The 453761-nt window shown below is 68.5% G+C and carries 434 protein-coding genes, 10 tRNA genes, 1 other RNA gene, 2 pseudogenes and 3 riboswitches (1 of these 450 running past the window's edge); of the genes and pseudogenes, 262 read left to right on the top strand and 185 right to left on the bottom strand.

From position 1 onward, the window contains the following. The 10 genes from dnaA (at window position 1) to HUN08_RS00050 (ending at window position 12876) form a co-directional block, all read left to right on the top strand. Window positions 1–1515: a chromosomal replication initiator protein DnaA gene (dnaA, locus tag HUN08_RS00005; RefSeq protein WP_124246126.1), complete on the top strand. Its 1515-nt coding sequence runs from the start codon at window positions 1–3 to the stop codon at window positions 1513–1515. Between the two features lie 467 nt (window positions 1516–1982). Continuing rightward, window positions 1983–3152 carry a DNA polymerase III subunit beta gene (dnaN, locus tag HUN08_RS00010; protein WP_124246125.1) on the top strand — a complete coding sequence of 390 codons (1170 nt, stop codon included), beginning with the start codon at window positions 1983–1985 and terminating at the stop codon, window positions 3150–3152. Between the two features lie 4 nt (window positions 3153–3156). Then, window positions 3157–4371 carry a DNA replication/repair protein RecF gene (recF, locus tag HUN08_RS00015; protein WP_124246124.1) on the top strand — a complete coding sequence of 405 codons (1215 nt, stop codon included), beginning with the start codon at window positions 3157–3159 and terminating at the stop codon, window positions 4369–4371. Further along, on the top strand, window positions 4364–4933 hold the full coding sequence (locus HUN08_RS00020; protein ID WP_124246123.1) for a DciA family protein: 570 nt from the start codon (window positions 4364–4366) through the stop codon (window positions 4931–4933). The genes recF and HUN08_RS00020 overlap by 8 nt, the downstream gene beginning before the upstream one ends. A 216-nt stretch (window positions 4934–5149) precedes the next feature. After that, on the top strand, window positions 5150–7192 hold the full coding sequence (gene gyrB, locus HUN08_RS00025) for a DNA topoisomerase (ATP-hydrolyzing) subunit B (RefSeq protein WP_124246122.1): 2043 nt from the start codon (window positions 5150–5152) through the stop codon (window positions 7190–7192). Window positions 7193–7273: 81 nt separating this feature from the next. Further along, window positions 7274–9766, top strand: coding sequence for a DNA gyrase subunit A (gyrA, locus tag HUN08_RS00030; protein ID WP_124246121.1), 2493 nt, complete (start codon window positions 7274–7276; stop codon window positions 9764–9766). Between the two features lie 24 nt (window positions 9767–9790). Then, complete coding sequence (locus tag HUN08_RS00035) at window positions 9791–10774, top strand: DUF3566 domain-containing protein (RefSeq protein ID WP_301546802.1); 984 nt, start codon at window positions 9791–9793, stop codon at window positions 10772–10774. A 74-nt stretch (window positions 10775–10848) separates the two neighbouring features. Next, window positions 10849–10922, top strand: a tRNA-Ile gene (locus tag HUN08_RS00040). A gap of 44 nt (window positions 10923–10966) precedes the next feature. Continuing rightward, window positions 10967–11042: transfer RNA gene (locus HUN08_RS00045), tRNA-Ala, on the top strand. 40 nt (window positions 11043–11082) lie between these two features. Further along, entirely contained in the window at window positions 11083–12876 is a 1794-nt protein-coding gene (locus tag HUN08_RS00050) for a CocE/NonD family hydrolase (protein ID WP_301546803.1), read from the top strand. Between the two features lie 46 nt (window positions 12877–12922). On the opposite strand, the gene HUN08_RS00055 is transcribed toward HUN08_RS00050, so the two are convergent. Both HUN08_RS00055 and HUN08_RS00060 read right to left on the bottom strand, forming a co-directional pair. Next, on the bottom strand, window positions 12923–13885 hold the full coding sequence (locus HUN08_RS00055; RefSeq protein WP_124246120.1) for a DUF4190 domain-containing protein: 963 nt from the start codon (window positions 13883–13885) through the stop codon (window positions 12923–12925). A 28-nt stretch (window positions 13886–13913) separates the two neighbouring features. Then, complete coding sequence (locus HUN08_RS00060) at window positions 13914–14057, bottom strand: hypothetical protein (protein WP_165353377.1); 144 nt, start codon at window positions 14055–14057, stop codon at window positions 13914–13916. A 98-nt stretch (window positions 14058–14155) separates the two neighbouring features. Between HUN08_RS00060 and HUN08_RS00065 the strand changes: the two genes are divergently transcribed. The 3 genes from HUN08_RS00065 to HUN08_RS00075 all read left to right on the top strand — a co-directional run bounded on the left by HUN08_RS00065 (window position 14156) and on the right by HUN08_RS00075 (window position 15687). Beyond that, on the top strand, window positions 14156–14671 hold the full coding sequence (locus HUN08_RS00065; RefSeq protein ID WP_301546804.1) for a peptidylprolyl isomerase: 516 nt from the start codon (window positions 14156–14158) through the stop codon (window positions 14669–14671). A gap of 38 nt (window positions 14672–14709) precedes the next feature. Beyond that, a complete protein-coding gene (locus tag HUN08_RS00070) occupies window positions 14710–15414 on the top strand; it encodes a rhomboid family intramembrane serine protease (RefSeq protein ID WP_301546805.1) in 705 nt (234 codons plus the stop codon). Window positions 15415–15537: 123 nt separating this feature from the next. Then, window positions 15538–15687, top strand: coding sequence for a hypothetical protein (locus HUN08_RS00075; protein WP_165353376.1), 150 nt, complete (start codon window positions 15538–15540; stop codon window positions 15685–15687). A gap of 53 nt (window positions 15688–15740) precedes the next feature. Here HUN08_RS00075 and HUN08_RS00080 read toward each other — a convergent pair whose 3' ends face one another. Further along, on the bottom strand, window positions 15741–16244 hold the full coding sequence (locus HUN08_RS00080; protein ID WP_301546806.1) for a PH domain-containing protein: 504 nt from the start codon (window positions 16242–16244) through the stop codon (window positions 15741–15743). 103 nt (window positions 16245–16347) lie between these two features. Continuing rightward, complete coding sequence (crgA, locus tag HUN08_RS00085; protein WP_124246117.1) at window positions 16348–16638, bottom strand: cell division protein CrgA; 291 nt, start codon at window positions 16636–16638, stop codon at window positions 16348–16350. Window positions 16639–16676: 38 nt separating this feature from the next. Here crgA and HUN08_RS00090 point away from each other — a divergent pair, with 38 nt between their 5' ends. Further along, window positions 16677–17339, top strand: a complete 663-nt coding sequence (locus HUN08_RS00090; protein ID WP_124246116.1) for an aminodeoxychorismate/anthranilate synthase component II — start codon at window positions 16677–16679, stop codon at window positions 17337–17339. A 48-nt stretch (window positions 17340–17387) separates the two neighbouring features. Here the strand turns inward: HUN08_RS00090 and pknB are convergent, their stop codons facing one another. The 7 genes from pknB to HUN08_RS00125 form a co-directional block, all read right to left on the bottom strand. Beyond that, a complete protein-coding gene (gene pknB, locus HUN08_RS00095; protein WP_124246115.1) occupies window positions 17388–19292 on the bottom strand; it encodes a Stk1 family PASTA domain-containing Ser/Thr kinase in 1905 nt (634 codons plus the stop codon). Window positions 19293–19296: 4 nt separating this feature from the next. Next, entirely contained in the window at window positions 19297–20637 is a 1341-nt protein-coding gene (locus HUN08_RS00100; RefSeq protein ID WP_124246114.1) for a protein kinase, read from the bottom strand. Beyond that, window positions 20634–22130 carry a penicillin-binding protein 2 gene (locus tag HUN08_RS00105; RefSeq protein WP_124246113.1) on the bottom strand — a complete coding sequence of 499 codons (1497 nt, stop codon included), beginning with the start codon at window positions 22128–22130 and terminating at the stop codon, window positions 20634–20636. Before HUN08_RS00105 ends, HUN08_RS00100 begins: the two co-directional genes overlap by 4 nt. Further along, window positions 22127–23539, bottom strand: a complete 1413-nt coding sequence (locus tag HUN08_RS00110; RefSeq protein ID WP_301547016.1) for an FtsW/RodA/SpoVE family cell cycle protein — start codon at window positions 23537–23539, stop codon at window positions 22127–22129. Before HUN08_RS00110 ends, HUN08_RS00105 begins: the two co-directional genes overlap by 4 nt. A gap of 35 nt (window positions 23540–23574) precedes the next feature. Next, on the bottom strand, window positions 23575–24954 hold the full coding sequence (locus tag HUN08_RS00115; RefSeq protein ID WP_124246111.1) for a PP2C family serine/threonine-protein phosphatase: 1380 nt from the start codon (window positions 24952–24954) through the stop codon (window positions 23575–23577). Then, the gene (locus HUN08_RS00120; RefSeq protein WP_124246110.1) at window positions 24951–25415 is read right to left on the bottom strand and encodes an FHA domain-containing protein; all 465 of its coding nucleotides are present in this window, start codon (window positions 25413–25415) and stop codon (window positions 24951–24953) included. Before HUN08_RS00120 ends, HUN08_RS00115 begins: the two co-directional genes overlap by 4 nt. Before the next feature lie 186 nt (window positions 25416–25601). Beyond that, entirely contained in the window at window positions 25602–26825 is a 1224-nt protein-coding gene (locus HUN08_RS00125) for a DUF3662 and FHA domain-containing protein (RefSeq protein WP_124246109.1), read from the bottom strand. Between the two features lie 197 nt (window positions 26826–27022). Here HUN08_RS00125 and HUN08_RS00130 point away from each other — a divergent pair. The 4 genes from HUN08_RS00130 to HUN08_RS00145 all read left to right on the top strand — a co-directional run bounded on the left by HUN08_RS00130 (window position 27023) and on the right by HUN08_RS00145 (window position 31743). Further along, a tRNA-Leu gene (locus HUN08_RS00130) sits at window positions 27023–27108 on the top strand. Window positions 27109–27243: 135 nt separating this feature from the next. Beyond that, complete coding sequence (locus HUN08_RS00135; protein ID WP_301546807.1) at window positions 27244–29586, top strand: ATP-binding cassette domain-containing protein; 2343 nt, start codon at window positions 27244–27246, stop codon at window positions 29584–29586. 223 nt (window positions 29587–29809) lie between these two features. Continuing rightward, on the top strand, window positions 29810–30511 hold the full coding sequence (locus HUN08_RS00140; RefSeq protein WP_124246108.1) for an Abi-alpha family protein: 702 nt from the start codon (window positions 29810–29812) through the stop codon (window positions 30509–30511). Then, window positions 30508–31743 (top strand): DUF445 domain-containing protein, encoded by a 1236-nt coding sequence (locus HUN08_RS00145; protein WP_124246107.1) that lies wholly within the window; start codon window positions 30508–30510, stop codon window positions 31741–31743. The genes HUN08_RS00140 and HUN08_RS00145 overlap by 4 nt, the downstream gene beginning before the upstream one ends. 54 nt (window positions 31744–31797) lie before the next feature. Here HUN08_RS00145 and HUN08_RS00150 read toward each other — a convergent pair whose 3' ends face one another. Next, window positions 31798–32217, bottom strand: a complete 420-nt coding sequence (locus HUN08_RS00150) for a hypothetical protein (protein WP_124246106.1) — start codon at window positions 32215–32217, stop codon at window positions 31798–31800. Window positions 32218–32287: 70 nt separating this feature from the next. Between HUN08_RS00150 and HUN08_RS00155 the strand changes: the two genes are divergently transcribed. From HUN08_RS00155 to HUN08_RS00175, 5 genes are read left to right on the top strand one after another with little or no spacing between them, the layout of a single operon-like run. Beyond that, window positions 32288–32611 carry a hypothetical protein gene (locus tag HUN08_RS00155; protein ID WP_124246105.1) on the top strand — a complete coding sequence of 108 codons (324 nt, stop codon included), beginning with the start codon at window positions 32288–32290 and terminating at the stop codon, window positions 32609–32611. A 5-nt stretch (window positions 32612–32616) separates the two neighbouring features. Next, window positions 32617–33705 (top strand): alpha/beta fold hydrolase, encoded by a 1089-nt coding sequence (locus tag HUN08_RS00160; RefSeq protein WP_301546808.1) that lies wholly within the window; start codon window positions 32617–32619, stop codon window positions 33703–33705. Further along, a complete protein-coding gene (locus HUN08_RS00165; protein ID WP_124246104.1) occupies window positions 33702–34235 on the top strand; it encodes a GNAT family N-acetyltransferase in 534 nt (177 codons plus the stop codon). The genes HUN08_RS00160 and HUN08_RS00165 overlap by 4 nt, the downstream gene beginning before the upstream one ends. After that, the gene (locus HUN08_RS00170; RefSeq protein WP_124246103.1) at window positions 34235–35023 is read left to right on the top strand and encodes an alpha/beta hydrolase; all 789 of its coding nucleotides are present in this window, start codon (window positions 34235–34237) and stop codon (window positions 35021–35023) included. Before HUN08_RS00165 ends, HUN08_RS00170 begins: the two co-directional genes overlap by 1 nt. Before the next feature lie 60 nt (window positions 35024–35083). Beyond that, window positions 35084–35368, top strand: a complete 285-nt coding sequence (locus HUN08_RS00175; protein WP_124246102.1) for a YciI family protein — start codon at window positions 35084–35086, stop codon at window positions 35366–35368. Between the two features lie 3 nt (window positions 35369–35371). On the opposite strand, the gene HUN08_RS00180 is transcribed toward HUN08_RS00175, so the two are convergent. Further along, on the bottom strand, window positions 35372–36274 hold the full coding sequence (locus tag HUN08_RS00180) for an SDR family NAD(P)-dependent oxidoreductase (protein ID WP_124246101.1): 903 nt from the start codon (window positions 36272–36274) through the stop codon (window positions 35372–35374). Between the two features lie 77 nt (window positions 36275–36351). On the opposite strand from HUN08_RS00180, the gene HUN08_RS00185 reads away from it, so the two are divergent. From HUN08_RS00185 to HUN08_RS00225, 9 genes are all read left to right on the top strand, one after another. Continuing rightward, on the top strand, window positions 36352–36636 hold the full coding sequence (locus tag HUN08_RS00185; RefSeq protein WP_124246100.1) for a hypothetical protein: 285 nt from the start codon (window positions 36352–36354) through the stop codon (window positions 36634–36636). Window positions 36637–36694: 58 nt separating this feature from the next. Continuing rightward, on the top strand, window positions 36695–37444 hold the full coding sequence (locus tag HUN08_RS00190) for a hypothetical protein (RefSeq protein WP_165353375.1): 750 nt from the start codon (window positions 36695–36697) through the stop codon (window positions 37442–37444). Window positions 37445–37446: 2 nt separating this feature from the next. Further along, window positions 37447–38556, top strand: coding sequence for a DUF2157 domain-containing protein (locus HUN08_RS00195; RefSeq protein ID WP_165353374.1), 1110 nt, complete (start codon window positions 37447–37449; stop codon window positions 38554–38556). Further along, window positions 38553–39149, top strand: a complete 597-nt coding sequence (locus HUN08_RS00200; protein ID WP_165353373.1) for a GDYXXLXY domain-containing protein — start codon at window positions 38553–38555, stop codon at window positions 39147–39149. Before HUN08_RS00195 ends, HUN08_RS00200 begins: the two co-directional genes overlap by 4 nt. Window positions 39150–39221: 72 nt before the next feature. Next, window positions 39222–40580: a sugar porter family MFS transporter gene (locus HUN08_RS00205; RefSeq protein WP_124246097.1), complete on the top strand. Its 1359-nt coding sequence runs from the start codon at window positions 39222–39224 to the stop codon at window positions 40578–40580. Then, a complete protein-coding gene (locus HUN08_RS00210) occupies window positions 40577–41698 on the top strand; it encodes an N-acetylglucosamine-6-phosphate deacetylase (RefSeq protein WP_124246096.1) in 1122 nt (373 codons plus the stop codon). The genes HUN08_RS00205 and HUN08_RS00210 overlap by 4 nt, the downstream gene beginning before the upstream one ends. A 74-nt stretch (window positions 41699–41772) precedes the next feature. Further along, window positions 41773–43062: an MFS transporter gene (locus HUN08_RS00215; RefSeq protein ID WP_124246266.1), complete on the top strand. Its 1290-nt coding sequence runs from the start codon at window positions 41773–41775 to the stop codon at window positions 43060–43062. 1 nt (window position 43063) lies between these two features. Further along, complete coding sequence (locus HUN08_RS00220) at window positions 43064–44797, top strand: SulP family inorganic anion transporter (RefSeq protein WP_301546809.1); 1734 nt, start codon at window positions 43064–43066, stop codon at window positions 44795–44797. Further along, complete coding sequence (locus HUN08_RS00225) at window positions 44794–46302, top strand: ATP-dependent DNA ligase (protein WP_301546810.1); 1509 nt, start codon at window positions 44794–44796, stop codon at window positions 46300–46302. The genes HUN08_RS00220 and HUN08_RS00225 overlap by 4 nt, the downstream gene beginning before the upstream one ends. 140 nt (window positions 46303–46442) lie before the next feature. Here the strand turns inward: HUN08_RS00225 and HUN08_RS00230 are convergent, their stop codons facing one another. Continuing rightward, complete coding sequence (locus HUN08_RS00230) at window positions 46443–46682, bottom strand: hypothetical protein (protein WP_124246095.1); 240 nt, start codon at window positions 46680–46682, stop codon at window positions 46443–46445. A gap of 135 nt (window positions 46683–46817) precedes the next feature. Between HUN08_RS00230 and HUN08_RS00235 the strand changes: the two genes are divergently transcribed. Further along, the gene (locus tag HUN08_RS00235) at window positions 46818–47579 is read left to right on the top strand and encodes a TNT domain-containing protein (RefSeq protein WP_124246094.1); all 762 of its coding nucleotides are present in this window, start codon (window positions 46818–46820) and stop codon (window positions 47577–47579) included. Window positions 47580–47599: 20 nt separating this feature from the next. Continuing rightward, window positions 47600–48235 (top strand): hypothetical protein, encoded by a 636-nt coding sequence (locus HUN08_RS00240; RefSeq protein ID WP_124246093.1) that lies wholly within the window; start codon window positions 47600–47602, stop codon window positions 48233–48235. A gap of 281 nt (window positions 48236–48516) precedes the next feature. On the opposite strand, the gene HUN08_RS00245 is transcribed toward HUN08_RS00240, so the two are convergent. From HUN08_RS00245 to HUN08_RS00260, 4 genes are all read right to left on the bottom strand, one after another. Then, complete coding sequence (locus tag HUN08_RS00245) at window positions 48517–49089, bottom strand: LemA family protein (RefSeq protein ID WP_124246092.1); 573 nt, start codon at window positions 49087–49089, stop codon at window positions 48517–48519. A 93-nt stretch (window positions 49090–49182) separates the two neighbouring features. Continuing rightward, complete coding sequence (locus HUN08_RS00250; protein ID WP_124246091.1) at window positions 49183–51000, bottom strand: DUF2207 domain-containing protein; 1818 nt, start codon at window positions 50998–51000, stop codon at window positions 49183–49185. A gap of 111 nt (window positions 51001–51111) precedes the next feature. After that, window positions 51112–51666, bottom strand: a complete 555-nt coding sequence (locus tag HUN08_RS00255) for a DUF937 domain-containing protein (RefSeq protein WP_124246090.1) — start codon at window positions 51664–51666, stop codon at window positions 51112–51114. A gap of 61 nt (window positions 51667–51727) precedes the next feature. Continuing rightward, complete coding sequence (locus HUN08_RS00260) at window positions 51728–52630, bottom strand: alpha/beta hydrolase (protein WP_124246264.1); 903 nt, start codon at window positions 52628–52630, stop codon at window positions 51728–51730. A 407-nt stretch (window positions 52631–53037) separates the two neighbouring features. On the opposite strand from HUN08_RS00260, the gene gltB reads away from it, so the two are divergent. From gltB to HUN08_RS00275, 3 genes are read left to right on the top strand one after another with little or no spacing between them, the layout of a single operon-like run. After that, entirely contained in the window at window positions 53038–57633 is a 4596-nt protein-coding gene (gene gltB, locus HUN08_RS00265; RefSeq protein ID WP_124246089.1) for a glutamate synthase large subunit, read from the top strand. After that, complete coding sequence (locus tag HUN08_RS00270; RefSeq protein ID WP_124246088.1) at window positions 57626–59080, top strand: glutamate synthase subunit beta; 1455 nt, start codon at window positions 57626–57628, stop codon at window positions 59078–59080. Before gltB ends, HUN08_RS00270 begins: the two co-directional genes overlap by 8 nt. Window positions 59081–59086: 6 nt before the next feature. After that, a complete protein-coding gene (locus HUN08_RS00275) occupies window positions 59087–60097 on the top strand; it encodes a bestrophin family protein (protein ID WP_124246087.1) in 1011 nt (336 codons plus the stop codon). 25 nt (window positions 60098–60122) lie between these two features. On the opposite strand, the gene HUN08_RS00280 is transcribed toward HUN08_RS00275, so the two are convergent. Then, complete coding sequence (locus HUN08_RS00280) at window positions 60123–60794, bottom strand: TetR/AcrR family transcriptional regulator (protein WP_124246086.1); 672 nt, start codon at window positions 60792–60794, stop codon at window positions 60123–60125. A gap of 65 nt (window positions 60795–60859) precedes the next feature. Between HUN08_RS00280 and HUN08_RS00285 the strand changes: the two genes are divergently transcribed. Further along, window positions 60860–62374, top strand: a complete 1515-nt coding sequence (locus tag HUN08_RS00285) for a M28 family peptidase (RefSeq protein ID WP_124246085.1) — start codon at window positions 60860–60862, stop codon at window positions 62372–62374. Continuing rightward, the gene (locus tag HUN08_RS00290; RefSeq protein WP_124246084.1) at window positions 62371–63573 is read left to right on the top strand and encodes a lipase family protein; all 1203 of its coding nucleotides are present in this window, start codon (window positions 62371–62373) and stop codon (window positions 63571–63573) included. The genes HUN08_RS00285 and HUN08_RS00290 overlap by 4 nt, the downstream gene beginning before the upstream one ends. 49 nt (window positions 63574–63622) lie before the next feature. Here the strand turns inward: HUN08_RS00290 and HUN08_RS00295 are convergent, their stop codons facing one another. Then, the gene (locus HUN08_RS00295; protein ID WP_124246083.1) at window positions 63623–63841 is read right to left on the bottom strand and encodes an RNA-binding S4 domain-containing protein; all 219 of its coding nucleotides are present in this window, start codon (window positions 63839–63841) and stop codon (window positions 63623–63625) included. Between the two features lie 95 nt (window positions 63842–63936). Here HUN08_RS00295 and lysX point away from each other — a divergent pair, with 95 nt between their 5' ends. The 5 genes from lysX to HUN08_RS00320 all read left to right on the top strand — a co-directional run bounded on the left by lysX (window position 63937) and on the right by HUN08_RS00320 (window position 70632). Continuing rightward, a complete protein-coding gene (lysX, locus tag HUN08_RS00300; protein WP_124246263.1) occupies window positions 63937–67299 on the top strand; it encodes a bifunctional lysylphosphatidylglycerol synthetase/lysine--tRNA ligase LysX in 3363 nt (1120 codons plus the stop codon). A gap of 73 nt (window positions 67300–67372) precedes the next feature. After that, a complete protein-coding gene (rraA, locus tag HUN08_RS00305) occupies window positions 67373–67861 on the top strand; it encodes a ribonuclease E activity regulator RraA (protein WP_124246082.1) in 489 nt (162 codons plus the stop codon). 12 nt (window positions 67862–67873) lie between these two features. Beyond that, window positions 67874–69469, top strand: coding sequence for a succinic semialdehyde dehydrogenase (locus HUN08_RS00310; protein ID WP_301547017.1), 1596 nt, complete (start codon window positions 67874–67876; stop codon window positions 69467–69469). Between the two features lie 11 nt (window positions 69470–69480). After that, window positions 69481–69951: a hypothetical protein gene (locus HUN08_RS00315; protein WP_124246080.1), complete on the top strand. Its 471-nt coding sequence runs from the start codon at window positions 69481–69483 to the stop codon at window positions 69949–69951. A 33-nt stretch (window positions 69952–69984) separates the two neighbouring features. Continuing rightward, on the top strand, window positions 69985–70632 hold the full coding sequence (locus HUN08_RS00320; RefSeq protein ID WP_124246079.1) for a dihydrofolate reductase family protein: 648 nt from the start codon (window positions 69985–69987) through the stop codon (window positions 70630–70632). On the opposite strand, the gene HUN08_RS00325 is transcribed toward HUN08_RS00320, so the two are convergent. From HUN08_RS00325 to HUN08_RS00335, 3 genes are all read right to left on the bottom strand, one after another. After that, window positions 70614–70850, bottom strand: coding sequence for a hypothetical protein (locus HUN08_RS00325; protein ID WP_124246078.1), 237 nt, complete (start codon window positions 70848–70850; stop codon window positions 70614–70616). The two genes, HUN08_RS00320 and HUN08_RS00325, sit on opposite strands and share 19 nt — an antisense overlap. A gap of 92 nt (window positions 70851–70942) precedes the next feature. Continuing rightward, window positions 70943–71761 (bottom strand): sigma-70 family RNA polymerase sigma factor, encoded by an 819-nt coding sequence (locus HUN08_RS00330; protein ID WP_124246077.1) that lies wholly within the window; start codon window positions 71759–71761, stop codon window positions 70943–70945. Between the two features lie 14 nt (window positions 71762–71775). After that, a complete protein-coding gene (locus tag HUN08_RS00335; protein ID WP_124246076.1) occupies window positions 71776–72510 on the bottom strand; it encodes a DUF6474 family protein in 735 nt (244 codons plus the stop codon). Between the two features lie 160 nt (window positions 72511–72670). Between HUN08_RS00335 and HUN08_RS00340 the strand changes: the two genes are divergently transcribed. Next, window positions 72671–74356, top strand: a complete 1686-nt coding sequence (locus HUN08_RS00340) for a TM0106 family RecB-like putative nuclease (RefSeq protein ID WP_301546811.1) — start codon at window positions 72671–72673, stop codon at window positions 74354–74356. 279 nt (window positions 74357–74635) lie between these two features. Next, the gene (locus HUN08_RS18485; RefSeq protein ID WP_367649926.1) at window positions 74636–75730 is read left to right on the top strand and encodes a DUF1990 family protein; all 1095 of its coding nucleotides are present in this window, start codon (window positions 74636–74638) and stop codon (window positions 75728–75730) included. A 28-nt stretch (window positions 75731–75758) separates the two neighbouring features. Here HUN08_RS18485 and HUN08_RS00350 read toward each other — a convergent pair whose 3' ends face one another. After that, window positions 75759–75920, bottom strand: coding sequence for a hypothetical protein (locus tag HUN08_RS00350; protein ID WP_165353372.1), 162 nt, complete (start codon window positions 75918–75920; stop codon window positions 75759–75761). A 1182-nt stretch (window positions 75921–77102) separates the two neighbouring features. Here HUN08_RS00350 and HUN08_RS00355 point away from each other — a divergent pair. The 5 genes from HUN08_RS00355 to HUN08_RS00375 all read left to right on the top strand — a co-directional run bounded on the left by HUN08_RS00355 (window position 77103) and on the right by HUN08_RS00375 (window position 82307). Further along, complete coding sequence (locus HUN08_RS00355) at window positions 77103–77579, top strand: XRE family transcriptional regulator (RefSeq protein ID WP_124246075.1); 477 nt, start codon at window positions 77103–77105, stop codon at window positions 77577–77579. Between the two features lie 118 nt (window positions 77580–77697). Then, window positions 77698–78207 (top strand): hypothetical protein, encoded by a 510-nt coding sequence (locus tag HUN08_RS00360; RefSeq protein WP_124246074.1) that lies wholly within the window; start codon window positions 77698–77700, stop codon window positions 78205–78207. Window positions 78208–78209: 2 nt separating this feature from the next. Continuing rightward, window positions 78210–79340 (top strand): MAB_1171c family putative transporter, encoded by a 1131-nt coding sequence (locus tag HUN08_RS00365; protein WP_124246073.1) that lies wholly within the window; start codon window positions 78210–78212, stop codon window positions 79338–79340. A gap of 67 nt (window positions 79341–79407) precedes the next feature. Next, complete coding sequence (locus HUN08_RS00370) at window positions 79408–81552, top strand: ABC transporter ATP-binding protein (RefSeq protein WP_165353371.1); 2145 nt, start codon at window positions 79408–79410, stop codon at window positions 81550–81552. Continuing rightward, window positions 81549–82307, top strand: a complete 759-nt coding sequence (locus tag HUN08_RS00375; RefSeq protein WP_124246071.1) for an energy-coupling factor transporter transmembrane protein EcfT — start codon at window positions 81549–81551, stop codon at window positions 82305–82307. Before HUN08_RS00370 ends, HUN08_RS00375 begins: the two co-directional genes overlap by 4 nt. A gap of 49 nt (window positions 82308–82356) precedes the next feature. On the opposite strand, the gene HUN08_RS00380 is transcribed toward HUN08_RS00375, so the two are convergent. Next, window positions 82357–82986, bottom strand: a complete 630-nt coding sequence (locus tag HUN08_RS00380) for a superoxide dismutase (protein ID WP_124246070.1) — start codon at window positions 82984–82986, stop codon at window positions 82357–82359. 108 nt (window positions 82987–83094) lie between these two features. Further along, window positions 83095–83223 (bottom strand): hypothetical protein, encoded by a 129-nt coding sequence (locus tag HUN08_RS18270; protein ID WP_301546812.1) that lies wholly within the window; start codon window positions 83221–83223, stop codon window positions 83095–83097. A gap of 137 nt (window positions 83224–83360) precedes the next feature. On the opposite strand from HUN08_RS18270, the gene msrA reads away from it, so the two are divergent. From msrA to HUN08_RS00405, 5 genes are all read left to right on the top strand, one after another. Next, on the top strand, window positions 83361–84032 hold the full coding sequence (gene msrA, locus HUN08_RS00385) for a peptide-methionine (S)-S-oxide reductase MsrA (RefSeq protein WP_124246069.1): 672 nt from the start codon (window positions 83361–83363) through the stop codon (window positions 84030–84032). Beyond that, on the top strand, window positions 84020–85090 hold the full coding sequence (locus tag HUN08_RS00390; RefSeq protein ID WP_165353383.1) for a winged helix DNA-binding domain-containing protein: 1071 nt from the start codon (window positions 84020–84022) through the stop codon (window positions 85088–85090). The genes msrA and HUN08_RS00390 overlap by 13 nt, the downstream gene beginning before the upstream one ends. A gap of 92 nt (window positions 85091–85182) precedes the next feature. Continuing rightward, a complete protein-coding gene (locus HUN08_RS00395) occupies window positions 85183–86952 on the top strand; it encodes an ABC transporter ATP-binding protein (RefSeq protein WP_124246067.1) in 1770 nt (589 codons plus the stop codon). Beyond that, complete coding sequence (locus tag HUN08_RS00400; RefSeq protein WP_124246066.1) at window positions 86949–88709, top strand: ABC transporter ATP-binding protein; 1761 nt, start codon at window positions 86949–86951, stop codon at window positions 88707–88709. The genes HUN08_RS00395 and HUN08_RS00400 overlap by 4 nt, the downstream gene beginning before the upstream one ends. Before the next feature lie 9 nt (window positions 88710–88718). Beyond that, the gene (locus HUN08_RS00405) at window positions 88719–89369 is read left to right on the top strand and encodes a TetR/AcrR family transcriptional regulator (protein WP_124246065.1); all 651 of its coding nucleotides are present in this window, start codon (window positions 88719–88721) and stop codon (window positions 89367–89369) included. A gap of 9 nt (window positions 89370–89378) precedes the next feature. Here HUN08_RS00405 and HUN08_RS00410 read toward each other — a convergent pair whose 3' ends face one another. Next, window positions 89379–89804 (bottom strand): SRPBCC family protein, encoded by a 426-nt coding sequence (locus HUN08_RS00410; RefSeq protein ID WP_124246064.1) that lies wholly within the window; start codon window positions 89802–89804, stop codon window positions 89379–89381. A gap of 375 nt (window positions 89805–90179) precedes the next feature. Between HUN08_RS00410 and HUN08_RS00415 the strand changes: the two genes are divergently transcribed. From HUN08_RS00415 to HUN08_RS00435, 5 genes are read left to right on the top strand one after another with little or no spacing between them, the layout of a single operon-like run. Further along, the gene (locus HUN08_RS00415; RefSeq protein ID WP_124246063.1) at window positions 90180–90503 is read left to right on the top strand and encodes a rhodanese-like domain-containing protein; all 324 of its coding nucleotides are present in this window, start codon (window positions 90180–90182) and stop codon (window positions 90501–90503) included. A gap of 7 nt (window positions 90504–90510) precedes the next feature. Beyond that, complete coding sequence (locus HUN08_RS00420) at window positions 90511–91557, top strand: DUF4328 domain-containing protein (RefSeq protein ID WP_124246062.1); 1047 nt, start codon at window positions 90511–90513, stop codon at window positions 91555–91557. Further along, window positions 91542–92336, top strand: coding sequence for a glycerophosphodiester phosphodiesterase (locus HUN08_RS00425; protein WP_124246061.1), 795 nt, complete (start codon window positions 91542–91544; stop codon window positions 92334–92336). Before HUN08_RS00420 ends, HUN08_RS00425 begins: the two co-directional genes overlap by 16 nt. A gap of 49 nt (window positions 92337–92385) precedes the next feature. After that, a complete protein-coding gene (locus HUN08_RS00430) occupies window positions 92386–93372 on the top strand; it encodes a DUF5926 family protein (RefSeq protein WP_124246060.1) in 987 nt (328 codons plus the stop codon). Window positions 93373–93382: 10 nt separating this feature from the next. Then, complete coding sequence (locus tag HUN08_RS00435; protein WP_124246059.1) at window positions 93383–93919, top strand: ferritin; 537 nt, start codon at window positions 93383–93385, stop codon at window positions 93917–93919. Here the strand turns inward: HUN08_RS00435 and HUN08_RS00440 are convergent. Continuing rightward, window positions 93916–95472 (bottom strand): LCP family protein, encoded by a 1557-nt coding sequence (locus HUN08_RS00440; RefSeq protein ID WP_301546813.1) that lies wholly within the window; start codon window positions 95470–95472, stop codon window positions 93916–93918. The genes HUN08_RS00435 and HUN08_RS00440 overlap by 4 nt on opposite strands. Before the next feature lie 136 nt (window positions 95473–95608). On the opposite strand from HUN08_RS00440, the gene HUN08_RS00445 reads away from it, so the two are divergent. From HUN08_RS00445 to HUN08_RS00460, 4 genes are all read left to right on the top strand, one after another. Next, complete coding sequence (locus HUN08_RS00445; protein ID WP_124246058.1) at window positions 95609–96544, top strand: diiron oxygenase; 936 nt, start codon at window positions 95609–95611, stop codon at window positions 96542–96544. After that, window positions 96541–97209 carry a DUF4873 domain-containing protein gene (locus HUN08_RS00450; protein ID WP_124246057.1) on the top strand — a complete coding sequence of 223 codons (669 nt, stop codon included), beginning with the start codon at window positions 96541–96543 and terminating at the stop codon, window positions 97207–97209. Before HUN08_RS00445 ends, HUN08_RS00450 begins: the two co-directional genes overlap by 4 nt. 93 nt (window positions 97210–97302) lie before the next feature. After that, window positions 97303–97692, top strand: a complete 390-nt coding sequence (locus HUN08_RS00455) for a hypothetical protein (protein WP_124246056.1) — start codon at window positions 97303–97305, stop codon at window positions 97690–97692. Window positions 97693–97776: 84 nt separating this feature from the next. Further along, window positions 97777–98523 carry a CPBP family intramembrane glutamic endopeptidase gene (locus tag HUN08_RS00460; protein ID WP_301546814.1) on the top strand — a complete coding sequence of 249 codons (747 nt, stop codon included), beginning with the start codon at window positions 97777–97779 and terminating at the stop codon, window positions 98521–98523. Between the two features lie 10 nt (window positions 98524–98533). Here HUN08_RS00460 and HUN08_RS00465 read toward each other — a convergent pair whose 3' ends face one another. Genes HUN08_RS00465 through HUN08_RS00475 form a run of 3 tightly spaced genes read right to left on the bottom strand, consistent with a single transcriptional unit; the run spans window position 98534 to window position 99889 of the window. Further along, entirely contained in the window at window positions 98534–99016 is a 483-nt protein-coding gene (locus HUN08_RS00465) for a universal stress protein (protein WP_124246055.1), read from the bottom strand. Window positions 99017–99026: 10 nt separating this feature from the next. Beyond that, entirely contained in the window at window positions 99027–99410 is a 384-nt protein-coding gene (locus HUN08_RS00470) for a CrcB family protein (RefSeq protein ID WP_124246054.1), read from the bottom strand. Further along, window positions 99407–99889, bottom strand: a complete 483-nt coding sequence (locus HUN08_RS00475) for a CrcB family protein (RefSeq protein ID WP_124246053.1) — start codon at window positions 99887–99889, stop codon at window positions 99407–99409. Before HUN08_RS00475 ends, HUN08_RS00470 begins: the two co-directional genes overlap by 4 nt. 52 nt (window positions 99890–99941) lie before the next feature. Continuing rightward, window positions 99942–100016: riboswitch (Fluoride riboswitch) on the bottom strand. A 31-nt stretch (window positions 100017–100047) separates the two neighbouring features. Between HUN08_RS00475 and pheA the strand changes: the two genes are divergently transcribed. Both pheA and HUN08_RS00485 read left to right on the top strand, forming a co-directional pair. After that, a complete protein-coding gene (pheA, locus tag HUN08_RS00480) occupies window positions 100048–101076 on the top strand; it encodes a prephenate dehydratase (protein WP_124246052.1) in 1029 nt (342 codons plus the stop codon). After that, window positions 101076–101750, top strand: coding sequence for a histidine phosphatase family protein (locus HUN08_RS00485; RefSeq protein WP_124246051.1), 675 nt, complete (start codon window positions 101076–101078; stop codon window positions 101748–101750). The genes pheA and HUN08_RS00485 overlap by 1 nt, the downstream gene beginning before the upstream one ends. 4 nt (window positions 101751–101754) lie before the next feature. Here the strand turns inward: HUN08_RS00485 and HUN08_RS00490 are convergent, their stop codons facing one another. Together HUN08_RS00490 and HUN08_RS00495 are read right to left on the bottom strand one after the other, a co-directional pair. Next, complete coding sequence (locus tag HUN08_RS00490; protein WP_124246050.1) at window positions 101755–102099, bottom strand: metallopeptidase family protein; 345 nt, start codon at window positions 102097–102099, stop codon at window positions 101755–101757. 1 nt (window position 102100) lies between these two features. Continuing rightward, window positions 102101–103222: a septum formation family protein gene (locus HUN08_RS00495; protein ID WP_124246049.1), complete on the bottom strand. Its 1122-nt coding sequence runs from the start codon at window positions 103220–103222 to the stop codon at window positions 102101–102103. Between the two features lie 46 nt (window positions 103223–103268). Here HUN08_RS00495 and serS point away from each other — a divergent pair, with 46 nt between their 5' ends. The 5 genes from serS to HUN08_RS00520 are packed head-to-tail and all read left to right on the top strand — an operon-like array spanning window position 103269 to window position 106571. Continuing rightward, window positions 103269–104525, top strand: a complete 1257-nt coding sequence (serS, locus tag HUN08_RS00500; protein ID WP_124246048.1) for a serine--tRNA ligase — start codon at window positions 103269–103271, stop codon at window positions 104523–104525. Beyond that, window positions 104522–105058 carry a hypothetical protein gene (locus tag HUN08_RS00505; RefSeq protein ID WP_124246047.1) on the top strand — a complete coding sequence of 179 codons (537 nt, stop codon included), beginning with the start codon at window positions 104522–104524 and terminating at the stop codon, window positions 105056–105058. The genes serS and HUN08_RS00505 overlap by 4 nt, the downstream gene beginning before the upstream one ends. Next, window positions 105043–105906 carry a hypothetical protein gene (locus tag HUN08_RS00510; protein WP_124246046.1) on the top strand — a complete coding sequence of 288 codons (864 nt, stop codon included), beginning with the start codon at window positions 105043–105045 and terminating at the stop codon, window positions 105904–105906. The genes HUN08_RS00505 and HUN08_RS00510 overlap by 16 nt, the downstream gene beginning before the upstream one ends. Window positions 105907–105963: 57 nt before the next feature. Further along, a complete protein-coding gene (locus tag HUN08_RS00515; protein WP_124246045.1) occupies window positions 105964–106266 on the top strand; it encodes a hypothetical protein in 303 nt (100 codons plus the stop codon). Between the two features lie 26 nt (window positions 106267–106292). Beyond that, the gene (locus HUN08_RS00520; protein ID WP_124246044.1) at window positions 106293–106571 is read left to right on the top strand and encodes a ribbon-helix-helix protein, CopG family; all 279 of its coding nucleotides are present in this window, start codon (window positions 106293–106295) and stop codon (window positions 106569–106571) included. 14 nt (window positions 106572–106585) lie between these two features. On the opposite strand, the gene HUN08_RS00525 is transcribed toward HUN08_RS00520, so the two are convergent. From HUN08_RS00525 to HUN08_RS00550, 6 genes are all read right to left on the bottom strand, one after another. Further along, the gene (locus HUN08_RS00525) at window positions 106586–107614 is read right to left on the bottom strand and encodes an isopenicillin N synthase family oxygenase (protein ID WP_124246043.1); all 1029 of its coding nucleotides are present in this window, start codon (window positions 107612–107614) and stop codon (window positions 106586–106588) included. A 70-nt stretch (window positions 107615–107684) separates the two neighbouring features. Beyond that, window positions 107685–109124, bottom strand: a complete 1440-nt coding sequence (locus HUN08_RS00530; RefSeq protein WP_124246042.1) for a lipase family protein — start codon at window positions 109122–109124, stop codon at window positions 107685–107687. A gap of 188 nt (window positions 109125–109312) precedes the next feature. Next, entirely contained in the window at window positions 109313–110011 is a 699-nt protein-coding gene (locus HUN08_RS00535) for a TetR/AcrR family transcriptional regulator (RefSeq protein ID WP_124246041.1), read from the bottom strand. Continuing rightward, complete coding sequence (locus HUN08_RS00540) at window positions 109989–111566, bottom strand: Rieske 2Fe-2S domain-containing protein (protein ID WP_124246040.1); 1578 nt, start codon at window positions 111564–111566, stop codon at window positions 109989–109991. The genes HUN08_RS00535 and HUN08_RS00540 overlap by 23 nt, the downstream gene beginning before the upstream one ends. 138 nt (window positions 111567–111704) lie before the next feature. Beyond that, the gene (locus HUN08_RS00545) at window positions 111705–112556 is read right to left on the bottom strand and encodes a hypothetical protein (RefSeq protein ID WP_124246039.1); all 852 of its coding nucleotides are present in this window, start codon (window positions 112554–112556) and stop codon (window positions 111705–111707) included. A 34-nt stretch (window positions 112557–112590) separates the two neighbouring features. Next, complete coding sequence (locus HUN08_RS00550) at window positions 112591–113430, bottom strand: hypothetical protein (protein WP_124246038.1); 840 nt, start codon at window positions 113428–113430, stop codon at window positions 112591–112593. A 116-nt stretch (window positions 113431–113546) separates the two neighbouring features. Between HUN08_RS00550 and HUN08_RS00555 the strand changes: the two genes are divergently transcribed. After that, window positions 113547–114338 carry a 1-acyl-sn-glycerol-3-phosphate acyltransferase gene (locus HUN08_RS00555; RefSeq protein ID WP_124246037.1) on the top strand — a complete coding sequence of 264 codons (792 nt, stop codon included), beginning with the start codon at window positions 113547–113549 and terminating at the stop codon, window positions 114336–114338. A 24-nt stretch (window positions 114339–114362) separates the two neighbouring features. Here the strand turns inward: HUN08_RS00555 and HUN08_RS00560 are convergent, their stop codons facing one another. After that, the gene (locus tag HUN08_RS00560; RefSeq protein WP_124246036.1) at window positions 114363–115565 is read right to left on the bottom strand and encodes an alpha/beta fold hydrolase; all 1203 of its coding nucleotides are present in this window, start codon (window positions 115563–115565) and stop codon (window positions 114363–114365) included. Window positions 115566–115669: 104 nt separating this feature from the next. On the opposite strand from HUN08_RS00560, the gene HUN08_RS00565 reads away from it, so the two are divergent. From HUN08_RS00565 to HUN08_RS00575, 3 genes are all read left to right on the top strand, one after another. Continuing rightward, a complete protein-coding gene (locus tag HUN08_RS00565) occupies window positions 115670–116449 on the top strand; it encodes a 1-acyl-sn-glycerol-3-phosphate acyltransferase (protein WP_124246035.1) in 780 nt (259 codons plus the stop codon). Between the two features lie 23 nt (window positions 116450–116472). Continuing rightward, the gene (locus tag HUN08_RS00570; protein ID WP_124246034.1) at window positions 116473–117330 is read left to right on the top strand and encodes an HAD family hydrolase; all 858 of its coding nucleotides are present in this window, start codon (window positions 116473–116475) and stop codon (window positions 117328–117330) included. A gap of 237 nt (window positions 117331–117567) precedes the next feature. Further along, window positions 117568–119106: a SpoIID/LytB domain-containing protein gene (locus HUN08_RS00575; RefSeq protein ID WP_124246033.1), complete on the top strand. Its 1539-nt coding sequence runs from the start codon at window positions 117568–117570 to the stop codon at window positions 119104–119106. An 88-nt stretch (window positions 119107–119194) separates the two neighbouring features. On the opposite strand, the gene HUN08_RS00580 is transcribed toward HUN08_RS00575, so the two are convergent. Further along, a complete protein-coding gene (locus HUN08_RS00580; RefSeq protein ID WP_124246032.1) occupies window positions 119195–119932 on the bottom strand; it encodes a DUF2185 domain-containing protein in 738 nt (245 codons plus the stop codon). A 23-nt stretch (window positions 119933–119955) separates the two neighbouring features. Between HUN08_RS00580 and HUN08_RS00585 the strand changes: the two genes are divergently transcribed. The 16 genes from HUN08_RS00585 to HUN08_RS00660 all read left to right on the top strand — a co-directional run bounded on the left by HUN08_RS00585 (window position 119956) and on the right by HUN08_RS00660 (window position 144580). Then, a complete protein-coding gene (locus tag HUN08_RS00585) occupies window positions 119956–120636 on the top strand; it encodes a hypothetical protein (protein WP_174900850.1) in 681 nt (226 codons plus the stop codon). Window positions 120637–120763: 127 nt separating this feature from the next. Then, complete coding sequence (gene glf / locus HUN08_RS00590) at window positions 120764–121963, top strand: UDP-galactopyranose mutase (protein WP_165353382.1); 1200 nt, start codon at window positions 120764–120766, stop codon at window positions 121961–121963. A gap of 8 nt (window positions 121964–121971) precedes the next feature. Then, the gene (locus tag HUN08_RS00595) at window positions 121972–123912 is read left to right on the top strand and encodes a glycosyltransferase (RefSeq protein WP_124246030.1); all 1941 of its coding nucleotides are present in this window, start codon (window positions 121972–121974) and stop codon (window positions 123910–123912) included. Continuing rightward, a complete protein-coding gene (locus HUN08_RS00600) occupies window positions 123893–124540 on the top strand; it encodes a phosphatase PAP2 family protein (protein WP_124246029.1) in 648 nt (215 codons plus the stop codon). Before HUN08_RS00595 ends, HUN08_RS00600 begins: the two co-directional genes overlap by 20 nt. After that, window positions 124540–125487 (top strand): decaprenyl-phosphate phosphoribosyltransferase, encoded by a 948-nt coding sequence (locus HUN08_RS00605; RefSeq protein ID WP_124246028.1) that lies wholly within the window; start codon window positions 124540–124542, stop codon window positions 125485–125487. Before HUN08_RS00600 ends, HUN08_RS00605 begins: the two co-directional genes overlap by 1 nt. A gap of 4 nt (window positions 125488–125491) precedes the next feature. Further along, on the top strand, window positions 125492–127543 hold the full coding sequence (locus HUN08_RS00610) for a hypothetical protein (protein WP_301546815.1): 2052 nt from the start codon (window positions 125492–125494) through the stop codon (window positions 127541–127543). Between the two features lie 350 nt (window positions 127544–127893). Beyond that, window positions 127894–128865 carry an alpha/beta hydrolase family protein gene (locus tag HUN08_RS00615; RefSeq protein ID WP_124246027.1) on the top strand — a complete coding sequence of 324 codons (972 nt, stop codon included), beginning with the start codon at window positions 127894–127896 and terminating at the stop codon, window positions 128863–128865. 255 nt (window positions 128866–129120) lie between these two features. Next, complete coding sequence (locus HUN08_RS00620; RefSeq protein WP_301547019.1) at window positions 129121–130578, top strand: alpha/beta hydrolase-fold protein; 1458 nt, start codon at window positions 129121–129123, stop codon at window positions 130576–130578. Window positions 130579–130776: 198 nt separating this feature from the next. Continuing rightward, window positions 130777–131313 carry a DUF732 domain-containing protein gene (locus HUN08_RS00625; protein ID WP_301546816.1) on the top strand — a complete coding sequence of 179 codons (537 nt, stop codon included), beginning with the start codon at window positions 130777–130779 and terminating at the stop codon, window positions 131311–131313. Between the two features lie 6 nt (window positions 131314–131319). Next, window positions 131320–132279: a cutinase family protein gene (locus tag HUN08_RS00630; RefSeq protein WP_124246025.1), complete on the top strand. Its 960-nt coding sequence runs from the start codon at window positions 131320–131322 to the stop codon at window positions 132277–132279. 106 nt (window positions 132280–132385) lie between these two features. Continuing rightward, window positions 132386–133357, top strand: a complete 972-nt coding sequence (locus HUN08_RS00635) for an LLM class F420-dependent oxidoreductase (protein ID WP_124246024.1) — start codon at window positions 132386–132388, stop codon at window positions 133355–133357. A gap of 212 nt (window positions 133358–133569) precedes the next feature. Continuing rightward, window positions 133570–135477: a long-chain-fatty-acid--AMP ligase FadD32 gene (fadD32, locus tag HUN08_RS00640; RefSeq protein ID WP_124246023.1), complete on the top strand. Its 1908-nt coding sequence runs from the start codon at window positions 133570–133572 to the stop codon at window positions 135475–135477. A gap of 11 nt (window positions 135478–135488) precedes the next feature. Next, window positions 135489–140888, top strand: coding sequence for a polyketide synthase Pks13 (pks13, locus tag HUN08_RS00645; protein ID WP_124246022.1), 5400 nt, complete (start codon window positions 135489–135491; stop codon window positions 140886–140888). Beyond that, on the top strand, window positions 140885–142435 hold the full coding sequence (locus tag HUN08_RS00650) for an acyl-CoA carboxylase subunit beta (RefSeq protein WP_124246021.1): 1551 nt from the start codon (window positions 140885–140887) through the stop codon (window positions 142433–142435). Before pks13 ends, HUN08_RS00650 begins: the two co-directional genes overlap by 4 nt. A gap of 124 nt (window positions 142436–142559) precedes the next feature. After that, window positions 142560–143198 (top strand): hypothetical protein, encoded by a 639-nt coding sequence (locus HUN08_RS18275; protein ID WP_301546817.1) that lies wholly within the window; start codon window positions 142560–142562, stop codon window positions 143196–143198. An 83-nt stretch (window positions 143199–143281) separates the two neighbouring features. Continuing rightward, window positions 143282–144580 (top strand): MFS transporter, encoded by a 1299-nt coding sequence (locus HUN08_RS00660; RefSeq protein WP_124246020.1) that lies wholly within the window; start codon window positions 143282–143284, stop codon window positions 144578–144580. A 1-nt stretch (window position 144581) separates the two neighbouring features. On the opposite strand, the gene HUN08_RS00665 is transcribed toward HUN08_RS00660, so the two are convergent. The 3 genes from HUN08_RS00665 to HUN08_RS00675 form a co-directional block, all read right to left on the bottom strand. Further along, window positions 144582–147887, bottom strand: a complete 3306-nt coding sequence (locus HUN08_RS00665) for an arabinosyltransferase domain-containing protein (RefSeq protein ID WP_301546818.1) — start codon at window positions 147885–147887, stop codon at window positions 144582–144584. A gap of 7 nt (window positions 147888–147894) precedes the next feature. Beyond that, on the bottom strand, window positions 147895–151281 hold the full coding sequence (locus HUN08_RS00670; RefSeq protein ID WP_124246018.1) for an arabinosyltransferase domain-containing protein: 3387 nt from the start codon (window positions 151279–151281) through the stop codon (window positions 147895–147897). A gap of 86 nt (window positions 151282–151367) precedes the next feature. Further along, the gene (locus tag HUN08_RS00675; protein ID WP_124246017.1) at window positions 151368–154742 is read right to left on the bottom strand and encodes an arabinosyltransferase domain-containing protein; all 3375 of its coding nucleotides are present in this window, start codon (window positions 154740–154742) and stop codon (window positions 151368–151370) included. Between the two features lie 41 nt (window positions 154743–154783). On the opposite strand from HUN08_RS00675, the gene aroQ reads away from it, so the two are divergent. Next, window positions 154784–155251: a type II 3-dehydroquinate dehydratase gene (gene aroQ, locus HUN08_RS00680; protein WP_124246016.1), complete on the top strand. Its 468-nt coding sequence runs from the start codon at window positions 154784–154786 to the stop codon at window positions 155249–155251. Window positions 155252–155863: 612 nt separating this feature from the next. On the opposite strand, the gene HUN08_RS00685 is transcribed toward aroQ, so the two are convergent. From HUN08_RS00685 to HUN08_RS00710, 6 genes are all read right to left on the bottom strand, one after another. Continuing rightward, on the bottom strand, window positions 155864–157831 hold the full coding sequence (locus HUN08_RS00685) for an arabinofuranosyltransferase (RefSeq protein WP_301546819.1): 1968 nt from the start codon (window positions 157829–157831) through the stop codon (window positions 155864–155866). Between the two features lie 102 nt (window positions 157832–157933). Next, a complete protein-coding gene (locus HUN08_RS00690; protein ID WP_124246015.1) occupies window positions 157934–158695 on the bottom strand; it encodes a decaprenylphospho-beta-D-erythro-pentofuranosid-2-ulose 2-reductase in 762 nt (253 codons plus the stop codon). Window positions 158696–158738: 43 nt separating this feature from the next. Continuing rightward, entirely contained in the window at window positions 158739–160160 is a 1422-nt protein-coding gene (locus HUN08_RS00695; protein WP_124246014.1) for an FAD-binding oxidoreductase, read from the bottom strand. A 72-nt stretch (window positions 160161–160232) separates the two neighbouring features. Beyond that, window positions 160233–161417, bottom strand: a complete 1185-nt coding sequence (locus HUN08_RS00700; protein ID WP_301547020.1) for a S9 family peptidase — start codon at window positions 161415–161417, stop codon at window positions 160233–160235. A gap of 25 nt (window positions 161418–161442) precedes the next feature. Next, window positions 161443–162597, bottom strand: coding sequence for a beta-propeller fold lactonase family protein (locus tag HUN08_RS00705; protein ID WP_124246012.1), 1155 nt, complete (start codon window positions 162595–162597; stop codon window positions 161443–161445). A gap of 65 nt (window positions 162598–162662) precedes the next feature. Further along, on the bottom strand, window positions 162663–163355 hold the full coding sequence (locus HUN08_RS00710) for a 1-acyl-sn-glycerol-3-phosphate acyltransferase (RefSeq protein WP_124246011.1): 693 nt from the start codon (window positions 163353–163355) through the stop codon (window positions 162663–162665). Window positions 163356–163387: 32 nt separating this feature from the next. Here HUN08_RS00710 and HUN08_RS00715 point away from each other — a divergent pair, with 32 nt between their 5' ends. Further along, window positions 163388–163888 (top strand): GtrA family protein, encoded by a 501-nt coding sequence (locus HUN08_RS00715; protein ID WP_301546820.1) that lies wholly within the window; start codon window positions 163388–163390, stop codon window positions 163886–163888. 7 nt (window positions 163889–163895) lie between these two features. Here the strand turns inward: HUN08_RS00715 and HUN08_RS00720 are convergent, their stop codons facing one another. The 7 genes from HUN08_RS00720 to HUN08_RS00750 all read right to left on the bottom strand — a co-directional run bounded on the left by HUN08_RS00720 (window position 163896) and on the right by HUN08_RS00750 (window position 169297). Continuing rightward, entirely contained in the window at window positions 163896–164645 is a 750-nt protein-coding gene (locus tag HUN08_RS00720) for an SDR family oxidoreductase (protein ID WP_124246010.1), read from the bottom strand. Continuing rightward, entirely contained in the window at window positions 164645–165523 is an 879-nt protein-coding gene (locus HUN08_RS00725; protein ID WP_124246009.1) for a TIGR03619 family F420-dependent LLM class oxidoreductase, read from the bottom strand. Before HUN08_RS00725 ends, HUN08_RS00720 begins: the two co-directional genes overlap by 1 nt. Window positions 165524–165656: 133 nt before the next feature. After that, complete coding sequence (locus HUN08_RS00730) at window positions 165657–166046, bottom strand: DUF4189 domain-containing protein (protein WP_124246008.1); 390 nt, start codon at window positions 166044–166046, stop codon at window positions 165657–165659. A gap of 26 nt (window positions 166047–166072) precedes the next feature. After that, complete coding sequence (locus tag HUN08_RS00735) at window positions 166073–166996, bottom strand: glycosyltransferase (protein WP_124246007.1); 924 nt, start codon at window positions 166994–166996, stop codon at window positions 166073–166075. Continuing rightward, a complete protein-coding gene (locus tag HUN08_RS00740; RefSeq protein ID WP_165353381.1) occupies window positions 166993–167841 on the bottom strand; it encodes an ABC transporter ATP-binding protein in 849 nt (282 codons plus the stop codon). The genes HUN08_RS00735 and HUN08_RS00740 overlap by 4 nt, the downstream gene beginning before the upstream one ends. A 53-nt stretch (window positions 167842–167894) precedes the next feature. Next, entirely contained in the window at window positions 167895–168752 is an 858-nt protein-coding gene (locus HUN08_RS00745; protein WP_124246006.1) for an ABC transporter permease, read from the bottom strand. 20 nt (window positions 168753–168772) lie between these two features. Further along, on the bottom strand, window positions 168773–169297 hold the full coding sequence (locus HUN08_RS00750) for a bacterial proteasome activator family protein (RefSeq protein ID WP_301546821.1): 525 nt from the start codon (window positions 169295–169297) through the stop codon (window positions 168773–168775). A gap of 50 nt (window positions 169298–169347) precedes the next feature. On the opposite strand from HUN08_RS00750, the gene HUN08_RS00755 reads away from it, so the two are divergent. The 4 genes from HUN08_RS00755 to HUN08_RS00770 all read left to right on the top strand — a co-directional run bounded on the left by HUN08_RS00755 (window position 169348) and on the right by HUN08_RS00770 (window position 172782). Continuing rightward, on the top strand, window positions 169348–170544 hold the full coding sequence (locus HUN08_RS00755) for an aminotransferase class V-fold PLP-dependent enzyme (RefSeq protein ID WP_124246004.1): 1197 nt from the start codon (window positions 169348–169350) through the stop codon (window positions 170542–170544). Window positions 170545–170629: 85 nt separating this feature from the next. Next, window positions 170630–171109 (top strand): MarR family winged helix-turn-helix transcriptional regulator, encoded by a 480-nt coding sequence (locus HUN08_RS00760; RefSeq protein ID WP_124246003.1) that lies wholly within the window; start codon window positions 170630–170632, stop codon window positions 171107–171109. 18 nt (window positions 171110–171127) lie between these two features. Further along, window positions 171128–171709 carry a nicotinamide riboside transporter PnuC gene (gene pnuC / locus HUN08_RS00765; protein WP_301546822.1) on the top strand — a complete coding sequence of 194 codons (582 nt, stop codon included), beginning with the start codon at window positions 171128–171130 and terminating at the stop codon, window positions 171707–171709. Then, complete coding sequence (locus HUN08_RS00770; RefSeq protein ID WP_124246001.1) at window positions 171706–172782, top strand: AAA family ATPase; 1077 nt, start codon at window positions 171706–171708, stop codon at window positions 172780–172782. Before pnuC ends, HUN08_RS00770 begins: the two co-directional genes overlap by 4 nt. Here the strand turns inward: HUN08_RS00770 and HUN08_RS00775 are convergent. After that, window positions 172766–173737, bottom strand: a complete 972-nt coding sequence (locus HUN08_RS00775; RefSeq protein ID WP_124246000.1) for an NAD(P)H-quinone oxidoreductase — start codon at window positions 173735–173737, stop codon at window positions 172766–172768. The two genes, HUN08_RS00770 and HUN08_RS00775, sit on opposite strands and share 17 nt — an antisense overlap. Before the next feature lie 142 nt (window positions 173738–173879). On the opposite strand from HUN08_RS00775, the gene HUN08_RS00780 reads away from it, so the two are divergent. After that, window positions 173880–173964, top strand: a tRNA-Ser gene (locus tag HUN08_RS00780). Between the two features lie 25 nt (window positions 173965–173989). Here HUN08_RS00780 and HUN08_RS00785 read toward each other — a convergent pair. Further along, the gene (locus HUN08_RS00785) at window positions 173990–174304 is read right to left on the bottom strand and encodes a multidrug efflux SMR transporter (protein WP_124245999.1); all 315 of its coding nucleotides are present in this window, start codon (window positions 174302–174304) and stop codon (window positions 173990–173992) included. A gap of 10 nt (window positions 174305–174314) precedes the next feature. Continuing rightward, window positions 174315–174380, bottom strand: a riboswitch (guanidine-III (ykkC-III) riboswitch). A gap of 184 nt (window positions 174381–174564) precedes the next feature. On the opposite strand from HUN08_RS00785, the gene HUN08_RS00790 reads away from it, so the two are divergent. The 5 genes from HUN08_RS00790 to HUN08_RS00810 all read left to right on the top strand — a co-directional run bounded on the left by HUN08_RS00790 (window position 174565) and on the right by HUN08_RS00810 (window position 178669). After that, window positions 174565–174951, top strand: a complete 387-nt coding sequence (locus tag HUN08_RS00790) for a hypothetical protein (protein ID WP_124245998.1) — start codon at window positions 174565–174567, stop codon at window positions 174949–174951. A gap of 44 nt (window positions 174952–174995) precedes the next feature. After that, entirely contained in the window at window positions 174996–176660 is a 1665-nt protein-coding gene (locus HUN08_RS00795) for an alpha/beta hydrolase (RefSeq protein ID WP_301546823.1), read from the top strand. Window positions 176661–176758: 98 nt separating this feature from the next. Then, window positions 176759–177208, top strand: a complete 450-nt coding sequence (locus HUN08_RS00800; protein WP_124245996.1) for a hypothetical protein — start codon at window positions 176759–176761, stop codon at window positions 177206–177208. A gap of 55 nt (window positions 177209–177263) precedes the next feature. Beyond that, a complete protein-coding gene (locus HUN08_RS00805; RefSeq protein ID WP_124245995.1) occupies window positions 177264–177764 on the top strand; it encodes a hypothetical protein in 501 nt (166 codons plus the stop codon). Continuing rightward, complete coding sequence (locus HUN08_RS00810) at window positions 177761–178669, top strand: aminoglycoside phosphotransferase family protein (protein WP_367649928.1); 909 nt, start codon at window positions 177761–177763, stop codon at window positions 178667–178669. Before HUN08_RS00805 ends, HUN08_RS00810 begins: the two co-directional genes overlap by 4 nt. A gap of 22 nt (window positions 178670–178691) precedes the next feature. Here the strand turns inward: HUN08_RS00810 and HUN08_RS00815 are convergent, their stop codons facing one another. Together HUN08_RS00815 and HUN08_RS00820 are read right to left on the bottom strand one after the other, a co-directional pair. Further along, window positions 178692–179999 carry a wax ester/triacylglycerol synthase domain-containing protein gene (locus tag HUN08_RS00815; RefSeq protein WP_124245994.1) on the bottom strand — a complete coding sequence of 436 codons (1308 nt, stop codon included), beginning with the start codon at window positions 179997–179999 and terminating at the stop codon, window positions 178692–178694. 4 nt (window positions 180000–180003) lie between these two features. Further along, window positions 180004–180249 (bottom strand): acyl carrier protein, encoded by a 246-nt coding sequence (locus HUN08_RS00820; protein WP_124245993.1) that lies wholly within the window; start codon window positions 180247–180249, stop codon window positions 180004–180006. A gap of 205 nt (window positions 180250–180454) precedes the next feature. Here HUN08_RS00820 and HUN08_RS00825 point away from each other — a divergent pair, with 205 nt between their 5' ends. The 10 genes from HUN08_RS00825 to HUN08_RS00870 are packed head-to-tail and all read left to right on the top strand — an operon-like array spanning window position 180455 to window position 199056. Then, window positions 180455–182107, top strand: a complete 1653-nt coding sequence (locus HUN08_RS00825; RefSeq protein ID WP_124245992.1) for a long-chain-fatty-acid--CoA ligase — start codon at window positions 180455–180457, stop codon at window positions 182105–182107. Next, the gene (locus HUN08_RS00830; protein WP_124245991.1) at window positions 182104–183780 is read left to right on the top strand and encodes a (2,3-dihydroxybenzoyl)adenylate synthase; all 1677 of its coding nucleotides are present in this window, start codon (window positions 182104–182106) and stop codon (window positions 183778–183780) included. The genes HUN08_RS00825 and HUN08_RS00830 overlap by 4 nt, the downstream gene beginning before the upstream one ends. 29 nt (window positions 183781–183809) lie before the next feature. Next, entirely contained in the window at window positions 183810–187910 is a 4101-nt protein-coding gene (locus tag HUN08_RS00835) for a non-ribosomal peptide synthetase (RefSeq protein ID WP_124245990.1), read from the top strand. A 5-nt stretch (window positions 187911–187915) separates the two neighbouring features. Beyond that, window positions 187916–189706 carry an IucA/IucC family siderophore biosynthesis protein gene (locus HUN08_RS00840; protein WP_124246252.1) on the top strand — a complete coding sequence of 597 codons (1791 nt, stop codon included), beginning with the start codon at window positions 187916–187918 and terminating at the stop codon, window positions 189704–189706. Next, the gene (locus HUN08_RS00845) at window positions 189703–192054 is read left to right on the top strand and encodes a penicillin acylase family protein (protein ID WP_124245989.1); all 2352 of its coding nucleotides are present in this window, start codon (window positions 189703–189705) and stop codon (window positions 192052–192054) included. Before HUN08_RS00840 ends, HUN08_RS00845 begins: the two co-directional genes overlap by 4 nt. Further along, the gene (locus tag HUN08_RS00850; protein ID WP_124245988.1) at window positions 192051–193583 is read left to right on the top strand and encodes a peptide synthetase; all 1533 of its coding nucleotides are present in this window, start codon (window positions 192051–192053) and stop codon (window positions 193581–193583) included. The genes HUN08_RS00845 and HUN08_RS00850 overlap by 4 nt, the downstream gene beginning before the upstream one ends. Window positions 193584–193591: 8 nt before the next feature. Then, on the top strand, window positions 193592–195130 hold the full coding sequence (locus tag HUN08_RS00855; protein ID WP_124245987.1) for a pyridoxal-dependent decarboxylase: 1539 nt from the start codon (window positions 193592–193594) through the stop codon (window positions 195128–195130). After that, entirely contained in the window at window positions 195123–196460 is a 1338-nt protein-coding gene (locus HUN08_RS00860; protein ID WP_124245986.1) for a lysine N(6)-hydroxylase/L-ornithine N(5)-oxygenase family protein, read from the top strand. Before HUN08_RS00855 ends, HUN08_RS00860 begins: the two co-directional genes overlap by 8 nt. Window positions 196461–196501: 41 nt before the next feature. Next, on the top strand, window positions 196502–197854 hold the full coding sequence (locus HUN08_RS00865; protein WP_124245985.1) for a salicylate synthase: 1353 nt from the start codon (window positions 196502–196504) through the stop codon (window positions 197852–197854). Then, window positions 197851–199056 (top strand): acyl-CoA dehydrogenase family protein, encoded by a 1206-nt coding sequence (locus HUN08_RS00870; protein WP_124245984.1) that lies wholly within the window; start codon window positions 197851–197853, stop codon window positions 199054–199056. The genes HUN08_RS00865 and HUN08_RS00870 overlap by 4 nt, the downstream gene beginning before the upstream one ends. Before the next feature lie 168 nt (window positions 199057–199224). Here HUN08_RS00870 and HUN08_RS00875 read toward each other — a convergent pair whose 3' ends face one another. From HUN08_RS00875 to HUN08_RS00905, 7 genes are all read right to left on the bottom strand, one after another. Beyond that, the gene (locus tag HUN08_RS00875; RefSeq protein WP_124245983.1) at window positions 199225–200358 is read right to left on the bottom strand and encodes a thiolase family protein; all 1134 of its coding nucleotides are present in this window, start codon (window positions 200356–200358) and stop codon (window positions 199225–199227) included. Between the two features lie 20 nt (window positions 200359–200378). Continuing rightward, window positions 200379–201176: an acyl-CoA thioesterase II gene (locus tag HUN08_RS00880; RefSeq protein WP_124245982.1), complete on the bottom strand. Its 798-nt coding sequence runs from the start codon at window positions 201174–201176 to the stop codon at window positions 200379–200381. Between the two features lie 19 nt (window positions 201177–201195). Next, a complete protein-coding gene (locus HUN08_RS00885; protein ID WP_124245981.1) occupies window positions 201196–202152 on the bottom strand; it encodes a R2-like ligand-binding oxidase in 957 nt (318 codons plus the stop codon). A gap of 84 nt (window positions 202153–202236) precedes the next feature. Then, window positions 202237–202542: a YchJ family protein gene (locus HUN08_RS00890; protein ID WP_301546824.1), complete on the bottom strand. Its 306-nt coding sequence runs from the start codon at window positions 202540–202542 to the stop codon at window positions 202237–202239. Between the two features lie 90 nt (window positions 202543–202632). Next, window positions 202633–203238, bottom strand: coding sequence for a hypothetical protein (locus HUN08_RS00895; RefSeq protein ID WP_124245980.1), 606 nt, complete (start codon window positions 203236–203238; stop codon window positions 202633–202635). Between the two features lie 103 nt (window positions 203239–203341). Continuing rightward, a complete protein-coding gene (locus HUN08_RS00900; protein ID WP_124245979.1) occupies window positions 203342–204028 on the bottom strand; it encodes a VIT1/CCC1 transporter family protein in 687 nt (228 codons plus the stop codon). A gap of 17 nt (window positions 204029–204045) precedes the next feature. Then, window positions 204046–204222, bottom strand: a complete 177-nt coding sequence (locus tag HUN08_RS00905) for a hypothetical protein (RefSeq protein WP_165353369.1) — start codon at window positions 204220–204222, stop codon at window positions 204046–204048. Window positions 204223–204778: 556 nt separating this feature from the next. Here HUN08_RS00905 and HUN08_RS00910 point away from each other — a divergent pair. The 4 genes from HUN08_RS00910 to HUN08_RS00925 all read left to right on the top strand — a co-directional run bounded on the left by HUN08_RS00910 (window position 204779) and on the right by HUN08_RS00925 (window position 208727). Further along, window positions 204779–205150 carry a hypothetical protein gene (locus HUN08_RS00910; RefSeq protein ID WP_124245978.1) on the top strand — a complete coding sequence of 124 codons (372 nt, stop codon included), beginning with the start codon at window positions 204779–204781 and terminating at the stop codon, window positions 205148–205150. A 242-nt stretch (window positions 205151–205392) separates the two neighbouring features. Next, window positions 205393–206595, top strand: a complete 1203-nt coding sequence (locus HUN08_RS00915) for a NaeI family type II restriction endonuclease (RefSeq protein WP_301546825.1) — start codon at window positions 205393–205395, stop codon at window positions 206593–206595. Window positions 206596–206601: 6 nt separating this feature from the next. After that, the gene (locus tag HUN08_RS00920; RefSeq protein WP_301546826.1) at window positions 206602–207477 is read left to right on the top strand and encodes an NgoMIV family type II restriction endonuclease; all 876 of its coding nucleotides are present in this window, start codon (window positions 206602–206604) and stop codon (window positions 207475–207477) included. Between the two features lie 56 nt (window positions 207478–207533). Beyond that, complete coding sequence (locus HUN08_RS00925) at window positions 207534–208727, top strand: DNA cytosine methyltransferase (protein WP_301546827.1); 1194 nt, start codon at window positions 207534–207536, stop codon at window positions 208725–208727. Here the strand turns inward: HUN08_RS00925 and HUN08_RS00930 are convergent. Next, window positions 208689–209192, bottom strand: a complete 504-nt coding sequence (locus tag HUN08_RS00930; protein WP_367649929.1) for a very short patch repair endonuclease — start codon at window positions 209190–209192, stop codon at window positions 208689–208691. The two genes, HUN08_RS00925 and HUN08_RS00930, sit on opposite strands and share 39 nt — an antisense overlap. A gap of 59 nt (window positions 209193–209251) precedes the next feature. On the opposite strand from HUN08_RS00930, the gene HUN08_RS00935 reads away from it, so the two are divergent. The 3 genes from HUN08_RS00935 to HUN08_RS00945 all read left to right on the top strand — a co-directional run bounded on the left by HUN08_RS00935 (window position 209252) and on the right by HUN08_RS00945 (window position 210950). After that, window positions 209252–210103 (top strand): triacylglycerol lipase, encoded by an 852-nt coding sequence (locus HUN08_RS00935; RefSeq protein ID WP_124245977.1) that lies wholly within the window; start codon window positions 209252–209254, stop codon window positions 210101–210103. A gap of 122 nt (window positions 210104–210225) precedes the next feature. Then, the gene (locus HUN08_RS00940) at window positions 210226–210417 is read left to right on the top strand and encodes a hypothetical protein (RefSeq protein WP_124245976.1); all 192 of its coding nucleotides are present in this window, start codon (window positions 210226–210228) and stop codon (window positions 210415–210417) included. A gap of 350 nt (window positions 210418–210767) precedes the next feature. After that, window positions 210768–210950, top strand: a complete 183-nt coding sequence (locus HUN08_RS00945; protein WP_124245975.1) for a hypothetical protein — start codon at window positions 210768–210770, stop codon at window positions 210948–210950. Between the two features lie 172 nt (window positions 210951–211122). Here the strand turns inward: HUN08_RS00945 and HUN08_RS00950 are convergent, their stop codons facing one another. The 6 genes from HUN08_RS00950 to HUN08_RS00975 all read right to left on the bottom strand — a co-directional run bounded on the left by HUN08_RS00950 (window position 211123) and on the right by HUN08_RS00975 (window position 217621). Beyond that, on the bottom strand, window positions 211123–211569 hold the full coding sequence (locus HUN08_RS00950; protein WP_124245974.1) for a hypothetical protein: 447 nt from the start codon (window positions 211567–211569) through the stop codon (window positions 211123–211125). 75 nt (window positions 211570–211644) lie between these two features. Then, window positions 211645–213246, bottom strand: a complete 1602-nt coding sequence (locus HUN08_RS00955; protein ID WP_124245973.1) for an FAD-dependent oxidoreductase — start codon at window positions 213244–213246, stop codon at window positions 211645–211647. Window positions 213247–213252: 6 nt separating this feature from the next. After that, on the bottom strand, window positions 213253–214200 hold the full coding sequence (locus tag HUN08_RS00960; RefSeq protein WP_124245972.1) for a diiron oxygenase: 948 nt from the start codon (window positions 214198–214200) through the stop codon (window positions 213253–213255). 153 nt (window positions 214201–214353) lie between these two features. After that, complete coding sequence (locus HUN08_RS00965) at window positions 214354–214773, bottom strand: DUF779 domain-containing protein (RefSeq protein ID WP_124245971.1); 420 nt, start codon at window positions 214771–214773, stop codon at window positions 214354–214356. Window positions 214774–214777: 4 nt separating this feature from the next. Further along, window positions 214778–216301, bottom strand: a complete 1524-nt coding sequence (locus tag HUN08_RS00970) for an aldehyde dehydrogenase family protein (RefSeq protein WP_124245970.1) — start codon at window positions 216299–216301, stop codon at window positions 214778–214780. Between the two features lie 78 nt (window positions 216302–216379). Then, on the bottom strand, window positions 216380–217621 hold the full coding sequence (locus HUN08_RS00975; RefSeq protein WP_124245969.1) for a helix-turn-helix domain-containing protein: 1242 nt from the start codon (window positions 217619–217621) through the stop codon (window positions 216380–216382). Between the two features lie 173 nt (window positions 217622–217794). On the opposite strand from HUN08_RS00975, the gene HUN08_RS00980 reads away from it, so the two are divergent. Further along, window positions 217795–218325 carry a hypothetical protein gene (locus HUN08_RS00980; protein WP_301546828.1) on the top strand — a complete coding sequence of 177 codons (531 nt, stop codon included), beginning with the start codon at window positions 217795–217797 and terminating at the stop codon, window positions 218323–218325. Window positions 218326–218340: 15 nt separating this feature from the next. On the opposite strand, the gene HUN08_RS00985 is transcribed toward HUN08_RS00980, so the two are convergent. The 5 genes from HUN08_RS00985 to HUN08_RS01005 all read right to left on the bottom strand — a co-directional run bounded on the left by HUN08_RS00985 (window position 218341) and on the right by HUN08_RS01005 (window position 224653). Further along, window positions 218341–219513: an MFS transporter gene (locus HUN08_RS00985; protein ID WP_165353368.1), complete on the bottom strand. Its 1173-nt coding sequence runs from the start codon at window positions 219511–219513 to the stop codon at window positions 218341–218343. Further along, a complete protein-coding gene (locus tag HUN08_RS00990; RefSeq protein WP_124245966.1) occupies window positions 219510–221768 on the bottom strand; it encodes a CocE/NonD family hydrolase in 2259 nt (752 codons plus the stop codon). The genes HUN08_RS00985 and HUN08_RS00990 overlap by 4 nt, the downstream gene beginning before the upstream one ends. A gap of 128 nt (window positions 221769–221896) precedes the next feature. After that, complete coding sequence (locus tag HUN08_RS00995; protein ID WP_165353367.1) at window positions 221897–222037, bottom strand: hypothetical protein; 141 nt, start codon at window positions 222035–222037, stop codon at window positions 221897–221899. Window positions 222038–222049: 12 nt separating this feature from the next. Next, window positions 222050–222433, bottom strand: a complete 384-nt coding sequence (locus HUN08_RS01000; RefSeq protein WP_124245965.1) for a carboxymuconolactone decarboxylase family protein — start codon at window positions 222431–222433, stop codon at window positions 222050–222052. A 39-nt stretch (window positions 222434–222472) separates the two neighbouring features. Beyond that, the gene (locus HUN08_RS01005; protein ID WP_124245964.1) at window positions 222473–224653 is read right to left on the bottom strand and encodes an MMPL family transporter; all 2181 of its coding nucleotides are present in this window, start codon (window positions 224651–224653) and stop codon (window positions 222473–222475) included. 134 nt (window positions 224654–224787) lie between these two features. On the opposite strand from HUN08_RS01005, the gene HUN08_RS01010 reads away from it, so the two are divergent. Both HUN08_RS01010 and HUN08_RS01015 read left to right on the top strand, forming a co-directional pair. Next, window positions 224788–225171 carry a VOC family protein gene (locus HUN08_RS01010; RefSeq protein WP_124245963.1) on the top strand — a complete coding sequence of 128 codons (384 nt, stop codon included), beginning with the start codon at window positions 224788–224790 and terminating at the stop codon, window positions 225169–225171. Continuing rightward, window positions 225144–225929 carry an AraC family transcriptional regulator gene (locus tag HUN08_RS01015; protein WP_124245962.1) on the top strand — a complete coding sequence of 262 codons (786 nt, stop codon included), beginning with the start codon at window positions 225144–225146 and terminating at the stop codon, window positions 225927–225929. Before HUN08_RS01010 ends, HUN08_RS01015 begins: the two co-directional genes overlap by 28 nt. On the opposite strand, the gene HUN08_RS01020 is transcribed toward HUN08_RS01015, so the two are convergent. Then, entirely contained in the window at window positions 225913–226173 is a 261-nt protein-coding gene (locus tag HUN08_RS01020; protein WP_124245961.1) for a type B 50S ribosomal protein L31, read from the bottom strand. The two genes, HUN08_RS01015 and HUN08_RS01020, sit on opposite strands and share 17 nt — an antisense overlap. Then, window positions 226170–227540, bottom strand: a complete 1371-nt coding sequence (locus HUN08_RS01025; RefSeq protein WP_124246246.1) for a GTP-binding protein — start codon at window positions 227538–227540, stop codon at window positions 226170–226172. Before HUN08_RS01025 ends, HUN08_RS01020 begins: the two co-directional genes overlap by 4 nt. Before the next feature lie 72 nt (window positions 227541–227612). Here HUN08_RS01025 and rpmB point away from each other — a divergent pair, with 72 nt between their 5' ends. The 5 genes from rpmB to HUN08_RS01050 are packed head-to-tail and all read left to right on the top strand — an operon-like array spanning window position 227613 to window position 229145. After that, a complete protein-coding gene (gene rpmB / locus HUN08_RS01030; RefSeq protein ID WP_124245960.1) occupies window positions 227613–227849 on the top strand; it encodes a 50S ribosomal protein L28 in 237 nt (78 codons plus the stop codon). Next, complete coding sequence (gene rpmG, locus HUN08_RS01035) at window positions 227849–228016, top strand: 50S ribosomal protein L33 (RefSeq protein ID WP_124245959.1); 168 nt, start codon at window positions 227849–227851, stop codon at window positions 228014–228016. The genes rpmB and rpmG overlap by 1 nt, the downstream gene beginning before the upstream one ends. Continuing rightward, on the top strand, window positions 228016–228321 hold the full coding sequence (rpsN, locus tag HUN08_RS01040; RefSeq protein ID WP_124245958.1) for a 30S ribosomal protein S14: 306 nt from the start codon (window positions 228016–228018) through the stop codon (window positions 228319–228321). The genes rpmG and rpsN overlap by 1 nt, the downstream gene beginning before the upstream one ends. 18 nt (window positions 228322–228339) lie before the next feature. After that, window positions 228340–228597 carry a 30S ribosomal protein S18 gene (rpsR, locus tag HUN08_RS01045; RefSeq protein WP_124245957.1) on the top strand — a complete coding sequence of 86 codons (258 nt, stop codon included), beginning with the start codon at window positions 228340–228342 and terminating at the stop codon, window positions 228595–228597. A 17-nt stretch (window positions 228598–228614) separates the two neighbouring features. Further along, window positions 228615–229145 (top strand): hypothetical protein, encoded by a 531-nt coding sequence (locus HUN08_RS01050; protein WP_174900851.1) that lies wholly within the window; start codon window positions 228615–228617, stop codon window positions 229143–229145. Here HUN08_RS01050 and HUN08_RS01055 read toward each other — a convergent pair. Both HUN08_RS01055 and HUN08_RS01060 read right to left on the bottom strand, forming a co-directional pair. Beyond that, a complete protein-coding gene (locus HUN08_RS01055) occupies window positions 229142–230080 on the bottom strand; it encodes an alpha/beta hydrolase family protein (RefSeq protein WP_301546829.1) in 939 nt (312 codons plus the stop codon). The two genes, HUN08_RS01050 and HUN08_RS01055, sit on opposite strands and share 4 nt — an antisense overlap. A gap of 308 nt (window positions 230081–230388) precedes the next feature. After that, window positions 230389–231168 (bottom strand): alpha/beta fold hydrolase, encoded by a 780-nt coding sequence (locus tag HUN08_RS01060; protein WP_124245955.1) that lies wholly within the window; start codon window positions 231166–231168, stop codon window positions 230389–230391. Between the two features lie 85 nt (window positions 231169–231253). Here HUN08_RS01060 and HUN08_RS01065 point away from each other — a divergent pair, with 85 nt between their 5' ends. From HUN08_RS01065 to HUN08_RS01075, 3 genes are all read left to right on the top strand, one after another. Continuing rightward, a complete protein-coding gene (locus HUN08_RS01065; protein WP_124245954.1) occupies window positions 231254–232069 on the top strand; it encodes a helix-turn-helix domain-containing protein in 816 nt (271 codons plus the stop codon). 77 nt (window positions 232070–232146) lie between these two features. Next, the gene (locus tag HUN08_RS01070; protein ID WP_124246245.1) at window positions 232147–233253 is read left to right on the top strand and encodes an acyltransferase; all 1107 of its coding nucleotides are present in this window, start codon (window positions 232147–232149) and stop codon (window positions 233251–233253) included. A 78-nt stretch (window positions 233254–233331) separates the two neighbouring features. Then, window positions 233332–234528, top strand: a complete 1197-nt coding sequence (locus HUN08_RS01075) for a hypothetical protein (RefSeq protein ID WP_301547022.1) — start codon at window positions 233332–233334, stop codon at window positions 234526–234528. Here the strand turns inward: HUN08_RS01075 and HUN08_RS01080 are convergent. Beyond that, window positions 234489–234950, bottom strand: a complete 462-nt coding sequence (locus tag HUN08_RS01080; RefSeq protein WP_301546830.1) for a thioesterase family protein — start codon at window positions 234948–234950, stop codon at window positions 234489–234491. The two genes, HUN08_RS01075 and HUN08_RS01080, sit on opposite strands and share 40 nt — an antisense overlap. 285 nt (window positions 234951–235235) lie before the next feature. Here HUN08_RS01080 and HUN08_RS01085 point away from each other — a divergent pair, with 285 nt between their 5' ends. Continuing rightward, window positions 235236–236159 carry an alpha/beta hydrolase family protein gene (locus HUN08_RS01085; RefSeq protein WP_301547023.1) on the top strand — a complete coding sequence of 308 codons (924 nt, stop codon included), beginning with the start codon at window positions 235236–235238 and terminating at the stop codon, window positions 236157–236159. Between the two features lie 101 nt (window positions 236160–236260). Here the strand turns inward: HUN08_RS01085 and hisC are convergent, their stop codons facing one another. Next, window positions 236261–237328, bottom strand: coding sequence for a histidinol-phosphate transaminase (hisC, locus tag HUN08_RS01090; RefSeq protein ID WP_124245950.1), 1068 nt, complete (start codon window positions 237326–237328; stop codon window positions 236261–236263). Between the two features lie 121 nt (window positions 237329–237449). On the opposite strand from hisC, the gene HUN08_RS01095 reads away from it, so the two are divergent. Both HUN08_RS01095 and HUN08_RS01100 read left to right on the top strand, forming a co-directional pair. Further along, window positions 237450–237541 (top strand) — tRNA-Ser (locus HUN08_RS01095). A gap of 36 nt (window positions 237542–237577) precedes the next feature. Then, window positions 237578–237650 (top strand) — tRNA-Arg (locus HUN08_RS01100). A gap of 194 nt (window positions 237651–237844) precedes the next feature. Here HUN08_RS01100 and HUN08_RS01105 read toward each other — a convergent pair. Then, the gene (locus tag HUN08_RS01105; protein WP_124245949.1) at window positions 237845–238111 is read right to left on the bottom strand and encodes a CopG family transcriptional regulator; all 267 of its coding nucleotides are present in this window, start codon (window positions 238109–238111) and stop codon (window positions 237845–237847) included. Between the two features lie 38 nt (window positions 238112–238149). Continuing rightward, window positions 238150–238455 (bottom strand): hypothetical protein, encoded by a 306-nt coding sequence (locus HUN08_RS01110; protein ID WP_124245948.1) that lies wholly within the window; start codon window positions 238453–238455, stop codon window positions 238150–238152. 114 nt (window positions 238456–238569) lie between these two features. Here HUN08_RS01110 and HUN08_RS01115 point away from each other — a divergent pair, with 114 nt between their 5' ends. Further along, entirely contained in the window at window positions 238570–238965 is a 396-nt protein-coding gene (locus HUN08_RS01115; RefSeq protein WP_124245947.1) for a tautomerase family protein, read from the top strand. Between the two features lie 25 nt (window positions 238966–238990). After that, a complete protein-coding gene (locus HUN08_RS01120) occupies window positions 238991–240157 on the top strand; it encodes a zinc-binding dehydrogenase (protein WP_124245946.1) in 1167 nt (388 codons plus the stop codon). A 348-nt stretch (window positions 240158–240505) separates the two neighbouring features. On the opposite strand, the gene HUN08_RS01125 is transcribed toward HUN08_RS01120, so the two are convergent. Further along, window positions 240506–241744 carry an adenylate/guanylate cyclase domain-containing protein gene (locus HUN08_RS01125; RefSeq protein WP_301546831.1) on the bottom strand — a complete coding sequence of 413 codons (1239 nt, stop codon included), beginning with the start codon at window positions 241742–241744 and terminating at the stop codon, window positions 240506–240508. Window positions 241745–241842: 98 nt separating this feature from the next. Between HUN08_RS01125 and HUN08_RS01130 the strand changes: the two genes are divergently transcribed. Next, the gene (locus HUN08_RS01130) at window positions 241843–242322 is read left to right on the top strand and encodes a hypothetical protein (RefSeq protein WP_124245945.1); all 480 of its coding nucleotides are present in this window, start codon (window positions 241843–241845) and stop codon (window positions 242320–242322) included. Between the two features lie 37 nt (window positions 242323–242359). Here the strand turns inward: HUN08_RS01130 and HUN08_RS01135 are convergent, their stop codons facing one another. After that, window positions 242360–243562 (bottom strand): lipid-transfer protein, encoded by a 1203-nt coding sequence (locus HUN08_RS01135; RefSeq protein ID WP_124245944.1) that lies wholly within the window; start codon window positions 243560–243562, stop codon window positions 242360–242362. A 141-nt stretch (window positions 243563–243703) separates the two neighbouring features. Here HUN08_RS01135 and aqpZ point away from each other — a divergent pair, with 141 nt between their 5' ends. Beyond that, entirely contained in the window at window positions 243704–244453 is a 750-nt protein-coding gene (aqpZ, locus tag HUN08_RS01140) for an aquaporin Z (protein WP_124245943.1), read from the top strand. Between the two features lie 94 nt (window positions 244454–244547). On the opposite strand, the gene HUN08_RS01145 is transcribed toward aqpZ, so the two are convergent. Further along, window positions 244548–245501: a prephenate dehydrogenase gene (locus tag HUN08_RS01145; RefSeq protein WP_124245942.1), complete on the bottom strand. Its 954-nt coding sequence runs from the start codon at window positions 245499–245501 to the stop codon at window positions 244548–244550. 68 nt (window positions 245502–245569) lie between these two features. On the opposite strand from HUN08_RS01145, the gene HUN08_RS01150 reads away from it, so the two are divergent. From HUN08_RS01150 to HUN08_RS01165, 4 genes are all read left to right on the top strand, one after another. After that, window positions 245570–246088 (top strand): tRNA adenosine deaminase-associated protein, encoded by a 519-nt coding sequence (locus HUN08_RS01150; protein WP_124245941.1) that lies wholly within the window; start codon window positions 245570–245572, stop codon window positions 246086–246088. Between the two features lie 7 nt (window positions 246089–246095). Beyond that, entirely contained in the window at window positions 246096–246605 is a 510-nt protein-coding gene (locus HUN08_RS01155) for a nucleoside deaminase (RefSeq protein ID WP_174900853.1), read from the top strand. Between the two features lie 80 nt (window positions 246606–246685). Further along, complete coding sequence (locus HUN08_RS01160) at window positions 246686–246901, top strand: hypothetical protein (protein ID WP_124245940.1); 216 nt, start codon at window positions 246686–246688, stop codon at window positions 246899–246901. A gap of 94 nt (window positions 246902–246995) precedes the next feature. Beyond that, a tRNA-Ser gene (locus HUN08_RS01165) sits at window positions 246996–247086 on the top strand. Between the two features lie 46 nt (window positions 247087–247132). On the opposite strand, the gene HUN08_RS01170 is transcribed toward HUN08_RS01165, so the two are convergent. The 15 genes from HUN08_RS01170 to HUN08_RS01240 all read right to left on the bottom strand — a co-directional run bounded on the left by HUN08_RS01170 (window position 247133) and on the right by HUN08_RS01240 (window position 264438). Beyond that, window positions 247133–248149: a zinc-dependent alcohol dehydrogenase family protein gene (locus HUN08_RS01170; RefSeq protein ID WP_124245939.1), complete on the bottom strand. Its 1017-nt coding sequence runs from the start codon at window positions 248147–248149 to the stop codon at window positions 247133–247135. Between the two features lie 113 nt (window positions 248150–248262). Further along, on the bottom strand, window positions 248263–249903 hold the full coding sequence (gene nuoN / locus HUN08_RS01175) for an NADH-quinone oxidoreductase subunit NuoN (protein ID WP_124246242.1): 1641 nt from the start codon (window positions 249901–249903) through the stop codon (window positions 248263–248265). Between the two features lie 20 nt (window positions 249904–249923). Further along, a complete protein-coding gene (locus HUN08_RS01180) occupies window positions 249924–251525 on the bottom strand; it encodes an NADH-quinone oxidoreductase subunit M (protein WP_124245938.1) in 1602 nt (533 codons plus the stop codon). Further along, window positions 251522–253408 carry an NADH-quinone oxidoreductase subunit L gene (gene nuoL, locus HUN08_RS01185; protein WP_124245937.1) on the bottom strand — a complete coding sequence of 629 codons (1887 nt, stop codon included), beginning with the start codon at window positions 253406–253408 and terminating at the stop codon, window positions 251522–251524. The genes HUN08_RS01180 and nuoL overlap by 4 nt, the downstream gene beginning before the upstream one ends. A 4-nt stretch (window positions 253409–253412) precedes the next feature. Then, a complete protein-coding gene (nuoK, locus tag HUN08_RS01190; RefSeq protein WP_124245936.1) occupies window positions 253413–253712 on the bottom strand; it encodes an NADH-quinone oxidoreductase subunit NuoK in 300 nt (99 codons plus the stop codon). After that, complete coding sequence (locus tag HUN08_RS01195) at window positions 253709–254524, bottom strand: NADH-quinone oxidoreductase subunit J (protein WP_124245935.1); 816 nt, start codon at window positions 254522–254524, stop codon at window positions 253709–253711. The genes nuoK and HUN08_RS01195 overlap by 4 nt, the downstream gene beginning before the upstream one ends. After that, window positions 254521–255072 (bottom strand): NADH-quinone oxidoreductase subunit NuoI, encoded by a 552-nt coding sequence (gene nuoI, locus HUN08_RS01200; RefSeq protein ID WP_124245934.1) that lies wholly within the window; start codon window positions 255070–255072, stop codon window positions 254521–254523. The genes HUN08_RS01195 and nuoI overlap by 4 nt, the downstream gene beginning before the upstream one ends. Continuing rightward, a complete protein-coding gene (gene nuoH / locus HUN08_RS01205) occupies window positions 255065–256306 on the bottom strand; it encodes an NADH-quinone oxidoreductase subunit NuoH (RefSeq protein WP_124245933.1) in 1242 nt (413 codons plus the stop codon). The genes nuoI and nuoH overlap by 8 nt, the downstream gene beginning before the upstream one ends. Then, entirely contained in the window at window positions 256303–258672 is a 2370-nt protein-coding gene (locus HUN08_RS01210) for an NADH-quinone oxidoreductase subunit G (protein WP_124245932.1), read from the bottom strand. Before HUN08_RS01210 ends, nuoH begins: the two co-directional genes overlap by 4 nt. A 163-nt stretch (window positions 258673–258835) precedes the next feature. Then, a complete protein-coding gene (gene nuoF / locus HUN08_RS01215) occupies window positions 258836–260851 on the bottom strand; it encodes an NADH-quinone oxidoreductase subunit NuoF (protein ID WP_124246241.1) in 2016 nt (671 codons plus the stop codon). Between the two features lie 32 nt (window positions 260852–260883). Beyond that, entirely contained in the window at window positions 260884–262188 is a 1305-nt protein-coding gene (gene nuoD, locus HUN08_RS01220) for an NADH dehydrogenase (quinone) subunit D (RefSeq protein WP_124245931.1), read from the bottom strand. Further along, window positions 262185–262886, bottom strand: a complete 702-nt coding sequence (locus HUN08_RS01225; protein ID WP_124245930.1) for an NADH-quinone oxidoreductase subunit C — start codon at window positions 262884–262886, stop codon at window positions 262185–262187. Before HUN08_RS01225 ends, nuoD begins: the two co-directional genes overlap by 4 nt. Then, the gene (locus HUN08_RS01230; protein WP_124246240.1) at window positions 262883–263437 is read right to left on the bottom strand and encodes an NADH-quinone oxidoreductase subunit B family protein; all 555 of its coding nucleotides are present in this window, start codon (window positions 263435–263437) and stop codon (window positions 262883–262885) included. Before HUN08_RS01230 ends, HUN08_RS01225 begins: the two co-directional genes overlap by 4 nt. A gap of 5 nt (window positions 263438–263442) precedes the next feature. Beyond that, window positions 263443–263802: an NADH-quinone oxidoreductase subunit A gene (locus HUN08_RS01235; protein ID WP_124245929.1), complete on the bottom strand. Its 360-nt coding sequence runs from the start codon at window positions 263800–263802 to the stop codon at window positions 263443–263445. 225 nt (window positions 263803–264027) lie between these two features. Then, complete coding sequence (locus HUN08_RS01240; protein WP_124245928.1) at window positions 264028–264438, bottom strand: response regulator transcription factor; 411 nt, start codon at window positions 264436–264438, stop codon at window positions 264028–264030. Between the two features lie 50 nt (window positions 264439–264488). Here HUN08_RS01240 and HUN08_RS01245 point away from each other — a divergent pair, with 50 nt between their 5' ends. Continuing rightward, on the top strand, window positions 264489–265562 hold the full coding sequence (locus tag HUN08_RS01245) for an FAD-dependent monooxygenase (protein WP_124245927.1): 1074 nt from the start codon (window positions 264489–264491) through the stop codon (window positions 265560–265562). A gap of 116 nt (window positions 265563–265678) precedes the next feature. On the opposite strand, the gene HUN08_RS01250 is transcribed toward HUN08_RS01245, so the two are convergent. Next, complete coding sequence (locus HUN08_RS01250; protein WP_124245926.1) at window positions 265679–266776, bottom strand: D-alanine--D-alanine ligase family protein; 1098 nt, start codon at window positions 266774–266776, stop codon at window positions 265679–265681. 74 nt (window positions 266777–266850) lie between these two features. Here HUN08_RS01250 and murF point away from each other — a divergent pair, with 74 nt between their 5' ends. Then, window positions 266851–268173, top strand: coding sequence for a UDP-N-acetylmuramoyl-tripeptide--D-alanyl-D-alanine ligase (gene murF / locus HUN08_RS01255; RefSeq protein WP_124245925.1), 1323 nt, complete (start codon window positions 266851–266853; stop codon window positions 268171–268173). A 99-nt stretch (window positions 268174–268272) separates the two neighbouring features. Next, a complete protein-coding gene (locus HUN08_RS01260) occupies window positions 268273–268683 on the top strand; it encodes a hypothetical protein (protein ID WP_124245924.1) in 411 nt (136 codons plus the stop codon). 11 nt (window positions 268684–268694) lie between these two features. Here HUN08_RS01260 and HUN08_RS01265 read toward each other — a convergent pair whose 3' ends face one another. From HUN08_RS01265 to HUN08_RS01275, 3 genes are all read right to left on the bottom strand, one after another. Beyond that, the gene (locus tag HUN08_RS01265; RefSeq protein WP_301546832.1) at window positions 268695–270326 is read right to left on the bottom strand and encodes an alpha/beta-hydrolase family protein; all 1632 of its coding nucleotides are present in this window, start codon (window positions 270324–270326) and stop codon (window positions 268695–268697) included. Between the two features lie 142 nt (window positions 270327–270468). Beyond that, on the bottom strand, window positions 270469–271251 hold the full coding sequence (locus HUN08_RS01270; protein WP_124245922.1) for a MerR family transcriptional regulator: 783 nt from the start codon (window positions 271249–271251) through the stop codon (window positions 270469–270471). 41 nt (window positions 271252–271292) lie between these two features. Then, complete coding sequence (locus HUN08_RS01275; RefSeq protein ID WP_124245921.1) at window positions 271293–271793, bottom strand: hypothetical protein; 501 nt, start codon at window positions 271791–271793, stop codon at window positions 271293–271295. 108 nt (window positions 271794–271901) lie between these two features. On the opposite strand from HUN08_RS01275, the gene tgt reads away from it, so the two are divergent. Continuing rightward, window positions 271902–273104, top strand: coding sequence for a tRNA guanosine(34) transglycosylase Tgt (gene tgt / locus HUN08_RS01280; protein ID WP_124246239.1), 1203 nt, complete (start codon window positions 271902–271904; stop codon window positions 273102–273104). 78 nt (window positions 273105–273182) lie between these two features. Here tgt and gluQRS read toward each other — a convergent pair whose 3' ends face one another. Together gluQRS and HUN08_RS01290 are read right to left on the bottom strand one after the other, a co-directional pair. Beyond that, window positions 273183–274079 carry a tRNA glutamyl-Q(34) synthetase GluQRS gene (gluQRS, locus tag HUN08_RS01285; RefSeq protein ID WP_124245920.1) on the bottom strand — a complete coding sequence of 299 codons (897 nt, stop codon included), beginning with the start codon at window positions 274077–274079 and terminating at the stop codon, window positions 273183–273185. A gap of 13 nt (window positions 274080–274092) precedes the next feature. After that, window positions 274093–274893 carry a hypothetical protein gene (locus HUN08_RS01290; protein ID WP_124245919.1) on the bottom strand — a complete coding sequence of 267 codons (801 nt, stop codon included), beginning with the start codon at window positions 274891–274893 and terminating at the stop codon, window positions 274093–274095. Between the two features lie 128 nt (window positions 274894–275021). Between HUN08_RS01290 and HUN08_RS01295 the strand changes: the two genes are divergently transcribed. The 6 genes from HUN08_RS01295 to HUN08_RS01320 all read left to right on the top strand — a co-directional run bounded on the left by HUN08_RS01295 (window position 275022) and on the right by HUN08_RS01320 (window position 281084). Beyond that, complete coding sequence (locus HUN08_RS01295; RefSeq protein ID WP_174900854.1) at window positions 275022–276077, top strand: ATP-dependent DNA ligase; 1056 nt, start codon at window positions 275022–275024, stop codon at window positions 276075–276077. A 2-nt stretch (window positions 276078–276079) separates the two neighbouring features. Next, the gene (locus tag HUN08_RS01300) at window positions 276080–277165 is read left to right on the top strand and encodes a DNA polymerase domain-containing protein (RefSeq protein ID WP_124245918.1); all 1086 of its coding nucleotides are present in this window, start codon (window positions 276080–276082) and stop codon (window positions 277163–277165) included. 33 nt (window positions 277166–277198) lie between these two features. Continuing rightward, complete coding sequence (locus HUN08_RS01305) at window positions 277199–278272, top strand: HtaA domain-containing protein (RefSeq protein WP_124245917.1); 1074 nt, start codon at window positions 277199–277201, stop codon at window positions 278270–278272. A gap of 51 nt (window positions 278273–278323) precedes the next feature. Then, entirely contained in the window at window positions 278324–278617 is a 294-nt protein-coding gene (locus HUN08_RS01310) for a 4a-hydroxytetrahydrobiopterin dehydratase (RefSeq protein ID WP_124245916.1), read from the top strand. A 92-nt stretch (window positions 278618–278709) separates the two neighbouring features. After that, the gene (locus tag HUN08_RS01315; protein ID WP_124245915.1) at window positions 278710–279090 is read left to right on the top strand and encodes a hypothetical protein; all 381 of its coding nucleotides are present in this window, start codon (window positions 278710–278712) and stop codon (window positions 279088–279090) included. 98 nt (window positions 279091–279188) lie between these two features. Next, complete coding sequence (locus HUN08_RS01320) at window positions 279189–281084, top strand: potassium transporter Kup (protein WP_124246237.1); 1896 nt, start codon at window positions 279189–279191, stop codon at window positions 281082–281084. A gap of 48 nt (window positions 281085–281132) precedes the next feature. Here the strand turns inward: HUN08_RS01320 and HUN08_RS01325 are convergent, their stop codons facing one another. The 4 genes from HUN08_RS01325 to HUN08_RS01340 form a co-directional block, all read right to left on the bottom strand. Further along, the gene (locus tag HUN08_RS01325; RefSeq protein WP_124245914.1) at window positions 281133–281561 is read right to left on the bottom strand and encodes a hypothetical protein; all 429 of its coding nucleotides are present in this window, start codon (window positions 281559–281561) and stop codon (window positions 281133–281135) included. Between the two features lie 9 nt (window positions 281562–281570). After that, complete coding sequence (locus HUN08_RS01330; RefSeq protein ID WP_124245913.1) at window positions 281571–282035, bottom strand: hypothetical protein; 465 nt, start codon at window positions 282033–282035, stop codon at window positions 281571–281573. Between the two features lie 129 nt (window positions 282036–282164). After that, a complete protein-coding gene (locus HUN08_RS01335; RefSeq protein ID WP_124245912.1) occupies window positions 282165–282578 on the bottom strand; it encodes a hypothetical protein in 414 nt (137 codons plus the stop codon). Window positions 282579–282685: 107 nt separating this feature from the next. Further along, window positions 282686–282771 (bottom strand) — tRNA-Ser (locus HUN08_RS01340). Between the two features lie 119 nt (window positions 282772–282890). Here HUN08_RS01340 and ffs point away from each other — a divergent pair. The 5 genes from ffs to HUN08_RS01365 all read left to right on the top strand — a co-directional run bounded on the left by ffs (window position 282891) and on the right by HUN08_RS01365 (window position 289660). Then, window positions 282891–282985, top strand: an RNA gene (gene ffs / locus HUN08_RS01345) — signal recognition particle sRNA small type. Between the two features lie 31 nt (window positions 282986–283016). Beyond that, on the top strand, window positions 283017–284291 hold the full coding sequence (locus HUN08_RS01350) for an aminotransferase class I/II-fold pyridoxal phosphate-dependent enzyme (RefSeq protein WP_124245911.1): 1275 nt from the start codon (window positions 283017–283019) through the stop codon (window positions 284289–284291). 13 nt (window positions 284292–284304) lie between these two features. Beyond that, entirely contained in the window at window positions 284305–285627 is a 1323-nt protein-coding gene (locus HUN08_RS01355) for a glycosyltransferase 87 family protein (protein ID WP_367649931.1), read from the top strand. A gap of 42 nt (window positions 285628–285669) precedes the next feature. Further along, window positions 285670–287208 carry a long-chain fatty acid--CoA ligase gene (locus HUN08_RS01360; RefSeq protein WP_301546833.1) on the top strand — a complete coding sequence of 513 codons (1539 nt, stop codon included), beginning with the start codon at window positions 285670–285672 and terminating at the stop codon, window positions 287206–287208. A 34-nt stretch (window positions 287209–287242) separates the two neighbouring features. Next, window positions 287243–289660 carry a DNA polymerase III subunit gamma and tau gene (locus tag HUN08_RS01365; RefSeq protein ID WP_124245910.1) on the top strand — a complete coding sequence of 806 codons (2418 nt, stop codon included), beginning with the start codon at window positions 287243–287245 and terminating at the stop codon, window positions 289658–289660. 26 nt (window positions 289661–289686) lie between these two features. Here the strand turns inward: HUN08_RS01365 and HUN08_RS01370 are convergent, their stop codons facing one another. Further along, complete coding sequence (locus HUN08_RS01370; RefSeq protein ID WP_124245909.1) at window positions 289687–290994, bottom strand: class I SAM-dependent methyltransferase; 1308 nt, start codon at window positions 290992–290994, stop codon at window positions 289687–289689. After that, a complete protein-coding gene (locus tag HUN08_RS01375) occupies window positions 290991–292412 on the bottom strand; it encodes an FAD-binding oxidoreductase (RefSeq protein WP_124245908.1) in 1422 nt (473 codons plus the stop codon). Before HUN08_RS01375 ends, HUN08_RS01370 begins: the two co-directional genes overlap by 4 nt. 71 nt (window positions 292413–292483) lie before the next feature. Here HUN08_RS01375 and HUN08_RS01380 point away from each other — a divergent pair, with 71 nt between their 5' ends. Together HUN08_RS01380 and HUN08_RS01385 are read left to right on the top strand one after the other, a co-directional pair. Next, window positions 292484–292921, top strand: a complete 438-nt coding sequence (locus HUN08_RS01380; RefSeq protein WP_124245907.1) for an SRPBCC family protein — start codon at window positions 292484–292486, stop codon at window positions 292919–292921. A 41-nt stretch (window positions 292922–292962) separates the two neighbouring features. Then, complete coding sequence (locus tag HUN08_RS01385) at window positions 292963–293826, top strand: pseudouridine synthase (protein ID WP_301546834.1); 864 nt, start codon at window positions 292963–292965, stop codon at window positions 293824–293826. Here the strand turns inward: HUN08_RS01385 and HUN08_RS01390 are convergent. After that, a complete protein-coding gene (locus HUN08_RS01390; protein ID WP_124245906.1) occupies window positions 293783–294130 on the bottom strand; it encodes a hypothetical protein in 348 nt (115 codons plus the stop codon). The two genes, HUN08_RS01385 and HUN08_RS01390, sit on opposite strands and share 44 nt — an antisense overlap. 79 nt (window positions 294131–294209) lie before the next feature. Between HUN08_RS01390 and HUN08_RS01395 the strand changes: the two genes are divergently transcribed. From HUN08_RS01395 to HUN08_RS01415, 5 genes are read left to right on the top strand one after another with little or no spacing between them, the layout of a single operon-like run. Continuing rightward, window positions 294210–294845, top strand: coding sequence for a vitamin K epoxide reductase family protein (locus HUN08_RS01395; protein WP_301546835.1), 636 nt, complete (start codon window positions 294210–294212; stop codon window positions 294843–294845). A gap of 10 nt (window positions 294846–294855) precedes the next feature. After that, the gene (locus HUN08_RS01400) at window positions 294856–295182 is read left to right on the top strand and encodes a hypothetical protein (protein ID WP_124245904.1); all 327 of its coding nucleotides are present in this window, start codon (window positions 294856–294858) and stop codon (window positions 295180–295182) included. Then, window positions 295145–295576, top strand: a complete 432-nt coding sequence (locus HUN08_RS01405) for a YbaB/EbfC family nucleoid-associated protein (RefSeq protein WP_124245903.1) — start codon at window positions 295145–295147, stop codon at window positions 295574–295576. The genes HUN08_RS01400 and HUN08_RS01405 overlap by 38 nt, the downstream gene beginning before the upstream one ends. A gap of 6 nt (window positions 295577–295582) precedes the next feature. After that, window positions 295583–296194, top strand: coding sequence for a recombination mediator RecR (recR, locus tag HUN08_RS01410; protein ID WP_124245902.1), 612 nt, complete (start codon window positions 295583–295585; stop codon window positions 296192–296194). Further along, window positions 296181–296735 (top strand): uridine kinase, encoded by a 555-nt coding sequence (locus tag HUN08_RS01415; RefSeq protein WP_124245901.1) that lies wholly within the window; start codon window positions 296181–296183, stop codon window positions 296733–296735. The genes recR and HUN08_RS01415 overlap by 14 nt, the downstream gene beginning before the upstream one ends. A gap of 12 nt (window positions 296736–296747) precedes the next feature. On the opposite strand, the gene HUN08_RS01420 is transcribed toward HUN08_RS01415, so the two are convergent. Together HUN08_RS01420 and HUN08_RS01425 are read right to left on the bottom strand one after the other, a co-directional pair. After that, window positions 296748–297464, bottom strand: a complete 717-nt coding sequence (locus HUN08_RS01420) for a type 1 glutamine amidotransferase (protein ID WP_124245900.1) — start codon at window positions 297462–297464, stop codon at window positions 296748–296750. After that, complete coding sequence (locus HUN08_RS01425; RefSeq protein ID WP_174900855.1) at window positions 297457–298716, bottom strand: MurT ligase domain-containing protein; 1260 nt, start codon at window positions 298714–298716, stop codon at window positions 297457–297459. Before HUN08_RS01425 ends, HUN08_RS01420 begins: the two co-directional genes overlap by 8 nt. Before the next feature lie 65 nt (window positions 298717–298781). On the opposite strand from HUN08_RS01425, the gene HUN08_RS01430 reads away from it, so the two are divergent. From HUN08_RS01430 to HUN08_RS01435, 3 genes and pseudogenes are all read left to right on the top strand, one after another. Beyond that, complete coding sequence (locus HUN08_RS01430) at window positions 298782–299855, top strand: alpha/beta hydrolase (protein ID WP_124245899.1); 1074 nt, start codon at window positions 298782–298784, stop codon at window positions 299853–299855. A 95-nt stretch (window positions 299856–299950) separates the two neighbouring features. Continuing rightward, a pseudogene (locus HUN08_RS18490) lies at window positions 299951–300472 on the top strand (MFS transporter); the annotation flags it as partial. Between the two features lie 12 nt (window positions 300473–300484). Next, on the top strand, window positions 300485–301582 hold the full coding sequence (locus HUN08_RS01435; protein WP_367649946.1) for an MFS transporter: 1098 nt from the start codon (window positions 300485–300487) through the stop codon (window positions 301580–301582). Between the two features lie 16 nt (window positions 301583–301598). Here the strand turns inward: HUN08_RS01435 and leuA are convergent, their stop codons facing one another. Together leuA and HUN08_RS01445 are read right to left on the bottom strand one after the other, a co-directional pair. After that, a complete protein-coding gene (gene leuA, locus HUN08_RS01440) occupies window positions 301599–303446 on the bottom strand; it encodes a 2-isopropylmalate synthase (RefSeq protein WP_124245897.1) in 1848 nt (615 codons plus the stop codon). A gap of 227 nt (window positions 303447–303673) precedes the next feature. Then, complete coding sequence (locus tag HUN08_RS01445; RefSeq protein WP_124245896.1) at window positions 303674–305092, bottom strand: MFS transporter; 1419 nt, start codon at window positions 305090–305092, stop codon at window positions 303674–303676. 121 nt (window positions 305093–305213) lie between these two features. Between HUN08_RS01445 and HUN08_RS01450 the strand changes: the two genes are divergently transcribed. After that, a complete protein-coding gene (locus HUN08_RS01450; RefSeq protein WP_124245895.1) occupies window positions 305214–306179 on the top strand; it encodes a YafY family protein in 966 nt (321 codons plus the stop codon). Here the strand turns inward: HUN08_RS01450 and HUN08_RS01455 are convergent. Together HUN08_RS01455 and HUN08_RS01460 are read right to left on the bottom strand one after the other, a co-directional pair. Next, complete coding sequence (locus tag HUN08_RS01455; protein ID WP_165353364.1) at window positions 306164–306328, bottom strand: hypothetical protein; 165 nt, start codon at window positions 306326–306328, stop codon at window positions 306164–306166. The two genes, HUN08_RS01450 and HUN08_RS01455, sit on opposite strands and share 16 nt — an antisense overlap. 45 nt (window positions 306329–306373) lie before the next feature. After that, window positions 306374–306928, bottom strand: coding sequence for a bifunctional 2-polyprenyl-6-hydroxyphenol methylase/3-demethylubiquinol 3-O-methyltransferase UbiG (locus HUN08_RS01460; protein ID WP_124245894.1), 555 nt, complete (start codon window positions 306926–306928; stop codon window positions 306374–306376). Window positions 306929–307148: 220 nt separating this feature from the next. Between HUN08_RS01460 and HUN08_RS01465 the strand changes: the two genes are divergently transcribed. From HUN08_RS01465 to HUN08_RS01480, 4 genes are all read left to right on the top strand, one after another. Further along, window positions 307149–307598 (top strand): hemophore-related protein, encoded by a 450-nt coding sequence (locus tag HUN08_RS01465; RefSeq protein WP_124245893.1) that lies wholly within the window; start codon window positions 307149–307151, stop codon window positions 307596–307598. Window positions 307599–307737: 139 nt separating this feature from the next. Continuing rightward, on the top strand, window positions 307738–307983 hold the full coding sequence (locus HUN08_RS01470; protein ID WP_124245892.1) for a hypothetical protein: 246 nt from the start codon (window positions 307738–307740) through the stop codon (window positions 307981–307983). Continuing rightward, window positions 307970–308365 (top strand): type II toxin-antitoxin system VapC family toxin, encoded by a 396-nt coding sequence (locus HUN08_RS01475; RefSeq protein WP_124245891.1) that lies wholly within the window; start codon window positions 307970–307972, stop codon window positions 308363–308365. The genes HUN08_RS01470 and HUN08_RS01475 overlap by 14 nt, the downstream gene beginning before the upstream one ends. Before the next feature lie 23 nt (window positions 308366–308388). After that, complete coding sequence (locus HUN08_RS01480) at window positions 308389–308991, top strand: HEAT repeat domain-containing protein (RefSeq protein WP_124245890.1); 603 nt, start codon at window positions 308389–308391, stop codon at window positions 308989–308991. 14 nt (window positions 308992–309005) lie between these two features. On the opposite strand, the gene HUN08_RS01485 is transcribed toward HUN08_RS01480, so the two are convergent. Continuing rightward, complete coding sequence (locus HUN08_RS01485) at window positions 309006–309431, bottom strand: hypothetical protein (protein ID WP_124245889.1); 426 nt, start codon at window positions 309429–309431, stop codon at window positions 309006–309008. Between the two features lie 111 nt (window positions 309432–309542). Here HUN08_RS01485 and HUN08_RS01490 point away from each other — a divergent pair, with 111 nt between their 5' ends. The 4 genes from HUN08_RS01490 to HUN08_RS01505 are packed head-to-tail and all read left to right on the top strand — an operon-like array spanning window position 309543 to window position 312098. Next, window positions 309543–309860 carry a WXG100 family type VII secretion target gene (locus HUN08_RS01490; protein ID WP_124245888.1) on the top strand — a complete coding sequence of 106 codons (318 nt, stop codon included), beginning with the start codon at window positions 309543–309545 and terminating at the stop codon, window positions 309858–309860. A gap of 5 nt (window positions 309861–309865) precedes the next feature. After that, window positions 309866–310153 (top strand): WXG100 family type VII secretion target, encoded by a 288-nt coding sequence (locus HUN08_RS01495; RefSeq protein ID WP_165353363.1) that lies wholly within the window; start codon window positions 309866–309868, stop codon window positions 310151–310153. 2 nt (window positions 310154–310155) lie between these two features. After that, window positions 310156–311484 (top strand): putative toxin, encoded by a 1329-nt coding sequence (locus HUN08_RS01500; protein WP_124245886.1) that lies wholly within the window; start codon window positions 310156–310158, stop codon window positions 311482–311484. An 11-nt stretch (window positions 311485–311495) separates the two neighbouring features. Beyond that, a complete protein-coding gene (locus tag HUN08_RS01505) occupies window positions 311496–312098 on the top strand; it encodes a HEAT repeat domain-containing protein (protein ID WP_124245885.1) in 603 nt (200 codons plus the stop codon). Window positions 312099–312110: 12 nt separating this feature from the next. Here the strand turns inward: HUN08_RS01505 and HUN08_RS01510 are convergent, their stop codons facing one another. Then, window positions 312111–313583 carry an MFS transporter gene (locus tag HUN08_RS01510; RefSeq protein WP_301546836.1) on the bottom strand — a complete coding sequence of 491 codons (1473 nt, stop codon included), beginning with the start codon at window positions 313581–313583 and terminating at the stop codon, window positions 312111–312113. Next, window positions 313580–314755, bottom strand: a complete 1176-nt coding sequence (locus HUN08_RS01515; protein ID WP_124246231.1) for a hypothetical protein — start codon at window positions 314753–314755, stop codon at window positions 313580–313582. The genes HUN08_RS01510 and HUN08_RS01515 overlap by 4 nt, the downstream gene beginning before the upstream one ends. 197 nt (window positions 314756–314952) lie before the next feature. Here HUN08_RS01515 and HUN08_RS01520 point away from each other — a divergent pair, with 197 nt between their 5' ends. Together HUN08_RS01520 and HUN08_RS01525 are read left to right on the top strand one after the other, a co-directional pair. Continuing rightward, window positions 314953–316218 (top strand): aspartate kinase, encoded by a 1266-nt coding sequence (locus HUN08_RS01520; RefSeq protein ID WP_124245884.1) that lies wholly within the window; start codon window positions 314953–314955, stop codon window positions 316216–316218. A gap of 2 nt (window positions 316219–316220) precedes the next feature. Beyond that, window positions 316221–317246, top strand: a complete 1026-nt coding sequence (locus HUN08_RS01525) for an aspartate-semialdehyde dehydrogenase (RefSeq protein ID WP_124245883.1) — start codon at window positions 316221–316223, stop codon at window positions 317244–317246. Between the two features lie 9 nt (window positions 317247–317255). Here the strand turns inward: HUN08_RS01525 and HUN08_RS01530 are convergent, their stop codons facing one another. Together HUN08_RS01530 and HUN08_RS01535 are read right to left on the bottom strand one after the other, a co-directional pair. Further along, the gene (locus tag HUN08_RS01530; protein ID WP_124245882.1) at window positions 317256–318188 is read right to left on the bottom strand and encodes a hypothetical protein; all 933 of its coding nucleotides are present in this window, start codon (window positions 318186–318188) and stop codon (window positions 317256–317258) included. 53 nt (window positions 318189–318241) lie between these two features. Then, window positions 318242–318679, bottom strand: coding sequence for an SRPBCC family protein (locus HUN08_RS01535; RefSeq protein WP_165353362.1), 438 nt, complete (start codon window positions 318677–318679; stop codon window positions 318242–318244). Window positions 318680–318761: 82 nt separating this feature from the next. Between HUN08_RS01535 and HUN08_RS01540 the strand changes: the two genes are divergently transcribed. From HUN08_RS01540 to HUN08_RS01580, 9 genes are all read left to right on the top strand, one after another. Then, window positions 318762–318935, top strand: a complete 174-nt coding sequence (locus tag HUN08_RS01540) for a hypothetical protein (RefSeq protein ID WP_165353361.1) — start codon at window positions 318762–318764, stop codon at window positions 318933–318935. A 111-nt stretch (window positions 318936–319046) separates the two neighbouring features. After that, window positions 319047–320312: a lipase family protein gene (locus tag HUN08_RS01545; protein ID WP_124245880.1), complete on the top strand. Its 1266-nt coding sequence runs from the start codon at window positions 319047–319049 to the stop codon at window positions 320310–320312. A 32-nt stretch (window positions 320313–320344) separates the two neighbouring features. Beyond that, on the top strand, window positions 320345–320920 hold the full coding sequence (locus tag HUN08_RS01550; RefSeq protein ID WP_124245879.1) for a hypothetical protein: 576 nt from the start codon (window positions 320345–320347) through the stop codon (window positions 320918–320920). Between the two features lie 4 nt (window positions 320921–320924). Beyond that, window positions 320925–322364 (top strand): hypothetical protein, encoded by a 1440-nt coding sequence (locus tag HUN08_RS01555; RefSeq protein ID WP_124245878.1) that lies wholly within the window; start codon window positions 320925–320927, stop codon window positions 322362–322364. A gap of 71 nt (window positions 322365–322435) precedes the next feature. Then, complete coding sequence (locus HUN08_RS01560) at window positions 322436–323122, top strand: hypothetical protein (RefSeq protein WP_124245877.1); 687 nt, start codon at window positions 322436–322438, stop codon at window positions 323120–323122. A 46-nt stretch (window positions 323123–323168) separates the two neighbouring features. Then, window positions 323169–323600, top strand: coding sequence for an organic hydroperoxide resistance protein (locus HUN08_RS01565; RefSeq protein ID WP_124245876.1), 432 nt, complete (start codon window positions 323169–323171; stop codon window positions 323598–323600). 61 nt (window positions 323601–323661) lie between these two features. Further along, on the top strand, window positions 323662–324132 hold the full coding sequence (locus HUN08_RS01570; RefSeq protein WP_301546837.1) for a hypothetical protein: 471 nt from the start codon (window positions 323662–323664) through the stop codon (window positions 324130–324132). Between the two features lie 16 nt (window positions 324133–324148). After that, a complete protein-coding gene (locus HUN08_RS01575) occupies window positions 324149–325666 on the top strand; it encodes a hypothetical protein (protein WP_124245874.1) in 1518 nt (505 codons plus the stop codon). A gap of 77 nt (window positions 325667–325743) precedes the next feature. Next, window positions 325744–325817, top strand: a tRNA-Pro gene (locus tag HUN08_RS01580). 125 nt (window positions 325818–325942) lie between these two features. Here the strand turns inward: HUN08_RS01580 and HUN08_RS01585 are convergent. Both HUN08_RS01585 and HUN08_RS01590 read right to left on the bottom strand, forming a co-directional pair. Beyond that, window positions 325943–326929, bottom strand: coding sequence for a metallophosphoesterase (locus tag HUN08_RS01585; RefSeq protein ID WP_124245873.1), 987 nt, complete (start codon window positions 326927–326929; stop codon window positions 325943–325945). An 80-nt stretch (window positions 326930–327009) separates the two neighbouring features. Further along, window positions 327010–329463 (bottom strand): transglycosylase domain-containing protein, encoded by a 2454-nt coding sequence (locus tag HUN08_RS01590; RefSeq protein ID WP_165353360.1) that lies wholly within the window; start codon window positions 329461–329463, stop codon window positions 327010–327012. Between the two features lie 295 nt (window positions 329464–329758). Here HUN08_RS01590 and HUN08_RS01595 point away from each other — a divergent pair, with 295 nt between their 5' ends. Continuing rightward, window positions 329759–330076, top strand: a complete 318-nt coding sequence (locus tag HUN08_RS01595) for a WhiB family transcriptional regulator (protein WP_124245871.1) — start codon at window positions 329759–329761, stop codon at window positions 330074–330076. Window positions 330077–330381: 305 nt separating this feature from the next. Here HUN08_RS01595 and HUN08_RS01600 read toward each other — a convergent pair whose 3' ends face one another. Both HUN08_RS01600 and HUN08_RS01605 read right to left on the bottom strand, forming a co-directional pair. Beyond that, window positions 330382–331500: an ArsA family ATPase gene (locus HUN08_RS01600; protein WP_124245870.1), complete on the bottom strand. Its 1119-nt coding sequence runs from the start codon at window positions 331498–331500 to the stop codon at window positions 330382–330384. Continuing rightward, entirely contained in the window at window positions 331500–332483 is a 984-nt protein-coding gene (locus HUN08_RS01605; protein ID WP_124246230.1) for an ArsA-related P-loop ATPase, read from the bottom strand. Before HUN08_RS01605 ends, HUN08_RS01600 begins: the two co-directional genes overlap by 1 nt. Before the next feature lie 139 nt (window positions 332484–332622). Here HUN08_RS01605 and HUN08_RS01610 point away from each other — a divergent pair, with 139 nt between their 5' ends. The 3 genes from HUN08_RS01610 to HUN08_RS01620 are packed head-to-tail and all read left to right on the top strand — an operon-like array spanning window position 332623 to window position 334143. Next, complete coding sequence (locus tag HUN08_RS01610; protein WP_124245869.1) at window positions 332623–332802, top strand: DUF4177 domain-containing protein; 180 nt, start codon at window positions 332623–332625, stop codon at window positions 332800–332802. A gap of 4 nt (window positions 332803–332806) precedes the next feature. Next, window positions 332807–333280, top strand: coding sequence for a RidA family protein (locus tag HUN08_RS01615; protein WP_124245868.1), 474 nt, complete (start codon window positions 332807–332809; stop codon window positions 333278–333280). Then, window positions 333277–334143, top strand: coding sequence for an MBL fold metallo-hydrolase (locus HUN08_RS01620; RefSeq protein ID WP_124245867.1), 867 nt, complete (start codon window positions 333277–333279; stop codon window positions 334141–334143). The genes HUN08_RS01615 and HUN08_RS01620 overlap by 4 nt, the downstream gene beginning before the upstream one ends. A gap of 29 nt (window positions 334144–334172) precedes the next feature. Here HUN08_RS01620 and HUN08_RS01625 read toward each other — a convergent pair whose 3' ends face one another. Continuing rightward, the gene (locus HUN08_RS01625; RefSeq protein WP_124245866.1) at window positions 334173–334847 is read right to left on the bottom strand and encodes a Crp/Fnr family transcriptional regulator; all 675 of its coding nucleotides are present in this window, start codon (window positions 334845–334847) and stop codon (window positions 334173–334175) included. Between the two features lie 123 nt (window positions 334848–334970). Then, window positions 334971–335201, bottom strand: coding sequence for a hypothetical protein (locus tag HUN08_RS01630; RefSeq protein ID WP_124245865.1), 231 nt, complete (start codon window positions 335199–335201; stop codon window positions 334971–334973). A gap of 127 nt (window positions 335202–335328) precedes the next feature. On the opposite strand from HUN08_RS01630, the gene nth reads away from it, so the two are divergent. From nth to HUN08_RS01650, 4 genes are read left to right on the top strand one after another with little or no spacing between them, the layout of a single operon-like run. Further along, entirely contained in the window at window positions 335329–336075 is a 747-nt protein-coding gene (nth, locus tag HUN08_RS01635) for an endonuclease III (protein ID WP_367649932.1), read from the top strand. Then, window positions 336072–336788 (top strand): TlpA disulfide reductase family protein, encoded by a 717-nt coding sequence (locus HUN08_RS01640; RefSeq protein ID WP_124245863.1) that lies wholly within the window; start codon window positions 336072–336074, stop codon window positions 336786–336788. Before nth ends, HUN08_RS01640 begins: the two co-directional genes overlap by 4 nt. Further along, window positions 336785–337660 carry a CoA pyrophosphatase gene (locus HUN08_RS01645; protein ID WP_124245862.1) on the top strand — a complete coding sequence of 292 codons (876 nt, stop codon included), beginning with the start codon at window positions 336785–336787 and terminating at the stop codon, window positions 337658–337660. The genes HUN08_RS01640 and HUN08_RS01645 overlap by 4 nt, the downstream gene beginning before the upstream one ends. A 3-nt stretch (window positions 337661–337663) precedes the next feature. Further along, on the top strand, window positions 337664–338860 hold the full coding sequence (locus HUN08_RS01650) for a MarP family serine protease (RefSeq protein WP_124245861.1): 1197 nt from the start codon (window positions 337664–337666) through the stop codon (window positions 338858–338860). 38 nt (window positions 338861–338898) lie between these two features. On the opposite strand, the gene HUN08_RS01655 is transcribed toward HUN08_RS01650, so the two are convergent. The 4 genes from HUN08_RS01655 to HUN08_RS01670 form a co-directional block, all read right to left on the bottom strand. Beyond that, on the bottom strand, window positions 338899–339828 hold the full coding sequence (locus HUN08_RS01655; RefSeq protein WP_124245860.1) for an alpha/beta fold hydrolase: 930 nt from the start codon (window positions 339826–339828) through the stop codon (window positions 338899–338901). A gap of 20 nt (window positions 339829–339848) precedes the next feature. Continuing rightward, window positions 339849–340361: a phage holin family protein gene (locus HUN08_RS01660; protein WP_124245859.1), complete on the bottom strand. Its 513-nt coding sequence runs from the start codon at window positions 340359–340361 to the stop codon at window positions 339849–339851. A 72-nt stretch (window positions 340362–340433) separates the two neighbouring features. After that, window positions 340434–342371 (bottom strand): acetate--CoA ligase, encoded by a 1938-nt coding sequence (gene acs, locus HUN08_RS01665; protein WP_124245858.1) that lies wholly within the window; start codon window positions 342369–342371, stop codon window positions 340434–340436. Between the two features lie 66 nt (window positions 342372–342437). Further along, entirely contained in the window at window positions 342438–343259 is an 822-nt protein-coding gene (locus tag HUN08_RS01670) for a class I SAM-dependent methyltransferase (RefSeq protein ID WP_124245857.1), read from the bottom strand. An 80-nt stretch (window positions 343260–343339) separates the two neighbouring features. On the opposite strand from HUN08_RS01670, the gene HUN08_RS01675 reads away from it, so the two are divergent. After that, window positions 343340–344104: an oxidoreductase gene (locus HUN08_RS01675; RefSeq protein ID WP_124245856.1), complete on the top strand. Its 765-nt coding sequence runs from the start codon at window positions 343340–343342 to the stop codon at window positions 344102–344104. Between the two features lie 461 nt (window positions 344105–344565). Here HUN08_RS01675 and HUN08_RS01680 read toward each other — a convergent pair whose 3' ends face one another. Then, window positions 344566–345390, bottom strand: a complete 825-nt coding sequence (locus HUN08_RS01680) for an HAD family phosphatase (RefSeq protein ID WP_124245855.1) — start codon at window positions 345388–345390, stop codon at window positions 344566–344568. A 477-nt stretch (window positions 345391–345867) separates the two neighbouring features. On the opposite strand from HUN08_RS01680, the gene HUN08_RS01685 reads away from it, so the two are divergent. Further along, window positions 345868–346863, top strand: a complete 996-nt coding sequence (locus HUN08_RS01685) for a triacylglycerol lipase (RefSeq protein ID WP_301546838.1) — start codon at window positions 345868–345870, stop codon at window positions 346861–346863. Window positions 346864–346884: 21 nt separating this feature from the next. Here HUN08_RS01685 and HUN08_RS01690 read toward each other — a convergent pair whose 3' ends face one another. Then, entirely contained in the window at window positions 346885–349512 is a 2628-nt protein-coding gene (locus tag HUN08_RS01690) for a LuxR C-terminal-related transcriptional regulator (protein WP_124245854.1), read from the bottom strand. A gap of 161 nt (window positions 349513–349673) precedes the next feature. Between HUN08_RS01690 and ssd the strand changes: the two genes are divergently transcribed. The 7 genes from ssd to HUN08_RS01725 all read left to right on the top strand — a co-directional run bounded on the left by ssd (window position 349674) and on the right by HUN08_RS01725 (window position 354278). Continuing rightward, on the top strand, window positions 349674–350726 hold the full coding sequence (gene ssd / locus HUN08_RS01695) for a septum site-determining protein Ssd (RefSeq protein WP_124245853.1): 1053 nt from the start codon (window positions 349674–349676) through the stop codon (window positions 350724–350726). Then, the gene (locus HUN08_RS01700) at window positions 350723–351910 is read left to right on the top strand and encodes a TadA family conjugal transfer-associated ATPase (protein ID WP_124245852.1); all 1188 of its coding nucleotides are present in this window, start codon (window positions 350723–350725) and stop codon (window positions 351908–351910) included. Before ssd ends, HUN08_RS01700 begins: the two co-directional genes overlap by 4 nt. A gap of 143 nt (window positions 351911–352053) precedes the next feature. Beyond that, on the top strand, window positions 352054–352701 hold the full coding sequence (locus HUN08_RS01705) for a type II secretion system F family protein (protein ID WP_301546839.1): 648 nt from the start codon (window positions 352054–352056) through the stop codon (window positions 352699–352701). Continuing rightward, on the top strand, window positions 352698–353258 hold the full coding sequence (locus HUN08_RS01710) for a type II secretion system F family protein (RefSeq protein ID WP_124245850.1): 561 nt from the start codon (window positions 352698–352700) through the stop codon (window positions 353256–353258). Before HUN08_RS01705 ends, HUN08_RS01710 begins: the two co-directional genes overlap by 4 nt. A 57-nt stretch (window positions 353259–353315) precedes the next feature. Beyond that, entirely contained in the window at window positions 353316–353510 is a 195-nt protein-coding gene (locus HUN08_RS01715) for a DUF4244 domain-containing protein (protein ID WP_124245849.1), read from the top strand. 59 nt (window positions 353511–353569) lie between these two features. Beyond that, window positions 353570–353923 (top strand): TadE family type IV pilus minor pilin, encoded by a 354-nt coding sequence (locus HUN08_RS01720; protein WP_124245848.1) that lies wholly within the window; start codon window positions 353570–353572, stop codon window positions 353921–353923. Further along, window positions 353886–354278, top strand: a complete 393-nt coding sequence (locus HUN08_RS01725) for an Rv3654c family TadE-like protein (RefSeq protein WP_124245847.1) — start codon at window positions 353886–353888, stop codon at window positions 354276–354278. Before HUN08_RS01720 ends, HUN08_RS01725 begins: the two co-directional genes overlap by 38 nt. Window positions 354279–354356: 78 nt before the next feature. On the opposite strand, the gene HUN08_RS01730 is transcribed toward HUN08_RS01725, so the two are convergent. Together HUN08_RS01730 and HUN08_RS01735 are read right to left on the bottom strand one after the other, a co-directional pair. After that, a complete protein-coding gene (locus tag HUN08_RS01730) occupies window positions 354357–354863 on the bottom strand; it encodes a hypothetical protein (RefSeq protein WP_124245846.1) in 507 nt (168 codons plus the stop codon). A gap of 76 nt (window positions 354864–354939) precedes the next feature. Continuing rightward, a complete protein-coding gene (locus tag HUN08_RS01735; RefSeq protein WP_124245845.1) occupies window positions 354940–356136 on the bottom strand; it encodes an arylsulfotransferase family protein in 1197 nt (398 codons plus the stop codon). 191 nt (window positions 356137–356327) lie between these two features. Here HUN08_RS01735 and HUN08_RS01740 point away from each other — a divergent pair, with 191 nt between their 5' ends. Continuing rightward, window positions 356328–357329, top strand: coding sequence for a pirin family protein (locus tag HUN08_RS01740; RefSeq protein WP_124245844.1), 1002 nt, complete (start codon window positions 356328–356330; stop codon window positions 357327–357329). Here the strand turns inward: HUN08_RS01740 and HUN08_RS01745 are convergent. Further along, entirely contained in the window at window positions 357326–359635 is a 2310-nt protein-coding gene (locus HUN08_RS01745) for a DEAD/DEAH box helicase (RefSeq protein ID WP_124245843.1), read from the bottom strand. The two genes, HUN08_RS01740 and HUN08_RS01745, sit on opposite strands and share 4 nt — an antisense overlap. 292 nt (window positions 359636–359927) lie before the next feature. On the opposite strand from HUN08_RS01745, the gene HUN08_RS01750 reads away from it, so the two are divergent. From HUN08_RS01750 to HUN08_RS01770, 5 genes are all read left to right on the top strand, one after another. Beyond that, a complete protein-coding gene (locus HUN08_RS01750; RefSeq protein WP_007321539.1) occupies window positions 359928–360131 on the top strand; it encodes a cold-shock protein in 204 nt (67 codons plus the stop codon). Between the two features lie 211 nt (window positions 360132–360342). Then, on the top strand, window positions 360343–361542 hold the full coding sequence (locus HUN08_RS01755; RefSeq protein ID WP_301546840.1) for a saccharopine dehydrogenase family protein: 1200 nt from the start codon (window positions 360343–360345) through the stop codon (window positions 361540–361542). A 129-nt stretch (window positions 361543–361671) separates the two neighbouring features. Next, window positions 361672–364362: an aminotransferase class III-fold pyridoxal phosphate-dependent enzyme gene (locus tag HUN08_RS01760; protein ID WP_124245842.1), complete on the top strand. Its 2691-nt coding sequence runs from the start codon at window positions 361672–361674 to the stop codon at window positions 364360–364362. Then, a complete protein-coding gene (locus HUN08_RS01765; RefSeq protein WP_124245841.1) occupies window positions 364362–366710 on the top strand; it encodes an MMPL family transporter in 2349 nt (782 codons plus the stop codon). The genes HUN08_RS01760 and HUN08_RS01765 overlap by 1 nt, the downstream gene beginning before the upstream one ends. Next, window positions 366707–367819 carry a porin PorA family protein gene (locus HUN08_RS01770; protein WP_165353359.1) on the top strand — a complete coding sequence of 371 codons (1113 nt, stop codon included), beginning with the start codon at window positions 366707–366709 and terminating at the stop codon, window positions 367817–367819. Before HUN08_RS01765 ends, HUN08_RS01770 begins: the two co-directional genes overlap by 4 nt. On the opposite strand, the gene HUN08_RS01775 is transcribed toward HUN08_RS01770, so the two are convergent. After that, window positions 367755–368495 carry a TetR/AcrR family transcriptional regulator gene (locus tag HUN08_RS01775; RefSeq protein WP_124245839.1) on the bottom strand — a complete coding sequence of 247 codons (741 nt, stop codon included), beginning with the start codon at window positions 368493–368495 and terminating at the stop codon, window positions 367755–367757. The genes HUN08_RS01770 and HUN08_RS01775 overlap by 65 nt on opposite strands. An 11-nt stretch (window positions 368496–368506) precedes the next feature. On the opposite strand from HUN08_RS01775, the gene HUN08_RS01780 reads away from it, so the two are divergent. Continuing rightward, window positions 368507–369088 (top strand): hypothetical protein, encoded by a 582-nt coding sequence (locus HUN08_RS01780; RefSeq protein ID WP_124245838.1) that lies wholly within the window; start codon window positions 368507–368509, stop codon window positions 369086–369088. A 154-nt stretch (window positions 369089–369242) separates the two neighbouring features. Then, window positions 369243–372233, top strand: coding sequence for a type I DNA topoisomerase (topA, locus tag HUN08_RS01785; RefSeq protein WP_124245837.1), 2991 nt, complete (start codon window positions 369243–369245; stop codon window positions 372231–372233). Here topA and HUN08_RS01790 read toward each other — a convergent pair. Further along, window positions 372202–373782, bottom strand: a complete 1581-nt coding sequence (locus HUN08_RS01790) for an adenylate/guanylate cyclase domain-containing protein (protein WP_124245836.1) — start codon at window positions 373780–373782, stop codon at window positions 372202–372204. The two genes, topA and HUN08_RS01790, sit on opposite strands and share 32 nt — an antisense overlap. A gap of 84 nt (window positions 373783–373866) precedes the next feature. Between HUN08_RS01790 and HUN08_RS01795 the strand changes: the two genes are divergently transcribed. Then, on the top strand, window positions 373867–375141 hold the full coding sequence (locus HUN08_RS01795) for a DNA polymerase III subunit delta' (RefSeq protein ID WP_124245835.1): 1275 nt from the start codon (window positions 373867–373869) through the stop codon (window positions 375139–375141). A 30-nt stretch (window positions 375142–375171) separates the two neighbouring features. Here the strand turns inward: HUN08_RS01795 and HUN08_RS01800 are convergent, their stop codons facing one another. Continuing rightward, complete coding sequence (locus HUN08_RS01800) at window positions 375172–375936, bottom strand: potassium channel family protein (protein WP_301546841.1); 765 nt, start codon at window positions 375934–375936, stop codon at window positions 375172–375174. 446 nt (window positions 375937–376382) lie between these two features. Between HUN08_RS01800 and HUN08_RS01805 the strand changes: the two genes are divergently transcribed. Beyond that, window positions 376383–376688 (top strand): hypothetical protein, encoded by a 306-nt coding sequence (locus HUN08_RS01805; RefSeq protein WP_124245834.1) that lies wholly within the window; start codon window positions 376383–376385, stop codon window positions 376686–376688. A gap of 90 nt (window positions 376689–376778) precedes the next feature. Here the strand turns inward: HUN08_RS01805 and HUN08_RS18495 are convergent, their stop codons facing one another. The 6 genes from HUN08_RS18495 to HUN08_RS01835 form a co-directional block, all read right to left on the bottom strand. Beyond that, window positions 376779–377102, bottom strand: coding sequence for an HNH endonuclease (locus HUN08_RS18495; RefSeq protein WP_367649934.1), 324 nt, complete (start codon window positions 377100–377102; stop codon window positions 376779–376781). Between the two features lie 745 nt (window positions 377103–377847). After that, the gene (locus tag HUN08_RS01815; RefSeq protein ID WP_165353358.1) at window positions 377848–377994 is read right to left on the bottom strand and encodes a hypothetical protein; all 147 of its coding nucleotides are present in this window, start codon (window positions 377992–377994) and stop codon (window positions 377848–377850) included. 1 nt (window position 377995) lies between these two features. Beyond that, entirely contained in the window at window positions 377996–378838 is an 843-nt protein-coding gene (locus HUN08_RS01820) for a phage major capsid protein (RefSeq protein ID WP_124245832.1), read from the bottom strand. A 495-nt stretch (window positions 378839–379333) separates the two neighbouring features. Further along, window positions 379334–379858, bottom strand: a complete 525-nt coding sequence (locus tag HUN08_RS01825) for a hypothetical protein (protein ID WP_124245831.1) — start codon at window positions 379856–379858, stop codon at window positions 379334–379336. Then, window positions 379845–380066 (bottom strand): hypothetical protein, encoded by a 222-nt coding sequence (locus HUN08_RS01830; RefSeq protein WP_124245830.1) that lies wholly within the window; start codon window positions 380064–380066, stop codon window positions 379845–379847. The genes HUN08_RS01825 and HUN08_RS01830 overlap by 14 nt, the downstream gene beginning before the upstream one ends. Then, a complete protein-coding gene (locus tag HUN08_RS01835) occupies window positions 380063–380341 on the bottom strand; it encodes a hypothetical protein (protein WP_124245829.1) in 279 nt (92 codons plus the stop codon). The genes HUN08_RS01830 and HUN08_RS01835 overlap by 4 nt, the downstream gene beginning before the upstream one ends. Window positions 380342–380394: 53 nt before the next feature. Between HUN08_RS01835 and HUN08_RS01840 the strand changes: the two genes are divergently transcribed. Next, on the top strand, window positions 380395–380619 hold the full coding sequence (locus HUN08_RS01840; RefSeq protein WP_124245828.1) for a hypothetical protein: 225 nt from the start codon (window positions 380395–380397) through the stop codon (window positions 380617–380619). A 33-nt stretch (window positions 380620–380652) separates the two neighbouring features. On the opposite strand, the gene HUN08_RS01845 is transcribed toward HUN08_RS01840, so the two are convergent. The 4 genes from HUN08_RS01845 to HUN08_RS01860 form a co-directional block, all read right to left on the bottom strand. Then, window positions 380653–382059, bottom strand: coding sequence for a phage/plasmid primase, P4 family (locus tag HUN08_RS01845; RefSeq protein WP_165353357.1), 1407 nt, complete (start codon window positions 382057–382059; stop codon window positions 380653–380655). Window positions 382060–382063: 4 nt separating this feature from the next. Further along, window positions 382064–382837, bottom strand: a complete 774-nt coding sequence (locus HUN08_RS01850; RefSeq protein WP_124245826.1) for a hypothetical protein — start codon at window positions 382835–382837, stop codon at window positions 382064–382066. A 110-nt stretch (window positions 382838–382947) separates the two neighbouring features. Next, window positions 382948–383487: a hypothetical protein gene (locus HUN08_RS01855; protein WP_124245825.1), complete on the bottom strand. Its 540-nt coding sequence runs from the start codon at window positions 383485–383487 to the stop codon at window positions 382948–382950. Between the two features lie 44 nt (window positions 383488–383531). After that, a complete protein-coding gene (locus HUN08_RS01860) occupies window positions 383532–383849 on the bottom strand; it encodes a hypothetical protein (RefSeq protein WP_124245824.1) in 318 nt (105 codons plus the stop codon). A gap of 96 nt (window positions 383850–383945) precedes the next feature. Between HUN08_RS01860 and HUN08_RS01865 the strand changes: the two genes are divergently transcribed. Beyond that, the gene (locus tag HUN08_RS01865; RefSeq protein ID WP_124245823.1) at window positions 383946–384497 is read left to right on the top strand and encodes a helix-turn-helix domain-containing protein; all 552 of its coding nucleotides are present in this window, start codon (window positions 383946–383948) and stop codon (window positions 384495–384497) included. Beyond that, a complete protein-coding gene (locus HUN08_RS18280; RefSeq protein WP_124245822.1) occupies window positions 384494–385834 on the top strand; it encodes a site-specific integrase in 1341 nt (446 codons plus the stop codon). The genes HUN08_RS01865 and HUN08_RS18280 overlap by 4 nt, the downstream gene beginning before the upstream one ends. Window positions 385835–385858: 24 nt before the next feature. Here HUN08_RS18280 and HUN08_RS01875 read toward each other — a convergent pair. The 3 genes from HUN08_RS01875 to HUN08_RS01885 all read right to left on the bottom strand — a co-directional run bounded on the left by HUN08_RS01875 (window position 385859) and on the right by HUN08_RS01885 (window position 387252). Next, window positions 385859–385934 (bottom strand) — tRNA-Thr (locus HUN08_RS01875). Window positions 385935–386004: 70 nt separating this feature from the next. Further along, window positions 386005–386757, bottom strand: a complete 753-nt coding sequence (locus HUN08_RS01880; RefSeq protein ID WP_301546842.1) for an AAA family ATPase — start codon at window positions 386755–386757, stop codon at window positions 386005–386007. A gap of 15 nt (window positions 386758–386772) precedes the next feature. Beyond that, window positions 386773–387252 carry a M15 family metallopeptidase gene (locus HUN08_RS01885; RefSeq protein WP_124245821.1) on the bottom strand — a complete coding sequence of 160 codons (480 nt, stop codon included), beginning with the start codon at window positions 387250–387252 and terminating at the stop codon, window positions 386773–386775. Between the two features lie 98 nt (window positions 387253–387350). Here HUN08_RS01885 and HUN08_RS01890 point away from each other — a divergent pair, with 98 nt between their 5' ends. Both HUN08_RS01890 and galE read left to right on the top strand, forming a co-directional pair. Further along, on the top strand, window positions 387351–388598 hold the full coding sequence (locus HUN08_RS01890) for an MFS transporter (protein WP_124245820.1): 1248 nt from the start codon (window positions 387351–387353) through the stop codon (window positions 388596–388598). Between the two features lie 9 nt (window positions 388599–388607). Then, complete coding sequence (gene galE, locus HUN08_RS01895) at window positions 388608–389624, top strand: UDP-glucose 4-epimerase GalE (RefSeq protein WP_124245819.1); 1017 nt, start codon at window positions 388608–388610, stop codon at window positions 389622–389624. Here the strand turns inward: galE and rfbB are convergent. Continuing rightward, window positions 389621–390628 carry a dTDP-glucose 4,6-dehydratase gene (rfbB, locus tag HUN08_RS01900; RefSeq protein ID WP_124245818.1) on the bottom strand — a complete coding sequence of 336 codons (1008 nt, stop codon included), beginning with the start codon at window positions 390626–390628 and terminating at the stop codon, window positions 389621–389623. The two genes, galE and rfbB, sit on opposite strands and share 4 nt — an antisense overlap. A gap of 63 nt (window positions 390629–390691) precedes the next feature. Between rfbB and rfbA the strand changes: the two genes are divergently transcribed. Both rfbA and HUN08_RS01910 read left to right on the top strand, forming a co-directional pair. Continuing rightward, entirely contained in the window at window positions 390692–391567 is an 876-nt protein-coding gene (rfbA, locus tag HUN08_RS01905; protein ID WP_124245817.1) for a glucose-1-phosphate thymidylyltransferase RfbA, read from the top strand. Window positions 391568–391570: 3 nt separating this feature from the next. Further along, complete coding sequence (locus HUN08_RS01910) at window positions 391571–392191, top strand: dTDP-4-dehydrorhamnose 3,5-epimerase family protein (RefSeq protein WP_124245816.1); 621 nt, start codon at window positions 391571–391573, stop codon at window positions 392189–392191. Window positions 392192–392204: 13 nt separating this feature from the next. Here HUN08_RS01910 and HUN08_RS01915 read toward each other — a convergent pair whose 3' ends face one another. After that, window positions 392205–393563 (bottom strand): M1 family metallopeptidase, encoded by a 1359-nt coding sequence (locus HUN08_RS01915; protein ID WP_124245815.1) that lies wholly within the window; start codon window positions 393561–393563, stop codon window positions 392205–392207. 125 nt (window positions 393564–393688) lie between these two features. Between HUN08_RS01915 and HUN08_RS01920 the strand changes: the two genes are divergently transcribed. Further along, on the top strand, window positions 393689–394129 hold the full coding sequence (locus tag HUN08_RS01920) for a DoxX family protein (RefSeq protein ID WP_124245814.1): 441 nt from the start codon (window positions 393689–393691) through the stop codon (window positions 394127–394129). A gap of 59 nt (window positions 394130–394188) precedes the next feature. Next, window positions 394189–394647 carry a DoxX family protein gene (locus HUN08_RS01925; RefSeq protein WP_124245813.1) on the top strand — a complete coding sequence of 153 codons (459 nt, stop codon included), beginning with the start codon at window positions 394189–394191 and terminating at the stop codon, window positions 394645–394647. Between the two features lie 10 nt (window positions 394648–394657). On the opposite strand, the gene HUN08_RS01930 is transcribed toward HUN08_RS01925, so the two are convergent. Continuing rightward, window positions 394658–395518 carry a class I SAM-dependent methyltransferase gene (locus HUN08_RS01930; protein WP_124245812.1) on the bottom strand — a complete coding sequence of 287 codons (861 nt, stop codon included), beginning with the start codon at window positions 395516–395518 and terminating at the stop codon, window positions 394658–394660. A 35-nt stretch (window positions 395519–395553) separates the two neighbouring features. Between HUN08_RS01930 and HUN08_RS01935 the strand changes: the two genes are divergently transcribed. Next, the gene (locus tag HUN08_RS01935) at window positions 395554–395784 is read left to right on the top strand and encodes a DUF433 domain-containing protein (RefSeq protein WP_124245811.1); all 231 of its coding nucleotides are present in this window, start codon (window positions 395554–395556) and stop codon (window positions 395782–395784) included. Window positions 395785–396008: 224 nt separating this feature from the next. Here HUN08_RS01935 and HUN08_RS01940 read toward each other — a convergent pair whose 3' ends face one another. Continuing rightward, a complete protein-coding gene (locus HUN08_RS01940; RefSeq protein ID WP_174900857.1) occupies window positions 396009–399905 on the bottom strand; it encodes a Pls/PosA family non-ribosomal peptide synthetase in 3897 nt (1298 codons plus the stop codon). Between the two features lie 90 nt (window positions 399906–399995). Here HUN08_RS01940 and HUN08_RS01945 point away from each other — a divergent pair, with 90 nt between their 5' ends. The 8 genes from HUN08_RS01945 (at window position 399996) to HUN08_RS01980 (ending at window position 408742) form a co-directional block, all read left to right on the top strand. After that, the gene (locus tag HUN08_RS01945) at window positions 399996–400928 is read left to right on the top strand and encodes an alpha/beta hydrolase (RefSeq protein WP_301546843.1); all 933 of its coding nucleotides are present in this window, start codon (window positions 399996–399998) and stop codon (window positions 400926–400928) included. Window position 400929: 1 nt separating this feature from the next. Further along, a complete protein-coding gene (locus HUN08_RS01950; RefSeq protein ID WP_124245809.1) occupies window positions 400930–402111 on the top strand; it encodes an acyl-CoA dehydrogenase family protein in 1182 nt (393 codons plus the stop codon). A 62-nt stretch (window positions 402112–402173) separates the two neighbouring features. Further along, window positions 402174–403196, top strand: coding sequence for a glucose-6-phosphate dehydrogenase (coenzyme-F420) (fgd, locus tag HUN08_RS01955; protein ID WP_124245808.1), 1023 nt, complete (start codon window positions 402174–402176; stop codon window positions 403194–403196). Between the two features lie 17 nt (window positions 403197–403213). Then, entirely contained in the window at window positions 403214–403765 is a 552-nt protein-coding gene (locus HUN08_RS01960) for a TetR/AcrR family transcriptional regulator (protein WP_124245807.1), read from the top strand. 33 nt (window positions 403766–403798) lie between these two features. Next, window positions 403799–405916, top strand: coding sequence for a phosphate acetyltransferase (gene pta, locus HUN08_RS01965; RefSeq protein ID WP_124245806.1), 2118 nt, complete (start codon window positions 403799–403801; stop codon window positions 405914–405916). Then, window positions 405913–407109 (top strand): acetate kinase, encoded by a 1197-nt coding sequence (locus tag HUN08_RS01970; protein WP_124245805.1) that lies wholly within the window; start codon window positions 405913–405915, stop codon window positions 407107–407109. Before pta ends, HUN08_RS01970 begins: the two co-directional genes overlap by 4 nt. 74 nt (window positions 407110–407183) lie before the next feature. Continuing rightward, window positions 407184–407594 carry a YciI family protein gene (locus HUN08_RS01975; RefSeq protein ID WP_124245804.1) on the top strand — a complete coding sequence of 137 codons (411 nt, stop codon included), beginning with the start codon at window positions 407184–407186 and terminating at the stop codon, window positions 407592–407594. A 5-nt stretch (window positions 407595–407599) separates the two neighbouring features. Continuing rightward, complete coding sequence (locus tag HUN08_RS01980; protein ID WP_174900858.1) at window positions 407600–408742, top strand: RNA polymerase sigma factor; 1143 nt, start codon at window positions 407600–407602, stop codon at window positions 408740–408742. A 78-nt stretch (window positions 408743–408820) separates the two neighbouring features. Here HUN08_RS01980 and HUN08_RS01985 read toward each other — a convergent pair whose 3' ends face one another. The 3 genes from HUN08_RS01985 to HUN08_RS01995 are packed head-to-tail and all read right to left on the bottom strand — an operon-like array spanning window position 408821 to window position 413684. After that, entirely contained in the window at window positions 408821–411223 is a 2403-nt protein-coding gene (locus HUN08_RS01985) for a serine/threonine-protein kinase (RefSeq protein ID WP_124245803.1), read from the bottom strand. A gap of 2 nt (window positions 411224–411225) precedes the next feature. Continuing rightward, window positions 411226–412206: a glutamate ABC transporter substrate-binding protein gene (locus tag HUN08_RS01990; protein ID WP_124245802.1), complete on the bottom strand. Its 981-nt coding sequence runs from the start codon at window positions 412204–412206 to the stop codon at window positions 411226–411228. Then, window positions 412203–413684: a hypothetical protein gene (locus HUN08_RS01995; protein WP_124245801.1), complete on the bottom strand. Its 1482-nt coding sequence runs from the start codon at window positions 413682–413684 to the stop codon at window positions 412203–412205. Before HUN08_RS01995 ends, HUN08_RS01990 begins: the two co-directional genes overlap by 4 nt. Window positions 413685–413855: 171 nt before the next feature. Here HUN08_RS01995 and HUN08_RS02000 point away from each other — a divergent pair, with 171 nt between their 5' ends. Further along, window positions 413856–414329, top strand: coding sequence for an NUDIX hydrolase (locus tag HUN08_RS02000; RefSeq protein ID WP_124246223.1), 474 nt, complete (start codon window positions 413856–413858; stop codon window positions 414327–414329). Window positions 414330–414336: 7 nt separating this feature from the next. Here HUN08_RS02000 and HUN08_RS02005 read toward each other — a convergent pair whose 3' ends face one another. Continuing rightward, window positions 414337–414783: a hypothetical protein gene (locus HUN08_RS02005; protein WP_301546844.1), complete on the bottom strand. Its 447-nt coding sequence runs from the start codon at window positions 414781–414783 to the stop codon at window positions 414337–414339. Between the two features lie 214 nt (window positions 414784–414997). Between HUN08_RS02005 and HUN08_RS02010 the strand changes: the two genes are divergently transcribed. After that, complete coding sequence (locus HUN08_RS02010) at window positions 414998–415717, top strand: hypothetical protein (RefSeq protein WP_124245800.1); 720 nt, start codon at window positions 414998–415000, stop codon at window positions 415715–415717. A 22-nt stretch (window positions 415718–415739) separates the two neighbouring features. Here the strand turns inward: HUN08_RS02010 and HUN08_RS02015 are convergent, their stop codons facing one another. Next, on the bottom strand, window positions 415740–416441 hold the full coding sequence (locus tag HUN08_RS02015; protein ID WP_124245799.1) for a haloacid dehalogenase type II: 702 nt from the start codon (window positions 416439–416441) through the stop codon (window positions 415740–415742). A gap of 108 nt (window positions 416442–416549) precedes the next feature. Here HUN08_RS02015 and HUN08_RS02020 point away from each other — a divergent pair, with 108 nt between their 5' ends. Next, the gene (locus HUN08_RS02020; RefSeq protein WP_124245798.1) at window positions 416550–418142 is read left to right on the top strand and encodes a DUF222 domain-containing protein; all 1593 of its coding nucleotides are present in this window, start codon (window positions 416550–416552) and stop codon (window positions 418140–418142) included. A 9-nt stretch (window positions 418143–418151) separates the two neighbouring features. Here HUN08_RS02020 and thiE read toward each other — a convergent pair whose 3' ends face one another. Then, complete coding sequence (gene thiE, locus HUN08_RS02025) at window positions 418152–418817, bottom strand: thiamine phosphate synthase (protein ID WP_124245797.1); 666 nt, start codon at window positions 418815–418817, stop codon at window positions 418152–418154. Window positions 418818–418849: 32 nt separating this feature from the next. Between thiE and thiO the strand changes: the two genes are divergently transcribed. Genes thiO through HUN08_RS02040 form a run of 3 tightly spaced genes read left to right on the top strand, consistent with a single transcriptional unit; the run spans window position 418850 to window position 420866 of the window. Continuing rightward, the gene (gene thiO / locus HUN08_RS02030; protein WP_124246221.1) at window positions 418850–419878 is read left to right on the top strand and encodes a glycine oxidase ThiO; all 1029 of its coding nucleotides are present in this window, start codon (window positions 418850–418852) and stop codon (window positions 419876–419878) included. Between the two features lie 33 nt (window positions 419879–419911). Then, window positions 419912–420112 carry a sulfur carrier protein ThiS gene (gene thiS, locus HUN08_RS02035; RefSeq protein WP_124246220.1) on the top strand — a complete coding sequence of 67 codons (201 nt, stop codon included), beginning with the start codon at window positions 419912–419914 and terminating at the stop codon, window positions 420110–420112. After that, entirely contained in the window at window positions 420105–420866 is a 762-nt protein-coding gene (locus HUN08_RS02040; protein ID WP_124245796.1) for a thiazole synthase, read from the top strand. The genes thiS and HUN08_RS02040 overlap by 8 nt, the downstream gene beginning before the upstream one ends. A gap of 9 nt (window positions 420867–420875) precedes the next feature. Here the strand turns inward: HUN08_RS02040 and HUN08_RS02045 are convergent, their stop codons facing one another. From HUN08_RS02045 to thiC, 3 genes are all read right to left on the bottom strand, one after another. Next, window positions 420876–422189 (bottom strand): MFS transporter, encoded by a 1314-nt coding sequence (locus HUN08_RS02045; RefSeq protein ID WP_301546845.1) that lies wholly within the window; start codon window positions 422187–422189, stop codon window positions 420876–420878. Window positions 422190–422282: 93 nt separating this feature from the next. Beyond that, window positions 422283–423155 (bottom strand): bifunctional hydroxymethylpyrimidine kinase/phosphomethylpyrimidine kinase, encoded by an 873-nt coding sequence (thiD, locus tag HUN08_RS02050; protein WP_124245794.1) that lies wholly within the window; start codon window positions 423153–423155, stop codon window positions 422283–422285. A 2-nt stretch (window positions 423156–423157) separates the two neighbouring features. Further along, on the bottom strand, window positions 423158–424816 hold the full coding sequence (gene thiC / locus HUN08_RS02055) for a phosphomethylpyrimidine synthase ThiC (protein ID WP_124245793.1): 1659 nt from the start codon (window positions 424814–424816) through the stop codon (window positions 423158–423160). Then, window positions 424806–424918: riboswitch (TPP riboswitch) on the bottom strand. (Overlaps the previous gene by 11 nt.) Before the next feature lie 193 nt (window positions 424919–425111). On the opposite strand from thiC, the gene HUN08_RS02060 reads away from it, so the two are divergent. From HUN08_RS02060 to HUN08_RS02150, 19 genes and pseudogenes are all read left to right on the top strand, one after another. Continuing rightward, window positions 425112–425468 carry a GNAT family N-acetyltransferase gene (locus HUN08_RS02060; protein WP_124245792.1) on the top strand — a complete coding sequence of 119 codons (357 nt, stop codon included), beginning with the start codon at window positions 425112–425114 and terminating at the stop codon, window positions 425466–425468. Window positions 425469–425524: 56 nt separating this feature from the next. Next, window positions 425525–426286 (top strand): siderophore-interacting protein, encoded by a 762-nt coding sequence (locus HUN08_RS02065; protein WP_124245791.1) that lies wholly within the window; start codon window positions 425525–425527, stop codon window positions 426284–426286. Between the two features lie 32 nt (window positions 426287–426318). After that, window positions 426319–427476, top strand: a complete 1158-nt coding sequence (locus tag HUN08_RS02070) for an alpha/beta hydrolase (protein WP_124245790.1) — start codon at window positions 426319–426321, stop codon at window positions 427474–427476. 41 nt (window positions 427477–427517) lie between these two features. Further along, entirely contained in the window at window positions 427518–428912 is a 1395-nt protein-coding gene (locus HUN08_RS02075) for an AarF/ABC1/UbiB kinase family protein (RefSeq protein WP_124245789.1), read from the top strand. 79 nt (window positions 428913–428991) lie between these two features. Then, a complete protein-coding gene (locus HUN08_RS02080) occupies window positions 428992–429978 on the top strand; it encodes an alpha/beta hydrolase fold domain-containing protein (protein ID WP_124245788.1) in 987 nt (328 codons plus the stop codon). A gap of 1 nt (window position 429979) precedes the next feature. Continuing rightward, window positions 429980–431560: an NAD(P)/FAD-dependent oxidoreductase gene (locus HUN08_RS02085; RefSeq protein WP_124245787.1), complete on the top strand. Its 1581-nt coding sequence runs from the start codon at window positions 429980–429982 to the stop codon at window positions 431558–431560. A gap of 4 nt (window positions 431561–431564) precedes the next feature. Beyond that, window positions 431565–432443, top strand: a complete 879-nt coding sequence (locus tag HUN08_RS02090; protein ID WP_124245786.1) for an SDR family NAD(P)-dependent oxidoreductase — start codon at window positions 431565–431567, stop codon at window positions 432441–432443. Next, entirely contained in the window at window positions 432443–434053 is a 1611-nt protein-coding gene (locus tag HUN08_RS02095; RefSeq protein WP_124246219.1) for an NAD(P)/FAD-dependent oxidoreductase, read from the top strand. The genes HUN08_RS02090 and HUN08_RS02095 overlap by 1 nt, the downstream gene beginning before the upstream one ends. A gap of 275 nt (window positions 434054–434328) precedes the next feature. Continuing rightward, window positions 434329–435270 (top strand): annotated as a pseudogene (locus HUN08_RS02100) (MinD/ParA family protein); the annotation flags it as partial. 160 nt (window positions 435271–435430) lie between these two features. Continuing rightward, window positions 435431–436213, top strand: a complete 783-nt coding sequence (locus HUN08_RS02105; protein ID WP_124245785.1) for a hypothetical protein — start codon at window positions 435431–435433, stop codon at window positions 436211–436213. 207 nt (window positions 436214–436420) lie between these two features. Continuing rightward, window positions 436421–436816, top strand: a complete 396-nt coding sequence (locus HUN08_RS02110) for a hypothetical protein (protein WP_165353355.1) — start codon at window positions 436421–436423, stop codon at window positions 436814–436816. After that, a complete protein-coding gene (locus HUN08_RS02115; RefSeq protein ID WP_124245783.1) occupies window positions 436813–438600 on the top strand; it encodes a DUF3710 domain-containing protein in 1788 nt (595 codons plus the stop codon). The genes HUN08_RS02110 and HUN08_RS02115 overlap by 4 nt, the downstream gene beginning before the upstream one ends. Before the next feature lie 30 nt (window positions 438601–438630). After that, window positions 438631–439155 carry a hypothetical protein gene (locus HUN08_RS02120; RefSeq protein ID WP_124245782.1) on the top strand — a complete coding sequence of 175 codons (525 nt, stop codon included), beginning with the start codon at window positions 438631–438633 and terminating at the stop codon, window positions 439153–439155. Continuing rightward, window positions 439152–439883: a hypothetical protein gene (locus tag HUN08_RS02125; RefSeq protein ID WP_124245781.1), complete on the top strand. Its 732-nt coding sequence runs from the start codon at window positions 439152–439154 to the stop codon at window positions 439881–439883. The genes HUN08_RS02120 and HUN08_RS02125 overlap by 4 nt, the downstream gene beginning before the upstream one ends. 96 nt (window positions 439884–439979) lie before the next feature. Beyond that, entirely contained in the window at window positions 439980–440702 is a 723-nt protein-coding gene (locus HUN08_RS02130) for a TetR/AcrR family transcriptional regulator (protein ID WP_124245780.1), read from the top strand. Further along, the gene (locus HUN08_RS02135; RefSeq protein ID WP_165353354.1) at window positions 440695–441294 is read left to right on the top strand and encodes a TetR/AcrR family transcriptional regulator; all 600 of its coding nucleotides are present in this window, start codon (window positions 440695–440697) and stop codon (window positions 441292–441294) included. Before HUN08_RS02130 ends, HUN08_RS02135 begins: the two co-directional genes overlap by 8 nt. Window positions 441295–441400: 106 nt before the next feature. Further along, window positions 441401–441688, top strand: a complete 288-nt coding sequence (locus HUN08_RS02140) for a hypothetical protein (protein WP_124245778.1) — start codon at window positions 441401–441403, stop codon at window positions 441686–441688. Then, entirely contained in the window at window positions 441675–442391 is a 717-nt protein-coding gene (locus HUN08_RS02145) for a TetR/AcrR family transcriptional regulator (RefSeq protein ID WP_124245777.1), read from the top strand. Before HUN08_RS02140 ends, HUN08_RS02145 begins: the two co-directional genes overlap by 14 nt. A 78-nt stretch (window positions 442392–442469) precedes the next feature. Further along, window positions 442470–443399, top strand: a complete 930-nt coding sequence (locus tag HUN08_RS02150) for an SDR family NAD(P)-dependent oxidoreductase (protein ID WP_124245776.1) — start codon at window positions 442470–442472, stop codon at window positions 443397–443399. Here the strand turns inward: HUN08_RS02150 and HUN08_RS02155 are convergent. Genes HUN08_RS02155 through HUN08_RS02175 form a run of 5 tightly spaced genes read right to left on the bottom strand, consistent with a single transcriptional unit; the run spans window position 443369 to window position 446373 of the window. After that, complete coding sequence (locus HUN08_RS02155) at window positions 443369–444151, bottom strand: exodeoxyribonuclease III (protein WP_124245775.1); 783 nt, start codon at window positions 444149–444151, stop codon at window positions 443369–443371. The two genes, HUN08_RS02150 and HUN08_RS02155, sit on opposite strands and share 31 nt — an antisense overlap. An 8-nt stretch (window positions 444152–444159) precedes the next feature. Beyond that, complete coding sequence (locus HUN08_RS18285; protein WP_124245774.1) at window positions 444160–444633, bottom strand: barstar family protein; 474 nt, start codon at window positions 444631–444633, stop codon at window positions 444160–444162. Further along, window positions 444630–445106: a ribonuclease domain-containing protein gene (locus HUN08_RS02165; RefSeq protein WP_124245773.1), complete on the bottom strand. Its 477-nt coding sequence runs from the start codon at window positions 445104–445106 to the stop codon at window positions 444630–444632. The genes HUN08_RS18285 and HUN08_RS02165 overlap by 4 nt, the downstream gene beginning before the upstream one ends. A gap of 18 nt (window positions 445107–445124) precedes the next feature. After that, window positions 445125–445781 (bottom strand): hypothetical protein, encoded by a 657-nt coding sequence (locus HUN08_RS02170; RefSeq protein ID WP_124245772.1) that lies wholly within the window; start codon window positions 445779–445781, stop codon window positions 445125–445127. Then, window positions 445765–446373 carry a peptide deformylase gene (locus HUN08_RS02175; protein WP_124245771.1) on the bottom strand — a complete coding sequence of 203 codons (609 nt, stop codon included), beginning with the start codon at window positions 446371–446373 and terminating at the stop codon, window positions 445765–445767. Before HUN08_RS02175 ends, HUN08_RS02170 begins: the two co-directional genes overlap by 17 nt. 136 nt (window positions 446374–446509) lie before the next feature. Here HUN08_RS02175 and HUN08_RS02180 point away from each other — a divergent pair, with 136 nt between their 5' ends. From HUN08_RS02180 to HUN08_RS02195, 4 genes are read left to right on the top strand one after another with little or no spacing between them, the layout of a single operon-like run. Then, window positions 446510–446848 (top strand): DUF3263 domain-containing protein, encoded by a 339-nt coding sequence (locus HUN08_RS02180; RefSeq protein ID WP_124245770.1) that lies wholly within the window; start codon window positions 446510–446512, stop codon window positions 446846–446848. 54 nt (window positions 446849–446902) lie between these two features. Further along, window positions 446903–447388 carry a LytR C-terminal domain-containing protein gene (locus HUN08_RS02185; protein WP_124245769.1) on the top strand — a complete coding sequence of 162 codons (486 nt, stop codon included), beginning with the start codon at window positions 446903–446905 and terminating at the stop codon, window positions 447386–447388. A 29-nt stretch (window positions 447389–447417) separates the two neighbouring features. Beyond that, window positions 447418–448074, top strand: coding sequence for a superoxide dismutase family protein (locus HUN08_RS02190; RefSeq protein WP_124245768.1), 657 nt, complete (start codon window positions 447418–447420; stop codon window positions 448072–448074). Continuing rightward, complete coding sequence (locus HUN08_RS02195) at window positions 448050–449933, top strand: hypothetical protein (protein WP_165353353.1); 1884 nt, start codon at window positions 448050–448052, stop codon at window positions 449931–449933. The genes HUN08_RS02190 and HUN08_RS02195 overlap by 25 nt, the downstream gene beginning before the upstream one ends. A 5-nt stretch (window positions 449934–449938) precedes the next feature. Here HUN08_RS02195 and HUN08_RS02200 read toward each other — a convergent pair whose 3' ends face one another. The 6 genes in view from HUN08_RS02200 to HUN08_RS02225 are tightly spaced (at most 5 nt apart) and all read right to left on the bottom strand, a layout consistent with a single transcriptional unit that may run on beyond the window. Further along, window positions 449939–450274 carry a monovalent cation/H(+) antiporter subunit G gene (locus HUN08_RS02200; RefSeq protein ID WP_124245766.1) on the bottom strand — a complete coding sequence of 112 codons (336 nt, stop codon included), beginning with the start codon at window positions 450272–450274 and terminating at the stop codon, window positions 449939–449941. Beyond that, entirely contained in the window at window positions 450271–450531 is a 261-nt protein-coding gene (locus HUN08_RS02205) for a monovalent cation/H+ antiporter complex subunit F (RefSeq protein ID WP_124246217.1), read from the bottom strand. The genes HUN08_RS02200 and HUN08_RS02205 overlap by 4 nt, the downstream gene beginning before the upstream one ends. Window positions 450532–450536: 5 nt before the next feature. After that, on the bottom strand, window positions 450537–451247 hold the full coding sequence (locus tag HUN08_RS02210) for a Na+/H+ antiporter subunit E (RefSeq protein WP_124245765.1): 711 nt from the start codon (window positions 451245–451247) through the stop codon (window positions 450537–450539). Continuing rightward, on the bottom strand, window positions 451244–452884 hold the full coding sequence (locus tag HUN08_RS02215) for a Na+/H+ antiporter subunit D (RefSeq protein ID WP_124245764.1): 1641 nt from the start codon (window positions 452882–452884) through the stop codon (window positions 451244–451246). The genes HUN08_RS02210 and HUN08_RS02215 overlap by 4 nt, the downstream gene beginning before the upstream one ends. Further along, window positions 452881–453462, bottom strand: a complete 582-nt coding sequence (locus tag HUN08_RS02220; RefSeq protein WP_124245763.1) for a Na(+)/H(+) antiporter subunit C — start codon at window positions 453460–453462, stop codon at window positions 452881–452883. The genes HUN08_RS02215 and HUN08_RS02220 overlap by 4 nt, the downstream gene beginning before the upstream one ends. Beyond that, window positions 453459–453761, bottom strand: the 3' portion of a protein-coding gene (locus tag HUN08_RS02225; RefSeq protein ID WP_124246216.1) for a Na+/H+ antiporter subunit A. 2541 nt of this gene lie beyond the right edge of the window; the window shows 303 of its 2844 coding nt (coding positions 2542–2844); its start codon lies off the right edge, out of view; the stop codon is at window positions 453459–453461. Before HUN08_RS02225 ends, HUN08_RS02220 begins: the two co-directional genes overlap by 4 nt.

The raw sequence follows: 453761 nt of genomic DNA on the forward strand, positions 1-453761 counted from the left end.
ATGACAGTCGCCGGGGACTCGTTTTCCGACGTGTGGATGGGCGTCCTGGACGAACTGACCGACGACACCCGCGTCAACCCGCCGCTGAGCCGACAGCAAAAAGCCTGGCTCTCACTCGTGCAACCGCTGACCCTCACCGAAGGGTTCGCGCTGCTCTCGGTCCCCAACCGCCTCGTCCAAGAACACATCGAACGCGATCTGCGCGACGTCATCTGCGGGTCCCTGTCCCGACTGCTCGGCCAGTCCGTCGACCTAGGTGTCCGCATCCAACCGATTCCCGTCGCCGCCGACGGGGCCGAACCCGATGGCACCCAACCGGACGTGAGCGAATCCGACGGGACCGAACCCGAGACCGCGGTGTCCGAGGACGGAAACGACGACACCTGGAAGTCGCGGCTGCGCCACTTCGACGGCCGCGACGGCGAGGACGACTGGTCCAACTCCTTCAGCCCGGGTGGCCAGTCGTCCGCCCCCACGTCGGGGAAGCTCAATCCCCGCTACACCTTCGACACCTTCGTCATCGGTGCGTCCAACCGGTTTGCCCACGCCTCGGCCGTCGCCGTCGCCGAGGCACCCGCCCGCGCCTACAACCCCCTGTTCATCTGGGGGGAGTCCGGCCTCGGCAAGACCCACCTGTTGCACTCGGCCGGCCACTACGCACAACGCCTCTTCCCGGAGATGCGCGTGAAGTACGTCTCGACCGAAGAGTTCACCAACGACTTCATCAACTCGCTGCGCGACGACCGCCGCGTCCAGTTCCAGCAGCGCTACCGTGACGAGATCGACATCCTCCTCGTCGACGACATCCAGTTCTTGATCGGACGAGAAGGAACGCAGGAAGAGTTCTTCCACACCTTCAACACGCTCCACAACGCGAATAAGCAGATCATCATCTCGTCGGACCGGCCGCCGCATCAGCTGGCCACCCTGGAGGACCGCCTGCGCACCCGCTTCGAAGGCGGCCTCATCACCGACGTCCAGCCGCCCGACCTCGAGACCCGCGTCGCGATCCTTCGCAAGAAGGCGCAGATGGACAAGCTCGACGTCCCCGACGACGTGTTGGTCTTGATCGCCTCGCATATCGAGCGCAACATCCGCGAGCTGGAGGGCGCACTGATCCGCGTCACCGCCTTCGCCTCGCTCACCAAAGAAGAACTCAACCGGTCCCTCGCCGAGGCGGTGCTCCGCAACCTCCTGCCGGAGACCGGCGCCGTGGAGGTCAGCGCGGCCCGGATCATGGCGGTGTCCGCCGACTACTTCGACGTCACGGTCGAACAGCTCAAGGGCCCGTCCCGCAAGGCCGAGATCATCACCCCGCGACATATCGCCATGTATCTGTGCCGCGAACTGACCGATCTGTCGCTGCCCAAGATCGGCGACGAGTTCAACCGCGATCACACGACGGTGATGAACGCCGACCGCAAGGTCCGCAAGGATATGGCCGCGAACCGGGAGATCTGGAACCACGTCCAGGAGCTCACGGCGCGCATCCGCCGCCGACCGAACCCCTCCTGAACGACTCGCCACACCACTCGATCCGAGATGCGTCACGGCGTCGAAGAAGGCGAATCCGCCAAACCCTCAACGACTCCCGCAGGGTTTCCCCCTCTGCCGCCGAGCGACCGAACCGCGGCTCGCGTCCCTGCCCAACCCTGTGGACGCGCGTCCGATAACCCCGTAGCGGGTGTGGACATCCGGTGGACAACCGATGAACAACTTTCCCGCCGTCCACATGCCGATCGATATCCCCCAGAGTTACCCACAACTGATCCACAACCAAAAATACCTATTGACCTCGTGGTTTCTGAGTTTCCCACAGAATCCACCATGCCTACTATCACTTCTAATCTCTTTAAAGAGATTTCTTTGAATAGCAGCGATGTGGACAACAGCGACCCATCCGGTCAGCAGCCCCGCTCCCGTCGAGGATCTTTTGCTACCCCACCCGCCAAGGCCGCCGTCAACGCTTTACAGTGACCACCATGAAGTTTCGTGCGTCACGCGACGAGTTCGCGGAGTCAGTGGCCTGGGTTGCCCGCAGCCTGCCGGCCCGCCCTCCGGTCCCGGTCCTCGGTTGTGTCGTTCTGACCGCCGATGACAACGGACTGACCGTCTCCGGGTTCGATTACGAGGTCTCCGCCCAGGAATCCATCGCGGCCGAGGTCGCCGAATCGGGCCGCGTGCTGGTGTCCGGTCGCCTTCTCGCCGATATCACCAAGGCGTTGCCGGCCAAACCCGTCGACGTCGGGCTCGACGGATCACGGGTCTCGATCACCTGCGGCAGCGCGAAATTCTCCCTCCCGACCATGCCGGTCGAGGACTATCCGGAGATGCCGACCATCCCGGCGACCACCGGAACGGTCCCGTCGACGATCTTCGCCGAGGCCATCTCGCAGGTCGCCGTCGCGGCCGGTCGCGACGACACCCTGCCCATGCTCACCGGCGTGCGCATCGAGATCGACGGCAAGACCGTGGTTCTCGCGGCCACCGACCGATTCCGGCTGGCCGTCCGCGAACTCGAATGGCAGCCGGAGGACGCCTCGGCCTCCGGCGCGGTCCTGGTGCCGGCGAAGACTCTTGCCGATGCCGCGAAGACCGCCGGCGGTGAGGCGGAAACCGAGATCGCACTGGCCTTCGGCAGCGGTACGGCGATCGGCGAGGACGGCATCTTCGGGATTCTGGGCGGTGGAAAGCAAACCACCACCCGGTTGCTCGACGCCGAGTTCCCCAAGTTCCGCCAACTCCTACCGGCCAGCCACACCGCGGTGGCCACCATCGAGAGCGCGCCGCTGCTCGACGCGATCAAGCGCGTGGCGCTCGTGGCCGATCGGGGCGCCCAGGTCCGCATGGAGTTCACCGAGGGCTCGGTGCTGCTCACCGCCGGCGGCGACGAGGCCGGCAAGGCCGAGGAGGAGCTGCCCGTGGTGTTCCACGGCGAGCCGCTCACCATTGCCTTCAATCCGGGATACCTGGCTGACGGCCTCAACGCGATCGGTGTGCCCACGGTCGACTTCGGGTTCACCACGCCCAGCCGTCCCGCGGTGTTGCGCCCGGCCACCGGTGACGAGCCGGTCGCCGACGAGAGCGGGGCCTACCTCGCTCCGGATTCGGTGTTCAGCTACCTGCTGATGCCGGTCCGCCTGCCCGGCTGATCGGTTGTTCGTCCGCGAGCTCGCGCTGCGAGACTTCCGGTCCTGGCGCGAACTCGATCTCGAGTTCGCCGCCGAACCGGCGATCTTGGTGGGCCGCAACGGATTCGGCAAGACCAATGTCTTGGAGGCGCTGTACTTCGCGACGAACCTCCGCTCGCACCGCGTCAGCTCGGATGCGGCATTGGTCGCCGACGGGGCGGATTCTGCTCGGATCGCCACCACCGTCCACAACGACGGCCGAGAACTCTCGATGGAACTCACCGTCAATCGGGTCGGGGCCAATCGGGTTTCGCTGAACACCCGTCCGGTGAAACGTCATCGCGAAGTCATCGGCGTGCTGCGCTCGGTGATGTTCGCGCCGGAGGATCTGCTCCTGGTCCGGGGCGAGCCGAACGACCGGCGCCGATTTCTCGACGAGGTGATCACCGGTCTCGGCCCGGGGGCAGTCGCCGCGAAGGCCGACTACGACCGGGTGCTGCGCCAACGCGCCGCGCTGTTGAAAACGGCCGGCGCCGCGCTGCGCCGCGGCGGCGACCACGCCGAATCCGTCATCAGCACCCTCGACGTCTGGGATGCACAGCTCGCGGGATTCGGCGCACAGGTCACCGCGAACCGGCTGGCTGTGACGAGAGCCGTCGGACCACATTTCGCGCAGGCCTATGCTGCGATCGCCCCGCATTCGCGACCGGCGTCGTTGGCCTACCGCGCGGCCGTCGGACCCGAGGTCGCCGAGGCCGACGGCGCGCCGCGACCGGTTGCCGACATCGAGCAGGTGCTGCTCGAAGCACTTGCGGCGGCCCGCGACAAAGAGATCGATCGCGGAGTCTGCCTAGTCGGACCGCATCGCGACGACCTGGACATCCGCCTCGGCGACCAGCCGGCCAAGGGTTACGCCAGCCACGGCGAATCCTGGTCGCTCGCGTTGGCGTTGCGCTTGGCCACCGTCGAATTGGCCCGGGCCGACGGCGTCGAACCGGTCATCATGCTCGACGACGTCTTCGCCGAGCTCGACTCGCGTCGCCGGGAACATCTCGTCGGGTACACCGCCGGGGCCGAACAACTGCTCGTCACCGCGGCAGTTCCCGAGGACCTCCCGCCCGGAGTGAGAGGTCGTCGGCTCACCGTCGAGATGAAACAGGACGAGGATGACGCGGCGGACACCGCTGTTTCTCGACGGTCACTCGTCGTCGGCGACGATAAACTGGACGACGATGAGTGAACCGGGCGAAACCTACGACCGCGCAGCAGCCGCGGCCGGTTCCGGCGAAGCCGAGCCCCCGCTGTCCGGGTACGAGTTGGCACGCAAGGCCCTCGAGGAGGCGCGCGCGAAGTCGAAGCAACGGCGCACGCCCCTGGGAAAACGGAATCTCGGCGCCGGTGGGACCAACCGGTCGCGACGGCGCTGGTCGTCGGCCGGTCCCGACCAGCGCGATCCGCAAGCGTTGGGTTCCCTCGTCGGCCGGCTGGCTCAAGCGCCCGGATGGCAGGCGCGGGTCGGTGCGGCGACGGTGATGAACACCTGGGATGCGATCGTGGGGGACGACATCTCGGCGCACGCCCGGCCCGACCGTCTCGACGGCACCATTCTCTACGTGGCGGCCGAGTCGACGGCGTGGGCGACCCAGCTGCGGTACGTGCAAAGCCAGATCCTCGCGAAGATCGCCGCGGCGGTCGGCGACGGCGTCGTCACCCAGCTCAAAATCTTCGGTCCGCAGGCACCGTCGTGGCGCAAAGGGCCGCGGCACGTACCCGGCCGCGGGCCCCGCGACACATACGGCTAGGGGCCGGTCCAGCGCCGCGGTTCCGTAGTTTTGGACGATCCGGCCACCAGAACGTCGAAAAAATCGATCTGAGAGCCGTCTAGCGGCCAGCCATCCCCGCTCTAGTGTGAGTGACCCAGTAGGATGGTCACAGTGCCCGAAGTAGGGCTGACGGGGGCTGAGACGCCCACGAGACGAAATTTACCTCGGCAGTGACAAAGGGAGCGGTGCAGGCGCGTGGCTGAAAAGAAGAAGTCGGCGAACAAGAGTGGCGAATACGGCGCCGACTCGATCAGCATCCTCGAGGGACTCGAAGCCGTCCGCAAGCGGCCCGGCATGTACATCGGGTCCACCGGTGAGCGCGGTCTGCACCACCTGATCTGGGAGGTCGTCGACAACTCCGTCGACGAGGCGATGGCCGGGCACGCGACCCGCGTCGACGTCACCCTGCTCGCCGACGGCGGCGTCGAGGTCGTCGACGACGGTCGCGGCATGCCGGTGTCGATGCACGCGACCGGGGTGCCCGCCGTCGAGGTCATCATGACCCAGCTGCACGCCGGCGGAAAGTTCGACTCCGATTCCTACGCGGTCTCGGGTGGTCTGCACGGCGTCGGCATCTCCGTCGTCAACGCCCTTTCGACGAAGGTCGAGCTGGAGATCGAGCGCGACGGCAACGTGTGGACGCAGACCTACCTGCACGCCGAGCCCGAACCCCTGGTCAAGGGTGCCGACTCCAAGCGGACCGGCACCACGGTTCGGTTCTGGCCGGACAGCGACATCTTCGAGACCACGACGTTCAGCGCGGAGACCATCGCGCGCCGCCTGCAGGAGATGGCCTTCCTCAACAAGGGCCTCACCATCACCTTGACCGACAACCGGATCTCCGACGACGAGGCGATCGCCGAAGCGGAGTTGGACGGCGACGGCACGGATCAGGCCGAGACGGTCAAGTCCGACGAGGAGAAGAAGGCGCAGGCCGCGGTCGTGCGGACCCGGACCTATCACTACCCGGACGGTCTCGTCGACTACATCAAGCACCTCAACCGCACGAAGACGCCGATCCACTCCTCGGTCATCGGGTTCGCCGCGAAGGGCGAGGGCCACGAGGTCGAGATCGCGATGCAGTGGAACAGCGGCTACGCCGAGTCGGTCCACACCTTTGCCAACACGATCAACACCCACGAGGGCGGTACCCACGAAGAGGGCTTCCGCGCCGCGCTGACCTCCACGGTCAACAAGTATGCGACCGAGAAGAAGCTCATCAAGGAGAAGGACGGCAAGCTCACCGGCGACGACATCCGCGAGGGCCTCGCCGCCGTCATCTCGGTGAAGGTCGCCGATCCGCAATTCGAGGGGCAGACGAAGACCAAGCTCGGCAACACCGAGGTCAAGAGCTTCGTGCAGAAGGCCTGCAACGAACACCTCGGGCACTGGTTCGAGGCGAACCCGGCCGAGGCGAAGACCATCATCCGCAAGGCGGTCGACTCGGCGCAGGCCCGTATCGCCGCGCGCAAGGCGCGCGAGCTGGTGCGTCGCAAGACCGCCACCGACATCGGCGGCCTGCCCGGCAAGCTCGCCGACTGCCGCAGCAACGACCCCACCAAGTGCGAGGTTTACATCGTCGAGGGCGACTCGGCCGGCGGTTCGGCCAAGTCCGGGCGCGACTCGATGTACCAGGCGATCCTGCCGATCCGCGGCAAGATCATCAACGTCGAGAAGGCCCGCATCGACCGCGTCCTCAAGAACGCCGAGGTGCAGTCGATCATCACCGCGTTCGGCACCGGCATCCACGACGAATTCGACCTGGCCAAGCTGCGCTACCACAAGATCGTGCTGATGGCCGACGCCGACGTCGACGGCCAGCACATCGCGACGCTGCTGCTCACCCTGCTGTTCCGGTTCATGCGACCGCTCATCGAGAACGGCCACGTCTACCTGGCGCAGCCGCCGCTCTACAAGTTGAAGTGGCAGAAGGGCGCCGAGCCGGAGTACGCCTACACCGACCGCGACCGCGACCGGCTCCTCGAGGACGGCCGCGCCGCCGGCAAGAAGATCAACACCGACGACGGCATCCAGCGGTACAAGGGCCTCGGCGAGATGAACGCCAGCGAGCTGTGGGAGACCACGATGGATCCGTCGATCCGCGTGCTCAAGCAGGTCACCCTCGACGACGCCGCCGCTGCCGACGAGCTCTTCTCCATCCTCATGGGTGAGGACGTCGCGGCCCGCCGCGGGTTCATCGCCCGCAACGCCAAGGACGTGCGGTTCCTCGATGTCTGATCACAGACCGATCGAATTGCCTTGCTCCACAACGCTTTTCGGTGACGACCAGCGGTCGTTGCCCGAACCGAAGAGGACCCGATGACCGACACCACGCTGCCCCCCGTCGACGACGACGGGCACGACCGCATCCTTCCTGTCGACATCCAGCAGGAGATGCAGAACAGCTACATCGACTACGCGATGAGCGTCATCGTCGGTCGTGCGCTGCCGGAGGTCCGCGACGGCCTCAAGCCGGTGCACCGCCGACTGCTCTACGCGACCAACGACGCCGGCTACCGCCCCGACCGCCCGTACGTGAAGTCGGCCAAACCGGTCGCCGAGACGATGGGCAACTACCACCCGCACGGTGACACCGCGATCTACGACGCGTTGGTGCGCCTGGCCCAGCCGTGGTCGATGCGCTATCCGCTGATCGACGGCCAGGGCAACTTCGGCTCGCGCGGCAACGACGGCCCCGCCGCCATGCGTTACACCGAGGCCCGCCTCACGCCGTTGGCGATGGAGATGCTGCGCGACATCGACGAGGAGACCGTCGACTTCGTCCCCAACTACGACGGCAAGACCGAGGAGCCGACGGTTCTGCCGGCGCGCATCCCGAACCTGCTGATCAACGGGTCCGGCGGTATCGCCGTCGGCATGGCGACCAATATCCCGCCGCACAACCTGAACGAAGTGGCCAACGCGGTGTTCTGGGCGCTCGAGCATCCGGAGGCCGGCGACGAGGAGATGCTCACCGCCTGCATGGAGGCGGTCAAGGGCCCCGACTTCCCGACCGCCGGACTCATCGTCGGCGGCCAGGGAATCCGCGACGCGTACACCACCGGGCGCGGGTCGATCCGCATGCGCGGTGTGGTGGACATCGAGGAGAACAGCAAGGGCGTCACCACCCTGGTCATCACCGAGCTCCCGTACCAGGTGAACCCGGACAACCTGATCCAGTCGATCGCCGAGCAGGTCAACGAGGGCAAGCTCAAGGGCATCAGCCGCATCGAGGACCAGTCGTCGGACCGCGTCGGCATGCGGATCGTCGTGACGCTGCGCCGCGACGGCGTGGCGAAGGTCGTGCTGAACAACCTGTACAAGCACAGCCAGCTGCAGACCAGCTTCGGCGCGAACATGCTCTCGATCGTCGACGGGGTGCCGCGCACGCTGCGCCTGGACCAGATGATCCGCTTCTACGTCGCCCACCAGATCGACGTCATCGTGCGCCGCACCCGGTACCGGTTGCGCAAGGCCGAGGAGCGCGCCCACATCCTGCGCGGCCTGGTCAAGGCGCTCGACGCGCTCGACGAGGTCATCGCGTTGATCCGTGCGTCGGCCAACACCGAGGCGGCCCGCACCGGGTTGATGGAACTGCTCGACATCGACGAGATTCAGGCCGACGCGATTCTCGCGATGCAGCTGCGCCGGCTCTCCGCGCTGGAGCGCCAGAAGATCGTCGACGAGCTCGCCGAGATCGAGCGGGTCATCGCCGACCTCCAGGACATCCTCGCCAAGCCGGAGCGCCAGCGCGCGATCGTGCGTGACGAACTTACCGAGATCGTCGACAAGTACGGCGACGAGCGTCGCACGAAAATCATTGCGGCAGAAGGGGATGTGGCCGACGAGGACCTCATCGCCCGCGAGGACGTCGTCGTCACGATCACCGAGACCGGCTACGCCAAGCGCACCAAGACCGACCTGTACCGCAGCCAGCGCCGCGGCGGGAAGGGCGTGCAGGGCGCCGGCCTCAAGCAGGACGACATCGTCGCGCACTTCTTCGTCTGCTCGACCCACGACTGGATCCTGTTCTTCACCACGAAGGGCCGCGTCTACCGGGCGAAGGCCTACGAGCTGCCCGAGGCCGCCCGCACCGCGCGCGGCCAACACGTCGCGAACCTGCTGGCCTTCCAGCCGGAGGAGCGGATCGCGCAGGTCATCCAGATCAAGGGCTACCAGGATGCGCCGTACCTGGTGCTGGCCACCCGCAACGGCCTGGTGAAGAAGTCCAAGCTCGAAGACTTCGACTCCAACCGCTCCGGCGGCATCGCCGCGATCAATCTGCGCGGCGAGGACGAGTTGGTCGCCGCGCGCCTGTGTAGTGCCGAGGACGACCTGCTGCTGGTCTCGGCGCACGGCCAGTCGATCCGGTTCTCCGCCACCGACGAGGCGCTGCGCCCGATGGGCCGACAGACCTCGGGTGTGCAGGGCATGCGGTTCAACGAGGGCGACGAGTTGCTCTCGATGGTCGTCGTCGACGAGAACGACTACCTGCTCTGCGCGACGTCGGGTGGTTATGCCAAGCGGACGGTGATGTCGGAGTACCCGGTGCAGGGTCGCGGCGGCAAGGGTGTGCTGACGATTCAGCACGACAAGCGGCGCGGCGACCTGATCGGGGCGCTGCGCGTCACCGACGAAAGCGAGCTCTACGCGATCACCTCGGCCGGCGGCGTCATCCGCACCCTGGCCAAGCAGGTGCGACGCGCCGGGCGTCAGACGAAGGGAGTTCGTCTGATGAACCTCGACGAAGGCACTACGCTGTTGGCGATCGCCCGAAACGCTGATGAGCCCGACGAGGATTCGACGGACTAACGCTAGAAGCATAGGAATCCACACGTGACTGACGAGCCGAAAACCACGTCTGACCAGCCTTCTGAGGATCAATCCGCGGATAAACAGTCCGGCACGGCCGCTGCCGCGAAGCCGACTGCGGGCGACGCCGTGTCGAACACGGTGGATTCGGCTGCCGGCGCGAATGCCGGGACCGACAAACCCGGGGTCAAACCGCCGTGGCAGCTCGCCGACGAGTTAGCGGCCGACACCGGTAAGGCGGCTGCCGGCGGTGCATCCGCCGGTGCCGAGCCCGCGTCGGCCAAACAGTCCGCGGCGAAGACGGCGGCCAAGGCGGCCGGGGCCAAGCCTCCCGCCGCGAAATCGGCGGGGGCCAAGGCAGCCCCGTCGCGGATCCCCGCGGCGAAGTCGACTGCTTCGAAGGCGCCCGCGAAGACGACGGGCAAGGCCAAGAAACCGCTGATCACCGGGACGGCCGCACCGAAGCTGGACGATGCGGCCGCGGAGTCGGCGGCCGATAGCAAACGCTTCGTCGAGTCGCCGACCCGCGACATCGGCCGCGCCGCGATCAAGGCGAAGGATCTGCCCGATCTCGACGAGATCCACGTGCAGTCGGCGAATGCTCTGCGTTCGGCGCCCACCCAGGTTGGGGCGGCGACCGGGGGGAGTCGTGCGCTGCGCGCGACGGTTCAGGTCCGTCGCATCGACCCGTGGTCGACGCTCAAGATCTCCGCGGTCCTGGCGGTGGTCGGCTTCTTCATCTGGATGATCGCCGTCGCCGTGCTCTACCTCGTCCTGGAAGGGATGGGTGTCTGGTCGCAGGTCAACTCGTCGGTGGGCACGTTCACCACCGACGGCGGCGGATCGACCGATGCGCTCGGAGCGGGAACAGTGTTCGGCTGGGCGTTCCTGATCGGGGTCGTCGACGCGATCATCCTGACCGCCCTGGCCAGCGTCGGAGCATTCATCTACAACCTCTGTGCCGACTTCATCGGCGGCATCGAGGTCACCCTCGCCGACCTCGACTGAGTCGCGCCGCTTGGGCGCGACCAGCAGTTTTGTGCCGGTAGCTGCACATACGGTAATGTCTGCTCTCGGTTCACGGGCCTATAGCTCAGGCGGTTAGAGCGCTTCGCTGATAACGAAGAGGTCGGAGGTTCAAGTCCTCCTAGGCCCACTACCCGTACCTGCCCGGCGAGAGAAGTCCCGTCGTTGGCTACCGGGGCCTTAGCTCAGTTGGTAGAGCGCCGCCTTTGCAAGGCGGATGTCAGGAGTTCGAATCTCCTAGGCTCCACCAGAAGGACTGACTCACAACTCCGTCCGATACCCTGAAGGTCATGTTTGCCCGCTGGCCACGGCGCCGTCGAACGTCGCCGTGGGGCGTCGTCGCGATGATCGTCGCGGCAATCCTCTGCCTGGGATTCGCGGGCGCGCCCCAGGCCCGCGCGGACAGCCAATTCATCCGGATGGGCAAGGTACCGGGGGGCACCTGGTATGGCGCCTACATCCCCGGCGTCGGCGGGGCCAACCTGTATGCCGACATCCTGCTGCCGCGCAAGCGCCAGGGCCGGATTCCGACGGTCATGATGATCGGCCCCTACTTCCAGCATGTGGAGACCAACGCGGCCGGCGTCCCGGTCCGCATCCCGGCGGATCGCTACAACGACTTCGTCTACGGCTCGCGGATGTTGGAGCGCGGATACGCGATCATCTCGGTCGACCTGCGCGGATACGGTGCCAGCGACGGATGCCCGGATACTAGCGGGGCGGTAGACCGGGGCGACCTGCGGGCGGTCGTGCGGTGGGCGGCGACGCGGAGCTGGTCGTCGGGAAAGATCGGTCTGTACGGGAAGTCCTATGACGGCGTCACCGGACTGATGGCCGCCGGCGAGCGAATCCCCGGCCTGGCGGCGGTGGTAGCCCAGGAACCGGTCTACGACTGGTACCGCTACCTGTACTCCAACGGCGTCCCCCGCACCACCCGCCTCGGCACGCCGCTCTCGCTGGTCTATACCTCGATCAGCCCCCGTCCGCCGAATGCCGGGGACCGACAGTGGCGCGACTATATGCAGCGCTCGGCGGTCAACCTCATCAACCCGATGTGCATCCCGGCGGCCTTCGCCGCGCAGCAGAACCCGATGTCGAACGACCGCTACTGGCGCGGCCGATCCATCCTGGCGCCGTTGAAGAACACCCCGGTGCCGATCTTCCTCTCGCAGGGATTCATCGACCAGAACACGGCTGCCGACGGCCTCACACAGCTGCTGCAGAATGCGGGCGGTCGGGTCACCGGGTGGCTCGGCATGTGGGACCACGTGCGCGGCACGGATACCGATGCGTCGACCTTGATGGGGGCGGTCGGCAACCGGTCCTCGATGGGTCGGCGCGACTACCTGGATCAGGTCGCCGCCTTCTACGACCACTACCTGCTGGGCAAGGGCACCGCGCCGAGCGGATTCCTGATCCAGGACAACACCGCGGCCTGGCGCGCCCAACCGCACTGGCCGCTGCACGCGTCGACGCGGTCGATCCCGCTCAAGCCGGGCGTCTACCGGCACAACGCCCAACAGGTGGCGGTGAAGATCAAGCAGGGCGGTCGCTGGATCGCCACCCAGATCGACGGCATCGCGGCCGCGTCGGACAATTGGCAGCCGACGCTGGATGAAGCCGGCAACGGGGTCTGGACCCTGCTGCCCGCCGAATCCGCGCCGACCCGCATCAGCGGCGCCCCGGAGGTCACCCTGTCCACGCGGGTGTCCAACCCGAACTCGAGCCCGATCACCAGGCGGACCCCGGTGGCCGTCGACCTCTACGACGTCGGTCCCGCGGGGGAGGCGACCCTGATCACCCAGAACGTCGCGATGCTGAGCGCCGATCGGACGACTTTCCAGCTGTACGCGACCGACTGGTTGTTGCGCGCCGGTCACCGACTCGCGATCCGCGTCACCGATTCCAACCGGGGTCGCTGGGACTATCCGAGCCCGCCGAACGGAGCACGCGTCACCGTCACGTCGGGGCGGTTGGACCTGCCGCTGTCACCGGCCGCCGCGGGAGAGCCGACGACCGGGACCTCGAACTCGAGCCTCGACGGCTACCTGGCCCGTTACCGGTATCCAGTGCCGAGACGCTGAGCGGCCGAGACCCTGTGCCTCGCGGCGAGGATCGGCGTGGCTGGGCTCAGCTCCCGCCGAGCAGGAAGATCAGATAGGTGGTCAGCCCCAGCGCGAAGGCCGTGATGTAGGCCCAGCCGATGAAGAGGGCGGCGACGGCATAGGGATCGCCGCTCTGCCCGGTGGCCGCGATCTCGCGACGCGCCTTACGGCCCAGGTAGATGCCCACCGGGGCGCTGATCCCGAAGAACGAACAGAGCAGCGCGGGCATCGCGTTCTTGTTGACCGGTGCTTCGTCGTGCTCGACGACCCGCGGGCCGGTCGCGGCCTTGGCCCCGGATTGGGTCGACGCGCGGCCGGCGGAGTCGGAGGTCGGCTCGGCCGGCTTGTTCTTGGGCCGGGTGTACGGGTTGCTCGGAGAGGGTGCGGGCGGTGCGGCGCTCGTCGTCGAACCCCCCTCGGCGGCCGACCAGGCTTGGTTCGCCTTGGCCAGACTCGGCGTGGGTGGCCGTCCGGCCGGCGGGGCCGGAGGCGTGAAACCGGGGCCCGAGCCGGAGGGGGTTCCGCTCCGCGCCGGGCCGGTCGGCTTCGCCGTCGGATGGGTGGTGGGGATGACGGTCGTCGCCTGGCCGGGGGCCGGTCCCGGACGATTCCCCGGCGCGGGGCTCGAGCTGGCGGCCAGAGGCGGGGGGACGGCTCCGGGAGCGGCCGGAGCCGACGGGTTGCGCTTCCCCGGGGCGTTGGCCACCTGGGTCGCGGCGGCGGACGGGTCGGAGGTGCCGGCGGGGGGTCGACGGCGGCGCGGCTGCTTGCCCGCGTCTGCCCCGGCGTTGCCGGGTTTGGGCGTCGGATTGGCCGGTGGAGCCGGGATCGGCGGACCGGCGGCGGGAGGCGACCAGGACCGGCCACGGGTGGACGGTGGCGTCGAGGCCCCGCCCGAGGCGGAGGTCGCGGGTCGAGCGGGCGGCGCGGGTCGTCGATCCAACGGACTGCTGCCCGATGAATCGTCCCTGCGCTCGTGTGAACTCATGTGGCCAAAACTACCCGGTGACGTCGTGTCAGTGCGAGAAGTCGGAGACGCGGGGCGGCGCGTCGGCAATGGGAGGGACCGATCCGGAGCCGAGCCGTCGGCGTACCGCGGCCGCGGCGACGGCCAGCGCCAGTGCCGCTAGCGCCGCGGTGACGAGAGATTTGAGACCCATGGGTTACAGCCTGCCAAAACCGCGCCGTCCTGGCCAAACGCCCGGACGCATCGCGTGCCGTACTCCCGAGACGAAACCGAAGGTGGTTGGATAGAGCAGTGACGAATACAGCGATCATCCACACCAATCGCGGCGACATCGCCGTGACCCTGTTCCCCAACCACGCGCCGAAGACCGTGGCGAACTTCACGGGCCTAGCCGACGGCTCGAAGGAGTACAGCACCGCGAACGCCGCCGGTGGTGATTCGGGACCGTTCTACGACGGCTCGGTCTTCCACCGCGTCATCGACGGCTTCATGATCCAGGGCGGCGACCCGACCGGCACCGGTCGTGGCGGCCCCGGCTACAAGTTCGAGGACGAATTCCACCCCGAACTCGTCTTCGACAAGCCCTACCTGCTGGCGATGGCCAACGCCGGACCGGGCACCAATGGCTCGCAGTTCTTCATCACCGTCGGACCGACCCCGCATCTCAACCGTCGCCACACCATTTTCGGTGAGGTCGCCGACGACCAGTCGCGCAAGGTCGTCGACGCGATCGCGACGACGGCGACCGGGCCGGGTGACCGCCCCGTCGACGAGGTCGTCATCGAGTCCATCGAGCTGAAGGACTAGCGATCACCGTCCCGACGACCGGGCCGGGCACCGCCACCGTGCGGGCCCGGCCGCTGGTCACTTACGCCCTGATCGCGGTCAACGTCGCGGTCTACGCGGTCTGCTACGCGCAGGCGGGCACCGGCAACTTCTACGATTCGATCGACTCGCCGGTATTCGAGAACTCGATCCTGCGCCCCGGCCTCGTCGCCGACGGTGAGTATTGGCGGCTGCTGACCTCGGGTTTCCTGCATCTTTCGGTGACGCACATCGCGGTGAACATGATCTCGTTGTTCATCCTCGGGCGGTTGATCGAACCGATCCTCGGGCCGGGCCGGTTCCTGTTGATCTACCTCGCCTCGTTGTTCGGCGGAAGCGCCGCGGTCGTCGCGGTGACCTCGGCCTCCCAGGGAACCGCCGGGGCCTCCGGCGCGATCTACGGGCTCATGGGGGCGATGCTGGTGATCGTCCTCAAGCTCAAGGCGCCCCCCGGTCAGGTCGTGGCGATCATCGCCATCAACCTGGTCTTCTCGTTCTCCGTGCCGGGCATCTCCCTCGTCGGCCATCTCGGCGGACTGGTCTTCGGGATCATCGCGACAGTGGTGGCGCTGTACGCGCCCCAGGCGGTGATGAGGTTGGCCGGCGGCATGCCCACACCCGAGCTGCGCCGCCGTGCGACGACTTGGGGGTGGATCGGGCTGTGCGCGGTCCTCGCGGTGGCGATCGCGCTCGGCGTCGTGTTGCCGTCGGCCCGCGGACTCTAGCCGGGCGCGACTCCCAGCGTTCTCGCAGGTAGCGACCAGCGGTCGTCAAACATGATCGCCTAGATTCGAGTCTTGAAGAGCCGTGGCCTTTGCGGGGGCCACCGACCAACTAGGAGAAGCGGCATGTTCTACCTCCCCGTGCGGCGTGGTCGCCGCTTCGTCGCCGATCGCTGCGATTCCTGCGGGCCGGAACAGCCGGGACGCCAAGCACGCGGCAAGGCCCGTTGCTACAACAGCAGCACGGGTCGCTGGGAATGGCGCTACTGCTACTGAGACGAGTCGACTGACGGCCCGGGGGGAAACCCCGGGTCGTTTGCTATCCGGAGCTATCCGGATAGTTCGACGGGAAACCCGGCGTCGGCGAGGGTCTGTGCCACCGCCCGCGGATCGGCGCCCAAGTCCCAACGGCCGAACACGATGAGCCGCGACCCCTCCGGCGGCAGGCCGGCGGCGGTGTCGCCACGACGGTCGCCGGGTGCCTCGGTCGCCGGGTCGTCGACGGTCGAGGTGCTCACCAGGTCCAGTTCGAGCTGGCTGGAGCGCCGCCCGATGTGGCGCATCTCCAGCACCCGGATCCGATAGACCTCGTCGCGGGTGTAGGAACGCTGCCCGGACATCGTGCGCACCGTCAGCAGGTTGTCGCCGATGGCGAGGCGCGGGCGCAGGCGCAGGGCCGCGACCCCGAAGAACACCAGGCCGGAGACAGCGATCACGACCAGGATCAGACCGATCGGGTCGAGGCCGGCGGCGAATGCCCCGACCAGCAGGACCAGCGCGCCGAAGAGCAGTGCATAGGCGAATGCCAGCGGTGTCGACCAGGACGCATTCATCGGCTTCTCCTAGTTATCCACAGGGGTTACGCACAGTGGGGATAAATTACACACATGTAATTTCCACAGTGGGGATAACTCCTGGAGGTCTGATCAGCGCAGGTCAGCGCCATTTCATGGTCATCAGCAACCCGACGACCATGAATGCGAAGCCGATGAGGAAATTCCACGAGCCGAGGTCGGCCATCCACTTCAGGATCTGGCCGTCCTTGCTGTACAGACCGGTCTGCGCGGCGAGGTAGAAGACGATCAGCCAGATCAGGCCGAGCAGCATGAGGCCGAACATGACGGTGAGGTACAACCAACCGGACGGACCGGCCTTGACCTTGACCGGAGTACGGTTCGCCGTGGAGATCGTGTAGTCAGTCTTCTTGCGGACTTTTGACTTGGGCATGTGGCGATTATCCCATGACGGCGCAGTAGCCTGTCCATGTGAGTCAGGAAAGCCCCAGGATCCTCGTCATCGACAACTACGACAGCTTCGTCTACAACTTGGTCCAGTACCTGGGCCAGCTGGGCGTGGCGGTCGACGTCTGGCGCAACGACGATCCCGCCCTGAGCGCCGCACCGCTGACCGAGATCATCTCCGGCTACGACGGTGTGCTGCTGAGTCCCGGCCCCGGGACGCCGGAGCGGGCCGGGGCGACGATGGACGTCGTGCGGGCCGCGCGGGAAACCCGCACCCCGCTGCTGGGCGTGTGCCTGGGACATCAGGCGATCGGCGCCGTCTTCGGCGGAACCGTGGACCGTGCCCCGGAGCTGCTGCACGGCAAGACGTCGTTGGTCCACCACGACGGGCGGGGCGTGCTCCGCGGGCTGCCCGACCCGTTCACCGCGACGCGCTACCACTCGCTGACGGTGCTCCCCGAGACGATCCCGGAGGAGCTGGAGGTGACCGGGCGCACCGAGAACGGCATCGTCATGGCGATGGTTCATCGGGACCTGCCGATCCACGGGGTGCAGTTCCACCCGGAGAGCGTGCTGACGCAGGGCGGGCACCGGATGTTGGCCAATTGGCTCGCGGTGTGCGGCTTCGACGTCGATGACGCGCTCGTCGACCGCCTCGAGCAGCAACTCGCCGCGGCGCTCGGCTGACGTGCTCGCTGGCGTGCGCTGATCCGCGCGGGCCGGGCTAAGCCTTGCTCAGCCGATCAGGCGGCTCTCGCCGACGACGATGCTGACGCCGTCGTCTTTGCGGATGGCCGATCCGGCCGGCGGATCCTGCGCGACGATGCGCCCGTTGTCCGGATGCCCGAGCGGCAGCGAGCGCGTCGACTGGGTCAACGTCGAGACCCGCCAGCCAGCGGAGGCCAGCGCGGCGCGTGCCTGGGCCGGTGTCTTCCCGACCAGGTCGGGCACGACGAACATGTTCCCGCGCGACACCGTGACCGTGACGGTCTGATCGTCGGTGATCGTGCTGCCGGCGTCGGGCGAGGTCATGACGACCTCGCCGCGCGGCATCTCGGAGTCGCCGGGAACGACGGTCATCTGGACGCCCAGTTGCTTGAGGATCGCCCGCGCCTGGTCCTCGGTCTCGCCGACCAGCTCGGGGATCGTCACCTTCTTGGGCCCCTGGCCGATGTGGACGACGATCACCGAGTTGACCTCGGTGTCGGCGTTGACCGGCGGCGTCGTGCTCACCGCCTTGTCGATCAGGTCGCGCGGGGAATCGGTCTTGTCGGTCTTGATGACCGTGAAGCCGAGCGACTTGAGCATCTTGATCGCGTCGGCCTTGGATTTGCCTTTGACGTCGGGCATCTTCTGCCGCTGCGGCCCGGTGGAGATGTACAGCGTCACCTCGGAGCCCTCGGCGGTGAGCACCCCGCTGCCCGGCGTCGACCGCGTCGCGTTGCCCGCCGGGACCTCGAGACTGGATTCCTGCATGGTCTTCACCTTGAAACCCGCATCCGAGAGGGATTTCTTGGCGTCCTGTTCCGACTGCCCCGCGACCTTCGGCACGGCGTGCTGCGGTTCCGAACCGGAGGAGAATCCCCAGTACAGCAGTCCGCCGACGAGAGCGATGACGGCGACGAGCGCGGCCAGCGCCCGCATCCGGCGCTGCCGGAACACCGACTGCTCGTCGGCCTCGGGAGCGGCGGCGGGGTCGTGCCGCCCGCCCGGCGTCGGCCGGACCCGGGCGCGTGAACCGGTGTCGATCAGATCGGTGCGCTCCGCCGCGGACATGATCATCGGTGCCGACGGGCGCTGACCCGAGAGCACGCGGATCATGTCGGCGCGCAGCTCGGCCGCCGTCTGGTACCGGTTCTCCGGATTCTTGCTGATCGCCTTCAGGATGACCGAGTCGAGCGCCGGCGAGATGTCGCTGCGCAGATCCGACGGCAGCGGCGGGTCTTCGTGCACGTGCTGGTGGGCGACGGCGACCGGTGAGTCACCGGTGAACGGCGGTTCGCCCGTGAGGAGCTCGAACAACACGCAGCCCATCGAGTAGATGTCGCTGCGCGGATCCACCTTGAGGCCGCGGGCCTGCTCCGGGGAGAGGTACTGGGCGGTGCCCATGACGGCCGAGGTCTGCGTCATCGTCGCGCCGGTGTCGTTCATCGCGCGCGCGATGCCGAAGTCCATCACCTTCACCGCGCCGGTGCGGTCGATCATGACGTTCGCCGGTTTCATGTCGCGGTGCACGATGTGGGCGCGGTGCGAGAAGTCCATCGCCGCGGCGACGTCGGCCATCCAGGTCAGCGCCTGGCGCTCGCTCAGCGGGCCGTCGGCGCGCAGGATGTCGCGCAGCGTCTCGCCCTCGACGTATTCCATGACGATGAAGGGCAGCGGGCCGTCGTCGGTCTGCGCCTCGCCGGTGTCGAAGACCTGGACGATCGTCGGGTGGTTGAGCTTCGCGGCGTTCTGCGCCTCGCGGCGGAACCGCAAGTAGAAGCTGGGGTCCCGGGCGAGGTCTGCGCGCAACACCTTGATGGCCACGTCCCGGTTCAGCAGCAGGTCGCGGGCGAAGTGAACCTCGGACATGCCGCCGAAGCCGAGCGTCTCGCCCAGCTGGTAGCGATCGGAGAGGTGATGCGGGGTCGTCGTCATCGGATCAACCCGGTAGACCTGGGATTTTGAACGGCGGCCACGGGGCGACCGGCGCGCCGGGGTCAGGCGGCAGGTCCTCGGGGCGCGGCTTGTTGTTGTTCGGCGGGGCGGGCGCCGGCGCCGGGGTCGTCGTCTGCGGCGTCGAGGTGCCCGGTACGGCGGGCGCCGGCCGCGTCGTGCTCCGACTGTGGCGCGGACGTGAGGTGGTGGTCGTGGTGGTCGTCGTCTCCGGAGAGTCGACAACGGTCGTCGAGGTCTGGACCGACGGGGTCGATCCGCCCTTGGTGACCAGGAAACCGACCAGGATCAGTGCGGTGAGCAGCAGCATGACCGCGATGGCGGCCAGTGCCTTCTGTCCGGCGGTCCAGCCGTTGTCCGGCTTCGGTGCGGCAGGACGGCCGGCGGGCTTGGCCGGACGTGCGGCGGCCGCCGCAGCGCGGGTCGAGCTGGGCCGAGCAGCGCCGGCAGCGGCAACCGCGGTTGCCGCCGTGCGCGGTGCGGGAGTCGCCCGCCCGGCCCGGATCGCGGCGACCGCGTCGGCGAACTCGCCGCCGCTCGCGTAGCGCTGGCGTGGATCCTTGACCAGCGTCGACTCAATCAGTGCGCGTACGTCGGAGGGCAGGTTGTCCGGCAGCGGCGGAGGCGTCTCCCGGATGTGCTTCATCGCGATCGTGATGGCGCCGTCGCCGTTGAACGGCCGGCGCCCGGTCAGCGCTTCGTAGCCGACCACGCCGAGGGAGTACACGTCGGAGGCGGCGGTCGCGTCGTCGCCGTTGGCCTGCTCCGGCGAGATGTACTGGGCCGTGCCCATCACCATGCCGGTCTGCGTCACCGGAGCCGCGTCGGCGGCCTTGGCGATGCCGAAGTCGGTGATCTTCACCTGCCCGGTGGGGGTGATCAGGATGTTGCCCGGCTTGACGTCGCGGTGGATCAGCCCCTGCTCGTGCGCGGCCTGCAGCGCGCGGCCGGTCTGCTCCAGCATGTCCAGGGTGTTGGAGACGGGCAGTCGGCCGAGCCGTGAGATGACCGCGTTCAGCGGCTCCCCGTCGACCAGCTCCATCACCAGGTAGGCCAGCGCCTGCCCGTCGTTACGGTCAGGGGTCTCGCCGTAGTCGAAGACATTCGCGATGCCGGGGTTGTTGAGCCGCGCGGTGGTCTGCGCCTCGGTGCGGAACCGGCCGATGAACTCCGGGTCGTTGGAGTACTCGGATTTGAGGACCTTCACCGCCACCCGTCGGTTCAGACGCGTGTCGACGGCCTCCCACACCTGGCCCATGCCGCCGGTGGCGATCAGGCGCATGAGGCGGTAGCGGTCGGCGATCACCGTTCCTTGCTGCAACGTCATCGTCCCGCACCTCCTCCCAGTGCCGTGTTGATCACTTCTCGTCCGATGGGCGCCGCTACCGAGGCGCCCGTGGTGTCAGTCCCCAATTGTCCGTTCTCCACGACCACCGCGACGGCAATCCGCGCGTTCGTCGACGGGCCGAAGGCGATGTACCACGCATATGGCACTTCGTTGCCCGCCGCCCCCTCCGAATGTTCCGCGGTCCCGGTCTTCGACGCGATGGTCACCGCGCCGCCGGATTGACGTTCGGAATCGATCATCAGCGAGGTCAGCGTGGCCGCCTGCGCCGAGGTGATCGGCTCGCTGACCGTCGACGGCGAAGTCGTGGACAACGTGCGGAGATCCGGTGCTTGTAGCTTATCCACCATATAGGGCTGCATGCGGACCCCGCCGTTCGCGACGGTCGCCGCGACGATCGCGTTCTGCAGCGCCGAGGTGCGCACGTTGTACTGCCCGATGGCGGACTGGCCGAGGGTGGCCGGGTTGTCGAGGTCGCCGATGGTCGAGTTGGCGCGGACCGGCAGCGGCAGGGCGGGCGTCGCCTCGTCGAAGCCGAATCGCTTGGCGGTCTCGCGCAGGGTCTGTGCGGACTGCTTCATCTTGTTGACCGCCAAGTCGACGAAGGCGGTGTTGCAGGAGTGCGCGAAGGCCTGGGTCAACGAGACGGTCCCGTCGACGGCACCGGGACACGGCCGGTCGCCGTAGTTGGTCAGCGTCGTCTCGGTGCCGGGCAACTTGATCGACGCGGCGGCGGTCAGCCGGATGTCGGGGGTGATGCCGTCGCGCAGGGCAGCGGCCGTCGTGATGACCTTGAACGTCGACCCGGGCGGGTAGAGCTGGTCGACGGGCCGGTTGAGCATGGGCTCGGCGGCGGCCTTGTTCCACTTCGTCCAGGCCGACGAGCTGGTCTGCGAATCGGGGCTGGCGAGCTTATTCGGATCGAAGGACGGGGAGCTGGCCAGCGCCAGGATCTTGCCGGTGCTCGGCTCGATCGCGACGACCGCACCGCGGCACTCGCCGGTACACCGGCCGTTCTGCAGCGCGTTGTAAGCGACGCGCTGCAGGTTCGCGTCGATCGTCGTCACGACGTTGCCGCCGCGGGGATCGCGTCCGGCGAACATCGCCATGAACCGCTGGCCCCACAGCCGGTCGTCGTTGCCGTTGAGGATCTGGTCCTCGGCGAGCTCGATGCCGCTGGCCTGGTAGTTGATGGAGTAGTAGCCGGTGACCGGCGCGAAGGCCTCGGCGGAGCCCTCCGGATAGGTGCGCAGGAAGCGGAAGCGCCCGGAGGTCGGCCGGGACAGGGCGATGATGTCGCTGCCGGCGGTGATCGCCCCGCGCTGGCGCGAGTACTCGTCGTCGAGCACGCGGCTGTTGCGCGGGTCGGCGCGCAGCTTGCCCGCCTGGAACACCTGGATGTAGGTGGCGTTGCCGAGCAGCGCGACGATGAGGACGCAGACGAAGATCCCGATGCGCTGAATCTGTTTGTTCATCGTCGGCCCTCCGTCGCAATGGCGGTGGTCGGCATCGAGGTGAGCGTCGGCGACGGCGCGTTCTGCTGTTGTTGCTGCGGTTCGCGGGCGGCATTCGAGATGCGGACCAGCAACGCCAGCAGGATGAAGTTCGCCAGCAGCGACGAGCCGCCGTAGGAGACGAACGGCGTGGTCAGACCCGTCAGCGGGATGAGGTTGGTGACGCCGCCGACGATGACGAACACCTGGATCGCGATGGTCGCGGCCAGGCCGGTGGCGAGGAGTTTGCCGAAGCTGTCGCGCACGGTGACGCCGGCGCGCAGCCCCCGCATGACGAGGACCAGGTAGAGGCACAGCACGGCGGCGAGGCCGACGAGCCCCAGCTCCTCGCCGATCGAGGCGACGATGAAGTCGGTGTTCGCCAGCGGCACGATATTGGGGCGGCCCGAACCCAGCCCGGTGCCGAAGAGCCCGCCGGTGGCCAGGCCGAAGAGGCTCTGCGTGGTCTGCAGGGTCGTGTTGGTGGGGTCCGAGAGCGGGTGCTGCCAGATGTGGACGCGGTTCTGCAGATGCGTGAACTGGTGGTAGGCGACGATCGCCCCGACGACGAACAGGCTCAGCCCGATGACCACCCAGCCGATCCGGCCGGTGGCCACGTAGAGCATGACCAGGATCGTCGAGTACACCAGCAAGGACGGACCCAGGTCGCCCTGCAGCGCGAAGATCGCCATCGCGACCACCCAGGCCAGCAGCAGGGGACCGAGATCGCGGGCGCGCGGGACGTCGAACCGCCCGATCCGTCGACCGGCGGTGGTGAACAGGTCGCGCTTGCTGACCAGCAGGGCTGCGGTGAAGATGATCAACGCGATCTTGGCGAATTCACCGGGCTGGATCGAGAAGAACGGGGTGGAGAGCCAGATCTTCGAGACGTTGGCCGCCTGGTCGCCCTCGCCCGGGCGGGTGGCCCAGGAACGCGGCAACAGGATGGGCAGGGCGAGGAAGAACAGGCCGCCGAAGCCCAGGGTGTAGGCATAGCGGGCCAATGTCCGGTGGTCGCGCACGAAGTACAGGACCGCGGCGAAGACGCCGATGCCGACCAGCGCCCACAGCAATTGCAACTCGGCGTCGTGGCTGGCGTCGCCGGTTGTTTGGCGCGAGCCGAGGTCGAGCCGGTGGATCATGACCATCCCCAACCCGTTCAGCAGGGCGACGATCGGGAGGAACAGCGGATCGGCGTGCGGGGCGAGCCACCGGATGACCAGGTGCGCCACCAGGTACAGCGCGACGTAGGCGCCGATGAACTTGAGTACGTCGACCGTCAGGTTCTGCCGCTGCGCGCCGTCGACGATGAGCAGCGCGATGACGACGATGCCCAGGGCGAGGCCGAGCAGCACGAGTTCACGCCGGCGCGCCCGGGACTGGCCGGTCATGACGGTTGCCGCGGCGGGCTTGGGCGTCGGGGCACTCATCGGGCGCCTCGGCACGGTCCGTCGGTGACAGTCGGGGGCGGCGGGCCCGGCAGCGGCTGCGGGGGTGGCGGCGGCGAACCGGGCGGCAGCGGCGGGGCCGGCGGATTGCACATCGGAAGCAGGGTCAACGCCCGCACGCGGTCGTGGATGTCGGTCAGCGAGAGGTTGCGGACCTTCTTCTCGCGCACGGCGTTGCGGTCCAACTCGGCCAGTGCGGCCGCCGGCAGCGGGTTGCACACGGCGTTGGGGTCGGTGACGAAGGTGATCGTCGGGTGTACCGCGGCCAGGTCATCGATGCAGACGCGTTCGATCTGCGAATTCAGGTTGAACTGGAACACCGGGTCGGGCGAACCGCGGTAGATGACGACGTTGCCGTCGTCGACGCGCAGGAAGTGGTTGGCGCGCAGCTTGTTCTGGGTGATCCAGCCCGCGATGCCGATTCCGACGACGAGCACCGCGAGGATGGCCAGGGCCACCCACCAGCGGCGGTGCTTCACCGGCGCGGGCGCTTCGTCGACGACGCTGATGGCCTTGGTCGGCTCGGGCGGCGGGCGCAGTGCGGCGGCGCGACCCGCGGCCGACGACGGGTCCGGCGTGTAGTCGGCCTCGCCGTCGCCGCCGGCGGCACCCCCGACGATGGGTCGGGATTCGCCGAACTCCGTGTCGACGACGTCGGCGATGATGACGGTCACGTTATCCGGGCCGCCGCCGCGCAGTGCCAACTCGACGAGGCGGTCGGCGCAGGCCGCCGCGTCGGAGACCGAGGCCATTGTGTCGGCGATGGTCTCCTCGGAGACCACGTCGGATAGCCCGTCGGAGCACAGCATGTACCGGTCGCCGGCGCGGACCTCGCGCATCGTCAGCGTCGGGTCCACCTCGGTGCCGGTCAGCGCGCGCATGATCAGCGAGCGCTGCGGATGGGTATGCGCGGCCTCCGGGGTGATCCGGCCCTCGTCGACCAGGGCCTGGACGAAGGTGTCGTCGCGGGTGATCTGGGAGAGTTCGTCGTCGCGGAGGAGGTAGGCGCGGGAATCGCCGACGTGGCACAGCCCGACGCGCGTGCCGGAGAACAGCAGCGCCGTCAGCGTGGTGCCCATGCCCTCGAGTTCCGGGTTCGCCTCCACCTGGGCGGCGATCGCGTCGTTGCCGAGATCCATCGCCCGGTGCAGCAGGTCGAGGATGTTCCCGCCGGGCTCGTCGTCGTCGAGGGGTTGCATCGCCTGGATGACGAGCTGGCTGGCGACCTCGCCGGCCGCGTGACCGCCCATGCCGTCGGCCAGGGCGAGCAAACGCGCCCCCGCGTAGACGGAGTCCTCGTTGTTCGCCCGGACCAGGCCGCGGTCGCTGCGTGCGACGTATTCCAATACCAGGGTCACGGGCGCAACTCGATCACTGTCTTGCCGATGCGGATCGGGGTGCTGAGCGGGACGCGGGCGGCGGTGGTCACCTTGGCGCGGTCGAGATAGGTGCCGTTGGTGGAGCCGAGGTCCTCGAGGTACCAGTCGTCGCCGCGACGGGACAGCCGCGCGTGGCGTTCGGAGGCGTAGTCGTCGGTGAGCACCAGCGTCGAGTCGTCGGCGCGACCCAACAGCAGCGGCTGATCGCCGAGGGTGATCCGGGTGTTGGCCAGCGCTCCCGACGTGACAACGAGGTAGCGGGCCGATCCGCGGGCCGCCTTGGTCCGCGATCGTGCACGGCTCGGCCGGGCGCTGAGGCTGATCGGGCGGCCGCCGGCGATGGAGAGGTCGTTGCGCAGCGCGCGGATCGTCGCGTAGACGAACAGCCAGAGCAGGATGAGGAAGCCGATGCGGGACAACTGCAGGATCAAGCCTTGCATGGCGCACCGCCTTCCTTTTGTTCTTTCATGCGGGCAAGCGCCGCAGCCGGGCAGGCTGCGGCGCGTGCGGGTGACCGTTCCGATCTTATGGGGAGAACCTGCGGGGACGCCGATTCAAAGGTGACAGTTCGGTATCGACTGAGACCGATCCGATATCTGAAATCCGTCCTCGCGCAGGTCGCGGAACTACTGGAAGCGGACGGTGATGTCGGAGTGACCGATGCGGATGCGGTCGCCGTCGGCCAGCTCCCAGTTGGAAACCTGCACGTCGTTGACGGTCGTGCCGTTGGTCGAGTTCAGGTCCGAGAGCATGGCCGTGTTGCCGTCCCAGCGGATCTCGACGTGGCGGCGGGATACGCCGGTGTCCGGCAGGCGGAACTGGGCGTCCTGGCCGCGGCCGATGACGTTGGAGCCTTCGCGCAGCGAGAACGTGCGGTTGCTGCCGTCCTCGAGGAGCAGCGTGATCGCCGTCGGGGCGTAGGCCGGGGGCTGGCCGTACGCGGGAGCCTGGCCGTATCCGGGCTGCTGGCCGTAGCCGCCCTGCTCGTAGCCGCCGGGCTGCTGCTGTCCGTAACCCTGGTCGTAACCTCCGGGCTGGCCGTACGCGGGCTGCTGGCCGTAGCCGCCTTGCTCGTAGCCGCCGGGTTGCTGCTGTCCGTAACCCTGGTCATAGCCGGGCTGCTGCTGCTCGTATCCGGGCTGCGGGGGGTAGCCGCCCTGCTCGTAGCCACCCTGGTCGTAGCCGCCGGGCTGCTGTCCGTAGCCGCCTTGGTCGTAGCCACCGGGTTGCTGCTGCTGTGCGTAGGCGCCCTGCTGTCCGTAGCCCTGGTCGTAGCCGGGTTGCGGGGGGTAGCCGCCCTGGTCGTAGCCGCCCTGCTGGTAGCCGGCGCGGTCGTTTCCGGGATTCTGAGTCATGTGGGTGGCTCCTTGTAGTGCGTTGTCTGGCCGTGCGTTGTCGCTGTCGGTGGGCTGGGCGCTCAGGTTGGCTTGGGCGCTGGAAGCTGGCGGGGGCTGTCCCCGAGCGGGCCGGGGGAGGGCGTCAGGATTGACGGCGCCCAAGATGCGCAACTGCCCGGTGTGAAGTTCTGGTTCCGGGTCGAACTCTACGACGACCGGCCCATAAGTCTGCCACCCGCTGTCTGAGATGAATTCGTCCAGGTGGCGCGAGAAGGTCTTGCGGTTCAGTTCGTACTCGTTCGCGAACTCCGCGAAATCGGACTCGGAGAGCGCGACGGTGTAGCTGTTCGCCGCGAGGTCGGCGGCACCGGGAACCGCGCGTCGTGTGTCGAGGGCCTCGCGTTCCAGGGCCTGCTGCACCTCTTGGGGGGCGACGCGACCGCCGAAGACGCGCGCGAACCCGCCGTCGACGGCGCCCTCGAGCTTGCGCTCGAAGCGTGCGATGATGCCCAAGGCGCAGCCCTCTCCTCGTCGGTGGCGTGTCATACGTGCGGAACAGTTCGTTTCATGATAGCGGTCCGGTTGTCGACGGCGGGACACAAAGAAGTCACAGTGGCACCGACAGTCACAGTGGCACCAACGCCGGCGGCGACGGATTTTCTGGACCCGTGGCCCCCGTGCTATCGTTCTCGGGTCCAAGCGGACGTCACGGGCGAGTGGCGGAATGGCAGACGCGCTGGCTTCAGGTGCCAGTGTCCTTCGGGACGTGGGGGTTCAAGTCCCCCTTCGCCCACCAACCAGGAGCAGTTAAGCTCAAAACGAGAAGCAGTTCAGGAACCAGAAATGGCGTCTGAACTGCTTTTTTGATGAGCCGTCGTTGGTACCACCGCTATCACCATGTCGACGATGTTTTTGCTTATACCCTTGCTAGGTGGGACCTTCTGACACCCCTAGCGCGTTCATCGGAGTGACGGACGCTCGCACACACAATTTGCGTGGGGTATCGCTCGCCGTTCCGAAGGGCGCGCTGACGGTGTTCACTGGTGTGTCCGGGTCGGGAAAATCGTCGCTGGCATTGGCGACCATCGCGGCAGAGGCCCAGCGTTTGGTCAACGAGTCCTACCCGTCGTTCGTCCGCGCCCGCCTGGCGCAAGCTCCAGCTCCGGAGGTGCAGGCGATGAGTGGACTGACCTATACCGTGCTGATCGATCAGCGACGGTTCACCGGGAACGCGCGCTCGACCGTGGCTACCGCGACTGATCTGGCGCCATTGATCCGTCTGGTCTTCTCCCGTGCCGGCGTGCCCTCGGCAGGCTATTCACCGGCGTACTCGTTCAACGACCCCAAGGGAATGTGCCCCCGCTGCGAGGGAATCGGCACGGTCACCGACATCGATCCGGATGCGCTCATCGATCTGGACAAGAGCATCGACGAAGGGCCGGTCCGGTTCAGCATGTTCCGGCCCGGGGTGTATCGCTGGAAGCGATTCGCCTACTGCGGACTCTTCGATCGCACCAAGCCGCTGCGGGACTACACACCCGAGGAGCTCGATCAATTCCTCTATGCCGACGCCGTCGTTCCGCCGGACCCGGATCCGCGCTTCCCGAAGTCGGCGCGATTCGACGGCGTCATCACCCGGATGCGCGACGTCTACGTGAAGAACCGGCCCGCCAACATGTCGAAGCAGGTCGCGGAGGAACTCGAGCGCGTCACGAGCGAGCGACTGTGCCCTGAGTGCGGAGGCGCCCGCGTGAACGCGGCCGCTCGAGCCAGCCTTATCGACGGGCGTTCGATCGTAGACTGGATGGCTCTATCGGTGTCCCGGCTGCGCGAGCTGGTGGACGATTACCGCGAACCGACCGTCGAGCCGGCACTCGCTGGTATTCGCAAGGGGCTCGATGCGCTGCTGTCGGTGGGTTTGGGGTATCTGACACTCGACCGAGTGTCATCCAGCCTGTCCGGTGGCGAGGCGCAGCGCGTCAAGGTCGTCCGACACCTGGGCAGCGCGCTGACGGATGTCACCTACGTCTTCGACGAGCCGACGACAGGTCTGCATCCGGCCGATGTCCTCCGGCTGACCGGACTCCTGCGTCAGCTTCGCGATGGCGGGAACACCGTGCTCGTCGTCGAACACAACCGCCAGGTCATCGCGGCTGCCGATCACGTCGTTGATCTCGGCCCAGGTGCGGGCGTGAATGGTGGCGTGATCCAGTTCGAGGGAACGCCAGAAGATCTCGGGACCAGTGGGACACTGACCGGCCGTCTGCTGACGACGCCTCTGACTCTGCGTCGTCGGCGCCGCAAACCGCGGGGTCAGCTGCGGGTGCGCGATGCGCGCGCCCACAACCTGGCGGGCTTCGACGTCGATATTCCACTGGGCGTACTGACCGCGATTACCGGCGTCGCCGGTTCGGGGAAGAGTTCATTCGCCACCGTTTCACTGCCGCAACAACATCCGGAGTTCACCGTCGTGGGCCAGGATCCGCTGCGTGGCGGGGTCCGTTCCACGACACTGAGCATCCTGGGAATCGCCGACGATGTCAGGCGGGTGTTCAGCGACGCATCCGGGCTCAGCCCGGCGTGGTTCAGCTTCAACTCGAAGGGTGCGTGCCCGAACTGCAAGGGAAAGGGATACATCACGACCGAGCTCGCGTTCCTCGATGACGTCTCCACACCGTGCGATGCCTGCAATGGCCTGCGGTTCAACGACAAGGCGCTCTCGGTGCAGATCGGCGGGTGCACCATTGCCGACGTCCTCGCGATGACGGCCGACCAGCTGGCTGAAGTCCTGCCCGACACCCGGTCGGTGGTCGACACGCTGAGCTGGATGGATCGTGTCGGCCTGAACTACATCCCGGTCGGCCGGTCTCTCGACACCTTCTCCGGCGGGGAACGGCAGCGCCTGCTCGTCGCGCGGCACCTCGCGTCGTCACCGGATATCGGCCACGAGCACATCGTGCTCGACGAGCCGACCACCGGACTGCACCCGGCCGACGTCGAAGTGATCAACGAACTGTTCGATGACCTGCTCGACGAAGGAGCGACGCTTGTCGTGATCGAGCACAATCTGCGCATCGTCGCCCGCGCGGACCACGTGATCGACATCGGCCCGGGCGCCGGGACCGACGGCGGTCAGCTGACGTTCGCCGGGTCGCCCGCCGCGCTCATCGACGACAAGAATTCCCTCACCGGCCGCGCGTTGAAGATCGCCACGACCATGGCACCGGGCGAACTCCCGCCGGTGACCCTCGCCGCACTGAGCATCGGATCGTAGAAGTGGGTTGGACTATTCCTCCGGGGTGACGGTCCTCCGGAGTGACGGGTTCCGCACCCGGTAGCGACTCGAGCCGCACGTGCCACCATGCATCTCCACGATCGATGTTCCGCAAACCCGTCACTGGTCGTCGGCGGCAGGTCAGGATAGGGTCGCTGCACATCACACCCGGCGATCCCGCCGGGTTCGGGGGTAGGCGTGGGTCCGTCAGGAGGCGTGTGCGTTGGACATCATCGGAGCCGCGGCCAATCTGGCGCGTCGATTGCCCATGGGTGAGCTGCCCGCGGAGGCGCTCGACCTGACCAACGTCGTCGCGCATCGGGTGGAAGAGGCGGCCGGCGTCGTCGCGCAGCGCGTCGAGAAGGAGTTCTTCGGCTTCCTCCGCACGCGCATGGAGGCGACCGAGATGCTCGCCCTGCCGCCCGGAACCAGTGCCGCCAACGCCCAGGAGGGGCCGCGCCGGATCATGGCCGATCTGCTCGACCGGTCGATCCAACAGGATTCGCGGGAGAGCAAAGACGATTGGTCCGCGGCCGTGTTGGCGCAGCTCGTGCCCGACGAGGCCAGGATCATCGCGGCGCTCGCCGAAACCGGGGAGCGTCCGCCACTGGTGCACGTGTATGCGCGCACCGGTCAGGCCTGCCTGCTGGAGAACGCCTCGTTGATCGGGCACACCGCGGCCCTGACCCTGCCGCAGATGACGCCGTACTACGTGACGCATCTGCGCACCCTCGGCCTCGTCGAAACCGGCCCCGAGGACCAGAACAACGCCAAAGGGTATGAACTGCTTCTCGCCGACAAGGCCGTCCGCACCGCGATGAAGGAGGGAGAGTTCGGCAAGTTCCCGGCCAAGGTGATGAGGCGGACGCTCGTCCTCTCCCCGCGCGGACAGGAACTGTGGGTGGCGGCGAGGCCGGTCGGATGAACTCCCTCCCACAGGCGTGGGATGTCTTCACGGCGCACCCGGTGGTGCTGCTCCTGATGCCGGTCGCCGGCGCTTTCATCGGCTGGATCACCAAGGTGCTGGCCATCTGGATGGTGTTCAAACCGCTGAACTTCGTGGGAATCGGCCCCATCGGATGGCAGGGCCAGTTGCCTCGACGGGCCGCCAAATTCGCCAGTCACGCCGCCGAGGTCATCCTGCACGACCTGCTCGACGCGCGGGAACTCGTCGACCGCCTCGACTCCAAAGAGATCGCCAGTCAGTGCGACCACCTGCTCGTATCCTCCGTCGACCCCATCGCGCGGGAGTTGATCGGCGACCGCTGGGATCAACTGCCCGGGTCGGTCCGGTATGCGATCATCGCGCGCGCCCGGGCCCGCACGCCGCAGGTGATCGACTCGCTGTTCGACTTCGCCAAGGCGAATATGGACGGCCTGTTCGACCTCACGTTCATCGTCACCGAGTTGCTGATCGACGACAAGAAGATCCTCAACAAGATGGTGAAGAACAACATCCCGATGATCCTCAACTTCATGAAGGTCTTCGGGCTCATCTTCGGCGGCGTCGTCGGCCTGATCCAGCTGGTGGTCTACTGCTTCACCGAGAACACGCTGATCATCCCGATCTTCGGCCTGGTCGTGGGCTTCACGTCGGACTGGATAGCCCTGCAGATGGTGTTCAACCCGCGCAAGCCCACCACCTACCTGGGTGTCTTCACCTGGCAGGGCCTGTTCTTCAAGTACCGCGACGAGTTCATCGCCGGCTATGCGCGCGACATCGCCACCGACATCCTCACCCCCAAGGTGATCATGAACGCGCTGATGAGCGGCGCCCTGGCCGACCGCCTGTTCGCGATGTTGCGCGGCGAGATCGACGACGCCATCAAGGCCGAACTCGGTGTCGCCGCACCCGTGGTCACCGCCGCCATCGGCACCAAGCGGTACAACGAGGTCCGCGACTCGGTCGTCACCCGCGCCCGCGAGATGATGCCGCAGGCGGCCGAGCAACTCGACGGCTACGTCACCTCCGCGCTCGACGTCGACAACACCGTCGTCGAGGCCTTCAAGAACCTCGACGACGACGAGTTCGAGGCGATGATCAGGCCGGTCTTCAAGGACGACGAATGGCTGGTGGTGTGGCTCGGCGGTGCCCTCGGGTTCGTCGTCGGCGAGTTGCAGGTCCACATGCTGACCTGGCTCGGCGGCCTGCACTGACGAAACACCGCTGACGAAACACCGTCGGCGAAGCGCAGTCGTGTCGACAGTGCTTCAGACGCGCAGCGTCGTGAACCCCGGGGTGACCGTCGAGCTGCCCCACGCGTCGAGGCGGATGAACAGCTCCCCGCGCCCGGTGCGCAGCACGGCCTGCGCCGGGACCCCGTTCAACCCGCTCGACAGCTTCGCGACGCCCGAGCGGCCGGTCGAGCGGTTCATCCACCAGACCCGCGCGTAGGGCAAGCAGCCCCACCGCCCGCGATCGGTGCCCGTGACCATCACCGTTCCGCGTCGGTGATCGGGCTCGACGGCGCACCGGATCGGTGGGACGTCGAAACTGCCGTTCGGGTTGCCGTAGGACGCCGGCTGGATTTGAAACGGAATCCTCGCCGCGGAAGCCGTCGCCGGAGTGGTGATCGCCAGGGCGCCCGCCGTCGCGGCGGTCGCGATTGCCATCTTGCTGATTCGCCTCATAGCGCCTAATGGTAAGACTGATGTGAGGTGAGTCACAGCGCAGGGCAGCCGGAGAGGATCGGGTGGCGCGATGAGTGCCGAGCAACCGAAGTGGCGTCAGGCCTACGACAAGGTCGACAAAGAGCTGAGTCCCAAGGTGACCGAACTCGTGCAGAGCGACGCCTTCAACGTCGCGATGGGTTTGGCCGCGAGGATCCGCAAGGAGGTCCGCAACAGGGTCGGCGGCGCGGCCGCGGCCGTCTGGCATTTCGCCAATCTGCCGGCCGGCTCCGACGTGAAGCACCTGCGCAAACAGGTCGGCGCGCTCGACCGCGAGGTACGACGGCTGACGCTGCAACTCGAGCGGGAGCACCACCACCGGGGGATGACCGATGAACCGGGGCCCAGGGAGTAACCGCGATGACTATGACCCAACCCCGACCGCTCAGCACGGTCGACCGCATTCGCAAGGAGATCGAGCGCAACGCCCTGCGCGCCCGCAACGGGATCAAGTTGGTCGCAGGCGTCAACCGGCCCGACGTCGGGATTACCCCCAAAGACACGGTGTGGACCGCGGGTCGCAGCCAGCTCTGGCACTACCGCAGCGACAACGTGAGCCTGGCCCCGCCGGTACTCATCATCTACAGCCTGATGAACCGCAGCTACATCGTCGATCTCGCCCCGGGCAACAGCTTCGTCGAACACCTGGTCAAGGCCGGATTCGACGTCTACATGATCGACTGGGGTATCCCCGACGAGCGCGACGCGGGCAACACCTTCGAGGACTACGTCGACGACTACATCCCCGCGGCGGTGGAACGCATCCGCGAGATCAGCGGATACGACGAGGTCAACATGATGGGCTACTGCTTCGGCGGGCTGCTCGCGGTCCTCTACGCCGCGCGCCACCCCGACGCACCGCTGCGCAGCCTCACCGTCCTGACCACCCCGACCGACCTGCAGGAATTGGGCCCGATGGGCGACGCGCTCGGCGCCTCGGGGATCGGCGTCGAGGACACCTTCAACGACGACGGGAACATCGCCCCCGACGTCCTGTTGCAGGCCTTCCGCTCGCTCACCCCGACCGCGGATCTCACCGGATACGTGAACCTGTGGCAGCAGATGTGGAACGACGACTATGTGGCCGCCCACCAGGCGATGAGCGGGTGGGGCAACGAACACATCCCTTTCCCCGGCGGGGTGGCCAAACAGATGGCCACCATGATGAGGGATAACGCGCTCGTCAACGACCGGCTGGTGATCGGCGGCGACCGAGTCCACCTGTCCGACATCACCCTGCCGTTCCTCCACGTGACCGCCGACCGCGACCACATCATCCCGGAGAAGTGTTCGGCACCGCTGGTCGGACTCGTCGGCTCCGCGGAGGCCGAGCAGTTCCGGCTGCCCGCCGGGCACATCGGGCTGATCGTCGGGAAGACGGCCGCGCGCACCACGGTCCCCAAGATCATCGACTTCATGCGACAGCGCAGTGAGGAGATCGGCAAGTGAGCGTCGAAGCCGTCACCGAGGAGCACACCGACGCCCTCGTCGAGTTCTTCACCGGCCTGCCGGAGGAGGACCGCACCTTCATCCAGGAGGACATCGGGAACGCCGACGAGGTGCGGCGACTACTCGCTACGCGGATGCGGCAGTGGGTCAAGCTCGGCGACGACGGCCGGATCGAGGGCTATGTCGCCGTCCGGTCCAGGCCCGGCTGGTCCGACCACGTCGGCGACATCCGGCTCGTCATCGCGCCCGAGCACCGTCGTGGCGGGGTCGGCAAGGAGCTCGCCCGGCACGCGTTGCAGCAGGCCATCTCCGACGGTCGGCGCAAAGTCGTCGTCGAACTCCTCGCCGACCAGCAGCATGCCGCCGCGATGTTCAACGAACTCGGATTCACCGGGGAGGCCCTGCTGCGCGACCACATCCGCGATCGGCACGGCGACCTGCGCGACCTGCTGGTGCTCGCGCACTTCGTCGACGACAACTGGGGCGGCATGACGGCGATCGGACTCGGCGACGAGATGGCGGGACACTGATGAGCGCACCCAGCTCGCGCTCGAGCGCGACCCGGCCCTCCTTCCTGCTGTACTCCACCGACTTCATGCGGTCGGGGGTGGACGCTTGGGCGACCGCGTTGTCCACGCCGATCCTCGCCACCGCGCCGCGCGGCGACCGGCACCCGGTGCTGGTGCTGCCCGGCTTTATGACCAACGACACCTGGACCATCGGGCTGCGGACCGCGGTGCGCTCCTTCGGCTACCGGGCGCATCGGTGGAACCTGGGGCGCAACGTCGGGCCGACGAGCAAAGCCCTGGACGGAATGGCGGCGCGGCTCGACGAACTGGTCGACCGGTACGACGAGCCGGTGTCGATCATCGGCTGGAGCCTGGGCGGCATCTTCGCCCGCCGACTGGCCAGGCAGGCACCGGAGAAGGTGCGCCAGGTCATCACGCTGGGCAGCCCGATTCGCCTGCACACCCACGGACAGAGCTGGGCGGGTCCGCTCTACAACCGGTTCGCGAGCCGCCACGTCGAAGAACTCGACCTGCCGCTGGAGGCCGCCGCGGAGCCGTTGACGATGCCGGCCACGTCGATCTATTCGCGGATCGACGGGATCGTCGCGTGGCAGGCCTGCCTCGACGAGCCGGGGGCGAATGCCGAGAACATCGCCGTCTGGAGTTCCCATTTCGGCTTCGGTCAGCACCCGGCCGCGCTGTGGGCCATTGCCGACCGGCTGGCCCAACCGGTCGGGCATTGGCGGCCGTTCACCCCGCCAGCGATGCTGCGCGCGGCGTTCCCGGCCGTCGACGTTCCGCGGCCGTAAACCGTAGTGATCTGAGGCGGCTCGGCCGGGGCGGGTGCGTGCGGGGTCTACGCTGCCGACATGCCGAACTTCGCCGTCGAATACACCTATGCCCCCGAACAAGCCGCACTTCGCGACGAGCATCGGCCGGCCCACCGGCAGTGGCTCGGCCAGGGATACGAGAACGGCACGCTGCGGTTCGCCGGTCCCTTCGCCGACGGCAGCGGCGCGTGGGTGATGGTCGCGGCGCCCGACCGGCAGACCGTGGTCGAGCTGCTGGCCGACGACCCCTTCGCGAAGGTCGGGGCGATCGCCGCCACCCGGATCACCGAATGGGTCAACGTGTTCGGCCCGTTCGGCGACTGACCGTCACTCCTTGCCGAAATCGTCCGAATTTCGTGGGTCGGCGGGCATATTTCCCTCGGATCCCTTCGATCCGGACGATTGTGGGAGGGAAGCGGCCTCGTAGCGGTCACGGGCGGCCGAGCCCTTCGTCGCCGCGACCTGGTCGGGCACCATGCGCCGCAGCACGCGGTCGCGGATGCCCTGCGGCAACAGTCCGGCGGCGGCGACGAGCGGACCGACATATCCGGGCAGCGTGGTCAGGAAGCGGGGCCGCGCGATGACGTCGAGCACGGCGGTCGCCACGTCGTCGGGACTCAGGAGCGCCGCGGCGCCGGTGGCGGTTCCGGCCGCGAGCTCGGTGTCGACGACGCCCGGCAGGATCGCCGAGATGGCCACCCCCGAACCGCGCAGCTCCTCGCGGACCCCGGTCAGGTAACCGAGGACGGCGTGCTTGGTGGCGGCATAGGTCGATTCACCGGGCGGTGCGATCTTTGACGCGGCCGATGCGACGGTGACGATGTGGCCCGAGCCGCGAGTGCGCATCGCCGGTGCCGTGAGGCGGACCCCGCGGATCACGCCGACCAGGTTGACCGCGATCATCGCCTCGGTGGCGCTGGGCGGCTCCTCGTCGAACGGTCCGACCCACATGACCCCGGCGTTGTTGACCAGGACGTCGACCGGGCCGAGGTCGGCGTCCGCGGCGGCGAGGAAGGCGGCGAAGGAATCCTCGTCGGTCACGTCGAGTCGATAGCCGCGGCCGCCGATGCGGTCGGCGGTCCGCACGGCCTCCTGCTCGTCGCGGTCCCCGATCGCGACGCGGTGCCCGGCGCGCGCGGCGCGCTGTGCGATGGCGGCGCCGATCCCGCGCGCCCCGCCGGTGATGGCGACGACCAGAGGTGGTTGGTTGGTGGGGAAACGCTTGCTCATGGTCCAACCCTCGCAGGCGCGACGCCCGACGACGCGGAAATCCCGTTTGAGAGCGGGCCGCGTCGTAGCCTGTGGACATGAAGAACCTCTACAAGGCGGCGGCCGTCGGCCTCCTCGCCGTGATGTGCACGGCCGGTTGCGACGCGGTGGACACGGTGATGAACAAGGGCGGCGACACGACCTGCGGCAAATTCATCACCATGAACGAGAAGGACCAGCGGGAAGCGGTCAGCAAGATGCTCAAGGAGCGCTCCGGCGCCGACCCGTCGAACCTCGAAGTCACCGGAACGAGAGTCGCGGTGGGCGCATACTGCCGAACGGTGGGCACCGACTCGTCGAAGATCAGCGACATCCAGCGATAGTCCACCGAAGTCGGCTGACCGCACCACAGCCGCGCCAACACTTGCCATACTCGGGGGCATGAATCGGACACGTGCCCGTCGGCTGACGGGCCCGCTCCCGATCGGGGGGCTTGTCGCGGCGGTCGGTGCCGCCCTCGTCACCGTCGGCGTCACCGCCTGTGACCCGACCGGTCCACCGCTGGCCACCATCAATCCGGAGCCCACCGCGGCGGCCGCGGCCTTCACCGCCGTCACCGATCGGCGGACCGGCACGCTCCCCGACGGGACCAGCTGGACGGTGATGTTGCCGCAGGTGCGCGGGGGCAGCCCGGAGGTGCGCGCGGCCTTCAACGGCAAGCTCGACACCCTGCTGGAGACCATCACCGGTCAGCCGAGCGGGAACGGGCAGACCATCGGTGACGGTGGTCTCGGCACCGCCGAGCGCAGCCGCACGGTGATCGGCGAGCGGACGCTGTCCGGCGTCGTCATCGTCCTGGCCAACACCAAGGGCGCGGCCCACCCCAACAACCTTGTCGAGACGACGGTTCTCAACAGCGAGACCGGCGAGACCATCGACGACCCGTTCGCCGACAAGACGGCGGCGTTCAAGGCCCTCGCCCCGCTGGCGGCGGCAGGCGATTCGACGGGCCGGCTGCGCGATGCCGCCACCTACGCGTCGGGCTTCACGTCATGGATTCCGCTGCCCGAAGGGTTGCACGTCTACGTGTCGGTGCCGCACGTGATGGGCGACTACGTCCCGGTGACCATCCCCTGGGACAAGGTGGCGCCCCTGTTGAAGCCCGATGTGCGAGAGGTCTTGGTCCACTAGCCGTGGCCGACTATCGGGAACGGGTCGTCGGTGATGTCGACCGCTGGATCGGGGCCGGTCTGATCGACCCGGACAACCGGGCCGCCATCCTCGCCACGCTGCCGGCCCGTCGTCGCGTCGACGCCGTGACCGCCCTCATCTGGGTGGCCGCCGTGCTGCTCGGACTCGCGGTCATCGCGTTCGTGGCCGCGAACTGGGACGGGATCGCGCGCATCGTGCGCTTCGGCCTGCTGCTCGCCGCCTTCCTTCTCGCGGCGGCCGTCGGCGCGGAAGCCGTGCGCCGGGGGCGGACCGTCGTCGCCGACATCGCGCTCACCGTCGCGACGCTCGTCTTCGCGGCGACCATCGGATTGACCGGTCAGATCTACGACCTGACCGGCCACCCGCCCGCTGTTCCCTACGGCTCGGGTGCGGCGGCGTTGGCCTTCGCTCTGGTCGGACGGTCCCGGGGAGCGCTGGCCGTGGGCGTCGCGGCCGTCTTCATCGGCGACGTGATGGCCCACGAGAGTCTGCCGCTCCCGATCAGCCTGGTCGTCGCCCCCCTCGCCCTGGTGCTGGGCCTGCGCTGGGGCTCGGCCCTCGTCGCGCACGTCGCCTCGGTCGCGGTGCTCGGCGTCGCGGGCTGGTTCGCCGGCCGCTACGACCTGAACGGGTGGGCCTTGCTCGGCATTGCCGCGGTGCTCGCCCTGTTGGCCGCGGGGTCGGCCGTTGTCCGACGCGGGGAGTCCCAGCCGGTCAACGACCTCGCCATCCCGACGACATGGTTCGCCATCGGGGCGCTCGGCTTCTTCATCGCAGCCGGGTATACCGGGCACTTCGGCGACCACGCGGCACTCGGGCTGGCCCATCGCGTCGTGTGGATCGCGATCTCCGCCGGGCTGATCGCGCTGGGCCGCTATGTCCGCCACGGCGTGTTCACGGGGTTGGGTGTGCTCAGCCTGATCGGTGCGGTGTGCGCGCTGCTCAACGATCTCGGGCTCGACCTGCTCGTCATCTCGCTCGTGTTCCTCGGCTGCTCGTTTGTGGCGCTGGTCGTCGGGCTGACATTGCGCCGGGGTCGTCGCGGTCTGGCCGGGGCCGAGATCGCGGCCGACGGGCAGGTGCGACGATGACGACGACCCCCGGCGCGGTACCGAACGCCGATGACACCAACGCCGACGTGGCCGCTCTCTCGTCGGTCCGGCGGCACGGCCTGATCCGGCCGGCGTTGATCCTGCTCATCGCGGCGCTGTGCGTCGCCACCCTCGTCGGGATCGTCGTGCGGGAGGGACATGCCCGTTCGCACGGGACCGAGGTGACGTTGGCGATGCGCGGCGTCGACCCCCGCGACCTGGTGCGCGGGCACTACGTGGCGATCCGGCTGGCCGACGAGGCGCCTCCCGGGTGCACCGGGCAATCGGGAGAGTGGATCGCCCTCGCCCGGTCGGGGGAGAGATCCGTTCCCGCCGGTGCGTACCCGACGCGCGACGAGGCGCTGCGCCACGGGCCGGTCGCGGTGCGCGGCACCCTGCGGTGTCAGGGGAGCACCGCGTCGCTCGACATCGGCATCGAGCGCTTCTACATCAACCAGCGCGACGCGACCGCCATCGACGAAGCACTGCGCGGCGGGAAGTCCGCGTCGGCGATCGTGTCCGTCGGCACAGACGGGAAGGCGCGACTCGTCGCGCTCGAGGTGGATCACCGGCGCTACGACCTGGCGTGGTGACGATATTCTGTCGCGATCGAATCAAGCGGCGGCCGAATCGGTCGACCGAGTCAAGCGTTGGAGGATGAACGGATGAAGCGAGCGGGCTTGCTCGTGGCGGTGGCCGCCGCGAGCATGGGCATCGTCTACGGCTATGACCAGTCGAATATCGGTGCCGCGATGGAATACGTCGGCTCCGAGTTCACCCTCGACGACAACGGCAAGCAGTGGCTGTACACGGTCGCCGTGGTCGGGTCGATCATCGGCGCGCTCGTCGCGGGACCGCTGGCCAATCTGATCGGGCGCAAGAAGTCGATGATCGCCGTGGCCGTCGGCTACGGCCTGTTCGCGGTGCTCTCCGGGATCGCGCCGAGCTTCACGGTGCTGGCCGGGGTGCGTTTTCTGCTGGGCGTCACGGTCGGCGTCTCGCTGGTCGTCGTGCCGGTGTTCGTGGCCGAGTCGGCGCCCGCGCGCAGTCGCGGAGCCATGCTGGTGGCCTACCAGATGACGACGATCATCGGCATCATCGCGGGCTTCCTGATCGGCTATTTCCTGGCCGGGCATGCCGCCTGGCGGTGGATGCTCGGCCTGGCCGTCATCCCGGCCGTCCTGGTGCTGATCCTGCTGACGCGCCTGCCCGACACGCCGCGCTGGTACCTGTCGCGGGGGCGGGAGGCCGATGCCCGAGCGGCGCTGACGGCGATCGACCCCGATGCCGACGTCGACGGCGAGATCGCCGAGATGCGCGCGGCGCTGGCCGCCGAATCCGGCGGGCACCTCGTCGAGATGCTGCGCCGACCGTGGGTCCGCGCTACCGCCTTCGTCCTCGGCCTGGGATTCCTCATCCAGATCACCGGCATCAACGCGGTGGCCGTCTACGGGCCCCGACTGTTCGAAGAGATGGGCTACAGCGACGACTTCGGCAAACTCCTCCTTCCCGCCCTCGTCCAGGTGTACGGCCTGATCGCCGTGATCCTGGCGCTGCGCTGGGTGGACCGCATCGGCCGGCGACCACTGCTGCTCGGCGGGATCTTCGCGATGATCGTGGCCACTGGGATCCTCATCTGCGTGTACGGGCCGCTTGCCGACGACGTCGCGGCGCGACAGATGTGGGGCTTCGCCGGACTCGCCGTGTTCACGATGGGCTTCTCCTTCGGATTCGGCGCACTGGTGTGGGTCTACGCCGGGGAGAGCTTCCCGGCGCGGCTGCGGTCATACGGCTCGTCGGCCATGCTGACCTCCGACCTGGTCGCCAACGTGATCGTCGCGCAGTTCACGCTGACGCTGATCAACAGCCGTCTCGGCGGGGCCGGTACCTTCGCCATCTTCGGCGGCTTCGCCGTCATCGCCTTCCTCTTCGTCGCACGGTTGGCGCCGGAGACCAAGGGCCGCACCCTCGAGGACATCCAGCAGTACTGGACCGACGGCGCGAAGTGGGCGCGCAAGTCGTGACCGAACCCGCCGGAGAGGTCGTCGCGGCGGCGCGCATCGTCCTCGACGGCGACGTGCTGGAGCCGGGATGGCTGCGGATCGTCGACGGGATCGTCGTCGACGCTGGTGCGGGTACACCCGATCCGCGGCTGCCCGTCGCGCGGCGGGTGGCGGGCACGATCGTCCCCGGTTTCGTCGACATGCACTGCCACGGCGGCGGCGGATACGGGTTCACCGACCCGGAGGTGGCGCAGGTGCGCGCGGCGCTGGCCTTCCACGCGTCCCACGGCAACGCCGCGACGATGCTGAGCCTGGTCACCGCGCCCGCCGACGAGTTGCTCGCCCAGGTGCGGCGGTTGGCGCCGCTCGTCGCCGCCGGCGAGGCCCCGGGGATCCACCTGGAGGGCCCGTGGCTCTCCCGCGCGCGCTGCGGGGCGCAGGACCCGCGGGCGATGCGCGACCCCGATCCGGCGGAGATCGATCGACTGCTGGAGGCGGGCGACGGTGCGATCGGTCTGGTCACCCTCGCCCCGGAGCGTCCGGGCGCGCTGGACGCGATCGACCGGTTCGTCGCCGCCGGGGTCGTGGTGGCGCTCGGGCATACCGACGCGAGCTACGACCAGACGGCTGCGGCCGTCGACCGCGGGGCCACCGTCGCGACCCACCTGTTCAACGGGATGCGACCCTTCACCCACCGAGACCCCGGGCCGATCCTCGCGCTGCTCGACGACGAGCGGGTGGTGGTCGAGTTGATCGGCGACGGCGTCCACGTCGACCCGCGCGTCGTCTCATCGGTGGCGGCGCGGGTGGGGGCGGGGCGCGTAGCGCTGATCTCCGACGCGATGGCGGCCGCCGGCAGCGCCGACGGGAGGTACCGGTTGGGGGCGTTGGACGTGACGGTCGCCGACGGGGTCGCGCGACTGAGCGACGGCGGTGCGATCGCCGGCGGGACGTCGACGATGGCGCAGCAGTTCGGGCGGATCCTGGCCGCCCCGCCGCGCGGTTGCACGACGGAGTTGGAGGCGTTGACCGCGGCGGTGACGATGACCTCGACGACCCCGGCCCGGGTGCTGGATTTGGCGGAAACGGGCCTGGGACAGTTGTCGGTGGGCGCGCCCGCCCGCTTCGCCGTCGTCTGAATCCTCTTCGCCGGTATTCTCCACTGGTGACCGATAGCCAACAGGTGCCGAGGCACCGGATCGTCGTGGCGTCGATGGTGGGCACCACCATCGAATTCTTCGACTTCTACATCTATGCGACGGCGGCCGTCTTCGTCTTTCCCAAGCTCTTCTTCCCGTCGGGGAATCAGACGGCCAGTCTCCTGGCGTCCTTCGCCGTCTTCGGCGTCGCGTTCGTCGCCCGCCCGGTCGGATCCATGATCTTCGGGCACTACGGCGACCGGATCGGACGCAAGGCCACCCTCGTCGGATCGCTTCTCACGATGGGGATAGCGACCTTCCTCATCGGTCTGCTGCCGACCTTCTCGACCATCGGCTACGCCGCACCGGTCCTCCTGGCGCTGTTGCGCTTCTTCCAGGGCGTCGGGCTGGGCGGCGAGTGGTCGGGTGCGGCGCTGCTGGCCACCGAGACCGCGGAGAAGGGCAAGCGCGGTTGGGCGGCGATGTGGCCGCAACTGGGCGCCCCCCTCGGATTCCTGCTGGCCAACGGCGTGTACCTGGTCCTGATGCTGAGCATGGGCTTCGACAAGAACTCCTCGCCGATCGATCACCCCTTCTACACCTGGGGCTGGCGGGTGCCCTTCCTGGCCAGCGCGGTGATCGTCATCGTCGGCCTGTATGTGCGGTTGCGCCTGAGCGAGACCCCGGTTTTCACCGCCGCCGTCGAGGCGGGGGAGAAGTTGCGCGCCCCGATCGCCACCGTGTTCCGCACGTCGTGGCGACCGCTGGTCATCGGCACCTTCGTCATGTTGGCCACCTACACCCTCTTCTATCTCATGACCGCCTGGGCAAGTTCCTACGGCACGAAGTCCGCCGTCGGCGACAGGGCGACGGGCTTCGGGATCTCCGCGACCCGGTTCATCGAGCTCCAACTGATCGGTGTGGTCTTCTTCGCCCTGTTCATCCCGGTCTCCGGGTGGCTCGCCGACCGCATCGGCCGCAAACCCGTGCTGCTCGCCATCACCGCCGGCATCATCGTCTTCGGCTTGATCTTCGAGAAGACGATCGGACCCGACGTGGCGTCGGAGGCCGGAATGCTCGGCTTCCTCGTCGTCGGCATGATCCTGATGGGGCTGACCTTCGGCCCGATGAGTGCGGTGCTCCCGGAACTCTTCCCGACGAATGTCCGCTACACCGGATCGGGCATCTCCTACAACGTGGCCTCCATCCTCGGCGCCGCCGTCGCACCGTTCATCGCGACGGCCCTCGCGTCGCGCTTCGGTGTCGGGGCCGTCGGGATCTACCTCGCCATCACGGGCGTGCTCACGCTCTTCGCGCTGTTCGCGGCGCCGGAGACGCGCGACGTGGAGTTGACGAGGATCTGACGTGAGCATCGGACTGCGCGGTTACCGGCTCGGGTGGCTGCGTGCCGATCTGCTCGCGGGGATCAGCCTCGCGGCCGTCGCGATCCCGGAGGCGATGGGTTACAGCAGCATCGCCGGGGTGCCGGTGAGCGCCGGTCTGTACACGCTCATCGTCCCGACGGCGCTGTTCGCGATCCTCGGAGCGTCGCGGCTCATGGTCGTCGGGGCGGATTCGGCGACCGCCGCGCTGCTCTCGTCGGGGATCGCCGGTCTCGGCATCGTCGGGCTGGTGTCCGGCTCGTCGCAGTGGCTGGCGATGACCGCGATCGTCGCGCTGCTCTGCGGGGTGCTGCTGCTGATCGCTTACGTGCTGCGCCTGGGGTTTCTCGGCGACTTCCTCTCGACGGCCGCGCTCACCGGGTTCCTCGCCGGCGTCGGCGTATCGGTTCTGATCGGTCAGCTGCCCGCGATCCTCGGTGTCAGCGACGACGACGGGCGGGCGTGGCACCGGATCGGTGGGGTCATCTCCGAGATCCCGCACACCAACCCGTGGGCACTCGGATTCGCGCTGACGACGGTCGGCGTGCTTCTCCTCAGCCGCAGGTTCTGGCCACGATTCCCGACGGCGGTGGTCGTCGTGGTGGGGTCGATCGCACTCGTGTGGTTGGCCCGTCTCGGCGGCCGACTGCCCGTCGTCGGAAAGCTCGACGCAGGGCTGCCGCGGGTGAGCCTGCCGTCGGGGCTCGACGGGAAGACCGTCATCGAGCTGCTTCCGCTGGCCGCCGGGTGCGCGCTGGTGGTCCTCGCGCAGAGCGCGGCCACCGCCCGCAGCTTCGCCCAGCGCTCCGGTGAGACCGCCGACGTCAACCGCGACCTGCTGGGGTTGGCCGCGGCCAACGCCGGTGCGGCGTTCACCGGCACCTTCGTGGTCAACGGGAGTCCGACGAAGACGGAGTTCCTGGGCGACCAGAATGCGCGCAGCCAGGTGGCCAACCTGGTCCTGGCCGTGTCGACGCTGGTGGTGACGCTGGTGGCGGGACCGGCCCTGGCCCGACTGCCGCATGCGGTGCTGGGCGGGATCGTGGCGCTGATCGCGGTCCGGCTCATCGACGTCGCCCAGTTGCGGGCCATCTGGCGGGTGCGCCGACCGGAGTTCCTGATCGCGGTGATCACGGCGCTGGCCGTGCTGGTCCTCGGGGTGCGCGACGGCATCATCCTCGCGGTGATCGCCTCGCTCATCGAGATCATCCGACGCCAATACCGCCCGGAGAAGTTCGTCGTCGGGGTGCGCCACGACGGCGATCGCGAATTCCTCCCGGCCCGGCCCGGGGCGCAATCGCTGCCCGGACTGATCGTCTTCCGCTACGACGCCGACCTGTTCTACGCGAATGCCGGGCGGTTCACCGACGACGTGATCGCGCTGATCAAGGCAGCGCCCGACCCGGTGCGGTGGCTGGTGCTCGACTGCTCGTCGATCGCCGACGTCGACTACTCCGCGGCACGCGAACTCAACGACCTCATCGACTTCGTGCACGCCCGCGGCGCCCACTTCGCACTGGCTGGCGTCGACGTGGAGTTGAGCGAAACCCTTGCCCGCGAAGGCATTCTGCATCTGATCGCCGCCGATCACGTCTTCCCCGGGATCGGATCGGCGGTGCGCGCCTACCGCGCGGAATTCCCGGACGCGGCCGGGCCGGTTGGTCCGTCCGATGAACCGGACTCGTCCGGTGGCGCCGATTCGAAGGATCGGGCATGACCTCGCTGCCGTTGGCCGCGGTCGTCGAGACATCGGCGACGGTCGCCGCCACGCGCTCGCGCACGGAGAAGACGCAGGCGATCGCGGAGCTACTCGCGAAAGCCGATCCCGACGAGGTGCCCATCGTCACCTCGTGGCTGTCCGGCGCGCTACCGCAGGGGCGGATCGGCGTCGGGTGGGCCAGCCTGCGCAAGCTGAGCCAACAGCGGCCGTCGTCCAGGTCGTGGCTGAGCGTCGACGACGTGGACTCGACGTTCACCGTGCTGGCCGCCCTCAGTGGACCGAACACGACGCGCGCCCGCGGCTCCACGGTCATCGGGCTGTTCGAGCGCTCGACGGAGGCCGAGCAGGTATTCCTGCGCGGGTTGCTCTCCGGTGAGGTGCGCCAGGGTGCGCTCGCCGGGGTGGTGACCGATGCGGTGGCCGTCGCGAGCGGGATGCCGAAGGAACTCGTCCGGCGTGCCGCGATGTTGCTGGGATCGCTGCCGGAGACGGCGCGCCTGGCCTTCGTCGGCGGCGCGGAGGCACTCGAGCGGGGCATCGTCGTCGGGCGGCCCGTCGAGCCGATGCTGGCCACTCCGGCCGCTTCCGTCGACGAGGCGTGGACCGAACTCGGGCCGCAGGTCGTCGTCGACGCGAAATACGACGGCGCCCGCATCCAGGTACACCGCAGCGGATCGGAGGTGCGGGTCTTCACCCGCTCATTGCGGGAGATCACCGGTGCGGTGCCCGAGGTCGTGCGGTTGGTCGCCGACCTCGAGTGCGAATCGGTGATCCTCGACGGCGAGACGCTGGCCGTCACCGAGGACGGGCGGCCGCGACCGTTCCAGGAGACGATGAGCGGGATGCAGACTTCGCGGCCCTACTTCTTCGACTGCCTGCACCTCGACGGCGTCGACCTGATCGACGAGCCGCTCGTCGCGCGGCTGGCCGCGCTGGAGTCCGTCGCCTCGTCGTTGCGCATCCCGAGTGCTGTGGTGACTGGCGCCGACGAGGTGCGGAACCGGTTCGAGGAGTCCGTCGCCGCCGGGCACGAGGGTGTCATGGTGAAGTCGACGGACGGGTTGTACGCGGCGGGCCGGCGCGGGCGCACCTGGCAGAAGATCAAGCCCGTCCACACCTTCGACCTGGTGGTGCTGGCCGCCGAATGGGGATCGGGCCGACGCAGGGGATGGCTGTCCAACATCCACCTGGGTGCCCGCGATCCCGCAGGTGGGTCGCCGATCATGGTCGGCAAGACGTTCAAGGGCATGACCGACGAGTTGCTGACCTGGCAGACCTCGGAGTTCCCGAAGCACGAGACGTCGCGTGACGCGCACACCGTGTACCTGCGTCCCGAGCTGGTCGTCGAGGTCGCGATCGACGGGGTGCAACGCAGCTCTCGCTATCCGGGCGGTGTGGCCCTCCGGTTTGCGAGGGTGATCCGGTATCGGCCGGACAAGACACCGGAACAGGCCGACACGATCGCCGACCTCACGCGCCTTCGTCCACCGCTGGTCGACTGACCCCGATCCCGCCGAGTGGGCACCCCAACCCCGCCGAGTGGGCACCCCGGGGGTGGTCGAGTGGATCCGGGGTGGTCGAGTGGATCCGAGCCGCAAGGCGAGGAACCGTATCGAGACCGCCGCAAGGCGAGGAATCCTGTCTATCCCTCATCCCGTGTGTAGCGCACACGGATCCAGCCGTAGACCCACGTACTTGCGATCAACGCGGCGGCCGAGCCGACGGCTGGCCACAGCCAAACGTTGTTGAGCGAGTGACGCACCGCGGTGACGATCCAGGCGAGGACGGTCAGGACCGTGGCGATCGTCGCCAAGACCCGAACCACCAGCACGATGGTCGCCGTCAACGACCAGCCGGCCTCCACAACCTTCTCCTTTGCCATGAGTATCAGCCTACCTGTCGTCCGAAATCGAGTAACCGACAATGCCCCGAATAGGGATATAGCGGACATAGCGGGCTATTCCGAAAAGGCCGTCTATGACTCGGCCTGAGCGACGTGCTCGCAACGGCTGCCGGAGTGGCGAAAGCCACCCAAGTAGGCAGGCGGATCACCGAGATCATCGAGATATTGTTCGAACTGGCCTCGACCGTGTTGAGGCCGGCCTTCTACATCCTTGATCCAGTCGGAGCAGCGGCTACAGACCTTGGCGCCCTGATGGGAAGTCGTGCGGCGATCTTTGGGATGGAGTTGAGCCATGACACGGTGAAAGCCGCTGAACTCCTGACTGCGATGAACCGGTTGCCAGAGAGTTACCAGGACGCGCTGCGCCTGGCCTCCGATCCGTCCGCCCTAGCAGCTGCAATGAAGGCTGGAGGTTGTCCGCAGTCGATCATTGATGATGCCCTTAAGAACAACCCGTTCCGGAACCTAACCCCGAATCAGATCGTCGACAAATATTGGAATGCCGACAAGGGGACGTGGAATTGGCCCGAACACAGCGGCTTCGCCGACGGCAAATACACAACGTCCACTTCGTTGCCACCCGGAACCCACCTGGATAGGATCGGATACCCCGGCGGAAAGTTCCTCGGCACTCAAGGAGACTCGTACGGGCAGCGCGCACTCGCTCCGGGCTCAGCGGCCGGGGGCTATCACACCTACGAACCCGGCCCTAACCCGCTCCCGTCGGGGTGGCAGATCAGACACGGAAAGATTGGTGAGGTGTTTGACCACGGCGGTGGCGGGACTCAGTGGGTATTCATCGATAAGTCGGGTGAAGAGGTACCGGTGGATACCCTGATCAAGATGGGTGTTCTGACGGACACGACCAAGCGATAGCGAAGATAATGGAGACGCGAATGGAAACCTGGCAGGGTATCGATGACTTCTTTGCGTCGATGAACTACTGGATCGACCTGCAGGAAGCGCTGGTTGTTGACAGGGCTGTTGACAATGATCCGCGGGAATTTGGAAAACCATATCTCGATGGGAACCGAGTAAATATTCCAAGCCGGCTGGGTCCTGACAAGATTGAGATATATGCGAACTACTCGATAGTCTACGAAGGTTCGCGGTTTGCCATAAAGGCGAGTGGCCGTGGGGACAGAGGAAAGAGCTATGTCGATCAGGTTAGCGGATGGTACGGCTGCTTCGAGGATGCTGCGAAGAGTTTCATAACCTTTCCAGTCGCGGGCGGCACTCGGCAACTTCTTCTGAACCGTACGCCGCCAATTACCAGTCGATGGTGGTCCACTCCTGGCCTCGCACCCAGCTGGGAGGCGAGGGACGGAATATTCCCAGGAACCGAGGTCGCTGCGACCGAGTTCTACCGTACTGATCAACCTTCGTTGCACTACTACTTCGACCAGGGTGATGACAGAACGACCACCTGGCTGCTCAACCTCAGCTGGGATGAATTGCTCACCCTATACACCGAGGACATACCGACTGCTAAGCGAATACCGCGACCGCATTTTAGCGATGGCGATTCGTAGCCTTGCTTCCGAACGCGGACGACCAGGCGGCGGAACTCAACTAGGTGAAGTGCCCACTCGGCGTGGTTTGGGTGCCCACTCGGCGGGGTTGGGGTGCCCAGGGTCTCGATACACCGACTCGGCTAGCGCCTCGCCGCCACTCGACCAGCGCGCCGGGGTTTGGGGTGCCCACGTACGCCGACTCGACCAGCGCGGTGGACATCCCCGCAGCGAAGAAACTCCCCCGCCCGACCTTTACCGGTACGTAGCGGGGGAGTCGCTTCGGAGCGAAGCCGTCGGCCTTAGAACTGCACCTGCGGCGGAGTCTGCTGGCCCTCGGGGGCCTGGTAGAAGTCGCGGGCGTGGACGCCGGCGATGCCGGAGAAGAACATCCACGGAACGGTCTTGACCAGCTGGTTGAGGCGAGAGACCGCGTCGTTGTAGAACTGCCGGGCAAAGCTCAGCTTGTTCTCGGTGTCGCTCAACTCGTTCTGCAGCTGGATGAAGTTGGTCGAGGCTTTCAGGTCGGGGTAATTCTCCGCGACGGCGAACAGCCGACCCAGCGCGCCGGTCATCGCCTGGTCGGCGGCCGCCTTCTGCTCGACGGTGCCGTTCTGCGCGGCCTGGGCGACAGCGCCGCGGGCCCGGGCCACCTCTTCGAAGACGCCGCTCTCATGGGCGGCGTAGCCCTTGACGGTGTTGACGAGGTTCGGGATCAGGTCGGCGCGGCGGGTGAGCTGCACGTCGATCCCGCCGAGCGCCTCCTGTGCGGCGATGTCGGCCTTGCGCAGCTTGTTGAAACCGGCCACGCCGAAGAGCAACAGCGCGCCGATGGCCACGATGATGATGATCAAGATGATCAGAACAGCGGACACTTTGGTCCCCTTTCATTGGTTCTAGCGAAGAGACTACCTAGGATCGGCCGGTTGTCCGGCTTGGTCGAACGAACAGTTCACGACGGTCAATGGTCACCACGACCCGCCGCCGCCTCCGCCTCCGCCGCCACCGCTGAAGCCGCCGCCGGAGAAGCCGCCACCGCTGCTGCTGGAGGCCGCTTGACTCGCGGAGTAGGCCGAGATCGACGAGGCGAGGCTCGATTCGAAGCTGTCGATTCCGCCGAGGCCATAGGCCGTGGTGGCCATGAGCGGCATTCCGGTGGGCGTCATGATCCAGGGTGGCGTGGGCGGTTCGGTTCCCATTGCCATCCGGTACTTGTTGGCCCACGCGGCCGCCGCGCCGAACGCCACCGCGTAGGGGATGAACGACGTGTAGAGGTCCTTGCGGGCGCTGAAGTCGAGGCGCTCCTTGTTGGAGGTCGTCGAGAGGAGTCGCTCGAATCCGCCGGATCGGGACCACAGGTCCCGGCCGAGCAGCGTGCGCCGGGTTCCGACACCCGAGACGAACAGACCGGCACCGCCGATCGCAAACGCGGCGATCGGCAGGACGGCCAGCGAGAACGGGTAGACCTTGAAGATGAACAGGACGGCCGCCGCGATGAACGCCAACCCGACGAGCGCGCGACCCGTCGTCTCGAATCCGCTGCGCTCGATCGCGCCCGACTGGACGCCCCAGATGCGGACCGAACTGGCGACCGCCGACTGGGCGGACTTCAACTTCTCGCCGGCGTCGACCGATCCGTCGGCGACAAACGTCTGTCCCACGCCGGTGAGGCCGAGTTCGCGCGCCACCGTCTGGGTGACCGGGTCGGCCTGGGCCCAGCGGGCGGGATCGGCGTCGGAGACGATGGTGAAGTCGCCGTTGTCCTGTCGGACGATGTGCGCGAGTTTCTGCTCGGCCATGAACAGCAGTGTCGCGGTCAGCCCCTTGCCCGGCTCTTGCTCCCGGGTGACGTAGTAGGTCTGCACCGGCGACAGCGGGGTGTTGGTCTTCGGATCGGTCGGCGGCTCGAACATCACCGGCAGCAGCGGAGTCTCTTCGCGGCTGCGCCAGGTCCACAGCGCCCCCAGCGCAAGGGTCACCAAGGACGCGAGGCCGACGAGCAGCACCCACACCATCGAACGCCCCAGAATCGGATCCAGTGCGATCGACCACGGGACGGTGGCTCGGCTGGGCGGGGCCATCTCCAGGTCGGTGAGCAGCGAGACGCCGTTGTGCCTGCCGAGCTGGGCGGTCGTGACGACGACGGTGTTCGGCTCCGTGTTGGTCGCCTGGCACGGTGTGTTGTTGCTCGTCGCGCAGGCCAGGCTCGTGGTCTTCGCGGGCAGGTGGACGGTGACCGTCGACTTGTCGATCGGCATCGACCAGCCGTCGGCAACGACGCGCCAGCGGAATCGGGCGCGGTTCTTGTCGCCCCAGCTGGAGGTCACCTCGCCGTCGCCCGGTCGGGAGTTACCCGCTTCGAGCACTCCGTCGATGGTGTAGCTGATCGTGTAGACGTGGGTGCCGCTGTCGACGAATTGGTTCGCCGAGCCGATCTTGGCGACGAAGAAGCGGCGCCCGTGCTCCCACAGGGTGGTGAAGGGCTCGCGATGGCCGTCGAGGGTGACCTTGATGTTCTTGGGCGTGTACCGGACATTCGGGTCCGACGAGTCGGCGAGGTCGAAATAGCGGAATATGCCGTGCCGACCGTAAGGGAATTCGGTGGTCAGCGTCTCCGTTGCCGTCAGCTTTCCACCGGCGTCGACGGAGTAGTCGGCCTTGTATTCGCTGACCGTCACGGGGTCGACCGAGCCACCGCCGGTCTGGCCGGCGCCCAGCGAGAGGGGCAGGACCAGACCGATCACGGTGAGCAGGACTGCGATCAGCGAGAGGAACAGGCGTTTCACGGTCGAAGCCTAACGTGAAACGGCCGCCGCGTCCGTTGAGAACGCGACGGCCGCCCGTCTTAGTGATTCCGATGCCCGGGAAAACTCTCCCGGGATTTCGGGGTGCGGAGCCTACTTCTTGCCGCCCAGCAGTCCGCCGAGGACGCTGCCGAGGGCACCGCCGGCGCCACCACCGGAACCGCCGCCGCCCAAGACGCCGCCGAGGATGTTGCCCAGGCCGCCGGCGTTACCGCCGCCGCCGAGCGCACCGCCGAGGATCTGGCCGAGCGCGCCACCGGCGCCGCCCGCCTGCTGCTGGCCGCCGCCCTTGCCGCTCATCAGCTTCTGGGTGACGAAGGCGATGACCATCGGGGCGAGCAGCGGCATGACCTTCTTGATGAGGTCGGAGCTGACGCCGGCCGGGGCCTCGCCCGCCGCGGCGTGGGCGACGTCGTCGGTCTTGTCGCCGAAGAGGCCCTTCACGACACCTTCGCCGTCACCGGCGTCGGCAGCCTTGGTCAAGTCCTCCGGGGCCGGGCCGTCGGCGTCGGCGTGGGCCTGGAGCCCGTGCAGCAGCGTCGGAACGGCCTGCGCGACAGCGGCGCCGGCGGTCGATTCGTCGACGCCGAGCTTCGAGGCGATGTCGCCAATCGGAATGGACTTCAACAGGTCATCAAGTTCGGACACGGGGTCTCCTTTGTCGTGGCGCGAGGCAGGTTTGCAGTCCTCGAACACCGGTGGGTCAATGCTACCGACAGACGAACCTAGCCGCCTGTTGAACGGCCTGCCGGGATTCCGGGGTCAGCAGCGGGAACATCTGGAACACATGCCCCTGATCTGGCCACAGCTGCAGTTCCGACGACGCGCCGGCGGCGATGAGCGCGGCGTGGAGGAAGCGGGCGTCGTCGGACATCACTTCGCGACCGCCCGCCTGGATGAGGGTGCGCGGCAGGTCGCCGGAGGGCTTCAGCGAGACCGTCATGCGCGGGTGGTTCGCGGGGGCGCCGCCGGTGTACATGTCCAGGAAATGCCGCCCGGCCTTGGCGGTGATGATCGGGTCGCGCAGGCCGCGCGCCTCGCGCGCCATCGCCAGCCCGAACGTCGGGTCCATGAGCGGGGAGAACAGGACCATCGCGCGCGGTTGCGGCCGCGACTTCGACTGGTTGTCGGCGAGCAGGTCCATCGCCAGGTGCCCGCCGGCGGAATCCCCCGCGACGACGATGTTCTCCGGCCGGTAGCCCTGGTCGAGCAGCCACTCGTAGCCGCGGGCGGTGTCGTCCCCGGCGGCCGGGAAGCGGTGCTTGGGGGCCAGGCGGTAGTCCAGGGAGAAGGCGACGTGACCGGTGCGACGGGACAGGCGGGAGACGAGGCCGCGGTGGGTGCGCGGGTTGCAGATGACGTAGCCGGAACCGTGCAGGTAGTAGATGACCCGGGTGTCGGCGATGCGCTGTTGGCCGACGCCGGGACCCCAGACCCACTCGCCGCGCACCTCGCCGTCGGCCCGGCGTCGCCGGACCGTCTCGGTCCGGGTCCCCGTCGGGACCGGGCTGGCGAGGTTGAGGGTCTGGTTCACGACCGGCCGCATGGCGGTGAGGATCGCGGGTGTCCCGAGGGCGGTGAGGGAGAAGGCGGGATTGACGACGCGGGTCATGGAGCCGTTGATCGCGCGGGCGCGCAACGAGCCGCGCACGGGAGCAACGTCGGTATTCGCGGTCACAAATCCGACTCTAGGTCACCAAGCAAGCGTTTGGGTGCATTCACGCAGGTGATTTCGCCTTTGGCAAGCACCCGGCAAGCACCCGACGGGCGTACCGCGCCGGATCGAGCCGCCCCCGGGGCCGAGGTGCTTTGGAAACCTGCAGGTCACACTGCTGAAACCGCGAGCGCGAAGAATCCGATTAGTCGTCTGCCCGATCCGCGTGGGATGATGGTGCGAACAACATGAATCGTCAGCAACGACGCTGACCCCGCCGCGCAGCCCGCGGCGATTCACCCACCAGTTTCTGATGTTTGGGGTGCTCAGCGTCGCGCACCGTACTTTGAGTGCAAGGGGCGATCATGCAGCATGCTCCGGGACCCATCGGTCTCTACGATCCGGCCAACGAACACGACGCGTGTGGTGTCGCGTTCGTCGTCGACATGCACGGCCGCAAGAGCCGCGACATCGTCGAAAAGGCGATTACCGCGCTGGTGAACCTCGAGCACCGCGGTGCCGCCGGCGCCGAGCCGAACACCGGTGACGGCGCGGGCATCATGATCCAGATCCCGGACGCCTTCTTCCGCGAGGTCGTCGACTTCGACCTCCCCGCCGAGGGCTCCTACGCCACCGGCATCGCCTTCCTGCCGCAGGGCGCGCAGGACGCGAAGGCCGCCGTCGAGGGCGTCGACAAGATCGTCGAGTCGCAGGGCCTGACCGTCCTCGGCTGGCGCGACGTGCCGATCGACGACTCCTCCATCGGCGCGCTCGCCCGCGACGCCATGCCGACGTTCCGCCAGGTCTTCATCAGCGGCGAGTCCGGCGACGAGCTGGAGCGCAAGGCCTACGTGGTGCGCAAGCGCATCGAGCACGAACTCGGCCACAAGGGCGCGGGTCAGGGCGCCGAGGCGTCGGGCACGGTCTACTTCCCGAGCCTCTCCGGCCGCACCTTCGTCTACAAGGGCATGCTGACCACCCCGCAGCTGCGCGGGTTCTACCTGGACCTGCAGGACGACCGTGTCGTCAGCGCCCTGGGCCTGGTGCACTCGCGCTTCTCCACCAACACCTTCCCCAGCTGGCCGCTGGCGCACCCGTACCGTCGCGTCGCCCACAACGGTGAGATCAACACCGTCAACGGCAACGAGAACTGGATGCGGGCCCGCGAGGCGCTCATCGACATGGGCGCCTTCGGCAAGGACGGCGGCGAGCTCGTCTTCCCGATCTGCACCCCGGGTGCCTCGGACACCGCGCGTTTCGACGAGGCTCTTGAACTGCTGCACCTGGGCGGGCGGAGTCTGCCGCACTCGGTGCTGATGATGATTCCGGAGGCGTGGGAGCGCCACGAGTCGATGAAGCCGGCGCACCGCGCGTTCTACGAGTACCACTCGGCGCTGATGGAGGCCTGGGACGGACCGGCCTCGGTCTGCTTCACCGACGGCACCGTCATCGGCGCGGTCCTCGACCGCAACGGCCTGCGCCCGTCGCGCATCTGGGTCACCAAGGACGGTCTCGTCGTCCTCGGTTCCGAGGTCGGCGTCCTCGACATCGACCACGCCGACGTCGTGCAGAAGCTGCGCCTGCAGCCGGGCAAGATGTTCCTCGTCGACACCGCGCAGGGCCGCATCGTCGACGACGAGGAGATCAAGGACGAGCTGGCCGCGCAGCACCCGTACCAGCAGTGGCTCGACGAGAACCAGATCGTCATGGCCGACCTGCCGTCGCCCGAGCACATCCACATGTCGCACAAGCGCGTCGCGCACCGCCAGCAGCTGTTCGGCTACACCAACGAGGACCTGAACATCCTGGTGAAGCCGATGGCGGCCTCGGGTGCCGAGGCGATCGGCTCGATGGGCACCGATACCCCGGTGGCGGTCCTGTCCAATCGGTCGCGCCTGCTGTTCGACTACTTCCAGCAGTTGTTCGCGCAGGTCACCAACCCGCCGCTGGACGCCATCCGCGAAGAGGTCGTCACCAGCCTCGGACAGCGCATCGGCGGCCAGGGCGACCTGCTGCACCCCACACCCGAATCGGCGAAGCAGATCGTGCTGCCCAGCCCGATCATCGACAACGACGACCTGGCGCGCCTGACGAAGATCGACGGCGAGGCCACCGGCTTCCCGTCGGTCCACATCCACGGTCTCTACCCGGTGGCCGAGGGCGGCGAGGGCCTGCGTCGGGCGCTCGACGCGGTGCGCGCCGAGGTGTCGTCGGCCATCGCCGCCGGCGCCCGGCTGATCATCCTGTCCGACCGCGAGTCCGACGAGACCCTTGCGCCGATCCCGTCGCTGCTGCTCACGTCGGCGGTCCACCATCACATGGTCCGCGAGAAGACGCGCGCCCGTGCCAGCCTCGTCGTCGAATCCGGTGATGCCCGCGAGGTCCACCACATGGCGGTCCTCATCGGCTTCGGCGCGTCGGCCATCAACCCGTACATGGCCTTCGAGTCGATCGAGGACATGCTCGAATCCGGTGCGCTCACCGGCGCCACCGGCGATCACGCCTCCGACTTCGCGACGGCGCGCGCCAACTACATCAAGGCCGCCGGCAAGGGCGTGCTGAAGGTGATGAGCAAGATGGGCATCTCGACGGTGCCCTCCTACAGCGGCGCCCAGCTGTTCCAGGCCATCGGCCTGAGCCAGGCGACCTGCGACGAGTTCTTCACCGGCGTCAACAGCCAGCTCGACGGCATCGGCCTCGACGAGATCGCCGCCGAGGTGGCCGCGCGCCACCACCTGGCCTTCCTCGACCGGCCGGCCGAATGGGCGCACCGCGAACTCGAGGTCGGCGGCGAGTACCAGTGGCGCCGCGAGGGCGAATACCACCTGTTCAACCCGGACACGGTGTTCAAGCTGCAGCACTCGACGCGCACCGGCCAGTACGGAGTGTTCAAGGAATACACCGCGCTCGTCGACGACCAGAGCAAGCGGCTCGGCACCCTGCGCGGGCTGTTCGAGTTCAAGTTCGGCGACCGCGACCCGATCCCGATCGACAAGGTCGAGCCGGCGAGCGAGATCGTCAAGCGCTTCTCCACCGGCGCGATGAGTTATGGCTCCATCTCGGCCGAGGCGCACGAGACGCTCGCCATCGCGATGAACCGTCTCGGCGGCAAGTCGAACTCGGGTGAGGGTGGCGAGGACCCGCGTCGCTTCAGCCACGACGAGAACGGCGACTGGCGCCGCTCGGCGATCAAGCAGGTCGCGTCGGGCCGCTTCGGCGTCACCAGCCACTACCTGACCAACTGCACCGACATCCAGATCAAGATGGCCCAGGGCGCCAAGCCCGGCGAGGGCGGGCAGCTGCCGCCGCACAAGGTGTACCCCTGGGTCGCCGAGGTGCGCGGTTCGACGCCGGGCGTCGGCCTCATCTCGCCGCCGCCGCACCACGACATCTACTCGATCGAGGATCTGGCGCAGCTGATCCACGACCTCAAGAACGCCAACCCGCAGGCGCGCATCCACGTGAAGCTCGTCTCCGAGATCGGCGTCGGCACGGTCGCCGCGGGCGTGTCGAAGGCACACGCCGACGTCGTGCTGATCTCCGGTTTCGACGGCGGTACCGGCGCCAGCCCGCTGACCTCGCTCAAGCACGCCGGCGCCCCCTGGGAGCTCGGCCTGGCCGAGACCCAGCAGACGCTGCTGCTCAACGGCCTGCGCGACCGGATCGTCGTCCAGGTCGACGGCCAGCTCAAGACCGGCCGCGACGTGGTCATCGCCGCGCTGCTCGGCGGCGAGGAGTTCGGTTTCGCGACGGCGCCGCTCGTCGTCTCGGGCTGCGTGATGATGCGCGTCTGCCACCTCGACACCTGCCCGGTGGGCGTCGCGACGCAGAACCCGCTGCTGCGGGAGCGCTTCACCGGCAAGCCGGAGTTCGTCGAGAACTTCATGCTCTACATCGCCGAGGAGGTGCGCGAACTGCTCGCGCGCCTGGGCTTCCGCACCCTGCAGGAGGCGGTCGGCCAGGTCGAGGCCCTCGACACCACCAAGGCGCTGGCGCATTGGCGCGAAGCGAAGGCCGGCAAGCTGGACCTGAGCCCGATCCTGGCCCAGCCGGAATCGCCGTTCATGAACCAGGACCGGTACTGCTCGGGCCGCCAGGACCACGCGCTGGACAAGGCGTTGGACCAGGAGCTCATCGCGCAGTGCCGCGAGGCGATCGACACCGCGTCGCCGATCTCGCTGAAGATCGGGATCAGCAACGTCAACCGCACCGTCGGCACGATGCTCGGCCACGAGGTCACCAAGGTGCACGGTGCCGCCGGCCTGCCGGACGACACGATCCAGATCGGGTTCACCGGTTCGGCCGGTAACAGCTTCGGTGCCTTCGTGCCGTCGGGTATCACCATGCGGCTGCACGGCGACGCCAACGACTTCGTCGGCAAGGGATTGTCCGGTGGTCGGATCGTCGTCCGCCCGGTCGACCCGATGCCGCAGGGCTTCGTCGCCGAGGAGAACATCATCGCCGGCAACGTGATCGGCTTCGGCGGGACCGCCGGCCAGATCTACCTGCGCGGTATCGCCGGCGAGCGCTTCTGCGTCCGTAACTCGGGTGTCACCGCCGTCGTCGAGGGCGTCGGCGACCACGCCTGCGAGTACATGACCGGCGGTCGGGTGATCGTGCTCGGCGCCACCGGGCGCAACGTCGCGGCCGGCATGTCGGGCGGTATCGCCTACTTCTACGACCCCGACGAGAAGTTGGTCGAGAACCTCAACCCCGAGCTGGTGGACATCGAGCAGCTGGGCGCCGACGACGTCGCCTTCCTCGCGACGACGATCGCGGACTACCGCGACGAGACCGGCTCGCCGGTCGCCGCCGGCATCCTCGCGGACTTCGACGCGCAGCGCGCGCATTTCCGCAAGGTGATGCCCCGGGACTACAAGCGGGTTCTGCTCGCCATCGAGGCCGCCGAGCGCGACGGCCGCGATGTCAACGACGCGATCATGGAGGCGGCAAATGGCTGACACGCGCGGATTTCTGAAGCACACCGATCGGGAGCTCCCCACCCGGCGTCCCGTCGAACTGCGCCTGATGGACTGGAAAGAGGTCTACAACGACTTCGACAAGTCCACCCTGCGCACCCAGGCGAGCCGCTGCATGGACTGCGGTGTGCCGTTCTGCCACAACGGCTGCCCGCTGGGCAACCTGATCCCGGAGTGGAACGACCTGGTGTACCGGGACCGGTGGGCCGACGGCCTCGACCGGCTGCACGCGACCAACAACTTCCCGGAGTTCACCGGGCGGCTGTGCCCGGCGCCCTGCGAGGCGTCCTGCGTGCTGGGTATCAACCAGCCCGCGGTGACCATCAAGCAGGTCGAGGTCGAGCTCATCGAGAACGCCTTCGAGACCACCGGCGTGGAACCGGTGCCGCCGACGGTGCGGACCGGCAAGTCGGTGGCCGTCGTCGGGTCGGGTCCGGCCGGCCTGGCCGCAGCCCAGCAGCTCACCCGGGCCGGACATGCGGTGACGCTCTTCGAGCGCGCCGACCGGATCGGCGGCCTGCTGCGCTACGGCATCCCCGAGTTCAAGATGGAGAAGCACTACATCGACCGCCGGCTGAAGCAGATGGAGGCCGAGGGCACCGTCTTCAAGACCGGTGTCAACGTCGGTGTCGACATCACCGTCGAGCAGCTGCGCGCCGACTTCGACGCGGTGGTGCTCTCGGTCGGCTCGACCATCGGGCGCGACCTGCCGATCCCCGGTCGCGAACTCGACGGCATCCACCAGGCGATGGAGTTCCTGCCGCAGGCCAACCGCGTGCAGCACGGCGACACCGTGGAGGACCAGATCACGGCCAAGGGCAAGAAGGTCGTCATCATCGGCGGCGGTGACACCGGTGCCGACTGCCTGGGCACCTCGCTGCGCCAGGGCGCCGAGATCGTCCACCAATTCGAGATCATGCCGCGCCCGCCGGGGGAGCGCGCCGCGTCGACCCCGTGGCCGACCTACCCGCTGATGTACCGCGTCTCCTCGGCGCACGAAGAGGGCGGCGAGCGCGTGTTCAGCGTGAACACCGAAGAGTTCACCGGTGCCGACGGCAAGGTCACGTCGCTGCGGGCACACGAGGTCAAGATGGTCGACGGCCGCTTCGAAAAGGTCGAGGGCAGCGACTTCGAGCTGGAGGCCGACCTGGTCCTCCTGGCGATGGGCTTCGTCGGACCGGAGCGCAACGAACTCCTCGAGGGCTTGGGCGTCGAATACGACCCGCGCGGCAACATCCGCCGTGACGACCAGTTCGCCGCCGTCGGCGTGCCCGGCGTCTTCGTCGCCGGCGACGCCGGACGCGGTCAGTCGCTGATCGTGTGGGCCATCGCCGAGGGCCGGTCGGCCGCCGCGGCCGCCGACCGGTTCCTCACCGGTTCGACGGACCTGCCCGCCCCGATCGTCCCGACACAGGTCGCCCAGCGCTGAGCTTCGATGCACGTCGGCAGGAAGTATCCGCCGCTCGAATTCCTCGCGTGGCGGCGTAACGGAACCCTCGCGATCGTCACCTTGGTGACGATCGCGACGGTGCTCTACGCGGTGTTCGGCTGGACCTTCCTGGCGATCCCGTGGGAACCGGTCGGGATTCTCGGTACCGCGGTCGCATTCATCGTCGGTTTCAAGAACAACGCCAGCTACGACCGGCTCTGGGAGGCACGGCGGATTTATGGCTCCGTCGTCAACGACAGCCGCAGCTTTGCGTTCACCTTTCGTGACGCGGTCATCGACGCCGACCGCGAGTTGGTGGACACCGTCTTCAACCGGCATTTCGCGTGGTTGACGGCGCTGCGGTTCCAACTCCGGGTGCCCAAGGAGTGGGAGAACCAGCACCGCAAGGTCATCCGCAAGTACCGGGCCGCGGCCTACGACGTTCCGGAGTGGAATGCCGCCCTCGACGAGGAGCTTGCCGCTTACCTATCCGAGGACGAGTTCCGCTACGTGCGGGGAAAGTCCAATCGCGCGAGTCAGCTGATCGCGATGCAGTCGGAGACGATCGCCCAGTTGCGCCGCGACGGCGTGATTGACGACTGGCAGTGGAAGGACCTGCAAGAGGGCATCACCAAGCTGGTCGACGATCAGGGGATGGCCGAGCGGATCAAGAACTTCCCATACCCGCGCAACTTCGCTTCGATCGCTTCCTATCTGATGTTCGTCTTCGTTGCGCTCACCCCGTTTGCGCTCCTCGGGCCGTTGGCCAGCCTGGGGGACGGCACCGTGATGGACGGCCGGACGGTGTGGTTCAACATTCTCGTGTCGAGCCTGGTCTGCGGGGTGTTTCACACGCTGGACTCGGTTGGCGAGGCTGCGGTGAACCCGTTTGAGGGGAGCGCGAACGACGTGCCGATCACCCAGATCAGCCGGATGATCGAGATCGACATGCGCGAGATGCTCGACGAGAAGGACCTCCCCGAGCCGATCGTCGCGCAGAACAACATCCTGATGTAGCAATGCAGCCGGGCAGTCTCGTGTCCTACCGGCGAAGGCTGCGGGTCAGCCACCCGGAGAGCTTCGGTTCGAGGCCGAGCAGGTCGGGATCGTCGGTGTCGAGGCGGTCCGAGGCGAGTTGTCGTACCGCGTAGACGGCGCCGAGGAAGACTTCGAGGCCCAGGTCGGGGTCGAGTGAATCGTCGTCGGCGGCGAGTTTGAGGTGTTCGGCGCGCAGCACCGTCGCGATGGCGGTCAGCGCGGTGCGCCTGCGCTCCCGGGCAACCGGTCCCGCGGCGTCGAATTCGAGTTGGAACGCCCGCGCGACGACCAGGTCGCGCTGCAGCGCGCCGAGGTAGGCGCCGAGGACGACAGGCAGGTCGGTGCTGACGTCGGCGGCGGCGAGCCGTGCGGTCATCTCGGTGACGAGGACTTCGATGAAGCGTTGGTAGGCCGCGTCCGCGCAGGCCGCCAGGTCGCCGTAGCAGTCGTAGAAGGCCGAGCGCGACATTCCGCTGCGGCCGACCACGTCGCCGACGCCGACGGCGTGGACGCCACGGGCCGCGACCAGCTCGGTGTAGGCGATCATCAGCCGCTCGGCCTGGATCGCCCGGACCTCCTCGCGGCTGAGTCCGTGCGGGCCGCGCGGTAATCGTCGCGGGACGGTGAAGAAGGCGCCGTCGGTGATCGTCGCGATCGCGTCTGAGGGTTCGGACATGCGTCCTCCTCGCGGATTCGATAGTAAAGTACGCTCCCGTACGTTACCTTGTCGGAGTGCTGAGGATGAGCAAAGAGGTGTGCGACGTGAATCGGACCAGGGGACGGTCGGCAGCGGCGGTCGTCGTCGGTGTGGTGGGGGCGCTGCTGGCAGGCGGGTTGGCCGGGGTCGCGCCCAGCGCCCATGCGGCACCGTTGTCGTCGCCGGCGATCATGTCGACGGTCACCGACCTCGTCGGGATGGCGCCGCGCGCGACCGGATCGCCGGGCGGGCGCCGAGCCGCCGACTACGTGCAGAACCGGTTCCGTGCGGCCGGCCTGGACCGCGTCTACACCGAGCAGACCACCTCCTACGACTGGACCGCGAACGATCACCGGCTCTCCGTCGGCGGGCAGCGGGTCGACGCCTTCCCGGTCTCCCACTCCTTCGTGCCGCGCGGTGCCGGCGTCAACAGCACCGGGCCGGGTGGGCTCGACGCGCCCGTCGTCGACATCGGCTCCGGCAAGGTCGACGGACGGGACGTGCGCGGCAAGATCGTCCTGTTCGACCTCGCCTTCTACCTGCCGACGGCCGGATTGCTGCCGCTGGCCGAGTACATCAACGACCCCGACGGGACGCGCTTCGACGCCGAACTCATGCTGACCGCGAACCCGTACCTGACGTCGTTGGAGTCCACCGTCCGCGCGATCCAGCGGGCCGGCGCGGTCGGCTTCGTCGGCGTGCTGCGCGACTACTTCAACTCGAACCGCTACCACAACGAGCTGTACCGCAAGGTCGCCATGACCATCCCGGGCATGTGGGTCACCCGTGCCGACGGGGCGCGGCTGCGGCATCTGCTGGCCGGGAACGGGCACCGCGCGCGGATCGATCTCACCGTCGCTCGCCGTGCGGTCACCGCGCGCACGGTGATCGGCATCCTGGAGGGGCGCAGCCGCGACACCGTCATGGTCCAGTCGCATCACGACTCGATCGGACCGGGGGCGGTGGAGGATGCGACGGGGACCTCGGAGGTGATCGCCCTGGCCGATCACTACGGCCGGGAGGCGCGGGTCCGCAAGCGTGAGAAGACGCTGATGTTCATCACCTTCGACACCCACTTCACCGGGTATCAGGCACATCAGGCCTTCGTCGACAAATACCTCACCAGACGGGCGACACCCTGGCGGATCGTCGCCAACACGACGATCGAACACGTCGGCAAATATGCGCGCAAGACCAGCTCCGGGCGACTGGTCACGACCTCGCTGCCGGAGCCCAAGGGATTGTTCGAGAACGTCAGCCTGCCGCTCAAGGCCCAGGTCGCGACGGCGCTGTCCCGACGCAATGTGCGGGCGACGACGATGCTCAACGCCACCCCGTTCCGCCTCGCCAAGGTGGGGATCCCGACCGATGCCTCCTTCGTGTTGTTGGCCGGGGTGCCGATCGTCAGCTTCATCGCAGGTCCGCTCTACATGTACGACGACGCCGACACCGTCGACAAGGTCGACCGCACGCAGCTGGTGCCGGTGGCCCGGTTCTTCATCGACGTGCTGGATCGCCTCGACTCGACGCCCAGTGCCGCGATCGGGTTGCAGCCATGAGGCCGCTGCGCGCGGTATGCGCCGCCGCGGCGCTGGCCGTGGCCGCCCCGCTCCTCTCCCTCGCCGGCACCGGACCGGTTGTCGCGCAACCGGATTCGACGGCGGGCGCGACGGCGGGTGCGGCGGAGTTGACGCCGACGCACAATCCGCTCGTCGCACTGCCGGCGTCCGGGGCGGCGTATCTGATCCGCTACCGCTCGACGACGGTGCGCGGCGAACCCGTCACCCTCACCGGATCGTTGCTGCTGCCGCGTCGCCGACCGCCCGCCGGTGGGTGGCCGCTCGCCGTGTGGAACCACATGACCACCGGCGGCGCGGACAAGTGCGCGCCGTCGACGGCCAAGCGCGGCAGCACCGCGCTGGCCGACATGACGTCGGGCGACGGGATCGTGGCGGCGTTGCTGCGCGACGGGTACGCCGTGGTCCGACCGGACTACGAGGGGATCGGCAGTCCAGGACCCCATCCCTATCTGATCGGGTCGTCGTTGGCGCGCTCGGTGATCGGCGCGGCCCGGGCCGTGGTGGCGGCGGAGCCCCGCATCGGGCGTGAGGTCGTGCTCGCGGGGCACTCCGAAGGAGCCGTCGCCGCACTGTTCGCCGCCGCGGCCCCGCGTGCCAACTGGGGGGACCTGCGGGTTCGCGCGGTCGTGGGGGTGACACCGCCGACGCGGATGGCCGACATCGTCACCGGCGTCGCGAAGGTCCCGGTGGCCGCCGGGCGCACCACCGGTGAACTCGTCGGCCTGGCCGCGCTGCTGGTCTCCGGGGCGACGACGGTGGACCCGGACTTCGGTCGATTGATCGCCGACGGCGGGTTGAGTGCGCGGGCCAATAAGTTGATGCCCGCCGTCGAGCGTGTCTGCTACCGCGACCTGGCGTCGCCGTCGCTGTTCGGCGCGCTCGCCCCGGCCGAACTGCTCGGTCTGCGCGGCGGGGCCGCCCTGGCGCGACTGTCCGCCATCGCCGGGCGCAACGACGTCGCGCACCTGCGTCTGCCACCGGGGGTCGCGGTGCGCTTCGACGCGGGGCTGACCGATGCCGTGGCACCGGCGCCGTTGGTCGCCGAGCTCGCCCAGCACTATCGGGAGCGGGGTGTGCCGGTCACCCTCGCCCTGCACGCGGGCGGACATGCACAGGTACCTCGTCGCCCGGAGACTGCGCCGCAGATCGTCGAGTGGTTGCGCGGTCGGGTCCGCTGAGTAGGGGCTGCCCACTCGGTGTGCTTGGGGTGCCCAGTCGGCGGGAGGGTCAGGGGCGCGGGGCGCGGACGATCGCGCTGTGCTGGGTGAACTCCACGACGTCGCCGTCGACCAGCTGGCGGCCCCGGCGCGTCTCGACATCCCCGTTCACGCGGACCAGCCCGTCGCCGATCACGGCTTTCGCATCGGACCCGGAATCGATCAGATTCGCGAGTTTCAGGAACTGCCCGAGGCGGATCGAGTCGGTATCAATGGGGACTTCGTCCATTTCGCCAGTCTAAGTCCCCCTCGTGGACCGCTGATTCGGTGCCATCGGATTGATCCGTCGGTGCGCGGTACTACCGTGGACGGGTGACCGCGACCATGCCGACCTCCCGGTCTCTCACCGCAGAGCAGGGTTCGACGACGAGCCGGGTGCGCCGCCGCCTCGCACCGTCCGGCTTCGGGGCCGACGCGCCGCGTGTGGCGTCGATCATCGTCGGAACGCTCGCCGCACTCTCGTTGGTCTCCTCGCTCTCGCCCGGCTTCCGCCACCTCCTGCATGTGCCGCGCGACTTCATCGACCGTTACGTCATCACCATGCCGGACACCAGCTTCGCGTGGGCCTTCGTGCTGGCGCTGGTGGCGATCGCACTCGGCAACCGCAAGCGGGTGGCGTGGTGGATCTCGGTCCTCTACCTGCTGACCTACATCGGGACGAACATCGCGCTCCTGGTCGCCGCGCCGCGCTGGGTCGACGAGGAGGTCACCCGCGCCGACCGGGTCTGCGCCGGTATCGGCCTCGCCATCGACATCGTCGCGCTGATCTTCCTGGTCGCGACGCGCGCCCAGTTCTACACGCGGGTGCGCCGCGGCGCGGTGTTCACCGCCCTGGCGACGATGGTCGGCGGGTTGGCGGTCGGGACGCTGCTCGGCTGGGGCCTACTGGAGCTGTTTCCCGGATCGTTGGCGCGCGGGGAGCGGCTGCCCTATGCGGCGAACCGCGTCGTCGCCTTCGCCGCCGTGGACTCGAACAACTTCAACGGCCATCACGCCGCCAGCCCGATCAACGGACTGCTCGGCCTCTTCGGCGCCCTCGCCCTGGTCGCGGCGGCGCTGGTGCTGTTCCGTTCGCAGCGCCTCAGCGGCTTGATGACCGAGCCCGACGAGAAGCTGATCCGGGCGTTGATCACGACCTTCAACGCCGACGACTCGCTGGCTTACTTCTCCACCCGCCGCGACAAGGCGGTGGTCTTCTCGCCCGACGGCCGGGCCGCGATCACCTACCGCGTGGAGGTGTCGGTCGGCATGGCCGGCGGCGATCCGATCGGCGACCCGGCGTCGTGGCCCGCGGTGATCGCGGAGTTCGGCGACCAGTGCGAGCGCTATGGCTGGCACCCGGCCGCGATCGGCGTCAGCGAGCGCGGGGCCGCTGCCTACGTCGACGCCGGTTTCCGACTGCTCGACATCGGCGACGAGGCGATTCTGCACCCGCGGTCGTTCACCCTCAACGGCCCGGAGATGCGCAACGTGCGCCACGCCGTCGCGCGCACCAAACGACTCGGGCTGACCGTCCGTATCCGACGGCACCGCGACATCCCCGCCGCGGAGATGGCCGGGATCATCGCGCTGGCCGACGAGTGGCGCGACACGGACGAGGAACGCGGCTTCGCCATGGCGCTGGGCCGGCTCGGCGATCCGCAGGACGGCGACTGCCTGCTCGTCGAGGCGTTGATGGGGGAGGGCACTCCCGACGCGCGCGCGGTCGGCATGCTCTCCTTCGTGCCGTGGGGTACGACGGGGGCGTCGCTCGACCTCATGCGGCGCGACCGCACGTCGGTCAACGGCATCGTCGAGCTGATGGTCACCGAGTTGATGCGCAGCGCGGAGGAATTCGGCCTGACCGAGGTATCGCTCAACTTCGCGGCGTTCCGGGAGTTCTTCGAGCAGGGCAACCAACTCGGTGCCGGTCCGGTCGTGCGCGCGATGCACGCGGTGCTCACCTTCGCGTCGAAATACGTCCAGATGGAATCGCTCTACAAGTCCAACGCCAAGTACCGGCCGGAGTGGGTCCCGCGCTACCTGGCCTTCGAGGACGCCCGCGTGGTGCCGCGCGTCGGCACGGCGGCCATCGTCACCGAGGGATTCATCTCCCTGCCCAAGTTCACCGGGCGCGCCAAGCCGCGTCGCGACGGCACGCCGGCGGTGCCCGCGGGCGTCGACGTCGTCGCGCTGACCGACCAGCTCGCCGTCGAGGCGGCCGCACCGCCGCCCGCCGCGCGTCGGCCGGAGCAGGTGCGGGTCCGGATGAGCAAGCTCGACGCGTTGCGGGCAGCGGGGATCGATCCCTACCCGGCCGCGGGGCCGTTGGGCCGACCCAGCCACACCATCGCCGAGGCGAACGGGGTGCCGGAGGGGACCCCGGTCTCGGTCGCCGGCCGGGTCACCGGGCTGCGGGACTTCGGCGGCGTCGTCTTCGCCGATCTGCGCGACTGGTCGGGGCACTGCCAGATCCTGCTCGACGAGAAGTCGCTCGACCCCTCGACCCCGGATTTCGCGCGCGCCGTCGATCTGGGCGACCTCGTGTGGGTCGTCGGCACGACCGGGCATTCGAAGAAGGGGGAGCGGTCGGTGCTGGCCTCGTCGTGGCAGATGCTCGGCAAGTGCCTGCACCCGTTGCCCGACAAGTGGAGCGGCCTGACCGATCCGGAGGCCAAGGTCCGCCAGCGCTACCTCGATCTCGCGGTCAACGCCTCGGCCCGAGACCTCCTCGTCGCGCGGTCGACGATCATCGCGACGATGCGGTCCTTCCTGGCCGAGCGCGGCTTCCTCGAGGTGGAGACGCCGATCCTGCAGCGCGTACACGGCGGCGCGAACGCCACCCCGTTCCGCACGCACATCAACGCCTACAACCTCGACCTCTACCTGCGGATCGCCCCCGAGCTGTATCTGAAGCGGCTCTGCGTCGGCGGCGTCGACCGGGTCTTCGAGATCGGCCGGAACTTCCGCAACGAGGGCGTCGACTTCAGTCACAACCCGGAGTTCACCAGCCTCGAGGCCTACGCGGCGCACTGGGACTACCGCGACATGGCCGATCTGACCCGCGACATGATCCAGGCGGCCGCGACTGCCGTCCACGGCGAACCGGTGGTACTGCGACCCGACGGCCAGGGCGGCACCGAGCGCGTCGACATCTCCGGCGACTGGGCGCGCGAATCCGTGTACGACGTGGTGTCGCGCGCCGTGGGCGAGCCGATCACCCCGGAGACGGGCGCCGACGCGTTGCGCGACATCGCCGCGCGGCACCGCGTCGCCCTCCGGCCGATGTGGGATGCCGGGCAGATCGTCGCCGAACTGTACGAGCACTTCGGCGAGGCGCGCACCACCACGCCGGTCTTCTACTTCGACTTCCCCAGCGCCACCTCGCCGCTGACCCGACCGCACCGGGAGATCGCCGGGTTGTCCGAGCGGTGGGACCTGGTCGCGTGGGGAGTGGAACTGGGGACGGCTTACACCGAGCTGACCGACCCCGTCGAGCAGCGCCGCCGGCTCACCGAACAGTCGATGCTGGCGGCGGGCGGCGACCCCGAGGCGATGGAACTCGACGAGGATTTCCTGCAGGCGCTCGAGTACGCGATGGCCCCCACCGGCGGGCTGGGGATCGGCGTCGACCGCATCGTCATGCTCATCACGGGCAAGTCCATCCGCGAGTCACTGCCGTTCCCGCTGACGAAGCCGCAGCAATAGGCCGCAGTGCTCGGGCGAACCGGGTTACCCGGCGGTAGCACAGTGGTGGGGGCCACTGGTTAGGATTCACTACATGAGCATCCCCGACTTTGTGGCCACCGCCGACCTCGTCGACGAAATCGGCGACGACGTGCGCAGTTGCGACACGCAGTTCCGCCGCTTCGGCAAGCACGAGACCTTCGTCGGGCGCGTCACGACGGTCCGCTGCTTCCAGGACAACGCCCTGCTCAAGGAGGTCCTCGGCGAGGACAATCCGGGTGGCGTCCTCGTCGTCGACGGCGACGCGTCGCTGCACACCGCCCTGGTCGGCGACCTCATCGCCGAGCGCGCCCGTAGCCACGGCTGGGTCGGGCTCGTCCTCAACGGCGCCGTGCGCGACGCCGCCACCATCGACGGGATGGAGATCGGCGTCAAGGCGCTGGGCACTAATCCCCGCAAATCCGCCAAGACCGGTGCCGGGGAGCGCGACGTGCCGGTCAGCTTCGGCGGCGTCACCTTCCACCCCGGCGACCTCGTCTATTCCGACGCCGACGGCATCGTCGTCGTCACCCCCGGTTCCTGAACCAGATCCGCCATCGCCCCCGGGCCGTCCGCCCGCACCGCTAGGAGATCCGCAATGCCAGTACCGTCCTCCGCCGTCTTCGAGCGGCTCAACACCCTCGTCGCCATCGACCCGAAGGCCAAGCGCAAGACCCGCGCGATCCTCGAGGCGTTCAGCGGCGACGAGATCGCGCAGATCCCCGTCGGCACCGCGAAAGATCTGCAGGACGCCGTCGCCGCGGCCCGCGTCGCGCAGGAGGGGTGGGCCAAGCGCACGCCGAAGGAGCGCGCCGCGGTCCTGTTCGAGTTCGCCCGTCTCGTGCACCGTGACGCCGACGCCCTCATGGACATGGTCCAGGCCGAATCCGGCAAGGCCCGCCAATACGCGCAGGAGGAAGTCCTCGACGTCGCGCTGACCGCCCGCCACTACGCGGCCAGCGGGCCCTCGGCGCTGGCCGAGCACAAGGTCAAGGGCATGATCCCCGGTGCCACCAGCGTGCGCGTGCGCTACCAGCCGAAGGGTGTCGTCGGCGTCATCTCGCCGTGGAACTACCCGCTGACGCTGGCCGTCTCCGACGCTGTCGCCGCGCTGCTCGCCGGCAACGCCGTCGTCATCAAGCCGGACAGCCAGACGCCGTACTGCGCCCTCTCGGCGGCCGAGCTGCTGTACGAGGCCGGGCTGCCGCGCGAGCTGTTCGCCGTGGTCCCCGGCCCCGGCAGCGTCGTCGGCCAGGAGATCGTCGCGCAGACCGACTACGTCATGTTCACCGGCTCGTCGCAGACCGGCTCGGAGCTGGCCGCGCAGGCGGGTAAGCGACTCATCGGATTCTCCGCCGAACTGGGCGGCAAGAACCCGCTCATCATCACCGCCGGTGCCGACCTCGACCAGGCCGTCCCCGGTGCTGCGCGCGCGTGCTACTCGAACTCCGGGCAGCTGTGCATCTCGATCGAGCGCATCTACGTCGAGAAGTCGATCGCCGACGAGTTCAGCAAGAAGTTCGCCGCCTTCGTCGGCGAGATGAAGCTCGGCGCGGCCTACGACTTCTCCGTCGACATGGGGTCGCTGGCCTCCGCGGCGCAGGTGCAGACCGTGCAGGCGCATCTCGACGACGCCGTGAAGAACGGGGCGAAGGTGCTGGCCGGCGGCAAGCGACGCGAAGACCTCGGCCCCTTCTTCTTCGAGCCGACGGTGCTCGCCGACGTCACCGACGCCGCGATCTGCCACAAGAGCGAGACCTTCGGACCCCTCGTCGCGATCTACCCGGTCGATTCCGTCGACGAGGCGATCAAGCTCGCCAACGACACCGAATACGGACTGAACGCCAGCGTGTTCGCCGGCAGCAGCGGCGAGGCCAACGCGATCGCCGACCAGCTGCGCGCCGGCACCGTGAACATCAACGAGGGCTACGCCGCGGCGTGGGGCTCGACGGCCGCGCCGATGGGCGGCATGGGCATCTCCGGCGTCGGCCGCCGCCACGGCGAAGAGGGCCTGCTGAAGTACACCGAACCGCAGACCGTCGCCGAGCAGCGGTTCATCGGAATCGACGGAATGCGCGGCGTGCCGCAGAATGTGTTCCTTAAGCTGACCCCGAAGGCCATGGAGGCCCTCAAGTACCTTCCCGGCCGGTAGGAGAACCGATCATGGAATCAGTGCACCGCCTCGGCGGACCGCGCGCCGTCGCCCTGGCCTTCGCCGCGTCGACGGTGGCGGCGGGCGCGCTCGCCGCACCCGTGTCGGCGGCCCCGACGATCCCCGGGTTGCCCGCGCCGCATCCGGCGGCCCAGATGCACCTCGCCGACTGGTACGGCACCGCGTGGGTGGCCACCGTGTTCTCGTCGGACAACGGCGGCTATGTGCTCACCCACGACAACGGGAAGAGCGCCGTCGTCCTGGAGCAGCGCAGCGTCAAATACCGCAAGAAGGCCGACACGCGCGCCGTGACGAGGGTCGGCACGCCGTGGAAGCGGCTGGCGATCGTGCATCGGGGGCAGGGGCCGGTCTGGGGTCAGTGGACCCGACTGCCCGGCTACGTCGGCAAACAGTTCCGGCTGTGCCGCCTCGCCCCCGACGGCAAGCAGTGCACCTCGTACAGCGGCATCCTCGTTCCCTAACCGACCAGTCGATCGAACGGCGATAGGCAGCCCATGTCCAAAGTGCGGGTACACAACCTCTTCATCTCGCTCGACGGCTTCGCCGCCGGAGATCACGTCACCTTCGACGAGCCGATCGGCGGCGCCCGCGCGTTGTTCGGCCGGTTCGACGGCCGGGTGATCGGCGGCGTGCACAACGTCGACGAGCCGGTGACCGTGGACCGCGCGCTGTTCAGCATGTGGGGCCAGGGGATCGGCGCGGAGATCATGGGCCGCAAGAAGTTCGGCCCGCAGACCGGGGAGTGGCCCGACGACGGCTGGCAGGGCTGGTGGGAGGACGAACCGCCCTTCCGCACCCCGGTCTTCATCATGACGCACTACGAGCGCGAGCCCATCGAGTTCGCGAACGGCACCGTCTTCCACTTCGTGAACGGCTCCGCGCGCGAGGTGCTGGAACAGGCGAAGGCCGCCGCCGGCGGACTCGACATCCGGCTCGGCGGCGGCCCGTCGTCGGTGCGGCAATTCCTCGCCGACGACCTCGTCGACTTCCTGCACCTGGCGACCGTCCCGGTCACCCTGGGCACCGGTGTCCGCCTCTGGGACGATCTGGCCGGACTCGAGGACCGGTTCAGCATCGAATCGATCAGCACCGAGAGCGGCCTGGTCCACCAGCTCTGGAACCGTCAGTCCTCCGGCAGCTGAGCGAACGCGGCCTTGGTGTCGCGGTACCAGTCCATCGACTTCTTCGGCCGGCGCCAGCGGGCCTTCATCGCGTCGCGGGCCTCCTGATGGCTGGCGTCACCGGCCTTCTCGGCGTCTTTGAGGTGCTGGTCCTGCGCCTTGATCACGTCGTCGGCGGTCTCGCCGTGGTGGGCGAGGTCGCAGGGGCCGCCGAGCTGCTGGCAGGTCATGGTCTTCATCGTCAGTCTCCTTGATCGGGGTCGGCGGGCCTCTTCCCGCCTCTACCCCTATTGACGATTCGGTGCGCGCAAGTGTGACAGCGCTCGTGTCGCTACCGCCGGACGACGGTCGGGAGAAGCTCCGCGTCGGCCCGGAAGGTGATGGTCTGCACCACCCCGTCGGCGACCTCGAAATCGAAGACGACCATCGGCTTGCCCCGGTTGAACCACGCGAAGACCGGGCGGCCGTCGAGGATCGCCGGGAGCGCCGCATGGGCGGAGCCGTTGAAGAATTCGGCGATGGCCCGGCTGCCGTCGATCCGTGCCGGCGTGCCGGTGGTGATGGCCGCGTCGTCGGCCCGGACCTTCGCGGTGGGCGCGAGCAATGCGATCAGCCGGTCGAATTCGCCGCCGCGCGCCGCCGTCATAAAGGCGTCGATGACCTCCGCGTCGGCCAGCGATGTTTCGGCCGACGGCGAGCCGACCTTGGCGCGCGCCCGGGAGGCCAGTTTGCGCGCGGCCGCCGGGGTCACTTCGAGGGCTTCGGCGATGATCGGGAACTCGAAGCCGAAGGAGTCGTGCATGACGAACGCGACCCGTTCGGTGGGGGTCAGGCGGTCCAGCACGATGCCGAGGGCTTCACCGACGGCGACGCCGAGCAGGGCCTCGTCGGCCGGGCCGGGCTCCGGTGTCGCCTCGTGGTCATCGGGTTCGTGTGCGACCGGCACGCGGGCCTTGAGGCGGTCGAGGCACAGGCGGGTGGTGACCGTCGTGAGCCAGGCGGGCAAGTCGTCGATCTGCTGGTCGGTCCCGGCGAGCCGCAGCCAGGCCTGCTGCACGACGTCCTGCGCTTCGACGGGATCGTCGAGCATCCGACCGGCCAACCGGGTCAGTCGGGGACGCTGCGATTCGAATAGCTCGGTCGGCGTCATACGAATCGGGCGGGCTATCCGCCGGCGACGCCCAGGCGCGCGAGGATGTCGGCATCGATGGCGCCCAGCTCGTTGTCGATCGACCGGTGGGCGTTCTTGCGCGCCGACGGCGACATGGACTCGGCGGCGTCGACGGCGACCGACAGATTGGCCAACCGCGTGTCCATCGTCGACGCGAAGGCCGCGGCGTCGGCGCTCGTGTCGGTCAGCGTCAGGCTGCGCAACGACTGTTGCGTGGTGGCGATGCGGGCGGCCAGCGGTGCGCCCCGGCCGGTGAATTGGCGCAGGGTCTCCGGTGCCACGCCGGCGCGCGACGCCTGAAGGTCGTTGACCTTCTCGCGGGCGACGACGGCGCCGCGGTACAGCACCGGCCCGAGGATCGGGGCGGCGACGCGGGCGACCGAGACGAAGCGGCGCGCATTCTTCGGGGTCAGGCGCTTCTTCTTGGCGGCGGCCTCGATCTTCGCCGTCTCGGCCTTGGCGCCGGCGATCGCCGCCCGCGACGCGTGCTTGGCCTTGCGCTCGTCGGTGCGCAACTCGCGCTTGTGCGCGCGGTCGGCGCGTCGGACGTCCTTGCGCTGTGCCCGTTTGCCGTCCTTCTCGGTGCGCTTGAGTTCGGCGCGGCGCTCCTTCGCGTCGTATTTGGCTTCGAACTTGGCCCGCTGCTTGGCGGCCTTCTTCTCGGCCTTCTTCGCGGCGCGGCGCTCGCGGCGGCTCGGCTTCTGCTCGTCGGAGGAGAACAATCCCATGCGCCCAACCCTAGGTCATCGGCCGTGGGCCTGTCTGCGGTCGCGGCGGTGAGCGCGGACCGCTCGCTTTGCTCCGGCGTTGCCGAATGCGTCAGACCCATCGGTTACGTTGAGAAGCACAATCCCGCACGACGGGGGGAGTGAACCGAAGGGGGTGGGGGTGAGCACGGTGGTCCGGTCTCCCGGTGATTCTCTCCGCCCGCCGACGGGAGTGCTGCTGAGTGCTCGTGACCTCTCCGGCTGTGCCCACCGCCTTTCCCTCGACAACTCGCCCGCGGCCCGCGAACTCGGCGTCGACGTGGACGATTCCCCCGAGGTGGCGCGCCGCAAAGAAGCCGCGGTGTTGCACCGGGCGCGGGTGCGCGAGCTGCTGCGGTCCATCCACAGCGATCAGACCTCGTCGGTCTTCGTGGCCGTCGACGAGGGACCGCGCGATCGGCGAATCGAGCAGACGCTGGCCGCCGCCGCACGAGGCGTCGGATGGATATGGAACGCGACCCTGCCCGACGACCTCGTCGGCCGGCGGCGGGGTCATGCCGAACTGCTCGTCCACGACGGCAGCGGATACATCCCGGTGATCGTCGTGAACCACCGGGTGACCAAGCCGCTCGGCGCGTCGGCCGGCGAGGGCGAGGCGCCGCGCACCATCGTGACGAGTCCGCTGTGGGCGTGGCTGCCGATGCCCGATCCGACGCGTTCGCTGCGGCCCAACAGGCGCGATCAACAGCGACTGCAACACCTCACCGAGCTACTGGTGGCGGCCGGGCTGTCGGGTGAGCGGGGGCCGGGCCAGTGGCGCGCCGGCGTGATCGGGATGGATGCCGACTGCATCGCGGTGATCGACCTGGGGTCGATGCGGGCGGACTTCGCGGAGCTGACCGCGCAACGGCTGGCGGTCGTCGACCAGCGGGTGTCGACCGAGCCGAGCCGGATCGCGGAATGCCGCGACTGTCCGTGGTGGCCGCGCTGCGAGGCGGACCTCGTCCGGCGCGACGACGTGAGCCTCGTCGTCAACGGGATGGTCGCCGATGCGTTGCGGGACAACGGGATTGCCACGATAGCCCGGCTCGCCGCCGCCGATCCGGATGATCCGCCGCCGCTGTGGCGGGTCGGCTCCTTCCCGGATTCGGTGGCCGCGGCGCGCTGTCACCGGACCGGGGTCGAGATGGTCCGGCGGTCGGAGAAGACCCCGGTCGCGCGGGCCGACGTCGAGGTCGACGTGGACATGGAGAGCTACGGCGAGGACGGCGCCTACCTGTGGGGCACGCTGCTCACCGACCGCACAGATCCGTCGCGACCGGTGGTCTACCGGCCGTTCGTGACGTGGCGTCCGCTGCCGACGACAGCCGAGGCGGAATCCTTCGCGGCGTTCTGGGCGTGGCTCTCCGCAGAGCGGGCGGAGGCCGAGGCGGCGGGGAAGACCTTCGCGGCGTACTGCTATTCGGAGCACGCCGAGAACCGATGGTTGCGCGGCTCCGCCGATCGCTTCGCCGGACTCCCCGGAGTGCCGTCGCGGGCCGAGGTCGAGGCGTTCATCGCGTCACCGCAGTGGGTCGACGTGTACGCGGCGGTGTCGGCGAACTTCTACTGCCCGTCGGGCAAGGGGCTCAAGCGGGTGGCGCCGGTCGCCGGATTCCATTGGCGCGACGAGGAGGCCGGGGGTGCGGCCTCGATGGACTGGTACGCGCTGGCCGTCGGGCTGGATGGATCGACCCCGGACGAGACTCAGCGCACCCGGTTGCTCCAGTACAACGAGGACGACGTCTGGGCCACCAAGATCCTGCGCGAATGGATGGACGGCGAAGACGTCAAACGCCTCCCGACAATGCGGGAGCTGCTGGCCTAACGACCCCGCCGAGCGCCGAGTGGGCACCCCAACCCCGTCGAGTGGGCACGTCAACCCCGCCGACTGGGCACCTCAACCCGGCCGAGCGCTGGGTCGAGTGACCGCGACGAAGGAGCGGTTGTATCGAGACCTGGGCACTCCAAATCCCGTCGAGAGCCTGGGTCGTATCGAGACCTGGGCACCCGGTCCAGTGGGTGTGCGGTTTCAGACACCGACGTTCTCGGGTGAGGTTCCAGACACTTCGCGCGGCAACCGGCGTGAACTGCCTAGCATCCATCCATGGACGTCGAGATCCCAGAGGCCATCGCAGCCGATCTGACCCAGCGGTGGAATGAGCCGCACCGTCGACATCACGATCAGCGGCACCTCGACGAGGTTCTCGAGGCTCTGGAGATCCTTCGGGACGAAGGGTTGGCCTTTGCCCAGCGCCCGGTCGTGTTGGCCGCCTGGTTCCACGACGCGGTCTACAAACCGCTCAGCTCCTCCAACGAGCAGGACTCCGCGGACCTGGCGCGCCGGCTCCTCGTCGACGACCCTGATCGTGACGAGATCGCACGACTCGTCGAACTGACCACCGCGCACGATCCCGCTGCCGACGACGCCAACGGCATCGCCCTGTCCGACGCCGACTTCGCGGTTCTCGGATCGGCCCCGGAACGCTATGACGAATACGCGGCAAACGTCCGAGAGGAGTTCCGCCGTGTGCCCGGTCGCGTGTTCCGGCGGAAGCGGGCCGAACTGCTGACCGAGTTCTTGGGGCGTGAGCACATCTTCATGTCGCCGCAGGCGCGTGAACGCTGGGAGGCGCCGGCCCGGGAGAACATCGCGCGGGAGATCGCGGCGCTGCGCGGGTCCGAAGACGACGGGAACCCGTCGCGCGCGTCGTTCACCTATGCGGGCGTCGGCGCCACGCTGACCACCCCGCCGAGCGGATACCACGCCTTCACCCACCGCCGCCGGATCGGCTCCGGCCGGCCGCTCTTCGAGCGCGCCGCCGAGCACGTTCTCACCTTCGGCATGCAGAAGGACATCGGGATCTTCCGTGCCGCGTCGACGTCGACCGCGCATGAGGGCACCGAGTTGTCCATCCGGCTCGGCGTCGGGCCGCTCGGGATCACCGCACCCTGTCGGGTCGTCTACGTCCTCGACGAGCCCGACCGCCGGGGGTTCGCCTACGGCACTCTTCCCGGTCACCCCGAATCCGGCGAGGAACTGTTCGCCGTCGAGTACGACCCGGCCGACGACGGTGTCTACGGCCTCGTGTCCGCGTTCTCGCGGCCCGCCGCCTGGTACGCCCGCATGGGAGGACCGGTGACCCGGCTTCTGCAGGCCTGGTTCGCGCGGCGCTACCTCGCCGCACTGCCCCGTTCCTGATCCCCGTTCGGGTGCGTCGGAGGTCCTGTCAGCGGCGGATGGCGTGCAGTGCGTCGAGGAAGCGTCCGCTGCCGAGCAGCGCGAGCGTCGCCAGGCCCAGCATCGCGGCCGGTCCGTAACCCTCGGCGACCGTGCCGAAGTCACCGAGAGGTGCGGCGACGGCGGTCGGCTTGCCTGGATCCGGTGCCACCGCGGGGGCGGTGGGTGCCGGTGCGGGCCGGTTGGGTGCCGGTGCCGTGCCGGGCGCTCCAGATCCCGGGCCACCAGGGGCAGCCGGGGCACCGGGGCCGCCAGGGGCGGCGGGGCGCCGCCTGAGGGTGTGCCGGGTGCGGGTGCCGCCGGTGCGGGAGCCGCCGGTGCCGGAGCGGCAGGTGCCGGGGCAGCGGGAGGTGCGGGCGCGGCTGGCGCCGGTGGCGAGTATTGATCGGGCGTGTAGTGGTCGCCGTACCGGGTCGGGGGAAGGTCCACCGGCGGGGTACCGGCCATCGGAGGGGCGCCGCCGATGCTCGCGCCGGAGTTGGCGCCGCTGCCGGCCCCGGGAACGGTGGGAGTACCCGGCCCACCCGGTAGCGTCGGGTCGGTCCCACCCGGGTCCGAGCCAGTGCCGCTTCCGCCAGTGCCAGTCCCAGTGCCCGTGCCGCCAGTGCCCGTGCCCGTGCCGCCAGTGCCGGTGCCGGTCCCACCCGAGTCGGTGCTCGCCCCCGAGCCGGTGCCGCCAGAAGTGGTCCCACCGGTGTTGTTGCCGCCGGTGCCACCCGAGTTGTTCCCGCCGGCCCCACCGGGGTTCCAGTTGCTTCCGGGTCCACCCCCGGGCGTGCCCGTGCCCGTTCCGCCCGCTCCGAAATCGGACCCGCCGGGCGTCGAACCGAAATCAACCGGCATCGGCGTCGCCGAGGAATCGGCGGGCGTCACGAGGAAGGCAAACGTGAAGCTCATCACACCCGCCGCCGCGAACGCGGCGGCCGTGCGCACCGTCACCGGGGGACGGCGGAGGTTTCGCATGGACTTCATCGATCGAGCTTTCTGGGTGTTGAACTGTTGGCGGCCGAAGAACGAAATGGCCGTCACCAGCGGGTATGCAGGCAATCTCGCTGAGATTGTCGAGTCTGGGCCGGCCGTCCGGCGCGGCGTGAAACCACCCCGCGCGCGTGCCGATCGCGGACCCGGTGCGAGTATATCCACCGAAACCGGCCACACTCCGAATCGAGCAGGTTCCCTCCGGCTGGGCCGCGCTTCGCCTACCCTACTGATCTGTTGCATTGTCGACCTTGAACCATGGTGGGTCGTAAATTCACCCAAATGGGGTATTCTGAAGAAGATTCAGGATGGACTCATTCCACGGCAAGCGAAATGCGAACGAGGAGAACCACGTATGACGTCCAGCGAGGCTGGCAAGGCGGACAGCCGCGCAGCAGATCTCGAACCCGGTCTGTTTGCTCGGCGCCTAGAGGAATTGTTCCGCACCGTTCCCGGCCCGAACGGTCGTGCCTACAGCGCGAAGGCCATCGCAGCCCGGTCGACCGAGCGTGGCTTCCGGCTCGGCGAGTCGTACCTCAGCCAGCTCCGCTCGGGTAAGGCCAAGTCGCCGTCGTTCCGCACCGTCGAGGGTATCGCCGCCGCGTTCGGCGTCGACGTCCACTACTTCCTCGAGGACGGCGCCGCACAGCGCACCCGCGAGGAAATCGACATGATGCGGATGCAGGCCGACGCCGACATCCAGCTCGCCGCCTTCCGGCTGGCCGGCCTGTCCAGCGACAAGGTGACCGTCGTCAACGAGCTCATCAAGGTGCTTCGGGAGCAGCAGGGACTGCCCCAGGACCCGCCGGAGATCAACGGCGCCAAGGCCTAGTCGATCTGGTCACATCGCGTGCGCGGATCGTGCTGCGGCCATTTCTGCGAAGTAGAATGACCTTCGCGGGCCCGGTCTTCGTTGCCCGCCATTGCTGAACCGCCGGGGGAATCCACGTATGCGAAGCGAGCGCGCGCTGCGCGCACTGTGTCGCCGAGAGCTGCGCGGACTCGACCTCGATCTGCCGTTTGACGCCGAGCAACTGTGCCGCCGCTACGGCGAACGCCGCGGCCGACCCGTCAACGTCATCTCCTATCCGCTGCCCACCGGGATGCCCAACGGCGTCTGGCTTTCGGCGGGCGACGGCGACTACTTCTTCTGCCAGTCCAACACCTCGCCGATGCATCGCAACCAGATCATCGTCCACGAGTTCGGCCACATGATCGCCGGACACCAGATGCTCGGCCAGCTGGACGCGGCCGCGCTGGTGGCGCCGGGCGAGGGCGAGACAGGCGAAGCGCTCTCGCGCACCTGCTATGACGACGAGCGCGAGTGGGAGGCCGAGATGGTGGCCTCGATCATCGTCGGATGGGCCGCCGACGCCGCCGGCGCGGTCGGGTCGACCTCCGACGACATCGGGCTGCGACGTATCCAGCGCCTCCTCGGCGGCCACGGCGGGTGGATGTAGCCGTGGAATCCGTCCTTCGCGCCGACGTGGTGAACCTCATCGCCCTGGCGGTCTTCGCCTTCGCGGTGTGCTGGCGGATGGACCAGATCCGACGAGACGGCGGCGGTTTGCAGGCCACGGCGATGACCGTCAGCGTCGTCGCCTTCACCCTCGCCTTCGTCTCGGCGAACACGAATCTGGCCCAACGCCTCAACGGCTGGACCTTCGACGGGTTCTCCCGCGTGCTCCTGTGGTCGATGCTGGCCCTCGGCGCCGGGGCGCTCGTCGTCGTCTTCTACTACTCCCCGGCGGAATCCGGGCGGGCCCGTCGAGCCGGGATCGAAGCGGTTCCGTTGACCATCGCCGCGGCCGGGCTCCAGATCGCGATGACGCAGATCCCGCACAACCTGCGCCACACCGACCTCACCGGCAACTCCGCCCGCTACTGGGCGTTCGCGACCTTCTTCCTCATCGCCAGCACCTATCTGGCATACGGCTTCTCCGCGTCGATCGGCAGCATCCGGCAGTTCATGCCGGCCGCCGCCGGATACCTCCGCGTCTCGCTGATACTCCTGATCGGCGGCCTCGCGGCGCTGGCCACGGCCTCCCTGGTGCAGATCGTCTTCATTCTCGGCGCGATCATCGGTTGGCACGAACTGAATCCGTTGCTCGCCGCCGCGCGCGCCCTGGCCCTGTCCGGCCTGCTCGGCTTCCTGACCGGCATCGCCTATCCGTTGCTCCACGCCCGGGTCCGCTGGATCCGGGCGCGGCTGACCCTGCGCCGCCAATACCGCGACCTCGAGCCGCTGTGGGAGACGGTTACCGGCGCGGTACCCGCCGTCGTGCTTCCCGGCCACGACGGCGAGGACCTCAAAGCGTCGGCGATGGTGCGGTTCAATCGCCGTGTCGTGGAGATCCGCGACGCCCTGACCCAGATCAGCCCGCTGTTGCCCCACGACTTCGAGCAGAGCAGCCCGGAACGGCAGGCGAAGCTGATCAGCGCGGCCTGCCGCCGCTACCGGGACGACGGCGACGCACCCGGCGAGGTGCGCGACGTCCTGCCGGCCAGGGCGTCGACGATCATCGGCGACGCGGAGCCGCTGCGCGAGGTGTCGATCACGATGACCCGCGGCGCGCGCTGGGTTTCGAACTAGCCTGGGCTCGACGGGCCGGGCGAGAACCTTAGCTGGCGTTAACAAACCTCCGGGCACAATGGAGGGGATGTCGGAAAAAACCGCTGCCGCCACCATCCGCGGCCCGCTGCGCCCGCATGAGGTCGCGCTGGCCGCTGTGCTGGGCGGCCTGACCGTCGCGACGGTCGTCATCGCCCAGGTATTGCCGATCCTCACGTCGGTGGCACTGCTGGCGCCGGTGCCGCTCGCGCTCATCAGCCAGCGCACCCGACCGCGCGCGCTGATCGCCACCGTCGTCGCGGCGGCGGGCGTCGCCTTCGCCCTCGCCGGTCTGTCCTCGGCGGTCGGGGTCGTCGGCGCCGGTCTGATCGGCGGGGTCGTCGGCGAGATGAAACGTCGCCGCAGCGGCCTGGCCGCGTTCACCGGGGCGGCGCTGATCGTCGCCCCGATCCTGGGCGGCCTCTCGGTGCTGGTCCTGCTGGTCCTCGCCCCGCTGCGCCGACTGGTCCTGGAGTCGCTGAAGAACACCTCGAACGGCATGGCCAAGGCCATCGACGGGATGGCCGATCAGGTCGGCAAGATCGGTGGACCCGACAACGTGACCGCCGTGCACCAACTCGCCGACGCGGTGCGCTGGCTCACCAAGCTGGGCATCGACTACTGGTGGGTGTGGATGTGGATCTCCGGTGCCCTGGGCACCCTCGTCTCCCTCTACCTCGCGTGGTGGCTGGTCGGCGGGGTCATCGAGCGCGTCCGCGCGATCCCGAGCACCGACACCCTCGACGACGGCACCAGCGACATCGCCGATCCGGCGCCGGTCGGACCGCTTCCCGTCGAGTTGGACGCCGTCGGCTTCGTCTATCCCGGGGCATCCGGGTCGGGGTGGGATTCGGCTCGCCGGCCATCCGTCCCGGCGCTGGACGGCGTCTCGCTGCGCGTCGATCCCGGTGAATTCGTCGCCGTCGTCGGCGCCAACGGCTCCGGCAAGTCGACCGTCGCGAAAATCCTCGCGGGGCGCGCGCCGACGAGCGGCGAGGTCCGCCGACCCGGCGACCCGGGGCTGGGACGTCCCGGTGGCACCGCGATGGTGCTGCAGCGGCCCGAGACGCAGATGCTCGGCGCCCGGGTCGCCGACGACGTGGTGTGGGGGCTGCCCGCCGACGTCGAGGTCGACGTGGACGCGCTGCTCGCCGAGGTCGGGCTCACCGGCCTCGCCGATCGAGACACCGCGGACCTCTCCGGCGGTCAGCAGCAGCGCCTCGCCCTGGCTGCGGCACTGGCCCGCGACCCCGCACTGCTCATCGCCGACGAGGTCACCTCGATGGTCGACCCGCAGGGGCGCGCCGAACTACTCGAGGTCCTCGCGACGCTGCCCGCTCGGCGCGGGCTCGCCGTCGTCCTCATCACCCATCGTGCCGACGAGGCGGCAGCCGCCGACCGCGTCATCCACCTGCGCGACGGCCGGGTCGATCCCGAGCCGCCGCAGTGGCTCGGGGCGCCGGAGCCCGACGTCGCTCCGTCGGAGAAGGTCGCCGGGGTGCGCGCGCCGACAGGCGGGGAGACGCTGATCGACCTGTCCGGGGTGGGGCACAAATATCTGGCCGGCTCCCCGTGGGAGGTGACCGCCTTGCGCGACGTCACGCTCCGGGTCGGCCGCGGCGAGGGGCTGCTCATCGTCGGCGGCAACGGGTCGGGCAAGTCGACGCTCGCCTGGATCCTGGCCGGGCTGACCTCGCCCACGTCGGGAACCGCCCGGTACGAGGGGGAACCGATCGACAAGCAGGTCGGCCAGGTGAAACTGACTTTCCAGCACGCGCGGCTGCAACTGCAGCGCCCGACCCTGGGCGAGGACATCCAGGCCGCCGGCGGCGTCGACGTCGGCAGCACCGAGGTGGCGCGCCTGCTCGAGGAGGTCGGCCTGCCGCGCGAATTCGCCACGCGCAGCACCGACGCACTCTCCGGCGGTCAGATGCGGCGCGGAGTGCTCGCCGGCGCACTCGCCGGGCATCCGGAGATCATCGTCGCCGACGAGCCGTTGGCCGGTCTCGACCCGCAGGCCCGCGCCGACGTCGTCGCCCTGTTCGGGCGGCTGCGCGCCGCCGGCCTGACGTTGATCGTGATCTCACACGACCTCGACGAGATCGCGACCGTCTGCGACCGTCAGGTCGAATTGGTCGACGGCGTGCTCACCGATGCCCCCGTCGCCGCCCACCAGCAGGATGTGGCCTCATGAACGCCCTGCCGCTGCGCGAGATCCCCGGCGATTCGGTGGTCCACCGCCTCTGGGCGGGGACCAAGCTGATCGGGGTCGGGTTGATCGGCGTGCTGCTCTGGGTGCTCCCGTCGTGGCCGGCGCTGGCCGTCGTCGCCCTGGTCGTCGTCGGGGTGGCGCTGCTGGCCGGGATCCCGCTGGGTGCCGTGCCCAAGCCGCCGTGGTGGCTGTGGGCGCTGGCCGGAGCGAGCGTCGCACTCTCCGCCTCGGTTGCCGGGGTGAACGGCGGGCTGACGACGGCGCGCAGCGTCGTGCTCGGCCTGCTGGTGATCGCCGCGTCGGTACTCGTCGTGTGGACGACGCCGGCGGCCCAGCTGGCGCCGGCGATCGCGACGCTGATGCGTCCGCTGCGCTGGCTCAGACTGCCCGTCGACGAGTGGGCGGTGGTCATCGCGCTCTGCCTGCGGTCGCTCCCCCTGATGGTCGACGAACTGCTCACCCTGCGCGCGGTCCACCGGCTGCGACCCCATTCGCCGATGAAGGTCCGCCACCCGTCGTCGCAGTTGACCATCCTCGACATGGTCGTCGCGGCCCTCTCGTCGGCACTGCGCCGGTCGGCGGAGCTGGGCGAGGCGATCACCGCCCGGGGCGGCACCGGGCGGCTCACGGTCGACGACGCGAAGCCCGGCCGCATCGACGTGATCGCGCTGGTGGTGATGGGGGTCTTCGTCGCCGCCGCGATCGCCGGGTCGTTCCTCATCCGGGGCGCGATGTGAAACGCTCCCCGCGCCACAGGGCACGGGGAGCGTCGAGGAGTACCGCGGATCAGGCGGGGACGACCAGTCCCGAGCCCTGCTTGACGGCGCGATCGAAGCGCTCGGCAGCGTCGGCCCAGTTCACGACGTTCCACCACGCCTTGACGTAGTCGGGCTTGACGTTCTGGTAGTCGAGGTAGAAGGCGTGCTCCCACATGTCGAGCATGACGACCGGGATCAGGGCGGCGGAGGTGTTGCCGCTCTGATCGGTGAGCTGCTGGATCACCAGGCGCTTGCCGATGGTGTCGTAGCCCAGGATCGCCCACCCCGAACCCTGCAGGGTCGTGGCGGCGGCGGTGAAGTGCGCCTGGAACTTGTCGAAGCTGCCGAAGTCGTTGGCGATCGCGTCGGCGAGGTCACCGGTCGGCTTGTCGCCCCCGTTGGGGGAGAGGTTCTTCCAGAAGATCGAGTGGTTGGTGTGGCCGCCGAGGTGGAAGGACAGGTTGGCCGAGAGGCCGTACACCTTGTCGGCGATGGTGCCGTCCTCGCGCGCGGCGGCGAGCTTCTCCAGCGCGGTGTTGGCGCCCTTCACATAGGTGGCATGGTGCTTGTCGTGGTGCAGCTCCATGATTCGACCCGAGATGTGGGGCTCCAGGGCGCCGTAGTCGTAATCGAGATCGGGCAGGGTGTATTCAGCCACGATTCTTCCCTTCGCATTGCAGATGTTTGTTTCTCACCGGACCTATCCACCGTATCCCCCGGCTGTCTGACACGTCACAGCGATGGGGGGTCGGACTCGGTCTCGGGCTCAGAACGCGAGGATCACCAGGAGGATGGCGAGGGGGATGAGTGTCGCGAAGGTCCACAGACAGGACGAGGAGACGTTGTAGTTGGGCGTCTCGGCTCCGGTCAGGTCCGCGCGCTGCATGGTGGTCACCATCTCCCCCTTTCGTTCCGGGGTGAAATGAGTCACACCCGTGTGTGACCGTCATCATAGGCAGATGATCCCGCCGGAGCCAAACCACACCTCGTCGGCCAGGGCGCGCAGCGCGCGAAGGCCGTAGAATCGAGGCCATGTCCTGGGGTTTCTCTCGTGCAAAGCAGGAAATGGTCGCCGCGGACGATGCGCTGCCCGGTCGGGGGACGCCGATGCCGGTGGCGGAGAAGAACATCGTGCTCGGGTCGCCGATGGTCTCGCCGGCGGGGATCTGCGATTGGGGTCCCGGCCGTCGCGCGGTCGTCCTGGGCGGCGGGTGCTTCTGGGGTGTCGAGGAGATCGTCTGGCAGCTGCCCGGCGTGTACACGACCGCCGTCGGGTACGCGGGCGGCTTCACCCCGAACCCCACCTACGAAGAGGTCTGTACCGCGCGCACCGGTCACACCGAGGCCGTCCTGGTTGTGTTCGACGAGAGCCAAACCGACCTCGAGACCATCCTGCGCACCTTTTTCGAGACGCATGACCCGACGCAGGAGATGAAGCAGGGCAACGACGTGGGCACGCAGTACCGGTCGGCGATCTACACCTGCACCGAGGCCGACGCCCAGACCGCGCGCGAGGTGGCGCAGAAGTTCCAGCCGGCTTTGACCGCCGCCGGGTACGGGCCGATCACCACGGAGATCGCCCAGCTGTCCGACGCCGGCGACGGCCGCTTCTACTATGCCGAGGACTATCACCAGCAGTACCTGGCGAAGAACCCGAACGGCTATCGCTGCCATGCGGCGACCGGGGTGCGATTCGCGTCGTGATCACCCTCGAGCAGTGGAATCGCACGCTGCTGTCGCGCCAGCACCTGCTCGAACGGATCGACGAGGATGTCATCGAGGTCCTCGACCGCTGCGTCGGGCTGCAATCGCAGGATCCGCGCCCGCCGTTCGTCGGATTGTGGTCGCGGGTCGCCGACTTCGACCCGGCCGACCACGACGAGTTGCTGACCGACCGCGAAATCATCCGCTCGGTACTCCTGCGCGGCACCCTGATGACCGCGGACGCCCTCGACTCGCGGTGGCTGCGCGCACTCGTCCAACCGCGGATCGCCGCCATCACCGCGTCCAACCACAAGCTGCCCGACGGGGTGGACGCGGCGGCCGTCGTCGACGAGGCCCGGTCGGCGCTGACCGGCGGCGAACTATCCGCCGATAGTCTGCGCGATCTGCTCGCCCAGCGCTGGCCGGAGGCTTCGCCACGCGACCTGATGGCCACCGCGCGGGCGGGCCTGCACCTGGTGCAAGTGCCGCCGCGCGGTACCTGGGCCGGGTCGGGGACGATCACCTACGCGCTGCTCGACGATTGGATCGGGCCGGCCGAACCCGCCGTGGTCGACGACGAGGCCCGTCGCGATTTGATCCGCATGTACCTGCGCGGCTTCGGCCCGGCCAGCATCGCCGGGATCCAGACCTGGTCCGGGCTGACCGGCCTGCGCCCGCTGGTGCGGCAGATGGATGCCGAGTGGGAGCTGATCCGGGTCGACGGCCCCGGTGGCGAGGAGCTCTACGACCTCGACGGCCTGCCGATCGTCGACGGGGACGCCCCGGCCCCGGTCCGCCTCATCGCCCCGTTCGACCACATCCTCGTCGCACAGGCGCCCGCCGACCGGATCCGCGTCGCCGACCCCGACCTGTTCGGGCGGACGGTCACCCCGAACGGGCGCAGCCCCGGATTCCTCCTCGTCGACGGCCGTCTCGCCGGGACCTGGCGCGTCGTCGACGGGCGGGTGGCGCTGGACTTCCTCACCGAGGTCGCCCCCGCCGCGCGTCGGGGGGCGCAGGCGGAGGCGCAACGTCTCGAGGAATTCCTCGGGCGCTAGTCCGGCTCTTGCGGTGGCCGCGCCGCGGCTCTATTGTGAACCTCGTTCAGAAATAAGTATGGTTAGCCTAAGTTATGCAGAACGAGGCATAGATGACCGATCTCAAAGCACAGCAGAAGGCCGACGCCGCAGCGCTCAAGGAGCTGATGCGCCCGGTCGCCGGGCAACTCAACATCGGACGGATCCTCGCCGTGATCTCGGCGGTGCTCGCCGTCGTGCCGTATATCGCGCTGGTCCACATCGGCGCGGTCCTCCTCGATGCCGCCCGCGCTGGCACCCCCGTCGACGGCGGGCAGGTGGGCCGGTGGATCAAGATCCTCGTCGTCACCTTCGGCCTGCGGCTGGCGTTGTACTTCTTGGCCCTGCTGATCACGCACCTCGCCGACATCCGGTTCGGCCACCACGTGCGCGAGCAGATGGCCTCCCGCTTCTCGCGGGTACCGCTGGCGTGGTTCACCTCGACCAACTCCGGTCGGGTCCGCAAGGCGCTGCAGGACGACATCGGCACGATCCACCATCTGATCGCCCACCAACCGGTGGACGGCACCAACGCCGTCGTGATGCCGCTGGCGCTGATGGCCTACGCCTTCGTCATCGACTGGCGCCTGGGCCTGCTCGCGATAGCGACCCTGCCGCTGTACGCCGCGGCGATGTCGCTGAGCATGCGCGGCATGGGCGAGAAGACCGTCGAGATGGACCAGCGCATGGCCACCGTCTCGGCGCGCATGGTCGAGTTCGTCACCGGTATCTCGGTGGTCAAGGCCTTCGGTCGGGTCGGCCGCGCGCATCGCGCCTACCAGCAGGCCGCCGACGAGTTCCAGGCCTTCTACTACGACTGGGTCAAGCCGCTGATCCGGGTGAGCTCGGTGGGGACGTCGCTGCTCGCCGTGCCCCTGCTGCTGCTCATCAACATCGGGGGCGGCACCTGGCTCGTCCACCGCGGCACGGTGACCGCAGCCGACGTGCTGGCCACCTCGCTGATCGCGTTGCTCATCCCGTACGGACTCGAAGTGCTGATGAGCGCCATGTGGTCGCGGCAGATCGCGGGCGCCGCGGCGAGCCGCATCGTCGCGCTGGTGGACACCCGGGAATTGCCCGACGTGGAGCCCAAGGAGCAGCCGGCCAGCAGCGACGTCGTCTTCGACTCGGTCAGCTACTCCTACGGCGCCGAACCCGACGCTCCGCTGGCCCTGCACGACGTCGGATTCACCTTGCGCGAGGGGACGGTCACCGCACTCGTCGGACCGTCGGGGTCGGGCAAGTCGACGATCGCGACCCTGCTGGCCCGCTTCGACGATCCGCGCTCGGGGAGCATCACCATCGGCGGCGTGCCCGTCGCCCAGGTCGCCGACCTGTACTCCCATGTCGGGTTCGTGTTGCAGGACCCGCAGCTGCTGGGCATCAGCATTCGCGACAACATCGCGCTCGGCCGACCCGACGCCACCGACGAGGAGATCCGGGCAGCGGCCCGGGCGGCACAGGTACTCGAGGAGATCGACGCCCTGCCGAACGGGATGGACACCGTCTACGGCAGCGATTCCGGGCTCTCCGGCGGGCAGGCGCAGCGGGTGGCGATCGCGCGGGCGCTGCTCGTCGACGCCCCGATCCTCATCCTCGACGAGGCGACCGCTCTCACCGACCCGGAGTCGCAGCACCAGATCCAACAGGCCCTCTCGGAATTGGCGCGCGGCCGGACCGTGCTGCTGATCGGGCACCGGCCCGAGGTGATCAAGGGCGTCCACCAGATCGTGCTGGTCGACGGCGGGCGGGTCGTCGCCGCCGGAACCCACGAGGAACTGCTCGCCGAACCCGCCTATGCGCGGCTGTGGGATTCGGCCCTGGCGAACGGAGAATTGCGATGACGATCCCCCTGATCGACGTGGTGCCGCGGATGCGGCGGATGGTGTCGCGCCCGCAGGGGTTGCGCCCGGCGATCGCGCTGGCGGTGATCTGCGGACTGGCCGAGGGAGTCGCGTTGGCCGCCCTGCTCCCGGCGATCAGCTCGCTGGCGTCGGGCGAGCCGGTGTGGGGTATGGGCGTCGGCGGCTGGCTGTGGGTCTTCGCGATCCTCGCCGTGGCCGGATTCGGTCTCAACTATCTGCAGAGCCAGCGGACCTATGCGGTCGCGCTGGACTTCCTCGAGAGCATCCACCGCCTCGTCGGCGACCAGGTCTCCAAGCAGCCGCTCGGGTGGTTCGCCCGCCCGGTCGCCGGGCGGCTCTCGCGGATGGTCTCCACCGAACTGATGCAGACCGGCGAGATCTTCGCCCACATGATCGGCCCGCTGGTCGCGCGGCTCACCGCCGCGGTGGTCATCGTCGTCGCCGCCTGGGTCTGGAATCCCGTGCTCGGACTGGCGTTGACCGTCGCGGCCCCGGTGTTCGTCGTGATCACCCTGGTGTCGACGGCCTTCATGCGCAAGGGGCGCAACCTGCACGAACCGGAGGAGGTCGCACTGGCCGACCGCATCGTCGAGTTCTCGCAATGCCAGGGCGCCCTGCGGTCCTGTGGCCGGTCGCACGACTTCCCGCCACTGCTCGACGCGTTGGAGCGCACCCGGGCCACCAAGCGTCGAGCGCTGTGGCTCGAGACGGTCGGCTTGCTCCTGAGCGGTGTGGCCACCCAGGTCGTCGTCGTCATCCTCATCTCGCTGGCCGGGTCGCTGGCGGTGTCGGGCTCGCTCGCCCCGATCCCCGCCCTGGCCTTCATCGGCCTGGCGATGCGCTTCACGTCGACACTCTCCACCATCACCGAGAGCGCGATGGCGCTGGAATCGCGCCGCCCGCTGCTCGACGCCCTCGACGAGGTGCTGACCGCGCAGCCACTGCCCGAGCCGCGCGACGACGTGACGCTCCCCTCCCCGGGCGCCGTCGAGTTCGACGGCGCCGGCTTCGCCTATGACGGCTCGGGCGACCCGGTCCTGCGCGACATCTCCTTCGCCGTCCCGAGCGGCTCGATGGTCGCGCTCGTCGGGCCGTCGGGAAGCGGTAAGACGACGATCGCCAAACTGGTCGCCCGGTTCTACGACGTGGATGCCGGCGAGATCCGCGTCGGCGGCGCGGCGGTGACCGAGCAACCCGTCAGCCAGCTCATGGGTCAGCTTTCGATGGTCTTCCAGGACGTCTACCTCTTCGACGACACCCTGGTCGCCAACATCGCGGTGGGCCGCGACGGGGCGACCGACGAGGAGGTGCGGGCCGCCGCCGAGCTGGCCGGTGTCGGCGAGATCGCCCGACGGCTCCCGCAGGGCTGGGAGACCCCGGTCGGGGAGGGCGGCCGGGCGTTGTCGGGTGGCGAGCGGCAACGCGTCTCGATCGCCCGGGCGCTGCTGAAACAGGCGCCCATCGTCCTGCTGGACGAGGCGACGTCGGCGCTCGACGTCGAGAACGAGGCGCATATCGTCGCTGCGGTGCAGCGGTTGCGCGAACACGCGACGGTCATCGTGATCGCCCACCGGCTCGACACGATTGCCGAGGCCGACGTCATCGTCTGCCTCGACGCCGACGGCCGGGTCGAGGCGCAGGGCACGCATGACGAGTTGCTGGCGGTGGACGACGGGACCTACGCGCGGTTCACCGAGCGGTTGCGCAGCGCGCAAGGGTGGCAACTGGCGAACTAGTGTGGATTCGTGCATGTGTCCACGCCCTCGGCGTTACCCGGCGCGAAGAAGGCGGGTCGTAAGCCCGCCTTCACCGCCGACGATGTGATCGCCGCGGCGGTCGCCGAGGGGATCGACGGGTTCACCATGTCGGCGATCGCGCGGCGCCTCGGGGTCGTGACGGGCGCCATCTACCGCTTGTTCCCGTCCCGCGACGAGCTGGTGGTCGCCTGCCTGGACACCGCGGCCGCGACGCTGCGGACCCCGGAACCGGGCGCGGATTGGCGCGGCGTGCTGCGGCTGTGGGCCGACGAGTGCTGGCGGGTGTGCGAGGAGTTTCCCGGGCTGAGCCGTCTGGTCTACACCTTTCCCACGGCGCCGACCCGGATCGACCACGTCTTCGCCGCCTACACCGACGCGTTGGCCGCCGTCGGCCGCACCCGGGGTCAGGCGATGTTCGCCCTCGACTTCCTCGGCGACACGGTCTTCGTGACACACCTGGGCGTCACCTCCATGCGCGCCGTCGACGATTCCGGGGCCTCCGGACTCGACCGTGTGCGCGGGGAACTGCCCGAGGGCTCGACGCTGCAGCCGCGCGACTCGTGGACCGATCGCGGGTTACTCGACGCCAAACTCGACTTCATCATCAACGGGCTCGAGCGGGACTGGCCGCAGGACTGAGCCCCGCGATCAGTTCTGCGCGACGGCCTTCTTGACGGCGGCGATCATGGAACCGATCAGGCCGTTGAGGACCGGCGTGAGCACGGCGGCCGGCACCGGGATCTTCGGGTCGGAATCCATCGTGTAGCGGACCATGGTGCCGCCGGGGGCGTCGGCGAACTCGATCGTCCCGACATGGGAGCGGACCGGCAGGCCGCCGACCACGCGGTAGACGATCTTCTCGTCGGGGACCAGCTCGGTGATCTGCTCGCGGATGCCGAGCTTGCCGACGCCGAGGGAGTGCACCGCGCCGACTCCCTGGCGCTCCTGCGCCCCGGGGCTCACCAGGCGAACGGTGAGCGGGAGGAACTTGCCGGTGCCCTCGCGATCGGCGAACGCCGCGTACACGCGGGGGCGTTCGGCGGCGATGACGGCTTCAACCGTGCTGCTGGGCATCAGTACTCCTCGGTCGGGGATCGGACAACCCGTACCGTACCGGACGGGCCGCCAGAGTTGTCCACAAGTTATCCACAGGCGCTATGCGCTTTGTCGAGCCGGACAAAAACTCCAGCGTGAAATTCACGATACTTCGAGAAAACGCGACGAAATTTCGTGAATATGTGGCGCCGTTCACAATTGGGGCCATTTTGTGCCCATCCCTGGTTAAGGCCGGTTCACTGTCCTGTATCGGCCCGGCGAGGTGATCAGGGGCGGTCCGAGGAGTTATGCCCGGCCACTGTGGATATCTTTCCGACCCGTCCCGGTGGCCTGGGCGAACCGATCGGCAGACGTTGGCCACCTGCGCTCGTCGTCATATGCCACCATGGACTCATGGCCGCATACGAACAGGTGCCGGTGGGGCAACTGCCCGACGATTTCACCGGTGAGACCGATCGTGTGCTGCTCGACATCCGCGAGCCGGACGAGTGGGCCGGCGGGCATGTCCGGGGTGCTCTGCACATCCCGCTGGGCGAGGTGCCGGAGCGGATCGACGAGATCGATCCCGACGTGGAACTGTTCGTCGTGTGCCGTACCAGCGGCCGTTCCTTCCGGATGGCCGAGTACTTCGAGCACGTGGGTCGCGAGGCACTCGTCGTCGAGGGCGGCATGGTCGCGTGGGAGGCCAGCGGCAAGCCGGTCGTCGTGGGGGAGTGAGCCGGCAATGACCCAACCGCCCTACGGCGCCATGCCCCCCGGGCAGCGCCTCGTCGACCTCTGCCGCGTGTGCCGCATTCAGGCGCCCCACCGAGCCGGGCGCATCCGGTGTCCGCGCTGCAACGGGATCCTCGTCGTGGTCCCCGTCGACCAGGTGGCGCAGGCACTGGCCCAGCCCCGTCCGCCGGCGGCTCCGATCACTCCGCACGGAGCCCCGCAGCAGCGGCCCGTCGGCGGCCCGGCCCCCGGTCGTATCCGCTGGATCGCCCAGCGCCCACCCGAGGCCCGGCCCGGTCCGCGCGCGGCGAACCTGCACCGCTCCCGCCCGACTCCGCGGTACAGCAGCATCCCGCGCTGGGGTCTGCAGGATCTGCCCGCGAGCTGGCAGGATATCCCGGTGGAGACCCAGGCCCGCTCGGAGGCCTTGAAATTCGTCGCCGCGGCGCGCCAGGTCGCGGTCGTCCTCGGGATCGCCGCGGTGTTCCACGTGCTGCGCTACCTCGTCGCCGTCGTGGGCCGCGACCACCTGATCCCCGCCTGGCTCGACATCGTCACGGCGATCTTCGTCCAGGCCAGCGGCGTCGCCGCCCTGCTCGCGATGGGCTACGGATTGGCCCGCTTCGGGCAGTGGGTGATCGCGATGCGCGCGCTGGCCTATCGGCACGTCGACCGGCTCGAGCCGCGGCGCAGCTGGGTGCTGTGGCTGTTCTCGGTCTTCCCGTTGGTCAACCTCGTCACCGCCCCGTTCCTGCTCCGCGAGGCCGCACTCGTCGACGAGCGGGTGCTGACGCCGCGCACGCATCTGGAATTGCGCAAGGTGTGGATCGCCTGGGCGCTGGTGAACGCCGTCGCGCTCACCGCGATAGTGATGCGCTGGGCCGGCCACCGCAGCGGCAGTCTGCAGACCCAGGCCGACGCGCTGGTGTGGGTCATCGTTTCCGGGGTGGTCTCGGCGGCTTTCGCGTGGTGGATGATCCCGCGGCTGGTGGCCGTCTTCAACCCGGCCGCGGGCCCCGCCCGTGCGCCGAGCCGCCGCCGATGGGTCAACGCGTGACCGAGCACCGGGTCTCCCGCTCGGGCCACCCCGCCGTCGTCGCCCACCGGGGCGCGTCCGGGGAATTGGCCGAGCACACGCTCGCCGCTTATGAACTCGCACTCGCCCAGGGGGCCGACGGCCTCGAATGCGACGTACGACTGACCGCCGACCACGAGTTGGTCTGCGTCCACGACCGCACGATCGACCGCACCAGCGACGGCGCCGGCGTGGTCAGCGAGATGACGTTGGCGCAGTTGCGCGAATACGACTTCGGCAGCTGGAAGGGCGGCAAACCGGCGTCGGTGCTGACCCTCGACGAACTACTCACGCTCACACTGGACTGGCGCCGCCCGGTCCGGTTGTTCATCGAGACCAAGCATCCGGTGCGGTTCGGCAGCCTGGTGGAGGTGAAGCTGCTGGAGACGCTGCACCGGTTCTCGGTGGCGACTCCGCCGTCGGCCGACCACAGCCGTGCCGTGGTGATCTCGTTCTCCTCGTCGGGGGTGTGGCGGATCCGCAGGCACGCCCCGATACTTCCGACCATCCTCCTCGGCGACACCGCCCGCGTGCTGGGCGGCAGCGCCGCGACGGCGGTCGGCGCGACCGGTATCGGACCGTCGGTCGAGACGCTGCGCCTTCATCCCGAATTGGTCGACCGGGCGGCGGCGGCGGGGCGGGTCACCTACTGCTGGACCGTCGACGACCAGCCCGACGTGCAACTGTGCGCCGACCTCGGCGTGCGGTGGATCGCCACCAACCATCCGGCCCGGGTGCGTGACTGGTTGGTCACCGTCTGAGGGTCGCACTCCCATCGTGTGACGCGCGTGCGTGTGACAAGGTTGTGCCATGGCGAAGAAGAGCAAGCGCGGCAGCGGACCGCGCCCCGGTAGCAATCGAGCCGAGCGCGTTGCCGCGCGCAAGGAGCGGCAGGCGGCCGCCCTGGTCGGCCCGACGCGGCCGTTCGAGGGTCTCGCCGCCGAGTGCGACCTGGTGGCGATGCGCGCATTCGTCGCGGCGGCCTCGGCCCGTCTGGCGCTGACCGAGCCGGGCCCGCCGGAGCCCGAACTCAAGTCGGTCGTCCCGGACGACGACCTCGGCCCCAACCTGCAGAAGGACGGGGTCCGCAACCACGTCAGCGTCGCCACCGTCCTGCCCGGCGCCGTCGGCGCGATCGTGCGCGACGGCAAGGGAGCGCGCGAGGGTTTCGCCGCGCTGCAGGTCGATCCCGAGCCGGTCGACATCGCCGGTGAGTTCGCGGCGGCGATCGATTGGGCCGCCCACGCCAAGGTCGACGAGCAGTACACGGGCCAGACGACGGAGAAGTCGCTCGCCGATCTGCTCGACGTGGACGCCCCCCTCGACATCACCGTCTACGAGGACTTCTCGTGGTGGTACGCCCCCGGTGCGAAGGTCGATCCCAACGTGCAGCAGATGCTCGACCACGCCGCGGACACGATCCTGCCGACGACGCGGATGAAGCCCAAGAGCGGGCTCGGCGCGCCGTGGTGGGTGCGCGCCGGCGACAAGGCGCACCTGCGCTGGGTGCGGCCGGAGGACGAGGACACGGTGATGACGGCCCTCGCGCGCCTGCACGCGGCGGGCCATCTCACCCTCGGCGAGGGGTCGCGCTTCGCGGGCTCCTTCCGCACGCACGGCCTGCTCGTCCCGGTCTTCGACCTGACCGTCGAGCAGGAGGCCGACCACTGGTACGACGGGCTCGACCAGTTCGACGAATGGCTCGTCGAGGCGATGGCCGACAAGTCCGAGCTGACCACCGAACAGCGCCGGTCCCGCGCCGGGATCCGGACGCGCCAAGTCACCCTGCGCGTGTAGTTTTGGCGCCATGACCGAACGGACCAAGTTTCAGCAGCTGCTGGCCGATCAGATCACCAACGAGTTCGCGGCCAGCCAGCAGTACAACGCGATCGCGGTGTACTACGACAACGAAGATATGCCGCAGCTCGCCCAGCACTTCTACGAGCAGGCGGTCGAAGAGCGCAACCACGCGATGATGATCGTCCAGTACTTCCTCGACCGCGGGCAGGCCGTCGAGATCCCGGGGGTCGCGGCGCCGCAGAACCGTTTCGACGATTTCACCGGGCCCATCAAGCTCGCGCTCGCGCAGGAGCAGGAAGTCACCGAGCAGATCGTCAACCTGGCGCGGGTTGCCCGGGACGACGGGGATTACCTCGGCGAACAGTTCATGCAGTGGTTCCTCAAGGAGCAGGTGGAAGAGGTGGCGACGATGACGACGCTGCTCACCATCGCCGAGCGCGCCAAGGGCAACATCTTCGACCTGGAGACCTTCGTCGAGCGCGAGATCAACAGCACCACCGAGGCCGACGCCAATCCGCCGGCGGCCGCGGGCGGGAACCTCTAGCCGACCGCCGCCTGGCTCTCGTCGTCGAAAGCCTTCGGATCGACTGCCTGGCCCTTGGCGAGGCGGTCGAAGAACTCCGTCGTGTTGTCGCCGACGGAGAGCGATTCCCCGTCGTCGCTCCAGACGTCGCCGCCGGTGGGGACCGTGGCCATCACCGGATGGCCGCGCAACGACCAGGCCAGCGCCAGCAGGTTCCACGAGTGGTCGTTGGTGTCGACGGTGAGCGAGTCGACGATCCCGTTGACGAACGGGAGCAGCCGGAACGGGTTGAGCAGCACCCCAGGGCTCGTCGCCTTGTCCATCAGCGCCGCGAAGACCTTGCGCTGATTGATCACGCGCTGCAGGTCCGCGTTGGGGAAGTCGCGCGTGCGCACCAGGCCGAGGGCCTGGCGCCCGTTGAGGTCTTGGCACCCGGCCTTCAACCGCAGCCCGGCCTTGGGATCGCGCAGCGGCTCCTTCAGGCAGACGTGGATTCCGCCGATCGCGTCGACGACGTTGGCGAAGCCGCCGAAGCCGATCTCCGCGTAGTGGTCGATGTGGATCCCCGAAATCGACTCGATGGTCCGGACCAGCAGCTGCGGGCCGCCCATGTTGAAGGCGGCGTTGATCTTGTGCTGGCCGTACCCGTCGGGGATCTGTACGAACAGGTCGCGGGGGATCGAGATGATGGCGGTCCGACCGTGCAGCGGCTTGGAGATCAGCATGATCGTGTCGGTGCGGGCGCCGCCCTCGTCGGGACCGGTGGAGTATTTGCGACGCTGCGCCGCGGTCAGACCGTCGCGTGAATCGGTGCCGACGACCAGCCAATTCATCCCGGGCGTCTGCGCGATCCGGCCGGAGAAGTTGAGCGCGTTGACGCGGTGCAGCTTGCCGTCGTAGTAGATCAGCCCGCCGACCGCCGCGACCACGGCCGTGAGCACGATGACGAGCAGCAGGCTGAGCAGATGCCGGAAGGTGAGGATCCGCCGTTTGCGCTTGGGTTTGGTCGCGCTCGACGCGGGGCGGGATTTGGCCTTGGTGGAGTTGGCCTTGACGGGCTTACGCGAAGCCGGTTTGACGGATTTCGGCGGCGCACCGGCTGTCGGACGTGACCCTCCGCGCCCGGCAGCGGGCACCGGTTCGGGGGTCTGGGTGGGCGCGTACCTCTCGTTGCGCTGCACCGGTGCGACGTGGGGCTGCACCGCAGGGGGCTGGGACCGTCGGACCGCCGGCTGGCCGGACGGCTGCTGCGACGGTCGGACGTGCGGCGATGCCTCGCGGGAGGTGCGCTCCGGGCCCCGGGCCGGTGCCCGGCGCTGCGGCGCGTCGGGCTGCGCCGACCACGCCAGCGGCGGTTGATAGGTCGGCGGCGTGGGGGGCCGGGGGCCGACGGTGGTCGGTGGCGGCGGTCCGGGGCGCGGTGGCGGCGGGATCGTCGGACGAGGCGACGGGGGGACGGGGCCGGGGTTTGCGGCGCGCGGAACCGCGGCGCGCGGGTCCCGCGCATCCGGTCCCTGCGGTTGCTGGTCTTGGCGTCGGCGCCGCAGGTTCGGCTCGTCGCGCTGGTCAGTCACTCGGACAAATTTACGCACCGAGGCTGAGTCGACCCTGAACAGGGCGATTCCGTGACAATGCCATTGAACGATGGCACACTCGGCATTGACGAACATTCCAGCCCTCCCTGCGCCGGAGGTTGAGGAGGAGGCTCCGATGACCGTGGTGAATGATCGGCGTGACGCGTCGACGAAGACTGCCTATGACGGCGATGCTCGGACGGCTATCGCCAGCCGCCTGTTGAAGGGCTCCTCGTCGCGGTCCTTCGACCCCATCGTCGAATTGGACTGGGAAGCCCCGCTCGAAGAGGGCAAATACTTCCTGCCGCCGCATGTGATCTCGCTCTACGGCACGGACCTGTGGAACGCGATGACCGAGGAGGAGCGGATCGAGCTGTCGCGCCAGGAGATGGCGCATGTGCTCTCCGTCGGCATCTGGTTCGAGAACCTGCTCAACCGCGCCCTGCTGCTGCGGCTGATGCGCGAAGACCCGGCCGCCGCCACCTCGCACTACGAACTCACCGAGATGGGCGACGAGTGCCGGCATATGACCATGTTCGGCAAGGTCATCGAGCGCAGCGGCGCGCGGCCGTACATGATGCGCCCCGTCGACCGCGCGGCGATGTACGCGCTTCCCCTGGTCATGCGCGGCACCATGCTGTGGGTCATCACCCTCGTCGGCGAGGAGTTGTTCGACGCGCTGCAGCGCGAGATGCGCACCGACCCGCAGCTGCAGCCGATCGTCGCGCGACTCATGCAGATCCACGTGACCGAGGAGGCCCGCCACATCGGATTCGCGCGCGACGGCGTGATGCGCCGCAAGCCGATTCGCGGGCGGTTCGAGACCCTGGTCGCGGCCAACCTGCACGGCCTCGGCGGGCCGGTCTTCCGGCGCCTCTTCACCAACCCGCAGATGTACAAACGCGCCGGGATCGCCGATCCGCGGCAGGCGGCGCGCATCGCCCGGGCCAATCCTTACTTCCACGAGACGACGGTCAAGGCGTTCGCGCCGCTGGCCTCCTTCCTGCGGCAGGCGGATCTGATGGGGCCGCTCGGGGAGCGGCTGTGGCGGCGCTCGGGGTTCCTGCCGTGACCTCCGTCGCGCTCGTCGGGGCGTCGGAGGCGATCAGCTCCACGCGACGGCGCTTGGAGCGCTCGCCGCTCGCGTTCGACCTCGTCGACGATCCCGCGAGTGCCGACCTCGTCGTCACCGACGAGGCCCCGCCGGCGTCGAACTATCTCACCGTCGCCGCGGCCCAGGAGCCCAACCGGTTCTTCTGTCGCGACGAGTCGGTCGACTACATCGTCGCCGCGCTGACCGAGGCCCAGGTGCTCGGCGCGCGCGGGGTGCGGGTGCGCCCCCCGGTACAGGACCATCCGACGCCGATCGGGCGCCGCCGACGGTGGCGCCGGCCCGTCGACCCGCTGTCCCGGTTCGATCCGATCGACTACGACTGGCTGACCGACGAGACCGTCGAGGCGGAGGTCTTCGACGACGACGTGCGGATCGCGGCCGACGGCGAGGAGTTCACCGCCCGCCTGCGCGCCCGTGGGCACATCGACGGCAACGACGGACTGTTCCACTGGGCGGGGATCCTGCACGGACAGCGCGCCCACGACCTCTTCGAGGCGGGCAGCAAACGCGTCGAGGTATCCCACGGCGACCACGAGCCGGTGGCCGCCCGGCTCGCCGAACTCAACCAGTGGGGCTCGGTGCGCATGACCGGCGTCGGAAAACCGCCCTGGATGACCGACTGAGCCGTTTCCCACTCGGCACCCGAAGGTCCAACACCCGACGGTGTTGGAACGTGTAGCGCGCTGTTGGAGACGGGCCCGCCTACAGTGGTCCGCATGAAGCTCGGTGCTCTCGTCCTTTCCTCCGTTGCGGTGGCCTCGGTCGTCGCCGCCCCGTTCGCGGACGCCGCTCCTCTGCCCGAGGCGCGGGTCTGCGCCGTGTGGGCGGGTAACGGCGCGCCCTTCGTCGGCCCGGTGACCGTGTCCACCCCGCAGCTCTTCGGCCCGTCGTTCACCCTCAACACCTCGCCGCGCGGCTGCATGATCTTCAAGCACCTCAAACCGCACGAGACCTACCACGCGACCGTGACGTTCTCGACCGGGGGAACGGGCACGGGGGCCGACGGGATGATGGGCTCGCCGCCGTCGAGCGTCGTGTACTCCACCCCGTGGCGTCGTGCCCCGAAGACCGGACAGTTCTCCCTGGGCAAGATCCGCATCGGCTGACGCGTGTCGTCCGGCAAACCCGACAGTTCGCGACATCCCCGACCCCGTTTCAATGTCGGGGATGTCCTGAACAGTCGGGTTTGCGTGGTCAGCGATCCCCGGCAGCGCCGCGCGCTGTGGATCGAGCTGGCGATCGTCGGGGTGCTGACCTTCGGGATGTCGGCGTTGCTGGCCGCGCTGTCGTTGATCGAGGCGCAGCTGACCGGCGGGATCGGGCAGAAGAGCATCGCGCTGAACCCGTCGCTCTCGACGATCGGCTGGATCGACTTCACCCGCCAAACGCTTTCGGTCGTGCGGCTGTTCGGTATCGCCGCGCTGGGCATCTACCTGTTGTGGCGCAGCGGTATCCGCTTGTCGACGGTGGGAATCCTCCGGCGCCCCGCGCCCCGCGACCTCCCGGTCGGCGTGGGATTGGCCGCTCTCATCGGACTCCCCGGCCTCGGCCTGGTCTATGTCGCGCACCTGCTCGGGCTGAACGGTTCACTGGTCGCCAGTGACGAGCACGGCCCGTGGTGGCAGATCCCGATCCTCGTCGCGATCGCCGTCGGCAACGCGGTCGCCGAGGAGATCGTCGTGGTCGGCTATCTGCTGGTCCGACTGCGCCAACTCGGCGTGCGCGACGGCGCGGCGCTCGCCTCCAGCGCGGTCCTGCGCGGCGCATACCACCTGTACCAGGGCCTCGGCGGCGGCCTCGGCAACATCGTCATGGGGATGGTCTTCGGCCGGTTCTATCAGCGCACCACGCGGCTGTGGCCGCTCGTCGTCGCGCACGCGATCATCGACACCGTCGCGTTCGTCGGCTACCTCTTCGTCGGCAACTGGTTCGGCTAGAACCAACGGACTACTTCGCCGCCGGCACCACCACGACCACGAGCCCGCGGTCGGTGAGATCCTCGACGAGCGGCCGTCGGGTGAGCCGCGACAACAGCGCGGCGACCCCGTGCCGGTGCGCCCCGATCACGACCGTGTCGGCCCCCGACTTCGCGGCCACCGCCCCCAGCACGGCGGCGGCGCTTCCGCGGGCGCTGTAGTAGGTCCACCCGTAGGGGGTGTCGGCGAGTGCGCTGCGCACCCACTTCGCGTTGGCGTCGCTGATCGCCCTGGTCTGCTCCTCCCAGGTGGGGGAGTCCGGGTCGATGCCGAGGTCGGAGTCGTCGGCGATGTGGGCGACGTGGAGATGGGCGTGGGTGAGCGCGGCCAAGGCGAGGCCTTCGCGCAACGCGGCCCGCGCGGCCGGGGTGCGGTCCCAGCCGACGACGATGTCGGCGTCGGACGGCTTCGCGTCGGGGGTACCGGTGCTGTCGGAGAACGAGTTCAGGTTCACGGTGACACTCCTAGATCCGGTGGATCGCCCACGCGACCCACATTCCGGCGGCGCATGCGAGCACGGTCAACACCCATGTTCCAACAGCGTTGACGAGGGCGAGGGTGTTGTCGTCGCGCCTGGCGAGGGCGACGGTCTCAAAGCTCGCGGTGCTGAACGTCGTGAAGCCGCCGCAGAAGCCGGTGCCGGCGACCAACGACAAGGTCGACGGGGCGCCGGCGAAGACGACGAACCCGGTCACGAGTCCGAGCAGGGCCGAGCCGACGATGTTGATGAGGATCGTCGCGACGGGTAGCCGCGTCGTCACCCACGCCTTGAATTGTGCGTCGAAGACGTAGCGCGCCACCGCGCCGGCGCCGCCCGCGGCATAGGCGGCGATCGTCCAGCTGCTCATCGGGTCACCTCCGGATCGGAAGTATCGGGGTCGACGACGGTGGGTTCGCCCAGTGACCGGCGACTCGCCAGGCGCGCCCCGATGGCCAATCCGGCGATCGTCCCGATCGCGCCGACGATCAGCGTCGCGGCGCCGTAGCCGAGGGCGATCGGGAAGTGGCCGTCGCGGATCAGATTCACCTGCTCGCCGGCGAAGGTGCTGTAGGTGGTGAAGCCGCCGCAGATGCCGGTGCCGCCGAACAGGCGCAGTCGGCGGCTCGCTTCTTCGGGCAACCGCGACGACGAGGCGAGGAACTCCAGCAGCGCGGCCAAGACGAGCGCGCCGGAGAAGTTCACCAGGAAGGTCGTCATCGGCCACTGGCCGGAGGCTGCCGGGAACGCCTGCTCGAGGTGTAGCCGTATCGCGGTGCCGATCATGCCGCCGACGAACACCAGCACCAAACCGGGCGCGTCACGCAGGACTGCGGGGGACAGGGGCATCGGGCCGGTTCCTTTCGCGGTCGCGGGCGATGCCGCGCGCAGGCGGCATCGAACTGAACCAGGAACTATCAGCCGTGTGGCGGTTCGGGCGACCGGCGCCCCGGCGAGATCCATCGCCGTGTCCTTCAACGCAGCCAGTATAGGGCTAACCTGTGATCGTGCCCGCCATCGCCTATTTCGGACCCGCCGGAACCTTCACCGAAATGGCGATGAATCGCCTCCTCGACGCCGGTGCGGGACCGTTGGCCGGATACGCCGAGGGGGGTCTGCAGGCCCAGCCGCTGTCCAGCCCCACGGCGGTCATCGCGGCGGTGCGGACCGGGGCCGTGGACTTCGGTTGCGTCCCGGTGGAGAGTTCGGTGGAGGGCTCGGTCCCGGCGACGATGGACGCGCTGGTCCCCGACGGGGACGGGCGGGTGCAGATTTTCGCCGAGACGACCCTGGACATCGCCTTCACCATTGCGGGGGCCGCGGGGACCGAAGCGCAGGATGTGCGCACGGTGGCGGCCTACCCGGTCGCGCAGGCGCAGGTCCGCGACAGCGTCGCGAAGCTTTTCCCGAACGCGGGGTTCGTCCTCGCCTCGTCGAATGCGGCGGCGGCCGCCGACGTCGCCGCCGGCCGGGCCGATGCGGCGGTGACCACGCCGATCGCGGCGCAGGCACACGGATTGGTCCCGCTCGCCGAGGCGGTGGCCGACAGTGCAGAGGCGGTGACCAGGTTCGTCCTGCTGGGCCGCCCGGGGCCGCCGCCGGCGCCGACCGGCAACGACCGCACGTCGGTGATCCTCGACCTGGCGAACCGGCCGGGCAGCCTGCTCGCCGCCCTCGACGAGTTCGCCGCCCGCGGTATCGACCTGACGCGCATCGAGTCCCGCCCGCGCCGGTCGGGTGCGAGTACCGGTCCCGGCCTCGAGTACCGCTTCTACATCGACGTCACCGGCCACATCGACGACGCCGCCATCGGTGAGGCACTGCGGGCGCTGCACCGCAGTGTGGAGCAGGTGGTGTTTCTCGGGTCGTGGCCCGTCGACGGTGTCGGTGGGACGCCGCCGCCGGATCATCGTGAGAGCGAGGCTTGGTATGCCGCGCTGAGGTCCGGCGCCGGGAGCGAAGCGAGCGGGCCGAATCTGGCCGGCGCCGGGAGCGAAGCGAGCGGGCCGGGTCTAGACAGCCGAAAGGGCCGCTGATGCCGCGCCTGTACCTGGTCCGCCACGGCGAGACCACGTCGAACGTGATGCGCCGGATCGACACCGCGCTGCCCGGCGCCCAGCTCACCGACTTCGGTGTGCGCCAGGCGGCACGGTTCGCCTTGGATCGGCCCGACGTCGCGGAGCGGTCGCCGGTGTTGCTCAGCTCGGTGGCCCGGCGCGCGCAGCAGACCGCCGAGGTGATCGGGGGCCTCTGGGGGATCGACCCGGTCGTCACCGAGGGCATCCACGAGGTCCAGGTCGGCGATCTGGAGGATCGCAACGACGACGAGGCCTACAAGCTGTTCGGCGGTGTGGTGGAGAAGTGGCACCACGGGGAGAGCTCGGTGGAGCTGCCCGGCGGCGAATCCCTCGACGCGGTGCTGGCCCGCTACCTCCCGGTGATCGACGAGGTGGCCCGCTCGTACCTGGCCGGGCCCGACGGGCGCGACGTCTACGTCGTCAGCCACGGTGCGGCCATCCGCCTGATCGCCGCGCGCCTGGCCGCCGTCGACCCCGCTTTCGCCCTGCGCAACCATCTGCCCAACACCGGGCTGGTCGAACTCAGCTATGAGCCCGACACCGCCGATCAGCGGTGGGCCGCACACCGATGGGGTGGAAGCACCGCCCCGTTCGACACCGACGAGGACGGCGACGACACCCCGATGGGATAGTCCGCTACGCCCAGCCGTGGGCGTGGAGCCACTCGTCGTCGATGCCGAAGTGATGCGCTATTTCGTGGATGACGGTGATCCGGACCTGTTCGCGCACCTCGTCGTCGGTGGAGCAGATCGCGAGGATCGAGTCGCGGTAGATCGTGATGGTGTCCGGCAGGAATCCGCCGTATTCGCTGGTGCGCTGGGTGAGGGCCACGCCCTCGTAGAGGCCGAGGATATGTGGCGACTGCGGGTGCGCCGGCTCGACGAGGATGACGACGTTGGACATCTCCCTGGTCAGCTCTTCGGGGATCTCGTCGAGTGCGTCCGACACCAGCTCGTCGAAAGCCTTGTCGCTGATCCGCACGTCAGCCGACCGGAGCGGGCACTTCGGCCGGGTTCGGCGCGATGCCGCCGGGCATCGGCACCGGCGTCGGGAGTGCGCGCCCGGGCGGTGCGGGTGGCGGCGGAGTGGGGATCTTCCCGTTGATCAGGAGCTGCTTGCGGGCGTCGCCGACCAGCGTCGCGAATCCGCCCTTGAACGGCAGTCCGATGTAGCAGACCGCCTTGCGGCTGCCGGCCAGCCAGCCGATCTCCGAGACCGTCGACCACTGCACGTTGAGCGTGGTCTTCTCGAACTCGCGCTTACCCCCCATGAACCGATGCGCCTGCACCGGGCAGATCGGGGTGAGGAATTTGTTCTGCTCGTCGATTCCCGGCCACGGCCGTCCCGAGGTGCGGGCGCCGAAACGCGCCGACATGTCGATGATGCCGGTGGTCTGGAAGGCGTGCGGCTCGGCACAGTTGACCGGGAAGGTCGGCTGGCGGGTGGCGGGGTCGATGCCGATGCAGGTGCCCGGCGCCCACGACTGCGACTGGTCGAGGTCGGCGACCCGGCCGGTGACCTCCATCGCGGTGCCGCCGGTGCCCTTCTCGACGAGGCCGCAGCGCAGGTCGCGCTGACCGCGGTCCCACTGCGCCTCGGACGGGTACATCAGGTTCGGCACGAAGCGGCCCTGCGGGTCGAAACGGCCCTTGAGGTAGCCGCTGATCAGGACTGGGCATTGCTCGACGCGGATCGTGGCGAAGCGGTCGGGACCGGGCCACTTCGCGGTGGGGGAGAACTCGCCGCCGGGCAGGACGGCGCCGTCGACGGCGGCGGCCACCTCGAAGCGGTGCGGTTCGCCGCAATCGACCTTGCTGGGCGAGCCGGGTTGGCCCTCGGGCCATTGCAGGCAGTCGCCGGTGACGGACCGGGTGAACGCGTCCTGGGCCACCCGGTCGCCGACGCCGATCTTGGTGACCCCGACGCGCCCGGAGCTGTCGCCGACCCCGGTGAGGACGGCGGTGGCGGCGATGGCGACGGCGCCGACGACTCCGGCGGACAGCATGACGCGCAGCGGGTGCGTGGCAAGGGCCGAACGCCACCGGGCCAAGCGGCCGGGCGCGGCGCTCTCGTCGGGCGGCGTGATCTCGTCGTCGGAAGTCATCCCCTCCATCATGCCCGTTAAAGATCACATGGGTAGGCTCTGGGAGGTGATCGACCTCAAGACTCTTCGCGACGAGCCGGAATCGGTCCGCGAATCGCAACGCATCCGAGGCGAAGATCCCGCCCTCGTCGACCGTGCGCTCGACGCGGACACCCGTCGTCGTGAGGCTATTGTCCTCGCCGACAACCTGCGTGCCGAGCAGAAGACCCTCGGCAAGGAGGTCGGCAAGGCGAGTGGCGACGAGAAGGCGGCGCTGCTGGCCCGGGGCAAGGAGCTGTCCGAGAAGGTGAAGGCCGCCGTCGCCGCCCAGAAGGAGGCCGACGAGCAGAGCGCCGCCGCCTACCGGGCGATCTCCAACATCGTCGAAGGCGCCCCCGCCGGCGGCGAGGACGATTTCGTGCTGCTGGAGACGGTGCGCGAGCCGCGGGCGATCGCCGATCCAAAGGACCATCTCGAGCTCGGCGAGTCGCTGGGCCTCATCGACATGGAACGCGGCGCCAAGGTGTCCGGGTCGCGCTTCTACTTCCTCACCGGCAACGGGGCGCTGCTGCAACTCGGGCTGCTCAATCTGGCCGCGCGCAAGGCCATCTCGCACGGCTTCGAGCTGATGATCCCGCCGGTGCTGGTGCGCCCGGAGATCATGGGCGGCACCGGCTTCCTCGGCGCGCACTCCGACGAGGTGTATCACCTGCAGGACGACGACCTGTACCTCGTCGGCACCTCGGAGGTCCCGCTCGCGGGCTATCACAGCGACGAGATCCTCGACCTCTCCGACGGCCCGAAGCGCTATGCCGGGTGGTCGAGCTGTTTCCGGCGCGAAGCCGGCAGCTACGGCAAGGACACCCGCGGCATCATCCGGGTCCACCAGTTCGACAAGGTGGAGGGCTTCGTCTACTGCCGCCCCGAGGATGCCGAGGCGGAGCACCAGCGGTTGCTCGGCTGGGAGCGCGAGATGCTCGACGCGATCGACGTGCCCTACCGCGTCATCGACATCGCCGGCGGCGACCTGGGCAGCTCGGCGGCTCGCAAGTTCGACTGCGAGGCATGGGTTCCGACGCAGAACGCCTACCGCGAGCTGACCTCCACGTCGAACTGCACGACCTTCCAGGCGCGGCGGCTCTCCATCCGCTACCGCGACGAGAACGGTAAGCCGCAGATCGCCGCGACGCTCAACGGCACCCTCGCGACGACGCGGTGGATCGTCGCGATCCTGGAGAACCACCAGCAGCCCGACGGCTCGGTCGTGCTGCCGCCCGAGCTGGCCGCCGCCGTCGGTGTCGACGTGCTGGAGCCGAAGAAGTGAAGCCCCGCGCCGCCGCGCTGCTCGCAGCCGTCGCGGCGCTGATCGCCGCGGTCATGACCGCGCTGCCGTGGGTTTCGCTGGAATCGGCGGGGCTGCCGATGAGCTGGGCCGGTCTCGGCTTCTACTACGGCGAATATCTGATGCCGTCGGTGCCGTCGATCGTCCCCCTCGGCTGGGCCGTGGTGTTCGTCGCCTTCGAGGCCTTCGTCGCGCTGGGGGTCGCGCTCTTCTCCGGTCCCGCGCAGGCGCAGCTGCGTCGGTGGCTCTTCCTCGGCCTGGCCGGTCTCGCGGCGGCTGTCGCGGTGGTGCTCGTCGTCGCCGTCCTGGTACCGCAGATGCTGTACGGCGACATGCCCGGCCACCTCGCCGACGCGGTCGGCGGGATCGAGCGGTCGGAGGTCCACATGGGCCGCGACGTGTTGAAGGTCCCGGCGATCCTCGGCACTGCGTTCTGGCTCCTGGTGTGCAGCGGCGTGGCGCTACTCGGGTTCCGTGCGCATGCGGAACGGGGCGAACAGTGGGAATCGGCCTAGCCGCGGCGATCGTCGCGGCGCTGGGCTACGGCCTGGCGTCGGTGCTGCAGGCCCGGGCCGCGGGCGATCAGCGCCCCGACGACGGCGGCACCCCGTCGTTGCGCTCCACCCTCACGACGATGACCAGCGCCCTGTTCATCGTCGGATTGTGCCTGGACACGGTCGGGTTCGCCGCCAACCTCGTGGCCGACCGCAACCTCGCGCTGTTCCTCGCGCAGCCGATCATCGCGTCGAACCTGGTGGTCACCGCCATCGCCGCGTCGCTGCTGCTGGGGGTGCACCTCTCGGGCCGCGACCGCGCGGCGATCGGCGCGGTCGTGCTGGCGTTGATCGCCCTCGGCTTCGCCGCCGGTACGCAGGGCGGGCCGACCTCCGGCTGGGCCGGGAGCCATCACGCGTTGGTCCACTGGGGTCTGCTGGTGATCGCGCTGGCCGTCCTGGGCGGTGGTCTGCTGTTGCTGCGCGTCGCGTCGGGGGCGACGGTGGCCGGCGTCGCCGGACTGTTGGCCGGTTCCCTGTTCGGGGTGATGGCGGTGGCGGTGCGCGTTGCCGACGGCGTCGAACCCTTCCACCTGACGTCGTTGCTGGCCGATCCGGCCGCCTACACCGTCGCCGTCGCGGGTGCAGGCGGTTTCTACCTGTTCACCGTCGCGTTGCAGACGGGTTCGGTGAACGCGGCCGCTGCCGCGCTGGTCGTCGGCGAGACGGTGATCCCCGGCGTCGTCGGCTTGGCGCTTCTCGGCGACACGGTTCGCCACGGGTGGTGGCCGGTAGCCGGCGTCGCCTTCGTCGTCGCGGTCGCCGGTGCGGTCCTCATCTCGCAATCGGATGCGACGCAGTTGGAGTAGGCGAGCCGCTGCGCAAAAGTAGGTTCGACTTTCTATAAAGTCGGTTACACTTTTGGTGTGCGGATCGAGATCAGGCCCAGCGCGCGGCGGCACGGGATTACCGACGACGAGATCCGCACGGTCGTCGAGTACCCCGGCTTGCGCATGTCCGTCGCTTCGCGCAAGTCTCCCGACGCCCACCCCGAGCTGTTCATCGGTCAGGCCGCGGCCAACGAGCCTTACCTGGAGGTTGCCGCCGAAGTCATCGACCGTACGACGGAGGTCTTCCACGCGACGATGCTGCGACAGTCCACCGTCACCAGCACCGGGATCGCCGAGTACCTCGACCCCGCCCACATCACCCGAACTCAGCGCCGGTGAGCAGCGCACCATGAAGGAGGATCACCATGACACGACGCACTGATGCCGAGTACGAAAAGCTGGCCGACGAGTTCGAAGCCGGCGACTTTACTGTGACCGGCCCGGTCGCGGTCTACCCCGAGCGTTTGCGGACCGGGCGGCCGGCAGGCGGTAAGGGCCGAAGCGGGAACACGCCTGCGATCTCGGTTCGTTTTCCATCCGAGCTGCGCAGCGCCTTGGACGACTTGGCCGCTGCGGAGTCGACTCCGGTTGCCGAGGTCATCCGGCGCGCCGTGGCAGACTACGTGGCCGCCCACCCGGTCTAACCGTCTCCGCCGGATCAGAGCAGATCGGCGTGATGCCGGGCGGCGACGTCGGGATGGGCGCGCAGACGGGCCTTGAGGATGTTGTCGCCGAAGGTGCCCGAGATCGGGTTCGACGGGTCGTCGGTCACGCCGTCGGCCTCGGCGGCCAGCTCAGGCGGCAGGTCGGCGCGCGGCATCGTCGCCGAGAGCGCCGGGTTGAAGAAGAAGGGCACGGACAGGCGTTCGGTGCCCGGCGGCGGGGATTCGACGCGGTGCATGGTGGCCTTGAGGTAGCCGTCGGTGGCGTACTCCATCGCCTCGCCGATGTTCACGACGAACGCGTCTTCCATCGGTGGCGCGTCGATCCAGCCGCCGTCGTACTCGACCTGCAGCCCGCCCTTCCCCGGTTCGACGAGGAGCAACGTCAACACCCCCGGATCCTTGTGGGCGCCGACGCCCTGGCGGTCGTCGGATGCACGGCCGGGATAGCGGACGAGTTTGATCAACGTCGACGGACGGGTGGCAAATGCCTCGTCGAAGATGTCTGCGGGTGAGCCGAGTGCCACCGCCCATTCGCGCATGAGCCGCAGCCCGACCGCTGCGCAACGTTCCTGCCAGTCGGTGATCACGTCGCGCAGCGCCGGGAGCGCCGACGGCCACAGATTCGGCCCGTCGAGCCGCAGATACGGGGGATCGGAGCCGAGCGGCTCGTACTCGGCTGCCAGGTCGATCTGTTCGCGCCAGTCGATCGCGCCCTGGGTGTACTCGCCGCCGAAACGGGTGTAGCCGCGGAAGTGGGGGCTCCTCAGCATCTCGACGCCTAACTTGTCCTCGTCGGGGAGCGCGAAGAAGTCCCGCGCGGTGGCGAACAGCCGCTCGCGCACGTCGGCTCCGATGCCGTGTCCGACGAGGTAGAAGAACCCGACCTCATGGGTGGCCGATCGCAGCGAATCGCGAAACGACGCGCGGTCGGCGTCATCACCGTCGAGTAGCGACAGGTCGACGACGGGCAGTTCGGTCAGTGTTGCGGCCACGTAGCCCAGGCTAGTGCTCGGGTCCGTCATCGCTCGGGTTGAGACCGCCCCGGGCCGGGAGATGGAGTCCGGCCCGGGGCGGGGATTGCCCCCGAGAGTGCTAACGACGGCCGGGCTGCCCGATCTGCATGCCGACGATCGCGGCCAGGTTGTCGCCGACGAGGTTGGCGAAGGCCGGCCATGCCTTCTGGTTGAGCGCGACCGTGCCGGCCTCGAAGCGAGTGCACCGGTTCTCGACGGGCTTGCCGTTGAAGCGGTCGTTGAGCCATACCGCCGACGACGGGAAGCTCAGCGCGGCGAGGGTGACGTGCTCGCTGAAGTGATCGCGCACGTACTCGATCCGGGCACCCGGGCGGGAGCAGTATTGGCGCACGGTGCGATCGACCTGGCCGACCGGCACGATCTCATCCATCACCGACTGGGTGATCAACATGGGGAAGTCCGGCGTCGTGCGTCCCATCCGGAGTTGGTCCAGGACCTTGCGCGCGGTCGGGGCACGCATCGGGTCCCCCGGCACGTTGAACAACCCCTTGATGTTGATGAACGGCGCGATGGCCGCGTGGTAGGTCAGGCACATCGGGTTCTTCGACGCGACCAACGCCTGTCCGAGCGGATTCAGCTTCTTGTGCATGAACCGTTCGAGTTCGGGGTATTCGCGTGCGACGCCGATCATGCCGCCCATGATCAGCCCGGAGGTGAGGTTGCCGTTCGCGTTGGTCAGCAGGTCGGAGATGTCCGCGGGCACACCGCCCATCGCGGCGCCCACGATATTGAGTTCCGGCGCGTAGCTCTTGTGCAGTTCGGCCGCCCAGCCGGTGGCGATGGCGCCGCCGGAGTAGCCGGTCATGGTGATCTTCGCGTCGTGGGTGACGCGCAGCGGACGGAACTGCTGAGCCGCGCGGATCCCGTCGAGCGTGATGCGTCCGGCCAGCGGTCCGGCCGCATAGGCCGAGTCGGGGCCCTGGTGGTCGGGGATGACCAGCGTCCAGCCCGCGGCGACCGCGGAGTTGATCAGCAGCCCCTCGGCGTTGACGTCGGAGCTGCCGGTGATATTCGACGGGATCGAACCCATCCGAAGTTGGTAGGACGGCGAGCAGTACAGCGCTGTCCCGTCTTCGGCGATCTGATACGACAGCACGCGCGTGGTGCGGCTCGTGCGCGGCCCCTTGGGCTTGATGACCGTGGCGACGGCGGGGATGGCCTCGCCGCGGGTGTTGTTCGAGCGGTAGGAGATCTGCCAGGAGTCGACGTTGAGCGGCAGGAGGGAATAGGTGGCGAGGTTGACCCGCCGCGCGGCGATGAGTTCACCCGGCTGCAGATTCTGGTACTTGGCTTTGGGTGGCAGGTAGAAACCGGCGTCGAACTCCGGGATCGCCGGCGGGACCAGGAACGGCAGTGCGGGTTGGACCCTGGGCTGCTTCGCGGGGGACCCGGGCGCCGTGGGCGCGGCCGGGCCGGCGGTCGGCGCACCGTGACTGGCACCGGGCCCGGAGACCGCGATCAGGCCGACGAACAGGCAGATCGCGGCTAGGGTCGTCATTGCCCGCAGGAGCAGGCGAGGGGCTGGGGACATGGGGTCTTCACCTTCGAGTCATAAGTGAGACACACGCGGCTCACTTTGACGTGAAAGTTAGCAGACTGTTGGCCAGATCACTGCAAGAACCCGGGAAATCGGTCGGTCTCAGGAGGAAACGGCAGGTAGGACCTGTGCACCGTTCCGGCGGGAGATCACCGCGCGGCGGCCAGCGAGACCAGCACGTGCGTCAGCAGATCGACGATCTGCTCGCGCGGCGGGCGCGGATCGCTCGTGCCCCACCGGAACACGACGTGGGTCAGGGCGCCGATGAAAGCGGTGGCGTCGTAATCCAGCTCGGCCGGATCGCGATCGGTGACGGCGGCGACCGAGGCGACGAAGAAGTCGCGCCACACCACCCGCCCGGCTTGGCGTCTTTCCTCCACGCGCTCGCCGACGCCGCCGACCTCGATGAACGAGATCCGGGTCCAGCGCGGATCGGTGGCCACCGCCGACATGTACGCGGTCATCGCGGCGTGGGCGATCGACGGCAGATCGAATGCACTGTCGCCGACGCCGGGGGCCGACCCGGCCGCCGCCTCGATCTCGGCAGCGACCGCCGCGCCGACCGTTTCCCGCGCGACCGTCTGGATCTGCTCGTACAACTCCAGCAGCAGGTCTTCGCGGTTGTCGTAGAGCTCGTAGAACTGCCGTCGGCTCAAACCGGTCGCCGAGCACAGCGCCGCGACCGTCGTCTTGGCGAATCCGACCGTGCCGAACAGTTCCAGCCCGGCGTCGAGGAACCGCTCCCGACGTTCGGCCCGACGGTCGGCCACCGAACGTCCGCCGTAGGAGCGCCCCACCGCCGTCGAATCGGGGGCGGGTGCGGGGTCAGCCGCCGACGCGCTCGGCACGGATCTCGTGGCCCTTCGACGTCAGGCAGCGCCCCGAGTCGAGGTCCCACTGCCAGCCGTGCAGGTTGCACGTCAGCTTGTTGCCCTCGATGACACCGAACTTCTCCAGGTCGGCCTTGAGGTGCGGGCAGCGGCGCTGCATCTCCCAGCCGTCCTTGCAGATCGACGCGGAGTCGTCGTGGGCCTCGGCGAACCAGCCGTCGGCGTAGTGGATGCGCTCCTCGGTGAGGCATTTGAAGAAGGTGTAGAGGAACTCGTTGTACCCGCCGATGCGCCAGGTGGTGAAGCGCGTCGAGAGGAAGATGGTGTTCACCCAGTCCGGCTCGTCGTCGCGCAGCACGGTGCGCACCAGCTCCGGCGCGATTCGGAAGCCGTAGCGGTACTTCCCGTCGCCGTCCTCGCGCATCCGCACCGTGCGGTTGGGGAAGTCGAGCACGAAGGTCTCGTCGCCGACGACGAGGCCGACGGGGTAGCCGATGCCGTCGGAGATGAGGTCGGAGTCCTTCATGATCGGCTCGAAGGTGGCCTTGAGCTGCGGCAACAGCGGCTCGCCGTCGGCGGGCGCCCAGGTGGCCTTCTCCGCGGCGATGATCGGCGCGAACTTCGCCTTCATCCGCTCCAGGTAGCCGGCCTTGTTCTCGCCGAACACCTCCTCGGGCGGGTATGGGTGGTTGATCTCAACGAGGTCGGAGCCGGTGAGTTCCACCGTCGAGCCGGAGACCATCATCAGGCCGCGGTGCTTGACCCCGTCGTCGGTCCCGTGCGTCTTCATCTGCTCGAGGAATTCCGCCTGGTCCGGGAAGATGCTCGCCTGGTCCGACTCGCTGCCGGTGTTGAAGTCGTTGAGGCTGAACAGGTCCTCGTCGAGGAACATCGGCGGCCCGGCGGACGGCACCACCCAGGTCGCGCCGACCTGCTCGATGTAGGAGCGCGCCCGGTCCATGCCGCGCTGGCGCTTCTGCTTGGCGAAGTTGGCCTTCGACTTGCGCGGGATGTCGTAGACCATCGGGTACCAGATGGCGCCCGAGTACTGCAGCAGGTGGATGTCGACGTGGCCGAACTCTTCTTTGACGACGTCGAGGTCGATCGGTCGCGCGTCGTTCATGTTGAAGCAGGTGGTCTCACCGTCGGAGACGATCAGCCCGGAGTCGCCGATCGGGCCGTCGGCCGGCGCGCGCAGCGCGATGATCATGACGTCGAGATCGCCCTTGGGGCCGCTGACGTGGTGCTTCTTCGAGTCCTCGGTCTCCACGAACTTGGTGAATCCGAGGCGCTCCAAATCGCGCTTGAGGTCGGGCACCGGGTAGTCCGGCAGCAGCACCGTCGCGTTCTTGTTGACGTTCTCGACGAGGTTGCGCTCGTCGTAGTGGTCGCGGTGCAGGTGCGAGACGTAGAGGTAGTCGCAGTCGCCGAGGGCCTTCCAGTCCAGCTCGGTGTTGTCCGGGAAGGGGATCCACGACGCGAAGTAGGCGGGATTGACCCACGGATCGCACAGGATGGAACCGGCCTTGGTCTGGATGTGGAAACCGGCGTGACCGACGCTGGTGATCTGCAACTTCTCGCCTTCCGAACGATTGGGCCGGGGCAACGACGGGGCCGATGCCCCCGGCCGGCATACCCGTCCAGGATAAACGTCCCCCCGCGCGGAACTCGATTCCGTACGGGGGACCTTCGTCGGAGTAGCCGCTCCGGGCTACCGGGCGACGCCGAGTGCGCGGCCCAAGTCCCGGACCGAACGGTCCAGATCGGCCCATGCGCGCGGCGGAAGCACGGACGCGTCGCCGCGGTGTGCGACGGGCAGCCGCGGAATCGTCACCGCCGTCTTCGGCAGAACCTGCCAGTTCCCGGGTAGGACCGCGACGGGTGCGAGAGCGGTCCGCGGCGGCGTGCCGGGTGCCTGGCGATGACGGTTGCGGACCTGCTGGTTGTGGTAGCGGGCGTCGGCGAGGCCTTCGGCGTAGCCCTGGTTGTAGCCGTTGACCGCACCCAGCGTGGCCCCGACGCCGGTGCCGATCGCGGCACCCACGACGGCGCCGATGGCACCGCCGACGACGGCCCCGATCATTCCGGTGGGGATGCTGACGGCGCCCCCGCCGGCGATGGCGCCGATGACCAACCCGATCGAGCCCACCGCGAGCGCGCCGATGACGGCACCCGCGATGGCCCCCATCAGGGCGCCCTGCGGTGCGGTCACGGCTGCGCCCTCGTTGCCGGAGCGGCGCGCCCAGTCCTCTTCGTTGACGATGCCGTCGGTGCTGCGGGGCTCGGCTGCCCTGGTCGAACCGAGGTCGCGGGTGAGGACGATGGGTGCGGCGGCGGCGGGTCCGGCCACGCCGATCGGCTCGGATGCGATCACGATGATCAGCCGGTCCGGCCGCACCGCCTCGTCCGCCGTCGGCGTCGCGGCCGTCGGAATCGTCGCTGCGGTGGGAATGCGATGCGCTGCGGCCGGGGCCGCGCCTGCCGTGGGGGCGAGCACCGTAGTGGCGACAGAGGCGCAGATCAGACCGGTTGCGACCCGGACGGCAAGACGTGTGGTGGGCATCCGGACAATCTATCGCGAATAGTGCGCGCTACTGCTACCGGCGCGGAATCGGGATGCCGAACGCGCGGGCGAAGGCATCCTTGGCGTCCCGGATCGCGTGATGCGCCTGCGGAGGCAGTTTGACGTCGGGGATCTCGCGAGGACCTTCGAACGGCGCCGGGTGGGCCGCTCGGGTCGGTTGCGGCAGGAAGGCCCGCACGTCGGGAAGGCCGGCGACCTGGCCGGTGGGATTGCCGGCGCGATGGCGCACCGGAACGGCCGCCGAGACAGGCTTGCCGCCGTTGCGCCGCACCGCGTCGTTGTGCGCCCGAGCCTGGTTCTGGCCGGTGATGTAACCGTTGATCCCGCCGCCGACCGCACCGAACACCGCACCGGTGATGGCACCGGTGATACCGCTGGTGATTGCGCCGACGATGATTCCAACAGGCCCACCGAAGATCCCGAACAGCCCGCCGATGATCGCACCGGCGATGGCGCCGCCGAGTGCACCGACGCCGGCGCCGGCTGCTGCACCAGCGCCCGCGCCTTGCCATGCGGCCTGCTGCTCGTTGACGTAGCCCTGCGCGACATCGTGCTTGCCGAACTCGGCCATACCAAGGCCAACGGCGGACTTGTCGATGGCGACGACCATCGGTGCGGGTGCGGCCGGACCGGCGGTCCCGACCGGGGCCGTCGCGACGACGATGATCTCCTTGCCGGGCACCGAAGGCAGCATCGGATGCGCGGCGGGAGCAACGACGGCGGAACCGTGGGTGGCAGCGGCGGCGGGACCGGCCTGGGTGGCACCGGAGGCGGTGGGCGCGAGGAGCGCGGCGGCAGCGGTCGAGCCGATCAGGCCGACGACAAGGCGGTAGCGCGGGGAATTGATCACCATGTCCGGAGTGTAGCGGCTGGGTCACCCGATTCCGACATTCCGCCCGGGCCCGCGGGCATCCGCTCGGGGGTCGGTACGCGGCCCGGCACGGCCCGCACCCGACTAGGCTGAAGCACATGGAACCCGTCTACGACAGCGTCATCGCTGCGGCGCGCACCCTGTGGGCCGTACAGGGCATCAAATTCAAAATCTCCGGCGTCGAGAACGTCCCGGCGACCGGCCCCGGGGTCGTCGCCATCAATCACACCGGCTACCTCGACTTCACGCTCGCCGGCATCCCCGCCTTCCTGCAGGGCAAGCGCAAGGTGCGCTTCATGGCCAAGAAGGAAGTCTTCGACAACAAGATTTCCGGACCGATCATGCGCGGCTGCAAGCACATTCCCGTCGACCGCACCGCCGGTGCCGACAGCTACCGCGCTGCCGTCGACTATCTGAATGCCGGTGAACTCGTCGGCGTCTACCCGGAGGCGACGATCAGCCGCAGCTTCGAGATCAAGGGCTTCAAGTCCGGTGCCGCGCGGATGGCGTTGGAATCGGGTGCGCCCATCGTCCCGACGGTCATCTGGGGCGCCCAGCGCATCTGGACCAAGGGGCATCCCAAACATCTCGGCCGCACTAACACCCCCGTCGTGATCGGCGTCGCGGAACCGCTGGAGGCAACCGGGTCACCGGATGCCCTCACCGCCAAACTCCACGACGTGATGGTCGCCAAGCTCGACGAATTGCAGCAGCAGTACGTGGAGTTGTTCGGACCGTATCCGGAGGGCGCCTACTGGGTCCCGGCACGCTTGGGCGGCGGTGCGCCGACGCTCGAGGAGGCCAATGCCCTCGACGACGCCGAGCAGGCGGAGCGCCAGGCGCGCAAGGAGGCGCAACGGGCCGAGGGCGACGCGAATCCCGGCGCCTGACCCCAGGCCTCTGACCGTCGAGCCCTACGGGACCCGCGATCCGACGGCGACACCCGCGCGGATCAGTTGCGATGCGACTTGGAGCGATCCGCGACGCGGGAGTGCCGCCAGGCCGGCGGCGCGCGCGGGCAGCTCGTGGACGGTCCCGTCCCGTGCCGCGCGGATGATCGCCTCGAGCGCGCGGCGATGCGAGTCCAGCGCGCTGTGGCCGGTGTCGGCGATCTCGACGAGCACCCCGTCGGGAATCAGTTCGGCGACCCGGGCGGCGATGGGCGGCGGAGTGCGCAGGTCGCGCTCGCAGGCGACGACCGCGGTCGGCCAGGTGAACCGGGGCAGCTCGTCGGGCAGGGACACGGGTTCGCCGGTGAAGGGTTCGTCGGAATGCGCGGCGAAGGGTTCGACCGGATCCAGCGGCAACCCGTCGGGATCGTGCGCATAGCCGAGTTCGCGGTAACTGATTCCGGCCACCAGATCCGGCTCCATGACATAGGGGCTGAGCCCGTCGACCTCGGCCTCCCCGAGCCCGGCTATCTGCCTCCACACCTGTCGCCCGCGTCCCCGCGCCCGGGCCACCAGCAGCCTCCGCAGCACGTCGGGCCCGGCGGCCTCGTAGACCGCGGTCACCACATCGTTGAGTTCCACCGACGGCACCACATCGGCGTCGATCAGCGCGCGCACCGCGTCCGCGGTCTCGCCCGGACCGTCGACGAGTAGCTCGCGGCGATATGCGCGAGTCACTGCCAGGTCGTCGACGACGGACAGAATCGGCGAGTCCAGCACCATCGAGGCCACGCGCTGGGGATGCCGGACACCGAACACCTGCGCCACGTAGGTGCCGTAGGAGCTGCCGACGATCACCGCTTGCTCGATCCGGGCGTCGTCGAGGACGGCGGCGAGATCGTCGGCCGCGGCGGTCACGGTCACCTCGTCGACGGCCAGCTTGGCGCCGTCGACGTCGAAGCGTGATAGGCCGACGCCGCGGTGCTCCATCATCACGATGTCGAGATCGTGTTTGGCGCCGCTGCGTCGCAGCGCCTGGTAGGGGACGGCCGACGCCAGCCCGGGCCCGCCGGGGATGACGACGACGGGAAGGCTCTGGCCCGGGGACTCGCGCAGATAGGCGATTTCGACGGCGGACGCACCGGCCGGGCGCCGCACACGACCGCCTCCGCGTCGCAGTTCACGATCGGCGAAACGGCGCATCGCCGTCGTCCGGGCACCAGCCATGATCGCCAGAGTAGCGGCGAAGCAATGCCACTGCGCCGGGTCGTCACGGAGCGGCCCGTCGTGTCCCACGGTCGCGGTATGGTCGGATCGACGAGGGAGGTCGGATGGAGCCGGTGTACCGCACGCTCGAGGTGATCGCCCACGGTCTGCGCGCCTCGCAGGGGGTGCGCATCGACTTTCGCGGGCTCGACAACCTCCCGTCGACCGGCGGCGCGGTGCTGGCGATCAACCACACCGGCTACTTCGACTTCCTCCCCGTCGCGTTGGGCGTGGAGTCCCGCGGCAGGCGCATCCGGTTCATGATCAAGTCCGAGATGATGGACATCGGGATCATGCGGTTCCTCATCACACATACCGGGACGGTGCCGGTGGACCGCTCGGCCGGGCACGAGGCCTACGAGGCGGCGGTGACCACGTTGCGCGACGGCGAGTTGCTCGGCGTGTATCCGGAGGCGACGATCAGCCGCAGCTTCGAGATCAAGGAACTCAAGTCCGGGGCGGTGCGGATGGCGGCTGCGGCCGGGGTACCGGTCATCCCGATCATCTGTTGGGGTGCCCACCGCCTGTGGAGCAAGGGCGGGATTCGCGCGCTGGGCCGCAAGAAGTTTCCCGTCGTCGTCGAATACGGGACGCCGATCGATGTCTCCGACGTCGATCTGGCATCCACACCGGCGGTCGACGAGTGCGTGTCGGAGTTGCATGAAACGATGCAGTCGATGTTGCACGCCGTCCAAGACGAGTACCCGCATCCCGCCGGCGAGCCGTGGGTGCCGCAGCGCCTCGGCGGTGGGGCGCCCAGCTATGCGGAGGCGAAGGTCATCGAGGACGAGGAGGCCGCGCGCAAGGCCGCGGCCCGTGAGGCGAAGCGCGAGTCGGGTCGGTGACGGGAGTACCTCAGGGCCCCCTCGTGTCGGGTGGGCGCCCGTCGCTCATCGCCAGCGACGTGGACGGGACGCTGCTCGACGACCAGAACCGGATCACCGACGCGACGGTGGAGGCGATCACCCGCGCCTCTCGCGCCGGCGTCGACCTGGTGTTGGCGACCGGGCGGCCACCGCGGTGGATCGCCGAGGTCACCAATCAACTGCCCGTCCCCGACGACCTGCTGTCCGTGCGCCCGGGCGGCACCCTGGTGCGATACGCGGTCTGCGCGAACGGGGCCATCGTCTACGACGTGGAGAACGACCGGATCCTGGACGCCGTGCAACTGGACGTCCCGCGGTTGCGCAAGCTGATCTCGGTCGTCGAGGAGCTGTTGCCCCAGGCCGGGCTGGCCGCCGAACGCGTCGGAGTCTCGGCCCACGACGCCGCGACCCGGCCCTTCGTCGCCACCGCCGGATACGAGCATGCGTGGCTGAACCCCGACCACGAACTCGTCGACGATGCCGACCTCGGCGAGGCGCCAGCCGTCAAACTGCTGGCGCGCGCCCCGCAGATGCGCAGCGAGGACATGGCCGCGCTCCTGGTCCCGGCCGTCGGGGATCTGGCCGAGGTCACCTTCTCCACGTCGAACGGGCTGATTGAGCTGTCGGTGCCGAATACGCACAAGGCCGCCGGGCTGGCGCGGCTGGCCGGGCTGACCGGGTTGCCCGCCGACGCCGTCATCGCCTTCGGCGACATGCCCAACGACGTCGAGATGCTCCGATGGGCAACCCACGGAGCCGCGATGGCGCACGGACATCCGGAGGCGATCGCCGCCGCCGACGAGGTGGCGCCGACGAACAACGACGACGGTGTGGCGACGGTCCTGAGCCGCTTCTTCTGACCGCTCCCCGCCGAGCGCCGGGTCGAGTGGGCACCCCAACCCCGCCGACTGGGCACCTCAACCCCGCCGACTGGGCACCCAAAGTGCGCCGACTGGGCACCCCACGTACATCGAGTGGGCACCAACAACGTGACCGGCTCGTTACCGACGGTGCTTGTGACGAACCGGGCCTATTCACTACAGTCACACAAGTCTCATTAGTCACACCAGCCTCACGGCGGCCAGCGAAGGGCAGTCATGCGACGACGGTTTCGGAACAAGGCACTGTCGGTTGCCCTCTCCCCGGTACTCGTCGTCGGCGGTATCTCCGCCGTCGTCGCCACCGGCGCGACCGTCACGACGATCAAACTGACCGCGGGCGCCGACGTGAAGCTCGTCGGCAAGGGCCTCGGCCACGGCCGCGGAATGGGCCAATGGGGTGCCTTCGGCTACGCCAAGAAGGGCTGGCCGGCGGAGAAGATTCTGCAGCACTATTACGGCGGCACTACCGCGGGGAAGGCGGACAAGCCCGAGGTCTCGGTGATTCTCACCAAGGCGCGATCGGTGAATGTGCGTGCGGGCGCCGGAATGCGAGTCGGTGGACAACCCGTGGCTCCCGGTCAGGCCGTGCGCCTGGCCGGGAACACGGCCACCGTCACCGCCGGGTGCAACGGGCCGGTCGTGAAGACCGTGCCGCTGGGCGCGAACCCGTTTGTCGACCCGGTCAATCCCGGGACGAGCCGTCCGCCCGCCGAGCTTCTCACGATGTGCGGCAGCAACACCGCCTACCGCGGCGCGCTGGGCGTCGTCGGCGGAAAAGTGGTCAACCGGCTCCACGTCGACGACTACGTCAAGGGAGTGATCCCGCGCGAGAGTCTGCCAAAGTGGGCCGACGAGGGTGGAAAAGAAGCACTCAAAGCGCAGGCCATCGCCGCGCGGACGTATGCGCTGGCCGCGCTCGGGCAGGGCAAGAAGATCGACGACACGATGAACTCCCAGGTCTACGGTGGCGCCGCGGGCGAGGATCCGCGCACCAACGTCGCGGCCGACGCGACCGCCGGTCAGATCCTGCTCGCCGGCGGTGGCCCGGCCTTCACCGAATTCTCCGCGTCGACCGGGGGACACACGGCCGGTGGGAACTTCCCCGCCGTCGTCGACGACGGGGATGCCATCTCGCCGGCCCACGACTGGACGGCGACGGTGAGTGCCGACAGTGTCGGTCACGCCTTCGGCGTCGGGGCACTCAAGGTGCTCGAGGTCGTCGAGGCCAACGGTCTCGGGCCCAACAGCGGCCGCGCGATCAAGGTGCGCGCCATCGGTTCGACCGGCACCAAAGAGGTGACCGGCGAAGAGGCGCGGTCATTGCTGAAGCTGAAGTCGTCGTGGTTCTCCGTCGTCGGCCAGCGGGTCAAGCCGAAGGTCGTCGCGGCGCCCGGCCCGAAGTCCGCGGGCGGCCTGGGGCCGCTGGAGAACTTCGACCTGGGTTCGCTGCTCGGCGGGATCACCGAGAACGTGAAGTTCGACAAGGGGGCCGTCGACGGTCTCCTCGGTGCGGCGGGGACGGCCTTCGCGCAGAAGCAGGTCGAACTCGGCGGTCCGAAGTCGCCGCTCGGCAAACCGCTGGGCGTACCCGCACTGACCGACGACGGCAGCGGGGTGCAGCAGCGGTTCACCCGCGGCGTCATGTTCTACGCGCCGAAGACCGGCGTCGCCGCACTCTCGCACCGCGCACTCAAGGCGTTCAACGCGCGTGGCGGCCTCGTCGCCCTCGGTGTCCCCACCGCCGACGCGTTCTGAAGCGCAAACCCAGCACTTTCGGACAATCCCAGCACCTCACACCCGTCGGGTCTGTCCGAAAGCGCAGGGTTTGCGTGAGGCCTCGGCGCTACCGGTAGCGACAGGTGAAGTAGTAGAACTGGCCCTCGCGCTGAACGGCGTACTGCATGGTCGTCCACTGGCGTCCGGAGGGATCGGGCATGGCACGACGGTGGGCGCCGAGGTCGTCGACCAAGGTGGGCGGCAACGCGGATTCGGCGACGAACCGCAGCGGTGGTGGCGCCTGCGTCGCGAACCACGGCTCGAGGTCGAGGTCGGCCGCATCGCCCGTCGCGAAGAGTTGTGCACGGCTCGTCGTCGGCGCGGTGTCGGAGACGGTGGCCGTGACCAGAGCCAGGTCCCAATCCGGAATGCCGCTCAGCGCGGTACAGGTTTCCGCGGCGATGGCGTCCTCACGCTTGGCGATGTCGTGGGGAGACGGGCCCGGTGCACGCGTCACCCCTCCGGGCGGGGTCGGCGGGGGAAGGATTTGCCGTCCCGAGGCGGTATCCAGGATGCGGATGCCGTTCTCGTCGTCGACGAGTTGGAGGTCGGATCCGACCGGCAGGCTCCACATGTCGATGAGCGCCGGTTCGATGCCGCAGATCTCGTTGTAGTCGACGATCTGCCAGCAGCCGTCGCTATGGAGGTAGTCGTCGGTGTCGATGTGGCTCATGATTCGCCATCCGTTGTCCGCGGGGTCCTGCGAATCCTCGCGGACCATCCACCGCACGCGCCCACGGCCGGTAAGCACATTCGTCGTGGCGAGACACGCGCCGGCATTGGGGATGTACTCGGTGTAGGCCATGCGTCGATCCTAAGGTTGTCGTCGTGGGTGACTTGAGCAACCGGGAAAGCATGCGTTGGTCCGCTTCGACGCCCGCGCAGTGCTGGCAGCTGTTCTCGCAGACGCCGTTGCCGGAGATCATCCGCCGCGTCTCGCTGCTCGCCGAGTTCGAGAACTGCGCGGAAACCGAGGTCGACGGCGCGCGGCGGTTCGGGTGGGAGGACGGCGGCGGCCAGTTCGCCGTCTGGTACTTCCTGTCCGACGGCCGGGCCATGCTCCTGACCAGCGACCATGAACTGCAACTCAACGTTTTCGGCGGTCCCGACGAATACGCCGTCCAGACCTCGTTCTTCGACGGTGTGCCCGCCGACCTGGTCGCGCTCGTCACCGATCGACCCGAGCACGACGAGACATTCAACATCGAAGGGCCGGACGGGCACACAATCGAGACGGCCGGTGGCGTCTTCTTCTTCGACGGCCAGCGCTGGCAGATCAGCCCCGGCGTCCTCGCCTACCTGGCCGACGGCCAACCCGTCGATTCGACGACGGTCGACGACGTCCTGTTCGAGTCCGGTTTCACCACCTGCCTCGAGAGCTACTGTTTCGGCGAGGAGTTCACCGTCGACGCGATCATGCGCGAGTACTACCCGTATGTGTTGGAGCCCGACGAGGAGCGGGCCCAGCGTGAACGGTTGGCGGAGATCCTGGCCGACCCGCTTGCGTGAATACTGCTCACACGCCGCGCAAACCTGTGTTGCGGTTGGTGCCGCTTACCGGAACGAACAGCAACCGGGATCGACTCGTCGCCGATAAGGGTTTCTCAGCCTGGGTCCGATACCCTGAGTTCCCGTGGTGAGCAATAACGAGTCGTACGACCTCATCGTCGTCGGATCGGGCCTGTACGGCCTGACCGTGGCCGAGCGCGCGGCGACGCAGCTGGGCAAGCGCGTGCTGATCGTCGAGCGCCGCGAGCACCTGGGCGGCAACGCCTACTCGGAGGCCGAGCCGACGACGGGCATCGAGGTCCACCGCTACGGCGCGCATCTGTTCCACACCTCCAACAAGCGGGTGTGGGACTACGTCAACCAGTTCACCAGCTTCACCGACTACCAGCACCGCGTGTTCGCCATGCACAACGGGCAGGCCTACCAGTTCCCGATGGGCCTGGGCCTCGTCTGTCAGTTCTTCAACCGCTACTACACGCCCGACGAGGCCAAGGCGCTCATCGCCGAGCAGGCCAGCGAGTTCGACTCGAAGGACGCCAAGAACTTCGAGGAGAAGGCGATCAGCCTGATCGGCCGCCCGCTGTACGAGGCCTTCATGAAGGCCTACACCGCCAAGCAGTGGCAGACCGACCCGAAGAACCTGCCCGCGTCCAACATCACCCGCCTGCCGGTGCGTTACACCTTCAACAACCGCTACTTCAACGACACCTACGAGGGCCTGCCGACCGACGGCTACACCGCGTGGCTGACGAACATGGCCGCCGACGAGAAGATCGAGGTGCGCCTGGACACCGACTGGTTCGACGTGCGCGACGAACTGCGCGCCGCGAACCCGGACGCGCCGATCGTCTACACCGGCCCGCTGGACCGCTACTTCGACTACGCCGAGGGCCAACTCGGCTGGCGCACACTGGATTTCGAGACCGAGGTGCTCGACACCGGCGACTTCCAGGGCACCCCGGTGATGAACTACAACGACGCCGACGTCGCGTACACGCGCATCCACGAGTTCCGGCACTTCCACCCCGAGCGGACTACCTACCCCGACGACAAGACCGTCATCATGCGCGAGTTCAGCCGCTTCGCCTCGGACGACGACGAGCCGTACTACCCGATCAACACCCCCGAAGACCGTGCGATGCTCGCCAAGTACCGCGAGCGCGCCGCCGCCGAACTCCGCGACAACAAGGTGCTGTTCGGCGGGCGCCTGGGCACCTACCAGTACCTCGACATGCACATGGCCATCGCCAGCGCCCTCACCATGTTCGACAACACCCTGGCACCGCACCTGAACTCGGGTGCGCCGCTGGTCGAGCAGAACGACTGAGAGAAACCATGACCACAGCTATCCAGAAGAAGAAGGCCGCCGCGAAGCCCGCGTCGAAGGCCGTCGAACTCCTGCAGCGCGTCATCTTCCCGCGCCCGGGCGAGCCCCTCGACGTCCGCTCGCTCTACCTCGTCGAGGCCGACGGCAACAACCGCCGGGCCCACTCCCCGTCGCGCACGTCGGTGACCATCGGCGGCGAGTCCGAGGTCAGCTTCGCCACCTACTTCAACGCCTTCGCCGCCTCCTATTGGCGGCGCTGGACGACGCTCAAGACGGTGGTGCTGCGCGTCGAGATCACCGGCACCGCCCGCGTCGACCTCTACCGCTCCAAGATCGACGGCTCGCGCATCGGCATCGGCGGCGACCTCGTGCCCGTCGACGAGAACGGCCGCGGCGCCATCGAATTCGAACTCGACCTCGGCCCGTTCGAGGACGGCGGCTGGATCTGGTTCGACATCACGACCGACACCGACACCGAGATCACCAGCGCCGGCTGGTACTCGCCGAACCCCGCTCCGACCCCGGAAGAGGGCGGCAAGGACAAGCGCGTCACCGTCGGCATCCCGACGTTCAACCGGCCCACCGACGCGGTGGCGGCGCTCGCCGCGCTGACCAGCGACCCGATGGTCGACGCGGTCATCGACGCGGTCATCATGCCCGATCAGGGCACCCGCAAGGTCGTCGACGAACCCGGTTTCGACGAGGCGTCGGCACGCCTCGGCAAGCGCCTGCACATGTTCGACCAGGGCAACCTCGGCGGCTCCGGCGGCTACTCGCGGATCATGTACGAGGCGCTGCGCCTGACCGACAGCCCCTACATCCTGTACATGGACGACGACATCGCGATCGAGCCGGACTCGATCCTGCGCGCGCTGGCCATGTCGCGGTTCGCGAAGACCCCGATGCTCGTCGGCGGTCAGATGCTGAACCTGCAGGACCGCAGCCACCTGCACTGCATGGGCGAGGTCATCAACCGCCACACGTTCATGTGGACCGCGGCGCCGTTCGTCGAATACGACCACGACTTCGCCAAGTATCCGATGAGCGACCGGGACAACTCGAAGAACCTGCACCGGCGCATCGACGTCGAGGGCAACGGCTGGTGGATGTGCATGATCCCGCGCGAATGCGCGGAGACGATCGGCCTGCCCATGCCGCTGTTCATCAAGTGGGACGACTGGGAGTTCGCGCTGCGCGCCGCGAACGCCGGTTACCCGACGGCGACGGTGCCCGGCATCGCGATCTGGCATATGGCCTGGAGCGACAAGGACGACGCCATCGACTGGCAGGCCTACTTCCACCTGCGCAACCGGCTCGTCGTCGCGTCGATCCACCACGACGGCCCGATCAACGGCATCCTCACCTCGATGGCCAAGGCCACCGCCAAGCACCTGCTGTGCCTGGAGTACTCGACCGTCGCCATCCAGAACGAGGCGATCCGCGACTTCCTCGCCGGCCCCGACCACATCCGCTCCATCCTGCCGACCGCGTTGGGCAAGGTCGCCGGGATGCGCAAGGAATTCCCCGACGCGGTGGTCCTCGATTCGGCGACGGAACTGCCGAAGGCCACCGGCGAGGCAACGGCGTTGGGCGTCAACGAGCCGAAGAACCCGGTCGTCAAGGTGCTCACCCTGGCCAAGGCCCTCCGCAACAACCTGCGCCCGGCCGACCCGCGCCACCACGAGGTGCCGCAGGCCAACTACCCGCCGGTGGAGGCCCGCTGGTTCTCGCTCGGCCGCGTCGACGGTGTGACCGTGACGACGGCCGACGGTCGCGGTGTGGTCTACCGCCAGCGCGACCGCGACAAGGCCTACGCCCTCGGCAAGGAGTCCGCCGCGCTCGTCAAAGAGCTGCGCGAGCGCTTCCCCGAGATGAAGCAGAAGTACCGGGCCGCCCACGCGGACCTCACCAGTAAGGAAAGCTGGGCGAATGTCTTCGGAATCGACTGAGCTCTCGGCCGTCCCCGAGCCGACCGCCCCGACCGCCGTCGCGCCGACGGGCAAGGCGTCGGGCGAGGCCGCGCTCCTGGTCGCGATCCAGTCCGCCATCACCCGACCCGCGACGGTGAAGGCCGCCCGCGGCCTCTCCCACTTCGGCGAGCACTCGCTCGGCTGGTTGGCGCTGGCCGGTGCCGGAGCCCTGCTGGCGAGCCGTCGCGGGGACGAGACCGCCAAGCGCCGCTACATCGAGGCCGGCGTCGGCGCGTTCGGCGCGCATGCCGCGTCGGTGATCATCAAGCGCGTGGTGCGCCGTCCGCGGCCCGACCACCCCGACATCAAGGTCGGCGTCGGGACGCCGAGCAAGCTGAGCTTCCCGTCGTCGCACGCCACGTCGACGACGGCGGCCGCGATCCTGCTCGGCCGCGCGGCCGGTCTCAAGCCGACCACGCTGCCCGCCGTGATCGTGCCGCCGATGCTGGTCTCGCGGCTGGTGTTGGGCGTCCACTACCCGACCGATGTGCTGGCCGGGGCCGCGATCGGTGCGGCGAGTGCCGGCGCCGTGATCGTGGGTGACAAACTATTGGGCGACACAGCGTTGGCACAGAAATTGTTCGCGTACAGAAAGCCGGGAGTCTGATGAGCGAGGAGCCGATCGAGCACGGCAAGGTTGTGGGTCCCCCGAAGAACCTGGCGACCGGTCTGGTCAAGGCCATCCGCCCGCGGCAGTGGGTGAAGAACGTCCTGGTCCTGGCGGCGCCGATCGTCTCCGGGAAGCTATCCTTCGACAACGCCGACATGTGGCGCGGGGCGGGCTTGGCGTTCGTGGCGTTCTGCCTGGCCGCGTCGGCGATCTACCTGCTCAACGACAGCCTCGACGTGGAGGCGGACCGCAACCACCCGACCAAGCGCTACCGACCGATCGCCGCCGGCGTCGTCCCCATCGGCCTCGCCTACGCGCTCTTCGTGGTGTTCGCGGTCGGTTCAATCCTGGTCGCGCTGCTAGCCAATTGGCAGACCGCCGTCGTCATCGGCGTCTACCTGGCGATCCAGATCGCGTACTGCGTCGGCCTCAAGCACCAGGCGGTGCTCGACATCGCGATCGTCTCGTCGGGCTTCCTGCTACGCGCCATCGCCGGCGGTACCGCGACGTCGATCATCCTGTCCAACTGGTTCCTGCTGGTCATGGCCTTCGGCTCGCTGTTCATGGCGGCCGGCAAGCGTTACGCGGAACTGCAGCTCGCCGAACAGACCGGTGCGAAGATCCGCAAGTCGTTGGAGTACTACACCACGACCTACCTGCGGTTCGTCTGGACGCTCTCGGCCACGGCCGTCGTCGTGTTCTACGGCCTGTGGGCGTTGCAGTCCGAGGATGGGACCGGTCGTCCCAGCGACAACGTCTTCCGCACGCTGTCGATGGTCCCGTTCACCATCGCGATCCTGCGCTACGCCGTCGACGTCGACGGGGGCGAGGCCGGGGAGCCCGAGGAGATCGCCCTGGGCGACCGCGTCCTTCAGGTCCTCGCCGTCGCGTGGATAGTATGCGTGGGTGTCGCCGTCTACGCCTACCCGCACTGGCATCACTGAGCCTGTGAGCACCGCACCTGCCGATTCGAGTACCCGGCCGCGCAAGCGCATCGCGATCGGCAGTTTCCTCGTCGGCGTGATCGCCGTGACGACGTTGTTCGCGATCGGCGGTTGGCAGCGTCGGTGGAATGCCGACGACGGTCTGATCGTCCTGCGCACCGTTCGCAACCTGCTGGCCGGCAACGGCCCGGTATTCAACGCGGGCGAGCGGGTCGAGGTCAACACGTCGACCGCGTGGACCTACGTGATGTGGTTCTTCTCCTGGATCACCGGCGGTCAGATCGAGTGGGTGGCGATCTGGGTCGCGTTCACGCTCTCGGTGCTCGCGATCCCGCTGGCGATGTACGGCACCGCACGGCTGTACTGGCCGTCGGTCTCGGCGGCCGGCGGCCTCTCGCTGCTGCTGCCGCTGGGCTCGATCATCTACATCGCCCTTCCGCCCGCGCGCGACTTCGTGACCAGCGGCCTGGAGAACGGGCTGACGATCTTCTGGGTGGCCGGGCTGTGGTGTCTCTTCCTCGCCTGGTCGCGGCGCGAGCCGGGCCGACGCGAGAACCTGCACATCCTGGTGCTGGCCTTCGTCGCGGGTCTGGCACCGCTGATCCGCCCCGAGATCACCGTGCTCGGCGGTCTGGTCCTGTTGGTGCTGGTCTGCTCGCCGATGTCGTGGCGGATGCGGGTTGCCGTCGCCGCCGTCGCCGGGTTCCTGCCCGTCGCTTACCAGGTGTTCCGGATGGGCTACTACGCCGTGCTGGTGCCGAATCCGGCCATCGCGAAGGATGCCTCGGGCTCCAAGTGGGGGCAGGGCTTCAAATACCTGGCCAACATGTTCGGCCCGTACGTCCTGCTGCTGCCGGTGGTGCTCGCCCTGGTCGCCGCCGGATGGTTGCTCTACGCGCGCCGCGCCAACCGGGCCGTCGCCGTCGATACCGCCCACCCCGGTTCCGATGCGGTGGCATCCTCGCGCGGGCGGCATGCCAAGCCCGACGAGGAGACGGTCGCGACGGCGATTGCCGACGACGAGACCGCTGCCGGTGGACGGCTGTCGCGGTGGCAGTCGCAGCTGCGCCAACCACGCACGGTCGTGTTGGTCGTGCTGGTCGCCGGCGTGCTGTTGACGCTCTACTGGCTGCGCCAGGGCGGCGACTTCATGCACGCCCGCGTGCTGCTCACCCCGCTGTTCATCCTGCTGCTGCCCGTCATGGTCGTCCCGGTGACGATCCCCGAGCACGTCCGTCTGGCCTGGCGCGCGCCGCAGAGCCCCGCCGACGAGGTGGTTCGGACCAAGACCCGCACCGCGCTGGGCGGGGCGGTGTTGCTGGGCCTCGTGTGGATCGCGACGGTGACCTGGGCAATCGTCGTCCACGAGAACACCCTGGAGGGCGAGGGCCTCGACATCGGCCGCGTCGGGATCGTCGACGAACGCCGCTTCTACGCGGTCAACATGGGCAACCCCAACCCGATCACCGGGCAGGACTACCTCGAGTTCCCGCGCATGCGCGCGATGGTCGAGGCGATCGACAAGTTCCACGACGACGGCGCGGTCCTCATCGCGTCGCCGAACTACGACGAGTGGTATTTTGCCCGCCTGCCGGACAAGATGCCGCCGAATACCAAGCGCCAGGTGACCGTGTACTTCCTGAACCTGGGCATGACGGGGATGAACGCGCCCCTCGACGTACGCGTGGTCGACCAGATGGGTCTGGCCTACCCGATCGCGGCACACACCGACCGTCTGTCCGACGGCCGTATCGGGCACGACAAGATCCTGCCGACCGAGTGGGTCGTCGCCGAGTCGGGCGGCGTCAACCGGTACCCGTACCTGCCGCTGTTCCTGAGCCAGGACAAGGTGCAGCAGGCACAGGTGGCGTTGACCTGCCCGGCCACGCGCGACCGCATCGCGTCGTACAAGGAGAAGCCGTTCACGCTCAAGCGGTTCAAGAGCAGCCTTCGCCAGTCCTTCGGGTTCACCGACTACCGGATCTCCCGGATTCCGGAGTACGAGATCGAGCGGTGCGGTCTGAAGATGCCGGAGTCGACCCTTCCGGCGAAGTAGGCCCGACCGGCGCGACAGGGTGGTTCGCGCGGCGGATGGGGCGGGAGTGATCGGATACCTGCCGGTTTCCTGTCAACTTCGCGCCGGGGGCTATCGGGCGCGCACCTGGGACGATAGGTTTACCGAGGATGTTTTGCTGGCCAAAGTGTGTGCGGTCACAGCTATGACGAGTTTGTGAGTAACAAACCCGTTGCAATACCATCCTTAAGCGTTGCGGTTCGCGACTTCGCCGTGCGCGGAAGCGTCGAACCGATGTGTAATCGACCGGAGCACCGGCGGCCCAGTGTCGACGGGAGCAAGGGAACCGAGCCGGGAAACCGGGCTCGGAGGAGATGGAGAGTTCAGCCGATATGTCGAAGACTGCGTCTAAGACGACGAAGATGAGGACGAGCCTGCTGGCCCTGACGGTCTCGGTGGCGACTGCCGTCGGACTGATCGGCGTCGGCGGTGGTGAGGCCTCGGCTCGCATCGGTGGAACGCAGGTGGGTCTGGAGACCTTCTACGTCAACGGTTGCGGCATGCCCAAGGTCAAGGTGCGCGCCTGGAAGCGCAAGGGCAACTACAAGACCGTCATCATGCTCGACGGCATGCGCGCCCAGTACGACTACAGCGGCTGGGAGATCAACACCAACATCCAGGAGATGGTCCGCTCGGGCGTCAACGTCGTCGAACCGATCGGCGGCCCCGCGAGCTTCTACACCGACTGGGTGGCCCCGAGTAACTTCAACGGGCAGCGCTACCGCTACCGGTGGAACTGTGTCATCACCAACACCCTGATCAAGGGCCTCGACCGCCGCGGCTACCGCGTCGGCCGCAGTAAGAAGTACGCGATCATGGGCCTGTCGATGGGCGGCAACGCCGCGCTGTCGATCGGCGCGCAGAATCGTCGGAACTTCGACCGCGCCGGCTCGCTGTCGGGCTACAATTTCCTCTCCGCGCCCGGTATGCGCACGATGATCCGGCTGGCGATGCTCGACGTCGACCCGAAGCCGTGGAACGTCGACTCGATGTGGCCGGTCTGGGGTCTGCAGTGGTTCCAGAACGACCCGATGTGGAACATCGGCAACATGCACGGGATGAAGATCTTCGTCGGTTCGGGCAACGGCCTGTTCGGCAGGTACAACGCGCTGCCCAACGTCTTCGACGACCTGTTCAAGGGCTCCACGCTGGAGTTCCTGGCCTTCACGCAGGCCAAGGCATTCGAGGCTGCCGCGGCACTCTCGGGTCTGCCGGTGATGACCTACGACGCCAACGGCACCCACGCGTGGGGCTACTGGCAGGACATGGTCTGGAACGCGAAGTCCCGCGGCTTCTTCCGCTAGCGGTCCGGGCCACGTCGGCCCGCACCTCTAGTAACAGAAATCCCACCTGTAACAGCGTGGCATAACCAAATCAGCGCGCCCTCCGTGTATGAACGACACGGAGGGCGCGCTGTTTGGGCTGTGCGCGCGATAGGGGCTGGAGGAGAAGTGTCGGTGAGGATGCGGGGTGCTCGACCGTTGAGTGCGCGATGGGCGACCGCGGCTTCCGCGTGCGTGCTCTCGGCTGCGCTGACACTGCCCCTCGTCGCGCCGACAATGGCCGCGCCGCCGGCTCCGGCTCCGGCCGCACCGCCGCCCGCCGCGGCCCCGGTACCCCCACCTGCACCGGCTCCGCCGCCGAACCCGTTGCCGGCGAATCCCGCGAACCCGGCCCCGCCGCCCGCGCCCAACCCACCGCCGGCCAAGCCCGGCCCGCCGGGTCCCGGACGTGCCGCGCCGAAACCGGGGCCAGCCGCACCGCCGGCCGCCGCACCGGCACCGTCGGATGTCCGAGTCACCAAGACCTACTGGTACAGCGATCGTCGCGTCGCGCTCTGGGTGCATTCCCCGGCGATGGACACCGACATCCAGGTGCAAGTGCTGCTCGCCCGGGACTGGTGGTCGCGCCCGACGGCCAAGTTCCCGCAGATGACGATGCTCGACGGTCTGCGCGCCCAGGATGACCAGAACGGCTGGATCATCAACACGAACGTCGCCGATTTCTACGCCGACAAGAACCTCAACGTGATCCTGCCGGTCGGCGGCGAGTCGAGCTTCTACACCGACTGGCTGCAGCCCGACAAGGGCAAGAACTACAAGTGGGAGACCTTCCTCATCCGTGAACTCCCGACGGTGATCGAGCGGGATTGGCGCAGCACCGCCGTGCGCGGCGTCGAGGGGCTGTCGATGGGCGGCACCGCCGCGATGATGCTCGCGGCCCGCAATCCCGGCTTCTACAAGTTCGTCGCCTCCTTCTCCGGGATCCTGCAGATGACCTCCCTGGGGATGCAGCCGGCCATCCAGTTCGCGATGAACGACGCCGGTGGATACGACGCCCAGAAGATGTTCGGATTGCCCAGCAACCCGGCGTGGGCCGCACACGACCCGTATCTGCTCGCGGACAAGCTGAACGGGACGAGCCTCTACATCTCGTCGGGCAACGGCATCGTCGGCCCGCATGACAAGCCGACCGACATCCCGCTGTTGGCCACCAACTACTCCGGCGTCGGCCTGGAACTGCTCTCGCGCGTCACGTCGCAGCAGTTCGCCACCGAACTCAACCGCAAGGGGATCCCCGGGCAGGCGGTGTACCGCCCGTCGGGCACGCACACGTGGCCCTATTGGCAGTTCGAGATGACGCAGGCGTGGCCGCAGGCGGCCAGCGCTCTCGGCCTCGCCGAGGACCGACCCGCCTGCCGCACCTCGGGTGCCATCAAGAAGGTCTACAACGCGAACAAACGGCTGCTGGGCGAGTGCTTCACCCCCGAGTATTCGGTGGCCGGTGGTCGCGCACAGGACTTCCGCGGCGGGCGCATCATCACCGGGCCGAAGGGGCCCAAGATCGTCGGCGGCGCGATCGGCGGCGCCTACGTCTCGGCGGGCGGCCCCGGCGGCAAGCTCGGCCTGCCGGTCAGCAGCGAGCGGATGACCAAGGACCGCAAGGGCAAGGTCAGCGAGTTCCAGCGCGGCAAGATCACCTGGACCCCGTCGCGCGGCGCGTCCGTCGGCAAATAGTCGCGATCTCTTAGGCGTTTGGTTCGGAATCCGGACGAAACGCCAAACAGGCGCCAAACTGGTTAGTCGCTGTCCGCGATCTGAGACTTAGCAAAGAATCTGACGCGTACTGCCAGTTCAGTGTTGCCGGTGCACGGTTTACCCGCCGAACGCAGGTAACCTGGGCGATTGAGAATCCCGGGATTTGGCATAGCGAAAGTGGGAAATGTGAACGGGTGGCAGCGAGTCGCACTCGCCGCATCTGCGGCGGCGTTGGTCGCGGGCGTGTGCTCTGGATGCGGTGGCGACGATTCGACGGCGTCGGCACCGATCACCGGTGCGCAGGTGACGACGACGCATTTCGAGTCGCCCGCGATCGACCCGCCGTCGGGCACCGACACCGCCAAGCCGGGTATGCCGGCGACGGCGCCGAATCCGTCGACGACCCAGCCCAGCGACTTCCCCGGTTCGAAGACGCCGGCGTCCAGCCCGAAGACCACGCAGCCGATCAGCAGCAAGGCCCAGCGCTACCTGGACGCGCTCAAGCGCGAGAAGGTCACCATCATGGGTGACAGCGACGACACCATCGCCCTGACCATGGCCCAGTTCGTCTGCGACCAGCGCGGCAAGAACGGCGATCCGACGTCGATGAAGGCTTTCGTCGTCGCGGCCGTCGGTCCCGGCGAGAAGACTGTCGAGCAGGCAAACATCAAGGCGGACAAGGTTATTCGGGCCGCCCAAGAGAATTACTGCTGATCTGAGATGAGTAAGAACCGCGGCCGGGTGCGCCGTTGGCTGCTGCTAGCGCTCCTGTTGATCGTGATCATCGCGATCATCCTGTGGGTGATGCGGGCGTGCGCGCCGAAGCGGCCCGGTCCGCCGCCGACCCCGCCTCCACCGCAGCGGCCGACGGCCCAGGCGGCCGATTGCCCCGACGTCGAGGTCGTGGTCGTCCCGGGGACGTGGGAGTCCAGGGCGAACGACGACCCCTTCCAGCCGAGGGCCAACCCGAAGTCGCTGATGCTGCGGGTCTCCTCGGCGTTGAGCGACAAGTACCCGGCCAGCCGGGCGCGGATCTACACGATCCCGTACACGGCCGAGTTCCGGAACCCGACAAACCTGACCGATCGGCAGGCCGACTACGACGTGTCCCGGCGCCAGGGGTACGCGCGCACCGCCGGGCACATCACCACGCTGCACAAGCGCTGCCCGATCACCTCCTTCGTGATCATGGGCTTCTCCCAGGGCGCGGTGATCGGCGGCGACGTGGCGAGCATCATCGGCAACGGGCGCGGCGTCCTCGACGCGGACTACGAGGACCTCGTCCGCGGCGTCGGGCTGATCGCCGACGGTCGTCGGCTCGCCGACCAGCAGACCAACATCGGGCCCAATCCGCCCGGGGTCGGCGCCGAAGTCGCACTCGGCGCATTCCACAACCTGGTGCCGGGTATCACCATGAACGGGCAACGCGTCGACGGATTCGGCACGCTGCGCGACCGCGTGGCGGAGATCTGCGCCCCCGGCGACCTCATCTGCGATTCGCCGACGATCGCCAACCCGCTGCGCGCGGTGGGGCAGCTCGTCAACGCCGCGCACAACCCGATTCATGCGATGTATGCCACACCGAAGTATTGGCAGCTCAACGGTGCGACGGCGACACAATGGATGTACGCATGGGCCGTGCGCACCATCGATGCGTCCCCACACCCAAAACACTTCTGATCTGCGATTCCCAGTTCACTATCCGGCACATTTGGCCGGTCGGTGGACTCCCGCGTACCGTATCGTCGGTTAAGTTTGTGTACGCGATTCCCAGGAGTGGTAGCGGATGACCCGGAAGTTCCGTTTCGGTGCGGGTGGTGAGGGCAATAAGGAAGAGGGCGGCGCGCGCAAGTTCGTCCAACTCGCCCAAACGGCCGAGGAGTACGGCTTCGACGTCTTCGCCATCCCCGATCACCTGGGCAACCAGGTCGGCCCGCTCGCCGCGCTCGGCGCGCTGACGCAGGCGACGAGCACGATCCGCCTCGGCACCTCGGTGCTCGCCAACGGATTCCGGCACCCGGCGATCCTCGCCAAGGAGGCCACCACCATCGACGTCCTGTCGAAGGGGCGGCTGGAGCTGGGCATCGGCGCCGGATGGATGAAGGACGAGTTCGACAAGGCCGGGATCGAGTTCGAGTCGCCCGGAAAACGCATCCGCCGACTCGACGAGGCGCTGACGATTCTCGACGGGCTGATGCGCGGCGAGACCGTCGACTTCGACGGCGAGTTCTACCAGATCAAGGGCCTCGAAGGCAGCCCCCGACCGCGTCAGGGCCCGCGCCCGCCGATCGCCGTCGGCGGCGGCGGCCCCAAGATGCTGGCATTGGCCGCGAAGCACGCCGACATCATCTCCGTCGCCCCGGGCACGACGCCGGACGGCAAGATGAAGCTCTCCGACATGACCCTGGACAAGACGGCCGCCCGCGTGGACCGCATCCGCGAAGCGGCCGGCGACCGGTTCGACGACATCGAGCTGAACTGGACCATCGCCGTCATCGTCATCACCGACGACCGGGAGGCCACCGCGGAGATGGCCCTCAAGGCCCTCGCGCAGGGTTACCCCCCCAACATCGAGCGCGACTGCGAGTTCACCGTCGACGACGTCCTGAACTCGCCGTATATCGCGATCGGCTCCTTCGAGCAGATCGCCGACCAGATCCGCAACGTGCGCGAACGGACGTCCATGTCCTTCGTCGGGGTCTTCCCGACGCAGATGGATGCGTTCGCACCGATAATTCCGATTCTTAAGGGAGAGTAAGATAGCCGGAGATCCGCACCCGACCGGCAGACCGCGGAACCCTGCGGCGCTGCTGGTCGTACTGCGTGATAGACCGGGGACCGATCTCGAACCGACCTGACCGACTTCCCCAGCCCGGGCGTCACGATCCAACCGATCGTCGTCGCCGTATGGCCACGGGACCGACCAAGCGCCGCCCCGCCGATCGGGAGGCATCCCCCAGGAGTGAACGAATGCTGAACACCGAGTTTGAACAGTTCCTCGACGAGGAAGGCAACCTCTCCTTCAACGAGGAGGCGACCCTCGTCGACTACGTCGAGCGCAACGTTCGCGACCAGGCCGACACCCTGGCGTACCGCTTCGTCGACTACTCCCGTGAACGCGACGGGGAGTACCAGGATCTGACTTGGTCGCAGTTCGGCAAGCGCCTGCGCGCCGTCGCCGCCCGTCTGCAGCAGGTCACCAAGCACGGCGACCGCGTCGCGATCCTGGCCCCGCAGTCGCTGGAGTACGTGATCGGCTTCTTCGCGGCGCTGTACGCGAGCAATATCGCGGTGCCGCTGTTCTCGCCCGACGAGCCCGGCCACACCGACCGCCTGCACGCCGTCCTCGACGACTGCAAGCCGACGGCCATCCTGACCTCCACCAAGTCGGCCGAGGCCGTCCGAGACTTCTTCGCCGACCGCCCGGCCAAGGAGCGCCCGCGCGTCATCGCCGTCGACGCGGTGCCCGACTCGGTCGGATCCACCTGGGTCGCCCCGGTCGCCGGCAAGGACCACAACAAGGACACCGTCGCCTACCTGCAGTACACCTCGGGCAGTACGCGCGTCCCGGCCGGCGTGGAGATCACCTACCTCGCCGTCGCCGCGAACGCCCTGCAGATCTACGACACCATCGAGATCGACCTCAACTCCCGCGGCGTGACCTGGCTGCCGATGTTCCACGACATGGGCCTGATCACGGTGATCCTCCCCGCGCTCGGCGGAAAGTTCATCACGATCATGAGCCCGGCGGCCTTCGTGCGCCGCCCGAGCCGCTGGATCAAGGAACTCGCCGCCCACACCGACGGTGCGGGCACCTTCGCGGCGGCCCCCAACTTCGCCTTCGAGCACGCCGCCGCCCGCGGGTTGCCGAAGGACGGCGAGGAACTCGACCTGTCCAACGTCATCGGCCTGATCAACGGCTCGGAGCCGGTCACGGTCAGCTCGATGAAGAAGTTCAACGACGCCTTCGCCCCGTACGGCCTGCCGAAGACCGCGATCAAGCCCTGTTACGGCATGGCCGAGGCCACCCTCTTCGTCTCCGCCACCGCGCGTGAGAACGAGGCCAAGATCATCTACGTCGACCGCGAGGACCTCAACGCCGGGCACCTCACCGTCGTCGACGAGGATGCGCCCAACGCCGTCGCGCAGGTCTCCTGCGGCCAGGTCGCGATGAGCCAGTGGGCCGTCATCGTCGACCCGGAAACCGGTGCCGAGCGCGCCGACGGGGACATCGGCGAGATCTGGCTGCACGGCCTCAACATCGGCAAGGGCTACTGGAACAAGGTCGACGAGACCGAGGCGACCTTCCACAACAAGCTGCGCAAGCCCCTGGAGTCGGGCAGCCACGCCGAGGGCACCGAGCCCGACGACATGTGGATGGCCACCGGCGACTACGGCGTCTGGCTCGACGGCGAGCTGTACATCACCGGTCGCGTGAAGGACCTCGTCATCGTCGACGGTCGCAACCACTACCCGCAGGACCTGGAGTTCAGCGCGCAGGAGGCCAGCACGGCCCTGCGCCCCGGCTTCGTCGCCGCGTTCTCCGTCCCGGCCAACGAGTTGCCGCAGGTGGTCTTCGACAACGCCGCGAGCGGCCTGAAGTTCGATGCCGACGACGCCGCCGAGCAGTTGGTGATCGTCGCCGAGCGCGGCCCGGGCAAGCGCACCGACCCGCAGGAGGTCGCCGACACCGTCCGCACCGCGATCGCCTCGCGTCACGGAGTGATGGTCCGCGACGTGCTGCTGGTCCCGGCCGGATCGATCCCGCGTACGTCGAGCGGCAAGATCGCCCGTCGTGCGACGAAGGCGGCCTATGTCGACGGCACGCTGCGTGGTGGTTACCAGCAGACCGCGTTCCCGGATGCGCCCGACCAGTAGGCTGGGCTGCGATGTCTGAATTGAATAACGCCGGCGACGGCGAGTCGACCACTGCCCCCGATGCCACCGGCACCGACGGGGAGACCATCGGCGACCTCACCGTCGCCGAACTCCGCGATTGGCTCCGTGAGTGGGTGTCGCAGGCGACGGGTATGCCCGTCGACCAGATCTCCGAAGACCGCCCGATGGAAGAGTTCGGGTTGTCCTCGCGCGACGCGGTCGCCCTGGGCGGCGACATCGAGGACAAGACCGGGGTGGTGCTGACGGCGACCGTCGTCTACAACCACCCGACGATCGCCTCGTTGGCCAAGCGCATCATCGAGGGCGACCCCGACGAGCACCTGCACGAGGTGGACGCCTTCTGGGAGCGCGAGCGCAACCCGGACGACGACATCGCGATCGTCGGTTTCTCCACCCGTTTCCCGAAGGCCGGTGAGACGCCGGAGTCGACGTGGGAGGCCCTCATCGAGGGGCGCGACGGCATCTCCGAGCTCCCCGACGACCGTTGGCTCGAGTTCAAGGCCGATCCGCGGATGCTGGAGGTGCTCGAGAAGCGCAACCTGCGCGGCGGCTACCTCGACAACGTGAAGGCCTTCGACGGCGACTTCTTCCAGATGAGTCCGCGCGAGGTCGAGATGGTCGACCCGCAGCAGCGCCTCGTGCTGGAGCTGACGTGGGAGGCGCTCGAACACGCCCACATCCCGCCGAGCGACCTCAAGGGCGGGCGCGTCGGCGTCTTCGTCGGCACCTCCACCAACGACTACCAGCTGCTCGCGGCGCTCGGCCTCGGCGAGGGCTCCGACGAGACGGCGGCCTACGCCCTGACCGGTACCGCCACCTCGATCATCGCCAACCGCACGTCGTACTTCTTCGACTTCCACGGCCCCTCGATCGCGGTCGACACGGCCTGCTCGTCGTCGCTGGTCTCGGTCCACCAGGCGGTGCAGAGCCTGCGCGACGGGGAATCCGACGTCGCCGTCGCCGGCGGCGTCAACATGATCCTCACCCCGGCCGCGACGGTCGGTTTCGACACCATCGGCGCCGTCGCCAAGGACGGCCACATCAAGGCCTTCTCGTCGGATGCCGACGGCATGGTGCGTTCCGAGGGCGGCGGCATGTTCGTCCTCAAGCGGATGGCCGACGCCCGCCGCGACGGTGACCAGGTCCTCGCCGTGATCGCCGGCTCGGCGGTGAACTCCGACGGCCGGTCCAACGGCATCTTCGCGCCGAACCCGGAGGCACAGGTCGAGGTGTTGCGCGACGCGTACACCGACGCCGCCATCGATCCGCGCACGGTCGACTACGTGGAGGCGCACGGCACCGGCACGATCCTGGGTGACCCGATCGAGGCCGACGCCCTCGGGCGCGTCGTCGGCAAGGGCCGTGAACTCGGCAAGCCGGCGCTGCTCGGCTCGGCCAAGACCAACTTCGGGCACATGGAGTCCGCCGCCGGTGCGGGTGCGCTGGCCAAGGTGGTGCTGTCGCTGACCAAGGACAAGCTGCCGGCCTCGCTGAACTACGCCGGGCCCAACCCGTACATCCAGTTCGAGGCCACGAGCCTCAAGGTCAACACCGAGGTCTCCGACTGGCCGCGCTACAGCGGGCACGCCATCGCCGGCGTCTCCGGCTTCGGCTTCGGCGGCACCAACGCGCACCTCGTCGTGCGCGAGGTCCTCGACAGCGATCTCCACCCGGCGCCGCCCGTCGTCGCCGACGATGAGGAAGCGGCCAACGCCGTCGTCCCGGCGGGGGTCGATGTCGACGATGACGACGACGAGGAGTTCCTGACCGAGGCCGAGCGCGCCGTCCTGGCCGCGCAGGCGAAGAAGGAAGAGGCCCCGACCGAGGAGGTCGAGGTCGATCCCGCCGACGGATTCGCCCCGTGCGCGGCCGAGGGAAGCGTCATCCCGCTCGTCGTCTCCGGATTCGTCTCCTCGCGTCGCCGCAAGGCGGCCGCCCGCCTGGTCGAATGGTTGGAGTCCGACGAAGGGCAGGCCACGCCGCTCGTCGACATCGGTCGCGCGCTGGCGCACCGCAACCACGGTCGCACCCGCAGCGTCGTCATGGCCCGCACCCACGAGGATGCGATCAAGGGCATGAAGGCGGTTGCCGAGGGCAAGAACAACCCGATCGTCTACACCGCCGACGCCCCCGACGCGGCGTCGGCCGTGTGGCTACTGTCCGGGTTCGGCTCGCAGCACCGCAAGATGGCCAAGCAGCTGTACCTGGAGAACCCGGTCTTCAAGAAGAACGTGGACCGCGTCGACGAGTACGTGCAGCGCGAGCTGGGCTACTCGATCGCCGAGATGTTCCTCGACGACGAGCAGACCTACGGCATCGAGACCAGCCAGGTCGGCATCTACACGATCCAGGTGGCGCTCGCCGACACCATGCGTCACTTCGGTGCGCAGCCCGGCGTGCTCGTCCCGCACTCGATGGGCGAGGCCTCGGCCGCCTACATCAGCGGCGGACTCTCGCTGGAGGACGCCACCCGCGTCATCTGCCAGCGATCGCGCCTGATGGGCGAGGGCGAGTCGATGCTGGAGGGCGACGACATCCGCCTCATGGCGCTCGTCGAGTACAGCGCCGAGGACATCGAGGGCGTTCTCGCCGATTTCCCCGACCTGGAGATCTGCGTCTACGCCGCACCCACGCACACCGTGATCGGTGGGCCGGAGCCGCAGGTCGACGCGATCGTCGCCCGCGCAGAGTCCGAGGGCAAGCTGGGCCGCAAACTGCAGACCAAGGGCGCGAGCCACACGTCGCAGATGGATCCCCTGCTCGGTGAGCTGGCCTACGAGCTGACCGGTATCGACCCGCAGCGCCCCACGGTCGGCTTCTACAGCTCGGTGGACCGCGAGACCTTCTACCGGGCGGGCCACGAGCCGGTCCACACCATCGACTACTTCCTCAAGGGGCTGCGCCACAGCGTGTGGTTCAGTCAGGCGATCGCGAAGTCGGTGGAGAACGGCCACCGGACCTTCGTCGAACTCTCGCCGAACCCGGCCGTGCTGATCTCCGTCGCCGCGGTCACCTTCAGCGCCGGATTGCACGACGCGGAGCTGGTGGAGACGCTCAAGCGCAAGGAGGACGAGAGCTACGGCCTCGTCAACGCGCTGATGAAGCTGTACGTCCACGGGCACCCCGTCGACGTGGCGTCGCTGTACGGGACCGGCGATTTCGCCGACATCCCGCGCACGCACTTCGACCGTCGCGACTATTGGCTCAAGGCCGAACTCGCCAGCGGTTCGGGTGCCGGGCGGGTTCCGGGCAGCCACGTCGCGCTGCCGGACGGCCGACACGCCTGGGAGGTCAACGCCTCCGCGGTCGACGATCCGCGAGCGCTCGTCGCGGCCGCCGCCTCGCAGGTCTTCGCCGACGCGACTGTCGGGGCCAGCGAAGCCCATGGCGACTTCCCGACGTCGGGCACCCTCACCACGACCCTGAGCCCGCACCCGGGCGGCGGATCGGTCTCGGTCTACGCCCCCGAGGGCAAGCAGTACCGATTGGTCTACGAGGCCGTCGTTTCCGGCTCCGGCGGTGGTCGAGAGTCGACCGACGGTGGTCGAGTGTCGACCGACGGTGGTCGAGTGCCGGGCGAGGCGCTAGCCGAGAACGGTGTATCGAGACCCGGTGAGCCGAAGTCGGAACGTACGCATGGAGCCGCCGCCTTCGCTGACGACAATGTGGTCATCGAGGACGAGGTCGTCGACAACATCGGTGACAAGTGGGACCCGGCGTCGGGTGAGAAGGTCGGCGACCGGCTCGCGGTCATCGTCGGCGAGTCGATGGGCTATGACCCGGAGGATCTGCCGCGCGAGGTCGCGCTGATCGAGCTGGGCCTGGACTCGTTGATGGCGGTGCGCATCAAGAACCGCGTCGAGTTCGAGTTCGACATCCCGCAGCTCCAGCTGCAGGCGATGCGGCAGGCGAGCCTGGCCGACGTCGAGAAGTTCGTCTCCTTCGCCGTCACCCACCGCGATCAGCTCGACATGCTGAACGAGAACGCGGCCGGCGAGGGCGAGCTCGATACCGCGGCCCTCAACGCCTACATCGACGAGACGCTGGCCAAGGAAAAGGCCGAGGGTATCGAGGCGAAGGCGACCAAGGCCGCGCCGACCGAGCCCAAGGAGTCGTCGACCGACGGCGAGGCGCCAGCTGATGGTGGTCGAGTGCCCGACGAGGCGCTAGCCGAGGCGAGCGTATCGAGACCAGGCGAGCCGAAGTCGGAAGCCGGCACGAAGACGAAGAAGCCGGAACCCGACGCCAAGCTCGACCTGACCAGCCAGGCGGCGGTGGCGGAGGCGGCCGGCTCGGACGTGCCGCCGCGTGATGCGGCCGAGCGCCTCACCTTCGGTGTGTACGCGCAGATCACCGGCAAGTCCGCGGGCGGCATCTTCAACAAGCTGCCGGTGCTCGACGAGGCCGTCGCGCAGAAGCTGACCGACAAGCTCAACGAGCGCACCGGCGGCGACGTCGACGTCGAGGACATCCTCGATGCGGAGACCATCGAGGAGATGTCGGAGTACGTCCGGCAGTACCTCGACGCGGGTGCGGCCACGGACGGGTTCCTGCGCTACCTGCGGCTGGTGCCGGATGGCAAGAAGTCCTACGACACCGCCAAGGGCGACCCGGTTCCGGTGCTGCTGTTCCACCCGGCTGGCGGCAACACGTCGGCCTACGAGGCACTGCTGAAGCGCCTGCCCGACGACCAGCCCGTCATCGGCTTCGACCGCGGCGTCGAAGGGTCGATCGAGGAGCGGGTCCGGGAGTACATGCCCAAGCTGCGCGAAGTGCAGCCGCACGGCCCGTACGTCCTGGTCGGCTGGTCCTTCGGCGGTGCGCTGGCCTACGGCGTGGCGCAGATCCTGCGCGAGGAGGGCGAGGAGGTCGCCTTCATCGGCTTGATCGACGTGGTCCGGCCGAAGGAGGATCTGGTCGAGACCCCCGATTCCAAGCGCGAGCGGTTGGAGCGGTGGAAAGACTTCGCCATCCGCAACTACGACCTCGATCCCGACGTGCCGATCCCGATGGACCGCCTCGTCGAGGCCGACGACGAGGGGCAGTTCGCGATCATCATGGAGATGATGGCGATGAGCAACACCAAGATTCCCGGCGGCATCATCGAGCACCAGCGGACGTCGTTCATCGAGAACCGGATCCTCGACCAGATCGAGCCGGCACCCTACGACGGCAAGGTGATCCTGTACCGCGCCGACCGTATGCACGACGGCGCTATCGAGCTGGAGCCCAAATGGGCCGAGATCGACGAGGACGGTCGCTGGAGCGAGGTCGTCGACGACCTCGAGATCGTCCACGTCGGCGGTGATCACCTGTCGATCGTGGACGAGCCGTTCATCAGCAAGATCGGCAAGGACCTGACCGGCCGTATGAAGGGACTCGGGTCATGAGCATGACGACGGCGCAGAAGCTGGCCGACCTCCGCGAGAAGCTGGAGGCCTCCAAGGAGCCCGGCGGCGACAAGGCGATCGCAAAGCGGGCGGCCAAGGGCATCGCCTCGCCGCGTGAGCGCCTCAACATGCTGTTCGACCCGGGGACCTTCGTCGAGACCGGCGCCCTGGTCAAGGCGCCCGGTGCGGGGGAGACGGGCTACGGCGACGGCGTCGTCACCGGCCACGGCCTGGTCAACGGGCGTCCGGTCGCCGCCTTCTCCCACGACCAGTCGGTCATGGGCGGCTCGGTCGGGGAGATGTTCGGCCGCAAGGTGTCCACGCTCATGGAGTTCGCCGCGCGGACCGGCTGCCCCGTCGTCGGCATCAACGACTCGGCCGGAGCGAGGATCCAGGACGCGGTCACCTCGCTCGCCTGGTACGCGGAGATGGGTCGGCGCAACGAATTGCTGTCGGGTCTCACCCCGCAGGTTTCGATCATCCTCGGCAAGTGCGCCGGCGGCGCGGTGTACACCCCGGCGAACACCGACATCCTCGTCGGCGTCGAGGACAAGAGCTACATGTTCGTGACCGGCCCGGACATCCTCAAGGCCGTCAACGGCGAGGACACCTCCGCCGAGGACCTCGGCAGCGCGCACAATCAGGCGCGATGGGGCAATATCCACCACGTCGCAGCCGACGAGAAGGCCGCGTTCGACTGGGTCCGCGAATACCTCGACTACATGCCGTCGACCTGTCACGAGAAGCCACCGGTGATCAACCCCGGTCTGGAGCCGGAGACCACCGAGAACGATCTGGCACTCAACGACTTCATGCCCGACAGCGACAACGCCGGGTACGACATGAAGGATCTGATCCTCCACCTGTTCGACGACGGCGCCTTCCACGAGATCGCCGAGCTGTTCGCACCCAACCTGATCACCGGGTTCGCCCGCGTCGACGGGCAGAGCGTCGGGATCGTCGCGAATCAGCCGAGCGTCATGGCCGGGACCCTGGACACCGACGCCTCGGAGAAGGCGACACGGTTCGTCCGCATCTGCAACGCCTTCAACATCCCGTTGGTCTTCCTGGTCGACACCCCGGGCATCCTGCCGGGCGTCGTGGAGGAGGCGAAGGGCACGATTCGCCGCTCGGGCAAGTTCCTCTACGCCTACGTCGAGGCCGACGTCCCCAAGATCACCGTGGTGCTGCGCAAGGCCTACGGCGGCGCGTACGCGGTGATGGGCTGCAAGCAGCTCGGCGCCGACCTCAACTTCGCGTGGCCGTCGGCGAAGATCGCGGTGATGGGCGCCGAGTCCGCCGCCGTGCTGCTGACGCGTCGGCAGACCGAGGGTCTCTCCGCACACGACGCGGACAAGGTGCGACGGGACTTCATCGACTTCTACAACGTGATGATGGCCAACCCGTATCTCGCGGCCGAGAAGGGCTACATCGACGCGGTGATCGAGCCGTCGCAGACGCGTCTGATGCTGCGCAAGGCGCTGGCCCAGCTGCGCGACAAGCAGGTCATCCGCGCCCCGCGCAAGCACTACCTGATGCCGATTTAGGGCCCGTCACCCGCGGCAGCGGCGATTCGGGCGAAAACCGGCATAGGGGGCAGGAGAGCCGATAGCGTCAAGAGACACGATGTCTTTTCGAGTGCTCCACAGCACTCGGCGCGGAAGGTGGCTCATGAAACGCATGATCGGTGTGCTGGCGGCAGTGGCCGCGAGCGGTCTGTTTCTTGTCGGATGCTCGTCGGACGGTGACACGGCGACATCGTCGTCGACGATCGCCTCTGCGCCCCGCCCGTCGAATGTCACTCCGGGGGACCCGGCCAAACCGCACCCGAAGTTTCACGGTTGGGATATCCACGGCAATCCGATCAACGGCGGTCCGGTCGGCGCCGACGGGTCCACCGGCAACAATCTGACGCACGAATACTGTGCGCGCCACCAGGATCCGGGATGCCCGGCGGGTAGCTATGTCGGACCCAATGCGCAGCGTGACCCGAAGGGCGGACCCGGGTACGTGCCGTGCGAGGGGACCATCTGTACCAACCCGAACCACGGCGCGGGAAATCCGCAGCCGGCGCCGCGGCAGAACCAGCAGCCGCCGCAGAACAACAACCGACAGGCCCCGCCCGAACCGGGCCAGAACAACTTCCGGGGCCCCAACGGGAATCAGGGCGGCAACGACGATCAACAGGGTCCGCCGGAGCCCGGCCAGAACGACTTCCAGGGCCCCAATGACGATCAGGGGCCGCCGGAGCCTGGTCAAGACAACTTCCAAGGGCCCGGCGGGGACCAAGGGTCCGATGACGACAACTGATTGACCGGGCGTAGTCCCTCGGCGTTGTCCGGGCCCGCCGAAATCCGGTGGTCGGCCCGTTCGGAATCGGGCATGCTCGTGCGATGAGCACCATCGCCCCGCAGCCCCAAGAACCGATGGTGCTGCCACGTGCGATGGCACCGTTCGCCCATCGCCAATACCGGTGGCTGGCCTACGGTCTCATCCTCTCGATGTTCGCCGACGGGGTGTGGGCCATCACCCTGGTCTGGCAGGTCATCGGGCTGGGCGGCAAACCGGTCCAGGTCTCCACCGCGACGGCTGCCGCCGCGGTGGGGATGGTCGTGTCGACCCTGGCCGGCGGCGTGCTCGCCGACCGTGTCTCGCAGCGCCGCATCGTCATCGCCCTCGAGGCGGCCAAAGCCCTCGTCTTCGGGGTCGTCGCCCTCGCGTCGCTCACCGGGCATCTGCGGCTCTGGCAGGTGATCGTGGCCGCGATGCTCGCGGGCGTCACCACCGGCATGTACTACCCGGCCTACTCGGCGATGCTGCCCTCCGTCCTGGCCCCGTCGGAGCTACAGGCGGCCAACGGCATCGAGGGCTTCTTCCGGCCGGTCGCCTATCAGGCGATCGGCCCGATGATCGCCGGTTGGGTCATCGCGGCCACCGCCCCCGGATACGCCGTGCTGCTCGCCGCGATCGCCTCCGTACTGGCCGGGTGCTGCTATCTGCGGATGCAGCCGGTACCACTGCGCCGCGACCCGGAAGCGTTGCGGGGCAACCCGATTCGCGGCGTGGTCAGGGATCTTGTCGAGGCATTCGGCTATCTCGTCCGCACGCCGTGGCTGTGGGCGACGCTGTGCTACTCGACGGTGCTGGTGCTCGCCACCCTCGGCCCGATCGAGGTGCTCATCCCCTTCCTGCTGCGCGAGCGGTTCGGCGGCAACGCCGCCGACCACGCCCTGGTGCTCGGCGCCTACGGCATCGGCGCGGCGCTGACCTCACTCGTCTTCGCGTCGCTCCCGATGCCGCGCAGGTACCTCACGGTCATGTTCGCGATCTGGGGGGTGTCCAGCCTGCCGCTGGTGCTGATGGGCGTCGGCAACGCGGTGTGGGTGATCGTCGTCGCCGGATTCGTCATGGGCGTGCTCTTCGACGGCCCGATGGTGCTGTGGGGCACCCTTCTGCAGCGACGGGTGCCGCCCGAACTGCTCGGCCGGGTGGCCAGCCTCGACTTCTTCGTGTCGATCGCGTTGATGCCCGTCTCGATGGCCATCGCCGCACCCGTCGGCCAGGCCTTGGGCCTCACGACGACCTTCGTCGCCGCCGGCCTGCTGCCGGTACCTATCGCGGTGGTGTTCTACCTCGCCGCACGCCTGTGGCGCGACGAGGTAGAACACCCGCTGACCGTCGAATCCGACTGACTCAGTAGCCCGTCGCCCGGATCGGTCCGAGGTTCCACAGACCCTGCTCGCGCTGGGTGCCGAGCTGGATCTGAGCCGGCGGGGCCGGATCGATCTCGGTGAACCGCTGCAGCCCACCCCAGTCGCGACCCCAGTTGTTCCGCAGGTAGGTCGGCTGCAACGTCGGGGTCAACAGCGCTTCGGTGATACCGAGCGGACCACCGGCCTTGCCGGCCATCCACGTCTGGCTGTTCTTCCGCGTCGCCTCGGCCTCCGGCATGATGCGCCACTTGGGCACCTCCAGCACGCCGTTGCGGACGGCGATCGGCCGCTGGCACGGGAACACGAAGCCGGGCAACCAGTCGATGAACACCGGGTCGGTCTGTCCCACAACGTCGTTGAGGGTGCGCAGCTCATTCACCCGCGGCGGGGTCACGGCGAGCCATTCCTTCGTCGCGTCCGACTCGTCGTCGGCGACGATGCGCACCACGTCGGCATTGCCCGGGGCCTTGGCCAGCGGGAAACGCAGGTCGCGCCAGGCGGGGGCGCCACCGGCGTCGAGCGGGGCCATGCGGCCCAACGGCTTCACCGAGCCGTTGGCTTCGCGCCGGCCGAACTCGACGACGAGCTTCTGGCCCTTCTGCTCGATGTTGTCGTGGTCGCGCGCCTCGACGGAACCGGCGACGGCGACGGTGAGCAGCGGCCGGTCGGCCGGAGCCTGCGACGCGGCGAACGGCAGCTGGTACCAACCGGTGGTCAGCGATGCCTTGCCGCCCGGCGCGTTGTAGGAGCCGAGGACCGGTGTGCGCGCCGGATCGAGGCCGAAGGGCAGGTTCTGGCGCGAGCCGTTGACGCCGGTCTTCGCGCCCTGACCGCCCCAGGTGCCGCCGGCCGCGGACTCGTTGACCGCCGCCCCGGGGTTGTCCTGGGAGGGGAGATCGGTGCCGTCGGTGGTCGTCGACGACATGATCGGATCGGGCAACCCGTCGGGGGTGAACCCGGCGCCGGCGCCGAGCCCGGCCGCGACCGGGGCGGCCGGCCGCCCGTCGACCGCGGCGGGCAGCAGGATGCCCTGCGAGGGGTCCGGTGCGACGAGGACATCGTTCGCCAGCGCGCAGGCGTTTCCGGCCATGGCCCGGGCATTGGACTTGGTCCAGGACCAACTGTCGCGCTGAACCCAGGCACCCTTCGCGAGGCTGGCGACCATGAACAGGACCAGCAGCGTCGCGATCGTCGGCATCGGGGCGAACTTGAACGGTCCGCCGAGCACCGGTCCGGTGCGCGTCTGCTCGTCGGTGTAGTCGTCGCGGAAGTGGTAGTAGAGACCCAGCAGCGCGGTCGCCACCGCCAGCGCCAGGAAGAGCCAGCTGACGTTGACCCCGCCGATCGCGACCGGACGGTCGCGCCACGGCACGCCGTAGTTGCCGACGAACCACCACATGTTGATGCCGGCCATCGACATCGCCGTCACCAGGAAGACGCCCGCCGCGGCGAACGCCCGGTTGCGACGCGAATGCAGCAGCGCGGGTGCCATGAGGGCCCCGGCCGCGGCGGCCAGACCACCGGCGATGCCCGCGTAGACGCCGAAGTGGTGGGTCCACTTGGTCGGGGTGAAGGCGATGAAGAACATCGTGCCGAGGGTGACGGCGATCAGACGCCAGATCGGTGCGCGGGCGACGCCGTTCGGATGCCGGCCGCGCAGCAGGCGGAACATCACGAAGAACAGCGCGAACAACATCAGCAGGATGCCGATGCGGCGCGACAGCGTGCCGTCGCCGGTCTGCAGGATCAGGTAGTAGTACCGGATCGGTTCCTGCCACCACTCCAGCGTCGGGCCGACCTGGGCGGCGACCTGATTGCCGGTGATCAGCGGCATCACCGACTGGTCGGCGAAGATCATGAACAACACCGACGTGCCGGCGGCCAGGATCGGCGCCAGCATCGGCAGCCATCCGTCACGCTCATGCCGCGAGACCAGGGTCTTCACGATCGGGCGCAGCCCGGCCAGGAGGGCGGCGGCGGCCATGAGGCCACCGGGGGCCAGGGCCAGGGTGAACGCCGCGAAGATCGCGGCGATCGCATACGGCAGCAGGCGGCGTGTGGCGATGGCGCGCTCGACACAGCACCAGGTCAGCAGTGCGCCGATGGCCTCGGCCGGCTCCGGCCGGATGCCGTTGTTGTAGGGCAGCCAGATGGCCAGGAACACGAAGGCGCCCGACCACATCGCCGGGGTGCTGTTGCGCACCGCGCGGCCCAACCGCGGGATCACCTCGCGGCTGATCAGCCACCAGCCGAGCAGGCCCAGCAGCAGCGCGGGCAGACGCATGAACCAGGCGGCCACGCTGACGTGGGTCATCCAGGAGATCACCTGGAAGTGCCAGCCGAACGGGTCCTGCGGGACGCCGAAATAGCGGAAGTAATTGTCGGCGTAGCCGGCACCGCTGGTGATGCGGCCGACGGTCATGTTGTAGCCGTCGTCGGAGGTGTTGGCCCCGCCGAACCACCAGAACAGCAGGATCGCGGTGACCAGGCCGTCGAGCCACGTCAGCTTCCACCAGCCGGCGGGCAGCAGTCGTCGATGGCGCAGACCGTCGCGGGAATCCAGGATCGCCAGCGCGACCAGCGACACCAGGGTCGCGATGATGCCGATGACCATCAGCCAGAACTTCAGCGACGTCGGGCTGGTGACGTACCGCGTGTCGATGCTGGCGGTGAACGTCATCCCGGCGGGCGCGGCCCCGGTCAGATCCGAGTAGACGCCGACGATCTGCGGGCGCATCTCGTGGTCGTCGGTGGCGTAGGTGAGCAGGGCGCCGGGGTGGGCCTTCGCGTCGAGCCCCTCGATGGCAGCGTGGACGCCGTGGATGTCGCCGCGGAAGACGACCCGGCAATCCGGCGCGGCCTGGGCCGCGGCACGCGGGGCGCTCAGGATCACGACGTTGCGATCGATGACGATCAGCGACTCGGCGTTGGCCTGGATGAACAACCCGCGCGCGGTGGCCGCGAGGCCGTCGGTGGGGATCGTCGAGAGCAGGACGCCGCCGTCGGGACCCAGACGGGTCGCCGCCGAACACGGCACCGCCGTCTGCATGTCGGTCGCCACGTAGGACACCAGCGGTGCCACCACCGACGACGCCGTGTTGTTCTCCGGCCAGGCGATCTTGGCGGTGGTGCGGTCCACCGGCAGGACCATCATGGCGATGGCCAGCACCGCGCCCAGCAGTCCGGAGACCACGGCGAGGATCTTCGCCCCGCGATAGCCGTTGGACGTCAGGAATTCCGGTGCCCGGCGCTTGCCGTCCGAGTCCTCGCGTTCGGTTGTCGTCATCTTCTCGCTAGTCATCGTTGCGGGGCTCCAACCTGATGGATCCGGTCCGCGACCAGCCCCATTGCTTGCGTTCTTCAGTAGTCACGGTGGCGGGCACGGCGTTCGGGTCCCGTGGCTCGAGGCGTTCGAGCGCGCCCCAGCCCCGGTACCAGTCGCCGTCGAGGTAGCTCGGCACGGTCTCCGCCGTCGTCGTCGCCTCGGAGACGGCCAGCGGTCCGCCCCCGCTGGTGCTCTGCCAGGTGCGCGACTGGCTCAACGCCATCGCGTAGTCCGGCAGGATGCGCCACTGCGGGATCTCCGCCACGCCGTGGCGCAGCGCCATCGGACGCTGGCAGGGGAAGTGCGCGGCCACCATGAAGTCGATCAGCGTCGGGTCGGTGGAGCCGACGAGGTGCTGCAGGGTGACGACCTTGGGGGCGCGCGGCGGGGTCAGCATGATGAACTGCGAGGAGCCCAGGTTGTTGTCGAGCGCGAAGATGCGGACCACTTCCGCGCCGCGCGGGACGGCCGACATCGGGATGCGCAGGTTGCGCCACGGGCGGTTGGGGATGACCGGACCGGGGTCGATGGGGATCGCACCCGGGCCCATCTCGACGAACTCGCCATTCGGCCCGCGCTTGCCGAATTGGAAGCGCATCGTCTGCCCGAACACCTTCGCGCCAAAGGCGTCGATGGTGGAGATCGCGCCGGCCGCGGTGACGACGAGCAGCGGCGACGAGTTGCGCGGCGGCAGTCGGTACCAGTCCGAGGTCAGACGGGCCTCGGACTGCCAGCCGTAGCTGCCCAGCACCGGCGTCGTCGCGGGGTTCAACCCGTACGGCAGCGCCGCGCGGGAACCGTTGACGGTCCGCGGGCCCACACCGCCGGTGGTGCCGGCCTCCCACGTGCCCAGGACGGCGAACGGCTTGGACGACGAGCCGGCGACATTGGCCTGGCCCGGCCGCGAGCTGCCCATCTCGGCGGAGAGGTTGGAGGTGATGCCGTCGGGGGTGAATCCGACCGATGTCCCGGCGAGTGCCTGCGACGCGGAGCGTCCCGATTCCGGGACGAGCATGCCGTCGTTGGCGTTCGGCTCGACGAGAACCTTGTCGGCGAGCGCGCACGGCTGCCCGCGCAGCGTCGCGACGTTGGTCGAGAAGGCGGTCGCCATCGGGTAGCGGGTGACCGCGGCCTTCGCGAACAGGGCGAGCTCCAGCAGGACCAGGCCACCCGCGATGACGGCCAGCGGGGTGCCGGCCAGGATCAGCCGGACGCGGTTGCCGGTCTCCTCGTGGTGGGCGGCGTCGTCGGTGTGCTCGAGCCCCTTGTTCTCGACGTAGTCCAGGCGCAGGTGCTGCCAGGCCGCCAATGCTCCGGTCACGACGGCGAGGACCAGGAAGATCGTCGACATCGGGATACCGGCGATCACCGGGGCGCGGTCGAACCAGGCGATACCGGTGTCGTAGAAGTAGGGCCAGGCGTTCTTGCCCGCGGTGGCGGCGGCGAGGGCGAACATCAGCCCGGAGACGAAGACGGTCAGGTTTCGCGTGGAGCGGGCGGCGGACTGCGCGACGGCGAGGGTGGCCGTCGCGGCGACGGCGGTCGCGAGCCCGGCGTAGACACCGAACTGGATGGTCCACTTGGTGGGGGTGAAGATCAGCAGCACCATCGTCACGCCGATCGCGCCGACCGCCCGCCACACCGGTCCGTTGTTGACGCCGTCGATCCGGCCGCGGCGCAGCAGCACCGCGATGGTCACGAACGCGGAGGCGAACAGCAGCAGCACCGGGACGCGGCGGGCGACAGAGGCGTCGGAGGTGGTGACGGTCAGGAAGTAGTAGCGCAGGTACTCCTGGAACCACGGCAGGTTGGGGCCCACCTGGTAGCGCAGCTTCGTCGCCTCGGCCACGGTCGCCAGGGTCTGGTCGCCGAACACGACGAGCAGGACGGCGACAGCGGCGGCGGCCAGTGGGGCCAGGATGGCGGCCCAGCCGATCTCGCGACTGCGGGCCACGCCGTTGGCGAGCAGGGCCCGGGCGCCGACGAGCAGGATCGCGATGCCGATGACGCCCTGCGGCGCGGCGGCGAAGGTGAATGCCGCCGCGACGACGGCCAGGCCGACGGGGAGCAGCCGCTTGGAGGTGATCGCCGACTCGACGGCCCACCAGGTCAGCAGCGAGCCGAGGACGATGACCGATTCGCTGCGCAGGCCGCTGCAGAACGGCATCCAGAAGGCGCAGAACACGGCTCCGGCGGTCCAGATCGGCCAGCCGTGCGACACGGCCTTGCCCATCCGCGGCAGCAGGATGCGACTCAGGATGTACCAGGACAGGAGGCCGAAGGCGAGGCTGGGCAGGTGCATCCACAGCATGGACGCGGAGACCGACGACCAGTGGGAGAGGAACTCGTAGTACCAGTTGAACGGCGCCTCGGCGATGCCGTAGAAGCGGTAGTAGTTGGGCAGGTATCCGGCGTCGGCGGCCGCGCGGCCCATCGTGAGGATGTAGCCGTCGTCGGGGCCGCCTGCACCCAGCATCGCCCACACCAACAGCACCGCGGTGACGGCGAGGTCGGACAGCCGGGGGCGCAGGGAGGAGAGGAATCCACCGCGGCGGGAGGCATGCGCCGTCGCATCGTCGGCGTCGGCGTCGGCGTCGGCAGCTGCGGCTTCGGCCTCGGCACGTGCGGCGGCGACCGTCGGCGAGTGGCGGTCGAGCAAGGCCAGCGCGACCAAGGAGGCGATCACGGCGAGCAGGCCGAGGATCATCACCAGGCTCTTCAGCAGCGTCGGCGACGACTCGTAGCGGTCGTCGACGGCGATCGTCGCGCTCAGGCCCTGCTGTGCGGCGCGCTGCACGGTCTCCGGCGGAAGCGGGGAGAAGATGCCGTCGATCTGCGGGGCGACCTCGGGGGCGGCCGTCGTCGCCGGTCCGAGACCGACGAACTGGGCGCTCGGGCCGGCCGGGCCGGAGTGGAAGACCAACTTGGTGCAGCGCTTCAAATCGGCGCGCGGAGCACTGGCCAGCAGGGTGTTGCGGCTGGTCACGGTGACGGTCTCGCCGCCCTTGATCGAGAGCCAGCGACCGCCGGTGACACCGGCGGGGGCCGTCGAGAGGATCGTCTTGGACTCGCCGGACAGCTCGTCGAGGACGGCGCACGGAATCGCGATGTCGACCGACTTCGCGGTCTGCGCGATGAGTGGCGCGGAGACCGACGACGAGGTGGTCAGCGCCTGACCGTGCGGCCAGGAGATCGACGCCTGGACGGCCTTGACGGGGAGGAGCGGCGTCAGCGCGCAAGCAAGGATGCCGACGATGCCGGCGATGATCGCCAGCAGGCGAAGGGGGGCTTGGCGCGTCGACTCATCGGCATCGGAGTGCTCGGGCTCGACCGATTGCGTAGAAGACACAGACACGAAGTCTCATCGTAGGCGACGCACCTGAGTATTTGTTTATTAGCTCCGGCTCAACCGGCGGTATGCCCGATGCGCCAACCGTGCGGTCAGTGGCGGATCGGCGCAGGTTGCCACAGCCCGCTGCGGGTCTGGGTGCCGGTGATGATCTCGGCCGGCGCGACGCTGCTCGGATCGAACGGCCGGTACGCCTCCAGGGCGCCCCAGTCGCGGCCGATGTCGTTCTTTAGGTACGTCGCCACCGTCTCCGGTTGCTGCGACACCTCCAGCCAGCCGAGCGGTCCGCCCCCGGCGCTGCTCTGCCATGCGGAGACGGCCGCGGCCAGGTCGGCTCCCGGTCGGATGCGCCACTTCGGGATCTCGGCGACGCCGTAGTGGTGGTCGAATGGCCGCTGGCACGGGAACACCAGGCCCGACGTCCAGTCGACGTGGGTGGGCGCTTCCTTGCCGACGACCTCCTCGAGGGTCTTCAGTTGCGGCAGGCGCGGCGGGGTGAGCACCACGTAGCGGTCCGCGGCCAGGTTGTCGTCGCGGGCGACGATGCGGATCGCGGTGGTGTCGGCGGGCAGCGCGTCTGTGTTGAGCCGCACGTTGCGCCACGACGGGCGCGGACCCGGGTCGATGAGCGGGATGGACCCCGCCACGGTGAGATCGCCGTCGCGGGTCTGCGGTGCCACGGGGGTCGTCGAGTATTCGAAGACCAGGTCGGGGCGCTCGAACCAGCCGGCCGCGGAGAAGGTGATCAGCGGGCGGTCGCGGAAGTCGCGCGGCAGGGCGTACCACCCGGAGCGCAACCGGGCCGGTGCCTGCACCGTGCTGGAGTAGCTGCCCAGGACGGGGGTGCGCGCCGGGTCCAGGAAGAAGGGCAGACGGGCGTGGCTGCCGTTGATCCCCGGGCGCTCGGTGATACCGCCGGAGGTGCCGCCGCTGTTGGAGGCGAGCACGCCGGGATCGTCGTTGGCGGTGTCGGACAGGACGCCGAGGGAGCCGGCCGACGCGTTCGCGACCATCCCCGTCGGCACGCCGTCGGGGGTGAAGCCGACCGTCGGGTCGGCGCTGGGATCGCTGCCGGGTGCCGGGCGCGGGCCGGCCAGCGCCTGCGCCGGGCTCAGCGACTTGTCGACCGGGGACAGCTGGAAGTCCGACGGATTCTGCTCGGTCCAGATCTTGGTGGCCATGCCGCACTCCTCGCCGCGCAGCGCCTCCAGGTTGGAGCGCGGCACCGAGTACGAGGACGACTGGTGGATCCCGGCGAACACCGCGGTGATCACCTCGAACAGCACGACGCTGGCCACGACGAACACCAGCGGCTCGGAGACCAGCGTCGAGCGCAGCTTGGCCCACCGGCCGTCGGGTGTCGCGGCAGCGGTGCCGGGGGCATCCTCGTCGTCGGAATGGGGGTCGATCCCGGTGAACGGTTCGCGCAGGTGGAAGTAGAGGGCGAGCGCCAGCAGGGCCAGCGAGGCGACGAGCAGCACGCTGGCGATGCGGAAACCGAAGGTCACCTGCTCCACACCCCACGGCATCCCCCACGCCGACGAGTAGAAGTACGAGTTCGGGGCGGTGAAGGCCAGGCCGGCGACGAACAGGGTCAGCGCGGCGAAGATGGTCCGGTTGCGCCGCGAATGCAGGGATTGATGGCCGACGGCGATCGCGGCGATCGCCGCCAAGGCCGCGCCGAGCCCGGCGAACACGCCGAAGTGGTGGGTCCACTTGGTGGGGGTGAACATCAGGAACAGCAGCGAACCGAAGACGATCCCGACGATGCGCCCGGTGGGACCGCTCGCCGTGCCGGGGATGCGGCCCTTGCGCAGGAGCATCGCCGCCGAGACGGCCAGCGACAGCAGCAGGATCAGCACCGCGAACCGCCGGGCGATCGAACCGTTCGCCGAGTATTCGAACAGCGAGGAGTAGCGGTCGATCTCGTTGTACCAGTGCAGCGACGGGCCGAGCGCGGTCTTCATCGTCGACGCGTCCATGAAGGCGCGCAGCGTCAGATTGGAGAACACGATGAAGATGACGAAGGTGCCGGCCGCGAGGATCGGGGCCAGCAGGGAGACATAGGTCCAGATGGTGCGCCAGCGGGTCTTCCCGGTGTCCCCGGCGCCGAGCTGCCCGTCGATGTCGCGGGCGCGCTTGATCAGGGCGAGGATCATCGGTCGCGCACCGGCGATGAGCGCTGCGACGGCGAGCAGGCCGGTCGGCCCGGCGGCGAGGCTGAACGCGCCGATGGTGCAGGCGATCGCCGCGGGGAGGAGTCGCCCGGTGGCGATGGCGCGCTCCACCGAGCACCAGGTGAGCAGTGCGCCAAGGCAGATGATCGGCTCCGGGCGCAGGCCGTTGTCGAACGGGAACCACATCACCAGGAAGGCCGCGGCGGCGGTGGCGCCGACGACGGGACGGCTCGCCGCCCGCCCCAGGCGCGGAAGGACCTCGTGGCTCAGGATCAACCAGACCGCGACCCCGCACGCCAGGGCCGGCAGTCGTAGCCACGGGCTGGACAGGTTGATCTCGGAGAGCCAGCCGAATACGGCGTAGTACCAGCCGAAGGGGGCCTCGGGGGCGCCGAACCAGCGGAAGTAGTTGGCGGTGTACCCGCTCGCCTGGCCGACCCGGCTCATGGTGAGCAGATAGCCGTCGTCGGAGGTGTTGGGGCCGACGAAATGCCAGACCGCCAGCATCCCCAGGACCACGTAGTCGCGCGGCATCAGCCGCCACCAGCGGGCCGGCAGGATGCGGCGGTGCCCGCGACGGTCGCTGCCGTCGAGGAAGGCCAGGGCGATCAGGGAGCCGATGGTCGCGAGGATGCCGACGATGAGCACGATCCGCTTGAGCAGCGTTCCCGGCGTGTTGTAGCGGGTATCGATGGTCGCGTGGGCGCGCATGCCCGGCTGGCTCGACGCCGGGCCGGTGAGATCGGTGAAGAAGCCGGTGAGCTGGGGGCGCTGGTCGGCGTCGACGTGGTCGGCGTCGCGCCCGGCGGTGGTCCCGCTGATCGGCTGACCGTCGGAGCCGCGGAGTCCGGTGAAAGTGGCGGTCACGGCGTCGGCCGTGGCCTTGACGTCGATGGTGCGGCAGTCGGGGCCGGCGACGTCGCCGGCCGGTGCCGTTGTCACCTGGATGTTGCGGACGTTGACGGCCACCGCGGACTTGTCGGCGCTGCGGGAGATGAACAGGCCGCGCTCGGGGGAGGGGGTGGCCTGCTTGGGCACCGTCGAGAGCAGCACCGAACCGTCGGGTCCGAGGTCGTTCACCGCCGAACAGGGGATGGAGACCTCGAGGTCGATCGGGACATAGGAGACAAGTGGGGCGTTGACGCTGGTGAGCGTGCCCTTCTGGGGCCAGTCCAGCTGCGCGGTGGTTTGGTTCACCGGCATCAACGGGGTGGCGAGTGCCAGGAGGAATCCGAGCAATCCGGTGACTATGGCGGCGACGCGGGCTCGGCGGATCGTCTGGGCTGACACAAAGGTTCATCGTAGCCGGTGGTGCCGCCTAGGCTGGAGGCATGGCCGACATGGAACCGCCCCCCCTGCTGCTGCTCAACGGGCCGAACCTGAACACCCTGGGATTGCGCCAACCCGACGTGTACGGATCGAAGACGCTCGCCGAGGTGGTGCGCGACGCCGAGCGCATCGCCGCCGAGCTCGGCTACGGCCTGCGCGCCGCGCAGACCAACCACGAGGGCGAGATGATCGACTGGTTGCACGAGGCGCGCGGACAGGTCAGCGGCATCGTCATCAACCCGGGCGGCTGGACTCATACCTCGGTCGCGCTGGCCGACGCGCTCGTCATCCCCGAGGTGCCGATCGTCGAGGTCCACATCAGCAACATCCACCGTCGTGAGCCGTTCCGCCACCACTCGTACGTCTCACCGGTGGCGCACGGCGTCATCGCCGGTCTCGGCGTGCGTGGCTACGAATACGCCCTGCGCTACCTCGCCGACCTGCTCGCCCGGGCGGACGAGGCCGAGTAGCGCGGTCTCGACCCAAGTCGACTAGCGAGGTCTCGATACACCGGCTCGGCTAGCGCCTCGCCAGCACTCGACCACCGTCTTACGGCGCTCGACCATCGGTGGATCTACTCGACCGTCGCCGGCACGCGACCATCGGTGGTCGAGTGGATCCGAGGCGCTAGCCGAGGAACCGTATCGAGACCCGGTGAGACGACGTCGATACGGCACTCGACTACCGTCGCCGGCACGCGACCATCGGTGGTCGAGTGGATCCGAGGCGCTAGCCGAGGAACTGTATCGAGACCTGGTGAGACGATGTCGATATGGCGCTCGACGACGGTCTTCGGCGCTCGGCCATGGGTGGTCGTGTGGATCCGAGGCGCTAGCCGAGGAACCGTATCGAGACCCGGTGAGACGACGTCGATACGGCGCTCGACTACCGTCTTCGGCGCTCGGCCATGGGTGGTCGTGTGGATCCGAGGCGCTAGCCGAGGAACCGTATCGAGACCCGGTGAGACGACGTCGATACGGTACTCGACTACCGTCGCCGGCACGCGACCATCGGTGGTCGTGTGGATCCGAGGCGCCAGCCGAGGAACCGTATCGAGACCCGGTGAGACTACGTCGCCAGCGTCAGCGCACCGGCCGGTTGCGCACGACGAGGACGAACGGGCCGATCTCGGTGACCCGGAACTCCGGTCCGGCGAAGGCGGCTTTGTCGAAGGTGACGGTGTAGCGCTTCACGTTCGGGTCGTTGGGGTAGACGTCGCGGGCCAGCTTCAGCGAGTACCCGTCGTCGCTGTAGCGGAACAGGAAGGCGTCGGGTGCGCGCCACGGCGACGTGTCCAGGTTGTGGACCATGTCCGCCGGCGTGGTCGCCTTCGCCCACTGCTCGATGGCGGCGGAACGCTTGTCGAACTCGGCAAGCGGATTCGCATAGTGCGACGTCAGGCCCTGGAATCCCCAATACGGGTAGACGGACAGGAAGTCGAAGTCGGCGGTCAGCACGACGGTGTCGGTGGCCGGTTTGCCGGTCTGCTCGGTGATCGCCCGATGGATCTGCGGGTAGTACGATTGCGCGCCGGCGGGTCGTTTGTCGGCGCGCTGCCCGGACCCGTCGGTGTCGGAGTAGGCGAGCGTGATGTCGCCGCTCAGCATGGACGGGACGTGCTGGGCGGTGGCGATCGCGGCGACCGTCGCGACCGCGCCGATGACGAACCGCACGTCGCCCATCCGTCCGACGAGCCAGCTGGAGAGCTGCGCCAGCCCGAGCACCCCGCCCGCCGCGAGCACCGCGGTGAGCACCGGTTCCAGGCGGAAGGCGAGCAGCGTCGTGCCGGTGGCGGTCAGCGCCATCGACGCGAGGCAGACGAGGTACACCGCGACGACGAGTGCGGCGAAGGCCAGCGCGATGGTCCGCTCCCGGAAGCGCCAGAGGATCCAGACGAACCCGATCAGGGCCAGCAACCCGAACACGGAGAGCCGCAGCATCGGGAACGGCAGTTCCGACCCCGACTCGGGCAGGTAGTGCTCGTAGGTGCCGCCGCTGGCCGGTTCCTTGCGCGCCCGAGCCAGCAGGTACGGAGCCCACACCAGCAGCGCGACCGCCCCGGCGACGACGCCCATCAGCGCCAGGCGCCCGATGTAGGTGAGAGCGAGGCGGGTCCGGATGCGGCGCACCGTGCCCGAGGGGACGGCCGCGTTGGACGCGTCGATCCACCCCTTGACCAGCAACCACAGCACCAACAGGCCGGCGGTGAACGCGAAGACGCCCGCGTACAGGGTGTAGAAGGTCGCACACGCGCCGAGGAAGACCCCCGACGCGAGCAGGGCGATCCACCGCGTCGACGAGAAGCGCACCGCGTCGACGGGGGTGTCCTTCTCCCCGCGCAGGGCGTGCAGAATCGTCGGCAGCAATGCGACGCCCACGATGATCAGCACGGCCGAGTAGGGCTCCGGCGCGGCGAGGGCGAGGGCGGCCAGCGTCACCGCCAACGACACGGCGATCCCGCGGTCGGCGCCGATCATCCGGTTCCAGAGCACCGCGGCGAGCGCGGCGGCGGCGGCGATGGAGATGATCGCCCACGGCTTGTACGCCTCCCACCCGGGTTGTCCGGCGAGGTTCGCGTAGCGCCCGCCCAACCAGAACCAGCCGGCCGGGTAGAACGGCGGGAGGTCGAAGTAGGTCATGTCGGCCAGGCGATGCGTCGATGTCAGGCGCGTCAGGTATTCGACGCGGAACTGCTGGTCGACGGATAGGCCGAAGAGGTACAGCTTCGTGGCGGCCAGCGGCATGCCCAGGGTGACGGTGACCAGCCCGGCAAAGCCGATAGCGGTCAGGGCGTCGACGAGGATCCGCCGCGACCCCGGCCGCCGCCGGTAAAGGAGGACCGCGACGAGGAGCACCGCGATGGCGAAGACCTGCCCGACCGTTGTCAATGCGCGCAACACGTTCGACGCGTTGTACGCGGGCCAATGGACCGTCGCGATGACGCGCAGGCCGATCCAGGCGACGACCGCGCCGCCGAGAACCGCGGCGAGCAGGCGCACCGCGTCGAGGGTCAGGCTGGCGCGGGGGGTGGCGGTCGTCGAAGTGCTCACGAGAGCCGAATCTATCCGATCGGGCCAAGAGCTACCGAAACCCACAACATCTACCGTTGCTTCGGTAGCCGTTGTGGGTTTCGGTAGCGAATGTGTCGGTGCCTAGATCGGGAGCTTGCGGAAGATCGCGCGCGGGATGTGGCGCAGCACCATCATGATGAACCGGAACGGGCCGGGCGCCCAGACGACTTCCTTGCCGGCACCGGCCGCGGCGACGGCGAGCTGGGCGACGTCCTCCTTGTTCACCGTCAGCGGCGCTTCCTTCACATGCGCCGAGAGGCGGGTGCGGACCTGGCCGGGGCGGATCACCAACACGCGCGGGCCGAATTCGCGCAGCGCCTCGCCGAGGCCGAGGTAGAAGCCGTCGAGACCGGCCTTGGTGGAGCCGTAGACGAAGTTGGAGCGGCGCACGCGCTCACCGGCGACCGAGCTCATCGCGATGATCTGGCCGTGGCCCTGGGCGCGCATCTTCTCACCCAGCAGCACGCCCACCGAAACGGCGGCGGTGTAGTTGATCTGCGCCTCCAGCACGGCCAGGCGCTGGTCCTGCCAGGCCTGCTCGTCGTCGCCCTGGATACCGAAGGCGACGATCGCCACGTCGATGTCACCTTCGGCGAAGGCCTGGTCGATGACGGCGGGGTGGGTGTCGGTGGCCAGCGCGTCGAAGTCGATGACCGACACGTCGGTGGCGCCGGCCTCCTTGAGCGCGGTGACCGCGGCCGGGGCGGCGTCGTCGCCGGGGACGCAGGCGAGCACGACGCGCGCCGGGCCGAGCTTCAGGTACTCGGCGGTGATGGCCAGGCCGATCTCGGAGCTGCCCCCGAGGACCAGGATGGACTGGGGGGCGCCGACGGCGTTGATCATGGTGGTTCCTTCAGTGCGGTGTTGCGGTGTCAGGCTGCGCGGGTCAGGCGAGGTCGAGGCGACGGCCCATGTCGGACATGAAGACGCCGTTCGGGTCGACGGCGCGACGGGTCGCGCGCCACTCGTCGATCCGCGGGTACATGGCGTGGAAGCTCTCCGCCGACGTGCGGGAGTCCTTCGCGGTGTAGAGGCGTCCGCCCATCGACATGACGCGACGGTCCAGGTCGTTGAGGAATTCGGCCAGGCCGCGCTTGACTGGGAAGTCCAGGCAGACGTTCCAGCCCTTGAACGGGAAGCTCAGCGGGGCTTTGTTGCCGTCGCCGAAGAGCTTGATCACGTTGAGGAAGCTGACGTGGCCCGACGCCTGGATGTGCTCGATGAGCCGGATGAACTCCGGCTCGTTCCCCGTGGGGACGATGAACTGGTACTGGGCGAATCCGCCGCCCCGACCGTAGGCGTTGTTCCAATCGCCGAACACGTCGAGCATGTGGTAGAACTGCGCCAAATTCTTGACCTTGCCCTCGCTGGGCGGGCCCATCCGGTAGTAGGCCTCGCCGACCGCGGAGAAGCTCAGCTTGTTGGCCAGCCCGCGCGGGAAGACGTCGGGGAAGGTGATCAGCGGCTTGTTGTTGAAGCTCAGCGGATCCTTGCGGTACTTCTCCGGCAGCTCGTCGAGGGTGGCCAGGTTGCCCCGCGAGAAGGTGCCGCGACCCAGCTTCGGCGGCGCGCTGATGGTGTCGAACCAGCCCGAGGCGTACTCGTAGCCGTCCTCGAAGCCGTCCTGCAGGTGCAGGTCGATGGTCTCCTGGAGATTGGCGGTCTGCGCGGTGTCGGCGATGAAGTAGGCGCTCTCGGTGCGCTTCATCGCGATCCTCGCGCGCAGGATGATGCCGGTCAGGCCGATGCCGGCGACCGTCGCCCAGAACAGCGAGCCGTCCTTGTCGTCGTCGGAGCCCTCCGGCTTGAGCGTGAGGATGCGGCCGTCGGCGACCAGGAGCTGCATCTCGACGACGTGGTTGCCGAAGCTGCCCTGGCTGTGGTGGTTCTTGCCGTGGATGTCGTGGGCGATGGCACCGCCGATCGTCACCTGGCGCGTGCCGGGCAGCACCGGGACCCACAGACCCGACGGCAATGCGGCCTGCATCAGCTCGTCGAGGCTCACCCCGGCGTCGACGTCGACGATCGCGGTGTCGGCGTCGATGTCGTGGATGCGGTTCAGCGGCGTCATGTCGACGGTGAGGCCGCCGGTGTTCTGCGCCGACTCGTTGTAGGAGCGGCCCAGGCCGCGGGCGATCACGCCGCGGCGGAGGTACGACGGCTTATCGGCATCGTCGTCGGCGACCTGCGCGACGGCCTTGGCAATGACCTCGACGTCGGGCGTGGACAGCACGTGTCCGGTGACCGGCGTGGTGCGCGACCAGCCGACCAGGCGTCGGGTCTCGATGGGAAGTTCACTGGTAGACATCGCTGAGTAGGGTACCCGCGTCCGGCTGAGAGTGATCTGTGCTCGGTCAGGTTGTGACTTAGTCGACGCGGGTCAGCGCATGATCCGGGCCAGGAACGGCGTGGAGTCGCGGATCGAGGCGTAGACGGTTCCGGAATGGTCCCGGTCCGGGTAGACGAACAATTTCACCGGTTGGTCGTTGGTCCGCAGCTGCGTGTACAGCAGCAGTGCCGACGGTGCGGGGACGTCGATGTCGCGCAGTCCCTGGCCCAGGAAGATCGGCCGGTCGTAGCCGGTGACGGGTGTGCCCATGTAGGCGGTCAGGGCGGGTAGGACACCCGGGATCGAGCGCAGCGGCGCGGAGAACCAGCGGCCGATGTCGCGGGGCACCCATTCGGCCATCTCGGGGTAGCAGCGTGTGCGAGCCTGCCGCACGACGCGTCGACCGAGCGGGGTGAGCACTCTTTCGACGTGCAGGTCGGGACGCGCTTCGCTGAACCCGGCGAGGATGTAGCCCGTGTAGGTCGCGAGTCCGACGGGGAGCGGCAGGGTCTCCCACGGGCCCGTCAACGCGACGACGTGCTCGATATTGGCCGGCGTGCCGGTGGCGACGACCCCGCGATAGTCGAGTGCGGTCCCCCGCGCGAGTCGGGTGGCGGCGTGCGCCCCGGCCATCGCGGCGCCCGCTCCCTGCGACTGCCCGACGATGGCCCACCGCCGCGCCAACGGCAGACCGAGACGATGGGCCGCCTTCACCGAGTCGACGATCGAATGCGCCTCGGTGTTGCCGTTGAGGTAGCTCATCAGGCCGGGCGTGCCGAGACCGACGTAATCCGTGGCGACGACCGCGTACCCCTGGTTGAGCCAGTGGGAGAGATAGAAGGAGTCCCGGTCGCTGCGCGGCTGCGCCGACGGGGTGCAGGTATCACCCAGGCCGACGGTGCCGTGCGCCCATGCGACGACCGGCCAGCCGCCGTGCGGCGGGGTTCTGCGCGGAAGGAAGACCGCGCCGGTGCTCGACGCCGGTCGGCCATGCTGGTCCGGCGTGCCGTAGTGGATTCGGATCGCCCTCGCGGCGCCGGGAACGCTGAGGCGCGGCGCCATCGGAGCCTGGCCGAGTAGTTCGCCCGGGGCCCCTGCGGCAGCGTCGCGGACATCCATCCCGGACCAGTCGGGGGCGCCGGTAGGCGGTACGACGTCGGCGTGGGCCTGGCCGAGGGACGGAAGGAGAACCGCGGTGGCCGCCAAGGCGACCACCGCGGTGAGGCGTCGTGTGATCACGACGGGCAGACTACGCCCGTCGTCAGTACCCGGGCGCCATCGTGATGATCTTGCCGTCGGAGTTCATCGTGCCGGTGTTGATCTCCACCGATCGATCTCGTTTGAGGGTTCCGTTCGGCATCACCCAGAAGCGTTGCAACACACAGAAGCCGCCGTTTGCCATGTTCTGGCCGAGAGACCACAGCGCCTTGCCGCTCGGTGAGAGCGAGACCGATTCGGGCATCGGGCCGATCGGTCCGTCGGCCGACGGGGCGTTGGCGAGAGCCCGCAGGGTGCCGTTGGCGTTGATGGCGAAGGCGCTGATGTAGGTCGACATCAGGTTGGGCACGTAGAGGTGTCGACCATCCGGGGTGATGGCGGGGACGTGCGGAAACAGTCCGGTGGGCATAGGTGCCTGTCCGGTGTGGACCAGCGTTCCGTTGCCGAGGATGTTGAAACTGGCCACCGTGTTGGCAGTCTCGTTCGGGATGTAGATGTGCCTTCCGTTGGGCGTGATGACCGGGAAGATCGGGCCGGCGCCACCAGTGGAGATGCGCTGTCGAAGGGGGCCGAGCGAACCGTTCGGCAGGATGTCGTAGCGAAGTAGTTGGCCGAGGTGATAGGTGCCGACGTAGAGGGACTTGGCGTTCGGAGCGATCGCGAGCGTCGAGAGACCGTCGGTGAACTTACCGAGGCTCTTTGCCGGACCGATCTTGCTGAATCTTCCGTCGGACCCGAGGCGGTAGGCCTGGATACGGCTGTTGACGGCCCCCTGGGTCAGGTAGAAGACCTTGCTGTCCGGCGTGAACTCGAGCCCGACCGGAATATCGGACAACGGCACCGATTGCCGCAGGTGGAGCCGGCCCGCGCGGTCGATGGCGTAGCTCTGGAGAGCCAGGGGCGCGCCGGCGCCGACGAGGAGGAACCTTCCGTCAGGGGTTGCCGTTTTCGGCCAGGTTCCGATACCGGTCGCGGGAGTACCGGCGATGGGGCGGACCGGGCCGTGGTCGGTTGCTCGATACCCAACGGTCTGCGGGCTCAAGAACCCGTGCGCGTACAGGTTGTACGGCTTGGTGCCCACGACGTTGCCCGCGGGTGGCGGGTCTGCTGCGGCGTTGGGTGAATGGGCCGGCAGCACCGTCCCGACGAGGGCTGCTGCCGCGAGCGCGGCAGTGACGAGCGTTACACGAAGTTTCATCCTGTGAACGTAAGCAGCGGCGTTAAGGACTGGCTGTCTAAATTCTTGGACACTCTTCGATTCGGCTACTTCGCGTTCGCGGCGCTCCCCGGAATCGCGTAGACGTCGACGTAGTCCTGGCCGGTCTTCGCCCGGATCGCCCGCATCATCTCGTCGGTGGCGGCGCGGATCTTCTCGTGGTCGTCGGGACCGATGCCGCTCAGGTCCATCGCGGGGAGGATGTCGATCCGCACCCGGCTCTTCCAGAAGTTGCGCAGCGTCCGATTGTCGGTGCCGGTCAACGCGATCGGCACGATCGGCGTACCGGTGGCCACCGCGACGCGCATGGCACCGGTCTTGCCCTTGTGCATCGCGCCGTTGGGCGAGCGGGTGCCCTCCGGATGGATTCCCCAGGCGCCGCCGCCCTCGACGATCTTCGTCGCGGCCGTGATCGCCGGCGACGACGCGTCGCCGCCGCTGCGGTCGACCGGGATCTGGCCCATGCCGCTGAAGAAGATCTTCTTCAGCCGCCCGCGCAGCCCTGGCTGGGTGAAGTAGTCCGACTTGGCGAGGAACATCACCGGCCGCCGCGCGCACTGCACCACGTAGAAGGAATCGCTGATCGCGAGGTGGTTGGCGGCCAGGATCACCGGTCCCTTGCGCGGGATGTTCGCGCGGCCGGTGGTCTTCGGGCGTCCCCAGACGAAGAGGAACGGGCCGATCAACAGGTGGCGGGCGACCCGGTATCGGAAGGCGGCTCGCAGATCGCTGATGGACATGTTCTCAGGGTCTACCACTTAAGGTGGTCTGCGTGCCTGATTCTGTGAACCCCGACGATGTCTTCCCCGAGGGGAGCGCCCACGACCCGCATATCCCGACGCCGGTCGAGTTGCCCGTCGGCGCGGAGGAGATGTCCGACGACGTCGATCTGAAGACGGCGATCTTCCGCTTCGTCGTCACCGGCGCCGGCTCGGCCGTCCTCGACTTCGGGCTGACGATGCTGCTGCAGCGCGGCCTGGGCTGGGACCCCGCCTTCGCCAAGGCGCTGGGGTTCATCCTCGGCACCACCACCGCCTACCTGATCAACCGGCGCTGGACCTTCAAGGCCGAGCCGAGCGCCGCCCGGTTCGTCGCCGTCATGGTCCTCTACCTCGTGACCTTCGCCGTCCAGGTCGGCATCTACGCCGTTCTCGAGCACGTCTGGTCGTCGTCGAATTGGCTCGTCTCGGCGCTGTCCTTCGTCATCGCGCAGGGCACGGCGACCGTCATCAACTTCGTCGTGCAGCGCGCGGTGATCTTCAAGATGCGCTAGCCGCGCATCAACTCGACGGCGCGTTGAACGGGACCGTCGCGGTGAGCCCGCCGTCGACGGGGTATTCGCCGCCGGTGCAGTAGGAACTCTCGTCGGAGGCCAGGAACAGCACCAGGTTGGTGATCTCGGCGGGGTCCGCCGCGCGCCCCAGCGGCGTCTGCAAGAAGGTCTCGGGGATGCCCGCGGCCATGTCGGTGCGGGCCTGCGCCGGGTGGATCGAGTTGCACCGGATGTTGTGTGGTGCGAGTTCGACGGCCACCGACTTGGTGAGACCGCGGATCGCGAACTTCGTCGCGCAGTAGCCGTGCGTGCCGACGGATCCCAGCATCCCGGAGATCGACGAGGTGTTCACGATCGAGCCGCCGTTGCCCGCCGCGATCATCGGATCGGCGACGGCGCGGCAGCCGAGGAAGGTCCCGGTCAGGTTGATCGCGACGATGCGATCCCATTCGCCGAGGTCGAAGGAGCCGATCAGCCCGCCGTTCTGGATGCCGGCGTTGTTGACGAGGACCGTCGGGGTGCCGAACTTGTCGGTCGTCGTCGCAACGGTCTTCGCCCACGAGTCGGCGGAGGTCACGTCGAGTTCGGTGAACTCGACCGCGTCGCCGAGTTCGGCTGCCAGGGCCAGCCCCTCGTCGACGAGGATGTCGCCGACGACGACGCGGGCGCCCTCCTCGACGAATCGCCGCGCGTGCGAGGCGCCCAGTCCGCGGGCCCCGCCGCTGATGATCGCGACCTTGCCGTCGAGACGCCCCATCAGCCGTTCACCTTCGCGATGATGTTCTCCCCGTACCAGTTCAGGTGGTCGATCTTCGTCTGCAACGGTTGGTCGTCGGCGCCCATGACGTAGGGCATGCGGAAGCCGACGATGACGTCGGTGATCCCCTTGTCCTCCAACCGTTTACACCCGTCGACGGTGTAGGCGTCCATCGAGATGACGTGGATCTCGAAGGGGTCGTTCTCCTTGCCCTCGGCCTTGCGGATCGCGGCGATCTTTCCCAGCAGCTCGTCGAGTTCCTCCGGCGGACCGCCCCCGTGCATCCACCCGTCGCCGCGCCGGACCGCGCGCTTGAGTGCCAGGTCGGCGTGGCCGCCGACGAGCAGCGGGATGTGTTCGGTGGGGGCCGGGCTCATCTTGATCTTCGGGATGTCGTAGAACTCGCCGTGGAACTCGAAGTACTCGCCGGTCTCCAGGCCCTTGATGATGTCCATGCACTCGTCCATCCGCTTACCGCGGCGGGCGAAGTCGACGCCCATGATCTCGTAGTCCTCCGGCCACGGGCTGGTGCCGACGCCGAGTGCGAGCCGGTTGTTCGTCAGGTACGCCACCGACATGGCCTGCTTGGCGACGAGGGCGGGCGGTCGGATGGGCAGCTTCACCACGAACGGGGTGAACCGGATCTTCGACGTGACGGCGCCGAGTGCGGCCGCCTGGATGAAGGTTTCGATGAAGGCCTTGCCCTCGAGGAACTCGCGGTTGCCGTCGGGGGTGTAGGGATACTTCGCGTCGGATTGCTCCGGATAGGCCACGGAATCGGGAATCGTCATCCCGTCGTATCCGGCGGCCTCGGCGGCCTGCGCGAGCGGCGCGTAGTAGGCGGGGTCGGTCATCGCCTCGGCGAACGTGAACCGCATGATGCTCCTCGGGGAATCGGCGTTTCCCCAAGACTAGAACATGTTCTAGTTCTGTGGCCCGCTTTCCCGTCCGCCGGGCTCGACGACGGGGCGACGCCGCGCCTGCGACGCGACCACGTCTACCGGGGGGGCGTCAGCCCCAGGAACACACGCTGTTGACGCGGGAGACCCATCCGCCACCGATCTCGTCGATCGCGGCGCGTTTGGCCGCGGCATGGCTCGGCGCATTCCAGGCCCGACCGACTTCGGTGCGGCCGTAGGTGAACCGATAGGCGACGGCTCCGCAGGAGTCGTGGAAGGTGAAGTAGCCGCATCCCGGGCCGCAGCGGCGCATCGCCTCGCGGATCGCGGGCCCCGGGGTGGCCGAACCGTATCCGCCTCCGGCCCGGCCGTAGCGGTTCCAGGCGATGGCTCCCCAGGTGCCCGCCGCTTGGGCGTGCGGAACTGCCGCGGGCACCAGGGTGACACCGGTCGCGAGGGCCCCGGTGACGCCGATTGCTGCGAGTAAACGTCGAATTGCCATGCGCGGATTCTATTGGATTCGGGCTGCTAGGGCCGGTCGAACCGCTCGGTCCGGCCGAGCTTGCGCAGTCGCAGCCATTCCCGGAATCCGGCGACGTCATGCTGCTGGACCAGGAAGAACCAGGCGAACCGGGCGTACTCCTGCGGCAGCAGCTTGCGCATCCCGGGCTGGGCCATCAGGTAGCCGCGGTTGCGGTAGGTGAAGTACCGCTTCGCCTCGTTGTCCGGGTATTGCGTGTGCATCCGGCCACGCAGGATCGGGCGGAACTCGTCGCTGCCGTCCGGGTGCAGATAGGCGGTGGTCAGGCAGGTGCCGAAGGCGATCCCCGAACGCGCCAACCGCCGGTGCATCTCCACCTCGTCGCCGCGGACGAACAACCGCAGATCCGGGACGCCGACCTTGTCGATCGTGTCGGCGGCGAACAGCGCTCCGTTCATCAACGACGCGATGCCGGGCAGCAGGTCGTCGGAGGAGTCCTCGCCCGGTGCGAACAGTTCCGACCGCTTGCGCCGCCACACCAATCCGCGGCGCAGCGGGAAGGCGAGCGCATCGGGATCGTCGATATTGGCGACGACGGGTGACACCTCGCCCAGGCCGTGCCGATGCGCGCAGTCGAGCAGCGTCGCGAGGACGTCGGGGCCCTCGGGCCGCCCGTCGTCGTCGGCGCACCACACCCAGTCGGCGCCGAGCGCGAGCGCGTACAACATGCCCAACGCGAAGCCGCCGGCCCCGCCCAGGTTGTGCTTCGACCCCAGGTAGGTGGTCGGGATGCCGAGGGAGGCGACGTGATCGGCGACCACCTGCTCGTCGGCGTTGTCCACGACGACGAGGTGGTCGACCGGGCGCGACTGGTCGGCGATGATCGCCGTCGACGCCTGGAGGAGTTCGGCGCGGCGATGGGTCACGATGACCGCGACGACGCGCTCGCGCGAGCGGTCCGGTGCGGTCACTCGCCAGCCTCCATGCGGGCCAGCGTCTTGCGCACCTGGGCGGCGGCGTCCGGGCCCTCGTAGGCGCCGACGACCTCCTCGATCCCGCCCTCCATCTTGATCTCGCCCTTGTCGATCCACAGCGCGCGGTCGCACAGCTGGGCCAGGAACTCGTTGGAGTGGCTCGCGAAGACGAGGATGCCCGAGCGCTCGACCAGCGCCTGCAACCGCACCCTGGCCTTGCGCATGAAGTCGGCGTCGACGGCGCCGATCCCCTCGTCGAGAATCAGGATCTCCGGGTCGATGCTGGTGACGACGCCCAGCGCCAGGCGCACGCGCATGCCGGTGGAGTAGGTGCGCAGCGGCATCTGCAGGTGATCGCCGAGCTCGGTGAACTCGACGATGTCGTCGGTCTTGGCCAGCATCTCCTTGCGCGACATGCCCAGGAACATGCCGCGGATGATGATGTTCTCGTATCCGGAGATCTCCGGGTCCATGCCGACGCCGAGGTCGAAGACGGGGGCCACGCGGCCGCGCACCCGGCAGGAACCGCGCGTCGGCTCGTAGATGCCCGAGAGCAGACGCAGCAGCGTCGACTTGCCCGCGCCGTTGTGCCCGACGAGGCCGACGCGGTCGCCGTGCTCGAGGTGCAGGTCGATGTTGCGCAGCGCCTCGACCATCGGCACACCCGAGTCCGAGGCCCCGATGACGCCGCCGGCGCGACCGAGCACCGACTTCTTGAACGAGCGGGTCTTCGCGTCGAAGATCGGGAAGTCGACGCAGGCGTCCCACGCGTCGACGCGGACGTCGGAGGCGTCGACGATGCTGTTCTTGGAGCGGGCGCCGTAGACGGGGCGCTCGGGCAACGCCTTGCCGGTCTCGGGCTGCGGTACGGGTTGGTGCTCGGACACTTCGACTCCTAAACCCAGTACGCCACGCGTGAGCGGTAGTTGCGCATGATGACCATCGCCACCAGGCAGCCGATCGCGGTGCACCCGAGCACGACGAGCCAGTGGTAGAACTCCACGTGCTCGCCGAGCAGCGGGGCGCGCCCGATCTCGATGTAGTGGTACAGCGGGTTGAGTTCGACGAGCTTGGTCCGCGTGCCCATGCTCTGCTTCATCGTCGGCGTGATCATCCAGATGATCGGCGTCATGAAGAAGACCAGCTGCACGATGGTCGACATCAGCTGCGAGATGTCGCGGAAGCGGGTGGAGAGGATGCCGAACACGATGGTGATCCACACGGCGTTGAGGATGTAGAGCGCCATCGCCGGGAAGAACAGCAGCGCCTCCCAGCTGATCTTCGGCCGGAAGACGGCCAACACGATGAGATAGATGACGACGTTGTGCGCGAAAATGATCAGCTGCCGCCACACGACGCGATAGACGTGCACGCTCACCGGCGCCGGGAGCTGCTTGATCAAGCCCTCGTTGGTGGAGAACACGACGGTGCCCTCCAGGATCGACATCTGGATGAAGTTCCAGAAGATCAGACCGAGGGTGATGTACGGCAGGAAGGTCGAATACGGAACGCCGATCAGCTTGCCGTACAGCAGGCCCATGGAGATGGCCATGACGCCGGTCGCGATGGTGATCCACAGCGGTCCCAGCAGCGAGCGGCGGTAGCGCTGCTTGATGTCGGTCCACCCCAGGTGCAGCCACAACTCCCAGTTGTAGAGCCCGTCGATGAGGTCGGCGAACCCGCGACGAAACGTGCGGGAGTCCGACGACTCCGGCGGGGGCGGGATCACCCGCTCGTTGAGTGAGGCAGACACGGGTTATCAGGATACAGCCGCTAGAGGTACTGCCCCTGCCCCGGCGGGTGGGCCTGAGGTCCGGCCGGTCCGGGCAGCGCTCCCTGGCGCATCTGCTCCAGTTGCGCGCGGGCCGCCATCTGCTGGGCGAACAGTGCGGTCTGGATGCCGTGGAACAGTCCCTCGAGCCAGCCGACCAGCTGCGCCTGCGCGATGCGCAGCTCCGCGTCGGAGGGGGTGGCGTCGTCGGTGAAGGGCAGTGCCAGCCGCTCCAGTTCCTCGCGGAGTTCCGGGGCCAGGCCGTCCTCGAGTTCGCGGATCGACGACTGGTGGATGTCGCGCAGGCGGTTGCGCGATGCCTCGTCGAGCGGGGCGGCCTTCACCTCCTCCAGGAGCTGTTTGATCATCGTGCCGATGCGCATGACCTTGGCCGGTTGCTCGACCATGTCGGCAACCGTCGAGGAGTCGTCGCCCGGATTCTCGCCCCCGTTGCCCACGACGATGATCTGCTGTGGGGCATCTGGGTCGTCCGGGGAGGGGAGGGGGTTTCCGAAGCCGTGACTCATGCCGACCATTGTGTCAGGAGTCGTCGTGGGGTGCGGTTATCGTTACTGGCATGCCGTTCGACGTCGCCCATGCCAGGGGGCTGTTCCCCGTGTTGGGCGACGGTTGGATCCGCCTCGATCCGCAGGCCGGGATGCCCATTCCGGCGTCGGTCTCGATGGCGGTTTCCTCGGGTTTTCGTGAACTGACGAGTGACCCGGGCACCTTCAATCCGGCCTCGCGCACCGCGGCCGAGGCACTGGTCGCGGCGCGTCGGGCGGTTGCCGACCTGGTCAAGGGCGATCCGGCCGGCGTGGTGATCGGGCCGTCGGCGGCGCATCTGGTGTCGCTGCTCGCCGACTCCTTCGGCGCCCAGTCGTGGTGGGGCACCGAGGTCGTCCTGTCCCGCGACAGTGATCCCGCCAACATCGGCCCCTGGGAGCGTCGAGCCGTGGCGTCGGGGGCCCGTGTCCGCTGGGCCGACGTCGACATCGAGACCGGGACGGTTCCGGTGGAGCAGTACACCGAGGCGATCCGCGAGGCGACCAAGGTGGTGGCCGCACCGCTCGGCTCGTCGACGACCGGGGCGGTGACCGATCTGGCGCAGGTGAGCGGCAAGGCGCACGCGGTCGGGGCGCTGTTCGTCGTCGACGCGACGGCCGCCGCGCCGTATCTCCCCCTCGACATCGCCGACTCGGGGGCCGACGTGATGATCGTCTCGGCCCACCGCTGGGGCGGGCCGCGGTTGGCGGCGATGGTGTTCACCGACCCGGCGCGCATCGACCGGCTCGACCGGATCGCCCTCGACCCGCGCGCCACCGGTCCGGCACGTCTGGAGCTGGAACCCCCGGCGGGCGGACTCTTGGCCGGGTTGGTGGCCTCCGTCGAGCATCTCGCCGGGCTCGACGAAGCGGTGCTGGGGAAGCGTCGCCGCCGGTTGGGCACCTCGATGGACGGGCTGTACGAATACCTCCAGCGGCTCGACTTCTACCTGGTGAACTCGCTGCAGAGCCTGTCGGCGGTGCGGGTGTACGGCGTCACCGAGCAGCGCATCCCGATCGTCAGCTTCATGGTCGACGGGGTGCCGGCCGAGCAAGTCGTGAGCCGACTCGCGGGCAACGGCGTGCGCGCGCTGGCGAATCTGCCCAGTGCCGCGCTGGAGCGGATCGGCGTCGGCGACGAGGGTGGCGCGGTCACCGTCGGCCTCGGTCCGTACTCGACGCCGTACGAGGTCGACCATCTGGTGCGCACACTCGGGTCCCTCGCCTGACAAGGGGTTGCCCGGCGCCAAACCGGGTCGGTTGTCCGGCCGACGCTTGTATTATTGCGAACTGCAAACGAGATGGAATGGGCGGATGACTGCGGTACGCGAACACGACCACGGAGACGGACCCGACGCAGAGGGGACCCCTCTGACCGATGAGCAGCGGACGACTTGGGATGCCGTCGTCGACGGCGGCTGGAAGCTCTTCGCCACCGTGAACCACTACCTCGCCGACGCGGGGTTCACCTCGACACCGGATCTGCGGGTGATGGAAGCGCTCGGCCGGGAATCGCAGATGCGCATCTCCGACATCGCCGCGGCGACCCACATCCAGATGAGTACCGTCTCCCGTCAGATCAGCCGACTCATCGAGCAGGGGATGGTCGAGCGGGTCACCGAGATCGACGAGGACGATGCCCGGCATCGGTGGGTGCGCCCGACCGCGGAGGGGAGCGACTACCTCGACGGGTTGGTGCGCTGCCGCGACGCCGCGCTGCGCGAACACGTTCTGAGCGTCCTCGACGAGGAGGAGTTCCGCCGCCTCGGCGAGATCTTCCGCAAACTCGCGTAGCTGTCGGTGGGGACGTGGATGGCGGCCCACTGGGCCGAGGTGGTCGGGTTTGCCACCGGCGCCGGCTGCGTCGTACTCGCGGCCCGGCGGAACATCGCGAACTTCCCGTTGGGAATCGCCAACAATCTCGTTTTCCTCGCGCTGTTCATCCACAACGGCGTCTACGCGAACGCGGGTCTGCAGGTGGTCTATCTCGTGCTCGGCGTGCACGGTTGGCTGAACTGGCGGGCCCAGCGCGACGATTCCGAGTTCGTCCAGCACGTTCCGCGGCCGATGGTCCCGATCCTCGTCGGCGCCGGCGTGGTCGGCACGGCCGCGCTCTGGTGGGTGCTGCGGGACTTCACCGATTCGAAGGTCCCACTCGCCGATGCGGCGACGACGGCGGTCAGCCTCGTCGCCCAGTACATGCTGAATCGTCGGTGGCTCGAATGCTGGTACGTCTGGATCGCCGTCGATGTCGCCTACGTGGTGATGTACGGCGTGATCGGGTTGCCGATCACCGCCGCGCTGTACCTGCTGTTCATCGGGTTGTGCGTGCAGGGATTGCTCGGCTGGCGCAGGCACCGGGCGCAGACCGCAGCCGTCGGAGCGGCCGCGTGACCGCCCGGTTCGGGCACGGCCTGATCATCGGTAAGTTCTATCCGCCGCACTGCGGGCACGACCACCTGATCCGTACGGCCGTCCGCGACTGCCGCCGTGTCACCGTCGAAGTCATCGCGTCGTCGGTCGAGACGATCCCGGTCGAGGAGCGGGCCGCGTGGCTACGGCAAACCCATCCGACGGTCGACGTGATCGCCACCGTCGACGACACGCCCGTCGACTACGGGTCGACGGCCGCCTGGGATGCGCACACCGCGATCATCACCGGGCTGCTGCGGGATTTCGGCACGTGTCGAGACGACGTCGACGCGGTGTTCACCAGCGACGACTACGGTGCCGAACTCGCCCGACGCCTGGACGCGACCTGGGTCCAGGTGGACCCCGGGCGAATCGACAACCCGGTGTCGGGAACCCAGGTGCGCGAGGACCTGTTCCGGTGGTGGCCGATGCTGTCGCCGTCGGTGCGCGGGGACATGGTGCGGCGTGCCGTCGTGGTCGGCGCGGAGTCGACCGGCACGACGACGCTGGCCCAGGCGTTGGCTCAGCACTACGGGACGTCGTGGGTGCCGGAATACGGGCGGGAATACTCGGTGACGCGCGCCGGCGGGCTCGGTACCCCGTGGCGCAGCGACGAGTTCGATCTCATCGTCGACAGGCAGCAGCGCAACGAGCGTGCGGCGGCGCGGACCTCCCCCACGCCGCTGTTGATCTGCGACACCGATGTACTCGCCACCTCGGTCTGGCACGAGCGGTACGTCGGGTCGGCGTCGCCGACGGTCGTGGCCGCGGCGGCCAGTCACCGCCCGCTCTGTTACGTCCTCACCGGTGACGAGATCCCGTTCGTCGACGACGGGCTGCGCGACGGCGAGCACATCCGGCACGGCATGGCCCGGCGCTTTCGGGAGGTCTTGGCGGCACAACCGGTCCCGTGGATCGAGGTATCGGGTGAGCCGGAGGCGCGACTGGCGCAGGCCGTCGCCTTCATCGACGAGCAGAGTGGTGCGGCCTTCACGTTTGCGCAGCCGTTGGATCAGGTCGGCCAACCGTCGTCGTCGGCTACTCGTCGACGGTGAGCAAGACCTTCCCGATGGCGTCGCCGCTGTCGAGGCGGTCGTGGGCGGCGGCCGCGTCGGCGAGGGGGAAGCTCGAGTCGATGATCGGTTTGATCGTCCCGTTGGACAGCAGGGGCAGGGTGAGTTCGAGTGTCTTCGCGACGACTTCCGCCTTGCCGCCCGGTCCGTAGGTGGGGCGGGCGCGCAGCGTGGTGCCGATGACGCTGGCCCGTTTGCCCATCAGCTGCGCGATGTTCAGCTCGCCCTTGACCCCGCCCTGCATGCCGATGATCACCAGGCGGCCCCCGGTGTTCAGCGCCTCGACGTTGCGCTCCAGGTACTTCGCCCCGATGATGTCGAGGATGACGTCGGCACCGCCGGCCTCCTTGATCACCTCGACGAAATCCTCGTCGGCATAGTTGATCAGGATGTCGGCGCCGAGTTCGCGGCAGAAGTCCAGTTTGTCCCGGGTGCGCGCGGTGACGGCGACGCGTGCTCCGAGGTGCTTGGCGAGTTGGATCGCGTGTGTCCCGATCCCGCTGCTGCCGCCGTGGATGAGTAGCAACTCGTCGCGCTGCAGATGCGCGGTGAGGATGAGGTTGGAGACGACGGTGCACGCGACCTCCGGGATCGCCGCCGCGTCATGCAGCGAGATGCCGGTGGGCAGCGGGATGACCTGCGCGGCCGGCACCGCGACGAACTCGGCGTAGCCGCCGCCGGCGAGGAGCGCACAGACCTGGTCGCCGACGCGGAACTCGGTGATGTGCGCGCCCACCTGTGTGATCGTCCCCGAGACCTCCAGGCCGATGATGGCGCTCGCCCCCGGCGGCGGTGGATACAGGCCGCGTCGTTGCAGCAGGTCGGCGCGGTTCACCCCGGCAGCGGCCACCCGGATGAGTACCTCGTTGTTCGCGATCGCAGGCGTCGGGACGTCTTCGACGGTGAACTCGCCGTCGTGACAGGCAATGGCACGCATGTCTCCGATGCTCGCATAGGTCGACGGCAAAGTCCCGCGCCCTCGTTTCGGTCCCGCTCGATCGGTCCGATTGAGGGATCAGAACGGTGGAGCGGAATCCCGTCGCCGACGGTGCTGGCGGTCGGCTAGCCTTGTCGCTCAGGGAAGCGTGGCAGAGCGGCCGAATGCACTCGCCTTGAAAGCGAGCGTGGGTAAAACCACCGGGGGTTCAAATCCCTCCGCTTCCGCAGTAGACCTAGCTTGCGGCGAGGATCAGGCCGCGAGTTTCAGCCCGACCACGCCGCCCACGATGGCGATCAGGCAGACGATGCGCATGAGGTTGGCGGCCTCCGCTCCAGAAGCCATCGCGTACATAACCGTCACCGCTGCGCCGATGCCGACCCATACCGCGTAGGCCGTCCCGGTCGGGATGTCGCGCATGGCGTACGCGAGTCCGGCCATGCTGACGAGCAGCGCGACGCCGAACACGATCGACGGGGTGGCCTTCGACAACCCGTCCGACCGGCCGAGTGCTGTCGCCCAGACGGCCTCCATCAGACCCGAGACGATCAGCATGATCCAGGACATGTGGACTCCTCATCCACCGTCTTGTCGCGCTCCGGGTACGGCGGGCTCGTCCGGAAGCCCGTGAGCCGGGCTCCATTTCGACGGTACCGTCGCGTCCCTCGTCTGTCCGGCATAGCCGTGGTGATCTCGCGCCGACAATCGACGCTGCGTGAGCCGAATAACCTTCCGGGAGGAGGCTCCAACCGTCGACTGACTTCGGACAAATCGCCTTTTTGGTAAAGTCGCGGCAATTCGCTGAGCCCAAGTCTGGGGAGATCTTGATGGCACCGAAAACACCGCCTACGACGCCGCCGCGTGCGCCGATGCCCGCAGAGCCCGGTGTGGTGCCGGCCCCGCCCGGCCAGCCGGTTCAGAAGTCGGCCCAGTTTGGAATCCTGCCGAGCCAGGTGTCTGACATTGCCAACAAATGGAAGAACGAAGGCGACGCTGTCAACGGCCTCGACTTCTCTGCGCTTGGCGCGGCCAAGGGTGAGGGCAGCACTACCTTCGCAGCCGTGCGCGCCGTGCAGGGGCCGGCGAAGAAAGCGACGGATTCGATCGGTGAGCGCCTCAAGACCTTGGGAACGAAACTCGAGGCGTTCAACTCGCGGGTCGTCGAGACCGACGCGAGGGTCGCGGCCGACATCCGAAGCGTCGCGGAGCGGTAGTGCGACCCACTATCGACCAACTCCGAGGATGGGACATCGGTTCGTTGGAGAGCGCGCGAGCGGCGCTGGGTGGCAATACGCCGAAGCTCGACGGGTCGATTGATGCGGCGTATCGAGCGATCGACAAGGCCGATTCGTGGTACGGGCTGGTGCGGGACGCAGCCAACGAACGGATGACCCAGGAGTACGACCACGCGCAGGAGGTGCGCAACGTGCTCAATCAGATCGAAGACGAGGTCGACGACGCCGCCACCGATCTGGGATATGCCAAGTCACATGTGCTTCGAGCCGTCGACGACGCGATGGCCGAAGGGTTCACCGTCGGGCCCGACGGAACTGTTTCCCACCCGGACGAGGACAAGCAAGACGAGGCGCAGACCCGGCAGGCGGTGATCACAGCCGGACTCAACACGGTTGATGATCTGGACGAGAGGTACGGGTCGAAGCTGAACGGGTTGGTTGCCGACCTCGGATCGATGGTCAAGGGCCAACCGGATATGCAGATTCCGGGGATCGGATCGATAGATCCCGACGCGCTGGTCGGTCGTCTGGAACGGATGACGCCCGACGAACGCGCGGATCTGTTGGGGAAACTGACCCCTGAGCAACTGCGCCGCCTCTCGCAGGCCGATCCGGACAAGATTGGCAATATGGACGGAGTCCCGTTCCAGACGCGGATCGACGCGAACGAGACGAATATCCGCAACGCGCTGCAGGACGAGAGGCAGAAGCAGCCGCGGGACCAGGCTCGAATCACGGCATTGCAGGGGATGCTAGATCCGATCCCTGATCCACTCCACGTGTCGAACGGTGGGTATGACGGCCAAATTGAACGGACTTTTCTCGCGTTCAAGAACAACGGAAACGGGCACATGATCGAGCTAGTTGGCGCGATCGGTCGGGATACCAGGAATGCCGCGGTGTATGTGCCCGGAACGAACTCGAATATGAACGGGAGTCAGACCAACCACGATGCGGCCTGGAACCTGGCCAAGAAGTCGGGGGCGCCTGTCATCCTCTATATGAACGGTGACCTTCCGCAAGACATGTGGCCGACGTTCGGTGACTCCGACGCATTCGACACGACACCCGCCAAGCAGATGGCGCCGGGGCTGGTGAGTTTCGGGAAGGAACTGGACCGCACTCTGGACGGCGTGGCACCGGATGCGAAGACCACGTACATCGGCCACTCCTATGGGGGCTCTGTCGTGGGAACTGCCGAACAGTTGGGGCTGAATGCCGATCGGGTCATCTACGCGTCGTCGGCGGGGACCGGAGTCATCGACGACCAACCGTGGACTAACCCCAATCACGACGTCAAGCGGTACTCCCTGACTCCTCCCGGTGATCCCATCCATCTCTCGCAGGATGCTCCCATGCAGCACGGTGGCGACCCGGACACGGCGCCGGGAGTCACTCGGATCGACAGCGGCTACTACTCCAACGGCTCGCTCGTCGCTGGTAGGGAATCACACGGACATTACTGGGACGACCCCGGTTCCGATGCCTTCGAAAACATGGTCAAAGTGATCAAGGGCGACGAACCGACTCCGTACGTGAAACGCGCCCCTGACTATGCCTTCGCCTACAACCAGGGCATCGTCGACTTCTTCAACGATCCATTTAGCATTTTCCATGATGACGACGACACAACAATCTTGGCTCCAGGGCCATTGGGAGAGCCGCCGCCGGGGCGGCCGGTGGCGTGATGACTGACATGCGAACTACTACTGGGCGAACGGTTAGACGAGTTATCGCGTCGACGGCTTTCGCCAGTGTGCTCGCGACACTCTTGGGAGGTTGCACCGTGGATGCCAAAGATGTTCCGGCACTGGATATGTCGCGAGCCGAGGTGTGGCGCACGATCAACGAGAATCTGCATGTCGTGGACCCTGATTGGGTGGTAACGCCGTGGCCGGAGAGTCGCGTACTCCGTTACGGCTGTGCGACTAACCCGGACAATTTGATGTCGATGGGTCCACCGTGGAAGTACGAGGTGACTCGGTGGGTGGACGACCCCTCGGCGGAGCACATCGCTATGGTTCGGGCCGGTCTCGATGACCTGGCGCGCTACGGCTTCACCGTCGCTCCGCCGCCGCGACCCGATGACCCGCGGGATCTGACCGCGAAGGACGCGCGAGGGTTTACCGTCGTTGTCACCTATGAGACGGAGGGCAGCACGACGTCGAGGGTTGATGTTCGGTCCTTGTCTCCCTGCGTGCGGCACCCCGGTGAGGTCGACGATTGGCCCCGATGAGATATCGGCGATTCCAATGACGCTTAGAAGGCTGCGCAGGCGGTCACGACGTGGTGTGACGGCGATCGTCGTTACTGTCAGTGCGCTGGCCGCATCCCTCGGCGGCTGTGTGACGAACGCTGAAGATGTCCCGGCTCTTGATATGTCGCGAGGCGAAGTGTGGCGCACGATCAACGAGAATCTGCATGTCGTGGACCATGATTGGGTGGTGACACCGTGGCCGGACTCCCTCGTGCACCGCTACGGTTGCGCGACCAACCCCAAGAGCATGATGCCGATGGGTCCGCCGTGGAAGTACGAGGAATTGCAGTGGAAGCGCGATCCCTCGCCGGAATATCTCACCCGGATCGGGGCGGGACTCGACGACTTGGCGCGCTACGGGTTCACCGTCGCCCCGCCGCCGCGACCGGATGATCCGCGGGACTTGACCGCGAGGGATACGCAAAGCTTCTCCGTGATCGTCACCTACGGGACGGAGGGCAGCGCGACATCGCGGGTTGATATCCGCTCGTTGTCGCCGTGTGTTCGACACCCCGGCGAGGTCGACGACTGGTGATCCCCGAGGGTCTGCGGGCACAACGCCGACTCGGCCCCGACTGGGCGCGCTGGCTCGACGGGCTGCCCAAGCGGTGCGACGATCTGCTCGCCGACTGGGACCTCGTCATGGCTGGCGATCCCATGCACGGCTTCGCGTCGATCGTCATCCCGGTCCGGTCCGACGGGCTGGACGCGGTACTCAAGATCGGCTTCGACTCTGCTCCCGACACCGCCCAAGAACATCTCGCGCTGCAGGAGTGGGCGGGCGACGGCGCGGTCCGCATGTACCGCGCCGACCCGGGCCGGCGGGCGATGCTGCTCGAGCGCCTGAGCACCGTCGACCTCACCGGCGAGTGGGATCTGGCGGCGTGCGAGGTCGTCGCCGGCTTCTACCCGCGCCTGCATCGCCGCGCGGGTCCGCGGTTCCGCCCGCTGAGCGGCTTCCTGCGAACCTGGCTCGACGAGATGGCCGCCGACGCCGACGACCTGCCCGTCCCGCCGCGCCTGCTCGACCGTGCAGTGGCGCGCGGCCGCGAGTTCGTGGCCGACCCCGACTGCGACGGCCGGATCATCCACGGCGACCTGCACTACGAAAACGTGTTGGCCGCGCAGCGCGAACCCTGGCTCGTCATCGACCCGCAGCCGATGTCGGGCGACCCGCACTACGAGATCGCGCCGCTGCTCTGGAACCGCTGGGAGGAGATGGACGGCTACCTGCGCGAATCGATCCGCCGTCGCTTCGCCACCGCCGTCGAAGCGGCCGGATTCGACGAGGATCGCGCCCGCGACTGGGTGATCGTGCGGATGGTCGTCAACGCACACTGGAGCCTGCAGGACGCCAAGCGGATGAACCGCCCGCTCGACGCCGGCGAGCGCGACTGGATCACCAAGTGCATCAGCGTCGCCAAGGCGGTCCAGCGCTAGCGGCGAGGCAGCCGGAACCTTCTCAGGCGTCCGCGACGGCAGCCTGGGTGAGCACCGCGTCGAACGCGGCGCGGAACTTCTCGCCGTAATCCGGCAGCGCCTGCCCGTCGTACACGATGCCGAAGCTGGTCCGTGTTCCGAGGATCAGGATCGTCACCGAGAAGGAGTATCCGACCAACGGGGAGAGCGCCGTCAGGTCGTTGATCGGCGCTCCGAGCACGGTGCGCACCCGGGTGAAGCCGGGATTGACGCCGATGTGGATGTCGGGGGACATCTTCTTCATCGAGGCACCGGAGAGCACGCGGAAGATCGGCCACGGGGCGCGCGGCGCGTCGTCGGCGGCAGCGAGATACAGCTCGGGGCGGTCGCGTTCGATCCGCTTGAGTTGGTCCTGGATCCCGGGTAGCTGCTCCTCGACGGAAGCACGGTCGCCGGCGAGGTTGAGCAAGGAGACCGAGACGGCGTTGCCGGTGTGCCGGAACTCCTTGTCCAGGGTGACCGGGAGGGTGACGCGGATCGACGACGAAGAGACCGCCCCGCCGTCGACCACCGGCGGTGCCGAGCTGATCGTCGTGCCGATGGCGGCGAGAAGGTATTCGTGGACCGATGCGCCGGAGCGTTTGGCCGCGCGGCGCAGGTCGCGGGTCGAGACGCTGTGCCAGCCCGCCTCGCGAGCACCCGAGCCGGAGAGCTTGGGCCAGTGGCGCCCTTCCTGGCCGGTCTCCCAAGACTCCTCGAACGCCGCCTTCGCGGTCGCCAGCTCGTCGCGGTCGATCCCGCTGATGTGAAAGCGCGGACTCGTCGCGAAGCGGTCGAACTCGTCGAGCGAGTCCCCCTCCTCGTCGGCGAGCAAGGCCGAGAACGCGGCACCGGCGATGCCGTCGGAAAGGCTGTGGTGGACCCGCAGCAGGAGGAATTGCCGTCCGCCGAGTGTCGCGGGACTCAGAAGTGTGATGTGCCAGAACGGTCGGCCGCGTTCGAGATGTGCTCCCATCAACTCGCCGACCTGGCGGTGCAGGTCGGCGTCGTCGGCATAGCTCGCCGACGCGACCTGTGTGAGAACGTCGACCTCGTCGACCTCGATCACGCGCGGGCGCCGCCAGCGACCGCCGACGATCCCGGTGCGGAACAGTCGATAGCGCTTGGCCCGCGCCGCGACCCGCTCGCGCACCGACTCGACGTCAATCGACGTCTGGCCGCCGAGTTCCAGGAGCATGGCCCAGTGCATCGGCGCGCGCGGGGTGTCCAAGTGCAGGTAGGTGCAATCCTGGGGACCCAGCTCGATGGCCGCGTGGACGGGCGCGTCGGTCTCGACGGGGGAGGCGCTCATCGGGTCACACCGTCGCCATGCGCGAACGGACCAACTGCTCGAGGTCGTCGACCGACTTGGCCTCCAACATCTCGCGCTCGGTGAGCTTCACACCCAGCCGCTCCTCGATCGCGACGACCCCGATCGCCAGGGCGACCGAATCCAGACCCAGGTCTTCGACGAGGCGCGAGTCGCCGGAAACGTCGTCCAAGGAGAGGTCGAGATCCTCGACGAGGATCTCCTTCAGCGTGGTTTCGACATGGTCGGACATGGGTCCTCCTGGGGGCTCGGGAAATGGCGCTATCACGGTCCGCGCAGAAGGCCGACCGTGGCGAGAGTCACCGCAACCGTAGTAGACGTTCAGGCAAGGTGCAAGGTATACCTAACCTAAATCAATCCAGGATAGCCTTCGTTACGGCAATCCGGTGGATAACTATCAAAAAGCATCGCGCGTTTCTTACTTGGAGGCCAACCGCATGAGTACCTCGGTCCATACGTGGCTCACCAGCCCGGCGTCGGAGATCACCGGCCTGCACAGCGGCGACGATCCCTCCGATCTGCGGTTCCGCACCTGGGCGCAGGTCCGCGCGGCCGCCGCGGAAGTGGCTGCCGGTCTGGCCGCCGCCGGTGTCGGTCCGGGGGATTCCGTCGCGATCCTGGCCGGCGACCCGGGGGATGTGGCCGACCTGGTCCAGGCCATCTGGATGCGCGGGGCGAGCTTCACCATGCTGCACCAACCGACCCCGCGCACCGAGCTGCCGACGTGGCTGGAGGAGACCAAAGAGGTCATCGCGATGCTCGGCGCCCGCGCGGTCGTCGTGGGGGAGCCCTTCGCCGAACCCCTCGCCGGACTCGATCTGGGCACCACGGTGCTGCCGATCACGGGCCTCGCCGGCCACGACCCGGTGCAGCCGGTCCCCCTCGACGACGACGACCTGGCCATCCTGCAGCTCACCTCCGGCAGCACCGGGACGCCCAAGGCCGTCGCCATCACCTTCGGCAACGTGCAGGCCAACCAGGAGGCCATGCTCGCCGGCGTCCAACCCGCCGCCACCGACGTTGCCGTCAGTTGGCTGCCGCTCTACCACGACATGGGCATGATCGGGCTGATGGTGATGCCGATGCTCGCCGACGCCGTCGCGGTCGTCACCACGCCGCTGGCCTTCCTGCGCAAGCCGCAGTCGTGGGCCGAACTCATCACGCGCTTCGGCGGCACTTGCACCGCCGCCCCGAACTTCGCCTACGCGGTACTCGCCAAACGTCTGCGCCGCGCCCCCGAGGGCACCTACGACCTCTCCTCGCTGCGCGTGGCCATCAACGGCGCCGAGCCCATCGACGAGGCCTCGGCCGAACTCTTCCTCGCCGAGGGCGCCCGGTTCGGCCTCCGCCCCGAGGCGATGATGCCGTGCTACGGGATGGCGGAAACGACCCTGGCCGTCTCCTTCGACGACAAGGAGCGCCGCTTCACCGTCGACACCATCGACTCGGGTGACGCCGAATCCACCGCGACCGCCCGCCGCGTCGACCCCTCGGACATCGAGACGCGCAGCCGCACCCACGTCCGTCTCGGACGCCCGGTGGTGGGGATCGAACTCGTCGTCGTCGACGACGAGGGCGCACGCCTGCCCGCGGACCGGATCGGCACCCTGCTCGTGCGCGGTCCCGCGGTGACCCGCCGCTACTTGAAGCCGGGCGGATTCGTCGACGCCGTGGATGCCGACGGCTGGCTCGACACCGGCGACCTCGGCTACGTCACCGAATCGGGCGAGATCGTCGTGACCGGCCGGAAGAAGGACGTGATCATCGTGTCCGGCCGCAACCTCTCGCCGACGGTGATCGAGCGGGCGGCCACCTCCGTCGAGGGCATCCGCGCGGGCAACGCCGCCGCGGTCTCGTACCGGCGCCTGGACGGCCGCGAGGGCATCGCTGTCGTCGCCGAGTCGGAATTCGCCGACGACGACGAGCAGGCCCGGCGCATTCACGACGAGGTAGCGCGCGCGGTCTTCGAGGCGGTCGGGGTCTCCGTCTCGGCCGTGACCCTGATCGGGCGCGGTGAACTGCCGAAGACCCCGTCCGGGAAAATCCGCCGCCACAGCGCGGCCGAGTTGGTGGGGGTTACTCAAGAATGACGACCGACACGACGATCGACGACCTGACCGCGGACCTGCGCGACGGTTTCGCTCCGCATCCCTCGGCGGCGGCGCAGCGCTATCGCCAGGCCGGCGTCTTCGCCAACCGGGCCCTGTGGCAGTTCGTCGAACAGGCGGCGGCTGCTGCCCCGACGGCGCCCGCGGTCACCGATGCCTCCGTCGACGGCCCGCGCACGCTGACCTACGCCGAACTCGACGCCGCCGTGCGCTCCCGCGCCGCCGGTCTCATCGCCGCCGGTCTGCGGCCCGGGCAGCGCGCGGTGTTGCAGCTGAACAACTCCGCGCAGTTCGCGATCACCCTGCTCGGTCTGCTGCGCGCGGGTCTGGTGCCGGTGATGGCGTTGCCGGCGCATCGCATCGCCGAGATCGCCCACCTGGCCGCTGCGGCCGGTGCGGTCGCCTATCTCACCGAGGACGGTCGCCGCGGCTTCGACTACCGCGAGCTCGCCACGGAACTGCGACGACGCGTGCCCGGCGTCGCACATGTCTTCATCGACGGCGACCCGGGGGAGCACGACAAGCTCCCGGATGCCGATCCGCAAGATGCCGCTTCCATCGAGTCGACCCTGCCTGCTCCCGCCGACCCGGAACTCCCCGCTCTGCTGTTGGTCTCCGGCGGCACCACCGGGCTGCCGAAGCTGATCGCCCGAACCCACAACGACTACATGTACAACGCGCGGCAGTCGGCCGCGGTCACCGCGCTCACGCGCAACGACACCTATCTCGCCGCGCTGCCCGCGGCGCACAACTTCGCGCTGTGCTGCCCGGGACTGCTCGGGGTGTGGTCGGTCGGCGGGCACGTGGTCCTCACCGACAACCCGAGCCCGGACGCGGCCTTCGATCTGATCCAGGCGCACCGGGTCACCGTCACCGCGCTCGTTCCCGCACTCGCGCAGGTGTGGTGCGCGGCCACCGAGTGGGAGCCGGCCGACGTCTCGTCGCTGCGGCTGCTGCAGGTCGGCGGTGCCAAGCTCGCCCAGGCCGATGCCGCGGCGCTCGACGCCGCGCTCGGCCCGATCACCCAGCAGGTCTTCGGGATGGCCGAGGGCCTCATCTGTTACACCCGGCTCGTCGACGACCGCGATCTCGTCCACCGGGTGCAGGGGATGCCGATGTCGGAGTTCGACGAGGTGCGCGTCGTCGACGAGAACGGCACTGACGTCCCCGACGGCACCGACGGCGAGCTGTTGGTGCGCGGCCCGTACACGATCCGCGGGTATTACCGCGCGGACGGGAACGCCGCGCGGTCGTTCACCCCTGACGGCTTCTACCGCTCCGGCGACCGTGTGCGGCGCCTGCCGTCGGGACACCTCGCGGTCACCGGCCGGATCAAGGACACCATCGTGCGCGCCGGTGAGAACGTGGCCGCCGACGACGTCGAGGAGAACCTCGCCGCCCACCCGTCGATCCGGCAGGCCGCGGTCATCGGGCTTCCCGACGACAGTCTCGGCGAGCGGATCTGTGCGCTGGTCGTCGCGTCGCACGAGCACCCGCCGGGGCGGCCGCTGGAGCTGGCCGAGGTGCGGGGTTTCCTCTCGACCCGCGGGATGGCCCCGTTCAAACTCCCCGACGAGGTGCGGCTGGTGCCGTCGTTGCCGGCCACCGCCGTCGGCAAGGTCGACAAGCAAGCCCTGCGCGCCCAGTACGCCTGATCCCAATTCTTCTAAGCGAGGTAGTTCCCATGTCGGTTGTCAGTTCGGACACCGCGACGCAGATCGACGTGCGCGCCGAAGTCGCCGCCGTTCTCGGCGTCGAGGCCGATTCGCTGAACCGCGACGCCGACCTCGTCATGCACGGCCTCGATTCGCTGCGCGTGATGCGATTGGCGGGGCAGTGGCGCAAGCGTGGCTTCGACGTCGACTTCGCGCGCCTCGCCGCCGACCCGACCCTCGACGCCTGGGCTGCTCTCCTGGGTGCCGACGCCGCCGAGTGGGCACCCCAAGTCCGCCGAGTGGGCACCCCAAGCGCGCCGAGTGGGCACCCCGGGGGCACCGAGTGGGCGTCGGGCACCTTCCCGCTCGCCCCGATGCAGCACGCGTACTGGGTCGGGCGGTCCGACAGCCACGCGCTCGGCGGGGTCGCCGCCCATCTCTACGTCGAGTTCGACGGGGATTCGCCGGTCGACGCGGCAGACCGGTTCACCGCGGCGGTCGACGCCCTCGCGCAGCGCCACCCGATGTTGCGCACCCGGGTGAACGCCGACGGCACCCAGACCGTCGGCAACCCGCACCCGGAGTGCAGCGCGGTGTACGATCTGCGCGCCTCGACGGTGGAAGAGGTCGACGCGGAGCTGGCACGCCGGCGCGAGCAGGGGACGCACCGGATGCTGCCCGTCGAGGAGGGGGAGATGTTCCGCGCCGAGTTGACGCTGCTGCCGGGCGGGCGCAGCCGGATCCACCTCGACGTCGACATGCTGGCCGCCGATGCGATGAGTTATCGGGTCCTCGTCGACGATCTGGCTCAGCTCTACCGCGGAGGAGAGCTGAAGCCGCTGACCAGCACCTACGAGGAACTGAGCCAGACGCGCTCGGCGCAACCGGCCCGCGAGGCCGACATCGAGTGGTGGCGTGCCCGTCTGGCCGACCTTCCCGGTGCCCCCGAATTGCCCAGGACCGAGGCTGCACTCCAGGACGGACACGCCCGTACCGTGCGCCTGCACCACCGCGTCGACGCCGCCGACTGGTCGCGGCTGGAGACACACGCCCGCACCCGCGGCGTGACCCCGGCGGCCGCCGTGGCCGCGGCCTTCGCCGAGGCGGTCGGCACCCGCTCCGCCTCGTCACGCTTCCTGCTGACCGTCCCGATGTTCGACCGCGACACCGCCGACCCGAACGGCGAGCACCCCGACCTCGAGCGGGTCGTCGGCGACTTCACGTCGTCGATCCTCGTCGCCGTCGACCTGAGCCGTCCCGCCACTTTGGCCGAGCGCGCCGCCGCGATGCGCGACGAGATGCACGACGCGATGGCGCACGGATCCTTCGGCGGACTCGACGTGCTGCGCGAACTGTCCCGCTTCCAGGGCGAGCCGGTGGTGTCGCCGGTCGTCTTCACCAGCGCACTCGGACTGGGCGAGCTGTTCTCCGACGCGGTGCGCCGCGACTTCGGCTCCCCGTCATGGATCGTCTCGCAGGGACCACAGGTGCTGTTGGACGCACAGGTGACCGAGGTCGAGGGCGGCCTGCTCCTCAACTGGGATGTGCGGACCTCGGAGTTGCCGCGCGAGGTCGCCGAGGCGATGTTCGCCTACTACGTGCGCGCACTGGACCAGCTCGTCGCGGGAGAGTGGGATGCCCCCGCGCCGGATCCCGTCGACGAGCCGACGCGCGCGGTGCGGGCTGGCGTCGAAAAGCCGCTGCCGCGGACCGATGTCTTCGACGGCACCCTGCACGGAAGATTCGTCGAACTCGCCGCGCAGCGCGCCGAGGCGCCCGCACTGATCACCGACGCGAGGACGTGGAGCCATGCCGACCTCGTCGACGAGGCGCGTCGGGTCGCCGGCGCGCTGATCGAGGCGGGGGTGTCGCGCGGCGATACCGTCATCGTGAACCTGCCCAAGGGCGGGCAGCAGGTGGTCGCGGCGATCGGCGTGCTGCTGGCCGGCGGCGCCTATGTGCCGATCAACCCGAACCAGCCGGCTGCGCGTCGCGAGCGGATCCTCACCGTCGCCGAGCCGGCCGCGATCCTGACCGATGACCCATCGCGGTGGCCCGCGGCCGCCGGCGTCCTCGACTTCGCCACCGCCGTCGCGCACACGCCGGCCGAACCGGTGGAGGTGACCGGCGACGACCTCGCCTACGTGCTCTTCACCTCCGGGTCCACCGGGTTGCCCAAGGGAGTCGAGCTGCCGCACCGGGCGGCCGTCGCGACACTGACCGACCTCGTGGAGCGCCTCCGTCTCACACAGGGCGACCGGTCGCTCATGGTCTCCTCGCTCGAATTCGACCTCTCGGTCTTCGACGTCTTCGCCCTGCTCGCGGTCGGCGGATCGGTCGTCGTCCCCGACGACGCCGGTGCGGGCAAGGCCGACGATTGGGTGCGGCTCCTCGCCGAGCAGCAGGTCACCGTCCTCAACTGCGTCCCCTCGATCCTGGGCATGATCCTCGACCTGGGTCCGCTGGCGCCGTCCGTGCGCGAGATCATCATGGGCGGCGACAAGGTCGATGTCTCCCTGCTCGAGCGTGTCGCGCAGCAGTCGCCGCATTGCCGCGCCGCCGGACTGGGCGGCACCACCGAGACGGCCATCCACTCCACCTACTGCGCGGCCGCCGACATCCCGCCGGGCTTCGCATTCGTGCCCTACGGCTTCCCGCTCGCCGGTGTGGCATGCCGCGTCGTCGACGAGCAGGGTCGCGACCGGCCCGACTTCGTGCCGGGCGAACTCTGGATCGGTGGGGCCGGTGTCGCCGCCGGCTATCGCGCCGACGCGGAGCGCACCGCCGACCGCTTCGTCGAGCACGACGGGCAGCGCTGGTATCGCACCGGCGACCTCGCGCGCTACCTCCCGGGCGGATTCCTCGACTTCCTCGGCCGCGCCGACCACCTGGTCAAGGTGCGCGGCTACCGCATCGAACTCGGCGAGGTGGAGGCCGCGCTGCTGCGACAGGCGGTCGTCACCGGTGCCGTCGCCTGGTCGGACGGTCGGGACCTGCGCGCCGCGATCACCGTCGACGATGAGGCGTCCACGGCCGACGAGGTGCGCGCCGCGCTGGCCGCCGATCTGCCCGAGCACATGATCCCGCGCTCGGTGATCGCCCTGTCCGAGCTGCCGCTCACCGGCAACGGGAAATACGACCGCAAGAAGGTCGCCGAACTCTCCGTCGCCGACGAGCCGACCGGGGCTGCGGCCCCGCGCACACCCGTCGAAGAGGTCCTCGTGGACGTCCTCGGCGGAGTCCTCGGCACCGATCGCATCGGCGTCCACGACGACTTCCTCGCCCTCGGCGGCGATTCGGTCCTCGCCACCCGCTTCGTCGCGCAGACCCGCGAATGGCTCGACGTGCCGCGGCTGTCGGTCGCCGACGTCTTCGCCAACCGCACCGTCGCCGGGCTTGCCGAGCGGATCGTCGGACTCGACCCCGACGTCGAAACGGCCGCGGCCGAGTACCTGGAGGTCATGGCGATGTCCGACGACGAGGTCGCCGCCGAGCTGCAAAGCGCCGAGTGGGCACCCGAATCCCCCCGAGTGGGCACCTCATTGTCACCGACTGGGCACCCGGAGCGCCCACTGCGCGAACGGCTCACCCACGTGCCGATGGATGCCGACGCCCATACGGCGATCATCCGCGAATGGCTCAACCATCCGAAGTCGAAGTACTGGGAGATGCTGACCGCCTCGCACGAGGAGGTCGCGACAATGATCCGCGACGCCCAGACCGGCGAGCCCTACGGCATGCGCCTGGGCCTCTTCGACGGTCAGCCGCAGTTCCTCTTCGAGCTGTACGACCCGACGGTCAGCGAACTCGCCGATCCGAGCACCGGGTACGTCCACGCCGACGGCGACATCGGGATGCACCTGCTGGTCGCGCCGACCGACGAGCCGATCGCCGGCTTCACCGCCGAGGTCATGCTCCACATCATTTCGACGGCGTTCTTCGCCGCCGGTGCCCAGCGCGTCGTCGTCGAGCCCGACGTCCGCAACAGCCACGTGCAACGACTCAACGCCGGGGTCGGGTTCACCGTGGCCGGTGACTACCCCGTCGGCAAGAAGACCGCGCGCCTGAGCTACTGCACCCGTGACGACTTCACGAGGCTCACCGACAACGGACGGCGGATCGCGCAGTGAACGAGATGTGGACCGTCTACCGCGGGCGCATGACCGCGAAGATCCTGGCCGAGCTGTGCCACGAGCAGGTCATCACGCCCACCCGCACCGACATCGGATTCGCCGTGCGCTCCGACGACGGTCGCACCGAGTACACCTTCGACGCCCAGGTGCTTGAGCTGGACTCGTGGTGCATCGACGAGGCGAGCATCCGTCGCAGCGTCGAGGGCGGCGGACACGCCCTGGACCCGGTTGCCGTCGTCGTCGACTTCGCCGAGTCGTTGGGGCTGGGGGGCGATGACCTCGTCGCCTACCTGGAGGAACTCGTCAACACGCTGGCACTCGGCGCGGATCGGCCGGCCGACCGTCGGCGCACCTCGCGGGAACTCGTCGCGGCGGGACACCCGGTACCGGTCTTCCAAGCCGTCGAGTCGGCGATGACCGAGGGCCATCCGTGCTTCATCGCCAATGCGGGTCGGATCGGATTCAGCGCCGACGACCTGCGCCGCTACGCACCCGAATTCGGGCCGCGGATGCGGTTGACGTGGCTCGCGGTGTGGGCCGACGACGTGGAGTTCGCCGCGATGTCCGACGTGGACTACGACGCCTTGATCGACGCCGAGTTGGGCGCCGCGCGCCAGGACTTCGACGCCCTGCTCGCCGAACGCGGCCTCGATCCGGCGGACTACCGCTACCTCCCGGCGCATCCGTGGCAGTGGGCCAACCGTGCGGCCCGACTGTTCGCCGGCCAGGTCGCGGCCGGGCGGATCGTCGAACTCGGCCCGTCGCCCGACGAATACCAGCCGCAGCAGTCCATCCGCACGTTGTTCAACGTCAGCGAGCCGTCGCGCAACTACACGAAGGTGTCGCTGTCGATCACCAACATGGGCTTCACGCGCGGGATGTCGGCCGACTACATGGGTACGACGCCGGTCATCAACGACTGGGTGCGCAACCGCATCGGCGACGACGAGTACCTGCGCTCGATCGGCTTCGAGGTGCTCTACGAGGTGGCGGCGATCGGCTACCGCAACCCCGCGGTGAACGCGGTGACGCAACCCGGCTCGGAGTACCGCAAGATGCTCGCCGCCCTGTGGCGACAGTCGCCGGTGCCGCTGCTGCGCGACGGCGAGACGCTGTCGACGATGGCGGCGCTGCTGCACGTCGACCACACCGGTGAACCGTTCGTCGGTGCCCTCGTCGAGCGGTCCGGGCTGCCCGCGCGCGAGTGGCTGCGCTCCTACCTCGACGCGTACCTCCACCCGATCACCTACCTGCTCTACGCGCACGAACTCAAGTTCTCGCCGCACGGGGAGAACCTGATCCTGGTGCTGCGCGACGGGGTGCCGGTCCGCTCGATCCTGAAGGACATCGGCGAGGAGGTCTTCATCCTCGGCGACGCCCCGGATCTGCCGGAGGAGGCGGTGCGCGCGAAGTCGCAGGAGGCCGACGAGACGCGCAACCTGGGCATCCTCTCCGACGTCTTCGACGACTTCTTCCGGCCGTTGGCCGCACTGTTGCACCGGTTCGGAATCGTCGACGACGACGAGTTCTGGCAGGAGGTCGCCGCCAGCATCAACGCATTGCAGGCGCAGCACCCGGAGTTGGCGGAACGCTTCGCGCGGTGGGATGTGTTCGCGCCGAGCTTCGGGGCGATCCACTTGAACCAGCTGCAGTTGCGCAACCGCCAGCGGATGGCCGACCACGAGATCCCCTACTCCGACATGGTCGCCGCCGGGCACGAGCTGGTGAACCCGATCCACTCGCGCGCCACGGCGACACGAGAAGCACTTTCGACGATGGCAGAAGCACGATGAGCATTCGATACGAGCACGAGACCATTCGCGACGAGTGGGGCATCCCGCACATCTGGTCGCCGAACCCGGCCGGCACCATCTACGCGCAGGGACGCGCATGCGCTCAGGACCGGGCGTGGCAGATCGAGTTCCTGCGCCTGCGCGCGGAAGGTCGCACCGCCGAGGCCTTCGGCCCGACCGCCGTCGAATGGGACCGCTTCGCCCGTCGCTCCGGCATGGACCGCTCCGCTCGCGCCGTCTACGAACGGTCGTCGACGCGGACGCGGGAACTTCTCGACGCGTATGCCGCCGGTGTGAACAGCACCCTCGACGACGCGACCGCGCCGGAACTCGAGGAACTCGACCACCGTCCCCGGCCGTGGCAGCCGTGGACCCCGATCGCGGTCTTCCTCATGCACCACATCCTGTTCGGCCGGTTCACCACCAAGCTGTGGCGGGCGCACGCCGCGCGGGCCTTCGGTCGTGACGGGCTCACCATGTTCGACCTCGAGGGTGCCGGGTTGGACGGCGGCGTCGGCTCCGACGACATGCCCGATCTCCCGGACGACGACTTCCTCGCGACCCTCCTCGCCGAGTGGGCCCGCCTCGCTGGTCGAGTGCCGGCGAGGCGCCAGCCGAGACGGCGTATCGAGACCCTGGGCAGTCAAAATGCGCCCAGTGGGCCGTCCGAACACGGCGATGCCCTCTCCGGCAGCAACGCGTGGGGCGTCGCGTCGGCGCGCACGTCGAGCGGCGGTGCGCTCATCGCGGGCGACCCGCACCGATTCCTCGAACTGCCCGGCATCTATCTGCAGTGCCAGTTGGCCTGCCCCGAATTCGACGTCGTCGGCTTCGCCTTCGCGGGCGTCCCGGGTGTCCCGCACTTCGCGCACGCGCAGGACGTCGCCTGGGCGATCACCAACGCGATGGGCGACTACCAGGACGTCTACCGCGAGAAGCTGACGCGCACCGACGCCGGGATCGTCGCGCTGACCCCCGACGGCGAGGCACCCGTCCAGAGCTGGACCGAGACCATCGCGGTGCGCGACGGGGAGGACGTCGACGTCGAGATCGTCGTCACCGAGAACGGCCCAATCGTCCTGCGCGGCGACGGATACGACTGGAGTCTGCGCAGCCCCATGCTCGCCGACTCCGAGGGATTCGGATTCGACGCGGTGGCCGACCTGCTGTTCGCGACGAGCATCGCCGACGTGGAGGAGGCGCTTGAAGGCTGGTCCGAGCCGGTCAACCGGATCGTGATCGCCGACTCCGCCGGGCGCGTCCACCGGCAGGTCGTCGGCGCGATGCCGCGCCGCGCGTCGGAGAACTATTGGCTCCCCGTTCCCGGGTGGGAGGAGCGCTACAAGTGGGCCGGCTACCACTGCGCCTCCATCAACGACGAGACCTTCGACGGCGGGGTGGAGGATTTCGCGGTCATCGCCAACCAGCGGATCGAGAACTGCCCGCCGCTGCAACCGGTCACCACCGAGGCGGTCGGACCGTCCCGCGCCGAGCGGATCACGGCATTACTCGCCGAGCGCACCGAGGTGTCCGCCGACGACTGCACCGAGATCCACCGCGACGTCGACCTCGACGACGCGACACTCCTGCAGCGCCGCATAGAGGCGCTGACCGGGCTGTCCGACGGTGCCGAGCGCATCCGTGCCCGCATCGTCGCCTGGGATCGGTCGATGGCCGCCGACAGTACCGACGCCTACCTGTTCGCCGCGCTGCGGACCCGCCTCGTCGGGTCGCTCGCCGCCACCGCCGAGCTGGCGAGCCTCCTTGTGCCACACGGATTCTCACCGATCTTCGATCCGTGGTTCGTCCCGCACCCGCGCATCGCCGCCGCATTGCCGATCGTTCTCGAACGGGCCGACGGCCTCGGCGTCGAGGTCGCGGCACTGCTCACCGCCGCGCTGGAATCGCTGGCCGTCGCCACCGACGGCGGCGACTCCGCGCCGACGTGGGGCGAGCACCACCGCTTCGCCCCGATCCACGGATTCGACCTGATGGGCGCTTCTCCGGGGCACCCGGAGCTGTCCGCCCGGGTCCGCCCGGACCGCGCGCAGTTGGGCGGCGACGCCGAATGCGTCTTCGCCAACGCAGCCGCCGTCGGGTTCGACGACCAGTGCCGCGTCGGGTCGGCCGCGCGGTACGTCTGGGACCTCGCCGAGCGTGACCGAGGCCGCTGGATCGTCCCGATGGGCGCCGATGGTCGGCCCGGCACCGCCCACTTCCAGGACCAACTCCCGCTGTGGGCGCGCGGGGAGACCGTTCCCGTGGTCAGCGATTGGACCGTGCTGCGCGAGTCGGCGTCCGCGATCGAAACCACCGACCAGACCGCCACCGCCGGAGGACACCGATGACCGACACCCTCGAGGCGCGCCGAGAGCTGCTGCGCCGCCGTCGCGCCCGCCGATTGGGCACCTCCGATACGTCGCAATCGCTCCCGGTGGGCACCCCGGAGGCGTCGAGTGGGCAGTCGCTCGGCGCTGCGGAACGCCGCATGTGGCGGATCCACCAGCTCGACCCGGAATCGGTCTCGCACAACATCACCTTGTTGCTGCGCGGCGACGGCCGGTCGGCACAGCAACTCATCGTCGGCATCGAATCGACGATCGCGGGTGCGGCGGTGCTCTCGTCGACCATCGCCGTCGTCGACGACGAGCCGCGTCGCGAACCGGCGACGACCACCGGCCGCTGGATCGAACCGGGCGGGCTGTGGGCGCTGGGCGGCGGGACCGTCGGCGAGGGGATCGGCGCGCAGGCGACGGCGTCGGCACTGGCCCGCACCCCCTTCGACCTCACCCGCGAGGCACCCGTCCGCGCACGTGTCTTCGGGAGCGACGACGGCCCCGTCGAGGTGGTGCTGAGCTTCCACCACCTCGCCGTCGACGACACCTCGTGGCCGTTGCTGCTCGGTTCGATGCTTCGCGGGGGGCTGGATGCGGATTCTCGGCTTGCGAGGTCTCGATACGTCGACTCGGCTAGCGCCTCGCCGACACTCGACCACCGTCCGACCCGCTCGACCGACGCGGAGCCAGTCGACTACCGTCTGACCCGCTCGACCGACGCCGAGCCAGTCGACCGGCTCCCGCTGGCCGTCGAGCATGCCCGGGAGACGTGGGCGGCACCCGGAATTCGGTTCCCCCTCTCCGACGAGCTCCCGTCGACGACCCCGGAGCAGAGCTGGCTCGTGCCCCTCGACGAGGCCCCCGGCCAGCAGCTCCGTCGCGACCTCGACCCCGGCGACCTCGCCGCGTTCGCCGCCTACGCCCCGACGATCGGCGGCACCGCCAACGCCGCGCTCATCGCGCTGACCGCACTCACGGTCTCCGCGCTCACCGGCGCCTACGACCACGTGCTCCTCGTCCCCGCCGACAACAGGCGGCCCGAGCAGGCCCCGGACCTGGTCGGCTACTGCGGAAACATCATCCCGATCCGATTCACCTTCGACCCGGACGGGACCGTCGACGACGCGATGCGCGCGGGTCTCGCGTCGATCTACGCGGCGATGACCTACGCCGACGTGGACTTCGGCTCGGTGCTGACGGCGTTGCGGCGCAGCGGCGGCCGGTTCCCGGTGGTCGAGATCATGGGGTCGGTCCGTAACGCGCCGATGCGCGGGATCCCGGTTCCCGACGGCGTGACCGTCGACTACCGGTCGGTCTCCTGCGGCATCGCGCCCTACCCGATGACCCTCGCCATCGAGCTTGCCGACGACGGATCAGCCCATCTCGAGGTCGATTGCCAACTGGGTACGGGCGAGGTGATCGCCGAGCGCGCCGTCGCCGCGGTCACCGACCTCCTGCACCAGATTCCCCCCGCAGCGCATGAGCCGTTGGCCGCGCTGCTCGCCAATGCCGGTATCGCCCCGGCATCCCCCCAACAGTGAGGCAGCGTGTGACACACCAATCAGAAGTCCGCACGAGCCGGTTCTCCAAGCCGGGACACGGCTGGTCCGAGGTGGGCCGGCAACTGATCGACGCCGCGACGACGGTTGCCGGGCGAGCGCCGCGCGACCCGCTGCCGGTCGGTGCCCCCGACGAGGTGCTGGCCAGCGTCGCACGCGAGCTCGGCGCCCCCGAGCTACCTGAGGCGGGGATCGGCGAGGAGGCGGCGCTGCGCCGGATGGCCCACATCGTCCACGAGTACGGCCTGAACTTGACGCACGAGCTGTGCGCCGCGCACCTGCAGCCGCCGCCGCTGTCGGTCGCCGTCGCCGCCGATGCGCTGGCGAGCGCCACCAACGCCTCGCTGGACACCTACGACTCGGGCCCGGCGACGCTGGCCATCGAGACCTGGACCGTGCAGACGCTGGCCCGTCTCGCCGGCTTGCCGTCGACGGCGGGCGGCGTCTTCGGGCCGGGCGGCTCGTATTCGAACCTGCTGGCCATGCTCATCGCCCGCGACCGCGCCGGTGCGAGCCGCGGCATCGACATCCGCCAGCACGGCGTGCGAGCGCTGGGCTCACCGGTCGTCCTGTGCAGCAAGGTCGCCCACTTCTCCCTCCAACGTGCTTGTGCCGCTTTGGGTTTGGGGGAGCAGGCGGTCGTCACCGTCGACTGCGACGACGAGCACCGCATGGTCCCGGCGGCGTTGGAGGCGACCCTCGACGCGCTCGTGGCCGACGACCGCACGCCCGTCGCGGTCGTCGCGACCGCCGGCACCACCGACTTCGGGACCGTCGACCCGCTGCCGGAGATCGCCGAGATCGCGCGGCGTCACGGGCTGTGGTTCCACGTCGACGCGGCTTACGGCTTCGGGGCGCTGTTCTCCGACCGCTTCGCCGGACTCCTGCGCGGTATCGGCGATGCCGACTCGATCACCCTCGACCTGCACAAGGTCGGCTGGCAGCCGGCCGCCGCGAGTCTGCTGTTGCTGGCCGACACGAACAGCTTCGCTTCCCTCGACCGCTCGGTCGCCTACCTGAATCCCGAGGATGACCTGGAGGCGGGTTTCGGCGGCCAGCTCGGGCTCACGTTGCAGACGACGCGGCGCCCGGACGTGCTCAAGGTCGCGACCACGCTGCTCGCCTACGGACGCGACGGACTCGGCTCGATGCTCGAGGACTGCCACAACCTCGCCGCGCATGCGCAGCGCCGCGTCGAATCCGAGCCGCAGCTCGCGCTGGTCTCACCGGCGACGCTCACCACCGTCGTCTTCCAATACCTGTGCGACGAGCCCGACATCGACCAGGTCAATGCCGAGCTACGCCGCCGACTGATCAGCTCGGGCACCGCGCTGATCGGCCGCACCCAGGTCCGCGTCGACGCCGCCGACGACCAGTCGCGGACCTGTCTGAAACTCACCCTGCTCAACCCGGAGACCTCGCCGGCCGACATCGAACGGCTCTTCGACGAGATCCTCCGCGTCGCGCTGGAAGTGGAATCCGAAGGACTGGCCCCGGCCGCACTCAACGTAGGAGTTGCTCATGACTGACCCCGACAACCGCGAACAGGAGAACCGCGAGCAGGTCGACGTCCTCGCGGTCGGCTGCGGGCCGTTCAACCTCGGCCTGGCCGCACTGGCCTCGACGGTCGAGGACGCCGACGTGCTCGTCGTCGACTCGTCGGAGCGCTTCGCCTGGCATCCGGGGCTGATGTTCGAGGACGCGAAGCTACAGGTCAGCTTCCTGTCCGACCTCGTGTCCCTCGTCGACCCGACGCATCCGCTCTCCTTCCTCGCCTACCTGGCCGACGTCGACCGCCTCTACCCCTTCCTGGTGCGCGAGGACTTCTTCCCGACGCGGCGCGAGTACGAGGCCTACCTGCTGTGGGTCATCGACCGGCTCGACGGGCTGCGGTTCGGCACCACCGTGACCGAGGTCCGTTGGGATGAGCGAAACGAGCGCTTCGAGGTCGACCTCCTCGGCGCCGACGGCGCCTCGACGGTGCTCGCCCGCCACGTCGTCGTCGGGATCGGCACCGAGCCGTTCATCCCCCGCGCGGTGTCGGCGGACTCCCCGTCGCTCGTCCACAGCGCCGACTACCTGTTCCGCCGCGACGAGATCCGCGATGCCGAGTCGGTCACCGTGATCGGATCGGGGCAGTCCGGCGCGGAGATCGTCGCCGACCTGCTGGAGGCGAATCTCGACGGAGGTCCCGCGGTGCGCTGGTGGACGCGCACGCCGTGGTTCGCGCCGTTGGACTTCACCAAGCTCTCGTTGGAGATGACCACCCCGGCCTACATGGACTACTTCCACTCGCTGCCGGAGGCGACGCGCGACGAGGTGCGTAGGGGGCATTGGCAGTTCCACAAGGGCATCTCCTCGGAGACGCTGGAGCGACTGCACGACCTGCTGTACCGCCGCGAACTGCTGGAGAAGTTGCCGACGGTGCAGCTGCGCAACGGCGTCGCGATCGAAGGCATCGAACCCATCGCCGACGGCGGGCTGCGGGTGCGCGGCCGCCACGTCGACACTGGGAGCCTACTGGCCCATCACGCCGACGTGGTGATCGCGGCGACCGGGTACACCGAGCGCGAACCGGCGTTCCTGGCCCCGATCGACCAGCTCCTACAACGCGACTCACAGGGACGCCTAGTCATCGAGGCGAACCACTCCGTCGCCGCGCCCGGCGCCCTGGCCGACCGGCTCTTCGTCGCGAATGCCGAGCACCACGCCGTCGGCGTCTCCGCGCCCAACCTCGACATCGGTGCGGTGCGCAACGCCAAGATCCTCAACACCGTGCTCGGTCGCGAGGAATACCGACTGCAGCGACAGACCGCCTTCACGAGCTTCGGCGTCGGCGCCGACCTGGTGGCGGAATGACCACCCGACCCATCTCTGCCGAACTGGAAGGACCGAGCACTATGACCGCGATCGCGACACTGGTCCGCGAGCCCGAGATCTGCGCCACCTGGGCGCGCGCCGGACTCGCCGACGACTACCTGGTTTACGAGGGTGTGGACGGCTGGGTCTTCGCCGGCGGCGTCCGCACCGAGATCATCCTGACCGCCCGCGACGTGCGCGTCACCACCCACGACGCGCAGGGCAACGCGCAGGTGCGCACCACCGCGTACAACGCCCGCCCGGCGCAGGCCCTGGAGGAGGCGCTGGCCGGACTCGACCTCGACGAGTGGCGGGCCTACGGCTGGGTCGGCTTCGACTTCTGCGCCCCCTTCCTCGGCGCCGCCGATCATCTCGCCGACGGTGCCGTGCTGGCCCACATCGTGGTGCCCGAGTTCGAGGCCTTCCTCGACGGCGGGGCGGAGGGCGTCGACGGCATCAGGTTCGTCGGAGCCGACGAGCAGCTGCGCGAGCGGATGCGCGAATTGGCGCAGCGACCGATCGTCGTCGACGACGAGGCGCGCATGCCGCTGTCGGTCGACGAGGATCCCACCGACTACCGCGGCCGGGTGGCCACCGCGATCGGGGAGATCCACGCCGGGCGCTACGAGAAGGTCATCATGTCCCGCGAGGTGACGGTGCCCTTCGACGTCGACGTCCCCGCGACCTACCTGACCGGGCGCCAGGCCAACACCCCGGCCCGCTCGTTCCTGTTCCGCCTCGGCGGGCTGGAGGCGGCCGGGTTCTCCCCGGAACTGGTCGGCTCCGTTGCCGCCGACGGACTGATCACCACCGAGCCGCTCGCCGGTACCCGGGCCTTCAGCGTTTCGCCCGACGAGGATATGGCGGCTCGCGCCGACTTGGAGAGCGACGCGAAAGAGATTGTGGAGCACGCGATTTCGGTGCGGACCTCCTACGCGGAGGTGGACAGCGTCGCCGTGGCCGGCACGACGGCGGTCAGCGAATTCATGACGGTCAAGCCGCGCGGCAGTGTGCAGCATTTGGCGTCGACGGTCATCGGCCGGCTGGCCGCTCCCTACTCCGCGTGGGACGCGCTGGAGGTGCTGTTCCCGTCGGTGACGGCGTCGGGCATCCCGAAGGCACCCGCGATCGATGCGATCTACCGCTTGGAGGCGAGCAGGCGGCGCGCCTACTCGGGTGCCGTGGTCACGGTCTCCTCGTCGGGGGATCTGGAGGCGGCCCTGGTGCTGCGCACGGTCTTCCGCGACGGTGAGCGGAGCTGGCTGCGTGCCGGCGCCGGCGTCGTCGGGCAGAGCAACCCGGAGCGGGAGTTCACCGAGACCTGCGAGAAGCTGGGCAGCGTTGCGCCCTATCTCGTCGCCGAGACCTCCGGCGGAGACGGGGACCGACGATGAGCGCCGGATTGGCGCCGACCGCCGCGTTCACCGAGCCGCTGCCACTGGACGAGTACCGCGCCTTGCTCGACGAAGTCTTCGACGACGAGGTCACCGCGATGGTGCACGAGGCCGAGCGCACCGAGCTGTTCCCCCGGGCGCTGCTCGAAAAGCTCGGCGCCGCAGGGGTTTTCCGCGCCAAGTGGGCGGGCCAGACCAAGCCCGACGTCGCGAAGCTCTTCGAACTCGGCTACCGGCTGGGACGCACCGCGTCGACCGGTGTCGGCGTCGGCGTCAGCCTGCACGACTCGGGCATCGCGACGCTGCGCCGCTTCGGCAAGACCGACTACCTCAAGGCGGTCACGGAGCGGGCTCTCGACGGCGCGGAGGTGCTGTGTATCGGGGCGTCGGAGGAGTCCGGCGGGTCCGACCTGCAGATCGTCGGGACCGAAGTCTCGGCTGAAACCAACGGCGGCGCAAAGGGATTCCGGGTTCGCGGACGAAAGAAGTTCTGCTCCCTCTCGCCGATCGCCGGGCACATGATCGCCGTCGCGCGCAACGTCGATGACGGCAGCACGCACGGCAACAACGTCGTCGTCGCCGTCGCGATGGATGATCCGGGCGTCGTCGTCGGTGATCGCTATCGCAAGCTCTCGGCCGGTCCGCTCGACACCGCCCCCGTCGACATCGACACGTGGGTGCCCGAGGAGGCGCTGATCGCGCGGCCCGGCACGGGGCTGGCCGTGATCAGTTGGGGACTCGCACACGAGCGGCTGTCGGTCGCGGCGCAGTGCGCGGCGGCCTGCGACCTCATCCTGGGCATCACGCTGGCCCGGATGATGGACCGCGAGCAGTTCGGCAAGCGGCTCTACGACCACCAGGCGCTGCGGTTGCGCGTCGCCGACCTGCAGGCCCGCGTCGACACCCTGCGCTTCGCCCTCGACGGGATCGCCGCGGCCGGCCCGATGAACCTGCGCACCGCCGCCGCGATCAAGGTGACCGCCGTGCGGCTGGCCGAGGAGGTGGCCGGGGAATGCCTGCACATCTTCGGCGGCTCCGGCTTCCTGACCGACGAGACGCCGCTGGGCCGCTGGTGGCGCGACATCAAGCTCGGCCGGGTGGGTGGCGGCACCGACGAGGTGCTGTGGGAACTCGTGGCCGCGGCGATGAAGCCCAACACCGAGGCCTACGAGAACCTCTCGTCCTTTACGGTGGTCGAGTGAATTCGAGGCGCTAGCCGAGAATTTGTATCGAGACCTCGCAACCAAACGTCGCCTGTTCGGTGGTCGAGTGCCGACGAAGCACGGTGGTCGAGTGCCGACGAGGCGCTAGCCGAGTTGGTGTATCGAGACCCCGAGTTGGTGTATCGAGACCTCGCAACCCGAATTCGTCTACGCGACCAACTCCAGGATCGTCGCGTTGGCCATCCCGCCGGCCTCGCACATGGTTTGCAGGCCGTAGCGGATGTTGTGGTCACGCATGTGGTGGACCAGGCGCGTCATCAGGATGGCGCCGGATCCGCCGAGCGGATGTCCGACGGCGATGGCTCCGCCCAGCGGGTTGAGTACGTCGTCGTCGGCACTCATCTCCGCCTGCCATGCCAGGGGTACGGGAGCGAAGGCCTCGTTGACCTCGAAGGCGCCGATGTCGCTGATCGAGAGGCCGGAGCGGTCGAGCGCCTTCTGCGTCGCGGGGATCGGTCCGGTCAGCATGATGACCGGGTCGTCGGCGGCCAGCACCGCGGTGTGGATGCGCGCCAGCGGTGTCCAGCCCTGCTGTTTGGCGTAGTCGCCGGTGGTGATGAGCAGACCCGCGGCCCCGTCGGAGATCTGCGACGAGTTGCCCGCGGTGATGACGCCGTTCTCGTCGAAGGCGGTCTTCAAGCCGCCGAGTTTCTCCATGGTGGTGCCGCGGCGCAGCCCCTCGTCGACGGTGAGTTCGTCCATCTTGACCAGCTGATCGTCGAAGGCGCCGGCGTCGATGGCGGCGGCGGTGCGCTCGTGCGAGCGCGCCGAGTAGTCGTCGACCTGGGTGCGCGACATCCCCCATTTGCGCGCGACCATCTCCGCGCCGATGCCCTGGTTGAAACCGTCGACGCCGTACCGGTCCAGCACCGACGGCGGATAGGGTTCGCCGCCGGCTCGGGCCGAGCCCATCGGCACGCGCGACATGGATTCGACGCCCCCGGCGATCGCTACGTCGTAGTGGCCGGCGATCACCCCGGCCGCGGCGAAGTGCACAGCCTGCTGCGCGGAACCGCATCGACGGTCGACGACGGTGGCCGGCACCGACTCGGGCCAGCCCGCGGCGAGGACCCCGACGCGACCGATGCTGCCGGCCTGATCACCCACCTGGCTGACGCAACCCCACACCACGTCGTCGACGGTCGCCGGGTCGAATCCGTTTCGCTCCGCCAGGGCGGTGAGCACTTTCGCCGTCAGATCACCGGGATGGATCCCGGCCAATGAACCGTTCCGCTTGCCGATCGGGGTTCGTACTGCGTCGACGATGACCGCATCTCTCATGCGGTCCATTCTGGCCGGGATCAGCCCTGCGGGTCCTTGAAATAGACCAGCTGGGTGGTGGTGGCCAGCAGGGTGTCGCCACCCCAGATCTGGGCGTACTGGTCGAAGTGGCCGTTGCCGAAACGGGCGCCGCGGGCGGTACCGAGGACGTGGTCGGTGCCCTGGGCGGCGAGTTCGTCGGGTGTCGCGTGGAAGTAGGTGGTCAGGGTGATCGTCCCGGCCGGCATGTAGGTGCCGTGGCGCAGGAAGACGCGCGGGAAGAAGGCGTCGGTCATCGAGGTGAGCGCCGGGTAGTCCAACGGGCGCTCGGGGAGATCGCGCAGCCACACCGTCGACGTGGAGTCGTCGGACTTGGCCTCCAGGCTGCCCGCGACGAAGCGCTTGTCGTAGTTGCGGGCCCAGGCGATGAACTCCGGGAAGTCAACGGCGGCAACAGCTTCTGGTGCGGGCACCTGCGGGCGCTGTGCCTCCGTGTCGGCCCAGGTCTCGCGGTGGATCCCGAAGACGGCGCTGCCCGTCGACACCGTCGCGCCCTCCTGCTCGATGGTGAAGGTCCAGTGCTGGTTGGTCCGATTGGTGCGCACGATCGTCGTGTGCAGATCCCAGGTCCCGCTGGCGACCGGCGCCACATAGTTGAGGGTCAGGGAGAGCGGCTGCCCGAGGACGTCGGGGTGGTGTTGCAACGCGTTGACGACAGTGGCCGCGGTGATTCCGCCGAAGGGGCCGACCATGTTGTCGTAGGCCGAGTGGGTGGTGGCGCGGAAGACGCCGTCGGGCAGGGCCGCGACGGTGATCGCCTCGTCGAAGACATGGGTCATCCCTCGACCCTAACCGCGCCTATCCGGTGGTGGCCGCTCGGTCCTCGTCGCCCATCTGATCCTCGAGTTCGGCGGGGGAGTAGTCGAGATCGATCTCGGCGGGCGAGCGTCCCCGCGCCGACTCGATTGCGCCCAGGCGACGCTGCGCGCGGTCGGCGGCATAGGCGACGAACTCGGCGTTGTCGATGCCGAACGGCGGCTCGTCGAACTGCTCGTTGACCCAGGAGATCATGTCGAGCGCCGTCGGCAGCAACTCGCCCATCCGCTCGGTGACGACCTCCCACAGCGAGTCGTCGGCGGCGACGTGGCGTCGGCAGGTGAAGGTGCCCCAGGCCATGTGGCGGCGCTCGTCGTCGGAGATGTGGCCGATGAGGCTCTGCATGCCGTGCAGGATGTTGTTCTCGGCGCAGACCTTGTTCCACGCGAAATAGCCGGTCAGCGCGAGGCTGCCCTCGATGACGTGGTTGTAGGTGACGCTGGCGCGGACCTGGTTGCGCGGCGAGGGGTCGTCGCGCAGGATGCCGAGGGATTGCGGCAGTTCCTCGTAGAACAGCTTGCGGTAGTGCGGGTTCTCGGCGACGAAGGGATGGAGGTCGTCGGTCAGGCCGACCGCGTCCATCCAGAGCCGGAAACCCTGCGCGTGCTTGGCCTCCTCGAGGCAGAACTGGGAGAGGTACATCTCGTCGCCGAAGCGTCCCTCCGCCGACATGGCGCTCATGAACGGCTGGATGTCCTCGGTGACGGCCTCCTCACCCGCGACGAACTGTGCGACTAGGTAGCAGGCGCTGCGACGTTGCTCGTCGTCGAGGCCGTGCCAATCGGCGGCCTCCTTGCCGAAGTCGATGTCGGCCGGGTTCCAGGTCTTGGCGTTGCCCTTGGTGAACAGGCGCAGCGGAAAGGCATCCCAGTGCAGACCGCCGGCGCGCAACGACGCGAAGCCGTCGCGGAGCTCGGGTGATTCGTGAGTCGTGGTCATGTCGCGACCATAACGCCGGGTGCGGGTGGCTCGTGGCGGTTCGGGCAGCGGTCGGTGAGGATCGAGGGGTGTTCGGTGACGTGGCTAGTGCTCCCCGTCGACGTAAAACCAGCGGCCGTCTTCCTTGACGAAGGTGGAGCGCTCGTGGAGGACGCCGAGTTCACCGTCGGCGTCGAGATAGGTGGCGCGGAACTCGACGATTCCGGTCTCGTCGTCGGCTCCGCCGGCCTCGGTGTCGACGATCTGCAATCCTCGCCACCGCGGGTTGTCGGCGAGGTCGAGTGCTTCCGGTCGCGTCGACGGGTGCCAGGTGTCGAGTAGCCACTGCGCATCCCCGTCGCGGAAGGCCGCGAACCGTGAGCGCATCAGTTCCTCGGCTGTCGTGGGCACGTTGTGCAGGTTAGTCCGTGTTCCTCCCGCACAATTCTGTTCCTCCCGCAGAAGCTACGTCGGGACGAACAGAAAGGTGCGGGAGGAAGGTCAGCTATTCGTCCAGGTGATGCCCGGCCGGCCCGGGATCGACGTCGAGTTGTCGATTCCGATCAGTTCGAGCGACGCGATCGTCTCGCCGGGTTCGGTGGTCGCTTCCATGTTGCAGGAGGTGAAGCCGCCCGGCGCGGGAGTCAGCGTCGCCGGGCACGCGGTGAAGGCGCCCAAGACCTGGAAGAGCGGCGTCTCGTTCCCGCTCGAGGTCGTCGCGGAGAACGACGGGGTGATGCCGTACTCCATCGACGCGGTGTTGCGCGAGTCTGCGGGCGTGAGGAATCCTCGGGCGTAGTAGACGTCGGCGACCTTCTGCATCGCGTCGCCGGTGACCTTCGCGAAGTCGGCCCTGTTCGCCTTCTGAATCGAGGTCACCGTGAGCTCGATCCGAAACACCTTGCCGTCACGGTGCACGTCGAGTCCGGCCGGCTGACCGATCTTGAGCACCGTTCCCGGTGCCGTCAGCGGAACGTTCCGGATTGTCGGTGGCGGCGTCGACGACGAACTGACCAGGTGCGACGAGGAGTCGGTACCGCAGGCCGCGGTGGCGGCCACGGCCAGTGTCGTTGCGACGACGGTGAGCCGTCGAATCCTTGCCGTCATCTGATCCCCCGTGGTTCGTGGCAGCGTTCTTCCCGCACAATTCTGTTCCTCCCGCAGAAGCTACGTCGGGATAAGCGGAAAAGTACGGGAGGAAGGGCCCGGACTATTGCAGCAGTCCACCGGCGAAGTACGACACCGCGAGTGTGCCCAGGCCCAAGACCAGAGAGCGGAGCACGGTCGCCCACGGATTGGAATGGCCGCGTCTGGACAAGATGAACGACGTGATCGTCAGGCAGATGGCGGTGCCGGTCGCGAGCCACCCCACTCGCCACTCCCACGGCGTCACGAGGCTGCCCACGAGCGGCAGAACCGCGCCGATGAGGAATGCCGCTCCGGCCTGCAGGGCGTCGCGCCAGGCCTGGTGGACGGTCGTGGTTTCGCGGAGGCCGTACTCGATGACGAGTTGGGCGCCCAGCGCGTCGCCGGCGGCGAGGTCGTCGGCGACCTGGTGTGCGGTCGACGTACCCACTCCACGGGCTTCGAGCCAGTCGACGATCTCGGCCTTCTCCTCGTCGGGAGTCATCCGCAGGCGCGCCTCTTCCTTGGCGACGAGGTCTTGCTCGGCCTCACGGTCGGCGAGGCGTTCGCCGAGCTTGGCGCCGAAGACGGTGAGTGCGCCGACGATGGCGTTGAGGGTGATCACCGCGTAGGCGGTGCGCGGCGCGACCTCGGCTCCGGCCAGGCCGAGCGCCATGCCCGCTACGGCGACGATGCCGTCGTTGACCTCGGTGATCCAGCTTCGGATCTCGCCGGGGTCGGAGTCCCGCCATCTCGGAATCGGCAACCGCATGCGACGAGACTACGGGTCTACGACGTGGGTTTGACCAGCTTGTCGGAGACCTCCATCGCCATGGACATGATGTCGTCGGCCGAGTAGTTGCGGCCGGGGTGCTGCTCGGCGAGGTGGGCTTGGACATCATCGACGAAGCGATCGCTTAGCGACGTGATGTTCTGCCCGCAGGGGCAAATCAGTTGGTAGGCCACGGTGACGCCTCCTTGGTTCCGGGGTCCTTCTGCGACGCTAACGAGAATTCTGGTCACTCGTGGTGCTCTTGCGACGTTCCGCGGAACGCCGGCGTACGTGCCGTAGGCGGTGGCAGTGTTCGGGTTGGAGAACGAGGAGGTGCGACTCATGACTCCAGACCTGACGCCCGACGAATTCAAGCTCTTTGCCGAACTACCCGAATGCGTCGACGACGAATCCGTGGCAGTGGGAAACGTGTCGATGCGGAGGAGGCTCAAGTGGGGTGAAACGCGGTACAACCACGCCCGCCTCGGGCTACTTGGCAAAGGACTGGTAGCTCGAGCGCCTGGACGCGGCGGGGCACTCCGCCGTTTGCCTGGCTGGGAGGTCTCCGGATCTGGACCAGAGAGGGGTCTCTACGGTCCACTGCGAGAGACACTCAGTGGTCGGTGGTCTGCGGAGCGGGACCTCAAGCCGCTTCTGATTGAAGAGACGGCCTATGCCGGAAGGCGGGATACAGGTGGCCGGTGGACCAGGCCAGACCTTGTTGCGATCGGTCTTCGAGGGTTTCCTTACGTGCCGCAGTCTCAGTTCGAAGTCATCACGTTTGAGGTCAAAACCATGGCCAACCTGAATGTCATTGCCGTGTACGAGGCGATGGGTCATCGTCGCGCGTCGACCCATTGCTACGTCCTCCTTGAGCTTCGTGACGTGGTGGCCAAGGCCGAGGAACCGATGGTTCGACGGGTCGCAAACGCGGCGCGCGAGCATGGCGTTGGCGTCATCACGTTTGACGACCCGGGCGATTTCGATACCTGGGATGAGGTCGTACCCGCGCGTCGAACGGAGACCCCACCCGAAGCGTTGAATCGGTTCATTCAGGATCAGGTTTCCGGTGAGGGACGTCTGGAGCTATCAGCTGGTTTAGCCGGGTTGGCCACCGGATAGTCGGTCGGCGGGTGTTGTGTCGCAAGGCCTCCCCCGAGGCGGTGAGATTGCTGAATGCTCATGGTGAGCCTGGCTGGACTTTCAGCTATCGGACCCGGCTGATGTGGCAATGGCAGTTTAGGTAGTGCGGCACCGCGGAGAGTTTGGAAAGGCTGTTGTCGACGCACGGATGAAGTGTCTGGGGTACGTGTGTTTGCCGACATTCGCTCGGTTTCGTCTCCATAGCTGGCATGCTCGGGAGAATGTCTGACGAGGCGGGCCTGTTCGAGTTTGAGTCGGCGACGATTCGATCGACCGGTGTTCGGCCGGACGGAGCGAAGAGAGCGCGAAACGCGTTTCGGCAGTATTCGCCTCCCTCAGATCCGATGTCCACCGTGCGCTGGCGGCCGACACGCCCCAACCCGGTCGTCCCGGGCGATTTGAAGGCTGTTGCCGAGTTCTTCGAGGACGCTCCGCAAGGTCGCGACCGGTTTCGATGGACTCTTCGTGACTCCCTGGACGAGGCGCTCGACGGTCAGCGGACGGGCCGATGGTGCTATCAGCACCTACGGAAGACCGAGAAGACATACCTGGGTACAGCCGTTGAGATCAACTTGACTCGGGAGTTCGACATCGAGGACGGGCGGGATCTCGATTGGCGGATCCGCGAGCTCGAGGTCGACTGCAAGTTCTCGCGCGATGTGGGTGGCTGGGAGATCCCGATGGAGATGTACGTGTGTGCTGATCACGGTGCTCAGTCGGCTAAGCGGGATCAGGCCGCACTGCTGGTCTGGATGAACGATGACACTGGCGAGTGGGCCGCCGGGCTGCTTCGCACGTCCGACAGTCGCTTGCGGTGGCGAGTGAAGAAGGAAACGGGGGAGTTGGTTCGGGCATACAACCGCGACAACAAGCGGCGGTTGGCCGAGTTCGCGATGGACGAGATCTACTGGTTGTGGGGCGGGATTCAACGAGATTTGCCAGAAAACCTCATACTTCGGTTGTCGACCGCCACACGGGAGAAGATTCTGCGTGAGGGGTCGAGCGGTCAGGAACGTGTCAACGATCTGTTTCGCCATGTTCAGAACACGCTGATTGACAGGAACGTGGTTCTGACCGTCGGGCAGCAGGACGATGCGCCAAAACGGGCTCGGGACGCCCGCCACCATCTCAGGGCTGAAGGCGTTGTCATTCTCGGACATGAACGCCCCCATCAGCAGATTGCTGCCAGCCTGGGGTTGGAGCCCCCCCGTAAAGGGTTCTGGACGTCGTCTCGCGTCACCTCGGTACCTGCCGCCTCTGCGCGTCGTCGGTTCTTCCTTGATGGCTCGTGGTGGGCTCCAGCGTCCGGCCGGGATGAGATCGGTTCGGGACCCAGATTCCCTAAAGACTGGTCAGAGCTCGAAGTGATCGGCCCGAAGGACTCCCGGACATCCCGTACCGACTTCGACTGGGCTGGAGACTGAATGCACGTGGGCGATCCAGAATTCGCAAAAGGGTTGTGTGGGTACCGCGAGTCGCATCTCCCGTCCACCTCGGACAAGGCCGACCAGAACTCGATTCGTTGGGGGAAGGCCATGTTTCATGCGCTCGGAGTTCCGCAGGATGCTCGGGAGGTCCCGAGCGTTGGGTCTGCGCTCGAGGAGGCAGTTGTCGCGGAACTCCGCATTGCCCGGCCCGATCTGCTGGTCGATCGGTCGTGTATGGCTACCGACTTCGCGCAGTACGCTCACTTGCGCCAGATGAAGAGTTTCACGTCGAAGTACAACGATGATCTGGAGCGAATCGAACGAGCGATTGCCGCGGCCAACCAGTTGGATCCGTCACGGCCTGTCGCGGCTCTACGTCGGCAGCTCCAGACGATCCAGCGTCACGCAGCCGAGAATCGCAGCCTGCTTCAGTGGCTGAAGGAGAATCTGGCTGAGGAATCGGTGCTGAAGCTGGACGTGGCGGTTTCGACGCCCGACCGTGGTGGTCGGCTCCTACTTGGGCTGAGTTCCAAATGGTCACTGAGAACCGACAGAGCACAGGACTGCGTTTCTCAAGGGGGCAAACTTGTGTCGCTCCGACGTGGTCATATGCCCCATTACGCAGTCGTCACCATGGAACCTCGGCCGACCATGCTCCGTCTCCTGGCGGATGGATCGGGTTCTGTCGACTGCGTCTACCATGTCGCGTTCGACGCGTTGCGCGAGGCGGCTGAACAATTGGGTGCCCAATCGATTCGAGCTATGCCGCAGCAGATTGCCCAACTGGATCGAATGGTTCGTCAAGGGCGCATCAGGCCGTTCTCTGACCTCGTTCGCGAAGTCGAGACGCTCCCACGCCCGCCTGATCCCTTGATCTGAGGTCTCGCCGGCGTGGGTGAAGGGGGTTGTCAGATCTGCCGGCTAGGCTCTGGGGTATGAGTCGAAACGACCCGCCAAAGCTCCCGACCGTCGCGGCACCCATGGTCGTCGATCTGTTCGCGGGCCCCGGTGGCCTCGATGCAGCAGCACACTGGTTGCAGCTTCCATCGATAGGAATCGAATTCGATGAATCTGCGGTCAAGACCAGAGAAGCTGCCGGGCTCAGTTCGATTCTGGCTGACGTCCGCGACTGGGCGGCGACCGATTTCGATGATTCCGTCAATGTCCTGACCGGCGGTCCCCCATGTCAGACCTACACCGTCGCCGGCAAGGGCCACGGTCGTCGAGCGTTGGCGCACGTGATCGAGCTTGTCGAGCGTCTGGGTGCGGGCCATCTGGACGACGTTCTCGGTGAGCTTGCTACGCACAGTGATCCAAGGACAGGCCTCGTACTGCAACCACTGATCTGGGCGCTTTCTGCAATCAATGATGAACGCCCCTACGAAGCGATCATGCTGGAGCAGGTACCGGCAGTCGAGCCCGTCTGGCGCGCTGTCGCAGCGGTGCTGGAGGCGCACGGGTATGGGACGGATGTGGGGGTGCTGCGTACCGAAGAGTACGGGGTACCGCAAACACGGCGTAGGGCGATTCTGACCGCGCGACTGGGCGTCGCCCCGGAGGACGTATGGCTTCCGGCACCGACACATCAGAGGTACACAGGGGCTGCGGAAGCTGCTCAAGATAGCCTCCCCAAGTGGCGTTCGATGGCCGACGCACTCGACACGTCCGCACCTTTCACCGTCGTGTCGAACTACAGTCTCGGTGGCGATGCCACAAAGCGCTGCAAGCGGAGGCATGATCGCCCCGCCTTCACTGTTACCGGTAAGGCGTCCCGGAACCGACTGAAGTTCGACTCCGGTCGGGAAGAACGCCTCTCGATGCAGGACGCGGGCCGGCTACAGACCTTCCCTGAAGACTTCCCTTGGCGAGGACGCGACATCTCACAGCAGATCGGTAACGCAATCCCGCCGCGCCTTGGCGCTCATCTCCTTGCCCATCTGCTTGGACTGGAGATCGGACTGGACGAGGAGTTCTTCGCCAGGAAGGCAGCAGGTTGGTCTCGGCCGACAGATGAGGTCGCGGCGCAAGTCCGCGAAACCATCGTTCGGGACGTCAATGCCCAGTCGTCAACCCTCCTCGTTGGCCCGCCGCTAGGTGCGGTCCGCGAGGACGCACCTATCGCGGTCTGAGTCGCGAGCGTTCTGACGTTCTCCGCGCCCGACAGCGTCCGCTACTGCGGAGGCGACGACGAAGGGATCCTCGTGTTCCCAACAGCGGATGACTGTCCAGCCGGAGTCGGTCAGGCTTCGATCCATGTCCATATCTCGTGCTTGGTTGGTCGCGATCTTGTCTGACCAGAACTGGGCGTTGGTCTTCGGTACCTGGCGGTGCTCCGGACACCCATGCCAGAAGCATCCATCGATGAAGACGGCCACCTTCGCGCGGGTGAACACCAAGTCGGCCTTGCGTCTGGGCATTTCCGGTAGCGGCGCGTAGTCGACGCGGTAACGGAGACCAGCGGCGTGAACTAGGCGCCGAACGGCCATTTCGGGAGCGGTGTCTCGTCGCCGGTTCCCCTGCATCGACTTACGGACGGCAGCCGAGGACGCCCAGCTGACTTCGCTGCGAGGTTGGGCCACATGGTCATTGTCCACCCGAACGCGACCTGGTGGTACTTGTCGCGAGTAGCGTCGCGGCAGACATAGGAGGGATCATGCTTCGTAGTTCGATGTCGCGCCGGCGTGTGGGGATGACGGCGATCGCCGTCGCCCTGTTGACCGCACTAGCACCGATCGCGGCAGCGTCGGCCGACGACCGCACCGACGTGCCGCCACCCGGCGCCAACAACTGGGCCTGTCGGAGTGCGGCGCATCCGGTTCCAGTGGTCCTGGTCCACGGGACGACCGCCAACCAGAACCAGAACTGGCATACGCTCTCGCCGGCTCTCACCCGCGCCGGCTACTGCGTCTACACCGTGACGGTGGGGGTGCTGCCGGGACTCCCCGGCTACGGCGGTCTCGACCGACTCGGCACCTCGACGAGACAGCTGGCCGCCTTCGTCGCCGTCGTCATGAAACGGACCGGGGCAAAGCAGCTCGACTTCGTCGGCCACTCCCAGGGCGCGACACTGCAGCTGTCCTACCTGCGGTATTACGGGGGAGCACGGCATGCTCGCCGCATCGTCAACCTGGCCGGTGCGGTCTCCGCCTCGCCGGACGCCGCCGGGATCAGTGCCCTCCTCAAGAGAGTGCCGAAGGAGCGGCGGTCGTTGTGCCCGCTCTGCGACAGCCTGGCCGATCGCTCGGTCTACGACTTCAAGAACTACCCGAACATCGAGTACGCGAACATCGCCAGCAGCACTGACGAGGTCGTCAACCCGCCGTCGGTATCCTTCATGAAGGCGGCCCCCAACGTGCGCAACGTGCTGGTCCAGTCGTACTGCCCGCACATGCGGGTCGGGCACGACGCGATGTCGAAGAGCCCGACTGTCCGGCGAATGATTATGAACGCGCTCGATCCGGCTACTCGGCAACCGGTCCATTGCGGTCCCGACATGCCCACGTAGTTAGTCGAACATTCGAAAACTGAAAGCCTGCTGCGAGGTTCGTTCGGGGGTGCTTGAGCGTATTTCCCCCGGTCGACTTCGGTGTCAACCTTGAGGTCCCCCGTCGACCCGAGGAGGCCGCAATGACGATCCGTCACATGGGCCACGGCTCCGCGATCCCGCTCGCCCACCACGGCCTCCGACGACCGCTCACGATGATGATCGGAGCGATCGTCGGCAGCTCGTCGATGATCGGCGCCATCGTCGCCAACCAGGTCCACTTCAACGAGACCGGCTCCGCACTCATCCCCTTCATCGCGACCGTGGCGCGCTGACCGGTCGCGTTGCGAGGTTGTCTTGCGAGGTCTCGATACGCCAACTCGGGGTCTCGATACACCGCTTGGGGTCTCGATACACCGACTCGGCTAGCGCCTCGTCGGCACTCGACCACCGTGCTTCGTCGATACGCGACCACCGTGCTTCGTCGATACGCGACCACCGTGCTTCGTCGGCACTCGACCACCGTGCTTCGTCGATACGCAACCACCGCGGGTCGTTTGAGCACTTGGTCGAATGACCCGAACCTGGGAACTAGCTGCTAGATCGGTCGGAGGGTGCTTAGGCGCGTTCCTTTACGATCTCAAACCTGCGATCCTTGATGGACAGGCACACCAGGGAGGTAGCCATGACCATCCGACACACCGGCAAGCACAGCATCGTCACCCCGCCGGCCCAGCGCGCCCATCGTCGCGTCACGGTGATCCTGTCGGCGATCGTGGTCAGTCTGTTCCTGATCGTCACGGCGTTCGCGAACATGCTGTACGTCGACGCGACCGGCGCCAGCCTGATCCCCGGCTTGGGTCACTAGGTTCGACGCCCCGGGGGCCTCGTCTTTCGGCTTGCGTGGTCTCGATACGGTTCCTCGCCCAGGGGCTCGGATCCACTCGACCACCATCGTGAGGCTTGACCGCCATCAGAACTGCTCGACCACCGTCGGATCGTCGACCACCGTCAGAACTACTCGACCACCGCCGAAAGCGTCACGGAAGCAGCGTCTTGTCGCTGACCATCGACGAACTGCCCATGTTCGCGAACATCAGGTCTATCGAATCGGTCCCGGGGTTGGGCTGAGCAACGGTGAGGACGCGGCTCTTCTGCAGCACCGTGACGTTGGTGCCGAACTTCTTGCACAGGATCTGCGTGAGGTGATTACCTGCGGAAACGCCGGATTTCACCAATGACCGCGTGCTGTGCGGCCCGACGGACAACGGTGAGGAGAACGGCGTATAGCCGCCGATCTGCAGCTTGCAGGACATCTGCGTCGTGGTCGCCGAATTGTCGACGACGACCTTGATCCTTCCGCGGCCGCCGATGAGTTCCCCGGCCGGTCCGGCGGCCGAAGCCGAGCCGACGCCCAGGCCGACGAGGGTGCTGGCGGCCGAGGCCGCGACGAGGGCGGCGGCCAGTGATCGCGTTCGAGTGTTCATGTTGTTCTCCTGTCCGAGTAACGATTGACAGGGAGAACGCTAGGAGGACGCCGACCGTGGGAAACGAGTAGCCGACTACCCGATTCCGCGTCGGCGCCCGGCGACGGCGAGCATTTCGCCCAACTCGGTGAACTTCACCCGCGGCCGTCCTTCACGGGCGCCGGCGGCGCGTTCGGCCTGGTCGATCCGGCGCATTCCGCGATACCCGACCACCTTTCGACGACGAGACCGCAACAACTCGTCGAAGGTCCCGGCGTCTCGACCTCCCGGCGTCACCGCCCCGTCGGCCACATCCCCGACGAACCGTTCGACCACCCCGAGCGCATCGAGTTTGTTCGCGCCGATCCCGCCGCTGGCCCCGCGCCCGGCCCAACCGATCACGTACGCACCGGGGACGACCTCGCCGTCGTCGCCGACGAGCCGCCCGTCGACGTTGGGAAATCGGCCGGACTCCTCGTCGAAGGGCAATCCGGTGATCGGCGTCCCGCGGTATCCGATCGAGCGGACCACCAAGTCGGCGGCGATCCGGTGCTCGCGTCCGCCGGTCGCCACGGTCACGGACTCGACGCGCTCGTCACCGTCGATGCCGACCGGCGAGGTGTGGAACAGGAAGACGATGCGGCGGCGACCGAGAGCCACCGGCCCGGACAGGTCCGGCAGCGGTCCGTCGGCCTCGGCGCACACGACAACCTCGACATCGGGCACGGCGGCCAACGCCCGGTACTCGGCGTCGGTGTAAGCCGCGGAATCCTGCCCGCGACGCCCGAGCACGACGACCTCCCCGACGTTCTGCTCCCGCAGCAACCGCAGCGCACGGTCGGCAATGTCGGTGCGCGCCAATGCTTCTGGCGGTGAGACCAGCATCCGTGCGATGTCCAGCGCGACGTTCCCGGTCCCGACGACGACGGCCCGCCCGGAACCCAGTCGACCGGACAGGGCGGGTATCGGCGGACCGACCGCGTCCGGCACCGCGTTGTACCAGGCGACGAGGTCGCTCGCGGCGATCGACCCGTCGAGGTCCTCACCCGGAATGTCCAGGCGCCGCGACTGTGACGCACCCACCGCGTAGAACACCGCGTCGAAATGTTCCGCCAACTCGGCCGGCGTGATCTGGCCGGCGGCCGCGTCGGGGCCGACCTCGACGTTGGTCGCCATCGTGACCCGCGGGTCGCGATAGCAGAGGTCGAAGGTGCGCATCACGTCCTTGGTGGAGGGGTGATCCGGTGCGACACCGGCGCGTACCAGCCCGCCCGGCGTCGGGAGTTTGTCGAGGACGGTCATCCGCGCCTGCGTGCGGTGCAGCAGCGTCCGCAGCGCGTACCCGCCCGACGGGCCGGTGCCGACGATCGCCACGCGCAACCCGTCGGGCAGCCGGGGAATCGTCGGATAGGTGACGTCGCCCCATCCCGTCGACACGTCGGGGTTGTTCTTGTAGAACTCGGCGTTGATGTCGACGAAGACGCGGTCGCGCGGGGCGAGGCGGTCGGCCGGGAAGATCGCGTTCACCGGACACGCGTCGGCGCAAGCACCGCAGTCGATGCAGGTGTCGGGATCGATGTGCAGGATCTCCGACGTCCCGAATCCGCGTTCCTCTGGCGTCGGGTGGATGCAGTTGACCGGGCAGACCGAGACGCAACCGGCATCGCTGCAACACGACTGCGTGATGACGAAGGCCACGCCGCCTCAGATCATGCGGGCCATGCGGTAGTACCGCATCGCCGGTTTGGTGAGCAGGCCGACCTCGTCGAGGAACTCCATGAGGTGGGTGCATCCGCTGCGGATCATCGACGCGAAGTGGGCGTTGCGGCGGGACTCGTGCCAGGCCCGCTTGGCGTCGAGGCCGGCGTCGGCATAGGCCTGCGGTCGAATCAGGTTGAGCACGATCATCAGCGCGCCCATCGCCACGACGAGGGCGCTGACCTGTCGGCGGAACCACCCGGCGTTGCGCATCGACTCGCGTACCTGCTCGCGCGCGTACTTCATATGCCGCGATTCCTCGAGCACGTGGATCTCGTTGACCGTGCGGATGAACGGCAGCACCCGCTCGTCGCGCATACAGCCGCGTTGGAAGACGTCGAGGACCTCCTCGGCGACGAGGATCCCGGCGTAGGCGACCTCGTTGCGCGCGACCAGCTTGAAGAGCCGCCCGGCCTGGCCGATCCGGCGGTTCGGGCGGTAGGACTTGCCGACCATCTTCTCCGACGCCTTGGCGAACATCATCGAATGCCGGCACTCGTCGGCGATCTCGGTGAGGGCGAACTGGAACTCGGAGCTGTGATAGTCGCCCAGGTACTGGTCGTTCAGCACCAACTCCTGCAGCAGCATCTCGAACCAGATGCCGATGCACATGATCGACGCGAACTCGTGCCGGGTCAGGGAGATGCGCTGTTCCTCGGTCAGTTCATGCCAGTAGTCGGTGTCGTACAGCGAGGACCATTCCGGACTGCATCCGTACTTGTCCGGGTCCATCGGCGCCGACCAGTCGATCTCCGTCATGGCGTTGCGCGAGAGGCGCGCGGCCGAGTCGACGAGGCGCTCCGACACCTCTTCGACGCCCTGGTCGGGCAGGCTGACGGCAATCTCCGCAAGGGGATTCGACGACGGGGAGTTGCTCTTCATCGCTGCGGTCATGGTGGCCTCCATCCGCATTGCGTTGGACGCTGACTATGACAGCGCCAACTGTGCCATTGATTGATGTAACAATAGCAGTCCCGTCGTGCCGGCACTAGAGGTCCGCAGCCGAGTTGCTGCAGGCGGCCGATACGGACGCCACCGAGGACACCCTCACGTGAGCTCGGCCCCGGTGAGCGGCGGAGAGGCGTCGAGGGCGGCGTTCTCGTCGTCGGAGAAGACCCGTGAGCGAGAGAGGAACCGGACACCTTCGGGCGCCTCCAGCGAAAACCCCGCGCCTCGACCGGGTACGACGTCGAGGATCAGTTGTGTGTGCTTCCAGAGCTTGAACTGGTCACCGTTGATCCAGACGCGTACCGCCGGGAGTGGGGCGGGGAGGTCGACCTCGCCGACGAGGACGTCGCGCTGACCGATGCGGTACTCGCCGACCGGGTAGCACATGGGGGCCGAGCCATCGCAGCAGCCGCCGGACTGGTGGATCATGAGCCCGCCGTGGAGCTCCGACAACTTGGTCAGGAGCGCCACGGCGGAGTCGGTGGCAACCACGCGCTCGGGGGTGGTTGAGTGCGGCATCGGTCTAGAAGAATCCCTTGGCGGACTGGGCGTAGCCCACCAGGAGGTTCTTGGTCTGCTGGTAGTGCTCGAGCATCGCCAGGTGGTTCTCGCGCCCGATCCCCGACTGCTTGTAGCCGCCGAAGGCCGCGTGCGCCGGGTAGTCGTGGTAGGTGTTCGTCCACACCCGGCCTGCTTGGATATCGCGGCCGGCGCGGTAGGCGACCGCACCGTTGCGGCTCCACACCCCTGCGCCGAGACCGTAGAGCGTGTCGTTGGCGATCTCGATCGCGTTGTCGTAGTCAGTGAACGACGTCACCGAGAGCACCGGGCCGAAGATCTCCTCCTGGAAGATTCGCATGTCGTTGTTACCGGCGAACACCGTCGGCTTGATGTAGAAGCCCTCGCTCAGGTCGCCGCTGGCCTCGAAAGGCTCACCACCGGTGAGCACCGTGGCTCCCTCTTCTTTGCCGATGGACAGGTACGACTTGATCTTCTCGAACTGATCGCTGGAAGCTTGCGCACCCATCATCGTGTCGGTGTCGAGTGGATTGCCCTGTTTGATCTTCTCGACGCGGGCGACGGCCTTCCCCAGGAAGTCGTCGTAGATTCCGTTCTGCACCAGCGCACGACTCGGGCAGGTGCAGACCTCACCCTGATTGAGGGCAAACATGGTGAAGCCCTCCAGTGCGCGATCGAGGAAGCCGTCGTCAGAGCTCATCACGTCGTCGAAGAAGATGTTGGGACTCTTGCCCCCGAGTTCCAGTGTGACCGGGATCAGGTTCTCCGAGGCGTACTGCATGATGAGACGACCGGTCGTGGTCTCGCCGGTGAACGCGATCTTCTTGATCCGGTTGCTCGACGCCAACGGCTTGCCTGCTTCGACGCCGAAGCCGTTGACGATGTTGAGCACGCCGTCGGGAAGCAGGTCGCCGATCAAGCTGATCAAGTACAGGATCGACGCGGGCGTCTGCTCGGCCGGCTTGAGGACCACACAGTTGCCCGCGGCCAGTGCCGGAGCCAGCTTCCACGTCGCCATGAGAATCGGAAAGTTCCACGGGATGATCTGGCCGACGACACCGAGCGGCTCGTGAAAGTGGTAAGCGACGGTGTCGTTGTCGATCTCGGAGATCCCGCCCTCCTGGGCGCGGATCACGCCGGCGAAGTATCGGAAGTGGTCGACGGCCAGCGGGATGTCGGCAGCGAGGGTTTCGCGTACCGCTTTGCCGTTGTCCCAGGTCTCGGCGACGGCGATTTTCTGCAGATTCGCTTCGATGCGGTCGGCGATCTTGTTGAGGATGACGGCACGCTCGGCCACCGATGTCTTGCCCCAGGCCGGTGCGGCGTCGTGGGCCGCATCGAGGGCGAGGTCGATGTCTTCTGCCGTCGAACGGGCCACCTCGCAGAAGGTCTTGCCGTCGACGGGCGACGGGTTCTCGAAGTACTGGCCTTTGACCGGCGGAACCCACTTGCCGCCGATCCAGTTGTCGTAGCGCGATTCGTAGCTCATCACGGCGCCGTCGGTGCCCGGCTTGGCGAATACGGTCATGGTTCCCGCTCCTTCGTGTCCATCTGGTGAGGTGCATCACACTGTAGGAAGGGAAAGGTTGCAACGACGTTGCAGTGCTCAGCGGCCCAAACGGTGATCCAGCAGGCGTGCGCGGCCGCTCGCCCGAGCCCGACCGGGATGCCCGGGCGGGAGGCTGTGCGCGAGCTGCGACCACGCGGTCAAGTCGTCGCGGCCCAGAGGCGAATCGACCCACGATTCGAGCGCTGCGACATCTCCCGCGACGACCAGGCGTGAGCGCAGGTCGACGAGAAGTTCGTCGAACAGTTCGACGACGCCGGGGGCGTTCGAGTCTGCCAGCAGCCCGCCGCGACCCAGCGTGCGGACTGCGGCGGGCAATTCGCCGGTGGCGACGTGCGCGCGCAGTTGCGCGACGTCTGACTCGGAGTCGACGACCAAGCGGTACGGGCGGGACTCGACGATGTCGCCAAGCGTCCGGCGCAGACGTGAGATCTCTGCGCGAACCGTCACCGAGCCCAGCCCCGCGTCGGTGAGCATCAGTGCGAGCTGGTCGGTAGACAGCCCCTCTGGATGTTCTTGGAGGAGGAGCAAGATTTCTGCGTGCCGGGGCGAGAGCTGCTTGGTGGCACCGCCCGCCAGCCAGGTGGGCGGCCCGTCGTCGAGGATCGTGAGGAATGGTCGCCCGTCGGTTGGGTCGAGATTCGTCGAGGTCGCGCCGAGTTCGCGCTCGACCGCGGCGACGACCGAACGGACCGCGGTGAGGGCGAACGGTGCGGCAGCCGCGTCGCCACCGGTGATGTCCAGTACGCCCAGCACCGCTCCGGTGTGCGGATCGTGGATCGGTGCCGCCGAACAGTTCCAGTTCTGTACCGATCCGAGGAAGTGCTCCGGACCGATGACCTGCACGCTCCGGTCGACGGTCAGCGCGAGGCCGGGGGCGTTGGTGCCCACGGCTTTCTCGCTCCATACAGCTCCTTCGACGAACGAGATTCGGCTGGCTGCCGCGCGTGCCGAACGGCACCCGTCCACCCACAGCAGGCGACCCTGCGCGTCGGTGACCGCTACGACGGCGTCGACGTCGACGAGGTCTTCCACCAGCAGTGACTGGATCAATGGCCGCGACAGCGAAAGTCGGTGGGAATCGCGATAGGCCCGGAATTCGGCGTCGCTGACCGCGCCGGGCTCGGGCTCGGTGGCACCGGGGTCCACGCCTCGTTCACGCGAACGAACCCAGGATTCACGCACCAGCGTGCGAACGGCGCCTTCGGCGGGCAGGACCCCGGAGAGGAACTGTTCGTGCGCGCGCTTGACGCGCACGGTGGGAGAGGCGGCGGTGCCCATGGGTAATCCTCTGCTGCGGGTTACCTGCGATTGTGCATCGCCCGGTGTGACCTGGGCAACAACCTGAAGCAGAGAATCGAGTAGTCCGCTACTCGGGGCCTACGCCCGAAGAGTCCCTAACGTCGCTTCTGCCAACAACGGACCCGACGAGCTGTCGGCCTACAAGGAGTCAGATGATGAGGAAAATTTCGATGGCGCTGGGGATCGCGTCCCTGGCGGTTGCGGCCGCGGCGGCCGCGGCCGGCGGTGCCGAGGCGGCCACCAAGGTGCAGGCGTCAATCGTCGGTTTCGACATGACGGTCTACGGGGGAAGCGGCGGCAAGATCGCCTTCCAGGCGTTCAACCAGCTGGATCGGGATATGACGTGCGGGTGGACCGTCGACGGGCACAATTCCCCGGCCTTCGAGATCGCCAAGGGCAGCAAGGGGAGCGGGTACGTGAACAGCTCCTACGGCGATCACAAGATCGTCATCCTCTGCAAGTCCTATCAGGACGCCTCCTTCGTCCCGCCGAAGTACAAGGCGGGGGCATCCGGGACGGTGACGGTCAAGAAGGATCCCGCGCCGCCGCCGGTGACACCCCCGGCCAAGCAGAAGCTGCCGCAGAAGCCGATCAAGCTGCTGCCGAAGAACGGGCCGGGCGTCCCCAACCCGGCACCGGCCGACCCGATCACCCAGTATTTCCGCGATATGGGGCTGAGCTGATCGGTATCCGCCCGGCTACCGGTGCTTGCGCAGCAGCGGCAGCGCGACGATGAGCGCGAGGGCGGGCAACGCGAACCCGACTCCCAGAGTCGCCGCGTTGCCCGCCAGCGCGCCCAGTGCGACCGCGCCGATGAGGGCACCGCCGTAGTTGAACAGGTTGACCCGGGCGATCACCTCGTCGCCGCGGTCCGGTAGGAGTTCGCCCGCCCAGCTGAACGCGACGGGGACCAGCAGGCCCGCAGCGGTGCCGGCCAGGGCGAATCCGATCACCGCCGGGACGGTCGTGTGCAGCGTCGTGACGACGACACACCCGACGAGGGCGATGGCGACGCCGACGAATCCCGTCGTCGTGCGGCCCCAGCGTCGGACCATCGGGTCGGCGGCTAACCGGCCGAGCAACACGATGCCGAGATAGGCGGCGTAGGCCAGCGGCGCGACGGAGCCCTTCGCGTGCAGGCCGTCCTGCATGTAGACCGTGCTCCACGTCGCGACCGCGGAGTCGACGACGAAGGCGGAGAACACCAGGCCGCCGACCAGCCAGATGCCGCGCCACGGCAGCCGTTCCTCGGAAGCGGGCTTCCCGTCGACGGTCCGCGGTGCGACGTGCCGGTCGCCGTAGCGCAGTACGAGCAGCGCCGCGACCACGGCGAACCCGGCGCCGAGTGCGATGGGAGCGGTCCGGGACCAGTCGGTCGTGTGGACCCCCGCCGTGGCGAGCGCGGCGATGATCGCGGCCATCGTGTACGCGGCGTAGAGCCGCCCGAAGACCGGTCGCGACGACGCTGCCTCGGCCAGCGCGCCGGCCATGTTGGCCGAGGCGTCGACACAGCCCAGGCCGACGCCGAACACGGTGACGGCCGCGGTGAAGACGACCAGCGACGTCGTGTTGATGGCGACGAGCAGGAACGCGGCCTGGATGAGAAATCCGACGGTGAGCGCCCACCGACTGCCCAGGCGGACTGCGATCGCGTCGGCGAGCACCGATCCGCCCGCCGCGGCGATCCCGACGGCCAGCATGATCCCGGAGAGCACGGTCTCCGAGGCGCCGATCCGCTCCTTGAACGTCGGCAGGGCGGAGACGATCGCGGCGTACCCGTAGCCCTGCGCCGCGAAGGCGACGGCCACGGCGAGGAAGGTCGACGTCTGCAGACCGCGGTGGAAACCGCCGTCGGCCACCCGGGTGGTCACCCGCCGTTGAAGGCCGGGCGGTAGGTCCGGCACGGCTGGCCGCGCAGCACCCGGCACTCCGGTGCCGGTCCGCCCGCGCGCTGGCCGGGGACCACCGGCAGCACCAACGTCGAACCGCCCGCACCCAACCCGAGCGTGTCGACGACGCGTCCGCCGGTGTTCGGGGTGGCGAAGCGCCAGGTGGTCTTGTCGCCGCCGGGAGCGGTGATGGTCACGCGGATTCGGGAGCCCTGGCGGAACACATGGCCGAGCGAGGCCAGCTGGATCCGCGCGAGTTGTGTGCCGACGAGCGGGCTCGGGTCCAGCCAGTCGCGCGTCGGGTCGAGCGGGGTGGCCGCCGCGTTGGTCGCGCGCAGCGAGGCCCGCAGGAAACCGGAGGTGACCAGGATTTCCGTGCCGTCCGGTCGGACCTCGGAGATCGTCGCCTGCAGATCGGTGTTCGGGGCCGACGACGACAGTCGGAGGTCGACGCTGCCCGGTCCGACGACGAGCTGGTCGCTCCCTAGCGGGGCGGTCGTGAAGCCGACGCCCGCGCGACCCGGAACCGGGGCCCACTCGTAGGTGGCACCGGCGGCCCACGGCTTGGTCGAGGCGCCGGTCGCGTGCATCGTCCCGGCCGGTCGCGCCGCCGGATCCGGGCGGAAGGAGACCGACGACGACGGTCCGGGCGTGCGCGTCAGCCGGCCGCCCGCGTCGAGCGTCCAGCGCACCCCGTCGCCGACCCCATTGGCCGGCCACGACGTGAAGCCGCGCGACCACGGTGCGGACATGTTGCCCGGGATGGGGGTGCCTGACCCGTTGTCGAAGAAGACCTGCACGCGTGGGTCCCGCTTGAAGAACGCCTTGGCCTGCGCGAGGTTGGTCGCCTCCGGGTGCCGGGCGGTCACGATCGGACGCCCCGGGGCCTCGGTCACCGCGGCGTAGACCACCGGCATCAACGCGCTCAGGGCCGGGTTCGGCTGCGGCACCGTCTGGTCGAGGTAGATCCGCAGGAATTCGTACCAGGGGCCGAGGAACTGTGGGCCGAGTGAATCGAGGTGGGCGCCGTTCATCATGCGCACCCAGACGTTGGGGTTGTTGCGGAAGTGCTTGATGATCTCGGTCCACTGGGGGCCGGTCTGCTCGTCCTGCAGCGCGCCCACCAAGTAGACCGGCACGTTCACCTTCTCGGCCCAGTACGACGGCGAGCGGTGTTCCAGCAGGGACACCGTCCGCGTCGGGTTGGCCTCGATGAGCTGCTTGATCCGCTGGGTCTGCAGGCGCAGCTTCTGGTTGGCCGCGCAGTGCCGATCGCCGCGTCGGACCAGTTCCCGCGCATACGGCTGCCCGCCCTGCGGCGCCGGCTCGGCGTCGTCCTGACGTTCGGTGAGCCACGAGTTGGCGAAGCCGTTGTTGAAGATGCCGCCGGGGAACCCGGTCGAGTAGAGGTCGTCGGTGAGGCTCATCGGTGCGATCGCCGCCAGGCTCGGCGGATGGGTGCCGGCCGTCGCGATCTGGGAGATGCCGGAGAAGGAGATCCCGACGAGGCCGACCTTGTGGCGCTTGACCCAGGACTGTGCGCCGACCGTCTCGACGATGTCGTAACCGTCGTAGATGGTGGGCCAGTCGAACAGGTCGAAGGCGCCGCCGGAGCAGCCCGATCCGCGCATCTGCACGTTCACCGCGGCGAAACCGGCCGTCGGGGCGACCTGGTTGCCGAGGACCGTGCCCGTCGCCGGGGCCATCGGGTCGGGCACTTTGGCGAGCCCCTTGATGGCGCCGACGAGGAAGTTGCCCGGTGCCGCGTGCTGGTAGCCGGAGTATTCGATGACCGTGGGGAAGGGGCCGTCGTTCATCGTCTTGCCGTCGGGAAGCCGGACGGTGACGGCCAACTCGACCCCGTCGCGCATCCGCACGTAGTTCAGTCCCGGGTGCAGGTGCTGCGAACGGTAGAGGCCGCGGTCCGGGGGTGCCTCGCCGCGCACGGCGAAGGAGTTACCCGCGGTGCCGTCGACGACGAACCGGTAGCCGCCGCCGGCGGGGAGGTCGCGCACCAGGAATGAGCCGAGCCGATCGACGGTCCCGCTGCCGACGGTCGCGCCGCCGGAGTTGACCAGCTTCACCTGCGCGCCGGGACGGGAGTCGATCAGATAGGCCTGATAGACGCTGCCGTGGCCGCTGCCGATGGCGCTTGCCGCCGTCGCGGGAGTGGCGAGTCCGATGGACAGGGCGATGGTGGCGAGCGCGGCCATCGCCGCAGTCCAGAACTGGCGCATCTGCGTGGATCTCCCCGGGCTAGAGACGTTGGCCGTCGTGACCGACGTTCGGCGCGATCTGGGCGCCGCCGTTTTCAGACTCTAGGGGTGCGGGTGCGAGTTGCGGTTGGTTAGGCGCGAATTGGGTCTTACTTCTTGGGCTGCTGCGCCTGGTGATGCCCCTCGCACCACTGGTCGGCGGGGACGGATGCGCGGACCTCGTCGACGTGGCTGCCGCATCCGGACCAGGTCGTCTTGCCGCAGATACGGCAACGGACTGCTTGACACATGGGCCTATCCTCTCAGCTCGTCTGCTGGCCCGCAGCCGCGGCGGCACTGAATTCGCGGAACACCTCGTAGGCGCGGGCGCCGTGGATGGTGGCCGGGCCGCCGTGCATGAGGAAGGTGACGCCGATCGCCTCGGCGGCCTCCTGGTCGGTGGCGCCCGCCCGTGCCGCGGCCTGGGCGTGCGAGGCGATGCAGCCGGCGCATCCCTCGACCACGCCGATGGCCAGCGCGATGAGTTCCTTGGTCTTGCGGTCGATGGCGCCGTCGGCGAAAGCGGCGCCGGACAGTGCGGCGAAGCCCTGGTAGACCTCGGGGATGGCCTTGCGCAGCTCCCGGTGCTGCGGGGTCAAAGCGCGCAGGGTCTCCGAGCCGGAGGGGGTGGTGTGTGCGGTGGTCATGATGATTCCTTTCGGGGTTGGTCGAGCGGTGGTCAGAGGTCAGTCGTGCGCGAAAGTGATGTTCGGCAGGAGGCGTCGCAGCCACCTCGGGCTCGCCCAGGCCGCGCGTCCGGTCAGTCGCAGCAGGACCGGCAGCAGGATCAGGCGGACCAGGAAGGCGTCGAGCAGCACGGCGACGCCCAGGATGATGCCCATCTCCTTCGGAGGCAGCGGGCCGGACAGGGCGAAGGTGAAGAACACGGCCACCATCACGCCGCCGGCGGCGAAGATGACGCGACCGGAGTGCGCGACCGCGCCGACCATCGCCGCCTTGGGGGTGCCCTCCTTCTCCCAGTGCTCCTTGGCCGAGGCCAGCAGGAACACCGTGTAGTCCATCGCGATGGCGAAGATCATCGCGAAGAAGAACACCGGGCCCCAGGCGTTGAGGAAGCCCTGGCTCTCGAATCCGAAGAAGGAGGCGCCGATGCCCTCCTGGAAGACCAGCCGGGCCACGCCGAATGCCGCGAGCGTCGAGAGCAGGCTGGCCGCCGTGCCGAGCAACGCGATGAGCGGGGCCTGCAGGGCGAAGAGCAGCAGCAGGAAGCCGAGCACCATGACGGTCGCGATGACGATCGGGGTGGTGCGGTCGATCTCCGACTTCAGGTCGATGTTCTCCACGGCGGCACCGCCGACCATCGCCCCCGTGGGCAGGTGTTCGCGCAGTCGATCCACGGTGGCCGGCAATGCCGGGTCGGACGGGTCGACGCGCGGCACCGCCTGGATCAGCGCCAGACCGGAACCGTCGGTGGACGTCTGCGCCGGCATGGTCGCCGCGATGCCGGGATCGCCGCGCAGCACCGTCGCGGCGGCGTCGGCCTGGGCGGCCGGCGCGATGATCTGCAGCGTGCCGGGAGCCCCGTCGCCGAAGGCCTTCTGGACGGCGTCGTAGCCGATGCGGGCGCTGGCGTCGGCCGGTAGGACCTTGATCGACGGCATCGCGGTGGTCATGCCGAACACCGGGATGGCCAAGGCGATGAGAACCGCCAACGCCCCCAGACCCCAGCGCAACGGCTGGCGCCACAGGCGCTCACCCCAGCGCTCGAAGACGGGGGAGCGGTGCTCGGAGACGTTGACCCACGGCAGGGCGAATTTGTTGACGCGGTGGTCGAGCTTCGCCAACACCACCGGCAGCAGCGTCAGTGTGGCGGCCAGGATGAAGACGACCGAGATCATGATTCCGCCGGCCATCGAGCGGAAGGACGGCGACGGCACGATCATGACCGCCGAGAGTGAGACGAGCACGGTGATGCCGGAGAGCAGCACGGCCTTGCCCGCGGTGTCTAGGGTTTGCGCGATGGCCTGCTTCATCGGCATGTCGTGGCCCATCCGGGCGGCGCGGAACCGCACGACCAGGAACAGGGCGTAGTCGATACCGAGGGCCAGCGCGAACATCATCGCGAAGTTCATCGCCCAAATCGAGACCGGCACGACGGTGTTGACGAGGACCAGGACACCGGCCGAGGCGACCAGCCCGGCGAGGGTCAGCAATAGCGGCAACCCCGCCGCGACGAGCGCGCCGAATGCGACGACCAGGATGAGCAGGGTCACCGGCCAGGAGATCATCTCCGACTTCAGCATCGCGTCGAGATTGGCGTGATTGAAGTCCGACCACAGCACCGAGGAGCCGGTGGGGTCGACCCGGACCGTCCCCGTCGAGAGGTCGTGGAGCTTGGGGGTCAGCGCGGTGGCGGCCTTCACCATGTCGTTGGTGTCGGCACCGGCGCCGGCCAGGATGATGCCGGTCTTGCCGTCGGCGGAGAGTGTCGCGCCGGGGGTCGGCGCGATGATGTCGGCGATCCGGTGGTCGGCCCGCAACAGGGAGGTCGCCTTGGCGAGCACCGCGGGGCCGTCGCCGGTGGTCAGCGGGGCGTCGGCGGAGACGACGACCTGGATGGCCGACGAGGCGTTGCCGCCGAAATGCTGTCGGGCGAGCTCGCGGACCTGCACCGATTGCGAGCCGTCGGCCTGCCAGCCGGCGCCGGAGAGACTCTTCTCGACCGACGGGGCGAAGATCCCCAAGCCGATCACCAGCAGGACCCACACCGCGGTGACGACCTTGCCGTGGGAGACGACCCAGACGCCGAGGCGTCCCAGCGGACCGGCGTGGGTGTAGGCCTCGTCTGCGGCGATTGCCGTGCCGGGCCGCTTCTGGTGGCCCGGGTCCAGCTCGGTGATGGTCATGGCGTCCTCTCGAATTATCCCCCTGGGGGGTTATCGAGAGACGGTACATCCCCCTAGGGGGTTATGCAACCAAGGTGTGGCGACTCTGCCGATTTCTTCAAGAACACCCGCAAAGATCGGGTCAGACTCGACACATGAACGAGAGAAAAGACTCCAACATCTGGCCCGGTCTGAACTACACCGATCCGATTGCCGCCCGCCGCTGGCTCGTCGCGCTGGGCTTCGAGGAGGGGATCCTCGTCGAGGGTGACGGTGATGGCGAGGTGCGGCACTCGGAAATGCTCTGGCCCGACGGCGGGCGCGTCATGATCTCGTCGTCCGGGCACTTCGGGGCGCCGGTGACCGGCGTCGGCAGCGTCTACGTCGTCGTCACCGATCCGGACGCTGTGTACGCGCGCGCCCAGGAGCTCGGCGCGACGCTGGTGCGCGAGATGCGCGAGGAGGACTATGGATCCCGAGGGTTCTCCATCGCCGACGCGGAGGGCAACGTATGGAGCTTCGGGACGTACGCCGGCTGAGCGGCGTCGCGATCCATCCCTATCGGATCGTCGGCGCGGAACCCGGTGAGCACATCGGCCTGCCGTCGTCGACGGTCACGCTCATCGTCGACCTCGACGACGGTCTGCGCCTGAGTGAACCAGGACGCGCCGGCACCCGGGTGTTCCGCACCTGCCTCGGCGGCATGCATGCGGAGCCGGTCACGATCCACCACGAGGGCACGCAGATCGGGGTGGCCGTCAGCCTGGCGCCGTCGGCGGTGCGCACGGTCTTCGGCCTGCCCGCGGCGCAGTTGTGGCGCACCAACATCGACCTCGACGACGTGGCTCCCGGCTTGGCCCGACGGCTGTACGACGAGACCGGAGCCGTGCCGCATGACGAGCGCGCCGGGCTGGCCGCGGGGATCATCGCCGACGCGGTGGGGCCGTCGAACGGCGGTTCCGGCGATCCCGACGCGGAGCGCGCCTGGCGGCTGATCCAGCGGACGCGCGGGCGCATCACGGTCTCACGGTTGGTCGAGTTGTCCGGTTGGTCGGCGCGCTACCTGACCGGGGTGTTCACCAACGAGTACGGCATCGGCCCGAAACAGGCGGCGCGGATCGCGCGCTATGAGCACGCCCGTCAGCAGCTGGAGGCGGGGGCGACCATCGTCGACGCGGCTTTCGCCTGCGGATACTCCGACCAGGCCCATCTCACCCGCGAGTTCGCCGCCATCACCGGGTATCCGCCGAAGCAGTTCCTCGCCGTCCGGGCCGCCGAGTTCAGCGGGGCCCGGTAGCGCGCTTTCCGTACTTGCGGTTGAACTTCTCGACGCGCCCGGCGGTGTCCATCAGACGCTGCTCGCCGGTCCAGAACGGATGCGACGCACTGCTGACCTCGACGACGACCAGCGGGTAGGAGTTTCCGTCGGACCACTCGACGGTCTGCTCCGAGGTGATCGTCGAGCGGGTCAGAAACTGCTCCCCGGTGCTGGCGTCGCGGAACACGACGTGGTGGTAGTCGGGGTGGATTCCGGGCTTCATCGGTTGTCCTCTCGGAAGCTCTGCTCGCCACCGTCCTGGTGTGCGAGGCCGTCGTCGTGGGTCTGCGGCAGGTCGTCGCAGGGGTCGGTGTGCGCCAAGCCGAACGGGTCGTCGAAGTGCATCCAGCTGCGCTGTCCCATAGCCATCTCGGCGTCGGTCAGGCAGGCGTCGTCGAGGGCCCGCCGGATTTCGTCGGGCTGCTCGGGGCGATGGGCCAGGACGGCCAGCGACGTGTGCCGATCGCCGTGCGCCTCGTCCCAGAGAAGGGCCGCGAGGGCGCGGCGTTCCGGGTCGACGGTCGTCAGCTCGGCATCGGTCATCGCGGCCAGCCAGGTGGGTCCCTCGGCCACCCGCAGTCCGCCGCCGGCCGATTCCATCCATAGTGCGCGGTCGGGCTGCGTGGCCAGCCACATCCGCCCGCGGGCGAAGACGACGCCCTCGAGGAGATGGTCGATTGCCTCGTGCAGCCGTGCCGGGTGGAACGGGCGGTCGGCCTCGAAGGTGAACAGTTCCACGCCGCAGTCGGATTCCAGCGGCGGCTCGTAGCGCAACAGTGGGTCGTGCGACTCGTCGATCCGACCCCGGCGGGAACCGGGCGGAACGGCCGCGAGCAGCTGCGCGGCCAGCGTCGGCGTCATCGGCCGCAACGGCGCCTCCCCGCCGTGTGCCCGGTGGGGCAGCTCCATCATCGTCGGCGCCTTGGGGGTGAGGCGTTTGAGCACCGCGCTCAGGCGGGCCGACTGCCATGCGTCGTGCCCGGTCGATTCGCATCCGACGATCACCAAGGCGTCGGCGAAGGCGACCTGCCCGACCGCGACCTGGGCGAGCGTGCGTTCGTCCCCGCCGTCGACGGTGGCGCTCAACCCGAGCTCGGCCATCGTCGCGTCGCCGGTTGCCGAGTCGAGCCAGGTCGTCTCGTCGATGCACGCGATCGTGGCGTCGATCCGGACGTCGACGCCGGCGGGTGCGTCGGTGAAGCCGGGCATGTCCGAGACGACCGCGTTCTGGATCGCGAAAGCGAGTGCCTCGGGTTCGAGCGAGCAATCCAGCTGCAGCACGATCCGGCGCACGGCGGTGCGGCGGTGCAGGTGGCGCAGCAGCGGCAGGAGGTCGTTGCGCAGCGTGCAGGAGACGCAGCCGTGCTCGAGGCAGACGGTGGTCTGGTGGATGCGCTCGTTGCCGTCGGCGTCGACGGTGCGCAGTGTGCGTCGGACCATCCCGGCTTCGAGGGCGGAGAGGTCGTGGTGGACCAGCGTCGTGCCCGAGGTGACGAGGCTGCCGGCGGTGCGCGCGACGGCGTCGGGGTCGAGTCCGGCGACGAGGACGACGGGCGTGCGCTCATCAGCATTGTTGGGAACGATTTCCATTTGCACGGGACCCACGGTAGCGTGGCCCGAGTCTTAATGCGAATCGTTGTCAATAATCATGCGGAGGTACTTATGTCAGCGCGGTGTCAGGTCACCGGGCGCGAGCCGGGATTCGGCAAACAGGTGTCGCACTCGCACAAGCGGACGTCGCGACGGTGGAATCCGAACATCCAGCGTCGGCGGTATTTCCTGCCCAGCGAGGGGCGCTACGTGACGCTGCGGGTTTCGGCCAAGGGGATCAAGACCATCGACCGCCACGGCATCGAAGCCGTCGTCGCACAGATCCGTGCCCGAGGGGAGAAGGTCTGATGGCCAGCCGCACCGACATCCGGCCCGTCGTGAAGCTCAAGTCCACCGCGGGGACCGGGTACACCTACGTCACGCGCAAGAACCGGCGCAACGACCCGGACCGGCTCGTGCTGCGCAAATACGACCCGGTCGCCCGGCGCCACGTCGACTTCAAGGAGGAGCGCTGATGGCCAAGAAGTCCAAGATCATCAAGAACGAGCGTCGCAAAGCGACCGTCGCCAAGTACGCCGAGGTCCGGGCCGGGCTCAAGGCGATCATCGCCGATGCGTCCGCCTCCGACGCCGAGCGCTCGGTGGCGCGCAGCAAGCTGCAGTCGCTGCCGCGCGACGCCAGTCCGACCCGAGTGCGCAACCGCGACGCCATCGACGGGCGTCCGCGCGGCTTCATCGGCAAGGCCGGTGTGTCGCGCGTGCGGTTCCGTGAACTCGCGCATCGGGGCGAACTCCCCGGCATCCACAAATCCAGCTGGTAAGCGAAAGGCGCTATTCCCATGGCTAGGTCCGCACCCCGACGGGAGCCGTCCGTCAAGAAGGTCGTCAACCGCATCGATGTCCTGCGCAGGCAGACCGGTGTCGAGCCGGTGATCGACTACAAGGACACGGCGCTGCTGCGCCAATTCCTCACCGACCGCGGCAAGATCCGCAGTCGCCGCGTCACCGGCTTGACGCCGCAACAGCAGCGGCAGGTCGCCACCGCCATTCGCAACGCGCGCGAGATGGCCTTGCTGCCGTATTCCTCCGGCCGGTAGTCGGTACTCTCGCGCCCATGCGGATAGCGAGAGTGATCGGCCACGTCGGCTGGTGGGTATTCGTCCTCGGTGCGGTATTCACCCGGTTCGTCCAACCGGTCGGCTTCGGCCCGCGGCGCTACGCGGACTATCTGTCGACCGAGGACCACGGCTGGACGGCGTACCTGCCGCTCACGGACGGCGTATTCGACGATCGCTTCACCGAGGCCAACATCCTCGCGACCGTCACGCTGGTGGCCGCCGTCGTCGTTTTGCTCGCGGCGATCGCGGAAGCAGTTCTCGGTCGGCGCCTGGTCACCGGGCTGCTCACCGTCGCGGCGCCGGTCGTCGGCGGCGCGTTGGTCTTCCTCGTCGCCCGGGGCGGTATCGACTCGGCGCAGTTGCGCCCGGTGATCCTGTTCGCGCTGGCCTTGCTCGGCGTCGCGATCCGCGAGGTGTGGAGCCGCGCGCTGGCTCCGACGCGAGAACTCCCACAATCGGCCGAAAATCGGGGGTCCGAGGGCAAATACCCCTCTGACCCCTCCGATTCGGACGATGGTGGGAACTAGCTCCCGAGCGAGGTTGGACTCTCGATCCGGGCGCCGATGCCCTTCATGAGGATCGGCCACGATTTCAGCAGCTCGTCGCGCCAATACTCCCAGCGGTGGGTGCCCGACGCCTGGACCGCACCGGAGAACGGGATCCCCAGCTTGCGCAGCTGGGCGGTCATCCGGCCGGTGCACACGGCGCTGCCGAACTCGAGGAAGGCGCCCTTGGCGGTGGTGTCCAGCGGATCGGCGGCCACCTGGTTGTATCGCCCGGGCATGCCGCTGCCCGCGGACAGGTAGACGGTCTTGCCGGCCAACTTCGCCGCGTTGAGGAAGGGGTCGTGGGCCTGCCACTCCGGGTCGGTGAACTTGCCCCACATGTTCGTCGAGTTCCCGCCGCCGCGGCTGATATCCCACTGCGTCAGGAACTGGTTCTCCGGGCTCGACACGTTGGCGCAGTCGCTGTAGCCGCCGACGGCCCGGTACAGCTGCGGGTTGCGGGTCGCCAGCATCAGCGCGGCGAGCCCGCCCATCGAGGCGCCGGCGACCCCGGCGACGTTGTTGGACCCGAACCGGCGGGAGAGGATCGGCGGCAGTTCGCGGGTCAGAAAGGTCTCCCACATGAACTTCTTGTTCCCCATGCCGGGTTCGCGGTTGCGCCAGTCGGTGTAGTAGCTGTGTGGATCGCCGACGGGGGTCACGACGTTCACGTCGGTCTTCGACGCCAGGTCGGCCAATTGCGTCTCGGTGTACCAGCCGGACTGCTCGTCATGCGCCTCGGCGCCGTCGAGCAGGTAGATCGTCGGGCGCTTGCCCGGGCGCGCTTTGGATCCGGGTCTGTCGCCCGGCTTGGCGGGTCGGACGGGGTCTTGCGGACGCTGCAGGTCGACGACGACCTCGCGTCCCATCGCCGCGGAGAACACTCGCAACCGTTCGCGGCCCTGGAACGGAGTCACCGAGACCACCCTGCTTGCGGGTGGCGGCGGTCCGGCGTTGGGGCCGTGCGGTCGCGGGGGTGGCGGAGCTCCGTCGGCGACGGCGCTACCGAAACTGAGGCCGACGGTCAGCGTCGTCGCCACCGCGACGCTGTACCGCGCAAAGGGGTGAACCAAGAGTTCCGGCCTTCCTTCGACGCGTCGCATCCCCAGCCACACGCGTCACTTCAGTAACACGAGAAGTATGTGGTGCGATGCCGCGAATCTCCTAGACCGGACACCAAACCGAGACGCGGATGTGACGAACGGGCCACGCGCGTCGAGTCGGGTCAGGCCGCCGCCGACCACCACTCGACGATGCGCTCCACGACCGGTCCGGGGGTTCGCGCCCACCGCACGTGGTCGGTTGAGCCCTCCGGCGGGCACTGCGACTTCCGATAGGTCCACCCGGTCAACGATTCCGACGGGAAACAGCGCTCCAAGCGCTCGGCGGCAGCCGGTGTGACCAGGGCATCGCCCTCCAGGCGCACCGCGATAACCGGCCGTGCGCCACCTACTCGGTCCTGCTCGAGACCGCCGGTCACCGGCAGTCCGCCGGTGCGCACCATTCGCGCCCACTGCCGCATCATCGTGCGCGGCGTCGGGCCGCCGAATGCCCCGGCAGGCCAATGTCCCCGCGCCGCGGTGACGACGGGAACACTCGACGCCAGCAGGAGCATCCGGACCCGCTCGCCGGGGTAGTACCGGTACCACGGCACCGATCCGGCGACGGTCGCGTAACCGTCCGGACGGGCATCGCCCGCACCCGGAAGCACATCGAGGAGCGCGCACAGTTGGGCGCCGAGGCTGTGCCCGACGACCAGGACCGGACGGTCGGGATCCTCGCGGCGAAGATCGAGGATGGCGTCGGCGAGGTCGCCGGCCTCGTCGGCGTAGGACCAGTCGTGCGCGCGCGACGGCGCGACGTCGCCCGGCTCGATCCCGCGGCGGGCGACCACCGTCGACGTCCAGCCGTGCTCGCCGAAGGCGGCGACCAACGGGCGGTAGAACTTGGCGGGTACGCCCATCGCGGGGGAGATCAATACGTGGGGGAGCTCTTCGGTCCGCATGGGGTGACCATCCGCCGCGGAGGTATTGAAGTCCACTACCTCGGAGGTCATCGATCCGGTCCGTCGACGGGCCTACGATGGCGCCATGGCTGCCCCCGCCGCGACCTCGTCGTATCCGATCGGGGAGATGCTGCGCGCCTGGCGGGCCCGACGCTCGCTGAGTCAACTCGACCTCGCCTACGACGCGGGGATTTCGCCGCGGCACCTCAGCTTCATCGAGACCGGTAAGTCGCGGCCCAGCCCGCAGGTGATCGAGGCACTAGCGGCCCGGCTCGACGTCCCGCTGCGCGACCGGAACGCGCTGCTCCTCGCGGCCGGGCACGCGCCGCGCTACACCGAAGAACCCCTCCGGACGGAGACGATGGCGCGGGTGCGGGCCGCGGTGCAGCGGGTTCTCGCCGCGCACGAGCCCAACGCGGGTGTCGCGCTGGATCGCACCTGGAACGTCGTGCTGGCCAACGGCACCGCTCGTCTGCTGTTCGGCCTTTTGCCCGCCGACCTGGCCGCCGAACCGGTCAACCTCTTTCGCGCGTCACTGCACCCGGACGGTTTCGCCGGGCTGACCCGCAACTTCGACGTGTGGGGCCGCTACCTGCTCGACCTGCTGCGGCGACTGGTCCGCGTGACCGGGGATCGACGGTTGGCCGAACTCGAGGCGGAGGTGAGTCGATACCCCACCGTCGTAGGCCTCGACCGCCGGACAGGTCCGGGCACCGGCCCGCGCGAGCCGGAGTTGCTCGTGCCGCTGGAGCTTCGCCTCGGCGATCAGGAGTTGTCCTTCTTCACCACGCTGACCACCTTCGGCTCACCTCGCGACATCACGCTCGACGAGATGACGATCGAGCTGTTCTACCCGGCCGACGCCGCGACGGAGGCGTGGGTCGCGTCGATGCGGAGCTGACCCGCACGGGCGCCGACGTCGGGCGGGAGCCGGTGGGTGCCGCGGTCGGGGGCGGCCGACGCTGGCAGGATCGACGCATGGCCGCCCGCGTCCCCGCGCTCACCGGTATCCGCACCTTGGCGGCACTGTCGGTGTGCCTGACGCACGCCGCGTTCTGGACCGGTCACTACGCCGACACCTACGTCGGGCGTCTCAATGCCCGCTTCGAGGTGGGCGTCACCATCTTTTTCGTCCTGTCCGGCTATCTGCTCTATCGCGGCTGGGTGCGGGTGCTGCGCGCCGGGCCCGACACGAGGCCCGTATCGGTGCGCACCTATTTCGCGCATCGCGCCCGCCGGATCCTGCCCGCGTATTGGCTCACCGTCGTCGGCGTCTACCTCCTCTATCTGTTCCGCAAGGACCCGAACGACATCGGCCACGGTTGGGACGGATTCGCGCGGAACATGACCTTCACGCAGCTGTTCGGGATGGGTCATCAGCACACCGGCCTGACCCAGATGTGGAGCATGGTCGCCGAGGTCGCCTTCTACCTCGTGCTTCCGGTCGTCGCGCTCGTCGGCAGCGCGATCAGCCGACGACGGTGGCGCCCCGACCTGCTGTTGTGCCTGTTGGGGGCCGTGGCCTTGGTCTCACCGATCTGGATTTTCGCCGTCGTCGGCGGCGACGTCGACCCGACGATGCGACTGTGGCCGCCGACCTTCCTCTGGTGGTTCGTGGCCGGCATGGTGCTGGCGGTGTGTGAACCGCTGATGACCCGCGTGCGCACCCGGTGGTGGGTGGGTGCCGGGGTCGTCGCCTTCCTCGTCGCGGGCGGATCCGGGGCGGGCGGTGCGACGATGGCGCCGGAGACGGCGGGGCAGACCGTCGTCAAACACGTCCTGTATCTCGTTGTGTCCCTGGGGTTCATCGTCCCGCTGATCGGCGTCGGTGACGACCATGCGGCACCGGACTGGTGGGCACGGCTGTGGTCGGGCCGCGTGGCGGTGTGGTTCGGTGAGATCTCCTACGAGTTCTTCTGCGTCCACGTCGTCGTCCTGGAAATCGTGATGGGCCTGCTGGGCTACCGGGTCTTCACCGGCTCGATGTGGCTCGCGTTCCTGGTGACGACGGTGATAGCGACGCCGCTGGCCTGGCTGCTGCACCGCGTGACCCGGCCGATTTGGCGGCGCAATGCGGCGGCATGAATCGGTAGTATCGAGCAGGTGAACCACGCAGTCCCGCCCGCCGCCTCCGTCGCCGACATCCGTCGGTGGTGCGAGAGCATGCAGGTGCCCGGCCCGCACCGGGAACTCTCGGAGTACGCGGCCAATCTGATCGCCGCCGGATTCCTCGATCAGGCGGCGCGCGACGTGGTGGTCCGCCGCCAGTCGACGGGGCTGCCGTTGGCTGCCCTCCCGTCGCTGCCCGGTGGGTTCGGCGATCTGCGGCGGCTGCAGCGCGGCATCGCACAGATCGAGGCCCAGCTGGCCAACCCCGTGCTGCCGACGATGGTCCAGTCGGCGCTGCGCAACCGCCTCAACGGCTTGCAGCGCCGCCGCGAGGACGCGCGCAAGCAGATCGTGCTCGGCAAGGGCGTGTACCCCGGCGGCACGCGCGCGGTCCGTCGCGAACGTCGCGAGGGCGTGTACCTGGAGATCGAAGCGCGCGAGCGACTTTTCGACGGGCTGCTTCATACGCCGACCCCCGACGTGAACACGGGCGGCTACGTCCGACGGGCGGGCGGCGCCGCGTTCGGCAAGTTGGCCGGTGCCGTCGGCGGGCTGGCGATGCGCGCGATGGGGCCGCAGGTCGAGCAGTGGGCGCGCGACGCCTTCATCGAACGACCGGTGCCCGCACCCACCCCGGTCCCGCAGCACATGTCCTTCATCGACGGCTACGAGACCCTCCTCTACGTCGCAGGCTCGTACTACGACCGCATCCAGCGCAGCCCGGCGTGGGCGTCGGACCACTTCGTGGTGCAGCGCAGCCAGGTCAACCTGCACGCCGAGCTGGCCGAGATCGCCGCTGACGTCATCGCGCTGCGCGCGGTGCGCGTCGACCTCGACCGCGCGTTGCGCAACGGCGGATTCGACCGGGCCTTCGTCGACCACATCAGTGCCAAGGAACAGGAGCTGCGCCCGGTGTGGACGCAGCTCATCGAACGTGTCCAGGCGCTGGCCGGGGTCGCCAACGTCATGGACTCGGCGGGGGTCGAACTCCGCCTGCTCGGCGAGTACAACCGGGCGACGACGATCGATGACCGGATCGTCGACCTGGTGGCGCGGTCGGGCAGTCGCGAGATTTCGGCGGACAATTCCAAGCGTTTGTCCGAGCAGGTGAAGGCCGGCGAGGAGCAGCTGCGGATCTACCGCGACGTGCTCGCCGGGAACATCGCACGGATCTCACCGGGAGTGGTCCCGCCGCAGCAGCTGCCCTCCCGCTACGAGCCGCCTGCGCCCCGCGACCACGACGCGAGGTAGGCCTTCTCCTCGTCGCGCAGGCGGCGCAACCGGTGCGCCTCGATGTCCACGACGGCCATCTGCGTCGTCGCGACGCAGGCGGCCTTGCTTTCGACGGGGGCGCCTGCGCGCCGGATCTCGTAGCCGATGGTGAAGTCGACCGACCGGAACGACTTGATCCACATGCCGATCTGCAGCGGCGAGTCCTCGTGCCGCAGCTGGTCCTGGTAGCGGATGTCGACGTGCACGATCATCGCGCTCTTGATCAGCGGCTGGTATTCGGGGCCGGCCGAGAGGAGCCACGCGACGCGGGCCTCCTCCATCAGCGTCACCATCCGCGCGTGATTGATATGCCCGAAGGCATCCATATCCGACCAGCGGACGGGGATCTGGGCCACAAAGGCGAACTCGTGCTTGCCGAGGCCGGGGGTGTCGTCGCTCACCGGCTCATCGTAGGACCCGGGTGGTCGCGTCGAACGACCATCTCCCACGGGGCCGATCCGCCGTCCTGACAGGTTTCGCGGCCAATCGTGTGAACGGCGACACATCTTAACACAACCGTAGCCAGTCATTTGCTGAGAATTTCCCTTGCGGACTAGGCGCGTCTGGTCGCCGTCCGTAGGGTTGAGCACCTGGGAAGTTTCAGCATTCAACAAAATGGGGAGAACATGCGGTTGCGTCGCGTCGGCATCTCACTAGTGGTCGCGGCCGTGAGCGCGACCCTGTGTATGACGCTGCCCGCGACCGTGACCGCGCTCCGCAGCGCGAAGATCTCCAAGACCGTGAAGCTGAGCGCGTTGCGCACCGACCTCGTCGTCGACTCGCCGGCGATGGGCCATGCGGTCCGCGTGTCGGTCCTGACCCCGGCGAACGCCGGGACCGGGCCGCGCTCCACGGTGTACATGCTCGACGGTGCGGGCGCGACCACGGGTGTCAGCGACTGGATCACCAAGGGCAAGGCCGGCGAGTTCTTCGCCGGCAAGAACGTCAACGTCGTCCTGCCGATGGGTGGAGCGGGGACTTTCTACACGAATTGGACCAAGCGCGACGCCAAGCTGGGCAAGCCCCAGTGGGAGACCTTCCTGACCAGTGAATTGCCTCCGCTGATCGACGAGCGGTTCAACGGCACCGGGCGCAACGCCCTGGTCGGATTGTCGATGGGCGGCCAGGCCGCTTTCACCCTGCTGTTCCGTCACCGGAACCTGTATACGGGCGCCGCGTCGATGTCCGGCTGCCCGCCGGTCTCCGGTCCGCTCAACCAGGGATATGTGCGCACCACCGTCGCCAAGTCGGGCGGCAACGCCGACAACATGTGGGGTCCGCCCGGATCCAAGAAGTGGGTCGCCCACGACCCGGCGATGCATCTCGAGGAACTGCGCGGCAAGCACCTGTACCTGTCGGCCGGCTCCGGGGCCATCGGCCCCCTCGACCTGGCGCCGCGCTCCGACGACGACTTGCCCAAGGAAGCGGTGAACGCCTCCGGTTCGGCACTCGAGCTGGGCGCCTACCGCTGCTCGCTGGAGTTCGCGGTGCAACTGCGCAACGCGGGGATCGCGGCCACGGAGAACTTCCGCCTCATCGGCACCCACAGCTGGCCGTATTGGCGCCGGGATCTCCCGTCGGCGTGGGATGCCATCTCGCGCGGTCTCTGACCCCCGATCCCGCCGAGTGGGCACCCCAACCCCGCCGAGTGGGCACCCCGATCGCGTCGAGTGGGCACCCCAACCCCGCCGAGTGGGCACCCCGAGGGGCCCTACGCCGTCGAGTGGGCCCAGTCGGCCGCGTAGGCGAGGAACACGTCGTCCTCCGCCGGCTCGGTGACCGTCACGCGCACACCGTCGCCGTCGAAGGGGCGGATGATCACCCCGGCGTCGGCGCTGCCCTGGGCAAACCGCAGCGCGTCCGCGCCGAGGTCGAGCCACACGAAGTTGGCTTGGGAGGCGGGCACCCGGAAGCCCAGTGCGCGCAGCGCCTCGGTGACGCGTGCGCGTTCGGCGACGACGGTGTCGGTGCGGGCCAGCAACTCGTCGTCGGCCTTCAGACACGCGACGGCAGCGGCCTGTGCCACCGAATTGATCGAGAACGGCAGATGCGCCTTGCCGAGGGCGGTGATGATCGCCGGGTCGGCGACGGCGTATCCGACGCGCAGCCCTGCGAGTCCATACGCCTTCGAGAACGTCCGCAGGACAACGAGATTGGGGAATTCCTTGCGTAGCTCGAGGGCGTCGTAGTCGTGCTCGGCGTCCAAACGCATGTACTCGAAATATGCCTCGTCGAGGGCGACGACGACATCGGCGGGCACCTCGCGCAGGAAGGCGACCAGCTCCTCTCGTCGGACGACGGTTCCGGTCGGGTTGTTCGGGTTGCACACGAAGACGAGGCGGGTCCGGTCGGTGAGGGCGCGGGCCATCGCCGACAGGTCGTAGGCCAACCCGTCGTCGAGCGGGATCTGCACCGGCGTCGCGCCGACGAGTCTGGTGGCCAGGGGGTAGGTCTCGAAGGAGCGCCAGCCGAACAGCACCTCGTCGCCCGGGCGGCAGGTGATCGTGACGAGGTTCTGGCACAGGGTCACCGAGCCGCAGCCCACCTGGACTTCCTCCGGGCTCACGCCGAGCTTCTTCGCGAGCGCGCCGGTCAGCTCGACCTGGCCGTTGTCCGGGTAGCGGTTGACGGTCGAGGCCGCTTCGGCGATCGCGGCCGCGACACTCGGCAGCGGCCCGAAGGTGACCTCGTTGCTGGCCAGCTTGATCGCACCAGGAAAGGTCTTTCCCGGGACGTAGACGGGCAGGTCATCGAGGTCGGGGCGCAGTCGCACAGTCACGTAGCAAGGGTATCGGGGTGTCGGGCGCCGCGCGGTCGCGCGTTCTCGACCATGTGGTTTGCACCGGGTCGGGCGGGGTGTGTAGCCTACGTATTCGGCAGTTCGAAAGGACTCCGCACCAGGAGGCGTGCCAGAGCGGCCGAATGGGACTCACTGCTAATGAGTTGTCCGGCCAACACCGGACCGGAGGTTCAAATCCTCTCGCCTCCGCCACCCGCACCTCGTGTGCGGTACAACTGAACAAGACTCGCGCCCGTAGCTCAACGGATAGAGCATCTGACTACGGATCAGAAGGTTTGGGGTTCGAATCCCTACGGGCGCACACAGAAACGGCCCCTCACCTGCATAAAGGTGAGGGGCCGTTCTTCTATTTCCATCTGCTATCCGGCTCCACCCACCCGAAACCCACCTGAAACGGATCGGACAGGTGCCAGCGCGTCCAGCGCGCTCGTCACGTCGTTGGCCCACCGGCGGCGATGTAGTGCTTGTACGTTCTCCCGGAAAGTCCGTATGTCTCTAGACAGCGTGCCGGTCGAGGTACTCGACGACGGCCCGACGAATGATCTCAGCAGGCTTCACGTCTTCGGCGTCGGCCCGTGCATTCAGACGATCGCGGATGGGCTGCGGGAAACGCACAGAGGTGGTTGGGGTGCGGCCGCGTGCCGGCCCGCCGCCTGCGGGGCGCCCGGCCGGCAAACGCACCTCGACGTCCCCGACCTCGTCGTGCCGGATCGGGTTGGCCTCGTAGTCTGCGGCCATGTCGGCGTAGTCGTCGTTGGTCATCCTCTTCGTCATGGGTTCTCCTATCAGGTGGTACGGGTCTATCGGCGCTGGCGGCCGGCGATGCGGTTGATGTCGATGTACTGGTCAAGGTTGGCCGCCTGGACTGTAGAGGTGCGCAGGAGTATCGCGTGAAAGACGACGACAACGCCATGATCGGCGTGGTCAGCGATCACTTCGATGTACGGCGCCTTGGCCTCGGCTGCCGGACCGACGTACACGCACAGCTTGGCGCCCGGCCTGCGTGCGGTGATCGAGAACCGCAGCAGGTAGTCCGAGACCACGGCGCGGATCTCGTCGTCGGAGAGTCCGTGCTGTCGGGCACTGGGTTTGATCTCGATCCGCATTGGAACTAATGGTAGCACCATTTCAATAATGGCAACACCATTATGATACGTGTGCCACCCACGTCGTCGAATACTCGATGGCGCTCCGGGCTTGCTCGTCGCTACTGTGCCCACATGCCGCACGCTCAGATTGAAGTCCGTCGCCAGTGGTCCGTCGACGAGGAGATCGCGTTGATCGACGCGGTGCACGGCGCACTGGTCGCCGCGTTCCAGATCCCGCCGAAGGACAAGCACATTCGACTGGTCGTGCACGAACCCCACCGGTTCGCCGCACCGCCGGACCTGGCGCAGCCCGAGTACCTGACGTTGGTCCACATCGACTGCTTCGCCGGACGATCGCTCGACGCGAAGCGAGCGCTCTACCGCGAGATCGTCGACCGCCTCGCCGCGCTCGGCGTGCCGCGTGGCCACGTGTCGATCACCCTGCGCGACATTCCGACCCAGAACTGGGGGATCCGCGGCGGACGGGCCGCGTGCGACGTCGATCTCGGATTCGCCGTCGAGGTGTAGTCCTCGGGTGGATAGGCTTCGACGCATGAAAGCTGTGGTCTGTCACAACGGTGAACTAGCGGTCGAAGAGATCCCGATCCCCGAGCCGGGCAAGGGCAACGTGCTCCTGAAGGTCCGGCGCGCCGGCATCTGCGGCAGCGACCTGCACGCGCGCGTCCACTGCGACGAGACGGCCGCGATCGCCGAGGAAGTCGGCTATTCGCACTTCATGCGGTCGGGCGAATCGGTGGTCCTCGGGCACGAGTTCGTCGGCGAAGTCGTCTCCTACGGACCCGGCTGCCGCAAGCGGTGGAAGCCGGGCACGCGCCTGTGCGCGCTGCCGATCATTCGGCACGACGACGAGGTCGAGATGGTCGGACTGTCCGAAAAATCTCCCGGCGCCTACGCGGAGTTCGTGGAGGTCAGCGAAGTCCTCGCCATACCGGTTCCCGACGGCGTCAGCGACGAGGATGCGGCGATGGTCGAGCCGCTGTCCGTCGCCCATCACGCGGTCCGGCGCAGCGGTGTCGGCAAGCGCGACGTCGCCGTCGTCATCGGGTGCGGACCCATCGGGCTGTCGGTGATCATGCTGCTCAAGGCGGCCGGTGTGAAGACCGTCGTCGCCAGCGACTACTCGGAGGGACGCCGCGAGTTGGCGCGCAGGTGCGGTGCCGACGCGGTGGTCGACCCGGCGGTCGAATCGCCGTACAACGCGGTCAAGGCGCAGCGGAAATACTTCACCCGGGCCGGTGATCTGTTCGACGAGGCCTTCAAGGCGCTGAACCTACTGCAGGTCGTGCCCGGTGTGCCGTGGCGGCACATCGTCCGCTTCGCCGACGACAACGGGCTCACCCCCACCGGCCCGGTCGTGTTCGAGTGCGTCGGCCTTCCCGGGGTCATCGACTCGATCGTCTCCCAGGCGCCGCTCCGGTCTCGCGTCGTGGTCGTGGGCGTCTGCATGGAGCCCGACACCATCCGCCCGGCACTGGCGATCAACAAAGAGGTCGACCTCAAGTTCGTCTTCGGCTACAACCCCGACGAGTTCGCCGAAACCCTGCATTTCATCGACAAGGGCAAGATCGACCCGTCGCTGATGGTCACCGGAACCGTCGGCCTCAGTGGTGCGTCAGCCGCGTTCGAGGTGCTGGGGAAGGCGGAGAAGCACGCGAAGGTGCTGATCGATCCGTCCAGCTTGGTGTCGGCGCTGACCTGATGGGCTCGGCTCGGGTGGTCTCGATACGCCTGGTCTCGATACACCTTCTCGGCTAGCGCGGTCTCGATACACCGACTCGGCTAGCGCCTCGCCGGCACTCGACCACCGTCTACGGCACTCGACCAACGCGTCTAGCGCGGTCTCGATACACCGACTCGGCTAGCGCCTCGCCGGCACTCGACCACCGTCTACGGCACTCGACCAACGCGTCTAGCGCGGTCTCGATACACCGACTCGGCTAGCGCCTCGCCGGCACTCGACCACCGTCTACGGCACTCGACCACCGTCTTGTGGCACTCGACCACCGTCTACGGCACTCGACCACCGTATATGGCACTCGACCACCGTCTACGACACGCGACCACCGTCGCGCGCGGACAGGAGGAACCAGGTGCGCTGGTCGCCCTTGCCCTTGACGGATACGACGCCGCGTTCCTCGAATACGAATCGGTCGGCCAGCCGGTCGCGCACGGAATCGGTCACCTGGATCCGGTCCGCCACACCCGTCGACTCCATGCGGGAGGCCACGTTCACCGCGTCGCCCCAGACGTCGAAGAAGAACTTCGTGGAGCCGACGACCCCGGCCACCACCGGCCCGCACGCCAGGCCGACGCGCAGATGCGCGGGCGCGCCGTCGGGACCGGCTATCCGTCGACACACTTCCTGCATCTCCAGGGCGTAGCGGGCCAGCACCTCGAGGTGGTCCGGGCGGGACACCGGCACCCCGCTGACCACCATGTAAGAGTCGCCGGTGGTCTTGATCTTCTCGAGTCCGTACCGATCGGTCAGGGTGTCGAGCGCCAGGTACAACTCGTTGAGGAAGTGCACGACCGTCGACGGGGAGTGGTGGCTCGACATGGCGGTGAATCCGACGATGTCGGCGAACAGGATGGACGCGTCGTCGTAGGTGTCGGCGATCTCGTCGTGCGCGGGGTCTTTGAGGCGTTCGGAGATGCTGCGCGGAAGGATGTTGTCGAGCAGGGTTTCGGACCGCTGGTACTGATCCTCCAACGCCACCTCGGCCCGTTGGATCTGCTTCATACCCAACGACATGACGTAGACGGCGAGGCCTCCGGCGGCGGCCGCGTTCACGACGAACCCGCCCGACTGCATCCAATCGGGGGCCCGCCCGGTATCGGCCGCGACGGTGAAATGCAGGATGCAGACCGAGGCGACGCAGATCCCGACCATCGCGATCGGCAGCGAGAGCCGCTCGGTCCCGACGATCATCGGCGTCGCGGCCGCCATGACGAAGAAGTAGAACAGCAATCCGCCGGAAGTCCCGACGAGCACCGTCAGGCCGCAGACCACCGCGGTCGCGACGAGAACGAAGCAGATCGCCGAGGCGAGCGGACCGACGCGGCCGAGCAGCGGGACGAGTGTGAAGCAGAGTCCGCCGAGACCGCTCACGATGGTGATCGACAGGGGAACGCCGGTGATCGCGCCGACGATGGAGAATCCGAAACTGACCGCCGCCGCGCCGTAGGATGCGCGGCTGACCAGCCTCTGTCTGCGCACCTCGGTCTGGTTGAACGGGCGCGACGCACGGTGATCGACGAGGCAGCTGATCTCGTCGCGGATCGACACCTGCCCGACGTTACCCGGCCCGCGGTGCGGAAACGGCCGTGTCGGCGGAGGTCGGTTATTGCCCGCGATGCAACTTAGGATTGGCTAATCTCGGCGGTATGAAGCGGACGTGGACGTTCACCCAGACCAGCGAGATCCCGGCACCGATGGCGGCGGTCTGGGATCGGGTCGTCTCCCCGGAGGGGATCAACGACGAACTGCGCCCGTGGATGACGATGTCGGTGCCGCGCGGGGCCGAGGGCATCACGATCGACTCCCTGGAGATCGGTCCTCCCATCGGTCGCGCGTGGCTGCGACTCTTCGGCGTCCTGCCCTACGACTTCGATCGCCTGTCCATCGCCGAGGTCGAGCCGGGGCGCTACTTCCGCGAGGAGTCCACCATGATCAGCATGCGGCGCTGGACCCATCAACGCCGACTCGAACCGATCGACGACGGCCGGACCGGCGTCACCGACACCATCACCTTCAGTCCCCGGCTCGGCATGGTTCTTGCCGGCCCCTTGCTGCACCGCGTCTTACCCGCATTGTTCCGGCACCGGCATCGTCGACTTGCCGCGCATTTCGCGAACGACGGATAGCGACGGGTCGGCCGCCGGCTAGGTGTCGGCCCGGTGCTCACCGATCGGCGCGTTGATAGGCCGTCACCACGACCGCCCCACCCAACCCGATGTTGTGCTGCAACCCGGCGGCCAGTCCGTCGACCTGCCGCTTGTCGGCATCGCCGCGCAACTGCCACGTGATCTCGCTGCACTGCGCGAGTCCCGTCGCCCCCAGCGGGTGCCCTTTGGAGATGAGGCCGCCCGACGGGTTGACGACCCATCGGCCGCCGTAGGTGGTGTCGCCGTTGTCGATGAGCTTGGGCGCCTCGCCGTCGTCGCAGAGTCCCAGCGCCTCGTAGAGCAGTAACTCGTTGGCGGAGAAGCAGTCGTGCAGCTCGATGACCCCGAAATCCTCCGGCCCGAGTCCCGACTGGTCGTAGACCTGCTGCGCCGCCGCGACGTTCATATGGTGGCCGATCAGCGCTTTCGCCGAACCGTCGAAGGTGTTGCCGAAATCGGTGAGCATGGTCTGCCCGACGATTTCGACGGCGCGCCCGGCGAGGTCGTGCTCCTCGACGAACCGTTCCGACGCGAGGATGGCCGCGCCGGAACCGTCCGAGGTGGGCGAGCACTGCAGCTTGGTGAGCGGGTCGGAGATCATCTTCGCGTCGACGATCTCCTCGAGCGTGTACTCGTCCTGGAACTGCGCGTACGGATTGTTCACCGAGTGCTTGTGGTTCTTGTAGCCGATCTTGGCGAAGTGCTCGGGAGTCGATCCGTACTGCTCCATGTGCTCGCGACCGGCGGTGGCGAACATCCACGGCGCGACGGGGAAGGCGAACTCGGCGAGCCCGGCCATCGCCATGACGTGTTTGTCCATCGGCTGCGCGCGATCGTCGTAGCTCGACGCCAGCGAACCCGGCTTCATCTTCTCGAACCCCAGCGCGATGGTGCAGTCGGCCAATCCGCCGCGGATCGCTTGTGCGGCGAGGTACAGGGCGGTCGACCCCGTCGAGCAGTTGTTGTTGACGTTGACGACGGGGATGCCGGTCATCCCGAGTCCGTACACGGCGCGCTGCCCCGACGTCGACTCGCCGTAGACGTATCCGACGTAGGCCTGCTCGACCTGGTCGTAGTCGATCCCGGCGTCGTTCAGGGCGTTGGTGCCCGATTCCAGCGCCATATCCGGGTAGTCCCACGCGCTGCCGTCTGCGTTCTGTCGCCGACCCGGCTTCTCGAACTTCGTCATGCCGACGCCGATCACATAAACCTTGTTCATCGTGAGTGACCTCCCGTTCGTAACCTACCGGTGCCGATGGGCGGTTTGTCGCGAATTCGGGCGCCGAGCCGCCGGGTCCGAGTTACTGTGACGGCGCACACACTCTGATGGTTGCAATCACTCTTCAGGAGAGGACTCCCAGTGTCTGAATCTCTCACTCGCAGAACGCTTGCCGAGCTATTCGGCACGTTCTGGCTCGTGTTCGGCGGATGTGGGGCCGCGATCTTCGCGGCGAAGCAGATCGCCAGCGACACCGACGGCCACGTGACGTTCAACATCGGCATCGGCTACGTCGGCGTCGCACTCGCCTTCGGCCTGACCGTGCTGACCATGGTCTACGCCGTCGGCCACATCTCCGGCGGCCACTTCAACCCGGCCGTGACGATCGGCGCGGTCGCCGCGGGACGCCTCCCGGCTCGCGACCTCATCCCGTACTGGATCGCCCAGGTGGTCGGCGGCCTGATCGCGGGCCTGGCCCTGTGGTTCATCGCGGGCGGCCGCAGCGGTTTCACGGCCACCGGCAACATGGCGGCCAACGGATTCGGTGACCACTCTCCGGGTGGCTACTCGCTGGTCGCGGTTCTCGTCGCGGAGATCATCCTCACCGCGTTCTTCCTGATCGTGATCCTCGGCGCCACCGACAAGCGCGCGCCCGCCGGATTCGCCGGCATCGCGATCGGTTTCACCCTCACGCTGATCCACCTCATCTCGATTCCGATCAGCAACACCTCGGTCAACCCGGCTCGCTCGACCGGTGTGGCCTTCTTCAACGGCAACGGAGCGCCCGGTCAGCTGTGGATGTTCTGGCTCGCACCGCTGGTCGGCGGATTGATCGGCGGCATTCTCTACGTGCTGCTGTTCACCGACGAGAAGCTGAAGGTCGAGTCGTAGGCCGCGTCAGGCAAACCCTGCAGTTTCCGACATTCCCCGCACCGGATTGGTGCGGGGAATGTCCGTATGTGCGGGGTTTGCCGGGCGGGGCCGTTCAGCGCTGCCAGGTGTGACCGAGATGGGCCTGGCGTCGCATCTCGGCGGCCCACCCCTGCTCGCCGGGCTCCACGTCGACGATGGGCGGCGCCGGCGTCGACGCCATGACGTCGTAGGCAAGCCGGGCACGATGACCGTCGTCGACGATGATCTCGACCGAACCGCGATCGCGCAGTTCGTCTCGCGCGACCGTCAACCTGTCGATCGTCTCGCTCAGCGTGTTCAGCAGGGCGATGCGGTTGGCCTCCAGCATGGCGCGCTGCAAGGCCGGTGCCGTGCCCGCGACGCGGGTGCCGTCCCGGAAGCTGCCCGCCGCCAGACGCAGGGCCAACCCGCTCTCCCCGGCGCCGACGGCCGCCGTCGCATCGGCGGTCAGGTGCGGCAGGTGTGAGATGGCGGCGACCGCGCGGTCGTGGGCGTCGTTGGCGGCCGGCACCACTTGGGCGCCGCAGTCACGGGCGAGGGCGGCGACGGTGAGCCAGTCGTCGGGATCGGTGCCGTCTTCGGTGGTGACCATCCACATCGCACCGTCGAAGAGGTCGGGATCGGTTGCGGCCCAGCCCGATTGGCTCGTGCCGGCCATCGGGTGGCCGCCGACGTAGCGAGCGCCGGGGTGCAGACGTGCCACCGCGTCGGCGACGGACTCCTTGACGCTCACCACGTCGGTCAGAACGCATTCGGGTGCCAGCCGGGCCACGACGGGAAGGAGGTCGTCGAGCGTGGTCGCCGGGGTGGCGAGGACGACGAGCGCGTACTCCTCCGCCGCGCGGCGCAACACCGCGTCGAGATCGGTGTCCGCGTCGAACCCGGCCGCGCGCGCCGCTGCGGCCCCCTCGGCGGACCGGTTGTAGCCGAAGCCCGCGCGCCCCGCTCGCGCCGCCGCGCGCAGCAGCGAACCGCCGATGAGGCCGAGGCCCAGAACGCAGATCGGTGGGCGAGAAGGATCGGTCACCGTTCCAGCGTGTCACATTGCGCGGATGACTTGGGGAAGAGAGTCCGGTACGACTACGGTTGACCAGCATGGCAGCGAGTGCGAGTGACTCCGACGGCGATCTCGACGGATTCGCGGTGGCCGTCGTCCGCGAGGAGACCTCGTGGAAGGTGACCGCGCTGGACGCATCGGCGCTGACGGACCTCGCCGATGCCGAGCGCCAACTCCGCGACCTGCGGGCCGCCGGGGCCGTCTTCGGCCTCCTCGACGTCGACGACGAATTCTTCGTCGTACTGCGCCCGGCACCCGGTGGGGCGCGCCTGCTGGTCTCCGACGCGACCGCCGCCATCGACTACGACGTCGCCGCGGACGCCCTTGACGCCTTGGGCGTCGACATCCCCGATTTCGACCCGGACGAACTCGACGACGTCGAGCCGTGGGAGGAGGGCGACCTCGCCGTCCTCGCTGATCTGGGGTTGCCGGATGCGGTGATGAGCATCATCGTCGGAGACACCGACCTCTATGCCGACGAGCAGGTCGGCATGATCGCCGCGCGACTCGGATTCGCCGACGAGTTGGGCAAGGTCCTCGACTCCCTGGGGCACTAGGCCGCCGATGTCGGCGCGCGTCGGGTCGTCGGGTGGGGCGTCGCACGATCGGTTGCACGACGACGAACAGCTCATCCGGCTGGCCATCGCCGCCGCCGCCGAGTCCGGTCCCGACGACGTGCCGATCGGCGCGGTGATCGTCGATCCGGAAGGTTTCGAACTCGCGCGCGCCGGGAATCGTCGCGAGGCCGACGGGGATCCGTGCGCACATGCCGAGGTCATCGCATTGCGCGCGGCGGCGCAGCGGTTCGGCGACGGATGGCGGCTCGGCGGCTGCACGTTGGCGGTCACCGTCGAGCCGTGCACCATGTGCGCCGGCGCGATCGGACTGGCCCGGATCGAGAAGGTCGTGTTCGGCGCCTGGGAGCCGAAAACCGGGGCGGTCGGGTCGTTGTGGGACGTGTTGCGCGACCCGCGACTGACCCATCGACCGCAGGTTCGCGGTGGGGTGTTGGCCGACGAATGTGCGGCCTTGCTGAAGAGCTTTTTCGCAGGCCAGCGGGACCATTTGGCTTGATTCGGGCTAAATGTGGACGTGGCCGGTGCGACGTGGCACATTTAGCGGGTCAGAGATACCCGAGGACTAAGGAGCCGCACATGTCTGATGCAAGCGACAAGGTGAACGAGGCCGTCAACGCTGCCAAGGAGAAGGTGGGCGAGCTGGCCAACAACGAGAAGGTCAGCGAGGTCGTCGACCAGGCCAAGGAGAAGTTCGGCGAGCTGGCCAACAACGACAAGGTGAACGAGGTCGTCGAGGGCGCCAAGGAGAAGTTCGGCGAGCTCAAGGACAAGTTCCTCGGCGGCGACAAGTAGTCCAAGCCCTATGCGGCGACGCGAGGCGTCGCCCCCTGTGCCGCGGGTACCTGCCGATTTAGTGTCGGCGGGGACCTGCGGTACAGTTTTTCGCGGTGGCGTGTCCGAGCGGCCGAAGGTGCAGCACTCGAAATGCTGTGTGCGGTAACCCCGTACCGGGGGTTCAAATCCCCCCGCCACCGCCAGACTCCCCCGCCTGCGATGTAGGCGGGGGAGTTTCCATTTCCCCCGTTACGGGATCAGGAAGGCCTTGATGGCGCGCCGCTCGTCCATCGCCTGGTATCCCTGCGCGACGTCGGCGAGCGCGAGTCGCAGGTCGAAGACCTGGCCGGGGTGGAAGTCGCCCGCGTAGACGCGGCTGATCAGGTCGGGCAGGAAGTCGCGCACCGGAGCGCCGCCGCCCTGGATGCGGACGTGGTTGCGAAACAGCTTGCCCGCCGAGAGCTTCACCCCGTGCGGGACGCCGACGAATCCGACGCCGCCGCCCTGGCGGGCCGAGTCCAGCGCGGTCGTCATCGCCTCGTCGGTGCCGACGCATTCGGCAATGCTGTCCGCGCCGACGCCCCCGGTCAACTCGCGCACGCGCTCGACGGCCTCGGCGCCGCGCTCCTCGACGATGTCGGTGGCGCCGAATGCCCGCGCGACTGCCTGGCGGTCGGGGTGGCGCGAGAGCGCGATGATCCGCTGCGCGCCTTGCTCCTTGGCGGCGAGGACCGCGGAGAGCCCGACGGCACCGTCGCCGACGACCACCGTCGTGTGGCCGGGGGCGACTCCGGCGGCACGCGCCGCGTACCAGCCGGTGCCCATCACGTCGGACAGGGCCAGCAGGTCGGGCAGCATGTCGTCGGAGGGGGTGTCCGGCGTGGCGACCAGCGTCCCGTCGGCCAACGGGATGCGGATGGCCTCGGCCTGACAACCGACGACGGGAGCGAGCTGCTCGCAGCCGGATTGGTAGCCGTTGCGGCAGTGCGGGCAGGTGTTGTCCGACGCGAAGAAGGAGCCGATGACGAATTGGCCGGGCTTGACCGTCGTGACGTCGGAGCCGACCTCCCGCACGACGCCGACGTATTCGTGGCCGATCGCCCACGGCTCGTCGAACTCGTTGATCCCGCGGTACGGCCAGAGGTCCGAGCCGCAGACGCAGGTGGCCGCGGTCTCGATGATCGCGTCGGTGGGCGCGAGGATCTTCGGGTCGGGGAGGGTTTCGGATCGGATGTCACGGGGTGCATGGAGGACGGTTGCGCGCATGTCTTCCACAGTATGCGTGGTTTCGAATATCGCCAGCGAAGTGCCCAGGTCTCGATACAACCGCTCCTTCGTCGCGGTCACTCGACCCGGCGCTCGGCGGGCTTGGGGCGGGGTCAGCGGGTGAAGAACGGGACGGCGGCGTCGGCCAGGTGGAGCAACCACTGCGGGGCGATACCGAAGCCCAGGGTGATGATCGCGCAGACGGCGATCGGGAGCATCGTCGCGATGCTGGGTTGGCGGACCTCGACGGTCCGCGTCGGATCGTCGGAATCGATCGGCTCGGTCCAGAACATGGCGACGACGACGCGCAGATAGAAGTAGGCGGCCACCGCACTGGCCAGGATGCCGACGATCACCAGCGCCCAGCCGCCGGATGCGCCCGCCGCGGCGAAGACCACGAATTTCGCGACGAAGCCCGTCGTCAGGGGGATGCCCGCGAAGGCCAGCAGGAACAGCGCGAACAGGGCGCCGACCAGCGGGCGGCTCCGGCCGATCCCCGCCCACGAGTCGAAATCGGTGGCCTCGCGCCCGGCCCGGTCGCGCACCACCGACAGCAGGGCGAAACCGCCGAACGCGGAGAAGGCGTAGGTGACGAGGTAGAACAGGACGGCAGAGAGGCCGGCGTCACTGAGCGCGATCACACCGAGCAGGATGAAGCCCGCGTGCACCATCGACGAGTAGGCGAACATGCGCTTGATGTCGTCCTGGCTGACCGCCATGATCGTCGCGACCACCATCGTCGCGATGGCCACCACCCACAGCGCCGGCCGCCATTCGTGTGCCAGCGACGGGAACGTCACGTAGAAGACGCGGGTCAGCGCCACGAAGGCGGCGAGTTTCGTCGCCGACGCCATGAACGCCGTCACCGGGGTGGGCGCGCCCTGGTAGACGTCGGGCACCCACGAGCCGAACGGCACCGCGCCGACCTTGAACAGCAGCCCGACCGCCAGCAGGGCCAACCCGATCAGCGCGAGGGTGGAGTCGGCGCCGGCGCTGTGCACACCCGGGCCGCTCGCCACGTTCCCGGCGCCGATGGCCTTCCCGGCCGACGACAGCGACAGCGTGCCCGCCGCGCCGTAGATGAATGCCGCCCCGAAGAGGAAGAAGGCCGACGAGAAGGCGCCGAGTAGGAAGTATTTGAGCGAGGCCTCCTGGGAGAGGAGCCGCCGACGCCGGGCCAATCCGCACAGCACGTACAGCGGCAGGGAGAAGACCTCGAGGGCGATGAACATCGTCAGCAGGTCGCCCGCCGCGCCGAACAGCATCATGCCGCCGGTCGCGAACAGGGTCAGCGCGAAGACTTCGGTGGTCAGCTCCCCGGCCCGCCCGGCGGCCAACTCGCCGTCGGACCCGGGCACCGTCGCGGCGGACGGGGTGAACGGATCGGCGACCAGATCGGCGTCGGAGTGCCCGCCCGCATCGCTCCCGGCCCACACGTTGTCCAGTCGGCGTTCACTGCAGACCAGCACGGTCAGGAGGGCGACGACGATGATCGCGCCCTGGGTGAGCAATGCGGGGCCGTCGACGATGACTGCGCCGCTCATCGTCGACCTCCCGCCGCGCGGGTCGCGGGCGAGTCCGAGCGCGATCACGCAGCCGAGCGCGCCGAGGAGCCCGACGAGGGAGAGGACCAGCTGGGCGCGGGACCGCCAGGCGCGCGGGAAGAACGCCTCGACGACGACGGCGACGACCGCGGCACCGAAGACCACGAGCATCGGCGAGAGCGCTCGGTAGTCGATGCTGGGCGCGACCATCGTCGCGGCATGGGCCAGGTTCACCGGACTCCTCCCTGCGGGACGTTCACGGGATGGGTGTGCGCTACCGACACCGACGCGAGGGTCTGGTTCACCGACGGGGTGATCACGTCGAGCGCGGGCCGCGGCCAGAACCCGAGGATGATCAGGGCGGCGACGAGTGGGAAGAGCACCAGCCGTTCCCGACCGTCGAGGTCGGTGACGTCCTCGACCGCGGCCGGTGCCGGGCCGCCCATCATGCGCTGGTAGGTCCACAGGATGTAGACGGCCGAGCCGACCAGGGCGACGGTGGCGACGACCGCCGCCACCGGGTAGCGAGTGAAGCTCCCGATCATCACGAGGAATTCGGAGACGAACGGGGCCAGACCGGGCAGCGAGAGTGTGGCGAGACCGGAGAGGAGGAACACCCCGGCCAACACCGGCGCGACCTTCTGCACGCCGCCGAAGTCGGCGATGGCGCTGCTGCCGCGTTTGCGGACCAGGAATCCGGCGACAAGGAACAACGCGGCGGTGGAGATGCCGTGGTTGAGCATGTAGAGCGTCGCGCCGGCCTGCGATTGGGGGGAGAGCGCGAAGACGCCGAGCACGATGAACCCGAAGTGGGAGATCGAGGTGTAGGCGATCAGCCGCATGATGTCGGTCTGAGCGATCGCGAGGACGAGGCCGTAGACGATGCTGATCACCGCGAGCAGCGTCATCCACGGGGCGAAGGACTTCGCGGTGTCGCCGAACAACTCGACGACGAAGCGCAGCATCGCGAAGGTGCCGACCTTGTCCATCACCGCCATCATCAGGACACCCGTCGACGGGGTGCCGGCGACCGCGGAGTCGGGCAGCCACGCGTGGACCGGCCACACCGGCGCCTTCACCGCGAAGGCGAACAGGAAGGCACCGCAGATCGCCTTCCCGGCACCGCCCCCGACGTCGAGCCGGCCGTCGGCGATCGCCGTGGTCAATTCGTGCAGCCCGAAGGCGCCGCGACCGTCGTCGCCGAGCTTGGCACGCGACGTGAGGACGAAGAGGCCGATGACCCCGGCGAGCATCACCAGCCCGCCGAACAGGTTGTACAGCAGGAACTTCAGTGCGGCCCGGGCGCGCAGGGACTTCTCGAGCCGACCCCAGCCGCCGATGAGGAAGTACATCGGGATGAGCATGGCCTCGAAGACGAGGTAGAAGAGCAGGATGTCGGTGGCCACGAAGCTGAGCAGGACCATGGCCTGCACCGCCAGCGTCAGCGCGACGTAGATCCGGGGGTCGGCGCCGTGCTCGCCGTCGGGGCCGTCCGGGAGGTCCGCCGCCCGACGCCAGCCCGCGACCATCAGCAGCGGAACGAGGGCGGTGGTGAGCAGCACCAGGACCAATCCGATCCCGTCGAGGCCGAGTTCGTAGCGCGCGCCGATCGCCGGGATCCACCGGTGCGACTCGGTGAGTTCGAATCTCGTGTTGCCCGACGCCTCGTACTCGACGGCGATCGCGATCGACCAGCCCAGCACGATCAGCGCGACGGCCATGCCGATGATCTGGGGGATCCGCGCACCGCGGCCGCCGGGGAGTAGGGCGACGCCGATCGCGCCGAGTGTGGGGATCAGCCACAGCGCGCTCAGCCACGGAACCGCGTTCACAGTGCCACCGCCAGGACGATGCCGATCAGGATGACCGCGCCGGACAGGACGCCCAGCGCGTAGGACCGGACGTAACCGTTCTGCGCCTGCCGCAGCAGCTGCGAACCGCCGTCGACGCCGAGGGCCAACCCGCGTTCGGCCCCGCCGAACCCGCGGTCCTCGACGACCCGCAGCGCCGCGGTCAGCTGCTGACCGGGCACCATCAGCACCTTCTCGTTGAAGCGATCGCCGTACAGGTCGGCGCGGGCCGCCCGGGTCAGCGGCGATCCGGACGGCGCGGTGCGGGGCACCGTGCCCCGGTAGGCGCGCCAGGCGATGGCGATGCCGAGCGCCACGACGGCGAGTACGCCGAGGCTGAGCAGCCATGCAGGTACCGGGAGTTCGTGATGCGCCGAGCCGGTGATGGGGGTCAGCCAGGCGGCGAAATGCCCGCCGAAGACGAGGAGGGCGCCCGAGGCGACCGAGCCGACGGCCAACACGATCATCGGCACGGTCATGGAGAGGGGGGCCTCGTGCGGGTGCGCATCCTTCGACCACCGGGGCTCGCCGAAGAAGGTCAGCAGCATGACGCGGGTCATATAGAAGGCGGTGAGCCCGGCCCCGACCACCGTCGCGATACCGAGCACCGGGCCGCGGATGCCGCCGGCGCCGAACGCCGCCTCGATGATGTGGTCCTTGGTGAAGAAGCCGGCCAGCGGCGGGATACCGATGATCGCCAGGTAGGCGAGGCCGAAGGTGACGAAGGTGATCGGCAGGTGTTTGCGCAGCCCGCCGTAGCGGCGCATGTCGGTCTCGTCGTCCATCGCATGCATCACCGCGCCGGACCCGAGGAACAGTCCGGCCTTGAAGAAGCCGTGCGCCAACAGATGGGCGATGGCGAAGACGTATCCGGCCGGGCCCAACCCGGCGGCGAGGAACATGTACCCGATCTGACTCATCGTCGACGCGGCGAGCGCCTTCTTGATGTCGTCCTTCGCGCAGCCGATGATCGCGCCGAACAGCAGCGTCACCGCCCCGATGATCAGCACCACCGTCTGCGCGGTGTGGGCGTGGTCGAACACCGGGCCCGACCGCACGATGAGGTACACACCGGCCGTCACCATCGTCGCCGCGTGGATGAGCGCCGACACCGGCGTCGGGCCCTCCATCGCGTCGCCGAGCCAGGACTGCAACGGCACCTGTGCCGATTTCGCGCAGGCCGCCAGCAGCAACATCAGCCCGAGCGGCGTCAGCGTCGACTCCGGCGCAGCCGCGGCCTTCGCGACGACGTCGTCGACGCGGAAACCGTGGAACTGGGTGAACATGATCATCAGCGCGACGACGAAGCCCATGTCGCCGACGCGGTTGACGACGAAGGCCTTCTTCGCCGCGGTCGCCGCCGACGGCCGGTCCTGCCAGAAGCCGATCAACAGGTAGGACGCGAGGCCTACGCCCTCCCAACCGGCGTACATCAGGACATAGTTGTCGGCCAGCACCAACAGCAGCATCGCCGCGACGAACAGGTTGAGGTAGCAGAAGAACCGGCGGCGGTCGGGATCGTGGGACATGTATCCGATCGAATACACGTGGATGAGGAACCCGACGCCGGTGATCAGCAGCGCGAAGCAGATCGAGAGTTGGTCGAGTTTCAATGCGATGTCGACCTGCAGCCGGTCGACCGGGATCCAGGAGTACAGGGTCGACGTGATCGGGCGGTCCTCGTCGGCGCGTCGCAGCATCCGCCACCACAGCAGGGCGGTCAGCACGAAGGAGGCGCCGACCGCCGCCGTCGCCAACAGGTGGCCCCACCGGTCGCTGCGTCGCCCGGCCAGCAGGGTGATCGCCGCACCTGCGGCCGGGAGGGCCGGGATGACGCCGATCATCGCGATGGAGGTGTCACTCATGCGATCACCGGCTCAGCAGATTCGCGTCGTCGACCGACGCCGAGCGCCTGGTCCGGTAGATGGTCATGATGATCGCCAACCCGACGACGACCTCGGCGGCCGCGACGACCATGGTGAAGAAGGCGATGACCTGGCCGTCGAGGGTGCCGTGCATCCGGGCGAAGGTCACGAACGCGAGGTTCGCCGCGTTCAGCATCAACTCGACCGACATGAAGACGACGATCGCATTGCGCCGCAGCAGCACGCCCGCGGCGCCGATGGTGAACAGCAGCGCGGCGACGTAGAGATAGTTCGCGGGATTCACCGGTCCTCACTCTCGCTCGTAATGGCCGTGTCCTCGACGATGATGTCCTGCGCCTCCACGGCGCGGCGCCCGCCCAGCGACTTGTTCACCGACAGCTCCGACGGCGAGCCGTCCGGCAGGCGCGCGGGCACGTCGACGGCGTTGTGGCGGGCGAAGACCCCGGATGCGGGCAGCGGCGTCGGCGGCACCGGCGAGTCCGGGCGGAACCGGGCCACGGACAGATCCCGCTGGGTGAGCTTCTTGGTGATCCGGGGGCGGTGGGCCAGCACCATCGCGCCGAGCGTCGCGGTGATCAGCAGGGCCCCGGTCAGCTCGAATGCCCACAGGTACTGGTTGAAGATCAGCTGCGCGAGTTTGACGATGGCCTCGTTGCCGCCGGTCGCGGTGTCGAATCCGACGAAGACGGCGAGCGTCGCGTGGGCGATGCCGGCGATCAACAGCACGCCGAATCCGAGTCCGAGGCCGACCGCGGCATAGCGCTGCCCGCGGATGGCCTCGGTCAGCGAATCGGCCGAGTCGACGCCGATCAGCATCAGCACGAACAGGAACAGCATCATCACCGCGCCGGTATAGACGACGATCTGCACGACGCCGAGGAACAAGGCTCCCTGCGCGATGTAGAAGACGGCGAGGATCAGCATGGTCATCGCCAGGAACAGGGCCGAGTAGACGGCTTTGGGCGAGAACACCACCCCCAGGGCGCCGAGCACCACGACGACCGCCAGCACCCAGAACTGCACGGCTTCGCCGGTGGAGGTGCGGGTCAGTTCTGCGGCGAGGCTCACGCTCGCCGCACCCAAGGCCGCGGTCATCGTTGGGTCTCCGCGGACTCCTCCGCCTGGCTGCCCCCGGTCTGATCTCCGCTGCCGGCCCGCCCGAGGTAGTAGTCGACGGCCCGCGCCGGCTTGCGTTGCGGCGTCGGCTCCGCGCCGGGCGGCGGCGGTGCGAGAAGGCGGTCCTTCTCATAGATCAGGTCGGCGCGGTTGTCGTCGGCGAGCTCGAACTCGTTGGTCATGGTCAGCGCACGGGTCGGGCAGGCCTCGATACACAGTCCGCAGCCGATGCAGCGCAGGTAGTTGATCTGGTAGACCCGGCCGTAGCGCTCGGCCGGCGAATATCGCTCCTCGTCGTTGTTGGGCGCGCCCTCGACGAAGATCGCGTCCGCGGGGCAGGCCCATGCGCAGAGTTCGCAGCCGATGCACTTCTCCAACCCGTCGTCGTAGCGGTTGAGTTGGTGGCGACCGTGATAGCGCGGTGCGACGGGGGCCTTCTCCTCCGGGTATTGCCGGGTGATGGGCTCGCGGAGCATCCCGCCGAGCATGACACCGAAGCCGGCGATCGGTTTGCCGAAGTCAGGCATGGGTGACCTCCTTGGCGGCGGGCAGCGGCGGTGTGGGGAAGGCCGCGGTGAGTGCGGTGGTAGTCGGCGACGGGGGTCCGGCGATCTCGTCGGGGACGCGCATGGCCCGCGCGACGCCGGCGACGAGGGCGACGCCCGCCACCAGGCCCGTCCCGGCGAGGATCCACGCGCGCTGGGCGTCGGAGGAGTTCATCGTCGCCGCCCGGATCAGCGCGACGACCATCACCCAGGTCAGCGAGGCGGGAATCAGCACGCGCCAGCCCAACCCCATGAACTGGTCGTAGCGCAGCCGCGGGAGCACGGTGCGCAGCCAGATGAACACGAATAGGAAGACCCACACCTTGAGGACGAACCACAGCACCGGCAACCAGCCCGAGTTCACGCCGGGGATGAGGCTCAGCGGCCACGGCGCCATCCAGCCGCCGAGGAACAGGGTCGTGGCCAGCGCCGCGACGGTGGTCATGTTCACGTACTCGGCGAGCATGAACATCGCGAACTTCAGCGACGAGTATTCGGTGTGGAATCCGCCGACGAGTTCGCCCTCGGCCTCGGGGAGGTCGAAGGGGGCGCGGTTGGTCTCGCCGACCATCGACACCGCGTAGATGAGGAAGGACGGCAGCAGCAAGAGGATGAACCAGTGGCGGTGCTGGCTTGAGACGATCTCCGACGTCGACATCGTCTTCGACAGCAGGAAGACCGCGGCGAAGCACAGGCCCATCGCGATTTCGTAGGAGATGACCTGCGCGGTGGAGCGCAGCCCGCCGAGCAGCGGATAGGTGCTGCCCGACGACCAGCCGGCCAGCACGATGCCGTAGACGCCGACCGAGGTGATGGCGAGGATGAACAGCACCGCGACCGGCAGGTCGGTGAGCTGCAGCGGCGTGTGGGTGCCGAAGACCGACACCATCGGGCCGAAGGGGATCACGGCGAAGGCGGTGAACGCGGGGATGGTCGCGATGACGGGGGCGAGCAGGTAGATCGGCTTGTCGACCCCAGCCGGGGTCAACCCCTCTTTCAGGGCGAGCTTCACCCCGTCGGCGAGGCTCTGCAGGATGCCGTGCCAGCCGACCCGGTTCGGGCCGAGGCGGCGCTGCATGCGGGCCATGATCTTGCGCTCGGCCAGGATGGCGACCAGCACGGTGAGGACGAGGAACACGAAGATGGCCACCGCCTTGGCGACCACCAGCCACCACGGGTCGTGGCCGAAGGAGTGGAGGTTCGGGAATCCGGTCATGGCCGCGCCTCCTCGCCAGATAGGGCGACGACATCGCCGGGCAGTGTCCCCAACTGCGGGTACACCTGCGAGCCGGGAGAGTTCAGCGGCAGCCACACCGTTCCGTCGGGCATGTCGGTGACGACGAGCGGCAGGGTGATCGACCCGGTCTTGCCGGTGACGACGAGTGGTTGGCCGTCGACGACGCCGACCTGGGTGGCGGTGGCCGCCGAGCAGCGGACCACCGGCGCATGAGCGGTCGCGGCGAGGTTCGGCTCGCCGTCCTGCATGCGCCCGCAATCCAGCAGCAGGCGCCAACTCGCGAGCAGCGCGTGCCCGCTGGTCGGGACGATCGGGGCAGGGCTCGGGGCGGGCGGAAGGTCGGCGCGGTGCCCCGCCCATGCGCCCATGGCCTGCAACTGGGCGTGGATCGCCTCGGCGGTGTCGCAGTCCAGCGCAGTGCCCGCCTCGTCGGCCAATGCGCTGAGCACCCGGTGGTCGGCCATCATTCCGCCGGAGTCGACCGACGGACCGAAGGCGCGGGGCCGCCCCTCCCAGTCGACGAAGGTGCCGGACTTCTCCGCCGCCGTCGCGACGGGGAACACCACGTCGGCGTATTCGGTGACGGCGCTGGCACGTTGCTCCAGGCTGACGACGAAGCGGGCCCCCGACAGCGCCGCGCGGGCGGTCGGCACGTCGGGTAGATCGTCGAGTTCGACGCCGCCGACGACCACCGCGTCGAGGTGGTGGCGGGCCAGCGCGTCGAGGATCGCCGGCGTCGCGCGGCCGGGTTCGGCGGGGATCTCGGCTCCCCACCGGGCCGCGATCTCGTCGCGGGCCTGCGCGTCGGCGACCGGCCGCCCGCCGGGTAGCAGGTTGGGCAGCGCACCGACGTCGGCCGCGCCGCGCTCCCCGGCTCGCCGCGGCACCCAGCCCAACCGGGCGCCGGTGTGCTCGGCGACGGTGGCCGCGACGGTCAGCGCCCCCGGACTCAGGGCCAGTCGTTCGCCGACGAGCAGGACCGCCCCCGGCTCGGAAAGCAGGGCCTGGGTCTGCGGGTCCGCCAGCGCGGCGGCCTCGCCGCCAGGCAGACATTCGATGCGGGTCCCGGCGAGCTTGGTCAGGCCGCGCGAACTCCACGCCGCGATCGAGTGCACCCGCGTCGTTCCGGCCCGCACCGCCTTGCGCAGCCGCAGGAAGATCATCGGCGACTCTTCCTCCGGCTCGAATCCGGCCAGCACGACGACGGGCGCGCTCTCCAAGTCCGCGTACGCCACCGGCATTCCCGCTCCGGCGACTTGATGCGCGAGGAAGGCGGTCTCCTCGTCGCTGCAGGCGCGCGCCCGGAAGTCGATGTCGTTGGTACCCAACACCATTCGCGCGAATCGGCTGTAGGCGAAGGCATCCTCGACGGTGGCCCGTCCACCCACCAGCACGGCGGCGCGGGCGTCGACCAGGCCGGCGGCGGCGACCGCGAGCGCATGCGGCCACGACGCGGGCCTCAGCTCGCCGGAATCGTCGCGTACCAGCGGGGTGGTCAGCCGGTCCGGCTGTGTCGCGTAGGCGAAGGCCCACCGGCCCTTGTCGCAGTTCCACTCCTCGTTGACCGCCGGATCGTCGCCGGCGAGGCGGCGCAGGACCTTGCCGCGCCGCTCGTCGGTGCGCTGGGCACAGCCACCGGCGCAGTGTTCGCAGACGCTCGGCGTCGACGCCAGGTCGAAGGGGCGGGCGCGGAACCGGTAGGTGGTGTTGGTCAGCGCGCCGACCGGGCAGATCTGGACGGTGTTGCCGGAGAAGTAGGAGTCGAAGGGCTCGTCTTCGTAGGCGCTGACCTGCTGTAGCGCGCCGCGGTCGGCGAGGTCGATCAGCGGGTCGCCGGCGATCTCCTCGGAGAACCGGGTGCAGCGGGCGCACAATACGCAGCGCTCGCGGTTCAGCAGCACTTCGGCCGAGAGCGCGACCGGCTTGGTGTAGCGGCGCTTCTCCCCGTCGAACCGCGTGTCCGGGCTGGCGGCGGTCATCGCCTGGTTCTGCAGCGGGCACTCGCCGCCCTTGTCGCAGGTGGGGCAGTCCAGCGGGTGGTTGATGAGCAGCAGTTCCATGACGCCGTGCTGGGCGCGGGCGGCCTGCTCGGAGGTGGCCTGGGTGTGGATCACCATGTCGTCGGCGACGATGGTGGTACACGAGGCCATCGGTTTGCGCTGTCCCTCGATCTCGACGAGGCATTGGCGGCAGGCGCCGACCGGGTCCAGCAGCGGGTGGTCGCAGAACCGGGGGATCTCGATCCCGATCATCTCCGCGGCCCGGATCACCAGCGTGCCCTTGGGCACCGTGACCGACTGGCCGTCGATGGTCACGGTCACGAGGTTCGTCTCGACGGTGGTCATCGCGCACCCCCGTCGGTGGGGTCTCGATACACCGGTCTCGATACACCGGCTCGGCTAGCGCCTCGCCGGCACTCGACCACCGATGGATCGATGGTGGTCGAGTGAATTCGAGGCGCTAGCCGAGAATTTGTATCGAGACCTCGTGACGAGACTGGCCAGGTGGTCATCGCGTGCCTCCCGACCACCGAGTGGCCTTCGCCGGGTCGAACGGGCAGTGCCCGAGACGGGCGTGCTCGAGGTACTCGTCGCGGAACAGCTTCAGCGACGACGTGATGGGTGCGCCGGCGGCGTCACCGAGGGCGCAGAACGCCTTCCCGACGATGCTGTCGGTGACGTCGAGCAGCTTTTCGATGTCGCCGGGGCGGCCCTGCCCGGCTTCGAGGCGTGCCATCAGCTCCACCAGCCAGTAGGTGCCCTCGCGGCACGGGGTGCATTTGCCGCAGGACTCGTGTTTGTAGAACTCGCTCCACCGGAGCACCGCGCGCACGACGCACGTCGTCTCGTCGAAGAGTTGCAGCGCCTTGGTGCCGAGCATCGACCCGGCCTCGGCGACTCCCTCGTAATCCAGCGGGACGTCGAGGTGGTCGGCGGTGAAGATCGGCGTCGACGACCCGCCCGGTGTCCAGAACTTCAGCTCGTGGCCCTCGCGCATGCCGCCGGCCAGCTCGAGGAGTTCGCGCAGGGTGATGCCCAGCGGCGCCTCGTATTGGCCGGGGTTCGCGACGTGGCCGGAGAGCGAGTACAGCGTGAAACCGGGTGACTTCTCGGTGCCGAACAGGCGGAACCAGTCGGCGCTGTTGCGCAGGATCGCCGGGACGCTGGCGATGGATTCGACGTTGTTGACCACAGTCGGGCTCGCGTACAACCCGGCGACCGCGGGGAAGGGCGGGCGCAGGCGCGGCTGGCCGCGGCGGCCTTCGAGGGAGTCGAGCAGCGCCGTCTCCTCGCCGCAGATGTAGGCACCGGCACCGGCGTGGACGACGATGTCGAGGTCGTACCCGGAGCCGAGGATGTCGCGCCCCAGCAGCCCGGCGTCGTAGGCCTCCGCGACCGCGTCGCGCAGTCGCGCGATGACCGACGCGACCTCGCCGCGCACGTAGATGAAGGCGTGGCTGGCGCGGATCGCGTAGCTCGCGATGATCATGCCCTCGACCAACGTGTGCGGGGAGGCGAGCAGCAGCGGCATGTCCTTGCAGGTGCCCGGCTCGGATTCGTCGGCGTTGACGACGAGGTAGTGCGGCTTGCCGTAGCCGGGTTCGCCGGGTGCGGGCTGCGGGATAAACGACCACTTCGTGCCGACGGGGAACCCGGCCCCGCCACGGCCGCGCAACCCCGACGACTTGACGATCTCGATGACCTCGTCGGGTGTCAGGCTCAGCGCCTCTCGTAGTCCGTGGTAGCCGTTGGCGGCGCGGTAGGACTCCAGCAACCATGATCTCGGATGGTCCCAATACCGGCTCAGCACAGGGGTTTTCGCGGCTTCGGCGGTGCGCTCGCCGAGCTGCAGGGGGGTGACGTCGTCGGGATCGGGGGCGGTCGGGGTATCGGCGCCGGCCAGTAGCCGGGAGACCTTGCGGAAGGAGCACAGGGTGGGCGCGCCGCGGCTGGGGGCGACTTCGACGCCGGCACGCAGGTCGTCGACGAGTTCGACGCTGCTGCGCGGCGACTGGTCGTCGAAGAACTCCCAGTTGACCATGACGACGGGTGCGAAATCGCAGGCCGCGTTGCACTCGACGTGTTCCAGCGTGATGCGCCCGTCGGCTGTCGTCTCGCCCGGCTCGATGCCGAGGTGTTCCGACAGCGTTGCGAGGATCTCGTCGCCGCCCATCACCGCGCACGTGGTGTTGGTACACACGCCGACGAGGTAGTCGCCGGTCGGCGAGAGGCGGTACATCGAGTAGAAGGTGGCGACGGCGGCCACCTGCGCGCGGGTCATGCCCAGCTGGTCGGCGCAGAATCCGATCCCCGCCTTGGTGAGATAGCCGTCGTGGGACTGCACCAGGTGCAACAGCGGGAGCAGGGCCGAGCGGGACTGCGGATAGCGCGCGATGATCGGTGCCGCGTCCGCGGCCAGTGCTTCGGTGACGTGCCCGGGATAGTCGGCGGGGCCGTCGAAAGTGATGCGCGGGTGCGGTGTCCCGTCGTGCCCCGGCATGCCGAGTTCGATCGGGACCGGCATCGCGGCCACGGTCGTCGGGTCGAGTTCGGTGGTCATCGGTCCACCCCTCCCATCACCGGGTCGATGCTGGCGACGGCGGTGATGACGTCGGCGACCATGCCGCCCTCGCACATCGCCGCGACCGCCTGCAGATTGGTGAACGACGGGTCGCGGAAGTGGACCCGGTACGGACGCGTGCCGCCGTCGGACACGATGTGGACACCCAGCTCGCCGCGCGGCGATTCGATCGCCGTGTAGCACTGGCCGGGTGGGACGCGGAAACCCTCGGTGACCAGCTTGAAGTGGTGGATCAACGACTCCATCGACTGGCCCATGATGTGTGCGATGTGCTCCGGGGAGTTGCCCAATCCGTCTGGGCCCAGCTGCAGGTCGGCGGGCCAGCCCAGCTTGCCGTCGTCCACCATGACCGGGCCCGGCTGCGCCAGCCGCTGCACGCACTGCCGCGCGATCTTCAGGGACTCGTGCATCTCGGCGATCCGGACCAGGTAGCGGCCGTAGGAGTCGCAGGTGTCGACCACCGGCACGTCGAACTCGTAGTCCTCGTAGCCGCAGTAGGGTGCCGACCGGCGCAGGTCGTGCGGGAGCCCGGTCGAGCGCAGGCAGGGGCCGGTGATGCCGAGGGCCATGCAGCCGGTCAGGTCGAGGAATCCGACGCCCTGGGTGCGTGCCTTCCAGATGTAGTTGTCGGTGAGCAGCGCCTCGACCTCGCCGATTTGGCCGGGTAGCGCGTCGAGGGCGGCGTTGACCGCGTCGAGCGCGCCGTCGGGCAGATCCTGCGCGACCCCGCCGGGGCGGATATAGGCGTGGTTCATGCGCAGCCCGGTGATCGCCTCGAAGACGTCGAGGATGGTTTCGCGGGCGGCGAAGCCGAGGAACATCGGCGACATCGCGCCGAGTTCGAGTCCGCCGGTGGCCAATGCGACCAGGTGGCTGCTGATGCGGTTGAGTTCCATCAGCAGGACGCGGATCACGGTGGCGCGCTCGGGGATCTCGTCGGTGATGCCGAGCAGGCGCTCCACGCCCAGGCAGTAGGCGGTCTCGTTGTGGAAGGGGGCGAGGTAGTCCATCCGGGTCACGAAGGTGACGCCTTGGGTCCAGGTGCGGTATTCGAGGTTCTTCTCGATGCCGGTGTGCAGGTAGCCGATACCACAGCGGGCCTCGGTGACGGTCTCGCCGTCGATCTCGAGGATCAGGCGCAGGACGCCGTGCGTCGACGGGTGCTGCGGACCCATGTTGACGACGATCCGCTCCTCGCCCGGTTCGGCAGCGGCGCGCTCGCGGACCGCCGCGACGACCTCGTCCCAGTCGCGGCCGGTCACTCCGACGGTGTGGGTCATTGGTAGGACCTCCGGCGGTCGGGCGGCTGCACCGTCGTCCCCTTGTATTCGACGGGGACGCCGCCGAGCGGGTAGTCCTTGCGCTGCGGGTGGCCCTCCCAGTCGTCCGGCATCTCGATGCGGGTCAGCGCGTGATGGCCGTCGAAGACGATGCCGAAGAAGTCGTAGGTCTCGCGCTCGTGCCAGTCGTTGGTGGGGTAGACGCGGCAGAGGCTGGGGATGTGCGGATCGGCGTCGGGGGCACACACCTCGAGGCGGACGACGCGGTTGTGGGTGATCGACTGCAGCGGGTACACGGCGTGTAGCTCGCGCCCGGCGTCGTCGGGGTAGTGCACGCCGGAGACGCCGCGGCACAGCTCGAAGCGCAGCGCCGGCTCGTCGCGCAGCACTCCGGCCACGATGGGCAAGTAGTCGCGCGCCACGAAGATCGTGAGTTCGCCGACGTGGACGTGGACCTTCTCGATGGCCGCATCCGGGTTGACGTCGTGGGCGGCCAACGCGGTGCGCAGCGTGTCCAGCAGCTCGTCGAAGTAGCCGCCGAACGGCCCGACGGTGGTGCCGCCCAGCTCGACCGCCCGCGTCAGGCGCCCGTAGCCGGAGGTGTCGCCGCTGCCCTGTGCGCCGAAGAGTCCGGCGCGGGTGCCGATCTGCTCGGGGTTCTCCGACTGGCCGCGCTGCACGCTGCTGTTCCCGCTCATCGGAGCAGCCCCTTGAGTTCGATCGTCGGGCGCGACGCCAAGGCGGCCTGCTCGGCCGCGGCGATGGCCTCGGCCCGGTTGACGCCCAGCGGCGTCTCCTGGATCTTCTCGTGCAGTTTGAGGATCGCGTTGAGCAGCATTTCCGGGCGTGGCGGGCAGCCGGGGAGGTAGATGTCGACGGGGACGATGTGGTCGACGCCCTGCACGATCGCGTAGTTGTTGAACATGCCGCCCGACGAAGCGCAGACCCCCATCGCGAGGACCCATTTGGGCTCGGCCATCTGGTCGTAGATCTGGCGCAGGACCGGTGCCATCTTCTGGCTGACGCGGCCCGCGACGATCATCAGGTCGGCTTGGCGCGGCGAGGCACGGAACGCCTCCATGCCGAAGCGGGCGAGGTCGTAACGGCCGGAGGTCGTCGCCATCATCTCGATCGCGCAGCACGCCAGACCGAACGTCGCGGGCCACAGCGATCCCTTGCGGAAGTACCCGGCGAGCCCCTCGACGGTGCTCAGTAGAAAGCCGCTCGGTACCTGTTCCTCGATGCCCAATTCGATCAGTCCCAACTCAGTCCGCCGCGACGCCATTCGTAGGCGTAGGCGACCGACACGTTGACGACGAACAGGGCCATCGCGATGAGCCCGAACCAGCCGAGCGAGTCGAACGCGACCGCCCACGGGTAGAGGAACACGATCTCGATGTCGAAGATGATGAACAGCATCGCGGTGAGGTAGTACTTCACCGGAATCCGTTGCACCGCACGGTCTTGCGGCAGGGCTTCGATGCCGCACTCGTAGGCGTCGAGCTTGCTCCGGTTGGCCCGGCGGGGCCCGACGAAGGACGCGATTCCAACCGAGACGACGGCGAATGCGGCCGCGATGGCGCCGAGTACCAGGATCGGTAGGTAGGCGTTCATTGACTATCACCTCCGCTAGGGGAGAGGCTGTGTGATCTGTCTCTCACCCTACTCACGGGGTCGGACAGCGCGCGTGGCTTTTCACGCCCGACGGGACGCTTGTTCCGTTTTCCCGACGTCGGCCGCGCCGTTTTGCCCGCTTCCCCGTCGTGTGGGCACCTCAACCCCGTCGACTGGGCACCTCAACCCCGCCGAGTGGGCACCCGAACCCCGCCGAGTGGGCAGTCAGGCGTTGGCGCGGATGAGCGTCGACATCACCGAGCCGAGTTCGACCGGGTCCACCGGGAGGCTGGCGGTGGCGTCGGCGCGCGACCAGTCGGCCAGCCAGCGATCGGCCGTGCGGGCGATGAGGACGAGCAGCGGCGGGCACGGGTCGTACTCGTCGCGGATCTGCTTGGCCAATCCCATTCCGCCGACGGGGGTGGCCTCTCCGTCGAGAATCAGCAAGTCGATCTGCTTCTCGTCGAGCTTGGACAGCACGGCGGGGGCGGTGGCGAGTTCGGTGAACGCGAGTTCGGGGAGGTCGGGGTGCAGCGTCGTGCCGATCGCTGTCACGACCTGGGCCCGGGTCCGCGCGTTGGGTGAATAGACGCCGACGCGAAGCGCGATCCGGGGGGTTTGCTCTGCGGCACTCACGAGGCCGATGCTAGCGCCGAGCGTCGCGGGGTGATGACACAATCGGAGCAATGTCCGGTTCCTCGCGCCCGCGTGCGGCCGTCATCGGCGGCGGAATCGGGGGTCTGACGACGGCGATCGCGCTGCGACGACGGGGCTGGGAGGTCGTCGTCTTCGAGGAGACGGAAAACGTCGCCGTCGGTGCCGGGATCACCCTGTGGGCCAACGGGTTGGCGGCCCTCGACGCGGTGGGCGTGGGGGATGCCGTCCGTTCCGCGAGCCGCGATCTGACCAGCGTGCGCATCCTGGAGAGCACCGGCCGCCAGCTCATGCGACAGACCAGCGCACCCGGCGAGATCGTCGCGCTCCACCGTCGCGACCTCAACGCGGCGCTATTGGCCGCGCTGCCGGCGGATGTCGTGCGCACCTCGACGTCGGCCACAGTGCTCGACGCGGGGAGCGGAATCGTCGACGCCGACGGGACCGAATGCCACTACGACCTGGTCGTCGCGGCCGACGGGGTGCACAGCGCGACGCGCCTGCGTTGGTGGCCGGACGCCGGAGGCGAGCGCGATTGCGGGATCCGGACGTGGCGCACGGTCATCGCCGGGACGCATGAAGCGCTCACCGTGTGGGGACCGGCCGGTGAATGCGGCATCCTCCCGCTGCCCGATGACACGACCTACGTGTTCGCCGCATCGCGGGGGAGGGCGCGCGACGAGGGGCTGGCCTATTTCGACGATTGGGCGGCGCCGGTGCCCGCGTCGTTGGCAAAGGCGGAGGTGATGATCACCCACGACCTCACCGACCTCGACCCGGTGCGCAATCCGGTCATGGGGCGCACGGTGTTGATCGGCGACGCGGCGCATGCGATGCGCCCCCACCTCGGGCAGGGCGCCGGCCTCGCCGTGGAGGACGCCGTCGTGTTGGCCGCGCACTGCTCGTCGTCGGGTGGATTCGACGGTGCCGGTTTCGCGGCGGCCCGTCGGCGACGATGGGCGACGGTGGGCTGGCTGGCACGGCGCGCCACGACGGTGATGATGCCGACCAATCGGTTCGTCGGATTGGCGCACCGAGTCATGCCGCTGCTGCCGGACCGACTCCTCGCCAACGAGGCCGGTCGCGTCGCCAACTGGCGGCCGTGAATGGATCGAGTGCCCACTCGACGCTGTTGGGGTGCCCACTCGGCGGGGTTGGGGTGCCCACTCGGCGGGGTCGGGGTGCCCAGGTCTCGACCCGACGTTCGGCGTAGGGGGCCGGGCTAGCGCACCGTCGAGAAACCCGAGCGTCGGGTGTGGACCTCCAGAGCGAGGTCGACAAGGCGGTCGATGAGGGCGGAGTAGGAGAGCCCGGTGGCCTCCCACATCTTCGGGTACATCGACGCCGGGGTGAAGCCGGGAATGGTGTTGATCTCGTTGAGCAGCCAGCCGCGCCCGGGTCCGTCGCGGTAGGTCTCCTCGTAGAAGAAGTCGACGCGGGCCAGGCCCTGGCACCGCAGCGCGCGGTAACAGCGCACCGCGAGTTCGCGGACCTCGTCGACGACACTCGGCGGCAGCTCCGCCGGGATCTGCAGCTTCGCGGCGCCGGTGACGTATTTGTCTTCGTAGTCGTAGAACTCCGAGCCGGGCAGCACCTCGCCGGGCAGCGATGCCTCCGGCGACGAATTGCCCAGCACCGCGACCTCGATCTCACGGGCGGTGACGCCCTCCTCGATGACCAGCACGTCGTCGTAGGCGAGGGCGGTCTTCAGCGCGACGGCGAGTTCGGCCTCGTCGTGGGCCTTGGTGATCCCGACCGACGACCCCATGTTCGCGGGTTTCACGAAGACCGGCAGGCCGAGCTTCTCGACGGCGTCGGCGATGGTCTGCTGCTCGTCGTCGACCCCGTCGCGGTGCTCGATCCAGTGGCACTGCGGGATGTCGCGGTAGGCGGCGACATCCTTGGCCATCGCCTTGTCCATACACACCGCCGAGCCGAGCACCCCGGACCCGACATAGGGCATGCCGAACAGTTCGAGCATCCCCTGGATGGTCCCGTCCTCCCCGTGCGGCCCGTGCAGCAGCGGCAGGACGACCGTGGTGGCGTGCCCGTCGCCGCGCAGTTCGGCCAACGGTTCGACCGTCGGCCCGTCGGGAGCGAGCGCGTTGCCCAGCGGTTCGCCGACGGCCAACGCGGCGACGGCGGCGGTCGGCCGCACCCACGTCCCGTTGCGCGTGATGCCGATGGGGACCAGTTCGTAGCGCGAGAGGTCGGCGGCGGTCAGGACGTGGGCGGCGGTGATGCAGGAGATGTCGTGCTCGGCGGAGGCTCCGCCGAAGAGGACGACGAGGCGCAGCTTCGCAGGGGCGGCGTCGGGCATGGGTGTAACCATACGGGGGCCCATCGTCGACGGCGACGGGGAATCCGCACGGCCGCCCGCTGTACCGTTGACGCGTGCAATTCACCACCGCAGAAATCGCCTCGGCCACCGGCGGGACGCCGATCGGCGCCGACGTCGTCATCGACGGCGCGAGCATCGACTCGCGTACTTTGGCCGCGGGCGAACTGTTCGTACCGATCGTCGCCGAGCGCGACGGCCACGACTTCCTCCCACAAGCGCTGGCCGCCGGCGCCCCGGCGTATCTGACCAGTCGCGACGACACCGCGCCGCCCGCGGGAGTCGCCGCCATCCGCGTCGACGACACCGCGCTCGCCCTGCGCGCCCTCGGCCGGGCAGCGCGCGGACGAATCGGCTCGAAGGTGATCGGCGTGACCGGCTCGGTCGGCAAGACGTCGACGAAAGACCTACTCGCCGGCGTCCTGGCGACGACCTACCGCACGGTCGCGAGCGCGAAGTCGTTCAACAACGAGCTGGGGCTGCCGTTGACGCTGCTCGGTGCCGAAGACGGCACGCAGGCCGCGGTGCTGGAGATGGGCGCGCGCGGCATCGGCCACATCGCGACGCTGTGCGAGATCGCCTCCCCGACGGTCGGCGTCCTGACCCGCGTCGAGGGGGTACACCTGGAGAACTTCGGGTCGATCGAGGCGATCGCGCAGACGAAGGGCGAGTTGGTCGAATCCCTGCCGGCCGACGGGATCGCCGTGCTCAACGCCGACGACCCGAATGTCGCCGCGATGGCCTCGCGCACATCGGCCCGCGTGCTGACCTACAGCGCCGCCCGGGCGCCGGCCGATCTGACCGCCACCGACGTCACCCTCGACGAGGAGCTGCGCGCCTCCTTCACCCTGCATTCGCCGTGGGGTAGCGCCGCGGTCCGACTGGGCGCGCGCGGCGAGCACCAGGTCGGCAACGCGCTCGCCGCCGCGGCGGCGGGCGGCGGCGTTGGCGTTGGACTCGACGGGATCGTCGCGGGCCTCCTGGACGCCGAGCTGTCCGGCCTGCGCATGGAACTCGCCCACACCGCGTCGGGAATCACCATCATCAACGACGCCTACAACGCCAACCCGACGTCGATGGCCGCCGCGCTGCGGGCGCTCGCCCGGCTCGACGCACAGCGGCGCGTCGCCGTGCTGGGAACGATGGCCGAACTCGGCGACGACGCCGAGGCCGCCCACCGGGGGGTCGCCGAGCTGGCGGCGTCGCTGGGCATCGCCGTCGTCGCGGTCGACGAGCCCCGTTACGGGCCGGGGGTCGAGCACGTGGCCGATGCGCCCGCCGCCGCCGAGCACGTCACCGCCCTGGGTGCCCCCGTGGCCGTGTTGGTCAAGGGCAGTCGTGTCGCGGCCCTCGAGCGCGTGGCCGAACTGTTGGCGTAGGTGGGATTCGGGTAGTCGACTACTCGGGTCGGGTGCGGTAGCGAGCGGGAATTCTGGGTGTGTGCCGAGGACGGCACCACTAACAGAAGGAGCTCGATCATGGTGAACAAAGGTCTACGAGCGTTGGCGGCAGCCGTGGGTTCGGCCGCCGCAGCTGCCATCCCTCTCGGTGCCGTCACCGCCCATGCGGCCAGTCCGCAGTTGACGGTGACCGGCGGGACGACATCGTTCACCGGGGTGTTCCCCAACCCGATGGGCGGTAAGTGCCAACTCATCTATCGGAACAAGAACACCAAACCCGGAACGGCCGTGTTCGGTCCCCTGGCGTCGCCCGGCGTGGGCGGAGAGACGAAGTTCATCGTTGCGGTCGCCGAAGGCCGCTGGCAGGTGTCGGGCTGGTGCGAAAAGGCCAACACCCAGTCCGCCTATCAGACCGTGTTCGTCGGCCCGCAGTATCAGCTTTACACCATGCTCAACAATGCCGGCAGCTCCTCCCTAACCCCGCAATGAGGGCGGGCGCGCTACGCGTCCGTCGACAACCGGGGGAGCAGACGTAGCGTCTTCTGCTCGGTCCAGCCCTCCGGTTTGAGGATCTTCGCCCACGCGAACGGGATGGCACGCAGGTAGTGGTGGCCGTGCCCGTCGGGGACGTTGACCGCGACGGCCATATCGGCCGAGACCTGCAGGAACGTGACGATGGGGATCCAGTGCATCACCGGCAGCACGTCGCGCCCGCGGGGTTCCTTGAGCCATTCCGGCTCACGGAACAGCAGGGTGGGGTTCCACCAGGTGATCGGATCCGACGGGTGCTGGATGTAGGCGACGCGGTGGTTCTCCTCCCACGGCGCGTCGGGTCGGTTGAGATCGTTCTCGTCGGCGATGAACCGGACCAGTGAGCCGTCCTCGAAGATCGGCAGCACCTGGGGGCTGCCCTCGTCGCGGTTGCGGGTCGTGTCGGCCCAGAGCTGGTTGTTGAAGGTCGGGCCGGTGAACAGCGCACCGTCGGTCCGTGCGGAGATCGTCGGGATCGACCCGAACGGCGCCTCGCCGGCGAAGCTGCCCAGGGATTCGCCGAAGACGACCAGCTTGGGGCGCTGCGCCTCGGGGATCGCGCGTACCTTGGCGCTGACCTTCTCGAACAACTGGATCCCGGCCTGGCGGGCGCGCTCCTTGTCGACGAGGAAGGAGATCCAGCTGGGCAGGTAGCTGTACTGCATCGAGACCAGTGCGGTGTCGCCGTTGTACATGTATTCCAGCGAGTCGATGTAGCTCTTGTTGAGCCAGCCGCTGCCCGTCGTCGCGCCGACCGCCACGATCTTGCGCTGCAGTCCTCCGGTGCGCTCCAGTTCGCGCACCGCGTTGTCGGCGATCGCGTCGATGGTCGGCGCGGAATCCAGCCCGGCGTACACGCGGATCGGCTGCATCGCGGGCGCCCCGTTGAACTCGGTGAGCTGCGCGACGGTCGGTCCGAGCGCGACGTTGGCGCGACCCTCACGGCCCAGGGAATCCCAGGAGACGGTCGACTGCGGCCCACCCGAGCGCAGCGGCGAGGTCGGCGGAACCGTATCCGCCTTGGTCTCGTTGTTGGCCGCGGCGAACGTGTTGTTGAGGGCTCGCATGATGCCGTCGACGAGGACGCCGTTGACCAGCAGCACCGTCAGGGCGAGGGCGAGGGCACCGCCGGCGACGGTGGCCATGCGCGCCGGGATGAAGCTGCGCAGCAGACGGATCAACCAGACGACCCCGCGACCCCAAAGCTTGCCGATGACCAGCAGGACGAGGAAGACGAGCACGATGACGGCGAGCACGATCGGGACCGTCCGCCAGTGGGTGTCGAGATGCTTGATCCCCATGAGATCGCGGATCTCGTTCTGCCACTTCATGTACCAGTGGATCATCAGCGCGGAGTCCCACAGGGCGACGAACGCCAGGGCCCACCACCAGAACTTCTGCGGCCGGGGCCAGGGCTGCTCGCGCGACACCATGAAACGGGCCAGCCAGGTGAGGAAGGTGCCGACCCCGTAGCCGATGGCCGCCGCCCCGCCGGCCACCAGGCACTGGAAGTACCAGTCGCGGGGGAGCAGCGACGGCGTGGCCGAGGCGATCAGCATGATCGTCGCACCGACCATGCCGCCGTAGGAGAGGTGGGTCATGTGGTCACGAAAGCGACGAAGCGGCTTCCGGGCAGTCGTCGTGGTCGGCATCGCGGTCCTTCGATCGGCACCCGCCGGACGGCGGACAAAAACGGCAGGGCCCCCGACGCCGGGGACCCTGCCAAACTATCAAGTGAATCGGTCAGTCGACGTGGTTGGCGGCGTTCGCGACGATGATGTCGTGGACCCACTGGGCCAACCCCGGGGCGTACCCGTCGTAGTTCTCGGTGAACCGCTCGTCTGCGACGTACATCTGCGCCAGGCAGGTGTGCATCTCGTAGCCGCAGTCGTAGAACTTCTCGATACTCGCGCGGTGCCGTTCGGCCAGGGCGTTCGCCTCGTCGGTACCGGGTTCGACGCCGGCCGCCTTCGCCGACGCCAAGGCTTGCATCAAGGCATCCTGTTCCGTCTTGACGGCCACCCAATCGGCCTTCGACATCGCCGCCGTGCGTTCCTTGCTCTGGCGCCACTGTTCGGTGTCGCCCCAGCGCTGCTCGGCCTCGGTCGCGTAATCGTCGCGCACCGATAGCCAGTCGTCGCCGAACAGCTCCACCTGCTCGTCGGCGGTCAAGGCGATGCCGTCCTGCTTTCTGGTCATGAGTTCCTCCAACGCGGCGACCATCCGGTGCAAGCGGTCGATCCGCTCGGACAGCAGCTTGCGCTGGTCCTCGAGCTGGGACAGCTCGTCGCCGTCCGGATCGTCGAGCAGGGTCGCTATCTGCTCAAGGGGGAACCCGACCTCGCGGTAGACCAAGACGCGGTGCAGGCGCTCCACGTCGGCATCGGTGTAGAGCCGATAATCCGACAGGCTGCGCTCGCTGGGCGCCAGCAGGCCGATGTGGTCGTAGTGGTGCAGCGTGCGGACGCTCAGCCCGGTCATCCGGGCGACCTCGCCGACCGTGTGCAGGTCGTGTTCCTCGCTCACACCGACCACCTTCTGCCCTGACGCCGCGTCAGGGTCAAGCGTCAGTTGGGGAGCTGGAAGACGAAGGCGTCGTCGCCCTTGGCGCAGGCGGCCAGGATGTTCTCCGCGTCCGACGGACCGCAGGTCCAGCCCTTCACGTCCTGCTTCTGGCCGGTGGCGATCAGCGGGCCGTACTCCTTGGCGACGCCCTTGGCGGTGTCGCAGCTGACGTTGCCCTTGAGGATGACGAGTTCCAGCGCACCGTCGGGTCCCTGGGCCGGGCCGCACTTGGTGCCGGGAACGTCGGGGACGACGCGCTCGGCCGGGATCGACGTCGGGCCGCTGTTGTTCGGGTTCGGGCCGGGGACGACGGCGATGCCGTTGTCGGTGGAGGCCGACGGGGAGGCGTCCGACGAGGAGGCGGTGGCGCCGGCACTCGACGCCGCGCTGTTCGTCGCGTCGTTCCCGTCGGTGGCACAGGCGAGGACCGTCAGGCCCGTCGCACCGATGACGGCAGCGGTGCCGACCAGGCGCGTGATCAGGGTCTTGGTGGTATCCAACATGGCCTCCAGGGTAGCGAAGCGGTCCTTAACTTTTGATGAATCCGTTCACTGCCTGCGACAATGCCGAGCGTGACTTCTGCAGCGACCCGCTTTGCCGTTGGAACCCCGATGACGTCGGGTCTGGGGCGCACCGGGGTGATCTCGACGCCGCACGGCGACATCGCGACGCCCGCCTTCATCCCCGTCGGCACCAAGGCGACGGTGAAGACCGTGGTCCCCGAGGCCGTCGCCGAACTGGGTGCGCAGGCGGTACTGGCGAACGCCTACCACCTCTATCTGCAGCCGGGGCCCGGCATCATCGACGCGGCCGGCGGGCTCGGTGCGTTCATGAACTGGCCCGGGCCGACCTACACCGACAGCGGCGGCTTCCAGGTGATGTCGCTGGGCGTCGGTTTCAAGAAGGTGATCGAGATGTCGGCCGGGCACGCCCCCGACGACGGCAAGATCGCCGACGGCAAGGAGCGCCTGGCGAATGTCGACGACGACGGGGTGACGTTCAAGTCGCATCTCGACGGGTCGGCGCACCGATTCACGCCGGAACTGTCGATGCAGATCCAGCACCAGCTGGGTGCCGACATCATCTTCGCGTTCGACGAGCTCACGACGTTGATGAACACCCGTGACTACCAGGAGAACTCGTTGGAGCGCACCCGGCTGTGGGCGATCCGCTGCCTGGCCGAGCACAACCGGCTCTCGGTCGAGCGCAGTCATCGACCGCAGCAGTCTCTATGGGGAGTGATCCAAGGCGCGCAGTACGAGGATTTGCGACGCAAAGCCGCACGCGACCTCGCCGCTCTCGGTGCTCGCGACGAGGCCGAGGGCGGCAAGGGATTCGGCGGCTTCGGGATCGGCGGCGCGTTGGAGAAGGAGAACCTCGGGACCATCGTCGGGTGGGTGAATTCGGAACTGCCCCAGGACAAACCGAAGCACCTGCTGGGGATCAGCGAACCCGACGACGTGTTCGTCGCCATCGAGAACGGAGTGGACACCTTCGACTGCGTCTCGCCGACCCGGGTTGCGCGCAACGGTGCCATCTACACGCGCGACGGCCGCATCAACATCACCAACGCCCGCTTCCGCGATGACTTCGCCCCGCTCGATGCCGAGCTGACCAACTACACCTCGCAGTATTCGCGGGCCTACCTGCACCACTTGTTCCGAGCGAAGGAGGGGCTCGGGCCCACGCTCGCGACGCTGCACAACCTCTCGTTCACCATCGAGATGGTCGACGGCGCCCGTCGAGCGATCGAGGAGGGGCGATACGAGGACTATCGCGACGACTTCCTGGGTCGGTACTACGCCAAGCGATGACTGATCTCCCATAATCGTCCGAATATCGGGGGTCGGACGGCGATGTCCCCTCCGACCCCCGATATTCGGACGTTTCTGTCAGGTAGACCAGACCCACGCACCCCGAGGGAGCGCGGCGGGATCGAAGCGCCCCAGTAGTTGCCCAGCTGTCACCGATTCGTCGGGGCCGGCCATATTCAGTGACCGGGCGATGAGGTCTAGTACGTCCTGCGCGGAAACCCCTTGGGCGGCAAGGTCTTCCAGCGTCACGGCGCCGTCGCGCTTGGACAACCGCATGCCGTTGGCGTTGATCACGAGGGGGGCGTGCGCGTAAGTCGGTGGCTCGTATCCGAGCAGGGTGGCCAGGTACGCCTGTCGGGGAGCCGACGCCAAGAGGTCGTCGCCGCGGACCACCTGGTCGACCTCGGTCTCGGCGTCGTCCACCACGACGGCCAGGTTGTAGGCGGGTGTGCCGTCGCCACGGCGCAGCACGAAGTCGTCGACCAGGCCGGTGTAGGCGCCGCGCAGGAGGTCGTCGACGGTGAACTCGGTGGTGTCGCAGCGCAGCCGGATGGCGGGTGGTCGCCCGGATTCCCGACGTTCCCGCAGCTCCGTGTCCGACAAGTGCAGACACGTCCCTGGATAGGCGCCCTCGGGGGCGTGCGGCGCGCGCGGGGCGTCCAGGATCTCCCGCCGCGTGCAGAAACACTCGAAGGTGCGGCCCGCATCGGTGAGCGAGTCGATCACTTCGGCGTATCGGGCCCGACGCGAGGACTGGTAGAGGACGGGTGGGTCCCAGTCGACGCCGATGGCGGCGAGCTCGGCGAGTTGGCGCTCGTCGGCGCCGTCGACGCTGCGCTCGTCGAGGTCCTCCATCCGCATCAGGAAGCCGTGTCCGGTGCTGCGTGCGAACAGCCACGCCAGGAGTGCGGTGCGCAGGTTCCCAACATGCAGATCCCCCGACGGGGAGGGGGCGTAGCGACCGTTTCCTGTCACGGGACGTGGGCGACTAGCCGGTGAAGCCGACCAGCAGCGCCTTCAGCGGCTCGGCGTCCGGGTTGGCGACGACACCGCCTCGTCGCACGGTGACCATGAAGGGACAGGTGTCGGCAGAGCCGCTCACTTCACCGAGGTCGCGCACCTTGCGACCGCTCTTCGCCTCGTGCAGCGTGACCCGATACCTCGTCGAGTAGTAGTCCGCCCGGGAGTTCTGGAAGGAACAGGTCTGCTTCTTGCTGCGCTCCTGCTTGATCTCGGTGAGACATGCGACCGCGTTGACCTTGCCCGGGTCGGACTCGGAGGTCTGTTCACCGTGGCCGCTTGGGCCGGCCTCGTAGACTCCGCCGGCGTTCAGGCCGTCCCACGAGGTGCTGCTGAAGACGAAGCCTTCCTGCCCGATGTCGTCGCCGTGCTTGACGAAAGCCGCGATTCGGTAGGGCGCGGTGAATGCACCGGCGTTCGTGATCGAACCACCCTTGCAGACGGCATCGAAATCGCTGACGGTGGCGGCCGTCGTCGGCTGAGTCTCTGCCGTACGGCCGATCAGGTAGAGCGCCGACAGACCGGCGACACCGAGAAGAAGCACGCCCGCGATGGCGAGGACGATCAGACCGGTCCGCGACTTCTTGGGTGGATGTGGCATGCCCGGGTACCCCGGCATCGGATACGCCGGTCCCGGTGGGGCGCCGTAGGGCATACCCGGCGGAGGTCCACCTGGCGTCCCCGGTTGCGGCCATCCGGGGTGCGGTTGACCAGCTGCCTGCTGGCCGGGCGGCACCGAGCCGGGCTGTTCGGGGTGGGTATCGGACATGCGCGAAAGGCTACCTCGGAACGACGCGATCGTCGGATGTAAGAGGGACGATGCACCGCCCATAGCAACAAGGATTCAGGCCACCGGCTGTGCGGCTCTCGCTGACATCCCGGGCACACAGTGGAACGATGAACGGCGTGGACCTTCCGGTGAACCCGCCCGTCGCCCCGATGTTGGCCAAGGCCGTGACTGCGGTCCCGCCGCAGCCCGACGACGGCCCGAAGTGGCTCTACGAGCCCAAGTGGGACGGCTTCCGGGTGCTGATCTTCCGCGACGGCGACGAGGTGGAGATGGTTTCGCGCGGGGGCAAGGACCTGGCGCGCTACTTCCCCGAGGTGGTGTCGGCGGCCAAGGCCGAACTGCCGGAGAAGATCGTGCTCGACGGCGAGATCGGCGTCCCGCGCAGCTTCGACGGGGTACACCGCCTGGACTGGGACGCCCTGAGCCAGCGCATCCACCCGGCCAAGTCCCGCATCGACATGCTGGCCGAGCAGACCCCGGCGATCGTCATCGGATTCGATGCACTCGCCCTGGGCGCCGAGAACCTGATGGACCAGGCCTTCGCGTCCCGACGAGAAGCCCTCCTGAAATCGGTCCCGGGCACCGGAACCATTCGGGCCAGTCGCGTCACCGACGACACCGGGGTCGCCCAGCGTTGGTTCTCCGCCTTCGAGGGGGCCGGCCTCGACGGCATCGTCGCGAAGGATCGGGCCGGCGGCTACGTGCCGGGCAAGCGCGAAATGCTCAAGGTCAAGCACAAGCGCACCGCCGACTGCGTCGTCATCGGCTACCGGGTACACAAGAGCGGGACCGGCGTCGGCTCGCTGCTCCTCGGTCTGAATTCCGACGACGGGGAGATCCGCATGGTCGGGGGATCCAGTGCGTTCAGCGACGCCATGCGCGTCGAACTCCAGGAGATGCTCGAGCCGATGCGACTTGACCCCGACAAGCCGTATCCGGGCGAACTCACCAGGTGGCGCCAGGCCGGCACGGGTGATTTCTATCCGGTGCGCCAGGAACTGGTGGGCGAATTCGCCTATGACCAGATGGAGAACGGCCGCTTCCGGCATACCGTGAAGTTCCTGCGTTGGCGCCCCGACCGCGAACCTTCCAGCTGCCGCTACGACCAGTTGGAAGTGCCGCTCGACTACGACCTCTATTCGGTTCTGGAAGGCGGCGCGTAGCGATGGCCAGTCCAGCGGTCGAAGTCGACGTCGACGGGGTGAGTGTTCGACTCTCCAGCCCCGACAAGCCGTTCTTCCCGGAACTGGGCGAGAACGGTAGCAAGAGGCACCTCTTCGATTACGTCGTCGCCATGTCCGGGACGGCCGACGACCCGGGGCCGCTGCTGCGCGCGCTGCATCGCCGGCCGACGTTCCTGCAACGGTTCCCCGACGGAATCACCGGCGACGAGGTGTACCAGAAGCACCTGCCCCGCAAGCACCCCGACTATTTGCACGCCACCCTCATCGAGTTCCCGTCCAAACGCACCGGCCACGCCCTGTGCCCGACGATCCCCGCCGACCTCGCGTGGGCGAGCCAAATGGGTACCGTCACCTTCCACTCCTGGCCCACCGTCGACATCGGCGACGAGGAGAAACCCAACAACCACCCGGATCAGCTGCGCATCGATCTCGATCCGCCGGACGGGAGTGATTTCGACGAGGTGCGCGGCGTCGCACTCGACGTCGTGAAACCGGTCCTCGACGATCTGAAGCTGCCCGGCTTCGTGAAGACCTCGGGCAGCCGCGGCATCCACGTCTTCATCCCGGTGAACCCGCAGTGGGATTTCATCGCGACCCGACGTGCCGTCATCGCGCTGGGCCGCGAGATGGAGCGCCGCGCGCCGCAACGGATCACGACGTCGTGGTGGAAGGAGGAACGCGGCGGCCGCGTGTTCATCGACTACAACCAGAACGCGCGCGACCGCAGCATGGCCAGCGCCTACTCGGTCCGCCGCAGCGCGACGGCCAAGGTCTCGACGCCGGTCACGTGGACCGAACTCGTCGACGTCGATCCCGCCGAGTTGACGATTACCACCGTCGCCGACCTGGTGGCCAAACGCGGCGACCCGTGGGCCGAGATGACGTCGGCCGCCGTGGGGATCGAGTCGCTGTTGGAGATGGTCGCGCGTGACGACGCCGAAGGTCTCGGCGACCTGCCCTATCCGCCCAGCTTCCCCAAGATGCCGGGTGAGCCGCCCCGCGTGCAGCCGAGTCGCAAGGTGCCCGAGCACTGGGACCAATGGGGCAATCGTCGTCCCCTGGCCTAGGAAGCCACGACTTGGCGAGTTAGGGTTGCCTACATGAGGCGTCTTCTCGGAATCCTTGCTGCCGCAACGGCGATGACCGCTGCCTTCGCCCCCGCCACGGCCCCGACGGCCGTCGCAGCTCCGGGCGGACCCGCGGTCAACGTGTACCTCGCCGACGGCCGGACTCCGGTCGGGGCCACGGTTACGCATCCCGGCGACAAGCTCGTGGTCAAGGGCCGCGGATTCGACCCGAACGCGAACACGTCGGGCTTCCCCGTTCCGGTGCCGCCGGGCGTCCCGCACGGCACCTTCATCGCCTTCGGCGCATTCGCACCGCATTGGCGGCCGTCGGCCGGAGCACCGGAATCGGCGCGCGCGACCGCCCGCAGTGGCGTCCAGTGGGCGATGGCCCCGCAGGCGCTCAACCGCGTGCCCACGGCCCCCTTCGACTTCCGCCGCACCATCCGCCAGCAGTGGGTGCCGCTACATGCCGACGGCACCTTCACCGCGACGTTGACGCTCGCGACGCCGAAGTCGATCCCGGCGGGTGCCCGCTGGGGCGTCTACACCTACGGGGCGGCCGGCTCGGACAACGCCGCCCAGGAACTGGCCGTCCCGGTCAGCTACAGCACCGCCCCGGGGCCCAACACCCCGCGCACGCCGGCGAAGAACCTGGTCTGGGGCTACTCCCCGTCGTTCTACCGAACCTTCGCGAAGACCACGCAGGGCAGCGTGACCGGCAGCGACGGCGCGACCGTCGACAAGGTCGGCCGCATGTCCTTCGAGCAGCGCAGCGGCACCCTGCGCGACGGAAACGGCATCCTGCGGTTCCGTGGCACCATCGTCGCGTCGACGCGGTTCCACCTCTACGAGGTCGCCCTCGTCGACCCGGTGCTGAGCGTCCGCAACGGGCACGGCGTCCTGAGCATGAGAACGTCGACGACCAATATGAACGGCACCGATGCGACGCGGCGTATCGACATCGCCGACGTCGACCTGCGCGGTGTGACTGCCGACGGGAAGCGGAGCGCCCGCGTCACCTTCCGCCCGGGTATCTCCCCGCAGGTTCTCGCGCTGCTCTCGACCGGCCCCGCCGCACCGATGGACCTGGTGCTCACCGCACGCTGATCGATGCGGACGACGGGGTGATCGCCGCGGTGAACGGCGGTACCGTCGGGTATGGCCGTGTTGACCGAGGAACAAGTGGACGCCGCGTTGGCGGAACTCGACGGATGGGTGCGCGCCGACGGGGCGCTGCGCCGTTCGGTGGAGTTCCCGACGTTTCTGACCGGCATCGACGCCGTGCGCCGCGTGGCCGAACGGGCCGAGGCGATGGACCACCATCCCGACATCGACATCCGCTGGCGAACCGTCCGCTTCGTGCTCGTGACCCACTCCGCCGGCGGGATCACCGAGAAGGATGTGGCGATGGCCCGCGACATCGACGCGATCATCGGCGGCGGGACGCGCTGAGAATCGAGTAGTCGACTACTCGCGACCACGGGTCGAGCCGTTCCTACCGTGCTGGGTGACCGAAGAAAGTCCCCGACAGGGAGGACCCTGCCATGTTCACCACCAAGCTCGTCGCATCCGTCGCCGGCGCCGCGGCCCTCGCCGCCGTCTCACTGGTCGGCTCACCCGCGAACGCCGCCTCCGCGACCTTCACCACCAACCAGGGGCGAATCATCGCCAAGGTGACCGGCCTGCCGCTCGTCCCGAAGACCTGCAGCCTCTACCGGCAGACGAAGGTCGGGATCGACGGCTGGTTGAGCACCTACTCCGCGGACACCAACAAGATGAAGGCCGCCGAGGCCAAGGTGAACGGCTCGAGCGTCACACTCACGAGCCCGAAGCTGCCGCACGACTGGTACGACGTGGTCGTCTACTGCTCGGCCTCCAAGGACAACATGATGCTGTTCACCCGCGACGGGCGGGTGCGCACCTAGTCGCGCGCGATCACCGTCGGCGCCGATCTTCACAGGTCGACACGGCGATTCGGGGTGTTCCCCGACGCGATTCGAGGCGTACATTGGCGCGGGTGTCGATGCCCTCGTCTACAACACATCCGGTGCGCGCAGCCCTGATCGTCGGTGCCCTCGGCGTCGTTTTCGGCGACCTCGGCACAAGCCCTATCTACACCGTGCAGACGGTGTTCGATCCCCATGATCCGCACCCGATCAGCCCGACGCGGGAGAACGTCTTCGGCGTCGTATCGCTGATCTTCTGGTCGATCATGGTGATCGTCACGGTGACCTACGTCCTGCTGGCGATGCGTGCCGACAACGACGGGGAGGGCGGCATCCTGGCGCTGATGACCCTGCTCAAACGCTGGATCGACGAGATTCCGCGCAGGATGTTCGCCGTGTTGGCCGCGCTCGGCGTGCTTGGGGCGGCATTGTTCCTCGGCGACAGCATCATCACGCCGGCCATCTCGGTGCTGTCGGCGGTCGAGGGTGTGAAAGTCGTCGACCCGGACCTGCGCGAATGGGTCGTGCCGCTGACCGCGGTGATCGTCTTCGTGCTCTTCCTGGCGCAACGGTTCGGCAGCGGCGCGGTGGGCCGCTTCTTCGGGCCGATCATGGTCGTGTGGTTCACGGTGATCGCGGCCATGGGCATCGGCGGGATCGCCGTCGACCCGGAGATCCTGCACGCACTCTCGCCGACCTACGCCCTGGGCTTCATGGTCCATCACTTCCACATCGCCTTCTTCGCCTTGGCCGCCGTCGTCCTGGCGGTCACCGGCGCCGAGGCGCTCTATGCCGACATGGGCCACTTCGGCCGACGCCCGATCTCGGTGGCGTGGATCGCGATCGTCGCCCCCGCCCTGGTCCTCTGCTACCTCGGACAGGGCGCGCTGGTGCTTTCCGACGAGAAGAACGTGCGCGCCCCGTTCTTCCTCCTCGCGCCCGGATGGGCGCAGATACCGCTGATCGTGCTGACCACGGCCGCGACGGTCATCGCGGCCCAGGCGGTGATCTCCGGGGCCTTCTCGGTGGCGGCGCAGGCGGCGCAACTCGGCTACATGCCGCGGCTGCGGGTCGTGCACACATCGGACCGGGCGTACGGGCAGATCTACGTCCCGTGGCTCAACTGGCTGCTGATGTCGTCGGTCATCACCCTGGTCTTCGCGTTCCGCACGTCGTCGGCGCTGGCATACGCCTACGGCATGGCCGTCACCGGGACCATCACCATCACGACGATCCTCTTCTTCGTCGTGGCGCGACATCGGTGGAAGCTCTCGTACTGGGTGCTGGCACCGTTGGCGATCGCGCTCCTGGTGGTGGACGCGCTGTTCGTCGCAGCCAATGCGACGAAGGTCCTGCACGGCGCGTGGCTGCCGATGGTGCTCGCCATCGCGGCGTTCACCGTGATGGTCACGTGGCGTCGGGGGCGGGAACTCGTCGCCGGTCGTCGCGCTGCCCTGGAGGGCCCATTGCACGATTTCCTCGTCGAACTCGAGGACGACCCGGTCGACGTGGTGGAGGGTACGGCGATCTTCCTCAACCGCGACCCGGACAGCGCGCCGCTGGCGTTTCGGGCCAACGTCGAGCACAACCACGTGCGGCACGCGCACGTGTTGATCGCGACCGTGATTGTGGCGACCGTGCCGCGCGTCGACCCCGCAACGCGGGTGGAACTGCGCAAGCTGGACACCACCGCGCCCGGAATGGCCGGTGCGACAATCACATTCGGCTACGCCGAGGTCCCGGACGTGCCGGCGGCACTCGTCGGATTGGGCGACCAGCTGCCCGGATACGACCTGGCCGGTGCGACCTATTTCCTGTCCACCGTCGAACTACGGGTGAGCGACGAACCGGGGATGGCCGCGTGGCGCAAACGGGTCTTCCTGGCCAGCAGCCACGTCGCCGCCGACGCCAGCGATCACTTCCGACTCCCGCGCGAGCGCGTCGTCGTCCTGGGCTCGCGGATTCCGGTCTGACCACAGTCGGTCTGACCGTCGCCGGTACGGCGAACGGTCGGTCCGGGCTTAGCGTGCGGTGTTCGGGATGCGCACCACGCCGTGGCGGTAGAGCAACGTCTGGGTCTGCATGCGGCACCGGATCCGCACCGGGTAGACGCCGGGCGGTTTCGGGGTGGAGCGGATCTTGAACCCGTGCATCAGTTCGTACTTCTGATACAGCGGATTCCACACGTTGACGCCGAGGGAGCCGAAATACGGATCGCCGTAGTAGCCCTCGAACAGACAGAACTTCTCACCGCGGGGCAGGCCGGTCACCGTCGCCACCAGACGGGACTGCTCGGTGGAGAAGACGGCCGTCGGACGGGTCGGCGGGATGGGGAAGGCGGGCGGCGGAATGGGGGCCGGCGCCGCGGTGGCGGGTGCGACCGTGATCGCGCCAACCATCGTCGACGCGAATGCGGCGATGGCCAGGGCCAGGGCGGTTGGTGACTTCACGGGGTTCGCTCAGTGGCCTCGGGGGCCGTTGTTCACCGGTCCGGGAGGCATGGTTCCCGGCCGCGGAGCGGTCGGCCCGACCTGCGGACGGACGGTGACGCGGACCCAGCCGTCGCGGTCGGCGACGATCCGCGAGCCGGCCGTGCAGATGAAGGAGACGTGGTAGTTGCCCGCGGGCAGCGGACGTGACTTGACCTGCACGCTGCGCTGCGAAGTCGTCCGCTCGCCGGCGGGAAGGTTGCCTCCGCCGAGGGAGCCGGTGCTCGGGCCGCGGTTGCGCACGCCGCGGTACAGGTCGCAGGTCTTGAGTCCGCCGGGAAGGTTCGTCGCGGTGGCCACGAGACTGTGCCCGTCGACCCCGAAGGAGACGCGGCCCTGCGGATCTCCAGGTGCGGCAGATGCGGGCGCGGCCGCCAACGCGACGCTGGTGGCCGCCGCGGCGGCAAGGGTCAATACGGATGCGGCCTTGTTCATGGTGCTTCTTTCCCTCGGGAATCGGCTTACGACGGTTGAAGTTACCGCATCTGAACCGATTGGGTGCCCGGCTGGGAAAAGCCCGGAGGGATCGTCACCCGGCCGGGGTGACGGGGTAGTCGGACGAGGTCAGTGAGACCGGCCGGTCACCGAAATCCACTGCTCGTTGGTCGCGACGATCGTGTACATGCCGGACTTGCGGTTCTTGATGAAGCAGGACAGCCGCAGCAGGTAGCGCCCGCGCGGAACCGGGCGGGTCTTGAACGTGACGTGGTCCTTCGACGTCAAGCGCGATCCGACGGGCACCATGTCGTTGCCGAAGGATCCGATGATCGGTCCGGGGTCGGGTGCGCTGCGCTCGAAGTCGCAGGACTTGCGCCCCTCGGGGAGATAGGTGGCCGAGCCGACGATGCGGTAGCCGCTGACGCTGAAGGTCACCGTCGGCGGCGGTGGGGTGTCCGCGGTCGCCGGCGCGGTCGCAAGTGCGATACCGGTCGCCGCCGCGGCAGCGGCCACACCGGCCGAGATAGCTTTGCGCAACATGTGTTCTGCCCTCCCTGGCACGTTTGCAACGGTTCGAAGCTACCGCAGTCCCGATACGCAAAACCCCGCGACCGGCGTCGTGGCTGGTCGCGGGGTGTGCGTTACTGCGGAGGATAGGGGATTCGAACCCCTGAGGGCTGTTAACCCAACCCGCGTTCCAGGCGAGCGCCATAGGCCACTAGGCGAATCCTCCAGGGCCTGGAGATGTCTCCAGTGCTCAGCAGATGATAGCGGTGCGCCGCACCGAAACCCAAAATCACCTCCCGGAAAAGCCTCAGGTCGAAGGTCGCGCGGGCACCGTCTACACTTGACGACGGATCCCGCGCGGCGTGCATCCTGTGAACTCCCCCAGGGCCGGAAGGCAGCAAGGGTCAACGGGCTCTCTCGGGTGCGCGGGGTCCTCTACTTTTGCCCGACGCCACGCGAGAGGCCGCGGCCGTGAACTACCACTCGAAGAGTCCTGCCGAACTCCGCGACATCCGCGACGACCTCCTCGTCCGCTACGACGAGCTGAAGGCCGCCGGACTCCACCTCGACATCACCCGCGGCAAGCCGTCGCCCGAACAGCTGGATCTCTCCAACGGACTCCTGCACCTGCCCGGTGACACCTATCGCGCACCGGACGGAACTGACTGCCGCAACTACGGCGGACTCGACGGGCTCGCCGCCCTGCGCGAGGTCTTCGCGCCGCTGTTCGGGATCGCGCCGCAGAACATGATCGCCGCGGGCAATTCCAGCCTGGACATCATGAACGACCTCACCGTCTTCGGTCTGCTGCACGGCGCGGCCGGCGCGCAGCGGCCCTGGTCGGCCGGGCCGGTCAAATTCCTCTGCCCGGTCCCCGGATACGACCGGCACTTCGGGATCACCGAGAGCTACGGCATCGAGATGATCCCGGTGCCGATGCGCCCCGACGGCCCCGACCTCGACGTCTGCGCCGAACTCGTCGCCCGCGACGACGCGATCAAGGGCATGTGGCTGGTGCCGACCTACTCCAACCCGACCGGTGCGACGGTCAGCGAAGAGGTGGCGCGCGGGCTGATGGCGATGAAGGCCGCCGACGACTTCCGCGTCTACTGGGACAACGCGTACGCGGTCCACACCCTCGTCGAGGAGCCGCCGACGCCGCTGCCGATCGTGGAGATCGCCGAACAGGAGGGGCACCCGGATCGGGTGTACGCGCTCGGCTCCACGTCGAAGATCACCTTCGCCGGTGCCGGCGTCTCCTTCTTCGGCGCGTCGAAGGCCAACCTCGACTGGTTCCGCAAGCACCTCTCGGTGAAGACCATCGGTCCCGACAAGGTCAACCAGCTGCGGCATCTGCAGTTCTTCCCCGACGCGGCGGCGGTGCGCGCCCACATGGCGGCCCACCGCGCGATCCTGGAACCGAAGTTCCGGCTGGTCCTCGACATCCTCGACGAACGGCTCTCCTCGTCGAAGATCGCTTCCTGGACCCGGCCCGAGGGCGGCTACTTCATCAGCGTCGACGTCCACGACGGCACCGCGAGCCGCACGGTCGAACTGGCGAAGGACGCCGGTATCGCGCTCACCGCGGCCGGCGCGACCTTCCCGTACCGCCGCGACCCCGCCGACTCCAACATCCGACTGGCCCCGAGCTTCCCCGGTCTCGACGAATTGCGCACCGCGATGGACGGTTTCGCGACCTGCGCACTGCTCGCCGCGACCGAGGAAATGCTGCGGACCGATTCCTGACGACGACGCCACCGTGGCCAACCCGACGAGCACGCCCGCCGATTCCGGTGCCGCCCGCAGGCGACGCCTGGGCGATCGCCGGGCATGGGCGACGGTGGCCATGCTCGTGGTGGGCATCGGCGCGCTCTGGCTGCAGAACGCCGTCGTCCCGTTCGAGAAGCCGTTCTGGGGGTTGTTCGACAACCAGCTCGACCTCGGCGTCTACCGGGCCGGCGCGCAAACCGTCCTCGACGGGCACAAGCTCTACGACGCGAAGCTGCTCGGGCAGATGGACTACACCTACACGCCGTTCTCGATCATCTGGTTCGTGCCCTTCGCGCTGATGTCGGAGCTGGTGGCGCGGTTCGTGTGGATCGCCGGGATCCTCGCCGCCCTCTACGCCACCGTCATGGTCAGCCTCCGCAGCCTCGGGCGCACCCCGACGCTGGGTCTGCGGTTCGCCGCCGCGATGCTCGTCGCAGTGCTCATGCTGTTCGAGCCGGTGCGCACCACGATCTGGTACGGCCAGATCAACGTCTTCCTGATGGCCGTGGTCCTCGCCGACCTCCTGCGACGCGACGATTCGCGCCTGCGCGGCGTCGCCACCGGGTTCACCGCCGGGATCAAGCTGACCCCCATGCTGTTCGCCGTGTACCTGCTGGCCATCCGCAAGACGCGGGCCGCGCTCGGCGTCGTCGTCGGCTTCGTGGTCTCGGTGCTGATCGGGTTCGCCATCCTGCCGTCGACCTCGTGGGAGTACTGGACCTCGAAGCTGCGCGACTCCAACCGGGTCGGCACCCCGCAGACGCCGGGCAACCAGTCGATCCGCGGGATGCTGGCCAACCTCGGCGAGACCAACGAACCCAATGGGCTGCTGTGGCTGGCTCTGGCGCTGCTCGGGCTCGCGTTGGGGTTGGCGGCGGCGGTCGTCGCGCACCGGGCCGGGCAGGAGCTGTTGGCGCTGTCCATCGTGGGCATGACGTCGTGCGCGATCTCGCCGATGTCCTGGGGCCACCACTGGGTGTGGTTCGTCCCGCTGCTCGTCTTCGCGCTGAACTGGATATTCGACGCGGGGCGCGGCATCGCGTCGCGGCTGGTGGTCGGGGTGCTCGCCGTCGGCGGCTTCCTTGCCGCGTTCTCGTGGCGCACCTACCTCGGGTATCCGACGTGGCAGTTCAACCAGACCCGCGACGACGCCTACCTCATCGGGTTGTTCTTCAAGCACGGCGCGGTGAGATGGCTCGACTGGTTCGTCTACGAGCCCTACGTCTGGATCTTCGTTGTCACGTGCGTGGCGGTCCTGATCGGACGTCGGGCGTTGGCCGAACCGGCTTCGGGAGGCGTCGCCGCTCACTAGGGTTGGCCGCAGAACGCCAGCGTCGCCACCCGGAGGTCTCCGATGCCCCACTCGCCCGCACCCACGCATCCCGTCGGCATGGATCTGGGGTCCTGGATCTCCCGTCGCACGGCCATCAACCCGGATCGCCCGGCCATCACCTTCGGCGACACGACGTGGACCTACGGTCAGCTCGACGACCGCATCAACCGGCTGGCCTCGGTGCTCGCCGCCGGCGGGGTACGGGCGGGCGACCGGGTGGGCTACGCCGGCATGAACCACCCGTCGTTCCTCGAAGCGCTGTTCGCCGCGGCCCGACTCGGCGCGATCTTCGTCCCGCTCAACTTCCGGCTCACCGGTGCCGAATTGGCCTACATCCTCGGCGACGCCGGGATCGGCACCCTGATCGCCGACGAGGCGATGGCCGGGGTCATCGATTCCGCCGACGTACACCTCACCCGGCGCATCGGCGTGACGCCAATCGAAGGATGGGAGCCGATCGAGGAGTTGATCGCCGCCGCGGAGCCGCTGTCCGAACCGGCCGTCCCGGAGCCCTCCGACGTCGCGCTCATCATGTACACCTCGGGGACCACCGGCCGGCCGAAGGGGGCGATGCTCACCCACGGCAACATGTTCTGGAACAACGTCAACGCGCTGCTGAGCCTGGACACCTCGGAATCGGACACCAGCCTGGTGTGCGCCCCGCTGTTCCACATCGGCGGGCTCAACGTCACCACCCTCATCACGCTGCAGAAGGGCGGTCACATCGTCTTGATGCCGGCATTCGACCCGACCGCCGCCTGCGCGCTGATCGAAAAGCACCGGATCACCACCATGTTCGGCGTCCCGGCGATGTTCCTGTTCATGAGCCAGGTCCCGCAGTTCACCACCGCCGACCTCTCCAGCATCCGCTTCCTGGTGTGCGGCGGGGCACCCGTGCCCGAACCGCTGATGAAGACCTACGCGGCCCGCGGCCTCCCGTTCGCCCAGGGCTACGGCCTGACCGAGACCGCGCCGCTCGCGCTGGTCATCGGGATCGAGGAGTCAGCGGCCAAGATCGGCTCCGCCGGTTCCAAAGTGCTGCCGTTGTCGGAGGTGCGGCTGGTCGACGCGGCCAACAACGAGGTCGCCGTCGGCGAATCCGGGGAGGTGTGCGTCCGCGGCCCGCAGGTCATGGCCGGGTATTGGCACAACCCGGAGGCGACCGCGGCGGTCATCGACGACGAGGGGTGGTTCCACACCGGCGACGTCGGGCGGGAGGACGCCGACGGCTATGTCTACATCGTCGACCGCGTCAAGGACATGGTGATCAGCGGCGGCGAGAACGTCTACCCGGCCGAGGTGGAGAGCGTGCTCTACAGCCATCCGGCGATCGCCGAGGTCGCTATCCTCGGGCTTCCCGACGAGAAGTGGGGTGAAGCCGTGACGGCCGTCGTCGCGCTCGCCGACGGGCAGTCGGTGACGCTGGAGGAGCTCCGCGACTACGCCAAGGACAAGCTCGCCGGGTACAAGCTGCCGCTGCGGCTGGAGTTCGTCGACGCCCTGCCGCGCAACCCCGCCGGCAAGGTGCTCAAGTTCAAGTTGCGCGACGACCTCGGCTGACTCGGTAGTCGGGATGGACCGGTAGGCTCGTCGCGTGGCTCTGTATCGCACTTATCGCCCGGCATCCTTCGCCGAAGTCGTCGGTCAGGACCATGTCACCGAACCGCTTGGGCGGGCACTGGACACCGGGCGGATCAATCACGCCTACCTGTTCTCCGGTCCACGCGGCTGCGGCAAGACCTCGTCGGCGCGAATCCTGGCGCGCTCGCTGAACTGCGAGCAGGGCCCGACGTCGACGCCGTGCGGCGTCTGCGACTCCTGTGTCGCCCTCGCTCCGGGCGGGCCGGGGAACCTCGACGTGATCGAGCTCGACGCGGCCAGCCACGGCGGCGTCGACGACACCCGTGAGCTGCGCGACCGGGCATTCTTCGCCCCGGCCCAGTCGCGCTATCGCGTCTTCATCGTCGACGAGGCGCACATGGTGACCAACGCGGGCTTCAACGCCCTGCTGAAGATCGTCGAGGAGCCGCCGGAGCACCTAATCTTCGTGTTCGCCACCACGGAGCCGGAGAAGGTGCTGCCGACGATCCGGTCGCGCACCCACCACTACCCCTTCCGATTGCTGGCGCCGCCGGTGATGCGCGGCCTGCTGGAGCGGATCTGTGAGCGGGAGGGCGTCACCGTCGCCCCCGAGGTTTACCCGCTGGTCATCCGGGCCGGCGGAGGCTCACCGCGCGACTCGCTGTCCATCCTCGACCAGCTGCTCGCCGGGGCCGGTGACGACGGGGTGACCTACGAGCGCGCCCTCTCGTTGCTCGGCGTCACCGACGTGGCGCTCATCGACGACGCGGTGGATGCCCTCGCCGCGGGTGACGGCGCGACGCTGTTCGGCACCGTGGAGGCCGTGGTCGACGCGGGGCATGATCCGCGGCGGTTCGCCGTCGACCTGCTAGAGCGGCTGCGCGACCTGATCCTGCTGCAGGCCGTTCCCGAGGCGGTGGAGCGCGGCCTCGTCGAGGCGCCCGGCGATCAGCTGGAGCGGATGCGCGCGCAGATCGAGGGCCTCGGTCCGGCGATGCTGACCCGCGCCGCGGAGACCGTCCACGCGGCACTCGGCGAGATGCGGGGCACCACGTCGCCGCGCCTGTTGCTCGAGGTGATGTGCGCGCGCCTGCTGCTCCCGCAGACCTCTGCCGACGACGCCGCCCTGCTAACCCGTATTGAACGGTTGGAGGCGGGTATCCCCGCCGGTGCCGCGTCTGCCGCCGCCGGGACTCCGACGGAGAGCGCCTCGCCGTCGCGCGGTGCGGCCGCGACCGCCGCCACTGTCCCGGCACCGGCGCCCCCGCCCGACGACACCCCGTTGAAGTTCACCCGCCCGTCGCAGCGCAAAGAAGACCCGGCGCCGTCGACCGAGCCGGAATCCGCGCCGCGGCGGTCGAGTACCGGCGAGGCGCAAGCCGAGTCGGTGTATCGAGACCCCGAGCCCGAGACCGTGGTGACTGAGCCGGAAGCGGTGGTGGCTGAGCCCGAGTCCCAATCCGGCGAGTCGGCTGGCGCTGGTCTCGATACGGTTCCTCGCCCAGGGGCTCGGATCCACTCGACCACCGAGCCGGAATCCGGCGACTCGGCTGGCGCTGGTCTCGATACGGTTCCTCGCCCAGGGGCTCGGATCCACTCGACCACCGGGTCGGCAGTCGACGACGTGCCTTCCGAACCGGGGTCCGAGTCGGCAGTCGACGACGCGCCTGCCGCGCCGGAGTCCGAGTCGGCAGTTGACGACTTGCCTACCGAGCCCGAGTCCGAGTCGGCAGTTGACGACTTGCCTCCCGAAGCAGAGCCCGAGGCGGCAGTTGACGACTTGCCTACCGAGCCCGAGTCCGAGGCGGCACTTGACGACCTGCCTTCCGAGCCCGAGCCCGAGCCGGAGTCCGAGCCTGCTGCTGCGTCGGGTCTATCCCTCGACGACGTGCAGCGCCGGTTCGGCGAGGTTCGCGCCGCGGTGCGCGCGCATTCGACGGTATTCGAGTCGATGCTCTCGTCGGCATTCGTCCACGACGTCAGTCAGGGCTTGGTGACCTTGGGCCACCCGTACGAGGGAGTGGTCGGCCGACTCTCCGAGGAGCGCGCGGCCAGCGTGTTCCGCGCCGCCTTGGCGACGGTCTTCGGCCAGCAACTCGACGTGCGAACCATCCACGTCGCGCCGTCGGCTCCCACCGCGGGAGCACAGACGAATCAGGCGGCCGCGCGTCGCACCACCCCGGCGTATCAGCGGCCGAGTCGTGGAGGCCCGTCGGCGCCACCCTCCGACGACGACCTGCCGCCCGAACCCGAGGAGCCTTCTCCGCCGCCCCCTAGGGCCGACGAGGAGATCCCCGACGACGAGCGCGACGAGATGGTCGCGCAGGCGCACGACCAGTCGGACACGTCGTCGACGGAGATTCGCGATCCCCACGACGTCGCTCTCGAGGTCCTGCAGGAGAAGCTCGGCATCCAGATCGTCGAGGAGTAGGGCCTGGGACCACCTGTGGTGGCGACCTAGGGCTGCCACCAGGGGCGCAGCGGGAGGTTGGACCGGCCGTCGGCCCCGAGTTTCGTCGCCAGGACGTGATGCAGCTGGATGACGTCGCGGTCGAAACCGATCCGACAACCCGCCATGTACAGCCCCCACAGGCGCGCGGTGCCCTCGCCGACCTCGGCGACGGCCTCGTCCCAGTGCTCGACCAGGTTGGCATTCCAATCGCGCAGCGTCATCGCGTAGTGCTCGCGGAAGTTCTCCTCGTGGAGTACTTCGAGGCCCCCGACGTCCTGCATCTTGGAGATGATGGTGCCGGAGCCGGTCAGCTCCCCGTCGGGGAAGACGTAGCGGTCGATGAAGGCGCCGGCCTTGTTCGGACCGATGTTGCCCGGTCGGGTGATGCAGTGGTTGAGCAGCAGCCCGCCGTCGCGCAGCTTGTCCCGCATGAAACCGAAGTAGGCGGGGTAGTTGTGGACGCCGATGTGCTCGGTCAGGCCGATCGACGAGACGGCGTCGAATCCCGATTCCGCGACGTCGCGGTAGTCGCTGTGTCGGACCTCGGCGAGGTCGCCGAGCCCCTCGTCGGCGATGGCCTTCTGGGCCCACTGCGCCTGCTCGGCGGAGAGCGTCGCACCGATGGCCTTCACGCCGTGGCGGGCGGCGTAGCGGACCATGCCGCCCCAGCCGCAGCCGATGTCGAGCAACCGGTCGCCCGGCTTGAGCCGCAACTTCTCGAAGACCAGTCGGTACTTGTTCTCCTGTGCCGTCTCCAGCGACGCCTCGGCGTCGGGGAACACCGCGCAGGTGTAGGTCATCGACGGCCCGAGCACCCACTCGTAGAAGGTGTTCGACACGTCGTAGTGATGGTGGATCGCCTCGGCGTCGCGAGTCTTGCTGTGGCGCAATCCTTCTGCGAAGCGGCGCCAGCGGGGCAGGGCCTCCTGCGGCGGCGGGGCGATCGGCTTGAAATGCTCCAGGCCGATGCCGCGGGCGATCTGCGCCATCTCCAGCGGGGAGGGTTTGGCGAAGGACAGGTCGTCGGAGAGCGCCTTGAGTGCGTCGTAGGGATCGCCGGGGTGGACTCCGACGAGGTCGAGGTCGCCGGCGATGTAGGCGCGTGCCAAGCCGAGGTCTCCCGGCGCGGTCACCAGGTAGGTGGTGCCGCGCGGAGACTTCAGGTCGACGCCGAAGGGCGCATCATCGGGACCGGCCGTACTGCCGTCGTACGCCGTGAGCCGCACGGTCGGTTTGCCGCCCAGGAACGTCGCGAACACATTGGCGAGGGGCAGGTGATCGGCGGGGGCTAGCGCCTCCTTGATCGATGTCATTGACTCTTCACCGCCTTGGAATAGAGGTCGAGCAATCGGGATTTGGGATCGTATGTGGATTTCAACTTGCGGTACTGCTCATCGCCGTACAGGGCGGCGAACTCTTCCGGCGAGTAGAACGACTCGCTGTAGAGCGACTTGTGGCCGTCGAGGGCGGCGACTTGCTTCTCGATCAATCGGTTGGTGTAGCCGGGCTCGCCGGGGGTGACCGGGACCGCGGACCAGAACCCGACGTTGACGTAGGTCCGGTGCGGTTCGAGGGGGTACAGCGGCCAGGGCCGCGCCGCGTCGGCCGGAGTGCCGGGGGCCGGGTCGCGCAGGCGCAGCGGGCAGAGCCACAGCGGTTCGATCGGCACGTTGGCCAGGAACCACTCGACGAAGTCGACGGTCTTCTCGATCGGCACCTCGATGTCTTGCACCACGCGCTCGCTGGGCGGCAGCCCCTTGCGCGCGTTCAGCCGGTCGCCGATGTTGTAGCGGTGGTCGAGCGCGATGAGCTTCCAGTAGAAGCTGCTGCGCAGCCACCGTCGGGGCCAGAACCGTCGGACCGTGGGGTTCTGCGTCCCGAAGGCCCGCGAGCACCAGAACCAGTCGGTGTCCCAGCGCCACAGGTAGTCGTGGATCGTGAGCCGGTCGGTCTTCGGCGTCGACGACGGTGCGTGCTGGATGGAGCGGTAGTAGATGTGCTTCCCGGTGTAGTCCGAGAGCGGGACGGTCTCGTCGTCGGTCTGCCTGCCGAGCACCAGATAGGACTCGTCGGCGGTGAACACGACGCCGTCGAGGTAGTCGACCGGCACCCCGTCGTAGGTCTTCTCGTCGACGATCCGCGTCATCGTCGACATCAGCGTGCGCAGGTCGGTGAACCGCACGTGGCGCAGCTCGACGAAGGGTTTGACCGGTTCCAGCTCGATCCACAGCCGGACCGAATATCCGAGCGTCCCGTAGGAGTTGGGGAAGCCGTAGAACAGGTCGGCGTACTCGTTGGTCGGCGTCGCGGTGATGATCTCACCCGACCCGGTCAGGATGTCGATCTCGAGTACCGATTCATGCGGCAGCCCGTTGCGGAACGACGTCGACTCGATGCCGAGCCCCGTGACCGCGCCGCCCAGCGTGATCGTCTTCAGCTGTGGCACCACCAGCGGGGCCAACCCGTGCGGCAGTGTCGCGTCGACGAGGTCTTCGTAGGTACACATCCCGGCGACGTCCGCGGTGCGGGCCACCGGGTCGACCGAGATCACGCCGGACAGCCCGGAGGTGTCCAAGCCCGGATACGGATTGCGCTCCCGCCGTCGGAAGAGATTCGACGTCTTCTTGGCCAGCCGCACCGTTCCCTCTGGAGGGATCGCGCGGTAGCTCTCCAGCAGTCTCGCCACACCCTGGTCGTGTGCGGTGGGCCCCGTCCCCGTTTGCGCTGTCATCACTGACTAGCCTAGGTACGAAAGGCGGCATCTGCGAACGATCGCCGCATGAATCGATGCGAGGAGTACCAATGGCGCAGGTAACCGCCACCCAGACCGTTCAGATCAATGCGACACCCGACGCGGTGCTGGCAGCGTTGTCGGACTACACGACGACCCGCCCGGCGATTCTCCCGGCGAACTACCGCGACTACTCGGTGCTCTCCGGCGGCGAGGGCAACGGCACGCAGGTGCACTGGATCCTGCAGGCCACCGAGAAGCGTCAGCGCGACGTGAAGGCGACCGTCGCCGTCGCGGATTCGACGATCACCGAGACCGACGCCAACTCCTCGATGGTGACCACCTACACCGTCGCGCCCAGCGGCAGCGGGTCGACAGTCACCACCACGACGACCTGGCAGGGTGCCGGCGGCATCGGCGGCTTCTTCGAGAAGACCTTCGCACCGAAGGGGCTCGGTCGCATCCAGGCCGAGCTGCTGGGCAACCTCAAGACGCGGCTGGAGAGCTGAGCCGCCGGCGCCGCCGCAGTCCGCTCCCGCCGCGCGCGGGGGTGGACGCGACGCGGGTGGTGCTGCGCGCCGACGGTGATCTGACCGTGGGCGAGGCGTTGCTCGCGTCACCGGTCGGCGCCGAGGTTGGGGCGCCGGGACTCGCGTCGCGCGCCGACGCGGGCGAGATCGTCGACCTCGACGGCCTGCCGGTCCGACTCGACGCACCGTCGCGGCGCAACGCTGCGGTGTTCTTCTACCGCGACCTGCCGCGCGAGGTACCCATCCCGTTCGACCTGGAGATCCTTCACGTCGACGACGACCTCGTCGTCGTCGACAAGCCGCATTTCCTCGCGACGATGCCGCGCGGACGCCACGTCGTGGAAACAGCTCTGGTCCGGCTGCGCAGGCAGTTCGACGACGACGAGATCGCCCCCGCGCACCGGCTGGACCGGCTGACCGCCGGCGTCGTCATGTTCACCAGGCGCCCGCAGGTCCGCGCCGCCTATCAGGAGATGTTCGCCAGTCGCAGTGTGACGAAGACCTACTGGGCGGCGAGTGCCGCGGAGACAACGTTGCCCGCGGCCGGGGTCCGGGTGGCCAACCGCATCGAGAAGCGGGCCGGCGATCTGCGCGCTGCCGTCGTGCCCGGCCCGGTCAACGCGATCAGCACCATCACCCCCGTCGACGACGGATTCACGCTTATGCCGCACACCGGGCGAACCCATCAGCTGCGGGTCCACATGGCCGGACTGGGTGTGCCGATCGAGCATGACCCGCTCTACCCCGACGTCCGGCCCGACCTGGCGGAACTTCCCGATCTCGGCGACTTCTCCCGACCGCTGCAGCTCGTCGCGACCAGCCTCGAATTCGTCGACCCGATCACCGGGGAGCGCCGCCGCTTCGTCTCGCACCGGCGTCGCTGAGAAAACCGAACCGCGTGCGCCGCGGACGGGGCGGGGTGAGGACTTCACGGAACCGGTCGGCAAAGGCCGCGATGGCGCGTTGTTCGTCGTCGAGGTTTCGGTTTCCACTGCTCACCTCCACCGAGATCGGTGTCCCCGGTGCGACGCGCAGGTCGCGCCAACAGACGGGGAGGTTGTGGGCGAGCAGGCGTCGCTCACCGACGGTCAGGTAGATGCGGGAAGCGTGCTGTGCCGTCACCCAGGACAGGGCATCGGCTCCGTCGGCGTCGAGATACCCGTCTGCGACGAACTGCTCAAGGTACATGCTCCGCAAACTACTCCGCTTGACTCGGGGACAAACGTCTCTTCGTCCGACCGCAGATCCGCCCGGTAGGCTCGGCGGGGTGAGTGAGCAGGAGATCGAGACCGCGGAGCCGACGGTCGAGCCGGGCGCGATCGGCGTCTACTACCGCGAACGCTGGAATCGCATCACCGCCTGGGTGCTGGTGATCGGCGGCGTGATCGGCTTCGGCGCGGCGTTCATCATCACCCTGGACAAGTTGAAGATCCTGGCCGATCCGAACTACGTCCCCTCCTGCACGATCGGTCAGGTGCTGAATTGCGGCACGGTGATGACCTCGTGGCAGGCCGGACTCTTCGGCTTCCCGAACCCGTTGATCGGCCTGGCCGCCTTCGCGATGGTGGTCACCGCGGGCGTCGGCATCTTCGCCGGCGCGCGCTACGCCAACTGGTACTGGGCGATCCTGCAGCTGGGGGTCACCCTCGCCCTGGCCTTCGTGTTCTGGCTGATCTATTCCAGCGTCTACGACATCCGCAAGCTCTGCCTGTACTGCATGATCGTGTGGGCCGTGACCATCGCCATGTTCGTCGTCGTCACCGTGCGGAACATCATCGCGAGCCGGGCCGAGCCCTCCCCGCGCCTGCGCGCCGTCGCGGGATTCGTCCCGCTGATCGTGATCGTTGCCTACATGATCGTCGCGGGCATCATCCTCGACCAGTTCTGGACCCTGTTCTTCTAAACTGGCGCGGGTGAGCATCCACGCGTCCTACGAGCGTCACCCGGACCTGGGCTGCGAGGCGATCGTGTTCCTCGACGACGAGAGCGACGCCTGTTTCCAGATCCAGCGCGACCTCGTCGGCGGGCCGCGGGCCGACGAGTATTGCCTGACCACCGGCGCCAGCGCGCCCGTGTACGGCGCGGTGAAGCAGTGGCGTCGGGTCGACGACCGGTTCGAGTTCGAGGTGGTGCCCCGCGCCGCGCGCCTGTTCGGCGACGACGTGCTGTCCTTCGAGGTCGTGCCGACGGAGATGACCGTCGATGAACTCGCCGCCCACCTGGACCGGCTCCTGCGCTGAGATCGGGCACCCGACGACTACGCTGGACGCCGTGACGCAAACACCAGACTTGGGCGGCCTCTTCGGCGGTGGCGACGAGAACGCGCTGTCCGGTCTGCTCGCCCAGGCGCAGCAGATGCAGGAACAGCTGATGAGCGCCCAGCAGGAGATCGCACAGACCAGCCTGACCGGATCGGCGGGCAACGGCCTGGTCACCGTCACCGGCACGGGGGCCGGTGGGATCACCGGCATCACCATCGATCCGAAGGTCGTCGACCCCGCCGACGTCGAAACCCTGCAGGACCTGATCATCGGGGCGTTGGCCGACCTGGATTCCCGGCGCGACGCGCTGTCGGCCGAGAAGATGGGCCCGCTCGCGGGCGGTCTGGGCGGTTCGCTGCCCGGCCTGCACTGATCCGTCATGTACGAGGGACCGATCCAGGATCTGATCGACGAGCTGGCCAAGCAGCCGGGGCTCGGTCCGAAGGGTGCCCAGCGCATCGCGTTCAGCCTCCTCGCCGGTGAGCGCGGCGACATCGACCGGCTCATCGGGGCGCTCGGCCGGGTCCGCGACGACGTGACCTTCTGCTCCGAATGCGGCAACGTCTCGGCGAACACCAAGTGCCGGATCTGCTCCGACGCACGGCGCGATGCGACGAAGATCTGCGTCGTCGAGGAACCCAAGGACGTCAACGCGATCGAGCGGACCAAGGAGTTCTCCGGTCGCTATCACGTGCTCGGCGGGGCGCTCGACCCGTTGTCGGGAATCGGCCCGGATCAGCTGCGGATCCGTGAGCTGCTGCGACGCCTGGGCAACCAGGAAGACGGTATCGATGTGACCGAGGTGATCGTCGCGACCGATCCGAACACCGAGGGCGAGGCCACCGCCACCTACCTGCTGCGGATGCTCCGCGACTTCCCCGGACTCGAGGTCACCCGGCTGGCTTCCGGTCTGCCGATGGGCGGCGACCTCGAATTCGCCGACGAACTGACCCTGGGCCGTGCGCTATCGGGGCGGCGTGCGCTGGCCTGAGTCTGACGCGGCTCGACATGCGCTCGTCGCCGACCTGGTCGCGACCGTCGAGTCGGGCATCATCGCCGTCGACGGACCGTCGGGATCGGGAAAGTCCACTTTCGCCGCGAGTCTGATGGCCGCCTTCGCCGACGCGGGTCGTGGTGCGGTGCTGGTCAGCACCGACGAGTTCGCGACGTGGGATGACCCGGTGGCCTGGTGGCCGGAGATGGTCGACGGGGTGCTCCGGCCGTTCCTCGCGGGGGAGCCGCTGCGCTACCGACCGCGAGTCTGGACCGGGGACCGTGCCGTGCCGGGAGCCGAGATTTTGCGCGCTTGGCAGCCGGTGCTGGTCCTTGAGGGCGTGTCGTCGGCGCGGCGCTCGATCGCGCCGATCCTGACCCGCGCGCTATGGCTGGACGGTGGGACGCCTGAGCAGCGGTTGGAGGCCGCCGTCGCGCGCGAGGGCGAGCATGCGCGAGGGCATCTCGTCGCGTGGCAGCGGTTCGAGGAAGGTTGGTTCGCGGTGGACCAGACCCGCGAGCGCTGTGAATCCGGCTAGCTGGGACGGGAGTCAGCGCGCGGCGGCCAACCGTTCCTTGCGGAGCTGGTCGACCTCGGGCAGGTTCAGCGGGGCCAATTCTTCGACGCCGAGCGCCCGTTTCAGTAGGTGGTCGGCCAACTCCGGATTGCGGGCCAGCAGCGGGCCGTGCATATAGGTGCCGATCACGCTGCCCTGGACGATGCCCTCCACCTTTTCCGGCGTTCCGTTCCCCACCCCGTGGCGCACCTTGGCGAGGGGTTGCGCATCCGAGCCGAGCACGGTGATCCCGCGATGGTTCTCGAAGCCGGACAGTGGCTGCGACAGGCCGGCCACCAGCGGATCGGTGACGAGTTCGCCGATGGCGCGCGCCGGACCGGGGGAGGTGGTCAGGTCGAACATGCCGATGCCGTCGACCTTCTCCCCGGCCGCGGTCTCATACCAGTGGCCGAGCACCTGGATGGCCGCGCAGATCGCCAGGACCGGGCGGCCCGCCTGAGCGGCGCGCTGCATCCCCGGGTGCTCGGTCAGGTGCCGGGTGGCCAGGCGCTGGGCGAAGTCCTCGGCGCCGCCGAGGGTGTAGACGTCCAGCGAGTCGGGCACGTCGTCGTCGAGGGTGATCTCGACGATCTCCGCCTCGATCCCGCACATCCGGGCGCGCTGGCGCAGGATCAGCGCGTTGCCGCCGTCGCCGTAGGTCCCCATCACGTCGGGGAGCACCAGGCCGATACGCAATACCGATTCACTCATTTCGCCTCCGCTCCAATGCCGTCCCGAGGTCGCGGAAGGCGGTGTAGTTCGCCAGCACCTCGACCCGCCCAGGCGGGCAGGCGGCGATAGCGGCCATCGGATCGGGGATCGTCGTGTGCTTCACGCCGGCGTACAGCAGCCGCACCCCGAGGTCGGCGCTGCGCTCACCGGACGCGATGACCTGCATCGATTCGAAGGCCTCGAAGCGCACATCCCACAGCCAGGAGAGGTCCTCGCCGTCGGGGACCTGTCCGTTGACCGCGATGACCAGGCCGGGGGCGTCCTGGTCGATCATCGACAGCGCCTCCTGCCAGCCGGCCGGGTTCTTCGCCAGCAGCGTCCGCACCGCGTGCTCGCCGACGGTGGTCACGCCGTAACGCCCGGCGATCTCGCCGACCGTCCCGACGGCGTTGGCGGCCTTCGCCGGGTCGGCGCCCATCGCCACCGCCGCGGCGATCGCCTGGGTCGCGTTGCCGCGGTTCGCCCGCCCGGGGACCGCGGGGGCCAGGGGAGCGCTGAACCCGTCCGGGCCGTAGACGTTCTCCTCGTCGAACCACCAGTCCGGCGTCGGCCGGGCGAACCTCTCGTCGCCGGTGGAGCGCCACTGTCCGTCGGCGGATCGGATGATCGGCTCACCGGTGCGCGGACAGCTCACCGAGTCGCCGACCCAGCTGGCCCCCGCGGCGACCCACACGACGTTGGGCGCGTCGAAGGCGGCCGAGGTGACCAGCACGTCGTCGCAGTTGGCGATGACCGTCATCTCTGGGTGCCGCGCGATGCCCTCGCGCAGTCGCCGCTCGATGATGTTGATCTCGCCGACGCGGTCGAGTTGGTCGCGCGAGAGGTTCAGCAGGATGAGCGCTTGGGGGTTCAGCGCGTCGGACACGTGCGGGACGTGCAGCTCGTCGACCTCGAGTGCGGCGAGCGGCTTGCCCCGGGTCAGCGACAGGGTCGCGATGATCCCGGCGTCCATGTTCGCGCCGTCGGCCTGCGTGGCGACGGGCGCCACGTCGGCCAGCGCCGCGGCCAGCATGCGCGTCGTCGTCGACTTCCCGTTGGTGCCGGTGACCAGCGCGGTGCGCCGACCGACGCCGAGCCGCGACATGATCGACGGGTCGACCTTGGCGGCGACCAACCCGCCGATCATCGAACCCTTGCCGCGCCCGGCCGCGCGCGACGCCCAGCGGGCCGACGCGGCGGCGGCGAGCGCCAAGCGGGTGCGGGCGGGCAATCGGCCCTGCTCGTGCGACATGCGATCGAGTTTCCCATATCGGCGCGCAGCGGAACCCGTGTGCTCCTGGGTAGGGTCATGCAACTGTGAGCCAATCCACGAATCCGCCGTTGCCCCTCGCCGTCCGCGCACAGCGCGCACTGTTGCGCGGAGTCGGGAAGATCCCGGCACCGGTCACCGCCCCGCTGCGCCGGATCGGGACCAAGAACTCCGCCGGGGACCGCATCGATCCGCTGGTGGCCGTGGTCGGGTTGGCCGCCGCCACCGTTCCGGCGCTGGACATGTACGACGAGGATCCGGCCGTGGCCCGGCGCAAGCTCGACATGGCGACGGCGATGACCGCGCCGGCCTTCCCGCCGTTCGAGGTCGACGAGGATCTGGTCATCGACGGTCCGGGCGGGCAGATCCCGGCGACGCGGTACCGGGCCACCCGGGAGTCGCGCGGTCTCGTCGTGCTCTTCCACGGCGGCGGGTGGACGATCGGCAGCCGGGCCAGCCACGACTCGATGGCGCGTAACCTCGCCGTCGACGCCGGTGTCGACGTGCTCAGCGTCGAATACCGGTTGGCGCCGGAGAACCCCTTCCCCGCGGCCGTCGACGACGCGCTGGCCGCCTGGCACTACGCCGTCGACCACGCGGCGCAGTGGGGGCTGGACGTGCACAAGATCGCAGTCGCCGGCGACAGTGCGGGTGGCAACCTGGCCGCCGTCGTCGCCCAGCAGACGCGTACCGGCGAGCGAGGCGAATCACCGGTCGTGCCGGCCTATCAGCTGCTGATCTATCCGGCGGTCGACCTCGCCGGGCACACCCCGTCGTATGACGAGTTCGCGACCGGTCGCTTCCTGACCCGCAGGCACATGGACTGGTTCGTCGACAGCTATGTGCCCGACGAGGCACAGCGGAAAGACCCGTTGGCCTCGCCGTTGCGGGCGCCGGATCTGTCCGGGTTGCCGCCGGCGCATATCGTCGTCGCCGGGTTCGACCCGCTGCGCGACGAGGGGTTGGCCTATGCCGACGCCCTCCGGGCCTCCGGGGTGCCGGTCACGGTCGACCGGGTCGGCCCGATGATCCACGGATTCTTCGGGCTGACCGCGTTGTCGCCGGTGGCGCGCGAGTCGGCACGCCGTGCTGCCGCGGCGGTCGCGCAGGCATTGGCCTGATCGGTCATTTCGTACCGCGGGTTCTCGTCGTCGTCTTAGGGTTGGCTACCGGCGACGGCCGCGACGGCTGATCGAGCGCGCGAGAGGGCACAGCGATGAGCGAGGGTGGACCGGCTCTGAATGCGGAGTCGATTTTCGACGAGGACGACGAGGGCGGGTCGACGAGCGGTGTGATCCGCATAGCGTCAGTCGCGGCGCTGGGCGGCCTGCTGTTCGGTTACGACAGCGCGGTCATCAACGGGGCGGTCGATGCGGTCCAAGTCCGCTTCGGCATCGCCGCGGGCACCCTGGGTTTCGCGGTCGCCTCGGCGCTCCTCGGCGCGGCGGCCGGTGCGATGACCGCGGGACGGCTCGCCGACCGTTGGGGGCGCATCCGCGTCATGCAGGTGGCCGCGGTGCTGTTCCTGATCAGCGCCCTGGGCACGGGCTTCTCGCCCGACGTCTGGGTGCTGGTGCTCTTCCGCATCGTCGGCGGCGTGGCCATCGGCGTCGCGTCGGTGATCGCCCCGGCCTACATCGCCGAGACGTCGCCGGCGCGGATTCGCGGCCGACTCGGATCGTTGCAGCAGTTGGCGATCGTGCTCGGCATCTTCCTCTCGCTGCTGGTCGACTACCTGTTCGTGGCCCTGGTGCCGCAGCGGACCATCGACGCGTCGGAGGCCGGCACCGATGCCGACAACCTCGCGGCGGCGACCCGGCTCGCCACCGAGAAGGGGATACCGGGACCGGGTCTCGGCGCGACGGCCGAGCACGTCCGCACCTTCCTCGCCGAGCACGGCGGCAAGGCCGCCGCATACCAACCGCACGCGGTGCTGCAACTGGGCCCGCTCGAGGCCTGGCAGTGGATGTTCCTGGCGATGGCGGTGCCGGCGCTGGTGTACGGGCTGCTGACGTTCACCATCCCGGAGTCGCCGCGCTTCCTCATCTCCCAGCACCGCATCCCGGAGGCGCGCAAGGTCCTCGAGAAGTTACTCGGCGAGAAGAACCTCGAGGTCACTATCGACCGGATCCGGCACTCGCTGAAATCGGAGACCAAGCCCAAGTGGAGCGACCTGCGGCGTCCGGGTAAGGGTGGCGTGTACCCGGTGGTCTGGATCGGGTTGGCGCTGTCGGTCTTCCAGCAGGCCGTCGGCATCAACGTGATCTTCTACTACTCCAACATCCTGTGGCAGGCCGTCGGTTTCAAGGAGAGCCAGTCGTTCCAGATCAGCGTCTTCACCTCGATCGTCAACGTGCTCGTCACCATCGTCGCCATCTCGCTGGTGGACCGCATCGGCCGTAGGCCGCTGCTGCTCATCGGCTCGAGCGGGATGTTCGTCAGCCTGGGCACGATGGCCGTCTGCTTCGCCCTGGCGAAGGTCGTCGACGACAAGCCGGTATTGGAGGGAGCGACCGGTCCGATCGCGCTGGTGGCCGCGAACCTGTTCGTCATCTTCTTCGGCGTCAGCTGGGGCCCGGTGGTCTGGGTGCTGCTCGGCGAGATGTTCCCCAACCGGTTCCGGGCGGCGGCGCTCTCGGTGGCCGCGGCCGGCCAGTGGGCGGCGAACTGGGCCATCACGGTCTCCTTCCCGCCGCTGAAGGACATCTCCCTGGGCCTGGCATACGGGATCTACACGGCCTTCGCGTTCGCGTCGTTCTGGTTTGTCTACAAGTTCGTCTACGAGACGAAGGGGAAGACGTTGGAGGAGATGGACGAACTCGCCGGGCTGGCCCCGGTCGACGAGTAGCCGCCTTCGATCGCGACTACGGGGCCCAGGTCCGCTCGGCCTGCTCGCCGTCCTGGGCGACCGGGGCGCGATGGGCGCGGTTCACCGCGGAGACCACGGCGCGCAGGCTGGCGGTCGTGATCGAGGGGGCGATGCCGACGCCCCACACGGTCTCACCGTCGATCTCGCACTCCACGTAGGAGACCGCGTTCGAGTCGTCGCCCGCGGTCAGCGCATGCTCCGAATAGTCGAGGACCCGCACGTCGAATCCGACGGTCGACAGTGCGTCGACGAAAGCGGCCAGCGGGCCGTTGCCGCGACCCTCGATCTCCTTCTCGACGCCGTCGACCTTCACCACCGCGCTGATCGCGTCCTCGCCGCCGTCGACCTCCGAGGCGTCCACGCGCTGGCGCATCCGCTCGAGGGGGCGGACCGGGTTCAGGTACTCCTGCGCGAAGACGTCCCACATCTCCTTGGGCGAGACTTCGCCGCCCTCCCCGTCGGTCAGCTTCTGGATCTCGCGGCTGAACTCGATCTGCAGGCGGCGCGGCAGGTTCATGCCGTGGTCGGCCTTCATGATGTAGGTGACGCCGCCCTTGCCGGATTGGCTGTTGACGCGGATGACCGCCTCGTAGGTGCGACCCACGTCCTTGGGATCGATCGGCAGGTAAGGCACCTGCCAGAGGATGTCGTCGACGTCGGAGTCGGCCTCGTCGGCGTCGATCTTCATCTGGTCCAGGCCCTTGTTGATCGCGTCCTGGTGGCTGCCGGAGAAGGCGGTGTAGACCAGGTCGCCGCCGTAGGGGTGCCGCTCGGGCACGTTGAGCTGGTTGCAGTATTCGACGGTGCGCCGGATCTCGTCGATGTCGGAGAAGGAGATCTGCGGGTCGATACCGCGGGAGAACAGATTCATGCCCAGGGTGACCAGGCAGACGTTGCCGGTGCGCTCGCCGTTGCCGAACAGGCAGCCCTCGATGCGGTCGGCGCCGGCCAGGTAGCCCAGTTCGGCTGCCGCCACGGCCTCGCCGCGGTCGTTGTGCGGGTGCAGGCTCAGGATGATCGAGTCGCGACGCGTCAGGTTGCGGCTCATCCACTCGATGGAGTCGGCGTACACGTTGGGCGTGGCCATCTCGACGGTGGCGGGCAGGTTGATGATCATCGGGTTGTCCGGGGTGGGCGCGATGATCTCGGTGACGGCGTCGCACACGTGCTTGGCGTAGGTGAGTTCGGTGCCCGTGTAGGACTCCGGCGAATACTCGTAGCGCCACTGCGTGTCCGGGTACTTGGCCTGCTCTTCCAGGCACTTGTGCGCGGCATGGGTGGCGATCGCGGTGATCTCGTCCTTGTCGGCGCGGAACACGACGCGGCGCTGCAGCACCGACGTGGAGTTGTAGAAGTGCACGATCACGCGGGGCGCACCGGCGCAGGCCTCGAAGGTGCGCTCGATCAGCTCGTCGCGACACTGCGTCAGGACCTGGATGGTCACGTCGTCGGGGATGACGTCGTCCTCGATGATCTCGCGGACGAAGTCGAAGTCGGTCTGGCTCGCCGACGGGAAGCCGACCTCGATCTCCTTGTAGCCCATGCGGACCAGCAGGTCGAACATGCGGCGCTTGCGCGCCGGGCTCATCGGGTCGATGAGGGCCTGGTTGCCGTCGCGCAGGTCGACCGCGCACCACAGGGGTGCCCGCGTGGCCACGTTGTCGGGCCAGGTGCGGTCGGGCAGATCGACCTTCTCCACCTCGTCGGCGAAGGATCGGTAGCGGTGCGCGGGCATCGCGGAGCCGCGCTGCGGATTCCACGCGGGTTGCCCGGTGGAGCGGGGGCCCGAGGGCTCGACGATGCGGGTGCCCTGACGGGCGGTGAAAGCGTCAGAAGAAGTCATGGTTGGTCAATCTCCGTGAGGTGGTGTGGAAGATGACCGGCGCGTCGAAAGGCCCGCGACGGAGGGCCGGTCGATCAGACCCCGCCGCGGCAACCGAGGAGGAGTGCGCGCTGCATGATTCCAAAGGTACCTGCAGGGCCGTTCAAAAGACAATGCCGTATCCCGCGGATTCCGACGACGAGGGGCGCCGCCCGTCGCCGGGCGGCGCCCCTAACCGGTGGTGCGGCCTAGGTGGTGCGGGGCATGGCCCGTGCGATGACGATGCCCACGGCGAGCAGGCCGACCATGATCGCCAGTGCGGCACCGTAGCCGGCGTGCAGTCCGCTGCTCGCCCCGAGCGTGCTGTAGACGGTGCCGATGATCCCGGCGCCCACCGCGATCGACGTCGCCTGCACGGTGTTGAACACCCCGGAGGCCGCGCCGGCGAGTTGGACCGGGACGTCATTGAGGACGAGCAGTCCCGCGGATCCGACGATCGCGCCGAAGCCGAGTCCGGCGACGATCAGCGCCACCGTTAGCCAGACGGCGGGATGGGCCGACGATACGGCAGTCCACATCAGGACGATCCCGGCGATGAGTACGGTCGCGCCGATCTGCAGGACCCGTCGGCCCAAGCGGGGGGCGAGAACCGCGGCGGCCAATCCGGCGCTGACCGGGACGGCCAGCGAGAACGGGATCCACATCAGCCCGGTGTGCAGGACCGACCATCCCAGTGCCAGTTGGACGTGCAACGACTGGACCAAGAAGAAGCCGCCGGTCGGGATGCTCAGCGCGGCGAATGTGGCGACGCCGGTGGTGAAGGAGCGGGTCGAGAAGAGGGCTGGCGGCACCATCGGTTCGATTCCGGAGCGCGCCGCAGCGACCTGCTGGCGGGCGAAGGCGACGAGTCCCACGAGGCCGAGCGTGATCAGCAGGAACCCCCACGTCGGCCACCCGTTCTCCGGGCCCAGGGTGATCGGCAGCATGATCGAGCCCAACGATCCGCCGAGCAACGTCGCCGAGCCGAGCGAGATGGGCGCGGGGTTTTCACTGCGGCTCTCCGGGATGAACAGCAGGGCGCAGATGACCGCGATTGCCGCGAGTGGAACGTTGATCAGGAACACCGGGCGCCAGGACAGTCCGAACCAGTCGCCGCTGGTGATGACCGCGCCGAGGACGGGGCCGGTGACGGCGGCGAGGCCGATGACGGAGGTGAACATCCCCATCGCCCGGCCGCGCTCGGCGGGGGCGTAGAGCACCTGGATGCTGGTCAGCACCTGCGGGACCATCAAGGCGGCGGCTGCGCCCTGGATCAGTCGGAATGCGACGAGTTCACCCGGGCCGCCGGCCAGCCCGCAGGCCAGCGACGCCGTGCCGAAGGCGATCAGACCGAGGACGAACAGACGGCGGCGGCCGAACCGGTCGCCCAGCCGCGCGCCGAGGATCAGGCCGGCGGCGTACGCCAGCGGGTACCCGGCGACGACCCACTGCAGCGAGGCGGCGCTCATTCCCAAGTCGCGGCGCATGGTTTCCAACGCGACGTTGACCACGGTCCCGTCCATGAGCTCCATGAAGGAGGCGGCGAGCAGGCACAGGAGAGCGATGGACCGTGCGCGGCCCGCGCCGCGCGGCGGCGCGTCGTTGGTTGAGGTGGTTGTCAGGGTCATGGGAGGGCTCCTCTCAAGGTGGGTAGCCCTGACGCTAGAAGCGCTTCCGGACGGATTTTGTCCGCAATGAAAATGGTATATGCGGACAGTATTTGTCCTCTATATGAGTCACCATAGATCCATGGCAGATCCGACCACCCGAACCCTCAAACTGCTGGCGCTGCTGCAGGCACACCGGCTCTGGGGTGCGGCCGAACTGGCCGACCGCCTGTCGACCACCGAGCGCACAGTGCGTCGTGACGTCGATCGGCTCCGTGAACTCGGCTACCCGGTGCAGGCGATTCGGGGCAACGGAGGCGGCTACCAACTGGCCGCCGGCGCTTCGATGCCACCCCTGGTCGTCGACGAGGAGGAGGCGGTGGCGATTGTCGCGGCCTTGCGGGGCGCGGCCTCGGGGTCGGCGGCGGGCCTGGCCGAGGCGTCGGTGCGCGCGCTGGCGAAGGTCACCCAGGTGCTTCCGCCGAAACTGCGACGTCGGGCTGATGCGCTAGCCGCGATGAGCGTTGCCGAAAGCGGGTATGCGGCACCCCAGTTGGAAGCGGAGTGGTTGACGACGGTGGCGCTGGCCTGTCGCGACACCGTCGAGTTGACGTTCGACTATGAGCCGCGCGCCGGTCGGGCGGCGGGTGGCCGGCGGGTCGAGCCGCTCCGGCTGGTGCCCGTGGCGCGGCGGTGGTACCTGCTGGCCTACGACCTCGATCGCGGCGACTGGCGCACCTTCCGCGTGGACCGGTTGAGCAATCCGAAACCTGGCAGGCGGGTGTTCCGGCCCCGAGCGGTGCCCGGCGGCGACCCGGCCGCGTACGTCCGCGAGAGCCTGCGGGCCGCACACGAGTCCCACGAGGTGCGTGTCCTGGTCCACGCCCCGCCGGAACGGGTGCGGGAATCTATCGGCCGGTGGGCGCAGGTCGAGCCGACCCCGGACGGCGCACTGGTTACGATGCGCGTGGAAGACGTCCGGTGGGTCGCGCTGGCCGTCGGCGGGCTCGATGCCGACTACGAGTTCGTCGCGATCCCGCCCGATCTGCTGCGTTCCATCCGGGGCCGCAACGCGCGCGAGGCCCGAGCGCTCTACCTCGCCGAGTAGTCGCGGTTCGGTGTGCAGCGCAGGACCAGGGCGTCGTTGCGCGCGGTCACCCCGTCGGGTCCGATCTGTTCGATCAGCGCGGCCCGCAGCGTTGCCGCTTCGTCGGGCGGGAGGATGATCAGCCGCGAATAGGTGAACAGTTGGCCCACGTATTCGTCGGTGGTGTACTCGACCGTCTCGGGGAACTCGTGTCGTCAGATCGCGAAACCCGCGTCGACGATCTGGTCCCGGATGCGCTCGGCCCCGGCGACCATGTCGGTGCGGTTGCCCGGGAAGACGGTCGAGTTGATCGCGGTGAGTGCCTCGGTGGTCGGTCGGATGGGCTTCACCCGGTTCCAAGTGAGGATGAGCGCACCGCCCGGAGCGAGGATGGTGCGCACCTTGGGTAGTGCCCGCTGCGGATCGACCCAGTGGAAGGACTGGCCGAAGGTCACCAGATCGAACCGTCGTCCCGCGTCCTCCCACTCCTCGAATGTCGATTCCTCGACGGTGATGCCGTGGTCGCGCGCGACTCGGGCCATCCGCGGATCGGGTTCGACGGCGAGCACGTCGGCACCGGCCTCGGCGAGTTGCCGCGCCAGGATGCCGGTCCCGGAGCCGACGTCGAGCACCCGGATTCCGGGTGCGGCGGCGAGATAGCCGACCAGTTCCGACGGGTAGCGCGGCCGCAGCGCGTCGTAGGCGAGAGCGCGGGAGCCGAAGGAGTCGGCGCGTTGACGATCGAGGTGGCTGGGGAGTTCTGCGGTCATGATTCGAGCATGCTGTCGTCGGCGCGGGCTGTCGACACGATTTGGCGGCCGGGGCCCCGGCGAACCGGGACGAGTCGGGCATCCGACGTGTGAGATTGCCCTTCTCAGTCTGGTCTGCGGCTGCTCTCAGTGAACTATGAGAATTCCGGACGACTGTGACGGCGCAGGCATGTTGACCGGTTTGACACGCCTCGACGCCCTACCGTCGAAAGGACAATCAATGAAGAACTCGTTCGGACGCATTCTCGCCACCACCGCCGCCGGTGTCGGCGCCGCGTCGATCCTCGCCGCCGGCGTGGCCAACGCGGCCCCGATCCCCGCCCACGGTCCCGCCGCCAAGCCGGTCCCGAAGTCGACGATGGTCCCCGAGACCAGCTGCACCCTGGGTCAGGTCGAGAAGGCGCTGGCCAAGGAGGACCCGGCCACCTGGAGCAAGATCAACAAGACCCCCGAGCGCCGCGCCCACTTCGAGTCGATGGTCGTGCTCACCAAGGAGCAGCGCAAGGCCAAGATGAAGGAATGGAAGCGCGCGCACCCGACCGAGACCGCGGTGATCACCTTCCTGAAGGACAACAACATCTCCTTCCACTCCCCGCAGGAGCGGGCGCAGATGAAGGCCAAGCGCAAGGCCACCGTGGAGCGCGTCAAGGCCACCTGCGGCAAGTTCTGATCAGTATCTGATCCAGCCCGTTCGACGATGCCGTCCCGGTTTCCGGGGCGGCATCGTCTGTTTGACTCCCGCTCCTCGGTGACGGCTGCCTTGCCCGCTCTATCTGCGGACATGCATAATTGCATGCTAACATGCGAGTATGCCTAAGACAGTGCAGATTCGCGATATCGACGACGAGGTGTATGCCGCGCTGGCGCGCCGGGCGTCCGGCGACGGACTTTCGGTACCGGAACTGCTGCGCCGGGAGGCGACGCGTCTTGCGTCTCGCCCGACCGTTGGGGAATGGCTACGGGCGACGGCTCGCCGTCCGTCGCAGATCGCGTCCGACGACGTGCTGGCAGACCTCGACGAGTGGCGTGGCGAGTGGCCAAGTGCTCGTCGTTGACGCGTCGTGCCTTTTCGAGGTCGTTGCGGATACACCGCGTAGCGGCGTCATCGCGCAGCGGCTCCTAGCGGACACCGACCAGGTCGCGCCGGAGGTGATCGACGTCGAGGTTCTGGGCGTGATTCGGAGCCAGCACCTGAAGGGGCATCTCGACGGTACTGCTGCCGATCAGGCGGTTGAAGATCTGCGGCGTTGGCCCGGGGAGCGCTACGCGCATCGTTGGATGCTTGAACGAGTCTGGGAGTTGCGCGATTCCGTGCGCGGCTGGGACGCGTTCTACGTCACCTTGGCGGAGGCGATGGAAGCCACGCTCATCACGCTCGACACCAGACTCGCCCGGGCGCATGGGCCGCGCTGCCGGATCGAAGTCATCGAGGGCTGACATCTCGGGGGGTAACAATCAGTATGGATCACAATGAGATGATGGCTAGAGACCTCCATGCGGTCGGTATCCCGGAAGACCGACTGTGGGAACTCGTCAACGCGCCGCATGGGTACCGGGAGCAGGTGCCCGTAATGGTGGATTGGCTTCAGCATCTTGACGAGCGAGTCCCTGAAGGTCCCGCGCGCGAAGCGGTTCGCGAGGGTTGTCTGCGCGTTCTGTCGACGAGTTTGTCGAAGGGTAACCGGGAGGCCTTCGAGATCGTCGCGCATCAATTCGCGATTGAACCTCGCCTGGCCAGAAAGGTGTTGTTCCCTGCGGGGATCGCTCTGGTCTGCATTGCCGAGCGAAAGGACTTTCCGAGGATCGTCGAGATCCTGGATGCGAGTCCGGACGGTGTTGGTTGTAGTGAGTTGGTGCGGTTCCTGGGTCGCTACAAGACGGCAGAGGGGCGAGAAGCGGCGATTGCCCAGTTGGCAAAGCCGGAGGTTCGGATGGATGCGATCCGGGCTTTGCGACAGCAGCGCGCGCCGGGGGTGCGTGATTTGGTCGCGCAGTACCTCGACGACCCGAACCTGACGACGCGGCAACAGGCCGCGCGGGCACTCGAAGTGTTGCCGGAGTAGCGATCGGCCAGGCGTCAGTCGGTAGTCGGGCGAGCAACCGATGTCCAGACCCGTGTCTCACCGGAACTGGCTGTTGGGCGACCCACTTCCAGCGTCTCTTGAGTGAGTACGTAGGGAAAGGTCACAGACAGGGCCGTGCCATCTTCGTGTTCCAAGGCGATGTCGATGCCGTCGCTGTCGAGCGTGGGCAGCCGAACGTTGACTGCCTCGCCGTAGGCGCGGACGGAGTCTCTGATGCTGCGGATGCCGTCAAGGTTCGCTTGGGAGACGCTGGAAGGCGTGTTCGGTGCGTCGCTCAAGATATTGGGTGCGATCACCTCGATGTCTCCGGCTTTGCTTACCGCCATTGCGACGGGAAGGAACTCGTGGCTTTCGGCGAGAAGAGAAGTTGCCAGATCGACCAGTCGCCCGGCCAGGGCATCGAGGTCGTCCTGCGTCAACTGGGACGTGTGGTCTCGCCATCGCGTCATTCGCCCGCTGACCTTTCGTTGCGTGAACCGAACCGTCCAATCTACGCTACACCGATAGACTACTCGACGAAAGGCGTCCGAATGGCTGACGAACAAGTGCGGGTTGCACCGGCGGAACTTGTCAGGGCTGCTGCCACAGCTTCGGATTCCTATGAATCCTTGAGTAAGAGGCTGCAAATGTTGCAGTCAAAACTTGAGGAACTCAAGAATTCGTGGACTGGAGTGGCCGCCAGTTCGTTTCTAGATGTGTGGGCTGAGATCGAGAGCGATAGCAGAGATATGCTGCGAGATGTCAAGCATATCGCGAACAGTCTCGATGCCACCGCTGATACTTACGTCAGCCAGGAAGAAGTTACGGCCAAGAATATTCAAACATCGTCGCTCAACCTTAGAGACTAAGAATCGTGCGCCGAACGGTAGACGAGGCCTTTCTTCTCGAGTGTGCCCATGAGATTCAGGCATACAACAATCAAGTATCCGCCGAGCTTGAAAAAGTGCACCATGAGCTGGCTGCTCTACACGATCGGTGGGAGGGTGCCGCGGTCGACGCATTTCTTCAATGTGTTTCCGAATGGAAGAAATGGTCAGAGGAAATGTCTGTAGATATATCAATAGTGGCGCACAATGCACAGACCACCTACGGCAACTATATCGATAACGCACGTGTGAATACAGAGATGTGGGGTGGATAGGCATGACGGATGTCGATCCGGACCTATTTTATGATGTGGCCCGTGTCTATCGCGAGAATTCCGAAGAGATGGCATCGGCGATCTGGTCGGCCTCTATCGGACGGTCCAAAGATGGCTCGGGCGATGACCGAATCGGGTCGGATTGGGGAAAGGAATTTGACTCCGGCGCGGATGAGCTCGGTCAGATTGCCTTTCGGACCTCGAATGTGATCATGAATCTTGGCGGCCTGCTTCGTCAAAATGGTATCAACCATGACACGACGGAGAGCGCTTCGGACCTTAACCAGCGTGACAGTCATGGGGCGCCAGTGGTTCCGCCGGGAGAGGCATCCGGGACATTCATGAATTCGGGAATCCAGTTCGGAAGCGTTTCGGGAGGGTCCAAGCCGATTCCGGAATATTGGACGATGGTCAGCTTCCGGTTTGATGGTGATTGGCCCAACGGCAACGGCGATACGCTGACCGAAGTGGCAGATCGGCTGAAGGCGCTCGGAAACAAGGTTGTCGAACTCAACGATCAGCCGAGTGGCGAGGAATTCAACCTGCTGGATGGTATCGAAGCGGCAGAACTTGAAACGGTTACGGCGAGACTGGGTGAGGCGAGAAACTGCAGTACAAGCGTTGCGGCGGTGTGTGGAGATCTGGGTCGAGCAGCGTCTGACCACGGGACATACCTGAAACAAACTCAAACAACGATCACCGCGATCCTCGACCATCTCGGGCCGATCGTGCTCATAAACATGTCGTTGCCCGAGCCGGCCACAGAAAGTGGGATGGCTGTCGCCGAGGCGTTTATGGAGGAGGCAGGGAGGGAGATTGATCAGCTTCTAAAGAATCTGAAGACGTCCGCGGATGAGACGAAGGCGTATATCGACGCCGCGAAGGCAGAGGCGAACGAAGCTCTTGTGGCCGTCAAGAAACTACTGGATCTTGTCCCGAGAAACGTAGCACCGACGGCAGCTTCTCGAGTCAACGACAACCGGCGGAAGGGAAGTCGAGCAGAGCGAATCGCGGGTATTGATCAGACCAAGAAGACTAATATTAAAGTTTCGTACGAAGATGGCGAAGATAAGCTGGGAGCGCGGACGGTTGTACGTATTCCGGATGAACTCGACGAAGGTCCCAGGAAGCAGCTTCGTGAAGTAAAGAATGTAAAGGTTCTGCACGCAACCCAGCAGCTTCGGGACATGCTCAAGTACGCAAAGGAGCGCGGCCTAACAATGGTCATTGTTGTCGATAGGGGGAGAACCAAGGTTGGTGGCGAGATGCAGAAATTGATTGATCAAAATGAAGGAACCCTATCCATCGATGATACGATGAACTTATCATAAGTGGGATTGTTATGAATCACTATGAAATGATGGCTAGAGACCTTCATGCGGTCGGTATTCCAGAGAGCGACGTGTGGGAGCTCGTCAACGCGCCGCATGGGTACAGGGAGCAGGTGCCTGTGATGGTGGATTGGCTTGAACATCTAGACGAACGCGTACCGGCCGGTGATGAGCGGGAGAGTATGCGACAGGGGTGCTTACGTGTTCTGTCGACGAGTTTGTCGAAGGGTAACCGGGAGGCCTTCGAGATCGTCGCGCACCAGTTCGAGATCGAACCGCGCTTGTCGGAATATGTATTGTTCCCTGCGGGGATCGCTCTGGTCTGCATTGCCGAGCGAAAGGACTTTCCGAGGATCGTCGAGATCCTGGATGCGAGTCCGGACGGTGTTGGTTGTAGTGAGTTGGTGCGGTTCCTGGGCCGATACAAGACGGCAGAGGGGCGAGAAGCGGCGATTGCCCAGTTGGCGAAACCCGAGGTTCGGATGGATGCGATCCGGGCTTTGCGACAGCAGCGCGCGCCGGGGGTGCGTGATTTGGTCGCGCAGTACCTCGACGACCCGAACCTGACGACGCGGCAACAGGCCGCGCGGGCACTCGAAGTATTGCCGGAGTAGCGGTCGGCGAACTCAGGCCTCGCTTGCCGAGTTCTGTTCGCGCGGAAGCACGACGACCGTGACGACGGCCATGACCAGCAGGATCACCGCGGCCGTTCCGAGCGCCACGTGCATGCCGGTGACGTATGCGGACTTCGCGGCCTCGAGGAATCCGGTGTCGGCGCCGGCGGTGGCGACCGCATCGGTGAGCGTTCCGCGGAACGCGTGGCCGTTGTCGCGCAGCGTCCGCTCGAAGACGACGGCGGCCAGCGAGCCGAGCAGCGCCAGGCCGAGCGCCTGGCTCAGTTCGAAGCTGGTCTCCGAGATGCCCGTCGCCTCGCCGGCGCGTTCGGGCGGAACGGAACCGACGGCGACGTCGGAGACGAGGCTGAAGGCCGTGCCGTAGCCGATACCCGCGATCGCGGTGCCGATCAGGAAGGCCCACAGGCCGTGATGCACGCCGGTCCACTGCAGCAGGATCATCCCGGCCGCGCAGACGAGCAGCGCTCCGGTGAACGCCCGGCGGATCCCGACGCGCGCGACGATGCGCGCGGAGCCGAGCGAGAACGCACACACCGTGGCGGCCATCGGGATGCCCAGGAGTGCCGCACCCAGCGGGTCCCGGCCGGTGACCGATTGCAGATACTCGTTGACCAGGTAGGTCGTCGCGGCGAGTGACATCATCGCGGCCAACGTCGTGCAGATGGCGACCGCGAATCGGGGATTGCGCAGCAGACCGAGGTCGACGAGGGGATGCTCGGCGCGTCGGCAGTGTGCCACGAAGCCGACGAGGAGTGCGACGCCGAGGATGCCGACGCCGATCGTCGTCGAGTCGACGCCACCCAGCGCCAGGTGTTTGATCGCGTAGACCGCGACGAAGATCCCGCCCACCGACAGCGCGACGCCGAGGAAATCGAAGGGTGCGGAATCCGTCGCGGGCGAACGGGAGTCGGCCGGCAGCAGCCAGTACGTGAACCACAGGATCGCGACGACCGGCACGTTGATGAGGAAGACCGAGCCCCACCAGAAGTGGTGCAGGAGGAGTCCGCCGACGATCGGGCCGATCGCGGCGCCCCCGGCGAAGGCCGACGTCCAGATGCCGATGGCGCGCGACCGCTCGTTCTCGTCGGGAAACATCGTGGAGATGATGGCCAGGCTCGACGGGAGCAGCGTCGCCCCACCGACACCCATCAGGGCGCGCGCTCCGATGAGCATCGCCGGAGCTGCGGCGAAGGCGGCCAGGGCCGAGCCGATGCCGAAGACAGTCGCGCCGGTGAGCAGGAGCCGACGTCGGCCGATCCGGTCGCCGAGGCTGCCCATCGTGATAAGGATTCCGGCGATGACGAAGCTGTAGGAGTCGAGGATCCACAGGGCCGCCGTCGGCGACGGGTCGAGGTCCTTGGCCAACTGCGGCATCGCCAGGAAGAGCACCGAGACATCCATCGACACCAGCAACACGGGCAGTAGGAGGACGCCGAGGCCCCACCATCGTCGATTGGTGCTCACATAGCGTGAGGGTAGACCGTCAGCATGTGCGCGCCGAACCAGGAGCTCAGGGCTATCGCACACGTGAGTGCGGTGACTCGGACCGCGGTGGTCTGCCTGGCCAACAGATTGGCGACCGGGATCAGGAGGACGAAGGCGGGCAGCAGCAGGCGGGCACGGCTCATCATCAGCCCGCTCGAGGCCACGATAGACACGGTGACCAGGGTGCCGTAGAGCAGCAGGGGCCACGGGGTGCGGGCGGCTACGTTGACACCGATCAGTATCACCGTCGCGAGGATGACCAGCGCGGTCGCGACCGGGGCGACCTCGCCGGAGTTGACCAGGGTGTAGTTGACGAATTTTGCGGTGGCGCGCCCCCAGTCGAATTCGGTGCCCCAGCCCGCGGTCTGGATATCGAACCAGCCGCTCGGCGTCCCGGTGTGATGCCACACGACGCCCAGATAGCCCAGGTAGCCGAGCGGGGCGAGCACGATGGCGACCCACGCCCGCCAGCCGCCGCGGGGGATGCCGTCGTCGCCGGTCTTGCCCCTGGGGTAGCCCAGGGCGGCCAGCAAAGCGGTGAGCATGACCACGCCGATGATGACGATCCCGGTCGGCCGGATGGTCCCGGCCAGCATCGCGGTGATCCCGGCCAGCAGCCAGCGCCGTTCCAGCACGCCGACCAGCGCCCACGCGACCAGCGCGCAGAACAACGCCTCGGTGTAGGCCATCGACAGCACGATGCCCATCGGGGCCGCCGCGAACAGGATCATCAGGGTCAACCCGGTGGTACGGGCCTGCTCGTCGTCGGCCTGCCACATGCGCGCCGCGCACCAGCGCCCGAGTCGGGCGACGGCGACGGCGGCGAATCCCCCGGCAACCGCCGAGACGATGATCGCCGCCGCGTAGGTGTTGACCCCGGGCAGCTTCGCGACCGCGCCGACCAGGTACGGGTAGCCGGGGAAGAACGCGAAGGCCGTGTCCGGGGTGTGGATCCCGTTGGCATCGGTCTGGGTGACCGGGACGTCGTGGTAGCCGTACCGCGCGATCGCGAGCATCCACTTGCCGTCCCACGCCTGCAGCGCCGAGGTCAGCGAGGTGCCGCGCAGGTCGGCGAACCGGGCGAGAACGGCGACTCCGGCGAGTCGTACCGCGAAGTAGCCCAGGATCGGGATCACCCAGTCGTCGACCATGTCGCGACGCTGGACCGCCCGGGACCCGGGCGTCGCGCGATCAGGCGCGTCGTCGACTGTCGGCGATGAGGTCACGACGAGGATCGTAGTGGCGACGATGCGCATGCGGAGGCCCAACGTCTACCCCGGTAGACTTGGACGCTGGCAAGGACCGGCGAACACGCTGGTGAAGACCCAGTGAAGAGAGGCGAACCCCGGTGGCGCTCGTAGTGCAGAAGTATGGCGGTTCCTCGGTCGCGTCGGCCGAGCGGATTCGCCGTGTCGCCGAGCGCATCGTGGACACCCGTCGACGGGGCGACGACGTGGTCGTCGTGGTGTCGGCGATGGGGGACACCACCGACGAGCTGCTTGATCTGGCCGAACAGGTCAACCCGGCTCCGCCGCCGCGCGAGATGGACATGTTGCTCACCTCCGGTGAGCGGATCTCCAACGCGCTGGTGGCGATGGCCATCGCCTCGCTCGGCGCCGAGGCGCAGTCGTTCACCGGCTCGCAGGCCGGCGTCATCACGACCAGCAGCCACGGCAAGGCGAAGATCATCGACGTCACGCCCGGCCGCGTCCGCGACGCCCTCGACGACGGCAAGGTCGTCCTCGTCGCCGGTTTCCAGGGCGTCGCCCAGGACACCAAGGACGTGACCACGCTGGGCCGCGGCGGATCGGATACGACGGCCGTGGCGCTCGCCGCCGCGCTGAACGCCGACGTCTGCGAGATCTACACCGACGTCGACGGCATCTACACCGCCGACCCGCGCATCGTCCCCAACGCCCGTCACCTGGACACCGTCTCTTTCGAGGAGATGCTGGAGATGGCCGCCGCCGGTGCCAAAGTTCTGATGCTGCGCTGCGTGGAATACGCGCGGCGCTACAACGTTCCCGTTCATGTGCGCTCGTCGTACTCGAACAAGCCCGGCACGATCGTCGCCGGATCGATGGAGGACATCCCCGTGGAAGAAGCGATTCTCACCGGCGTCGCGCATGACCGCAGCGAGGCCAAGGTCACCGTCGTCGGACTCGACGACACCCCCGGCTCGGCGGCCAAGGTCTTCCGGGCCGTCGCCGACGCCGAGATCGACATCGACATGGTGTTGCAGAACATCTCGAAGGTGGAGACCGGCAAGACCGACATCACTTTCACGCTGTCGCGCGAACTCGGCCCGATCGCGGTGGAGAAGCTGAACGCGCTGCGCGAGGAGATCGGGTTCACCGACGTCCTCTACGACGACCACATCGGCAAGGTGTCGCTCGTCGGCGCGGGTATGCGCTCGCACCCCGGCGTCACCGCCACGTTCTGCGAGGCGCTGGCGAAGGCCGACATCAACATCGAGCTGATCTCCACGTCGGAGATCCGCATCTCGGTGCTGTGCCGCGACACCGACCTCGACGAGGCGGTCCGCGTCCTGCACGAGGCGTTCGACCTCGGCAGCGACGAAGAGGCCGTGGTCTACGCCGGGACGGGGCGGTAGCCGTGGGCGCCCGGATCGGCGTCGTCGGCGCCACCGGTCAGGTCGGCGGCGTGATGCGCGCGCTGCTGGCGCAGCGGAATTTCCCGGCTGAGCAGGTGCGGTTCTTCGCCTCGTCGCGCTCGGCGGGCAAGAAGCTGCCGTGGGGCGACGGCGAGATCGTCGTCGAGGACGCGGCCACCGCGGACCCGAACGGCCTGGACATCGCGCTGTTCTCGGCCGGTGCGACGATGTCGCGCGAGCAGGCCCCGCGCTTCGCCGCGGCCGGCGTCACGGTCATCGACAACTCGTCGGCGTGGCGCAAGGATCCCGACGTGCCGCTCGTCGTCTCCGAGGTCAACGGCGAGTTGGCGAAGAACCCGCCCAAGGGGATCATCGCCAACCCCAACTGCACGACGATGGCCGCGATGCCGGTGCTCAAGCCGCTGCACGACGCGGCCGGGCTGCGCCGCCTCATCATCTCCTCGTACCAGGCCGTCTCCGGCAGCGGGTTGGCCGGCGTCGAAGAATTGGCGACGCAGGTCCGCGCTACCGCGGGCGACGCCGAGAAGCTCGTCTACGACGGTTCCTCGGTCGAGTTCCCCGAGCCGGTCAAGTACGTCGCGCCGATCGCGTTCAACGTCGTCCCTCTGGCCGGGTCGATCGTCGACGACGGCTCGGAGGAGACCGACGAGGATCAGAAGCTGCGCAACGAGTCGCGCAAGATCCTCGGCCTGCCCGAGCTACTGGTCAGCGGCACCTGTGTGCGCGTGCCGGTGTTCACCGGCCACTCGCTCTCGATCAACGCCGAGTTCGACGAGTCACTGAGCCCGGACCAGGCGCGCAAGATCCTTGCCGACGCGGCGGGCGTGCAGCTGGCCGAGGTGCCGACGCCGCTGGACGCCGCCGGTAAGGACGTGTCGCTCGTCGGCCGCATCCGGGTCGATCCGGGCGTGCCCGACGGCCGGGGGCTGGCCCTGTTCGTCGCGGGGGACAACCTGCGCAAGGGTGCCGCGCTCAACACGATCCAGATCGCCGAGCTGCTGGTCTAGAACCTGGGGCTATGCGGTGAGCCGTTGGTAGCTCGCCATGATCTTCTCGTCGAGAAGTTCGTTGTTCACGTGATCGATGGCCTCGAGTAGGAGCGGCGCGGGTTCGTCGGAACCCAGCACGACCACCTCGATGGCCTGGAACTTCCGGATCCCGGCCTGGCGCAGGTCGCGGGCGATGTAACCGGACCGGATATGGGTGACGAAGGACTGCATCCGGCGGTGGAAGAGGTCGACGATCGCGGTCTCGTCCGACCCCGGTGGCACCAGACCGTCGTTGCGCATCTCCAGTCGCAGCCATTTCGTCTGACGATCGAGCACGGCGCCGTCGGGCAGTGCCAGATTCCGCGGCGGGGCCGACGGCACCGGTTGCGGCACGGTTGGCGGCATCGCCGCCGGATACGCGGACGCGGCGGGATACCCGGACGCGGCGGGATACCCGGGCGGCGAGGGATAAGCGGGCGCGGAGGGATAAGCGGGCGCCGCGGCAGCGCCGACCGTCGAGAGGTCGACGACCGTCAGCGGTGCCGTGACGAGGGTGCGGAAGTCGAAGCCGAGTAGGTCGGAGAAGACGGCCAGATAGGCGTCCTCGTCGGAATCGCCATCCGCCAGCCGGGCCTCGGCGGGCAACGGCTTGCCCTGCTCGTCGACGATCTCGCCGTTCTGCTCGAGACGGAGTCGGCTGACCGGACCAGCCGCCTCGACGAGATACGTCGACGTGGCCGCGGAGATGGCGACGACGAAGGTCTGCCGACCCAGGCGGGCGCCGAGTTCCTTGATGACCGCACTCCCGGTTGCGGCGGTCACGACCACCAGGTGCGGGCCCACCTGCACGATCCCCGTCTGTCCGGGCCCGATGAGATCGAATGACGTGAGCGGCCCGGAGAGGCCGAGTTCGGCCGGGGTGGTGTGGGTGATGATCCCGAGAGCGGTGTTCCACGACATGGTCGTCAAGCCTAGTGGCGGTCGCGGCACCCCCGCTGGGTACGGGGACCGGGCTAGAGCGCGCGCAGGATCTCGTTGAGCTTCTTGTCCGACGCGGAGACGGCGATGCCCACCGCGGGCTCGACGAGTTTCGCGATGGCGCGTCCGGCCAGGCCGCCGGGGAACTTGTAGTCGATCTCGACGTTGATCTTCGTCGTAGTCGGATCGACCTCGCTGAGCCGCCACCGCGTCTGGTTGTCGAAACCCGACACCGACGAGGTGTCGATCTCGCTGCCCTCGACCCAGCGGGTGATCTCGATGACCGAGTCGACGCGCGCACCGACCTTCATGCGCGACTGGAAACGGGCACCCTCGCCGCGGGTCTGCTCACCCGTCGGAGTGATCTCGGACATGCCGAACATCCACTTAGGCAGGTTCTGCACCGTCGACATGTACTCCCAGACCTTGGCGATCGGGACATCGACGGTGTTTGCGTGGTTGACGTGGCCCATTGCTCTCCCCTTGATCGATCTTTCGTGGCAGCCTAGCCGGTCAGACGCACGGGCGGCCGAACGGGGGATTAGGCTTCCCGACATGAGCGACGAGCAGTGGTACTACGAGATCTCGACGGGAACGGTCACGCAGGGCAAGCACGGCAGCGTCTTCGATCGGATGGGCCCCTACCCCGACGAGGAGACCGCGCGTCGCGCACTGGAGATCGCGAAGGAGCGCAACGCCGCCGCCGACGAGGATGACGCCGACAACTGATCCGCGGACTCGGTAACGTCTCGACCATCACCGCGTATCGATCCGAAAACGCCGGGTTGCGATAGCAAAACGATCCGTTCGGTGTTGTCCCGGCGGCGCTAGCGTGCCGGTATGTCCAGTGTTTCGGCCCGCTCCCGCCGCGCCGCTCTCCGTCGGAGTTCGGTGGTTGCCGTCGGCGCGGCGGCAGCAGTCCTCGGTGGCGTCTGTCCGCCGCCGTCGGCGCAGGCCGCCGACTTCTACACGCCGCCGGCCCAGGTGTCACCGGCCGCGTCGCAACCCGGGACGCTGGTCCGCAGCCAACCCGTCCCGCTGATGCCGCCGCTGCCCGGCACGGCCACGCGGATCATGTACATGACCAGCTACCAGGACAAGACGCCGGTGGCCGCGACGGGCACGGTCGTCGAACCGTTCGCCGGGTGGCGCGGCCCCGGTCCCCGTCCGACGGTGGTCGTCGGGCCGGGTACCGCCGGACAGGGCGACCAGTGTGCCCCGTCCAAGCTGACCGGCACTCCGATCGCGGTGGACCCGGGCAAATCGAGTCTGGCACTGAACTTCGTCCTCCCGGAGATGCTGATCCTGCTCAACAACGGCATCCGCGTCGCCATCCCCGACTACGTCGGCATGGGCACTCCCGGCGTCGCGACCTATCTGAACCGTGCCGAAGGCGCCTACGCGATGATCGACGCCGCCCGTGCGGCACTGTCATTGAAGAACGCTCCGGGTAACTCGCCGATCGCCTTCTCCGGGTACGGCGAGGGTGGTTCGGCCGCGGCTGCGGCCGCCGAAGCCGTCGGCGACTACGCACCGGACCTCGACGTGCGTGCGGCTCACGCGGGTGCGCCGATGATGGACGTGACCAGCACCGTCAACAAGGTGGAGGGCACCCACGACGCCGGCACCATCGGGTACGTGCTGAACGGTCTGGCAGTGCGCTATCCGGCGGTGCGGCCCATCCTCGACCGGGAATTGAATCCGGCGGGCAAGGCCATGCTGGCGGCGGTCGCCGGGCAGTGCGTCGCCGACACCGGCCTCGCCTACGGTGGTCAGCGCTCCACCGCGTGGACCCGTACCGGTGAGTCGATCGGGCAGCTCGTCGCCCGCACCCCCGCCTTGCAGAAGGCCCTCGGCGACCAGCAGATCGGACGCGGGAAGCCGAAGGTGCCCGTGCTGTTGGAGGCCGCTCCGGCCGACGACCTGGTGCCCTTCGCCGACGTCCGGCGCGTCTACGACGCGTGGCGCGGCAAAGGGGTGGCCGTCACGCTCACCACCGAGGGCGTGCCGCCGCTGCTGTCCGGGACGGGTTTGACGCACGCCGCGGCAAAGGTGCCCAGCCTGTTCCCGGCGGCGAGCTACCTGATGTCTGCGTTCGACGGCTGATCGCCGGGTCGCCGTGTGCGACGATGTCGACTATGAAATCTGGTGCGAGAGTGCTGATGATCCTCGGTGCGGTCGTCGCCGTCCTGAGCATCGTCGTCGGCGTGGTCCTGGCCGTGGTCGGGCTGCGTCCGGCCACCCGGATCGAAGCGAAGTCGATACCGGTCGCCGGACCGGGTAACAGCGTCGAGCATCACTTCGACGCCGACGAGAAGATCGTCCTCTACACACCGGGGACCAATGGTCCGTACCAGGAGAGCCCGCCGCGCTGCAGCATCACCGGCGGGTCGGTCAGCCAGACTGCCACCCCCAACAGCTCGGTCACGTTGAGCGGCGTGAACCAGGTGTCCTTCGCCGCCTACACGATCGCGACGGCCGGAACCTATCGGATCACCTGCGACCGAAGCGGCGTGACCATCGCGCCGCCCCTGTCGGTCGGCGGGATACTCGGCGGGGTCGGCGGCATTCTGCTCGCCGTCTTCGGCGGACTCGTGGGCTTGGTGATGTTCGTGGTCGGTCTGGTGGTGACACTGGCCCGGCGCCGAACGCCCCGGGCTCCCGGGCCGCAGGGATTCGCCAGCGGCCCGGTGCCGCCGAACCGGGCGGGTTAGCGCGATGCGCGGCGCTCTCGGCGCGACCGTGGCTGTGCTCGCAACCGTGGCCGTCGTGGCCGTCGTGGCCGTCGTGGCCGTCGCGGCACCGGCTCGGGCGATACCCGTCGATACCGGGCGGGTCGACGTCGGACCGGCCGGGACCTCGCTGATGCACGGCGACCTGGCATCGACCGACTCCACCCCGAACGTCGGCCCCGGTCGGCGCGCGCGCGTGGCCGCGTCGACGGTCCCCGGTGGCGCCTGCGCGGCCACCTTCATCGGCAGCGACGGAATCCCGGTCTCGCTGTGCACCCAGTTCCTCGGGCCAGGGGGAGTGGCGGTGCCGACGGTCACGCTGTTCCACCCGCGCACCGCCTCCGTCCTCGCCCGCCTTCCGCTGACCAAGGGAGGATTGCTCGGCGGGGTCTACGGCTACCTCGACGCGCGCGACCGGGTCGTCGTCGCCGATGGGTCCGGCGCCATCGTGCGGGTCGCCCACCGCGGCGGCCTGGTGTCGCCGCGCCTCGTCGTCGAGGAGCGGGCCTCGCTCGCCGGGCATCTGCCGCGTGGCGACGCGGTGACCGGCCTGAGCCCCGACTATGCCGGACGCGTGTGGTTCGCCAGCACCAACGGGGTCATCGGCACCGTCACCCGCGTCGCGGGTAGGTCGCGGGTCGCCTCGATGCATCTGCCGCGCGGCGAGCAGCTGGGCAACGGCCTCTCGGTGCGCCCGGCCGGGGTCTCGGTGCTGACGACACACGCGCTCTACGAGATGACCGCCGGTGCCGACGGCATCCCGCGGGTCCGGTGGCGCCGCGGCTACGACCGCGGGGCGGCGCGCAAACCCGGCCAGCTCACCTGGGGATCGGGCACCACGCCGACCTACTTCGGACCGCGCGGCGACGATTGGGTGGCCATCGTCGACAGCGCCGACAGGGCACCCAACCTGCTCGTCTACCGCAGCGACGACGGTGGACTCGTCTGCCGGATGCGGGCCTTCGGGCGCAGCGGCCAGGGCACCGAGAACTCGGTGATCGCCCGCGGCCCGACGTCGCTCGTCATCCCCAGCACCTACGGCTATCAGTACCCGCCGATGGCGGAGAGCGGGCCCGCGCGACCGTCGTCGGCACCGTTCGTCGGCGGCTCCACGCGCGTCGACGTGGCGCCCGGCCGCTGTCACCGGGTGTGGGAGAACGGCGACCGCATCGCGTCGTTGCCGAGGCTCTCCCGGGCCGACGGGCTGGTCTACGCACTCGGCTACGGCCCGTACCGGCCGGGGCCGCAGCAGCTCGGCCCGGTCTACCTGATCGGCTCCGACAGTGCCACGGGACGTCGCGTCGTCACCATCCCGGTCGGCACCGGACCCGTCGACGAGCCGCTGGAACTGACCGGCACGATCGCGCGCGACGGCACGCTGTGGCAGGCCACCGTCGGGCGGATGTTGCGGATCGCGCGGGGGTAGACGGGCAGTCCGAGAGCGGTCGGGGGCCCGACCCCGACACACGGCGCGGCGGCAGTGGCAGTATCGAGGGCATGACCGTCCCCGACGATGATCCCGACAAGATCCCCACGCAGGCGGAACTCGACGCGATGGATCTGGCGGAGTTGGCCAGCACCTCGGCCGAATCGAATGTCGCCTATCCGCCCCGCGACGAAGTGCCCGGCCCGCCGCCGAGCGCGCTCAGCCGTGATGCCTGGGTCCTGTGGTGGATCGCCGCCGCCGCGGGTATCGCGTCGGCGGTGTACCTCCTGGCGAACATGGGGGGAGTGATCGACGGATTGAAGCAGCGGTTCCACGGCGAACTCGAGCAGGCCATCGCCGACACCGTGGCCAAGGGGAAGAAGCCGATCAACTCCTCGCCCGACGAGCTCAGCGGACTCGCGCATTTCCTCCCGCCGCTGATGCTGGTGGTGATCGTGCTGTTGCTGGTCGTCGAGTTCGCGCTGCTGCGCGGGATCGCGAACCACCACAGCCGCAACGCCCGCAACCTGTTCCTGGCCGCCGTGCTGATCAACCTGGTTTGCATCCCGACCGGGATGGACCTGCTGCGCTACGACCAGACGGCGCCGACGATGGCGATCATCGGGTGGGTGCAGTTCGCGGCGTTGATCGGCGCGGGTGCGTGCGTGCTGCGGCCCGTGGTGGGCCGCTGGCTGCCGCCGTCGACCGGACTCACCCCGGCCAAGCTGCTGCGCCCGGGAAAGACCTGGCAGCAATGACCCCGCACCGAGGACTGGACCAACCAATAGATGAAGGAGAAGAAGAATGAGTGTTGAGGTTGTGTACCGAGTGACGTCGACCAGTACCGGCGGAGGCCGCGACGGCCACGTGAAGTCCGAGTCCGGACGCATCGATCTCGACCTGCAGCCGCCGGTGGAGATGGGCGGCGGCGGCAAGGGCTCCAACCCCGAGGAGTTGTTCTCCGCCGGATACGCGGCCTGCTTCATGGGGGCGCTGCGCCTCGTCGCGAAGAACGCCGGGGTCACCGTCCCCGACAATGCGAGCGTCACCGTGACCGTCGGCATCGGGAAGGACACCGCCGACGGCGGGTTCGGCCTCACCGCCGACATCAAGGTCGGCCTGCCCGGTCTCGCCCAGGCGCAGGCCGACGAACTGGCCCAGTCCGCGCACGGCGTCTGCCCGTATTCGAAGGCGACGAAGGGCAACATCGCCCATAACGTCACCGCCACGGTCTGAGTTGCGGCCGTGACCGCGATCGGCGGTGGGCGGCAATCACGCCTGGGGTAGCGTGATCAGCGTGAAAGATGCGAATGTGCTCTCCACCGGACTCCCCCTGCTGCTGATCGCGGTCACCCTCGCCGTCGTCGCCTTCGTCGTGTACCGCCGTCGCGAGTCCGCGGCGCTGACGCGCGACGCCGAACTCGCCCGCACCCTGCGCGACGTCGCCGACGGCGATCCCGTCCGGTTGGCGGCCATCGAGGAATTCGAGACCACGGTGTACGAGCGCCTGTTCTACGCGGGCGTCGTCGGACCGAAGCTGCGCAGCGCGGCGTTCTCGCTGCTCGGGCTCGCCCTGTCCTTGGGGCTCGCGGTGAGCCTCGCGCCGCTCGACGGGTTCACCGCGTCGACGGCCAAGATCGTCGCCGCCGTGCTGGCCGTCGTCTTCGGCATCGCGACGCTCGTCTTCGCCGCGTGGGCGGTCTACCACCTGGTGAGCACCCCGCGCGTATCCTTCGTCGAGTCGTACGACGACGAAGACGAACAGTAGTTCCCCGGTCCGCCCCGTGTGGTCGAAACTGTCCCGTCGCCATCACCTCCTGCTCGCAGGCGGGGTGCTCGCGTTGGTCCTCGTGCTGGTCGCCGCGTGGTCGCTGATCGGTGATACGGCCACCGCCCGGTCGACGCAGGTCGAGCCGGTCTCGGTGGCCTACGCGGCGCCGAACGAGCCGCAATCGGTGACGGTGAGTCGGGCGCTGTTCGCCTCGTCGCCGTCGGCCGTGCTCGTGCGCGACGATGCCGCTCCCGACGTGGTGACCCGCGGTATCGAGGCCGCCGGCACGCACCACGTACCCCTGCTCACCGTCGGGCCCTCCTCGGTGGAACCGGTCCGGCGCGAATTGGAGCGACTGGGCGCGCGGACGGTGGCGGCGGTCGAACCGTCGTCGATCCCCGACGTCGGGGTCACCGTCGGCGACCTGCAGACCGTCGCCGATCAGCCCGCGCCCGTCGTCGACCCGACGCTGGTCCTGGTCGCCGAGCGCACCGATCCGGACGAGGTCCCCACGCCAGCGGTCGAGGCCGCCGCCCGAGTTGCGGCGCAGGAAGCGGCGGGCACCGCGACCGCGGCCGGAGCCACCGGCATCGTCGTGAGTCGACCCGATCCCCGCGCCAGCGGGCAGGCGATCGACTTCATCAAGCGCCATCCCAGCGCTCGCGTCGTCGGGATCGGCGGCGAGTTCGGCACCACGGCGCTCCTGGCCGCGAATCTGGACGCGGCCCGACAGGCCCCCGAGCTGCCCGGCGGCGGCTACACGCTGTTCCCGGGACGGCGGATGGTCGCCCTCTACGGATCGCCGGGAGCACCGTCGCTGGGTCCGCTGGGACGGCAAAGCCTGCCGGCGACGGTTGCCCGTGCCCAACGGCTGGCGGCCAGCTATCAGCCGTTCAGCAAGGAGAAGGTGATCCCGGCCTTCGAGATCATCGTCACCGTCGCGTCGGCGTCGCCCGGTCCGGGGAACAGCTACACCAATGTCATCGACCCCAAGGAGATCCTCCCCTGGGTGATCGAGGCCGGGAAGTCGGGGATCTACGTCACGCTGGACCTGCAACCGGGGCGGGTGGACTTCCTCACGCAGGCCAAGTTGTTCACCGCCCTGCTGAAGTACCCGCACGTCGGCCTTGCGCTCGACCCGGAGTGGCGGCTGAAGCCCAACCAGGTCCATCTGACCCAGATCGGCTCGGTGGCCGCGGCCGAGGTCAACCGGGTATCGGACTGGCTGGCCGCACTCGTCCGCGACAACCACCTGCCGCAGAAACTGTTCGTGCTGCACCAGTTCGATTCGGACATGCTGGCCAACCGCGACCGGATCAGCACCGCCCATCCGGAGCTGCAATTCATGGTGCACGCCGACGGCCACGGGACCCCGCCGGTGAAGATGTCGACGTGGAATCGCCTGATCACCGGCCTCTCGCCGGACTATGCGATGGGGTGGAAGAACTTCTACACCGAGGACCACCCGCCGTTCTCGCCGCAGCAGACGATGGCCGTCAAGCCGACCCCGTGGTTCGTCTCCTACCAGTGATCCGTCAGTGATCCGGCGAGCCCCAACCCGATTTCATCCCGGCGATCCGACGCGGTAAGCTGATCCAGGTTTCAATACGGGGTATGGCGCAGCTTGGTAGCGCGCTTCGTTCGGGACGAAGAGGTCGTGGGTTCGAATCCCGCTACCCCGACGCAAGGTTGAGATTGCAGAAGAGGCCCGGCCGGCATTAGCTGGCCGGGCCTCCTCGTTTCCGCGTCGGCCCGCAAACCCAGCACTTCCGGACAAACCCAGCACCCGATTCGGGTCGGGTCTGTCTCAAACTGCGGGGTTTGCCGTCAGATCGGCGATCTCCGCCTCGGTGTCGTCACCGCCGGGGGCGACCGGGGTGAGGGTCAGCAGCGACGCCTCGGGGCGGCAGAAGAAGCGCGCGGGCGCGTACGGCGACGTACCCAGTCCGGCGCTGACGTGCAGACGCATGTGGTTGCCCCACTGCGACGGTCCCTTCACCCGCGAACGGTCGATCTCGCAGTTGGTGACCAGCGCGCCGTAGCCGGGCAGGCAGAGCTGGCCGCCGTGCGTGTGCCCGGCCATCACCAAGTCGTAGCCGTCGTCGGCGAAACGGTCGAGCACCCGCGGCTCGGGGGAGTGGGTCAGGCCGAGGCGGAGCTGTGCGAGCGGGTTGGGACGCCCGGCGATCGTCTCGTACCGATCCCGGTCCAGGTGCGGATCGTCGACGCCGGCCGCGGCGATGCGGATGCCGCCGACCTCGATCTCCTGGGTGCGATGAGTGGCGTCGAGCCAGCCGCGCTCGACGAAGGCCGCCCGTAGATCGCGCCACGGCAGTGGCTCGCCGTGGCGGCGCTCGTGCTCGGTGTCGAAATACTTCAGCGGGTTCTTCGGCGTCGGGCCGAAGTAGTCGTTGGAGCCGAAGACGAACAGACCCGGACGGGCCAGCAGGCCGTCGAGGGCCTGGATCACGGCCGGTACGGCGTTCGGGTGGGCCAGGTTGTCACCGGTGTTGACCACCAGATCCGGTTCCAGGGTGGCGAGCTCGGCGACCCAAGCCTGCTTCAAGTATTGGTTGGGCATCATGTGCAGGTCGCTGATGTGCAGGACGCGCAGCGGCGTCGACCCCGGCTCCAGAACCGGCAGCGTGGCGTGGCGCAGCGCGAAGGCGTTGCGCTCGATCACCGTCGCGTAGAACAGTCCGGCCACCCCTGCACCCACCGTCGCCGCGGCGGCCCGACCCACGGGCGTGGAGACGATAGAACTCAGCAGGCGGGGCAACGAGCGATCTGACATGGATTCCAGGATACGCCGGGGCCTCGACACGCACTGTCGCCCAGCGGCTCAGATGCGCCCGCTCGCCCCTGGATCACCGATCAGCCGGGGATCTGGATGACCACCGGTCCGACGCCGGGAACCTCGACGGTGGTCTCGGTCGGGCCGGAACTGCCCGACCGCTTCCCGTCGCTCACGTAGATGGTGATCGTGCTGCCCGGCATCGCCGAATCCGACGGTGCGGTGAACACCACCGAACCCTTCGGTCGCGAGCTCGACGCCTCCAGCTGTGTCACCTGGAAACCGGCCCGCTGCAGGCGCGCCGTGGCCTCGCTCGCGGGCAGCCCGGTCACGTTGGGGACCCGGCCGCGCGGACTGCCCATCATGTACTCGGGCGGGTTGGGCGGCAGGAAGGTCGGGCCGAACTTCGAGGCGACCGGCCCCATCGCGGCGAACCACGTGCGGGCCGGCTCGCTGCCGCCGTAGAGGTTGCCGTAGCCACATTGGCGCAGCGGGCCGGAGCACAGTTCGGCGGGCGTCGGGCCGTCGTTGTAGGCGTAGACGGCGGCCGCCAGGTTGTTGGTGAAGCCGAGGAAGGCCGACGAGCGGTGCGCCTCGGTGGTACCCGTCTTGCTCGACAGCGGCAGCCCCCAACCGGAGCCGCGCGCGGCCGCGGCAGCGGTGCCGCCGCCCTGGTCGTCCTTGCTCAGCAGATTGGCCATCGCGTGGGCGAGGTTCTTGTCGACCACCTGCTCACACTTCGGCGGGGCGAAGGGCACGGTCGCGACGGCCGGCTTCCCGTCGGGCCCGATGATCAGGTTGCCGTATCGGTCGCGCTTGACCTTGCTGATCCCGGCGATCGGGTTCGGCGGGCACCAGGTGCCGCCGGAGGCGAGGGTGGCCGCCACGTTGGACAGCTCGAGGGCGTTCACCGCGAACGGGCCGAGGGTGAAGGAGCCGAGGTTGCCCTGTTTGACGTAGGTCGCGATCGACTTGTCGCCGAAGCCCGACGAACCGGGCACCGTGTAGCTGCGCAGGCCGAGGCGGACCGCCATGTCGACCGTCGGGGAGACCCCGACGCGCTGCAGCAGCTTCACGAAAGCCGTGTTGGGCGACTGCGCGAGCGCGTTCTGCAGGGTCATCGACGCCGGGTACTTGCCGTCGTTCTTGACGCAGTAGTAGCTCTCCGGGCAGCCGTTGGTGCCGCCGCTGTTACCCATCCCGGTGACGGCGAGGGTCGCGGGGACGGGGATCACCGAGGTCGACGGGATGCCCTTCTCCAGCGCGGTCGCGACGGTGAAGACCTTGAACACCGAGCCGGCGCCGTCGCCCACCAGGGAGAACGGCTGCGGCTGAACGGTCTCACCCTGCTTGAGGCGCAGACCGTAGTTGCGCGAGGACCCCATCGCCACCAGGTCATGCGACTTGGAGCCGGGCCGGATCACGCTGGAGACCTGGGCCACGCCCTCGGCGTTCGGGCTGGAGTAGGACTGCAGGGCCGCGACCGTCGAGCGCTGCACGGCCGGGTCGAGAGTGGTGCGGATCGTGTACCCGCCGCGCAGGACCGTGTTGCGCGACATCCCGTTCTCGGCGAGGAACTTCAACGCGTAGTCGCAGAGGAAGCCGCTGTTGCCCGCGGAGATGCATCCCTGCGGGACCGTCTTCGGCTGCGGGAGGGTGCCGAGCGGCAGCTTCTTCGCGTTCTCCAACTCCTCGCGGCGGTTGGGGAAGTTGTTGATCATCTGGTCGAGCACCAGGTTGCGGCGCTCCGTCGCCCCCTGGGGGTTCGTGTACGGGTTGAGCGCCGTACTCGACTGCACCATGCCGGCGAGCAGCGCCGCCTGCTCAACGCGCAGATCCTTGGCCGGGATGCCGAAGTATGTCTGCGCCGCCGCTTCGATGCCGAAGGCGTTGTTGCCGAAGGGGACCGTGTTCAGGTAGCGGGTGACGATCTGCTTCTTCGCCTCCTGCTTCGCCTCGGTCGGGCCGAGACCGCGCTCGCGGCGTGCCTGGGCCTCCATCGACTGTTCCATGGTGAGCGCCATCCGCACCTCGCGCAGCTTGCGCGCGGGGGTGGTGGCCGTGGCGGCCTGCTTCTCCGCCTCGGTCTTGGCGAGGACGAACAGCTGGTAGTTCTTGATGTACTGCTGGTCCAGGGTCGACGCACCCTGCTGCACCTCGCCGCTCGACGAGTTGCGCAGCGCCGCGCGGATGGTGCCCTTCCAATCGACGCCGTCGTGGTCGAAGAACCGTCGGTCCTCGATGGAGACGATGGCGCGGATCATATCCGGCGCGATGTCGTTGAACCCGACCTGGAATCGGTACTGGTCGTAGAGGAAGGCGATGGGCCGACCGGTCACATCGGTCATCGTGGTCACTTCCGGCACGTTGCCGTTCAGCAGCTCCGACGAGACGTTCTCCATCGCGGCGGCCGCCCGGTTCGACGCGACGCCGAGCCCGCCGGCGATCGGGAAGAGCAAACCGGCGACGAGGACACCCGAGACGAGCATCGCCAGGGCGAGGCGTCCCAGCCTGGTCTTGGTCTCGTGCGACATGCGGGCAACTGTGGTGGGCGACACGCCCATCAGGATACGGGGGATTCCCGAGAAGCCGGTAAGCGCACGCCGTGACCGTCTTGTGATCATCGGCCTGCGCCTAGGGAATCCCTGTGAACAGGGGCGTTTGCTGCGGGTTAGCACGAATGTCCCAGTTTTCCCATCCGGGTCTTGCATTCTTGGCGGCGTGCTACATAGATTTGACCTCGGGTGTGACCTACACAACAGATCGGATCGAGTATGACTCCGGTTATGTGTGCGGGAAATTTGGTAACGAGGCAGACAGGGACTGGTAATGACGCCAACGACACTGACCACCGGGGAATCTGAAGCGCGACAGGCATGGGTCTCGCAAGCGAAGTGTCGCGGTGAGGACCCCGATCAGCTGTTCGTACGCGGTGCCGCCCAGCGCAAGGCCGCGACGATCTGCCGCCACTGCCCGGTCCAGCTCGAATGCGGCGCCGATGCGCTCGACAACCGCGTGGAATTCGGCGTCTGGGGCGGTATGACCGAGCGTCAGCGTCGCGCACTCCTGCGCCAGCATCCCGACGTCACCTCGTGGGCCTCCTTCTTCGAGGCCCAGCGCCGCCGCCATCGCGCCGACGTCGGCTAGCGCGGTCTCGATACGCCTTGGTCTCGATACACCTTCTCGGCTAGCGCCTCGAAGGCACTCGACCAGCGCGACTAGCGCGGTCTCGATACACCGACTCGGCTAGCGCCTCGTCGGCACTCGACCACCGTCTATGGCGCTCGACCAGCGTCTATGGCGCTCGACCAGCGTCTATGGCGCTCGACCAGCGTCTATGGCGCTCGACCAGCGTCTATGGCGCTCGACCACCGTCTATGGCACTCGACCACCGTCTATGGCACTCGACCACCGACTACGGCACTCGACCACCGTCGCCGCGAGCCGATTGGTCAGCCGCGGGCGGTGATCTGCTCGGCTACGGCACGCAGGGCCTTGGAGTCGGCGACCTCGAACGGCAGGGCGGGAACGCCGACTATCGGCACCGCGGGGTGGACCGTGGTGAACCGGCCCAGTAGATCCAGCTCTCGACGACCCGTCGCAGCGCGCAACGCGTGAACCTCCAGCACGCCGCGGGTCAGATCGTCCTTCATCTTCTCCGCGGCCGCGTTCGCGGCGGCCTCCGAGATCGTCGTCAGGTTCGGATGGGTCCGGTTGACGATCAGACCCGCCAGCGGCATCTTCTCCGTCGACAGCCGGTCGACGAAGAAGGCCGCCTCGCGCAGGGCGTCGGGTTCGGGCGCGGCGACGACGGCGAATTGCGTTCCCGGCTGGTTGAGCAGGTCATAGGTCCGCGCCGAGCGCTCCTGGAATCCGCCGAACATCGAGTCAAGCGACTGCACGAAGGTCGCGACGTCGCGCAGCGTCTCGCCGCCGATGATCGTCGAGACGCCCTTCATCGCGATGCCGACGGCGCCGGTGACGACCCGCCCCACACCGCGACCGCCGCCGATCAGCACTTTGCTCAGCCGGCCGGAGAGGAAGGAGCCGAGCCGCTGGGGGGCGTCGAGGAAGTCCAGCGCATTCCGTGACGGAGGAGTATCGACGACGATCAGATCCCAGCGGTTCTCCTCCAGGAGCTTGCCGAGCTTCTCCATCGCCATGTACTCCTGCGTGCCGGAGAAGGAGGAGGCGACGGTTTGGTAGAAGGAGTTCGCCATGATCGCCTCGGCGCGCTCGGGCGTCGAGTGCTCGTAGACCATGTCGTCGAAGGTCCGGCGCATGTCGAGCATCATCGCGTCGAGGCTGCCGGTGCCCTTGATCGGTTTGCCGCCGTCGTCGGTCAGCGGGACCGGTTGGGGTTCGTTGGTCAGTGAGTCCACGCCCAGCGACTGGGCCAGCCGCTTGGCCGGGTCGATGGTCAGCACCGCGACCTTGCGACCGTTCTCGGCGGCGTAGAGCGCCATCGCCGCGGCCGTCGTCGTCTTGCCGACGCCGCCCGCACCGCAGCAGATCACGACCTTGGTATCGGGGGAACGGAGGACCGCCCCCATCTTCAGCACCTCGGTCATCAGACTCCCGCCTCCCGCAGCACCTGCGCCAAGTCGTAAACGGTGGACACGTCGTGGCTGTTGAGGTTCGGCAGCTCGACGGTGGCGATCGGGGAACCCGGCGAGTGCTCGACGGTGTCGAGCTGACCGGAGGCGACCTGCTGCGCCTGGTAGCGGATCGCGTGCTCGATCGACTCGGTCAACAGGCCGGCCAGCCCGTCCTGGTCGAGGTCGATCCCGGCCTTGTCCAGCTGGGCCTTGATCCGCTTGGCGTCGATCTGCCCCTCGGCGATGTCGTCGACGTCGGAGTCGGGCAGGAGTTCGGGGACCACGCGGTTGACGAAGATCGCGCCGACGCGCAGGTCTTTGCCGCGCAGCTCGTCGACGGCCTCGATGGTCTCCTGGACCGGCATCGCCTCCAGCAGCGTGACCAGGTGGACCGCGGTGTCGGGGGAGTGCAGCAGCTTGGTCACGCCGTCGCTCTGCTTGCGGATCGGACCGGTCTTGGTGAGGTCGGCCATCGCCTGCGTGACGTCGAGGAAGTTGCCGATGCGGCCGGTGGGCGGGGAATCGACGACGACGGCGTCGTAGATCCGCTCACCCTTCTTGTCGGTCGCGATGATCCGCTCTTTGATCTTGCCGGTGAGGATCACGTCGCGCAGTCCCGGCGCGACCGTCGTGACGAAGTCGATGGCGCCGATGCGCTTCATCGCCCGACCGGCGAATCCGAGGTTGTAGAACATGTCGAGGTATTCCAGCAGCGCGTATTCGATGTCGATGGCCAGCCCGTAGATCTCGCCGCCCTCGACGGTGGCGACCAGCGAATCGGTCGGCGGCAACGGCGGCCGGTCGAAGAGCTGCGCAATGCCTTGGCGCTCTTCGCATTCCACCAGCAGCACCTTCTTGCCCTCTTGGGCCAGGGCCAAGGCGAGGGCGCCGGCGACGGTCGTCTTGCCGGTGCCGCCCTTCCCGGAGATGAAATGGAGGCGGGCCCGTTTGGCGATCGGGGGCCAGGTACCGGCGGAGAAGCGAGCGGTCGAGTCCGCCTTCGGCGCCCCGGCGCGCGCTGTCGAGTCGTTACCGTCGTTGGTGACCACGAGGTAAAGCCTAGCGGCGACGGTTCCGACGGATACCCTGGACTCTATGAGTGAGTCATCTTCTGTTTCCCGCCCGGCGTGGGAGTACGCGACCGTTCCGCTACTGACCCATGCGACCAAGCAGATCCTGGACCAATGGGGTGCCGACGGATGGGAACTCGTCAGCGTGCTGCCGGGCCCGACCGGCGAGCAGCATGTCGCGTACCTCAAGCGGGTGGCGGGGTAGCGGCATGGGGACGTGGACGTCGCGACTTTCCGAACTGGGGCTGACCCTGCCGCCGGTGGTCCCGCCGCTCGCGGCATACCAACCGGCGGTCCGGACCGGCAATCTCGTCTACACGGCGGGGCAGCTGCCGATGGTCGACGGTGAGCTGATGACCCGCGGCAAGGTCGCCGAGGGGGCCGAGGGAATCGTGTCGCCGCAGGAGGCGCAGGCCGCGGCCAAGCAGGCCGCGCTCAACGCCCTCGCGGCCATCGACGCCCTGGTGGGCCTCGACTCGATCGTGCGGGTGGTCAAGGTGGTCGGCTTCGTCGCCTCGGCCGACGGGTTCTCCGGTCAGCCGGGCGTCGTCAACGGGGCGTCGGAGGTGCTCGGCGAGATCTTCGGCGAGGCGGGCCGACATGCCCGGTCGGCGGTCGGGGTCAACCAACTTCCCCTCGGCGCACCGGTGGAAGTCGAGCTGATCGTGGAAGTGGCACCGTGAGTGCGGCGGCCCGGGAGGGCACTGCGCCGGACGCGGACCCGACCGGGCCGCCGACCCACCCGGCCTACGGCACACTGCGCGAGGTCACCCCGTTCGCGTCGGTCATCCTCTGCGACAACCCGGGAATGATGGAGCTGGACGGGACCAACACCTGGATCCTGCGCGCCCCGGGCCACCCGGACTGCGTCGTCGTCGATCCCGGGCCCCGCAAACACAAGAAGCACGTCAAAGCCGTCGCCGCGACCGGCAATGTGGTCCTGACGCTGATCACCCACCGCCACCACGATCACATCGGCGCGATCGGCGCGCTGTACAAGCGGACCGGCGCCCCCGTGCGGGCCAAGCGCCCCAGCCTCTGCCGCGACGCCAAGCCCCTCGTCGACCGCGAGGTCATCAAGGCCGCCGGGCTGCGCATCACCGTGCTCTCGACCCCGGGTCACACCGGTGATTCGATGAGCTTCCTCGTTGAATACGACGGTCAGCGGGCCATGCTCACCGGCGACACCATCCTCGGTTCGGGCACCACCGTCCTCGACCCGCGCGACGGCGGCCTGCGCGACTATCTCAACTCGGTCAACCGGCTGATCGTCGAGGGCAGCGGACCGATGGAATCGGCCACCGCACTGCTACCCGGGCACGGCCCCGATCATCCCGACCTCGTCCCGGTCGCCCGGTACTACAAACAGCACCGGGAGGAGCGCATCGACCAGATCCGTGCCGCGCTCGACGCGATGGGGGTCAACGCGCGCGACGCCAAGCCGATGAAGGTGGTGCGCCGCGTCTACTCCGACGTCGACAAGAAGCTGTGGCCGGCCGCGCGGATGTCGGTCAAGGCGCAGCTGGAGTATCTCCGCGAGGAGTGAGCGCTATCGCGCGCGGTCAGGCATTCGCGCTATCGCGCGCGACGGGCCAGGCGCTCGGAGTCGGCGATGAGGACGCTCTTGCCCTCGAGGCGCAGCCAGCCGCGCTGGGCGAAATCGGCCAGCGCCTTGTTGACCGTCTCGCGCGAGGCACCGACGAGCTGGGCGATCTCTTCCTGGGTCAGGTCGTGCGTCACGCGCAGCGAACCGTTCTCCTGGGTGCCGAACCGCTGGGCGAGCTGCAGCAGCTGCTTGGCGACGCGACCGGGGACGTCGGTGAAGATCAGGTCGGCCAGGTTGTTGTTGGTGCGGCGCAGACGGCGGGCCAACACGCGCAGCAGCTGCTCGGCGATCTCCGGGCGGTCCTTGATCCAGGCCTTCAGCGCGTCGCGGTCCATCGAGACCGCCTTCACCTCGGTCACGGTCGTCGCCGACGACGTGCGCGGGCCCGGGTCGAAGATGGACAGCTCGCCGAACATGTCCGACGGTCCCATGATCGTCAGCAGATTCTCGCGCCCGTCGGGGGAGCGGCGCCCGAGCTTCACCTTGCCGCTCTGGATGATGAAGAGGCGGTCGCCGGGCTCGCCCTCGTGGAAGATCACATGTCCGCGGGGGAATTCGACCGGTTGGAGCTGCTGGGACAGCGCTGCGACCGCGCTGGGCTCGACACCCTGGAAAATGCCAGCCCTGGCCAGTACGTCGTCCACAGTTAACCTCTCTGTTGCCTCACACAAATACGGGGGCACCGTGCCCACCGAACCTCAAAACCACAGGCTACTGGAAACTCGGGCCGAAATGTTGGATGGGTCACGTTTGACCACGGGAAAGTCTCAGCTGGCGCGCCGGGCGCTGGCGGCGGACTCGCCCGTCGTCGGCAGGACCGCGACACTCGCCACGTCGTCGCGACGGGTGTCCCGTGCGCGCGGATCGGTGAGCAGGCTGTCGACCTGGTCCGGGCTGACGGCGCCGGATCCCCTCGTCACCCGGTTCTCGAGCCGCTCCATGCCGAGGGCGAAGAGCATGAGAACCAATGGGTAGAGGAGGGTCGCCAGTCCTTGCATGGGAAACAGTAAACCCGAGGCGAGCTACCCGGACCAGCGAATCGGACAGTCGTCACAGCATCGTTATGCGCGGCCCCGTGCGGCCTCCACTGGTGGTCGTCCCCACCGGCCCATCGCCTAACCTGGATTGGTGAGCACGAGCAAGGCGGACACGCATCTGGCGCTGGTGCGCCGGGCGCGGCGCATCAATCGAAAGCTTGCCGTCGCCTTCCCGCATGTCTACTGCGAACTCGATTTCACCAATCCGCTCGAACTCTCGGTGGCGACGATCCTCTCCGCCCAATGCACCGATGTGCGCGTCAACCAGACGACGCCGGCGCTGTTCGCCCAATACCGCACCGCGGCCGACTACGCGGGTGCGAATCGCGTCGAACTCGAGGAGTTGATCCGGCCGACCGGCTTCTACCGCAACAAGGCGAACTCGATCATCGGCCTGGGCCAGGCCCTCGTCGAACGCTTCGACGGCGAGGTGCCCGGCAAGCTGGAAGAGCTGGTGACCCTCCCGGGCTTCGGCCGCAAGACGGCAAACGTGGTGTTGGGCAACGCCTTCGGGGTGCCCGGGCTCACCGTCGACACGCATTTCGGCCGCCTCGTGCGCCGGTGGGGGCTGACCGAGGAGACCGATCCGGTCAAGGTCGAGCGGGTCATCGGCGAGATGATCCCCCGACGGGAGTGGACCGACTACTCGCATCGCGTGATCTTCCACGGCCGGCGTGTCTGCCACGCCCGCAAGCCGGCCTGCGGCGTCTGCGTCCTCGCGCGCGACTGCCCCTCCTACGGCGAGGGGCCGGTGGACAAGATGGCCGCCGCCAAGCTGGTGAAGGGACCGGAGACCGACCACCTCCTGGCTCTGGCCGGGATCGAGACGACGTGAGCGGTGCGGCGAAAGACACCCGGGTCCGGGAGGCGCGGCGCCAGGCGTTGACCTCGCCGGTCTTCCGGTGGACCGTCGTCTTCGGCGTACTGGTCGTAGCCTTCGCGGTCGCCGTCTGGCCGCGCGGAACCGACGCCCCCGATTCCCGACCGCAGGCCGGGCAGACGCCGACCGGCGCGACGCTGCCGTCGGCGACCTACCGCCCCGACGAACTCGCCGCGGCCCGCACCCGGGCGGCGCTGGCGCCGTGCCCGACGTCGGCGGCCCCGGCCGGACCGCAGTCGGTGCTGGGCGGCGTCACCGTCACCTGCCTGGCCGACGGCGCATCGGTGGACATCGGCGCGGCCACCGCGGGCCGTCCCATGATCGTGAACTTCTGGGCCCGGTGGTGCGGCCCGTGCCGGACCGAGCTGCCCGTGTTCGGTGCGTTCGCCGCCCGCGCCGGAGACCGTCTGACCGTGCTGGCCGCCCATGACAAGCAGGGTGCCGATCCATTCCTGGCCCTCGCGTTGCTGACCGAGATCAACGTCCACGTGCCGACCGTCCTGGACACCTCCGGGGCGATGACCAAGGCGCTCGGCGCCGGCCGCTTCTTCCCGGCAACCGTTTTCGTCCGTGCCGACGGCACGGTCGCCGCCGCACCGGTGCGCCTGTACGGGAGTCCCGACGAGTTGGCCGCCGATGCGCGCAAATACCTGGGGGTGACGGTGTGAGCCGTGGTGAACTTCCGACCGGGCATCCGATCGGTCCGCTGGTCGAACCGTCGCAGATCCCGCCGTGGCTGCACCGGCTGACCGGTGATGTCGACGCGCTGACCACCATCGTGAACAACCGCGGCGGCGACCGGGCACGCCTGGCCCGGATGGTGAAGGCGGCGCGCAACCGCCGCGCGGCCGCCGTCCTGGTGCTGTTCGGCGGTGGATTCGACGCCGATCCGGCCGCCGCCGGGGGCCTGCCCGACGATGCCGAGGTCCTGCTGCTGGAGCGGGCCACGACGCTGCGCCAACACAGCGGGCAGGTCGCCTTCCCCGGCGGCGCACACGACGAGGGCGAGCCGTACCCGGTCTACACCGCGCTGCGCGAGGCGCAGGAGGAGACCGGCCTGAACCCCGACGGGGTGCGGGTGCTGGCCAACCTCCCGTCGTTCTCCACCCTGCCGAGCCCCTTCGAAGTCGTTCCGGTCCTCGGCTACTGGGAGAACCCGTCCCCGGTGCGCGCCGTCGATCCGGGGGAGACCGCGCGCGTCGCGCGGATCCGGATGCGCGACCTGCTCGACCCGGCCAACCGCTTCCAGGTGCGGCGCGATTTCCTCGGCGGCCGCGTCTACCAGGGGCCGGCGTTCTCAGTCGACGGCCTGCTCGTCTGGGGGTTCACCGGCGGGCTGTTGGCGGCGATCAGTGCCGCCAGCGGGTGGGACGTGCCGTGGGATACGCACGACGTGCGCCCCCTCGACGACGCGATCGCAGAGGCGAAATCCGACCAGTCGCACGGATTGCCGCTGGATCTGCCGTTCCCGCCCGATGACGACGACTACCCCGACGACCAGGACGACCTCGGCTCCGGCGACACCGCGGGCAGCGGGTAGGCGATGGGAACCGTCATCGACGCGGTGCTGGTCGTCGCCGTCGCGCTCGCCGCGTACTCCGGCTATCGCCAGGGCGCGCTGGTCTCGGCCTCGTCGCTGGTCGGCTTGGCGTTGGGCGCCGTCGCCGGCATCCTCATCGCGCCGCGGGCGATCAGCGCTATCGACGACGCCCGGATGCGGGTGATCGTCGGCATCGCGATCCTGGTGGTCCTGGTCGTCGTCGGCGAGGTCGCCGGCATGGTGCTGGGACGATCGCTGCGCGGCTGGCTGCACAACTCACCCGCCCGCTTCCTCGACAGTCTCGTCGGGATGGTGCTGCAGGCGCTGGCCGTCCTCGTCGGGGCCTGGCTGCTCGCCACCCCGCTGCGCGACGCCTCGCTGACCGGGGCGGCCACCGCCGACGCGGTCGGCCAATCCCGGGTACTCACCAAGGTCGGCGAGGTCGCGCCCCCCTGGTTGGCCGCGGTGCCCGACCGGTTCCGCACGCTGCTCAACGAATCCGGGCTCCCCGACGCCATCGGCCCCTACGGGCGCACCACCATCAACCCGGTCGACCCGCCGGACCCGGCGTTGGTGCGAGCGCCCGGGGTGGCGCAGGTCCGCGACGCGGTGGTGAAGGTCCGCGGCGAGGCGCCCGCCTGTCAGCGCGCGTTGGAGGGCAGCGGTTTCGTCTTCGCGCCCGATCGTGTGATGACCAACGCCCACGTCGTCGCGGGCACGTCGAGCCTCACGGTCCGCGTCGGGTCGCGCGTCCTACCCGCCACCGTTGTCCTCTTCGATCCCGATGTCGACGTCGCCGTGCTCGAGGTACCCGGGCTCGGCGTCGCGCCGCTGCGGTTCGTCGATTCCGCGCTGCGCACCGGTGACGACGCGATCGCCCTCGGCTATCCGCAGGACGGTCCGTTCCGAGCGTCCCCGATGCGGGTCCGCGGAAAGGTCAATCTCTCCTCGCCCGACATCTACGGTCAGACCCAGACCCGGCGCGAGGCCTACACGCTGCGCGGCCGGATCGAGCAGGGCAACTCCGGCGGCCCGCTGATCACTCCCGGCGGCCAGGTCGCCGGCATGGTGTTCGGTGCCGGGGAGAGTGCGAAGGACGAGACCGGCTTCGCGATCACCGCCGCGCAACTGGGCGACGCGGTGGCCAAAGGACGGGGCAGCGACTCGCCGGTCAGCACCGAGGGCTGTGTCCTGGGCTAGCGCCCAGCCCGGTCAAGCGGCCAGCCCAAGTCGAGCGCTCAGCCTAGCCAGTCGAGCAGGAGGCGGTTGGTCCGCTCCGGCTGCTCCTCGTGGACGAAGTGGCCGGAACCGGGGACGTGCCAATAGTCGAACTCCGGTGCCCAGCGGTCGCTCGCCGTCAGCGTCGCCTCGGTGATGTAGGTGTCGTCGCGGCCCCGCACGGCGAGCACCGGCACCCCCACCGAGGTGGCCATCAGTTCCATGAAATGTGCGCCGTCGGGCCGGAACTGCGAGCGGTAGGCCCAGCGCTGGTACTCCAGCGAGCAGTGCGCGGCGCCCGGGATCTGCACGGCGCGACGGTTGAGGGTCAACGCCTCGTCGAAGTCGGCCGACTCCCGCCAGCGCGCGCCGGCGCGATCTCCGAAATAATCGACGAGGTAGGCGCCGTCGTTACGGGTCAGCTGGCGCTCGCCGAATCTGGGCAGCTGCTTGTAGAGGAACCCGCCGAGGAAGGCCTCGCGTTGCGTCTTGTCGCGCAGCACGGCGCGGCGCAGGGCGCGCGGATGGGGCGAGGCGAGAACGGCGATGCGCGACACGACGCGGGGGTGCAGCGTGGCGGTGCCCCAACAGACGAGTCCGCCGTCGGCGTGCCCGACGAGCGTCGCCTCGGTGTGCCCGAGGGAACGGATCAGGCCGTGGGTATCGCCGGCGAGAGTCCACCCGTCATAGCCGCGCGGCGGCTTGTCGGAGTCGCCGTAGCCGCGCAGGTCCACCGCGACGGCCCGATAGCCGGCCTCGGTCAGCTCGCGCAGCTGGTGGCGCCACGACCACCAGAACTCGCCGAATCCGTGCAGCATCAGCACCAGCGGGCTGTCGGCGGCGGCGCGCTCGACGTACTCGACGGCGTGGAAGCGCAGCCCGTTGGCGCGGACGTCGAAGTGGTGCCAGGGTCCGGGAAGCCGGACGTCGGACGGATCGGGAACGGCCACGGGTGCGGTGGGTTCGGCCGCTAGCGGGCGGGCGGCAGCTGCGGATGCGCGGGCGGGCCGTCGAGCTGCTGGTTGCCCGGCAGGACTTCCTTCAGGGCGGAGACCGATTCGATGGTCTTCGACGGTGCGCGCATGCGCCGGAAAATCCGGTAGCCGACGAAGGCGGCGACGATGGTGACGAGCAGCAGCAGCAGGAACACGATGCCGAAGGCGGCCCACGCGGGCAGCCAGATCATCAGCAGCGCGCCGAGGAAGATGAAGAAGAACAGGCTGGTGTACAGCAGCATCACACCGGCGCCGACGAGCAGGCCGCTGCCCGCACCGGCCTTCTTGGCCTCGGTCTTCAGTTCGGCCTTGGCCAGCGCGATCTCGCCGCGCACCAAGGTGGACGCCTGTGCGGTGACGTCCTTGACCAGGTTGCCGATCGTCGGCTGGCCGTCGCGCCCGTTGTTGGCGTCGGACAGCGGAATCGCCGGCACTGGCCCGGTGGGGCCGGAGACCGAGGTCCGCGGGCCCTGCTTTCTTCCGATCACATCTCCTCCGATGATGGTTGCCCCGCTATGTTGCCATGCCGGGGCGCCCGCCGGGTCGACAGCCGTCGTGGACTACTGGTTGCGGCTGCGAATGTTCTCGAAGACCGACGGATCCACCAGCGTCGACGTGTCACCGAGTTCACGACCTTCGGCGACGTCTTTGAGCAGGCGGCGCATGATCTTGCCGGAGCGGGTCTTGGGCAGCTCCGGCACGACGTTGACCTCGCGTGGCTTGGCGATCGGGGAGATCTCCACCGCGACGTGGTTGCGCAGGTCGGTCTCGAAGGTGTCCGACACCGAGGTGATCTCCTCGCGCAGGATCACGAACGCCACGATGCCCTGGCCGGTCGTGGCGTCGGAGGCGCCGATGACCGCGGCCTCGGCGACGTCGGGATGGCTGACGAGCGCGGATTCGACCTCCGACGTGGAGATGCGGTGCCCGGAAACATTCATCACGTCGTCGACGCGGCCGAGCACCCACAGGGCGCCGTCCTCGTCGTAGCGGGCGCCGTCGCCGGCGAAGTACCAGCCCTGCTCGGCGAACCGCGACCAGTAGGTCTCCCGGTACCGGTCGTCGTCGCCCCAGATGCCCAGCAGCATGGACGGCCACGGCTGGTCGAGGACGAGGTAGCCCTGTTCGCCGCGCGGCGTGTCCTTGCCCTCCTCGTCGACGATGCGCGCACTGATCCCCGGCATCGGCCTCATCGCGGCCCCCGGCTTGGTGGCGGTCACGCCGGGCAGCGGCGAGATCATGCACGAGCCGGTCTCGGTCTGCCACCAGGTGTCGACGATCGGGCAGCGGTTGCCGCCGATGACGTCGCGGTACCAGCGCCATGCCTCCGGGTTGATCGGCTCGCCGACGCTGCCCAGCAGGCGCAGCGACGAGAGGTCGTGCGCGTCGGGGATCTGGCGGCCCCACTTCATGAAGGTGCGGATCAGCGTGGGCGCCATGTAGTAGATCGTCACGCCGTACTTCTCGATCACCTGGAAGTGGCGGTGCTCGTCCGGTGTGTTCGGGGTGCCCTCGTAGAGGATCTCGGTCGCGCCGTTGGAAAGCGGCCCGTAGACGATGTAGGTGTGGCCGGTGACCCAGCCGATGTCGGCACCGCACCAGAAGATGTCGCGGCCCTCTTTGTGGTCGAAGACGTTGTGGAAGGTCGAGCTGGTCTGGGTGAGGTATCCGCCGGAGCCGTGGACGATGCCCTTCGGCTTGCCGGTGGTGCCGGAGGTGTAGAGCAGGAACAGCGGGTGGTTGGAGTCGAAGGCCTCCGGCTCGTGTTCCGGCGACGCCTCGTCGACGGTGTCCTCCCACCAGACGTCGCGGCCCTCCACCCAGTTCAGGTTCGGGTCGTGGTTGGTGCGCCGGACCACCACGACGTGGCGGACCGACTTCGCCGCATCCTCGCCGGAGCCCAGCGCCTCGTCGACCGCGGTCTTGAGCGGGGCGGGCTCGCCGCGGCGGTATTGGCCGTCGGTGGTGACGACGAGTTTCGCCTCGGCATCGTCGACGCGGGACCGCAGCGCGGCCGACGAGAAGCCGGCGAAGACGACGGAGTGGGTGGCGCCCAGGCGAGCGCAGGCCAGCATGGTGATGATCGCCTCGGGGACCATCGGCATGTAGATGGCGACGCGGTCGCCGGCGCGGATGCCCAGGTTGGTGAAGGCGTTGGCGGCCTTGCAGACCTCATCCTTGAGTTGGGCGTAGGTGATGTCGCGCGAATCCCCCGGCTCGCCGACCCAGTGCAGCGCCACGCGGTCGCCCTTGCCGGCGGCGACGTGGCGGTCCACGCAGTTGACCGACACGTTGAGCTTGCCGCCGGGGAACCACTTCGCAAACGGCGCGTTCGACCAGTCCAGCACCTCGGTGAACGGCATCTCCCAGTCGAGGCGACGGGCCTGTTCCGCCCACCATTCGAGGCGGTCGGCGTCGGCGCGCGCATAGATCTCGGGGGTGGCATTCGCCTGCGCGGCGAACTCGGGGGAAGGCGGGTAGACGGCGGTTTCAGACATGGTTGTGAGCCTAGTCACCGGGGCCGGTCGAGCGCACGGGATCGGTTCGCCGATTCATCCGTTGGCCTACTCGGCGAAGTGTGCGAGGGAGATCGACGGGCGCAGATTCTTCAGGACCGGCGCGTCGGCGAAGGACATCAGGAGCGCGTTGCCCCACGGCCCGCGGCCCCGCGGCATCGGCACGTCGTCGACGCGGGTGATCGCCGGGATGCGCTTCGGGATGGCGGCGGCACCGACGATGTTCAGTGAGAAGGGCATGGGTGGCGTGCGGTAGCGATCGGTGAGGTGCAGGCCGTTCGGGGAGACGGTCTTCTTCGAGAACCAGGAGGGGATGGAGTCGAAGAAGAGGCTGCCGCCGGGAAACCGTGCGGCGAGGTCGGTGAGCAGCGCCCACACCTCGTCGGGCTCGAAGTACATGAACAATCCCTCGGCGATGATCAGGACGGGCTGGTCGTCGGGAACCTCGTCGAACCACGCGCGGTCGAGCGCGGAGGTCGGGCATTCGACGATTTGCTCCTCGCGCGGCAGGAGTTCCCGGCGGACCTCCATGACCGGGGCGAGGTCGACGCTGATCCAGGCGACCTTCGGGTCGGCGACCCGCCAGAAGCTGGTCTGCAATCCTTCGCCGAGGTTGACCACGGAAGCCCCCGGATGCCGGGCGAGATGGTCGCGGGCGGCCGCGTCGGCGGCCAGGGCGCGCAGGGCGTGCGACTGGCTCGGCTTGCCAAATTTCTCGTAGTCGTAGTCGATCGTCTCGTAGAGCTCGACGGCCAGCGGGTCGTCGATGATCGGAGCGGGCCGCTTGGCCTCTTCGGCGCGGTTGCGCAGTGTCCACAGCGTCGTCGCGGAGACTCCCCGCAGTGAGTTTCCGTCGATCGTTCGGGTCATCGCCTCGCCTCTCCGCCGCGGATCACTTAGGTCAGCCTAACTTGATGGTCCGGGTTTGGGTAGGCCGTAATCTGGTGGCCATGCCCGCCCACCCGCTCGCCCCCCTCGTCGAGCTGCCCGGCGTCGCCGAAGCGGCCGAGAAAGCGCGCGACGCGCTCGCCGCGGTGCACCGCCATCCGGCCAACCTGCGGGGCTGGCCGTCGACGGCGTTGGAGGCCTCCTGGCGGGGCGGACGGTCGTCGGCGGCGATCGACGGAGGCAGCGTGGAACTGCGCCGCGACGGCGACTACGACGATCCGCTGCTGGCCGGGTCGATGCGCGTGGCCCAGGCCCTCGACGGCGACTCGCTGGAGCAGTTGGTCGGGGTGTACCGCCGCGCGCCGGCGCAGGCCCTCGCGCGACTTCACGTGCTCGCCGCGGCCGACATCGTCGCCGACGCCGACGCGTTGGGACGCCCGCGATCCGACGCGGCGGTAGGGGCACGCCTCGACCTTCTCGGCCAGGTGGTCACGGCACCCTCCGCCGGTGTTCCCGGTCCGATCGTCGCGGCCGTCGTCCACGGCGAACTGCTCGCATTGGCCCCGTTCGCCGCCGCCAACGGGATAGTCGCCCGCGGCGCATCCCGGTTGTCTTGCGTCGCAACGGGTTTGGATCCGCACAATCTCGGGGTGCCCGAGGTCGCGTGGCTCAAACGACCCGCCGAATACCACCGGGCCGCGGCCCGGTTCGGGGAGGGGACGCCCGAGGGGGTGGCCGAGTGGATCCTGCTGTGTTGTGCGGCCTTCGAGGCGGGGGCAGCAGAGGCGGCGTCGATCGCGGAGGCGGCGCGGCCGCGCGCGAAATAGGAAGCTGATTTCGTCGGGCGCACAACGCGCTGCGGGCGGCGACCGTCGGTCACCGCCCGCATAGCACGGACCCAAGTTACCAAGCGTGCTTGGTGGGTTGTGTGGACCACCTCGGCGACGGGTTACCGGTCTCGGGTGAAACCCTCGGCCGACGTCGCAGGTGCACAACACTTCTGCCTCTGTGCGGCGCGCTCCGCGTGGGTGCTTGCCGTCCGTGCTGGGAATTCCGGTCGGGGATTCGATCCTTCTCTTCCGGGTCGGATCTGGCCTTCCGGTCTTCCGTGACTCATTTGTACATCGTGATCTGCATCACATCAAGGGTTTGCGGCCTACAGAATTGCGCGGCGAAATGTGTGTCCGGTTTCAATGGCCCACGACCGGTCCGTGGCCTACGCTCGAATCTTTGGGGTGGTCGCGGTTACCGGCCGCTCGGGCGGGCTCAGGCGGGTTCTGGCGCGACCTCAGGCATGCAGTCGCCGGCGCAGCCAGCCGTAGTAGAAGGCCGCGCCGATCGCCGCGACTCCGGCCCCGGTGGCCGCCGACACGGCCAGGGTGCGCGGCGACGGGGTCAGTCGGTCGGAGAGCCCGACCGGTCGATCGAAGGCGAGGATCGGCCACCCGTTGGCCGTGGCCTCCTTGCGCAACGCCCGGTCGGGATTGACGGCGGTGGGGTGGCCGACGGCGGCGAGCATGGGCAGGTCGGTGATCGAGTCGGAGTAGGCGTAACACTCCGCGAGGTCGTATCCGAGCTGCTCGGCGAGCTCGCGCATGGCGTCGGCCTTGGCGGTGCCGTAGCAGTAGAACTCGAGTTCGCCGGAATAGCGGCCGTCGGTGACCGCCATGCGACTCGCGCGCACCGCGTCGACGCCGAGCATCTCGCCAATGGGCTCGACCATCTCGCGGCCCGACGCGGAGATGAGGACGACGGCGTGACCGCGCGCCTGGTGGTTGGCGATGAGTTCGGTCGCCTCGGCGAAGACCAGGGGCTCGACGATGTCGTGCAGCGTCTCCTGCACGATCGAGTTGATCTGGTCCACCGGCCACCCGCGGCACATGTCGGTGACGTGCGCGCGCAGTTTCTCGACCTGATCCTCGTCGGCGCCGGTCAGGGTGAACAGGAGTTGGGCGTAGGCCGACTTGATCACTGAGCGCCGGTTGATGAGCCCGCCCGAATAGAACGGCTTGGTGAAGGCGAGTGCGCTCGACCGCGCGATCACCGTCTTGTCCAAGTCGAAGAAGGCCGCGACGCCCGGGCGGGCGTTGGCGGACCGGCCTGTTGAGGTCACTGTTCGAGCGTACGACCGCGAGTGGTCTGGGTCACCCCGGAACCGGTAGAAATAGCTGGTCAAGTGACCAACTACTTGCTATTGCAATCGCTGCGAACGCGCGCGTATAGTGGCGCTTGCCCGGTGAATAACCGGGAGTTTTCAGCCCGACCCCCCGGGGCTGAAACGTGATGACCCCGGCCTTCTCCCCCCATTGGCCGGGGTCGTCCTCTGTCTAGGGCCGGCTATCGGACTTCAGTCCGCTTCAACCTCGTCGTATGGCTCCTCCCGACTCTCCCCAGTCGGTGACGCGCGAGCCGCCCGTCGAGGCTTCTTGCCCCACACAATTACTTAGACGCACGCGGCCGCCGATCGGTTCCATCGAGTTTCGCGGCGGTGGCCGACGCCCCCGAGATTCTGAAATCGGGCGTTGTCGGAAAGCGCCTCCCCGTCATCGATCAGCCGTTAGATTGACCAGAGATTCCGATGGGGGTGCGCATGCTGATGTCCGGAAAGACGCTGGGATGGGGCCGGGGACGGCCCGCGACTAAACGCGCGCTGGCCGCCGTGGCGGCCGTGCTCTGCGCCGGAGCGGCCGCGGTGACCGTCGCCCCCACCGCGAGCGCGACACCGCACTACCCGGAGAACTACAACTTCTTCGGCGGCATCCCCAACGAACTCGTCAATCATGGTGGCTCCCTTCCCGGGACGAACCTGGCCCGGTGCACGCCGTCGCCGCAGCACCCGCGCCCGGTGGTGCTGGTCCACGGCACCGGCGGCGGGCAGCAGACCAACTGGGGTGCGTATGCGTCGATGCTCGCCAACCGCGGCTACTGCGTCTACGCGCTGACCTACGGCACGTTGCCGCTGCCGTGGCCGTTCACCGCCGTCGGCGGGATGGGGCCGATCGAGCAATCCGCGCGCCAGCTGCGCGTCTTCGTCGACGACGTGCTCAAGCGGACCGGGGCGAGCACCGTCGACCTGGTCGGTCATTCCCAGGGAACCTTCATGCCGACGTACTACCTGAAGTTCCTCGGCGGGGCGCCCAAGGTCACCAACTACGTCTCCTTGGCGCCGCTGTGGCAGGGGACCAGCGGGTCGTTGATGGTTCCGGTCTCGCGGTTCCTCGGCGGACTGGGCGCGGGCGACCGATGGCTCCCGATCTGCCAGGCCTGCAGCCAGATGCTGCCGGGTTCGGCGATGGTCGACAAGGTCTGGCGCGGTGGATCCCCCTACGTGCGCGGGATCCACTACACCAACATCTCCACGCGTTACGACGAGCTCGTGCTGCCCTACACCAGCGGTCAGGTCCCGGCCCGTCGCCCCGGGGAGAGCGTGCGCAACATCGTCGTCCAAGACACCTGTGCGCAGGACTTCAGCGACCACATGGCGATCGCCGGATCGCGGCGCGCGGCCTACATGGTGCTCAACGCGTTGGATCCGCAGCACCCGGTGAAGGTGCCGTGCATGACCGTCCCGCCCTTCACCGGGTGAGGCTGCCAGCGGAGTGAGCGCTCAGGACACGCTGTCGTGTCTCTCGTCGATGAGCGCGGCTAACTCGCTTCGATTGGAACAGTCCGTCTTGGTCATCGCGCGGTAGATATGACCCTCGACGGTTCGCGACGACAATCCCAGGCGATCGGCGATCTCCCGGTTGGAGAGCCCCTGTGCGACCTGCGCGACGATCTCGGCTTCCCGCCGCGTCAGCTCTGCCGGTGCGGTCATGGCCCGCAGAGCGGGGGTGCTGAAGCCGCGGTCGGCGGCCGTCCGAGCGGCGGCGTCTCCGGCCAGCTGGGCTTGTCCTCGACGATCGGCCGCGCGGAACAGCACCGCGGCCTGCGCGGCGGCGTCGACGGCGGCCACACTGTCACCCATGGCGGTCCAATCGTGGGAACACTCCCAGAGGCCGTCGGCGTCGCGATCGGCCAGTGCCCGTGCATGGCGGGCGGCGAGAGGCGGTCGGGGGCCGTCGGTGAGGTGGGCGAGTTCGGCCAGGCGTACGGCTGTCGACGCATCGCCCCATTGGGTGGCGTGCTGCAATGCGAGGACCTCGTTGCCCGACTCCCCGCGGTCCCGGGCGAGTTCGGCTGCAGCGCCCGCACAGGCGATCGCTTGGGACACTTGTCCGGCGGCTGCGGCGGCCCAGCCTCGGGAGACGAGCAGCTCGGTGTCGACATAGGCGATGGCCGGGTGCGGGTGATCGGCGATCCACGCGTGGTGCTCGGCGGCGCGCTCGGTGTTGCCGGCCATCGCGTACAGCGCGGCAAGGCGGTTGCGGCACGCGTATTCCCAGCCGGGTGTTGCGCGCGGGTCGTCGGCGAGCCGCGCGACCACGCCGCGGATACAGTCCGTCGCCTCGGTGACTTCGCCCCGGAAGTAGGCGGCGTAGCCGCGCATGTAGGTGGTGAGCGTGCGAGCGAAGCCGGGTAGATCGTCGGCCTCGGTGCTGTAGGTGTCGGCTATCTCCGTGGCAGTCGTGAGATCGCCGGCGATCGCGTGGGCTTGCAGTTCGAGCGTCATCAGGGTGTAGCGGATCGAGCCGGGCACGCTGATCGCGGCATCCTCGTGGGCTCGGCGGCGGAACTCGTCGAGGCGCGTGTAGTGACCCATGGCGCCCAGGCTGATCGTGCGGCCCATTGCGCAGAAGATGTGGGGCATCCCGATGAGCGAGGGGTCCTCGAGTGCCTCGGCGGTCAGTCGGAGCGCGTCGTCGTGGTGGCCGAGGTAGGAGGCGAAGGCGCCGCGCAACGAGATCAGCGTGGACAGGTTGGTGTCGGGTTCTGCCGCCGCTATCGCATCGGCGAGGATGCGTTCCGCCTCGTCGGGGCGTTGCATGACCCAGAAACGGTTTCCCGCGTACATGTAGGCCAGGAGCATCGTCTGATCGGGGGAGAGATCGGGCCGCGCGAGCAGGGCCGCCAATGCCCGGTCCGCCTCGGCGCCCTGGTTGGCGGTCGTGAGGTGGTAGGCGAGCATCATTTCGGCGGGGAAGCCACCACCCGCGTCGATGGCCGCTCGCGCCAGGGTCAATGTCAGATCGAGATCGCACCACGCGGACGCCGCGGCGGCCCCGGCGAGATAGAGACCGGGGTCGTGGGCCGCACCGGACTCCATCGCGGCAACCGCCCGCAGCATCGCGTCGCGCGGGTTGCCGCTGGGATGGGCGCCGAGCGCGTCGGCGACCGCACTCTGCAGCCGGGATCGCCGCAATCGACCCATCCGCTGCAGCCGCACCTCGGCGTAGAGCGGATGCACCAGGCGAGCGGTGCCGGTTTCCGCGTCGACGACGACGAGGTGATCGGCAACCGCGCGTTCGACGTCGGCGGTGGACAGCCCGTGCACGCTTCCGAGCGCGTCGACGCCCAACGTGCCGGCGATGGCGAGCACGTCGACGAGTTCGGTGGTCGTCTCGTCGAGACGGCCCAGTTGCGCGCCGATCAATTCGGTGAGCGAGTCGGCCACCGACGGTCCGCCGTCCCACACCCATTCGCCGCCGGCATCGCGGGCGAGCTTGCCCGACGCGACGTCGGCCGTGGTGATCTCGCGAACGTAGAGCAGGTTGCCGGAAGTGAGTTTCCACAGTTCCTGGGCCGTCTGGCGGTGCAGCCGACCCCCGAGTACCCCCGCCAGCAGGTCTTCGGTTTCGGTAACGCTCAACGACGCCAACGGCAGGTGGTCGACGTTCGGGTCGCGGTGCATCGCGACGATCGGGTCGGGAGCGTCGGACAGGGTCCGCAGGGCGACGACGACCGATGCGAGTCGACGGCTGGCGAGACGGTTGACGACGGTCGCGGATACGTCGTCGAGCCACTGCGCGTCGTCGACGAGGACCAGTGGTGGAGCCGTGCCGGGAGTACGGTCGCCCGCGATCGTCGCCAGTACGGACTCGATGAGGAGGGCGGGGTCGGGCGGGGCCGTGCCGAGCCAGGACGATGTCGCGCCGAACGGGATATCCCTGGTGGCGGCGAATCCGGTGATCCGAATGACGCGCCGTTTGGCTTGCGCGGCAAGCTCTTCCAACAGTCGTGACTTGCCGACGCCGGCGTCCCCGGTCACGATGACGCTGCGCGCGCCGGACTTCAACGCCTCGAGCAGCGCATCCAGTTCGTTTTCCCGCCCCGTCAGCGGCCAGTGATCGACCACCCACGTACTTTATCGCCGTTTTCACGGCGCTACCGCGTGTCGCCTGCTTCCCACCCGCCGCGGCCGCCGACTTGCGCACAGTTCGCCGCCATCCACAGGGCAGTGCTGTTGGTGGCCTTCTGCGGGCGTCGGAGTCGCGACGTCGGACCACACTCCGGGGTATGAGCGAATTGCTGGTGATGGTCGAACCGGAGATGGTCGACGACGTCGGTCGGTGCGCGGCCGCGGCGGGCTACGCGATTGTGCCCGGCGATCCCGCCGACTGCGCGGCCGAGTGGCTGCGCGCCGACGCGGTGGTCGTCGACGATGTCGCGGTCGCGGTCCTCGGTGGGGCGATGCTCCCGCGCCGGTCCGGTGTGTTCCTGGTGTGCCCGCCGCAGACTCCGCCCAGCGTGTGGCGGGCGGCTATGGCGGTCGGAGTCGGCGAGGGATTCGAGCTGCCGGCGCACGAGGAGGGATTGGTCTGCGCGCTGAGCGAGTCGCGGTTTCCCGCTCGCGGCGACGGCAAGGTGCTGGCGGTCCTCGGCGGGCACGGCGGGGCCGGTGCGACGACGCTCGCCGCGGTGGCGGGGATGGCAGCGGCACGCGGCAATGTCGAACGGGCGACGTTGCTGATCAGCCCCGACGAGATCGGGTCGGGGGCAGACCTGCTGCTCGGGATCGAGAACGCAGACGGCGTGCGGGCGCGCGATCTGAACGCGGTCGGCGGAAGGTTGAGTCACTCGGCGCTGCACGAGGCGCTTCCCCGCGCGCAAACGCTACGGGTACTCGCGGCCGGGCGCGGCGCCGATCGCCCGGTGCGGGCCGAGTCGGTGGTTGCCGCGGTCGACGCCGGTCGCATGGGCGGCGACATCGTCGTCGTCGACGTTCCGCGGACCCGCGCCGAGATGCGCGACGAACTGCTGCGCCGGGCCGATCTGGTCATCCTGTTGTGTCAGGCCAACCTGCCCGCGATCGCCGCCGCCCGGGCCACCGGCGAGAGCCTGCCCGGCCCGCCTTGCCCGGTCGAGCTGGTGCTGCGCGGACCGGCACCCGGCGGGCTGCGCGCCGAGGAGATGGCGCGGGCGGTGCGCGCCCCACTATTGGGTAGCTATCGATCCGACCCGTCACTGCCCAAGCAGTTGGAGAGTCGCCCGCTGCGGCTGCGGGAGCGCAGCCCGCTCGGTGTGATCGGCCGTCGCCTGTGCGCGCGCCTCGACGAGGTGACCGCGTGAGCGCGCCGGTGGTCGCCTCGTCACTCGTCGACCGGGTCCGGGAGCGTCTGGCGCAGACGGCCGGGGTATCGGGACCGCCGTCGGTCGAGTCGATCGCCGCGGCCATCCGGGCCGAATCCGGCGGGGTCCTCGGCGATACCGATCTACTCGCGACGCTGCGTCATCTGCAGACCGAGTTCGTCGGAGCCGGGCCGCTGGAGGCACTGCTCGCCGACGCCGCCACCACCGACATCCTGGTGGTCGGGCCGGATGCGGTGTGGGTGGACGCCGGTGCGGGTCTGGTGCGCGAGCCGTCGGTCGGGTTCGACGACGAGGCGGCGGTCCGTCGACTGGCGGCCCGGTTGGCGCTCGGTGCCGGCCGTCGCCTCGACGATGCGCAGCCGTGGGTCGACGGACAGTTGCGCGACATCGGTCGCCACGGCGTGACGGTGCGACTGCATGCCGTGATCCCGCCGATCGCGGCGGACGGAACGTGTCTGTCCTTGCGGGTGCTGCGGCCCGCGCAGCAGGATTTCGCCTCACTGGTGGCGGGTGGTGCGGTGCCGACGGAGGTGCGCGACCTGATCGTCGACGTGGTCCGGATGCGGCTGGCCTTCCTCGTCGCCGGCGGCACGGGTGCAGGCAAGACCACGCTGCTCAACAGTTTGCTCGGCCTCGTCGGGACATCCGAGCGGATCGTGTGCGTCGAAGATGCGCCGGAGTTGCGCCCGCAGCATCCGCATGTCGTGCGACTGGTCGCCCGCGCAGCCAACGCGGAGGGCGCTGGCGAGGTCCCGCTGCGCACGCTGGTCCGGCAGGCGTTGCGGATGCGCCCGGACCGCATCGTCGTCGGTGAGGTGCGCGGCGCGGAGGTCGTCGACTTGTTGGCCGCCCTCAACACCGGGCATGACGGCGGCGCGGGGACCGTGCATGCCAACTCCGCCGCAGAGGTGCCTGCTCGATTGGAGGCGCTCGCCGCACTCGGCGGACTGGAGCGATTCGCCCTGCACAGCCAGCTGGCCGCGGCGGTCCAGGTCGTGTTCGTCGTCGGGCGGGACGGCGGCGGCGTGCGGGCGTTGACTCAGATCGGGTTGGTGCGGCGCGGTCGTGACGGTCTAGTGGAGATCGCACCGGTGTGGCTGCGCGACAAGGGGTTTCAGCCTTCGCATGGAGAGCTGTGCCGGTTGCTGGCGGAGCGGTCATGAGCGGTGTCGGGTGGATATGTCTCGCGGTGGCCGCGCTGGTCGGTCCGCGACCGCGCGGGCATTTCCGGTTCTGGGGTATTGCCGGAGCCGGCACTCCTGTACCCCCGGCACGAGATGGGCGGTGCGCCGTCCTTCCCGTCGCGGTGGCCTGTGTAGCCGTCGCGGCGCTCGTCGGGTCACCGGCGGTTCTGGTCGCGGTGGGTATCGCGGGTGCCGCGGTGGTGTGGATGGCGCGCCGCGCGGCCCGGGAGCGCGAGGCGGCTGCGCGCGAGGCCGCGGTTCTGCAGGCGACCGCCGCCGTGATCGCCGAACTCTCGGTCGGCTCGACACCCTCGGCTGCCTGCGCGACGGCCGCGGCGGAGATCCGGATCGACGATCCCACGTCGGCTGTTGGTGCCGATCTCGCCGCGTTGGCGGCCCGGGTACAACTCGGTGGCGATGTCGCTGCGACGTCGGCCGGCGCGGCGGCGGTGATCGCCCAGTCGTGGGCGGTGGCGGCCCGGTTCGGGCTGCCGCTGGCGGAACTCCTAGTGAGCCGTCGTGCCGATCTCGTCGAGCGGCAGCGGTTCGCGGCTCGGACCAAAGCGGGGTTGGCGGGTCCGCGGGCGACGGCTCGGGTGCTCGCGGTCCTTCCGGTATTCGGGATCGTCATGGGGCAGGCAATCGGCGCGGATCCGATCGGGGTACTCCTGGCGCCGGGTGTCGGCGGAATCCTGCTGGTGGCGGGCACGGCACTCGCGGCAGTCGGCGTGGCGTGGTCCGAGCGGATCATCGAGCGGGCGATCCGATGAGTGTGGCGGCGGTGTTGCTCGCCGCGGCATTGCTCGCGATGCCGCCGGTGACTGCGCCGCTGCGACGGCTCGACCGATCGGTCCCGACGCACACGGAGTCGGCGCCGATGACAGGTGGACCCTTCGACGAGGCGGCAGCCTGCGAATTGCTCGCGGTATGCCTGCGCAGCGGGCTGTCGACGGCACGAGCCGTTGCGGCCGTTGCGGCGTCGACCTCCGGCGATCTGGCCGCGGCATTGGGGCGAGTCGCCGAGCTGCTGGCCCTCGGCACGGATGCACCCTACGCCTGGACGCTCGGTGCGGGCGGGTCGAGTCTTGCCGACGTGTCGGCGCTGGTGCGGCGGACATCCTCGTCGGGTGCCGCGTTCGCTGCCGGGCTCGACGAGCTGGCACGGCGACGTCGGGAGGATGCGCAGGACGCGGCGCTCGCCGAGGCCGAACGGGCCGGTGTGCGGATCAGTGCGCCGCTGGGCTTGTGTTTCCTGCCGGCCTTCGTGGTGGTGGGTATCGCGCCGGTGGTCGTCGGGCTCGCCTCGACGGTGCTCGCGGGGGTGTGAGGCGGGTTCGGAACGGACTTGGCGGACCGACGGTCGGGCCGCAGGAGGGGGAATGAGATGGCACCGCAGATGATCCGGTTTGTCCGGGAGATGTGGCGCGACGACTCCGGCATGAGCACGGTCGAGTACGCGATCGGGACGATCGCTGCCGCCGGTTTCGGGGCGTTGCTCTACACGGTGGTCACCGGCGACAACATCGTGGGGGCGTTGACGAACATCATCGCCAAGGCGCTTTCGACGACGGTCGGGTGAGATCACGGCGGGTATCGCGGCGTGGGCGTCTGCGGCGGTTGTGGCGCGACGACTCCGGCATGGCAACCGTCGAGGCGGCGTATGCGATCGCGGCCATCGCGGTGGTGCTGCTCGTGTGCGTCGGGGCCTTGGCGGCGATGACGTCGGCCGTTCGGTGCACCGATGCGGCGCGGGAGGTCGCGCGGCTGACCGCGGCCGGGGATTCGAGGGCGCACACTGTCGGCGCCGCGGTCGCACCGAAAGACGCGCGTATCTCGGTCACGGTCAGCGGCGGGCGGGTCGTCGTCGTGGTCGAGGCCGATGCGGCCCTGCTGCCGATGCTGACGGTGAGCGGGCGTGCGGTGGCGGCGATGGAACCCGACGGGGAGGGAGACGATGCGCCCGCGGGCGTGGGTGCGCCGACTGATCGCTGACGACGAGGGCGCGGCCACCATCGTCGGCGTGGCGGTGGTCGCGTGTCTGGTCGCGCTCACCGCGATGCTCATGTACCTGGGGTCGGCGGTGGTGGCGCGGCATCGAGTGGCGTCGGCCGCCGACCTCGCGGCGCTGGCAGCGGCCTCGGCGTTGATGACCGCCGACGGTGAGCCGTGCGTCGTCGCGGAGCACGTGGTGCGGGCCCAGGGCGACGTGGCGATGCGGGTGGAACTGTGCCGGATCGACGGGGAATTCGTCGACCTGACGGTCGCCGCGAAGGTCGGGTTGGGGCCGTTCGGTCTTCAGACCGCGCGGGCAAGCGCTCGGGCCGGTCCGGAGCGCGGCGGCGTCTGATCGCTTAGCGCAACGGATCGGTGTTCGTCTGTGGTCCAGATCGGTTGCGCTGACCAGCACCGCTGATGTCGACGGCCGTCAGGCCCCGCATATCCCGGCGCGTCCCGCGGTGTCGTCGCAGTACGTCACCCCGGCGAGAGTCACGACCTGCCCACCGTCCTGCGAGGAGAGTGCGCCGGTGAGGACCTGCCCGGGATAGTAGAGGGGTGCCCCGTCGCCGACGACCTTCGTCTTTCGCACCAGGGTGACGGCGATGCCAGACCCGGAACCCGTCCAGGTGACGTCCCACACCGTTCCGTTCATGGCGCCACTGAACACACTGAGCGAACCCGTTCCGTCGCTGTTCAGATTGAGTTGACGGGTGTGTCCCGGCCACTTGCCGACGTACTGAGACGGCAGCGTCGCAACGGGTGGCGGTTGCGTCGCCGTCGTGGTGGGCGCAGCACTCGTGGGAGCCGGCGCCGTGGCGGTCACCGTCTTGGTCACCACCGTTGTGGTGGCGCTCGAATCGGCATGGTCTTTCGTGCCGCAGGCGGCCGCGAGCAGCAGGACCGGAACCGCGCAGGCCGTGATGACTTTCCGCATGGCTAACACATTTCCCCTCCGCTGGCCGTCGGTCAACGCGTGATGTCCGCCGGGCGCATCCCGTGGTCGCGTGAGCTCACGGATTCCACGCCTCGAGGAAGGCGCGGTAGCTGCCGACCGGAAGCGAGGCGTCGTAGACCAGGCGCCCGGCACCGTCGAACTCGGAGATCCGCGGGGCGATGCCCCACCCGACGAACTGATGGCCGTCGGGCAGCGTCTGCACGTTGCCCATCGCGAACGCCGTCACCCCGGCCGGGTGGTGGCGGTCGTGCACCAGGCTGGCCCGACCGTGCACCGCGTCGATGTCGATCGTCATCGCACTCGACGTCCCGCGCGTATCCGTACCGCTCGAGTTGTTGTTGAACAGGGTGATCGTGTGCGGGCCGACGAACTCCGCGTCGTGCTGGAAGGCGAATTCGACGCCGGGGGCGCGCAAGGTCGGTCGCTTGCCGCCCAGGCGCCAGACGATCGCCCCGGTGCGGGGGTTCACCTCGTACACGGTGGCCGTGTTGCGCATCGAGATGATCAGGTTTCCGGAGGGCGCCAACGCGATCGAGTTCATGTGGAACGGGTCGAACGGTGCGCCCGGCCCGACGCCACGCGGCGACTCGCTGTCGGTCAGCGGCACGTGTTGCGACGCCCGCCATCGGGCCAGCACCCGGCCGCTGTTCACGTCGACCACCGAGGCGATGCAATCGAGCATCGTGCCCCGCGCCGGGCCGCCGATCGAGCGCAGGTCCGCGGTCATCGGTTGGTAGGAGGTGATCAGCGCCCGACCGTCAGCCGTGAGCCGGAACTCGTGGACATCCGAACTCAGACCACCACCGGGACCGAGGCGCTTGATGATCCGCACCGGCCCGGGCTTGGCTTCGGCGATGACGTCGTGCCCGGTGCCGTGGCCGCCGTTCGACGAGCCCTGCCACCAGGTGAGCACCTTTCGCCCGTTGAGGGTCTGCATCCGGAAGTTGGCCACGCCCTGACCGCGCGGCGCGGTGTATTGCCAGACGACGCGCCCCGACTTCGTCGCGATCACATTCGACGCCGGGTTGGCCATGCCGGGCACCGCGGGGATGACGGCTGCTGCGCTCATCCCCGTCGAATAGAAGACGTAGCCCGGTGCCCCGCCGCGGTCCACGTGCACGGTGTACGCCGGCGGGCCGATCGGCAGCGACGGCAGCGGTGCCGCGCTCGCCGGAGCCGCGACCGCCACCGCGGACAGCAGTGCGACGGCGGGGAGCAACCAGGCCGACCGGCGGATTCGCGTGGGTTTCATTCCGCAGACGGTAGGCGCATTCGACCGCGCAGGCCAGAGCCGATGGCCGATATGACCGCGATGGCGGAAAACCTCCTCTGCGCAGCGGATTTGGGTAGGCCGTGGGTCTCGCCCGATCAAGCTTTCCCACCGACGCCCCCACCGACCGGATCGAGAAAACTAGACTCGGGGACTGGAGAGGGAGGTCGGGTATGAGCAACCTCGACGGTCGGCCCACGGAGACGACCCTGCGTCCGGGAGAACCGTGTACCGACGTGGAGATCCTCGAGCCGCGCTCCGTCCCACTGGGCGGACCCCGGGCGATGACCGTCTACCGCACCCTGCCCCAGCTGCGCCGATCACTCATCGGCGCGTGGTGCTTCCTCGACCACTACGGCCCGGACGACGTCGGGGTCAGCGGTGGGATGGAAGTACCGCGCCACCCACACACCGGCCTCGCGACGGTGTCGTGGCTGTTCGACGGCGAGATCGATCACCTTGATTCGGGCGGGAACGCAGCGGCCGTGGTTCCCGGCGAGCTGAACCTGATGATCGCCGGCCGGGGAATCACCCACCAGGAGATCAGCACCCCCGAGACCCACACCCTGCACGGGGTGCAGCTGTGGTTCGCGCTGCCAGACGAGACGCGGTTCACCGCCAACCACTTCGAGCACTACGCACCGCAACCGGTACGCCTGCCCGGATTGACCGCACTGGTCTTCCTCGGCGAACTGCTCGGTTCCACCTCGCCGGTCCGCACCCGTACGCCGGAACTGCTCGGCGCCGAGCTGACCCTCGCGCCGGATACCGCGGTCACCCTCGACGTGCGCGCCGACTTCGAACACGGGGTCCTGGCGGAGACCGGTGAGGCCGAGGTCAACGGGCGCGTCGTCGCCCATCGCGAACTCGCCTACGTGCCACCCGGTTCGGACACCTTGCGACTACATGCCGGCCCCGCGGGCGCCCGTCTGATCCTGTTGGGCGGCATCCCGTTCGACGAGGAGATCGTCATGTGGTGGAACTTCATCGGGCGCGGCCACGACGAGATCGACGAGTTCCGCCGCCGCTACCAGGCCGAACTCGGTTTCGACTCCGCGGACCCGCGCGACGCCGGGAAACCGGCGCTGTTCGGCCCGTACCCGTCGGGCCAGCTGCCGCCGCTACCCGCTCCGCCACTACCGACCACCCGGTTGAAGCCCCGCAAACGGCACTAGCCGAGTGATCGGCTGATCAGATCGAGCACCGCGATGGCGCCGGCCTTGTCCAGCGGCTCGTTGCCGTTGCCGCACTTGGGCGACTGCACGCAGGACGGGCAGCCCTTCTCGCAGCCGCATGAGGAGACCGCCTCGTGGGTTGCGCTCACCCACTGTCCGAACGCCTCGTATCCACGATCGGCGAAGCCCGCGCCGCCGGGATACCCGTCGTAGACGTAGACAGTCGGCAGCCCGGTGTCGGCGTGGATGTTCGTGGAGAGACCGCCGATATCCCACCGGTCGCAGGTGGCCACCAGCGGCAGCATGCCGATCATCGCGTGCTCGGCCGCGTGCAGCGCACCGGGCAGGTTCGCGTCGGTGACGCCGACGGCGGCCAGGGCCTCGGGTGTCAGCGTGTACTGCACGGCACGGGTCGGCAGGGTCTGCGGCGGCAGATCGAGTTCCACCGAGTCGAGGATCTCGCCCGTGTGCAGCTTGCGGAGATAGCCGACGACCTGCGACGTCACGTTCACCGTCACCAACGCCACGTGTAGCGCACCGCGGTCGATCTCGCGCTCGGTGTCGAGGACCTCCACCTCGGTCGTCTCACGCGGGGAGGTCGTCCAATCCGGCTCCTCCGGGTGCACCAGCGCCAGCCCGTCGTCGAGGTCCAGCTCGTCGACGACGTAGGACCTGCCCTGGTGGATGTGGACCGCCCCCTGATGGACGGTGGAGAGCGCCCGCGTGGTGTCGACGGTGCCGAGCAGCTGCGACGACGAGGTGTCGACGATGAGGATCTGCCCGCCGATGCCACCGCGGATGTCGATGTCCGCGTGGGGTTCGACCCCGGCGGCGATGTACCAACCGGCCTTACGCCGGCGCAGTAGTCCCTGCGCGGTCAGCTCGTCGACGGCCTCGCCCACACCGAGGTGCTCGACCTCCGCGGGTTTCAACGGCAGCTCGGCCGCGGCGCACAGCAGATGCGGCTTGAGGACATACGGGTTCGTCGGGTCGAAGACGGTGGCCTCGACCGGCTTGTGCAGCAGGGCCTCGGGGTGGTGCACGAGGTAGGTGTCCAGCGGATCGTCACGCGCGACGAGGACCACCGCCGACGCGGCGCCGCGCCGGCCCGCGCGCCCGGCCTGCTGCCAGAACGATGCGACGGTGCCCGGGTACCCGGCGATGACGACGGCGTCGAGGCCGCTGATGTCCACCCCGAGTTCGAGCGCGTTCGTCGTCGCCACGCCGAGCAGTTCGCCGTCGGCGATGGCCCGTTCCAATCGTCGACGGTCGTCGGCGAGATAGCCCGCGCGATAGGCGCCGACCCGCCCGACCAGGTCGGGGGCCGAGTTCGCGAGGAGACCCGCTGCCGTGCGCGCGGTGATCTCCGCACCACGACGGCTGCGCACGAAACACAACGTGCGCGCCCCCTCGATCACGAAGTCGGCGAGGATGCGCCCGGCCTCGGCGCCGGCCGAGCGTCGTACCGGCGCCCCGTTCTCGCCGGTGGCCTCCGGCACGAAGCCCGGCTCCCAGAGTGCGACGGTTCTCTCTCCGGTGGGTGATGCGTCGTCGGTCACTGCGACGGCGGGTTCGCCGATCAGCCGGGTCAGCGTCTGCGCGGGCTCGGCGGTGGTGGCACTGGCCGCGATGACCACCGGCTCGGCGCCGGCCGCGCGGGCGACGCGCAACAGCCGTCGGAGCACCAGCGCCGTGTTGGCCCCGAAGACCCCGCGGTAGTGATGGCATTCGTCGACGACGATGTAGCGCAGCTGCCGCAGGAACTGCTGCCAGCGGTGGTGGCCCGCGAGGATCCCGATGTGGGCCATATCCGGGTTGGTGAACAGCACGCGCGAGTTGGCTCGCGCCCACTGCCGCATCTGGGCGTCGGTGTCACCGTCGTAGGTACACGGCGCGAGTCGGGAGAACTCCGGGTTGGTCGCGAGAATCGTTGTGAGGGAACGCAACTGGTCTACGCCCAGTGCCTTCGTCGGCGAGAGGTAGAGGGCGGTGGAGGAGTGTTCGGTCAGCAGGGTCTGAAGCATCGGGAGTTGGTAGGCCAGCGACTTCCCCGACGCGGTGCCCGTCGCGATCACCACGTGCCGGCCGGCGTGGGCGTGTTCGGCGGCCTCGATCTGGTGTCGCCAAGGACGGCGCAGCCCCAGTTCGGCATAGGCCGCGACGATCGCCGGGTCGGCCCACCGCGGCCAATCCGCGTGTCGCGCCGTGGCCGCCGGGATGACCTCGGCGTGGGTGATCGGCGAATCGTCGGGATCGGTCCCGGCCAGCGTGGCGCGGAGCAACTCCTCGCCGTATGAACCGGTCATCGCACCTTTACCCGCCTGTCGCCGCAGCCACCAATTTAGCGAGTAGCAACCCGCTTGGGCCGAATCGGGTCGCTCGACTATCAATGAGCGGGCGAACGTGATTGACTGAACCTGGTCGCACGATTTGACCGTGTCCCGGGGGATCTCCCGCTCCGGTCAGAATCTCGTTGCGAGCGTTGTACTTGGGTTCGGTTCGCGGGTTCTCCGCAGCTCTCACAGGAATGGCGGTCGGAACCGACCACGACGAGAGACATCCTCTCGTCGCAATCAGTGATAGTGAAGGAATGCAGGAATGGCACAGGGAACTGTGAAGTGGTTCAACGCGGAAAAAGGCTTCGGCTTCATCGCGCCCGACGAGGGAAACGGTGACGTGTTTGTTCACTACTCGGAGATCCAGGGATCTGGTTTCCGCACCCTGGAAGAGAACCAGCGCGTCGAGTTCGAGGTCGGTCAGGGCACCAAGGGTCCCCAGGCCACTGGCGTTCGCGCCGTCTAAGACCTGAAGGATCCTCGCCTGAGTCAAGGCGGGGAGCAAGACCCCGTCGTCGGAATTTTTTCCGGCGGCGGGGTCTTGCCGTTTCTCGGCCGTCTCCCCGGTGTGGGCCTCGGTTCCACACGACCCGCCGAGGTTTACTGTCACGGTTGACGGGAATTGTGTCCTGTGCCACTCTTTCGGGACCAGGTGACGTCGACGGTGGAGGTGGCAGGTGCGGGTATTGGCGCTCGGTGGTGCCGGCGAGATGGGGATCGAGGCGGTTCGCGTCCTCGCCCACTCGGAGAAGGTCGAGCAGGTGGTGATCGCCGACCGCGACGGGGTTGCCGGGCAGCGGGCCGCGAAACAGATCGGCGGCGCGGTGCGGGCCGTCCAGCTCGACATCTGCGAGGAAGTCGAACTGGCCGCCGCGTTGGCGGGGGTGGACCTGGTGGTCAACACCGTCGGTCCCTTCGACCGCTTCGGCCCCCGCGTACTCGCCGCCGCCATCGAAGCGCAGGTGGACTACATCGACATCTGTGACGATCCCCAGCCGACCGTGGACATGCTCGAGTTCGACGAGCGGGCGCGGGCCGCCGGGGTCTGCGCCGTCATCGGGGTCGGTGCGAGCCCGGGGATCTCGAACATGCTCGCCATGGCGGCCGTCGGGTTCCTCGACACCGCCGACGAGGTGCTCACCGGCTGGAATATCGCCGCCGCGCAGCCCGGCCCGGGGCGAGCGGGCGTCAGTGCCGCGGTGCTGCACGGAATGGCGCAGATCGCCGGGAAGATCCCCGTCGTGCGCGACGGTGAGGTCGTCGCCGAGGATCCCCTCCGCGTGGTGGAGATCGACTATCCCGGCGTGGGGCGGGCAACCGCGCGCACCTTCGGCCACCCGGAGCCGATCACCCTGCACCGGGCGTTGTCGGGGCTGACGCGCTCGAGCAATGTCGTCGTCGCCGACGCGGTGACCATGACGGCGCTGCGCGGGTTGCGCGGGCTGGTCGACCACACGCCACTGGGTATCGAGCGGACCGCGTGGATCGCGCAGCGGCTGGAGCGGCTCAAGCCGTCGAATCCGGCCGACCTCGCCGGATCGTTGCCGCCGCTGTTCGCGCTCGCCAGCGGGTCGGTGAACGGTGAGGCCGGTTCCGTCGCGGTCGCGCTGGCCCAGGTTCCGGGGTTCACGATGGCGGAGAACACCGGGATCCCGCTGGCCGTCGGCGCCCTTCTCGTCGGTGCCGGTCGAGCACCCGGGGTCTACACGCCGGAGACGGCATTCGCGCCCGACGAATTCTTCGAGCATCTGGCTCCACACTGTATCGGCTGGTCAGCGGGGGCGCCGATGAGCGTCGTCACCCGGTCGTGGGCCAGTGCCGAGGAGAATCGGCATGCGCTGCGGAGTTCGCTGCTGACCGCTCTCAGTGAGGTCTGACACAGTCCGACTCGTCGGCTTGCCGCTGGGGTGAGTCCTGCCTACTGTACTTTTCTGTCAGGGGTGACAGTAAACGACTGTTCACTCACTTGCGCCGCCACTGGCGGTACTCGGCAGAAGGGGAGTCCGGTGGGCGAACAAGTGGAATCGACGGGTCGGGGAAGGCATTCGCGTCCGTTGGGCGCGGGGGTGCTCGCGGTCCGCGGCGCCGTCGAAGCGGTTCGACTGCTGTGGTGGTCGCTCGTCTTCGGATGCCGCGCCGCCATCACCGTCGTCGGAAAGACCGGCGACGAGCGCAACCGCGCCTACTCCCGGGTGCTGCGCTCCTTCCTGTTGCGCATGGGGCCGATGTACATCAAGGCCGGCCAGGTGCTGGGCACCCAGACCGGTTTGCTGACGACCGCCGGTGCCGACGAGTTCCGCGAGTTCTTCTCCGGCGTGCCGCCGATGTCGCAGCGCCGGCTCGGGCGGGTGTTGCGCGCGGAGTTCCCGGACGGGCTCGAGCGCGTCTTCGCCGACTTCGACCGCCACGCGATCGCCGCCGGTTCGGTGGCCGAGGTGCACCGTGCCACCCTTCTCGACGGGACCCCGGTCGCGGTGAAGATCGTCAAGCGCGGGGTGCGCGAGCAGCTGCAGACCAGTACGTGGACGATCGACAAGATGCTGCGCGTGCTCACCGCGCTGATCCCGCCGCTGCGTGCCTTCGACGCCGTCGACCACTTCAACGAATTGCGCCCGCTGCTGATCGACCAGTGCGACATGCTGAGCGAGGCGAATAAGCAGCAGACGATGCGCGACAACTTCACCGGTCACCCCTATGCCACGGTGCCGCATGTCCACCACGAGGTGTGCTCGGAGAACTTCCTGGTCATGGAATACATCGACCAGACGCTGGGCGAGGACTTCGACCGTCTCGACTATCCGGGCTCGACGCTGGCGCGCCGACTGCAGGACACCTTCTACACAATGGCGTTCTTCCACGGCAACTTCCACGTCGACCCGCATCCGGGCAACATGATGTTCGATGACGACGGCATGATCTACATGCTGGACTTCGGCCTCGTCGGCAAGCTCGACGAGGACAGCAAATGGGCCCTCGCGTCCTTCTACTACGCCGCCATCCGCGGCGAATGGGATCTCGCCGTCGCCCGCTTCACCGGGGCGTTCGTCCCCAAGGGTGAGGCGCTGCTGGAGGACCCGACCTACACCGAAGCGCTCGAGGCGGTGCTGCGCAAGCACTTCTCCGAGATCTCCGACCACTGGTCGACGATGGCGTTCTTCGACGACGCGACCCGGGTGCTGCGCGGGTACGGTGCCCGGGTGACCACTGCCTTCTCGCTGCTCGGGCTGGCCTTCCTCACCGGTGAGGGAGTGGTCTCGGTTATCGACCCGGAGATCGACATCTGGGACAACGCGCGACGGTTCACCGACATGTTCTCCCCCTTCATGTCCGACGACCTCAAGGCGAAGTTCGACGACGCGATCGAATCGCAGATCCCGCTCTCGATGGGCCACAAGAACGACCCCGAGCGCAAGGTCGTCGCGCCCACCCATTTCGACCGGTACGCGCTACCGAGCGCCTACCCGCTGATCGTCGACACCGCCAGCGGATGCCGGGTGACCGACATCGACGGCAACACCTACATCGACCTGGCGAGCGGATACGGCCCCCACATCCTCGGCTACGCCCCGCAGGTGGCGATCGAGGCGACGAGCGCGGCGCTGGCCAAGGGTGCGGTCAACGCGCTGGGCAACACCGCCGAGATCGAATTGGCGGAGATCATCGCCGACGCCTTCGGCGACGACACCCGGGTGGTCTTCTCCAACTCCGGCACCGAGTCCGCGATCATGGCGCTGCGGATCGCGCGCGCCCACACCGGTAAGCAGCGGATCGCGAAGTTCGAGGGGCACTACCACGGGTTCTCCGACCAGGGGATGGTCTCCTCCTGGTTCCGCTACAGCGGTCCGGCGCACGAGCCGCGGCCGGTCAGCAACTCGGCGGGAGCGCAGCAATGCCTCGTCGACGAGACGATGATCCTCCAGTACGGCAGCGAGATCAGCCTGCAGCGGATCACCGCGGCGGCCGACGAATTGGCCGCGGTCATCCTCGAGCCGATGCCGGCCTCCCAGGCCGGGTACGACGCCGAATTCCTCGCCGCGCTCGTCGCGACCTGCCGACAGGCCGGCGTACTGGTCATCTTCGACGAGGTCGTCACCGGATTCCGCGTCGCCTACGGCGGTGCGCAGACGCTCGCGGGCGTGACGCCGGATATGACCTGCCTGGGCAAGATCATCGGCGGCGGCCTGCCGGGCGGGGCCGTGGTCGGACGCAGCGAGGTCATCGCGACCGCCCGCACCTCCGACGACCCCTTCGTCGATCTGGAGCGCAAAGCCTTCGTCGGCGGCACCATGAGCGGCAACTCGATCACCGCCGCCGCCGGTGCCGCGGTCCTGGGGCACCTGCGCGACAACCCGCAGATCTACGTCGACCTGGACAACAAGACCGAGTACCTGAAGAGCGCGTTGGAGGAGGCGTCGCGCAGCGCCGGAGTCGCCTGCCGGATCAAGGGTGCCCGGTCGATCTTCTCGACGAGCTTCGACTACGCCAAGCCCAAGCTGGTCCGCGACCAGATGGCCGGGGCGAATATCAAGGCGACGCTGGCGCTCTCGTACTACATGCGCAAGCACGGCGTCTACCTCCCCGAACTGCACACCATGCTGCTCAACGACGCCCACCAGATCGCCGACCTGGACCAGGTCGCCGATGCATTCCGGGAAAGCCTCATCGAGATGGACAAGGAAGGTTTCTTCGTCCATTGATGCCCGACGACGCGCCGCCGCCCACCGAGCCCCTGTTGGCCCGGTGGGCGCGGTTCGTGATTGCCCGGCGCGCCCTGGTGATCGCCGTGTGGGTGCTCATCCTGGCCTTAGGGGCGGTGACCTTCTCCGTCGTGGAGAAGGGTCTCGGGATGCCCGACTACCTGGTCTACGGGTCTGACTCGGCGCGCACCGAAACGGTCCTGCACGAGAAGTTCCCCAACCTGGGTGCCGAACAGGATGCCGTCGTGGTCCTGGCCCCGGCCGGCGATGCGGCACGTGACAAGGCGCTGGAGGAGCGGATCACCCGGATCGAGGCCGACGTCGCACGCGACTACGCCGTCGCCGGTGTCCTCGGGCCGTATACGCCGTTGACCGGTGCGCAGTTCAGCGCCGACGGCTCGGCCGCCCTGATCCTGGTGGCGCTTCGGCACGGCCCAGCGCAACGGTCCCACGCGGCGCAGCGCATCCAGGAGATCGCCGACACCCATTTGCACGGCACCTCCTATCGGGCCTACGTCACCGGGCAGGCACCGTTGAACAACGCGCTGACCGAGGTGGAGACCGCCGACCAGCAGCTCGCGGAATTCATCGGCCTGCCGATCGCCTTCCTCGTCCTGATGCTGGTCCTGCGGTCGTTCGTCGCCGCGTTGATCCCGCTGCTGACCGCGGTGAGCGGTGTGCTGCTCTCGAGCATCGGCATCCTCGCGCTCGCCGGGCCGATGCGGTTCGACACCTTCGCCGTCGTGGTCGCCACCGTCTTGGGATTGGGCGTCGGGATCGACTACGCGTTGTTCGTCGTCGGCCGGATGCAGGAGGAGTTGGCGCGGGACGGCCCGGTCGAGGAGGCCATCGTCACCGCGATGCGCACCAGCGGCCACACCGTGTTGTCGGCCGGGTTCATCGTCGTGATCGCCCTGGGGTCGTTGGTGCTTATCCGCGGCCACCTCTTCATCGAACTGCCCGTCGTCTCGGCGCTGGTGATCCTCGCGTCGATGGCGTCGGCGATGACCCTGCTGCCGGCGGTCCTGGCCGTGCTCGGACGGCGGGTGACCGCCCTGCCGCCGCGTCTGCCCGCCTGGGCCGCCAGGCGAGTCCCGCGGCGATCGACCGCTGACGAAGCCCCGACGGCGGGCGAAGCGTCGACGGCCGGCGAAGCGTGGACGGCCGACGAATCGCTGATCGCCCGGTGGACCCGGGTCGTGATGCGGCGCCCGCTCGCCACCGGGCTGCCCGCGCTGGCCGCCCTGATCCTCCTGGCCCTGCCGCTCGGCTCGATCAACCTGGGTCTCGATCTGGGGATGGCCTCGTTGGGGCACACCGACGCCGGGCGGGGGGTGGCCCTCGTCTCGGACAAGTACGGCGCCGGGGCGGTCTCCCCGATCCAGGTCGTGGCCTGCGCGCCGACGCCGCTGGACACCGACGGCGAGGTCGGTCGGTTGGGTGCGCTCGTGGACCGGATCGACGCCGATCCGCGCGTCGAGTCGACCACGTCGATCGCCGCCGTCCTCGACGGCAGCGGGGGAGGCCGCACGCGGGCGAACCTGGACTCACTGCTCTCGGTCGACGGCCTGCGGTCGGCGACGACGTTGCTGGTCGACGAGCAGCGCCGGTGCGCCTACATCGCCGTGCAGGCGCGCGATCCGGTGGACAGCACCGCCACGCTGGCCCTGATCGACGACCTGCGCGCGATGGACCCGGGGCCCGGTACCGACCTGACCATCGGCGGGATGACCGCGCAGTACCGCGACCTGGCCGGGGAGACGGCGCGGAAGCTGCCGTGGGTGGTGTTGGTCGTCGTCGGCCTGTCGTTCGTGTACCTGGTCGTCGTCTTCGGCAGCGTGGTGCTGCCGATCAAGTCGACCATCCTCAACGTGCTGGCCACCGCGGCGTCGATCGGCGCGACCGTCGCGGTCTTCCAATTCGGTTGGGGCGAGCGGATTTTCGACTTCACCAGTCCCGGTACCGTGCAGGCATTCCTGCCCGTGGCGCTGTTCGCGATTCTCTTCGGCCTGTCCATGGACTACGAGGTGCTGATCGTCGGGCGGATCGCCGAGGAGTACGCCGCGACGGGCGATCTCGACTCGGCGGTGCCCCGCGCGATGGCGCGCAGCGGCAGGCAGGTCAGCGCCGCGGCCGCGATCATGGCGGCCGTCTTCGGCAGCCTGGTGCTGGGCGACGTGCTGGAGCTCAAACAACTCGGGTTCGGCCTGGCCTTCGCGGTGATCCTCGATGCCACCGTCGTCCGCATGGTGCTCGTTCCCGCCGCGATGGTGCTGATGGGGGACAACAACTGGTGGATGCCCCGGTGGCTGGGCCGACTCATCCCCGCGAAGGGGGTGCACGGGTGAGCCATTCGACACCGCCCGGCGGCACGTCGTGGCGCACCCTCGCCGGTCCGGGCGCGGTGTTCCTGGGAGCCGCGGTGCTGACCGCGTCGGTCGCCGTCGCCGGTGCCGGCGCGGCCGGACCGGGGCCGCGGATCCCGGTGGCCGCCGACGCGACCACCACCGCGATCGCCCGAGGGGCGCGTCTTCTCGATCCGTGCTCGGTCACCGCCGATCGCGGGCGCGTTGTCGATGCGACACTGGTCGAGCGCACTCGGGTCCGCGTCGTCGACCCGGTCGGCGCCGGACGGGTCACCTGGCAGGCGGGGCGGGTGCTCGCTGTCGCGACCGTGCCGGGGCAGTGTCCCGAATCCATCGTCGACGCCGACATCGATCAGATCACCGTCGACCGGCTCACCGGCGCACCGGTGCCGGACGGATCGGCCGAACTCGAACAGTTGCCGGCCGGCTCGGCGGGACCGCCCGAGCGGGCGCGGGTGGACCGCCGCGGGTTGCAATACCGATTCGGGCCGGGGGTCGACCCGACGCGCGACTACCACTACTTCGACACGGCCACCCGGGCGGATTACCCCGCGAGATTCGCCGGTGCGACGCAGATCGGCGGAGTGCCGGTGTTCCGCTACGTCGTCGACCTGCCCGAACGTCGTGTGATCCGACCCGCGGCGGGTTTCGACCGGCCGGCCGAGGGGCGCCTGGTGCGCCCGGCCGCCTGGTTCCCCGGCTATCGTGGCGACGACCCGACCGCGCCGGTGACCGCGCAGCTTTACCAATCCGGGCACCGCACCCTGTTCGTCGAACCGCGGAGCGGGATCGTGGTGAAGACCGACTTCCGGCGGGACCAATATCTGCGCGCGGGACAGTATCGGCTCGACTACGCCTCGGGTCGGTTCGTGTCCGACGACCACAGCGTCGCGGCCCAACTGGCCGCCGCCCGCGCGATCAACGACGCGCACCGGTTGCGAGTACGGGTGGTGCCGGCGATCACCGGGGTGACGGGTGTCATCGTCTTGGCGTCAGGCGGGTGGCTGATCGCCCGTCGGCGCCGGTTCAGGCCGAGGCCGGCAGGCTCGGCGGACCCAACTGGGCCAGCAGCTGGTGGCAGCCGTTCATGATCTGCGCTCGATGCGTGGACGTGTCGCCGGTCAGCTGCGCGCGCAGCGCCCAGTAGGCCTCGACCAGCGCGGTGGTGCAGAAGGCGACCTCGCGGACCTTGTCGATGTGGGCGGAGGGGTACTCCGCCGCGATCCGGCGCTCGATGCTCGGCAGCCAGCGCTTCTGCCATAGCGTGTTCAGTTGCTTGCGGATCTCCACGTCGCGCGACGACGTCGCGACCAGCTCCAGCCACACCGTCACGTACTTCTCGTCGCCGTAGGCGTCATCGTCGAGCATCCGCACGACCGCCTCGTTGACCGACCGCTCCGAAGCGAAGGCGATCATCGCGCGACCGAACTCGTCGACGGCGAGGCTCACGTATTCCGAGATCAGGTTGTCGCGGGTGGAGAAGTAGTGGCCGACGAGAGTCCGGGTGAGGCCGGCGGCGGCCGCGACGTTGCTGACGGTGACCGACGCCAGACCGTCTTTCGCGACGATCTCGGTGACCGCCGCGAAGCATTGCGCCTTGCGCTCCGCCGTTTTCGGCGGCCGGCCGATCGGTCGGCGGGAGGCGGGAGAATCCATCTGGGTTACCGCGATGCGCCACCGCGCCGCGGCGCGCACAGGTTCCAGAACATGCTGTTCATCATACGTAATTTTGCTCGGCCCCGGCGGAGAGTCGGCGGCGGCGAACATAGACTTGGAGCATGTCCCAGCTCGCGTTCTTCTCCGCCGACACCGACGATCCGTCGATCGCCGATGTCGCCGGTCTGCTGGCGGGTACGGGGCAGGCGGTGCCGATGTCCGGGGGCACGCGGGTATCGGTGGTCGTCGACGCGGATTGGCGGGCCCGCGCGCTGGCCGACGAGTTGGAGGCGATCGGCCTTGCCGTGGAGATCACCCATTCCGAGGAGGGGTCCCCGGTGGCGCGCACCGCGCCCACCCCGCTGCTCGACGGTCTGCGCGCGCAGTGGTCCTCGGGAGCGGTCAAAGCCGTCCCGCCCGGGTGGACGCCGACCGCCCGCGCGTTGCGGCAGTGGGCCATCGCCTCGGGTCGGCGCGACGGCGACAAGTACCTGCTCGGCCTGGACCCGCACGCGGCCGACACCCATCCGGCGCTCGCGACGGCGTTGATGCGCGTAGGTGTGGCGCCGATCCTGACCGGCGCGCGCGGCGGCGCCCCCGAGCTGCGGATCGCCGGGAAGCGGCGGGTCGCGCGATTCGTGGAGATGGTCGGCGCCACGCCGGACCGGCCCGGCGCCGCGGAATTCTGGCCGTCGGCCCAGTGACCCGCAAATGCGGCGCGACCTGCGGAAACACGAATATGAGTGCGATAGTCCACTCGCCGGATGTGCAGCGGCATGTGCAGTGGCCCCCGTATATAAGGTAGAAAACTCACCAGCGGGGTACATCGGGTACTCCGAGGTGAACTGAGGGACGCCCGTGGCAAAGACCGACACCGCATCGCCCGGAACGGGGCGGACGCGACGGCTCGTGATCGTCGAGTCGCCCACCAAGGCGCGCAAGATCGCGGGCTACCTCGGGGCCGACTACGTCGTGGAATCCTCGCGCGGCCATATCCGCGACCTGCCGCGCGGCGCCGCCGACGTCCCGGCCAAGTACAAGGGCCAGCCGTGGGCGCGGCTCGGCGTCAACGTCGAAGAGAACTTCGAACCCCTCTACGTCGTCTCGCCGGACAAGAAGTCCACCGTCACCGAACTCAAGTCGCTCCTCAAGGACGTCGACGAGCTGTACCTCGCGACGGACGGTGACCGGGAGGGTGAGGCCATCGCCTGGCACCTCCTGGAGATCCTGAAGCCGAAGGTTCCGGTCAAGCGAATGGTGTTCCACGAGATCACCGAATCGGCCATCCAGGCCGCCGCGGCGACTCCCCGGGAACTCGACATCGACCTCGTCGACGCACAGGAGACTCGGCGCATCCTCGACCGCCTCTACGGCTACGAGGTCAGCCCGGTGCTGTGGAAGAAGGTCATGCCGCGGCTCTCGGCGGGCCGCGTGCAGTCGGTGGCGACGCGGATCATCGTCGACCGGGAGCGCGAGCGGATGGCCTTCGTCTCCGCCGACTACTGGGACATCGCCGCCACCCTCGACGCCGGTGCCGACGCCTCGCCGCGCACCTTCTCGTCGCGATTGGTCGGCGTCGACGGGAAGCGCGTGGCCGCGGGCCGCGACTTCGGACCCGACGGCGGACTGCGCAAGGCCGACGGGGTCGTCGTCCTCGACGAGGCGCGGGCGCGCGGGATCGCCGCCGGTCTCGACAGTGCGACGCTCACCGTCTCGTCGGTGGAGGAGAAGCCCTACACCCGTCGTCCGTATGCGCCGTTCATGACCTCGACGCTGCAGCAGGAGGCCGGCCGCAAGCTGCGCTTCACCTCCGACCGCACGATGCGGATCGCGCAGCGGCTGTACGAGAACGGCTACATCACCTACATGCGTACCGACTCGACGACGCTGAGCGAGTCGGCGATCAACGCCTCCCGCGCCCAGGCGCGCGAGCTGTACGGCGACAACTACGTGCACCCCACCCCGCGGCAGTACACCCGCAAGGTGAAGAACGCCCAGGAGGCGCACGAGGCGATCCGCCCGGCCGGCGACAGTTTCCGCACCCCCGGCCAGGTCGCGTCGGCGCTGAACTCCGACGAGTTCAAGCTGTACGAGTTGATCTGGCAGCGGACGGTCGCCTCGCAGATGGCCGACGCCAAGGGCACGACGATGAGCGTGCGCATCAGTGGCACGGCCTCGACCGGCGAACAGGTCGAATTCGCCTCGTCGGGCCGGACCATCACCTTCCCCGGCTTCCTCTCCGCCTACGTCGAGACCGTCGACGAGCAGGCCGGCGGCCAGGCCGACGACGAGGAGCGGCGCCTGCCGCACCTGAGCGAGGGGCAGCGGGTCACCGCGGCGGAACTCTCGGCCGACGGCCACTCCACCAATCCGCCCGCGCGTTTCACCGAGGCCTCCCTGGTGAAGGTGCTCGAGGATCTGGGCATCGGACGCCCGTCGACCTACGCGTCGATCATCGGCACCATCCAGGACCGCGGCTACGTCGTCAAGAAGGGCAGCGCCCTCGTCCCGTCGTGGGTGGCCTTCGCCGTCGTCGGGCTGCTCGAGGGGTACTTCGAGAGCCTCGTCGACTACGACTTCACCGCCTCCCTGGAGGACGACCTGGACCAGATCGCCGCTGGTGAGGCCAACCGCACCCAGTGGCTGAGCGACTTCTACTTCGGCGACGAGAGCGGTGGCGGCTCGGTGGCCTCCAGCGCCAAGCGCGACGTCGCGCACGCGGGCGGCCTCAAGAAGCTGGTCGGTGTGAACCTGGAGGAGATCGACGCGCGGTCGATCAACTCGATCCACCTCTTCGACGACTCGCAGGGTCGGCCGGTCTACGTCCGCGTCGGACGGTTCGGCCCCTACCTGGAGCGCACGGTCTCGCCGGAGGGCGCGGCCGAGCCGGAGCTGCAGCGCGCCAACCTGCCCGCCGACATGACCCCCGACGAGCTGACGCTGGAGGTCGCGGAAAAGCTGTTCGCGACTCCGCAGGAGGGACGGGTCCTGGGCGTCGACCCGGCGTCGGGCAACGAGATCGTCGTGAAGGAGGGCCGCTTCGGTCCCTATGTCACCGAGATCCTGCCGCCGGAGGATGAGGACGGCGAGGACGACGGCGCGCCGCTGACGGTGCCCGCCGGGCCCACCCCGCGCGACGGCGGCGAGACGCCTCTGCCCGTCGACGGCGACGAGGCGCCGATCTCGTTGGACGAGACCGGTACCGGTGCGACGAAGACCGTCGCCAAGAAGGCGGCCAAGAAGACCGCGAAGAAGGCCGCCAAGAAGGCCGGGCCGAAGCCGCGCACCGGATCGTTGTTCAAGACGATGGATGTCGCGACGGTGACCCTCGACGAGGCGCTGCGGCTGCTGTCGCTGCCGCGCGTCGTGGGCGTCGACCCGGCGTCGAACGAAGAGATCACCGCGCAGAACGGTCGCTACGGCCCGTACCTGAAGAAGGGTGCCGACTCGCGGTCGTTGGCCAACGAGGAGCAGCTCTTCGACATCACGCTCGACGAGGCGCTGCGCATCTACGCCGAGCCCAAGCGGCGCGGACGTGCGGCCGCGGCACCTCCGCTGCGGGAACTCGGGCCGGATTCGGTCAGCGAGAAGCCGATGGTCATCAAGGACGGCCGTTTCGGCCCCTATGTGACCGACGGGGAGACCAACGCCAGCCTGCGCAAGGGTGACGACGTCGCCACCATCACCGCGGAGCGGGCGATGGAGTTGCTGGCCGACCGTCGGGCCCGCGGTCCGGCGAAGAAGACCGCCAAGAAGACGGCGAAGAAGGCCGCTGCCAAGAAGTCGACTGCCAAGAAGGCGCCGGCGAAGAAGGCCGCTAAGAAGGCAGCGCCGAAGAAGAGTTCCTAGACCCGTCGCCGATGGGGCCGATCGGTCCGATCTTCGGGCGGGAGAGCAGCGTCTCGATACCGCGGCCGCGTAGTTCGACGCCCTCGCCGATCTCCCAGTGGGAGGCCTCGTCCTCGTCGGCGAGGAAGACCGCGCGCGCCGAGCCGAGCACCCGCGTCGGTTCATCCTTCGCGAGTTCGGTGAGGCGGGCGGCCTCGTTGACCGGGTCGCCGATGACGGTGTATTCCAACCGCTGCTCGGAGCCGATGTGCCCGGCGACGGCCCGGCCGGCGGATACGCCGATGCCGAAGTCGGTGTCGCCCAGGGCGTTCTCGAGTTCGATGCGGAGTTCACGTGCGGCGGCGAGGGCACATCCGGCGAAGTTGTCGAGTTCCAGCGGGGCGCCGAAGATCGCGAGCGCGGCGTCGCCCTGGAACTTGTTGACGAAGCCGCCGTGGCGTCCGACCACGTCGACGACGACGCGGAAGAACTCGTTGAGCTGTTCCACCACCTCGCGGGGGGCGGTCTGCACCGCGAGGCGGGTCGAGCCGACGATGTCGACGAAGAGCACGCCGACGTACCGGTCCTCGCCGCCCAGCTCGGTGCCGGTCTCGATGGCGCGGCGGGCCACGTCCTCGCCGACGTAGCGGCCGAACAGGTTGCGCAACCGGTTTCGCTCGCGCAGGTCGGAGACCATCTCGTTGAAGCCGGCCTGCAGCAGGCCCAGGTCGCTGCCGTCGTAGATCCGCACCGACGCGTTCAGGTTGCCGTTGCGGACCTGGCTGAGCGCGTTGCGCAGCTGCTTGATCGGATCGTTGATCGAACTCACCAGCCGGTAGACGGCCAGGGCGCCGAAGGCGAGGGCGGCGCCGGCCATCCAGAGGATGGGGCGCAGGACCGTCTGCGGGCTGGCGATGCCCAGCGGCACGAACAGCACCAACCCGATGATGACGATCTGCGGGACCGCCACCGCGATGACCCAGAACGTCGTGATGCGGGTCGACACGCTGGGTGCCTGCGCATCGTCGGGATTGTTGGCCATCGCGGCGACGGTGATGGGCCGCAGCACCTTCTCGGTCTGCAGGAAGCTCAGGGCACCGGTGACCAGCGCGCCGATGAGGCTGCCGATCGCCACCAGGATCGCGGTCCGGCCGGAATGGAATCCGGACAGGATGGCGAGCAGGGTGCCGCCGACGAGCCAGAGGACCCCGTTGGCGACGGTGAGCATCCACGGCAGCGCCAGGGCGCGGCGGCGGGCGAACTCGTCGTCGGGCCGGGTGCGGCGGCGATGCCAGATGAGGACCGGGAGGGAGAGCTTGATACTGAGCAGTCCGCCGACGATCATCGCGATGAACAGATAGATGACGAAGGCCACCTGGTTGCTGACCGAGGCGTCGGTCAACGTCAGGGAGTAATCGCTGGCCATGCCGAAGCGCAGGAAGGCGAAGGTGAAGATCGCGCCGATCATGTTGGCGCGCAACAGGTCGAGTGCGAGGATCGGCCACGGGGTACGCGCCAGCCACCGTGCGGTGTGCACGGCCTGATCCCATCGCGATCGGCTGTCGGCCATGCCAACAAGATTAGCCAAGTGCTTGCAATTGTTAAACGCCAGCGGATGGCAATTGATTGTCGGGGGCGGCACTAGGCTGGGGGCGTGGCAACGGTGTTCAGTCGGCTGGTGGGCCAGCACGGGGTGGTCGATGAGTTGCGGGCCGCCGCGCGCGGTGCGGTCGCGGCGTCGCGGCGACTGGACGAGCATTCGGCGGGCGCCATCTCGATATTCGACGATGATGCAGGTCAGGGCGATGAAACCGGAGCCGTCGCACGGGCGTCGATGACCCATTCGTGGCTGTTCACCGGTCCGCCCGGTTCGGGTAGATCGGTTGCGGCGGTCTGTTTCGCAGCGGCGCTGCAATGCCACGACGAGGCGGATCCGGGATGTGGTGAATGTCGCGCCTGCGTGACTGTGATGAATCGCACTCACGCCGACGTCCGCCACGTGGTGCCCCAAGGGCTGAGTCTGTCGGTCGCCGAGATCCGCGACGTGGTGCAGGCCGCCGCGCGTCGGCCGGCCACCGGGCGTTGGCAGATCGTTGTCGTCGAGGACGCCGACCGGCTGACCGAGGCGGCCGCGAATGCTCTGTTGAAGGTCGTCGAGGAGCCGCCGCCGCGCACCGTTTTCCTGCTGTGCGCGCCGTCGGTCGATCCCGAGGACATCTCGGTGACGCTGAAGTCGCGCTGTCGGCATGTGCCGCTGGCGATCGCGCCGGCCGCCGACATCGAGCGCGTGCTCGTCGAGCGTGACGGCATCGACCGTGCCAATGCGGCCTGGGCGGCCTCGGTCTGCGGTGGGCATATCGGCCGCGCCAAGCGGTTGGCGACCGATCAGGGGGCGCGCGACCAGCGGTTGGCCGCGCTCGGATTGGCGCGAGCGGCCACCGTTCCCGCGCGGGCTTATGCTGCCGCAGAGGAGTTGGTGAAATCCGCCGAGGCGGCCGCGAAGGCGATCAGTGACGAGCGCGACGAGGCGGAGGTCGAGGAGCTGATGACGGCGTTCGGCGCCGGTGGTACCGGGAAGGGCACCGCCCGCGCGACGCGGGGGAGCGCCGGAGCGGTCAAGGATCTGGAGAGGCGGCAGAAGTCGCGGGCCACCCGCACGGCGCGCGACGTCTTGGACCTCGCCCTGATGGACCTGGCCGGACTGTTCCGCGATGCACTCGTCGTCTCGTCGGGGGCCCGGGTGACCGCGATGCACCCGGACCAGGCCGACCTCGTCGAGAAGATGGCCGACTACGCGTCGAGCGGACAGCTGCTGCGCTGCGTCGACGCCGTGCTGCACTGTCGCGAGGTGCTGGACTACAACGTCAAGCCGAAATTCGCGGTGGACGCGATGGTCGCCACCATCGGGCAGGCTCTCGCGCGGGATTGAGGTCGTCGAGTGGCGGCTGACGGGGCGACGTCAGCCTTGGTCCTCGTCGGGCGCCGCATCGCGTCGGCCCTCCCGGAGTTCGGCGATCTCCGCGCGCAGCGCGCGCACCTCCTCGGTCAGGGTGAGTACCGCCTCGTGGGTCTGCTCCTCGGCCTCCTCGGTTTCTTCGAGTGCCTGCACCAGCCACGACGCCACGAATGCCGTCGCGACACCGAGCAGGGCGATCCCGGAGAACATGAGCACGACGGCGATGAGATGTCCCGTCGTCGTCTGCGGGATGCGGTCCCCATACCCGACCGTCGTCATCGTCTCGACCGCCCACCACAGGCCGTCGCCCACCCCGTTGATGGTGGAGCCCGGACGTCCCCGCTCGGCGTCGGTGATCGCCAGCGAGGCGACGATCAGCAGCAGGAGTGCGCCGCCGCAGGCGTAGACCGCGACCCGACCGCGCAGCGACCGGGTGCCGGCGCGGTTGAGGACGGAGAGCAGCGTGATCAGGCGCAGCATCCGGAACGGCCGCGCGATCGGAACGATCAGGATGACCAGGTCGAACAGGTTGTGGGTGAAGAAGTATCGCCGGTCCTTCGCGCGCAGCAGTCGGATCAGGTACTCGGCGATGAAGATGACCCACACCACCGCGGTCACGATGTCGCAGATCAGGCGGGCCGTCGGGTCGAGGTGGGTGTTGAGGATCGGGATGGCGTAGGCGGCGAGGAACGCCAGCGCGGCGACGATCATCAGCCATTCGCCGGCGTGGGAGGAAAGGCTGCGCCGGACGGCCCGTCGTGCGTTCACCCTCCCAGCTTTTCAGACCGCACCCGTCGGCACGGCGGTCCGGGCGGCGTGGCTACCCGAAACGTGCGGCGATAGATGCGCGAGGACGTGCGCGACCAGTGGGTGAATGCCCTCGGCAAAGAGATAAGACCGGGTTGGACCGCCGCTGGAGCGATGGTCTACCCGGTCTCTCGGAGCCGCCTAGGAGAATCGAACTCCTGACCTATTCATTACGAGACAGCCGAACCACGTGTTTCGTCGTATGTGAACATGTCGCGATGACGCAGGTATGCGCACGTCAGAGGTGTTTTCATCCTCCGATGTACACGCCTCGTATGTGAACACATCAGCACATCGTGTGCACACAGTTCCGAACATCTGTTCGGATTCCTGAGCGACTTGTCTTACAGTCCTCTCGTCAACCACCCAGTGTGACGCCGCTCACACCACGACGCAGGAGCAACGACATGACCGCACCCAAAGCACCGCTGACCGCTCGCGAAGTCGCCGAGCGTGTGGGCACCGATCCCAAGACGTTCCGCGTGTTCCTACGCGCCAACGCCATCCCCAAGTCCGATGAAACCGGGCGCTACGAGTTCAAGGCTGGCGATGTCGCCAAGCTCAAGAAGCAGTTCACCGCGTGGAGCGAACACCGCACAGAGGCACGCGCCGCAGCCAAGGCCGCGAAGGAAGCAGCCACGCCCACACCGGCCGATGACGACGATCACTATGGCGATACTCCGTTCGATGAGCAGGACAACGACGACGCGTAACGCACCGCTCCGAAAGAAGCCCTCAGCACGAAGCTGAGGGCTTTTCTCGTGGTCGCGTGCATGTGTGAACATGCAACGACAACGCGGGTGTTACCCCTCGTCTGCGCGTAGATACGCGGGGTGTGGGCCTGCGTCGAATCGCCCGTTCTTGCGCTGATTGCGCGCCTTGGCTTGACCGCCTTCACGCCCGGTCTTGCGGTTGTGGCATGACGCGCACAGTGCCCGCAGGTTGGATAGTGAGTGGTCGTCGTTCGGCACGATGTGATCGACGTGGGACGCCACACCACCGCACTCCGCGCATGTGTGGTTGTCGCGGTGAAGCACCACCAACCGTAGGCGTTTCCAATTGCGCGGCAATCGTTCTCGACGCCCCGATGTGTACTTGCTCGGTCGAGCCATTACCCGCACCTCCATGTACTCACGAGCGACATCAGCCGCTCTTCTCGTTGAAACCTCATGAGCGTGAACGCTTCCCGAAACTTCGGATCACCCAACGCGTCGAGGGGTAGCCCTGCGTGATCGGGGAGCCTGCATGTGTCCACACCGCAGCCGTCGCTGGCGACGTCTGACGCGCGATTCGCAGTAATGTCACGTACTGGCTGATTCAGACGCGTGTGGGCGTCCTCGGGTAGCTCTACGTAGCGACCTGTGCGATCAGTCGTGACGATGCCCGCCGCTGCCGCTCGTTTGCGTAGCTTCGTCGTCGTGACCCCGAGTTGCTTGGCAAGTTCGGGAAGGGTCATTCGCCGTAGACCCCGGTGTGGCGATCCTCCGTGTCATTCAGGAATGGATGGACAGGCAGCCCTCTCCTGCGAGTGGTGAGCCGCTGAGTGCGGTGCCCTGGCCTCGCGCACACGCGGTGTAGGGACTGCACCTCGTCGAGCGTGAATATGTGCGGGCCATCTGTGGTTGCCCATCTCAAGATCGCAACTCTGAGAATGTCTTTCAACGTTGCGACTTCCTCGGGAGTCAGACTCGCCGCTCTGAGTGGAGGCGCTACGCGGCGAGCGCGTACCCATGCCGCAGTGATCAGGTCTTCGCCGACCTCGATGTCGAAGTCATCGGTTGTGATGGGATTCCTCATGTCGAAAGTCCTTGTCTATGAATGACTGTGCCCACACACCCGGTTCTGCACCGTTCCGAGTGTGTGGGCGATCAGTCAGCGCCGACGACGACGTTTGCCGCCGAGTGGGCCGATCTTCGCGTTCTTGACCAGAGGCGTGTAGTGCTTCTTGGTCCAGCGAATGCCGACGTTCATGTCTGCTGTGCGGCCTCGCGGTGTGACCTTGCCTTCGAGACGTGGCATGTCAGGCCTCCTCGATGGTGAACGTGCCCAAGCGATTCGCCCGAGGCACGACGTGACCGAGTCGCCACGTTGCACGGATCGCGATGCTGTCCGAGTTGAAGTACGCGTCGGTGCTCGTCGCGAGGTTGATGTCGCCGTAGGCGCTGATGACCTCGGTGGGGTCAATCACAAGACCCGTGCTCACGGTCATGGAGGGGCTGACGATCACGCGACGGTCGAGCAACTGCTGTACCGCGTCGCCCACACCGGCACCGACCAACGACTCGTTCGATCCGGTCGCGGTCTTGAGCTTGCGGATCGCTGCCCATCCGACCGGGTCGAGCACGATGAGCGATGGCGTCGCGCCGTTCGCCTCCAGTTCTGCGATCAAGTCCACGATGGGGTCGAGGTTTGTGGTCACCTCGTCACCCGCGACGACGCCTGTGGTGTTGAGTAGACCCGCGACGGGTGCGACCGCCGGCGACGTGGGCGCGACCTGTGCGAGGAACGCCTCATTGGCCTTCTTGGTGATCGCACGCTTGAGCGAGGTCGACAACTGATCGTTGGTACCCGGCTGCATGTACTGCTCCATGGAGAGCTTGATGAGTTGGGTGACCTTCGCCGTATGCACGAGCGCTTCCGAGAGCACCGGGTCCGACTCAGGGATCACCTCGGCCTCAGCCGAGAACTGTGCGTCGTCGTCGGTCACGTACGCGACGCGAACCGAGGGAGCGTCACCTTCGACCTTGCCGCCGAGAGTGGACGCCTGAACGATCAGCGCCTCGGGAATCTCATCGACAGGCGCGAAGGTGTTTACGTCGGGACGCCACGCCTGCGGCGAAGTCCCAGTCTTGATGGTTGCCATATGTGGCTCCTAATGTGAAAGGGGCAGGTCGTGCCCCGGATATCCGAGAATCAACAGAAGGCTGAAGTTCTGCCGATTCATTCCGAAGCGAGGACCTGCCCCTACTTCACACAGCCACTGACCGTGTTGAGCACATGATTGCACAATGGGAGCGCCAAGCCGTAATGTCGGCGTGCCGTCACGATATAGAGTGCAAGAGAGGCGCCTAGGTTCAATCCTAAGCGCCTATTGATGTCGATATGCGGAATGACTGCGATATCCGCCACAAAGGGCCTCAGATTGTCGCTGAGACCCTTTATGGATTACTTCGTGTTTCGATGTTCGAGCTTGCATTCCACAGAACAGAACTTGAGCTGGCGCGCGACGAGTCGCTTACCGCAGTTCAGGCAGAATAAGTGCCTCCGCAGACCAGACATCGAACCTCCTTAGAGTCGTTGAGAATTGGGACCGCACACTCGCGGACATGGTCAGCGCCAACGCCTACAGGCCGCCCGGCTACTCCTCGATGGGGTCAGCCCCCTGGGTGTCATCCGACTTAGGTGCCCGTGCCCTCGCAGGTGGGCCGACAGTCGTACCGCCCCCGAACCCGTAACCCGCTTGCAGGTTGTCGGGATGGAGTGCAGCCGCGAACCCGCTGCTTACCTGCTCACGGTCGACCTCGCTGCCGTACTGCTGTCCCTGAGTGGGTGCAGCCATAGGAGCGCGTGGGCCTTCGGGTATTCCGAACATCTCACGCGTACCCACAACGGCATCGCCGACCGCTTCTGTGTCGATTGCCCCATCGTCGGTCAGCAACTCACTTATGCCGCCATCACCGAGCGCAGCCCAGAATGCTTTCGGGTTGAGGTCTCCGATCATGCCTTCGACCATTTGCTTCTGCAGTCCCTCGACCACACCGGCCAGCCGTTCGACCTCGGCGCGTGCCTCGTTACGTTCGACGCGATACCTCGCCTCACGATTGCCCTGCTGCTCATCACCCGGTTGCTGTGTATCACGGCCATCCGTGCTACTGGTTGTCATTGCGTTGTGCTCCTGCCTCTTCGGCAACGTCGATCAGATGGTTGGTTGCAGACACGACTGCTGACCGCAGGTTGTGTAGCATCAGGTCCTTGTCGTGAAGCTGCTTCTTTGTGTCGCGCAGTTCTTTACGTAACCGTGTGTTCTCCACACGCTCAGCCTGTAGCGCACGCATGCCGCCTGCCCCAAGGCATTCGGGTTCGCCCGTCACTGGTCCTCCACCACACGTGCAGCGCTGACGTAGTACGGCTTCTTCTCTTTCTCGACCACGAACTTCCCGACGTTGCCCCGTCCATCCGCAACAGGGATATGCACTTGGTGCGCGAGGTCCCCGCGATCCTCGGGCAACAGAGGAGCGGGAATGTCGCCGTGTCGAATCTGCTCGACCGTGCGAACATCTGCACTCTCGCCCACACCACCGGGCGTGTATTCCACGATACCGTTCCTGATATCTTCGATCAGATCGTCAACTGGGTTGTTTGCCATCACGTTTCCTTTTTCTCGATCTCCGGCCTCGTGCCGAAGAAGTAGGGTCGGCGATGGGAGCAGAAGGGAAAGGAGCCACATTCACCATCGCGGTAAATGTCGTGGGCGGCATGGAAACCTCCCGCTCGACCATCGCCGATAAATCAATCATCGCACCACACGCCCGCGCGCATTATGCGCGAGCGCGAGTGGACAAGATTGGTGACGCTGCTGACGCTAAAAATGAACCCCATCATCGCGTGCGCACATGTGCCAGCGTGCGCGTGCGCGATCACTGAGTGTGAAATTATCGTCAGCAGCGTCACCACTTCTCATTCCTTCAAGGTCAAACCTGCATGTAGGGCACCATTTTTGGTGCGACGTGAGGGGTATCCCATGTCGTCCAGTATCTTGGTCAGCCACTTGTCAGATCGGACTTCCTCGTCGGCCTCGGCACACCAGTCAATCCACTTGGGGTACAGCTCTTTCAGCAAGACCTTGGATGCCTTGCTCTGGTCGCATCGCTCTTCGATGAACCGCAGAACCGGGTTGGCTTCTCGACGCCACTTGTTGACCCGCTTGGTTACTGCGTGCGGTTCGACCAGATGACCCGCGTTGCGGTATCGGTGGTACGCATTGACGAGACTTGTCAGGATTACGTCGGCTTCACCCTTGAGTTTGTTAGCGAGTCCCGGGTCTCGCTCTTCGGCGCTGAAGTAGCGCGGGAACTCGATAACCTTGAGCCGATCCCACATGGCAGCCTCGACGCCCACGACCTGGGGCAGGTGGTTGGTTTCCAAGAACAGGCTGTCGCTCGGGTCCCATTCCATGTTGTCTTTGTAGAGCTTTCGTGCGCGACGCCGGTTGCCCCCGGTGAATCGCTTGACCAGCGACTCATTCAGATACTTGCCGGACTCGGATTCGGACGAGATGCCGACACGTGCGCCCTTGAGGTCGGCCTCGCCGGTGGTATGGGCTTTGGTGTCCTTCTTCATCAGGAGGTCTGTCTCAAGCTGGATACCATAGTCGCCTACAGTGTTCAGGATCGACAATGCGAACACGCCCTTGCCATTTCGGCCACGCCCAAGCAGGATCACGAGTATCTGCTCAACCACCTCGCCCATCAGTGCGACGCCGCACACCTGTAGCAGGTACTCGATCACGTCCTCGCCCGGCAGTACCTGATGCAAGAACTCGTCCCACTTGCTGCCCTCGACCGTCAAGTCTGCGACGTAGTTGCCCGCAGTGATCTTCGTCAGTAGGTCCGCGGGTTCGTGGTCCTTGATCTCCAGCGTGCGCAGGTCCAACGTTCCGTTCGGTGTATTCAGCAGATGGGGTTGAGCATCGAGCTCGTCGGCGTTCCGGATGAGCGCTGGCTGTTCACGTGCGACCGACAGAATACCTCGCAAGTTCGGGGCTGTGCTCATCCGCGACAGTTCGGTGATCGCCTTCTGCTTGCGCGCGAGCATAGCCTTAGTCTCGGCGTCGTCCTTGCCTTCCTCGGGCATGTCCCGTGCCTTCAGCATCTCCTGCTCAATCATCTTGGAGGCAAACCGAATACCGCGTTCACCTGCCTTCCAGTGCGTGCCTGACCAATAGAACCACCCCAGTTCCTCGACGTACATGAGGCGATGTCCGTAGCGCGCGATCAGCATGTGCGCGTACTTGATGTGGTTCGCCATTTTGCGTGCAAGCTGGCTGTGCGTGAGTTCCCCAGTGTTATTGTCGTTGTGCGTCATAACTTCAGATGTCTCCTTCGGATGCCCCGGCCAGTCCGTACCTGGCTGGGGTTTCTGGTTTCCAGCAGCGGTGTAGGTCAGCGACCGTTTCCGCGTCATCGAACTTGTCCCCCGTCGCGGGGTGATCGAGCAGCACGCCGAGTGTCTGCTCCTTCGTCAGGCCGTACTCCTGACACATGCGGATGAGCTTGAACGTCAACCGATGTCGTCTCACGCCACCCGAATCACGTTCACGCAGCATCCGTTCAATCTTGCGGCCCTCATACGAGACGCTGAGATCGCCGTAGGGCTCCGCCTGCAACGTCACCGCAGTCGATACGTGCACCGGGGCGGTATGGGCGTGTACAACCGACCTCAGCGTGCCCAGCGCAACGACGTTGCCGATGCGAACACGTCGAACCGGTCTAGGTGGGTCGTACTTGTGATTCAGCGATCCCGGCACGCGGAGGAACCCGCCTCCGTACTTACCGCCCTCGGTGACCCACATCGCGCGATACAGACCCTTCGCCAACTCCTTGAGTTCAGCCCACGGAAGTATCCGGTCGATCTGCACATAGACGTGGTAGTGCCCCGGCGACCCGGACGACACGAGCGTGGGGTCTACCTGACGTAGAACAGCTTTGGCGTGCCCATACCCGCCCGGTGCTACCTGATCCACCTCGAACGCGATGCGATCAGACGGCAAGCACAGGTCCGGACCCTCGCTGTGAGTCGGCTCCGTGCGTCGATAGATGGATCGGTAGATGTCGCGGCCCTCACCCGACCACAGGCGCAACACCTTTCGAGCCTCGGCCTCGCTTGTGGGGTATCGAGACTCCCACACACCGCGCTGGTGCGGATCGCTGAGGTCGCGATCTCGCACACTGGCGATAGCTATATGGTCGGCCATCAGAACGGCACCCCACGAACTCGCCACAGGTGAACGTCGGCGTTCGCATCCTTGAACACCCGCGCAACGCGTCCCGCATCCGACCGCGTGGGAAGCACCCACTGCTTGCGCTGCGGGTCCCACCGACCGCGCCCGTACTCCTTCACCAGAGCGATGGCACGCACGTCGTACTCAAAGCCCGCGACCCAACTCCCGTCGTGGCGTTCGGTCAGATCGAGAACGAGAGTGCGCCGAGGGGCGGGCGGTACTGCGATCACGACCTCGGCGCCACGTGTGAGCGGTGTGTCCTGGATGAAGCCAGGACTACGCGGGAACGCACGACCCCGCACCTTGACTTCGGGTAGCGCGCACATCTCGGGGTAGCGCTGGCGCCACCAGTTCTTGGTATCCCAGTCGGGCTTGGATGCCCAGATGCGCGAGCGCACCAACACGCTGCCGTCTGCGCCTTTGCCTATCACCTCGAAGTCGGTATCTCGGTACTTCGCGGGTAGGCCGTTGCTGATGCGGACCAGCGGCTCGAACTTCTTGGTGAACCTCACGTAGGGATACTCAGAAATGTCGGCACGCGACTGCCTGAGAGTCCTCACGCAACCTCACCACCGAGCAGTGCGAGCAGCTTGTCTCCTCGGATGCTGTACATCTTTGACGGGTCGATATCCGAGGCTGGCTGTGTGGGCGTGGGTGCTGGATTCTCGCTCAGCCCCAGATAGTCGAGCAGGTCCGACTTCTTGATCTTGAATCGGTTGCCGACCTTGTGCACGGGCAGTGGGAACTCACCGGCTTGATTCAGTCGGTACCCGTGCAGTCTCGACCACCCGAGTGCTCGGCTGGCTTCCTCGATACCCACTACCTGCGGTAGCGCATGGATCTCATCGACGGTCATGGGGTTCTTGATCGCCACGTCATCCTCCTTCGTATAGTTGATTGACGTATTCACGACCGTACACGATCACGACCATCAGAACCACATATGTACGACAATGTAGAATCCTGATCTATGAACACAACCGGAATTGCCGTCGGAAGAAATCTCAAGCGAATCCGCGTGCAAGCAGGTGATAGCCAGGCGGAATGCGCCTCGAAGGTCGCTCATCTCGGCTTGAACTGGGCGCAGTCGCATGTGTCGTCAATCGAGGGCGGTCGTCGGCGTGTCGTCTCGCTCGATGAGCTGCTTGTGTTGTCGTCCGTGTACGGCGTCGCACTGGCTGAGTGGTTCGCAGGTGACGATGACGTGCAGGTGACCGACGACCTAACTATGCCCACATCGACCGTGCGCGAGTGGCTATCGGGAACGACACCGAGTGTCGCAGTCGTGGACTTCGAACGCGTGCAAGACTATTCCGCTGATGAGAGCATCGCTCGACGCCTGAAGATGTCGCGTGAGCAGGTGACCGAGATAGCGACACGTATCTGGGGTCACCACGCCACGATCGAACGCGACCAACGTCTGGCCGAGAAGCACCCCGAGATCACCGATCCCGCGAAGCTGCGCAATCACCGAGCAGGCATGACGCGCCGCCTCGCTGATGAGATCGAGTTACGAGCATGACTGCGCGAGGGTCGGTGTTTCGCCGATGTGGCTGTACGAAGATCGAGGACGGCAAACGCGTGCAGCTGGGTCAGTCCTGTCCAAAGCTGAAGCGCGGCAACGGGACCTGGGCGAATCACGGGACATGGGCTTATGCGGTCGGCGTGGTCGACATCAACGGCAAGCGCAGCCTCAAGCGCAAAGCCGGGTTCGCCACCAAGGACGAAGCGCAGGATGCGCTGGACAAGGTGCGCGCCCATGCCAGCCGGGGATTCATCGCCGACGAGCGTCTCACCGTTGAGCAGTACCTCACCGATTGGATTGCCGGTAAGACTGACATCAAGGAAAACACGCGCCAGCACTACGAGCGATACATCGAGAAGGTGTTCATCCCGCACCTGGGCACGGTGAAGCTGACTGAACTGCGACCGGCACACGTCAATCGCATGTTCGAGACGCTGAGGTCGTCCCCACAGGGCCTCAATGCCCCTGCTGCACAACGTATGCGCGCAGTGCTGCGGTCGGCGCTCACGGACGCGCTCAGGGCTGATCTTGTGACCGTCAACGCTGCTGCATTGGCGAAGGTGCCTGGTGGTCGATCACCTCGCGCGTTGGTTTGGACGAAGTCACGCGAAGACGAATGGCGTAGGGACATTGCCCGATTGGTCGCCGAGGGTCACAAGCCCGAGGACGCGCGGGGTATGGGCAAGCTCCCGTCAACGTCGATGGTCTGGACTCCGACCCATGTGGGCAAGTTCCTCGCGAACGTCGGCGACGATCCGCTGTACTTTCTGTTCTGGCTTGTCAGTCACACGGGCATGAGGCGTGGCGAGGTCTGCGCACTGCGCTACACCGATGTGAACGACGACGCGACTATCACCGTAGAGCGCCAGCTCATCAACACGCTCCATGGCGTCCGCGAGGACACGCCCAAGACCGACGCGTCATGTCGTCGCGTGGCGATCGGGGAGGCAGGCGTCGAACTGCTCGAGCAGCACCGCGAACGTCAGGCCCGAACGTGGATCATGGACGAGCCACCGACGTACCTGTTCTGCCGCGAGGACGGGCGCCTGTTCGACCCGATCCAAGTCACCAAGCGATTCAAGAAGCTCGCAGTGGGCGCGGACCTGCCACCGATCAGGTTCCACGACCTTCGGCACACCGCCGCGTCGATGATGCTCGCCTCAGGGCTGGACATGAAGACCGTGTCCACGGTGCTTGGGCACAGCGACATCACGATCACCGCGAACATCTACACCAGCGTCTACGAGGACGCGACTCAGGCGGCAGTGACGAACGTCGCGGCACTCATACGAGCACACAATGTGCACACACAGGGCGATGAGGTGGAGCAGTGACAGCGCATATGCGCAGGTCAGTCATGGAGCCGCCCAGGGGAATCGAACCCCTGACCTATTCATTACGAGTGAATCGCTCTACCGACTGAGCTAAGGCGGCGTGCCGCGCTGGGCAGCGAGAACGAGTGTATCGGCAAACCAGGGGCTGTCCAAAACCGGTTTGCACGACCTCAGTCCGGCGGTGTCAGGTGACGCAGGTAGCGGTCGGGGGCGGCGAGGAAGTCGCGGGTCATCCGAACCGGAGGTGCGTCGTCGTAGGCGACTCGCTCGATCTGCCCGTCGTCGTCGATGGCGAAGATCGTCGCGCCCGGCAGCGCCAGCAGGATCGGGGAGTGGGTGGCGATGATGAACTGGCTGCCCCTGGTCACGAGGTCGGCGATCATGGCGATCACGTTGAGGCATCCCTGCGGCGACAGGGCGGCTTCCGGCTCGTCCATCACGTAGAGCCCGCCGGGGAAGAACCGCGCGTGGATGAGGTCGACGAAGGACTCGCCGTGGGAACGTTCGTGCGGTGAGACGCCGCCGAAGACGGCGAGTTGCTCGGGGCCGAGGTCTTCGGTCGCCGTCGCGACGTTGTAGTAGGTCTCGGCGCGCAGGAAGTAGCGGCTGCGCGGCTTGCTCGACCCCCACGTCAGGTAGAGGTGGTCGGCGAGATCGGATTCCGTCGCACGTGTGGTGAAGCGGTAGTTCTGGCTGCCGCCCTCGGCATTGAGTCCCGCGGCCAAGGCGATGGCCTCGATCAGCGTCGACTTGCCGCTACCGTTCTCGCCGACGAAGAAGGTCGCTCCCGGCGGCAGCGGCAGCCCGCCGGATTCGGCGAGACCGCGGACGACGGGCAGGTCGAACGGATAGCGATCCGTCGGCATCGCCGCTCCCAGCGAGATCCGCCGGATGAAGCTCGCCGGCTCGATGTCGAATGCCACGTCGACCTCCCCGATCTATCGACGTCGGGCGGCGCTCGGCAACATCGGCGGGCAGGCGGTCCCGGGGATGGTCGCCACCTCGAAATGCCACCACTCGTTCGCATAGGTGCGGCAGAGCCCCCACCTGTTGCCGGTGCGCGCCAGCCACCTCGCACCGCGCTGGGGGCCGACGTCGATCGCCCGACCGGACACGTGGGTGGACTGCGAGGGCGGCAGGACCCACTTGCGAGCCTCGGCGGCGCTGCCGTAGGTGCGAATCCCGTCGCGCCACATCCGGTCCTGCTCGGCCCAGGAGCGCTTCCCCGAAGTGATCCAGAGCGGGATGCCCTCGCGGGTCGCCTGCGCCTTGGCCAGTCGGTAGGCGGTGGCGAGTTGGGGTGTCAGACCGGCGGTCGATCCGGGAGCGGCATGTGCCGAAGCTGCGGAGGCCGCAACGGGCAGGGTGAACGCCGCTGCGGCGACAACGGCGGCGAGGAATCGCTGGCGGGAAGTCATGGAACTCCTCAGTCGGTTCGTGCGCGGCGCGGGGAGCGCAGTGATGGGGCTCACGACGATTCTCGCAGGCCGGGCAATGCTCGTTACGATTGGCCGCGATGACCACCACCGCGCCACCGTCCCGAGGAGCCGTGCTCGGCGCTACCTCGTGGATCCCCGTCGGCGGCGCCCTCTTCGTCAGCGCCTGGGGCGGCAACCAGTTCACGCCGCTGCTCGTCATGTACAAGGCCGAGGGATTATCCGGTGTCGTGGTCGACACGTTGCTGTTCGTCTACGTCTTCGGCATCGTCCCGGCATTGCTGATCGGCGGCCCGGCATCGGACCGCTGGGGGCGGCGACCGCTCATGCTCCCGGCGCCGATCCTCGCCGGGCTCGGATCGGTGGCCCTGGCGATGGGCGCGCACTCGGTGGTCCTGCTGAGTATCGGCCGCCTGCTCAGCGGAGTGGCGTTGGGCCTGGCGATGGCGGTCGGCGGCAGCTGGCTCGTCGAACTGTCCCGCGCCGCCGGTGCGCCCGCTGGGGTCGGGGCGCGGCGCGCGACGATGTGCCTGACCGCCGGTTTCGGCGTCGGTGCGGCGGTTGCCGGGGTTCTCGCGCAGTGGGGACCGTGGCCCACAGTCTTCCCGTACGTGATCACGGTCGTGTTGGCGTTGGTGGCGGCGGTGGCCCTGTGGCGGGTGCCGGAGACCAGGGTCGGCGACACCGGAGACACCGCCGACACCGGCAAGCCCACCGGGGTATTGGCCGCCCTGCGCATCCCGTCGGCGTTGGACCGGCGGTTCCTACTGGTCGTCGCACCGGTCGCCCCGTGGGTGTTCGGCGCCTGTGCCATCGCGTACGCGATCATCCCCGACCTGCTGCGCGGCCACACCACCGTTCCGATCGCGTTCGCCGCCGCGTGCTGCGTCCTCGGCTTGACGGCCGGTTTCGCCATTCAGTCCGCCGGTCGTCGCATCGACCGCCCGGGCACCGTGCGGGGGATGGTCGTGGCACTTGCGGTGGTCGCCGTCGGCCTGGTGATGGCGATCGCCGCCGAGGCCACCCGCAACGTGGCCGTCGCGCTGCTCGCAGCCGCGGTGCTCGGCTGTGGCTACGGGATGGCATTGATCGGCGGGCTGCTCGAAGTGCAGCGCATCGCCGGCCCCGACGATCTGGGCGGTCTCACCGCCGTCTTCTACGCGCTGACCTACATCGGCTTCGGTTCGCCCGCGCTCCTGGCCTGGTTGGCCCAGCGATTCCCCTCGCTGACCTATCGGGACTTCTTCCTGGTGGGTCTGGTCATGACCGCCGTCTGCCTCGCCTCGGTGCTCGCGGGCGGACGCCTTCGACGGACCGAGAATCCGTAGACTGCCACCATGCGTGTTCTCCTCACCGGCGGCGCCGGATACATCGGTGCGCACACCGTCGTCGAACTGGTGGCCGCGGGACATGAAGCGGTCATCTTCGACGACTTCTCCTGCTCGAGCCCCGTCGCGGTCGAGCGCGTCAACGAAATCACCGGCACCACCGTCGAGTACCGGACCATCGACGTCACCGATCCCGTCGCGGTCCAGACGGGTATCGAGGAGACCGGCCCGTTCGACGCGATCATTCACCTGGCCGCGCGCAAGGCGATCGGCGAATCGGTGTCGATGCCGCTGGAGTACTACGCCAACAACGTCGGTTCGACGCTGGTGATGCTCGGCGCGATGCGCGACAACGGCATCGGCACTTTCCTGTTCTCCGGCACCGGCACGGTCTACACGCATCAAGAGGATCTGCCCTTCGTCGAGACGTCGCGCACCGGGCTCGACCTGCCCAACCCGTACAGCAAGTCCAAGCGGATGTGCGAGGAGGTGATGCGCGACTCCGCGCTCACCGACCCGGACAAGAAGCTGATCGGGCTCCGCTACTTCAATCCGATCGGCGCGCATGAGAGCGGCCTGATCGGCGAAGACCCGCAAGGCATTCCGAACAACCTGATGCCGATCGTCGCGCGCGTCGCCGCCGGGATCCTGCCGCAGGTCAGCGTCTTCGGTCGCGATTACGACACCGCCGATGGCACCGCGCTGCGCGACTACATCCACGTCGTCGACCTCGCCCGCGGCCACCTCGCCGCCATCGAGCACGCCGAGCCGGGGATGCACTTCTTCAACCTGGGCACCGGTCGGCCGTCGAGTGTGCTCGAACTCATCGCCGCCTTCGAGGAGGCGTCGGGGAGGACGATCACCACCGTCGATGCGCCGCGGCGCCCCGGTGACGCGCAGGCCACCTACTGTCTGCCGGACAAGGCGCGCGAGAAGCTCGGCTGGAACACCGATTACGACATCCGACGGGCGTGCGCGGACTATTGGCGCTGGCAGGAGCGCAACCCCGCGGGCTACCGCGACTAGGGCTCCAGCACCTTCTCGGTCTTCGCGTACCCGGCCTCGACCTCCGATTTGCGTCCGCGCCACCACGACTGGTTGTCGCGGTACCAGTCGATTGTCGCGGCCAGGCCGCTGCGGAAGTCGGTGAAGCGCGGTGTCCAGCCCAGTTCGTCGCGCAGCTTCGTCGAATCGATCGCGTAGCGCCGGTCGTGGCCCGGCCGGTCGGTGACGAAGTCGAAGGCGTCGCGCGGCTGCCCGAGCAGATCGAGGATCGTCTCGACGACGACGCGGTTGCTCGTCTCCCCGTCGGCCCCGATCAGGTAGGTCTGCCCGATGCGGCCGCGGTCGATGATCGCCCACACCGCGTCGTTGTGGTCGTCGACGTGGATCCAGTCGCGCACGTTGGTGCCGTCGCCGTAGAGCCGCGGGCGCACCCCGTCGAGCACGTTGGTGATCTGGCGGGGGATGAACTTCTCGATGTGCTGGTAGGGGCCGTAGTTGTTGGAGCAGTTGGAGATGGTGGCCGGCACGTCGAAGGAGCGGACCCAGGCGCGCACCAGCAGATCCGATCCCGCCTTGGTGGAGCTGTAGGGGCTCGACGGGTTGTACGGCGTCGACTCGGTGAAGCGCGTCGGGTCGTCGAGGTCGAGGTCGCCGTACACCTCGTCGGTGGAGATGTGGTGATAGCGCGTCTGGTGTCGCCGCACCGCCTCCAGCAGCGTGAACGTGCCGACCAGGTTGGTGGTGACGAAGGGCGACGGGTCGAGCAACGAGTTGTCGTTGTGCGACTCGGCCGCGAAGTGCACGACGAGATCGGATTCGGCGACGAGCCCGTCGACGAGATCGGCGTCGGCCACGTCCCCGACCACCAGGCGCACCCGGTCGGTGACCGATTCCAACGACGCCGGATCGGCGGCGTAGGTGAGTTTGTCCAGGACGGTGAGCTCGACGTCGGCGCGGGTCGCCAGTGTGCGATGCACGAAGTTGACGCCGATGAACCCGGCGCCCCCGGTGACCAGAACCCGCATGCTGCTCCCTCGACACGGCTGTGTTTGTCGCGGCCCAGTCTAGTGGCCCGATAGCCTGGGGTGATGCGCGGAATCATCCTGGCCGGTGGAACCGGTTCGCGGCTGCACCCGATCACCCAGGGCGTCAGCAAGCAGCTGGTTCCGGTTTACGACAAGCCGATGATCTACTACCCGTTGTCCACGCTGATGCTGGCCGGGATCACCGACGTCCTCATCATCACCACGCCGCAGGACCGGCCGGCCTTCCAACACCTGCTCGGCGACGGCTCGATGTTCGGTATCTCGCTGACCTACGCGGCGCAGCCCGAGCCCAACGGCCTCGCCCAGGCGTTCGTGCTCGGCGCCGACCACATCGGCTCGGATTCGGTGGCACTCGTGCTGGGGGACAACATCTTCTACGGCCCGGGACTCGGCAGCCGCCTCGCCGCCCACCGCGACGTCGTCGGCGGGGCCGTCTTCGCCTACTGGGTCGCCAACCCCGGCGCCTATGGCGTCGTCGATTTCGACGAGAGCGGTCGCGCGGTGTCACTGGAGGAGAAGCCAACACGGCCGCGGTCCAACTTCGCCGTACCCGGCCTCTACTTCTACGACAACGACGTCGTCGACGTGGCCAAGGGGCTAAGCCCGAGCGCGCGCGGCGAATACGAGATCACCGACGTCAACCGGCACTACCTGGACCGCGGCGCGCTCTCGGTCACCGTGCTGCCACGCGGCACCGCCTGGCTGGACACCGGCACCTTCGATTCCCTGCTCGACGCGGGCAACTTCGTCCGCACCGTCGAGCAGCGGCAGGGACTGAAGATCGCTGTGCCCGAGGAGATCGCCTGGCGCCAGGGTTGGCTCTCCGACGAGGAGTTGCGCACGCGGGCCGCCGGTCTGGCCAAGTCGGGGTACGGCGACTACCTGCTCGATCTGCTCGAGCGCGGAAAGGCCTTCTGAGGCATGGAGATTCGGGAGCTGTCGATCAGCGGGGCCTGGGAGTTCACGCCGGTTCAGCACGGGGATTCGCGCGGTCTGTTCCTCGAGGCGTTCAAGTCGCCGTTGGTGTCCGAGGTGATCGGCCACGGATTCGAACTGGCCCAGGTGAACACGTCGGTGTCGGCGGCGGGGACGCTGCGCGGCGTGCATTTCGCCGACGTCCCGCCCGGTCAGGCCAAGTACGTGATGTGCCCGGTCGGGGCCGTGCTCGACGTCGTCGTCGATCTGCGCGTCGGCTCGCCGACGTTCGGCCGCCACGACACCGTGCTGCTCGACGACGTTCACCGCCGTGCCGTCTATCTGAGCGAGGGACTCGGCCACGCCTTCTGTTCGCTGGCCGACGGATCGACCGTCGTCTACCTGTGCTCCACCGGGTACAACCCGGATGCCGAACACGGCGTCGACCCGCTCGACGCACAGCTCGGCATCGACTGGCCGACGACGGGCCGTTCCGGCGAATCCCTCGTCTACGAGCTCTCGGCGAAGGACTCCGCCGCCCCCGGCCTGGCCGAAGCGGCCGCCTCGGGTTTGCTGCCCGACTACGCGGAGGTCATGGCCCACCTGCGGGGCCGCGCAGCGCAATAGCGCCCGCCGGTGGTCACATCGGATACGGCGGCAACGGGGCCGAGTGCAGCCATGCCTGCCACAGATCGTTGAGGCTGTGTGTCGAGTGGTCGGCGGCCAGGGTGGTGAAATCCTCGGTGCTCACCGAGCCGTATCGGTACTTGTCGGTCCAATGCCGCAGCAAGGCGAAGAAGGCGTCGTCGCCGATGCGCAGGCGCAGCGCATGCAGCGTCAACGCTCCCCGCTTGTAGACCCAGTCGTCGAACATGTGGTCCGGCCCCGGGTCGACGAGCGGCCGACTCATCCGTGTCGCGGCGAGTTTGGCGTAATAATGCCGCGCCCAGCCGTCAGCCGTCTGCCCACCGCTGCGCTCACTCCACAACCACTCGGCGTAGCAGGCGAATCCCTCGTGCAGCCAGATGTCGCGCCAGCGCGAGAGGGTGACCGAGTTGCCGAACCACTGGTGGGCCAGTTCGTGCGCGACGAGGCGCTCGGCGTCGCTCGTCGGCTCGCAGTGGTTCGAGCCGAAGGTCGAGAAGCCCTGCGCTTCGAGCGGGATGTCCAGCGGGTCGTCGGTGACGACGGCGGTGTAGCGAGGGAACGGGTAGGGGCCGAACATCTCGGTGAAGACGGTCAACATGGCGACCTGCGGGGCGAACCGGGTGCGCGCGGCGGCCCGGAGCGCGGGCGGCGCGACGAGTTCGACGGGTACCGGGCTCGCCGCGAGTTCCACCGTCTCGTAGCGCCCGATCTGGATGGACGCCAGGTAGGTGGTCATCGGCTCGGTCTGTTCGAACACCCACGTCGTCTGCGCGGCCTTGGTGCGCTTCTCGGTGAGGACGCCGTTGGCGACCACGGAGAAGGGTGAGTCGGTGGTAATCGCGATGCGGTAGCTGGCCTTGGAGACCGGGTGGTCGTCGCACGGAAACCACGAGGGTGCGCCGTTGGGCTGGTTGGCGCACAGGGATCCCTCGGTGAGTTCCTCCCAGCCGACCTCACCCCATTTGCCGCGAATCGGTCGGGGGTTGCCCGCGTAGCGGACGACGATCTCCAACGAGCCGCCCGGTGGCACCGGGTTCGACAGTGCGACGGCGAGCTTGCCCCGACGGTGCGTGTAGCGCAGGCGCTCGCCGTTCACCGTCACCCTCGCGACGGTCATCGTCGCCGCCAGGTCGAGACAGAAACGGTCGATCGAAGCGTTGGTCGTGGCGGTGATCGACGCGACTCCGGTCAACCGGTTCGCCGAGACCTTGTACTGCAGTTCCAGGTCGTAGCGCGACACCCGGTAGCCGAGGTTGCCGTTGTCCGGCAGGTAGTCGTCGTAGACGTTGTCGGGGCTACCCAGGACCGGGGACGGGCGGCCCCGGGAGGGGCGACCTGACTTCCCGGGCAAGAGGGTCTCCTCTGCGTCGAAGGGTGAAAAGGGGGTGAAAGTGGCGGCAGGGCCTCACGTTACCTGGCAGGCTTGTCGACGGCCGGATGAGTACCGATCATCGGCATCGACGAAGAGGATTCGACATGACTTTCCTGCGCACCCCGGCGTTGCTCGCCGCCAGAATTGCCCTGGGTTTCATTTTCATCATGCACGGCTGGCAGAAGTTCCATAACGGGCATGGAGCGGTGGTCGAGGGATTCAAGCAGATGAACGTACCGGCACCGGAGTTCTCTGCCTTCTTCGCCACGTGGGTCGAGCTGATCGGCGGCGTCGCCCTGATCCTGGGTGTGCTCCTGCCCCTCGTCGGGCTGCTGCTCGCGATCGACATGATCGGGGCCTTGATCACCGTCCACGGCCAGCACGGCTTCTGGATGGACAACCACGGCTACGAGTACGTCCTCGCGCTCGCCGCGGGTGCGCTGGCCGTCGGGTTCGCCAACTCCGGCGTCGTCTCGATCGACCACTATCTGTTCCGGCGCACCCGGCGCGGCGGATCCGTCGTCGTCGAGGACGCCGCCGCCTAGCCGCGCTCCTTTGAGTATTAGGGTTGCCTCAAGTCCGATATGACCGAAAGGCGCCCCCGATGTCGAAGATGCGCTCGGTGACCTCGTTCCTCCTGCGCGTCACGGTGGGCGCGGTCTTCATCGCCCACGGCTGGGAGAAACTCGCGATCAAGGGGATCGACAAGACGACGATCCTCTTCGGGGACGGGCCGGGCGGCCAGCACGGCTTCCACATCCCGTTCCCGGGGGTCGCGGCGCACATCGCGGCGTGGACCGAGCTGATCGGCGGCATCGCCCTCATCCTCGGTGTGTTGCTGCCGTTCGTCGGCGTGCTGCTGGCGGCGACGATGGTCGGTGCCGGCTACTACGGTCACCACGGCAGCGGTTTCTGGATCCAGCAGAACGGCTGGGAGTACAACCTGGTCCTGGCCGTCGCGGTCCTCGCCGTCGGCTTCGCCGTGCCGGGCGCGCTGTCGGTGGACCACTATCGCCGCAACCGCGGCGCGTCGGCGAGGCATTCGCTGGGCGACGCCGGCTGACGCGGATCGCTCAGTGCCGGTTGGTCGCCGTGACCAGCCACATCGCGCCGGGGATCTTCACGCTGCCGTCGTCGATGTAGCGGCGGATGTCCTCGCGCGCGGCGTCGAGGAGTTCGTTCCATTCCGATTCGGACAGGACGCCGGCGAGTTGCTGGCGGGCCAGGCGGCCGGTCGTCGTGGCGAGGATCGTGGCGAGGCGTTCTTCGACGCCGTCGCTCCCGTCGATGCCGTGGTCGAACAACGCGTCGAACGGTTTGATCGACACCGCCGACCAGCCGGCCTCCTTGAGCAGGCCGGCGAGGTAGTCGCGGTCGGCGTAGGCGACCGGACCGGGTTGCCCGGGAGCCGGTGGTGCGGGCCGATCGGTGAGTCGTGCGGTGATGACCCCGGTTCCCGCGCCACCGAAGACGGGGTTCTCCTCGATGCCTCGCCAGCAGGCGAAGACCATGCGCGCATCCGGCGCGGTGAAGTCGCGGATGTTGGCGAAGGCGGCGGCGGGATCGTCGAAGAACATCACGCCGAAGCGGGAGACGACCACGTCGAAGGGCGCACCCGAGGCCTCGGCGCCGAAGTCGAGGCGCTGCGCGTCGCCCAGCAGCACGGTCGCGCCGGGTACCCGACGGCGTGCCGCTTCGACCATGTCGCTGGCGATGTCGACGCCGACCACCGCCGCGCCTGCCTTTGCGGCAGCCTGCAGGAGGGTGCCCGAACCACAGCCGACGTCGAGGACGCGCATGTCCGGGCCGAACCTCGCGGCGCCGACCACGGCTTCGGTGACCGGCGCGTAGGTGGCGTCGAAGATCGCCTCGTTCTCCACCCAGCCGCGCGCACCGTCGTTCCAGCTGCTGGAGTCGTACCGCGAATCAGACATGGTGCCGATGGTACGTCGACGCCTAGACTGGGCATATGGCCGAAGAGCGAGTAGTCGCGGATCACCGCGTGATGGGTGGGGTCCCGTGCATCGCCGGCACCCGGGTCCCGGTCGCGACGGTCGTCGGATTGGTGGCGCAGGGGAGAACCGCAAACGAGATCGTGGCCGACTATCCGCAATTGACCCTCGACGATGTGCGGGCCGCCCTCGAGTTTGCCGCGTCAGCGGTCGCCGAGCGGCAACTCCCACTTCGCACACCCGCGTGAGGTTCCTGCTCGACGAGTGTCTCAGCGTGCGCCTGGCGCCAATGCTGTCTGCTGACGGCCACGAGTCTGGTTCTCTTTCGGCAAAGCAATCGAAGCCCAGAGCATCAGGCGGCTACCCTCAGCGCGAACCTTGACGCCGTCGCCGCTGATCTGGAATCTGGTGCGATCGTGGTGTTCAACGACGACCGAGTTCGAGTCCGGGACCTTCCGGTCGAGTAGAGCCACTACCCCCACGGCGCGATCGGGTTGCCCTGCCAGCGGGTGTGGGCGGGCACGGCGTCGCCGCGCATGACCAGCGACGCGGGGCCGACGGTGGCCGACGCGCCGATCCGCGACGCGGGCAGGGCAACGCAGTGCGGGCCGAGGGTGGCGCCGGAATCGAGTTCGACCGTGTCGATGGCCATCACGCGGTCGTGGAACAGGTGGGTCTGCACCACGCAGCCGCGCTGCACGGTCGCGCCGTCGGCGAGGGTCACCAGATCGGCCTCGGGCAACCAGTACGTCTCGCACCAGACGCCGCGGCCGATGCGCGCCCCCAGCAGCCGCAGCCAGATCGTCAGGACCGGCGTGCCGGTGGCGGCGTTGGCGAACCACGGGGCGGCGACCGTCTCCACGAATGCGTCGGAGAGTTCGTTGCGCCAGACGAAGGAACTCCACAACGGGTGCTCCGACACCCGGATCCGGCCCACCACCAGCCACTTCGCCGCGGCCGCGATACAGCATGCCGCCGCACCGGCCAGCAGCAACAGCAAGCCGCTGCACGCGGCGGCCACCCACAGCCCGGCGTGGACGGCGAGGTACTGGGCACCGAGGAGGACACCGGCACCGATGCCGAAGGAGATCATCACCGGGATGATGCGCAGTGTCTCGATGACGGCCCGCGCCACCCGCAACCGCTTCGACGGAGCGAACGTGCGGGAGGCGTCGATGTCGTTCGCGACGCGGCGCAGTCGCACCGGCGGGCTGCCCAACCAGCTGGACCCCGACTTGGCCTTGCTCGGCGTCGCGGAGAGCACGGCGACCAGGCCGTTCTTCGGAACCTTACGGCCGGGTCCGGTGATGCCCGAGTTGCCGAGGAAGGCGCGTTTGCCGATGCGCGCCTCGTCGACGCGCAGCCATCCGCCGCCGAGTTCGTAGGAGGCGACCATCGTGTCGTCGGCGAGGAAGGCCCCGTCGTCGATCGTGGTGAACTTCGGCAGCACCAGCGCCGTGGAGATCTCGGTGTTGCGGCCCACCTTGGCGCCGAGGATGCGGAACCAGACCGGGGTCAGTAGCGATGCGTAGAGGATGAAGAGATAGGTGCGCGCGGCGTCGAGCACCCGCTCGGTGAGCCACACCTGCCACCCGACGCGCGACCGCACCGGGTGATAGCCGGCGGTGATCCCGATGGACAACAGCCGGACCAGCACGGCGGTGATCACCGCGTAGGTCAGCAGTGAGATCACCGCGGCCGGTGGTACGAGCAGTGCCGCGCGCAGACCGACGTCGCGCAACCGGGCGCAATCGGCCACACCCCAGGCGAGCAGCGCGAGCCCCGCGCCCAAGGAGACCAACGGCATGGCCGCGAGCACGAAGGCCGACAGTCCGTAGACGATCGCCCATCTGGTGCGACGATCCGGGCGCTGCTCGGGCCACGGATGGCTGGCCGCACCGACCTTCTTCGCCGGGGACCCGGCCCACTGCTGTCCGGCGCGCACCCGTTTGCGGACCGCCGATCCGGGTTCGACGACGGCGTCGCGGCCGATCACGGTGTCGGGGAACAGGGTGGAACGGGCGCCGATCGTCGCACCCGGTTTGATCACGATCGCGCCGATGCGCACCTCGTCGCCGTCGATCCACCACCCGGCGAGGTCGACCTCCGGCTCCACCGAGGCGCCGTCCCCGATGGTCAGCAGCCCGGTGACCGGCGGCAGCGTGTGCAGGTCGACGCCGCGCCCGACGCTGGCGCCGAGGGCGCGGGCGAAGTGGATCATCCACGGGGCCCCGGAGATATTCGACGCTCCGCTCGCCTCGACCAGGCGTTCGGCACACCACAGCCGGATGTGGACCGAGCCGCCGCGCGGATAGACGCCGGATCTGACGCCGCGCAACAGGATTCGGGCGAACAGCGCCGCGTAGGTCATCCGGCCCAGCGGTGTGATGAAGACGAGGAAGCCCCCAAGCAGAACCCACCAGTCGACTCCGAAGAGCCAGTCGATGTCCGGCCGCAAATGAGCGCCGACGTTGTTGACGATCGCCAGCCAGGTGATCCACTGCATGCCGGTGAGGGTGGCCAGTGGGATGCTGGCGACGGTCTGCGCGAGCCCGGCCCGACGCGGGGTCGGCGCGACGGTGCGTTCGACGACCGTCTCCTCGGGCCGCCACGAGTCGAGCAGCTGCGCGAGACGGCCCAGCCGGGGGTTGTCGTACAGGTCGCCGACCGTGACGCTCGGGTAGCGCGAGCGCAGCGCCGAGACGAGCTGTGCCGCGGCGAGTGAGCCACCGCCCTCGGCGAAGAAGTCCGCGTCGACATTGGTCACTGATACGCCCAGGACCGACTCCCACGCGGCGGCGAGCCACCGCTGGGTCTCGGTGAGGTCGGCGCCGGAACCCTCGTCGTCGGCGGCGGCTCCGGGCAGCGGCCACGGCAGGGCGTTGCGGTCGACCTTCCCGGAGACGCGGGTGGGCAGGTCGTCGACGAGGGCCAGCCGGGGAACCATCGGCGCCGGCAGCTGCCGACTCAGCGACGCGTGGGCCGCGGCGACGTCGAAACCGGGGTCGGTCGACACGAGATACCCGACGAGGAGCTGGTTGCCCGCCGCGGTGGTGCGCACCGCCGCGGCCGCGCCGGAGACGCCGGGCAGGTTCTGCAGGGCGGTGTCGATCTCGCCCAGCTCGATGCGTCGCCCGCCGACCTTGACCTGGTCGTCGGCGCGACCGGCGAATACCAGGCCCTCCGGGTCGAGGCGCACCAGGTCGCCGCTGCGGTAGGCCCGCTCCCACCCCAGAGTGGGCATCGCCGCGTACTTCTCCGCATCCTTCGTCGGATCGAGATACCGCGCGAGCCCGACGCCGCCGATGACGAGCTGACCGGTCTCACCCCAGCCGACTTCCTTCTCGTTCTCGTCGACGACGGCGAGATCCCACCCGAGCAGCGGGTGTCCGATGCGAACCGGGACGGAGCCGTCGAGCGGTGCGGCACAGGCGACCACCGTCGCCTCGGTGGGGCCGTAGGTGTTCCACACCTCGCGACCGTCGACGGCGAGCCGCTGCCCCAGCTCCGGCGGGCAGGCCTCGCCGCCGAAGATCAGCAGCCGCACCGACTCCAACGCCTGCGGCGGCCACAGCGACGCCAACGTCGGGACGGTGGAGATGACCGTGACCGAGCGGCGCACCAGCCACGGACCCAGATCCATGCCGCTGCGCACCAGGTCGCGGGGGGCGGGCACCAGCGTCGCACCGTGGCGCCAGGCCAGCCACATCTCCTCGCAGGACGCGTCGAAGGCGACGGAGAGCCCGGCGAGCACCCGGTCTTCGGGGCCGAGTGGATCGTCGACGAGGAACAACTGCGCCTCGGCGTCGACGAAGGCGGCGGCGCTGCGATGGGTGACGGCCACGCCCTTCGGGGTGCCGGTGGAGCCGGAGGTGAAGATGATCCACGCGTCGTCGGTGACGACCGGCGCGCGGGTCAGATTGGCGGGCGTGGGCACGACGGCCTCGGTCGGCTTCCCGTCGCGGGCCCGGAAGATGCCCTCGTCGGTGATGATGGCATCGACGTCGGCCTCGGCGAAGACGAGGTCGGCCCGCTCGGGCGGGTCGTCGATGTCGACCGGGACGTAGGCCGCGCCGGCGAACAAGGTGGTCAGGATCGCCAGGTACAGCGCCCTGGTGCCGGAGGTCATCCGGATGCCGACGCGTGACCCCGCGCCGATGCCGGTGCCGGCGAGGACCGCGGCGTTGCGGCGCACGAGAGCGGCCGTCTGCTGATAGGTCAGCGGCACATCGCCGTCGTCGATGGCGACGGCATCGGGGTGTGCCGCGGCGGAGGCGAGGAAGACGTCGCGCAGGGTTCGGGGCTCCGCGGCCCGGTCGCCGAGTCGGTAAAGATCATGGATCCGCGCGGCAGGGGGGAACTCCGGCAACGCGGGCTACCTCTCGGTCACAGGGTGTAACTTCACGACATGGCAATTGTGCATCACCAAAGGCCGAGTCTCGCGTCGTATCCCATCTGGTTGGCAGCTCGGCTCAGTCTTAAGCCGCTGTTAACCTATTCGCCGATCAACCGTTTCACGCTGGCCGCCCTGGCTTTCCTCGGGCGCCTCGCGGGCCGCCAGCGCCCGCCGCGCTCGGTGGCCGTCGAACACATCGAACTCGCCGGCCGACCCACCGAACTCGTGATGGCCAAGGGGCCGACCGGAGGGTCCACCGACACCGCGGTCCTCTACCTCCACGGCGGTGCGTTCATCTCGTGCAGTCCCGGAACGCACCGGCCGATCACGGCCTCGCTCGCCAAGGGGTTGGGCGTGCCCGTCTTCGCCCTCGACTACCGGCAGTTGCCGCAGGGGGGCGTGGGTACCTCGGTCCACGACGCCTTCGAGGCGTACCTGGAACTGCTGGGCGAGCGCGGCTACCGCCACGTCGTGGTCGCGGGCGACTCCGCGGGCGGGTTCCTCACCGTCAAGGTCGCCGAACTCGCCGCGACCAACGACGTCGCCCGGCCGACGGCGCTGGCCCTGCTCTCGCCGCTGCTCGACCTCGATCTGGGCACGAGGGCCGACCGCACCAGCCGACATGACGCCTATCTGCCGATGCGGCAGCTCGAGGTCCTCGGTCCGATGTTCGACTGGGGCCCGATCCCGTTCACCGGTGCCCGCCGTGCCGCGGACATCGACCCGACGGTGTTTCCCCCGACCATCGTGATCACCGCCCAGGACGAGATGGTGGAACCCGATTCCATCGAGCTCGCCGGTCGCCTCGCCACTGCCGGCCGCGATCTGGACCTGCACAGCTATCCGTGGCAGGTGCACGCCTTCACCGTTCCGCTGCGCCACCGCGAGGGCCGTGAATCGGTCGGCCTCGTCGTCGACTTCCTCGCCGACGCCATCGCCGCGGCACACCGTGTGAGTGCCGACGGCGCGGACTCCTCGACGGTCGAGGCAGTCTGACGTGGCACAGACGATCTCCGAACTGTTCGCCTTCGACGGGTTGTGCAACGACGAGGAGCGGGCGGTTGTCGACACCGTTCGCGCCTTCGGCGACAAACGGTTGCGACCGCATGTCGCCGACTGGTTCGAAAAGGGGGAGCTGCCGGTCCGCGACCTCGCCGTCGAACTGGGCGGGCTCGGTCTGTTCGGCATGCATCTGGAGGGCTACGGCTGTGCGGGCGCGTCGGCGACCGCCTACGGCCTGGCGTGTCAGGAACTCGAGGCCGTCGACTCCGGGTTGCGGAGCTTCGTCTCCGTGCAGGGCTCGCTCTCGATGTTCGCCATCTGGAAATTCGGCAGCGACGAGCAGAAGGAGCAGTGGCTGCCGGATATGGCGGCCGGACGTGCACTGGGCTGCTTCGGGTTGACCGAACCCGACTTCGGCTCGAACCCCGCCGGGATGCGCACCCACGCCAAGCAGGACGGCGACGACTGGGTGCTCAACGGCACCAAGATGTGGATCACCAACGCACCCGTGGCGAATGTCGCGGTCGTCTGGGCGCGCACCGATCTGGCGCCGGGTTCGAAGGGCATCCGCGGCTTCGTCGTCCCGACCGACACCAAGGGGTTCTCGGCGCCGGAGATCACCCGCAAGATGTCGTTGCGCGCGTCGGTCACCGGCGAGATCGTGCTGGAGGACGTGCGCCTGCCGCGGTCGGCGATGCTGCCCGACGTTGAAGGGCTGCGCGGCCCGCTGTCCTGCCTGAACGAGGCGCGCTTCGGCATCGTGTTCGGCGCAGTGGGTGCGGGGCGCGACTGCTTGGAGACGGCCATCGCCTACGCGGGCGATCGCGAGGTCTTCGACAAGCCGCTGTCCGGATACCAGCTGACCCAGCGCAAGATCGCCGACATGGCCGTCGAGCTGGGGACGTCGCACCTGCTCGCCCTGCATTTGGGCCGACTCAAGGACGGCGCCGGGATCAAACCGGAGCAGATCAGCCTGGGCAAGCTCAACAACGTGCGCCAGGCGCTGGCGATCGCGCGGGAATGCCGCACCATCCTCGGCGCGAACGGCATCACCCTGGAGTACCCGGTGATCCGCCACGCCAACAACCTGGAGTCGGTCCTCACCTACGAGGGCACCTCCGAGATGCACCAGCTGATGATCGGCAAAGCACTCACCGGCGTCGACGCCTTCCGGTAGCCCCCACTACCGACCAAGCAACTGCTTGGGTAGCGTGGGTGGTGGACTTCTAGGAGGCGGTCGTGGCGCAGGGATTGAAGCTCGGATTCAAGGCATCGGCGGAACAGTTCGATCCGCGTGAACTGGTGGAGATCGCGGTCGCCGCCGAGGAGCACGGAATGGACTCGGTCGCGGTCAGCGACCACTTCCAGCCGTGGCGCCACAACGGCGGGCACGCCCCGTTCTCGCTGGCGTGGATGGCGGCGGTCGGCGAGCGCACCGAGCGCGTGCAGATCGGGACGTCGGTGATGACCCCGACATTCCGCTACAACCCGGCGGTGATCGCGCAGGCCTTCGCGACGATGGGCTGCCTGTACCCGGGCCGGATCATGCTCGGCGTCGGAACCGGCGAGGCGCTCAACGAATACGCCACCGGCTTCCAGGGGGAGTGGCCCGAGTTCAAGGAACGCTTCGCGCGACTGCGCGAGGCGATCGCGCTGATGCGGGAACTGTGGACCGGCAAGCTGACCGATTTCGACGGCGAGTACTACAAGACCCAGGGCGCATACATGTACGACGTGCCCGACCAGCCGATTCCGGTCTACGTCGCCGCCGGCGGGCCGGTCGTCGCGCGCTATGCCGGCCGTGCGGGAGATGGATTCATCTGCACGTCGGGCAAGGGGATGGACCTCTACACCGAGAAGCTCATCCCGGCGGTTAAGGAGGGGGCGGCCAAGGCCGGCCGCGATTTCGACGACATCGACCGGATGATCGAGATCAAGATCTCCTACGACCCCGACCCCGGGTTGGCGCTGGAGAACACCCGCTTCTGGGCGCCGCTGTCGCTGACGCCGGAGCAGAAGCACTCGGTCAACTCGTCGGTGGAGATGGAACGCCTGGCCGACGAGCTGCCGATCGAGCAGGTCGCCAAGCGGTGGATCGTCTCCTCCGACCCGGAGGACGCGGTCGCGCAGGTGAAGCAATACACCGACGCCGGTCTCAACCACCTCGTGTTCCACGCGCCGGGGCATGACCAGCGGCGCTTCCTGGAGAACTTCGCCCGCGACCTCGCCCCCCGACTGCGGGAGCTCACGCCCGCCGGTTGAGGTCTAACCTGACCGGTATGGAACGCGAGCGACTGGTCGACGTCGGCGTCTCGCTGGTGTCGCGCTTCGGAACCAAGGCGCTGAGCCTGACCTCGGTCGCCAAACACGCCGGTGTCGCGCGGGCCACCGCCTACCGGATGTTCGGCGGGCGCGAGGAGTTGATCGCCGCCATCGTCGAGCGCGAGGTGGCGCAGTTGCGCGCGCGGCTCAACCAATGGTCTGCCGCCCAGCCCGACGCGGAGGGGAAGGTGCGCGTCCAGGTCGTCGAATCGTTGCGCTACATCCGCGAACACGAGGCGTTGCAGTACATGCTGCGCAACGAGCCGGCCGAGATCGTCGAGGCATTGGTCTCCACGAATGACGGCGGACCCGCGCTGATCACCCAGATCGTGTCGGCGGCGCTGCCGGATGTCGACGAGGAGGTCGCGCACCGGTTGCGCCCGTCACCGGAGGCGGCCGCGGAGTTCATCGTCCGGGTCGTCTATTCGTTGATGCTGGTGCCCGACTCGGCGATGACCGACGAAGAGGTCGCCGATCTGGTCGTCGCCGCCATTATCGCTCCTGCATAACCGCACCCGGCCGATGGCGTTAGGGTAGCGATCATGACGGACCGCTCCAAGGGAGATCAGACCGTATCGGAGACCGCGCATTCCGCGATCTACCTGGCCTCGGCCGAGGGGGAGACCGGTAAGTCGACGATCGCGCTGGGGTTATTGGCACTGCTCTCGGCGACCGGCGGTCGGATCGGCGTCTTCCGGCCGATCAGCCGGACCCACGACGGCAAGGATGACTACATCCTCGAGCTGCTGCTGGCCCACGACTCCGTCGGTCTGGACTATGCGGACTGCATCGGCGTGACCTACGACCAGGTGCACGCCGACCCCGACGGAGCTCTGGCCACGATCGTCGATCGTTTCCACGCGGTTCAGGAACAGTGCGACACGGTGCTCGTCGTCGGGTCGGATTACACCGATGTGGGCAACCCATCGGAACTCTCCTACAACGCGCGCATCGCGGCCAACCTCGCGAGTCCGATAGTGCTCGCATTGCGCGCCAACGACCGCTCGCCGCAGGATGTGCGGGGGATGGCCGAGCACGCCCTTGCCGAGATCAGCGCGGCCCATGCGACGGCGGTCGCGGTCATCGTCAACCGGGTGACGCCGCGCATGCAGGCGGCGACGCGGGAGGCACTCGACGGGATCGGCCCGGGAGTCTGGGTGCTGCCCGAGGACCCGGTGCTGAGCGCGCCGACGATGGCCGAGCTGTCCGAGGCGCTGCACGGGCACCTCTACAGCGGCGACGAGGAGCTGCTCGACCGCGAGGCCCTGCACATGATGGTCGGCGGCATGACGGCCGAGCACTGCCTTGAACGCCTCGAAGAGGGCATGGTGGTGATCGCCCCGGCCGACCGTTCCGACGTGCTGCTGGCGCTGGTCAACGCGAACTCCGCCCAGGGATTCCCCAAGCTGGCCGGCCTGATCCTCAACGGCGGTCTCAAGCCGCACCCGATGATCGACGCCCTGGTGCGCGGGCTCAATCCGACGCTGCCGATCATCTGCTGCGAGCAGAGCACCTATGAGACGGCGCGCATCGCGTCGCACACCCGCGGCAAGATGGCCAACCAGTCGGTGCGCAAGGTCGAGACCTCGCTGGCGCTGATGGAGGACCACATCGACCCGAACAAGCTGATGGCGGATCTGAACCTCGCGATCCCCGAGGTGGTCACCCCGCAGATGTTCGAGTACCAACTCGCGGCCCGCGCCAAAGCCGACCTGCGCCACATCGTGCTGCCCGAGGGGGAGGAGCCGCGCATCCTGCGCGCAGCCGCCCAACTCGTCGCGCGTGGCGTCGCACGGCTCACTCTCCTCGGCGACGCGGAGAAGGTCGACGCGCAGATCGCCGAACTCGGCGTCTCCCTGCCCGAGGTCGACATCATCAACCCGTTCGATTCCGAGCTCACCGAGAGGTTCGCGGTCGAGTACGCCGAACTGCGCAAACACAAGAACGTGGCGCTCGACCGGGCGCGCGATCTGATGCGCGACGTTTCGTACTTCGGCACGATGATGGTGCATGACGGCCTCGCCGACGGCATGGTGTCGGGTTCGGTGCACACCACGGCCCACACCATTCGGCCGGCCTTCGAGATCATCAAGACCAAGCCGGGCGTCGACACCGTTTCCAGCGTCTTCTTCATGTGCCTGGCCGACCGCGTGCTGACCTACGGCGACTGCGCGGTGGTACCCGATCCGACGGCCGAACAGCTCGCCGACATCGCGATCTCGTCGGCGGAGACGGCCGCGGCCTTCGGCATCGTGCCGCGGGTCGCGCTGCTCTCCTACTCCACCGGCGAATCCGGCTCGGGCGCGGAGGTCGACAAGGTGCGCAGCGCGACGGCGATCGTGCGCGAGCGGAAGCCGGACCTGTTGGTGGAGGGGCCGATCCAATACGACGCGGCAGTGGAGCCGAGCGTCGCCATGACGAAGATGCCCGATTCGCCGGTCGCCGGGCAGGCGACGGTGCTGATCTTCCCCGACCTCAACACCGGCAACAACACCTACAAGGCGGTGCAGCGCAGCGCCGGGGCCATCGCCATCGGCCCGGTGCTGCAGGGCCTCAACAAGCCGATCAACGACCTGTCGCGCGGCGCGCTCGTCGCCGACATCGTCAACACCGTCGCGATCACCGCCATCCAGGCGCAGACGACGGAGACGGCGAAGTGAGCGCGCCCCTGGTCCTCGTCATCAACGCCGGCTCGTCGTCGTTGAAATACCAACTGCTGGAACCGGATTCGGGCGAGGTGACCGCCGACGGGCTCATCGAGCGGATCGGCGAGCCGGTCTCGGTGATCACCCACGAGCAGGGCGGATCGGAGACGGTCGAGGAACTGTCGCTGCCCGATCACGGGGCCGCGATCGCCAAGGCGCTGGAGCTCTTCGCCGCCAAGGGCACCGACCTTGCGCAGGTCGACCTGTGCGCCGTCGGTCATCGGGTGGTCCACGGCGGGCGGTCGCTGTACGAGCCGACGCTGATCGACCAGCACGTCATCGACGAGATCGAGCGCGTCTCCCCGCTGGCCCCGCTGCACAATCCGCCGAACCTCGTCGGCATCGAGGCGGCCCAGGCGCTGTTCCCCGACGTGCCGCAGGTCGCGGTGTTCGACACCGGTTTCTTCCACGGGCTGCCCGACAAGTCGGCGCTGTACGCGATCGACCGCGAGGTCTCGGAGAAATACGCGCTGCGCCGCTACGGGTTCCACGGGACGAGCCACGACTATGTCTCGCACCGGGCCGCGGAATTCCTCGGCCGCGACTACGCGTCGACGAACCAGATCGTCGCCCATCTGGGCAATGGTGCGTCGATGTCGGCGATCCGAGACGGGAGGCCCGTCGACACGACGATGGGTCTCACCCCGCTCGAAGGCCTCGTCATGGGTACCCGCTGCGGCGACATCGATCCCGGCCTGCTGCTCCACCTGAACCGGGTCGTCGGCCTCTCCGTCGACGAGATCGACCACCTGCTCAACAAGCAGTCGGGGTTGAAGGGACTGTGCGGGGAGAACGACTTCCGCTCGGTCACGCAGATGATCGAGGCCGGGAACGCGGACGCCAAGACGGCCTACGACATCTACATCCACCGGCTGCGGCGCTACTTCGGCGCCTACCTCGTCGAACTGGGCCGCACCGACATCATCTCCTTCACCGCCGGGGTCGGGGAGAACGCGGCCGGCGTGCGCGCCGACTCGCTGGCCGGGTTGGAGGGCTTCGGCATCGCGATCGACCCGGAGCGCAACGCCGTGCGCGGTCACGAGCCGCGCGTCATCTCCACCGACGACTCGCGCACCACCGTCCTCGTCGTGCCCACCAACGAAGAGCTGGCCATCGCCCGGCAGGCGAAGGCTTTGGTCGCGAGCTGATTGTCGAGAATCGCGGGACGGCTCCGTCTCAGGGGTGAGCGACCAGACCGGTCGCGAACCGAAGGGAGAATGTCATGGCCAAATATCTGCTGCTCAAGCACTATCGCGGTGCGCCCGAGCCGGTGAACAACGTGCCGATGGGCCAGTGGACGCGCGACGAGGTCGACGCGCACGTCAAGTACATGGGTGACTTCGCGCAGCGGTTGCGCGAGACCGGCGAATTCGTCTTCGAGCAGGCGCTGATGCCGACCGGCGAATGGGTGCGCTCGGGCGGCGAGGGCAAGCCGCCGGTCACCGACGGCCCGTTCGCGGAGACGAAGGATCTGATCGCCGGCTTCATGATCATCGACGTCGACTCGCATGAGCGCGCCCTCGAATTGGCCGGGGAACTGTCCGCGGCTCCGGGGGCAGGTGGCGAGCCGCTCGGCGAGTGGCTCGAACTGCGGCCCGAATTCGGGGAGATGCCCGCCGTCATCGACTGGTGAACGCGATGAGCCCGATCGACGCGGCGGGGATGCGTGAACTCGTCCCCGCCGTGTTGGCGGCACTCGTCGGCCGCGGCGCCGATTTCGCCACCGCCGAAGACGCGGTGCAGGAGGCGTTGATCAAGGCGATCGAGACGTGGCCGACGGGTCCGCCCGACGATCCCAAGGCGTGGCTGATCACCGCCGCCTGGCGTCGATTCGTCGACGTGGCCCGGTCGGAGGCCGCGCGGCGCGAACGCGAGAACCGCTACGTCGACGAACCGCCCGCCGGGCCCGCCGCCGGTGTCGACGACACCCTGGCGCTGTATTTCCTGTGTGCCCACCCGGACCTGCCGCCCTCCTCGGCGGTGGCGCTGACGTTGCGCGCCGTCGGCGGTTTGACGACGAAGCAGATCGCGCAGGCATTCCTGGTGCCGGAATCGACGATGGCGCAACGGATTTCGCGGGCCAAACGCACGGTCGGCGGAGTCGGTATCGATCAGCCGGGCGACCTCTCGACGGTGCTGCGCGTGCTCTACCTCGTGTTCAACGAGGGCTATACGGGCGACGTGGATCTGGCCGCGGAGGCGATTCGGCTGGCGCGGCAGGTCGTCGCCGTCACCGACGACCCGGAGGCATCCGGTCTGCTCGCCCTGTTCCTGCTCCACGATGCCCGACGCCCGGCGCGCATGACCGACGACGGTTCCCTCATCCCGCTCGCCGAACAGGACCGGAGCCGGTGGCGGACCGATCTGATCGTCGAAGGTGTCGCTGTGCTGCGGGCGGCGCTGGCCCGTGACCGCCTCGGCGAGTACCAGGCGCAGGCGGCGATCGCCGCGCTGCACGCCGACGCCCCGCGTGCCGAGGAGACCGACTGGGTGCAGATCGTCGAGTGGTACGACGAGTTGGTCGCGGTGACCGCCAGCCCGGTCGCCCGGCTCAATCGGGCGGTCGCCGTGGGGGAGGCCGACGGCCCGCGCGCGGGTCTGGCCGCTCTCGCCGACCTCGACCCGGCATTGCCCCGGCATACCGCCGCGCGTGCCTACTTCCACGAGAAGGCGGGGGAGATAGAACTTGCGGCTGCGCTATACGCCGAGGCCGCCGAGCTGGCCGACAACCGTGCCGAGCGCGATCATCTCCTGCGGAAGGCCGCGCAGCTGAACTCCTGACGACATCTCCAACACGGCACCTGAAGGTCCAACACCGTTCAGTGTTGGACCTTCAGGTGCGGTGTTGGAAACAGCGGATCAGAACCAGGTGGCCGGCCGCACGTAATTGGCCAGGTCGACGAGCTGGAAGCGGTGGGCCCGGTTGTCACGGGTGACCCGGGCCAATTCGCGCAGGGTGGCCTCGGTGCCGCTGCGCAGACCGAACTCGGTGAACGGGTAGCCCAGCAGGGCCGGGTATTCGTCGTCGTCGGGGTCGTTCTCCATCACCCAGCCCAGCGCGGTGCCGAGCACGATGAGCTGCAGCCGGGGTTTGCGCGGCTCCGCGTCGGGGATCTGTTGCAGCCGCCCGGCGGCCTCGGCGATCTGGGCGGGGGTGATCTCCGAGATCGGCCGACCGCGGACCAAGGCGAGGACCGCGGTCTCGCGCGCGGTGTTGTAGTGGCGACTCGTCGACGGCACCTCGTCGAGGCCGACGATGGCATCGGCCACGTCGTCGTAGGCGAGGTGGATGCGGGCGAGGCCAAAGGCCGCGGTGATGATCGTGTGATCGGTGAACCACAGGTCCTGGTAGTGGTGCCTGGCGATCTCGTACCAGTGCTGCACCTGCTCGTCGATGGGCTCCGGCTCGCCGGACTCGTCGGCCAGCCAGCGGCCGATGAGTTCGGCCGTCCCCGCGACGGCTAGCTTCGGTCCGATCTCACCGGGCATCGCCTCGAGCGTCTCGTTGAAGCGCTCGTAGGCCAGGTCGGGTTCGTCGTTGCGCAGCGCGCAGATACCCAGGTACCACTCGATGCGCCAATTGTGGCCGTAGTGCCGGTCGGCGGCGCGCAGCACGCCCAGGGCGGTGTCCACGTCGTCCAACTCGAGATAGGCGCGCGCCTCGGCCAGCTCGATCTCCAACGACAGGTGCTTGGTGGGGGCTTCGCCGCTGGCGCCGGAGTCGGCGACGGTCACGAAGCCGTCGGCGCGGTGCGCGTTGATCGAATCGAGGATCTGACGCGGATCCGACAGTGCGGCGCTGCTGATCACGCGTGCGGCCGGATCGGTCGGATCGAGCAGTGGAACCGGCAGGGCGGCGGCGATGTCGGCCGGGTCGTAGAACGACGTCTGGTCGGGGTCGAAGAAGGCGTCGACGGGACCGAGGAGCAGCTCCGTGCCGAAGGTCGTGCGCGGCGGGGTGAACACCGTCGACATCGCCGGGCGCGGCACGCCGGTGTGGACGGCGACGGTCTCGCGCAGCACGTTGAGGACCTGGGTGGTCATCTCCGCGGTGCTGGCGAAGCGCTCGTCTGGATTGGTCGCGGTGGCGCGGGCCAGCAACAGGTGGAAGGAGGGGTTCTCCCGGAACAGCGGCACGTCGTCGACATCGGGCAGGCCGGGCAGGTATTGCCCGCCCTCCATCGGCAGGTCGACGGTGAGTGCTGCCAGGGTGCGGCCCAGGCTGTAGATGTCGGTGGCCACCTGCGGCCCGGTTTCGACGATCTCCGGCGCCTGGAAGCCGGGGGTGCCGTACAGCCGCCCGGAGCCACCGATGGGGGCGACCGCGCCCAGGTCGATCAGCGTCACGTCGGAGGCGCTGATCATGATGTTGTCCGGCTTCACGTCGTTGTAAACCAAGCCGACCGAATGGAGGTATCCGACGGCCGGCAGCACCTCCAGCAGGTAGGCCATCGCCTGTTCCGGGGAGAGCAGCGCGGGTGTGGTGGACCCCGTCTTCTCGGTGGTCAGCTGCTTGAGCGTCTGACCGCCGATGTACTCCATGACGATGTAGCCGATGCTGCGGTCGTCGGCGAGCCGGTGCTCCACGAAGTTGTAGATCTTGACGATGCCGGGGTGGCTGACCGAGGCGAGGAATTGGCGTTCGGCCATCGCAACGGCCTGCGCCGCCGAATCGCCGGAGTTGAGCAACCCCTTCAACACGACGGGGCGGTCGGAGACGTTGCGGTCGGTGGCCACGTAGATCCACCCCATGCCGCCGTGGGCGATGGCGCCGAGGATCTCGTACTGATCGGCCACGACGGTGCCGGGGGTGAGGCTGGGGACGAACGAGTAGCGGACCCCGCAGTTGGGGCAGGTGCCGCTCAACGGTCCGGCGTGCGGACCGTCCGAGCGGGCCAGCGGCGTGCCGCAGTTCCAGCACTTGCGCTTGCGCTCGGGGATCTGCGGATCCTTGAGCACCGCGTCGGCCGGCTCGGTGTCGACGATGCGCGGCAGATCGACCAACTCGCTGCCCAGTCGCCGGTCGTGGACCTGCGGGGCGCTGCGCTCGGGGACCAGGACCCGGCCGCGCGGCACCGGGAAGGTCGAGCGCGGCGTGACCGGGTGCGCCGACCGCGTGATCGGGGTCGCGGCGGTGGTGGTCGGGTCGATCAGGTCGTCGAGGGAGAGTGGGGCCGCCTGGGTCGCCTGCGTCTCGACCGGCAACGGTGTCGCCTGTGTCTGTGCCGGCCCATCCGGCGGATCGGAGTCGTGGAGTTCCATGATCAATCCCGATAGACCGGCTTGGGGAGGATGAGTTGCGAACCGAGGATCGACAGCCATTCGTCGGAGATCTCTCGCCAGCGACCCGACGACATGAGGTCCGCGAGCACGCCGTTGACGAAGCGGACGAGGTCGTCGCGACCCTTGCTGATGCCGATGCCGTAATACTCCTCGCCGAGGCTGGGCCCGACCAGGTGCAGCCACGGGTCCTGCGCCGCGAGCCCGGCGAGGATCGCGTCGTCGGTGGACACGGCGTCGACGGTGGCCTGCTGGAGCAGCACCAGGCAGTCGGCCCAGGTCGCGGTCTCCACCAGCGAGACGGTCGGCACGATCCGGCGCAGGCGTTGCGACGACGTCGCCCCGGTCGCCACGCACACCCATTTCCCGGCGAGATCGGCGGCCGAGTTGATCGACGATCTGTTGACGGCCAGGATGCGTTGCGCCGCAACGTAGTACGGGGTGGAGAACTCGACGTGCTTGCGGCGCTCGCAGGTGATGCTCATGGTCTTGACGACCATGTCGACCTCGCGCTTCTCGAGCGCGGCGACCCGGTCGGCCGAGCGCATCACCCGGAACTCGATGCGGTTGGGATCGTTGAAGATGGCCCGGCTGATCTCGCGGGCCAGGTCGACGTCGAACCCGCGTAGATCGCCGGTGAGCGGATCGCGGAAGCTGAACGGATTGGAACCGGTGTCGATGCCAACGATCAGTCGACCGCTCGTCGCGATCTCGGCCATCGGTGTGCGCGGCGGCATCTGGCCCGGCGGCGGGAGCGGGTTGGGGCTCAGACTGGCGAGTCGGTTGCAGTTGTCGGCATCGGATTCACCGGAGGTCTTGTCGCCGGGACGTTGGACCACGACGCCGGGCGGGGTCGGCATGTTCACCGTCGTCAGCGGCGGGTTGCTGGGCGGCGCGGTGAACCGCACGCAGCCCGACGCGGTGAGCGACACCAGCGCCAGCGTGAGCAGGATGCGGGACCTCATCGGTACTCCCGGATCCGGTCGTACATGCCGACGGGCACGGCGACCGCGGCGATGACGGCCAGGACGGCGATCCCGGAACTGCTGAAGGCCAACAGACGGCCCGCGGTGTAGATGTTGTCGCGGAAAGCGCTGCGCGCCTTGGTGATCGACCGAACAATCGCGCTGTCGACGTCGGCGTAGTACGTCGCCGCCGACGTCGGGCCGGTGCCGACGGTGAGGTCGCGAGCGCCGAGGTAGTCGCCGGCGGCCAGGCGTTTGCCGATGTCCCGGTCGGTGGTCTGCCATTCGACGAGGGTCTGCCGCGCGCTGTTGATGTCGCCGATCGGCAGCGCCTTGTTGCGGCCGGACTCGTAATCGTCGGCGAGCTTGTTGAGGACTTCGGCGACCCCCCTCGTCGCATCGGTGAAGTTGTCGTTGAGGGCGGTTTGGTCGCGGCGCACCAGGGACAGCGTTTGCGCCGACCTGGCCTGCTGCAGGCTGATTCGTGCCGACGTGAGGGCGTGCAGCGGGTCGGCGCCCTCCACACGCGCGGTGTTGGTCGACGCGACGGACGTCAGCCCCGCGATGAGCAGCCATACCGTGCCGGCGCTCATCGCCACGAGGCTGACGAGGATCCCGAGGTTGAGGCGCCGCCGCGTCCGTCGTTCCAGGAAACGCGCGGCCGCGACGAGGGCGGCGATCATGGCGAACAGGGTGCCGTAGACCAGATAGGGCGGGCGGGTCAGCACCTGCTGGGGTTGGGCGATGGCCGAGGTGCGCTGCTCGTAGATACGTTGGGCGGCGGGCAGCAACGTCTCCTGCATCAGCCCGCTCGCCTCGTTGAGGTAGGCCGAACCCACCGGATTGCCCAGCCTGTTGTTGGCGCGGGCGGTCTCCACCAGGCCGGTGTAGACGGGCAGGTTCACCGTCAGCGCAACCAGGTCGTTGTGGACCGGGTCGTCGGAGGCGCTGAGCGGCCCGCCCTCCTCGTCGGGGCTGTTGGCCGCGGTGATCAGGGCGGCCGACGCGCTCGCGATGGCGTCGGAATAGCGCTTGCGCAGCTCGACCGGCTCGAGGCCGCCGGAGATGAATGCCGAGTTCGCCGATGCGTCGGCGATGGACAGGGAGCTGAATAAGACCTGCGACGATTCTGCGATCGGCTCGGCGCGCGAGATCAACTGCTGCAACGTGTGGGTGCGACCGTTCAACGTGACCGACGCGTACCAGCCGGTGGCCAGACAGCCCAGGAACAGCGCGATGGTGATGAGGAAGAGTTTGCCCGGCGTCGATGCCCCGAAGGCGCGCATCGTGGCCACCGGTGACTGTGCCCGCATCCGCGCCGAGACGAGCAGTTCCCGACGGTCGGCCAGAGCCCGCCGGAGCTGCGGCGTTGTCGACCGCCGCCCGGCGGTGTCGGCAATCGCCTCGGGCGTCGACCGGCCGGTGCGGACGCCCAATCCGGTGAATGACAAACGCGCTGGCGATGCGTCGGATTTCACCGCATCATCTCCTGCGTTTGGCGGGCAACAGTCCTAGCGTCCAGCGTAGTCGTCGGCCCTGGTTGTCGCCGCCGACACGCGGGGTGCGCGGCACTGCTCTGCGTCGCGGTTAGCCGACCACATCGCGCGTACTCCCCTACGGTGGAGACAGGGACCGGGCGGGAGGCACGGGTGCGCGGAGACGGTGACGGTTGGGTGTTCGACCCGGACGGCTCGCGGTACTGGGGTCGCCACGGCGCGGCCGGTCTGCTGCTGCGCGCGCGGCGGGCCGACGGGGTGGCCGTCGTCCTGCTCCAGCACCGTGCTGTGTGGTCCCATCAGGGCGGCACCTGGGCGCTGCCCGGGGGCGCCCGCGATTCCCACGAGAGCGTCGTCGACACCGCGATCCGCGAGGCCGACGAGGAGGCCGGCATCGGTCACCACGACCTGGCGGTGCGCCTGGAGGTCGTCACCGCCGAGACGGCCAGCGGATGGACCTATACGACGGTGATCGCCGACGTGGAGTCGCCGCTGGCCACCGTCGCCAACGGCGAGTCGACCGAACTCCGCTGGGTGCCGACCGCCGACGTCGACTCATTGCCGCTGCACCCCGGTTTCGCGCGCAGCTGGGCGACGTTGCGCGCCCACCTGGACGCGCTCGCCTGAACCCGTATCAGTGGGGCAGCAGGTTGGCGCCCGCGATCAGGGCGTTGCGGTTCGCCTCGTCGCCGCTCATGCCGGTGCCGATCGCCCACTTCTCGCCGATGTCGTTGCCGCACAGCAGGATCGTGGTGAACCCGCCGCCGTCGTGGCGCTGGTGGAACTGCCGGATCTCGACGCCGGCACCGATGTCGTAGAGCATCGAGGTCAGGGCGCCGAGCTGCCCGGTCGCGCGGGCGGCGACGGAGTGGTCGCGGTCGTCGACGGCGATCGTCGCCCGGCAGTCGAGGCGGTCGCCGTCGGCCGGCGTCGCCGACCAGGCGTGCAATCGAATGGTTCCCGCATGGGCGAGACTCTGCGTGAATTCCTCGTCGGACATCCGGTGTGCCTCCTCGCGCAGGCCGATGGGGAGTTCGGCGGTACCCGCGAAGGATGGCTGGCTGAGGTTTCGGGTGTGCATCTGGTGTCTGCTCTCGGTCTGCATGGATGATGACCGTGATGTGAACAGCGCGACTCCCGCAGCGGGGGTCGGTCGGTGAGACCCCGCTACGGGCTGGTTACGAGCTGCAAACGCACACCGCCAAGGTAGACCCGGCCCAAACGCGGCGCAACCGCATTCCGTCGCGTCGTACAGTCGGACGGCTGCGCAGAGCCTTGATTGGTAGCCTCTGCGCATGACTTCTTGGCAGCAGGGACCGCCGAACGACCCAGGTCAGGCGCAGGTTCCACAGTACGGGCCGGTGCCACAGGTACCCGGATACCCGGCGGCGCCGAACCTCGGCGATCCGCAGCAATACCCCGCCGTGCCGCAGTACGGCGCGCCGCAATACGGCGCCATTCCCGGTGTCACCGCACCCTATCCGGGCGGCGTTCCCCCGCAGTACGGCCAATTCGGCGACCCCGCGTATGCGGTGGCCTACGGTCCCCACACCCCGGAGCCGAACGGCGCGACGGGCATCATCGCGGGCATCCTCAGCCTCTTGGGCGGGGCCGCGCAGCTACTCGGAGTCATCGGAGCCATCGGTGTGCTGGCCCTGTTGTCGTCGGTCAAAGGTGCGGCAGATCTGTTGCCCGGCTGGTATTCGGCGGTGATGATCGTCATCATCGTCGTGGACCTCGTCCTCGGGGTGGCGCTGGTCACCGGTGGCGTCGGCCTGCTGATGCGCCGGCTGTGGGCGCGCATCGTCGTCGCCGCGGCCTGTGTGCTGGCGCTGATCGGAAGTATCGCCGGGCTCGTCGTCACGAACGCCATCTACGACGCGTCGCCCGCGCTATCCACCAACCGGGGCACGGAGATCGTGTCGGGTATCGGGGGATTGATATTCCCGATCGTCACCCTGACGTTGGCGTTGCTTCCCGCCACCAAGATTTGGTGCGAGGCGCGGCGACGCTGAACTCCGACCGAGGTTCGGTCGGTCAGCAGCCCAGCTGATCGGCGAGGTCGTCGAAGTCGGTGGCGTTGACGGTGAACTCGTCGTCGAATGAAGTGTCCGGCGATCCGCCCGGGCCGAACTCGTCGGGGCGGGCGACGAAAGCGGTGGCGAATCCCAGGCTCGCCGCGGCGCGCAGGTCGTACTTGTGGCAGGCGACCATCATGATCTGCTCCGGCGGGGTGTCCAGGTAGCGCGCCGCGGTCAGGTAGGTGCGCGGGTCGGGTTTGAAGGCGCCGGCCATCTCCGCGGTGAAGACCGCGTCGAACGGCAGGCCCGCATGCTTCACGATCCGCACCGCTGCGGCGACGTCGGCATTGGACAGCGTCGCCGTCGTGAAGCGGGAGCGCAGCCGGGCCAGTCCGGTCACCGAGTCGGGCCACGGCTCGAGGCGCTGCCAGCTTCGTGCGAGACCTTCGCAGAGCTCGTCGTCGGCGTCGATCCCGGCCTCGCGCAGCACCTCGTCGAGCGCGGTCCGGTAGATGGCGTGGACCGAGACCCACTGTTCGTCGGCGGGCGAATCCGGTCCGGTCTGCTCGAAATAGGCCGCACGCCAGCGGCTCACCAATTCGTCCACATCGGCGCCGGGGAAAGCCTGGCGCAGAGCCGCGCTCACCGGGGTGTAGAAATCCGTCGCGGTGCCCTGTAGATCGAAGAGAAGTGCCGAGATTTCGTTGGTGTCCCTCACCGGTCCGACGCTAGACGCCGACCGGCCCGGCTTTGTCAGACCCCGTCGATAGTCTGAGCTCGTAGCACAACACGTTGATTGCGCAAGGTTGGCAGGGAGGTGAATCCGATGACCGTCGAGCCCGCGTTGCCGGACGAACCCTTGTTGCCGCAGTCTCCGACCGACCTGATCGCAACGATTCGGGCTGCCGTGGACAAGCTCGCGACCGCAGTGTGGGCGGCCGAGACCGAAGATGAGTTGCTGGCGGCCGCACGTTCCCTGGAGGCCGTGCGCTGTGCGCAGGAGGGCGTCGATGCCCAGTTGTTCACCGAGATCAACGACCGCTGTGCGTACGCTCGCGACGGTTTCACCCACCCGATGACATGGCTGGCCAAAGGGCTGCGACTCGGTCGATCGGAAGCCAAGAAGCGGTACCGGCGCGCGGAGAAGATCGCTCGGCTCACCGGCATGACCGGGGAGACGCGAGCACCGGAGTTTCCAGCTACGGCGGCGGCTGTGGCCGAGGGCGTTGTCAGTGGTGCCCACGTCGACGAGATCCGCGCCGTCATCCGCCGGATTCCGGCCAAGTTGCCCGTCGAGGTCGTCGAGCAGGCCGAGCGGGACCTGGCCGCGATGGCGGCCGACCTGACCCCGCAGGAGCTTCGTAAGGCCGGGATTTGCCTGCTGACTTACCTCGACCCCGACGGGGCCCTATGTGACGAGCGGGACCGCAAGCGTCAGCGCACGATCACCATCGGGAGCCAGGACCAGCAGCTGATGTCCAGGCTCCTGGGGAACCTCACCCCGACGCTGCGCGCGAAGATCGAGCTGATCTTCGCCGGTATGGCCGCACCGGGAATGAACAACCGTGACGACGACGAGCAGCAGCGCCTATTCGGTTCGATCGACGAGCTGGGGTCTGACGACGCGTCGCAGGCGCGACTGGCCGACGCCCGGCAACGGGATCGACGCAGCCCAGAGCAGCGCGCCCACGATGCGCTCGAGGCGATGTGCGACTACGTCATCGGTCACGAGGGACTCGGCAGGCCGAATCGCATCGCCACCCAGCTGGTGTTCACCGCCCCGCTCGCCGACATCGTCAAGCGCGCGGGGACCGCCCTGTCCACGACCGGCACCTTGGTCCCAGTCCGCGACCTGGTGGAGTTGGCCGCCCGGGCCGACCAGTCGCTCGTCGTATTCCAGAATCACACCACCGAGGTGCTGTATCACGGCCGCTCCAAGCGGAAGGCCACCTTCGGTCAGCGCCTGGCGATCTTCGCCCGGGATCGTGGCGGTACGGCCCCCGACGACGACACCCCATTCATCTTCACCGAGGCCCACCACCTGCCCGACTGGGCCAAGGGCGGACGCACCGACGTCGACAAGCTGGCTGCCGCCTCGGGTCGTCACAACCGCCGGGTCGGCGACGGGCCCGGCCAGTGGGAGACGACCTTCCGACGGCACGGGCCGCAGGCCGGACGAGTCGAATGGCGGTTGCGCGACGGCCGCGGCGAGCTCGGCCGGCCGAGGATCAACGACAGCCATCATCCGCAGGACCTCGCCCATCAGAGCATCCGGCGATTGCGGGCCCGGTTCACCGAAGGGGACCCGACCCGCCCGAATCGGAACCGCGTGAACTCGACCCCGGTCAAGCCGGTCCCGAGTGAGACGTCGGGCGTGGAAGCGCGGCTGTGTACCCGGCTCGGCTACGCCATCCTGTGACGAGTGAGGTCAGGCATTGATCGCCGCACGCAACGCTTCTGCTGCTGCCTTCGGGTCGTCGGCCGCGGTGAGGGCGCGCACGACGACGATCCGCCGCGCTCCGGCAGCCACGACCTCGGGCGCGCGCTGCTCGTCGATGCCGCCGATGGCGAACCACGGCCGATCGGTCCCCAGCGCGGCGGCATGGTCGACCAGGTCGAGGCCCGTCCCGGCCCGCCCCGGCTTGGTGGGGGTCGCCCAGCAGGGGCCGACGCAGAAGTAGTCGACGGCCGGGTCCACGGCCGCCGCCGATGCCTGCGCGGCGTCGTGGCTCGACAGGCCGAGGATGACGTCGTCGCCGACCAGTCGTCGGGCCGTCGCCGGGGGGAGATCGTCCTGTCCGACGTGGAGGATGTCGGCTCCGGCGACCACCGCGATGTCGGCCCGGTCGTTGACGGCCAGCAGTGCGCCGGCGCGCGTCGTCAGCTCCTTGAGCGCGGCCAGCAACTCCAGTTCCGGACCGGCCTCCAGGGCCCCGAACCGCTGTTCGCCCGGCGATCCCTTGTCGCGCAGCTGCACGATGTCCACCCCGCCGTCGAGGGCGGCGGCGACGAAATCGAGCAGGTCGCCGCGTTCCCGGCGGGCATCGGTGCAGAGGTACAGCACGGCGGTGGCGAGACGCTCGCGGCGGTTCATGGGATCAACGGTAGCGATACGCTGCTGAGGTGATGGACACCGCGCGCCGACCGACCCTCGCGGTGATCGGCGGGGGCATCATCGGGCGGATCTGCGCATTGGCCGCCGCTGACGCCGGGTGGCAGGTCGACGTCTACGACGCCGGCCCGACACGACGCGCGGCACAGGTGGCCGGGGGCATGCTCGGCGCGCTCGGCGAGGGCCATCCGGGTGAGGGCCGACTGCTGGACCGGTCGGCGGCATCGTCGGCGATGTGGCCGGACTGGATCGACCGGCTCGGCGATCCGGGGATCCGCACGGCCGAGGACTCGCTGATCGTCGCCACCACCGCGGCCGACGGCGAATACCTGCGGCAGATGGCCCAATTCGTGTGGTCCGAGCAGGTGGGCGGGGACCGGCTGCGCCCGCTGCGGGCGCGCGAGGCCAGGGCGTTGGAACGCTCGCTGTCCACCCGCGTCCACAGCGGCTACCTCGCCGTCGGCGAAGGTGCGCTGGACAACCGGCGCCTGCTCGCCGCGCTGCGCATCGCCCTCGTCGACGCCGGGGCGCATTGGCATCGCATCGCGATCACCGCTCTCTCCGATGTGACCGCCGACCAGGTGCTCGTCGCGGCGGGAATGGCGACGCCGCGACTGCTGCCCGAGATCGCACTGGTCCCGGCGAAAGGCGAAATCCTGCGCCTGCACCGCAACCGCGAGTCGGTGCCGGTCCCGACGAGGGTCGTGCGCGCCCGCGTCGAGGGGCGCGACGTCTACCTCGTGCCGCGTGCCGACGGCGTCGTCGTCGGCGCGACCCAGTACGAGCCGTCGGCCCTCGACGACCACGCGCCCCGCGCCGGCGGGGTCGCGGACCTGCTGGCCGACGCCGTCGAGATCATGCCCGGTCTGGCCACCTACGACCTCGCCGAGGCCGCGGCGGGTATCCGACCCTGCTCGGCCGACGGGCTGCCGATCATCGAGCGCGTCGACGCGCGCACGGTCGTCGCCGCGGGGCACGGCCGCAACGGGATCGTGCTCGCGCCCGACACCGCGGCCCGCGTCGTGCGCCTGCTGGCGGGCTAACCTGGATCCATGACTCGCGCGACAGGTACTTCGATAGCCGTCACCGTCAACGGCGACGAGCGGACCCTGCCCGCCGGCACCACGGTGACCGGTCTGGTCACCGAACTCGGCCTGCCTGACCGCGGGATCGCCGTCGCGGTCGACGGCTTCGTGGTGCCCTGCGGCAGTTGGGCGCAGACCGAGCTCCGGCCCGACGACGTGGTGGAGATCGTCACGGCGGTCCAGGGTGGCTGAGGCCTTCCGAGTCGGCGGGCGCGACTTCGGCTCGCGCCTCATCATGGGCACCGGCGGGGCGACGAACCTCGCCGCTCTCGAATCGGCCCTGGTGGCCAGCGGCACCGAACTCACCACCGTCGCCATGCGCCGGGTCAGCGCCGAGCACGGGACCGGGGTCATCGAATTGCTGCGGCGACTGGGAATCGCCGTCCTGCCCAACACCGCCGGCTGCCACACGACCGCGGAGGCGCTGCTCACCGCCCAACTCGCGCGGGAGGCCACGCAGACCGATCTGGTCAAGCTCGAGGTCGTCGCCGACGACAAGACGCTGCTGCCCGACCCGATCGAAACCCTCGACGCGGCGCAGGCCCTCGTCGACGAAGGGTTCACCGTCATGGCCTACACCAACGACGACCCGGTACTCGCGCTGCGACTGCAGGATGTCGGGGTCGCCGCGGTGATGCCGCTCGGCGCGCCGATCGGCACCGGTCTGGGGATCCGCAACCCGCACAACATCGAACTCATCGTCGCCCGGGCGACGGTGCCGGTCGTCCTCGACGCCGGGATCGGCACCGCCTCTGACGCCGCGCTGGCGATGGAATTGGGATGCGACGCGGTGCTGCTGGCCACCGCCGTCACCCGCGCCGAGGACCCGACCGCGATGGCGACCGCGATGCGCCACGCCGTGCTCGCCGGTCACCTGGCCCGTCACGCCGGCCGGATTCCGCAACGGTTCTGGGCGCAGGCCTCCTCGCCGGCGCGCACCCCCTGATCCCGTGCGCTACGCCAGTTGCGGTTCGGCACCGCGGTTCGGCGTCTTGGTGCCGCGGATGGAGACGCCGGCCGTCTCGCGCAGGAAGCACAGCGCGACCATCCCGATCACGCATGCGCCCATCATGTAGGCGGCGGGGAAGAGGGACCAGCCGCTCTTGGCGACCACCCAATCGTTGACGAGCGGAGCGGTACCGCCGAAGGCCGCCGTCGAGACGTTGTAGGAGATGGCGAAGCCGGCGTAGCGGGCCTGGGTGGGGAACATCGCCGGGAAGGTCGCCGAGATGGTGGACAGCTGCGGGATGTAGAGCAGCCCCAGCACGGCGAATCCGACTATCGCCCAACCGAATCCGCGACCCATCAACCAGTACATCGGCAACGCGAAGACGAACAGGCCGGTCAGGGAGATCCACCACATCGGCTTGCGCCCGACCCGATCCGAGCGGGCGCCGAAGACGGGGATCATGACCATCATCAACAGCTGGCCGATCAGGACTACCACCGAGCTGCCCTTCTCGGACAGCCCGATCGTGTTCCGCAGATAAGCCGGTTGGTAGGCCAGCAGCGTGTAGTTGCAGACGTTGAGCGCGACGACCATCCCGAACATGATCAGGATCGGCTTCCAGTACCGCACGACGGTACGGCGCAGCGCGCCCCACGTCGACACCGCGGTCTGGTCGGTCTTGCTGCTGACCTCGTCGAACACCGGTGAATCGTTCAACCGCGACCGCAGGTAGAGCCCGACCAGCCCGAGCGGCAGGGCCAGCAGGAAGGGCAGGCGCCACCCCCAGGTCGACATCGCGTCGTGGGACAACACCAGTTCCAGGATCAGGACTATCGCGGTTCCGCCGGCGAACCCGGCCATCGTGCCGACTTCGAGGAAGCTCCCGTAGCGGCCGCGTTTGGCGTCGGGGGCGTACTCGGCCATGAAGGTCGCGGCGCCGCCGTATTCGCCTCCGGTGGAGAATCCCTGCACCACGCGCAGGGAGATCAGCAGGATCGGCGCCCACACCCCGACGACCGCATGCGTGGGGAGCACGCCGATCAGCGCGGTCGCCAGCGAGATCAGCAGGATCGTGAGCGCGAGGACGTGTTTGCGGCCGATCCGATCCCCGATCGGCCCCCAGATGAAGCCGCCGAGTGGGCGCAGGACAAAGGAGACGGCGAAGCCGAGCATCGTGCCGATGCTGCCGAGGGTTCCCGGGAAGAAGGCGTGCGTGAGGTAGGTGGTGGTCGCGGCGTACACGCCGTAGTCGAACCACTCGGTGGCATTGCCGATCGCCGACGCCGCGATGGCCCGGTGGACCGTTTGCTGCGTCGGCACATGCTGCTGCGTGGATTGCGCGGCTACCACTCCCGAGGCGACGAATCGCCGGATCGACTGTTCTTGGTTACGTGCGTGGACTCTGCTGCGACCCTACCGACTTTCGCCGAATCCGCCACCCACCCGCCACAGCGGGTTCACCGGCCCGTGCCCCTCGCCGAGCGGGTAGGCGGCCCGCAGACAGCGCGTCACCCACCCCTTCGCGAACCGCAGCGCGTCGGGTACCGAGTAACCGTGCGCCAAGGCCGCCGTGAGCCCCGCGGCCAAGGTGTCCCCGGCACCGTGGTCGTGCGGGGTGTCGATGCGCTCGTGGTCGATCTCGAGGAATTCGGCCCCGTCGTAGAGCAGGTCGGGGCTGTGATCGCTGGAGCGCAGGTGCCCGCCCTTCACCAGCGCCCACCGCGCGCCCAAGTCGTGCAACGCCCGCGCCGCGGCGCGCTGGGACTCCCCGTCGACGACCTCGATCCCGGTGATCAACGCGACCTCGTCGAGGTTGGGGGTGACGACGGTGGCGCGCGGGATCAGCTTGCCGCGCAGGTCGTCGAGGGCGTCGGCGGCCAGCAGCGGGTCGCCGTGCATCGACGCGCAGACGGGATCGACGACGAGCGGGATCGGCCCGTCGCCGCCGGTGCCCAATTCCACACAGGCGTCGACGACCGCGTCGATGATGGCGCCGGAGGCGAGCATGCCCGTCTTGGCCGCACCAACTCCTATGTCGGTGACGACGGCCCGGATCTGGTCGGCGACGATCGGCGGATCGATCTCCTGGAACCCGGACACACCCGTCGAGTTCTGCACGGTGACGGCCGTCACGGCCACGCAGGCGTGCACGCCCATCAACGCGAAGCTGCGCATGTCGGCCTGGATGCCGGCACCGCCGCCGGAGTCCGAGCCGGCGATGGTCAGCACCCGCACGGGCGTCTCACCCTCGGGGCCGACGGGGAGCAGCTCGGGGGTCTGACTCATGCTCAGACACTCTCGCTGATCGGCAGATAGACCTGGTTGCCGTGGTCGGCGAACTCGGCGGATTTCGCGGCCATCTCGGCGGCGATCTTCGCCTCGATGTCCGCCGCGGTCTCCAACCCGTTCTCCGCCGCGTAGGCGCGCACGTCGGCGGAGATGCGCATCGAGCAGAACTTCGGCCCGCACATCGAACAGAAGTGGGCGGTCTTGGCCGGCTCGGCCGGCATCGTCTCGTCGTGGAACTCCCGTGCGGTGTCGGGGTCGAGCGCCAGGTTGAACTGGTCGGTCCAGCGGAACTCGAACCGGGCCTTGCTCAGCGCGTCGTCGCGCTCCTGGGCGCGCGGATGCCCCTTGGCGAGGTCGGCGGAGTGTGCGGCGATCTTGTAGGTGATGACGCCGGTCTTCACGTCGTCGCGGTTGGGCAGGCCCAGGTGCTCCTTGGGGGTGACGTAGCAGAGCATCGCGGTGCCGGCCTGCGCGATCATCGCGGCGCCGATCGCCGAGGTGATGTGGTCGTAGGCGGGCGCGATGTCGGTGGCCAGCGGTCCCAGGGTGTAGAACGGCGCCTCGTTGCACAGCTCCTCTTCCAACCGCACGTTCTCCGCGATCTTGTGCATCGGCACGTGCCCCGGCCCCTCGATCATCACCTGGACGCCGTGGCGCTGGGCGATGGCGGTGAGTTCGCCCAGGGTGCGCAGCTCGGCGAACTGGGCCTCGTCGTTGGCATCGGCGATCGACCCGGGGCGCAGGCCGTCGCCGAGGGAGAAGGTGATGTCGTAGCGGGCGAAGATCTCGCAGAGCTCATCGAAGTGGGTGTAGAGGAAGGATTCCTCGTGGTGGGCCAGGCACCACGCGGCCATGATCGACCCGCCGCGCGAGACGATGCCGGTGACCCGCTTGGCGGTCAGCGGCACGTAGCGCAGCAGGACCCCGGCGTGCACGGTCATGTAGTCGACGCCCTGCTCGGCCTGCTCGATCACGGTGTCGCGGTAAATCTCCCAGGTGAGCTTCGTCGGGTCGCCGTTGACCTTCTCCAGTGCCTGGTAGATCGGCACGGTGCCCACCGGGACGGGGGAGTTGCGCATGATCCACTCGCGGGTCTGGTGGATGTCCTTGCCGGTGGAGAGGTCCATGATCGTGTCGGCGCCCCAGCGGGTGGCCCACACCATCTTCTCGACCTCCTCGGCGATGGAACTCGACACCGCGGAGTTGCCGATGTTGGCGTTGATCTTCACCAGGAACTTCTTGCCGATGATCGTCGGCTCCAACTCGGGGTGGCGGTGGTTGGCCGGGATGACCGCCCGGCCGCGGGCGACCTCGCTGCGGACCAGTTCCGGCTCGACGCCCTCGCGCGCCGCGATGAAGGTCATCTCGTCGGTGACGATGCCGGCGCGCGCCCACGCCAGCTGCGTCGACGCCCCGTCGACGGGCTCGGGACGGCGCCATTCGTCGCGGGTGGGTGCCAGCCCGGCGTCGAGGTCGATGGTGGCGGTGTCGTCGGTGTACGGCCCGGAGGTGTCGTAGAGGTCGAGATGCTCGCCGTTGGTCAGGTGGACGCGGCGCTGCGGGATGCGCAGCCCGTCGACGGTGAGATAGTGCTTCGTGCTGCCCTCGATCGGGCCGGTGGTGACGGTGGTGGCTGCTGCGGGCACACGTGTGCTCATGGGGACTCCCTACGCCGGCATTACCCGGACAGGTTCAGGCGGTCGGCGACCGCCTGTCGCCATCTCAGCCCTCGGTGCGCGAGAGCCCCCGCGTTATCTGGTTGTGGATGCGGAAAGCCGCGCGTCCAGAGTACGGCAGGAGGCGGCGTCGATGTGGCCTACGGTCACCGGGGAGTCTCGGCTCGGCGTCGAGTCAATCGTCACTCCTATCACTTGCGTCACACCGGGTATAGTGTGAGTGATGTCACAAGCGCAACGAGCGCGTCGGACCGGGGAAACTCGTAGGGAGGCAGTGATGGCGTTTCGGAAGAAGTCGGCACAACAGGCGGCGCCCACGCCGTCCGCCCAGGTCATGGCGCAAATCAGCCAGATCCAGCACAACCCGGACCGGGAACGGTTCGAACTCTGGGTCGCGGGCGATCTCGTCGGAGTTCTGGGCTACCACGCCGAGAAGGACGAGGCGGGTGAAGTCGTCACCGTGCTGCACACCGTGCTCTACGACGAGTACACCGGCCAGGGTCTGGCGACCCGCCTCACCGGCAGTGCCGTCGACTACATCAAGCAGACCGGCGCGCGGCTGCGCCCGGTGTGCACCTTCACCCGTCACTACCTGGACAACCATCCGGGAGTGGTCCCACTCGCGGCGGTCTGAGTCGCGTCAGCGTCACGGGGTCGACGGGAAGATTAGGTTACGCTAACCTACTCTGCATGAGTACAGGTGTTGTGAGAGTGCCGTCGCGCGGCTGGCAGGGCGCCGTCCTGAAGCTGCTGGGCGCCGACGATTTCGTGCTGACCGTCACCGGCGTCGAGAGGATCACCGAGCACTACCTGCGCATCCACTTCCGCGACGGCGGGTTGCTTTCGACCCATCCGATTCACCCGACGATGTGGGTGCGCATGTGGTTCGAGGACGACGGAAAGCTGCACCAGCGCGCCTACACCCTGGTCGACCCGAATCCGGTGGCGGGCACCTTCGCCGTCGAGTTCGCCGTCCACGACGGTGCCGCGGCCCGGTGGGCGCAGGCCGCCCACCTCGGCGACGAGATCACCGCGACCGTGATGGGCTCCAAATTCGACCTGCCGCAGCCGGCCGCGGACGGCTGGCTCATCGCCGGGGACGCGGCCTCGCTGCCCGCGGTCAACTCGTTGCTCGACGCGATCGCGGCCTCGGACGCGCCGGATGTCCCCGTGACGATCTGGATGGAGTACCAGCACGACGACGAGTTCACCCTCCCGCTGCGCTCGCGCGAGCACCACCGCGTCGAGTGGGTCCCGCGCGGCGCGGACGGCCGGGCCATCGTCGAGGCGATCGCCGCGGACGCATTCGACGCCACCGGCTACCACGGCTGGGTCGCCACCGAGATGAAGTCGACCCGCGCCATCACCGCGCTGCTCCGCAAGGAGTGCGGCCTGGCCCGCGCCGCCGTGAAATCTCAGGCTTATTGGGTCGAGGGCCGCCCGTGGGGCTGAGTCCGATCTGACTGCTTAGTAAGATTGCGGGCATGACTGGTCTTTTCGATCTGCCCGACTTGCCCGCGCCGGATCTGGCTGCGGCGCAGCGGGGTCTGCGCAACCTGTGGTCGCTGACGTTCGGCGGCGGGATCGACACGCCGCACCGGACCGACAGCGTGCTTCTCGCCGACGACGAGCACCGTGGCCTGCGGCGCTACGCCGACGACGAGCAGGTGAGCGCCGCGCGTGCGGCCGGGCGCGCACCCGTCTTACTCGTCCCGCCAATCGCGGCGCCGGCGAGCTGCTACGACCTGTCGCCTGAGCATTCCGTCGTCGCGCACCTGCGCGACTCCGGCCGGGTGCCCTACGTCCTGGACTTCGGCGAGATCGCCTACGCCGACCGCGGCCTGGGCTTCGCCGATTTCATCACCGACATCATCCCGGAGGCCATCGGCCGGGTCCTCGACGACTACCGGTCCGGCGCCGACGCCGGAGACGTGCCGGCACAGGTGGACCTGTACGGCTGGAGCCTCGGCGGCACGCTGTCGCTGCTGACGACGGCCGCGCTCCCGCCCGCAGATCGCGGGTCGGTGCGCAGCATCGTGACCGTCGCGACGCCGCTGGACTACGACGCGCTGCCCGGCTATCCGCTGGCCCGCACCCTGACCCGTCCGACCGGCGGCATGGCGCCGACCGCGGCGCTGCGACTGCTCGGCGGCATTCCCGCGCCGCTGGTCAAGGTGGCCTACCGGGCGACCTCGTGGGACCGCGAACTCAAGAAGCCGTGGTTCATCGCCACCAACCTCACCGAGACCGAGAAGCTGCGGCGCATGGAGGCGATCGACCGCTTCCAAGACGACTTCCCCGGCTACCCGGGGCGACTGGCCGAACAGATGTGGCAGAGCTTCATCTATCGCGGCGAGTTGCGGACCGGCCATCTCGACTTCGACGGTCTCAAGGTCGATCTCGGCACGATCGAGGTGCCGGTGCAGTTGTTCGGCAGCCACCGCGACGCGCTCTGCACGTGGGCGGCGGCGCGGCACGGCGTCGAATTGCTCAGCGGCGCACCGCTCGTCGAGTTCTCGACCGTGGAGTCGAGCCACCTCGGCCTCCTCGCCGGGCCCGATGCGGCGGCCCACACGTGGCCGGCGATCGACTACTTCCTCCGCGGAATCGATGCGTTGAGCACGGGCGACGCGCAGCCCTGATTCGTCGCGCCGGTATCCGTCGCGCTGGTTAGGCTGGCGAGATGAGTGATACCCCGGACGGCGACGGCAAGCGGCTCGCGCGCAGTCGGGTGCGGCGGGGCGGGAAGGTCGGAGGAGTCGTCGCCCGGCACGCCGGGCGCGGAGCGCTGAACGCGGCGATGGCGCCGCTGCGCGGACCGGAGCGGGATGCCGCCGCCCGGGACAAGTCGTTGCTCAAGCTCGCCGACGACATCGTTATGACGGCCGGCGGCATGCGCGGCGCCGCCCAGAAGCTCGGTCAGGTGATCGGGGTCGTCGGACTCGGGATCTCCGACCGCGAGACGCGCGCCGAGTTCGCCCGACGGCTCGCGCCGCTCTACAACGCGGTGCCGCGATGGGACGACGCGGCCATGACCGAGGTGCTCCGGCGCTCGCTCGGTGCGCGCTACCCCGAGATCGGCGAGCTGTCGGAGCCGATGGCGGCGGCCTCGATCGGCCAGGTCTACCGGGCGCGGTTGCGCGACGGGCGCGACGTCGCCGTCAAGGTGAAGTATCCCAACATCGACCAGATGGTCCGCGCCGATCTCAAGAACCTGCGGATGCTGTCCCGTTCGCTCGCCAAATACCTCCCGGCGGCCAACGGGGCGGCCATCGTCGAGGAGGTCATCCGGCAGATCACCCGTGAACTCGACTTCCTCGGCGAGATGGCCGATCAGCAGGCCTTCGCGCAGCGCTATGCCGGGCATCCCGCCTTCGTCGTGCCCGGGGTCGTGCCCGAACTGTGTACCGACGAGGTGCTGGTCTCACAGTGGCTCGACGCGATGCCCTTCGACGAGGCCTGCCTGCTGCCGCAGGAGCAGCGGGACCGGATCGGCGAGACGATCTACCGGTTCTACTGCGGGGAGATGTACCGGATCGGCAAATTCGTCGCCGATCCGCACCCGGGCAACGTGCTCGTGCTGCCCGACGGCCGGGTCGGGTTCGTCGACTACGGCCTCTGCATCGAACTGTCGAAGGCCGAACTCGTCGTCGAACGCCTGGTGTTCAGTTCGTTGCTGCGCGGCGAGGTCGACGCCGCCTTCCGGTTGGCGGCTGAGGCGGGGTTCGTCGTCGACGAGGAGCGGGCCAGCGCGGCGGGCTTCGCCGACTACATCGGGGATGTCGTCGGGTGGCATCTGCGCGACGACTCGCGTCGCATCACGTCGTCGGTGGCCGCGCGATCGGCCGCCGCCGCCCTCATGTTGCAGGGGGAGCACGCCGCGACGATGGCCGGTCAGGCGTTGATGGAGGCCCATGCCTTCGGCAGGCGCAACGAGCTGGCGACCTGCGCGTTGCTCGGCCGACTCGAGGCGAGCGCGCCGTGGTCGGCGATCGCCCGCGAGGTGCTCTCGATGAGCGGACCGGCGACGGAGATGGGGGAGCAGATCGCGCAATGGCACCAAGGTCGGGACGAATAATCGCGTAACTCGGAGTATCCCTCGACATTTTAGGACTGGTGTGTCAGTCTGTTTTTCTGAATCGCGATAGGAGACTCCGATGACTCGTGCGCACGGCGCGGAGACAGTGGTCCACCGGCAGGGGGAGTCGGGCGCCACCCGGCTCGTGTCGCTGGTCTTGAGGTTGTTCGTCAAACCGGTGATCTGGCTCTGGGCCTCGATGCCGTTCCTGCCGTGGCCGTACGGACTCTTCGACCGCGTGACGATGGTCCTGCCCGCGCTTCGGGGCACCATCCGCACCCCCGTCGAACTTCCCCGCTGCCGAGCCGAACTGCTCGCGCCGGCGCAGGTCTCGGCCGCCGACGCCGCGATCCTGTACCTGCACGGCGGCGCCTTCCTCGTCGGGGGGATCAACAGCCACCGTCGCCTGGTGTCGCGCATCGTCTCCGCGACCGGGGTGCCCGCGCTCGTCGTCGACTACCGGCTGTTGCCCGGTCACTCGGTAACCGACGGGGTGGCCGATTGCCTCGACGGCCTGGACTGCCTGATCGCCGCCGGCTACCCGCCGGAGCGTATCGCGATCGTCGGGGACTCGGCCGGCGGATTCCTCGCCGCCCATGTCGCACTGCTGGCCGCGCGCCGGGGTGATCGCGTCGGCGCGGTGACGATGATCTCGCCGCTCGTCGATTTCGACCCGGAGGCCAAGGCTTCGGCACCTCAGGGAGACCCGGTGTTCCCGCGCAACGCCTTCGCGGCCTTCGCGCGGATGATCGACCGCGGCGAGCAGAGCCCCGAGTCGATGGCCGAACTGCGCACGATCGTCGCCGACCCCGCCGGCGAACTCGCTACCCTGCCGCCGACGCTGGTGCAGGTCGGCGGCCGGGAACGGTTGCTGCCCGACGCCGAGCAGTTCGTCGCCGCGATGCTCGACGCTGGCGGGGACGTGCGGTTGGAGGTCTACGACGGGCAGTTCCACGTCTTCCAGGCCGGCGCCGACCTCATCGCCGAAGGTCGCCTGGCCATCGCGTCCATCGCCGACCACCTCACCGCCGTGCTCGGGACGGCCGGCCGGAACGAGGCAGCCTGATATGACCGCGACCCTCGAACCCGACTATCTCGTCGCCGTCATCGGCGCCGGACCGGGCGGCATCTGTGCATCAGTCCTATTGCAGGACAAGGGGATCGACGATTTCGTCATCCTCGACCAGGCGAGCGACTTCGGCGGCAGCTGGCGCGACAACCACTATCCCGGTCTCGGTGTCGACGTCCCCGGCTTCACCTATCAGTACTCCTTCGCCCGCAATCCGGGCTGGACGCGGATGTTCCCCAAGGGCGCGGACGTCTGGGAATACCACCGCGAGGTCGCCCGCCGCTACGGACTCTACGACCACGCGCAGTGGGGCACCCGGATCGTCGCGGAGAAGTGGGACGACGAGTCGGGCCTCTGGCGCCTGACCACCGGGGACGGCCGCGAGATCACCGCGCGCTTCGTCATCTCGGCGGTCGGTGCCTACATCACCGCCAAGGACGACCCCGGAATTCCCGGCTACCAGGACTTCACCGGCACGATCCTGCGGCCCAACGACTGGGACCACGACTACGACCTGACCGGCAAACGCGTCGCGGTCATCGGAACCGGTGCCAGTTCGGTGCAGATCACGCCGTCGATCGCACCGGAGGTCGGCGCGCTCGAGGTCTTCCAGCGCACACCGGTGTGGGCGCTGCCCAAACCGGACTTCGCCCTGTCGCCGACGGTGAGCCGGCTGATGGCCGGCCGGATCGTCGGACCGCCGCTGTCGGGGATCGCGAACCTGGTCATCGAGGCCGCGCTGCGGTTGGTCTATCAGACCCCGCGACCGCTGTTCCGTTGGGCCGCGCCGAGATTCGACGCGATCAGCCGCGCGCTGTACCGGCGGTACCTGCGCGCTGTCGTCCGCGACGAGGATGCGCGCGAGAAGCTGATGCCCGGCTACGGAGCACTCGGGAAGCGCCCGACGCTGTCCAACTCCTTCCTGCAGGCCTTCAACCGGGACAACGTCTCGCTCGTCACGACGCCGATCGACCGGATCGTCGACGACGGGATCGTCACCGCCGACGGCGAGCACCATCGATTCGACGCGATCGTGCTGGCGACCGGCTACCACCTGTTCTCCGATCCGGAGAGCTATGTCGAGGGCGCGGTCGTCGGTCGGGACGGCTTCGACCTTGGCACCTTCTACAACACCGAGAAGCTGCAGGCCTACCAGTCGGTCGCGGTGCCCAAGCTGCCCAACCGGTGGATGCTCGTCGGGCCCTACTCGTGGATCGGGACCGGCTGGCACGAACTCGTCGAGATCTCGTCGTCGCATTCGGTCAACGTGATCGCCGCTGCGCTCGACCGCGGGGAGACCGTCGCCGAGGTCAGCCAGCAGGCCCACGACGACTATCACGCGATGATCCGCCGCAACGACGAGAACATCGACTACTACTTCAACACCGTCAACGCCGGCCTGCGCACCTACTACGTGAACTCCGCCGGCGACATGCCCTACATCCGTCCCACCAGCCTCTTCGGCGCGCGGCGGCAGAGCCGCAACGTCGATCTGGACGCCTATCGATTCCGTGCCGCGCCGCATCCCGTGCCGGCCCCAGCCACCAGGCCGCGGTCCGCCGCCGCGACCGGAAAGTAGCACCGTGAAATTCACCGAGATTCCCGTGGCGCAGTCGGTTTCGCTCGTCACCGGCGGCGCCCGCGGCATCGGCTACGCCATCGCCGAGATGCTGATCGCGGCCGGCTCGCGGGTGGTCGTCGCCGACCTGTCCGAGGTCGACGCCAAGACCGCCGCCGAGCGGCTCGGGACCAACGCCACCGGAATCGAGCTCGACGTCCGGGACGCACAACGGTACGAATCGGCGGTCGACCTGATCGAGGCCACGATCGGCCCGATCGACATCGTCGTCAACAACGCCGGGATCATGCCGGTCGGACCGGTCCTCGACGAGGAGCTCGGCGTCGCGAAGGCGACGATGGACGTGAACTTCTGGGCCCACTACCACTCGCTCCAGATCCTGGCGCCGCGGATGATCGGGCGCGGTCGCGGTCACTTCATCAACGTCACCTCCGCCGCGGGGGCCATCCACTCGCCGGGCCTGGCCACCTATGTCGCCGCCAAGCACGCGGCCACCGGATTCGCGCGCAGTGCCCGCGAGGAACTGCTGGGGACCGGGGTCACCATCTCGGTGGTCATGCCGTCGGCGGTCCAAACCGACCTCGTCACCGGCATCCCGTTCAAGTGGTGGGAACGGCGCGGGATCCTCTCGCCGGAGTCGGTGGCCAGGCGTGCCGTGGGGACGCTGCATAGACGGCCAGCGGTCGTCGGGGCGCCACGGGGAACGCTACCGGTGCTGCGCTCCTATCACGTCGTGCCGGAACGGCTCTGGCTGCTGGGCCGGCGCATCGTCGGCGCGGATCGAACCCTGGAGCCCTACGACAAGGTTGCCCGCGCGGAATACGACGCGCGGATCACCGTGCAGGCGCAGGACGCCGACACCCTGGGCGGGGGCGACCGATGATGGCCCGCGAACCGAAGCTGAAGAAGCTGCCCGGAGGCGCACCGGCCACCGGTGACCACGACCACCTCGCCGTCATCATCGGGGCCGGGTTCGGCGGACTCGGGATGGGTATCGCCCTGAAACAGGCCGGTCTGGACGACTTCGTCATCTTCGAACGCTCCGACGGCGTGGGTGGCACCTGGTACTCCAACACCTATCCCGACGTCGCCGTCGACGTCCCGGGCATCGTCTACCAGTTCTCCTTCGCGAAGAACCCCGACTGGTCGCGGACCTTCCCCAAGGGAGCCGAGGTCCGCGCCTACATCGAGAGCCTCGTCGCCGACTACGACCTGGACCGCCACCTGCGCCTGCGCCATGACGTGGTGCTGCGCGAATGGGACGAGCGGGCGCAGCACTGGCGGATCGGCCTGGCCGACGGCCGCACCGTGACGGCGAAGTACGTGATCTCCGCGGTCGGGGCCTTCGTCGAGCCGCGCGTCCCCGACATTCCCGGACTGGCCGACTTCGGCGGCAAGGTGATCCAGACCCAGGCGTGGGATCACGACTACGACCTCGCCGGCAAACGCGTCGCGGTGATCGGGACCGGTGCCACCTCGGTGCAGCTGGTACCCGAACTCGCCGACCGGGCCGGCCACCTCGACGTCTATCAGCGCCGGGCGATCTGGGTCTTCGCCAAGCCGGACTTCGCCATCCCGGCGCCGGTGCGCACCGCCTTCCGCTACGCGCCGGTGCTGCAATCGGCGATCCGCGGCGTCGTCGCGGCGGCCGTGGAGGTCGGCCTGGTCGGGATCACCGTCTACGGCAAACAGATCGCACCGCTGACCCTGATTCCCAACTGGGCCTGCCGCGCATTCCTGTTCACCCAGGTCCGCGATCGGGAGCTGCGGCGCAAGCTCACCCCCACCTACGGGTTCGGGTGCAAGCGGCCGAGCGTCTCCAACCGCTACTACAAGGCCTACACCAAGGACAGCGTCGACCTGGTCACCGAGCCGATCGACCGGGCCACGGCCACCGGGATCCGCACCGCCGACGGCACCGAGCGGCCGATCGACGTGCTGGTCCTGGCTACCGGCTTCGAGATGAGTCAGAGTCCCGAGCCGTATCGCCGCCGCCCGGTTCGGGGTCGCGACGGTTTCGACCTCGCCGAGTTCTACGACCAGCACCGCGCCAAGGCCTACGAGGGCGTGTGCATGCCGGATCTGCCGAACCACTTCCTCGTCTTCGGCCCTTTCGCCTGGAGCGGCAGTAGTTGGCATGTGATGGTGGAGAACGCGATGCGGATCACCACCCGGGTGATCACCGCGGCCGAGAAGCAGGGCGCGACCTCGGTGTCGGTGAGCCCGGCGGCCAACGACCGCTTCTTCGACTTCATCTCGGCCAAGGGCAGCCAGACCCTGATGCACGGCAAGGCCTGCGTCGACGCCAATTCCTACTACATCGACAAGCACGGCGACTTCGGCTTCCTCCGGCCGACGACCGCCTACCAATCGACGAAGGCGAGCAAGCAACTCCCGCTTGACGACTTCGACTTCCGGTTCGGTGCCGGCTCGGCCCGTCTCGGCGACGCTGACCCCGGGATGGTGCGCCCCGGACGTGCGGGTAGCAGTTAGTACGGCTAGCAGTTACTATCTGCAATCAAAGCACGATGAACTGACACATCACTTCTGGAATTGATGTGCAGACGCCCGATGCGTCGGATTCAGTCGCGAGGCGAAACGGGAGGGGAGACAGTGTGAGCGCTGATGACAAGGTCGAATCGTTGGAGGACCTGCTGGAGCAGGACTCGGACGAGAACGACGGCCGGCGGTCGCGAGGATCGGCGTCGCGCACCGCGGCGACGGGTCGGCGGGCGAATATCACCCGCAACCAGCGGCAGAACGTCGTCGGCCCGGGGTTGGACGAGGTCGCGCTCCTCGGCCGCGCCCGGCGGGCGCCGAAGAGCGGTTGGCGCAAGGCGGTCCACTCGATGTCCGGTGGGCAGATCAACCCGGGCGATTCGCCGTATGAACTGCGCCTCGAGGAATTGGCCCAACGGGTGAACAAGCCCATCCGCGGCGACTACCGAATCGCCGTGCTGTCGTTGAAGGGAGGAGTCGGCAAGACGACGACGACCATCGGGCTCGGCTCCATCTTCGCCTCCCTGCGCGGCGACCGGGTGATCGCCGTCGACGCCAATCCCGACCTGGGGACGTTGGCGCAGCGGGTACCGCAACAGACGCGATCGACGGTCCACGATCTGCTGGCCGATCCGTCGTTGAACCGCTATTCCGACGTCCGGGTGCACACCTCCCAGGCGCCGAGCAGGCTCGAAGTGCTTGCCTCCGAACGTGATCCGGCAGCAGCCGAGGCGTTCAGCGAGCAGGACTATCGCGGCGTCATCGACGTACTGCAACGCTTCTACAACATCATCATCACCGATTGCGGCACCGGCCTGAGCCATTCCGCGATGAACGGGGTCCTCGACTTGGCCAACTGTCTGGTCCTGGTCAGCTCGGTGGCGATCGACGCGGCGCGGAGTGCGAGCGCAACCTTGGACTGGCTCGACGCACACGGGTATGGGGACCTGGTCGACGACGCTGTCGTGGTGCTGAACTCGCCTCGTGCCGGTTCCTCGAATATCGACGTCGACGGGTTGGAACGCCATTTCCTCGGCCGCTGCAGAGGGGTGCAGCGGATCCCGTTCGACGACCACCTTGCCGAGGGTGCCGAGGTCGATCTCGAACTGCTCAAGAAGGAGACCAGTCTGGCGTTGACCGAGCTGGCGGCCATCGTGGCCGACGATGCGGACCAGTCGGAGCCGCGTCGGCCCGAGCCCTTCTACCGGTGATGTTCGCGGTCCGCGGGGCAGGACCTAGGTCCGCTACGGCGCGCGTCTCACAGCTTGACAAGGGTATGTTTGTGATATTGAATCGGTACCTGATCCAGGGCTTTTCGGTTATCTGGGTCTCTCAATCAACTTGGAACCGAAGACTAGGAGAGTTAAGAGAATGACACGTCAGTTCATCCTTACTGCCGGTGGGGCTCTGGTCGCGGCGGGTACCGCCGTCGTCGCGGCTGGTCCCGCGGCTCAGGCGGCCACGGCTGTGCCCGCGCCCGCCCACGTTCCCGCAGCCCTGACCGTCACCGGTCCGGCGGCGACGACCGGCGCGGCGACCACGCCGCTCGGTGCGGCTGTCGGTGCAGCGCTCGGCGCCCTGGGGGGTGGCGCTGTTGGCGGCACCGGTGGTGCGGCAACGGGTGCCCTCATCGGCGGCGGCGCGGGCACCGTGCTCGGCGGCTTCGCCGGTGGTCTCGTCGGTGGGCCTCTCGGCACCGCGGCCGGTACCGCTGCCGGAATGGCGGCCGGCTGTGTGGTCGGCCTCCCGGCGCTGATCGTCGGTTGCCTCCCCGGTGCGGTCATCGGTGGTGCGATCGGCGCCGTCGCCGGCGGCACCTTCGGCATGGTTGCCGGCACCACGCTCGGCGCCCTCGGCGGCGGCGCGGTCGGCACCGGCCTCGGCGCTGCTGCCGGTGGCCTCGGGGCGGGCGCCATCGGCACCGCGATCGGTGCCGGAATCGGTGCGCTCGCGGGCGCCGGACTGGGTTCGGTCGTGCCGACCTCGGCCGCTGTGGCGCCGCGTGCCGTCACCCAGCAGGCCGTCCAGGCGCCGGTCATCAGCCAGACCGCGTCCGGTTTCGTGAAGCAGCTGCCTCGCGAGGTTCAGGCCCCGGTCAACGACATGGTGCGTCAGGCCACCAAGTCGCTGAACCTGCCGACGCTGGTTCGCTAGCCACCCAAAAGCAGGGTGTTGTGCGAACCGACACTCCAGCGCACAACACCCGGGGCGCCGCTGATCACACCTGGCCGATTCTCACTGTCGGAGAAGCCGAGCGGCGCTGACAGGCTCCCTCGTCCCGGGGATACCCGGGACGGGGGAGCCTCCGGCTAGACCCATTCCATAGCCGTCGGATCACGGAACCCGAGAAGGAGATCGCACGTGGTAGCTCACGTCGAACTGCGCCGCGTCAACGGCGACATCGCCATTCCGCAGATTTCTGACAGCAGTTTCAACCTCTACAGTTCCGAGGACCTCTTCCTCCGGCGTGGCGCGATCGAGACGATCTCGACCGGGCTCGCCGTCTCCTTGCCGGTCGGTCTCGTCGGTGTCATCTGTCTGCGGCCCAGCCTCGCGATCGTGGACTCGCCGACCCTGCGCTTCGAGAACCGCGATCCCATCAAGATCCGAGTGATCTCGGCGACCTCGGGGGATCTGCGGATCGCGACGGGCGACCAGATCGGGACGGTCACCGTGTACGACCCGCAGCGCTGCACGTTCATCGAGGTCAACTACGGTGCCGTGCGCGGCGCGGCGGATGATCGGCCCGGGTCGTGAACGCCGAGATCCCGGTCCGCCGGCATCCCTTGCTGCCGAGCCCGCGCACGTCGGCAGGCAGCATCAACCTCTACAGCGCGATTCGCGCGGATCTGGTCCGCGGGGAGCCGACGACCGTCTCGACCGGCCTGTCGATCGCCCTGCCGGACGGCTTCGTCGGTGTGATCCGTCTTCGCCCCGGGCTCGCCCTGGCCGGTTCTCCGACGATCGGCAGCAATGATCGAGAACCCATCTTCATCACGGTGGTCCACTGCCGAGCGCAGCCGACGGTGTCGATAGCGCAGGGTGAACAGATCGGGACGGTCTCCATCTACCGGACGCTGCACTGCCGCTTCTCGGAGGTCGAGGTCTTCAGCGAGGCACCCATCACCCCTCTCGACCGGGCGCGCCTCGAGCTTCCGGGAACCCTCCTGCGCAGTTCGCGAGCTGTTCGCCCGCGCCTGGTCGCCACGATCTCCACGGACGGTGCCGGCGCGACGGACGACTTCGCGGCCACCGATTCGGCGCTGTTCCGTCAGCGGGTCTTCTCGATCGGCGACGGGGTCGGGCCCTACGACATCGAGGAGTTGGTCGACCTAGACGAACTCGAGGACGGCTACCTCGACCTCGGATCGGTCCTGCTCCCGAGGTTGCCCGAGATCGCGTGGAACCGGGTCGCCGTGGAGTTCACCGCCGACCGACAACCCGAGACACTGCACCTGATCAACGGGCAGGCGAGCCTCGGGGTCGCCGCCTTCACCGCGCCCGTCTCCGGGGGACTGTGGCGGACCTGCGTCGACCAGCTGATCGGCGAATTCGAGTCGAAGGGCGCGCGGGCCAGTCGCGTCCCCGGCGTCTGGGCCGACGAGGTGCTCGCCACGATCAACGGCTGGAGCTATCGGGTTATCGGAGCCGACGGACCGCGCTGGATGGTCCGTGCGGTGCTGAGCTGCCCGGCGATGGAGATGGAGGAATTGACCTCCATCGGTCGGGCGCTGTTGCGCGAGACGGTGGTCCGGCGCGGCGTCGTCGCACAACCGGTCAACTCGCAGCTGGCCATCGAGCTGCCCGCCGATCTGGCGGTTCACCTCGACGGGATGCGCACCGGAGTGCAGACCGTCGCACTAAGCCAAGACGGGTCGGTCGAGGTCGACCCGACGGAGAGATCGGGAGCACCAGACATGGAATCGGAACCCCGCACACCGGCGACGCTCGACGAAAGCGCCGGCCCGTACGACTACGACGACCTGACCGATGTCGGGCAACTCGAGGAGGGCTACCTCGACCTCGGGTCGGTCTTCCTGCCGATCGTCGACGAACTCGTCGGCAGTCAGGTGGCCGCCGAGTTCGACGAGGACGGCCAGCCGTCGGCGGTCACCCTCATCATCGGAGAGATGCGGTTGAGCGTCGCTGCCTTCGCGGCGGGTGAGACCGGCGGGCTCTGGCCCGCGGTCGCCGCCCAGATGATCGACGAGTTCACCCAGCTCGACGCCGAGGCCACCTCCGAGGCCGGTCCGTGGGCGCAGGAGGTCGTCGCCGTCTTCGACACGTGGACCTACCGCGCGATCGGCGTCGACGGCCCCGGATGGTTGGTTCGAGCCGTGATGTCCAGTCCGACATCCCAGACGGCCGCCCTGACCGCCATCGCCCGCGATGTGCTGCGCAAGACGGTTGTCCGGTTGGGTCCGCAACCGCGTCCCGGCGTCGGCGACCCCATGCCGATCGTGCTGCCCGTCGAGATGGTCGAACAACTCGAGGCCGCGGCGGGAGTCGACGGTCCCGCCGAGCCCTCCGACGAGCAGTGACGCCGGGTCACCGTGGTACCCGCATCGAAAATGGCGAATCCCCGTCGCGTCGTGTTGAGCTCGCCGGCGGATCTGCGGCGCTTCGTCGACCAGGAAGCGACCTTCGTGGTGACCGCCGAAGTCGAGGTCCGGCGGCGCCTGGACGAGGCCTGGTCGCAGGTGCGCACCGGTGACGTCATCGACCTGGGGTGGCTCTGCCGCGGACCGGTCTCCTCCGAGACGACGCGGACGTACCGCGGTGCCCTCGCGATGGTGACCTACGTCGCCGACCTCTCCGAGCCCTACCAGCTTCTCGGTGCCGGCGTCGGCACGTCGGCACCGGCCGTCGACGCCATCGTCGAGCGGATCAGACTGCGCGAGTCGGCCGAACATCGCACGGTCGTCAAATACGCGATCGCCATTCGTCCCCGATTCTTCGGCTTCGTGCGGATGCGTTTCGTCGGCGTCCTCGTCCGGCCCTTCCTCAGATATGGGATTCGACGCGCGTTCAACTCCGGCCCGACGCAACAGCGGGTGCCGGTCAACACAGGTGAGATGGAGATGGGTGGCCGATGAAAGAGATGACGGACGTGCGTCCGACGAGCGGCGCTGACGACGCGTCGGACGACGAGAAGCTCACGAAGGAGCGGGCGAAGACCAAGCGGGCGAAGGCGATGGCCACCGAATTGCACGCCGAGCTCTCCGCGACGCGCAAGCGGATCGCCACCATGAAGAGGATCACCGCGGCGGCGGTCGTCCTTCTCGTCGCGGCCGTCGTGATGGTCGTCATGAACCGGACCAACACGTCGGCCGAGCTGGACGGCATGAAGCAGGCGGCGGCGGCCGATCGGGCGACCCTCGCCGCCGCGCGGGGCGCCGCGGAGGAATACACGTCGCGCTCGCTGACGATGGACTACCGCCGCGCTCCCGAGTACGTGGCCAACGTCCGTCGCGGGACCACCGAGAAGTTCGCCAAGAACTTCAGCACGGAGCCCGGTGGGGCGGGACTCGCCACCTTGGATGTCCTGCGACAGACCCACATGGTCGCCAAGGGTGAAGCCGCCTACTCGTACTTCGACGGCGATCCGAACGCGTTGCCGCGCGCCGGACAGCCGTGGAACTTCGTCGTCGTCGCCACGCAGAGCGCGACGACGGCGCAGCAGCCGCAGGGGGTGTCCAATGCGCTCATCCTGCGCGTCGTCGTCGTCCAACAGGGGGATGCGTGGAAGGTGGACAACTTCGTCACCGACCCGAAGATCGCGGCGAAGACCGGACAGGCGGGGCTCCCGGCGAGCGGCGGGTAGCGCCCGCCGTCCGACCCGGCGGGACCGATCTGTGGTCAGGTGGCAGGTCTGGGACCTGGGTCCTCTTGTACATGGCCAGACGTTAAAGTAGCGGCTATGGACGGTGACGGAATCGACGTGGCCACGGAGGCAGGCGCGCAGCGGGTTCCGGCTCAACCCAACCAGCGTCGGGGCCGCCCTCCCCGTGCCGGCCTGGCCAGTGCGCGGCGGGAACACTTCACCCAGGCCGCGTACTCGGTGTTCGCCGAATACTCCTACGAGGACGCCCAGGTCAGCGAGATCGCCAGGCGTGCGGGTGTCGGTCAGGCAACCCTCTACCGCTATGTGGACGGTAAGCGCGAACTGCTCGATCTCGTCGTCGACTGGTGCGCGGAGCGGGTGTTCGCGGCAATCGACGTCGACGAGATACTCGACGGCGCGGATGCCGACGGACCGGACGCACCGCAGGCGATGATCACCGATCTCGGTGACCGGCTGTATGCGCTCATCGACGAGGAACCCAATCTGCTGCGCATCCTGGCGGTGCAGGCGGGCGCGGTCGACCGCGAGCTCCGCTACCGGGTCTCCGGGCTGTACAGCGCGGTGAACGGCCTGATCATCCGCGCCCTGAGCCGGGCCGCGGAGCGCGGGTGGATCGACGCCGACGCACAGCACCTCGAACTCATCGCGCACCTGTTACCGTCGCTGAGTATGCCCGGTTTCATACTCGCCCTGAGCGGTGATCAGGACCAAGAGGTCACCCGCGCCGAGTATGTGGCCTGTGCCGCGCAGCTATCCCGATACGGTCTTCTGGGGGCAGGGAGACGCGAGGTTGAGTAGTCGACACGACGAACTGCTCGATGCCGCGCTCGCGGAGTGGTCGAAGGTGGGGTACGCGGAGGTCGGGGTCAAAGAGATCACGGCACGGGCGTCGGTCAGTCATGGCACCTTCTACAACTACTTCGACAACCGCCGACAGCTGTTGGACGTCCTCGTCGAACGGGAGGTGACCCCGTTCTTGGAGATGTTCGACGTGTTGGAACGCGAGATGCACCGACCGGTGACCGAAGAGTCGCTGCGCGAGGTGATCACCGCGGGCACGGCGAAGGTGCTCAACGGCGTGCTGGCCCGTCCGGACAGCATCTCGTTCATCGCGCTGGAGGTACCCGGAATCGACGACCGCGCCCTGCGCCGGGATATCGAGCTGTTCCGGGAGGCCGGCCGGCGTGCCGGGCGCATCCTGGACAACGCGGTGGCCGACGGCGTGATCGACCGGTCGCTGAACATCGAGTTCGCCGGGCAGGTGTGGATCTCGGCGATCTTCAGCCTGGTGGTCCCCTTCCTCGCCGACGGTCGGGAGATCGGCGACGTCGACCGCCTCGCCGCCGAGTACGCGGAGATCGCGCTGCACGGGGTATCCCTGTCCAACTGAGACCTGCTCGCCAGGACTAGCCGGGAAGCCGCTGCGAAAAGTAGAATGACGTGTCAACTCTCCTTCGGGAGTGTCCGCATGGAACCCACTACGAAAAGGTCGCCCTATGATCCCGGAATCGGTCTACCAGCTGTTCGGCGGCGCGCTCGCGGCCAGCGGTCTCGCGCACTTCGCCGCCCCCAAGCCGTTCGCGGCCATCTCCCGTCCCTTCTTCGGGGACGAGACCTCCCGCTACGTGAAGGTGAACGGGGCCTCCGAGACCGCGATCGGATTGGCCATCGCCTACCAGCCGACACGCGTTCTCGGCTTCGCCGGGCTGGCGGCCTACGGCGTCTATCTGGGCGATCGGGTCGTCGACTACGGGCGGCGTCGATTCACCGGTGGCTCCGCCTGACACGCCGCCCCGGCGGCGTCGCGGGCGACCCGTCTCGGTAGGCCTCGCCGAGAAGCGCCTCGCGCAGATCACCCGGGCGGCCTACGAGGTCTTCGTCGAGCGCTCGTACGAGGAGGCCACCGTCGGAGACATCGCGTCGCGTGCCGGCGTCGGGCACGGGACGCTCTACCGCTATGTCCGCGGCAAACGCGAACTGCTCGACCTGGTCGTCGACTGGTGCGCCGATCAGTTGCTGGGGGCGATCGACCCGGACACCGTCCTGGACGCCGCGCGCTCGAACGACCCGTTGGCCCTGCAGGAGACCGTCGACGAACTCGGCACCAGGCTGTTCCAGCTGGCCGACGCCGAGCCGGGACTGCTGCGCATCCTCACGGTCCAGAGCAGCGCCGTCGACCGGGAACTGCGCTATCGCATCACCGGCATCTACAACACCGTCGACGCCCTGGCCGTGCGCGTGGTCACCACCGCCGCCGAGAACGGCTGGATGATCGACGGCGACGAGGCGGTCCTGGTCACCGCCCGCACCCTCCCGGCACTGGCGTTACCCGGCGCGATGCTCGCGCTCACCGGCGAGGGAAGGGACTCCAAGCGCGCCGAGTACGTCGCCGCCGCGTCGGAGCTCGCGCAGTACGGGTTGCTGGGGACGGGGCGGCATCACCGACGCGCCGCCCGTCGACGGATTGCCGAACGACGCGGGGGATAGCTTCGGGCAGCAGGGAGCGGTACTGTCGTAACAAACACTGATACGTCAGTTCATCCATTTCGAAAGGATGGTGGACCGATGTCGAAATCGTCTGTCCCCCAACGCATCTGGTCCGCCCGCAAGGGGTTGGCCCGGGCCGCCGCAACCACCGTCACCGCACCGATGCGCTCGGTCGATCCGGCCGGGAAAGTCATCGTGATCACCGGCGGGTCGTCGGGGATCGGGGCCGCCGCGGCCCGGCGCTTCGTCCGGCAGGGTGCCACGGTGGCGCTCGTCGCCCGCGGCGAGGACCAGCTGCGCGAGACCGCCGAGGCGATAGCAGCCGAATTCGAAGCGGCCGACCGGGTTCGGTGGTTCGCCGGCGACGTCACCGACGAGGACCGCATGCGCGGCATCGTCGACGAGATCCTCGCGGCCCATGGCCGGATCGACGTGCTCGTCAACAATGCCGGCCGCTCGATCCGGCGGGGCACCGCCAACGCGACCGACCGCTCGCACGACTACCGCCGCACGATGGAGGCCAACTACCTCGGCGCCGTCGCGTGCACGCTGGCCGTCCTGCCCGGCATGATCGAACGCCGCCGCGGCCGCATCGTGAACGTCTCCAGCATCAGCACGCAATTGTTCAGCCCCCGCTACAGCGCCTACGTCGCGAGCAAGGCCGCCCTCGACGCGTTCGGCGAGGTGGTCTCCGGCGAGGTCGCCACCCGCGGAATCACCGTCACGTCGGTGAAAGTGCCGCTGACCCGCACACCGATGATCGAGCCGTCGCGCAAGGTGCAACCGGCACCGGCGATCAGCCCGGAACAGGCCGCCGTGCTCATCGAGCGGGCGGTGCGCCACGGCCGTCCCACGGTCTCGACGACGGCCGGGCGCATCGGCGGCGGACTCACCGCGGCCTTCCCCGGTTGGTCACGGGTCGCCCGGCAGATCGAGTACCTGGCCATGCCGGAGTCGGCGGCCTCGCGCGGGAGCGCTCAGCGCACGTCCAACACCACCGGGGCGTGATCGCTGGCCCCTGGGGCCTTGCGGGCGGCCTTGTCGATCGCGGCGCCGAAGACGCGGTCGTTCAACGCGGGTGAGCAGAGGACGAAGTCGATCTTCATTCCCTGGTTACGGGGGAAGCGGAGCTGCTGGTAGTCCCAGAACGTGAAGGTCTTCTCCCGTTCGAGGTAGGGCTGGGCGGCATCGGCATAGCCGGCGTCGGCGAAGGAGCCGAAGGCGGCGCGCTCCTCGTCGGTGACGTGGGATTTGCCCGCGAACTCGGCCGGGTCCCACACGTCGGCATCGGTCGGCGCGACGTTCCAATCGCCGGCCAGGGCGATCTGCGCCGCGGGATCGTGGGCCAGCCACAACGCGGCGCGGTCGCGCAGCGCCCCCAGCCACTCCACCTTGTAGGAGAAGTGCGGGTCCCCGGGGGCCCGGCCGTTCGGGACGTACAGGCTCCACACCCGCACGCCGTCGCAGACCGCGGAGATGGCCCGCGCCTCGCGCGCACCCTCCCACTCGGGCTGTCCCTCGAATCCGTACTCCACCGCGTCGAGTCCGACGCGCGAGGCGATGGCGACGCCGTTGTAGCCGCCGTTTCCGGTGAACGCGACGTCGTAGCCGGCGGCGAGGAAGCTCATCACCGGGAAGCCGTCATCGGTGCATTTGGTCTCCTGCAGGGCCAGGACGTCGATCTCCGAGTCGGCGGCCCACGCCACGATCGATTCCGACCGGGCGCGAATCGAGTTCACGTTCCACGTCGCGAGGCGCACGGCGGTCCTCAGTCGACGACGGCGATGTCGGCGCCGGCGGCCCGCCACGCCGTCATCGTCGCCTCCGCCTCGTCGGAACGGGCCAGCAGCAGCACGCCGAACTGGCGGTGCGGCGCGTACTCCCCGGCGTAGAAGCCGATAGATCCGACGAACCAGGCGAGGGCGTCGGGATCGGCGGCGAGCAGTTCCCGCGGGTGGAGGATCTCGGTCAGATAGCCGCGAGCCGTGTCGGGCAGGTCGGTCATCACGTCGTCGAAGGCGTCTTTGTTCTCGCCGAAGTGCTTCGGGAAGTCCCAGGCCTTGGCGAAGGCCCGGTAGAAGGTCGGCAGGGTGTGGGCGTCGTGGCCGTCGACGCGGTGGGTGCGGACGCCGGGCAGCGTCGTGGAGGTGGCACGGCCGGTGACGACGCGCAGCCCGATCGCCGGACCGCCGTCGGCGGTGGCCGCCAAGAACTGGTCGATGCTGGTGTCCTGCGTGGTCATCGGTGCGCTCCCGGTCCGCGGATCTGGTGGAAGGTGCGGTAGTGGTCCAACGTGTACCAGGCCGATCCGTCGGCGCCGGTGATGATCCGTTCCGCGTCGCGGCCCCGCCCGGGCCGCTTGGCGTTGACATCCCACTCCTGGTAGCGGGCACGGCCGCCGGTGGAATCGGTTGCGGGCAGTTGGCCCTCGTTGTTGCGGAAGGTGCGGCCGCCGTGGGTGCCCGGCGCGTTGGCCGCCTTGGGCCAGCGGCCCGCGTCGATGAGCGCCAGGGTCCGCAGCACCCGCTCGGGTGCCTGCCCCTGCGCCGATTCGTGCTGACCGTGCTGAGCGGTCGCCACGGGGGCGTTGGAGCCGGTGGGATCGGATGCGCGCGATCCGCCGAGCAGCCAGATGAGCCCGACGACCAGTACGGTTAGGGCGACCCCGATGGCGAACCAGGTCGCCGCGGCCCGGTTCTTCGCGTTGTTGGACATCGCCGCTCAGATTAGCCGTCAGTCGCCCAGGTCGCGATAGGTGACGCGGTGGTGCAGCGCGAAACCCTCGGCGCGCAGGGCGGCGCCCCGATCCCGGTCGGCGGCGGCGACGGTCACGATGTCGCCCTCGGTGCCGTCGGGTAGTAGGCGGACGAGTCGGTGATACTCGCCGCCGAGCGGGCGTCCGGCATCCGCGCCGGGAACCAGGCGCTCGGGCAATTCGACGATCGCCGGGAGGCCGTGTGCCGCATACCAGGCGCGGATCGCGTCGACCGCGGGTTCGTCGAGTCGCGCGCCGAGCACGGCGGGGAGGGCGGCCGCCGGGCTGCCTTCGGTCCGCAGGCGCCAGCCGAGCAGGTCTTCGGTCTCCGCTGCGTCGACGGCCCGCGCCGCCACGTCGCGGATCTCGCTGTTGCGCACCGCGCGGTAGGACAGCAGGCGTACCGAGGTGACGAGGTCGACGGGGATCGTCACCGCGTCATCACTCGCCGCGGCCGCCGGCGCGACACGCGTGAGGACGAGTGCGTCGGGGGTGGAGCGGGCGTCGACGATGCCGGTGACATCGGACAGGCCGTGCTCCCCGCTGCCGCGCCAGTCGCCCGGCGCGCCGTCGGCGAGGCGGTAACGGACGACGACGCGGTCGCCGGCGAAGGGCTGGTCAGTCGTCGTAGTCATGGCCGAACGGGTCGTCGACCGACCCGGGCACCCAGGTGAGCCCGGGAACGCCCCAACCCATTCGCTTGATCGCCTTCTTCGCCGCGCGGGCGTTGCGACCCACCAGCACGTCGACGTAGAGGAAGCCATCGAGGTGTCCGGTCTCGTGCTGCAGCATGCGCGCGAAGAAGCCGGTGCCCTCGATCTCGACGGGGTCGCCGTTGCGGTCGACGCCGGTCACCCGGGCCCAGTCGGCGCGGCCGGTCGGGAAGGTCTCGCCCGGGACCGAGAGGCAGCCCTCGTAGTCGTCGTCGGGATCGGGCATGGTCTCCGGGATCGCCGAGGTCTCCAGCACCGGGTTGATGACTTCGCCGCGGCGCCGCGCCGCGGCCCGCGATTCGCCGTCGGGGCAGTCGTAGACGAACATCCGCTTGCCGACGCCGATCTGGTTGGCGGCCAGGCCCACGCCGTTGGCCGCGTCCATCGTCTCGTACATGTCGTCGAGCAGCGCGACGTCCGCGGCACCGGGTTTGCCGCTCTCGTCGAGTTCGACCGGGGCCGTCGGTCGGTGCAGAACCGGCTCGCCGACGATGCAGATGGGGAGGATCGCCATGCGGACAAGCCTACGACGACCGGCGCGTCACGATGCGGTCGGGCGCGGCCGCCGTGGTTAGATAACTACCGAGTCACACCGGCGCGGACGTCGCGCTCGGCAGCTGACAACCAGTGTGATTGTGCGAGGGAGCGTGATGGACGGGGCGACTGCGCGAAGCCGGCAGAGCCACAAGGCGGGGGATGAGTCGAACGTCGATCCGAACGAGGTCGGCTCCGACGGTCTTTCGCGGCGCGAACACGAGATCCTCTCCTTCGAGCGGCAGTGGTGGAAGTACGCCGGCGCCAAGGAAGACGCGATCAAGGAGCTGTTCGGGCTGTCCGCGACGCGGTACTACCAGGTGCTGAACGCACTGGTGGACCGTCCGGAAGCACTCGCCGCCGACCCCATGCTGGTCAAGCGTCTGCGACGCCTGCGCGCGTCGCGTCAGAAGGCCCGCGCCGCCCGACGGCTGGGCTTCGACCTCTCCGAGTAGGCCCGCGCCCGGAGCGCCCGGGCGACGCGGCGCGCTGCGATAGAGTTGGACCTGATGACAACCGAACGCGAAACCAATCGACTCCCGCTGCGCGCCGGCGCCATGTTGCTGCTGGCCGTGGCAGTCGTCTTCTTCGGCCTCGGCATTCACCACCTGACGACCAGTGGGGACAACGACGAGTCGGCACCCGCTACGTCGGCGGCGGTCTCCGCGCCCGTACCCGCGCCCGCGTCGAATACCCAGGCGGCCCCGGCTGCCTCCGGCAAGGTGTGCGTGGTCAACGCGGGCGAGGTGTCCGGCCTGGCCGGCACGGTGACGCGCACGCTCAAGGAAAAGGGCTTCACGACTGCCGAGCCGGCGAACCTGCAGTCGAACTCGCTCAACGAGAACACGATCTTCTATCACCCCGGCCAGGAGGCGGTGGCCAACGAGGTCAACACCGCCCTCGGCGGGGGCTACAGCGTGGAGCAGCGCTCCGCGGGGCAGACCAAGCTGCCGGCGTGCACCGGTGGTGTGCTCGTCGTCGCAGTGAATCAGTAGTGCACTAAACACTGAGAGGTCGGATAACCATGAAGAAGTCTGCAGCAGCGATCGCGACCGCCGCGACCCTCGGCCTGGCGTTGGCCGGGTGCGTCAACTCCGAGAAACCGTCGACGGCCCCGGGGACCACCCCGTCCGTCGTCACGGGTGAACGCGGCGCTCCCGGCGGCATCGCCCAGGACACCGAGGGACACGGCGCCGAACACGAGGGCTCGACCGCGACGGCCAAACTCGTCGACGCGGCGAATAAGCAGATCGGTACCGCGGTGTTCACCGAGGAGGGCAAGGGCATCCACGTCACGGTCACCGTGACCGGGGGTCTGACGCCGGGCTTCCACGGCATGCACATCCACAGCAACGGCGTCTGCGACCCATCCGGGGCCGAGCCGTTCAGCAGTGCCGGCGGCCACCTGCAGGTCGAGGGGCACACCGGGCACCCGTCCAGCGGCGACCTGGTGTCCATCTACATCGGTGCCAACGGCGAGGGCGCCACGACCACGTCGTCGGAGGCCGTCACGCTCAAGCAGATCACCGGTAAGGCCCTGGTGATCCACGCCGGCGCGGATAACTTCGGCAACATCCCCGACCGCTACAGCGCCGACGGCCGCCCCGGCCCCGACGAGAAGACGCTGATGACCGGCGACGCCGGCGGCCGCGCCGCGTGCGGCGTCATCGACGCCGGCTGAACCCGGTCGACGAGGTGACGGGGGACCCGTTCGACGCGTCGGAGGCACCACGCCTCAAACCGATGACCTACCCGGGCGTGTGGCCGGACCATTCGGTGGTGATCGCGGCCGACCGGATTTGGGAGCTCAACGACCGGGACGGCTTCCCCCTCGAGTGGGAGGACACCCCGCCGGTGCGGCTGGGGGTGTGCCGGGTGCGGGACGAGCGCTCACCGGATCGGCCCGACGGCGAGGCCATGCAGCTGGGCCGGTTGGCCGAGGACCGCCGGTTCGCGATGATCGACCGCCGCGTGCCGGTGGTCGCCATCGGATCGAATGCCGCGCCCTCGCAGCTGCGGTACAAGTTCGCCAATCGGCCGGAAGCGCTGTTCATCCCGCAGGTCCGCGCGCGGATCTCCGGCGTCGGCATCGGCTATATGTCGCAGGTGTCCATTTTCGGCTACATCGCGGCCACCGCGTACCCGGATGCCGATTCCGAGGTGACCCTGGCCGTCCAGCTCCTCGACGAGAAGCAGCTGACCGAGCTCGACGCCTCGGAGTCGCCGCACTACCGCCGGGTGTGGCTCGGCCGGGACCAGGGCGTCGAGGTCCTGCTGGCCACCGGGGAGCGGTTGCCCGGGGTGTATGCCTATGTCGCCGCCGGCGGTGTGCTGACCGACGCGGCCGGCGACCCGATCCCGATGCGGATACCCGGTGAGCCGCGGCCCGGCGCGCTGTCCCAATCGGAGCTGATGGACGCGTTGCAGTCCGATCCGCAGATCAACGACGCCGTCGGTGAGCTCACCGACGCCGAACTCAGCGCCGCCATCTCCGGGGCCGGACGGATTCGCGCGGACAACCCGTTCTACGAACTCGACGACTGCATGGGACGGTGCACGCCGCGCTACGGCGACCTGCCCCGCATCGGCCCCGTCGAGGAGGCCGGGACGGCCGGTCCCGGCGACACCCTGCTGTGGGTCAAGTCCAGCCCGGATGGGATGAGTCGCGGCGGCAAGTCGGTGGTCCGGTTCGCGAACGAGGATTGGGAGCGGCTCGGAAAGCCGACTCTGGTGTCTATCCGGTCCGCGGCCCTGTACGCCTCCCACGGCGATGCCACCCCGTCGGCACTCGCCGCGGTACACCCGTTCGATCCGAAGGACCCGCCGCCGCCGGAACCCGGGGGAGTCCAGGTCGACCACGTGTTGCGCATGGCCTGCGGACTGGAACGGGGCGATGCGCTGGCCGTGCGCCCGGCCCACGTCGAGCGCGCCCGCGGCATGGATTGGCTGCTCGGCAAGCCCACCTACCTGACGATGCGCGTCACGCTGGCCGACCCGGCCACCACCGAGCGCGACGTCGTGCTGATGCCCCGGCTCGCCATCGACGTCCTCGGCATCGAAAGTGGCGACTACGTCGTGCTGGAGGGGACACCGGACGCGTCCGGCGAGGCGCCGACCGTCGTGCTGAAGGTCTTCGAGGTGCCCTCCGACGTCGAGGAGGCCCGGCGCAACACCACCGGGGGTTCCTGGGGTGCGCGCTTCCCCGCCGCACGGGAGACCTTCGGGGCCAACCCGGAGATCCCGATGGCCTTCATCGACGCCGAACTGCGCTACCGGCTCGGCGTCAGCGGCCAGACTCTCGCGACGGTGCGCGCTCGCCCCGGTCGGCTGCACCGGTTCTATATCGAGCTACGGGAGATCCTGCTTGTGCTGGCGGTCGCGCTGCTCGGCGTCGTCACCGTCATCAACGACGCGCCGATCCAGATCGCCCTCATCGTCGGGCTGGTCCTGCTCTCGATGGTGCTGGTCTTCGGGCGCATGCGGCGCCGCCTGTCCCACCGGGCCAATACGCGCAACCTGGGCAAGGCCAGACGGCGCTGATCGCGCTACTTCTCGTCCGTCGCGACCTCGGTGGGCGAGCGGGTCAGACCGGCGTCGGCGCGCTGCTCCCGATAGGCGAGCTGTCCGATGCGTTGCGCCACCACCGGTGCGGTGATCAGCGCGAAGAGGCCGGCCAGGATGAGCATGCCGACGTCGGGGTTGTGCCAGAGCCGGGTCGCGGTGCCGCCGAGTACGAGCAGCAGGCCGAAGGTCTGCGGCTTCGTCGCCGGATGCATCCGCGAGAGGGTGTCGCGGAACCGGAGCATGCCGACCGACGCGGTCAGGGCCAGGGCCGCGCCGGCGAGGACGAGGACGGTGCTGACGATCTCGGCGGCGGTCATTGGTCGTCCCGGACGCGGAAGCGGGCGACGGCGATAGACCCGATGAAGTTGACCAGCGCGATGGCCACGACCGTCGAGATCACCGACGAGTCGCCGCTGGTGCCGGCCCACAGCGCCAGCCCGGACATCGTCAGTGCGATGACCATGTCGAGGGCGATGAGCCGGTCCAGCGTCGTCGGGCCGGCGAGCAGCCGGATGCTGGTGTTCACCGCGGCGATCAGCAGCATCCCCGCCGCGACCGACCACAGGATGTCGATGGTGCTCATCGCGGCTCCCTTCCATCGGCGTCGCGCTGCGCCAGGATGCGGTTGTGGTACTCGTCGTCGATACCGTGGTACGGGCTCGGATGCCATTCGCTGTCGCGCTCGAAGGCGTGGATGAAGGCGCGTTCGATGAAGGCGATCTGGCGGTCGAACTGGGCGACCTTCCGCGGCGAGCCCAGGTCGAATACGTGGATGTACAGCAGGCGCCTGCGGTGGTCGATCTCCACGACGATGGTGCCGGGGACCAGGTTGATGTAGTTGATCGCCAGCGCCAGCACCATGTCCGACTTGATCGCCACCCGGCGGCGGACCACCGCGCCCAGCGGCGGCCGGGAGGGGCGGATGGCCGCCCAGGCGACCTGCAGCGACGAGAGGGAGAAGTCCCAGATCAGGCGCACCACCAGCACCGCGATCGAGACCGGGTGCAGGCGGCCCTCGACGGGGACCCGCGGCAGCGGCAGCAGCGTCATGATCATCATCGCCACCACGAATCCGCCGATGACGTTGGCCCACGACACGGTGCCCCAGAGCAGCACCCAGACGAAGGTCAACCACGACGCCGTCCACACGCGGACCGCGACCTCGCGCAGGTCGCCGCCGAGCCAGGAGGGGACGCGCACGTGCCCGGCCAGCCACACGAAGGCCCGTCCGAAGACCCAGAAGATGCTCAGCAGACTGAGCCGCCAGGCGTTGACCAGCGCCGCCTTCATCGCCCGCCCCCGATCCCCGTCACCGCGTGGATGTACACGTGCCGGTTGACCACGTCGGCGGCGGCGCGGTCGGCGTAGTTCATGATCGGCCCGGCCCAGATGGTCAGTCCGAGGCCGACGATCACCATCGCGGCCGTCGGCGCCACCATGCCCAGCGGCATCTTCCCGACGTCGTCGCGGTCGGAGTAGGCGATGTCGGTGCTCTCGTCCATCAGGGCCGAGGGCCGCTCGTCGGAGAGGTCGCCCTCCGGGGCGTCGGCGCGGGCGCGCCAGAACGCCTTGGTCCAGACGCGCGCGACGACGTACAGGGTCAACAGGCTGGTGACGAGTCCGCCGACGACCAGCGTCCAGGCCAGCGCCGATCCGTCGACGGCACCGGCCTGCAGGAGCGCGATCTTGCCGATGAATCCCGAGAACGGCGGGATGCCGCCGAGGTTGAGGGCCGGGATCAGATACAGCACGGCCAGCACCGGCGTGCCGATCAGTCCGCCGAGGCGCCGCAGCGACGCGGAGCCGGCCTGTCGCTCGATCAATCCGACGACCAGGAACAGAGTCGTCTGCACGAGGATGTGGTGGGCGACGTAGTAGATGGCAGCGGCCATGCCCAGCTTCGACGAGAGGGCGATGCCGAAGATCATGTAGCCGATGTGGCTGACGAGTGTGAACGAGAGCAGCCGTTTGATGTCGGACTGGGCGATGGCGCCGGCGATGCCGATCAGCATGGTCAACAGCCCGGCGATCATCAGCACCGAATCCATCGAACCGCCCGGGAAGAGCAGCGTGTGTGCCCGGATGATCGCGTACACGCCGACCTTGGTGAGCAGGCCGGCGAACACGGCGGTGACCGGGGCCGGTGCGGTCGGGTAGGAGTCGGGCAGCCAGGTCGACAGCGGGAAGACGGCGGCCTTGATGCCGAAGGCGACGAGGAGTACCGCGTAGAGGGCGTTGCGGGTGCCGTCTGGCACATGGCCGTCGTTGAGCCGGATCGACATCTCGGCGAGGTTCAACGTGCCGGTGGTCGCGTAGGCGAAGGCGATGCCGACCAGGAAGATCAGCGAGGACACCATGGACACCATCACGTACATGGCGCCGGCGCGCACCCGGTCGGCACTCGCGCCGACGGTGAGCAGCACGTAGCTCGCGGTGAGCAGCACCTCGAAGGAGACGTACAGGTTGAACAGGTCCCCGGCGAGGAAGGCGTTGCACACCCCGGCGCACAGGATGAGATAGGTCGGCTGGAAGATCGACACCGGCTGCGCCTCGGTGCCGTCGCGCAGACCCTGGCCGATGGCGTAGAGGATGACGGCGAGCAGCACGGTCGCCGAGACCACCAGCATCATCGCCGACAGGTGGTCGACGACCAGCGTGATCCCCAGCGGGCCGAGCCGTTTGGTGCGCGCACCGCCGACGTTCGAGTCCCAGCCGCCGATGGCGATGGCCTGGGTGCCGTGCTGGCTGACGCCGAACAGCATGAGCAGCGAGGCGCCCAGGGTCGTGGTCAGCGCGAGGACGGTGACGACGCGCTGCAGCCGCGGGCTGCGGGCGGCCACCAGGGTGATCGCCGCGCCGATCAGCGGTACCAGGGTCGGCATCACGATGAGGGCGGGGAACCAGGAGTGCGGCACCGGGATGCTCATGATTCCTCCTCCTCGTCGTCGGACCCCAGTTCGTCGACGACGTCGTCGTCGGGCATGAGGAGGTCGGTCTCGATGACCGTGCGGTGCAGCGCCTCGAACTCGGCGCGCGTCAGCGGATGGCCCTTGTCGTCGAAGAGGTCGCCGGCCTCGGTATCGGCGAGCGTGCGCGGGTCGTCGCTGCGGTCGCGGTCGCCGGCGGTCTCGAGCGATCCGGCGACGATCTTGCGGTCCTCGGGATCGTCGGGCACGTCGTCGTCGTTCTCGCCCTCGTCGCGGTTCAGCACGTAGCGGCGGTACACCAGCGCCAAGACGAAGGCGGCGACGCCCATCATGATGACGATCGCGGTCAGGATCATGGCCTGGGCCAGCGGATCGGCGTCGGCCTCCTGCCCGGACTCCTTGCCGCGGATCGGCGGACTGCCGCTCGGACCGGCCACGACGAGGATCATCACGTTGATCGCGTTGCCGACGAGCATCAGGCCCAACAGCATCTTGATCAGCGAGCGGTCCATCAGGAGGTAGGCGCCGGCCGCGATCATGCCGCCGAGGACGATCAGCAGGGGGAGGTTGACGCTCATCGGGCACCTGCCTCGACGTCGAGGCGGGCCCCGAGGCTGCGCAGGATGTCCAGGACCAGTCCCACGACGATCAGGTAGATGCCCAGGTCGAAGAACATGGCCGTGACCAGGTGGATCTCGCCCAGCACGGGGAGCGTCACCTCGATCATCGCGGACGAGAGCGCCGGTGCCCCCAGGAACAGGGAGGCGACCGCTGTGCCGCCGGAGATGGCCAGCCCGGTGCCGAGGATGGTCCCCGCCTCCAGCGGCAGGGCCTCGCCGAGTTCGTAGCGACCACCGGCCAGATAGCGCAGCACCAG

Source organism: Gordonia sp. X0973, from assembly GCF_013348785.1.
GTDB lineage: Bacteria > Actinomycetota > Actinomycetes > Mycobacteriales > Mycobacteriaceae > Gordonia.

What these genes read in the sequence shown, in the direction of transcription:
- HUN08_RS18280 (WP_124245822.1), top strand. Translation starts at nt 384,494, where the DNA reads ATGACTGCGCGAGGGTCGGTGTTTCGCCGATGTGGCTGTACGAAGATC.
- gyrA (WP_124246121.1), top strand. Translation starts at nt 7,274, where the DNA reads ATGACCGACACCACGCTGCCCCCCGTCGACGACGACGGGCACGACCGC.
- HUN08_RS02220 (WP_124245763.1), bottom strand. Translation starts at nt 453,462, where the DNA reads ATGAGCGTCAACCTCCCCCTGCTGATCGTCCTCGGCGGCATGATCGCG.
- HUN08_RS00020 (WP_124246123.1), top strand. Translation starts at nt 4,364, where the DNA reads ATGAGTGAACCGGGCGAAACCTACGACCGCGCAGCAGCCGCGGCCGGT.
- dnaA (WP_124246126.1), top strand. Translation starts at nt 1, where the DNA reads ATGACAGTCGCCGGGGACTCGTTTTCCGACGTGTGGATGGGCGTCCTG.
- HUN08_RS01600 (WP_124245870.1), bottom strand. Translation starts at nt 331,500, where the DNA reads ATGACCGAGGTGCTGAAGATGGGGGCGGTCCTCCGTTCCCCCGATACC.
- HUN08_RS00190 (WP_165353375.1), top strand. Translation starts at nt 36,695, where the DNA reads ATGAATCGGACACGTGCCCGTCGGCTGACGGGCCCGCTCCCGATCGGG.
- HUN08_RS00615 (WP_124246027.1), top strand. Translation starts at nt 127,894, where the DNA reads ATGTCGAAGACTGCGTCTAAGACGACGAAGATGAGGACGAGCCTGCTG.
- HUN08_RS01460 (WP_124245894.1), bottom strand. Translation starts at nt 306,928, where the DNA reads ATGACCGCAGAACTCCCCAGCCACCTCGATCGTCAACGCGCCGACTCC.
- HUN08_RS01550 (WP_124245879.1), top strand. Translation starts at nt 320,345, where the DNA reads ATGAAATCTGGTGCGAGAGTGCTGATGATCCTCGGTGCGGTCGTCGCC.
- HUN08_RS01910 (WP_124245816.1), top strand. Translation starts at nt 391,571, where the DNA reads ATGGAGATTCGGGAGCTGTCGATCAGCGGGGCCTGGGAGTTCACGCCG.
- HUN08_RS00995 (WP_165353367.1), bottom strand. Translation starts at nt 222,037, where the DNA reads ATGTGTCAAGCAGTCCGTTGCCGTATCTGCGGCAAGACGACCTGGTCC.
- HUN08_RS00950 (WP_124245974.1), bottom strand. Translation starts at nt 211,569, where the DNA reads ATGAACACTCGAACGCGATCACTGGCCGCCGCCCTCGTCGCGGCCTCG.
- HUN08_RS01375 (WP_124245908.1), bottom strand. Translation starts at nt 292,412, where the DNA reads ATGACAGCGCAAACGGGGACGGGGCCCACCGCACACGACCAGGGTGTG.
- HUN08_RS00395 (WP_124246067.1), top strand. Translation starts at nt 85,183, where the DNA reads ATGACCGATCTCAAAGCACAGCAGAAGGCCGACGCCGCAGCGCTCAAG.
- HUN08_RS00330 (WP_124246077.1), bottom strand. Translation starts at nt 71,761, where the DNA reads ATGACGCCGACCGAGCTATTCGAATCGCAGCGTCCCCGACTGACCCGG.
- HUN08_RS00550 (WP_124246038.1), bottom strand. Translation starts at nt 113,430, where the DNA reads ATGGTGATCAATTCCCCGCGCTACCGCCTTGTCGTCGGCCTGATCGGC.
- HUN08_RS01730 (WP_124245846.1), bottom strand. Translation starts at nt 354,863, where the DNA reads ATGCGGAAAGTCATCACGGCCTGCGCGGTTCCGGTCCTGCTGCTCGCG.
- HUN08_RS01320 (WP_124246237.1), top strand. Translation starts at nt 279,189, where the DNA reads ATGCCCTCGTCTACAACACATCCGGTGCGCGCAGCCCTGATCGTCGGT.
- HUN08_RS01920 (WP_124245814.1), top strand. Translation starts at nt 393,689, where the DNA reads ATGACTTTCCTGCGCACCCCGGCGTTGCTCGCCGCCAGAATTGCCCTG.
- HUN08_RS01480 (WP_124245890.1), top strand. Translation starts at nt 308,389, where the DNA reads ATGGATCACAATGAGATGATGGCTAGAGACCTCCATGCGGTCGGTATC.
- HUN08_RS01150 (WP_124245941.1), top strand. Translation starts at nt 245,570, where the DNA reads ATGGCAGCGAGTGCGAGTGACTCCGACGGCGATCTCGACGGATTCGCG.
- recR (WP_124245902.1), top strand. Translation starts at nt 295,583, where the DNA reads ATGTACGAGGGACCGATCCAGGATCTGATCGACGAGCTGGCCAAGCAG.
- HUN08_RS01225 (WP_124245930.1), bottom strand. Translation starts at nt 262,886, where the DNA reads ATGAGCGGGAACAGCAGCGTGCAGCGCGGCCAGTCGGAGAACCCCGAG.
- HUN08_RS02200 (WP_124245766.1), bottom strand. Translation starts at nt 450,274, where the DNA reads ATGACCGCCGCCGAGATCGTCAGCACCGTCCTCGTCCTCGCCGGCGCG.
- HUN08_RS01780 (WP_124245838.1), top strand. Translation starts at nt 368,507, where the DNA reads ATGTCCCAGCTCGCGTTCTTCTCCGCCGACACCGACGATCCGTCGATC.
- HUN08_RS01010 (WP_124245963.1), top strand. Translation starts at nt 224,788, where the DNA reads ATGAACGAGAGAAAAGACTCCAACATCTGGCCCGGTCTGAACTACACC.
- HUN08_RS01000 (WP_124245965.1), bottom strand. Translation starts at nt 222,433, where the DNA reads ATGACCACCGCACACACCACCCCCTCCGGCTCGGAGACCCTGCGCGCT.
- HUN08_RS01590 (WP_165353360.1), bottom strand. Translation starts at nt 329,463, where the DNA reads ATGTCGCACGAGACCAAGACCAGGCTGGGACGCCTCGCCCTGGCGATG.
- rfbB (WP_124245818.1), bottom strand. Translation starts at nt 390,628, where the DNA reads ATGCGGGTTCTGGTCACCGGGGGCGCCGGGTTCATCGGCGTCAACTTC.
- HUN08_RS00885 (WP_124245981.1), bottom strand. Translation starts at nt 202,152, where the DNA reads ATGACCACGACTCACGAATCACCCGAGCTCCGCGACGGCTTCGCGTCG.
- HUN08_RS00205 (WP_124246097.1), top strand. Translation starts at nt 39,222, where the DNA reads ATGAAGCGAGCGGGCTTGCTCGTGGCGGTGGCCGCCGCGAGCATGGGC.
- HUN08_RS00695 (WP_124246014.1), bottom strand. Translation starts at nt 160,160, where the DNA reads ATGTCTACCAGTGAACTTCCCATCGAGACCCGACGCCTGGTCGGCTGG.
- HUN08_RS00225 (WP_301546810.1), top strand. Translation starts at nt 44,794, where the DNA reads ATGACCTCGCTGCCGTTGGCCGCGGTCGTCGAGACATCGGCGACGGTC.
- HUN08_RS01500 (WP_124245886.1), top strand. Translation starts at nt 310,156, where the DNA reads ATGACGGATGTCGATCCGGACCTATTTTATGATGTGGCCCGTGTCTAT.
- HUN08_RS01015 (WP_124245962.1), top strand. Translation starts at nt 225,144, where the DNA reads ATGGAGCTTCGGGACGTACGCCGGCTGAGCGGCGTCGCGATCCATCCC.
- HUN08_RS00595 (WP_124246030.1), top strand. Translation starts at nt 121,972, where the DNA reads ATGACCACAGCTATCCAGAAGAAGAAGGCCGCCGCGAAGCCCGCGTCG.
- HUN08_RS00665 (WP_301546818.1), bottom strand. Translation starts at nt 147,887, where the DNA reads ATGACGACAACCGAACGCGAGGACTCGGACGGCAAGCGCCGGGCACCG.
- nuoF (WP_124246241.1), bottom strand. Translation starts at nt 260,851, where the DNA reads ATGCCGGTCCCGATCGAACTCGGCATGCCGGGGCACGACGGGACACCG.
- thiE (WP_124245797.1), bottom strand. Translation starts at nt 418,817, where the DNA reads ATGAACCGCCGCGAGCGTCTCGCCACCGCCGTGCTGTACCTCTGCACC.
- HUN08_RS00935 (WP_124245977.1), top strand. Translation starts at nt 209,252, where the DNA reads ATGCTTCGTAGTTCGATGTCGCGCCGGCGTGTGGGGATGACGGCGATC.
- HUN08_RS01075 (WP_301547022.1), top strand. Translation starts at nt 233,332, where the DNA reads ATGCAGGTGCCCGGCCCGCACCGGGAACTCTCGGAGTACGCGGCCAAT.
- HUN08_RS00815 (WP_124245994.1), bottom strand. Translation starts at nt 179,999, where the DNA reads ATGAGCGCCTCCCCCGTCGAGACCGACGCGCCCGTCCACGCGGCCATC.
- gltB (WP_124246089.1), top strand. Translation starts at nt 53,038, where the DNA reads ATGCAGCATGCTCCGGGACCCATCGGTCTCTACGATCCGGCCAACGAA.
- HUN08_RS00760 (WP_124246003.1), top strand. Translation starts at nt 170,630, where the DNA reads ATGACTGCGGTACGCGAACACGACCACGGAGACGGACCCGACGCAGAG.
- HUN08_RS01050 (WP_174900851.1), top strand. Translation starts at nt 228,615, where the DNA reads ATGCGGATAGCGAGAGTGATCGGCCACGTCGGCTGGTGGGTATTCGTC.
- HUN08_RS00495 (WP_124246049.1), bottom strand. Translation starts at nt 103,222, where the DNA reads ATGACTTCCGACGACGAGATCACGCCGCCCGACGAGAGCGCCGCGCCC.
- HUN08_RS02130 (WP_124245780.1), top strand. Translation starts at nt 439,980, where the DNA reads ATGGACGGTGACGGAATCGACGTGGCCACGGAGGCAGGCGCGCAGCGG.
- HUN08_RS01085 (WP_301547023.1), top strand. Translation starts at nt 235,236, where the DNA reads ATGACGCTGCCCGCGACCGTGACCGCGCTCCGCAGCGCGAAGATCTCC.
- HUN08_RS00410 (WP_124246064.1), bottom strand. Translation starts at nt 89,804, where the DNA reads ATGCCCAGCAGCACGGTTGAAGCCGTCATCGCCGCCGAACGCCCCCGC.
- HUN08_RS00555 (WP_124246037.1), top strand. Translation starts at nt 113,547, where the DNA reads ATGGAACCCGTCTACGACAGCGTCATCGCTGCGGCGCGCACCCTGTGG.
- rpsN (WP_124245958.1), top strand. Translation starts at nt 228,016, where the DNA reads ATGGCCAAGAAGTCCAAGATCATCAAGAACGAGCGTCGCAAAGCGACC.
- HUN08_RS02085 (WP_124245787.1), top strand. Translation starts at nt 429,980, where the DNA reads ATGACCGCGACCCTCGAACCCGACTATCTCGTCGCCGTCATCGGCGCC.
- HUN08_RS01825 (WP_124245831.1), bottom strand. Translation starts at nt 379,858, where the DNA reads ATGACAACCAGTAGCACGGATGGCCGTGATACACAGCAACCGGGTGAT.
- HUN08_RS02190 (WP_124245768.1), top strand. Translation starts at nt 447,418, where the DNA reads ATGAAGAAGTCTGCAGCAGCGATCGCGACCGCCGCGACCCTCGGCCTG.
- HUN08_RS01470 (WP_124245892.1), top strand. Translation starts at nt 307,738, where the DNA reads ATGCCTAAGACAGTGCAGATTCGCGATATCGACGACGAGGTGTATGCC.
- HUN08_RS00960 (WP_124245972.1), bottom strand. Translation starts at nt 214,200, where the DNA reads ATGACCGCAGCGATGAAGAGCAACTCCCCGTCGTCGAATCCCCTTGCG.
- HUN08_RS00485 (WP_124246051.1), top strand. Translation starts at nt 101,076, where the DNA reads ATGCCGCGCCTGTACCTGGTCCGCCACGGCGAGACCACGTCGAACGTG.
- HUN08_RS00320 (WP_124246079.1), top strand. Translation starts at nt 69,985, where the DNA reads ATGTCCAAAGTGCGGGTACACAACCTCTTCATCTCGCTCGACGGCTTC.
- HUN08_RS18285 (WP_124245774.1), bottom strand. Translation starts at nt 444,633, where the DNA reads ATGACCACGCAGGACACCAGCATCGACCAGTTCTTGGCGGCCACCGCC.
- HUN08_RS00375 (WP_124246071.1), top strand. Translation starts at nt 81,549, where the DNA reads ATGAACGCCCTGCCGCTGCGCGAGATCCCCGGCGATTCGGTGGTCCAC.
- HUN08_RS01450 (WP_124245895.1), top strand. Translation starts at nt 305,214, where the DNA reads ATGGCAGATCCGACCACCCGAACCCTCAAACTGCTGGCGCTGCTGCAG.
- HUN08_RS00050 (WP_301546803.1), top strand. Translation starts at nt 11,083, where the DNA reads ATGTTTGCCCGCTGGCCACGGCGCCGTCGAACGTCGCCGTGGGGCGTC.
- HUN08_RS01330 (WP_124245913.1), bottom strand. Translation starts at nt 282,035, where the DNA reads ATGAACAAGGCCGCATCCGTATTGACCCTTGCCGCCGCGGCGGCCACC.
- HUN08_RS00215 (WP_124246266.1), top strand. Translation starts at nt 41,773, where the DNA reads ATGGTGGGCACCACCATCGAATTCTTCGACTTCTACATCTATGCGACG.
- HUN08_RS01290 (WP_124245919.1), bottom strand. Translation starts at nt 274,893, where the DNA reads ATGTCCGATACCCACCCCGAACAGCCCGGCTCGGTGCCGCCCGGCCAG.
- HUN08_RS00075 (WP_165353376.1), top strand. Translation starts at nt 15,538, where the DNA reads ATGTTCTACCTCCCCGTGCGGCGTGGTCGCCGCTTCGTCGCCGATCGC.
- HUN08_RS00980 (WP_301546828.1), top strand. Translation starts at nt 217,795, where the DNA reads ATGATGAGGAAAATTTCGATGGCGCTGGGGATCGCGTCCCTGGCGGTT.
- HUN08_RS00730 (WP_124246008.1), bottom strand. Translation starts at nt 166,046, where the DNA reads ATGGCAATTCGACGTTTACTCGCAGCAATCGGCGTCACCGGGGCCCTC.
- HUN08_RS01925 (WP_124245813.1), top strand. Translation starts at nt 394,189, where the DNA reads ATGTCGAAGATGCGCTCGGTGACCTCGTTCCTCCTGCGCGTCACGGTG.
- HUN08_RS01160 (WP_124245940.1), top strand. Translation starts at nt 246,686, where the DNA reads ATGTCTGATGCAAGCGACAAGGTGAACGAGGCCGTCAACGCTGCCAAG.
- HUN08_RS01595 (WP_124245871.1), top strand. Translation starts at nt 329,759, where the DNA reads ATGACGCCAACGACACTGACCACCGGGGAATCTGAAGCGCGACAGGCA.
- HUN08_RS18275 (WP_301546817.1), top strand. Translation starts at nt 142,560, where the DNA reads ATGAAACGCATGATCGGTGTGCTGGCGGCAGTGGCCGCGAGCGGTCTG.
- HUN08_RS00175 (WP_124246102.1), top strand. Translation starts at nt 35,084, where the DNA reads ATGCCGAACTTCGCCGTCGAATACACCTATGCCCCCGAACAAGCCGCA.
- HUN08_RS00940 (WP_124245976.1), top strand. Translation starts at nt 210,226, where the DNA reads ATGACGATCCGTCACATGGGCCACGGCTCCGCGATCCCGCTCGCCCAC.
- HUN08_RS02125 (WP_124245781.1), top strand. Translation starts at nt 439,152, where the DNA reads ATGAAAGAGATGACGGACGTGCGTCCGACGAGCGGCGCTGACGACGCG.
- rpmB (WP_124245960.1), top strand. Translation starts at nt 227,613, where the DNA reads ATGTCAGCGCGGTGTCAGGTCACCGGGCGCGAGCCGGGATTCGGCAAA.
- HUN08_RS00145 (WP_124246107.1), top strand. Translation starts at nt 30,508, where the DNA reads ATGAACTCCCTCCCACAGGCGTGGGATGTCTTCACGGCGCACCCGGTG.
- rpsR (WP_124245957.1), top strand. Translation starts at nt 228,340, where the DNA reads ATGGCTAGGTCCGCACCCCGACGGGAGCCGTCCGTCAAGAAGGTCGTC.
- HUN08_RS00830 (WP_124245991.1), top strand. Translation starts at nt 182,104, where the DNA reads ATGACGACCGACACGACGATCGACGACCTGACCGCGGACCTGCGCGAC.
- HUN08_RS00790 (WP_124245998.1), top strand. Translation starts at nt 174,565, where the DNA reads ATGGCACCGAAAACACCGCCTACGACGCCGCCGCGTGCGCCGATGCCC.
- HUN08_RS01245 (WP_124245927.1), top strand. Translation starts at nt 264,489, where the DNA reads ATGTCCGGTTCCTCGCGCCCGCGTGCGGCCGTCATCGGCGGCGGAATC.
- HUN08_RS01405 (WP_124245903.1), top strand. Translation starts at nt 295,145, where the DNA reads ATGAACTCGCCGCCCACCTGGACCGGCTCCTGCGCTGAGATCGGGCAC.
- HUN08_RS02080 (WP_124245788.1), top strand. Translation starts at nt 428,992, where the DNA reads ATGACTCGTGCGCACGGCGCGGAGACAGTGGTCCACCGGCAGGGGGAG.
- HUN08_RS00240 (WP_124246093.1), top strand. Translation starts at nt 47,600, where the DNA reads ATGGAAACCTGGCAGGGTATCGATGACTTCTTTGCGTCGATGAACTAC.
- HUN08_RS02175 (WP_124245771.1), bottom strand. Translation starts at nt 446,373, where the DNA reads ATGGCGATCCTCCCCATCTGCATCGTCGGCGAGCCGGTTCTGCACCGA.
- HUN08_RS02185 (WP_124245769.1), top strand. Translation starts at nt 446,903, where the DNA reads ATGACAACCGAACGCGAAACCAATCGACTCCCGCTGCGCGCCGGCGCC.
- HUN08_RS00785 (WP_124245999.1), bottom strand. Translation starts at nt 174,304, where the DNA reads ATGTCCTGGATCATGCTGATCGTCTCGGGTCTGATGGAGGCCGTCTGG.
- HUN08_RS00335 (WP_124246076.1), bottom strand. Translation starts at nt 72,510, where the DNA reads ATGGGATTGTTCTCCTCCGACGAGCAGAAGCCGAGCCGCCGCGAGCGC.
- HUN08_RS01390 (WP_124245906.1), bottom strand. Translation starts at nt 294,130, where the DNA reads ATGTACCTTGAGCAGTTCGTCGCAGACGGGTATCTCGACGCCGACGGA.
- HUN08_RS00860 (WP_124245986.1), top strand. Translation starts at nt 195,123, where the DNA reads ATGACTGACCCCGACAACCGCGAACAGGAGAACCGCGAGCAGGTCGAC.
- HUN08_RS01195 (WP_124245935.1), bottom strand. Translation starts at nt 254,524, where the DNA reads ATGACCGCGGCCTTGGGTGCGGCGAGCGTGAGCCTCGCCGCAGAACTG.
- HUN08_RS00915 (WP_301546825.1), top strand. Translation starts at nt 205,393, where the DNA reads ATGTCTGACGAGGCGGGCCTGTTCGAGTTTGAGTCGGCGACGATTCGA.
- HUN08_RS00200 (WP_165353373.1), top strand. Translation starts at nt 38,553, where the DNA reads ATGACGACGACCCCCGGCGCGGTACCGAACGCCGATGACACCAACGCC.
- HUN08_RS01815 (WP_165353358.1), bottom strand. Translation starts at nt 377,994, where the DNA reads ATGCCACGTCTCGAAGGCAAGGTCACACCGCGAGGCCGCACAGCAGAC.
- HUN08_RS00400 (WP_124246066.1), top strand. Translation starts at nt 86,949, where the DNA reads ATGACGATCCCCCTGATCGACGTGGTGCCGCGGATGCGGCGGATGGTG.
- HUN08_RS01315 (WP_124245915.1), top strand. Translation starts at nt 278,710, where the DNA reads ATGTTCACCACCAAGCTCGTCGCATCCGTCGCCGGCGCCGCGGCCCTC.
- HUN08_RS00525 (WP_124246043.1), bottom strand. Translation starts at nt 107,614, where the DNA reads ATGACGGACCCGAGCACTAGCCTGGGCTACGTGGCCGCAACACTGACC.
- HUN08_RS01805 (WP_124245834.1), top strand. Translation starts at nt 376,383, where the DNA reads ATGACCGCACCCAAAGCACCGCTGACCGCTCGCGAAGTCGCCGAGCGT.
- HUN08_RS00865 (WP_124245985.1), top strand. Translation starts at nt 196,502, where the DNA reads ATGACCGCGATCGCGACACTGGTCCGCGAGCCCGAGATCTGCGCCACC.
- pta (WP_124245806.1), top strand. Translation starts at nt 403,799, where the DNA reads ATGACGGACCGCTCCAAGGGAGATCAGACCGTATCGGAGACCGCGCAT.
- HUN08_RS01310 (WP_124245916.1), top strand. Translation starts at nt 278,324, where the DNA reads ATGGCCGTGTTGACCGAGGAACAAGTGGACGCCGCGTTGGCGGAACTC.
- HUN08_RS00105 (WP_124246113.1), bottom strand. Translation starts at nt 22,130, where the DNA reads ATGAACAAACAGATTCAGCGCATCGGGATCTTCGTCTGCGTCCTCATC.
- HUN08_RS01975 (WP_124245804.1), top strand. Translation starts at nt 407,184, where the DNA reads ATGGCCAAATATCTGCTGCTCAAGCACTATCGCGGTGCGCCCGAGCCG.
- HUN08_RS01685 (WP_301546838.1), top strand. Translation starts at nt 345,868, where the DNA reads ATGCTGATGTCCGGAAAGACGCTGGGATGGGGCCGGGGACGGCCCGCG.
- HUN08_RS00840 (WP_124246252.1), top strand. Translation starts at nt 187,916, where the DNA reads ATGTGGACCGTCTACCGCGGGCGCATGACCGCGAAGATCCTGGCCGAG.
- HUN08_RS00230 (WP_124246095.1), bottom strand. Translation starts at nt 46,682, where the DNA reads ATGGCAAAGGAGAAGGTTGTGGAGGCCGGCTGGTCGTTGACGGCGACC.
- HUN08_RS00580 (WP_124246032.1), bottom strand. Translation starts at nt 119,932, where the DNA reads ATGGCCTACACCGAGTACATCCCCAATGCCGGCGCGTGTCTCGCCACG.
- HUN08_RS01725 (WP_124245847.1), top strand. Translation starts at nt 353,886, where the DNA reads ATGCGCCCGCGGGCGTGGGTGCGCCGACTGATCGCTGACGACGAGGGC.
- HUN08_RS01210 (WP_124245932.1), bottom strand. Translation starts at nt 258,672, where the DNA reads ATGACCACCGTCGAGACGAACCTCGTGACCGTGACCATCGACGGCCAG.
- HUN08_RS02210 (WP_124245765.1), bottom strand. Translation starts at nt 451,247, where the DNA reads ATGAAGGCGGCGCTGGTCAACGCCTGGCGGCTCAGTCTGCTGAGCATC.
- HUN08_RS00970 (WP_124245970.1), bottom strand. Translation starts at nt 216,301, where the DNA reads ATGACCGTATTCGCCAAGCCGGGCACCGACGGCGCCGTGATGAGCTAC.
- HUN08_RS00435 (WP_124246059.1), top strand. Translation starts at nt 93,383, where the DNA reads ATGACCGAACGGACCAAGTTTCAGCAGCTGCTGGCCGATCAGATCACC.
- HUN08_RS01610 (WP_124245869.1), top strand. Translation starts at nt 332,623, where the DNA reads ATGAGTGAGTCATCTTCTGTTTCCCGCCCGGCGTGGGAGTACGCGACC.
- rpmG (WP_124245959.1), top strand. Translation starts at nt 227,849, where the DNA reads ATGGCCAGCCGCACCGACATCCGGCCCGTCGTGAAGCTCAAGTCCACC.
- HUN08_RS00100 (WP_124246114.1), bottom strand. Translation starts at nt 20,637, where the DNA reads ATGACGTTGCAGCAAGGAACGGTGATCGCCGACCGCTACCGCCTCATG.
- HUN08_RS01465 (WP_124245893.1), top strand. Translation starts at nt 307,149, where the DNA reads ATGAAGAACTCGTTCGGACGCATTCTCGCCACCACCGCCGCCGGTGTC.
- HUN08_RS00605 (WP_124246028.1), top strand. Translation starts at nt 124,540, where the DNA reads ATGAGCGAGGAGCCGATCGAGCACGGCAAGGTTGTGGGTCCCCCGAAG.
- HUN08_RS01960 (WP_124245807.1), top strand. Translation starts at nt 403,214, where the DNA reads ATGGAACGCGAGCGACTGGTCGACGTCGGCGTCTCGCTGGTGTCGCGC.
- HUN08_RS00425 (WP_124246061.1), top strand. Translation starts at nt 91,542, where the DNA reads ATGGGTCAACGCGTGACCGAGCACCGGGTCTCCCGCTCGGGCCACCCC.
- HUN08_RS02170 (WP_124245772.1), bottom strand. Translation starts at nt 445,781, where the DNA reads ATGACTACGACGACTGACCAGCCCTTCGCCGGCGACCGCGTCGTCGTC.
- HUN08_RS02105 (WP_124245785.1), top strand. Translation starts at nt 435,431, where the DNA reads ATGACACGTCAGTTCATCCTTACTGCCGGTGGGGCTCTGGTCGCGGCG.
- HUN08_RS00630 (WP_124246025.1), top strand. Translation starts at nt 131,320, where the DNA reads ATGAGTAAGAACCGCGGCCGGGTGCGCCGTTGGCTGCTGCTAGCGCTC.
- HUN08_RS00110 (WP_301547016.1), bottom strand. Translation starts at nt 23,539, where the DNA reads ATGACCGGCCAGTCCCGGGCGCGCCGGCGTGAACTCGTGCTGCTCGGC.
- HUN08_RS00600 (WP_124246029.1), top strand. Translation starts at nt 123,893, where the DNA reads ATGTCTTCGGAATCGACTGAGCTCTCGGCCGTCCCCGAGCCGACCGCC.
- HUN08_RS00445 (WP_124246058.1), top strand. Translation starts at nt 95,609, where the DNA reads ATGACCGTGGTGAATGATCGGCGTGACGCGTCGACGAAGACTGCCTAT.
- HUN08_RS01300 (WP_124245918.1), top strand. Translation starts at nt 276,080, where the DNA reads ATGGCCAGTCCAGCGGTCGAAGTCGACGTCGACGGGGTGAGTGTTCGA.
- HUN08_RS00325 (WP_124246078.1), bottom strand. Translation starts at nt 70,850, where the DNA reads ATGAAGACCATGACCTGCCAGCAGCTCGGCGGCCCCTGCGACCTCGCC.
- HUN08_RS01840 (WP_124245828.1), top strand. Translation starts at nt 380,395, where the DNA reads ATGGGAGCAGAAGGGAAAGGAGCCACATTCACCATCGCGGTAAATGTC.
- HUN08_RS00355 (WP_124246075.1), top strand. Translation starts at nt 77,103, where the DNA reads ATGACGTCCAGCGAGGCTGGCAAGGCGGACAGCCGCGCAGCAGATCTC.
- HUN08_RS01775 (WP_124245839.1), bottom strand. Translation starts at nt 368,495, where the DNA reads ATGTTCGCCGCCGCCGACTCTCCGCCGGGGCCGAGCAAAATTACGTAT.
- HUN08_RS00850 (WP_124245988.1), top strand. Translation starts at nt 192,051, where the DNA reads ATGACCGACACCCTCGAGGCGCGCCGAGAGCTGCTGCGCCGCCGTCGC.
- HUN08_RS00925 (WP_301546827.1), top strand. Translation starts at nt 207,534, where the DNA reads ATGAGTCGAAACGACCCGCCAAAGCTCCCGACCGTCGCGGCACCCATG.
- HUN08_RS00755 (WP_124246004.1), top strand. Translation starts at nt 169,348, where the DNA reads ATGCCGTTCGACGTCGCCCATGCCAGGGGGCTGTTCCCCGTGTTGGGC.
- nuoL (WP_124245937.1), bottom strand. Translation starts at nt 253,408, where the DNA reads ATGAGTGACACCTCCATCGCGATGATCGGCGTCATCCCGGCCCTCCCG.
- HUN08_RS00170 (WP_124246103.1), top strand. Translation starts at nt 34,235, where the DNA reads ATGAGCGCACCCAGCTCGCGCTCGAGCGCGACCCGGCCCTCCTTCCTG.
- HUN08_RS00290 (WP_124246084.1), top strand. Translation starts at nt 62,371, where the DNA reads ATGAGGCCGCTGCGCGCGGTATGCGCCGCCGCGGCGCTGGCCGTGGCC.
- HUN08_RS01360 (WP_301546833.1), top strand. Translation starts at nt 285,670, where the DNA reads ATGCCCCACTCGCCCGCACCCACGCATCCCGTCGGCATGGATCTGGGG.
- HUN08_RS00160 (WP_301546808.1), top strand. Translation starts at nt 32,617, where the DNA reads ATGACTATGACCCAACCCCGACCGCTCAGCACGGTCGACCGCATTCGC.
- HUN08_RS02070 (WP_124245790.1), top strand. Translation starts at nt 426,319, where the DNA reads ATGACTGGTCTTTTCGATCTGCCCGACTTGCCCGCGCCGGATCTGGCT.
- thiD (WP_124245794.1), bottom strand. Translation starts at nt 423,155, where the DNA reads ATGAGTCAGACCCCCGAGCTGCTCCCCGTCGGCCCCGAGGGTGAGACG.
- HUN08_RS00750 (WP_301546821.1), bottom strand. Translation starts at nt 169,297, where the DNA reads ATGAGTCACGGCTTCGGAAACCCCCTCCCCTCCCCGGACGACCCAGAT.
- HUN08_RS00565 (WP_124246035.1), top strand. Translation starts at nt 115,670, where the DNA reads ATGGAGCCGGTGTACCGCACGCTCGAGGTGATCGCCCACGGTCTGCGC.
- HUN08_RS01835 (WP_124245829.1), bottom strand. Translation starts at nt 380,341, where the DNA reads ATGGCAAACAACCCAGTTGACGATCTGATCGAAGATATCAGGAACGGT.
- HUN08_RS01105 (WP_124245949.1), bottom strand. Translation starts at nt 238,111, where the DNA reads ATGACCAACGACGACTACGCCGACATGGCCGCAGACTACGAGGCCAAC.
- nuoN (WP_124246242.1), bottom strand. Translation starts at nt 249,903, where the DNA reads ATGGTCGCGCCCAGCATCGACTACCGAGCGCTCTCGCCGATGCTCGTG.
- HUN08_RS01735 (WP_124245845.1), bottom strand. Translation starts at nt 356,136, where the DNA reads ATGAAACCCACGCGAATCCGCCGGTCGGCCTGGTTGCTCCCCGCCGTC.
- HUN08_RS01120 (WP_124245946.1), top strand. Translation starts at nt 238,991, where the DNA reads ATGAAAGCTGTGGTCTGTCACAACGGTGAACTAGCGGTCGAAGAGATC.
- pks13 (WP_124246022.1), top strand. Translation starts at nt 135,489, where the DNA reads ATGTCTGAATTGAATAACGCCGGCGACGGCGAGTCGACCACTGCCCCC.
- HUN08_RS00775 (WP_124246000.1), bottom strand. Translation starts at nt 173,737, where the DNA reads ATGCGTGCCATTGCCTGTCACGACGGCGAGTTCACCGTCGAAGACGTC.
- HUN08_RS00880 (WP_124245982.1), bottom strand. Translation starts at nt 201,176, where the DNA reads ATGACCCATGTCTTCGACGAGGCGATCACCGTCGCGGCCCTGCCCGAC.
- HUN08_RS01260 (WP_124245924.1), top strand. Translation starts at nt 268,273, where the DNA reads ATGGTGAACAAAGGTCTACGAGCGTTGGCGGCAGCCGTGGGTTCGGCC.
- ssd (WP_124245853.1), top strand. Translation starts at nt 349,674, where the DNA reads ATGAGCGAATTGCTGGTGATGGTCGAACCGGAGATGGTCGACGACGTC.
- HUN08_RS01425 (WP_174900855.1), bottom strand. Translation starts at nt 298,716, where the DNA reads ATGTCGCACGAGCAGGGCCGATTGCCCGCCCGCACCCGCTTGGCGCTC.
- HUN08_RS01985 (WP_124245803.1), bottom strand. Translation starts at nt 411,223, where the DNA reads ATGGAACTCCACGACTCCGATCCGCCGGATGGGCCGGCACAGACACAG.
- HUN08_RS01065 (WP_124245954.1), top strand. Translation starts at nt 231,254, where the DNA reads ATGGCTGCCCCCGCCGCGACCTCGTCGTATCCGATCGGGGAGATGCTG.
- HUN08_RS00820 (WP_124245993.1), bottom strand. Translation starts at nt 180,249, where the DNA reads ATGTCCGACCATGTCGAAACCACGCTGAAGGAGATCCTCGTCGAGGAT.
- HUN08_RS00965 (WP_124245971.1), bottom strand. Translation starts at nt 214,773, where the DNA reads ATGCCGCACTCAACCACCCCCGAGCGCGTGGTTGCCACCGACTCCGCC.
- HUN08_RS01720 (WP_124245848.1), top strand. Translation starts at nt 353,570, where the DNA reads ATGGCAACCGTCGAGGCGGCGTATGCGATCGCGGCCATCGCGGTGGTG.
- HUN08_RS02060 (WP_124245792.1), top strand. Translation starts at nt 425,112, where the DNA reads ATGGCGTTTCGGAAGAAGTCGGCACAACAGGCGGCGCCCACGCCGTCC.
- HUN08_RS01110 (WP_124245948.1), bottom strand. Translation starts at nt 238,455, where the DNA reads ATGCGGATCGAGATCAAACCCAGTGCCCGACAGCACGGACTCTCCGAC.
- HUN08_RS01295 (WP_174900854.1), top strand. Translation starts at nt 275,022, where the DNA reads ATGAACGGCGTGGACCTTCCGGTGAACCCGCCCGTCGCCCCGATGTTG.
- HUN08_RS00870 (WP_124245984.1), top strand. Translation starts at nt 197,851, where the DNA reads ATGAGCGCCGGATTGGCGCCGACCGCCGCGTTCACCGAGCCGCTGCCA.
- HUN08_RS02120 (WP_124245782.1), top strand. Translation starts at nt 438,631, where the DNA reads ATGGCGAATCCCCGTCGCGTCGTGTTGAGCTCGCCGGCGGATCTGCGG.
- HUN08_RS01650 (WP_124245861.1), top strand. Translation starts at nt 337,664, where the DNA reads ATGGGAACCGTCATCGACGCGGTGCTGGTCGTCGCCGTCGCGCTCGCC.
- HUN08_RS00150 (WP_124246106.1), bottom strand. Translation starts at nt 32,217, where the DNA reads ATGAGGCGAATCAGCAAGATGGCAATCGCGACCGCCGCGACGGCGGGC.
- HUN08_RS01420 (WP_124245900.1), bottom strand. Translation starts at nt 297,464, where the DNA reads ATGAGTGAATCGGTATTGCGTATCGGCCTGGTGCTCCCCGACGTGATG.
- HUN08_RS00620 (WP_301547019.1), top strand. Translation starts at nt 129,121, where the DNA reads ATGGCCGCGCCGCCGGCTCCGGCTCCGGCCGCACCGCCGCCCGCCGCG.
- galE (WP_124245819.1), top strand. Translation starts at nt 388,608, where the DNA reads ATGCGTGTTCTCCTCACCGGCGGCGCCGGATACATCGGTGCGCACACC.
- HUN08_RS01630 (WP_124245865.1), bottom strand. Translation starts at nt 335,201, where the DNA reads ATGCAAGGACTGGCGACCCTCCTCTACCCATTGGTTCTCATGCTCTTC.
- HUN08_RS01170 (WP_124245939.1), bottom strand. Translation starts at nt 248,149, where the DNA reads ATGCGCGCAACCGTCCTCCATGCACCCCGTGACATCCGATCCGAAACC.
- HUN08_RS00370 (WP_165353371.1), top strand. Translation starts at nt 79,408, where the DNA reads ATGTCGGAAAAAACCGCTGCCGCCACCATCCGCGGCCCGCTGCGCCCG.
- HUN08_RS01560 (WP_124245877.1), top strand. Translation starts at nt 322,436, where the DNA reads ATGACCGTCCCCGACGATGATCCCGACAAGATCCCCACGCAGGCGGAA.
- HUN08_RS01820 (WP_124245832.1), bottom strand. Translation starts at nt 378,838, where the DNA reads ATGGCAACCATCAAGACTGGGACTTCGCCGCAGGCGTGGCGTCCCGAC.
- HUN08_RS00060 (WP_165353377.1), bottom strand. Translation starts at nt 14,057, where the DNA reads ATGGGTCTCAAATCTCTCGTCACCGCGGCGCTAGCGGCACTGGCGCTG.
- HUN08_RS01505 (WP_124245885.1), top strand. Translation starts at nt 311,496, where the DNA reads ATGAATCACTATGAAATGATGGCTAGAGACCTTCATGCGGTCGGTATT.
- HUN08_RS01585 (WP_124245873.1), bottom strand. Translation starts at nt 326,929, where the DNA reads ATGTCAGATCGCTCGTTGCCCCGCCTGCTGAGTTCTATCGTCTCCACG.
- nuoD (WP_124245931.1), bottom strand. Translation starts at nt 262,188, where the DNA reads ATGACCCACACCGTCGGAGTGACCGGCCGCGACTGGGACGAGGTCGTC.
- HUN08_RS02005 (WP_301546844.1), bottom strand. Translation starts at nt 414,783, where the DNA reads ATGCACACCCGAAACCTCAGCCAGCCATCCTTCGCGGGTACCGCCGAA.
- HUN08_RS01555 (WP_124245878.1), top strand. Translation starts at nt 320,925, where the DNA reads ATGCGCGGCGCTCTCGGCGCGACCGTGGCTGTGCTCGCAACCGTGGCC.
- HUN08_RS01305 (WP_124245917.1), top strand. Translation starts at nt 277,199, where the DNA reads ATGAGGCGTCTTCTCGGAATCCTTGCTGCCGCAACGGCGATGACCGCT.
- HUN08_RS01530 (WP_124245882.1), bottom strand. Translation starts at nt 318,188, where the DNA reads ATGTCGTGGAACACCGCTCTCGGGATCATCACCCACACCACCCCGGCC.
- HUN08_RS00295 (WP_124246083.1), bottom strand. Translation starts at nt 63,841, where the DNA reads ATGGACGAAGTCCCCATTGATACCGACTCGATCCGCCTCGGGCAGTTC.
- HUN08_RS01545 (WP_124245880.1), top strand. Translation starts at nt 319,047, where the DNA reads ATGTCCAGTGTTTCGGCCCGCTCCCGCCGCGCCGCTCTCCGTCGGAGT.
- HUN08_RS00415 (WP_124246063.1), top strand. Translation starts at nt 90,180, where the DNA reads ATGGCCGCATACGAACAGGTGCCGGTGGGGCAACTGCCCGACGATTTC.
- HUN08_RS01845 (WP_165353357.1), bottom strand. Translation starts at nt 382,059, where the DNA reads ATGACGCACAACGACAATAACACTGGGGAACTCACGCACAGCCAGCTT.
- HUN08_RS01445 (WP_124245896.1), bottom strand. Translation starts at nt 305,092, where the DNA reads ATGACCCTGACAACCACCTCAACCAACGACGCGCCGCCGCGCGGCGCG.
- HUN08_RS00280 (WP_124246086.1), bottom strand. Translation starts at nt 60,794, where the DNA reads ATGTCCGAACCCTCAGACGCGATCGCGACGATCACCGACGGCGCCTTC.
- nuoI (WP_124245934.1), bottom strand. Translation starts at nt 255,072, where the DNA reads ATGCCTGACTTCGGCAAACCGATCGCCGGCTTCGGTGTCATGCTCGGC.
- HUN08_RS00705 (WP_124246012.1), bottom strand. Translation starts at nt 162,597, where the DNA reads ATGAAACTTCGTGTAACGCTCGTCACTGCCGCGCTCGCGGCAGCAGCC.
- HUN08_RS01275 (WP_124245921.1), bottom strand. Translation starts at nt 271,793, where the DNA reads ATGTTGGATACCACCAAGACCCTGATCACGCGCCTGGTCGGCACCGCT.
- HUN08_RS00560 (WP_124246036.1), bottom strand. Translation starts at nt 115,565, where the DNA reads ATGGCTGGTGCCCGGACGACGGCGATGCGCCGTTTCGCCGATCGTGAA.
- HUN08_RS18495 (WP_367649934.1), bottom strand. Translation starts at nt 377,102, where the DNA reads ATGGAGGTGCGGGTAATGGCTCGACCGAGCAAGTACACATCGGGGCGT.
- HUN08_RS00825 (WP_124245992.1), top strand. Translation starts at nt 180,455, where the DNA reads ATGAGTACCTCGGTCCATACGTGGCTCACCAGCCCGGCGTCGGAGATC.
- HUN08_RS00475 (WP_124246053.1), bottom strand. Translation starts at nt 99,889, where the DNA reads ATGCCCCTGTCCCCCGCAGTCCTGCGTGACGCGCCCGGTTTGGTGCTG.
- HUN08_RS01020 (WP_124245961.1), bottom strand. Translation starts at nt 226,173, where the DNA reads ATGAAGCCCGGAATCCACCCCGACTACCACCACGTCGTGTTCCGCGAC.
- HUN08_RS02065 (WP_124245791.1), top strand. Translation starts at nt 425,525, where the DNA reads ATGAGTACAGGTGTTGTGAGAGTGCCGTCGCGCGGCTGGCAGGGCGCC.
- HUN08_RS02020 (WP_124245798.1), top strand. Translation starts at nt 416,550, where the DNA reads ATGACCGTCGAGCCCGCGTTGCCGGACGAACCCTTGTTGCCGCAGTCT.
- HUN08_RS00575 (WP_124246033.1), top strand. Translation starts at nt 117,568, where the DNA reads ATGCGACGACGGTTTCGGAACAAGGCACTGTCGGTTGCCCTCTCCCCG.
- aroQ (WP_124246016.1), top strand. Translation starts at nt 154,784, where the DNA reads ATGGCCGACATGGAACCGCCCCCCCTGCTGCTGCTCAACGGGCCGAAC.
- HUN08_RS01565 (WP_124245876.1), top strand. Translation starts at nt 323,169, where the DNA reads ATGAGTGTTGAGGTTGTGTACCGAGTGACGTCGACCAGTACCGGCGGA.
- HUN08_RS00155 (WP_124246105.1), top strand. Translation starts at nt 32,288, where the DNA reads ATGAGTGCCGAGCAACCGAAGTGGCGTCAGGCCTACGACAAGGTCGAC.
- HUN08_RS00430 (WP_124246060.1), top strand. Translation starts at nt 92,386, where the DNA reads ATGGCGAAGAAGAGCAAGCGCGGCAGCGGACCGCGCCCCGGTAGCAAT.
- HUN08_RS01745 (WP_124245843.1), bottom strand. Translation starts at nt 359,635, where the DNA reads ATGACCGGTTCATACGGCGAGGAGTTGCTCCGCGCCACGCTGGCCGGG.
- nuoH (WP_124245933.1), bottom strand. Translation starts at nt 256,306, where the DNA reads ATGACCGGATTCCCGAACCTCCACTCCTTCGGCCACGACCCGTGGTGG.
- HUN08_RS01715 (WP_124245849.1), top strand. Translation starts at nt 353,316, where the DNA reads ATGGCACCGCAGATGATCCGGTTTGTCCGGGAGATGTGGCGCGACGAC.
- HUN08_RS01370 (WP_124245909.1), bottom strand. Translation starts at nt 290,994, where the DNA reads ATGACATCGATCAAGGAGGCGCTAGCCCCCGCCGATCACCTGCCCCTC.
- HUN08_RS00975 (WP_124245969.1), bottom strand. Translation starts at nt 217,621, where the DNA reads ATGGGCACCGCCGCCTCTCCCACCGTGCGCGTCAAGCGCGCGCACGAA.
- HUN08_RS00845 (WP_124245989.1), top strand. Translation starts at nt 189,703, where the DNA reads ATGAGCATTCGATACGAGCACGAGACCATTCGCGACGAGTGGGGCATC.
- HUN08_RS01135 (WP_124245944.1), bottom strand. Translation starts at nt 243,562, where the DNA reads ATGAACAAGGTTTATGTGATCGGCGTCGGCATGACGAAGTTCGAGAAG.
- HUN08_RS00710 (WP_124246011.1), bottom strand. Translation starts at nt 163,355, where the DNA reads ATGTCCATCAGCGATCTGCGAGCCGCCTTCCGATACCGGGTCGCCCGC.
- HUN08_RS00360 (WP_124246074.1), top strand. Translation starts at nt 77,698, where the DNA reads ATGCGAAGCGAGCGCGCGCTGCGCGCACTGTGTCGCCGAGAGCTGCGC.
- HUN08_RS01930 (WP_124245812.1), bottom strand. Translation starts at nt 395,518, where the DNA reads ATGTCTGATTCGCGGTACGACTCCAGCAGCTGGAACGACGGTGCGCGC.
- HUN08_RS01005 (WP_124245964.1), bottom strand. Translation starts at nt 224,653, where the DNA reads ATGACCATCACCGAGCTGGACCCGGGCCACCAGAAGCGGCCCGGCACG.
- acs (WP_124245858.1), bottom strand. Translation starts at nt 342,371, where the DNA reads ATGTCTGAAACCGCCGTCTACCCGCCTTCCCCCGAGTTCGCCGCGCAG.
- HUN08_RS00900 (WP_124245979.1), bottom strand. Translation starts at nt 204,028, where the DNA reads ATGCGGTTGCCGATTCCGAGATGGCGGGACTCCGACCCCGGCGAGATC.
- thiO (WP_124246221.1), top strand. Translation starts at nt 418,850, where the DNA reads ATGGACACCGCGCGCCGACCGACCCTCGCGGTGATCGGCGGGGGCATC.
- HUN08_RS00080 (WP_301546806.1), bottom strand. Translation starts at nt 16,244, where the DNA reads ATGAATGCGTCCTGGTCGACACCGCTGGCATTCGCCTATGCACTGCTC.
- HUN08_RS01535 (WP_165353362.1), bottom strand. Translation starts at nt 318,679, where the DNA reads ATGGGCCACGTCAACCACGCAAACACCGTCGATGTCCCGATCGCCAAG.
- fadD32 (WP_124246023.1), top strand. Translation starts at nt 133,570, where the DNA reads ATGCTGAACACCGAGTTTGAACAGTTCCTCGACGAGGAAGGCAACCTC.
- HUN08_RS01670 (WP_124245857.1), bottom strand. Translation starts at nt 343,259, where the DNA reads ATGACCCGAACGATCGACGGAAACTCACTGCGGGGAGTCTCCGCGACG.
- HUN08_RS00835 (WP_124245990.1), top strand. Translation starts at nt 183,810, where the DNA reads ATGTCGGTTGTCAGTTCGGACACCGCGACGCAGATCGACGTGCGCGCC.
- HUN08_RS00895 (WP_124245980.1), bottom strand. Translation starts at nt 203,238, where the DNA reads ATGACGGCAAGGATTCGACGGCTCACCGTCGTCGCAACGACACTGGCC.
- HUN08_RS00270 (WP_124246088.1), top strand. Translation starts at nt 57,626, where the DNA reads ATGGCTGACACGCGCGGATTTCTGAAGCACACCGATCGGGAGCTCCCC.
- HUN08_RS00180 (WP_124246101.1), bottom strand. Translation starts at nt 36,274, where the DNA reads ATGAGCAAGCGTTTCCCCACCAACCAACCACCTCTGGTCGTCGCCATC.
- HUN08_RS02010 (WP_124245800.1), top strand. Translation starts at nt 414,998, where the DNA reads ATGACTTCTTGGCAGCAGGGACCGCCGAACGACCCAGGTCAGGCGCAG.
- HUN08_RS01935 (WP_124245811.1), top strand. Translation starts at nt 395,554, where the DNA reads ATGGCCGAAGAGCGAGTAGTCGCGGATCACCGCGTGATGGGTGGGGTC.
- HUN08_RS00260 (WP_124246264.1), bottom strand. Translation starts at nt 52,630, where the DNA reads ATGACCCGCGTCGTCAATCCCGCCTTCTCCCTCACCGCCCTCGGGACA.
- HUN08_RS01790 (WP_124245836.1), bottom strand. Translation starts at nt 373,782, where the DNA reads ATGGCCGACAGCCGATCGCGATGGGATCAGGCCGTGCACACCGCACGG.
- HUN08_RS01265 (WP_301546832.1), bottom strand. Translation starts at nt 270,326, where the DNA reads ATGACCCACCTCTCCTACGGCGGCATGGTCGGTGCGACGATCATGCTG.
- HUN08_RS01865 (WP_124245823.1), top strand. Translation starts at nt 383,946, where the DNA reads ATGAACACAACCGGAATTGCCGTCGGAAGAAATCTCAAGCGAATCCGC.
- crgA (WP_124246117.1), bottom strand. Translation starts at nt 16,638, where the DNA reads ATGCCCAAGTCAAAAGTCCGCAAGAAGACTGACTACACGATCTCCACG.
- rraA (WP_124246082.1), top strand. Translation starts at nt 67,373, where the DNA reads ATGAGCATCCCCGACTTTGTGGCCACCGCCGACCTCGTCGACGAAATC.
- HUN08_RS01675 (WP_124245856.1), top strand. Translation starts at nt 343,340, where the DNA reads ATGCCCGCCCACCCGCTCGCCCCCCTCGTCGAGCTGCCCGGCGTCGCC.
- HUN08_RS00470 (WP_124246054.1), bottom strand. Translation starts at nt 99,410, where the DNA reads ATGAGCAGCTGGACGATCGCCGCCTATGCCGCGGGCGGCGCCGGCGCG.
- HUN08_RS00285 (WP_124246085.1), top strand. Translation starts at nt 60,860, where the DNA reads ATGAGCAAAGAGGTGTGCGACGTGAATCGGACCAGGGGACGGTCGGCA.
- HUN08_RS00055 (WP_124246120.1), bottom strand. Translation starts at nt 13,885, where the DNA reads ATGAGTTCACACGAGCGCAGGGACGATTCATCGGGCAGCAGTCCGTTG.
- HUN08_RS01540 (WP_165353361.1), top strand. Translation starts at nt 318,762, where the DNA reads ATGAGCGACGAGCAGTGGTACTACGAGATCTCGACGGGAACGGTCACG.
- msrA (WP_124246069.1), top strand. Translation starts at nt 83,361, where the DNA reads ATGTCCTGGGGTTTCTCTCGTGCAAAGCAGGAAATGGTCGCCGCGGAC.
- lysX (WP_124246263.1), top strand. Translation starts at nt 63,937, where the DNA reads ATGCCGACCTCCCGGTCTCTCACCGCAGAGCAGGGTTCGACGACGAGC.
- HUN08_RS00455 (WP_124246056.1), top strand. Translation starts at nt 97,303, where the DNA reads ATGAAGCTCGGTGCTCTCGTCCTTTCCTCCGTTGCGGTGGCCTCGGTC.
- HUN08_RS00650 (WP_124246021.1), top strand. Translation starts at nt 140,885, where the DNA reads ATGAGCATGACGACGGCGCAGAAGCTGGCCGACCTCCGCGAGAAGCTG.
- HUN08_RS00990 (WP_124245966.1), bottom strand. Translation starts at nt 221,768, where the DNA reads ATGCGCCAGTTCTGGACTGCGGCGATGGCCGCGCTCGCCACCATCGCC.
- HUN08_RS01335 (WP_124245912.1), bottom strand. Translation starts at nt 282,578, where the DNA reads ATGTTGCGCAAAGCTATCTCGGCCGGTGTGGCCGCTGCCGCGGCGGCG.
- HUN08_RS01235 (WP_124245929.1), bottom strand. Translation starts at nt 263,802, where the DNA reads ATGAACGCCTACCTACCGATCCTGGTACTCGGCGCCATCGCGGCCGCA.
- HUN08_RS01740 (WP_124245844.1), top strand. Translation starts at nt 356,328, where the DNA reads ATGAGCAACCTCGACGGTCGGCCCACGGAGACGACCCTGCGTCCGGGA.
- HUN08_RS00660 (WP_124246020.1), top strand. Translation starts at nt 143,282, where the DNA reads ATGAGCACCATCGCCCCGCAGCCCCAAGAACCGATGGTGCTGCCACGT.
- HUN08_RS00185 (WP_124246100.1), top strand. Translation starts at nt 36,352, where the DNA reads ATGAAGAACCTCTACAAGGCGGCGGCCGTCGGCCTCCTCGCCGTGATG.
- HUN08_RS01380 (WP_124245907.1), top strand. Translation starts at nt 292,484, where the DNA reads ATGGCGCAGGTAACCGCCACCCAGACCGTTCAGATCAATGCGACACCC.
- HUN08_RS01250 (WP_124245926.1), bottom strand. Translation starts at nt 266,776, where the DNA reads ATGCCCGACGCCGCCCCTGCGAAGCTGCGCCTCGTCGTCCTCTTCGGC.
- HUN08_RS01710 (WP_124245850.1), top strand. Translation starts at nt 352,698, where the DNA reads ATGAGTGTGGCGGCGGTGTTGCTCGCCGCGGCATTGCTCGCGATGCCG.
- pnuC (WP_301546822.1), top strand. Translation starts at nt 171,128, where the DNA reads ATGGCGGCCCACTGGGCCGAGGTGGTCGGGTTTGCCACCGGCGCCGGC.
- HUN08_RS00120 (WP_124246110.1), bottom strand. Translation starts at nt 25,415, where the DNA reads ATGCAAGGCTTGATCCTGCAGTTGTCCCGCATCGGCTTCCTCATCCTG.
- HUN08_RS00690 (WP_124246015.1), bottom strand. Translation starts at nt 158,695, where the DNA reads ATGATCAACGCCGTCGGCGCCCCCCAGTCCATCCTGGTCCTCGGGGGC.
- HUN08_RS02215 (WP_124245764.1), bottom strand. Translation starts at nt 452,884, where the DNA reads ATGAGCATCCCGGTGCCGCACTCCTGGTTCCCCGCCCTCATCGTGATG.
- HUN08_RS02150 (WP_124245776.1), top strand. Translation starts at nt 442,470, where the DNA reads ATGTCGAAATCGTCTGTCCCCCAACGCATCTGGTCCGCCCGCAAGGGG.
- HUN08_RS01750 (WP_007321539.1), top strand. Translation starts at nt 359,928, where the DNA reads ATGGCACAGGGAACTGTGAAGTGGTTCAACGCGGAAAAAGGCTTCGGC.
- HUN08_RS02075 (WP_124245789.1), top strand. Translation starts at nt 427,518, where the DNA reads ATGAGTGATACCCCGGACGGCGACGGCAAGCGGCTCGCGCGCAGTCGG.
- rfbA (WP_124245817.1), top strand. Translation starts at nt 390,692, where the DNA reads ATGCGCGGAATCATCCTGGCCGGTGGAACCGGTTCGCGGCTGCACCCG.
- HUN08_RS01155 (WP_174900853.1), top strand. Translation starts at nt 246,096, where the DNA reads ATGTCGGCGCGCGTCGGGTCGTCGGGTGGGGCGTCGCACGATCGGTTG.
- HUN08_RS00635 (WP_124246024.1), top strand. Translation starts at nt 132,386, where the DNA reads ATGACCCGGAAGTTCCGTTTCGGTGCGGGTGGTGAGGGCAATAAGGAA.
- HUN08_RS02095 (WP_124246219.1), top strand. Translation starts at nt 432,443, where the DNA reads ATGGCCCGCGAACCGAAGCTGAAGAAGCTGCCCGGAGGCGCACCGGCC.
- HUN08_RS00945 (WP_124245975.1), top strand. Translation starts at nt 210,768, where the DNA reads ATGACCATCCGACACACCGGCAAGCACAGCATCGTCACCCCGCCGGCC.
- HUN08_RS01130 (WP_124245945.1), top strand. Translation starts at nt 241,843, where the DNA reads ATGAAGCGGACGTGGACGTTCACCCAGACCAGCGAGATCCCGGCACCG.
- HUN08_RS00725 (WP_124246009.1), bottom strand. Translation starts at nt 165,523, where the DNA reads ATGCGGTTCACGTTCGCCGAGGCGATGACCGACCCCGCCTACTACGCG.
- HUN08_RS01615 (WP_124245868.1), top strand. Translation starts at nt 332,807, where the DNA reads ATGGGGACGTGGACGTCGCGACTTTCCGAACTGGGGCTGACCCTGCCG.
- tgt (WP_124246239.1), top strand. Translation starts at nt 271,902, where the DNA reads ATGACGTCGGGTCTGGGGCGCACCGGGGTGATCTCGACGCCGCACGGC.
- HUN08_RS01115 (WP_124245947.1), top strand. Translation starts at nt 238,570, where the DNA reads ATGCCGCACGCTCAGATTGAAGTCCGTCGCCAGTGGTCCGTCGACGAG.
- HUN08_RS01890 (WP_124245820.1), top strand. Translation starts at nt 387,351, where the DNA reads ATGACCACCACCGCGCCACCGTCCCGAGGAGCCGTGCTCGGCGCTACC.
- HUN08_RS00545 (WP_124246039.1), bottom strand. Translation starts at nt 112,556, where the DNA reads ATGCCCACCACACGTCTTGCCGTCCGGGTCGCAACCGGTCTGATCTGC.
- HUN08_RS00530 (WP_124246042.1), bottom strand. Translation starts at nt 109,124, where the DNA reads ATGACGACCCTAGCCGCGATCTGCCTGTTCGTCGGCCTGATCGCGGTC.
- HUN08_RS01060 (WP_124245955.1), bottom strand. Translation starts at nt 231,168, where the DNA reads ATGCGGACCGAAGAGCTCCCCCACGTATTGATCTCCCCCGCGATGGGC.
- HUN08_RS01070 (WP_124246245.1), top strand. Translation starts at nt 232,147, where the DNA reads ATGGCCGCCCGCGTCCCCGCGCTCACCGGTATCCGCACCTTGGCGGCA.
- HUN08_RS01765 (WP_124245841.1), top strand. Translation starts at nt 364,362, where the DNA reads ATGCCCGACGACGCGCCGCCGCCCACCGAGCCCCTGTTGGCCCGGTGG.
- dnaN (WP_124246125.1), top strand. Translation starts at nt 1,983, where the DNA reads ATGAAGTTTCGTGCGTCACGCGACGAGTTCGCGGAGTCAGTGGCCTGG.
- HUN08_RS00315 (WP_124246080.1), top strand. Translation starts at nt 69,481, where the DNA reads ATGGAATCAGTGCACCGCCTCGGCGGACCGCGCGCCGTCGCCCTGGCC.
- HUN08_RS01990 (WP_124245802.1), bottom strand. Translation starts at nt 412,206, where the DNA reads ATGAGGTCCCGCATCCTGCTCACGCTGGCGCTGGTGTCGCTCACCGCG.
- leuA (WP_124245897.1), bottom strand. Translation starts at nt 303,446, where the DNA reads ATGACTTCTTCTGACGCTTTCACCGCCCGTCAGGGCACCCGCATCGTC.
- HUN08_RS00520 (WP_124246044.1), top strand. Translation starts at nt 106,293, where the DNA reads ATGACACGACGCACTGATGCCGAGTACGAAAAGCTGGCCGACGAGTTC.
- HUN08_RS18485 (WP_367649926.1), top strand. Translation starts at nt 74,636, where the DNA reads ATGGACGTCGAGATCCCAGAGGCCATCGCAGCCGATCTGACCCAGCGG.
- HUN08_RS01515 (WP_124246231.1), bottom strand. Translation starts at nt 314,755, where the DNA reads ATGGTCGACGACTGGGTGATCCCGATCCTGGGCTACTTCGCGGTACGA.
- HUN08_RS02165 (WP_124245773.1), bottom strand. Translation starts at nt 445,106, where the DNA reads ATGTCCAACAACGCGAAGAACCGGGCCGCGGCGACCTGGTTCGCCATC.
- HUN08_RS02180 (WP_124245770.1), top strand. Translation starts at nt 446,510, where the DNA reads ATGGACGGGGCGACTGCGCGAAGCCGGCAGAGCCACAAGGCGGGGGAT.
- HUN08_RS00275 (WP_124246087.1), top strand. Translation starts at nt 59,087, where the DNA reads ATGCACGTCGGCAGGAAGTATCCGCCGCTCGAATTCCTCGCGTGGCGG.
- thiC (WP_124245793.1), bottom strand. Translation starts at nt 424,816, where the DNA reads ATGAGCACACGTGTGCCCGCAGCAGCCACCACCGTCACCACCGGCCCG.
- HUN08_RS01885 (WP_124245821.1), bottom strand. Translation starts at nt 387,252, where the DNA reads ATGACTTCCCGCCAGCGATTCCTCGCCGCCGTTGTCGCCGCAGCGGCG.
- HUN08_RS00875 (WP_124245983.1), bottom strand. Translation starts at nt 200,358, where the DNA reads ATGAGAGATGCGGTCATCGTCGACGCAGTACGAACCCCGATCGGCAAG.
- HUN08_RS01025 (WP_124246246.1), bottom strand. Translation starts at nt 227,540, where the DNA reads ATGGAAATCGTTCCCAACAATGCTGATGAGCGCACGCCCGTCGTCCTC.
- HUN08_RS00720 (WP_124246010.1), bottom strand. Translation starts at nt 164,645, where the DNA reads ATGGGGCGTCTCGACGGCAAGGTCGCGATCATCAGCGGCGGGGCCCGC.
- HUN08_RS00420 (WP_124246062.1), top strand. Translation starts at nt 90,511, where the DNA reads ATGACCCAACCGCCCTACGGCGCCATGCCCCCCGGGCAGCGCCTCGTC.
- HUN08_RS01980 (WP_174900858.1), top strand. Translation starts at nt 407,600, where the DNA reads ATGAGCCCGATCGACGCGGCGGGGATGCGTGAACTCGTCCCCGCCGTG.
- HUN08_RS01490 (WP_124245888.1), top strand. Translation starts at nt 309,543, where the DNA reads ATGGCTGACGAACAAGTGCGGGTTGCACCGGCGGAACTTGTCAGGGCT.
- pknB (WP_124246115.1), bottom strand. Translation starts at nt 19,292, where the DNA reads ATGACGACGACCCCGCATCACCTCTCCGATCGCTACCAGCTGGGCGAG.
- HUN08_RS02140 (WP_124245778.1), top strand. Translation starts at nt 441,401, where the DNA reads ATGATCCCGGAATCGGTCTACCAGCTGTTCGGCGGCGCGCTCGCGGCC.